Genomic DNA, 461,373 nt, shown 5'->3' on the forward strand with positions numbered 1-461,373 from the left:
CCAGCGCCACTTTTCTCCCCTTGAAGGCATCGCCGCCCGTGCCGTAGGCCCAGCCATACGCCAGCACCTGATCTAGCCACTGCTTCAGCAAGGGCGGGCAGTTGAACCAGTACACGGGGAACTGCAAGACCACGTTGGCGTGTGCCTCCACCAGCGCCTGCTCGCGCGCCACGTCGATATTTCCATCAGGGTAAGCCTGGTGCACATCGTGGATGGTGTAGCGGTCGGGATACTGCGCCAGCTCCTGCAGCCAGCGCTTGTTGGCGACCGACGTGCCGATGGAGGGATGGAAGACGATAACGAGGGTTTTCATCATGCTGCTTTCCTGAAAATGGGTGGATGCACCGGCCCCGCGTTCACAGAAAAGCAGGCAAGCCGGTACCCTGCCCCGTGGCGCATGGCACATGACCGTGCGCCAGCAGAGGCAAAAACAGCATAACCATCGCGAGTACTTTTCACAAGTACGCACATTAACTGATCATACAGGAAGAAAAGTAAGTTACTTGGCCATGCAAAGCCCCTTGGGCATGCGCATTCTGGTCAGACTGGCTGGTGCCGCTCACCCCACGCGCACAAGGTATGCAGCACGGGGATCAGCGAGGCGCCCTTGCTGGAGAGCGAATATTCCACCTTGGGCGGCACTTGCGGATATTCCTTGCGCACGATCAGCGCATCCGCTTCCAGCTCCTTCAGCACGACGCTGAGGGTCTTGAAGGCGATGCCGCCGAGATGGCGCTTGAGTTCGTTATGCCGCAGCACGGTGTTCTCCGCCAGCGCATACAGGATCAGCATCTTGTACTTGCCGCCGATCAGCGACAAGGTATAGCCAAATGCCGTATCGGCCAGGGCCACGCCGCCGGGGGCGCAGGTGTCTTCATTCATCGCGTTGTGCTTCCTGTTGTACCAGGGCCCGAGCATAACAGCCCGGCATAAAAAAACGGGCCGAAGCCCGTTTTTTTGTTTGCTCGATACCGCTCTGGATTAACGCTTGTCCAGTGGCAGTACTTCACGCGTGGTCGAACCGACGAACAACTGGCGCGGACGGCCGATTTTTTGCTCTGGGTCGGCGATCATTTCGTTCCACTGGGCGATCCAGCCGATCGTACGGGCCATAGCGAAGATACCGGTGAACAGCGACACAGGGATGCCCAGCGCCGATTGCACGATGCCTGAGTAGAAGTCGACGTTCGGGTACAGTTTGCGCGAAACGAAGTATTCGTCGTTCAGTGCAATCTTTTCCAGTTCCATCGCCAGCTTGAACAGCGGGTCGTCTTGCAGACCCAGTTCTTGCAGCACTTCGTAGCAGGTTTCACGCATCAGCTTGGCGCGTGGATCGAAGTTCTTGTACACGCGGTGGCCAAAGCCCATCAGCTTGACGCCGGAGTTCTTGTCCTTGACTTGCTCGATGAAGGCAGGGATGTTCTCGACGGTGCCGATTTCTTTCAGCATGTTGAGTGCCGCTTCGTTGGCGCCGCCGTGGGCAGGGCCCCACAGGCAGGCGATACCGGCAGCGATACAGGCGAACGGGTTGGCGCCCGACGAACCGGCCAGACGGACGGTCGATGTCGATGCGTTTTGCTCGTGGTCCGCGTGCAGGATCAGGATGCGGTCCAGGGCGCGCACCAGCACGTCGTTGACCTTGTACTCTTCGCACGGATTGGCGAACATCATGTGCATGAAGTTGGCGCTGTACGACAGGTCGTTGCGTGGGTACACGAACGGCTGGCCGACCGAGTACTTGTAGGTCATGGCGACCAGGGTTGGCATCTTGGCGATCAGGCGGATGGCCGACACTTCGCGGTGACGCGGGTCGTTGATGTCCAGCGAGTCATGGTAGAACGATGCCAGCGCGCCGACGGTGCCCACCAGGACCGACATCGGATGCGCGTCGCGGCGGAAGCCACGGAAGAAGAATTGCATCTGTTCGTGCACCATCGTGTGCTTGGTGACGGTGTCGACGAACTTGGCTTTCTGCGCCGCGTTCGGCAGTTCGCCGTTCAGCAGCAGGTAGCACGATTCCATGAAGTCGGCGTTGACGGCCAACTGTTCGATCGGGTAACCGCGGTACAGCAGCTCGCCCTTGTCGCCGTCGATGTAGGTGATGGACGAGTTGCAGGCGGCCGTCGACATAAAGCCTGGGTCGTAGGTGAACTTGCCGCTACCGGCGTACAGTTTGCGGATGTCGATGACGTCCGGGCCAACCGTGCCTTTGTAGATTGGAAATTCAAGCGATGGGCTGCCATCGGAGAACGACAGGGTAGCTTTTGTGTCAGAGATATTCATGGGCTCTTCCTTCTCGGGAGTGAGTCGAAATTAAAATCAAAAATTCTGGCTGCAATTCGCACCGCATTCGGCAGTGCTACAGCGCGCCACTCGCACCGTTTGCAATATATCGCCCAGGCGTCTAGGCAATGCGCAGTCGTTGCAGCAGTGCGCGCACATGCGGCAGATCGACTTCGCCTTCCGGCTCTTTACGAGCCAGTACCAGATCCATTAACGCATTGTCCGATAAATCCAGCAAACGCGTCAGCGCGTCAACTTCTTCATCGGTCAATTCGGTTTCATACGCATCGAGAAAACGGGTCAGGATAATGTCGTTTTCCAGCAGGCCACGGCGTGAACGCCAGCGCAGGCGGGCGCGGTTGGCCGGGTCGGCCTGATGCGAGGACAAAATTGATTCTGTCATTTGGTTTACCACTTTACGTGTGCCTTGCGGCACGGTGCTGCTTTGCAGGCGCCGCCTGCAGGCAAGAGAGGATACCCTCTTCCCGCAAACGGCGCCCGGCGGATGCGATCAGGGGGATCAGATCGCGCGGCGGACCATCAATTCCTTGATCTTGCCGATCGCCTTGTTCGGGTTCAACCCTTTCGGGCAGACGTCGACGCAGTTCATGATCGAATGGCAGCGGAACAGGCGGTACGGGTCTTCCAGGTTGTCCAGACGCGCGCCGGTGGCTTCGTCGCGCGAATCGGCGATGAAGCGGTAGGCTTGCAGCAGGCCAGCCGGGCCGACGAATTTGTCCGGATTCCACCAGAACGACGGGCACGACGTGGAGCAGCATGCGCACAGGATGCACTCGTACAGGCCATCGAGTTCTTCGCGCTGTTCCGGCGACTGCAGGCGTTCTTTTTCAGGCGGGATCGAATCGTTGATCAGGAAAGGCTTGATCGAATCGTATTGCTTGAAAAATTGCGTCATGTCGACGATCAGGTCGCGGATGACTGGCAAGCCTGGCAACGGACGCAGCACGATAGGCTCCGACAGTTCGTTCAGGTTGGTGGTGCATGCCAGGCCGTTCTTGCCGTTGATGTTCATCGCGTCCGAACCGCACACGCCTTCGCGGCACGAGCGGCGCAGGGCCAGCGAGTCATCGACGTCCGCCTTGATGCGCTGCAGTGCGTCGAGCAGCATCTTGTCGGTGTCTTTCAGTTCGACCGTCAGGTCTTGCATGTACGGCTTGGCATCCTGGTCAGGATCGTAGCGGTAGATTTTGAATTTAAGAGTGCGTGCCATGGTATAGCCTTAGAAAGTACGTGGTTTCGGTTTGAAGGTATCAACCGTCAGCGGCTTGGTCACGACTGGCTTGTATTCCAGTCGGTTGCCTTCCGAATACCACAGAGTGTGCTTCATCCAGTTGTCGTCGTCACGTTGCGGATGGTCATCCTGGGCGTGGGCGCCGCGCGATTCCTTGCGCGCTGCCGCCGAAACGATGGTCGCTTTCGCCGTTTCGATCAGGTTGTCCAGCTCCAGCGCTTCCACGCGGGCCGTGTTGAAGACCATCGATTTATCCTTGAAGGAGACGTGCTTGCGGCGCTCGTCGAGCTTCATGATTTCTTCGACGCCCTTGTTCAGCATCTCGTCGGTACGGAACACGCCGCAGTACTTCTGCATCGTTGCGCGGATGTCGTTCGCCACGCCCTGCACGGTTTCCGTGCCGGTCGAGTTTTCCAGGCGCGCCAGGCGGCCCATGGCAAATTCGGCGGCATCGGCTGGCAAAGGCTTGTTTTCCTTGGCTTTCAGGCCGCTGTTGACGATGTGGTTACCGGCCGCGCGGCCGAAGACCACCAGGTCGAGCAGCGAGTTCGTGCCCAGGCGGTTGGCGCCGTGCACGGACACGCAGGCGCATTCGCCGATCGCGTACAGACCGTTGACAACCTTGGCCGAATTATCCGGACCGGTCGGGGTGACGACCTGGCCATGGATGTTCGTCGGGATGCCGCCCATCTGGTAGTGAATCGTCGGCACGACAGGAATCGGTTCCTTGGTGGCGTCGACGTTGGCGAACTTGTGGCCGATTTCCAGAATCGACGGCAAGCGCTTGGCGATGGTGTCGGCGCCGATATGGCGCAGGTCCAGCATCACGTGATCCTTGTTAGGACCGCAGCCGCGGCCTTCCTTGATTTCCTGGTCCATCGAACGCGAGACGAAGTCGCGCGGCGCCAGATCCTTCAAGGTCGGCGCATAGCGCTCCATGAAGCGTTCGCCTTCGCTATTGATCAGGATGCCGCCTTCGCCGCGCACGCCTTCGGTGATCAATACGCCCGCACCGGCCACGCCGGTCGGGTGGAACTGCCAGAATTCCATGTCTTGCAGCGGCAGGCCGGCGCGTGCCGCCATGCCCATGCCGTCGCCCGTGTTGATGAAGGCATTCGTCGATGCGGCGAAGATGCGGCCTGCGCCGCCCGTTGCCATGACCGTCGTTTTTGCTTCCAGGATCATGCATTCGCCGGTTTCCATTTCCAGCGCGACCACACCGATCACGTCGCCTTCGGCGTCACGGATCAGGTCAAGCGCCATCCATTCGACGAAGAAATGCGTGCGGGCGCGAACGTTGCGCTGGTACAGGGTGTGCAACAGAGCGTGACCGGTACGGTCGGCTGCCGCGCAAGCGCGCTGCACCGGCTTTTCGCCGAAGTGGGCCGTGTGGCCGCCGAATGGACGCTGATAGATGGTGCCGTCAGGGTTGCGGTCGAATGGCATGCCGAAGTGTTCCAGTTCGTACACGACCTTCGGTGCTTCGCGGCACATGAATTCGATGGCATCCTGGTCGCCCAGATAGTCGCCACCCTTGACGGTGTCGAACATGTGCCAGAACCAGTTGTCTTCGGCCATGTTGCCGAGCGACGCGCCGATACCGCCCTGCGCCGCCACGGTGTGCGAGCGGGTCGGGAAAACTTTCGACAAAACAGCGACGTTCAGACCGGCTTCAGCCAGTTGCAACGACGCGCGCATGCCGGAACCGCCGGCGCCAACGATGACCGCATCAAAGCGGCGGGTAGGGATTGCAGATTTATATGCTGCCACGATTACACACTCCAGAGTATCTGTACCGTCCAGCCGGCACAAGCGATCAACCACAGCATGGTGGCAATTTGCAGGGTCAGACGGAGGCCAGCGCTTTTCACGTAGTCCATCCAGATGTCGCGTACGCCGACCCATGCGTGGTAGAACAGGGCGACGAAGGTCACCAGGCTGAACAATTTAAACCACTGCTGTGCGAACAGACCAGCCCAGCCTTCATAGCTGAAGTTGCTGCCGGTCAGGAAAGAAATAAGCAGGATGGCCACATAGGCCACCATGACGATGGCGGTAACGCGTTGCGCCAGCCAATCGCGCAAGCCGTAATGGGCACCGACGACGAGGCGTTTCGGTCCGATATTATTGTCTGCCATGTTTAAAATACTCCAAACAGTTTCAAAGCGACCAGAGCCGTCAACACCAGGCTCACGACCAGCACGGACGAGGCGGTCTTGCGTGCCGAATCTTTTTCGATGGCAACGTGCACGTCCATGAACAGGTGACGGATACCGGCGCAGAAGTGGTGCAGGAAGGCCCAGACCAGACCCAGGGTGATCAGCTTGACGAACCAGTGCGAGGCGATGCCCTGGAAGTAGGCGTAGGACATTTCGGAACGCAGGCTCAGTTCCAGCATGTACAGTATGCATGGCAGCAAGGCGAAAATGATGAAACCGCTGATGCGATGCAGGATCGAGACGATGGCGCCGACAGCCATGCGGTAGTTCGACAATTCGGTAACATGAATGTTACGGAATTGCGGCCGTTCTTTTTTTGGTACTTCTCTTACGGCTTCAGACATAACAAAAACCTCCCCTTTGAATTTCAACTAAATATTGAAGCCGCGATTTTCGCCGATTTTCGCAACCCATACCAATATCTATTGTTACATATAACCAAAATGGTTTTTTACTACAAAATACCGCGCTACTTTCCGTAGTTCACGTAATTTAATTACAGAATCGCCGGCAAAACACGGCCCGCCGGGGCGGGCCATGCTGTCGCTGCGCTTTCCGTTGTCTCCGTTGCCCGCCTTGCGGCAGGCATCTTGCAAGCGATGCACTTCAGCCTTGCTGCTTGTCCGGACGCCCGCAGGCACCCCGCCGCTTCAGCTGAGTTCATTCTGATAATGATGGCGACTGGTCAGGTACAGGCCCCGGCGCAGTTCAACCGGCTTGTCGCCGTAGGTAAACGACACGCGCTCGGAACTGAGCAAGGGCGTGCCGAGGTCGATATTTAACAATTGCGCGGCGCCCGCGTCGGCGCACACGGCGCGGATCTGTTCGGACGCGCGTATCATGCGCGTGCCAAATTCCGTTTCGAACAGGCCGTACATGGGGCCCTTGTATTCCACTAGGCGCTCGGCCGTCAGGCCCTTGAAGATCAGGCCAGGCAGCCACAGCTCTTCGACGATGGTCGGCACGCCGTCGAAATACTGCACGCGCTTGATGAAAATGACGGCGTCGCCGGATTTCAGGTCCATCAGGCGCGCCACATCGGCTGGCGCGCGCACGCGCTTGACTTCGATAAACTTGCTTTCGGGATAATGCGGTACGCCTTCGTCCGGCACCAGGCGCAGGAAGCGGAAATGCGCGCGTGCCTCATGGTGGGTGGAAACGAAGGTACCCTTGCCCTGGCGGCGCATGACGAGATTCTCGGCGGCCAGTTCATCGATGGCCTTGCGCACCGTGCCCTGGCTGACCTTGAAGCGCCCTGCCAGCTCGACTTCGCTGGGAATCAGCTCGCCCGGCTTCCATTCGCCCGACTGCAGGCTCTGCGTGATGAGCGCCTTGATCTGCTGGTACAGGGGACTGAAGGTGGGCGAGGCAGTTGCGGCAGGCGCGGCCACGGCGGTGGAGGCAGTGGTATTGAGGCTGGCGACAGGGGTGGCGGCGGGGCTGCCGGCTGCGGCAACGGGCGTGGCCGGGGTGCCCGCGGTCGGACTGACCGCCCCGCTTGCAGCAGTGGCATTGTTGGTCAGATTGGACGAGGCGGAATTCATAGTCCGACATTTCAACACAAATCACTGCCCGCGTCCAGTAAAAGACTCGTAGTTATCTGTCTTATATAAGACATAAGATATGATTGACAGATAGGGATCGGAGGCCTAAACTGCCCTCGATAAAACTTGTGAGCCAGCGTTTTATGTTGTTGGCCAGCCACTCTGGCCTCGTGCAGCACAAGCGTGACGGCAGCGTACACCAGCATTTCGGTGGCGCGGGCCGGTTTTGGTATCATTATAGTTTTTCCGGATAAGCGTAAGCCCAGCTTCAAGCCCGTTTTCTTTCCCATTTTTGGAGATTCATCATGGCTAAAACCCCAATGCGTGTTGCAGTGACCGGCGCCGCCGGCCAGATCGGCTACGCCCTGTTGTTCCGCATCGCCAATGGCGACATGCTCGGCAAAGACCAGCCTGTCATCTTGCAACTGCTTGAAATCCCGGACGAAAAAGCCCAGAAGGCGCTCAAGGGCGTGATGATGGAAATCGACGACTGCGCCTTCCCGCTGCTGACGGAAATGACCGCCCACTCCGATCCGCTGACCGCATTCAAGGATGTCGACGTGGCCGTCCTGGTTGGCGCGCGTCCACGCGGCCCAGGCATGGAACGCAAGGACCTGCTGGAAGCGAACGCCCAGATCTTCACGGTGCAAGGCAAGGCGCTCGACGCCGTCGCTTCGCGCAATGTCAAAGTCCTGGTGGTCGGCAACCCTGCCAACACCAACGCCTACATCGCCATGAAATCGGCGCCATCGCTGCCAGCGAAAAACTTCACCGCCATGCTGCGCCTGGACCACAACCGCGCGCTGTCGCAAGTCGCTGCCAAGACCGGCACCGCCGTCAAGGATATCGAGAAGCTGACCGTGTGGGGCAACCACTCGCCAACGATGTACGCCGACTACCGCTTCGCCACCGTCAACGGCAAGGCTGTGAAAGACCTGATCAACGACCAGGAATGGAACGCCAACACCTTCCTGCCGACCGTCGGCAAGCGCGGCGCGGCCATCATCGAAGCGCGCGGCCTGTCGTCGGCAGCGTCGGCAGCGAACGCCGCCATCGACCACATCCATGACTGGATGCTGGGCACGGCTGGCAAGTGGACCACCATGGGCGTTCCTTCGGATGGCTCGTATGGCATTCCTGAAGGCACCGTGTTCGGTTTCCCGGTCACCACCGACAACGGTGAGTACACCATCGTTCAAGGTCTGGAAATCGATGCATTCTCGCAAGAGCGCATCAACCTGACCCTGAAAGAACTGACCGAAGAGCGCGAAGGCGTGAAACACCTGCTGGCCTAAGTCCAGTTTTGGCGGCGCGGCAATGCGCCGCCCGCCAAAGAAGGCCGCCCCGCGCATGTCGCGGTGCGGCTGTTTTATCAAGTAGTTTTTACCTGCAGAAATGCCTTAAGCATGCACCCTTCCGAGGTTTTATTCCAAGGCAAACGCCAGCCGCTGTTGCTCGCCGCTTGCGACCACTACGCCGGCTCTGAAAAGCTGATGCGTAAATCGATTGCTTTGCAACAAGAGCTTGGCCCCCTGTTCGACATCACGTTCGACTGCGAAGACGGCGCCAGCGCCGGCAATGAAGAAGCCCACGCCCTGATGATCGCCGGCCTGCTGGCCAGCGACGACAACCAGTTCAACCGTATCGGCGTGCGCGTGCACGACGTCGACAGCCCGTTTTTCGCGCGCGACGTGGAAATCATCTGCAGTGCCGCCTCCCGCCTGGCCTACATCGCCGTGCCCAAGGTGGCAGGCGTGCAGGATGCCATGCTGGCCATCGACCTGATCAACCTGCACGCGCGCCGCGCCGGCCGCGACAACCTGCCCGTGCACATCCTGATCGAGACGCATGGCGCGCTGCGCGACGCCTACGCGATCGCCGCCCTGCCCCAGGTCGAATGCCTGTCCTTCGGCATCATGGATTTCGTTTCGGCCCACTACGGCGCCATTCCCGCCGCCGCCATGCGCACGCCGGGCCAGTTCACGCACCCGCTGGTGGTGCGCGCCAAGCTGGAAGTGGCGGCCGCCTGCCATGCGCACGGCAAGGTGCCGTCGCATAACGTGACGACGGACGTGCGCGATTCGGCCGTGGTGGCGAATGACGCCCAGCGCGCGACAGCCGAGTTCGGCTACACGCGCATGTGGAGCATCCACCCGGACCAGATCAAGCCCATCATCAAGGCCTTCACGCCGCGCCTGTCCGAAGTCAACGAGGCCAGCAACATCCTGAATGAGGCGCTGCGCGCCAACTGGGGACCGATTGCGCAAAATGGCCGCTTGCACGACCGCGCCAGCTACCGATATTATTGGACCGTTTTGCAACGCGCCAAACTGGCAGGCCTCGGCCTGCCCGAGGCGGCCGCTGCATTACTCAACACCCCCTCTTCCAGCACCACTGAAAACTGACAGGAATTACACGATGTCCCTCTCCAAATTAGCCATTGCCTGCAGCGTCGCGCTGGGCGCCATGACCCTCACGCTGGCGCCAGCCAGCTTCGCCGCCACGGCAGAGGCAAACCCCAAGGCAGTGAAGGCTGCCAAAGCCAAGCCAAAGGCCAAGACCACCAAAGCCAAGGCAGCCGCCAAGGAAGCCCATCCGCTCGCCATGTCAGTCGCCGACAAGGAAGAATCCGACGAACCGGACACCGCAGGCTCGGCTTCCACCGATTTCAATTGCGAACTTGGCAATAAAATTACCATCTACACCAATGCGACTGACGACAAACACATCGCCCTGCGCTGGAAGAAGCGCCTGCACCGCCTGAGCCGCGTTGGCACCACCACCGGCGCCAACCGCTTCGAGAACCGTCTGTACGGTCTCGTCTGGATCGGCATCCCGGCCAAAGGCATGCTGCTCGATTCCAAGCAGGGCCGCCAGCTGGCCAATGAATGCAAGGATGCGGAGCAAGCCAAGCCGGCGGCAGTGGTGGAAGCCGCGCCATCGCTGGGCGTGCTGCCGGCGACCGGCGGCTGATGTGAGCAGCAAGGGCCTCTTCGGGGGCTCAGTCATGTTTTGTAATTTGAATAATCAATAAATAGACGATACCCAACAAGGAGAGGTCATGTCCCGCAACACTCTGAACACGCTCAAGGACTTTAATATTTCGGATAGCAAGAAGGGCAAGCTGTACTCCCTGCCTGCGCTGGAAAAAAGCCTGGGCATCAATGTCTCCCGCCTGCCAGTGTCGATTCGTATCGTGCTCGAATCGGTATTGCGCAACTGCGACGGCAAAAAAGTCACCGAAGAACACGTCAAGCAATTGGCGAGCTGGGGCCCAACCGCCGAGCGCACCGACGAGATCCCGTTCGTAGTGGCGCGCGTCGTGCTGCAGGACTTCACCGGCGTACCATTGCTGGCCGACCTGGCCGCCATGCGCAACGTGGCCGCCAAGATGGGCATCAACGCCAAGAAGATCGAACCACTGGTACCGGTCGACCTGGTGGTCGACCACTCGGTGACCATCGATCACTACCGCGAAAAGAAAGCGCTGGACCTGAACATGAAACTGGAATTCTCGCGTAACAACGAGCGTTACCAGTTCATGAAATGGGGCATGCAAGCCTTCGACACCTTCGGCGTCGTGCCACCAGGCTTCGGCATCGTCCACCAGGTCAACCTGGAATACCTGGCGCGCGGCGTGCACCACGCAGGCAAGAAAGCCGGCGACGTGTACTACCCTGACACCCTGGTCGGCACCGACTCGCACACCACCATGATCAACGGCATCGGCGTGGTCGGCTGGGGCGTGGGCGGCATCGAGGCGGAAGCCGGCATGCTGGGCCAACCGGTCTACTTCCTGACGCCAGACGTGATCGGCGTGAACCTGTCGGGCGCCTTGCGCGAAGGCTGCACCGCCACCGACCTGGTACTGACCATCACCGAACTGCTGCGCAAAGAAAAAGTCGTCGGCAAGTTCGTCGAATTCTTCGGCGAAGGCACCGAATCCTTGACCCTGACCGACCGCGCGACGATCGCCAACATGGCACCGGAATACGGCGCGACCATGGGCTTCTTCCCGGTCGACGAAGCGACCATCGATTACTTCAAGGGCACCGGCCGCAGCAAGGCTGAAATCGCCGCGTTCGAAGGCTACTTCAAGGCGCAAAACCTGTTCGGCGTGCCAAAAGCTGGCGACATCGACTACACCCGCGTGGTGGAACTGGACCTGGCATCGGTTGCTCCGTCGCTGGCCGGCCCGAAACGCCCGCAAGACCGTATCGAAATCGGCAATGTGAAAGCGAACTTCGCCGAACTGTTCGCCAAGCCAACGTCGGAAAACGGCTTCAACAAGAACCCGGCCGACCTGAACGCCGTGTACGAGACCACCAACAACGTGAAAGTGTCGAACGGCGACGTGCTGATCGCCGCGATCACCTCGTGCACCAACACCTCGAACCCGAGCGTGATGCTGGCTGCCGGCCTGCTGGCCAAGAAAGCCGTCGAAGCCGGCCTGAAAGTCGCGCCGCACATCAAGACCTCGCTGGCCCCTGGTTCGCGCGTCGTGACCGAGTACCTGACCGCTGCCGGCCTGCTGCCTTACCTGGAAAAACTGGGCTTCGGCGTGACCGCCTATGGCTGCACCACCTGTATCGGCAATGCGGGCGACCTGACGCCCGAGCTGAACGCAGCGATCGCCACGCACGATATCGTCGCGTCGGCCGTGCTGTCGGGTAACCGTAACTTCGAAGCGCGTATTCACCCGAACATCCGCTCGAACTTCCTCGCTTCGCCACCGCTGGTCGTCGCTTACGCCATCGCCGGCAACATGACGCGCGACCTGATGACGGAACCAGTCGGCAAAGGCAAGGGCGGCAAGGACATCTACCTGGGCGACATCTGGCCAACCTCGGCTGAAGTGTCGGCCATGATGAAGTTCGCCATGAACGCCAAGGTGTTCAAGGACAACTACGCGGACGTCAAGGGCGCACCAGGCAAGCTGTGGGAAAAAGTCACGACCGTTTCCGGTCAAGTCTACAACTGGCCGAAATCGACCTATATCGCGGAACCTCCGTTCTTCGACAACTTCTCGATGACGCCAGCGGCAGTGGCCACCGGCATCGAAGGCGCGCGCGCACTGGGCGTGTTCGGCGATTCCATCACCACCGACCACATCTCGCCAGCCGGCTCGATCCAGGAAAACGGCCCTGCAGGCAAATGGCTGAAGGAAAACGGCGTCCTGAAAGCGGACTTCAATTCCTACGGCTCGCGTCGCGGCAACCATGAAATCATGATGCGCGGCACGTTCGCCAACGTGCGTATCAAAAACCGCATGATCCCTGCCAAGGCAGACGGTTCGGCGGTCGAAGGCGGCATCACGATCCACCAGCCTTCCGGCGAAGAAATGTCGATCTACGACGCAGCGATGAAATATGTTGCTGAAGGCACGCCAACCATGGTCTTCGGCGGCGAAGAGTACGGTACGGGCTCGTCGCGCGACTGGGCGGCAAAAGGTACGCAACTGCTGGGCGTGAAAGCCGTGATCACCCGTTCGTTCGAGCGTATTCACCGCTCGAATCTGGTGGGCATGGGCGTGTTGCCGCTGCAATTCATCGGCGACGACAGCGTGCAAACCCTGGGCATCACCGGCAAGGAAACCTTCGACCTGAAAGGCCTCGAAGGCGAAATCAAGCCACAGCAACTGGCTACCCTGGTGATCCACCGCGCCGACGGCAGCAGCCAGGAAGTCAAAGTCCTGCTGCGCATCGATACGCCGATCGAAGTCGATTACTACAAGCATGGCGGTATCCTGCCATTCGTGCTGCGTCAATTGCTGGCCGAGTAATCAGCCCAGCTGTGATGCAAGATCAAAGCGCCGGTTTCGACCGGCGCTTTTTTTCGTCCCTGCATCCCGTTCCGACTTGAAATTTCGACTATTGGCATGATCTAAGGACAGCTTACGTATTGCGTGCGGCTGAATCCTCTACAATACGGTTATAAGGGTTTATCATTGTTTGACTGATCCATTTTTTTCACTTTCCGAGACTCTTATCCCGCTATGCGTCGTCCTTCCAAAGATTCATCCCATAAACTGACTGCCGACAGCCAGCGCCTGGTCACCTTTGCCCAGGCGATCGTACAGGCAGCCAGCCGTCTCGAAGAGCGGTCCTGGGAACACAGCCTGGATACGCAGCTCCAGAAATTACTCAAAACCGGCCACCAGGACACCATCGACAACACCCTGGGCAGCCTGTTCAAGGATGACTTGAACGCTTATGACGTGCTGATGGACTGCGTTGAAGCCGTCAGCGAATCGACCGTCGTCACGCATGAAGACGTGCGCTACGACGCCCTGCTCGTCGCCGTGCCCATCCTCGCGTGGACGCGCTTTTCCATCGCCTCCGGCCCCATGGCCGGCGACGCGCACAGCGTACTGTCGGCGCATTTCGCCGCCCACCTGCTGGCCGATGGCACGAAGATGGCCATGGCGCCAACGCTCTACTCGATCGACCAGTTGCCGCGCAGCCACGTCGAGACCTATGCCAAGACGCAGAAGCTGGCACTGGCCGCGCTGAAAGGCACGGCCGTCAAGCCGTCAGGCAAAGAGGCGGAAACGGCGCCCTTCCTGGCCGACACGCGCTACCTGCTGGTGGCCGTGGTGGCGCCAAGCGGCGCGCCGCTGTTCCGCTGGCAGACGCCTTCGAGCCAGCTCGACTTCATCGCCGAACGCAGCGCCGCTCTGGAACAATGGCGCACGCAGGCGACGCCGACGTTCGCCCGCCTGCTGCCCGGCTGCGGCCTGGAATTGCTGCTGCCGGAAGCGTATTACGTGGCCTGCCGCGAAGCGGACAAGCTGATACGCCCCGTCTCCGTGCGCGCCGCCGTGCACTATCTGACGCATACCCTGGCCATCGAGCCGTCGGAATTGCGCGCCGTCATCGCCGGTTTTGGCGAGGAAGCGGCCGATGGCCAGGTCGATGAGTACCGCATCGCCTTCACCCTGCGCCAGGCGCCGGACGTCATCTACGGCATCGTCTGGCCTTTGTACGGCCAGGAAGACGAGGATGGCACGCCGATCGAAGGCCTGATCCAGGTCGGCATCGCCGCGCTGGACAAGCAAAAGACGCCCGTCGATGAAATCATCGAGCACCTGAACGCGGCCGGCGTGACGCAGATCAAGCGCCACGCGGAACGCTTTGTCGGTGAATACTGCGACGATTGCGGCGCACCCCTGTTTGCCGATCCTGTCGGCGAGCTGGCGCATGCGGAAATGCCGGAAGATACGCCGCAAGGCACGGAACACTTCCATTAATGCAGGCTTGTCGGATTACGCGCTGCGCGCTAATCCGACAACACCACCAGCGCATGCAAAAAAAGGCGGAACCTCGGTTCCGCCTTTTTCATTGCAACGTCATTTACAACACCATCACCACTGTGAAAACGGATGGCGGATCAGATTCGCGTTGTAATAGCGGACATCGCCCGACACTTCCGCGCCGATCCACTCCGGTTTCTCGAAGGCCTGGTCTTCCGAGGCCAGTTCGATCTCGGCCACCACCAGGCCCGCATTGGCGCCCAGGAACTCGTCGACTTCCCACACCATGCCCGCGTGTTCGATGCGGTGGCGATACTTTTCGATCAGCGGCTGTTCGCACAGGCCGTCGAGCAGTTCGGCCGCGTCGGCCAGCGGAATCGGATACTCCCACTCGCCGCGTGTTGCACCCACGTTCGCGCCCTTGATGGTCAGCATCGCTTGCCCGCCCTCGATGCGCACGCGCACCACGCGCTCGCGCGCGGACGACAGATAACCCTGGCGCAGCAGGACCGGCTGGCCCAGGCCGCGCCAGGCGTCGCCGGCCAGCAAAAATTTACGCTCGATCTCGATACCCATGAACAACGCCGTTCAATCCAGCGACAGCAGGATAGGCTGCAGCATGGCCGCGCCCAGGGCCGCGCTGCGCGCGCCGTTCCAGCCGACGGCTGGATCCGGCAAGTCGGCGTTTTCCTTGAACGGCATTTCCAGGGTCAGCGCCAGGCAGCCGAAGTGGTGGCCGATGTATTTCGACGCCAGGGTCAGCATGTCCGACTTGTACTTGCTGGCCGCATAGCCGAACTTGTCCTGGAAGTCGGGGCTGGCCTGCTTGTAGCGCTCGATGAAGGCTTTCTGGTGCGCCGCTTGCGCCGGCGTGAAGTTTTCCAGCATTTCGTTGCCGGCCACAAAGTTGTACGGCAGCGCTTCATCGCCGTGGATGTCGAAGAACATGTCGACGCCCGTTTCGTGGATCTTGTTTTTCACGCACAGCACTTCCGGGCTGGACTCCAGCGAAGGCGTCATCCATTCGCGGTTCAGGTTGGCGCCTGCCGCATTCGTGCGCAGGTTGCCGCGGATGGAGCCGTCCGGATTCATGTTCGGCACGATGTGGAACACGGCGCGCTGCAAGAGCTTGCGTGCGATCGGGTTGGCGTCGTCGAGCAGCGAGTCGATCAAGCCTTCGACGAACCATTCGGCCATCGATTCGCCCGGATGCTGGCGTGCGATGACCCAGATTTTCTTTTCCGCCTGCGGGTTGCCGATGGTAACCATGTTCATGTCGCGGCCGTCGACCGTGCTGCCCAGGTCGGACACGCGCGCCAGCGGATGCTCGGCCACTTCACCCAGCAGGCGCAAATGGCGTTCCCACGAATACGGCTCGAAGTAGGCGTAGTACACGCTGTCGAGTTCAGGCGTGTGCGAGATCGTCATGACCTGGCCATCGAACGCCGTCGGTACGCGGAACCAGTTTTCGCTGTCGTAGCTGGCCACGGCCTGGTAGTCTTCATAGCCGGCAGGATAGGTGGCCTGGCCCGCGTTCAGGAAGCGCATCGTGCATGCCTGGCCCCGCGCGCCCTGCAGGCGGAAGTGGAACCACTGGTGGATGTCGGCGTGGCTATCCTTGCGCAAGTTCAGGTCGATGGCGCCGGCACTGGCGGCGCTCACCACGTCGATGGCGCCCGAGTCGAAGTTCTGGCTGATTTTAATGGTCATGTAATGATCCCGTCCGAATGTAAGTGTTACGGCGTTGCCTCGTGGGCTCCGCCGTCGCGCTAAAAAACGCAGTGTAAGCTATCCCGCTATTTTCCGCCCTTTGGCACCGTTCGCAAAGCCTGGTCTGGTGATTTATGCACCAATCCGGGGCATCGATGGAAAAGTGCCGGGCAAAAGCACGAAAAATCGGTGAGCTGTTGCATCTACCGGACAAAAAACTGCTTTGTAACAGCCGCTGACACATTAGCGCCGGGTCGCCCCCCTATAATTCTTGCTTTCATAGAGTCGCCAGGAAAGAGTCGTGGACAAGAAGTTAACTAACATCCAGGAAAGAAAGTTACGCGAGGCGCAGGCGCGGCGCGAGCACATCATCAACGTCGTCAAAGATCTCATCAAGAAGGGTGGCGCGCGCGCCGTCTCCATCCGCAAGGTGGCCGAGGCGGCCGGCTTTTCCACCACCGTCGTGTACGCCCTGTTCCGCGACAAGGCCACCCTGATCGCCCAGGCCATGGACAAGGATTTGCTGGAACTGGTGCACGCCATGCGCACGGCCTGCGCCACCAGCATGGACCCATGGGAACGTATCAGCCTGATCGGCCGCGCCTACATCGAGTACGGCTTCCAGCATCCCGACGAGTACTCGCTGATCTTCATGGAGCTGCGTCCGCACGCGGAAGTCGACGCCGTCGAAGTGGAGCACGGCAATATCGAGCAAGACCCGTACGCCTATGCGCTGCACCTGTTTACCGAACTGGCGCAAGCGGGCCAGGTACGCCAGGATCCGCCGGCACTGCACACGATGACGCAAATCTTCTGGCAATCGCTGCACGGCCTCGTGTCGCTGCGCATCGTCATGGATGCGGGCGACCCATGGACGCCGCACCCGGAAATGAACGCACATATCGACGACTTGCTGGCCGTCGTCACGACAGGCATCCGCCTGCGCTTTGCACCGGCTTCCTGACGCTTGATCCAGCGCAAACTTGCCTTGCTGGACCTGGGCGCCAAGGCGCTGCACATGTACTGAGAAAAAGTAAAGGCAGGCGCGGTGCTGCACCGCCCTGCCCCGTCTTGATATGCGCGAAGCTTACTGCGCTTCGAGCATGCTCTGCGTTTCCTGATAGCGCGTATGCCACGACAGCGCCTGTTCCAGGATGTGCGGCGTATGACCGCCGCGCTGGCATGCCGCGTCGTAATACGCGCGCAATTGATCGCGGTAAGCGGGATGCGTGCAGCGCTCGATGATCAACGGCGCCCGTTCGCGCGGCGCCAGGCCACGCAAGTCGGCAAAACCCCACTCCGTCACCAGCACATCGACGTCATGCTCCGTATGGTCCACATGCGAGACCATCGGCACGACGCTGGAAATGCGCCCCCCCTTGGCTGCCGATTTCGACACGAACATCGATACTTGCCCATTGCGCGCGAAGTCGCCCGAGCCTCCAATGCCGTTCATCATGTGCGTGCCGCACACATGCGTGGAATTGACGTTGCCGTAGATATCGAATTCCAGCGCCGTATTCAGGGCGATGATGCCCAGGCGGCGCACGATTTCCGGATGGTTGCTGATCTCTTGCGGGCGCAGCACGATTTTCGAGCGGTAATGGTCGATATTGTCCATCAGCTTTTGATGCACGGCGGCAGACAGGGTGATCGACGAGGCCGAGGCGAACGCCAGCTGGCCCGAATCGAGCAGCTCAATGGCGCTGTCCTGCAACACTTCCGAATACATCGTCATGTTCTGGAAAGGCGAGCCGATCAGGCCATGCAGCACGGCGTTGGCGATGGTGCCGATGCCCGCCTGCAGGGGCAGCAATTCCGGGCCCATGCGTCCAGCCGCCACTTCGCCCTCCAGGAAGGCGATCACGTGGCCGGCAATGGCTTGCGTCTCTTCGTCGGGCGGCAAGGCGTTCGATGGGCTGTCGGGGCTGTCCGTAATGACGATGGCGGCGATGCGGGCCGGATCGATGGCAATCGCCGTGCTGCCCAGGCGCTGGTCGACGCGCGTGAGGGGAATCGGTTCGCGCCCCGGCAAATTTTGTGGAATATAGATGTCGTGCAAGCCTTCCAGCGCCAGCGGCGTGGACAGGTTGATCTCGATGATCACCTGCGTGGCCTGCTGGGCAAACGCGGCGGAGTTACCCACCGACATGGTCGGGATGATGGCGCCGGCCGCCGTGATGGCTGTTGCTTCGATGACGGCGATATCGACGGCGGCCAGGTTGCCCGAGCGCAGTTGCTCGGCCGTTTCCGACAGGTGCTGGTCGATGAACATGACTTCGCCGCTGTTGATCTTGCCACGCAGCACAGGGTCGACCTGGAACGGCATGCGGCGCGCCAGCACGCCCGCCTCGGCCATCAGGCCGTCGCTGCCATTGCCCAGCGACGCGCCCGTGATCAGGGTCAGGCTTAATGGATCTTGCAGGGCGCGCTCGGCCAGTGCGCGCGGCAGGGCCTTGGCGTCGCCGGCACGGGTAAAACCGCTCATGCCGACACGCATGCCGTTGTGGAACAATTTGGCTGCCTCATCGGCGCTCATGATTTTGCCGAGCAAGCCTGGGTGGCGGATACGGTCCTCGTACATCTGATGCTCCTGATCTTCTTCATATTCTCAAACTGGATGGCTGTCATACACCAACCCCATAAGTGGATTCAGTATAAAATCGCGGCAACATGCATGGCATGAATTAACTTCGCCATATTCAGTCGATATTTTCATGCTTTGCCAACGCCGAGCACCCATCTTGGATATCCGTTCCCTGCGCTATTTCGTCGAAACCGTGCGCCTGTCGAGCTTTACGCAGGCGGCCGAATCGCTGCACCTGACCCAATCGACCATCAGCAAGATGGTGCGCCAGCTGGAAGATGAAGTGGGCGCGCAGCTGCTGGTGCGCGACGGGCGCAAGCTGACCCTGACGGACACGGGCCGCATCGTCTACCAGCACGGCCAGGAAATGCTGGCGAACATGCGCCAGCTGACCCTTGAAGTGCGCGACACGCAAACGTTGCAGCGCGGCAGCCTGACGGTCGGCATCCCGCCCATGATCAATGTGCTGTTCACACCTGTATTAAAGGCGTTCCGCGCGCGCCATCCGCATATCAGCCTGACCTTGCAGGAAGACACGGGCCAGCAGATCGAGCGCAAGGTGGCGGCCGGCGAGCTGGAAATCGGCATGACGGTGCTGCCGGCCGACCCGGAACTCGACCTCGTGGCCGTGGAAGTGGCCAACTACCCGATCTGGGCCCTGGCCGAACCGGGCACCTTCCAGAAAAACCGCACGACACTGCCCTTCAAGGCGCTGGCCGACTTGCCGCTGGTGCTGTTAAAAGATGATTTCGCGCTCACGCGCAGCCTGCGCCAGCATTTCGCGCAAGCGGGCTTTGAGCCGACGATTGCGGCCCAGAGCGGCCAGTGGGACTGGCTGGTGGCCATGGCCTCGGCGGGCCTGGGCGTGGCCCTGCTGCCGGAGCCGTTCATCCACCGCCTGGCCGGCGAGCCGCTTGAGGCCGTGCGCATCGTCGAGCCGGAGGTGGCGTGGCAGGTGGCGCACGTCTGGAGCGGGCGCTATCTGTCGCATGCGGCACGCGCCTGGCTTGAGGTATGCCAGGACGTGCTGGGCACCCAGTTCGCGCACTGACGCAAAAAAGGGTGGCCTCGGCCACCCTTTTTGCTTGATCACGCCACCTGGCTTACTTGGCGTCGTCCTTGTACATGCTGGCGTATTTCCAGCCGAAGTACAGAATGAAGGTGTAGCACAGGGCCGGCACGAGGAAGGACAGTTGCAGGTTGATGTGGTCGGCCAGGAAGCCCTGGATGAACGGCACGATGGCGCCGCCGACGATGGCCATGCACAGGATGCCCGAACCTTGTCCCGTTTGCGCGCCCAGCTTGTTCAAGGCCATGCTGAAGATGGTCGGGAACATGATGGAATTGAACAGGCCGACGGCGATCAAGGCCCACATGGCCGTGTGACCGCTGGAGAACACGGCGACGAGGATCAGCGCGATGACGACGGCGGCGTTGAAGGCCAGGGTCTTACCCGGGCTGACATAGCGCATCACTGCAAAGCCGACGAAGCGGCCCAGCATGGCGCCCCCCCAGTAATAGCTGACGAAATAGGCGGCGTCGGCGTGGCTCAGGCCCGCGATATGGCTCTCGCCCAGGAAGTTGATCAGGAAGCTGCCGATGCTGACTTCACCGCCCACATACAGGAAGATGGCCAGCGCGCCCAGCACCAGGTGGCGGTGCGACCAGATCGAGACCTTGTTGCCAGCCTGCGCCAGGGCGGCCGCATCGTCGGCATGCGAAATCTTTGGCAATTTTGCCAGCGCGAACAGCACCGCCAGGATCACCAGGGTGGCGGCCAGCACCAGGTACGGGCCTTGCACGGAAGCCGCTTCCTTGGCGCGGTAAGCCAGTTGCTCGGCGGCCGGCAGCAGGTCGAACTGCTGCACCGTCAGCACGGTGCCCGACAAAATCAGCATGCCGCCCAGCGCAGGCGCCACGGTGGTGCCCAGCGCGTTAAACGCTTGCGTCAGGGTCAAGCGGCTCGACGCCGTCTGCGGGTCGCCCAGTTCCGTCACGTACGGGTTGGCCGCCACCTGCAGCACGGTGATGCCGGCCGCCAGGATGAAGAAGGACAAGAGGAACAGCGCATAGCTGCCGGTGGACGCCGGGTAAAACATGGCGCAGCCGGCGGCCGCGATCAGCAGGCCGGCGACGACGCCGCGCTGATAGCCGATTTTCTTGATCAGCATGCCTGCCGGCAGCGAGACGATGGCGTAGGCGCCAAAGAAGCAGAACTGCACCAGCATCGCCTGGACATACGTCAGGGTGTAGATCGAACGCAGATGGGGGATCAGCACATCATTGAGCGAGGTCAGCAGCCCCCACATGAAAAACAGCACCGTGACAATGATCAGGGCGCCTGTATTGTTTTGCGTGCCGGCCTGTGCGCGCGATGCGCCCAGCCCCTGCTTTACGTGTTCCATACTTTCTCCATTGTTCTATCCAAGATTGTCGTGCCCTGCCCTGGCCCATCGCTTGCATGGACACCGCCAGGCAGCGGCAGCGCTCGTGTTTGAAAGCAACATCTTCGCAAGGCCGAGCGCGTAGTAAAACTACCTTGCTGCGGCCGCATTATGCCCGAAAGGCCCCGGATTGCGCAGGTTTCACATCAATTATTCGATAATTGAATAGCTGACATTCGAAATCAAAAGTAGCCTTATAACTTGAAACCGCTATAATTATATTGCAGTGCAGCACAACGCGGCACGCCACATAAGGAGTCTGCCATGTCTACCGCATTTACTTACCACACCACGCAAAACAGCAATATCGTCGGCACCCTGGTCCACGCCGCCAAACGCGTCGGCGCCTGGCTGAACCAAAGCAGCGACCGCCGCGAACGCGCTTACGAAGAAGCGTATCTGGCCGAATCGACCGACCGTTACGACCTGGAATACCGCATGCGCGAACTGGCCCGTGCCAATCCACAGCCTAGCTGGATGAGCGGTCTGAGCCGTTAAGATTGACGCAGTATTGCCGCAGTTCCCAGTCGCTCAACGGCTGTAGCAACATCGATAGCGCCATCCTGCTCGCCTTGCGCTTGAGCACAGGATGGGCTATACAGGCGGGATGCACACGCCCATCACCATCCTCGCCATCGCCGGCAGCCTGCGCGCCGCCTCGCTGAACACCGCCCTGCTGCGCGCCATCGCCACGCTTGCCCCAGCGCCATTCGACATCCGCATTTATCCGGGACTCGGGCAATTACCGCTGTTCAATCCCGACCTCGACGCCGACAGCCTGCCGGCCGTGACGGGCCTGCGCGACGCGATCATCGCGGCCGACGTGCTGATGCTGGCCAGTCCCGAGTATGCGCACGGCGTGAGCGGCCCCATGAAAAACGCGCTGGACTGGATGGTGGGAAATGAATCGTTCATCGACAAGCCGCTGGCGCTGCTGAACGCCTCGCCGCGCGCCACGCATGCACAGGCGGCGCTGCGCGAAACGGTGCGCACCATGTCGGCGCGCCTGATCGACGACGCCTGCATCAGCCTGCCCCTGCTGGGGTCGGGTCTCGGTGCGGAAGGCATCGCCGCGGACCCAGCATTGCGCCGGGCCATCCTCGATATGCTGCAGTGCATCAGGTCATTTTCATGACCCTCTGCACGTTTTACTATCAATTCATCTAGTTTTACTACGTACTTCTACGGACCACTCAATGCGGGATCATGCCCGTGAACACGTACGCCTGCAGCATGGTGATGATGCCAATGATCACGGCAAACAGCAGGCTGTGCTTCAGGGTAAAGCGGAACAGGTCCGATTCCTTGCCCACCAGGCCAGTGGCGGCGCAGGCGACGGCGATCGACTGGGGCGAAATCATCTTGCCCGTCACGCCGCCCGTCGTATTGGCCGCCACCAGCAAGGTGTCGGACACGCCGATCTGGTGCGCCGTGGTGTTTTGCAGGGAGCAGAACAAGGCGTTCGACGACGTGTCGGAGCCCGTCAGGAACACACCCAGCCAGCCCAGGAACGGCGAGAAGAACGGGAAGGCGGCGCCGCTGCCGGCCAGCAGCAGGGCCAGGGTGGACGACATGCCCGAGTAATTGGCGACGAAGGCAAATGCCAGCACCAGGCCGATCGACAGCACGGGACGGCGCAATTCCACCACCGTTTCGACGAAGGCCTTGAGGCCATCGCGCGGCTTCATGCCCAGCATCCACATCGACAGCACGGCCGTCAGCAAGATCGCCGTACCCACGGCCGACAGCAAATCGAGCTTGAAGACGGCGTCATACGCCTTCGGCTCCGCCACGATGGGCATGGTCTTGATCACCAGTTTATCGAGGTAAGGCACGTGGATCTTGACGACCAGGCTGGCCAACGCGCCGCCGGCGGCGAACAGGGACTTGAAGCCGGGCAGGCTCCAGACGGTGACGATGGCCGTCAGCAAGCCGAAAGGCGCCCAGGCGCGCGCCGTTTGCGCCAGGGTGTAGGGCGAGGCGGCGCGGCTGCCGCTGCCGCGCAAGTCCGCATTGCCCACGCCGCCACCAAAACCGGACAGCGCAGCGGCGCCGCCGCCGACGGCGTTGACCACCTTGGCATTCTTCGGCTGCCACACTTTCAGGAACAGGGTCAGCGACACCAGGCTAACGAGGGCCGAGGTGATGTCCGGCAGTTCAGGGCCGATATGGTTCGACGTGAAATACTGGGTGACGGCGAAGCTGGCACCCGTGACCAGGGCGGCCGGCCACACTTCGCGCACGCCGCGCACACCATCCATCATGAAGACCAGCCAGAAGGGCACGGCCAGCGACAGCAGCGGCAACTGGCGGCCCGCCATGGCGCCGATCAGGAAAGGGTCGATGCCCGTCACCTGGCCCGCCACGATGATGGGAATGCCCATGGCGCCAAAGGCCACGGGCGCCGTGTTGGCGATCAGGCACAGGCCCGCCGCGTACAGCGGGTTGAAGCCCAGGCCCACCAGCAGGGCCGACGTGATGGCCACGGGCGCGCCGAAACCGGCCGCCCCTTCCAGGAAGGCGCCGAAGGCAAAGCCGATCAAGAGCACCTGCAAACGCTGGTCGTCCGTGACCGACAGGACGGAGGCGCGGATGATCTCGATCTGCCCTGTTTTCACGACGATTTTATACAGGAAGACGGCCGTGACGATGATCCAGGCGATTGGCCACAAGCCATACGCAAAGCCGTAGCCGGCCGCCGCCAGCGCCTGCGGCACGGGCATGCCGTAAGCGAAGATGGCGACGGCCAGCGCCAGCGCCAGGGTGACGGCCGCCGCCACGTGTCCCTTGATGCGCAGCGCCGCCAGGGCGATGAAGAAGAAAATGATGGGAATGGCTGCCGCCAGCGACGACAGCCACAAGCTGCCGAGCGGTGTATAAAGTTGGGTCCAGGTTTGCATGTCGGGTCTCCTCCGGTGGATGCGGGTTGATTGAAAAAACGGCTTTTGATGTAATTGTGTGTAGCGTGTTTTTTGCGGTATGGCGGAGCGGCGCTATTCTTCCTGCCCTCGTGCATTGAGCAAGTCGGCCAGGCTGCGCGGCGCCGGCGTCAAGGGCTTGCGGTGCTGCGTCCAGCCCAGCTGCGCGCGCGGCGTCAGCAGGCGCAGGCGCGTGGCGGCCCAGCGGAACAGCCGGTAGCTGGCGGGGCGCGCAAAGGCGCCGCTCCAGAAACGCCAGATCAGGCTTTCGCCGCGGCTGAACTTGGCGCCCTGGCCGCGCAGCGGATGCGCCACTTCCTCGTTCGGATTGCGGTTCGCCTCCGTGCGCAGGCGCACCAGCAGTTGCGGAATCGGAATGCGCACGGGGCACACTTCGCCACAGGCACCGCACAGGCTCGACGCGGTGGCCAGGTCGGCCGTCGCAGCCAGTCCCAGCAAGTGGGGCGAGATGATCTTGCCGATCGGCCCCGGATACGTGGTGCCGTAGGCGTGGCCGCCGATGCGCGTATAGACGGGACAGTGGTTCATGCAGGCGCCGCAGCGGATGCATTGCAGGGTGGCGCGCAGCTGCTCGTCGGCGTAAGCCTGGCTGCGGCCGTTGTCGAGCAAGACCAGGTGCACTTCGCGCGGGCCATCCAGCTCACCGGCGCGGCGCGGGCCGGAAATCAGGTTGAAATACGTGGTGATGGCCTGCCCCGTCGCCGAACGCGTCAATAGGCTGGCCAGCGGCACGATATGTTCCAGCTTGGCCACGACTTTTTCCATGCCCATGATGGCGATGTGCACCTCCGGCACGGAGGTCGTCAGCCGGCCATTGCCCTCGTTTTCCACCAGCCACAGGGTGCCCGTGTCGGCCGCCGCGAAGTTCACGCCCGACAGGCCGATGTCCGCCTCGACAAAGGCCTGGCGCAGGGCGCGCCGCCCCGTCTGGATCAGACTGTCGACGTCTTCCGTGTAGGGTGCGTCGGGAATATGTTCGGCGAACAGGCCGGCGATGTCGGCCTTGGTCTTGTGAATGGCCGGCATGACGATGTGCGACGGTTTTTCGCCGGCCAGTTGCACGATGTACTCGCCCATGTCTGATTCCAAACACGTCATGCCGCGCGCTTCCAGGTAGTGATTGAGCTCGATTTCCTCGCTGGCCATCGACTTGCCCTTGATGAAGCGCGTCGCCTGATTCCTCTCGGCGATGGCGTGGATGATGGCGTTGGCCTGCTCGCCATCCTCGGCCCAGTGCACCTGCACGCCCGCCGCCGTCAGCTTGTCTTCCAGCTGCACCAGCAAATCGGGCAGGTGCGCCAGCGCGTGCTGGCGCACGGCTGCGCCGATGTCGCGCAGGCGTTCCAGTTCGTCGCCATCGGGGAACTGGGCGCTACGCTTGTCCTGTAAAAAATCCATCGCGCCGCGAAAACTCTGGCGCAGTTTCGGGTCGTCCAGCGCGGCGCGGGCGCGCGCATGGAAGTCGGCCGGCTTGACGAATTGCAGGGGCTTGGCGTTCATGGCTGGCCTCCTGCATGGGCAGATAAATCATCGATAATCAGCACCCACAGCCAGCGCGGGCCGTGCGCGCCATAGGCCAGCGTCTGCTGGATATCCGACGTTTTCGAGGGACCGGACACCAGCACCAGGTTGGCCGGCATGCCATCGCACCAGCGCTCGGCGCGCGCCGCAGCGTGCAAGTCCGCATGCACAGTGCTCGCATACACGAGGCAGATATGCAGGGGCGGCGCCAGCGACACCGTGCGCGGCGTGGCCGCGTCGGGCGCGATGACGAGGGTGCCTGTGGCGGCGATGCCGGAACGGGCGACGGTGAAACCCGCGTCGACGCTGTCGAACAACTCGCCCTTCCACTGCGCCAGCGGACGGTCAAAGGACAACGCTTCCACCTCGGCCGGCAAGGCGGCGCGCAAGGCTTGCCCCTCGGCGCTGCCGGTATCGAGCAGCAAACGGCGCACGCCGTGTTCACCGAGGCGCAGCGCCAGCAAGGCCGGCCAGGCGTCCACGCCGACGCAATCGACCTCCGCATGCGAGGCGCGCAAGGCTGCCTGCATGACATCGATGCGCTGGCGCGGCGACAGCGGACATGCTGCGCGGCGCGCCAGATAGTGCTGGTCGATGGCCGTATCGATGACGTCCACCGTCTCGGGCGCGGTGGGGGCCGCGGCGCGCAAGCGCCCCAGCATGCGTTCGCGGGCGGTCAGGATCGCGCTCATGCCGCGCCTCCCGTACGGCGCCACAGGAAGCTGGCCATGTGCTCAACGGGCAGCGGCGCGCCCTGGTGCTGCGCGGCGTGGCCAATATTGAGCAGGCAGCCGCAGTCGGCCGAGACAAGGCGGTCGCAGCCCGTGGCGCAGGCCGAGGCGATCTTGTCGCTGACCATGGCGCCGGAAATGTCCGGGTGTTTCAGTGAAAACGTGCCGCCAAAGCCGCAGCATTCCGATTCGCGCTGGTGTTCGATGCGCGTCACGCCGGGCAAGGCATCGACCAGGGCCACGCCGTGCAGGCGCGTGCCCATCTCGCGGCGCGCCCCGCACGAGGTGTGCAGCACCACGTTTTCATCGGCCTGCCCGGCGGCAGCCAGGCCGGCCAGGTCGAGCTGCAGCACGCAAACGAGAAATTCGCTCAGCTCATATACGCGTTCGGCCAATTCAAGCGCCTTGGGTCCGGCGACGGGATCGTCCTGAAACAGCTGCGGCCAGTGGTGGCGCATCATGCCGGCGCAGGAACCGGACGGCACGATCACGGGCCAAGGCTGCGCAAACAGGTCGAGCTGGGCGCGGGCCACGGCACGCGCCTGTTCCGGGTTGCCGCTGCTGTAGGCGGGCTGGCCGCAGCAGCTCTGGCCGCGCGGATAATGCACCAGCAAGCCTTCCCGCTCCAGCAGGCGCACCGCGTCGAGTCCCGCCTGCGGCACGAACAGGTCGACCAGGCAAGTGGCGAACAGGTACACCTGGAGCGGTGCGGGTGGATAGCGGCGTGGCTGGCGCGGGTCTGGCTGCATGAATGTGTCTCCCCGGCGCTCTGTATGTTGCTGCGGCGCCGCTGTGTGTTGTTAAGAATGACCGGTTCACGCATAATTCCAGCTTCCGCGAGCCACTTCAAATTGCTCGGACCACTTTAAAACAACACCGGAAGACAGCGATGGCGACAGGCATGCAAGCGCGGGGCAGGGTCGAGATGGTGATGCGCAGGCTGGAAACGGCCCTGCTGGACGGCAGCTTGCCGGCGGGCGCGCAGCTGCCGGCCGAGCGCCTGCTGGCGCAGCAATATGCGGTTTCGCGCAATACCGTGCGCGAAGCCGTGCAGCGGCTGGCGGCGCGGGGCCTGGTGCGCAGCCGGCGCGGCGCTGGCGTGTTCGTGACGGATCAATTGCGCACCGGCATGGCGTCGCCGTGGAGCCAGCTGGTCGCCGACCACCCCGCCCTACGCGACGACATCCTGGAATTTCGCCGCGTGCTGGAAGGGGCAACGGCCTACTTTGCGGCGCAGCGGGCCAGCGGCGACGAGCGCGCGCAGATCATGGCCTTGCTGGCCGAGCTGGAACAGGCGCGCGCCAGCGACGACAAGCACGGCGAGGCGCAGGCCGATGCCCGCCTGCATGAAGTCATCGCGCAGGCGTCGCACAACACCATGTTTTTGCACTTGCACACCAGCATCATCGGCATGCTGCGCGAACACATCACCATCAATGGCACGGGCTTGCGCCAGCAGGACGAGGCCACCTCGCTGCAGCTGCTGTCGCAGCACCGCACCCTGTGTGAAGCGATCTGCGCCAGCCAGCCGGAAGAGGCGCGCACGGCCATGCAAGGCCATATCGATTTCGTGCGCACGCGCGTCACCAGCGACGAATAAGGGTCACTGGTAGGACCAATCCAATACGCAGCATGGTGGGCAATGCGTCGCGGCTTGTCGCAGGGCCGGGCAAGAATGGGATCCCGATTCGCTATCCGACAGGTTTCCATGCATTTGCACCATGCAACTGACGATCTCCGCAAGCCGGCGCCGCTTCCCTTGCTGGCGCTGCATGCCAGCGCCAGCGCCATCCTTTCCGTCGCGCTGCTGCCGCCCGCCGGCTGGCCGCTGGGCCTGGCCTGCTGCGTGCTTATCCTCGCCATGCTGCTGCGGGCCTTGCACGCACCCGCCGCACAGCCTGGCAGCGCCGCCTCCGGCACCGCGCTGCTGGCGCTGGACCTGCTCGTATTCCTGCTCTGCTATGCACTGCGTGAAGCCGACGCAAGCTGGCACGCGACCGCCTTTTGCATCCTGCTCGTCGCGCCCTATGCCGGCGTCACGCGGCACCTGCTGGCCGGCGCCGGCCTGGCCTTCGTGGCAAGCCTGGTCTGGCTCGGCCTGCAGGAAGACTTTCAAGCCGGCAACGCCGCCACCTTGCTGCTGCTCAACCTGACCGGTCTGTGCACCAGCCATGGCCAGCAGCGCCAGCGCCGCGCGCACGTCCTGCAACACGCCATCCTCGCCGAACAGGCCGTGCGCGACCACCTGACCGGCTGTTACAACCGCCGCTACCTCGACGAGCACTTGCTGGGCGCCGAGCTTGCGCGCTCACAACGCCATGGCCTGTGCCTGACGGCCATCCTGTGCGATCTCGACCACTTCAAACGCATCAACGACGCCCACGGCCATGCCGCGGGCGATGCCGCGCTGCGCAACTTTGCCGCCCTGCTCGGCAACGCCACGCGCCGTGGCATCGACAGCGTGGTGCGCCACGGCGGCGAGGAATTCCTGCTGATCCTGCCTGAAACGGACCTGGCTGGCGGCGTGCGCCTGGCCGAACGCCTGCGCGACGGCCTGGCACAGCACATCGGGACGACGGCCAGCTTCGGCGTCGCCTCGCTCGCGTGCGCGCCCGGCAGCCCGGCGCCCGGCGCCCCCGCCCTGGTCAATGCCGCCGACCGCCTGCTGTACCAGGCCAAGCACGCGGGGCGCAATTGCGTCAGGGCAGCCATGCTGGACGCCCTGTAATTGCCATCGAATCAATGTTACCATTCGTTAACTTATGTACTTATCAGTACACATCCTGCCACTGAAGAGAACGGAACCACCATGTCTGAACACGCGCCCCGCCCTTCCACCATCATGCGCCAATGGCAAATGCTGCGCCTGATACCGCCGGCGCCACGCACCATCACCGTCGCCGAATTGCACGACAAGCTCAAGGCCATCGACTTTGCCATCGGCATCCGCACCATCCAGCGCGACTTGCTCGACCTGGCCGAGATTTTCCCACTGATCAATCCAGTCGACAGCAAGCCGTTTGGCTGGTGCTGGATGGAAAATGCGGCGCGCATGGACATGCCGGGCCTGTCGACGCCGGCCGCGCTGACCCTGGCCCTGATGGAACAGCACATGCGCCATGCCTTGCCGCCGTCCACCCTCGACAGCATGCAGCCGTATTTCAGCGCGGCGCGCCAGACCCTGAACGCGGCCAGCGAGCGCGCCAGCGCGTCAGCCTGGCTGGGCAAGATACGCGTCATCGCCCCCATGCAGCGGCTGCTGGCGCCCGACATCGACGAAGCTTGCCAGCGCACCGTGTATGAAGCGCTGATGCAGAACCGCCAGCTCAAGCTGAGCTACAAGAAGCGCGACAACGACAATCCCGTCAGCTATGACGCCGTCCATCCGCTGGCCATCGTGCAGCGCGGCCAGTTGCTCTACCTGGTCTGCCTGTTCGCCGACTACAACGACGTGCGCACCCTGGTCCTGCACCGCGTGCAGCAGGCGGAAATGCTTTACCTTTCCGCGCGTGCGCAGCCGGGCTTCGACATCGATGCATATATTGCTTCGGGTGCCATGGGCATCCGCGATGGCGAACCGCTGCTGCTCGAAGCCGTGTTTGCCCGTCGCAGCGGCGAGCACCTGTACGAGACGCCGCTGAGCGCGGACCAGCAATTGCAGGAACGCGCCGATGGCTCGCTGCACCTGACCGCCACCGTGCCCAGCACGCGCGAACTGCAATGGTGGTTGCTGGGCCTGGGCGATGGCGTGGAAGTGCTGGCGCCCGCCGCCCTGCGCGACCAGATGAAAAACACCATCGCCAGCATGGCCAGCCGCTACGCCGCCTGACGACGGCCCCGGCGGCGGCGAAAACTGCTACCATCGCGCGCCGCCACTCCTTTCATCCGCCCATGACCGTCCTCAGCCACACTCATCCGCTGGTACACCAGCTGGAAAACGACTTGCTGCCCCTGTTTCGCGCCGCCCTGCCGTCACTTGCGGCCGCTGCGCCACAGGCGCTCGCTTCCGTCTTCGCCTTTTCCAGCGGCACGGCCAGCGCCTTCCAGGATTATCATTTCGGCATTTCCTGCCTGCTTGAGGACGTGCCCGAGGATGCCCCGGAAGAAGTCGCCCTGCTGGTCAGCGTCACGGGCCTCGACGCCGGCGCCCGGCTCAGCGCACAGGTCGTCTGGGGCCAGCCCTCGGGCCTGGTGGAAATGCAGGCAGATCTAAATGCTGGCGACCTGCAAGCCTTGCATGTGGCCCTGCCCGACCTGCTGGCCAGCTTGCAACATTCAGCCAGCCGTGGCGCACCAGCAATATGACAGGCGCATGAAAAAGTGCCAGGAAACAACAACTTATGCTTTCCGTCGCGCAACTTTGTTGACTTCCACTAGCCGCAGCCCCTATCCTTTCAGTTACGTTTGGTGAGAATGTGTGCATGGTCAGACGAACATGCCCGCAAGCTGCCTTGCCTCCATAAAAGTCCATTCCGCATTTTTATTGCAACCATCAGGGCAACGCGCCTGAACGGCCGCTGCCAGCAAATACGGAGCTGACTGCCATGCCATCGCACCACCATTTTCCCGCCTCATCGTTGCTGGGCTGCGCCTTCCTGCTGGCAGCCGCCCTGCCCGTGCAGGCCCAGACCACGGACAGCACTGCCGCCACCTTCAGCGCCAATGCCAGCCTCACCACGCAATACATTTCGCGCGGCTTTCGCCAGACCTGGGGCAAGCCTGCCCTGCAGGCGGGTGCCGACTACGCGCACCCGAGCGGCTGGTCGCTGGGCACCTGGGCGTCCACCGTCAGCGACCGCTACATTCAGGATGCGAGCGTCGAATGGGACTTGTACGGCGGCTACGGCGGCACGCTGGGCGAACTCGGTTACAGCGTGCTGGCCTACTATTACAAATATCCGGGCGCCATCTACCGCGCCACGGGCGTGAAATACGACTATGGCGAACTGTCGCTGGGCCTGACCTACCGCATGCTGTACGCCAAGTACAACCATACCGTCACGCGCGACTTTTTCGGCATCACGAACGCGCGCGGCACGGGCTACCTGGACGTGGGCGCGAACGTCGACCTGGGAAATGCCTGGACCTTGAACCTGCACGCCGGCAACGGCCGGGTGGCGGGCACGGGCAATGCGATATGGAACTGGCGCGACGCCAAGATCGGTGTCACCCGGGCCTTCGACGGCGGCTGGAGCGCCAGCGGCGCCGTCACGCGCGCCTGGGGCGCCAGCGACGCCTACGACCATTACACCCTGGGCATCCCGAATGCAGCCGGCCAGTTCAACACCTCGAACCCGGCCGCGGCCACCTTCGTGCTGGCCGTCAGCAAAACGTTCTAGGCGCGCTACCCGCGACGCCCGAGATACCGATATCTATCCCCATCAAGGAACAGCCTCATGCAACTATCACTGAACAGTAAAATCTGCGTCGCCGCCACCGCGCTCGCCATCCTCAGCCTCGGCGTCACGGCGGCGGTGATCGGCTACAAGAGCAGCGCCAGCGCCGAAGCGGCCGCACTGGAACTGGCGCGCACGTCGGCGCGCGAAGTGGCCGGTGCGCTGCAGGCGCGCATCGCCAGCAACCTGTCCAGCGTGTCCAGCCTGGCCGGCGCCATGCGCGGCACCAAAAGCGCCAGCCTGCCCCTGCAGCGCGAGCAGATCAATGAACTGACCAAGGCGACGTTGACCAGCTCGGAAGACTTGCTGGGCTCGGCCGTGACGTGGGAGCCGAACGCGCTCGACGGCAAGGATGCGGATTTCGCCAACCAGAAGCCGAACTACGACGCCAGCGGCCGCTTCATGCCCTACTGGACACGCGGTGCCGGCGGCAAGCTGCAAGTCGAACCCATCGTCTTCGACCCGAAACCGGGCGCCAACGACTGGTATGACGTGCCCAAGCGCACGGGCAAGACTTACTTTACGGAACCGTACATCTACCCCGTCGATGGCAAGGATGTGCTGATGGCCTCGCTGGTGGCGCCCATCATGATCGACGGCAGCTTCAAGGGCACGGCCAGCGCCGACTTCATGCTCACACGCCTGGCGAAAATCCTGGCAGACCTGAAAGTGATCGAAGGCGGCAAGCTGGCCCTGATCTCGAACGGCGGCCTGTACGCCAGCCATCCCGCGCCTGAACGGCTGGGCAAGAAGGCGGACGACGTGCCGGCCGCCGGCCTGGAAAAGGTGCGCCAGGGCCAGGCGTATGAATACGAGGACGACAAGGGCTACATCCACTTGCTGCAGCCGCTGCAGATCCACCCCGACATCGCGCCGTGGAGCGTGGAACTGAATTTCCCGAAAAGCGTGGCCACCGCCTCGGCGCGCGATCTGATGATTTACACCCTGATCGTCGCCCTGCTGTGCGCGGCGGCCACGGCCGGAATTTTGATCCTCGTCGTCAACCAGCTGACGCGTCCCCTGCGCACCCTGGGCCGCACCATGACGGACCTGTCCAGCGGCGACGCCGACCTGCGCGTCAAGCTGGAAGTCAAGGGCACGGATGAACTGGCCGTCATCGGCAAGGGTTTCAACGCCTTCGTGGAAAAGATCCACGCCGTGCTGCTGCAAGTGCAGGCCAGTGCCGACAATGTGGCCCGTGCCAGCGCGGAAATTGCGCAAGGCAATAACGACCTGTCGGCCCGCACGGAACAGCAAGCCAGCTCGCTGGAAGAAACGGCCGCCTCGGTGGAAGAACTGACGGGCACCGTCAAGGAAAACGCCGACCATGCGCGCCAGGCCAATCAACTAGCCGCTTCCGCCTCCAGCGTGGCGCAAAAGAGCGGCGAAGTGGTCGGCAAGGTGATAGCAACGATGACGTCGATTAACGACTCGTCCAACAAGATCGTCGACATCATCAGCGTCATCGACGGCATCGCCTTCCAGACGAATATCCTGGCGCTGAACGCGGCCGTGGAAGCGGCGCGCGCGGGCGAACAGGGCCGCGGTTTCGCCGTCGTCGCCACGGAAGTACGCAACCTGGCACAACGCTCGGCCGCGGCGGCCAAGGAAATCAAGCTGCTGATCGACGATTCCGTGGGCAAGGTGGCCACCGGCAGCAAGCTCGTCGATGAGGCGGGCGCCACCATGGAGCAAGTGGTCGACAGCGTGCGCAAGGTCACCGCCATCATGGCCGACATCAGCGTCGCCACCACCGAGCAAAGCGACGGCATCGCCCAGGTCAACCAGGCGCTGGCGCAAATGGATGGCGTGACGCAGCAAAACGCGGCCCTCGTCGAGGAAGCGGCAGCGGCCGCCGAAAGCCTGCAAGACCAGGCCAGCCATCTGGCCGACGTGGTCAGCGTCTTCAAGCTGGGCGAGCAAGCGCGCCAGCCAGCGCTGGCAGCAGCACCGGCCGCGCCGCGCGCCGCGACGCCCAAAACACCGACGCCAGCCAAGCGCCTGAATGTTGCCAAGCCGCAAGCAACACAGCACGCGCCCGCCAAGGCGCCGGCAGGTGATGACTGGGAAGAGTTTTAAGCCGGACATTTCCGGCTTCGGCCGGCGCCATGTTCAGGCGCCGGCACGCGTTTCATAATCTGCCATCTCCATACCTGCCTCACGCATTACCATGCGCGGCACCCGCCTGTTTCTCCTCCCCGCCATTCAATGGCCGCACTTTCAATCCAAGTATTGCGGCCCATTTATTGCGGCCCATTTCAGATTTCAAAAAAATAAGATGCTCATGTACTTTATAATATCGCCGCGCATACGGCACGCTTTCAGCCGGTTGAAGATTGATAGGAATAACGCATGAAAAAAGTACTGGCATTATTAATGGTATCGGGCACGGTGGCATTGACCGGCTGCGGTGGTGGCAGCGATGGCAATAGCGGTGCGAATAGCGGTGCGAATGGCGCCAGCGGTGATGTAGCCGTTCCCGTTCCGCCAGTGGTGGTCGCGCCCCCGCCTCCGCCGGCACTGGCCGCTTATGTTGGCACTTGGCAACCCGCTTGTGACGACCAATACCGCCAGCGCCTCGTCGTCGCCCTCAAAGGCGATGGCAGTGGCGCTTTGGAAATGTCGACCTACGGCGAAACCTTCGCCACTTCCGATTGCAGCGGTCCCGTGCAATTTACGGAAACCACGAGTGAAAAGATTACCGCGACGCCAGATGGCGCAGGTAATATTCAGCTCAAGCTGACGGCGGACAGCCCGGCTTCGGACATCCGCATCGACAAGGTCGTATCGTCGCTTCCAGCCCACACCGTCCAGATTACGGGTCCGGCCGTCACCACCGTGATGCTGAATGGCAAACCTCATTGGCACATCAATGATGGCAATGGCAACACCACGGACATTCCGGATACCGGCATACAAACGGCAGTAAGTGGCAAGGGTGGCTTTTACCTGCGCGGTAACGAATTGTTTACCGTAATGGAAAAAGACGGTGCTTATGTGCTCGATATGCGCTATGTAAAACAATAAAATCAGCCAAGAATTAGCCATTGCGCCGCACAGTCGGCGCAATGCGTAGCAGCTACATCACATTTCCCCTGCAGTCCATCAAACCATTTCAGCGCATTGTCGCGACTTGATCAAAATCAATTCAGCGATAGATTTGGTGAGATTTTCCCCTTATTAATACTCCTATAATCAGGCCGCGTTGACGGCACGCACCGCTGCCGGATAAAAAGGACTTTGAATGAAAACATTATTGGCAGTATTGGCCGGCTCGGCCGCGGCACTCCTGACGGGCTGCGGCGGTGGCGGCGGCGGTTCCACGCAGCAGCTTGCCGGCGATTCCGGCACCACCTCGCCGCTGGCCGCGTATATCGGCACGTGGCAATCGGCTTGCGACGATCACGACCGTCAAATGCTCGTCATCGCGCTCAAGAACGACGGCAGCGGCTCGCTGGAACTGACGCCAACCGGCGAAACCTACTTCAAGGCCGATTGCTCCGGCCCCGTGATCGCGACGGACGGCATGAGCGCGAAGATCACCGGCAAGCCGGACGGCACCGCCGATATGCTGATCAAGCTGGCGGAAAATGCGGCGGCAACGAGCTTGCGCGTCGATAAGTTCACCTCGTCGGTGCCGGCCTATGCCTTCCAGCGCAGCGGCGCCACGGTGAAATATGTGCTGCGCGATAACCAGCAGCAATGGTGCGTCGATGTGGACAATGGCGAATCGTGCCTGTGGGACGAAGGCATGCAGCCGGCGCTAAGCGTCCCCGGCGGCCTGTCCTTGCGCGGCAACGACCTGTATTCGGTGGTGCTGGACAAGGGCGTGTATGTGCTGGACATGCACTACGTAAAAAAATAAGCGCATGAGCTGCTGCGGCCACGTCCTGGACTCGTGGCCGTGAGCAGCTGTCTGCGCAAAATCAAACAGACATTGCAAAAATACAAAGCTAACCTGTTAAAAAAACAGGCGCTTGTCATCCCGCACCACACCTTTCCCCTGCCCTCCCACGCTGCACTGGACGCCCTGCTGCCCGGCTGCTGGAGCGGCGCTGGGCGCCGGCCCTGTGCCGCGATATCGTCGCCGGCGCGCAAGACCATCCCTCGACACTGTGACGGCGCGCCGGCAAAAAAAATCGCCGGACCGGATTGACTCCGGGCCGGCGATCAGGTCTAGCCTGAGGGCTAGTTGATTACTTGAGCGGCATGGCGATACCGAACATCACCGACTGGGTCCGCCCGCTATCGATGTTCAGATTGCTGTTGTAGTCCAGTGTAATGGTCATGCCGTTCGACAGCAGCAGTTTCACGCCCAGCCCCGCCGTCCAGTTACCCGTCTGCTGCGGCACCGTGCGGATCACGTACACGGGACCATCGGCCGCCAGGTCGGCATATGCCAGGCGCGCATCGTCGGCGCCCTGGAACTGGTGCCGGTACTCAAGCCGCGCGCGCGGGAACCACGTGCCCAGGCCGCCCACATAGATGCCCTCGGCCCGCACACCGAGCGCGCCGATGCGCGAACGCACGGTCTGCTTGAAGTAGTTGAGCGCGTTGATGCCCGCCGCCTTCTCCGTGTACGGATCAAGCTTGGCCGACATCAGTTCCACGCGGCCATACGGCGACCACATCCAGGTTTCCTGGCGCATCTCGATACCGCCGACCAGCGCGCCAAACACCTGCTTGCCGTCGCGCTCGCCCGTGGCGAAACCGCTGCCGTCACTCAGGTAGCGCGAGGCGTCGTATTGCAGGGTGCCGTAGCCGAGCACGCCGTCAAGGAAGACGCCCTTGCTCGGACGCAGGCTGCCATACACGGCCGCCACGGCGCTGTCGGCCGTGCTGCGGCTGCCGTTCTGGCCCACGTCGCTGCGGTCATGGCTGAAACCGGCGCCCACGCCCAGGGTGGCCAGGTCGCTGAGGCGGTAGTCGCCGCCCACGCTGACACCATTCGTGCGGAAACGGAAACCCGTCTCGCGGCCATTCACATAGTGCTGGCCGAAGTCCACCGCGCCACCGAGCCACAGCGACAACGCCTGCTTCTGCGTGTCCGGCTTTTGCGGCATGTCGGGCAAACCGCTGGTGGCGCCACTGACGTCCACCTGCTGCCGCTCGCTGCTGAAACCTGTGTCAACCTGACGCAAGGCCGCCTTGCGCATGAACGGTTTCACGGCCGTGCCGAACACGCGGTCCGCTTCGTCCGCCTGCCAGCGCGCCAGCGCCGCCGTCGGATTGCCGCTGTCGTTCGGCGGCGTCAGGCTCAGGCCAAAGTTCGAACGTCCCCAGCCATCGCCATGCAGGCTTTCCAGGCGCTGCGTGAAGTTCGACAGCTGCGCGCTGGCAAAGCGCCGCGCCGCATCGGCTTGCGCCGCCTGCAGGCCGATCACTTCCGGATCGACGGACGGGTCGCGCCGCGCCGTCACGGTCACGTTGACCACGCCCGGTTTCGAGGTGGCGAAGGCATTGCTCAGGGTGTAGCTGACGACGGCCGCGCCGGCGAACTTGCCCGAGGCCGCAAAGCTCAGCTGGTACGACGGCTTGCCGGCCGTGCCGACATCGCGCACCACCACCTTGCCCGCTTCCGCCGGCGCCACGCTCAGGACATTGGCCGCCGTGAACGGGCCGCCCGTGGCGCCCGCCGTCAGGTCGACGGTGACCGTCAGGCCGGCCACCACCGTGGCGCTCTGGCTGAGCACTTGCGGCATCGGATTGACGGCTATCGTCGACGTCACCGGCGCCGAGGTGCCGAACGCGTTCGACACGGTGTAGCCGATGCGGATGTCGCCGCTGGTGTTGATGCCTGGCGTGTAGACGATGTCCAGGCCATTGACCACCGCCGTGCCGCTGGCCGGCTGCGTGGTGATGGCCACCGCCGTGAACGGCCCGCCCGTCGCGCCTTGCGTCACGTTCAAGGTCACCGGCGTGCCGGCCAATACCGTCGCCGTCTTGGCGACCGGCACCGGCACGGGCTGCGGCGCCACCGTCAGGCTGACCGTGGCCGGCGCGGACGTGCCGCCCGGACCCGTCGCCGTGTAGCTAAAGGCGTCAGGGCCGAAGTAGTTGGCATTCGGCACATACGTCACCTTGAAAGAGCGGCCGCTGCCGCCGCCCGCCGCGCCGCTCGCAACCACCGTGACGGTGCCGTGCTGCGGCGGCGTGACGATGGTCACGTCCGTGATCGGGCTGCCATCCGTCGACGCGATGGTCAGGCTCACTTCCTGGTTGGACGAGGTGGTCGCCGTTTCATTCGGCACCGGCGGCGGCGCCTGGTTCACCTGCAGGGTCAGCGCCTGCTGCACCGTGAACTGGTGCGCATCCTTCGCTTGCAAGGTGAAGTTGTAGCTGCCCGCCACCGTCGGCGTGCCGCTGACGATACCGGTCGCCGCATTGAGCACCAGGCCGGTCGGCAAGGCGCCGCTGCTCAGCGAATACGCATATGGCGCGACGCCGCCAGCGGCCGTGAATGCCTGGCTATATGCGTCGCCGGCGCGGATCGCCGCCAGGCTGGCCGGCGTCAGTGTCAATACCGGCGCCGCCACGGCCAGGGTATAGCTGTTGGTCGCGCTGAACGGCGCGCCCGTGCCCGTGCTGCTGTCGGTGACCTTGATGCTGAACGGGAAGCTGCCGGCCACATTCGTCGTGCCTGACAGTACGCCGGTGGCAGTGTTCAGGCTCAGGCCGGCAGGCAGGCTGCCGCTGGTCACGCTGTAGGTGTACGGCGCTGTGCCGCCCGTCGCCGTCAGGGCTGTGCTGTAAGCCGCTTCCGCCGTCGGGTTAGGCAGGCTGGCCGGGGCCAGGCTGACCGTGGCCGAGGCAACAACCAGGGTATAGCTTTGCGCACCGGTAAACAGGTGCGCATCGGCCGCCTGCACCGTCAAGGTAAAACTGCCACCCGCCGTTGGCGTGCCGCTGAGCAAACCGCTGGCGTTCAAGGTCAGGCCAGCAGGCAGGCTGCCGCTCGACAGCGTGTAGGCATAGGGAGCAACGCCGCCGCTGGCCATCAGTTGCTGGCTGTACGCCGTGGCCACGGTCGCCGCCGGCAAGGTGGCTGGCGTGACCGTGATGGTCGGTGCGGAGACGGTCACGGTATAGCTTCTGCTTGCGCTAAATGGCGCGCCCGTGCCCGTGCTGCTGTCGCTGGCACGCAGGCTGAACGTGAAGCTGCCGGCCACATTCGTCGTGCCGGACAGCACACCGGTGGCAGTGTTCAGGCTCAGGCCGGCCGGCAGGCTGCCGCTGGTCACGCTGAATGTATACGGCGCCGTGCCGCCCGTCGCCGCCAGGGTCGTGCTGTAAGCCGCTTCCGCCGTCGGGTTGGGCAAGCTGGCCGGGGCCAGGCTGACCGTCGGCGCGCCCACGGTGACCGTCACGGTGCCGGGAGCGGACGTGCCGCTGCCATTCGTGGCCGTGTAGCTAAAGCTGTCGCTGCCGCTGTAGCCGGGCGTCGGCGTGTAGGTGATGCTGGTGCCGCTGGCCGTCGCCGTGCCGTGCGCGGGCGCCGCTGCCACGGCCACCGAGCTTGCCGCGCCGCCGCCCAGGTTCAGGGTCACCGGATTGGCGCTGCTGCCGTAAGCCACCGTGGTGGTCACGGCGCCAGCGACAGGCACGGCAATCGCCACCGTGCCGGAATACGCGAGTGCGCCCGAGAACGGCGCGCCTGCGCCGGTGCTGCTGTCGGTGGCGCTGACGGTGAAGCTATAGGCGCCTGCCGTCGTCGGCGTGCCCGACAGGGTGCCGTTTGCCGCCAGGCTCAGGCCCGCAGGCAGGCTGCCAGCGGAAACGGCATAGTTATAGGCTGGCGTGCCGCCCGTGGCGGTGATGGCCTGGCTGAAGGCGACGCCGGCCGTCATGGTCGGCAGGGTCGACGGCGCAACGCTGATCGCTGGTGACGCCACCGTCAGCGCGTAGGCGCGCGAACCGGTGTACGGGCCGCTGCCCGTCGAACTGTCCGTGGCAAGCACGGTGAAGTTGAAGGTACCCACCGCCGTCGGCGTGCCCGACAGCAGGCCCGCGCCGGACAAGGTTATGCCGGCAGGCAAGGCACCCGCACTGATCGTGTAGGTATAGGGCGCGGCGCCGTTCGCGGCGCTCACGCTCAGGCTGTAGGCCACACCTGCGCCTGCCACGGGCACGGTGCCTGGCGCCAGCGTCAGGGTGGGCGCGCCGACCATGATCGTCACGGTCGCCGGTGCCGAGGTGCCGACGATATTGGTGGCGGTGTAAGTGAAGCTGTCAGGCCCGCCATACCCTGGCGTCGGCGTGTAGGTGATGCTGGTGCCGCTGGCACTGGCCGTGCCGTGCGAGGCGCCAGTGGCGATGGCCACGGAAGTTGCCGCGCCGCCGCTCAGGCTCAAGGTGATCGGGTTGGCGCTGCTGCCATAGGCCACCGAGGCGCTGACGGCGCCCGCAACTGGCGCACCGAAATAAGTGAACTGATCGGCCGCGCCGGTGGCGCTGGTACCACCAACCGTGGTCACGCGCACATCCACCGTGCCCGTCCCGGCGGGCGCCGTCGCCGTGATCTGCGAGGCGCTGTTGACGGTGAAGCCGGCAGCCGACGTGGCGCCGAACGTCACGGCAGTCGCGCCGCTGAAATTCGCGCCTGTGATGATGACCGTGGTGCCGCCGGTAGCCGGCCCCGTGCCCGGCGAAATACCGCTCACGGCCGGTGCGGCCACATACGTGAACTGGTCGGCCGCACTGGTGGCGCTGGTGCCGCCAGTCGTGGTGATGCGCACATCCACGGTACCCGTGCCGGCTGGCGCCGTCGCCGTGATCTGCGAGGCGCTGTTGACGGTAAAGCCGGCGGCCGATGTGGCGCCAAACGTCACCGCCGTCGTGCCGCTGAAATTCGAACCACTGATGATGACCGTGGTGCCGCCCGTAGAAGGACCCGCCGTCGGTGAAATGCTCGTCACTGCCGGCGCCGCGACAAAGGTGTACTGGTCTGCCGCGCTGGTGGCGCTGGTGCCGCCCGTCGTGGTGACGCGCACGTCGACCGTGCCCGTGCCGCTTGGCGCCGTCGCCGTGATCTGCGTGGCGCTGTTGACGGTAAAGCCGGCCGCCGACGTGGCGCCGAAGGTCACCGCCGTCGTGCCGCTAAAATTCGAACCGGTGATGGTGACCGTGGTGCCGCCGCTGGCGGGACCCGCCGTCGGAGAAATGCTGCTCACAGTCGGCACCGCCACGTAGGTAAATTGATCGTTGGCACTCGTGGCGCTGGTGCCGCCGGCCGAAGTGACGCGCACATCGACCGTGCCTGCGCTGCCCACGGGCGCCGTCGCCGTGATCTGCGTGGCGCTGTTGACCGTAAAGCCGCTGGCCAATGTGGCGCCAAACGTCACGGCTGTCGTGCCGCTGAAATTCGCCCCCGTGATGATGACGATGGTGCCGCCGGTCGTAGGACCGGAAGTGGGCGAAATGCTGCTCACCACCGGCGCTGCCACAAAGGTAAATTGATCGGCGGCGCTGGTGGCGCTGGTGCCGCCGAGCGAAGTGACGCGCACGTCCACCGTACCTGTACCGGCGGGTGCCGTCGCCGTGATCTGCGTGGCGCTGTTGACCGTAAAGCCGATGGCCGACGTGGCGCCGAAGGTCACCGCCGTCGTCGTGCTGAAACCCGTACCGGTGATGATGACGGTGCTGCCGCCCGTAGCCGGGCCGGCAGTGGGCGAAATGCTCGTCACCGTCGGTGCGGCCACAAAGGTGAACTGGTCCGCGGCGCTGGTAGCGCTGGTGCCGCCCGTCGTCGTGACGCGCACGTCGACCGTGCCGCTGCTGCCAGCTGGCGCCGTCGCCGTGATCTGCGTGGCGCTGTTGACGGTGAAGCCGGTGGCGGGAGTCGCGCCAAAGGTCACTGCCGTGGCGCCGGTAAAGCCCGTGCCCGTGATGATGACGCTACTGCCGCCGGCGGTAGGACCTGCCGTGGGCGAAATGCTGGTGACCGTTGGCGCAGGAATATACGTGAACTGGTTGGCGGCGCCGGTGGCGCTGGTGCCGCCGCTGGCGGTGACGGTCACGTTCACGGTGCCGGCGCTGCCCGCTGGCGAGGTGGCGGTCATGGTCGTGGCATTGACGACGGTGACGGCGACGCCATTGTTGGCGCCAAACTTCAGCGCCGTGACGCCCGTAAAGCCGGTACCGGTAATGGTGACGGCAGTGCCGCCAGAGGCTGGGCCGGACGCCGGCGTCACGCCAGTGATGGTCGGCGGCGGCTGGGCGTTGATCACCAGGGAATAGCTTCTGGACGTGTTGTACGGTCCGTTGCCGCCCGTGACATCGGTGGATTTGATCACAAAGTTATAGGTGCCCAGGGCGGTGGGCGTGCCCGAAATCAGGCCGCTGCTCGACATGTTCAGGCCTGTGGGCAAGGCACCCGACTCCACCACATAGGTATAGGGCGCGGTGCCATTCGCGGTCGACATCTGCTGGCTGTAGGGCGTCGCCAGACCTCCCGCCGTCAGGGTGGTGGGCGTGATGGACAAGATCGGTATGGCGATCGACACGGAATAGTTCTTGATGACCACTTGCGGCGTGCCCGGGGTCGTATCGGTGACCTTGACGCTGAACACATAGGCGCCGGTCGCCGTCACGGTACCGGAAATCACGCCGCTCGGCGACACGCTGATGCCAGGGGGCCAGGTTCCCGAGTCAGGCGCGTAAGTGTAGGGAGCGACGCCACCGCTCGCCGACATGGCCTGGCTGTACGGCACGCCGATCACGGGTGGCGTCAAACTGCCCGGCGACACGGTGAAGGCTGCAGCGGGAGGTAAAACGGTGACCGTAAAAGTCACTTCCTGGCTATCCTCGTCGAACAGGATAAAGCTGTCGGACAGCGCCCCGTCACCATTATTGATATAGGTGGCGATGCCATCGCTGTTATTGACGAGGCCTGTAATGGTGCCGTGCAAGGGCGTCGCGTTATTGTCAATCAGGCCGAATCCGCTGCAGGACGACAGGTCGATGATATGCGAGCCGCCCGAGGCGACTGAAAAACTCTGGCTGGCCGTACATTTCACGCTCGGCAAGGCCTGCGCCGGATTGGCGACGAACGCCAGCACCAGCAAGCAAAGCGAAGCGAAGCACTGCGCAAAACGGCAAGATACCGACGTCACGGCGGGCGCGCGATTCGGCATTCGCTTGCGATTTCCAGCAAACAAAGCGAGCAGAAAAGAAAATGCCGGGCGGCCAATAATATCGTTGCAAGTACGCAACATAGTTTCTCCAATACAGAGTTTTTCAGACGAAATTCAGACAAAAATGAGGGTGATTTCAGGCCGCCAGCGATGCTAATTACGAGCTCTTCCAGAGTGCCAACAGGTGTTGACGCTTGCCATATGACAACGTATGCTACTCCGAGATTTCAATAAAGTAACTATAACAAAAAGGGTTTTTCAAAACGCAAGATTGATTACAAATGGAAAATATTTCCCATTTGAAATTTAATGCTATTCCAACCGTGGGAGAACGATGATGGCTGATGTGTACCTAGGACAAATCATGATGGGCGGCTTCAATTTTGCGCCGCGTGGCTTTGCAGCATGTAACGGGCAAATGCTGCCTATTGCGCAGAATCAGGCGCTGTTTTCGCTGCTGGGCACCGCTTACGGGGGGAATGGCAGCACCACCTTTGCCTTGCCTAATTTGCAAGGCTGCACTCCTGTGGGAGCTGGCAGTTCGGTGGATGGTTCCTGGCAACCCGCGCCTTATCAGACCGGCACGCGGGCGGGGCAGGAGACTGTCACCTTGCTACCGACCCAAATTCCGCCGCACACGCATGCGGCCAATGCGGTGACGACGCCCGGCACCTCGAAAAATCCCACGAATACCGTGTTTGGCGGCAGTGGCGCGGAATCCATCTACGGTTCGGCCGGACCGCAAGTCACCCTGTCCGGCCAGACCCTGGCGTTGGCCGGTGGCAACCAGGCGCATCCCAACATGCAGCCGTTCTCGGTCATCAACTTCAATATCGCCTTGAACGGTATCTTCCCGTCGCGCAACTAACGAATCAGCCACTTCTTACGGAGCATAGTCATGACCACACCCTATGTCGGCGAAATTCGCCTGTTTTCCTTTCCGCGCATTCCCAGCGGCTGGTTCGCCTGCGACGGCAGCCTGAAACCGATCTCCGAATACGAAGTACTGTACGTCCTGCTGGGGACCACCTACGGCGGCGACGGCGTCACCACCTTTGCCGTGCCCGACCTGCGCGGCCAGGTTCCCCTGCACATGGGAACCGGCCCCGGCCTGAGCAGCCGCGTGATCGGACAACGCAGCGGCAGCGAATCGGTGACCCTGCTGCCGACCCAGCTGCCTTTGCATACGCACCCGTTCAATGTGAACAGCACCCTGGCAACGGCGAATGTGCCGGCGGCCAACTTGCTGCTGACGGCCCCGTCGAATAACGACAAGATGTACACGAGCGACCTGACCGGCCTGACCGCCTATGCACTGGCACCGGCCGCCACGGGCGCGACAGGCGGCAACCTGCCGCACGAGAACACCATGCCAACCCTGACGGCCTCATTTTGCATCGCATGGGCAGGCATTTTCCCATCCCAGCAATAACAGCCGGCACGCAAGCGCAGCCCATAAAATCGATCAGGAGAACCTACCGTGACATCACCATACCTTGGCGAGATACAAGTCTTCGGCTTCAATTTCACACCCTACGGATGGGCCAGCTGCAATGGCGCCACCCTGCAAATCCAGCAATACAGCGCGCTGTTTTCCTTGATCGGCACGCAGTATGGCGGCAATGGCACCACCACCTTCCAGTTGCCCAACTTCACGGGACGCGCGCCCTGCAGCCAGGGACAAGGACCAGGCCTGACACCGCGCGTGATGGGCGAAACCTTCGGCACCAACAGTGTCACGTTGAACGCCACGGAGATGCCGAACCACAGCCATCAACTCAATGTGTACCGCCAGCCCACCGCCGCCCTGCAGCACAACACGCCGCTTTCGGGCGATGGCTTGATTGCGCTTGGCGGCACGTCCGCGTTCGTGCCGACGGCGCCACCCAATGTATCGCTGTCCCCGTCCACGATCGGTAGTGCCGGTGGCGGACAGGCGCACGAAAACCGCCAGCCGATGCTGGCGGTCAATTTCTGCATCGCGCTGCAAGGCGAGTTTCCGTCATTCGACTAAGTTGGATTACCCCAGGCAGGCGGCGCCATCGCGGCGCCGCCCTGCCCTTCCCTACTCCCCATACCGGCCTCAGTTGAATACGGCCTGGTACAGAAAACCGTGGCTGTCGCGCGCCACCGGCACCAGAAAAATACCCACCTCGCCAAACGCCTCATGCTGCATCTGGAAGATTTTCTGGTTGAACAGGATGGGCGAGCTATGGTGAAACAACAGGCTGAACGGCTTGCGCATCAAGCCCTCCAGGGTCGCTGACGGCAGCGGCTGCACTTCTTTCAGGACAAAGGCGGCATTGCCGTCACTGGCCGCAATAAACGTCTCATTGATGCGCGCGGCAAAATGTTCGAGGGTCAGGACATTCATCATTCCAGGCATTCCATTCCGTAAGCAGTGTGGTCAAGACGATGTCTGATTCTAATGGAATCATTGCCGCCCTGGCACGGCAATGACATGAAAAAACCATCCCCCGCATGCGCCACGGGGCGGGAGCAAGCCGCTCCCGCCCCGTGGCGTCACTTCCTTGATGCGCAGCCCTACTTGAGCGGCATGGCGATACCGAACATCACCGACTGGGTCCGTCCGCTATCGATGTTCAGATTGCTGTTGTAGTCCAGTGTAATCGTCATGCCATTCGACAGCAGCAGTTTCACGCCCAGCCCCGCCGTCCAGTTGCCCGTCTGCTGCGGCACCGTGCGGATCACGTACACGGGGCCATCCGCCGCCAGGTCGGCATACGCCAGGCGCGCATCGTCGGCGCCCTGGAACTGGTGCCGGTACTCGAGCCGCGCGCGCGGGAACCATGTGCCCAGACCGCCCACATAGATGCCCTCGGCCCGGACGCCCAGCGCGCCGATGCGCGAACGCACGGTCTGCTTGAAGTAGCTCAGCGCGTTAATGCCCGCCGCCTTCTCCGTGTACGGATCAAGCTTGGCCGACATCAGTTCCACGCGGCCATACGGCGACCACATCCAGGTTTCCTGGCGCATCTCGATACCGCCGACCAGCGCGCCAAACACCTGCTTGCCGTCGCGCTCGCCCGTGGCGAAACCGCTGCCGTCACTCAGGTAGCGCGAGGCGTCGTATTGCAGGGTGCCGTAGCCGAGCACGCCGTCAAGGAAGACGCCCTTGCTCGGACGCAGGCTGCCATACACGGCCGCCACGGCGCTGTCGGCCGTGCTGCGGCTGCCGTTCTGGCCCACGTCGCTGCGGTCATGGCTGAAACCGGCGCCCACGCCCAGGGTGGCCAGGTCGCTGAGGCGGTAGTCGCCGCCCACGCTGACACCATTCGTGCGGAAACGGAAACCCGTCTCGCGGCCATTCACATAGTGCTGGCCGAAGTCCACCGCGCCACCGAGCCACAGCGACAACGCCTGCTTCTGCGTGTCCGGCTTTTGCGGCATGTCGGGCAAACCGCTGGTGGCGCCACTGACGTCCACCTGCTGCCGCTCGCTGCTGAAACCTGTGTCAACCTGACGCAAGGCCGCCTTGCGCATGAACGGTTTCACGGCCGTGCCGAACACGCGGTCCGCTTCGTCCGCCTGCCAGCGCGCCAGCGCCGCCGTCGGATTGCCGCTGTCGTTCGGCGGCGTCAGGCTCAGGCCAAAGTTCGAACGTCCCCAGCCATCGCCATGCAGGCTTTCCAGGCGCTGCGTGAAGTTCGACAGCTGCGCGCTGGCAAAGCGCCGCGCCGCATCGGCTTGCGCCGCCTGCAGGCCGATCACTTCCGGATCGACAGACGGGTCGCGCCGCGCCGTCACGGTCACGTTGACCACACCCGGCTTCGAGGTGGCATACGCATTGCTCAGGGTATAGCTGACCACGGCCGCGCCGGCGAACTTGCCCGAGGCCGCAAAGCTCAGCTGGTACGACGGCTTGCCGGCCGTGCCGACATCGCGCACCACCGCCTTGCCCGCTTCCGCCGGCGCCACGCTCAGGACATTCGCCGCCGTGAACGGGCCGCCCGTGGCGCCCGCCGTCAGGTCGACGGTGACCGTCAGGCCGGCCACCACCGTGGCACTCTGGCTGAGCACTTGCGGCATCGGATTGACGGCTATCGTCGACGTCACCGGCGCCGAGGTGCCGAAGGCGTTCGACACGGTGTAGCCGATGCGGATCTCGCCGCTGGTGTTGATGCCTGGCGTGTAGACGATGTCCATACCATTGACCACCGCCGTGCCGCTGGCCGGCTGCGTGGTAATCGCCACCGCCGTGAACGGCCCGCCCGTCGCGCCTTGCGTCACGTTCAAGGTCACCGGCGTGCCGGCCAGCACCGTCGCCGTCTTGGCGACCGGGACCGGCACCGGCTGCGGCGCCACCGTCAGGCTGACCGTGGCCGGCGCGGACGTGCCGCCCGGGCCCGTCGCCGTGTAGCTGAAGGCGTCAGGGCCGAAGTAGTTCGCATTCGGCACATACATCACCTTGAAAGAGCGGCCGCTGCCGCCGCCCGCCGCGCCGCTCGACACCACCGTGACGGTGCCGTGCTGCGGCGGCGTGACGATGGTCACTGCCGTGATCGGGCTGCCATCCGTGGACGCGATGGTCAGGCTCACTTCCTGGTTGGACGAGGTGGTCGCCGTTTCATTCGGCACCGGCGGCGGCGCCTGGTTCACCTGCAGGGTCAGCGCCTGCTGCACCGTGAACTGATGCGCATCCTTCGCTTGCAAGGTAAAGGCAAAGCTGCCCGCCACGGTCGGCGTGCCGATGACGATACCCGTCGCCGCATTGAGCACCAGGCCGGTCGGCAAGGCGCCGCCGCTCACGGAATATGCGTACGGAGCGACACCGCCAGCGGCCGTGAATGTCTGGCTATACGCGTCGCCGGCGCGGATCGCCGCCAGGCTGGCCGGCGTCAGGGTCAATACCGGCGCCGCCACGGCCAGGGTGTAGCTGTTGGTCGCGCTGAACGGCGCGCCCGCACCCGTGCTGCTGTCGGTGACCTTGATGCTGAACGGGAAGCTGCCCGCCACATTCGTCGTGCCGGACAGCACGCCGGTGGCCGTGTTCAGACTCAGGCCGGCCGGCAGGCTGCCGCTGGTCACGCTGAATGTATACGGCGCCGTGCCGCCCGCCGCCGTCAGGGTCGTGCTGTAAGCCGCTTCCGCCGCTGGGTTGGGCAAGCTGGCTGGCGCCAGGCTGACCGTCGGCGCGCCCACGGTGACCGTCACGGTGCCGGGAGCGGACGTGCCGCTGCCATTCGTGGCCGTGTAGCTAAAGCTGTCGCTGCCGCTGTAACCTGGCGTCGGCGTGTAGGTGATGCTGGTGCCGCTGGCCGTCGCCGTGCCATGACTGGCGCCGGAAGCCACCGCCACCGAGCTTGCCGCGCCGCCGCCCAGGTTCAGGGTCACCGGATTGGCGCTGCTGCCGTAAGCCACCGTGGTGGTCACGGCGCCAGCGACGGGCACGGCGATCGCCACCGTGCCGGAATAGGCATGGGCGTTTGTATATGGTCCACTGCCGGTGCTGCTGTCCGTGGCGGTGATGCTGAAGCTGTAGGCCCCGGCCGTCGTCGGCGTGCCCGACAGGGTGCCGTTCGCCGCCAAGCTCAGCCCCACCGGCAGGCTGCCGGTGGTGACGGCATAGCTGTACGCTGCCGTGCCGCCCGAGGCGGTGATGGCCTGGCTGAAAGCGACGCCGGCCGTCATGGCCGGCAGGGTCGCCGGCGCAACGCTGATCGTTGGCGACGCCACCGTCAGCGAATAAGCCCGCGCGCCAGCATAGGGACCGCTGCCCGTCGAACTGTCCGTGGCGCGCACGGTGAAGTTGAAGGTACCGCCTGCCGTCGGCGTGCCCGCCAGCAGACCGGCACTGGACAGGCTCACGCCGGCCGGCAAGGCGCCGGCGCTGATCGCGTAGGTGTATGGTGCCAGACCATTTGCGGCCGTCAGGGTCTGGCTGTAGGCCGCGCCGACTGTTCCACCAGCTACGCTGGTTTGCACAATCGTCACCGTCGGCGTGCCCACGGTGATGGTCACGGTGGCTGCCGTCGAGGTGCCGATGCCGTTGCTGGCCGTGTAGGTAAAGCTGTCCGGCCCGCCATAACCGGCCGTCGGCGTGTAGGTAATGCTGGTGCCGCTGGCCGTCGCCGTGCCGTGCATAGCGCCAGTGGCGATGGCCACGGAAGTTGCCGCGCCGCCGCTCAGGCTCAAGGTGATCGGGTTGGCGCTGCTGCCGTAGGCTACCGTGACGCTGACATTGCCGGCAATGGGCGCACCCGGTGCCACGCTGCCGGAATAGGCGCGTGAGCCAGAGAAGGGAGCGCCTGCGCCGGTGCTGCTGTCGGTGGCGGTAATGGTGACGCTGTAAGCGCCCGCTGCCGCCGGCGTGCCGGACAGGGTGCCGTCCGCCGCCAGGGTCAAGCCAGTGGGCAGGCTGCCAGCGGTAACGGCATAGTTATAGGCTGGCGTGCCGCCCGTGGCGGTGATAGCCTGGCTGAAGGCGACGCCTGCCGTCATGGCCGGCAGGGTCGCCGGCACGATGCTGATCGTTGGCGCAGCCACCGTCAGCGAATAAGCACGCGCGCCGGCATACGGGCCGCTGCCCGTCGAACTGTCCTCGGCGCGCACGGTGAAATTGAACGTGCCTGCCGCCGTCGGCGTGCCCGAGAGCAAACCTGTGGACGTATTCAGGCTGAGCCCGGCTGGCAAGGCGCCAGCGCTGATCGCATAGGTGTAGGGCGCGGCGCCGTTCGCGGCAGTCACGTTCTCGCTATAGGCCGTCCCCACAGTTGCCGCGGGCACGGTGCTTGGCGTAATCGTGATGGTGGGTCCGCCAACCGTGATCGTCACAGTGGCCGGCGCCGAGGTACCCACGCCGTTGCTGGCCGTATAGGTAAAGCTGTCCGGTCCGCCGTAGCCGGCCGTCGGCGTATAGGTAATGCTGGTGCCGTTGGATGTCGCCGTGCCATGGCTGGCGGCGGACGCCACCGCTACCGATGTTGCGGCACCGCCGCCCAGGTTCAGGGTGATCGGGTTGGCGCTGCTGCCGTAGGCCACTGTGGCGCTGACAGCACCGGCCGTCGGCGCACCAGGCGCTACCGTGCCGGAATACGCACGCGCCCCCGTATAGGGGCCGGCGCCGCCACTGCTGTCGGTCGCGGTGACCGTAAAGCTGTAGGCGCCAGCATTTGTGGGCGTGCCGGACAAGGTACCGTTCGCCGCCAGGCTCAAGCCCGCAGGCACGCTGCCGGCGGTGACGGCATAGCTGTACGCTGCCGTGCCGCCGCTGGCGGTAATGGCCTGGCTGTAGGCCACGCCCACTGTCGGCACCGGCAGGGTCGACGGGGCGACGCCGAGCGTTGGCGACGCCACCGTCAGCGAGTAGGCGCGCGCGCCCACGTACGGACCGTCGCCGGTCGAACTGTCCGTGGCGCGCACGGTGAAGTTAAAGACGCCGCCGGCCGTCGGCGTACCCGACAGCGTACCGGTAGCCGTATTCAGGCTGAGTCCGGTCGGCAGGGAGCCGGCGCTGATGGCGTAAGTGTAGGGACCCGTGCCGTTCGCGGCCGTCACAGTCTGGCTGTAGGCTAGCGCGACGGTTGCCGCCGGCACGGTGCTCGGTGCAAGGACGATGGTGGGGCTGGCAACCGTGATCGTCACGGTGGCCGGCGTCGAAGTGCCGATGCCGTTGCTGGCCGTGTAGGTAAAGCTGTCCGGCCCGCCGTAGCCTGCTGTCGGCGTATAGGTGATGCTGGTGCCGCTGGCCGTCGCCGTGCCATGCAAGGCGCTGGAGCTGATGGCCACCGACGTCGCCGCACCGCCGCTCAGGTTCAGGGTGATCGGGTTGGCGCTGCTGCCGTAAGCCACCGTGGCGCTGGCGGCACCGGCCGTCGGCGCACCGGGCGCTACCGTGCCGGAATAGGCGCGCGCGCCCGAATAGGGGCCGGCGCCGGTACTGCTGTCGGTCGCGGTGACAGTAAAACTATAGGCCCCGGCCGCTGTGGGCGTGCCGGACAGGGTGCCGTTCGATGCCAGGGTAAGGCCTGCTGGCAGGCTGCCGGCCGTTCTGGCATAGGTGTACGTGCCGGTGCCGCCGCTGGCAGCTATCGTCTGGCTGTAGGCGACACCGGATGTCATTGCCGGCAGGGTCGTCGGCAAGATGGCGATGGTGGGCGCGGAGACCGTCAGCGTATACGGGCGCGTGCCATTGATGGCCAGCGAGTCGGTGGCGCGCACGGTGAAGTTGAAGGTGCCGCCCGCTGTCGGCGTACCCGACAGCACACCGCCAGCACTCAAGCTCATGCCAGCCGGCAAGGCGCCAGCGCTGATGACATAGGTGTACGGCGCCGCGCCACCCGTCGATGTAAACGTTGTCGTGGGGTATGCCTGGGCCACCGTGGCATTTGGCACGGTGGCCGGCGCCACCACGATGGCCGAGGTGATCGTGACGTTGTAGACGATGGGCTGCCCCACATCGTCCCTGACGGTAAACGTGTCCGAAGTCGCGCTGAGAACTGTATTTTTGTAGCGTACGGCATTCGTGGCATTTGAATCTTCCAGCGTGCCATACAGCGGCGCCACCAGGGTTCCCGTCAGGCCGAACTGGGAACAAGGCGCATTGGTGTAATCCTCGTAATACTCTCCCCCCGCGACGACGCTGACGGCGCGCGGGCTCGGGCAGGTGCTGGCGGCGGAAGCCTGGCTGGAAAAAAGGGACAGCAAGACAAATAGCAAAGTTCCCGCCAGGTACATCAGCATTGACGGCGCCAGACCTTGGGCAGGCGGCGCGCCATGGGCTCCGGCAATGCAGCCATCGACACCCCGCACGGGCGTGGATAGCCATCCAAATTTCGTGAAATTTAGAAACATTTGTCTTCCTTCATACATTTTTTGGGACTGAACCTTGCCCGAATAGCCGCACACCTTGACAAACATTCACACCGATTTTTCAGCCGCCAGTCAGCATGCAGAAAAGGTTTACCAGGATTATGAGACTTGCTTTTGATCAATGCATCCTACTATAAGTGGCATAAAAAGCAACGATAAGGTAATGCTAAAGGCCACTGTCTTTAAGAAAAATCAAATTCCATTAAAAACTGTCTCATTTATGTCTCATTTGACAAGTGTTTTGAAAAAATAACACTGTTTCAAGCACTGCTTCCGAGCGGAGCGTATGGCTGGCAGCGATGCCGTGGCGCGCTATTTGCGCGGCACTGAAGGGTAAAGCGCCCCCCGCTCGGCACAGGCAAGCCTGCTTTCCCCTGCTGTGTGAGATATGTGACGACGCCGCCAACACACGACGTGAATTAGCGGATGCGCGCGGCGCGCGCCTATCGTTTCGGGAGCCGCTGCCGTTTCGAACGGACAGGGTGGACGGTGGATTCTACGTGTGGCCGGGGGCTCGGGAGGCTGTCATGTCGCTAGCCACCCGCCCAACATGCCCGGCCTCGTCATCGGTATGCGGGATTTTGTATGGCAAGCGGGGCCGCGCATGGGCGGCCCCGCTTGTACAGCACCTTTACTGCAGCGCTTCCTTCAACCCCGGCGCAAACTCGGCGCCGTGCTTGACCTGCGCGGTGGACGCCTTCAGGGTGGCGCCGATCGGCTCGGCGCGGCCAGACAGGCATTGCCCCAGGAAATTTTCCGTCACCGCATTGAAAGCGATGTTGTTCACGGGCCGGGCAAAGCCATGGCCCTCGTCCGGGAACAGCACATACGTGACGGGAATATTCTTCGCCGCCATGGCCGCCACGATCTGGTCCGATTCAGCCACGTTGACTCGCGGATCGTTCGCGCCCTGGCCGATCAGCAGCGGGCGCTGGATGTTCTGCGCAAAGTTCAGCGGCGAACGTTCCTTGAGCAGCGCCTTGCCCTCTTCCGTGGTCGGGTCGCCCATGCGCTTGTAGAACTGCTGCTTGCCCGCTTCCCAGTACGGCGGGATGGTTTGCAGCAAGGTAAACAGGTTCGACGGGCCGACGATGTCGACGCCGCAGGCAAACGTCGTCGGCGTGAACGCCATGCCGGCCAGGGTGGCGTAGCCGCCATACGAGCCGCCCATGATGGCCACCTTGTCGGCCGTGGTCACGCCGCTCTGCACCGCCCATTGCACGGCGTCGAGCAAGTCGTCATGCATCTTGCGGCCCCACTGCAGGTCGCCGGCCGAGATGAATTGCTTGCCGAAGCCCGTCGAACCGCGGAAGTTCACGGACAGCACGGCGTAGCCGCGGTTGGCCAGCCACTGGTGATAACCATTGTAGCCATAGGTGTCGCGCGCCCACGGGCCGCCGTGCACCAGCAGCACCATCGGCACCGCCTGCGTGGCCTTGCCGCCGGCCGTCGCCTTCGACGCCTGCGGCAAGGTCAGATAGGACACCAGGGTCAGGCCGTCGCGCGCCTTGATCTGCTGCGCATGCATGGGCACCAGCGGCGCGCCTTCCAGTTCCGGACGCGTCACATACAACCGCGTCAGCTTTTTCGTCTTGCGCTCGTACAGCCAGCTCGATGGCGGCGCCGTGACGGCGTCGACTGCCACCAGCCATTTATCGTCGGCATCCGTGCGCGACGTCACCGTGAACTGGCCCTTCGTATTTTTCTTCAGGAAAGCCAGGTCGGCTTTCAGCTCGTCCGTCAGCGGCAGATATTCCTGCTGCAGATAATTGACGGTATAGGCTTGCACCTTGCCCGTGCGCATGTCGTACAGCGCATCGGCGATATCCGTGCGCGGGTCTTGCGCCACCACCGTGGTCTTGCCGCTGGCCACGTCCTGCGCCAGCAGCGCCGAAGTATTGCGGCCGCGCGAATCGGTCCAGTACAGGGTCTTGCCGTCGACCGTAAAGCCCAGCGGCGACGTCGTCTGCGCATCTTCCAGGCCCACTTCAGCCAGCGGCGTGCTCTCGACCTTGCCATCGCTCAGGCGGAAATACTGCATGCCGCCATCGGTGCGCGCCTTGCTGGCGATGCGCAAGTTGAGCAGCTCATCGGCGACATAGCCGCCATAGCCATCGTTCTGCTGCACCAGGGTCAGCTTGCCGCTGGCCAGGTCGAGGCTGTGCACGTCGTGCCAGCGCGCATCGCGGTTATTGATGCCGACGAGGATGCGGTCCTTCATCTTGCTGCTGATTTGCACGATCCGCACGCGCGTCTTCTCGAACGGCGTGTAATTGATCTGCTTGCCGCTCGCCACGTTCACGCCGTACAGCAGGAAGTTTTCATCGCCGCCCTTGTCCTGGATGAACAGCAGGGTTGTCGAATCGGGCGACCAGAAGCTGCTGCGGATGGGCCGCACCTTTTCTTCCGTCAGCGGGCGCGCCTGCGCCAGATCATTGGCCGGCGCCACCCACACATTGAGCACGCCATCGCGCGGCGCGATCCACGACAGCCACCGCCCGTCAGGACTGAGCTTGCCACCGGACTTGCTGGGATTGCCGAACAGCTTGGCCCGCTCGATCAGCGGCGTTTCCTTGACGGGGGCTTGGGCGTGCGCCGGCAGTGCGCCGGCGAACAACAGGACAGGCAGGACATAGCGAATCATGGACACCTCATGGTTGATGGATGAATGGAAACGTCACACGTGCACGTGCCAGCAAATCATAGGCCAAACCCGTATTGCCAGGTTGACTACAGCGACAGGAGACGGAAATCCGGGGACAGGATGGCGGAAACGGGCGATGAAATGCACGGCCGATGATGCATGCCGTGCATGTGCGTTCGCTGAAGCCGCGCTAGCCCGCGGCCACCTCGCGTTGCGGACCAGCAGATCCAACGAAGACCAGTGCCGCGAACGCGGCCAGGCCAGCGGCGACACCAGCTCCCAGGAATGCCGCCTGGAAACCCGCCAGCATGCCTTCGGCGGTGTGTCCGGTGCCGTGACCGATGCCGAAGGTCGAGAGCACAACCATGATGGCGAGACCGATGGCAGAGCCGATCTGGTAGCTCGTATTGATCAGGCCTGATGCGAGGCCTGTTTCCTCAGGCCTGGCGCCGGCCATGCCTGTCATCGTCGTCGGAATATACGCCAGGGCCATCCCCAGGGCGGCCAGCATGGAGGCCGGGAGAACGTGCGTCACATAGGAGCCGTTCAGCGGAAGCTTCGCAAACATGAGCAGTGCGCCAGCCATCAGGAACAAGCCAAGCACAAGGTTGGACTTGACGCCAAACCGTCCTATCAGCTTGCCGGAAAATCCCACCATCACGACCATGATCGTCATGGTCATGGGCAGGAGCGCCAGGCCGCTGGCGAGCGCCGACAGACCAAGAATTTGCTGCAGATACAGGTTCAGGAAGAACCAGAGCGGGATCCAGGCGGCGCCAAGCAGCGCCATCACAACATTGCCTGCTGCCAAGTTCCGCGTCTTGAAGATGCCCAGAGGAAGCAGCGGTTCGCGTCGCACGAACTGGCTGATCAGGAAGACGGCGAACAGTCCGGCCGACATCGTCAAAACCGGCACGGAGCCAGACCCGGCAGATTCGATGGTGACGATGGCATACACCAGACTAACCAGCGCGCCAGTCACGCTGATCGCGCCAAACCAGTCGATGGCCCCGCTGCTGCGCGCAGACTTGCGGAGCACGGCTGGAATCAGGGCCAGCACCAGCAGGCCGAGCGGCACGTTAATCAGGAAAGTCCACTGCCACGCCATCCATTCGGTAATCACGCCGCCCAGAAACACGCCGGCTGAGCCGCCTGCGGCAGCGGCCGCCCCCCAGAAGCCGAATGCCTTGCCCAGTTCCGCGCCGTCATGCCCGAAAAGGCGCATGATGATCGTCAGGGCGGACGGTGCGATCAATGCGGCGCCCACTCCCTGCAGTGCGCGGCCAGCAAGCAGCATTTCCTGACTGTGTGCCAGCCCGGCCAGCAGCGAAGCGGCGGTCAGTATGGCAAATCCGCCCGTAAAAATGCGGCGGGCGCCAAGCAGGTCGCCCAGCCGTCCTCCCAGCAGCAGCAGGCCGCCAAAGGCGATGACATAGGCATTGAAGATCCAGCTCAGCCCGCTGGCGCTGAAGCCGAGGTCCCGCTGCATGGCGGGCAGTGCCACACCGATGATGGACGTATCGAGGATCACGATGAACTGCGCGGCGCACAGCAAGGCCAGAGCAGCCCATCTTTTCGGATCAGGTATAAATTGTTGCATTGACGTTCTCCAGATCAATTTCCCGCGTATTGCGATTGATATGGAGTATTTGGCTTACAACGCAGGGATGGTCAAGCAAAAGGCGCAAGACCCGGGCCGCCGTGTATCAACAGGGCCGGCCCGGCATGCTGCTCGGAGGCAGTCAGGTCACGGCCTGCCGGCGAGTTGCGTCGTCCGCGGAAGCGACCCGGCGCCATCACAGTCGTAGCTTGCCTGCGCGCAGATCTCCCAGCCGCCGCCCAGCGCCTTATAGATGCTGACAACGGCAAGGCGCTGGTTGGTGCGCGCGACGGCCAGCGCGCGCCGGCTGGCAAAGTCGGCCCGCTCCGCTTCGAGCACCTCCAGGTAGAGGCCTGCGCCTGCGGAAAACTGTAGCCTGGCAAGATGCGCAGCCTCGCGGTTTGCCGCCGCCTCCATCAGCCGCAGCCCAAGCGTGCTGCCTGCCGTGCCATGGGCTTTGAAGGCATCATCCGTTTCCTGCAGTGCGCGCAGAACGGTCTGGTCATAGACAAGCAGGGCCTCCCGGGTGCGCGCCTCGCTCGCGGCGATGCGGGCGCGCACGCGCCCCGTATCGAGCAGATTCCAGCGGATGACGGGGCCAAGCAAGCTCGACTGCATGCCAGCGTCGCCCATGGCATCGAGGCTGCCCGCGACGAGTCCGATGGAACCCGTTACCTGGACGTCGGGATACAGGCCCGCCGTCTCCACCCCGATGCGGGCCGTCGCGGCAGCCAGGTTGCGCTCGGCCGCCGCAATATCGGCGCGCCGCGCGAGCAGCCCGGCAGGGTCGCCCACGGCGATCGCCCGCACCGTCAGCGCGTCACTTGCAGGCGGGGCGGCGGCAAGGCTGAACGTCTGCGGCACTTCACCAAGCAGGACCGCCAGCGCGTTGACGGAGGCCGCGCGGCGGCGCTCCAGTTCGGGCGCGGCCACCTCCACCGAGCGCAGCAAGGCCTCGGCGCGAAGGCGGTCGAACTCGCTGGCAGAGCCTGCGCTCAGCATGCGCTCGACCAGCGCCAGGCTGTCGCGCTGGCTTTGAACGATGCTGGCAACGACAGCGAGTTCAGCCTCGATGCCGCCCAGCTCGAACCAGGTGGCCGCCACCGTGGCGGCCACGCCCGCCTGCACGCCGCGCAGCAAGGCTTCGCGCGAGCCCGCCTGCGCCTGGCCCGCCTCCACGGACCGCCGCACGCGGCCGAACAGGTCGATCTCCCAGGAAGCGTCGACGGCGCCGCGATAGCTTTCGCTGTGGCGCGGCTGGCCGGGCAGCGTCTCGGCCTTGCTCAAGCGGCGCTTCTCATACCCGAGCGCGGCGCCGCCTTGCGGCAGGAAGCCTTGCCGGTCTTCGCGCAGCAGGGCTTTTGCCTGCGCGAGCCGGGCGGCAGCGATGCCGACGTCATGGTTGGCCGCCAGCGCCCGCTGGATCAGGGTGACCAGCACCGGGTCGTCGAAGCTGCGCCACCACTCCACCTCGACCGCTCCCGGCGCGACACCGGCGTGAACCTGGCCCAAGCTGCCGGAAAACTGCGATGCGGACAGCGGCGGCGGCAACGGCGGCGCATAATCGGGGCCGACCGCGCAGCCGGCCAGCAAGGTGAGCCCACTCAATGAAACTACAATTGTTTGATACGGGCTATTCATGTCGTGCTCCTGTTCATGCTGGTCTTGGGAGTTGGCATGTGGCGCTCGAAGCGGGCCGCCAGGGCGCGCATCACCACATAAAACACGGGTGTGAGGAACAAGCCGAACAGCGTCACACCCAGCATGCCGGCGAACACCGCGATGCCCATGGCCTGGCGCATCTCGGAGCCGGCGCCACTGGCAAACACCAGCGGCACGACGCCGGCGATGAAGGCAAGCGAGGTCATCAGGATGGGCCGCAGCCGCAGCCGGCAAGCCTCGATGACGGCGTCGAGCGCGCTCGATCCTTCCATTTCCAGGCTACGTGCGAACTCGACAATGAGGATGGCGTTCTTGGCCGCCAATCCGACCAGCACGATGAGTCCGATCTGCACAAAGATGTTGTTGTCGCCGCCCGCCAGCCACACGCCGATGATCGCACTCAGCAAACACATCGGCACGATCAGCAGGACGGCCAGCGGCAGCAGCCAGCTGTTGTACTGCGCGGCAAGAATGAGATAGGCGAGCAGCACGCACAGCGGGAAGATGAACAGCGCCGAATCGCCGGCCAGCTTTTGCTGGTAGGTAAGATCCGTCCACTCAAAGCTCATGCCTTCAGGCAGCACCTCTTTGGCAATGCGTTCCATGACCGCCACGGCCTGCCCCGAACTGACGCCTGGCATCGCGCCGCCCGAGATGTCGGCCGAGGGATAGCCATTGTAGTGAACCACGCGGTCCGGACCGGAACTTGGCGTGACGGTGACAAACGACGACAAGGGCAGCATGTCGCCGGCCGCGTTACGCACCTGCAAGCGGCCGATGGCCTCGGCCTGCATGCGATGCTCGGCATCGGCCTGGGCCGTCACCTTGTAGGTCCGGCCAAAGCGGTTGAAGTCGTTGACGTAGAGGGAACCGAGATAGATCTGCAGCGACTCGAACACGTCGGCCAGGCGCACGCCCTGGCTCTTGACCTGGGTACGGTCGATGGCGACCTCGAGCTGCGGGGCATTGACGTCCAGGCTGGTCATGAGTCCGGCCACCTGTCCCGATTCAATCGCTTTGGTCATCAGGATATGCGTCTGCTGCACCAGGGCATCGAGCCCGGCGCTGCCGCGGTCCTCGACCAGCATCTTGAAGCCGCCCGTCGCGCCAAGGCCGGGCACTGGCGGCGGCGGGAACACGCCCAGGAAACCGTCGGGAATACCGGCAAATTTCGCCTGCAGGCGCGCGGCGATCGCGCTCGCCGTGAGATCGGGCGTCGTGCGAGCCTTGAACGGGTCGAGCATGACGAACATGACGGCCGCGTTCGGCACGTTGACGAAGCCGTTGATCGACAAGCCGGGGAAGGCAACGACGCTTTCAACGCCAGGTTCGGCCAGCGCAATCTTCGACATCTGCTTGGCGACCGCGTCGGTACGATCCAGCGATGACGAGTTGGGCAGCTGAGCGATCGCGACCAGATAGTATTTGTCCTGCATCGGCACAAAGCCAGGCGGCACGGCCTTGAAGCCGAAGAAGGTGAGCGCGAGCAGGCCGCCGTACACGAGCAAGGCGACGCCACTGACCCTGACGACTTTGCGCACCGTGTTGCCATACGCATCCGGCGCGCGCTGGAACGGCCGGCCCAGCATCTGCAACAGGTGCGCAGCGCGCCCACGCAGGCTGCGCGGATCATGCACTGCCCCGGCCCCGGCCTTGGCCTTGCCTGGCTTGAGCAGCAGGCCGGCAAGCGCCGGGCTGAGCGTGAGCGAATTGACGGCCGACAATATGGTCGAGATGGCGATCGTCAGCGCGAACTGGCGGTAGAACTCGCCCTGCAAGCCGCTCAGGAAGGCGGTCGGAATGAACACGGCGGCGAGTACCGAGGTGATCGCGATGATGGGACCAGTGACCTCGTCCATGGCACGCCTTGCCGCTTGCCTGGGCTCTTCACCATTTTCGATGTGGCGCTCGACGTTCTCGACCACCACGATGGCGTCATCGACGACGATGCCGATCGACAGCACCAGGCCAAACAGGGACAAGGTATTGAGCGAAAAACCCATCAGGTGCATGACGGCGAAGGTGCCGATCAGCGACACCGGCACCGCCATCAGGGGAATCAGCGAGGCGCGCCAGTTGCGCAGGAACAGCACCACCACGATGACGACGAGAATGATCGCCTCCAGCAAGGTCGTTGCCACCGATTCCAGCGAGGCACGCACAAAGACCGTCGGGTCATAGGCGATGCGCGAACTCAGTCCGGCCGGGAAATTTTCCTCCAGCCGCTGCATGGTGTCGCGTACCGCCTGCGCTACGTCGAGCGCGTTGGCGCCTGGGCTTTGAATGATCTGCAGAGCGACGGCGGGCTCGCCGTCGAGCAGGCTGCGCAGCGCATAGGCGTCGGCGCCCATTTCGATGCGGGCCACGTCGCGCAAACGCGTCACCTGGCCTTCGGCGCCCGTGCGGATGATGATGTCGCCGAACTGTTCCTCGTCGGTCAAGCGTCCGAGCGTGTTGACCGTGACCTGGAAGGCGGCGCTGGAATCGGGCGACTGGCCGACGGAACCGGCGGCCACCTGCACGTTCTGTTCGCGCACGGCGGCAATCACCTCGCCGGCCGTCAGGCCGCGTGCGGCGATCAGGTTCGGATCGAGCCACAGCCGCATGCTGTATTCGCCCGCCCCCCAGACGAGGACGTCGCTGATGCCGGGGATGCGCGACAGCTCGTCGCGCACCTGCAGGTAGGCGTAATTCGAGATGTACAGGGGATCGTAGCGCTTGTCGGGCGACAGCAGGTGCACCACCATCAGGATGTCCGGCGAGGTTTTCTGCGTGACGACACCTTGGCGCTGGACTTCTTCAGGTAAACGCGGCAGCGCGCGCGAGACCCGGTTCTGCACCTGGATCTGCGCCATGTCGGCATTCGTTCCCTGCGCGAAAGTGACGGTCAAGGTCATGCGGCCGTCGGTTGCCGATTGCGACGACATGTACTGCATGCCCTCGACCCCGGTGATGGCCTGCTCAAGCGGCGCCGCCACCGTTTCGGCGATCACCTTGGGATTGGCGCCAGGATAGGCGGCGCTGACCTGCACGGTCGGCGGCGTCACCGCAGGATATTCGCTGAGCGGCATCTGGAAGAAGGCGACGATGCCGGCGAGCACCATCAGGACCGAGAGGACGATGGCAAAGATCGGGCGGTCGATGAAGAAACGTGGGAAGGACATTACGCGGCTCCCGAGGTTTTCGGCACGGCGATGGGCGTGCCGTCGATGCCGGCCGGCTGCGGCGTCACCTGCATGCCCGGGCGCACGAGGCCCTTGACGACGATGCGCTCGCCGGGCTGCAGCCCCTGTTCGATCACGCGCAAACCGTCGACCATCGGGCCAAGCTCGACCGGCCGGAACTCCGTCTTGTCGCCTTTGCCGACCACCAGCACATAGCGGCGCCCCTGGTCCGTGCCTATCGATTGATCGGAAACGAGCACCCTGGCTTGCTGCGCCCCCGTCTCCAGCCTGACCTTGGCAAACAGGCCGGGCGTCAGTTTGCCATCGGGGTTGTCGACCACGGCGCGGACGCGCACCGTTCCCGTCCCGCGATCAGCGGCGTTGGCCAGGAAATCGACACGGCCGGGACGCACATATGTCTTGTCCGTGGCCAGTGCCACCATGACCTTGGCCGCCTGCGCCCCACGCGCAGTGGCGCTGACGCGGCCGGCGGCGAGCGAGCGCAAATAGGTGCGCTCATCGACATCGAAATACACATGCAGGGGATCGACGGAAACGATCGTCGTCAGGGGCGTCACGCCGCTGGCGACGTAGTTGCCCTCGGTGACGAGGACTTGGCCGACTCGTCCGCTGATCGGCGCCGTGACGCGCGTGAAACCGAGCTCCAGTTGCGCGGCGTCGAGCGCGGCCCTGGCGGCGTCGACCTGTGCCTTGCCCGCATGCAGCGCTGCCGTCGCCACGTCGAGACGGTCGCGCGCGACGATCTTCGTGGCGAACAGCTGTTCGGCGCGTGCATGCTCGGTCTGCGCCAGCATCGATGCCGCCTCAGCCTCGCGCAGGCGCGCCGTGGCGGCATGCACCGCCGCCTGGAACACGCGTGGATCGATCACAAAGAGCTTGCTGCCCTTCTCGACAAAGCGGCCTTCCGGAACGCTCACGTCCTGCAGGTAGCCAGCCACCTGCGGGCGCAGTTCAACCCGCTTGACGGCGGTCAGCGAGCCGTTGAACTCGATGTAGGGTGTTGCCTGGCGAACGATCACTTCGGCAACGGGAACGCCGGGCGGCTTGGCCGCAGCGGCAGGCGATGCCGTCTGCTTGCATCCGCTGACGGCAAGCGCGGTGACCAGCACTGCGGGGATCAGGATTATTGGTGTGACTTTCATCATTGTGCCTTTCGCGACTGGAGTCGACATGGTTTTGTTGAGCTGAAACAACTCCCATGACCTTTATCCGACCTGACACACTTGGAAGGTCAAGCTTTTTTAAGTTCGAAAGCTGCGCCAAAAGGAGTTCGCACAACCGCAGTCCCGATATGTCTTGGGCGCGTCGGGTTTGGGAACCCCCTGCCGGCTGAGCGCGATGTGGGATCGGGCCAAGCAGCACATTAGTACGAAGGATGATGTGGTATTGCGTGATATCCAGGCATTGGCGGCCAGGAATGCGGTACGACGCGGCGAGAACCGCAGCGGCATTCAAAAACGCATGGCGCCCATGTCAGGCTGAATCGCCACCAGTTCGCTGATATGTCGACGCGACAACACAAGACGAATTCTGCAAATTACTAACTGGCACGCCAAATGCGAAAGTTGATGCCATTTTAATTTTCACTGTAACTGAAGTGCATTGTAAATTTCTTTGCAACTTACATGCGTGCAACAATGATACATTACTTATAAATTGCCTGGAGCAAGCGGGTAAAGATTCTACAGCTCTGATATCTTCGATACACAGGACGTGTTCGCCAAGACCGCACTCATCCGGAATCAGAGACTCGTCGTGCTTTATCTTACGTTTATTATCGTTTTCGGGATGCCGATGGTAGTCATCCTTTCTTTTTTCTACACGAAGGATGGTATGAAGATCAGCAAGAAATTCAAGTTACGGAAGTCTCAAGCAGAGTTGGACTTTGTCGATATAGATCCCGACCGCGATGTTCCGCTCTACATTGACTCGCAGTTGATCGGTGCTTCCAATCATGCGTTCGCGGACCGCTGCCACAACACTATTTCCAACTTTTTCTCACTCTTTTTAGAGCTGATTCAAGAAGGCGAGCAGGACCGAGCTCGTGAACTTTTTTCATATCTTGCGGAACCCAACGAAACGTGTTTGGGTTCATCCAAGGGGAAGCCAGCAGGACGTGGAGTTGGGGGCAAACAAGCAAGCGACATTTTCGAGAGCATAATGGCGAGTAAGGCTATTGAGACAGGCATCTTGGACCATCTAGAAGATTTTCGGATTTTCGTACACGGCGTTGGACCTGATAAAGCGTCAGACATGACGACGAACATCATCCGCAAGAACCTCATCGAATACACGCAAAACCAGTGTGAATTGCATGACATTCCAATGAACAAAGCCGTGGCTACGAATCCTTGGTGGAATGCTGAGTCTCGTCGTTGGGTGCGCTCTCATGAGACGATGCTGGTCATCAATCAGCAGCCAATTCTCCTTGTGCCGAAAAGTCTCGTCTCCCGAGGTATTGCTTACACACTCGACAGGTATCACCGGCAATTTGTTCTCAATTTTGTCAAAAAGGAGCACCTTGCCTCTAACGGTCCGCACGTGCGTTATCGCGAACCGAAGAAGGGGCAAGAAGTCGGTGACGCGTATGTGACCAAAGGAGACATGGCTAAGTTCGTAGCTCCACCTGAAAAAGACTATGTTGCTGATTTCACTGCAAAGCATCCGGCTCTGTTCAAGGAATTTAAGGACTTCACGGTAAAAAATGCACGGCCATTGACCACGTCCGAAATCAGTTCTACAGCAAACATTGGCGATTTGTGCGCTTTCCTTACTAAGACCCTAGCCGCTACGCCGACTGGCCGAGACGACGCCACGAACTATCATCGTTTGATCATCGGAATCTTGGAGTTGATCTTCCATCCGAGTTTGACTTGCCCAAAGAAAGAAGTGCCAATAAATGATGCGCGAAAGCGTATCGACCTGACCTTTGATAATTCAGCAAAGAGTGGGCCATTTTACGAACTTCATCAGATTAGAAAAGTGTTCTGTCCGTACATCATGATCGAATGTAAGAACTATGGACATGATGTTGCTAACCCGGAACTGGATCAACTATCTGGTCGCTTGACACTAAATCGAGGGAAGTTTGGGATGTTGCTGTGCCGAGACGTGGAGAACTATGGGCGCCTAATTCAACGCTGTCGTGACTACTGGAAGGACAAAGGAGAGGTCATCATTCCAATTTTGGACATAGATCTTGTCGAAATTTTAAAGGTGAAAGCTGGTGCACCTGACAGTCGCCCGGAAGAAATACTTTTGGCTGACAAAATCCGTAGCGTCATGCTGGCATAGACTCCCACGTTCAAGAAAGTAGGGAATCTCTAAATTTATCACCGGCGGGCTGTTGTCGCTTTTCGCGTGATTCGAGCCGTCGAGACATTCCGAAAAGTGACTGGGGCATTCCCTGGACTTGGACAGCATCACCGCTTCAGACGAGCACGCTCCCACGAATTGTTGAAACCCTGATCAATAAGAACCCACAAATTCAGAATAGCCCAAAGGGCGCCTCGCGAACAAGCACGGCATATTTGTATAGCCGCCCTCAACCAGTTACACTTTTTTGGACTAGTCGTGACTTTTGGTGATTTTCCAGAGAGAAAAATTTTGATATAACGTTTTAATGTTGGAGTTCATATCGGAAGTTCTGCACAGACTAGGAGATTCAATGGCGGTAGCTGGCCCAAAGCCTTCCATGAAGGTTTCTCTGTACTTTGGCCTAGGATATGACCAGACTACACTCGATTTCGTCGATGTCCCCATTGGAAATGACCTTGCAGTTTTTGCCGACCCGAGCCGTCTTCGGTCATTGACTTCACCTTGGGCGAGCGAGTGCAATTCACTTCTTCAGCACTTCTTCGAAGTTCTCCTGGAGCACGTTGTCAAAGGAGACGAGTACAATGCAAAAATCTTACTTTCGTATTTGGCAGAGCGGAATGAGTTCCATTTTGGCCTCTCGAAGTCGCTGTCCAACGGCAAGGCATTCGGCAAGAAATATGCAGACCGCATGTGGACAGCACTAACGAAGAGTGCTGCGGCGAAATCTGGTCTACTCACTGACATTGAAGATACGTGCCTGTTCATCGAAGGAGTTGGTCCTGACAGGATTTCTGATGCAGTATGCAATATCTTACGCGGACCGCTAGTTCGCTACACGCAAGATGCGTGCGAGTTCTACGGTATTCCGTTAGTTCCCAACATGAACTCAGGGCCGATTTGGAATCCCGATACCGGTCATTGGGATAACTCCCTAATCTCCCTTCCAGCCACTCCTTTTGGACCGCTTATTCTGGTTCCCAAGCTCATTGTTCGACATAAGCTAATTTACGATTATTCAACCTACTTCACTCATCATCTCCTTCCTGCAATGCAGGAGCACGAAAAAGCTATGAACACCGGACTAGTGCACACGCTTCGCGACGGGCGCAAGCGGGTCACAAAGAAAAGCCTAAAGGAAAAATACGGTGCGGACAAGTTAGTTATCGTCGAGCAGACGCTGAGGCATCCCAATGCGCTAGAAGAATATAGAGAATCTGCTGTTAGGAACTCCAGGCCAATATCGCACGAACGACTTGCCGACATTGAGAATATTGCTCCGCCGAACCTACGTGGATTACTAAATGATGTAACGATCATTGCGCCAGGCAAGGCCAGCGCAACCGCGTACGAAAAAGCCGTCGAAAAATTACTGACCGCCCTTTTCTACCCGTCGCTTTCGCATCCTACCCGTCAGTTTCGGATGCATGAGGGACGGAAGATAGTTGATATCAAGTTTGTGAACGACCCGCAAGGCGGTTTTTTCCACTGGCTCGGTATGCACTATCCTGCCTCCCACATATGGGTCGAATGCAAGAACTACTCGGACGACCTTTCAAACCCAGAATTTGATCAACTAGCCGGGCGTTTCTCGCCGTCAAAAGGACAGTTTGGACTACTCGTGTGTCGATCACTCGAGAACCCGCTCGCAGCATTAAAACGATCGCAAGATACTGCACGTGATCGACGTGGCTATATCTTGGTCCTGACCGATTCCGAATTATCTGAACTCGTTAGTGACTACATTGAGAATCAGGGCGGGAGCCAGTATCCGCTGCTGCGCACGAAATTCAATGAGCTGATCATGTGAGCGGTGCTGCAGATTTGCTAGGAAAAAAATCCAGATTTTCGCTCGACAACCTAAGCGAGCAATCGCTGCCAATGCCGCTAAACGCTGGATGAAATCCAGGATTTTTCAGCCCGCTGGTTATGAACTTATAATCACGACCGACCCCATATGGTATTTGGCGGCATAATCCAAAAATAGACACACGCCCTGGCCGTTGAACCTCTACTTGTAGATTGCTCTAAAAATGGGGGATTAGCACGCAATCTACGAAGAAATCGTCAGCAGGGATAACCTGTTTAACCAATACCAAATGATTGCAAACAAGCCCATGTTTTCGTAGGGATAAATGCAGGGGTAAAACCTCACACCCAAGAAAAAGGCCACTCCGAAGAGTGGCCTAGTCCTTGAATCTAATGGTCGGGGCGAGAAGATTCGAACTTCCGACCCCATGCACCCCATGCATGTACGCTACCAGGCTGCGCTACGCCCCGACGAGGTGGGAATTATAGCAGAGGCTTTTAGGTTTTTGCCATGCTTTGCGCATGATTCATATCGAACTGCGCAAACTTTTTTGCATGGCACGTCCAGGCGCCCTATTCGTTCAGCAGCAGCGCCGTCAGGACGATGCGGAAACCGGCGATCAGGGGTTCGACCTTCATGTCGGGATTGTGCACCGCCCGCACGGGCAAGCCCTGGTACATGGCGATCATGGTGTTGAGCCGCCCTTCCAGCATCTCTTCGTCCGCCGGCAAGCCGCGCTTGATGCGCGCATCCCGTATGATGGAGAGAAACAGCTTGCGCGAGCGCACGTCCGCGCAATGCAGCATTTCAGCAATCACGGGATTGCGCGATGCTTCGGCAAAAATCTCCAGCGGCATCACCCACGTTTTCGGGTCCAGGCTTTCCAGCACATGCTCGCCAGCATTGTCGATCACGGCCTGCAGCGGATCTTCGCGCTGCGCCAGATCCTGCATCAGGTTGGTAACACGCTCCATATTCTTCAGGACGAAGGCGGCGATGATCGCATCCTTGCTGTCAAAATAATTATAGATGTGGCCCGCGCTCATGCCGGCCGCCTTCGAGATCTCGGCCATGCTGGCGCCGTGGAAGCCGCGGCGGCTGAAACAGCTTTCGGCCGCATCGAGCACCTGCTTGCGCCGCGTGTTGGCGCGCTCGGGATCCGGATGCTTCTTTTCAACTTGGTTCATGATTTTCCAGTAGCGCGCCGGCCCTGCCCCTGCGGACAAGGGCAAGGCCGGCGTCGGCGTCCCCGTGATTATTGGGCGCCGCCAGCCGCCGCGACGGCTGTCTGCTCAGGCTGCCAACCGCCGCCCAGTACCTTGTACAAGGTCACCAGGTTGGTCGATTTGGCCAGGCGCGCCGTGATCAGGCTTTGCTGCGCCGTGTACAGCGCGCGCTGGGCCACCAGGGCGTTCAGGTAGGACTCGGCGCCCTGCTTGTAACGCGCGTCGTGGATGGTGTAGCTCTTCGTCGACGCCTCGACCAGCGAAACCTGCGACTGCAGGCGCTCGTCGATGGTGCCGCGCTGGGCCAGCGCATCGGACACTTCACGGAAGGCGATCTGGATCGCCTTTTCGTATTGCGCCACGGAGATTTCACGCTGCACCTTGGCGATATCGAGGTTGGCGCGGTTCACGCCGCCATCGAAGATCGGCAAGCTGATCTGTGGCAAGAAACTCCACGTGCCGCTGCCCGCCTTGAACAGGCCGGACAGATTGTCGCTGACCGAACCCGCCGTCGCCGTCAGCGAAATGCGCGGGAAGAAGGCCGCGCGCGCCGCGCCGATGTTGGCATTGGCCGCGCGCAAGGTGCGCTCGGCCGCCAGCACGTCGGGACGGCGTTGCAGCACGTCCGACGGTACGCCGGACGGAATGTCCGCCAGCGCCGTCACGGCGCCGAACTCGGCTGGCGGCAGCAGGTCGGCCGGCACAGGGCCGCCCACCAGCAGGACCAGCGCGTTCTGGTCGAGCGCAACCTGGCTCGTGTAGACGGCCACGTCGGAACGGGCCGACTCGACGCTGGTCTGGGCATCGTACTTATCCAGGCCGGAAGTCGCACCGGCACTGAAGCGGCGCACGGCCAGGTCATACGACGACTGCTGGCTCTTCAAGGTATCTTGCGCCACGCGCAGGCGCTGCTGGTCAGCCACCAGGTTCAGATAGGTGCTGGCCACTTCGGCCACCAGGCTGATCTGCTGTGCACGGCGCGCTTCTTCCGTGCCCAGGTATTGCTCCAGCGCGCTGTCGGACAGGCTGCGCACGCGGCCGAAGAAGTCCAGCTCGTAGGCCGACACGCCCAGGTTCGCCGTGTACTGGCGATTGATGGACGCTTCGCCCGTGGCGCTCTGGTTTTTCGAGATGCGCGTGGCCGACTGGCCACCGGACGCCGACAGGGTCGGGATCAGCGCGGCGCGTTCGATGCCGTAGGTGGCGCGCGCCTTCTCGATGTTCAGGATCGAGACGCGCAGGTCGCGGTTGTTGGCCAGCGCCAGTTCCAGTACCTGGCGCAAACGCGCATCGGCAAAGAACTCGCGCCAGGCGATGTCCGCCACCGGCTTGGCGTCGGCGGCGGCCGTGTCGGCCTTGTAGGAAGGACCGGTCGGCCACGCCGTGGGCGCCGGCGCAGCCGGACGCTCGTACGTGGGAGCCAGGCTGCAACCGGCCAGCAAGGCCAGTGCCGCCATGGAGAGTAGCGTTTTTTTCATATTAATGCGCATCCTTAGAAAGCGTGACGGCTGGCGAACCAGGCGTCGCCGGCGTGGCGGGCGCGTCCGGCTTCGAGAAGAAGCCGCGCACCAGCACGAAGAACACCGGCACGAAGAAGATACCGAGGAACGTGGCCGTCAACATGCCGCCCAGCACGCCGATACCGATGGCGTTCTGGCTGCCGGAACCGGCGCCGCTGGAAATGGCCAGTGGCAACACGCCCAGACCGAAGGCAATCGAGGTCATCAGAATCGGACGCAGACGCAGACGCACCGCATGCAAGGTCGCGTCCAGCAGCGACATGCCCGATTCCTGCATTTCCTTGGCAAACTCAACGATCAGAATCGCATTCTTCGCCGACAGGCCCACCACCGTGAGCAAGCCCACCTGGAAGTACACGTCGTTCGACAGGCCGAAGAACCAGGTGCCCAGCACGGCGCCGATCACGCCCAGCGGTACCACCAGCAGCACGGAGAACGGAATCGACCAGCTTTCATACAGCGCGGCCAGGCACAGGAACACGATCAGCAGCGACAGCGCATACAGCTGCGGCGTCTGCGAACCGGATTCGCGCTCTTCCAGCGACACGCCGGTCCAGCTGAAGCCGATGCCAGGCGGCAGCTTGGCGACCATTTCTTCCATCGCATTCATGGCGGCGCCCGTGCTCTGGCCCGGCGCCGGCGTACCCAGGATCTCTACCGACGGCAAGCCGTTGTAGCGTTCCAGGCGTGGCGAGGCGTAAATCCACTTGCCGGTGGCGAAGGCCGAGAACGGCACCATCTGGCCAGCGGTATTGCGCACGAACCACTTGTTCAAATCTTCCGGCAGCATGCGCGAACTGGCGTCGCCCTGGATGAACACTTTCTTCACGCGGCCACGGTCGAGGAAGTCGTTCACATACGAACTACCCCAGCCGACGCTCAGCACGCGGTTGATTTCCGAGATCTGCAAGCCCAGCGCGGTAGCTTTTTGCTGGTCGATGTCGATCTTGTACTGCGGCGTATCTTCCTGGCCGTTCGGGCGTACGCCGACCATGGCCGGATTCTGCGACGCCATGCCCAGCAACTGGTTACGCGCCGCCATCAGGGCGTCATGGCCGACACCGCCGATATCCTGCAGCTGCATGTCGAAACCGGTGGCGTTACCCAGTTCCAGCACGGCAGGCGGTGCAAACGTAAACACCATCGCATCCTTGATCTGCAACAACTTGCCCATGGCGCGACCGGCCACGGCCGGCGCTTTTTGCGCCACATCCTTGCGCAGCGACCAGTCTTTCAGGCGCACGAAGGCGATACCCGTATTCTGGCCGTTACCGCCGAAGCTGAAACCTGCCACGGCAAACACGGAAGCGACGTTGTCTTTCTCGCTGTTCATGAAGTGGTCTTCGACCTGTTCGATCACTTTCAGGGTGCGCTCTTGCGTGGCGCCCGTCGGCAATTGAATCTGCGTAAACAGGATGCCCTGGTCTTCTTCCGGCAGGAAGGAGGTCGGCAGGCGCATGAAGACGAACACCAGGCCGGCCAGCAACAGCACGTACAACAGCATCGAACGGGCGCGGTGGCGGATCATGCTGCCGACCAGGCCCTGGTATTTGTTGCTGCTGCTGTCGAAGCTGCGGTTGAACCAGCCGAAGAAACCCTTATTGGTCGCGTGATGGCCTTTTTCGACCGGTTTGAGCAAGGTGGCGCACAGGGCTGGCGTAAACACCAGCGCGACGATGACGGACAACACCATTGACGAGACAATCGTGATCGAGAACTGGCGGTAAATCACGCCCGTCGAACCGCCGAAGAAGGCCATCGGCACGAACACGGCCGACAGCACCATGGCGATACCGACCAGCGCGCCCGTGATCTGCGTCATGGACTTGCGCGTCGCTTCCAGCGGCGACAAGCCCTCTTCGCTCATCACGCGCTCGACGTTTTCCACCACCACGATCGCATCATCGACCAGCAAGCCGATGGCCAGCACCATGGCGAACATGGTGAGCGTATTGATCGAATAGCCGAACGCGTTCAGGATGCCGAAGGTACCGAGCAGCACGACCGGCACGGCCATGGTCGGGATCAGGGTGGCGCGGAAGTTCTGCAGGAACAGATACATCACCAGGAACACCAGGATGACGGCTTCGACCAGGGTCTTGACCACTTCTTCGATGGACAGTTTCACGAACGGGGTCGTGTCGAACGCCACCTGGTAGCTCATGCCTTCAGGGAATTGCTTGCTCAGGTTGCCCAGCATGGCTTTCGCCGCGTTGGCCGTATCGAGCGCGTTGGCGCCCGTCGCCAGCTTGATCGCCACGCCGGTTGCCGCATGGCCGTTGTAGCGGGCCACGGTGTTGTAGTTCTCGCGGCCCAGTTCCATGCTGGCCACATCCTTCAGGTGCACCATGGCGCCGTCGGTCGTGGTTTTCAGCAAGATGGCGCCGAACTGTTCTACCGTTTGCAAGCGGCTTTGCGCCGACACGGTGGCGTTCAGCTGCTGGCCCTTGATGGACGGCGTGCCGCCCAGTTCACCGGCCGACACTTCCGCATTCTGCGCCTGCACGGCCGTGATCACGTCCGCCGGGGTCAGGTTGAAACTTTGCAGCTTGGCCGGATTGAGCCAGATGCGCATGGCGTACTGCGAACCGAACAGGGTCACGTCACCCACGCCCGGCACGCGGCTGAGCGGATCGACGACGTTGGCGGCCACATAGTCGCTCAAGTCGGTCTGGTCCATCTTGCCGTTTTCGGAAATGAAGCCGAACACCATCAGGAAGTTCTTGGTCGCTTTCGACACGACGAGACCCTGTTGCGTGACAGCCGTCGGCAGCAGTGGCGTAGCCAGCTGCAGCTTGTTCTGTACCTGCACCTGGGCGATGTCGGGATTGGTGCCGCTGGTAAACGTCAGCGTGATGCTGATGCCGCCAGTCGCATCGCTCGACGAGGACATGTAACGCAAGCCGTCGATGCCCTTCATCTTTTGTTCGATAACCTGGGTGACGGCGTCTTCCACGGTCTTGGCGGAGGCGCCAGGGTAGGAGCCGCTGATCGAAATCGACGGCGGGGCAATGCTCGGGTACTGCGCGATCGGCAGGCTGAGGATCGAAATCACGCCGGCAAGCATGATGACGATCGCGACCACCCAGGCAAAAATCGGGCGGTCAATGAAAAAACGGGCCATTAATATTCTCCTGAATTAGTGGGCGCTGGCAGCCGATGCTGCGGCAGAAGCGGCAGCGGCAGGCGCAGGAGCAGCTTCAGCCTTGGCCGGCACGGCAACGGCGGGGGCGCCTGGCTTGACTTTTTGCAAGCCTTCCACGATCACGCGGTCGCCTGCGGCCAGGCCGGACGTCACCAGCCAGTTGGTGCCGACGGTGCCGCTGGTAGTCAGCACGCGTTGCTCGACCTTGTTTTCCTTGTTCAGGATCAGGGCCGTTGCCTGGCCCTTCTGGTTGCGCGTCACGCCCACTTGCGGCACGGTGATGGCTTTTTCATCGACGCCCGTTTCCAGCTGAGCACGTACGTACATGCCTGGCAGCAATTCGCCTTTCGGGTTCGGGAACAGCGCGCGCAAGACCACGTTGCCGGTGGTCGGATCGACGCTCACGCCAGAAAACTGCAGCTTGCCCGATTCGCTGTACTTGCTGCCGTCCGGCAGGAGCAAGTCAACCTTGGCCTGGCCTTCGCCGACTTTTTTCAGCGAGCCGTCGGCCATCTGGCGCTTCAGGCGCAGCAAGTCCGTGCTCGACTGCGTCACGTCGACGTAGATCGGATCGAGTTGCTGCACCGTGGTCAGGGCTTCCGCCTGGCCCGCCGTGACCAGCGCGCCGGCCGTCACGGTCGAGCGACTGGTGCGGCCGCTGATCGGCGCCGTCACGGTGCTGTAGCGCAGGTTGATGTTCGCCGATTCCAGCGCCGCAGTGGCGGACTCGACGTCTGCCTTGGCTTGCTCGAACGCGGCGACGGCATCATCGTATTCCTGGCGGCTCACGCCTTCGATGGCAACCAGTTCCTTGTAGCGCGACGCTTTCGGGCCGGCCGTCAGCAAGTTGGCCTTGGCTTTCGACAGCGCGGCCTTGGCCGAATTGGCGGCCGCCTGGTACGTGGCGGAATCGATCTGATACAGGGCCGTGCCCGCTTTCACATCGCTGCCTTCGACGAACAGGCGCTTCTGGATCAAGCCACCGACTTGCGGGCGCACATCGGCGACCTGGTAGGCATTCGTACGGCCGGGCAATTCGGCGCTCATCGGCAACGCGGCCGGATTAACAGTAAACACGACCACCTGTGGCGCTTGCTGCGCGTGAGGTGCTTCCTGTTTTTTACTGCAGCCGGCCATGATTACAGTGGCGCACAGAACGGCAATAGCGCCGCTCGTACGCGGCGACGTCAGGGAAAAGGTTGGTTGCATCTTGGACTTTCTGAAAAAGAAGCTGGCTAGTGTCGTTAGAAATGACTAAATTTATTAACGCAGATCAAAGAATGAACGATCATTCTAAAATCGTCAAGCATCGTTACAATTGAAACATAGTAACTATCAAGCGAATTAAATTATCAATGAAGCAATAAAATGAAGACAGCGACAGCGTCTGCACGTCAGCCAGTTCGGACAGGGAGCTGGCGGGCGGCGGCAAAACGGCAATGCGGAAAGTTGGATTGAATGAATACTGTAGCAGGGTAATGCGTTTTTTGCTGAAGCCCTGATCGCGCGCGCAACACTGCCCTGCGCCTACACGCCCGGCCACCATAAATATTTACCAATGGTATCGAAAAGACATGCCGCGGCGGACGCGCTAGTATATTGAGCAACGCGTGACCAACACGTGACCACAGCGTGGCAAGCGGGGGCGCAACGATGACAGCACAGGAGCGACATACAAGACAGCAGGATGGGGCGCGCGGCACGGAGGCGCCGCCACTGCTGTCGACCGGCGTCGCCGGCCTCGACGCCATACTCGATGGCGGCTTGCTGGCCGAACGCCTGTACCTGGTCGAAGGCGTGCCCGGCACGGGCAAGACCACCCTGGCGCTGCAATTTCTGGCCGAAGGGGCGCGCAACGGCGTGCCGGTGCTGTATATCGCCCTGGCGGAATCCGAGATCGAGCTGCGCGGCGCGGCCCTGTCGCATGGCTGGGACCTGGCCGGCATCGCCATCGAAGAGGTGGCGCCCAGTGACGACATCCTCGACCCCGAGCGCCAGTACACCATCTTCCACCCGTCTGAAATCGAACTGGCCTCGACCAACCAGCGCATCCTGGCCGCCATCGAAAAGCATCGCCCTGCCCGCCTCGTGCTCGATTCGCTGTCCGAACTGCAATTGCTGGCGGAAAACCCGCTGCGCTACCGGCGCCAGGTGGTGGCGTTGAAACAATACCTGGCCAGCCGGCACTGCACCACCCTGCTGATCGATGACCGTTCCGCGCTGGACGACGGCTTGCAAGTGCGTAGCGTGGCCCACTGCGTCATTTCGCTGGAGCTGCAAAACCAGGACTATGGCAATGACCGACGCCGCGTGCGGGTGGTGAAATACCGGGGCGTGCCATTTCGCAGCGGCACGCACGACTACAAGATCGCCCGTGACGGCCTGGTCGTCTATCCGCGCCTGGTGGCGGCCGACACGCGCCGCGATGGCGGCCATCAGCGCCTGTCGAGCGGCGTACCCGAACTCGACATCATGACAGGCGGCGGCCTGGAAGAAGGCATGAGCACGCTCATTTCCGGCCCGGCCGGCAGCGGCAAGTCCACCCTGGCGGCGCAATTCGTGCACGCGGCAACAACGCGCGGCGAACCGTGCGCCATGTTCCTGTTCGAGGAAGCGCGCAGCAAGCTCTTGAACCGCGCCGACAGCGTCGGCATGCGCCTGCAGGCGGCGCTCGACTCCGGCCTGCTGAGCGCACAGCAAATCGATCCGGCCGAGCTGGCCCCGGGAGAATTCGCCCAGGCCGTCGTCGACGCGGCAGAAAGGGGCGCGCGGGTCATCGTCATCGATAGCCTGAACGGCTACATGCATGCGGTGCCCGATGAACGCTTCCAGAGCACCTATCTGCATGAACTGCTCAATTACCTGAGCCAGCGCGGCGTGGCCACCCTGCTCGTCGGGGTGCAGCAAAACATGCTGGGCACCTCGATGACGACGGCGGCCGACGCCAGCTACCTGGCCGACAGCGTCATCATGCTGCGTTATTACGAAACGGAAGGCGAGGTGCGGCAAGCCATTTCCGTGTTCAAGAAGCGCGGCAGCGCGCACGAGCGCAGCATCCGCCGCTTCGAGATCAGCCCGCAGGGCATCCGCATCGGCCCGGCCCTGGCCGGCTTTCACGGCATCCTGTCGGGCTTGCCCACCATCGGCGGCACGCCCTTCCCCTAGGAACTGCCATGGAGCAGCGCATCCTGATTTACGCGCCTGGCGGCCAGGACGCCGCCCTGGCCGCCAGGGTACTCGCCGGCCAAGCCATCGCCAGCCACGCCTGCCGCTCCGCCGGCGAGCTGGCCGAGCAGCTGGCGCTGGGCGCCGGCGGCGTGCTGACGGTGGACGAGGCCTTGCACACAGGCGCCTACGCCGTGCTCGACGCCTACGCCCGCCAGCAGCCGGACTGGTCCGACCTGCCCATCACCCTGCTGACGCACGCGGGACTCGATTCGCTGCCCTTGCAACAAGCCGTCGCCACCCTGGGCAACCTGACCCTGCTGGAACGCCCCGTGCACATACTGACACTGATCACCTCGGCCCATGCCATGCTGCGCGCGCGCCAGCGCCAGTACCAGGTGCGCGAGACGCAGCGGCGCAAAGACGAATTTCTTGCCAGCCTAGGACATGAACTGCGCAATCCGCTGGCGCCCATCAAGACTTCGGTGGCCCTGCTCAAGCATCTGTACCCGGCATCGGAGCAGATCGGCAAAGTGAGCGGCGTGATCGAGCGCCAGGTGACACACCTGACGCGGCTGGTGGATGACTTGCTCAACGTGGCGCGCATCACCAGCGGCAAGGTACTGCTGCAGCGCGAGAATATTGAATTACAACAAGTGCTCGACCATGTGATGGAACTGTGTCAGGCCGCCGCCGACAGCCGGCACATCAGCATCACGCAGGCGTTGCCGCCGCTGCCCATCACGCTGCACGCCGACTATGCCAGGGTGGTGCAGATCTTTGCCAATCTGGTGTTGAATGCCGTGAAGTTTACGCCGGACGGCGGGCACATCCACATCACGGTGCGCCTGGCACAGGGCCTGCTGCAGGTGATGATCGAAGACAATGGCATCGGTATCGAACCGGACGCCATCGCGCGCATCTTTTCCATGTTCGAACAGGGGCGCACGGTGGAAGGCCAGATGGCCAGCGGCCTGGGTATCGGCCTGAGCCTGGCGCGTCAATTTGCCGAAATGCATGGCGGCGGCATCGACGCCTACAGCGACGGCCCCGGCCGTGGCAGCCGCTTCATCGTCACCTTGCCGGCCAGCGCCGGCGACGCCCCGGCCGTCATGCCGCCGGCTGCCGTCCAGGAGTCCCCCACCGGCGCAAGCGAGCCCGTGCAAGTACTGGTGGTGGACGACAACCTCGATGCGGCCGATTCCTTGCAAAGCCTGTTCCAGCTCGAAGGCTATGCCGCCAAGGTCGCGTATGGCGGCGTGCAGGCGCTGGCGGCCGTCGAGATGGCGTGGCCACAACTGGTGGTGATGGACCTGGGCATGCCGGACATGGACGGTTATGAAGCGGCGCGCCAGATACGCCAGCGTGCGCAAGGGCGCGACGTACTGCTGATCGCCCTGACGGGCTGGGGCCAGGTTGAAGCCCGCGCTCGGACCGAGCAAGCGGGCTTCGACCACCACCTGACGAAACCGGTGGATTTCGACGCCATTGCCGCCCTGCTCCGCGCACACCTCGCGCGGCAGGCAGGGACAGCTACGCAGACGCAATAGCGCTTATTTCCACTTGCCGCGCAATTCCTGCACCTTCTGTTGCAGCAACTCTGGCGTGGCGGCCTCGGGCGCCACGGGCATGCCGACGGCCAGCGACAAACGCGAGCGCAAGCCCGCCTTGAAGGCGCGCTCGAACAAATGGCCGTTGCGATGGCTCAACAGATGCCCCCACAAGCCGCGCAGCGCCAGCGGAATCACGGGCACCTTGCTGCGCTCGACTATCTTCGCAATGCCGCCCTTGAATTCGCTGATCTGGCCGGTGCGCGTCAGCTTGCCTTCCGGGAAGATGCAAACAAGCTCGCCCTCATGCAGCGCTTGCGCGATATCAATGAACGCTTTTTCCATCAGGAAAGGATCTTCCTTGGCCGGCGCGATGGGAATCGCCTTGGCCGTACGGAAAATCCAGCCCATCAGCGGCATTTTGAAGATGCGGTGGTCCATGACGAAACGGATGGGGCGGGGGCTGGCCGCCATGATGACGATGGCGTCCACATAGCTGACGTGGTTGCACACCAGCACGGCCGCCCCTTCCGTGGGGATACGCTCGCCATCGACCACTTTGACCCTGTGCACGGTCTGGATCAATATCCACGCCAGGAAACGCATGAGGAATTCCGGCACCAGCGAGAAGATGTAGGCGGCCACCAGCGCATTCAGGATGGCTGTGACGAGGAACAGCTGCGGAATCGTGAACCCTTGTCCCAGCAGCACGATGGCCACGCCGGCCGCCGCCACCATGAACAGCGCGTTCAGGATATTCATGCCGGCGATCGTGCGCGAAATGTGTTTCGGGTCGCAGCGCGTCTGGATCAGCGCGAACAGGGGCACGATGAAAAAGCCGCCGAAGACGCCGATCATGACGATGTCGATCAGAATGCGCGGTACGCCCGCCTGGCTGACAAACGCCAGCGCGTCGACCACTTGCGTATTCGCATACGCATTGCTGGCAAAATACAGGTCGATGCCGAACAGCGACAGGCCGATGGAGCCGAACGGCACCAGGCCGATTTCGATCTTGTGACCGGACAGGCGTTCGCACAGCAGCGAACCCGTGCCGATGCCGACGGAAAACACGGTCAGCAGCAGCACGAACACGCTATGGTCGCCATGCAGGAAATCCTTCGAATACACGGGGAACTGGGCCAGGATCAGGGCGCCGTAAAACCAGAACCAGGAGTTGCCCAGCATGGCCAGGAAGACGGGACGGTTTTTGCGTGAAAAATTCAGGTTGCGGAACGATTCGGCGACGAAATTCAAACTCACCTTCAAGTCCGGCTCGGGCGCCGGCGTGCGCGGCACGCGGTAGCTGGCGAGCAGGCCGAACACGGCCACGGCGATGGTCGCGCCGGCCACCAGTTCCACGCCCAGCGGCTTGTGCACGATCAGCACGGCGCCGAGGATTTCGCCCAACAAAATGCCGACAAACGTCCCCATCTCGATCAGGCCATTGCCACCGACCAATTCCTCGGGTTTCAGCTGCTGCGGCAGGTAGGCATACTTGACGGGGCCGAACAGGGTCGAATGCACGCCCATGCCCACCACGGCGGCCACCAGCAGCCACAGGGTATGCGTCATCCAGCCAGCGGCGGCCACGGCCATGATGGCCAGTTCCATCCATTTCACGAAGCGGGCCAGGCCCGCCTTTTCAAACTTGTCGGCCAGCTGGCCCGCCGTGGCCGAAAACACGACATACGGCAAAATGAACAGGCCGGGGATCAGGTTGGTGATGGTGGACGGGTCGAGCGTGGTCCAGCTCAGCGCATCGTAGGCGAGGATCACCATCAGGGCCGTCTTGAACAGATTGTCGTTGAAGGCGCCAAAGAACTGGGTCCAGAAGAAGGGCCCGAAACGGCGCTGCGACAATAAGGAAAACTGGCTGCTTTGACTCATGGCATGGGGAACGGGCAATTAAGGAATTGCTAAAATACAGCACTATCTTGCGCACGACAATCTGAATGTCGTCATCTTGCTTGGCATCAATACGTAAAGCGCCGCGCCGCGCCATGCTGGCCCCGCACCCTACTACTTCCATGGCACAACAAAAAACGCCTTTTTCTTGATAATAAGGTAATGTGCGCATACATCGGGCGCCTTCGCCCTGACCATCCAGGAAAGCTGCCCCATGTTTGGATTGATATCGCTGATCATATTTGGCTTGCTGATCACCGCCTTCGTGCAGGTGCTGCAATACCGCAGGAAAGTGGCCGATCTGGAATTGCTGACGGCACGCCTGCGCAAGGACGTCGACAGCGTGCAGGCCCGCCTGCACATGCTGGAAGGGCGCGCCGAAGCACCAGCGGCCGCGTCTGCCAGCGTGGCGCCAGTGGCCGTGCCGGCGCCCCCACCCGCGCCCCAAGCCGCTGCGATCAAGGTGGCCGAAGTGGCGAAGGCCGCGCCGGCAGCAGCCCCCGCGCCAGCCGCACCCGTGCCGCCGAAACCAGTTCCGCCTGCCCCGCCAGTTCCCCCCAAGTCCGCCCCTGCCGTCCCCAACACCCCGTCCTGGATCGCGCACCCGAACGGTCTCGTTGCCAAGGCGAAGAACTGGCTGTTCACGGGCAACCTGGTCGCCAAGCTGGGCTTGCTGATCCTCTTCCTCGGCGTCAGCTTCCTGCTCAAGTACGTGTCGGCGCAGGTCACGCTGCCCATCGAGCTGCGCCTGGCCGGCATCGCGCTGGCCGACATCGCCCTGCTGGCCTGGGCCTGGCGCATCCGCATCAGCCGTCCCGGCATCAGCTTGCCGCTGCAGGGCACGGCGCTGGCGATATTGATGCTGGTGACGTTCGGCGCCTTCCGCCTGTATGAACTGATCCCGGCCGGCATGGCGTTTGCCGTGCTGTTCGTGCTGACGGCGTTCACGTGTTTGCTGGCCGTGCTGCAAAACGCCGTCTGGCTGGCCGTTTTCGGCATCGTCGGCGGCTTTGCCGTGCCCCTGCTCGTGTCGACGGGCAGCGGCAACCATATCGGCCTGTTCAGCTATTACGCGCTGCTCAACGCGGGCGTCTTCGCCATCTCCCTGAAACGCGCCTGGCGCGTGCTGAATGTGCTGAGCTTTGGCTTTACCTTTGTCGTCGCCACCACCTGGGGCCTGCTGCGCTACACGCCCGAGCACTACCTGTCGACGCAGCTGTTTTTGATCCTGTTCGTGCTGTTCTATATCGGCATCGCAATTGCCTACTGCGCACGCCAGGCGCCGCGCCTCAAGCATTACGTGGATGGCACGCTCGTGTTCGGCACGCCGCTGGCAGCCATGGGCCTGCAATATGGCCTGGTGCGGCACTTTGACTTCGGCCTGGCGTTTTCCGCGCTACTTGCCGGCTTGACCTACACGGGACTGGCCGTGGCGCTGTGGCGCAGGACCGGCTTCAAACTGCTGGCCGAAGCCTTCCTGGCGCTGGGCATCGTCTTCGGCACCCTGGCCATCCCGTTCGCATTAGATGGCCGCTGGACCTCCGCCGCCTGGGCGCTGGAAGGCGCGGGCATCGTCTGGGTCGGCTTGCGCCAGCGTCAGACACTGGCCTGGGTCTTCGGTCTGCTGGTGCAGGGGGCCGCCTGGCTGGCTTTCCTTGGTGCCATGCAGGAACTCAATACGGCAGCGGCCCTGGACGCCAACATCTGGCTCGGCTGCACGCTGCTGGCCGCCGCCGCACTGGTGATGGCCTACAATTTCCGCCGCCACGGCAGTCACTTGCACCCGGAGTTCATGCGCAGCCTGTCCGTGCTGTTCCTGACGGCCGCCACGGTCTGGCTGCTGGGCGGCATCTGGACCGAAATCCTGCTGCGCACGGATGCCGCCACGCAATTGAACCTGCTGACCGTCAGCGCGCTGGCAGTGGCAGCCGTGCTGGCGGCGCTGGCGCGGCGCGAACAATGGCATGCGCCGCGCGCCCTGCTGCTGGCCGTGCAGGTGCTGGCCGGCATGGTCATGCTCAGCCGCGCCAGCTGGGCCTGGGACCAGCACCCGGCCAGCCTGTTCCAGGGTTCCTTCCTCAGCGCCCTGCTGCTGGGCGCCGCCGCCTTTGCCAGCGCCCGCTTCCTTGCGCTGCGCGCGCGCGGCGGCGACGAGCTGCCGGCCCTGGTAGCGCGCCCCCTGCTGGTGTGGAGCGGCTTGCTGTGGTTTGCCGCCATCCTCGTGCCCTTCACCAGCTGGCTGCTGCGCCTGATCGACGGCGACCTGACGATGCAGCCGCACGCGGGCGAGCACTGGCTGGCGCTGTACCTGATCGCCGTATCCGTCACGACGCCCGCGTTCGCCCTCTTGGCGCGGCGCCTCGATTGGCCGCAGCTGCGCTGGTTCACCGTGGCCGCCTGGCTCGGCCTGGGCTTGTGGAGCGTCAACATGCTGCTGGCGCTGTACCTGCGCGATTACCTGCCGACGGGCTTGAGCTGGCTGGCCCTGGCCAGCGCCCTGGCGGCCGGCGAATACCTGCTGCGGGCCTGGCCGCAAGCGGGCTGGCAACTCGACGTGCGGGCGCAGCGCCTGCTGCATACGCTGCGCACTAGCGCGCCCTGGCTGATGCTGTGGCCGGTTGGCGCCATGCATGTCAGCGCCTGGCTGGCACAGCATGAAGACAAGGTCAGCCCTGCCTGGGCCCGCTACTTGCCGGCGTGGAGCATGATGCTGGTACTGGCATTGCTGATCCGCCGCTGCCGAGCGAACGCCTGGCCAGTGGCGCCGATTGCAGACTGGTACCAGCGTTATCTGATCCCGCTGGCGGCGGCATGGTCGCTGCTCTTGATCGCCGCATGGAACATTTTCGACGATGGCGCCATGGCCCCGCTGCCCTATTTGCCGCTGCTCAATCCGCTGGACCTGAGCACGGGCTTTGCCGTCCTGCTGGCCATTGCCAGCTACCGTTTATTCCCGGCCGGCCAGATCCCGCTACCCGCCGTGTGGCAAACGCGCCTGCCTGTCGTGGCTGCGTGCTTGCTGTATGGCTGGTTCAACCTGATGCTGCTGCGCACCGTGTCGCATTATCTGGGCGTGCCATATACCTTTGACGCCATGCTGGCCTCGCAGTTCGTGCAAGCGATGCTGTCGCTCGTATGGAGCATCACGGCCCTGCTGCTGATGCGCCACGCGGCGCGCCAGCAGCGGCGCCAGCAATGGAGCATGGGCGCCGTGCTGCTGGGGCTGGTAGTCGTGAAACTGTTCCTGATCGACCTGTCCAACGTGGGCGGCATCGAACGCATCATTTCCTTTGTCGGTGTCGGCTTGCTGATGGTCTTGATCGGCTACCTGGCGCCCTTCCCAAAAGCTGCCGCGTCAGCGCCGGCCGAACCGCAACAAGGAGCCGCATGAAAGCCACATTGATCTGCTGCAGCCTGCTGATGGCAGGCGCCGCGCTGGCCGCGCCTGGCCAAGACCGGCCACAGGACTATGCCTGGAGCATGCCCATCCAGTCGCCGGCCGGCGCCGGCGTCGTGCAGCTAACATTGCCCAGGGAAGTCTACCTGCACGCCAGCTCGGCCAGCCTGGCCGACGTTCGGCTATTCGACGCCGACGGCAAGCGCCTGGCCTATGCCCTCGGCGCGCCGCCCGCGCAATCGGCCACGCAGCGGACAGCCATTCCAGTGCGCATTTTCCCGGTGACGGGCGCGCCGGCAACTGGCGACGGCTTGCAAGGCATCGACATCCGCACGGCCGACGATGGCCGCTTGCTGTCGGTCAGCACACGCGCCAGCACGGCCGCGGCGACGGCGGCGCTGCAAGCGCTGATCCTCGATCTGGGCAGGCAAACGCAAGACAAGCGCATCGCCGCCTTGCGCTTCACGCCACCGCCCCGCACGGACAATTACAGTGCGCAAGTGTTGCTGGAAGTAAGCGACGACCTGAAACAATGGGACGCCATCGGCACCACCACCCTGAATTGGCTCAGCAACAGCGACACGCAAACCCTGGCCAACGACAGCATCGCCTTTGCGCCGCGCGCGTTTCGCTATGCGCGCCTGAGCTGGCAAGCGGGCGAACCGCTGGCCTTTGCGGCGATTACGGCGCAAGCCGTCAGCGAAACGGACATCCCCCCATCGCGCGCCAGCGTCGTGCTGCAAGGCGCGCCCGGCAAGCAGGCAAATGAATGGCGCTACGCCACTCCTCTCGCCATTCCCGCCGACAGCATCGCCCTGCAATTGACACAGACCAATACGGTACTGCCTGTGACCCTGGGCGTGTATCGCCAGAACAGCTATGTTCCCCGGCACCGGCTGCACCTGCGCCACCAGGCGCGTCCCGCGCAAGGCGCGTATTTCGATCCCCTGCTGAGCACCACGTTTTACCGCATCGGCCTCGATGGCAAAGAAAGGATCTCGGGCGACCTGGCCATGCCCGTGACGCAAACAAACGAATGGGTGCTGCAGACCTCCACGGAACATCCTGTCCCCGCAGCCAATACGCCCTCCTTGCGTCTGGGTTGGACACCGGCCACCGTCGTTTTCCTGGCCAGCGGCAAGCCGCCCTATCAGCTGGCATTCGGCAACAGCAACGCCGCCGCCGTTGCGCAACCGCTGGCGCAGGTGGCGCCCGGCTTCAGGGCGGACGAACTGCTGGCGCTCAAGACTGCCAGCGCCGGTCCGCTCAAACCCAACGGGGGCGTAGAGGCGCCAGCACCCGCCACAAAGGACGGGGCGCCGTGGCGCCTGGCCGCGCTATGGGCCGCACTGCTGCTGGGCGTGGCCGTGCTGGGCTTTTTTGCCTGGCGTTTGCTGTCGCAGATGAAAGCGGAACATGGCAGTGCCGACAAGCAGGGGCAGGAACATTAACCTTAACCTTAACCGTCTGAACGCGGCACGCGCCGACTCACTGCCGCAGCAGTGCCTTGAACGTCCGCGGCATCCACGGCCGCGCCGCCAGCATGAAGCTGATGGCCAGGCGCTCATCGCCAGGCAGGCGCGCGTCTTCCTGGTGTTGCTGCGAGAATTCCACGGCCACCTGCTTCAGGCGTTCGAGCAAGGCCGCCGTGGATTTTTTCGACAGCATCACGTTCACCAGGCGCAGCAATTCCGTCTCACCATCGAACTGCGAGTTCAAATAGTCGCCATAGGCTTCCTTTTTGAAATACGTGTGGATAGGACCGTTCGGTATCCATGCAAACGTGCGCGCCACCAGCAGTTTGACCCGGTTATTCGGCAGCAGTTCCAGAAAACCGATCTTGTCGAGACGCAGCAGGTATTTCACGGCTTGCGCCTCGCTGATGTCGTAGATGGCGATGATCCGTTCCAGCGGCAGCAGGTTCAAGGCGGAGACGGCCACCACGAACAGCCTGGGATCGTCGATGATTTCCTTCTCTTGCGCATACGTCAGCCCCGTGATCAGGGTCGGCGCGGCCTGCGCCGCATGTACGGCCTGCGCCAGTTGCTGAAAATCGCTGCCGATGGCGACCAGGATCTGGTCCAGCCGCTGCAGCGTGAATTGCTTCTGCGAAAACATGCGCTTGACGCTGGCTTCGGATATGCCGATGCGCTGCGCCAGTTCGGCATACGTGACGGAGCGCGCTTTCAACAGGCGTTTCAAGGCTTCGATCAAGGCGTGGGTCTGGGGCATGGCGATCCTTTAATTACTACAAGCCAATATAGTATCAAAAAGTAATACCATGAGTATGACTGCCCACTACGAGTAGCGTTTTGATTGACCGAAATGCTGCCGTCGACAATCATGCCTCTGCCAATCAGGCATATCAAGAAGGAGACATCCATGAAACGCTTGCTACCCATCTGCTTGTCCTTGTCGCTGCTGGCCGCTTCCATGGCGGGTTCGGCCCATGCGGCCGTCTCGGAAAACCTGTCGAAAGGATCGCAAAACCTGAGCCAGGGTTCCGCCATCGTGGTGGCCGGTTCCATGTCGATGCTGGTCGCCTCCGGACAGATCATCGTTGCCAGCGTGGAGACGGTAGGCGAAGGCATCGTCATCGTGCTCAAGGGCGCGTCCGAGGCCGGTGGCGCGTCGATACAGATGAGCACGCAAGCGGCCAAGGGCCTGTCACTGGCCGCCGGCACGGTGGTCAGCGTGGTGGCGATGTCCACTGGCCACATGCTGGTGCTGTCCGGCAAGGCCATCGCCTTCATCCCGAATGAACTGGGCAAGGCACTGCTGCATCACTCCCAAGTGTAAGCCCCCATCAAGAAGAACAGGACATCCATGAAACACTTACTCGCCATGACCTTGCTGTGCGCCGTCAGCCTGACATCGCAGGCCGCCAATTCCGATGCCAGCAGGGCCTCCGACAACGCCAGCACAGCGTCGGCCATCGTGCTGATCGGCTCCATGTCCGTGCTGGCCGCCGCCGGTGAAATCGTCATCGACACGGTGGAAGACGTGGCCGACGGCAGCGTCGTCGTGCTCAAAAGCACAGCCAGGGGCGCCTCGAAGGCGGCCACGGCATCGGTCAAGCTGGGCAAGCAAGCCGCGCAGGGCCTGTCGCTGGCGGCCGGCACGGTGGTCCAGGTGGTGGCCGTCTCGACGGGACACATGCTGGTGCTGTCGGGCAAGGCCATCGCCTATGTGCCGAATGCGGCAGGCAATGCCATCCTCCACCATTCGAAAGCGTGAACCCATGAAACGCCTGACCGCCATTCTCATCAGCCTGGCCCTGGCCGGCACCGCCCATGCGGGGCGCTCGTGCGAGGAAAAACCCACCGACGCCACCACGCTCGTCAAGTCGATGGACCTGGCGCAAAAAACCTTGCAGGCGCTCGATGGCTCGGGCGCGCAAGTGGCCCTGGTGGCGCGCGTCGGCCAGGACCTGTCGAAGTACAATTTGCGCTATTCGCACGTGGCCCTGGCCTGGCGCGACCACCCGAAAGGGCGCTGGCTGGTGGTGCATGAACTCAACGAATGCGGCACGGCGCAATCGTCGCTGTTCAACGAAGGCTTGGGCAATTTCTTCATGGATGATGTGTTCATGTATGAATCCCTGATCCTGATTCCCGGCCAGGATACGCAGCAGCAACTGGCGCGCCTGCTGACGTCAAGCACGCCCAAGCGTATGCATGAGCCGCACTACAATATGCTGGCCTACCCGTTTTCCACCAAATACCAGAACTCGAACCAGTGGGTGCTGGAAATCCTGGCCGCTGCCGGCAACGAGCCTGGCAAGATCGAAACGCGCGCCGAAGCGCAAGCCTGGCTGCGCAGCGCCAGCTACGCGCCGCAAACGCTGAGCATACCCGCCGCCACGCGCCTGGGCGCGCGCATGTTCCGCGCGAATATCGCTTTTGACGATCACCCGTTCGAGCGTCGCATGACGCGCCAGATCGACGTCGTCAGCGTCGACTCCATCGTGCGCTTCATGCGCCAGCGCGAACCGAAGGTGCAGGAAATCGTGGTGCGGGGAAATTAGTCTGACGCCAGGCCAGACAATAGCAAGGCGGGCGCGTGTGTCAGCGGAGCGGCGCTGCACAGCACGATGGACAGCTCGGCATGCGCCAAGTTCACGCAAGCGCCCGCGTCCATACCCAGCTTGTAGCGCGCCTCCGCCTCGCTCCAGCGCTGGTAAAACGCCTTCCGGCGCTCCTCCTGTGGCAGCTTTTCCATATCCGCCGCCACGGCCGCGCCAAACGCCTGGCGCGCCAGCGCCAGCACGTCTCGGCCAGAATCGCGCAGCTCAATATCGAGCCCCAGCCGCGTGGTGCCGCTCAACGCACATGCAACCCAGTGGCCACTGTGCGAGATACTGAAATAGGGACCACCTGCGGGCGCCAGCAGCCGCGGCGCCTGACTTGGTCTTTCTTCCAGCGCGATGGATTCAGGCGCCACTTCCAGCATTTCCCCCATGCTTGCACGCAGCAGCGCGCGTCCCAGCAGGAACTGGCGCCGGCGCAGCTGCCGCACAAAGCCTGCGTACCGGGCCACTTCCGCCGGACCCAGCCACGTTTCATACCGATGGAGCTGCGCAACGGCGATTGTGCGAATATCGAGCAGGCAGATGCTGGCGCCGGTGTTGGACAGGGTTGAAAACATGACAGCGATTCGATAGTCAAAGGAATAGTCTGCCATAATTCGCCGGTACCGGCTCGGCAAAAAAATCAGCGCGGTTTCCCGTCGCTGCTAGCAAGTTGAGCGCCTTGCCGACGTTTGTCTGGTGCACCGGTCCTCCCTGCTGCTTACTTCGCTGCTTTCAACTTCACGAACGCGCCCTTCAAGGCCGCGTCCGACATTATGTTGCCTCTATGGCATTCGAATTGCGTGGCACTGAAATTTCAATTTGCTTGTAATTGCTGACAATATTCACAACCACATCGGGGGCCTGCCGAGTGGGCGCGTTTTTGCAGCGCAAGCATGTCCGACAAGAAGGCCAATTGCATGACGTTTTAGCGGATTTGCCGACAGGTCATTTCCGCCTGAGGATAACCAAGAGAGAACCAGAGCTAGCTACGCCGTGTCGATAATCTGTACATAGGCGAGAAATATCACGGCGCAGCAGCGCTTCAATCAAATCCTGCCAGGACTTTATAGCTAATTTCAGTATTACTCGCGTGCAGTACTTCCAGCCTTGCGCCCTTGTAGCCCAGAATCATGGACTCGGACAAATCATAAGTCACATCATTACTAAACGCCGCCCGTGCCATGTTGTGATCGAATTCACGATAGCCTAGGGTGATCTTGTCACCGATGCGACCACTGTAAATCAAGGTACTCTGGAAACTTGCCTGCTGGTAGTTTGTCGTGACGCCCATCACGTAATCGAGCTTTGCGCACGGCGCACGCCCAATGCATACGGAACCATCCTTGCTAAACAGATGCAGCTTGTTATGCTTGGCAACGGCACCCTGCGCATTCGCAATCACCACACTGCCGAAGGTTTGATATTCTTCCTTGTCTGCAATTTGCGAATACGTTCCCTTACGCACAATATACTCGCCGAGAGGCTGATCCTGCGTCAAAATCAGCGCCCGCGTTTCCAACGCATCGCTCTTGGTCAACATTCTTTCACCAATACCAATGGTCACCACCGTGCCCACTTGCGGCAAGGTCGTCTGGTAGGCAGAACGCGGTACCGGGCGGCTCTTGCATCCGGCAATGGCAAGACTACACATCATCACGAATAACAGCTTAAAACCATGTTTCACAATTACTCCATTAGTTATCTGAACCGCAATTTTACATTTAAATAGATTTTCGCCTGGAAATTCTCAACAACAAACGGTGGCCGATGCTATTGGTCCAGTTAAAACTGTTTTGCAATACCACCACCCCCGTCCGATTCTTCACATCGAGACCAATATAGCTGGAGTAGCCTGCCACGAAACCCACCTGATAGGTAATTTTATTGCCATCGATATCATCCACCAGCCAGGCCAGTGCCGCCGCCTCGACTGGCCGGTTGACACGCACACTTAAAGTGTCATTCAAGGCGCGGTCCAGCACCGGATCCTCGCTGCCCCGGATATTCGCCCGTGCATAGCGCAACAGATCATTCGCTGTCGAATACAAGGCAGCCGAGCCCGTCAACACATCGGTGAACTCCCAATCCGGCGCTTCGCTACCGCGTCGCATGAATTTGGGCTGGTCGCCCACATGGCCATGGGCACGCGCAGCAAAGCCAGGCAAGCCCTGCGGGTGATAACCGGTGCTGCCGAGTGCAAGTGGCTGCAAGATGGTTTCACTGACCAGTGCATCCATCTTTTTCCCCGTGCGCAGTTCCAGCACATGGCCCAGCAAGCCATAGCCGATATTCGAATAGTTGGGCGCTGCCGTTGCGGGTGCATCAAAATCGGCAAGGTAGGCCAGCAGATAGTCGCGGTCGAAATGCCGGTAAAAGCTTTCGCCCGTAAACAGATACTTGACGAAGTACAACAGGGTTTGCGGCGTGAATGGCTGGCGCGGCAAGCCCGAAGTATGCGTGACCAGTTGCAGCAATGTGATCTTGCGCGCGGAGGCGCTCAATGGCGTACCTGGCGGCAGCAACTGTTCGAGCTTGTCATCCCAGGCAAATACCCCTTGCTGCACCAGGACCGCCGTGGTGGCGCTCAAGAAACCCTTGCTGATCGATCCGACGGCAAACAGGGTATCACCATCGGGCCGGTGACCGCTGACGGCATGCTCGGTCGTGCCATAGCCAAAACACTGCACGCTGCCATCGGGCAACAGGACACCGACCACCACACCAGGCGTGGCGCCCTTGTCGACCAGCGGCTGCGCCAGCGCATCGACTTCCTTGCGCAAGTCGCCGCTGATGGCATAGCGCTCGCCCGATGCTTTGTCGGAGTCGATTTCCATGCGCGACAGGGTGCCACATGCCGTCAACGCCGCCAGCATGCCCAGCAGGCATGCACGGCCGGCGTAGCGCCGGCAGGCAGTTTGCAACGAGGTCACGGCCGGTAACGCTTGAAGATCAGCGACGTATTGATGCCGCCAAAGGCAAAGTTGTTCGACATGACGTACTCGGTTTCAATCGCCCTGCCTTCGCCGGCGATGTAGTCGAGCGGGGCGCACTGCGGGTCGACCTGCTGCAAGTTGATGGTGGGGGCGAACCAGCCTTCGCGCATCATCTCGATGCTGATCCACGCTTCCAGCGCGCCGCAGGCACCCAGGGTGTGGCCCATGTAGCTTTTCAGCGAACTGATAGGCGTGCGCTCGCCAAACACCTCGAACGTGGCTTGCGATTCGGCGATGTCGCCCTGCTGCGTACCGGTGCCATGCGCATTGATGTAGCCGATATCGGATGGCTGCAGTCCCGCGTCGGCCAGCGCCAGCAGCATCGCCTGGCGCATGGTGGCGGCGTTCGGCTGGGTCACGTGGCAGCCGTCGCTGTTGGTGCCAAAGCCCACCAGCTCGGCGTGGATGGCGGCGCCGCGCGCCTGCGCATGCTCGAATTCTTCCAGGATCAGGCAACCGGCGCCTTCGCCGATCACCAGGCCATCGCGGCTGGCGTCGAACGGGCGCGGCGTCGTGTCGCCCGCGTCGTTGCGCGTACTGGTGGCGAACAGGGTGTCGAAGACGGCCGCCTCGGTGGCGCACAGTTCTTCGGCGCCGCCGGCGATCATCGCCAGCTGCTTGCCGCCAGCGATCGCCTCGTAGGCGTAGCCGATGCCCTGGCTGCCCGAGGTGCAGGCGCTCGAGGTGGTAATCACCCTGCCCGTGACGCCAAAAAACACGCCGATATTCACGGGCGCCGTGTGCGCCATCATCTTGATGTAGGTCGTGGCATTGATGCCCTTGGTGGTGCGCTCTTCCATCATGCGGCCAAAGTCGCCGATGGCGCTGGGCGTGCCCGCCGACGAACCGAAGGAAATGCCCATCTGTCCGCTTTTCACCACGGGGTGCCCGGCCAGGCCAGCATGTTCGAGCGCCAGTTCGCTGGCGCGCGTGGCCATCAGCGCGATGCGCCCCATGCTGCGCACGGCCTTGCGGTTGTAGCGGTCCGTCAGCGCGAACGGCGCGGCCGGCGCGCCCAGCTGCGTATTCAAGCCTTCGTAATCGGCCCATTCCCCCATGCGCACGATGGCATTGCGGTACTCGCCCAGGCGCTGGCGGATGGCTGGCCAGTCATTGCCGATCGGGCTGATGCCGGCCATGCCGGTCACGGCTACCCGACGGCTCATGCCATGCCTCCATTCACGGAAATGACCTGGCGCGTGATGTAGCCCGCTTCCTCGCCGACGAGGAAACTCACGGCGGCGGCCACTTCTTCCGGCGTGCCGACGCGGCGCGCGGGGATCATCTTCAGCGCCTCATCGAGCGGCACCTCGCTGATCATGTCCGTCTCGATCAGGCCCGGCGCCACGCAATTGACCGTGATGGCGCGCTTGGCCAGTTCCAGCGCCAGCGCCTTGGTGGCGCCGATGATGCCGGCCTTGGCGGCGCTGTAATTGACTTGCCCGCGGTTGCCGATCAGGCCAGAAACGGACGCCATGGTGACGATGCGCCCCGGCTTGCGGCGCTGTACCATCGGCATCACCAGCGGGTTAAGCACATTGTAGAAACCATCGAGGTTGGTTTGCAGGACGATGTCCCAGTCCTCGCCCGACATGGCGGGAAACGCATTGTCGCGCGCCACGCCGGCGTTGCACACGACGCCGTAATAGCAGCCATGTTCGGCGATGTCCGCTTCCAGCGCGCAAGCTGCCGCGGCACGGTCGCCGATATCGAATTGCAGCACGCGCGCCGCGCGCCCCAGCGCCCGCACCTGCTGCGCCACCGCGTCGGCTTCGCCGCGCGCGCTGCGGCAATGCAGCACCACGTCAAAACCGTCGCGCGCCAGCCGCAAGGCGATGGCCTTGCCGATGCCGCGCGACGAGCCCGTCACCAATACACTTTTACTCATGCTGCGCTCCATTCATACTCTCCTGCAGAAATTGCTTTGCATCCTCGGGCTGAAATACCGTGATCGTCGCCTGCGCCAGCACGGCGCCCGCCATCTCGATACGGCACTCGAACGCGCCCAGTCCATTCTCGCCCTGCAAGGCCTGCTGCACATGCACCTGCAGCACGCTGCCATCCACAAACAGGGGCAGCTGCGCTTCGTAGCGCCGCGCCCCCAGCAAAAAACCGATCTTCACGGGCGCGCCGGCCAGCCGCGCCAGGTAGCCCGCGTGCGCGGCGATCGCCTGCGCCATGTATTCGATGCCGACCCAGCTGCCCACACCGGCCGACGTCGCGTCATACAACACGCTGCCGGCATGGATGGTGACTTCGGCGCACAGGTTTTCCGCATCGGCCGACAACACCCGGTCGAGCAGCACCATGGCACCGGAATGAGGCACCAGCTCGCGGATAGGAGGAAAACTCATGCTCCCCTCCCGAACAGCAGGGCGGCGTTCGAGCCGCCGAAGGCAAACGAGTTGCTCAGCGCCCAGCCGAGCGGACGCCCCAGGCGCGCACCGGGCAAAGCCAGGCGCAGCGGCGGCAGGGATTCATCGGGCACGCCATCCCACAGGTGCGGCGGCAGCAAGCCCTCAGCGTTATCGTCCTGCATCGCCAGCCAGCACAGAGCGGCCTCGATGGCCGCCGCCGCGCCCAGCGCATGGCCCGTCAGCGGCTTGGTGGAACTGACCATCGCCGTGGCGCCGAACAGGTCGGACACCACGCGCGCTTCCATCGCATCGTTCTGCGGCGTGGCCGTACCGTGCAAATTCACGTAGTCGACTTGCGCCGCCGTGATGCCCGCGCGCGCCAGGGCCTGGCCAATAGCCAGGCGCGCGCCGCCGCCTGCGGGATCGGGCGCCGACATATGGTGGCCGTCGGACGATTCGCCCCAGCCGCGCAAGGCCACTGCGGCCGGCTGCGCCGTCATCAGGAACAGGGCCGCGCCCTCGCCGATATTGATGCCGTCGCGGCCCGCGCCCAGCGGATTGCAGCGCAGTTCGCTGACGGATGCCAGCGCGGAAAAACCGGCCACGGTAAAGCCGCACAGGGTATCGACGCCGCCCGTCAGCACGGCGTCGCACAAGCCCATGCGGATCAGGCGCGCCGCGCTGGCCATCGCCTTGGCGCTCGATGAACAGGCGCTCGAATGCACGAGGGTCGGGCCGTCGATGCCCAGTTCCTCGGCCAGCATCAGGGCCGGCGACGCCATCTCCTGCTGCCCATAATGAAAGGCGTCCGGCAAGCCGTCGCCCGCCACATGCTGTCCGATCGCGCCTTCCGTCTCGGCGATGCCCGACGTGCTGGTGCCGAGCACCACGGCCACGCGGTCCGCGCCGTAGCAGGCGATGGCCTGTTCCACGGCCGGGCGGATCTGCGCCAGCGCCGCCAGCGCCATCCGGTTGTTGCGGCTGCGCGCGGCGATGCCATGCTGCGCCACCGATGGCAGGGCCGCATCGACCACACCCAAGGGCAGCATGCGCCCCGGCGTGTAGGTATCTACGGGCAGCACGCCGCTGTGCGCGGCAAACAGGCGCGCGCGCACCTCGTCGCGGCTGGCCCCCAGCGCGCAGACGATGCCGCAGTCATTCAAATACACGGTCAAGCCAGTCATTCAGCTTCCTTCCGGGGCGTTCTGTATCGTCAGGCGATAGCGGTAGCGCAGGTTGTCGAGCACCACCGTGCCGCTCCAGCGCGGCATGGCGCTGTAGTCGATCACCGTCACCGCCTCGTCATGCAGGAACAGGGTGCGGCGCAAGCCGCTGTCCTCGATGCGCCAGCCGGCTGGCAACGCTTGCGCGATGGCTTCGCGCGGCCACAGGGTCAGCTGCATGTCTTCCAGCACGTCTTCCGCACGCACCTGTGCCGGCAGCATCAGGTGGCGCCACGACGTCATCTCCTTGCCGTCGTAATGCAGCGACAGCACGCGCTGGCCGAACGCCAGTCCCACCAGATCCAGGTGCGACGGTTCCACTTCCAGCGCCGCATCGAGTTCGTCGATGCGCCCTGCCCGTTCGACGACCAGGTGCTGCTGCACGCTGACCGTGGCGCCCAGCGCGGCCGGCGCCAGTTTCAGGCCCAGGCGCGCCGGTGCCGAAGGAGGCGTGCTGGCGCAGCCGGCCAGTGTCAGCAGAAATGCCGGCGCCCATCGTTGACAACGCAAAAACATCAGGTTTCTCCTGCGGCATCGGCCGCGCTACGAGGATCGGCTGTGGCAAAGCACGGCGACAGCAGCCATACCAGCGCCGTGCCGATCAGCATGGTCAGGCCGAATGCCTGCAAGGCGGCCGTCTTGCTCAGGGCCAGCAAGCCGAAAGACAGAATGGTATTGGCCGCCGACAAGCCCACGGCCAGCCACGGCGTATTGTTGCGGCGATCCGGATGCTCCTGCATGAAGATGCCGTAATCGACGCCCACGCCCAGCAACAGCATCAGCGCCAGCACGTGGAACAGCTGCAGCGGCAGGTTCAAATAACCGAGCAAGGCCAGGGCCGCCACGCTGGCCAGCGCCGTCGGCGCCAGCACGCGCCAGGTGCGGCGCCGGTAACGGGGCAGCAGCAAGCCGAACACCACCAGATAGGCACCCAGCACCACGGCGCCCATGTAGACGCGGTAGCGGCCCAGCACCGAAGAAATTTCACTGACTTTGTCGACCCACTGCACCCCGGGCAAACCGTCGGCCGCCTGCGCCAGCAGGGGAATGGCCGCATACTGCATGCCGCGCAAGGCGACGATGGAGGCATAGCCGCCTTCGACCTTGCCCAGCCACAGGTGGCGCCACGGCTCGCTGGCCGGCACCTTCAGGAAGGCATCGATCGACAGCGGCGCACCGGCTTGCGCCAACTGCGCGCGTACCTTGCCGGCCCACTCGGGACCTTCATCGACCGACTGCGCCAGCAAGTCGAGCGCTGCGCCCGGCCGCAGGATGGCCGTGTCGAGCAAGGCCCGGCGCGCCGCCTGTGTCCGCAGCGATGGCACCCAGTTCGACATGGCCTGGACGCCGCTGATGTACTTTTGCGCGATCAGCGGCAGCAGGCGCTGCTTCAACGCTTCCTCGCGCTGCAGCACGGCTTCCGCGCTATCGCCGCGCACCAGGTAGAACTGCACCGGCGTGGGCCCATCGAGCAATTTGCTCAATTTGAGCTGGTCGCGTATCAGGTGCGCGGGCGGCGTTTGCAGCAGGCGGATATCATCGTTGACACCGAGGCGGCTGATGCCGAAGACGGCAAACACGGCGAACAGCACGCCGCCAGCCAGGGTGGCGCGGTTGGCCCGCAGCAGCGGCCAGCGCGCGCGCGCCGCGCCGTAGCGCGCGACCAGGACGCCGCTTTTCAGGGTGCCGCCGCGTATCAGCGCGGGGAACCAGAACACCACCGTCAGCCAGGCAAACACCAGCCCCAGGGCAGAAAACACGGCCATGTGGCGCAGGCCGGGGAATGGCGTCAGGGCCAGGCCCAGGTAGCCGATGACGGCGGCCAGCAAGGTCAGGCACAGGCCCGGCAGCAAACGGCGCAGCAAGGCGCGCGAGTCGAGCGCCGGATCGGCGCCCAGGCGGTTGCATAGAAAGTAAATGCCGTAATCCTGCGCCACGCCGATCAGACTGGCGCCAAACACCAGGGTCATCAGGTGGACTTTACCGAACAGCAGCCAGCACACGGACAGGGAACCGAGGCAGCCGATGCCGATCGACAGCAGGATCAGCGCAATCGGCTTGACCGAGCGGAAGGTCAGCCACGTCAGCAGGATGATGCCGGCCAAAGAGCCCAGGCCGATGGTCGACATCTCGCCCGCCGCCTGGCTGCTGGCGGCAGCCGCATGCAGGATCACGCCGGCGCTGATGATGTCCACACCGGCCACGGCTTGCCGCGCCGCCGCCTCGGCTTGCGCCAGCACGGGCAGCGCGCTTTCCTGCGCACCCAGCGAAAAGGCGGGCAGGCGCAAGTTCAGCGGCAGCAGCACATACTGGCGTTCGCCGTCGGCGACGAACAAATGGCCGTCGCGCGGCCGCACGGGGGTTTCCTGCGCGCGTTCCTGCACCCAACCGCTGAACAGGCCGAAAGGATCATCCTGCCAGGCGCCCAGTTTCGGCCCGCCGAAAGGACTGTAGAGCTGACTCAACGCCGAATCGCGCCAGAATGCGGGCGTTTCCTGGCGCAGCTGCGTTTCCTGCGGCGCCGTCAGCAGGGTCAATCGGTGCTGCTGGAACAGGGCCAGCCAGTCGTTCTGCGTCTGCTCGTCGAGCGGCGTGGACTGGAACAGGCCCGCGTGGCGCGCCAGCACGGCGCCGTAGGCGTCAGCCGCGCGCTTCGCATCGCTCCATTCGGCCGCGCCGACCAGCACCGCCACGCGCTGCTGCGCCGCGTCGACCATATGCGTAAACGATGCCTGCAGCACAGGGTCGCGCTCCTGCACCGGCAGCAAGGCAAGAATGTCGGTTTCGGGAGCGATGCGCTTGCCCAGCCACAGATAGGCGTTATGCGCGAGCAGCAGCGCCACCACCAGCGCCCAGGCGATCGCCAGCAAGCGCCCGGCGTTGCGGCCACGCTTCGTCAATGCGTTCAAAACAGGGCCGCCTCTTGCGCCGTGATGGCGGACGGTCCCGTTTCTATCGCTGAAAACACGATGCTCGTGCGGTCGCCGCTCGCTTCGCTGATGCTGATGTTTTTCACGAAGGCGCCGCCATCGAGGCGGATGCTGCCGATGGCCTTGGCCAGCGCCGGCTGGCGCGCCTTCAGCGCCACCTGCCAAGTGCCGCCATCGATGCTGCCGTCCACTTCAAACAGCGTATCGAGTTGCGCCAGGTCGCCGGCCAGCAGCGAAAACAACACGCTGTTGATCATCTTGACCACCGGCTCCGTCTTCGCGTCCAGGCGCATGGCCACGCGCTCGCCCTGGAAATGCACGATCTCGTCGCGCGTCAGGCGCAGGGTATTCGGAAACGGCTGCAAGGTGCGCCACAGCACACCTTTGCCGGCCACCACGCAAAAGCGGCCATTCGAGGCCAGCGCCTTCTTCATGCCCGCCAGCTGCTTGCTCTGGTCGAAACGGCCGCACAACTGTTGCGGCTTGGCCAGCATGGCCTCGATCTTTGCCACGGGCGCGGCCGCGTGCAGCGGCGCCATCGCCATCAGGCACAGGCCTGCCAGCAAAACTTTGAATTGTCTTTTCATACGGCCTTCAATCCCAATTTTTCAAACAGTATCGGCGGCGAGGCAAAGCACATCTCGCCGCTGGCGATATCGACGGCCACCTGCGTCGTGCTGGCGCGGTTCAGGCGCTTGCCCGTCACGCTGTCGCTGACCAGGTACTCGATCTTCAAGCGGTCTTCCCACTCCACCAGGTCGGCGCGCAAGGTCAGGCGCTGGCCGAAGGTGGCTGGCGCCACATAGCGCAAGTGCATGTCGATCACGGGCCAGGCATAGCCGGAGGCTTTCATGTCGACGTAGTTGTAGCCGATGCTGTCGAGCAGCGCGCAGCGCACCACTTCCAGGTATTTCACGTAGCGGCCGTGCCAGACGATCTCCATCGGGTCCAGGTCGAAGAACTGCACCTGCATCTCCACCTCGGCGTGCCAGCGGCTGGGCGTGGCCTTCTTGCCGCGCACTTTATGCGTCTCAGTCATGCCCGGCTCCGTACAACGGCCACGCCTGGGCGCGCATGCGTTCGAGCAGCACGCGCAGTTCCGGGTCGAGCCGGCGGTCTTCCTCGACGGGTGCGATATCGGCGGCCAGCGCCTCCAGCATCGCCGCCAGCGCCGCTTGCGGCGGCACGTCGGGGCTGACCTTGCAGCGCAGCCAGACGCCTTGGCGCACGGTAATCAGCAAGGCCGCGGCCACCTGCTCGCACAGTTCCAGCACGCGCAGGCAGTCGCGCGCGGCGATGGTGCCCATGCTGACCTTGTCCTGGTTGTGGCATTCCGTCGAGCGTGAAAACACGGACGCCGGCATGGTCAGCTTCAGTGCTTCGGCCGTCCAGGCGGAGGCGCTGATCTGCAGCGCCTTCAGGCCGTGGTTGATGGCCGCGCGCGGCCCCGTGGCGCCAGACAGGTTGGCCGGCAAGCCCTGGTTGTAGCGGCTGTCGACCAGCAAGGCCATCTGGCGGTCCAGCAAGTCGGCCAGGTTGGCCACCGTATTTTTCATGCTGTCCATGGCGAAGGCGATATGGCCGCCGTAGAAATGGCCGCCATGCAGCACGCGCTCGCCTTCGGCGTCGATGATCGGGTTGTCGTTGGCGCTATTGAGTTCATTCTCGATCGACGAACGCAGCCACGGCAAGGCGTCGGCCAGCACGCCGATCACGTGCGGCGCACAGCGGATCGAGTAGCGGTCCTGCAGGCGCTTGCCATTGCGCTCCCAGGAATCGGTGGGCAGATCGGCGCGCAGCCAGGCCGCCACTTGCTGCATGCCGGGATGCGGCTTGACGGAGAACAGGGTTTCATCGAAATGGTGCGCGTTGCCGTCGAGCGCAAACGAGGCCATGGCCGTGATGCGTGTCGTCAGGCGCGTCAGATATTCGGCGCGCTCATACGCGAGGCAGGCCAGCGCCGTCATGACGGCCGTACCGTTCATGATCGCCAGGCCTTCCTTCGGGCGCAGCCGCAACGGCGTGATGCCCGCTTCGCGCAATGCCTGTTCCGCCGGCACCTGCACGCCGTCGCGCCATACTTCGCGCTCGCCGCACAGTACCGCCGCCAGGTAGGACAGCGGCGTCAGATCGCCGCTGGCGCCGACCGAACCTTCGGACGGAATCAGCGGCAGCAGGCCCGCATCGAGCAGGCGCGCGATCTGCGCCAGCAGTTCCACGCTGACGCCGGAGAACCCCTTGGAGAGCGACGCCAGGCGCGTGGCCATGATGGCGCGCGTCTGCGCCGGCGTGAAGAATTCGCCCAGGCCGCAGCCGTGATAGGTGTACAGGTGGTGCGGCAGTTCGGCCACCAGTTCCGGCGGCACGGTCACCGTGCACGAATCGCCGTAACCAGTGGTCACGCCATAGATCGTGCCATCCTCGCGCAGCAGGCGGTCGAGAAAGTCGGCGCCGCGCGCGATCGCCGCCAGAAAGACGGGGTCGCTGGACAATTCGGCGCTGGCCCGGCCATGCGCGATATCGGTAATGTCTTCGATGCGCAGGCGCTCGCGGTCGAAGCGGACGGCGCGCCGGGTGTTTTTCAGGTCAGCGAGTTGCATCGGGAGTATCCAGTCTTGAAGTATCGGGGAGTTGCCAAAAATCGTAGAAATTGAACCATTCGAGCGGCGCGCGCAGGCAGTGGTATTGCAGGCGCGCCGCATAGGCGGCCGCCAGTTCGGCCAGCATCGCCTCGCGTGCCTTGCGCGGCAGGTGCAGCGACTCGCGGAACAGTTCGAAATGCACTTCCGAGCGTTGGCCGATGCGCATGGAAAACAGCAGATACACCGGGCATTGCAGCACGCTGGCCAGCACATACGGGCCGATCGGGAAAGCGGCCGGCTGGCCCAGGAACGGCGCCACCGCCACGCGCGGCTGCGGCGAGACGGGAACGCGGTCGCCGGCGATCACCACGAACTCGCCTTGCGCCACCTTTTCCGCCAGCAGCATGGCCGTGGCAGGCGTGATTTCCGTTACCTGCATCAGATTGAGCTGGCTGTCCGGATTGAGGCGCTCGAGCATGCGGTTGAACGCCTGCGCATGGCGCGTGTGCACGAGCACTGTCAGCTTCAAGCGCGTATTGCGCTGCGAGAGCACGCGGCACAAATCCAGGTTGCCCAGGTGGGCGCAGATCAGCAAGGCGCCGCGCCCTTCGTCCAGGCAGCGGTTGACGCCATCGTCGCCATCGACGCCGTGCAGGCTCACGCTGCGCGTGTCGTACAGGCCGCCCCATAGCAGCATCTTGTCGAGGATGGTTTCGGCAAACGTGGCGAAGTGCCGCAGCACGCTCAGGTTTGCCGGGCCGCCGCAGGCCGCGACGCGGCGCAAGTAGCTGCGCGACACGCGGCGCGCACGCGGCTTGGTCAGCACGTACCACGCCAGCACCGGGTACAGCACGATGCGAAAAGGCCAGCGGCCGAAAACGCGGCAGATCCAGAACAGCAGGCGCATGCCGGCCACGAAGCTGACTTCATTGAAGCCGGACCAGTGTCCGCGCGACGGCTGCGGTGCCGCCGTCATCGCGCGCGCCAGTGGCGGGCCAGCAGGCGCGGTGCGCGCCACAGCATGCCGAAAAACAGACGCGCGTGCATGCGCGAAATGAGCACGTTGTCGCGCCACAGCTCAAAATGCGAGACGCCGTCGCTGGGGTAACCGACGCGCGTGGGCAGATTCGCCATCGACAAACCATCCCAGTACAGGCGCACCAGCACATCGGTGTCGAAATTCATGCGCTGTCCCAGCTGGCACTTCTCTGCCAACGCCATGAAAGACGCCAGCGGATAGACGCGAAAGCCGCACATGGAGTCGCGAATCTGCAGCGACAGGGTATTGATCCATACCCAGACGTGCGTCGCATAGCGGCCGTAGTAGCGCGCCCTGGGTACCGAAGCGTCGTACACGGGGTAGCCAACCACCACGGCCGCCGGCGTGGCTTGCGCCTGCGCCAGGAAGCGCGGCACATCGTCCGTTTCATGCTGGCCGTCGGCATCGATCTGCAGCGCATGGCTGTAGCCGTGCGCATGCGCGTGGCGGCAGCCCGTCAGCACCGCCCCACCCTTGCCCTGGTTGTGCGCATGGCGCAGCAGGGTCACGCGCGAAGGATGCGCGGCGGCCAGCGCATCCAGGGTGCGCGCGCCGGCGTCAAAGCTGCCGTCGTCGACAAGGATCAGCGGCACGCCATGCGGCAGCAGGCGCTGCACCACAGCGCCGATCGCGTGTTCATGATTGAACACGGGAATCACGATGCACGGTTGAAAACGCACTTCAGTCACTGTGCGCTCCGGCGCGGCCAAAGCGCAGCAGCGAATGGCAATAGCCGATACCGTCGCGCGTGGTCAACAACTCCAGGCCGGCCGCTTGCGCCAGGCGGATGTAATCGGTGCTCTGGTAAATCTTGCTGTTACCGCTGGCCATGGCCGTGAAGTACGGCGAGGTATTGATCAGGCAATAGGCGGCGATATCGTACTGCTGGCGGTCCCAGAAGGTATCCATGATCAGCACCTGCCCGTTCGGCCCCAGCGCCTGCGCCACGCGGCGCAGGATGCTGGCGATGGCTGGCTCGCTGAAACAGCTGAGAAATTGGCTCATCCAGATCAGGTCCATGCCGGCCGGCAGGGGCGCCGCGTCGTCGAGCAGGTCGCAGGCGTGCAAATGCGCGCGCTCGCGCACGCCGGCATCGGTGAGAGTCTGGTCGGCCACGGCCAGCTGGCGCTCCAGGTCGACCAGGTGCAGTTCCACGCCCGCATGGTAGGCCAGCGCCGCACTGGCGAACTTGCCCGTATTGGCGCCGATGTCCATGATGCGGCGCGGCGCCGTGGCAAAGACGTCCGGGAATATTTCGGGGAACGAGGTATCCGAATAATGGTGGTCAAAGGCGAACCAGCTGCCCTTGGCCGGCTCCGACAGGGCAGACAGGCCCTGGTACAGGGTAGGCCATTCGCCCAGCGCGGCCAATCCCAGCGGCTGCTCGGCGTCGAGCGAACGGTCCAGGTCAAACAAGCCCTGGTAGCAAACGTCATGCATGAAGTCCAGGTTGACCTGGGTGATGCTGTCCGTCAGCATGCAAAAACCGACTTTATCGAGCACATACGCGCCATCGCGCAGCGAGACGACGCCGGCCGACAGGCACGATTCGAGCGCCACCTTCAGCGCATATTCCGTCCAGCGGCCGCTGGCGGCCATCTCGGCCACGCTCAAGCCGCTGTGGCCTGTATCGGCCAATGCCTGCAGCATGCCGCGCTTCCAGGCATAGCGCACGCATTGAAAGACGACGGGACCGAAAGCGATTTTTTGCGCCTCGAAACGGGCGGCAAAGGCGGTCTGGCGTTCGGGTGAGAATTTTTTATCTAACATGCGCTCGCTGCTGGAGTGGGTGTATCGGTGCCGCCATCGGGAACGGCAGCGGCATTCGGGTGAAACAGGATGCGGCCGCTGGCATGCTGGCCGACGTCCGACAGGTAACGAAATTGCAGGCTGGCCTTGAGCGCGTCGTATTCCAGCGCCAGCCGCACCGGCCGGTCCGGCAGCACCGGCTGCTGGAATTTCAGCGCATGCATGGCGCGGAACCGCGCGGGCAGGTCCAGGTGCTGGCGCGCGAAGTGCAGCGCCCACTCCACTTGCACCACGCCGGGCAGCAAGGGCGCGCCCGTGAAATGGCCGTCAAAATAGAACAGATTCGCCGGCACGCGCAGCTGGAACAGCAACCGTGGCGTTTCGCCGTCGGCCGAGCGCTCGATCAGCCGCGCATGCGGCAAGCGGGGTTTCTCGAGCAATGCCAGCAACAGCGCCTGCGTCGTCTTGCCCTGCGCATTGATGGGCAATTGTTCCAGGTAGCGCCAGCGGCGCGGCATGGCAATGGCGTCGACCTGTCCGCCCAGCGCCGTTTGTAGCCGGCGGTTCAGGGCCAGCTTGCCTTCGGCATCGAGCAGCGCCCGGCCAGCGGCGCTGCAGACGACAAAGGCGGCCACCTTCTGACGCTCGCCGGCCGGCGCATCGCACAGCAGCACGCGCGCGTCCAGCACCAGCGGCGTGGCCAGCAATGCCGCTTCGATGGCATTGAGGGAAATGCGTTTTTCTTCGATCTTCACGATGCGGTCGCTGCGTCCCAGCAGCTGGAAGCGTCCTGGCGCCGTTTCGCGCGCGCGGTCGGCCAAACATAGCCAGCCATCGTCGGCCAGGTGCGCCGAACGCACTTCCAGCGCGCCGTCAGCCATCAGGCGCCAGTCGACGCCGGGAAAACCCTGCCAGCTCTCGTCGTCAGGGCGCTCCGGCATGCGCTGGCGCCAGGCGACGCCGCCGGTCTCCGAACTGCCGTAGATTTCGCGCGGCACGCGGCCCAGCAAATGCCCCGCCGCCAGCGCGCTGTCCAGGGCCAGCGGCCCGCCCGAGGAAAACACGGCGCGCAGCTGCGCGCGGGCGCCGGACCAGTCGATGTGTTCCGGCAGGCGTTTCAGGTGCGCGGGGCTGGCGGCCAGCACGCACGGACCGCGCGCCAGCAAGGCAGCCAGCTGTTCCGGGTAGTCCACGCTGTGCGCATGCACGGCACGCCCGGCCGCCAGCGGCCACAGGACCTTGAACAGCAAGCCGTAGATATGCTGGTGCGAGACGGTGGCGACGACGGCCGCGCCATCGGCGTGTACACCAAACAGCTGCTCCAGCGTGGCCACCTCGCTGGCCAGCTGCGAGAGCTTTTTCGGGATAGCTTGCGCTGCGCCCGTACTGCCCGAGGTGTACACCACCAGCGCCGGGAAATCGTCGGCGAGCTGCGTCCACGCACGCTCGGCCAGGCTGTCTGATGGCGGCGGCAGCGGCGCATGCGCTGCCGGGAACTGCCCCAGGAAACCATCCACGGACGTAGCCAGCGAAGCGCAGCTGGCCGGCAGCGTATCGGCAGGCAGCCAGACGGTCTTGCCCGCCTGCCAGGCGCCCAGCAAGGCGGCGCCAAACTCGATGCTGTCGTCCAGGTACAGGGCGAAATGGCGGCCTGCCTGGCCTTCCAGCAAGCCGGCCCAGGCGGACATGCGCGCCGCAAAGTGCGCGTAATCGAGCACCGCGCCATCGCGCCAGCCCACGGGCATGGCCGGCGGGCGGCCATGCATGAACAGCGCAAGGCGCGCCAGCGGGGAAATCGGCGGATGTGCGTCAGGCAGAGTAGCTTGCGGCAGAGAAGATTCAGGCATGGTGCAAACGCTTAAAACGCAGGCGGACGAGATACTCGCCGCCAAATAACAGGGCCATCAGGACATAGGCGATGACGCCCGTGTACAGTGACCAGACGGCTTCGCTGGCCCACAGTGCCGTACCCAGCGCGATAGCGCCATTGACGATAAAAAAAACGCACCAGACTTGCGTCACGCGGCGCGTATAGCGCACGGCGGCGGGCGGAAAATCCTTCTCGCGCAAGCGCGCCAGGCGTTCCACCACCGACGGCGGCGCCCACAAGCTGTAGCCGAAGGTGGCCAGCAAGACGACGTTGACCAGTACCGGATACAGTTTCAGCGGCAGCAGCAGGTTGCTCCACAGGGCGATGGCGGCCAGCAGCAGCGCGGCGGCCACCGACCAGCGCGCGGCGCGCTGCAGCTTCAGCGCGGGCAGGCGGCAGGCGGCAGCCAGCAACAGCAACAGCGCCAGCCAGCGCGGCTCGACCTGGCCGTGACCGAACCAGATCGCCAACGGATACAGTACGGTCAGCAGCAACGCGACGGCATTGAGCAGCACGCGTTATGCCGCCTGTTCAGACACCGACATCGCGCGCAGCGCCTCGACCACATCGTCGATCGTGCGGATGGTCTTGAACACTTCCGGCTGCAGGCGCTTGCCCGTCAGCTGCTTCAGCTTGACCGCCAGGTCGACCGCGTCGATGCTGTCGATATCGAGTTCGGCGTACAGATTCGACTGCGGCGTCAGCGCCGCCGGATCGAGCTCGAACATTTCGGCCAGCAGCTGCACTACCCATGCGTACAATTCATCGCGGCTCATTGCGCTCATATCTACCATTTTGCTGCTCCTTACTTCTTTCTGTGAGTGTCAACCATGGCCGCCAGCGCCCGTACCGAGGCAAAGTGGCGGCGCGTATCGGCCGAATCGGCCGACAGGGAAATGCCGTATTTTTTTTGCAGGGCGACGCCCAGTTCCAGCGCATCGATCGAATCGAGTCCCAGGCCCTCGACAAACAGGGGCGCATCCGTATCGATATCGGCAGCGCTCACGTCTTCCAGTTGCAGCGCCTCGATGATCAGTTCCTTCACTTCTTGTTCAAGCATGTTGTTCCTGTTTCCCGCTAAAGTAATGTTGCAAATGAGTGGTCAAGGTACGCGCCGCCATCACGTCGCTGGCGCCACCGCCGGTAAACTCGCCGATCGCCAGGTCGTCCTGCACGGCGATCTCGAAATGCGCACGGCGGGCCGGCACGCGCCACCATGGCTCGCCCTTGCCCAGGGTCCTGGGCAGGCAACGGATCAGCACCGGCGTCACGTCGCGGCGGCCGCGCACGGCGATATTCGCCGCGCCCCGCTTCAGCAGGACCTCGCCGCTGCATGGCGTGCGCGTGCCTTCCGGGAAAATGATCAGGTTATTGCCGCGCTCCAGCGATGCCAGGCAGGCGTCCACCAGTTCGGCGCCGCCCGTGTTATTGATATAGCCTGCCGCGCGCACGGGACCGCCCGTAAACGGGTTATTCCACAAATCGGACTTGACGATGCAATCGGCCTGCTTGACATACGCCATCAGGAAAATCGTGTCGATCAGGGTCGGATGATTGGCCAGGATTAGCAAGCCGCCGCGTTCCAGCTTGTCGAGACCGCGCAAGTCGTAGCGCAGTACGCCGAGAAAACGCATCAGACCGATGTACAAGCGAAAACTCCAGCGGATGATGGTGCGCGCGCAGGCAATGCGCGTCTCGCACCGCCACACCAGCATCTGCAGCACGGGAAACACCAGCACGCGCAGCAGCAAGCCACCGAGGCCGAAGGCGGCAAAACTGAGCGCGGTCGCGATGGTACGCCAGCCTATCGACAGGCCGGTGCGGACAGCCTTCAGCCTATGCATGACGGCTCCAGCACCATGCCTGGCGGTTGGCCGCATGCTCGAACGTGCGGGCCTCGCCGAGCATGAATCGCAATACGGCCAGGCTGCCCGGCATGGCGCCGGCGGCCACCGCCAACGCGTCATCACTGCCGCGGGCGCGCCACGTCAGGCTGAAAGCGGTGCCGGGGGTAGCCTCGGCCTGCAGCAGCCAGGCAAACGCATGCGACTGCTCATGGCAGTCTTCAAAAGCTTCGAATGGCACCGGCAAGGGACACTCCGCCAGCACCAGCAATACCTGTGCCGCGCCATCGGCCAGCAAGCCGCACGCCTCGATCACCGCGGCTTCGAGGCTGGCCGCACCGGCAGCGATGGCCAGCTGATTCGCCGTATCGGCGCGGGCGATGGAAAACAGGCCTGCGCTGGCATTGTGTACGGCCATGCCGAATGCCGTCGGCGACAAGGGTTCGCCCTGGGCCAGCGCCGACAACAGTTCGACGGCGCGCGCCACCTCGCCATGGCGGGAACAAAAGACGAGCGGAATATCACGCTGTTCGCCGAGGCAGGCGTACGCCACTTCGAGCGCCATCTTGCCCAGCTGACCGGCGCGGCGGCGCAGCATCGGCGTCATCGCACGCACGCCCGGCTCGCCAGCAGCAGCAATCGGTGCGACGGGCAAGGTGCTTTGCGCCCACGCGCGCCATTGCTGCGGCGTTTCCAGGCCTGGCGCCCATGCGGCATGTCTGACAATTGAAAAACGGACACCGTCGGTGCGCATATGCATATCCCTGAGCTCAAAAAAGGCGAACTCACGTCAAAACTGCGCAAAAAGCCTCGCCGGCGTTCTTTTCAAATTATAAACGAAGGAAGTAAAAATAACTAAAATAAATGGCCGTGGAGCAACTTTTTAAATGCAAATACAAAATCCATCTTTTAAAGATGGACCTCACTTTAGTTACTATTTGCAACACTCACATCGATTATTTTCAATGGGAGAATAAGCATTCTCCGGCAAACCGCCGGCATTCTCGGAACGGGTGTTTTTTTATCCATGATCAAAACAAGGTGCGCATACCACAAAGTGGAGCGTTGTTTTTAGATAACACACTCAACATGGCGCAATGGCGCGGAAAATACGGTCGCCGGGCATGACTGGCCACTGCGCGCCAGGATGGAATGCCCCGGAAAAACGGGCAGCCACATATTATCCACGCATGGCTTAAAGCGGGTGCGCGGCAAGGACGATACAGAGCGTTTGCTTTATGCCAGTTCCAGCCGGCCGATTCAACTCTGGCGGCTTTACATATCAGCATGAAAAAACATGAAACGCCGTGACGATGGGCGCGCCCATATGCAGGGTCTTGGCCGTCAGCGACATATTGGCGACACCATCGGACGAGGTGGCCAGGATGGCCTTGCAGGGATGGATGCCCTGCCAGTGCGACAAGGCCAGCCCGAAGGGCAGCGACCAGCAGCATCAAGAAGCTGCACCGAGCCGCGCCGGCCATGTAGCGGGGAGCAGTATGCAGGAAGGCGGGGCCAAAGCATGTATCCAGGGCCAGGGCGATGACGATGACGATGAACAGGGAGTCCGTGCGATCATCAATCCGGGCAGGCGCAACAGATGGTGGCGCCCGCCAATCCGGTGACCAGTGCCGCACAGTAAGGGCAATATACTGTGCGCCAGCATGGCCACCTCGCCAACGTTAAAACACCCAGAGCTTATCGGCCGGCATGTGCAACCAGTACTTGCCCGCTTCGAGCTTGTGGCGCGAATAGGCGCGCAGGCTGATGTTTTCGGCGCCGCCGCGTTCGAACAGGCATTCCCAGCGGTCACCCAGGTACATGCACGTCAGCAGCGGCAGCTCGATGGCATTGTCGACCTGCGTGGCGCTGATCTTGACTTCCTCGACGCGGATCATAGTGGTCACCTCCGTGCCCACGTTGGCGCCGCGCGCCACGCCCTGCATGGAGGCGCCATCGACCAGCAGGCGCACCTGATTGCCTTCGCGCTGCACCACCTTGCCGGGCAGGCGGTTGTTACTGCCCATGAATTCGGCCGTGAACAGGGTGTCCGGCGTTTCATACATGCTTTGCGGCGTGCCCTGCTGCTCGATCTTGCCGTTATTCAGCAGCAGGATGCGGTCGGAAATGGCCATCGCCTCGCCCTGGTCATGCGTCACCATCAGCGCGGACAGACCCAGGCGCACGATCAGTTCGCGCAGGAAGGCGCGTGCTTCCTCGCGCAGCTTGGCGTCCAGGTTCGACAGCGGTTCGTCGAGCAGGATCACGGGCGGGTTGTACACCAGCGCGCGGGCGATCGCCACGCGCTGCTGCTGGCCGCCGGACAGCTGGTGCGGATAGCGCTCGCCCAGGTGACCCAGGCCCAGCTGCGTCAGCACTTCCTTGATGCGCGCGGCGATTTCCGTGCTGCCCATCTTGCGCAATTTGAGGCCGTAGGCGACGTTGTCGAACACGGTCTTGTGCGGCCACAGCGCGTACGACTGGAACACCAGTCCCAGGTTGCGGTGCTCGGCCGGCATTTCGAAATGCTTCGCGCCATCGAAGACATTGCGCTCGCCGATCTGGATGGTGCCCGCCTTCGGGCTTTCCAGGCCGGCGACGGCGCGCAGCAAGGTGGTCTTGCCGCTGCCCGAAGGCCCCAGCAAGGCGACCACTTCGCCTTTTTTCAGGTGCATCGAGACGCCCTTCAGGATCTGGTTGGCGGAGGCGCCGGTGCCGTAGTCCAGGTACAGCTCATTGACGGTCAATTCATTCATGATGTGGTCTCAGTCTTTGTATTTAGTTATGCGGCTCAGTTGTGTAACTTCACGCCGAAGCGCAGCGCGATGCCCAGGCCGATGGCCACCAGGGTGATATTGATGAAGGACAGCGCCGCCACCAGATCGGTCGAGCCGCCCGCCCACAGCGACACCAGCATGGCGCCGATCACTTCCGTGCCCGGCGAGAGCAGGTACACGCCCGTCGAATATTCGCGTTCGAAGATCAGGAACACCATCAGCCAGGCGCCCAGCAAGCCGTATTTGATCAGCGGCAGGGTCACGTCGCGTGTCACCTGGCCGCGGTTGGCGCCGACGGCGCGCGCCGCCTCTTCCAGCTCCGGTCCCACTTGCAGCAGCGCCGTGGAAATCAAACGCATGCCGTAGGCCATCCACACCACCGAATACGCGAGCCACAGGGCGAAGATCGTCGAGCGCACTTCGCGCAGCACTGGTATCACATGGCCGCTCAGCCACAGGGCCACGCCGTTGTCCATGCCTTTCAATATGCCGTCGAGCCAGGCCGGCACGAACAGGAACACCCACAGGAACGACAAGCCGGCCAGCAAACCCGGCACGGCGCGCGGCACCAGCACGCTGTAATCGAGCAGGCGCGTGATGCCGTCCTGCTTGCGGTGCATGGCCAGCGCGATGAAGCTGTAGCAGCCCACGGCCAGCGCACCGCCGACGACGCCGATCAGGATGGTGTTGACGATGCCGCGCACCAGCGATGGCTGGTCGAAAATATCGCGGAAGTGCTGCAGGGTCAATACGTCGGCCAGGTGCACGCCCTCGCCCCAGTACTGCACGAAGGAGCGCAGCACGATGCCGCTCAAAGGCAGGATGATGGTGAAGATCAGCCAGCCTGCCAGCAGGGCAAACGCCAGCCACTTCCAGCGGCCCAGCGGCATCGCCTTGCTGCGCGCGCCCTTGCCCTTGATCGACACATATTTGTTGGCGGACTTGAGCAGCCAGCGCTGTATCATCACCAGCGGCATGGTCACCATCACCAGGCAGACGGCGACGGCGGCCATCAGGTGGTACGACGGCGTGCCGAGTTTATTCGTCAGCTTGTACAGATAGGTCGGCAGCACCAGATGGCCTTCCGGATCGCCGAGCACCAGCACCAGGCCGAATACTTCGAAGCCGAGGAAGAACACCAGCACGCCCGCATACGCCAGCGCCGGCATGATCATCGGCAGCGACACGTTGAGCATGACCTGCACCGGCGAAGCGCCGGCCACGCGGGCCGCCTCTTCCACGTCCGAACCCAGGCTTTTCAGGGCTGACGAGGCATACAGGTAGACGTGCGGCACGTGCGTCAGGCCGGCGATGATGACGATGCTGGTGAAGGAATAAATATTCCAGGGCACGAAGCCGAACAGCTCCTTGGCCCAGACCGAGTAAAAGCCCACGGGTCCCATCGACACGACGTAGCCAAAGCCCATCACCATCGGCGAGACAAAGATCGGCACCAGCAGCATCGGCGCCACCCAGCCGCGGCCAGGCAAATCCGTGCGCACCATCAGGAAGGCCAGCATGCCGCCCAGCGGCACGGCGATCACGGTCAGGCCGCAGGCAAGCATCAGGCCATTCTTGAAGGCCATCGAGAAATCGGGATCATCGAAGATGAAACGATAGGAATCAAAGCCGAATTCGCGCACCGGCATGAAAAACGGCGCGTTCAGAAAGCTCTGGTAAAAAATCAGGAACAGCGGCAGGAAAATGGCGACCATGGTGATCGCCACGACCACGCCGCGCGGCCAGTTCAGGCGCGACAAGGGAGAGCGCGACCGTGCAGGCAGCGGCAAGATAGCAGTTTGCATGATGAATCCAATGAATGAGGGGTGCGGCATCCAGCCGCCGGCGAACGCCCGCGGCTGGCCAAGGAACTCCGATAAAACCGTAGCGAGCGGCAGTGAGTTGTGGCTGAGAAGCGGAGCTGTGCGAATGCACAGTGAGCATCGGAGGCCGCAAATCGCGACGCGCAGTAGGTTTTTCGGATGTTCCTACTTTTTGCCGGCCGTTTCTTTCCACTGCTTCAAGAAGGCCATGCGCTTGGCTGGTCCCAGGAATTGCAGGATGATCGGATGCACGGGCACCGGCTTGACATTGGCCGCGCCGATTTCCTTGATCAGGTCCGCCGAGGTGGTCTCGCCCGTGACGTCGGCGCGGATGGCGAACAGCTTGGCGCCGTTCGCGATGATGGTCTGGCCGCGGTGCGACAGGATGTAGTCGAGCCACAGCTTGCTGGCGTTGACGTTCTTCGCGTTCTTGTTGATGAACTGCACGCGCGACAGGATCAGGGTGTAATCCTTGGGCAGCACCACGCCAATCGACGGATCGGTCTTGGCGCGCACCAGGGCGTAGGAGCCCAGCACGTTGTAGCCGATCAGGTTTTCGCCCGACGAAATGCGCTCCATCATGGTGCCCGTCGACGACTGCACGCGCACCTTGGCCGTGCCAAACGCGTTTTGCAGCGCCAGGAACTGCGGATATTCCTTCGCGTCCTGCGACATGAACATGAAGCCCACGCCCGACTTTTCGATGTCGTAGGTGGTGACCTTGTCCTTGAATTTCGGCGTGGCGATCAGCTTGACGAAGTCGTCGTGGTTCTTCGGCACTTCCTTCGGATCGAGCAAACGCTTGTTGTAGACGATGGCGGCAGGCTCGAACGTGGTGCCGTAAGCCTGGTCGTCCCACATGGCCCAGCCGGGAATCTTGCCCGCTTCGACCGACTTGTATTTCAGGGCGTAGCCATCGGAGGCCAGGCGCATCTGCAAGTCCATCGCCGACGACCACATCACGTCGGCCGTGTTGCCGCCGGCGGCCACTTCGGAAATGAAGCGGTTGTACACTTCCGTCGAATTCATGTCGTTGTATTCGACCGAGATGCCGGGATACAGGGCGCTGAAATCCTTGATCAGCGGTGCGGCGGCCTTGCTGTCGGTGGCGCTGTAGATCACCACCTTGCCTTCCTTCTTGGCCGCGTCGATGATCTTCTGGTAATCGGCCGGATAACCTGCCGGCACCTGCGCGAAAGCGGCGCCGGTGCTACCCGCGAAAGCGGCGGCCAGGGCGATGGCGAGAATGGTTTTGGTTTGCATGGTTTGTCTCCGTCTGTGATTGTTGTATGGTTTGCTATGGGACTCAGCGCATCAGGCCCAGTTCGGCCGCCTGCCTGGAGTAGCGTTCGACTGCCTGGTTTACGTACTGCGTCAATTTGTCGCCCGTCAGCGCGAACGGATACATGCCCGATTGCGTGCGCCACTGGGCAAACTGCGGCGTGGCCATCGCACGGTCGAACGTGGCCACCCAGCGCTGGTAATCCTGCTCCGGCACTTGCGGCCCCATCCACAGGCCGCGGATGATGGGCCAGACCACGTCGACGCCCTGCTCACGCGCCGTCGGCACGCTGGCCAGCACGCCGGGCAAGCGCTTTTCCGACAGCACCGCCAGCACGCGCGCATGGCTGTCGCCCGCGTTCAGGGTCGCTTCCGATGTGTCGCCCGACATCACCTGCACGTAGTTGGCCTGCATCGCCGTGAATATCTCGCCGCCGCCTTCCAGCGCCACGAAGCGCAGCACTTTCGGGTCGATGCCGGCCCGGCGCGCCACCAGCGCCATCTTCACCCAGTCCTGGCTGCCGATGGTGCCGGACACGCCGATCAGCACCTTGTCGGGGTGGCGCTTGAGCGCGGCGATCAGGTCGGCCAGACTCTTGTAGGGCGAGTCGCTGCGCACGGCGATCATGCCGTAGTCGGCGCCCAGCGCCGCCACCCAGCGCACGTCGCCCGTCTTGGCGTTGCCGAACTTGCCTTGCGCCAGGTTCAGCAGCGAACCGCCCGAAAACACCACCAGGGTGTTGGCTTCGGCACGCCGGCGCTGCGACCCCATCGAGCGCCACGCCACCGCGCCGATGCCGCCCGGCAGATAGCTGATGCGCACCGAGGACGCGAACGGCGCTGCCGCCGCCGGATCGGGCTGCAGCAGCCCTTTCTGCGCCAGCTTGCAGGTCAGGTCCATGGCGCCGCCCGGCTTGGACGGCACCACGCAGTCGACTTCAGGCGCGGCCGCTGCCGCCAGCGCGGGCAGCGGCGCGGACAACAACAACAGCGACAGGAACGCGGTGCGCAGCATGCTCATGCCTTAAAAGCGGTGCTGGATGCCGGCGATCAGGCCGCGCTGCGTGTCGCCGAAACCGGCGTCGTCACGCGACAGGCTGACCAGCTGGTTGTGCTTGGCCTTGGCGTAGGCGCCCGCCACATACAGGTCGGTGCGCTTGGACAGGGCATAGCGCACGCGCGCCACGTACATGATCGGATCGGCATTGAGGTTGGCCGCCACGTTTTTCACGTCCTGGTAGTAGATCACGCCCGTCAGGGTGACGACCGGCGTGGTCTTGTAGCTGACGCCGCCCCAGTACAGGGTGCCGCGCACGTCGGCCTTGCCGGCTGCCGCAGGATCGAGCTTGTAGTCGCGCGCCGCCGCCTGCACTTTCCACGGGCCGTCGTCATACATGGCGCCCAGGTGGTAGACGGTGGTCTTGTCGCGCGCGCCGCCGGCGATGGTGTTGCCGTTGACCTGTTCATACGTGGCCAGCAGGCTGACCGGACCGGTCTTGTAGGTGACGGCCGTGGACAGCTTGGCGCTGTCCGAGTTGCCCGTCGACTGTTCGCCGAAACCGTACGATGCGCCGTAGCTGAAGTCGCCCGTCTTGCCCGAGTACTTGACCATGTTGTCGAAGGCCGTCGTCATGCCGTATTTGCTTGGGCCCGTCGCGTTGGCCGAGGTGGCCCACGAGTAGAACGGCGCATACGCCATCGGATCGAATGGCAGCACGAAATCGTACACGGTGGTGAACGAACGTCCCAGCACGACGCGGCCAAACGCGCCTTCCAGGCCCACGTTGGCCTGGCGCTTGAACAGCGCGCCGTCGGCCGCGCCCGTGTCGACCAGGATGCCGCCTTCCAGATTGAAGACGGCTTTCAGGCCGCCGCCCAGGTCTTCGCTGCCCAGGATGCCCCAGCGCGAGGTGTTCATGCCGCCGGAGCTCACTTGCGTCATCGAGCTTTTGTTCGGACCGGCGTTGCTGGTGTTGCTGATGCCGGCGTCCAGGCGGCCGTACAGGGTGACGTTCGACTGGGCGTGGGCGCTGCCAGCTGCGGCAAGTACCGCCATGGCGGCCAGCGAGAATGCGGTTTTCTTCATGTAAAGTGTCTCCCTTAGATATAGTTATTGGTGATATGCCTGATCAATTTCATGAATCAGGATCACACTATATGATCGTGATCCTTTCAATTCGCTTTCAGACTGACAGGTGTCGTCCGCCAGCCACAAGGAGGACAAACTTATTCATCGCCGCCCCTGTCGGCGCGGCGCCAGCAGGCTTACACTGTATCGTTTCAAACGAATGGCGGAGACCATGCGCATATTACTAGTGGAAGACCATCTGGAGCTGTCGCACTGGCTGGCAAAGGCCCTGCGCGACGCGCACCTGACGGTGGAGACCGCCCACAACGGCGCCGATGCCGACGCCCTGCTGCATACGCAGGAATATTCTTTGGTGCTGCTCGACCTGACCCTGCCGAAGATGGATGGCCTGGACGTGCTGCGCCGCCTGCGCGCGCGCGGCGGCACGCGCGGCAAGACTCCCGTCATGATACTCACGGCGCGCGGCGGCCTCGATGAAAAAGTACAGGGCCTGAACCTGGGCGCGGACGACTACATGGCCAAACCGTTCGAACTGGCCGAACTGGAAGCGCGCGTAAAAGCCCTGCTGCGCCGCAGCCAGGGCAACGAAGCCCTTGTGCACACCTGCGGCGCCCTCAGTTTCGACACCGTCACGCGCATGTTCAGCTATGGCGGCGCGGCGCTGGCGCTGACGCCGCGCGAACACGCGGTGCTCGAAGCGCTGATCACGCGCTCGGGGCGCGCCGTGTCGAAGGAAAAACTCTTCGACGAAGTCTTCGCGCTGGCCGACGACGCCAACCTGGACGCCATCGAACTGTATATCCACCGCGTGCGCAAAAAACTCGAGAGCGGCGTGGAAAGCGGCTCGCCCGACGGCGCCGTCATCACCACCCTGCGCGGCATCGGCTACCTGCTGCAGCCGCGCAGCGCCATGGCGCCGGCCGCGCCAAAATGAGCGTGCGCGCTCCACGCCCGCCCCTGCTGGAACGCCTGCGCCGGCGCCGGGCGCAGGGCCGGCCGCTGGGCAGCCTGCGCAGCCAGCTGCTGCGCTGGCTGCTCATCCCGCTGGTGATGCTGGTGCTGCTCGATGCCGTTTTTGTCTACCGCAACGCGCTCGACGCGGCCGACATGGCCTACGACCGCTCCCTGCTGGCGTCGACGCGGGCGCTGGCCGAAAGAGTCTCCATCGTCAACGGCAAGGTGGTGGCCGAAGTGCCTTATGTGGCGCTCGACAGCTTCGAGACCGACACCCTGGGCCGCATCTACTACAAGGTGACGGGCATCAATGGCGAGCTGGTGTCGGGCTATGGCGACTTGCCGCCCGTGCCGAAAAACGTGCCCCGCTCGCAGAATTATCCGGCCCTGGTGCGCTTCTACCACGCCGACTACCACGGCAAGCCGATCCGCATCGCCGCCCTGCTGCAGCCCGTGTATGACGACTCGATGCGCGGCATCGCCCTGATCCAGGTGGCCGAGACGCTGGACGCGCGGCGCGGCCTGTCGAACCAGATCCTGTTCGACACCCTGATCTGGCAGGCCGCGATGATACTGGTGATGGGCGCCCTCGTGTGGTTTGCCGTGCGCCTGGTGCTGCGCCCGCTGATGCGCCTGAAAACGGAAGTCGAGACGCGCACCCTGTCCGACCTGTCCGACGTCGATCCCACGCTGGTGCACAAGGAAATGCGCCCGCTGGTGAGCGCCATGAACGGCTCCATGTCGCGCCTGCAGCAGCTGATCGCCAGCCAGCGCCGCTTCATCGCCGATGCCTCGCACCAGCTGCGCACGCCGTTGACGGTGCTGAAAACCCAGGCCGAACTGGCCATGCGCGAATGCGACCGCCAGGCGGGCGCGCCGCCGGACATCGCCGCCCTGCGCGACATCGTGCGTTCGATCGCCGTCACCACCGATTCGACCGTGCTGCTGGCCAACCGCCTGCTGACCCTGGCGCGCATCGAGCATGGCGGCGAGAACCTGGCGATGGACACGGTGCCCTTGCGCGACGTGGCGCAGCAGGTGGGGCTGGAAATGGCCATGGCCGCCGTCGGCAGGCATATCGACCTGTCGCTGGAAGCGCCCGACGAAGCGCCCGTGCATGGCCAGGCCCTGCTGCTGCATGAACTGGTGGCCAACCTGGTCGACAACGCCCTGCGCTACACGCCGCAGGGCGGCAGCGTGATCCTGCGCGTGCGCGCGGGCGGCCGTGGAGACGAAACGGTGCTGGAAGTGGAAGACAGCGGCGCCGGCATCCCGCCGGCGGAACGCGAACGCGTGTTCACGCCGTTCTACCGCGTCGGCGCGGCGCTGGAAAGCAATCCGGGCGGCGCCGGGCTTGGCCTGGCCATCGTGCGCGACATCGCGGCCCTGCACGGCGCGCGCCTGGAACTGGCGACGGCGGCGAATGGACATGGGCTGAAAGTCGGCGTGTATTTCGCCCCGGCGCCAGTCGATGCTAAGATCGCGTCCTGAGATTTTAAGGAAGGCAGCGCCATGATGACCAAAGAAGATGTAACCGAACTGTTTGCCAATATCGCCGAGAACGCGCCGTGGGATTTGTCCCAGCCGCTGCTGTGGGGCTATTACTTCACCAACCCCACCTCCGAACCGCTGGAACAGGCCGCCACCCTGCTGGCGCTGCAGGGCTACCGCCCGGTGGAGCTGTATCAGCCAGAACTCGACGACCCGGCGGCACCGCCAGTGTGGGTGCTGCACGTGGAAAAGGCCGAAGTACATGGCGTCGACAGCCTGCACGCGCGCAATGGCGAACTGATGGTGTTTGCGCAGGAAAACCAGCTGGCCAGCTATGACGGCATGGACGTGGGCCCCGTCGCCGCGCCTTGAGCGGTGTAGGCGTAGGTCGGATCAGGTCCGAAGGGCCGTAATCCGACAGCACCATCCATGCCAACAATGTTGTCGGATTACGTGCGGCCTTGCCGCACTAATCCGGCCTACTGGCCATGACCACATGGGCGTGGGCGCCGTCATCCGGCAACATCACGCATAAAAAAACGGCGCCCGCGGGCGCCGTTTTGCATGGCTCGCCGCAAACGCTCAGCTGAGGTTTTCCAGGCGGATCTTGGTGACCGTGCCTACCACGCTATTGAGGGCTTCCATCTTCTCGATGGCGGCCGTGACGTTCTTTTCCTGCGTCTGGTGCGTCAGCATGATGATGTCAGTGTGCGTCTCGCCCTCGGCCGGCTCTTTTTGCAGCATGGCGTCGATCGAGATGCAGCGGTCGGCCAGGATGCGCGTCAGGTCGGCCAGCACGCCCGGCTGGTCGGCCACGTGCATGCGCAGGTAATAGCTGGTGGTGATTTCCGACATCGGCAGAATCGCGATATCGGTCATCGCGTTCGGCTGGAACGCCAGGTGCGGCACGCGGTGTTCCGGGTCCGCCGTGGCCAGGCGCGTGATGTCGACCAGGTCGGCGATCACCGACGAGGCGGTCGGCTCGGCGCCCGCGCCGCGGCCCGAGTACAGGCTGGCGCCGACGGCGTCGCCATGCACCAGCACCGCGTTCATTGCGCCTTCCACGTTGGCGATCAGGCGCTTGGCTGGGATCAGCGTCGGATGCACGCGCAGCTCGATGCCTTCCACGCCGTTGACGGTGGCGCGCTTGGTGATGCCCAGCAGCTTGATGCGGTAGCCCAGCTGCTCGGCGTAGCGGATGTCGACGGCATTGAGGTTGCTGATGCCTTCCACGTAGGCCTTGTCGAACTGCACCGGGATGCCGAAGGCGATGGCCGACATGATGGTGGCCTTGTGCGCGGCGTCGACACCTTCGATGTCGAAGGTGGGGTCGGCTTCCGCGTAACCGAGTTCCTGCGCCTGTTTCAGCACGGTGGCGAAATCGAGGCCCTTGTCGCGCATCTCGGACAGGATGAAATTGGTGGTGCCGTTGATGATGCCGGCGATCCATTCGATGCGGTTGGCCGTCAAGCCTTCGCGCAGCGCCTTGATGATGGGGATGCCGCCGGCGACGGCCGCTTCGAAGGCCACCATCACGCCCTTGTCCTGGGCGGCGGCGAAGATTTCGTTGCCGTGCACGGCCAGCAGGGCCTTGTTGGCCGTGACCACGTGCTTGCCGTTGGCGATCGCCTGCATGACCAGGGTTTTCGACAGGTCGTAGCCGCCGATCAGTTCGACGACGATGTCGATCTCGGGATCGTTGACGATCTGGTAGGGGTCATTGACGACCTTGCAGCCGCCGGCGACGAGCGCTTCGGCGCGCGCCACGTCGCGCACGGCGACGGCGACGACTTCAATGCCGCGGCCCGCGCGGCGCTTGATTTCTTCCTGGTTGCGTTTCAGGACGCTGAACGTGCCGTAACCGACGTTGCCCAGGCCCAGCAGGCCGATCTTGATGGATTTCATAGTTGTGCTTGACTGCTCATAAGTGGCGCCCCCTTTGGGCGGCGCCAGGTTGATCGAGATTGCTGCTGGCTGGTTCAGCCCCGGCCGTGACGCTTGCGGTAACCTTCGAGGAAGCGCGCAATGCGCCCCATGGCCTCGGTCAGGTCATCGGAGTTGGGCAGGAAGACGACGCGGAAATGGTCGGGCGCGATCCAGTTGAAGCCCGTACCCTGCACGATCAGGACCTTCGCTTCAGCCAGTAATTCATAGGCAAACTGCTGGTCGTCGGCGATCGGGTAGATCTCCGGGTCCAGGCGCGGGAACATGTACAGCGCGGCCTTTGGCTTGACACAGGTGACGCCCGGAATATCGGTCAGCAGCTTGTGCGCCAGGTCGCGCTGTTTCAACAGGCGCCCGCCGGGCCCCACCAGGTCTTGTATGCTCTGGTAGCCGCCAAGCGCCGTCTGGATGGCAAACTGCCCCGGCGCGTTGGCGCATAGCCGCATCGAGGCCAGCATGTTGAGGCCTTCGATGTAATCTTTTGCGTGGCGCTTTTCACCCGAGACCACCATCCAGCCGGAACGGTAGCCGCAGGAGCGGTAATTCTTCGACAGGCCGTTCATGGTGATGAACAGCACGTCGTCGGCCAGCGAGGCGATCGACACGTGCTCGGCTTCATCGTACAGCACCTTGTCGTATATCTCGTCGGCGAAAATGATCAATTGGTGCTGGCGCGCCAGTTCGACGATCTGCAGCAGCACGGAAACCGGGTACAGCGCGCCCGTGGGATTGTTCGGGTTGATGACGACGATGGCTTTCGTTTGCGGCGTGATCTTGCGGCGCATGTCCTCGATGTCGGGATACCACTCGTTCTGCTCGTCGCACACATAGTGCACGGGATTGCCGCCCGACAGGCTGACGGCGGCCGTCCACAGCGGGTAATCGGGCGCCGGCACCAGCACTTCGTCGCCACTGTTGAGCAGCGCGTTCATCGACATGACGATCAGTTCGGAAGCGCCATTGCCCAGGTAAATGTCATCGATGGTCACGCCGGCGATATTCTTGCCCTGCGTGTAGTGCATGACGGCCTTGCGCGGCGCGAACATGCCTTTCGAATCCGTATAGCCGGCCGCGTTCTGCAGATTGAGCATCATGTCGCGCACGATCTCGTCGGGCGGATCGAAGCCGAATACGGCCAGATTGCCGATATTGAGCTTGGTGATCTTGTGGCCTTCTTCTTCCATTTGCCTGGATTTTTCCAGGACCGGGCCGCGGATGTCGTAGCAGACGTCCGCCAATTTATTCGATTTCTGAATCGGTCGCAAAATAAATCCCTGTCGTGATGCGGCGCGGAGACCGAAGCTTGCAGCATGATAGCCGCGCCAGAACTATGAACCCGTGAAACTGCGATGCGAAAGACTGCAAGGCGAAAACAACCATTCTCGCCGAAAACAGGCCATTTTATCAAATTAAACATGGCGAACCCCAGCATTTGACGCCGATTCTGCCACGCCGGCGTCTCCGCACGGCAATCGGGCGGGCGCCATCTTCATCTTCCCTTAATCTTGCAGCATTACCATGGCGCAGGCAGGCATTGCCACTGTGGCGCCGAACATTGCAATTTGGAAAGGATATTGCTTTTCAGTCGCTCTTTTCTGTCATTTATGGCATGCTTACGCCCTTGGCCGCGGCACGCAGTTTGGCCGCGCGCGCACCGATCAACCGACACGACCAGCCCCGATATCGCCATGAAACTCCACGCCAGCAGCACCCAACAATACCAGACTGTCACCGGCTATGACGAAAACGGCGTCGAGATCAATGCCCAGCCCTACAACTACAGCCTGATCGTCATGCCGGAAACACCGCCACGCGCGTGGGAAGTCACCAGTTTCGAAGAATTAACGGAGGCGCATTTCGCGCAAATCCTGGCCGACGCACCCGACGTGGTCATCCTCGGCACGGGCGAGCGCCAGCGCTTCGTGCATCCGAAACTGACGGCCGCGCTGACCATGCGCCGCATCGGCGTCGAATGCATGGATAGCCAGGCTGCCTGCCGCACCTACAATATCCTCATGGGCGAAGGCCGCAAGGTCACCCTGGCACTGATCCTGGCTCCGGCCGCAGGCAAGGCCGCATGAAAATCAACGTCAACGAGCTGCACTCGTCGCGGGTGCTGATGTGGTCGCTGCTGGGCATCTTCATCGTCGTCACCCTGTATGCGCTGGGTATCCGTACCCTGGTGCCGCCCGACGAGGGCCGCTACGCCGAGATGGCGCGCGAAATGTTCGTCACGGGCGACTGGATCACCACGCGCCTGAACGGCATCAAGTACTTTGAAAAGCCGCCGCTGCAAACGTGGATGAATGCGCTGACCTTCGCCGCCTTCGGCCTGGGCGAATGGCAGGCACGCCTGTGGACTGGCCTGTGCGGCATCATCGGCGTGTGCATGACGGCCTACGCGGGCAAGAAAGTGTTCGGCCCGCGCGTGGGGCTGTATGCGGGCCTGGTGCTGGCATCGAGCCTGTTCTGGCTCGCTTCCGGCCAGATCAATTCGTTGGACATGGGCCTGTCGGGCATGATGACCCTGACCCTGGGCAGCCTGCTGATCGCCCAGCGCGACGACGCCACGGCGACGGAGCGGCGCAACTGGATGCTGGCCTGCTGGGCCGCCATGGCGCTGGCCGTGCTGGCCAAGGGCCTGATCGGCATCGTGCTGCCGGGTGGCGTGCTGGTGCTGTATTCGCTGTGTGCGCGCGACTGGCGCATCTGGACGCGCTTGCACCTGGTCAAGGGCTTGCTGGTGTTCTTCGCCATCGCCACGCCGTGGTTCGTGCTGGTCGCCCTGCGCAATCCGGAACAGCCGCATTTCTTCTTCATCCACGAGCACTTCCAGCGCTTCCTGATGAAGGGCCACAAGCGCGAAGGCGCCTGGTACTACTTCCTGGTGCTGCTCATTCCCGGCATCCTGCCCTGGATAGGCGTGCTGCCGCAAAGCCTGGCCGCCGCGTTCCAGCGCCAGGAAGGCGCCTTCCAGCCCCGCTTGATGCTGCTGATCTGGGCCGTCTTCATTTTCTTCTTCTTCAGCTATTCGACCTCGAAGCTGCCTGGCTACATCGTGCCCGTCTTCCCGGCGCTGGCCCTGCTCGTGGCGCTGTATCTGGAATCGGCCTCGCGCCGCCAGCGCCTGTTCGCCGCCGGCCTGCTGTGCGTGCTGGGCGCGGCCATCCTGATCGGCGGACCGATCGCCTTCGGCAAGGCCAGCGCACGCGACGCGGAAGCCCTGGTCGCGCTCAAGGGTTACCAGCCATGGCTGATGGCGGCCGGCTTCTTCGCCCTGGCCGGCGGCGCCCTGGCCTTGCTGCATGCGCGCCAGCTGCGCCGCGACATGACGGTGCTGACGATTGCCGGCGCCGGCTTCCTGGCCACGCACTGCATCCTGGCCGGCTCCGAACTGTATGGCCAGAACCGCGCAGGCACCGACATGCTGCCGCAGATCCAGGCCGAACTGACGGCCGATACCAAGCTTTATTCGGTCGGCATCTACGAGCAGTCGCTGACGTATTACCTGCAGCGGCCCGTGATCCTCGTCGATTACTGGGATGAGTTCACGTTTGGCCTGAAACAGCAGCCCGAGCTGTCCATTCCGGACATCGAGACTTTCATCACGCAATGGACGAACGATGCCCATGCCGGCGTGCGCGGCATGGCCATTATCAGCCTGAACCGTTACAAGGAATTGCAAGCGCGTGGTGTGCCCATGCGCCTGATTGCCGAAGATGCGCGCCGCATGGTCATTGCCAACAAATAATGTTTAACCGGGGCGCGAGGCAGCACGGACCGCGCCCCCGGCCAGCCTGCCCCACCCCCGCATCAGCTGGATTTTTCACCGCTGAACTGGCTGCGCCGCCATACTGACGATATAAAATAGCCATGCCTGCCAGCCGCCTTTAACGGCACTGGCAGCCTCGGCGATGCCGATACCCTGACCCAACACAGATTCAAGAATTGCGCCCATGACCTCTACCCTGCCCTTTTTGCCCTTTTCCAAACCCACCATCGATGAAGCGACCATCGCCGCCGTCGGCGACGTGCTGCGCTCGGGCTGGATCACCAGCGGCCCGAAAGTGCAGGCCTTCGAAGCCCAGCTGTCCGAGTATTTCGGCGGGCGTCCCGTGCGCACCTTCAATTCGGGCACGTGCACCATGGAAATCGCACTGCGCATCGCCGGCATCGGCCCCGGCGACGAGGTCATCACCACGCCCGTGTCGTGGGTAGCGACGGCCAACGTCATCATCGAAGTGGGCGCCACGCCCGTGTTTGCCGACATCGACCCCGTCACCCGGAATATCGACCTCGACAAGCTGGAAGCGGCCATCACCCCGCGCACCAAAGCCATCATCCCCGTCTACCTGTCCGGTTTGCCCGTCGACATGGACCGCCTGTACGCGATCGCCGACAAGTACAAGCTGCGCGTCGTGGAAGACGCGGCGCAAGCGTTCGGCTCCACCTGGAAAGGCAAGCGCATCGGCGCGTTTGGCGACTTCGTCTCGTTCAGCTTCCAGGCCAACAAGAACATCACCACGGGCGAAGGCGGCGCGCTGGTCCTGAACAACCTGGAAGAAGCCAAGCTGGCCGAGAAATACCGGCTGCAGGGCGTCACGCGCAGCGGCGTCGACGGCATCGACGTCGACGTGCTGGGCGGCAAATACAACATGAGCGACATCATGGCCGCCATCGGCCTGGGCCAGTTCGCCAATATCGACGCGATCACGGCCCACCGCCGCGCGCTCGCGCGCCATTACTTTGCGCAATTCGGCAGCGACTTCGAAGCGCAGAGCGGCGCCCAGCTGCCCGTACAGGATTTTGAGAACAGCAACTGGCATTTGTTCCAGATCATCCTGCCCGACAATGGCCCCGGCACGCGCGCCGCCTTCATGCAGCAAATGGCGCAGCAAAACGTGGGAACGGGCTATCATTACGCACCGATCCACCTGTTTACCATGTACCGCGAACGCGGCTTTACCGAGGGCATGTTCCCCGTCTCGGAAAAGATCGGCCGCCTGACCGTGACCTTGCCGATGTTCTACGCCATGACGACACAGGACGTGGAACGCGCCGTCGCCACCGTCAAATCCATACTCATCAAATGAGCAGCGCGCCGATGAAACCTGAACTGTCCATTATCATTCCAATCTACAACGAACAGGATGGTCTGGCCAGCCTGTTCGCCCGCCTGTATCCGGCCCTCGACGCCCTGCAGACGAGCTACGAGATCATCTTCGTCAACGATGGCAGCCGCGACAATTCGGTGGCCATCCTGGCGGAACAGTTCCGCCAGCGTCCCGACGTCACGCGCGTCGTCCTGTTCAACGGTAATTATGGCCAGCACATGGCCATCCTGGCCGGTTTTGAAGCGTCGCGCGGGCAGATCATGGTCACGCTCGACGCCGACCTGCAGAACCCGCCCGAAGAAATCGGCAATCTGGTGGCGAAGATGCGCGAAGGCTACGATTACGTGGGCTCGATCCGGCGCAAGCGGCAAGATTCCGCCTGGCGCACCCTGGCCTCGAAGATGATGAACCGTCTGCGTGAAAAGATCACGAATATCAAGATTACCGATCAGGGCAACATGCTGCGCGCGTATGGCCGCAACGTGATCGACCTGGTCAACCAGTGCGCCGAGGTCAACACCTTCGTGCCCGCCCTGGCCTACACGTTCGCCCGCAAGCCCACGGAAATTACCGTCGAGCACGAGGAACGCTCGGCCGGCGAGTCGAAATACTCGCTGTACAGCCTGATCCGCCTCAATTTCGACCTGGTCACGGGCTTTTCGCTGATACCCCTGCAAATCTTTTCCATGCTGGGCATGCTGCTGTCCTTCAGTTCGGCCGTGCTGGTGATCTATCTGCTGGCGCGCCGCTTCCTGTTCGGCGCCGAGGCGCAAGGCGTGTTCACCCTGTTCGCCATCGCCTTCTTCCTGATGGGCGTGATCCTGTTCGGTATCGGCCTGGTGGGCGAATACGTGGGACGCATCTTCCAGCAAGTGCGCGCCCGACCCCGCTACGTGGTGCAAACCATCTTGCAGGACGGCATGGTCCAGGCGGAAGCCGAGGCGGCATCGTATGTGCGCCTGGAAAAGCGCCAGGTGGGCCGCTGATGGGCGCCCCGCGCGGCGTCGTCTTCGGCTACCACAATGTCGGCGTGCGCTGCATCAAGGTGCTGCTGGCCGGCGGCGTCGACATCGCCCTCGTCGTCACGCACGAAGACAGCCCCACGGAAAACCTGTGGTTCGAATCCGTCGCCAGCCTGTGCCAGGCCGAAGGCATTCCGTACATCACGCCTTCGGACGCGCGCGCGCCCGAATTGCTGGCGCAGGTGCAGGCGGCGGCACCGGACATGCTGTTCAGCTTTTACTACCGCCACATGCTGCCGGCCAGCATCCTGGAAGTCGCGCCCGCCTACAATATGCACGGCTCGCTGCTGCCGCAGTTCCGCGGCCGCGCGCCCGTCAACTGGGCCGTGCTGCATGGCGCCCCGCAAACGGGCGCCACCCTGCATGAAATGACGGTCAAGCCCGATGCCGGCGCCATCGTCGCGCAAACGGCCGTGCCCATCCTGCCCGACGACACAGCCTTCGAAGTCTTCGGCAAGGTCACCGTGGCGGCGGAACAAACGCTGTGGGGGGTACTGCCAGCCTTGCTGGACGGCACGGCGCCGCGCCAGCTCAACGATTTGCGCCAGGGCGGCTATTTTGGCGGCCGCACGCCGGAAGATGGCCGCATCGACTGGAAGTTACCCGCACAGCAGGTATACAACCTGCACCGGGCTGTCGCGCCACCGTATCCAGGCGCCTTCACCGAAGTCAACAATGTCATTTACACCATCGAAAAAGCCCGTTTGAGCAAGCATTCCGCAGGAAGTTTGCCACCGGGCTTGGCGGTAGTGGATAATTGTATCTTTGGCGTCTGCGGAGACGGCCGGATGCTGGCCATTTCCGCGCTGAGGGCTGCCGGGGAGCCGATTTCGGCTCAGCAATTGCAAGCAAGTCTGACCGCCCGCGTCAGCACACATTGATATCACTCAAGAGAATCTCACATGAAAAAAGTCCTCATCTTAGGCGTCAACGGCTTCATCGGCCACCACCTGTCCAAGCGTATCCTGGAAACCACCGACTGGCATGTCTACGGCATGGACATGAACACGGACCGCATCACGGAATTGCTGGAAGATGACAACTACAAGTCGCGCATGCACTTCTTCGAAGGCGACATCACGATCAACAAGGAATGGGTCGAGTACCACGTCAAGAAATGCGACGTGATCCTGCCCCTGGTCGCCATCGCCACGCCATCGACCTACGTCAAGCAGCCGCTGCGCGTCTTCGAACTGGACTTCGAAGCCAACCTGCCTATCGTCCGCTCGGCCGCCAAGTACGGCAAGCACCTGGTCTTCCCGTCGACCTCGGAAGTGTATGGCATGTGCCATGACGAGGAATTCGACCCGGAAAACTCGGAACTGATCTGCGGCCCGATCAACAAGCCGCGCTGGATCTATTCGAACGCCAAACAGCTGATGGACCGCGTGATCTGGGGCTACGGCATGGAAGGCTTGAACTTCACCCTGTTCCGTCCATTCAACTGGATCGGCGCGGGCCTGGACTCGATCCACACGCCGAAAGAAGGTTCCTCGCGCGTCGTGACGCAATTCTTTGGCCACATCGTGCGCGGCGAGAACATCTCGCTGGTCGACGGCGGCGCGCAGAAACGCGCGTTCACCTACATCGACGACGGCATCGATGCATTGATCCGCATCATTGCCAACAAGAACGGCATCGCCAGCGGCAAGATCTACAACATTGGCAATCCGACCAATAACTACTCGATCCGCGACCTGGCCGGCATGATGCTGACCCTGGCCGCCGAGTACCCGGAATACGCCGAAGGCGCGAAACACGTGAAAATCGTGGAAACGACTTCGGGTGCCTACTACGGCGCCGGCTACCAGGACGTGCAGAACCGCGTGCCGAAAATCACGAACACCTGCGAAGAGCTGGGCTGGGCGCCGACCACCACCATGGCCGATTCCCTGCGCAATATTTTCGACGCCTACCGCAGCCAGGTAGCCCAAGCCAAAGCCTTGATGGATTAATGTTGAGCAAGCCGTTCCTGACCCTGAAAATCGACGTCGATACCTATCGCGGCACCCGTGAAGGCATGGGCAATCTGGTGCGCATGCTGGCCGCGCACCAGGCCAAGGCCACCTTTCTGTTCTCGCTGGGGCCCGACCACACGGGCTGGGCCCTGCGGCGCGCCTTGCGTCCCGGCTTTTTCAGCAAGGTGTCGCGCACGTCGGTGGTCGAGCACTACGGCTTGAAAACATTGATGTACGGCACCTTGCTGCCGGGACCCGATATCGGCAAGCAATGCGCGGCGCAATTGCGCGCCGTGCGCGATGCCGGTTTCGAGTGCGGCATCCACACCTGGGATCACACCCTGTGGCAAGACAACGTGGCCAGGCGCAACGCCGCCTGGACCATCAACATGATGCGCAAGGCCGCCAACCGCTATGAACAGGTGTTTGGCGTAGCGCCGCATACGCACGGCGCGGCCGGCTGGCAAATGAATGTCAGCGCCTTTGTCGAACACGACACGGCCGGCTACCGCTTTGCCTCCGATGGCCGCGCCATGCTCGACGCGCGCGGCGCCATGGTGCATCCGGGCAATGGCCCGCACCGCGTGCGCAATGGCAACACCATCCTGCAATGCGTGCAATTGCCCACCACCCTGCCGACGCTCGACGAACTGCTGGGCTGCGAAATCGACGGCAAATTGATTACAACTGGCAATGTTGCCGCACATATATTGTCGCTGACGGCGGACAACCCGCGCGATCACGTATATACCTTGCACGCGGAACTTGAAGGTCAGAAACTCGCCCCCATTTTCGAACAACTGCTGGCTGGCTGGAAAGCCCAGGGCTACCAGTTCGCGGCGATGGGCGATTATTATGAAAAGATAAAAAATACGGACTTGCCCGTTTGTCCCGTCACCTGGGATGAGTTGCCAGGCCGTTCGGGACGCCTGATTGTGCAGGGCAAAGCGGCCTGAATGCTGTATTGTTGCACCTGGATGCGTTGCCAGGTTAAAAACAGCGCTGATGATGACCGTTCAGGAGAGAACCTGTGGCTGATAGCCAATCCCTCGTTAGCATACCCGACTTTAGCGCCGCCATGACCAGCGGCAAGACTTTTCAGTTACTGGGCCGCCCGGCCAAGGCCACGGTGCTGTTTTTCTATCCGAAGGACAACACTCCTGGTTGCACCACGGAAAATATTGCTTTCCGTGATGCCTATCCGCAATTCGTCGCCGCCGGCGTGGAAATCTACGGCATCAGCCGCGATTCCCTGCGCTCGCACGAAAGTTTCAAAGCCAAGCTGGAACTGCCGTTCGAGCTCATTTCCGACCCGGACGAAGCCGTTTGCCTGCTGTTTAACGTCATGAAGATGAAACAGATGTACGGCAAGACCGTACGCGGCGTCGAGCGCAGTACGTTTGTGATTGACGCCCAGGGCCGATTGGTGAAAGAATGGAGAGGCGTGAAGGTCGCAACTCACGTGGAAGAAGTGCTGGAATTCGTAGCGCATCTGAATTGATCGTTCATTTTGATCCAATGCGCGTTGTCGGCTTCCAGCAAGCCTGGTTCAACCGCAGTTCAGTTCACGCTACCTATCGCCATTTTGAGTCAACGAAGCGCCTCCATCCACTCCGCCAGGCGGGCCTGCAGCCCGCCGATGGCATCCATGACCGGCCATGCTGCCGGCCTTCCGGCAGTTACTCGTCCTGTAGCATTGTTATTCCCCCGCATCCACCCCATGAGAAGTGCCGCCAGAAGCTGGCTGCCCATGGGCGATTCATTCCAGAAATTTTTTGATTGAGATCCTGATGCCACTGCCAAAATTACCGAGCAAGCCAGCCACCATCCTGGCCACCCAAGATTACCCAACCGCAGGCGCAGCGCGCCCGGCCACCAAAACCCCGGCAGCCAAGAAAGTGGCTGCACCGATCATTGAAGCGGCGATCGCCGAAGTTGCCAAGCCGGTCCGCAATGCGGCCACGAAGATCAAGCAAGTGGCGGCCCTGATGGTCGCCAAGCCGGCGCCTGCACCTGCGCCGGTTGCGGCCGCGCCTGCAGCCGTTGCCGCGCCTGCGGCGAAAGCCAAGCCGGCGGCAAAAGGCAAGGTCACGCCGATCAAGCCCATCAAGCAGGCAGAGCAGCCACATCCGGCCAAGCACAAGCCTGTGGAAGTGCAGCTCAAGTCATCGGCCAGCCGCGCCGCCGACCAGCGCGGCATCAGCAAGCTGTTCGTGCTCGACACGAACGTGCTGATGCACGATCCATCGTCGCTGTTCCGCTTCGAGGAACACGATGTGTACCTGCCGATGATGACCCTGGAAGAGCTGGACAACCATAAAAAGGGCATGACGGAAGTGGCGCGCAATGCACGCCAAGTTTCGCGCACCCTGGACGCCCTGATCAGCAACACGGACGACGACGCCATCGAACACGGCATCCTGCTGTCCAAGCTGGGCAACAAGGACGCCAAGGGCCGTCTGTTCTTCCAGACGCGTCTGCAAAGCGCCGACCTGCCGGCTGGCTTGCCAGTGGGCAAGGCCGACAACCAGATCCTGGCCGTCGTGCGCTCGCTGGAAGCAGAGCAGGAAGGCCGCCCCGTCGTGCTGGTGTCGAAAGACATCAACATGCGCATCAAGGCGCGCGCCCTGGGCTTGCCGGCCGAAGACTACTTCAACGACCATGTGCTGGAAGACACGGACTTGCTGTACTCGGGCATCGTGCAATTGCCGGACGACTTCTGGAACAAGCACGGCAAGGACATGGAATCCTGGCAGGAAAGCAAGAACGGCTACAGCTCGACGTTCTACCGCGTGACGGGTCCGTTCATCCCATCCTTGCTGGTCAACCAGTTCATCTACCTGGAACCGAAAAACGGCGAAACGCCATTCTACGGCCAGGTAAAACAGATCAACGGCAAGACGGCCGTGCTGCAAACCCTGCGCGACTTCAGCCACACGAAGAACAATGTGTGGGGCGTGACGGCGCGCAACCGCGAGCAGAACTTCGCGCTGAACTTGCTGATGAATCCGGAATGCGACTTCGTCACCCTGCTGGGCCAGGCCGGTACCGGCAAGACCCTGCTGGCCCTGGCCGCCGGCCTGGCGCAAGTGCTGGAAACCAAGCTCTACAATGAAATCATCGTCACCCGCGTGACGGTGCCGGTGGGCGAAGACATCGGTTTCCTGCCAGGCACGGAAGAAGAAAAGATGTCGCCATGGATGGGCGCCTTCGACGACAACCTGGAAGTGCTGAACAAGTCCGACTCCGATGGCGGCGAATGGGGCCGTGCGGCAACGCAAGACCTGATCCGCTCGCGCATCAAGATCAAGTCGCTCAACTTCATGCGCGGCCGCACGTTTGTGAACAAGTTCCTCATCATTGATGAAGCCCAGAACTTGACGCCGAAACAAGTCAAGACCCTCGTCACGCGCGCCGGTCCCGGCACGAAGATCCTGTGCCTGGGCAACATCGCACAGATCGACACGCCGTACCTGACGGAAGGCTCGAGCGGCCTGACCTACGTGGTCGACCGCTTCAAGGGCTGGACCCACAGCGGCCACGTCACCCTGGCCCGCGGCGAGCGTTCGCGCCTGGCCGATCACGCCAGCGAAGTGCTGTAACGTGCTGTAACTTATAGCGGGCAGCGCAAGCTGCCCAGTCATTCGAAAGCCCCGGCTGCAGCGATTGCGGCCGGGGCTTTTTTACGTGTGCCGCGCTTGGCTGATGCCCCGCAGGGCCATGCGTCCCGTGCAGCGGACTATATTCTGGATTTCAAGCGATGCTTTTTCAGACTCGAAAATAGATACGCAATGCAGTCATTGTTCATGTTCAGTAAGTCGCCAGACGGTCAGTCCATACAACGAGCCCAGATTGTCCATTTCCTCGTTCTGTTGATAACGACGCAGTTCCGGCACCACATCGAGCGACTGCCATAATCCAGCCTTGGGACAGGGATCGCCGGCCTTGGCGCGCAGTTCGTTGGGCGCGATCGGGGCGCTGCCTTCCGGCGCGTAATCCTTTCTGGCCTGCCTTGCGAAATCGACCAGGTCCTTGGGATAGAACTGCGCGCTGGCATAACTGCTGTCGTCGATGTCGAGCAAAAAAGTGATGGCTGCGGCTTCCCAGGACCAATAACCCCAGAACGAGATATCGCGCGTATGCGCATTGTAATAAGGCTCGCGCCGGCTGGCGTGGTACCAATCGTCCAAATACTCGGCCATCAAAGCTGGACGATCTTTTTCCGCTGCTGAAAAAATTTTCAATGTCTTAAAATATGGCAGATGCCGCAAACAAGAGTCGGGAGGTTCCGGTCTGCTACTGACAAAGAACCCGAGCATCCGCTCCAGCATCCCATCTTTTTGGTAATTATTAAAATCAATGATTGGCACCAGAAGTGGAATTGCATTATCCCAGCCCAATAAAATACCAAAACACATCATCCTATTTACACGATCAAAATCATTACCAGGTAATTCGAAATGTGGAAAACCTCTATCACTTTCTGATATTTGTCGAGAATCGTAAATCTCGTTATACTTGGCGTAGGATTCCCAATAACCCAGCACCTCAGGATAAAAATTTCTTATTTTTTTAATTTCGATACCGGCGCTATATTGAACAGAGAGAAAATCTATTGCATCCCAAGATCGCCTTCTTGTGGCGACCATTAGCTTTACAGGCTCAATCTTATTCAGATGAACTTGATTTTTATTAAGGCCATCACCCACAACATCAAAAGTTTCAACTATGTCGTCACACTTTTCCTTATAGATATCATAGGATAATAATTCCTCTCTCTTTTTCCGAGTAAAATTTCCGATATCAATAATTTTTCTCATAGATCATTTTTAATCCATTATTTATAATTTCGCCTTGTGAATATTCAAAGAAATTTCACAATTTATTGCCATCTCCGACATCAATACGGCCAAGCATTGGGAATCGACAGGCATTTATATTCGTTCAATAAAATTCTATATTGGCATTTTTGCAATGACGTACGATGGAAGATGGTCGCACAAGATTCAAAAAAAAGTCCTTACTCACAAAGTCATTGTTCGGTAAATCGCCAGACGGTCAGTCCATACACCGAGCCCAGATTGTCCATTTCCTCGTTCTGTTGATAACGACGCAGTTCCGGCACCACATCGAGCGACTGCCATAATCCAGCCTTCGGGCAGGGATCGCCGGCCTTGGCGCGCAGTTCCTTGGGCGCCATCGGGTCGCTGCCTTCCGGCGCGTAATCCTTTCTGGCCTGTCTTGCGAAATCGACCAGGTCCTTGGGATAGAACTGCGCGCTGGCATAACTGCTGTCGTCGATGTCGAGCAAAAAAGTGATGGCTGCGGCTTCCCAGGACCAATAACCCCAGAACGAGATATCGCGCGTATGCGCATCGTAATATGGCTCGCGCCGGCTGGCGTGGTACCAATCGTCCAAATACTCGGCCATCAAAGCTGGACGATCTTTTTCCGCTGCTGAAAAAATTTTCAATGTCTTAAAATATGGCAGATGCCGCAAACAAGAGTCGGGAGGTTCCGGTCTGCTACTGACAAAGAACCCGAGCAGCCGCTCCAGCATCCCATCTTTTTGGTAATTATTAAAATCAATGATTGGCACCAGAAGTGGAATTGCATTATCCCAGCCCAATAAAATACCAAAACACATCATCCTATTTACACGATCAAAATCATTACCAGGCAATTCGAAATGTGGAAAACCTCTATCACTTTCTGATATTTGTCGAGAATCGTAAATCTCGTTATACTTGGCGTAGGACTCCCAATAACTCAGCACCTCAGGATAAAAATTTCTTATTTTTTTAATTTCGATACCGGCGCTATATTGAACAGAGAGAAAATCTATTGCATCCCAAGATCGCCTTCTTGTGGCGACCATTAGCTTTACAGGCTCAATCTTATTCAGATGAACTTGATTTTTATTAAGGCCATCACCCACAACATCAAAAGTTTCAACTATGTCGTCACACTTTTCCTTATAGATATCATAGGATAATAATTCCTCTCTCTTTTTCCGAGTAAAATTTCCGATATCAATAATTTTTCTCATAGATCATTTTTAATCCATTATTTATAATTTCGCCTTGTGAATATTCAAAGAAATTTCACAATTTATTGCCATCTCCGACATCAATACGGCCAAGCATTGGGAATCGACAGGCATTTATATTCGTTCAATAAAATTCTATATTGGCATTTTTGCAATGACGTACGATGGAAGATGGTCGCACAAGATTCAAAAAAAAGTCCTTACTCACAAAGTCATTGTTCGGTAAATCGCCAGACGGTCAGTCCATACACCGAGCCCAGATTGTCCATTTCCTCGTTCTGTTGATAACGACGCAGTTCCGGCACCACATCGAGCGACTGCCATAATCCTGCCTTGGGACAGGGATCGCCGGCCTTGGCGCGCAGTTCCTTGGGCGCCATCGGGGCGCTGCCTTCCGGCGCGTAATCCTTTCTGGCCTGCCTTGCGAAATCGACCAAGTCCTTGGGATAGAACTGCGCGCTGGCATAACTGCTGTCGTCGATGTCGAGCAAAAAAGTGATGGCTGCGGCTTCCCAGGACCAATAACCCCAGAACGAGATATCGCGCGTATGCGCATCGTAATATGGCTCGCGCCGGCTGGCGTGGTACCAATCGTCCAAATACTCGGCCATCAAAGCTGGACAATCTTTTTCCGCGGCTGAAAAAATTTTCAATGTCTTAAAATATGGCAGATGCCGCACGCAATCATTCAAGGAAACAGATCGATTTTCGGAGTAATAGCTTAATATCCTCTCAATCATCCCATCTTTTTCGTGATTATTGAAATCTATAATTGGAATCAACTTCGAAATCAAACCACCCCAACCCAATAAAATTCCAAAACAAAGCATTCTATTTACTTTGTTATAGTCTTTTCCAGGCAATGCGAAATGAGGAAATCCACGGTCATTTTCATTTTTCCGACTATTGTCATATTCCTCATTATATCTCGCATATAGCTCCCAACACTCCAATGCCTCTGGGTAGCGTGATCTAATTTCATTTATACTATGCCCAGCACTGTACATATTTGCGAGATTATTAACGACAATCCATGCCTGCTCTTGAGTAGCCACCATGAAATTATATAAGGGGATTTTTCTTAATTTCTCATCTGACTGTCTAAAAGCCTTGCGCAATTTTTCAATACAGGTGATGAATCCTGTAAAATTTTCTTCGTAGACATCATGGGACAACAAATTCTCCCTCTTTTTTTTCGAAAAGTCAGCAGAACTTAATAATGCATTCATTCTTTACCTTTTTTATAATTCTTTTTGGCAAATCAAAAATTATTTGCACGTGATGTTCAGAGCCCCTTGATTTATTATGCAAACCCAGTTGGCGCCCGCCATGGCCGCCAGGCCGTGCTGGCCGCTGTCCTGCTCTTTGCTGATCGCCATGGCAGGCCGGCCGGTACCTGATTTTCTACGCGATGCTGGCCTGCAAGGCGGCGCTCAAGTTGTTATCCATCTAATGGACCGTGCGCACGATTAAAAAATGGCGTTCGTCATCGCTGTCCGCGTCGAATAACGCATGGCCGTGAAACGGGCGCCAGTCGTCGGTGCTGGCGGCGGTCAACAACTGCAGCAGGGCGGGTTGACCGATCAGCGTGCGCAGCGAGATGGCGGCGTCGGTGGACAGGGCCGCGATCTGAAACGCAACCCCCTGGCTGAGTCCTTCTTCGCCGCGCACGCATTCGGCAAGCAAGCGATTTTCGCCCTGTGGCGTGGTCAATTGCAGTAATCTGGTGCCTTGCGTGAAGTCCGTAAGCGGCGAAGCGAGCATCAGCGACTCCCAATAGGCGGTCTCGCGCCTGAAAATTACTAAATATGCATTTTTTCCTAAAGACATTACACCTCAGAATTATTTTTCTAGCAAGAGTGATTCGATTGACATGCGCGCTGCCGGGCAGGAGCTTTCCTGGCGCTATGTTCTAATACCAGGCTTTGACCATCCCAACTTTCCTGCAATGCATCCCATTCTCCCGTTGTTGCTCTGCGCCGCCCTCTTCATGCTCATCCACATTTCCGTCATGGCCGCGTGCGCTCGCGCATTCGGCATTACCGTGCGCAGCATCAGCTACGGCGTGGGACCTACCCTGCTGGCCGTGGGAAAGGTCCAGGTCAAGCTGCTGCCCCTGGCCGGCAACGTGGTGCTGAAGGATACGCGCGAGGAAACCTTGTATGACGACGATCCATGTCTTGACGCCTATAACTTCCAGCCGCTGTGGAAGCAGGTGCTGCTGCCATTGAGCGGCGTGGGGGTGCTGCTGGCCTTGTCGCTGGGCATCATGGGGGCGTCGGGCTGGGAGCGCTTTGTCGCTGCCTTCGGGCAGATCGTCCACGGTGCGCTGGCGCCGTTGTCGACGGCGCAGGCATTGCTGGGTGATGGGGAAACGTTTGCGCGCACGCACGGCTTTGCACTGGCGTTCGCCCTGTTCTCGTTGAAACTGTGCGCCTTCAACCTGCTGCCGTTTGCCGGTTTGAACGGGGGGCAGGCGCTGCTGGCCATCATGCGCGGCGGCAAGCCGTATGCGGCGTGGGAAGAGGCGGCGGTGAAGTGGCTGCTGCTGCCGGGGCTGGCGATCTTGCTGGCGTGGGTGGCGGCATTCGGCTGGTATGGCTGGAAAATCATGGCAGCCTAGGCCGCTGGCGCTATTATTTTTTTGGCACTTGTCGTATGCTCGCACCACCGTCTTGACGCCCTCGGCAAAGGAGCTGGCATTTTCTCGTTCGACACTTGCGGCACACGCCTGGCCCTGTGGGCCATTCGCGCCTACCAGCGCTACCTGTCGCCATGGAAAGGTTTTTCCTGCGCCTACCGCGTGCTGACGGGGCGCGACAGCTGCTCCGCCTATGGCTACCGGGTGATTGAACGTCATGGCTTGCGCACGGGCCTGCCCCTGTTGCAACGCCGCTTGCGCGCCTGCGGCGAACGGCATCGCCAACACCTCGCGCTGCATCCGCAAGTACGGCGCAGCGCGCGCCGCCAGGCACAGGCGGGGTATTGCGACTGCGACGTGCCCTGTGACCTGCCATCGATGAACTGCCTGGACAAGGCATGTGATACTGCTGATATCTTCGAGTGCTGCGACTGGCCACAGCGCAAGAAAAAAGACAATCGTCATTGAGGTGATGACGCGAATTTAAATTACAAATGAAATATTCATTCATGAAATGAATGATGCCCATTATCACTGTGAATTGGCTGGAAACGGGTCAGCGGCCTATACTCAAGCCGTCTCCCCTACACTGCTTCCCATGCACACCCTGCTCAGCCCGCATACCTCGCGGGCTTTTTGTTCCCGGCCATTGCCACTCCGTCTTACCCCTTTTAACGATCACCGGGCGCGCCGTTCCCCGCCAGCCCAGCTCCCCACAGGGAGCACCGCATGATCGTGCGCGAGCGTCCTTCGGCGCTGCGCTTGTTCCTCGTGGTGCGCGGTTCCGTCCTGCCGCGCATCCGCACCACGCTGATCGTCAATACCCTGATCGCCACCCTCGTCACCTGGTGCCACGGCACCCTGTTCGACCACAAGGTGATCCTCACGACCATCCCGTTCACCCTGATCGGCTTGCCGCTGGCCATCTTCCTGGGCTTTCGCAACACGGCCGCCTACGACCGCTACTGGGAAGCGCGCAAGCTGTGGGGCGAACTGGTCTTGCGCAGCCGGAATTTCTCGCGCCAGTGCCAGACGATGATACGCAGCGACACGCCGGCCCACGCCAGGCTGGGCCTGGAAGACGTGCGCGTGCGCATGATTTACCGCACCATCGCCTTTTGCCACGCCCTGCGCCACCAACTGCGCGACACGCGCGGGCCGGCCGATTTGCAGCCGCTGCTGCGTCCGGCCGAATGGGACGCGGCCTGCAAGGCATCGAATCCGTCCGACTACCTGATGCTGCAGATGGGCCACGACCTGGCCGACTGCGTCCGGCAAGGCCGCATCGACAGCATCCTCGCCACGCAGATCGATAATACGGTCTCGGCCATGGTGGGCGCAGGCGCTTCGTGCGAACGCATCCGCAGCACGCCGATTCCGTTTTCGTATTCGCTGCTGCTGCACCGCACGGCCTACCTGTACTGCTTCCTGCTGCCTTTCGGCCTCGTCGATTCGCTCGGTTTCATGACGCCCTTCGTCGTCGCCATCGTCGCGTACACCTTCTTTGGCCTCGATGCGCTGGGCGACGAGATCGAGGAACCGTTCGGCGAAGACGCCAACGATCTGCCGCTGTCGGCCATGTGCCGCGCCATCGAAATCAGCTTGCGCGAATCCGTGCAGGACGAGAACGTGCCGCCGCCCATGCAAGCCGACGATTTTCTGCTGCACTAAGCTTGACCTTACCATTGGGGTAAGGCTTACAGTGGACACACTTAACCATTCAAGGAGTGCTTGCCATGTACCAGTTACAAGTTGAAAACATGAGCTGCGGCCATTGCGTCGGCTCGGTCACGAAAGCGGTGCAAGGCGTCGACCCGCAAGCCCAGGTGCAGATCGACCTGGCCAGCAAGCGCGTCACGGTGGAATCACCGGCCGAACTGGGCGCCATCAGCGCGGCCATCGTGGAGGCGGGATTTCCCGTTACCAGCGCGCAATAAACAACACGCAAAGCGACACGCACACAGAACAGCCGGCCCTTGCGCCGGCTGTTTTTTATCCATCCAGTTCGGGATAATGGTGGAAAATGCCTTCCTCGTTGAAGGGTATCCTGCGCTTTGACTTCAGGTAGCGGGCAATGTTCGGCCGCGCCGCCACCATATCGTGCAGCGCAAACAAGGCGGGATACTGGGGCGCCAGGCGCGCCATGGCTTGCGGAAACGCATACTGCAGGCCGGCCAGCATCTGGAACAGCGACAGGTCGCCATACGTGAGTCTGGCCCCCACCAGATACTGGCCGCGGCTGTTCAGCAGCACTTGCGTGAAATAATCGAGAAACTTGGGCAAGCGCGTGGCGCGGAAATCCGCGCTGCGCAGCATGGCGGCCTGTTTTTGCTCTTCGTAATATTGATTCATCGACAGCGGATGGTGCGTGTCGTGCACTTCCGTCAGCCAGTCGGCCATCGTCAGCTGCAGCTGGTTCAGCCACAAACGGCCGCTTTCCGCGCGTGGCGCGAGGCCCAGGCGCCGGCCCAGATACAACAGGATATTCGTCGTCTGGCCGATCAGCACATCGCCATCGCGCAGCACGGGCGGCGCGTAGGCGGCCTGTGGCGTGCTGCCGCCATCGAGGCAGGCCAGCATCGCGGGAACGCCTTGCCCCTTGCGCTCAGGCAAGCGGGCGACGTCGCGGTAGTCGGCGCCCGCCTCTTCCAGGGCCAGACGGATGAATTCGCCACGCCCCTGTATCGTGGGCCAATAGTACAGTTCATACGCCATATCCACCTCCGTTGACTTACATCAAGGGCAACATGCTTTCGCTTCCTTGTCACCGGCCAGCCCCAGGCTTTGCAGGATGGGGCAATCGGGCTTGTCGTCGCCATGGCACGATTGCGCCAGGTGAGCCAGGGTATCGCGCATTTCCGTCAGTTCGGCGATGCGTTGATTCAAATCGGCGACATGGGCCAGCGCGATGCCTTTCACGTCCGCGCTGGCGCGCTGGTCGTTTTGCCACAGCGACAGCAGCTCGCGGATCTGCTCCAGCGAAAAACCCAAACCCCGCCCGCGCTTGATGAAACGCAGGGCATGCAAATCGTTCGGTGTGTAGATGCGGTAACCGGCGTCGCTGCGCGCGCTGGGTTTTAACAATGAAATACTCTCGTAGTAGCGTATCATTTTTGCCGATACGCCCGTCTCGCTTGCCGCCTGGCCGATATTCATCCTATGACTCCTTGGTATGCGCGCTGCGGGCTTTCCAGCGGCGCAGCAACAGGGCATTGCTGATCACGCTGACCGAACTGAAGGCCATCGCCGCGCCCGCCACCATGGGGTTGAGCAGGCCGAAGGCGGCCAAGGGAATGCCGATCAGGTTATAAATGAATGCCCAGAACAGATTCTGCCGTATCTTGCTGTAGGTGCGGCGCGAGATATCGATGGCGTCCGCCACCAGGGCCGGATCGCCGCGCATCAGGGTGATGCCGGCCGCATGCATGGCCACATCCGTGCCCGTCGACATGGCGATGCCCACGTCGGCGGCCGCCAGCGCGGGCGCATCGTTGATGCCGTCGCCCACCATGGCCACCTTCGCGCCCTCGCCTTTCAGCGCGACAATTTTAGCGGTTTTATCGGCCGGCAGCATTTTCGCCGCCACCGTGTCAATGCCCAGCAGCTTGCCGACGGCGTCCGCGCTGCCCTGGTTGTCCCCGGTCAGCATCACCGTCTGGATGCCCAGGCTGTGCAAGTGGGCAATGGCCGCCTGCGCGTTCGGCTTGACCTGGTCGGAAAAGGCGAACAAGCCCAGCAGTTCCGATCCCGACGCCAGCCACGAAATCGTGTTTCCCGTGTTTTCCAGCGACAAGGCCTGCTCCGCCAACGGCGTCATGTCCACGTGCAACTCCTGCATCAGCCGCGTGCTGCCCAGTTTCAGCTCCAGGCCATCGACCTGTGCTGCCAGGCCGCGGCCCGGCAAGGCCGACAGGGCCGTCGCGGGCAAGGGCTCGATGTGGCGCGCGCCAGCCGCATCGAGCACGGCCGTCGCCAGGCTGTGCTCACTGCCGCGCTGGATGCTGGCGGCCAGTTGCAACAGGCGGGCATCGTCGATGCCGTGCGCATGCAGGGCCGCCAGGGCAGGCTTGCCAATGGTCAAGGTGCCCGTCTTGTCGAACACGACGGTATTGACGGCGTGCGCCACTTCCAGCGCTTCCGCATCCTTGATCAAAATGCCGTAACGGGCAGCCACGCCCGTGCCGGCCATGATGGCCGTCGGCGTGGCCAGGCCCAGCGCGCAGGGGCAGGCGATGACGAGCACGGCCACGGCATTGATGATGGCGTTCTCCAGCTCGCCAGTGGCGAACCACCAGCCCAGCATGGTCAGCAGCGCCAGCACCAGCACCACGGGAACGAAGATCGCGCTGACCTTGTCGACCAGGTGCTGGATCGGCGCCTTGGCCGCCTGCGCATCTTCCACCAGACGGATGATACGCGACAAGGTCGTCTCGCCGCCCACGGCTTGCGTGCGCACCAGCAACAAGCCGTCGGCATTGATGGCGCCGCCCGTGACCTTGTCGCCCGGATGCTTATCGACCGGCAAGCTTTCGCCCGTGATCAAGGACTCATTGATCTGGCTGGCGCCTTCCACCACCACGCCATCGACGGCCACCCGCTCGCCGGGACGAATGACCACCAGGTCGCCCACTTTTACCTGTTCCACGGGCAAATCGATCTCCACGCCGTCGCGGCGCACGCGGGCTGATTCCGGACGCAAGACTTGCAGCGCGCGGATGGCCGAGGCCGTTTGGCGCTTGGCGCGGCTTTCCAGCCATTTTCCCAGCAGCACCAGGGTGATGACGACGGCCGACGCCTCGAAATACAAGTGCGGCAGCATTTCGCCCGCCGTCAGCCATTGGTAGACGGACAAGCCATACGCGGCGCTCGTGCCCAGCGCCACCAGCAAGTCCATATTGCCGCTGCCGGCGCGGGCCGCCTTCCAGCCGGCCTTGTAGAAACGCGCGCCAAAGTAAAACTGCACGGGTGTCGCCAGCGCGAATTGCAGCCAGCCGGGCAGCATCAGATGGATGCCGGCCCACTCGAGCAGCATCGGCAGCATCAAGGGGAAGGCCAGCACGGCCGCGAACGCCACTTTCATGCCATCGCGGTTCGGTGCGGCAGCGGGCGCGCTGGACTGGCTGGCGGCGGGCAGTTTGGCTACATAGCCGGCCTTGTCGATGGCGGCGATCAGGGTGCCCGCTTCCAGGCCGCCTGTCACCTTGATGCGCGCGCTTTCCGTGGCCAGGTTGACGCTGGCCGCCAGCACGCCTGGCACTTTCAGCAAGGCTTTTTCCACCCGGCCCACGCAAGAGGCGCACGTCATGCCGGCGATATTCAGGTCGATCTCGCGCTGCGCCACCGTGTAGCCGGCCTTTTCCACGGCCGCCTGCAAGGTGGCCAGGGGAATCGGCGTATCGGATGTGATTTTGGCCACTTCCGTGGCCAGGTTGACGCTGGCCTGGGTCACGCCGGGCACGGCGGCCAGGGCCTTTTCCACGCGGCCCACGCACGAGCCACAAGTCATGCCTTCGATGGCCAGCGCCTGCGCATGCGCGGCGGCGGGAGGGGGCGGACTGGAATTGGCGGGAGCGAGTGTACTCTGGTTCATGGCAGATCCTGTACGAAAGATTAACGAATAGGGTCAGGATCTGCTATCCCATGATGGGAAGGTCAAGCCCTATTTGCACGGTGTGCAGAGCTTGCTTGAAGACTTAGCGCACCACGCAGTCGATGGCGGCCGCCTTGGTGCCGCCGGCAGGGGCGCCGCCGCTTGAGGGCGATGGCAAAAAGGCCGGCGGCAGCGTGAACGGCAGGCCTGGATTGACGGGCAACAACACAGGCGGCTGCCTGAAGTTGGGTGTAAAGCCAAACTGGCCCGGAGCAAAGCTTTGCGCGCCAGCCGGATTGCTCACCTGAATCAGGCCGTCAAGCACGTGCACATACAGGCCCGGAGCCAGGCCTGGTCCTGCCGATGGCGCCGCCGTTGGCAACGGCATTGCCGAAGGAGCGACATAGCTGGCAATAAACGTCGTGCCGCGGATGCCAATGGTGGCGGCCGGCGTCTTCATCTCGAAGCGCTCCTTGTTGCGCTTGCCCAGCAGGCCCGTGACGGAGCGCAAGCCTCCCTTGAGCAAGCTGAAGATGGCATGGTCGCCATCGGGCTGCTCGGCCGTGTAGCTGAATTGCTCGATCACGAAACTGGTGTTCGGCTTCAGCGTGATTTCGCTATTGTCGATCAGCTTGATCAAGGCATAAGTCTCCTTTTCCGTCAGCAAGGTATCGCCCTGCTCGACCTCGGACTTGATGGCCAGGATTTTCACCTTGCCGTCCATCTTCTTGGCCATCAGCGGACCACTCAATTGCATGACGGTACCGGCCACCTGTCCGGCCCAGGCGTGCGCACCCACGCATGTCAGGGCCAGCCACAGCAAGGCCTTAATTGCAGTACATTTTTTTAGCGGCATCATCGAATTTGTATCCTGTGGGTTTATCTTTGGCGTCGGCAACATCCTTGCTGTCTTTCTTCTTGTCGTCCGGCTTGGCTTGCGGCGCGGACACGAGCGTATCGTTGGCACGATCGGCTTGCTTGATGATGCGCAAGGCATCATCGATGGCCGCGCTCGTGGCGGCGTCGATCACAGGCTTGTCGATGGTGGTCGCTGGCAGGAAGATGGCGTCCGCCATGCTCACCGTGCCATTCGGCGCCAGCAAGGTCACGCCGCTGCGCTGGCGGTTGATGCGCACGCCCGAGCCTCCCGTGATGCTGCCCGTTTTCGCCAGCACGCTCATGCTGGCCGCTGCCGGCAAGGTAAAACTTGCCGTGTCCGCAAAGCGTACGTTAGCGCCCGCGCTGGCGCTGACATTGCCGCCGCCAGCGATCTGCGCATTGCCGCCGACATTGATGTCGCGCCCCGCCGTCATGCTGACATTGCGCGCCGCCGCCAGTTGCGCGCCATCGCCCAGCAGCACGTCCGTGCTGGCATCGAGCGCAATGTCATTGCCTTCGATCTTGCCGACGACGGTGACGGGACTGTGCGCCGTCACGCTGACGTTGCCGCCATGCGCATTGATATTGCCAACCGCGACGCCGCCCGTGTTGTCGATAGCGATATTGCCCGCGCCCGTGGTGAGCGTTCCCAGGGTCAGGGTGCCCGGCGCCGAGGTATTGTTCAGCGTAATCCCGCCCCCCGCGCTATTGCTTGCGGTAAAACTGCTTAGCTGGTTACCCGCATGGCCCAGCACAATGCCATCGCGCGCTTGCGCAGTGACGCTGCCGGCGAGCAAGGCGCCATCCTGGCCGATGGCGCCGTTCAGGGCGCTCAATATCACATCATTCGCCGCCAGGCTGGCGAAGCGCAAATCGCCAGCCGCTTGCGTGATGGCCAGCTGGCCCGCCAGCCGGATGGCGCCGGCCGTCTGATTAAAACTGTTAGCGACGAGCAAGTTGCCGTTGCCGCTCAGCACGCCGCCGCCTTGCGCGTAACGATCCGCCGACAGGCTGCCGTTCAGCAGCAAGCTGCCGCCATTGACTTCCAGGCTGCCCAGCAGGGAACGGTCCGGCGCATTCTCGCCGAGGGTCAGGCTGCCGCCCGTCAACAGCAAGCCCGTCGCCGAGTTCAGGTTTTTCAGGACGGTGTTGCCGGCCGCCGCACTGTACGTGACGATGCCCTTGCTGTTGCTAAAGTCGACGGCCAGCACGTTCGCGCCCTCCGGCACGACGCCGCCGTCCCAGTTGGCCGCATCGCTCCACAAGCCGCTGCCGCTGCCGACCCAGGTCGACAATTGCTTTTGCGCAATCGATGCCTGCGCCGTGCCGCCCGTCGTTTCCAGGGTGTAATTGCCCGCATCGGCGCCCGCCAGACGGAAGCCGCTGGCCGTCACCAGTTTTGCGGCACCCGCATTCTTGTCGGCAAAGCTGCCGCTGCCGCCAACCACACTGACCACATCCTGGCCCAGTACGCCGCTCGCCGTGGCGCTGACTGCCGCATTCGTGCTGCCGTCATACACCTTGCCGGCGGCGCTCAGGCCAGCCAGGGTCAGGCTGGCGGGCGTAATGCTGGCCAGCAAGCCCGTCGGCAGGACGATAAAGTAATTGTCCGCATCGGCGCCCGTCAGCGCCGCGCCAGCGAGCTGCACGGCTTTGCCTACGCCCACGTTCTTGTCCGCAAAGTTGGCCACTGCCGAGGCCACCAAACTGTCGCCGGCGACACGGTCATCGCCCAGGCTCAGCTGCGCGCCCGTCGTGCCATCGTAGACCTTGTTGCCGACCACGCCGGACAGGTTCAGCGCACGCGCGCCGATATCGGCCGTGGTATTGCCCGCATTTCTATTGAGCACGTAGTTGCCCGCGTCGTCGCCGCTCAGCACCACATTCGTCACATGTACTGCCTTGCCCACACCCGCTTTTTTGTTGCCAAACGCGGCATTGCCCGCCACCGTCAAGGCGTCGCCCTGGATGCGGTCGTCGCCAAAGTTCACTTGCGCGCCCGTCGTGCCGTCGTAGGTCTTGTTGACGCCATTAAAACTCACGGTCAGGGTGCGCGCCGTGATGTCGGCCGTGGTGCTGCCCGCATTTCCATTGAGAACATAGTTACCCGCATCGGCGCCCGTCAGGTGGCCGGTCGCCACTTGGTAATCAACCGTTTTGCCAGTGCCGACATGCTTGTCGCGGAAGCTGCCCTGCAGGCCGGCCATGCCGACCTGGTCGCCCGAAACCATGCCTTCGAAGTAGCCGTTCAGGCCAGCTTGCGCGGTGCCGTCGTAGACGCGGCTTTGCGCGCCCGTGACGCTATAGTTCAGCACGCGCGCCGTGATGGCCGCCGTGCCGTCCGCCGTCGTCGCGGCCAGGCTGTAGTTGCCCAGTTCATTGCCGCCCAGGGCCAGGCCGCTCGCGTGCACGGCCTTGCTGCCGCCCGCATTCTTGTCGAGGAAGGCGGCGCTGCCGCTGATGCTGATGTTGTCGCCCGCCACCACATTGCCCAGCACGAAATTGACGCCGTCGTAGCCCAGGTTGCCGTCATAGATCTTGCCATTACCGCCGATGCTCACCGTCAGCGCGCGCGGCGTGATGGCGAAGGTCGTCGTGCCGCCCATCGTGATGTCGTACTTGGTCGACCACAGGCCCGTCGCCGCATAGCTGCCCACGTTGCGCGCGTTGCCGCCGAAACCGAGACTGCCATTCACGCCAGTGTCGCCGTCGAGCAATCCCACATAGCCGATCGCGCCGAGGAAGGCGGCCAGCTGGCCATCGTAGACCTTGCCCGCGGCATTGCCAGAAAGATTCACTTGCAGCGGCTTGAGGAAAGCCTTCAGCATCGGCGTCGTGTAGCCTTCGTAGATGCGCCACACGCTGCTGAAATTGTAGTCGTTGAAGCTGCCCTGCTGCTGCATCTGCACCGTGCTGCGGCCGCTGGAGCCGCCTGGATCGGTCTGCACCAGCGACGTTTCATAATTGAAAAAACCATAGCTGAACGGGGAACCGGAGGACACGCGGCCGACTACCGCGCCCACGGCCGCATAGCCGTTGCCAGTCACGGCGCCGCTGCTGAAGACATGGCTGACGCTGCCCGTGCTTTCACCGACCAGGCCGCCCATGTTTTCCCAGGCCAGGATGGGATCGGCAACGCCGGCCCGGCCCACGGCGCCGCTGGCATACGCATCATCGATGCTGCCGCCGTTCAGGCCCACCAGGCCGCCGATGCTGCGCGCGCCAGTGACATTGCCGGTGGCATAAGACTGGCTCAGCGCGCCCTGATTGTTGCCGACCAGGCCGCCGATCATCTCGCGCGCGCCCGTCACCACGCCGGTGGCGTACGAGGTCGTGATGCTGGCGCTGGATGCATTCCATCCCGCCAGGCCGCCGATGGCGCCGCCGCCATCGGCATTGACGCCGGTGACGGCGCCACTGCTGCTGGACATGGTGATGGCGCCGCCGTTGCTGCCCACCAGGCCGCCGACATTGCGCTGGCCGCTGACGGAAGTGCTGCTGTTCACGCCGTCGATGATGCCGCTGACGACCTCGCCCGCCAGCGCGCCCACATTGGCCGTGCCGGTGACGCTGCCGCCGCTCAGGGTCAGGTTGCGCAAGGTGCCGCCCTGGACGGTGCCAAACAGGCCTGCCGCCGAACCGGACCGTCCACTGCGGTCGATTTTCAAATTGCTGAGAGTAAATCCGCCGCCATCGAACACACCGGAAAAACCGCCGCCGCTGCCGGCGATCGGCACAAAACCCTGGCCATCGTTCCAGTTCGCGGTGCCGCCGGCGTCGATATTGCCGGCCAGGCGATAGCTGTTGCCGAAGCCAAGGCTGCCGATGCCTTGCAAGCCATGGATATCGGCGATCAGATAGGGTGAGGACGCGCCGCCGTCGCCGCCGACCGCGCGCAGGAAGCTGGCGCCGCTGCCGATGGCAAAGCTTCTGGCGCTGAACCCTGGCAGGACGGCCGCGTTTTGCACCCAGCTTCCGCCGTCGAGCACAAAGCTGCCGTCCACCGTCACGGCGCCCGAGGCCGTGATGGCGGAACCTGAATTGAGGTGCAGATCGCCGGTTCTCGCGAGCGCATCCGATATCCGCATGCCGCCCGTGTTCGTGCCGTCGCCGATGGTCAGCGACGCGGCCGAGATGCCGGCCAGTTCAACCGCGTTCAAACTCAGGGCCGCACCCGATTTGGTGCCCAGGTCGATGCTGCGCGCACTGCTCAAAGGTTTGATGATCACGTTCGCGCCGCCGGCCGTGCCGCCGAAGTTGAGCGTGCCGTTAATGCCGATATTGTCTGCCTGCAGGATCACCGTCTGGCCGGCAATGCCGCTGCCCTGCAACTGATCTCCGCTACCGGTCAGGTCGATAGCACCGCCCTGGAAATTGCTGATCAGGCTCAGATGGCCGCTGCCGACATTGACCACGCCGGCGCCACTCACGCCAGCGCCGGACAGATAAACGCTACCGCCATTGCTGGTGATCGGTGCGGCCAGATTCACATGCGAGCCAACGGCGCCAACGCTGCCGCTGCTGGCATCATTGGCCAACAATCTGACGGCTCCGCCATTGGTGCTGATGGATGCGTTGACATTGATCGTTTCGCCCGCCTGCGCCGTCAGGCCCACGCCTTGCTGCATGATATTGATGGCGCTGTTGAAATTGATGCGATGCGTTGCCTGCAAGGTGACGTTGCTGCTGGCGCCAGAAATGAGGTCGGCGCCGATGCTGGCGTTGCCAGTCGATGGCGCATCGGCGAACTGGTCGACGTCGCCCAGTTGGCCGTCCGAACCGGCGATCACGGTGATATCGTAAGGATCGAGCAGCCAGTTGCCGCGCTTGCCGCGCGCCGCGCTGGTATCGACCCGGATGCCGTCGACGGCCAGGTAGTGGCCCGAGGTTTCCACGAAGCCACCGTCGCCGCCCTGGGCGCCGCCGCGCGCGGAAATGCTGCCGTGCACCTGGGCCGATTCATTGCCCCAGGCGATGACCTTGCCACCGTTGCCGCTGACAATCGCATCGGCATTGACGCTGGAGTCCTTGCCGACGAGCACCTGGCGTGCATTCTGCACGGCCGCGTTCTTGCCCTGGTAGTCGCCGCCCAGCAAGACCGTGCCGCCGCCCGCCGCGCCGCTGGCATCGACCTTCGCATTGCCCAGTAAACCCACCTGCTCGCCCAGCACGTGAATCTGGCCGCCCGTGCCAGCCGCGCCCGTGGCGCTGGTGACGCTGCCCGCTTCGAGCAGCGCCTTGCCGCTGGCCTTCAGAACGATCCTGCCGTTCTCGCCGACGACGGCGCTGTTGGCGTTGAGCACGCCGCGCTGGCTGACCAGTGCGCCGGCCATGCCGATGCTGCCGCCCTGGGCGATGATCTGGCCCAGGTTCAGCGCCTGGTCGGTCGGCGCCGAAACGAGCACGCGCAATTGCGGATTGCCGGGGTCGGCCAGCTGCACGCTGCGCCCTGCCGCCAGGATCACTTCACCGTTCGGCGCCGTGATGATGCCCGTGTTTTCCACGTTCGGCGCGATCAGGAGCACTTGCCCGCCCTTGCCCGCGTTGATGGTGCCAGCATTGCCGACGCCGCCGGCCACGCCGCCGGCCGTGAACTGGCGCTTGCCGGCCAGGAAATCCTCGTTCGTCATGCCCAGGCTGGAAGCCACCAGCCCGTTCACGTCCACTTTCGCTCCCTGGCCGAAGACGATGCCGTTCGGGTTGATCAGGAAGACCTTGCCGTTCGATTCCAGGCTGCCCAGGATCTTGCTGGGGTCTTGTCCCGTGATGCGGTTGAGTACGGCGCTATTGCCGTTTTGCTGGATGAAGCGCGTGATTTCGCCCGCATGGATGGAAAAGCTCTGCCAGTTGATGATGGTGTTGGGCGTATTCGTGATCGAGAAGATGTTGCCCTGCTGGTTGAACGTCGCCTGTCCGTTGACCACCTGCGGCAAAGCGGGGTTGGCCTGCGCCGCGCCGAAGCAGCCGGCCAGCAGCAGCGCCAGCGCCGTGCGGCGCAAGGGTGGTGCAAACGGTGGTGTCAGGATGAAAACGGAGGCGTGTTGAACGTGGTTGTGCATGGTGTTCATCCTGATACTAGTAGGCCAAGGCGAGGCGGAAATGCAGGCGGTTGGCATCGCGCTGTCCCGTGTCGCCGCCATTGACGACATGGGCGTAATCGAGTTGCAAATTGGCGTACCGGCTCAGCAGCAAACGCAGGCCGAGCCCGGCGCTGCCGATGGCCTGCGACGCGCTTTCGCCGGGCAACCCATGGTTGCGGCGCAGCCATGCCGTGTCATAGAAAGCCAGCGCGCGGCATTGGTAGCCGAGCGCCTGGCCGCACCAGTTCGGCGTGTACCATTCCAGGTTCAGGTTGGCGCCCGAATCGTTCGATACCTCGCGCTCGGCAAAACCGCGTACGGACGAAGCGCCGCCGGCGCCGAACTGTTCGCCAGGCACCAGCGCATCCGGCGTGACTTGCGCGTTGACGAGCGCGCGCCATTGCCAGTCGCTGGCCAGCACGCGCCCCGTGCTGGCGCTCAGGCGCAAGGTGTTGTAGGCGGCCTTGGCGTGTGCGCGCACCCGGTCGAAATCAGCTTGCGCGCCGTGCTTGCCACCGGGAATGTTATGCGCGAAGGTGACCGCCACGCTGGTCTCGCCCGTGGGCAAGGTCCAGTTGCCGATGTAGCTGACGCTGAGCGGGTGCACGGTGACGTCGGCGCCCAGCTCCATGCCGAACAGCTGCACGCTGTTGCGGTAGGCCTTGTAGTCGACGCCGTACACGAGCTTGGGTTCGAAATCGCCGCTGCGGGCAAAGTTCTGGTTGTAGCGGATGCCGGCCATGCTGCCCTGGCCGCTGACGGCCAGGTCGACAATGCCGGCCGAGACGCTGCCCGAATCGACGTTCGAATAGCTGGCGAAAAAATCCATCGAGTCGCCCAGCGCATACAGCGGCAAATGGTAGCCAGCGCCATACACGCCCACCTTGTCCGGCTTTTCCAGGCTGCTCGTGTATTGCAGGCTGGCCACGTGATCGCGGCCGAACAGGTTGGCATGCTGCAGCACCACGCCCACGTGCGTCTTGCCCGTTTGCGCATTGCCCGTATTGTCCACATTGAGCATGGCTTTCCACGGCTTTTCATCGGCCACCGTGACGATGGCGTCGATGGCGCCGGCCGGCTCGTCGGCCTGCAGGCGCACTTCGATCTTGCGCGCGGGGTTTTCATTGGCCAGCTTCAGGCTTTGCGACAGGGCCGGCACGTTCGGCGTCTCGCCTTCGCGCAGGGACGGCAAGGCGCGCCGCACGTTGGCCTCGTCGGCCCAGGCATTGCCGCTGATGGCGAGCTTGCCCAGCGGCGTTTGCAGCACGCTCAGGCGCACCACGCCCCGCTCCAGTTCCTGTTCGGGCAATTGCACCTGCACGGCGCTGTAACCGCGCTCGCGATAAGCCGCTTCCAGCGCCTCGACGGCGCGGGCGATATCGGAAAAATCGCGCTGCGCTCCTGTAAAGGGCGCCAGCAGAGCGTCCACCTGCGCGGAGGTGAGCAGGGTATTGCCCTGGACGTCGAAGCGGAGGATCTCGAAGCGCGGCACGCCGTCGTCCTGCGCGGCAGGGACGGCCTCATCCACGGAAACGGCAGCGCCGGCGGCGCCGACGGCGAACAGCAGCGCGGAACCCGCAAGCAGGTGCACCAAACGATATGTCATGTGAAGGATTTCTTGTGTAACCGGACAAGCGCGCGGCCCGCAGGCGCCTGCATGTCCGGCAATGGATTGAAGACAAATTTTAGACGGCTTTTAGTTTCCAGTCAGAAATTTCTAACATTTCTCCGCGATTTTCATCGCAGCGCAACAAACCATGCGCGCAGCAGGATAAAAATGCCGCAATCGCTAGCATTTTCCGGCGCGCTGACAGCCTTACTTGCTGTGTAATTCCGTCACGCCATCCCAGTCGGCCGGCGGTGGCGCGTCGCGGTACTGCTCCAGGCGCGCCGCGTACAGCCGGTACAAGCCGTCGTCGGGAAAGTCCGCCTGCAAACGAGCCAGCTGCGCGCCGGCCGCCGCCCAGTCGCGCGCGCGCAACCGGGCCAGCGCCGCGTGCCAGCGTTCGAGCTGCGCCAGTTCGGCGGCGGGGGCGCCGGCCAGCAGGCAGCGCGGCTCGAAGATGGCCACCGCTTCCTGCTTGCCCAGCACGCGTATGCGATCGAGTTCGCGGTACAGGAAATCCGGCGCGGCGGCGCGCGTGGCCTGGCCCACCACGATGCCCACGCCATACAGCTTGCTGGCGCCTTCCAGGCGCGCGGCCAGGTTGACGCTGTCGCCCATCACGGTATAAGCGCGGCGAATGCGCGAGCCCATGTCGCCCACATGCATGGCCCCCGTATTGAGGCCGATGCCGATGCGCAGCGCCGGCCAGCCGCGCGCGCAAAACTGCAGGTTCAGCCGCGCCGCGCTGGCCTGCATCAGCAGGGCGCTGGCCACGGCCCGGCTGGCGTGATCGTCAAAGGCGACTGGCGCGCCCCAGAACGCCATCACGGCGTCGCCGATGTATTTATCCAGGGTGCCGCCATGGCTGTCGCGGATATCTTCCGACATCGCCGTCAGGTAGGCGTTGATGTATTCGCGCAGCGCGGCCGGCGCCAGCTGCTCGGAAATGGCTGTGAAACCGCGCACGTCGGCAAACAGCACCGTCAGTTCGCGGTTCTCGCCCTCCATCGTGTAGCGCTGCGGATCGTCGGCCATCTCGGCCACCAGTTCGGGCGCCACGTATTCGCCGAAACGTGCCACCAGCGCGCGTCCCTTGCGCACCTCGAAAAAGTAGCCCCACGCCAGGTTGGCGATGAACAGCGCCGCGATCAGCAACAGCAGCACGGCGCCGCCCAGCACCAGGTCATGCGCGGTGTACAGGTACAGGTTGATGCCGATGGCGGCCGCCAGCGCGCCCAGCGTCGCCAGCATCACGCCGGCCGGCGGCAGCACGGCCAGGGCGCCCGCCAGCAACAGGCCAAACAGCACGATCTGCACCAGTTCCAATGCCAGCGCATAGTCGGGCCGCGCCTTGAAGCGCCCGTCGAGCATGGACTTGATCAGGTTGGCGTGCACTTCCACGCCCGGATATTCGGCATTCACGGGCGTGGCGCGGATATCGTTCAAACCGGGCGCCGTGGTGCCCACCAGCGCGATGGCGCCCTTCAGCAGCGCGGCAGGCACCGTGCCGGCCAGCACCTCGGACGCCGAGACATAGCGGAAGGCGCCGCCATCGGGGCCGCCCGCGCCGCGGTACTGCACCGTCGTCGTCAAGGCTTCGCCGACGGGGATCGCCAGCGCGCCACGCGGCGTAAACAGCATGATGTGTTCGAGCCCGCCGCCGGCCAGCTCGCGCGCCGACAGGGTGTCGGCCGTGCCCGTGAAACGGGGAGCGATGGCGCGCGCCTGCAGGTAGACGGCGACGGTGGCGAGCGACAGCGACGGGTAATAGCCGTCGCCGATACGCTGCAACAGGGTCGAGGAACGCACGACGCCATCGGCATCGGTCAGCGCCGTGAAGATGCCGGCGCCCTGCGCGGCCGCCTGCAGGGGCGCGATATTGGCTTCGTAGCCGCGCGCCACGTAAGCCGTCACCGTGCGGCCATTCAGGTCGGCGACGGTGAAGGCCGGCTTGGGCAGCACGCCCTTCCTTTGCTGCTCCGAGACGCTGTAGCCGAGCACCACGGGCTGGCCGCGCATGGCTTCGGCGAACAGGCCATCGTAATCCATGGCCGGGCGCAGTTTTTCCAGCTGCGCCGTCAAGCCGGCCACGCCAGCCAGTTCGCCCTGCGCCAGGCCTTGCAGCACGGCGTAGCCGGAACTGGTGTCCGCTTCGGGGAATGCAATGTCAAAGCCCAGCGCGGCCACGCCGTAATGGCCCGTAAGCTGGCGCACCAGGCGCGCCTGGACGTCGCGGCTCCAGGGAAAACGGCCCACGCGCGCCAGGCTTTGCTCGTCGATGTCGACGATGACGATGCGGCGGTCGAGCTGCGGCGTCTCGGCCCGCATGCGCCAGTCGCCCAGCATGGCGTCCAGCCGCGCAATCGTGTCATTGCCGGCCAGGCACAGCACGGCCGCCGCCACGCTCAGGAATATGCCCAGCAGCGTTCGCGCCCCATGCTTGCGCCAGGCCAGCGACAGCTTCAAGGGGTATAGCCCGGAATGGCCGCCTCGTCGACGGCATCGATCTGGCTAGGATGCATGTGCTTTTCAGCGAAGGTCAGATAGACTTTGCTGCGAATGAAAACGTCGAACAGCTCCGGGTCGATATGCCCGTTCAGGCTAAAGTTACCCAGGATGCGCAGCGATTCGGACAGCGACTTGCCCTTCTTGTAGGGGCGGTCGCGCGCCGTCAGCGCCTCGAAAATGTCGGCGATGGCCATCAGGCGCGCCGGCACCGACATCTGCTCTTTCGTCAGCCCGCGCGGATAGCCCTTGCCATCCATGCGCTCGTGGTGGCCGCCCGCATATTCCGGCACCTTTTGCAGGTGCTTGGGCCACGGCAGCGCTTCGAGCATGCGGATCGACACGCTGATATGGTTGTTGACGATGGCCCGCTCGGCCGCCGTCAAGGTGCCGGCGCGGATGGTCAGGTTTTCCGTCTCGTCGGCGTCGAGAAAATCGCGCAGTTCGCCATCGGCCGCGCGCCAGCGGCGCCTGGCGATCTGCCGCACGCGCTCCTGATCGGCCTGCGCCATGCTTTCGCCGCCGACGTTCACCGTGCGGATGAAATCGCGCTCTTCGCGCAGCGCCGTTTGCTCCAGTTCCAGCGCGCGGGCGATGGCGTCTTGTTGCTGCGGCTGCGCCGCCTGCTGGCGCAGGGCCGCGATCTCGGCGTCGCGCAGCAGCACTTCGTAGCGCGTGTCGATCAGGGCGATGCGGTCGAAGATCGTTTCCAGCTTGGTGGCCTTGTCGACCACGTGCACGGGCGTGGTGATCTTGCCGCAGTCGTGCAGCAGCCCGGCCAGCCACAGCTGCTTGCGCTCGCTGTCGCTGAGCCGGAAATCGGCCAGCGGCCCCGTTTGCGTGGCGTGCGCGGCATCGGCCAGCAGCATCGTCAGCTCGGGCACGAACTGGCAGTGGCGGCCCGTGTACGGCGACTTTTCATCGATGCCGATATTGATCAGGGTGACCAGGGACTCGAGCAGCTCTTCCAGCTGCGAGATCAGCAATTGATTCGTCAGCGCCACGCCCGCCTGCGCGGCCAGCGCCTCGATGAAGCGCTGATCGGTCGAGGAAAAGGCGCGCACCTGGCCCGTCTCGCCATCCTTGGCATTGACCAGCTGCAGCACGCCGATCAGGTCGCCCTCGTGGTCGCTCATGGGCACCGTCAAAATCGATTGCGTGTGGTAGCCGTGGTGGCGGTCGAACTCGCGCATGCCGGAAAAATTGAAGCCCTCGTCGCGGTAGACGTCGGCGATATTCACGCTGCGGCGCAGGTTCGCCGCATACGCGGCCACCGACGCCAGATTAGGCTGGCCGGCGGCGTCGTACAGGGCCACGCCCGGCAAGCCCATGTCCGCGCCCTGCGCGATGCCCAGGCTGTCGTTGACGCTGATGTCGAACGCCAGCTGGCGGCCCTCGGCCACGGGCCGGTACAGGGTCGCGCCATCGGCGCCGCTCATGCTTTTTGCCAGCAGCACGATGCGCTGCAACAGCGCGCCGATATCGTGCCCCTCGCCGCCCAGGCCGTGGCCGAGCGCGACACTGAGTTCGGTCAATTGCTCCAGTCTGTGGGCGATTTTCTCAGGGTGCAACTGAGGCATGTTGGTGGCAATCAGGTAAAGAAAAGGGAAACCGGCAAGCGCCAGTGTAACGGCCGTCCCGCGCACTGTACATTACTTAGTTACAACAAAATGAAATAACTTTCCGTATCGCAACACGCATAAATGTTGCCGCCAATCTTATTAATTAGAATAGAATCAACAATAATTACACCGTAACAAGGTACTGAATGAAATTCACGTTCAGGGGCGTGCGCGGCTCCATCCCCTCCCCCGGCCCGCGCACGGCGCGCTACGGCGGCAACACCACGTGCATCGAAGTGCGCACCGACAACGATAGCCTGATCATTCTCGATGCGGGCAGCGGCATCTTCTCGCTGGCGCAGCACCTGCCGCCAGGCGAACCCGTCGACGCGCACGTCTTCATTACGCACAGCCACTGGGACCACATCCACGGCCTGCCCATGTTTTCGCCCCTGTTCGTGGCCGGCAACCGCATGCGCCTGCACGGTGCCCACGATGCGGCCGCCGGACGCGGCATCGAGCACGTGATGGCGGTGCAGCTGCAAAACAGCTATTTTCCCGTCAGCGAAGCGGCCATGGCGGCCTGCATCGAGTACCGCACCCTGGCACCCGGCGAAGCGGTCGAAGTGGGCGGCGCGCACGTGCGTGGCGCGGAAATGAACCACCCCGTCGTCAACCTCGGCTACCGCATCGACTGCGGCGGCGCCGCGCTGTTTTTCAGCGGCGACCATGAACCGTTCTACAACCTGCATCCGCCCGGCCATGCCGAGCATGCGGCCTGCGCGGCGCGCAATGCGCAGCGCCAGGCCGGCATCGACGCGCTGGTCGCCGGCGTCGACGCGCTGATCATGGATTGTTCGTACACGCGCGAGGAATACCCGGGCAAGCAGGGCTGGGGCCACGGCACCTTCGACGCCGCCTTCGACCTGGCCCTGCGCTGCGGCGCGCGGCGCCTGTACTGCACCCACCACGAACCGACCCGCAGCGACGAACAGCTCGAAGCCGTGTTTGCCGACGTGATGGGCCGCTATGCGAGCCGCCTGGCCGGCTTGCAGGTGTTCCTCGCCTGCGAGGGGCTGACGGTGGAATTGGCCGGCGCATAAAAAAAGGGAGCCGCAAGGCTCCCTTTTTACTGGCGTTGGCTATCCATCACATGATGTGGTGGCCAATCCACCAAGCGACTGCGGCAACAAACGCGGAGGCAGGAATCGTGAAGATCCAGGCCCAGACGATATTGCCCGCCACGCCCCAGCGCACGGCCGACATTTTTTGCGACGAGCCGACGCCGACGATGGCGCCCGTGATGGTGTGCGTGGTCGACACGGGAATGCCCAGCGCCGTCGAGACGAACAGGGTGATCGCGCCACCCGTTTCGGCGCAGAAGCCGCCCACCGGTTTGAGCTTGGTGATCTTCTGGCCCATGGTCTTGACGATGCGCCAGCCGCCGAACAGGGTGCCGAAGCTGATGGCCGTGTAGCACGAGATGATGACCCACATCGGCGGCATGGCATCGGCCGCGCTGGAATAACCGGCGGCGATCAGCAGCATCCAGATGATGCCGATGGTTTTTTGCGCATCGTTGCCGCCGTGGCCCAGGCTGTAGGCGGCGGCCGATACCAGTTGCAAACGGCGGAACCACTTGTCGACCTTGCGCGGCGTCGAACGCACGAATATCCACGACACGAGCAGCATCATGATGGAACCGAACACGAAGCCCAGTACCGGTGCGATGACGATGAAGGCGACGGTTTTCCACAGGCCGGCCGCGACCAGCGCGCCCGTGCCGGACTTGGCGACAGCGGCGCCCACCAGGCCGCCGATCAGCGCGTGCGAGGACGACGAAGGAATGCCGTAGTACCAGGTAAACAAATTCCAGAAGATGGCGCCCATCAGCGCGCCGAAGATCACGTACTGGTCGATCACGGCCGGATCGATGGTTCCTTTGCCCACCGTGGCGGCCACGGTCAGCTGGTGGAACACGAAGATGGCGACGAAGTTGAACGTGGCAGCCATGGCAACCGCGGTCTGCGGTTTCAATACGCCCGTCGAGACCACCGTGGCGATCGCGTTGGCGGCATCGTGGAAGCCGTTCATGAAGTCAAACAGCAGCGCGAGGACGATCAACAGGCCTAGCACGTAGATGCTGATTTGTATGGTCATTGTAGTTTCTTTTCTGATTCTGGTTCAGGACAGGCCCAACGCTTACGCGTTTTCGACGATGATGCCTTCGATAATATTGGACACATCTTCGCAACGGTCGGTCACGGTTTCCAGAATTTCGTAGATCGCTTTCAGCTTGATCAGATTGCGCACGTCCGGCTCGTCGCGGAACAGCTTGGACATGGCGGCGCGCATCACGTGGTCGGCGTCCGACTCCAGGCGGTCGATCTCTTCGCAGATGGCGACGATCTTGCGCGAGTTGTCCATGTTGTGCAGCATGGCGACGGCGTCGCGCACTTTTTCGGTACAGGCCAGCACCAGTTCGGCCAGGCGCTTGGCTTCCGGCGTGACGGCTTTCAGGTCGTACAGCGAGACGGTTTGCGCCGCATCTTCCAGCAGGTCGAGGATGTCGTCCTGGCGCGTGATCAGCTGATGGATGTCATCGCGGTCGATCGGCGTGATGAAGGTCTTGTGCAGCATTTCCACGGTGGCGTAGGTGACTTTGTCCGCCTGTTTCTCGATGCTTTCGATCGCATGTACGCGGTTTTCCAGGTCGTCGAAATTGGTCATCAGGCCGAGCATCTCTTTCGCGCCCTTGACGCACAGTTCCGCGTGCTGGTTAAACAATTCAAAAAACTTGCCCTCAGTGGGCATCAAGCGTCCAAACATGTCATTCTCCGTTAAGCATTGAGTCGTGTTATTTACTACAGAAAGCCGCCCCGTATGAGGGGGCGGCCAATGGAATATCAGTGCTGCTGTGTTAGTCGCCTTGGTAAAGCGCCAGGCCACCACTGTAATTGCCAAATTTGGTGTACTGCCCCATGAAGGTGAGGCGGATGCTGCCGATTGGACCGTTACGTTGTTTACCGATGATGATTTCGGCCGTTCCCTTGTCTGGCGAGTCGGGGTTATACACCTCGTCGCGGTAAATGAACAGGATCACGTCGGCATCCTGCTCAATAGCGCCCGATTCGCGCAAGTCGGACATGACGGGACGTTTGTTCGGGCGTTGTTCCAGCGAGCGGTTCAGCTGGGACAGCGCGATCACGGGGCAACCGAGTTCTTTCGCCAGGCCTTTCAAGCCCCGTGAAATCTCGGAAATCTCCGTGGCGCGGTTGTCGCCCGGCGTATTGGCCGACATCAGCTGCAAATAATCGACGATGATCAGGCCCAGCTTGCCGCATTGACGCGACAAACGGCGCGAACGGGCGCGCAATTCGATGGAATTGAGCGCCGGTGTTTCATCGATGTACAACTGCGCGTCGTTCATCTTCTGAATCGCATTCGTCAGGCGCGGCCAGTCTTCGTCGTTCAGGCGGCCAGTACGCAGACGGTGCTGGTCGAGCTGTCCGACGGAGCCGAGCATACGCATGGCCAGCTGGGCGCCGCCCATCTCCATCGAGAACACGGCCACGGGCAAGCCGCTGTCGATGGCCACGTTTTCGCCAATGTTGACGGAAAACGCCGTCTTGCCCATCGATGGACGGCCCGCCACGATCACCAGATCGCCCGGCTGCAGACCGGAGGTCATGCGGTCGAGATCGATGAAACCGGTGGGCACGCCCGTGATTTCACTCTGGTTGTCGCGGCTGTACAGTTCGTCGATGCGCTCGACCACCTGCGTCAGCAGGGGCTGGATGGCGGTCCAGCCCTGGGCGCCGCGTGCGCCTTCTTCGGCGATGGCGAAAATCTTCGATTCGGCCTCGTCAAGCATCTGCTTGACTTCCTTGCCTTGCGGGCTGAAGGCCGTGCCGGAGATATCGTCGGCGACGGTGATGAGTTTGCGCAGCACGCCGCGGTCGCGCACGATCTCGGCGTAACGCCGGATGTTCGCGGCCGATGGCGTGTTTTGCGCCATGGCGTTCAGGTAAGCGAGTCCGCCCACATCATCGGCCTTGCCGAGCTGGGTCAGGGTTTCAAAAACAGTAATGACATCGGCTGGCTTGGAAGCGTTAACCATCTTGACGATTTGCTCGAAGATGATGCGATGGTCATAGCGATAGAAATCCTCCGCATGCATGAAGTCGGCGATGCGGTCATATGCGGCATTGTCGCGCAGCAGACCACCGATAACGGATTGTTCTGCTTCGATCGAATGCGGCGGAATACGGAGGGAATCCAGTTGCGGATCAGAGGGGGCGTTCATGGCGCGAATTATACCCGCTTCGGCGTGCTGGCAAAAATAAAGGGCTGAAATTGAGCGAAAAAAAGGCCACAAAAAAGCCGGGCGAACCCGGCTTTTCATCGTGCGGCAATGCTTGCGGGCCAGGCCCGCAGACAATTACGCGTTCGCGTCTGGAACGACAGCGATAACAACTTCCACAACCACGTCGGTGTGCAGAGCAACCGAAACGTTGTGCTCGCCAACGATCTTCAGCGGGCCGGTAGGCATGCGGATTTGTGCTTTTTCAACAGCAAAACCTTGCTTGGTCAGCGCTTCAGCGATGTCGAAGTTGGTGACGGAACCGAACAGACGGCCATCAACACCAGCTTTTTGAGCAACTTGAACGGTCAGGCCGCTCAGTTTTTCGCCCTGGGCTTGCGATGCGGCCAGTTTGGCGGCAGCAGCTTTTTCCAGTTCGGCGCGCTTGACTTCGAATTCAGCCACAGCGGTTGCCGTAGCACGACGTGCCAGGCGTTGCGGGATCAGGAAGTTACGTGCGTAACCGTCTTTGACTTTGACGACTTCGCCGAGGTTACCGACGTTAACAACTTTTTCTAACAGAATGATTTGCATAGTTCTTCTCCAGGAATATCTGACCGATTAAGCGTGGTGCAGATCGGTGTATGGCAGCAGCGCGAGGAAGCGAGCGCGCTTGATTGCGGTGTCAACTTGGCGCTGGTAGTGCGCTTTGGTACCGGTCAGGCGTGCTGGCATGATCTTGCCGTTTTCTTGGACGAAGTCTTTCAGCGTGTCGACGTCTTTGTAGTCGACTTGCTCAACGTGAGCTGCGGTGAAGCGGCAGAACTTCTTGCGTTTGAACAACGGGTTTTGCTGTTTGCGTTTTTCTTTAAGCTTGAGCTTATTTTTGTCGAACTTTTTACCGAATGCCATGTCAGGCTCCTGTATCTAAAATGCGCTAGTCAGAATTGACTGCACTAAAATCAATGATGTGAAACACCAAACTCTTGCTGTTGCGGCTCTTCCTGGCCAGGAAACCCGTGAACTGATACACCCCGCCCAAGCTTGCCTGGCTGAACCGGCCTGAGATTTCGCCAGCGGCTAGCGCGGCAACATCAAACTCGGTCAAACGGGCAATCCCTGCTTCCATCTGCTGCGAACTGTGTTGCAATACTGCATTCACAATCGGCAGCCCTGCCGGGGTATAGCGCAATATTTCGCGCTCGGCAATGATGGCGGTGACTTGTAGCTGGTTCAGCGCACGATCCTGGTCAAGAATTAAGCTGCTGCTGCGGCTGGAGCGGCTGCTGGTGCTTCGGTGCGGTGGCTTTTGGCCGCGTCTTCGCGTTGTACCGATTTCATCATCGGCGAAGGAGCTGTTTCAGCTTTCTTCATTTTAACGGTCAGGTGACGCAACACGGCATCATTGAATTTGAATGCTGTTTCCAACTCGACCAGGGTCTCGTTGTCGCATTCGATGTTCAGGCAGATGTAGTGTGCTTTAGGCAGCTTTTGGATCGAGTAAGCCATTTGACGGCGGCCCCAATCTTCCACGCGGTGAACCGAACCGCCGCGGGTGGTTACGCTGGCTTTGTAGCGTTCGATCATCGCGGGCACTTGCTCGCTTTGGTCCGGATGGACGATAAAGACTATTTCATAATGACGCATGCAAACTCCTTCAGGTCGGATTGATAATCGCCCACCCCGGCGTCAAGACGGGTGTGGGAAGGTCAGCCGAAGATTATAACCGCCTTTTGCAAACGTTTCAATCATTCCTTCCATCAGCGTCCGAAAAGACCGTGCGCCAGCGTGCTTTCCGCCCATGGCCGACTATTTCTTGCGAAATTCGCCGAAAACACGGAAATCCCCTTGCATAGTGGACGATACTGTACAAAAATACAGACTGTTCATATAGACAGCATTTTAGTATGCACCCACCGCTCATGATCAAGCTGACAGCACGACAAGAACAAATCCTGAACCTGATCAAGGACGCGATTGAAAACACGGGCTTTCCTCCCACCCGTGCCGAAATCGCCAATGAACTGGGTTTCAAATCGGCCAATGCGGCCGAAGAGCATTTGCAGGCCCTGGCCCGCAAGGGCGCGATCGAGATTTCGCCCGGTACCTCGCGCGGCATTCGCCTGATCGGCGCGGCCGCCGAAGCGGCGCCCTCGAAAGTGCCGGCGGCCCTGCTGATGTCGCTGCCGCTGATCGGCCGGGTGGCGGCAGGCTCGCCCATCCTGGCGCAGGAAAACCTGGAAGCGAGCTACAACGTCGACCCGGCCCTGTTCTCGGCCAAGCCCGACTTCCTGCTGAAGGTACGCGGCTGGTCCATGCGCGACGCCGGCATCATGGATGGCGATTTACTGGCCGTCAAAAAGGTCGACAGCGCCAAGAACGGCCAGATCGTCGTCGCCCGCATCGGCGACGAAGTCACCGTCAAGCGCTACAAGAAAACGGGTTCCGTCATCGAACTGCTGCCGGAAAACCCGGACTTCAAGGTGATCACCGTATCGCCGGAAGACGAGTTTGCTTTGGAAGGACTGGCCGTCGGACTGATGCGCAGCTGGCATTAAGAGGGAAAGCGCTTGCATCATACCTGCGAGCGCTTAATTCCCCATCCTATTGCGCACATCGGCAAGACTGTCTTACTTGCTTGGCAAAGGACTGGTCACCCATTGCGGCGTGTTCGCGGTACGTGAGCGATTCAGTTCACTCATTTCATTTTCTGTCTGAATTTTTTTATTCTCCGCCAAGAGATACGCCTCTGTTTTGGCGTGCCACTCATCGCGCTGCGCCAAGATATTTTTTGCCAGCTCACGCCCTTCGGCACTCACCCTCGCATAGGCTGCATCCATGCGCAGCTTGGCCTTTTCAAATTCCTGCTCATTCATCAATGCCTCAATAGCAGATGGAATAGCTTTTCCAGGCGGCAAAGAAGCATTCAGGTTACTGACAAAGTTGTTATAGCACGTCATCCAGGCATCAACACTCTCGGCTACATCCCTGATCTGACGCTTGGTTTTGGAGAACTCAGGGATCACCGGAGTGACACACTTGCTCTTACTCAGGGCAACATCCTCGCCAGCATATGCGTTGACATAGTAATCAATATCGCCTTTTCGCGCGACACGGTTAGCCATAAGGGCAAGCGCGGCTTCGGCATTCTTGTTGCCCGCCTTGGATGCCTGCCCAAACCATTGGCCGGCTTGCGCGGCATCAACGCCCACCCCTTCACCATACAGATACATCTCACCCAAATGAAATTGAGCCTCGGCATTCCCAGCCTGAGCCAGCTTCTTGTACAAATCCAAGGCTTGCGGATAAGCCTTGGATTGCAAGAATTTATTCGCATCCGTCAGGTCATCAGCATATACTGCGCAAGAAAATAATAAAAAAACACTCAATACAATTTTTTTCATTCTCACTCTCCAATTAAGAAATAGATACATATGCTTTAATTACACTTAAATGTAATCTTTTTCTCGGAAAAGTGAAACCTTATTCTTCTTTCAATGCTTGCTTGAAGTCACTCAGCAGATCGGCCTCATCCTCGATACCCACCGACACGCGGATCAGCGATTCGGCAATGCCCATGCTGGCGCGGCGCTCGGCGCCCATCTCATAGAAAATCGTGTGGGCGACGGGAATGACGAGGGTGCGCGTGTCGCCCAGATTGCTCGCTGGAATAGCCAGATTGAGACGATTGAGGAAATCGAAGCAATCGATGCCATCCTTCAGCTCAAAGCTGAACAGCGAACCATAGCTGCGGAACAAGTCGGTGGCCAGCGCGTGCTGCGGGTGCGACGCCAGCCCTGGGTAATGCACTGCCGCCACGCGTGGGTCGGCGGCAAGCATGGTGGCCAGCGCCAGGGCGTTCGAGCAGGTGCGGTCCATGCGCAAGGCCATGGTTTCCGCGCCGACGGCAATATGGTGCGCCGCTTCCGGCCCCAGCGAGGCGCCGAAGTCGCGCAAGGCCTTGGCGCGGATTTGCGCGATGCCCCATTGCGCGGGCGCCGCCTTTTTGTAATTCTCAAAGATATTCGGATATTGCGTCCAGTCGAACACGCCCGTGTCCGTCAAGCTGCCGCCCAAGGCATTGCCGTGGCCGCCGATGGATTTCGTCAAGGCATTGACCACCAGGCCCGCGCCCACGGCTTTCGGGCGGAACAGGTAAGGCGTCGTCATGGTGTTGTCGACGATGTACAAAATGCCCTTCTCGCGGCACAAGTCACCGATTTTTGCCAGGTCGGCGATTTGCGTGCGCGGGTTGGCGATGGTTTCCACAAAGACGATGCGCGTGGCCGGCGTGATGGCCGCCGCCACGTTGGCGACATCGGTGGCGTCGACGAACGATACGCCGATGCCCTGCCCCGTCACCGTTTGCCACAGGCTGTTGGTGTTGCCAAACAAAAAGGCCGACGACACGACATGGTCGCCTGCGCGCAGCAAGGATTGCACCACGGCGCCGATGGCGCCCATGCCGGTGGCGAAGCACAAGGTCGCCACGCCGTCTTCCATCTTGTTGACCTTGTCTTCCAGCGCGGAGACAGTCGGATTGCCCTGGCGTCCGTAGCGGAAACCCGGCTCCTTGCCCTGGAACACGGAAGCGAGCTGGCGCGCATCGGCGTAACCGAAGGCAACGGAAGTGTGCACGGGCTTGTGCAGGGAACCGTGCTCAATGCCCTTGCGGCGGTCGTTATGCAGGATGGTGGTGGTAAAGCCGTAGGTTTTTTTGGTGGTCATGGTGAGAATTCCGAATATTCGATTTGCCGCGTAACCCCAAGGCAAATGCTGGGGTCAGTCCCTCCGGGATCGGAATGCGCACCACTGGCGCGCATTCCCCCGACGGGTCTGACCCCGAAAAAAAGCCCGGCATCGGCCGGGCAGGTTACTTATGCTTCTGTCGTCGCCAGGTTCAGGTTCAACTGGGAACGCGGCGTATCTTCGGGCGCTGCCGCCTTCGGATGGTGGCGCGCATACTCCAGGCGGTCCAGGTATTCCTGCGACACGTCGCCCGTCACGTACACGCCATCGAAGCACGACGCCTCGAAGTTGGTGAGCGCAGGATTGACGTCGGCGATCGCCTGCTTCAGCGCGCCGATATCCTGGTAGACCAGGTAGTCGGCCGTAATTTCGCGGCACACTTCTTCCGTCGTGCGGCCGTAGGCGATCAGTTCGTCGCGCGTCGGCATGTCGATGCCGTACACGTTCGGGTAAATCACCGGAGGCGCTGCCGAGGCGAAGATGACTTTCGTCGCGCCCGCTTCACGCGCCATCTGCACGATTTCACGGCTGGTGGTGCCGCGCACGATGGAATCGTCGACCAGCAGCACCACTTTATCCTTGAATTCGGACGGGATCGCGTTGAGCTTCTGGCGCACGGATTTCTTGCGCGCCGCCTGGCCCGGCATGATGAAGGTGCGGCCGATGTAGCGGTTCTTGATGAAGCCTTCGCGGTACTCGATGTTGAGCGCCATGGCCAGCTGGATGGCGGCCGGACGCGAGGAATCGGGAATCGGCATGACCACGTCGATATGCACGCCTGGTAACTCGGCACGGATCTTTTCGGCCAGGTATTCGCCCATTTTCAGGCGCGTGGCGTACACGGAGGCGCCGTCGATGACGGAGTCGGGACGGGCCAGGTAGACGAATTCGAACACGCACGGGTTCAGGCTGGCGTTGTCGGCGCACTGGGCGCTGTGCAATTTCTTGTCGGCATCGATGAACACGGCTTCGCCGGGACCGATGTCACGCACGAAGCGGAAGCCCATGCCTTCCAGGGCGACGGATTCGGAAGCGATCAGGTATTCGGGACCTTGCTCCGTTTCATTGATGCCCAGGCACAGCGGACGGATGCCGTGCGGATCGCGGAAGGCCAGCAAGCCCACGCCGGCGATTTGCGCCACGGCAGCATAACCGCCCTTGACGCGGCGGTTCAGCACGGTCACGGCCTTGAAGATGGCTTCCGGGTCCAGGTTCAGGCCCGTCGTCGCTTCCTGGATTTCATGCGCCAGCACGTTGAGCAGCACTTCCGAGTCGGAATCGGTATTGATGTGGCGGCGGTCGTTCTTGAACATTTCCAGCTTCAACTGCTCCCAGTTGGTCAGGTTGCCATTGTGCGCCAGGGTGATGCCGAACGGCGCATTCACATAGAACGGTTGTGCTTCCTCTTCGCTCGACGAACCGGCCGTCGGGTAGCGGCAATGGCCGATGCCCGTCGTGCCTTGCAGCGAACGCATGTTGCGCGTACGGAAGACGTCACGCACGAGGCCGTTGGCCTTGTGCATGGAAAACATACTGCTGTGATTGGTCGCAATCCCTGCCGCGTCCTGACCGCGATGTTGCAGGAGCAACAATGCATCATAGAGCAATTGATTGACAGGTTGATGGGAAACGACGCCGACGATGCCACACATGGTGTGCTCCTAAACTGTGCTACTGATTTTAAAAAAATTCAAAATTTCACATGCTGCGCGTAAGCGGCAGGCAGATAAGGCTTGATGGCGCGCGCGCCCTGCTCCGCGAGCGGGCTGAGCTGCGCGTTTTTCCAGAATGGCTGCTGCGGTATGGAAGTCATGCCACACAAGATGACGGCGGTCAGCACGATCACAAGCCCCCGCGCCACACCGAACAGGGTGCCCAGGGTGCGGTCGGCCAGGCTCAGGCCCGTCACCTTGACGAGCGCGTCGACCGTCATGGACAGCAATCCCATCAAAATGCGCACGCCGATGAACAGCACCACGAAAGCCAGCAACAAACGGATGGCTTCGCCCGGTACGGCTTCCGGCAGGAATTTCGCCAGGGTGGCGCCATACGCGTTGGCGATGACGAACGCCACGATCCAGCTGACCAATGACAGTATTTCCTTGACCAGGCCACGCATCATGCTGATCAGCACGGACGTCACCAGCACGAACAGCACCAGGTAATCGAAGATCGTCACGCGCGTTCAGCCTTGCAACATCACGCCGGCACCAGACTGCCGCCCAGGCCCAGCTTTTGCAGCTTGGCGCGGGTCTTTTCGGCGTCTTCGCGGCTGCCGAACGGGCCCACGCGCACGCGGATACGCTCGCCCGCCGGGCTGGAGACTTTCTGAGTGTACGACTTGATGCCCGCTTCGCGCAGCTTGTCCTGCAATTCGTCAACCTTGTCCTGCGTCGCCAGGGCCGCCACCTGCACCACGAACTTGCCGCTGCCGGCGTCGTGCGCCTTGTCTTGCACCTTCTCTTGCGGTTTGTCTTGTGGCTTGCCTTCCAGAATCGCCAGCGCGCGCGCGGCATCGTCGGCCGATTGCGCCGGCTTGGCAGGCTTCGGTTCGGGCTTGGCTTCCGGTTTTACTTCATGCTTGGGTTCGGGCTTGGACTCGTGTTTCGGCTCGGGCTTGCTTTCGTGTTTCGGTTCCGGTTTCGGCTCCACCTTGACAGGCTTGGGCTCGGGTTTCGGTTCCACATAAGTTGGCTTGACCGGTGCAGGCTGGGCGGCGGCCAGCACGGGTGCCGGTGTGGGCGTCGGCTTGGCCGCAGGCGGCAGCGGCGTATCGACGATTTCCTCGGACTGGTCCAGGCCATTCGCTGCAGCTTGCGCCGGGACGGCCGGCACGGGCGCCGGTGCAGGCGCAACAGCCTTTTCCTTCGACGGAATGTCGATGGCGATATCGTTGAACGGTGCCTTCGGCTCGGAATCGAGCAGCATCGGCAAGCCGACAGCCACGCCCAGGGCCAGGGCAATGGCCCCGACCAGGCGACGGCGTGCGCGCTTTTTTTCAGGCAAGACCGGATCCGGCGCCTCCTTGCCGCCACGGCGCGATCCGCCGCCACCGGAGGTGTTGGCTGCGCGCTTGCGGGTCGGCGACTGTGCTTCGCCAGGGACATAAAAGCCGCTGTCTTCGCCAGAGGATTCTTGCTTGTTTTTAAACAGTTTCGAGAACAAGCCCATGCGTGATTTTCAGTCGAGTGCGTTTCAGTGAAGTGAGGATTTTCGGGCCTTCATCACGCCGGCAACGGTGAGGAAAGAACCAAAGACCACAATTCTATCATTCTCACCGGCCCGGCTCATTGCATTTGCAAAAGCTTGTGCCGGATCATCGAAAATAGACACAGTATGTTCGCTGCTGTCAGGCTTGTCTTCGAGCATGATCTGCACCTTGGCGGCCAGCTCGGAAGCCGTGGCCGCGCGCGGCGAAGGCAGGCCCGTCAGGCACCAGTGGTCGACGTGTTCGCTCATCGCGGCCAATACGCCATCGATGTCCTTGTCCAGCATGGAGCCGAACACGGCATAGGTGTACGGGTGGAAACCCATATTGCCGAGGTTCTGGTTCAGCGCCGACGCCGCGTGGGGGTTGTGCGCCACGTCGAGGATCACGCTGGGTCGGCCAGGCAAGACCTGGAAGCGGCCCGGCAGCTCCACCGTCACCAGGCCCGTGCGCACTTCCTGCGCACCCACGGGCAGTTTCAGCTTCAGCACTTCCAGGGCGGCCAGCACGGCCGTCGCATTCAGGATCTGGTTGGCGCCGCGCAAGCTTGGATACGCGAGCGAATTGCGGCGCTGCTCGCGTCCGCCGTAGTTCCACTGCTGCTTGTCGCCCGAATAATTGAAATCGCGGCCCATCAGCCACAGGTCGGCGCCGATGGCCTCGGCATGGTCGATCAGCGACTGCGGCGGCACGGGGTCGCTGCAGATGGCCGCCTTGCCCGGACGGAAAATGCCCGCCTTTTCAAAGCCGATCGCTTCGCGCGTGTCGCCCAGGTAATCCGTGTGGTCGATATCGACGCTGGTGACGATGGCCACGTCGGCGTCGATCACGTTGACGGCATCCAGGCGCCCGCCCAGGCCTACTTCCAGGATGGCCACGTCCAGCTTCGCCTGCGACAGCAAATGCAAAATCGCCAGGGTGGTGAATTCGAAATACGTCAGCGGCGTATCGCCGCGCACGGCTTCGACGGCATGGAAGCTGGCGACGATCTGCTCGTCGCTGGCCATCTCGCCCAGCACGCGCGCGCGCTCGTTAAAGTCGAGAAAATGCGGCTTGATGTACAGCCCCACTTTGTAGCCGGCACGCAACAGTACGGATTCCAGCATGGCGCAGGTGGACCCCTTGCCATTCGTGCCCGCCACCATGATCACGGGGCAAGTAAAAGCCAGCTGCATGCGCGCCTTGACGGCTTGCACGCGGTCCAGGCCCATGTTGATCTGGGTTTCCGAATGGCGGGTTTCCAGCATGGCGAGCCAGTCCGGCAAGGTGGTGGGGAGGTTTTGCATGGGAGACTTCTTGATGAGGAGACAGTGCGCGAGGCGCGGAGACGGTGTTGCGTGGCAACCGGGCGGGTCCGCAGGACACCGCCCGGCCTGATACTTTGGCGTTACGCCAGGACTTCCACAGCCTGGTTTTGCAACAAGGCCAGCAGACGAGCGATTTCTTCGCGCATCTTGCGGCGGTCGACGATCATGTCGACGGCGCCCTTGGTGACGAGGAACTCGGCGCGCTGGAAGCCTTCCGGCAGTTTTTCGCGCACGGTGTTTTCAATCACGCGCGGACCGGCAAAGCCGATCAGCGCTTTCGGTTCAGCGATGACGACGTCGCCCATGAAGGCGAACGAGGCGGACACGCCGCCCATGGTCGGGTCGGTCAGCACGCTGATGAATGGCAATTTCTTTTCGGACAGCTTGGTCAGCATGGCCGTGGTTTTCGCCATCTGCATCAGGGACAGCAAGCCTTCCTGCATGCGCGCGCCACCGGTGGCGGTGATGCAAATGAACGGCACTTTCTGTTCCAGCGCGATTTGCGCGCCGCGCACGAAACGCTCGCCCACGACGGAACCCATGGAGCCGCCCATGAATTCGAATTCGAAGCACGCCACGACAACCGGCAGGCTCATGATGGCGCCGCCCATGACGACCATCGCATCCGTCTCGCCCGTCGCTTCCATGGCGGACTTCAGGCGATCCGGGTATTTCTTGCTGTCCTTGAATTTCAAGGTGTCGACAGGCAGGATTTCCTGGCCGATTTCATAGCGGCCGCCCGCGTCGAGCAGGCTGTCGAGGCGTTCACGCGCGCGGATGCGCATGTGATGGTCGCATTTCGGGCACACGTGCAAATTCGATTCCAGGTCCGTACGGTACAGCACGGCTTCGCACGACGGGCACTTGACCCACAGGCCTTCCGGCATGGTCTTGCGCGCGGCGGCGTCCGAACGCTGGATGCGCGGTGGCAGCAGTTTTTCCAACCAACTCATATTTTCTCCTTGGGCCCTTGTAGGGGTAGCGTCGGTGGACGCCCCCGGCAGACGGTAAACGGCGACGCCCCGCAGGGCGCCACCAAAAATTTTATCTATTGCACAATAACAGGCAAATCAGTGGCCGAAGTGTAGCCGTTTATCGCCGGGCTGTCGAACTTTGCCGCCACCCGAGCTTGCGTAAACAACAAGCTTGCTCAGGCATCCAGTGCGGCGCGGATGCCTGCCGTAAAGCTGCGCACGGCGTCGACGGCGCCGCCTTCCGGGGCATTTTCTATCTCCTGGATGATGCGGCTGCCGATCACGACGGCATCGGCCACCTTGGCCACGGCCTTGGCCGTGGCGCCATCGCGAATGCCGAAGCCCACGCCGATAGGCAATTTTACATGCTGGCGGATGGCCGCGAGGCGCTCCGCCACCTGTTCCGTATCAATGTTGCCGGCGCCCGTGACGCCCTTGAGCGACACATAGTAGCTGAAGCCGCCGCCAACCTTGGCCACTTGCGCGATGCGCTCTTCCGTCGAGGTGGGCGCCAGCAGGAAGATCAGGTCGAGGCCCGCTTCGCGCATGGCGGCCGCGAATTCCTCGCACTCTTCCGGCGGATAGTCGACGACGATGGCGCCGTCGGCGCCGGCTGCTTGCGCCGCTGCAATGAAGGCGGTGCTGCCGATGCGCTCGATGGGGTTGGCATAGCCCATCAGCACCACGGGGGTCGTCTGGTTCGTTTCACGGAACTGGCGCACGTAGCCGAACACGTCGTGGATGCCCACATTGAATTTCAATGCCCGCTCGCAGGCCCGCTGGATGACGGGGCCTTCGGCCATGGGGTCGGAAAACGGCACGCCCAGTTCCAGCACATCGGCGCCGCCCTCGACGAGCGCGTGCATCAGCGGCACGGTGGCGTCAGGGCCGGGGTCGCCGGCGGTGATGAAAGTGACCAGGCCGGTCTTGTTGTTCGATTTTAAATTGGCAAAGGTGGTGGCGATACGGGACATGGTGATCTTTCTTGACGGTAAATAGATGGAATATTTTTCAAACCCAACGGCAAATGCTGGGGTCGGACCCTGAGGGTCCGACCCCGGTTCTTGCTTTGGGGTTAAGAGAAATTCAATCCCATGCGCTCCGCCACGGTATGCATGTCCTTGTCGCCACGGCCCGACAGGTTGGCCAGCACGATCTGGTCTTTCGGCAAGGTGGCCGCCAGCTTGGCCGCGTAAGCCAGTGCGTGCGACGATTCCAGGGCCGGGATGATGCCTTCGATATGGCAGCAGTCGTGGAAAGCCTGCAGCGCCTCGTCATCGGTGATCGACACATACTGCGCGCGGCCCGAATCTTTCAGCCATGCATGTTCCGGACCCACGCCCGGATAGTCGAGGCCGGCCGAGACGGAGTGCGTCTCGATGATCTGACCGTTGTCATCTTGCAGCAGATAGGTGCGGTTGCCGTGCAGCACGCCCGGGAAGCCGGCCGTCAGCGACGCCGAATGCTTGCCCGTGTCCAGTCCTTCGCCGGCCGCTTCCACGCCGATCAGTTTTACATCTTTCTGGTCGATATACGGGTAAAAAATGCCCATGGCGTTCGAGCCGCCGCCGATGCAGGCCAGCACATAGTCGGGCTGGCGGCCCGTCATTTCCGGCATCTGCACCAGGCATTCCTCGCCGATCACGGACTGGAAGTCGCGCACCATCATCGGATACGGATGGGGGCCGGCCACGGTGCCGATGATGTAAAAGGTGTTTTCGATATTCGTGACCCAGTCGCGCATGGCTTCGTTCAGCGCATCCTTGAGGGTCTTGGAACCGGATTCGACGGGCACGACGGTCGCGCCCAGCAATTTCATGCGGTACACGTTCTGCGCCTGGCGCTTGACGTCTTCGCTGCCCATGTAGACCACGCATTCGAGGCCGAAGCGGGCGCAGATGGTGGCCGTGGCCACGCCATGCTGGCCGGCGCCCGTCTCGGCGATGATGCGCGGCTTGCCCATGCGCTTGGCCAGCAAGGCCTGGCCAATCACGTTATTGATCTTGTGCGCGCCCGTGTGGTTCAAGTCTTCGCGTTTAAAGTAAATTTGCGCGCCGCCGGCCAGCTCGGACCAGCGCTTGGCGTGGTAGATCGGCGACGGACGGCCGACGAAGTGTTTCAGCTCGTAGCGGAATTCTTCGAGGAACTCCGGATCGACGCTGTAGCGGGCGTAGGCATCTTTCAGCTCGGCCAGCGCATGCGTGAGCGTTTCGGCAACGAAGGAGCCGCCGTACGGGCCGAAGTGGCCGCGCAGGTCGGGAAACGGGTAATCGGTGGCGTGGAACAATGCGGCGGCTGCGCCGGGCGCGGTGGTGTGGTCATTCATGGTTGTTTCCTCTGGCAATGATGGCATCGGCATCCTGCACCGCGGCGATAAACGCGCGGACCAGGGATGCGTCCTTGATGCCCTTGGACGCTTCGACACCACTGCTGATGTCGACGGCGTAAGGGCGCACGCGCACCACTGCGTCAGTCGCGTTTTGTACGCTCAAGCCACCACTGAAAACGACCCGAGGCGCGAGTTCTTTTGGAATGAGGGACCAATCAAATACCTTTCCTGCACCGCCATAGGCATCCACATAGGTATCGAGCAAGAGGCTGGAGAACAAGGGACTGGCGGCGCGATAGCGCTGTTCGTATTCTAGCAAATCTTCAAAGGAGGTGTCGGGTTTGACGCGGAACACTTGCGTAAACGGCGTATTCACGGCGCCAGCCAGCGCGGCGCTGTGTTCCGGCGTCTCGTCGCCATGAAATTGCAGCAGAGACAAAGGCGCAACGGCCTTCGTTGCCCGTACGTCTTCCACCGTGGCGTTGACGAACAGGCCCACCGTCGTCACGTAGGGCGGCACGGCGGCGATCAGGGCAGCTGCCTGTTCGGGCGTCACGTAGCGGGGGCTTTTCGGATAGAACACGAAGCCGATGGCGTCGGCGCCGGCCGCCACGACGGCCTGGATGTCTTCAACGCGGGTCAGGCCGCAGATCTTGATGCGTGTGCGAGGCATGGCAATCCTTTACTTGATTTGATGCAGATCAAAACCAGGGCAAAGCGCTGCTGCTGTCCTGCGGCAATGCCCATTTCGGATCGTAATCGATCTGCGCCAGGTACAGGCCGTCCGGCATGAAGGTGGGCGCGGCAGCGTGGCGGTCCTTGCTTTCCAGCAGATGCCCCAGCCAGTCCGGCTTTTCCCGACCCGTGCCGATGTAGACGAGCGAACCGACCAGGTTGCGCACCATGTGGTGCAGGAAGGCATTGGCCGTAATCGTAAAAATCACGCAATCACCGCGCCGCTCGATGCGGATGTCGTGCATGAGCTTGACAGGCGACTTGGCCTGGCATTGCGCGGCGCGGAAGGCCGTGAAATCGTGCCAGCCCAAGAGCGGCTGCACGGCCTGGCGCATCAGTTCCACGTCCAGCGGCCGGAAAAAGAAGCCGGCACGCCCTTCCACCAGCGGCGAACGGGTAGCGTTGTTGTACAACACATAATGATAAGTGCGCGCGCGGGCGCTGAAACGGGCGTGGAAAAAGTCATTGACCGTCGGATCGCCTTCGAGTTCCTTGGCCCAGCGCACGGCAATGGATTTCGGCAGGAAGGCGTTGACGCCGCGCACCCACGAGTGCACGTCGCGGTTCAGGTCCGTATCGAAATGCACGACTTGCTCGAGCGCATGCACGCCCGTATCCGTGCGGCCGGCGCAGGTAGTGGCCAGGCGCACGCGGGCGAACTGCTCCAGCGCGTTTTCCAGCTGGTCCTGCACCGTTTGCCCGTCTTCCTGCTTCTGGTATCCGTGCCAGGCCGTGCCGTCGTACTGCAGGCCGAGGACGATACGCTTGAGTGGCGTTGCTGTCGTAATATTTTGCATCGAAGCATTATACCGGCGCGGCAGCCCGGTGCGCCGTATCCCCCTAAGCGAGCGAGACGGCGTTCAGGGCAAGGCGCACGGTCGAAGACAGTACGAATAGTACGGCGAGACCGTGCAACGCAGCCATGGACGTAGTATCGACGCTTAGCTTAGCTGAGCAAAGCGCGCATCGTATTGGCTTTCTTGACCTGCTCTTCGCTACCACCCTTGATGACCTCATCGATCAGCTCGCGTGCGCCTTCCTTGTCGCCGATTTCCTGGTAAGCGATCGCCAGGTCCAGCTTGGTATCCATTTCCATGTGGATGGCCGACAACGGGTCGTCCACGCCCACGCTGGCCGCCTTGCCATCGTTGAGGTCCAGGTCGATGCCGGACAGGTCGAACTCCTGTGCCGGCGGTATGGCTTCCGGCAAGGTGGCGGGCGTTTGCGCATCGTCGAACAGGCTGTCGATGGAAGGCTCGGCCGCCGCGACCGGCGCGGCAGCGGGCGCCACCGGCTCGTCGAGGTCGAAATGGGCCAGGTCGACATCCTTCAAGGGATCAGGCAACGGCGTCAAGCCGGCGCCCACGCCATTCACGGGGCCGGCTGGCGGTTCCAGGTCCAGGCCGAAATCCATGCTGGCGTCATACTGCGCATCGTGCGCGGCGGAGACGGGCTTGCTGACCGGTCCCGGCATGACGATCGGGTCGCTCGTGGAAACAGGCTCGAAATCGAGGCTGTCGAGGTCAAAATCGAGGGGATCGCGCACGTCGCGGGCCGCCACGGACGACACCGGTTCGGCCGGCGCCAGCTCGGCCAGCGGTGCGGGCGCAGGAGTCGACAAGTCGTCAGGCAAGTCCATGCTGTGGCCATGCAAGTCGTCGCCAACACCCTTGCTCAGGCTGACGACGGCGTCGTCTTCCGTATCGCCATACAGGGGATTGGTGGGATCGAGCGCCAGGCCCAGCGCGGCCGCCTGCGGCCACTCTTCGCCCTGGCCGCGCGTCAGGCTGTACAGCTCGCTAGCCTGGTCTTCAAATGCGCGCACGTCGTTGCGGGCCGAATAGATTTCCAGCAACTTCAAACGGGCGGCATGGCGCTCCGGATGGATGCGCAAGGCTTCCTTGAGGATATCTTCCGCCTGGCCATCGCGGCCGTAGGCGATATACACGTCCGCTTCGGCGACCGGGTCCGTTTCATTCGCGTCGAGCATGCTGGCGCCCGCTGCGACGGCCACGCCGGCTGCGGCCGCGCCCGTGCCGAACAGGTGGTTGCTCGCTTCGGACTGCTGGTCTTCCGGCGCCAGGCCGGTCGTCGGCGGCGCCACGGGCGCTTCCGGCTCCAGCACGGGGGCGATAGCTTCAGCGGGCGGCGGCGCGTCCTTGCGGCGGCGCGCAATCACCAGCGCGGCCACGGCGGCCAGCAGCGCGGCCAGGCCGATGCCGATAGCGCCCAGGTGGTCGTTGACCTTGTCGGCGAAGGTCGGTTCCAGCGGCGATGGTTTTTTCACCAGCGGCACCGGTTTCGCCTTCGGCACGGGTGGCAGGGCTTCGGCCGGTGCGCTGGCAACGGCGCTGGCCGGCGAGCTTGCCAATGCGCTGGCAGCGGCCTCGGCCGGCTTGGCGGGTGCCGGCGCGCTCTTGTCGGCCATGGCCTTGCTCTTGACCGCCATCAACTTTTCCAAATCGCTGACGTTCTTTTCCAGCTCCTTGACACGGGCAGCCGCTTCATCGACCTGTTTCGCCTTGGCGATCTTGTCTTCCTCGCTGGCGACGGCGCTCTTGCCGGCCGACTTGGCCGCCGGCTCCGCCTTCGATAATTTCAGCTTGTCTTGCGACTCGCTCACGGCCGTCGGCTTTTCCTGCACCTTCGTCGCGCCGATCTTGCCGGCCGTGCTTTGCGTCGCTTGCGCGGCCTTGGCCGGCTTGCTTTGCGACACCTGGCCCGCCAGCTTGTTGCGGTAGGCGTCGAAATCGATGGCGTGCGCCGTCACGATGCCCTTCGCTTCGGCCGCGCCGGTGGCGCGCACAGTGTCCGCGCCCGGCACGGCCAGGATGCGCCCGGCCTGCATGCGGTTCATGTTCTCGCCCTTGAAGGCGTCGGGATTGGCGCGGTACAGGGCGACGAGCATCATGTCGAGCGAAACGCCCGATGGCTTCAGTTCGCTGGCGATGCGGCTCAGGGTGTCGCCCGCCTTGACCTTGTATTCGCCTGCCGCCTTTTTCGTGGCGGGCGGCGCAGTCTCGGCGGCAGGCTTGGCCTTGCCCGGCTCGACTGGCGCCGTCACTTGCGCGCCGCGCGTCTGGCGCGCTTCGGGCGTGTCGAGCACGAACGCATATTCGCGCACCTGGCGGCCGCTCTTGCTGCTCAGTTCCAGCAGCAGGTCGACCATCGGCTCGGCCACCGGTTGCGCCGAACTGATACGGATGAAGGACTTGCCGTTGCGGTTTTCCACGGCAAACGTCAAGGCGTTCAGGGCCGGATTGAATTCCACGTTGGCCTGGCGGTAAGCGTCGGGCGGCGCCAGCTTGGCCAGCAGGCTGGTCGCCTCGCCTGGCTTGACGGCCGATAATTCGACCTCGGCGCGCAGCGGCTGGCCGGCGGCGGACAGCACCGTGATCTTGCCCAGCTCGGCTGCGGATACCGCCGGTGACAATAACACCGCGCAGGCGACAGCGCTGCTGAGTGTTTGAATGGCAAGGGAGGCGACCCGGGGACGAGTGTGTACAGGCATAGTTGGCGGCATCTTAGTTGACATGGGAAAACTGTTACTTTTCCAGAGGTATCAACATATCATCATGCCCAGAGCTATGCAAGCTCCGCATGGTTGAGCCTTGACGGGCTCAGGACGAAAAAAAAGCCGGGAAAACAGCCCCGGCTTGATCTTGATCAGCAATTTGTGGCGCTTACGCGTCGAGCAAAATACGCAACATACGGCGCAGCGGCTCGGCCGCGCCCCACAGCAATTGGTCGCCCACGGTGAACGCGGACAGGTATTCGCCGCCCATGCTCATCTTGCGCACGCGGCCGACAGGAATCGTCAGGCTGCCCGTGACGGCTGCCGGCGACAGGTCGCGCACGGACGCTTCGCGCGTGTTCGGCACGAATTTCACCCATTCGTTGTTGCTGGCGATGATGTCGTTGATTTCATCGAGCGGCACGTCTTTTTTCAGCTTGATGGTCAAGGCTTGCGAATGGCAGCGCATGGCGCCGATGCGCACGCACAGGCCGTCGACAGGAATTTCCTTGGTGCCAAAGTCGATGCCGCGGCCCAGAATCTTGTTGGTTTCCGCGCCAGCTTTCCACTCTTCCTTCGACTGGCCATTGCCCAGGTCCTTGTCGATCCACGGGATCAGGTTGCCGGCCAGCGGCGCGCCGAACTGCTTGATTTCATCCGGGGAATAGCCGTGCTGGGTAGCCAGCACCTGGCGGTCGATTTCCAGAATGGCGGAAGCGGGGTTGTCCAGCAGCGCCTTGACGGAGCCGTTGATGGTGCCAAATTGCGTCAGCAGTTCGCGCATGTGCTGCGCGCCGCCGCCCGATGCCGCCTGGTAGGTCATCGACGTCATCCAGTCGATCAGGTCGTGCTGGAACAGGCCGCCCAGGCCCATCATCATGCACGACACGGTGCAGTTGCCGCCGATGTAGTTCTTGACACCCTTGCCCAGCGCATCCTTGATGACGTGCAGGTTGACGGGGTCGAGCACGATGACGGCGTCTTTTTCCATGCGCAAGGTCGAGGCCGCATCGATCCAGTAGCCATTCCAGCCCGCTGCGCGCAGCTGCGGGAAGACAGCGCTCGTATAGTCGCCACCCTGGCAGGAAATAATGATGTCGCACTTGGACAGTTCGGCGATGTTGTTGGCATCCTTGAGGATGGTTTCATTCTTCGCCATGGCCGGCGCCGAGCCGCCCGTGTTCGACGTCGTGAAAAACACCGGTTCAATGTGGGCGAAATCGCCCTCTTCCTGCATGCGCTGCATCAGGACCGAACCGACCATACCGCGCCAACCTACCAAGCCAACTAATTTCATTACCATTCCTCAAGATGAGACGGCGACTGCCGTCATTAGACTATTTTATCCCAGAGCTTTTACAACTGCATCACCCATGGCCTCGGTACCGACCAAAGTCGTGCCCGCCTCATGGATGTCGGCCGTGCGCAAGCCCTGCGCCAGCACGTGCTTGACGGCTGCCTCGATGCGGTTTGCCTGCTCTTCGCGGTTCAGCGAATAGCGCAGCATCATGGCGGCAGAAAGAATCGTCGCCAGCGGATTGGCGATGCCCTTGCCGGCGATATCGGGCGCCGAGCCGTGCGATGGCTCGTACAGACCCTTGTTGTTGGCGTCCAGCGAGGCCGACGGCAGCATGCCGATCGAACCCGTCAGCATGGCGGCCGCATCCGACAGGATGTCGCCGAACATGTTACCGGTCACCATGACGTCGAATTTCTTCGGCGCCCGCACCAGTTGCATGGCCGCGTTGTCGACATACATGTGGTCAAGCGCCACGTCCGGGTATTCCTTGTGCACGTCGATGACGATGTCTTTCCAGAACTGGAAGGTTTCCAGCACGTTGGCCTTGTCCACGCTGGTGAGCCGCTTGTCGCGCTTTTGCGCAGCCTGGAAAGCCACATGGGCGATGCGGCGGATTTCGCCTTCCGCATAGCGCATGGTGTCAAAACCTTCGCGCTGGCCCTTGAACGGACCATCCGGGCACTCGCGCACGCCACGCGGCTGGCCAAAATAAATGTCGCCCGTCAATTCGCGGATGATCAAAATATCGAGGCCCGACACCACTTCCGGCTTCAGGGTCGAGGCGCCCGCCAGTTCCGGATACAGAATCGCGGGACGCAGGTTGGCGAACAGGCCCAGGTTCTTGCGCAAGCCCAAAATCGCCTGCTCCGGGCGGAACTGGCGCTCCAGATTGTCATATTGGTAGTCGCCCACGGCGCCGAACAGCACGGCATCGGCCGCTTTCGCCAGGGCAAGAGTACCTTCGGGCAGCGGGTGACCATGGGCCGCATAGCCGGCGCCGCCCACGGGCGCCGTTTCCAGCTCGAACGATTCGCCCAGCACATTCAAGACCTTGACGGCTTGCGCGACGATTTCAGGACCGATCCCGTCGCCGGGTAAGATTGCAATTTTCATGGAATGATCTTTAGATAACGTTGGCCAGCCAAGGCTGATTGGTCAGATGCCGTTCTTCGAAGGCGCGGATATCGTCGGCGTGGCGCAGGGTCAGGCCGATATCGTCAAGGCCATTCATCAGGCAATATTTGCGGAAGGCGTCGATCTCGAACGGGTACGAGACGGAACCGTTGCTGGTGCGCACGCATTGCTGTTCCAGGTCCACCACCAGCTTGAAGCCGGGGAAAGCCTTGACTTCATTGAACAGGTGCTCGACCTGGCTTTCCGACAGCACGATGGGCAGCAAGCCGTTCTTGTAGCAATTATTGAAGAAGATGTCGGCGAACGAAGGCGCGATGATGGCGCGGAAGCCATATTGATCGAGTGCCCACGGCGCGTGTTCGCGCGAGGAACCGCAGCCGAAATTCTTGCGCGTCAGCAAGATCGACGCGCCCTGGTAGCGCGGCTCGTTGAGCACGAACTCCGGGTTCAGCGGGCGGCGGCTGTTGTCCTGGCCCGGTTCGCCATGGTCGAGATAGCGCCATTCGTCGAACAGGTTGGGGCCGAAGCCGCTGCGGTGGATCGATTTCAGGAATTGCTTCGGGATAATCGCGTCGGTGTCGACGTTGGCGCGGTCCAGCGGGGCGACCAGGCCTTCGTAAATCGTAAATTTATCCATGCTGTTTCTACTCGGTAGGACGCGCGGCGCTGGGCGCCGGCACGTCGCGGTTTATTTTCCGCCGGCGCCAGTGACGACCTGGCCGACTTTCTGCACATCGCGGCCGATGCCGGAGACGGTGTTGCAGCCAGACAGGATCACGGTGGCAATGAGGAGGGCGAAGAGTTTTTTCATGATGAGTTCTCGATAAGAAAGATGGGACTGATACCGCTAGTGTAAACCAGCGGCGCCAGTCCCTGCCGTCATCGCAATCCCCGCACGTCGACAAAGTGGCCGGCGATACCCGCCGCGGCCGCCATCGCGGGCGACACCAGGTGGGTACGGCCGCCCTGGCCTTGCCGGCCTTCGAAGTTGCGGTTCGAGGTGGACGCGCAGCGTTCGCCCGGCTCCAGGCGGTCCGCATTCATGGCCAGGCACATGGAGCAACCGGGCTCGCGCCATTCGAAGCCGGCATCCTTGAAGATGCGGTCCAGGCCTTCGCGTTCGGCCTGGTCCTTGACGAGGCCGGAACCGGGCACCACCAGCGCCAGGGTCACGTTGGAGGCGCGGTACTTGCCGCGCACCACGGCGGCGGCCGCACGCAAATCCTCGATGCGCGAATTGGTGCAGGAGCCGATGAAGACCTTGTCGATACGCACATCGGTGATCGGCGTGTTCGGTTTGAGGGCCATGTAGACCAGGGCTTTTTCGATGGCGTCGCGCTTGACGCTGTCTTTTTCATTGTCCGGGTCTGGCACGCGGCCATCGATGCCGATGACCATTTCCGGCGACGTGCCCCACGTCACTTGCGGTTGAATTTCTTGCGCGTTGAGCGTGACGACGAGGTCGAAGCGGGCGCCAGGGTCCGAATGCAGGGTGCGCCAGTAGGCCACGGCCCGTTCCCAGTGTGGACCGGCCGGCGAAAACGGGCGGCCCTTGACATAATTGATGGTGGTGTCGTCGACGCCGATGATGCCGGCGCGCGCGCCCGCCTCGATGGCCATGTTGCACACCGTCATGCGTCCTTCCATCGACAGCGCGCGGATGGCCGAGCCGCCGAACTCGATACAGTAGCCCGTGCCGCCGGCCGTACCGATCTTGCCGATGATGGCCAGCACGATATCTTTCGCCGTCACGCCGGCCGGCAAGGCGCCGTCGACTTGCACCAGCATGGATTTGGATTTCTTTTGCAGCAAGGTTTGCGTGGCCAGCACGTGTTCCACTTCGGACGTGCCGATGCCGTGCGCCAGCGCGCCGAAGGCGCCATGCGTGGACGTGTGCGAGTCGCCGCAGACGACCGTCATGCCGGGCAAGGTCGCGCCCTGTTCCGGGCCGATCACGTGCACGATGCCCTGGCGTTTGTCGTTCATGTTGAAGTAGGTCAAGCCGTAGTGCTTGGCGTTCTTGTCCAGCGTTTCCACCTGCAGGCGCGAAACGGGGTCGGCAATGCCGTCGACCCGGCTGGTGGTCGGCACATTATGGTCGGCCACGGCCAGGTTGGCGGAAATGCGCCACGGCTGGCGGCCCGCCACGCTGAGGCCATCGAAGGCTTGCGGGCTGGTAACTTCGTGCAGCAGGTGCCGGTCGATGTACAAAATTGTCGTGCCATCATCTTCGGCCCGAACAACGTGGGATTCCCAGAGTTTGTCGTAAAGCGTCTTCATCATGATATATGCAGCGTTGCCACAGCCTGTTTAAGTGATCTGTCGTACTGATCGAAGGGATCGGCAATGATTATGCCATATATTGTGCAATGCAGAACCAAAAGCCGCCCCAGCGTGGGATGGGCGATACAAAATTTGGTGCACTTTGCGGATATGGCCAAAAAATTGCTGATACGAAAATCCGCCAAAATGCCGGCGGGGCGAATAAAAATCGAAAAAAGCCGAAAAAAAAGCCCGCTGCAGAGGTCTGCAGCGGGCTGGATGTGAACTGGCCTGTGTTGTTAGGCTGCCATGCGCACACTTCCCCTGCAACCATCCATCAGGAAAGATAGGCCCACGACTAGCACCAGCTCGCCTTCGGCCGAGCGGGCAGTACCGGTAATGCCTTCCACGGTGATGGCCGTCATCGGTTTGATCACGAGGTCGGCCGTGCCATCGACGGCTTCCACGGCGAGAATGTACGGCTGTGGCGCAGCGACAACAATACCGACGCGTTCGCTGCACGATTCGTAGCCCAGCGAGCCGGCCAGCGAGCGCACGGGCAATGGACGGCCCTGGTCTTTCAGCACCGGCGCGCCGCCCACTTCCATGAAGGTTTCCGGCAATTCGACGACGCGCTGCACCACCGCCATCGGCAGCGCCAGCGCGGCGCCCGAGGTCGACACGAGCATGGTCGGCACGATCGACAGTTCGATCGGCAGGCGGATGGCAAATTTCGTGCCCTTTCCCAGCGTGGATTCGATGTGGATGGCGCCGCGGTTTTTCTCCACGGCCGTTTTCACCACGTCCATGCCCACGCCGCGTCCGGAAACGCTGGAAGCGACTTCCTTGGTCGAGAAGCCCGGCAGGAACACCAGCTGGAAGCATTCGTCGTTGCTCAACTGCGCGTTTTCGCTGATCAGGCCCTTTTGCTGGGCCTTGCTGCGCAGGAAGACCGGGTCCATGCCCTTGCCGTCATCCTGCAGCACGATCATGACGCTGTTGGCTTCCTGCCATGCTTTCAGTGAAATATACGACTTGGCGGGCTTGCCGGCGGCCAGACGGGCTTCCGGCGATTCGACGCCATGGTCGAGCGAATTGCGCAGCATGTGCACGAGCGGATCGTACAGGCTGTCGACCACGACGCGGTCGACTTCCGTCTCCGCGCCTTCGATGGTCAGTTCGACATCCTTGCCCAGGTCTTTCGCCAGTTCGCGCACGAGGCGCGGGAATTTCTGGAACAGGCGGCCGACGGGCTGCATGCGCGTGGCCAGGGTGGCCCGCTGCAGTTCCGTCGAGTAGCGCGAAGCGCGTTCCAGGGTTTCCGCCAAAGTCGCCATCAGGGTGGCGGCCTGGCCTTCGAATTTGAATTGCAGCAAGCGTTCGAGCAGCACGGCAGCCTGGTTGGCGGCCTGCACGGATTCGCCGGCCACCTCCAGCAGGGCGTCGAGCTTGACGGCATCGACGCGGATGCTGTCTTCCTTGACGGGCGCGGCATGGCGCACTTCCGGACGCTCTTCGCGGCGTTCCGCGCCATCCCAGGCCTTGCCGGCCGGTTTGGCGGCGGCAGCGGCAGCAGGCGCGGCGGCCACGGCGGCAGGCGCGGCGGCGGCGGCGGACACCGGTGCGGCAGCGATCTGGCTACCGGCCGGCACGACGGCGTTGTACATGGCTTCCCAGTCCAGGCCATCGGCGCTGGCCGTAGAGGTGGACACGGCGGCAGCGGCCGGCGTGGCGACGGCAACTTCGGCAACGGGCGCGGCCACTTCCGCCACCACGGCGGCGGCAGGCGCAGGCGCATCCATGCCCTTGCCTTCGATGGCGTTCGTCAGGATGTGTTCCAGCTCTTCCGGCATGGCCGGCAAGCTTTCCGGCGCGGCGCCATTCGCCAGTTCCGTCAGCTGGTCGGCGACGAAACCGGACGCTTGCAGCGCCGCCTCGATGGCGATCGGCGTCACGGGCGCGGCGCCCGTGCGCAAGGCGTCAAACAGGTTTTCCGTCAGATGGCAGGCCGCCACCAGCGCGGGCAAGCCCATGAAGCCGGCGCCGCCCTTGATGGTGTGGAAGGAACGAAACACGGCATTCAGTGTTTCCTTGTTGTCAGGATCACGCTCGAGGCGCAATAAGTGCTCTTCAACATTAACCGCAAGATCCATCGCCTCAACGACGAAATCCTTGAGCATATCGTCCATTAGAATCCCAAATCCGCAAGAAGGTCGTCTACATTATCCTGGTCCAGCGCCACCGACGGCACGGACGGGCCCTGCATCAGCGGCACCGGCTTTTGCGCCAGCTTTTCGCGCACCTCGGCCGGCGCGTTGTCGCGCAGCAGCTGAGCCAGCTCGTTTTCCACCGTCTTGGTGATGTTGACCACTTTTTTGATCAGCTGGCCCGTGATGTCCTGGAAGTCCTGGGCCATCATGATTTCCAGCAAGCGTGCTTTTTCCGCTTCCGTCGCTTCGGCAACGGCTTGCGCGAACTGGCGCGAATCGCCGGCCAAAGCCTTGAATTCTTCCAGGCTCAGCTTGCCGTCGAACAGGGCCGTCCAGCGGCCGTCCATGTCCTTGGCTTTCTTCGACAGCACGTCCTGCGCCGGCATGCCTTCGTCGAGCGTGTTGAGTACCTTGTTAGCGGCCTGTTCCGTCAGGGTGGCGACATATTCCAGGCGGTCCTGGGCGTCGACGATCTGCGACGACGCTTCCGTCAACGCCTTGTCGTAGCCCAGTTCGCGCAACGAATCGTGCAGCAGGCGCACGATGCCGCCCAGGCGCTCGAACATCGGCTTGTCGGACTGGTCGACCGGATCGGCCGCTTCGCCAGGCGCCTCGGCGCTGGCCACGGGGGCCGCTACCGGCTCGGCGGCCGCCGGCACGGCGGCGCTGGCCGACACGGAATCGAACAGCGCGTCAAAATCGTCATCCGCGATCACGGCGGGAGCGGGCGCGGCGGCGGGCGCCGGCGTAGCTGCGGCCGCGCTTTGCGCGGATACTTCATCGAATAATGCATCGAAATCATCAGCGGCGTTGGTCATATCCCTGCTTCTCCATAATTTGTCAAAATTCCGCCTGAACTGTGCGTTTTACAGACTGATACCCACAATTTCTCGATTAAGATGATTTGAGGCAATACCGCTGCGATGGTGCGAGTGTAGCAGGGCGCCGCCCTGTTGGTAAATCTCAAAACGCGCTTCCTGGTGCAAAGCAGGCCCACAAGAGCTTTTCCGCCAGGAAATAAGTGTTCCTGCTGTTGTATTTTGAAATACTACCATTGGCGTGCGTGCAAGACCACGCGCGACACAAGAAATCCTGCCTGCGGGCGCCTGCGCAACAGCCCTGCACGGCCATCGTTGCAGCTAAACACGATCTTTCTGCCAATGTTGTCTATACTGAAGGTGCAGTAGTATTGATAATTATCAAGTCTTTACATGAATACAATGCTGCCGCCGCGTCTACAATAAGAGGCGTTGCGCGCGCTGAGTCACTGCCAAAGGACCTGCCATGTATAAGAAAATTCTGATCGCCACGGACGGCTCCACCGTCTCCAACTTGACGGCCTGTGCCGGCGTTGCCTTTGCCGAACAGATGCACGCCGACATCCTTGCCGTGTACGTGGCGCCCGAATACCAGTACCCGGTGTACATCGAAATCATTCCACCAAGCTATCCCAGCGAGGAGGAATACCGCATCGCCATGCGCAAGGCGGGCGCCGACCACTGGCAGCCCATCCTCGACGCGGCCGCCAAGCGGGGCCTGCAGGCGACAGGCCTGACGGCCTTTTCCGACAGCCCGGCCCTGAAAATCGTGGAAGTGGCGCAACTGCAGCAATGCGACCTGATCTTCATGGGCTCGCATGGCCGCAGCGGCTGGGGTCAGTTGCTGCTGGGCAGCGTGACCAATAAAGTGCTGTCGCACTCGAAATTGCCCGTGCTCGTGCACAGGCTGATCAAGGAACCCGCGGCAAAATAAAAGGTCACATGGCCACGGGGCCAGCGCCATTGCCGATACACCAAGAAAAAGGCAAAGGCGCGACCGCTTCAGTTAAAATAACAACGTTTCTCGTTTCTTAACATTTGATTGTCCGGTGACGGACAGAGCAGATTACACGCCACCAGATTGCCCGCCTATGATACGTATTGTGATTGCCGACGACCACACCATCATGCGTGAAGGATTGAAGCGCATCCTTGACGGCGCGCCGGATATCGACATCGTGGGTGAAGCCATCGACGGCTTTGAAGTCCTCAACCACGTGCGCCAGGGCGGCTTCGACCTGTTGCTGCTAGACCTGTCGATGCCGGGCCGCAGCGGCGTCGACCTGATCCGGCAAATCCGCAGCGAGGCGCCCAAGCTGTCGATCCTGATCCTCACCATGCACGAGGAAGAGCAATATGCGGTGCGCGCCATCCGCGCCGGCGCGCAAGGCTATCTGACCAAGGAAAGCGCGGGCACCCAGCTCGTGGGCGCCATCCACAAGGTGGCGTCCGGGCGTCCCTACATCAGCGCCGAGGTGGCGGAGCAACTCGTGCTCAACATCATGATGCCGAATGAAAGCTTGCTGCATAAACAGTTGTCGGACCGCGAATTCGAAGTTTTTTCCCTGCTGGTGGCAGGCAAGTCGATCACGGAAATTGCCAACAACCTGCACCTGAGCGTCAAAACGGTGAGTACGCACAAGACGCGCATCATGCAAAAGATGGGCATGAGTTCGCTATCCGAAATGGTCCAGTATGCCGTCGCGCACCGCCTGCTATCGCCCTTCAAGACGTGATCCTCCTGGCGCGCGCCCGCGCGCCAACTGTAGGAACAATCCTACCTCGCCTACCACAGCTCCTACTGCCATATTCAGCCACTGCTGATATTAATTGCATACGGTTGTTGGCATACTGAAACCAGTAATCAAGTTGCTGGAAAGTTATTTCATCACACAGCAAGTCTTCAGCGAATTGAGCATTACCTGCCTGGACGCGCGCCGCCGACCCTTGCCTGCCCGCCGCCCCGTGCACCCCGTCATTCAACTCTGAACTACCTGTCACCAGGAGATGAACATGCTGTCCACGCAAACGCCCGACACCCGCGCTGCCTCACCATCGCTGGCCCCCTCTTCTCCAATGGAAGCGGGGCGCCAGCGCCAGGGCCGGCTCTGGTCGAACCTGAAGGAGGTGTGCGACCTGCTGCATATCTCCAGCGCCTGCACCATCGCCGCCGACGAACTGCTGTTCCAGCACGTGCAATTCAAGACGGGCCAGCGCGTGCACACGATCGGCCAACCGTTCGACACCCTGTACATCGTCAATTCGGGCTTCCTGAAAACCGTGCTGATCGATGAATTCGGCAATGAACAGGTACTCAGCTTCCCCATGAAGGGCGACATGCTGGGCGTCGACGGCATCCACTCGCGCCATTACTCCTCGGAAGCGGTGGCCCTGTCCGACTGCGACCTGATCCTGCTGCCGTTCAAGAAACTGACGGCGCTGGGCAGAGTCCACCTGGAACTGGAAAACGTCATGTACGGCGTGATGAGCCGCGAACTGGTGCGCGAGCAAGCCATGATCGGCATGCTGGGCGCCCTCAGCGCCGAAGCCCGCGTGGCGCGCTTCCTCGTCTCGCTGGCCGACCGCTTCGCGCAGATGGGCTATTCGAGCAAGCTGTTCAACCTGCGCATGACGCGCCATGAAATCGGCAGCTACCTGGGCCTGACCCTGGAAACGGTCAGCCGCACCTTGTCCGCCTTCAATGAAATCGGCCTGATCACGGTTGACCAGCGCACCATCGGCATCAAGGATCCGGACGCCCTGAAAACCCTGCGCCGCCTGCCGCCGTCGCGCTCGCGCGCCAAGCAACTGGCCGCCGCCAAGCTCAAGGCCGATACCACCGCCGCCGCCAGCGCCTCGGCGCAATTGCTGGCTACCATTTAGCGCCATCCCGATTTCCTCAAGCTTGGCACAGGCTTGACCCGGCCAAGGCGCACGACGCCTTGCCGGGTCTTTTTTGCCGCCCCCGCCTCCCGCGCCGCTCCTGCGGCCTGCTTTGCGCAGCACGATCGTCCACGCTGCCATGTCACCATAAAAAAGCACGGATTCCGCACAAATAAGCCTTGCTTTTCGGGCCACATTCAACAATAATGCAAATACGAATCATTCTCAACTGAGATAAAGAAAGCCCAACATGCAAAGCTCAAAACCAGCCTTGATCCAGGATGCCGCTACCGCCCACGTCCGTCCTCCCGTCAGCATGGCCCAGCCGGCACGCCGCATCACCAGCGAAGCGCTGCTGCAGCAGGGACGCGAAGTGGAGATTGAGCACAGCGGCAAGATCTATCGCCTGCGCGTCACCCAATTGAACAAGCTGATCCTGACTGCCTGAAGCAGCACGGCAGCCAGTCACCACACTCGCCAGCCAGTCGCGCCCCGCGCGCGCAGCCAGCCAAACCACCGCACAGGAGTGTTTGATGGCGAACGACCGACCTTCCCCGATGTTTCCTTCTCCGCAAGGCCAGCAGCCTGAATTGCTGCTGTCGGCCGTGCTGCACCTGATGTCGCACTACCATGCGGGCAGTCCCTGCGAGAAACTGGCCGGTGTCATCGAACGCCATCTGCAAGTGCTGTCGGGTTCGCCCGGCCTGGGTCCCGTGCTGCAAGCAACTTGCCAGCAACTGTCACAGCAGTGGGCAGCCCTGGTGGCGCTGCACAAGCCCGCACCACCCAGGAGCACCTTGCTCGATCGCCTGGCACGCATGCTGAGCGCCAAGCGCCCTGCCTCGCCCCTGCCGCAATAATTTCTTTTCCATCCCACCGTCCAACAGGATATCGCCATGTGTGACAAAGACCAGTCCCTGCCCGTCATCAGCAATTGTTCCAGCGGCGGGGCCGACACGGCCGCGCTCGCTTCGCGCCGCCGCCGGCTGTGGGAACTGTCGCATACCTGTCATTGCCCCCTGGTCGGCGTGGGCTTGCCCTTGGGCTACCTGCGCAAGCTGGTGGGCAAGATGACGGGCGGGCGCGTGCTGGCCGACGACTATGAAGTGCACGTGGGCGCCGTGACGGAATGCGGCGCGCGCAACCGCCTGTCCGAAGCGCTGCAAAAGGAACTCGAACGCCGCTACGCCCCCGTGATCCTGCGCTTTCGCGGCGCCAAGACCACGGAACAAGTGGCCGAACTGTGGCGCACGGCCGTCGCCAACGGCGACGTGTCGGGCGCTTTCTGGGCCGGCCTGACGCACCCGCGCTGCGATGCCGAGCTGGAAGAGCAGATGTGCCGCGACCTGCACATGATCCAGCACCAGGCCGGCGCCTGCGTGCGCGCCGACATGGGAAAATTTACGGCCTTGCAGGAAGAAAACGCGCGCCTGGCGCACGAACTGGCCAAGCTGCAACAACGCAGCCAGGCCGCGCTGATGGAAAAAACGGGCGAGCTGGAACGCCAGGAAGCCGTGCTGCTGCGCACGCGGGCGGAATCTATCGGCAAGGATAGCGTGATCGACGGCTTGCGCGCGGAACTGGCCCAATTGCAAGCGGCCATCCCGGCGCTGGAATCACGCACCCGCCTGGTCGAACGCCTGGCGCAAATGGATGAGCGCGAGAAGGAATTGCGCCAGCAAATCGCGGAATTGAAGCAGGCCCAGCCACGCCCAGCCGCTGTCGTACCGCCACCGGCGCCAAAGCTGGAAGTGCCGACCGGCGGCAAGCTGAAAATGCCGATCCGCTTGGTCGATCAAAGCGTCTTGTGCGTGGGCGGACGCAGCGGCAATGTCGCCACCTATCGCGCCCTGATCGAGCGGGTCGGCGCGCAGTTTGCCCACCACGACGGCGGCCTGGAAGACAATGCCAACCTGCTCGATTCGAGCCTGGCGGCGGCCGACCTGGTGATTTGCCAGACGGGCTGCATCAGCCACAGCGCCTACTGGCGCGTGAAAGATTATTGCAAGCGCACGGGCAAGCGCTGCGTCTTCATCGACAACCCCAGCATCTCCAGCCTGGCGCGCGGCTTGCAGGAAGTGAGTGGCGAAATGGAGCCAGCCGCGCTGGACGCCGCCGACTAGAGCCTAAGCCTAAGCCTGCAATTCGCGCGCGATGGCCTCGCGCAACAGCGCATCATCGACCGTGGTGTCGGGCGCGAAACGCCCCACCACCTTGCCATCCTTGCTGATCAAAAACTTCTCGAAATTCCACAACACGTCGCTGGGCTGCTCCTGCGTAATGCCGTAGCCAACCAGCTTGGCGCGGAAATCGCTGCCTGGCTTTTCCTGCGCCCGCGGCTGCTCCTGCACCAGGCGCTGGTACAGCGGATGCTGGCCAGGCCCCTTGACGACGATTTTCTCAAACATGGGAAATTGCACGCCAAACGTGCCGCGGCAAAAGTCCGCGATCTCGGCATTGCTACCCGGCTCCTGCGCGCCGAATTCATTGGCGGGAAAACCGGCCACCACCAGGCCTTCGGCCTGCTTGTCGGCGTAGAGTTTTTCCAGGCCTTCGTACTGCGGCGTCAAGCCACAGGCGGAGGCGACATTGACCACCAGCACGACCTTGCCGCGATAGGCGTCCAGGCTGGTGGGTTCGCCATTGATGCGGCGCAAAGGAATGTCGTAAATGCTGTCGCTCATGATGTGTCTCCTCGGATGAAACAATCATGATAGCCGTGTGCGCGCGAACGCGCTGGCGGCGTCAAAAACTCAATACACGTCGCGCCGGTAGCGTCCTTCGGCCGCCAGCGCGTCGAGCGCGGGCCGGCCCAGGATTTCCTGCAGGGCCTGGTCGACGCCGCCGGCCATGCCGGCCAGGCTGCCGCAAATATAAATGGCCGCGCCCTGTTCCAGCCACAGTTTCACCTCGTCGGCATTGCCGCGCAGGCGGTCTTGCACATAGGTCCGCTCGGCCTGGTCGCGTGAAAACGCCAGGTCCAGGCGCGGCAAGTCGCCGCTGGCGTGCCAGCCCTCAATTTCTTCGCGATAATGGAAATCGTGGGCCGCATTGCGCTCGCCAAAGATCAGCCAGTTGCGCCGCTGTCCTGCCAGCACACGGCTTTTCAAATGCCCGCGCAAGCCGGCGATGCCGCTGCCGTTGCCGATCAAAATCAATGGCCGCTGGGCATTGTCTTCCAGGCGGAAGCGTTTGTGCTGCCGCAAGCGCAGCTGCACCACGTCGCCCACCTTGGCTTGCGCCGTCAGCCAGCCAGAGGCCAGGCCCAGACTGCCATCGGGATGCGCATGCTGGCGTACCAGCAAGTGCACGCCGCCATCGCGCGGGATCGAGGCGATCGAATATTCGCGTGGCTGCGACGGGTCGGCAGGCGCCGTCACCTGCACCAGATCGCCCGACTGCCAGTCAGGCAAAGCACCCGCTACGGGCGCCAGTTCCACATGATAAATGGCGCCGCCGGCACTGCCAGGGTTGAGGTGGCGCCGCTGCCTCAAACGCCAGTCGCCGAAGGCGGGCGCGCTCCAGTCGGGCGCATCGCTGGTGCCGGCCAGGTGGCTCAGGTGCTGGAACCATTGCTCGATGGCGGCGCTGGCGCTGCGGTCGACTTCGATGCGCTGGAACAGGCGCGACGCGCCCTGTCCCGCCAGCCAGGCGTCGAGCGCGCGGCCGAAGCCGCAGAACTGGCCATAGCTGCGGTCGCCCAGGGCCAGCACGGCGTAATGCAATTGCGGCAGCGCCAGCTCGCCCGTCATCAGGCGGCCCATGAAGGCGGCCGCATTGTCGGGCGCGTCGCCTTCGCCATACGTGCTGACCAAAAATAGGGCCCGTTCCGCTTGTTGCAAATCAAGGGCTGTGAGTTCGGCCAGCGCGCACAGGCGCACGGGGATGCCGGCCAGTTGCAGGCTCTGCGCCGTTTGCGTGGCCAATTCCTCGGCATTGCCCGTCTGGCTCGCATACGCCACCAGCCAGGCGGGACTGTTGGCGAGGGTAGCCCTGGCGGCCTCGGACGCGCGGCGCTTGGCGCGCGCGCGCAGCCAGGGCGCCAGACACACGCCCGCATAACTGAGGGACAGGGCGGCCAGCAAGGCCAGCCGCGTCGTATCGTGCGTAAAAATCATGGAATTAATCGTTCATTCGTCGAGCATGGCCAGCATGTGGCTGCTCAGCGTTTCATGGTAGCCGTCGCCGTCGCGCTGCAGGAAGCGCGCGGCCAGGCCCTGCTCTTCCGCCAGCGCCATGCCGGCCTCGACACCCAGCACCGTCAGGGCCGTCGACCAGGCGTCGGCCGCCATGCATTGCTCGTGCACGACGGTGACGGAAGCGAGTTGATTGGCGATCGGCATGCCGCTGCGCGGATCGATGGTGTGTGAGAAACGCACGGTGCCATCCTGGAAGAAACGCCGGTAGTCGCCCGAGGTGGCCACGGACAAGCCGTGCAGCGCCAGCAGCATTTCGGCCGGATGCTGCGCATGATCGGCGCCATCGACCTGTTCCAGCATCACCCACCACGGCTGACCGTCGGGCTTGCTGCCGGCGCCGCGCAGCTCGCCGCCCACTTCGACCAGGTAATGCTGAATGCCCTGACTGTCCAGGTAGCGAGCCAGGCGATCCACGCCATAGCCCTTGGCCACGGCGGACAAATCGAGCTGCAAGCCGCCCGGCTGGCGCGCGCGGCGGGCCGGCAAATCGAGTTCCAGGCGGCGGCGCTGGCGCTGCGACAGCAGCAAGGCCACGGTATCGTCTTTCGGCGGCAGGAAACCCGGCTCATCGTAGCGGTTGCGGGGGCCGAAGCCCCACAGGTTGACGAGGGCGCCGGCGCACGGGTCATACGCGCCTCCGGACGCTTGCGACACGTGCATGGCAAAGCCCAGCACCTCGCAAAAGGCGGCGGGCAGGCTGTGCCAGCTGCCCGCCTCGGCCCGGTTGAAGCGGCCCAGGTCGGACTCGTCGCTCCAGTGGCTCATTTGCGCCACGACCAGGTCCAGCTGCTGCTGCAAGCCCTGCTGCAAGTCGGCGCTGCCCGCACGTCCCGGCATGGCGGATTCGAGCAGGCGCACCGACCAGCTGGTGCCCATGGTCAGGCCGCGCAAGTCCCGGATCGCGGCGCCGGGCGGCGCGACCTGATCGGAAATATGCTGCGGCAGCAGGACCCGGCGCATCGGCGCTTTCGTGACGATGCCGCCGCTTACTGCGGCAGCACTTCCACGGTGGCCGCGTACGTCATGCGGCGCTCGGGCATGGCGGGCGGCTGGCCGGCCACGGCCGGGGCGGCCGCTGGCCAGGTGCTGCTCAGGTAATACATGCCGGCCGCTGGCACCGTAAACGTGATCTCGCCCTTGGCATCCGTGCTCTGGCGGATTTCACCGAGCACGCCACGGTAGCGCACGCCACCTGGCACCAGGCTGAACGCCTGGTTCGCCGCCGGCTTGCCATCGATCAGGAAGCGCCACGTGGCTTTCTCGCCCGCGCGCAAGTCGTTCGGGTGCGTCACTGGCACGAATTCCAGGCCCACACCGGTCGGTTTGAACACTTCCGTGCTGGTTTCGCCATTGCTGAAGAAAGTTTCCAGGCGCGCTGCCGTGCGCGTGATTTTCAACTCTTGCGCATCGGCCGGCACTTCCTTCTTGAAGGTCTCTTCGTTGCCGCGGAAACGCTTCTGCTCGCCGTTGAGCTTGTAGCTGCCCATCACGTTTTGCGACACGATGGCCGCCTTGTACGTGCCCGGCTTTTCCATTTTGACGTCGAAGACGCTGCGCAAACGGCCCGTGACCGTGTTCGCCGGCGTGACTTTGGCGCCGTCCGGGCCGATGACTTGCAGCGCGTCCAGGCGCAGCGGCTGGTGGTCGATCTCGAACAGGCCGTCGGAGACGGCGGCGTCCACCGTCACCCAGGCGTCCTTGCTTTCCACCATCGTGCTCGATGGCACCATCCAGCCGCGGTGAGCGTGGGCGTTCATGGCCAGGCCGGCCAGGGCCAGGGCGATCAGGGATTTGTTGAATTGCTTGAACATGATGTGCGCCTTATGGTTTGAGTTGGACGACGACATTGCCGAGTTCTTCCTTGCCTTTGGCAGGCACGGACTGGGCCGATTTCAGCGGCCACTGGAACGGCACGCGCACCAGTTCGCGTCCACCCGCTTCGCGCGCCGCTTCCACCACCACCTGGTATTCGCCGGCCGGCAGCTTGTCGAGCAAGGCCTTGGCGCCGGGGAAAGTCAGGGTATGCTCGCCCGGCGCACGCGTGGCGCCGCTGACGCCGTCAACCGGCATGGCCAGGTCGCGGCCGCTCTTGCGCCACCATTGGCGCATGTCCTTCAGCCATTTTTCGCCTGCCTTGTCCTTCTTTTTCACGTCATACAGCACCGTCAGATTGCCGACGACCTTCTGGTCCGCCGTTTCCAGCCACGCCGCCACGTAGGGACGGTGGTATTCCGCCACGTTCAGTTGTGGGATTTCAATCTTGAGGGCCAGGTCGGCCGCCATCGCCGACGTACCGATCAGGGGAAGGCCAAGCGCCAGGGAGTAGCGTAATTTCATGGTGTGCCTGTAAAAAGGAAAATAAAAACGATCAATGGATAAACAGCAAGGCGATCGCGCAAGGTATCAAGATACCGAGACCCACCATCGGCCAGGTAAATGGCCGGTTGGCCGCGTGGAATTTCAAAATCAATAGCCCCGTCAGGCAAAACACGATGCAGGCGCCGGCAAAGATGTCGATGAACCAGCTCCACGCCACGCCCGTGTTGCGGCCCTTGTGGACATCGTTGAGCCAGGATACCCAGCCCCGGTCCGTCAATTCATATTCGGCGGCCCCGTCTTCGAGGCCGATGCGCACCCAGGCGTCGCCGCCCGCCTTGGGCAGCGGCAGATACACTTCGTCGATCGACCATTCGGCGGGACGCCCGCCCGCATTGAGCGACCATTGCTGCTTGAGCCAGGCTTCGGCCGCGGCCGGCATGGGCGCGTTGGCGCCATCGTGCTTGGCGGCATAGGCGGCCAGTTGCGTGACGAGGGGCGCCGGCAGCTCCGCCTTCTGGCGCGTGATGGACGGCTTGGATTCGATCTGGCCAGCGTGGTTCAGGGTGATGCCGGTAATGGCGAACAGAAACATGCCCAGCAGGCAAAGCGCGGAACTGATCCAGTGCCATTGATGCAAATTCTTCAGCCAGACGGCGCGGCTGGCGTTGTTCTTGGCCTTGTCCGCTGCGCCCGCATTACCCATCAAGCGCTCCCGGCAAGGAGCGGGCCAGGTGGCGCGACAAGTCAGTGTGCTTCATTCCCATCCTTCAATCAAAGTGCATGCTTATATTTTCAAACAAATGATAATGATTATCATTTATTAAGTCAATACATGGGGCGCTCCGCCGGGCCAGCGTTTTGTAACAGCTTTGAAACAAAGCTGGGCTGCTAAGTAAGCTGCCGTACAGAGCCGCGTGCCATGCCCGTCTATGCTGTTGTTCAGGACAATCAAACAGGAGCACACCCATGCAAGCGTATTCCAGCGAACAACTGGCCAGCATCGCGGCCAAGATCAAGGACGTCAAATTCGGCATGCTGACCACCAGCGACGACATGCGCACCCTCACCAGCCGGCCGTTGACGCAGCAGCAGGTCGACAGCGAAGGGCAAATCTGGTTTTTTGTCTCGGACGATGCCGCCTACACGCGCGACTTGCTGAACAATCCGCAAGTCAACGTCAGCTTTGTCGACACGGGCGACAGCCTGTATGTCTCCGTCTGCGGCCACGCGCAGCTGCTGAAGGACCGCGCCAAGGCGGAGGAATTGTGGAACCCGCTCGTAAAAGCCTGGTTCCCGGGCGGACTCGACGATCCGAAGCTGTCGCTGATCAAGGTGACGATACAGTCGGCCGAGTACTGGGATAGCAGCGCCAGCAAGATGATGCAATTCTATGAGATGGCCAGGGCCGCCATTACGGGCGAGCCGCCGAAGGACCTGGGCGAACATGGACGGGTCGACCTGTAGCGGAGCCTTCCTGATTTACCCGCGCGCATGCGGGCCAGTCGGCGTGTGCGAACACGCCTGACGGCTGGCCCTGTGGGGATGATCAAACAGTCAGGAAGGGAAGCTCAGACGCCCGTACTGCCCGTGGTGTCCGGCGCATCGTCGGCGCTCTGTCGGCTCTGTCCGGCGAGGCCGGACTGGTGATGGGGCAAGCGGTCGGCGCGCCGTACTTCGCCGATGGAAAACAGATCGTCGCCGATATCGAGGCCTTGCTCGCTATCGACCAGCACAAAGTTTTCGGCCGAATCGGCCGTGCTTTGCTTGCTGCCCGCCGTGGATGGCGTGCCGCCCTGGCTATTGCCCGCTGGCGGCGTATTCGAGTTGCCCATTATCTTCTCCCTGATCGTGAGTGAGTACCTGAGTGCAAGTTGGCTGCAAGTTGACTGCGAGGTGATGGCACGGTGATTGCACCTTGCCGGCCCAGCTCATTCATCATAGTTCATGGCTGCTGCATTGCATCAAAATTGTGCGGCAAGCGGACAGATGCGACATGACCAGCGGCGTGCCTGCCTGCCGCTGGTCATGCTCACTTACTACTGCTTGCTACTGCTCGTGACTACTTGTTACTGCTTCTTACTGCTTGTTGCGCGACCCCGAACTGGATCCCGAACCGCCGCTTTGCTTGTTGCCACTGTCGCGGCCGCCATCCTGGTTCATGCTGGCATTGTCGCGCGACCCGCTGGAGCTGGAAGCGCTTTGCCGGTTGGCATCGTTCTTGTGGCTTTGGCTGCCTGCGCGGCGGGCCTCTTCCGACGTGAACTCATGCGCCGTGCCCTTTTCATGCGCAGCACGTCCGCCTTCGCTGGCGATTTCACGCTGCTGGGCGGGATCCATGGAAGCGAAACCCCGTTTGCTGGTATCGCTTTGCTTGTTGCCGCTGCTGCTACTGCTGCTACTGGTTTTACTACCTTGCTGTTTATTGTCGCTCGATGTGGCCATGATGATCTCCTTAATCGATGGAATCAGAAACAATGCAAAAAACAATGCAAACCATGCAATTCTTCCCCCTCGCATGGCAAGGGAACCGTCATCTTAGTGCGCACATGGGGCACAAGAAATAGGAGGATGGCAAGAGCGCATGTAGGATGAGTCCCGCCCACGGTGGCGCAGTTACTTTCAGTTTTCCACCAAAAGTACCAGACACTCAGCAGTTAGCGGGTAGTGCGAAAACCGCCGCGTCGGCCGTCACGTAGACACGTTCGCCAGCGGCTGGCCGCACCGCATGGCCGCCCGTAAATGCGCCAAACGAGGGCAGGATGGCGCGCTGCTGGCCCAGCAGGAAACACGGCAGGCGCAAGCCGCCTCTTTCAGCGCGCAAGTGAAACACGGGATGCACGTGGCCGGCCAGCACATAGCCGGGCGCGGCGGTGTCCGGGTGATGGCAAAACGACAGCTTGCCCACCTGGTGCGGTTCATCGACCATGCGTATCCCCAGCGCGGCGGCCGGGTCGCCCGCATGGGCATCGTGGTTGCCGCGCACCACCGTCAGGCGCAGGCCCGGATGGCGCGCGCGCCAGGCCAGCATGGCGGCCACGGTGGCGGGCGCATGCGCGGCGCGCGCGTGCAGAAAGTCGCCGAGAAAGACGATTTCCTCGCAAGCGTAACTGGCCAGCAAGGCGTCGAGCGCCAGCAGGTTTTGCGTGGTGGTGCCGCGCGGCACGGGCATGCCCAGCGCGCGGAACGCGGCCGCCTTGCCGAAATGGATGTCGGCGATGACCAGCATCTTGCGCGCCGGCCAGTACCCGGCCTTGTGCGCCAGCAGCCATAGAATCTCGCCGGCCAGTTCCACCACGCAGTGCGCATGCCGCGACTCACTCATGCGGCCGCCTTTTCCAGCGCGCTGACCAGCCGCGCCACCCGGTCCGACAGTTTTTCCGTCGTCAGCTGTTCGCGGAAGCGCTCGACCATCAGGCCGAAGGCAAAGGGCGAGGCCCGCTCCAGCGGCTGCAGGGAAATGCGCCGTCCATGCAGCTCGCGCAAGGTGGCGCGCAGGCGCGTCAATTCCAGTTCCTGTTCCAGCACTTCGCGCTGTGCCTGCGTGAGCAGCAAATTGGCCGCATCGTGCTTGCGGAACACTTCAAAAAACAGCGAGGACGAGGCCTGCAGCTGGCGCGCGCTTTTCGGCTGGCCTGGATAGCCCTGGAACACCAATCCCGCGATGCGGGCGATTTCGCGGAAGCGCCGCTGCGACAATTCCGTCGCATTCAGGCTGGCCAGCACGTCTTCCAGCAAGTTGTCCGTGCTGAACAGGGCAATACCGGCGCCGCTGGCACCAATCAACAGCGGAGAAAAATCGATGTCGTCCGCACCCAGCAATTCAAAGCCGTAATCGTTGACGGCGATCGACAAGGTCGCCGGCTGCACGCGCGCGATGCGGTAAGCCAGCAATGACGCCAGGCCCAGGTGCACGGAGCGTCCCGCAAATGGATACACGAACAAGTGGTGGCCTTCGCGGCTGGACAGGGTTTCCAGCAGCAAGGTCGCGCGCGTGGGCAGGCTCGACCATGCCTGCTGGATGGCCAGCAGCGGCGCCAGCGCGCGCATTTCCGGGCCGCTGGCCTTGCCTTCCTGCGCCAGCTGCAACTGGTCCAGCACGGCGTGCGCCAGTTCCGACGACAGCGGCATCTTGCCGCCCTGCCAGCGCGGCACGGCGCCGCGGCTGCCTGTTGCGCGTCGCACGTAGGCCGTCATTTCGTGCACGCGCACGAATTCCAGGATGCGCCCGCCAAACAAAAAATGGTCGCCCGACTTCAGGCGCGCGATGAATGATTCCTCGATGCTGCCGATGCGGCCGCCACCGAGGAACTTGACCTGAATCGCCGCCTCCGACACGATGGTGCCAATGCTCATGCGGTGGCGCCGCGCCAGCGCCGCGTCCGGCACGCGGTACACGCCCTCCTCGTCCGGCAGCACCCTGCGGTATTCCGGATACACGGTGAGGCTTTGCCCGCCGCGCGCAACGAAATCGAGCGCCCATTGCCACTCCTCCAAGGTCAGGTCCCGGTACGACCAGGCCGCGCGCACTTCCGCGTACAGTTCGGCAGACTGAAAACCGCCACCCAGCGCGATCGTCACCAGGTGCTGCACCAGCACGTCGAGCGGCTTGTCCGGCACGGGCCGCGCTTCCAGGTGGCCTTGCGCAAGGGCGGCCCGGGCAGCAGCCGCTTCCAGCAATTCCAGGCTGTTGGTGGGCACCAGGGTGACGCGCGAAATGCGTCCCGGCGCGTGGCCGCTGCGCCCGGCCCGCTGCACCAGGCGCGCGATGCCTTTCGCGCTGCCCACTTGCAGCACGCGCTCGACGGGCAGGAAATCGACGCCCAGGTCCAGGCTGGAGGTGCAGACGACGGCTTTCAGTTCGCCCGTCTTCAAGTGCTGTTCGACCCACTCGCGCACTTCGCGGTCCAGCGAACCGTGGTGCAGGGCGATCAAGCCCGCCCAGTCGGGCCGCGCATCGAGCAGATGCTGGTACCACAGTTCGGCCTGCGAACGCGTGTTGGTAAACACGAGGGTGGTGGCGCTGCCTTCGATCTCGGCGATCAGCGGTTGCAGCATCTGAATGCCCAGGTGGCCGCCCCAGGGAAAGCGCGTGGGGTTGGCGGGGATCAGGCTGTCGACGAGGATGCGCTTTTTGACTTTCCCTTCCACCAGCACGCCAGCGTTTTCCTCGCCCAGCAAGACGTCCTGCGCCTGCCGCAGATTGCCCAGGGTGGCCGACAGGCCCCACGTCATCAACGTATCATTCCAGCGGCGCAAGCGGGCCAGCGCCAGCTGCACCTGCACCCCGCGCTTGCTGCCCATCAATTCATGCCACTCGTCGACGATCACGGTTTCCAGCAAGCTGAATCGGTCCTTGGCATCCACCTGGCTCAGCATCAATGACAGGCTTTCCGGCGTGGTCACCAGCACGTCGGGCCAGGCCTTCGCCTGCCGCGCGCGCTGCGCGGCGCTGGTATCGCCCGTGCGCGCCTCGATGCGCCAGCCGGGTACCAGCTCCGCGCCAGACGCTTGCAAGGCGCGCACGGTGTCGGCCGCCAGCGCCCGCATGGGCGTGATCCACAGCACGCGCAAGCCCTGTTTTTTAGCTTTGCGCGTCAGGCGCTCGGCGCGCAGCAAGGCGCCGAACCAGACGGCATAGGTCTTGCCCGAACCCGTGCTCGCATGCAGCAGACCCGATTGCCCCTGTGCAGCCGCACGCCAGACGGCGCGCTGGAACGGGAATATGGACCAGCCGCGCATGCCGAACCAGGCGTCGATGCGCTGCGCCAGCGCGCTTTTGCTCATCGCTTGCTCATGTGTTTTGCGCCAGCATGGCCTTCAAGGTGGCCAGGGTGTCCGCGTCGGCGATGGTCTTGTCTTCGCGCCGGCGCAGGATGCGGGGAAAGCGCACGGCGATGCCCGCCTTGTGCCGGCTGGACGCGGCGATGCCTTCGAAGCCGATCTCGAACACCATCGTCGGCTTGACGCTGCGCACGGGGCCGAATTTTTCTATCGTCGTCTTGCGGATGGCGGCATCGACTTGCCCGATTTCCGCATCCGTCAAACCGGAATACGCCTTGGCGAACGGCACCAGCTTACGTTCCCCTTCCTCAACGTCATCCCACACGGCAAACGTGTAATCCGTGTACAGCGACGCGCGCCGGCCGTGGCCCGCCTGGGCGTAGATCAGCACGGCGTCGACGGCATACGGGTCGATCTTCCACTTCCACCAGGTGCCCACATCTTTCGTGCGGCCCACGCCATACACGGCCGACACGGCCTTGAGCATCAAGCCTTCCACGCCGCGCGCCCGCGATTCGCTGCGGATGGCCGCCAGCGCCTCCCAGCTTGCCGCCGCTATGCGCGGCGACAAACGCAGCGCGGGAGAGTTCACGCCGGCCACGACGCTTTCCAGCAGCGCGCGGCGCTCGATCTGGGGCAGCTGGCGCACGTCCACGCCATCGAGTTCCAGCACATCGTAGGCCACGAGCACGGCCGGCAGCTCGGCCAGCAGCTTGGGCGAGACGCTCTTGCGGCCCATGCGTTGTTGCAGATCAGCAAATGGCGCGGGCACGTCGCCCGGCTGCCAGACGAGGATTTCGCCATCGAGCACGGTGCCTTCGGGCAAAGTCAGCTGCGCCAGTTCGGGAAAGCGCTCCGTGATCAATTCCTCGCCGCGCGACCACAGCCAGTTCACGCCTTCGCGGCGCAGCAGCTGGGCGCGCATGCCGTCGTATTTCCATTCGGCCAGCCAGTCGCCGACGTCGCCCAAGTTCTCCGGCCCCGCCTGCAAGGGATGTGCGAGGAAAAACGGATACGGCTGGCCGCCGCGCAGCGCATGTTCGCCGTCCGACTGCGCGGCGATCAGTTTGAGAAAACCCGCGCCCGTGGGGCTGACCTTGCCATCGGTCCAGCCCATCAGGCGTTGGGCGATCAGCTTGCTGTCGACGGCGGCGATGGAGGCCAGCGCGCGCGTCACCAGCAGCTTTGACACGCCCACACGAAAGCCGCCGCCGATCAGTTTGATCAGCAGGAAGCGTTCGCGCGTTTCCAGCTCATCCCAGTAGGCCAGCAAGTCGGCGCGGATGGTCTCGGGCGGCGCGCCGCGCAACGGTGCGATGCGCTGTTCGACCCACTCGGCCAGGCCGATGTCGCTGCGTTTGGTGGGCGCGGGCAGGATCAGGGCGATGGTTTCGGCCAGGTCGCCCACGGCGTGATAGGCCTCGTCGAACAGCCAGGCGTCAAGGCCAGCCCGCTCGGTCGCATACTCGCGCAGCAACTTGGTGGGCACGGCCTGGCGCGGCTTGCCGCCGGCCAGGAAGTACACGGCCCAGGCCGCATTCTCGGGCGAGGCGCCGCGAAAATAGGCTTGCAGCGCCGCCAGCTTGCGGCTGGTGGAGGTCGTCTCGTCGAGTTCCGCGTACAGCCGGGCAAAGTCACGCATGGGCGACGTCCTCCGCTGCCGTGGACGCACCGGGCACGCCGTCATCGGCCTCGTCGTCGCCATACTCCGTCTCGAAGCCGCCCGCCTGCCAGCCGTTCTGCTGCAGCCAGCGCACCATCACGGGAATCGCGCCATGCGTGACGATGATGCGTTCGGCCTGCGTGGCCTTGATCGCTTGCATCAGGCCGGGCCAGTCCGCATGGTCGGACAGGACAAAACCCCGGTCCACGCCACGCCGCCGGCGCGCGCCGCGCAGCAGCATCCAGCCGCTGGCGAACGCATCGCTGTAGTCGCCGAAGCGCTTCATCCATGGCGAACCGGCAGCCGATGGAGGCGCGATCACCATCGCCGTCTTCAGGGCCGCCTTGTCCGTCACGTCGCTCACCATCACGGTGGCGGGCAAGGCCACGCCCGATTCGCGGTAGACCTGCGTCAAGGCCTGCGCCGCGCCATGACAGATGATGGGACCGATGGAAGAATCGAGCCCGGCCAGGATGCGCTGCGCCTTGCCGAAGGCATAGCAGAACAGCACGCTGGTGCGCCCTTTGGCCGCATTCCTGCGCCACCACTGGTTGATGTCATCATTGATTTCCTGCGGCGCCTGCCAGCGGTAGATGGGCAGGCCGAACGTCGATTCCGTAATAAAAGTATCGCAGCGCACGGGCTCGAACGGTGCGCAAGTGGGGTCGGGCTGCAGCTTGTAGTCGCCCGACGCCACCCACACTTCACCGCCCACTTCCATGCGCACCTGGGCCGAACCCAGCACGTGGCCGGCCGGATGCAATGACACGCGCACGCCGTGATGGTCGATGCTCTCGCCATACGCGAGGGCCTGGATGGACACGGCGCCCAGGCGCGCACGCAGCACCTGCTCGCCGGGCGCGGCGCACAGGTAATGCCGGTGGCCAACTCTCGCATGGTCGGCATGTGCATGGGTGATGATGGCGCGCTCTACGGGGCGCCACGGGTCGATATAGAACTGACCCGGCACACAATACAAGCCTTCCTTGCGCACCACCACCATGTCTGCCATGCCCGGCTCCCTACGAAAAACCGTGTTGGAATGGGCTGATTCTAGCGCGCTTGCACCAGATCACTGTTCGGCAGCGCACCATGGCTTCACGCAGGGACAACGAACTCCGCCATGAAAGTACGCGTGGTGTTTTCCGGAAAGGCAATCGTGACCTGGTCGCCCGCGACCGACAGCACGGTGCCAATCTGGTAGCGCGGTACGCGCACGCGGCTGCCGACGGCGATCTGGGGCGCCGGCGCGGGCGGCGGCGCTTCGGCAGGCGCTGGAGGGAACTCGTCGAGGGAGATGGGCGCGGCCAGCGCGGGCGGCGACAGGCAATTGTCGCAGGTGCAGCAGCGCTCAAAATCGCCCGCATCGCCAAAGTAATCGAGCAGCAGTTTCCAGCGGCACAGGCCGCTTTGCGCATATGCCACCATCTGCTCGAGCGCTTGCTTGTCGCGCTCCTGCTTGTCGACATAGATCTGCGCCAGTTGCGCATACGAAGGCGTGGCGGACGACGGCGCTGTCAAGCGGTAGCCCAGCTTGCGGTCCTGGCGCAGCAGCTTGCCGTCTTTTAACAATTTCAGGCAGACCTTCAAGTGGCCGTCGGAAAACTCGGGCAAGCTGGACGCCAGCGCAGCGAACGCAAACGTGGCTGGCAATGTTTGCGCGGCCGCCACGATGGCCGCCACTTCTTCCGCCGTGGGATAGTGCTTGGCCAGAAAGAATTGCTGCACCCGCTTGTCTTCCTGGAAATACAGCAAGGTGCAGTCGGCGGGCAAGCCGTCCCGCCCTGCCCGGCCCGATTCCTGGTAGTACGCTTCCAGGTTGGCAGGCACCTGCAAGTGGATGACGAAGCGCGTGTCGGGCTTGTCGATGCCCATGCCGAAAGCATTGGTGGCGACCATGATGCGGCGTTCGCCATTCATGAACAAGTCCTGGTTGTGCTTGCGCTCGCGCGCCGCCAGCTTGCCGTGGTAGCACGTGACGCTCTCGCCCAGTTCCGCCAGCCGCGCCGCCAGATCCTCGACGGCCTTGACGGTGGCCGCATACACGATGCCCACGCCGGCCGTCTCGCGCAGCAGGCGCAAGACTTCGTCCTGTTTCTCTCCGGCATTCGTCACCTGGATCACGCGGTAGCGCAAATTGGCGCGGTAGATGCCGGTATTGATGACCTGCAGCTTGCGCGCTTCCAGCTGCGTGTCGATATCGTCGATCACTTCCCCTGTGGCCGTGGCCGTCAGCGCCAGCACGGGCGGACGGCCCAGTGCGCGCAGGGCGGCCGCGATTTCCAGGTAGGCGGGACGGAAGTCGTGGCCCCACTGGGAAATGCAATGGGCTTCATCGATGACGACCAGGCTGGGCGGCGCACTGGCCAGCAGGGACAGAAAATCGGGGCTGGCCAGGCGTTCCGGCGTGCAAAAGATGATGAGCCTGCCACCCTGGCTGATGCGGGCGATGGCCTCGTCCTCTTCGGTGCGCGACAGGCTGCTGTTGAGCTGCACGGCCGTGATGCCCAGTTCATGCAGTTTTTCCAGCTGGTCTTTCATCAGCGAAATCAGCGGCGACACGACCAAAGTGGCGCCCGGCAATAGCGCGGCGGGCAACTGGTAGCACAGCGACTTGCCGCTGCCGGTGGGCATGATGGCCAGGGTGTCGCGCCCGGCCAGCACGCTGTCGATGACGTCTTGCTGGCCCGCGCGCAACCGCGTCACGCCAAAGACCGTGCGCAGCAGGCGCTGTATGTGCTTGCCGGACTTGCCGGATTGGTTCGCAGTAGCCTGCATGATTGCTATCCCAAAAGTAAAAGCGCCATGCCGGCGCCCTTGCGCCTGGCTGCAGTTACTTTACGGCCGGGCCTGGCGCGCCGCCATAGGACGGCTGCCACAGCCCGTGTAGGACTTCAAGAAGTAAACAGGATGGCCCAGAACAGCATCAGCAGGCCGGCAATCGACACGCACCAGACGAGCGTGCGCACGACGGGCACGCCAAACGCATACAGGGGTAAATACAGCACGCGCGCGGCCAGGTACAGGGCCGTGCCGTACAGGGTCAGCGCGCTTTCCTGCGCCGTCACGTGGACGATCAGCACGGCGGCGGCGAACAGGGGCAAGGTTTCGAACAGGTTTGCCTGGGCCCGCCGCAAGCGGGCCGTGATCTTGCCCACGGGCGGCCCGTCGCCGTCGCGCGCGCTCACGTTATAGGCCGTGCCCGTTTCGCGCGTGCGAAACAGCGCGGGCAGGAGGATTTGCAGCAGCGCCAGCACCAAAGTACAAGCCAGCATCGTCAGTTCAGGGGTCATGCCTTACCTCTGCGGGTGAGACGGGCAAGCCATGCCGGCGCGTGCCCGTCAGGGTTGGTCGAGTGCCGCTTGCAACTCCATCAAATCATAAGGCTTGCGCAAGACGCTGGCGGAAAAGCCCAGCTCATCCATCGATTCCTTGCCATAGCCAGTGGAAAAGATGATGCGCATGTCCGGTTTGTCGCGCAGCACCATGCGCGCCAGCGCGATGCCGGACATGCCGGGCAGGCTGACATCCGTAAACAGGATATCGAAGTCTTGCTCGTTGAGCAATTCCCACGCCGCTTCGCCATCGGACACGCCGCTGACCGTGTGGCCCAGCATGCCCACCAGTTCGCACACCATCAGCTGGGAATCGAGATTGTCTTCCACCACGAGTATTTTCATCGATGTCGGCATGTCACCCTGCGGTGTTGGCGCATGGCCCGTCAAGTCCAGCCCCGGCGTGCCACCGCCCAGCACGCTGGACGCCGTGCTGCCGTCCGCCTGAATGCCGGCCACCGGCGCGCCGGACCGCTCAAACTGGCGCGCACGCATTTGCTGCTGGCGATTGGCCAGCACATGGCGCAGCTTGCGTGCCAGCTCTTCGCGCCGGTAGGGTTTGCTAAGCAATTCCACTCCTGCGTCGAGCCTGCCCTCGTGCACGATGACATCCTGCGCGTAGCCCGACGTAAACAGCACGGCGATATCGGACTGCAATTGGCGCGCCTGCAGCGCCATCTCCGTGCTGCTGACGGGACCGGGCATGATCACGTCCGTAAACAGCAAATCGATCTGCGCGCCGCTGTGCAGCACGGCCAGCGCGCTTTCACCATCCTCGGCCTTGAGCACCTTGTAGCCCAGCGCACCGAGCATGTCGACCACGGTGGTGCGCACACCGACGTCGTCTTCCACCACCAGCACCGTTTCCGTGCCGCCCGTGACGACGCCGCTCAATTCCAGTTCCTCGTCCGCTTCCGCCATCAGGGAGCGGGGCAAATAGATTTTGACTCCCGTGCCCACGCCAGGTTCACTGTAAATGCGGATATGGCCACGGCTTTGCGTGACAAAGCCGTACGCCATCGACAAACCCAGGCCCGTGCCCGCGCCTTCCGGCTTCGTCGTGAAAAACGGCTCGAACGCGCGCTGCAGGACGGCGCCGCTCATGCCGCGGCCCGTGTCCGTCACCGACAGCATCACGTACTGGCCGGCCGGCACATCGACCAGGTTGTGCACATACTGTTCGTCGAGCACGACATTGCCCAGCTCGATGGTCAGCTTGCCCGCGCCATCCATGGCGTCGCGCGCATTGATGGCCAGGTTGAGGATGACGTTCTCGATCTGGCTGCGGTCGACCAGGGTATTCCACAGTCCGCCGCCGCCCACCAGCACGATGTCGATCGCTTCGCCCAAGGCGCGCCGCAACAAGGCATCCATGTTGCGCACCACGCGCGCCAGGTCGGCCACCACGGGTTTCAAGGGCTGGCGCCGCGCAAACGCCAACAGATGCGACGACAATTTGGCGCCCCGCTCGACGGCGGCGATCGCCGTGTCCAGGCGCTGGCGCATCAAGCCATCCGTGCCCGCCAGATGATGCAACAAATGCAAATTACCGGAAATGATTTGCAGCACATTATTGAAATCGTGCGCGATCCCCCCTGTCAGCTGGCCCACGGCTTCCATCTTTTGCGCCTGGCGCAAGGCGTCTTCCGCCTTGGTGCGCTCGTTGACTTCCTGTTCGACCCGGTGCTCGAGCGTTTCGTTCAATTCATGCAGCGCTTTTTCCACGCGGCGCCGATCCGTGATGTCCGTCTTGACGGCGATCAAGGAACGCGTATGACCCTGCTCATCGACCAGGCGGCTGACATTGCTCGACACCCACACTTGCGAACCATCGGGTTTCAGGTAGCGCTTTTCCAGCGAGAACGACTCACCCGTTTCCACCAGGCGCTGGAACAGCACGCTGTTGCCAGGCACGTCCGCCGGATGCATGATGTCATTCATGTTCAGGCTCAGCAGTTCTTCGGCGGAACGGCCCAGCATGCAGCACAGGGCGCCGTTAACGCGCTGAAAACTGCCGTCGAGGCCCAGCTCGGACAAGCCCACCGACGCCTGGCCGAAAATGGCGGCCATGCGCTCCTGGCTGGCGTTCAGTTCATCCTCGATCTGGCGCCGCTCCGTCACGTCGAACGACACGCCCACGTAGCGGCGCTGGCCCGGCACGCGGCCGGCCACCACCTCGCCCTGGCGCGCGATCCAGCGCAGCGCGCCATCGGCGGGACGGCGGATGCGATATTCCACGTATTCGAGGGGATTGGGCGCCACAGCAAGCTTGCTGGGCCCGACCTTTTGCTGGTCGCGCGCATCGACCAGGCTCACCAGCAGGCGTTCCGTCACTTCTTCCTCGTCGGCAATGCCCCACAGGCGGCGGAAGGTGGGCGACACCAGCATCGCGCCCGTCTCGGGGAACCATTCGAAGGTCCCGATGCCACCGGCCTGCTGGGCCAGGCGCAAGCGTTCCTCGCCTTCCATGCGCTCGGTGACGTCGATGCCTTCGACGAGGATACCCGTGACCGCGCCCTCGTCATCCTTGATGGGCTGGTAGACGAAATCGATCTGGCGCTGCCCCGTCTGCCCGTCCGCCGTCTGCAAGTCCACCTTCACCTGGCGCCCCTCGTAAGGTTCGCCCGTGCGGTAGACCTGGTCGAGCAGTTCGATGAAACCTTGCGCCTTGACTTCAGGCAAGGCCGCTTCGACTGTCTTGCCCAGCAGATCGCGGTGGCCCACCAGGCGCAGATAATGCTCATTCGCCAGTTCGAACACGTGCCGCGGCCCGCGCAGCAGAGCCATGAAGCTGGGCGCCTGCTGGAACAGGGCGCGCAGCAGCGCGCGCTCCTCGCCCAGGCGGCGGTTGGCCGCGCGCACGGCCTCGCTCTCGGCCTGCAAAGTAGTGTTGAGTTCGCCCAGCTCGGCCGTGGCCAGCTTCAGCTGGCGCCCCTCTTCCATGCGCGCCGTCAATTCCAGCGCCGTGCACAGCACGCCATCGATCTGGCCGTCAGCGCCATGCACGGGCGTGTAATACAGGTCGAAACAGACGTCCGCGCGCTGGCCATCGCGCAACAGCGGCAAACAGCATTCGCGGTGCACCTGCGTCTCGCCGCGCAATCCCGCATCGAGGATGCGCGCGTTCCAGTCCCAGATTTCGGGCCAGACGGCCGGCACCGTATCGCCCAGCGCCGCCGGATGGCGCGCCCCGGCGATGTGGATGTAGTCGTCGTTGTAAATCATCACGTGCTGCGGGCCCCACATCAGCACCATCGCCATCGGCGAGTTGAGCACGATGTCGACGCTGGTGCGCAAATGGGCGGGCCAGCCATCGAGCGGGCCCAGGCTGGTGGCGGACCAGTCGCGCTGGCGCACCAGTTCGCCCATGTTGCCGCCGCCGCGCGGCCAGGCTGGCGCGCTCATGTGGCCAGTCCCGCTTGCACGCGCACCTGGCACTGGCGCGGGATGCGCACGGTCGCCAGCGTGCCCTGCGCAGCCGTCGAAGTGAGCTCGACCGTGCCACCGTGGGCCTTGACGAACATGTTGACCGTGTACAGGCCCAGCCCCAGGCCCTGCCCCGTCTTGCGCTTCTCGCCCGCCTGCTGGAACGGTTCGAACAGGGTCGGCAGCAAGGCGGCGGGGATGACGCCGCGATTGGCGATGCGCAATTGAATGCTGTCCGCGTCGCGTCCGTCCAGGGCCAGTTGCACCGGCGCGCCCTGCTCGCCATGCGTGAGGGCATTGCTTAACAGATTCGAGATGACTTGCGACAACAGGCCCGCATCGCAGAGCCCGTGCAGCTCGCCCACGCTGCTGACCTCGACAAGGGCGGCCTGGCCGGCCGTCTCGAACTCGTCGACGATGGCGCGCGCCAGCGCCAGGTAGTCGTGCGTGCTGCTGCGCAACTCCATCGTGCCGGAACGGATGCGCGCCAGGTCCAGCAACTGGTCGACCATGCGCGCCATGCGCTTGGCGCTGCTTTCGATGCGCTGCGCCGTGACGACCACCTTCGGGTGGTCGCTCATCATCGGCAACAGCATGGCGCCATTCATCACCACCGACAAGGGCGTACGCAAGTCGTGGCCCAGCACGGCCGTGAACAGTTCATTCAGGTGCAATGCATGCTTGAGCTCGTCGAGTTGGGCCGACAATTCGCGTTTTTGCTGGTACAGCTGGACCAGCACGGCCACCTTGCTTTGCAAGGCTTTCACGTCGATGGGCTTGTAGAGAAAATCGACGGCGCCCGCCTCGTAGCCACGGAAACTGTAGCTCGGTTCGCGCGACGCGGCCGTGAGGAAAATCAAGGGAATGCTGCGCGTGCGCTCGCTGCCGCGTATCAGCTCGGCCAGTTCGAAGCCATCCATCTGCGGCATTTGCACGTCGATCAGGGCCAGCGCCACTTCATGCGTCAACAGCAATTCCAGCGCTTGCGCGCCCGAGCTTGCCTTCAGGATGACAATACCGGGCCGTGCCAGCACGGCTTCGGCGGCGACCAGGTTTTGCGCGATGTCGTCAACGACGAGGATATGGATAGGTGCTGTCACGGGGTCATCTTCAGGCATCGCAACGGCAAGATGCCATCGTGTTTCGATATGGACATAAACATTGTTTCAATTCTCACATATATTACACGCACTGCACTATTTCCATTCACTTGTGTTCGCCATCGCCGAGCAATGCCAGGCTGGCAGCCATCTGCGGCAAATCGAGCACGCGGTCGGCACCGGCCCGCTTGAGCGCGGCCGCCGGCATGATGCCACAACTGGCCCGTTGCGGGTCTTGCACCCAGGCACTGCCACCCAGTTGCCGCACGCGCGCCAGGCCCGCCGCGCCATCGGCCGAGGCGCCCGTCAGGATGATGGCCAGCATGGCGCGCCGATAGGCCAGGGCCGCCGTTTCCAGCAGGACGTCGATGGACGGGCGCGAAAAATACACGGGCGCTTCCTGCGACAGGGAAAAACAGCCATCGGGTTCCACTTGCAGGTGGTAATCGGGCGGGGCGAAATACACGGTGCCGGCTTGCAGCGGCTCCTTGTCCTGCGCCTCGCGCAAGGGCAACTGGCAACGTTCCGCATACAGATGCGGCAACTGGCTCGAGCGGCCAGGCGCCAGGTGCAGCACCACCACCACGGTGGCGCGGCAGGTAGCGGGCAAGGCACGCAGCACGATGCCCAGCGCTTCCACGCCGCCGGCCGAGGCGCCGATGGCGATCAGGCGCAGGCCAGCGGGCGGTGGCGCCACGTCGCAGCTTGGCAGCATGTCAGGCACGCTGGAAGATGCGTTCAGCCGGACTCAGCTCGTTGAAGCTGGCCGCATGGCGGCTGAAATGCAGGCTTTCCTTCATGCCCAGCCCCAGGAAACCCCGGTTCACCAGTGCTTCGTGGAACAGGCCCAGGCTGCGGTCTTGCAAGTCTTTATTGAAGTAAATCATGACGTTACGGCAGGAAACCATGTGCACCTCCGAAAACACGCTGTCCGTCGCCAGACTGTGGTCGGCGAAGACGAACTGGCGCCGCAAGCGCCGCTCAAAGATGGCGCCCTTGTAGGCCGCCGTGTAATAGTCGGACAGCGAACGCTTGCCGCCCGCCAGCTGGTAATTCTCGCTGAACTGGGCGATGCGCTCGATCGGATAAATGCCCGCTTCGGCGGCGGCCAGCGCTTCCACGTTGATGTCCGTCGCGTAAATCATGCTGCGCTCAAGCAAGCCTTCCTCTTCCAGCAAGATGGCCAGCGACCATACCTCTTCCCCGCTGCTGCAGCCGGCCACCCAGATCTTGATGGAAGGATAGGTATGCAGGATGGGCACGACTTTTTCGCGCAAGGCGCGAAAATAGGCGGGATCGCGGAACATCTCGCTCACTTGCACAGTGAAAAACTGCAGCATCTGCGCGAACATGGCCGGCTCGTGCAAGATGCGGTCCTGCAATTGCGACAGGCTGGCGCAGCCGAAGCGCTCCATGGCCTGGCGCATGCGCCGGCGCAGCGACGCCACGGAATAATCACGGAAATCGTGCTGATAGCGCAGCAGTATTCCCTCAAGCAATAACTTCAGTTCTATATCGAAAATATCGTCATCTAACAACATCCACCTCATCGGATACCTGACCGTTGAACACGGTACAACCTGCCAAATGCTAGCAGATCACCGGCAATTATCCCGCAGAGAAAGTGTCAGTTAGGTACGCTGGCGTACACTCGCGCGTTTTTTTCAGGCATCGACGCCCTTCATGCCCTCCTCCGTATAGCGCGCGCCGGCCGCCATGCCCAAAGGAAAGGCGGCGTTCATCGCCGCCAGTTCCGCCCCGTCCAGCCGCACGGTCAGCGCGCCGAGGTTGTCGTGCAGATACGCGATGCGCTTGGTACCGGGGATGGGAATGACGTCATCGCCTTGCGCCAGCAGCCAGGCCAGCGCCAGCTGGCCCGGCGTGCAGCCTTTTGCGCGCGCCATGTCCCGGACTTGCGCGACGATGGCCTGGTTGCGCGCCAGGTTATCGGCCGCAAAGCGGGGATTGAAGTGGCGGAAATCATCTGCGTCCAGGCTGGCCGCATCGGCAATGGCGCCCGTCAGGAAACCGCGCCCCAGCGGACTGTAGGCAAAGAAACTGGCGCCCATGTCGCGGCAGGCGGCCAGCACGCCCTGCTCCGGTTCGCGCGTCCACAGCGAGTATTCGCTCTGCACGGCGGCCACGGGGCAGATGGCCGCCGCGCGCCGCAAGGTGGCGACGCTCACTTCGCACAGGCCCACGGCGCGGATCTTGCCCTCTTGCCGCAGTTGCGCCAGCGCCCCCATCGACTCGTCCAGTGGCGTCTCGAGATTCAGGCGATGCAGATAGAACAGGTCGATGCTCTCCACGCCCAGGCGCCTCAGCGACGCTTCGCACGCCTGGCGGATGTAGGCGGGGGAATTGTCGACGCGGCGCGCATAACTGCCCGCCTCGCGCGCCAGGCCGCACTTGGTGGCGACCAGGGCCTGGCCCCGGTGGCGCGCCAGGAAGCGTCCCAGCAATTGCTCGTTGTGGCCGAAACCGTAGGCGTCGGCCGTGTCGAACAGGGTCACGCCGGCCGCCAGGGCCGCTTCCAGCGTCGCCAGGGATTGCGCCTCGTCCGTGGCGCCATAAAATTCCGACATGCCCATGCAGCCCAGGCCCAGTGCCGAGCTGGTCAAGCCGCTATTGCCGATCCGTCGTTGTTGCAGTTGCATGTTGATCTCCCTCATTGTCAATGCGGCCAGTCTGGACCGCGCCGACCGGCAAGGGAATGCCTGATTTCGTGATACCTTTATGGTATGAGAGCCCTCGATACCCACGCATTGACCCTGTTTTGCGCCGTCGCCCGCTGCCTGAACTTTCGCCAGGCGGCGGAGCAATTGCACATGACCCAGCCGCCCTTGTCGCGCGCCATCAAAGGGCTGGAAGACAAGCTGGGCGCGCGCCTGTTCGAGCGCGACACGCAGGGCGTGGCCTTGACGCAAGCGGGACGCACGCTGCTGCCGCAGGCGCTGCACATCCTCGATTTGCTGGAGACGGCGCAAGCGTCGCTGCGGCAAGACAGCGCGCCCGCGCGCCTGCGCCTGGGTCTGACGAGCTCCGTGGCGGCCGGCCTGTTCCGTCCGCTGCTGGCGGCGCTGGAGGGGCAGCTGGGCAATGTCCGTCTGGAGCTGACGGCGGCGCCTTCGCCGCGCCTGGTGGCTAGCGTGCGCAAGGGCCAGCTCGATGCGGCCCTGCTCGCGCTACCCAGCGCCACGTTCGAACTGGCCGTGCAGCCGCTGGCGCGCCAGGCCATGATGCTGGCCCTGCCCGCCGGCCACCGGCTGGCGAAGAAGCGCAAGCTCAGCCTGGCCGACATTTCGATGGAATCCGTCTACTGGTTCGAACGGGCGCGCCAGCCCGCCTTCTTCGACCATTGTCAGCAAGTGTTTCGCCGGCATGGCTTCGCGCCGCATTTCCTGCGTGAAGCGCCCGATCACCATGTGCTGCTCGGCGACGTGGCGGCCGGCAAGGGCATGGCCCTGCTGGCCGACTCCTTCCGCGCACTGCGCCTGGACGGCGTGGCCTACCGAAAATTGGTGGAGGGCGAGGAATTGGCGGCCGGCATCGGCCTGGCCTGGCAGGCCGATACGGGCCATGCGTCCCTGCCCCTGTTGCGCCAACTGGCGCAAGAACATCTGAACATCAGTTGCCGGCCTTGACGGCGATGAATTCGCCCTTGCCGACGGTGGCCAGGCACGTCGTGTAGCGGCTGTCGGCGCGGATGGCCTCAAGAAACTCCGCCATGTCCGCGTAGTGCGAACTGGCGTTGTCGACCACCAGCACGCCGCCGGCCGCCAGCGCGCGGTCCAGCTGCGGCCACCACTGCGCGTATTGCTGGCGCGCGGAATCGAGGAAGATGAAATCGTAGGCGCCGTCGGCCGCATCGCGCAGCACGTCGCCCGCGTCCGCCAGCAGCTGACCGATCACGCCTTGCAATTGCGCGCGCACAAAGTTGTCGTGCGCCATGTCGAACTTGTCCTGCGCCTTTTCCACCGTCACCACCTTGCCGCCCAGCGCCTGCACGGCGCGCGCCAGCCACAGGGTGGAATAGCCGTTCGACGTGCCGATTTCCAGCACCCGCCGGGCGCCGCGCGCGTGCACCATTACGGCCAGCAATTCGCCCGTGTCGCGCGTGATGTTGAGCATGCGGCTGGCCCGCGCCGTGTGCGCCGCATCGTTGCTGTTACCAAATGCTTCCAGTTCACTCAACAGTGTATCGATGCTTGGCATGGCGCCTCCTTGTTCAAAACACCAGCATAGCAAAAAAACTATGCCGGTGCGCGGCGCAGCGGACGTTTCAGATACTGCACCATCACCACGCCCAGCAGGGTCACGCCGCCACCGATCACATCGTAGCTGTGCAGGGTTTCGCCGAGGAACAGCATGGCGATGATCACCGTGAACACAGGCAGCAGATTCATCAAGGTCGTCGCGCGGCTCGGTCCCAGCTTGGCCAGGCCATGCATCCACAGAAACGGCGCGATGATCGAGGCGGGAATGCCGGCAAACAGCACCAGCGGCAGGCCGGCGCTGGTGACGGGCGGCGCGGACTGGCTCAGGTAATACACGAACAGCACGGGCACGGCGCACCAGACCTGGATCAGCAGCGAATGCCAGTTATTCAGGGGAATTTTCCAGCGCTTGAGCAACACGCCATAGCCCGCATACGACAGGCACGCCAGCAGCATCAGGGCGTCACCGACGGCCGCGCCATGGGCGAGCAGGGCGGCCGGGTCGCCATGGCTGAGCAAGTAGGCCAGTCCCAGCAGCGACATCAGACCGCCAAACACGCCGCCCACGGTGGGCGCCTCGCCCAGCAGCAACACGGACAGGCCGACGGCCAGCAGCGGCATCATGGACGCCAGGATGCCCATGTTCGTCGCCGTCGTCGTTTGCGCGGCGATGTAGGCGAGGCACTGGTACATGACCATGCCCAGCATGCCCAGCACAAACAGTTTGCCAAGGTAGGGCTTCACCACGGCCCGCTGCTTCCATACGGGACGGGCGAACACCAGCGCCAGCAGCACGCCAGCCAGCAGCCAGCGGTAGAACGAGATGGCGGCCGGATCGATCACGCCCACGGCCATCTTGCTGACGATGGTATTGATGGCCCAGATCAGCACGGCGATCACGGGTAACAGATAGTGTTTCACTTGCATGCGGCGTACTCCATTATTCAATACCGCCATTTTCGCATGGTCCGATTCCATGGATATAATGAATACCGGACAAACGATGCGAAGAACAGGACAAAGACACCATGGCCAGCAACCAGCATTTTCCCGCCGTTTCCGACACCCTGCCCTATCCCGTGTACTTTCGCCTCGACGATTACCACGCGCACCAGCAATTCGATTACCAGAGCCATCCGTGGGGCCAGCTCACGTATTGCTCCACGGGCGTGATGGAAATCATGGTGGCGGGCCAGCGCTACCTGTCGCCGCCCCAGTACGCCGTGTGGATACCGCCCGAGACCTTGCACGACGGCTATATCCGCCAGGATGTCGTGTTTCACTCGGCCTACATCGACGCCAGCCTGTGCGCACAACTGCCGGCCCAGCCGTGCGCGCTGGTATTGAGTCCCTTGCTCAAAGCCATACTCGGCGACTTTGCAGAAAGAAACGTCACCACGCCCGCCACCGAAGCCGACCAGCGCCTGGCGCAGGTGCTGGTCGACCAGCTGCAACTGGCGCCGTGCAGCCGCAACTACCTGCCCGGCAGCGACGAACCCGTCATCGCGGCGCTGCTGGCCGCCCTGCAGGCGGAGCCGGGCAGTAACCGCTCACTGGCGGAGTGGGCCGCGCAACTGCACGTGACCGAGCGCACCCTGGCGCGCCGCTGCCAGCGCGAACTGGGCATGCCGTTCGGCGAATGGCGCCAGCGCCAGCGCTTCCTGGCCGCCCTGCCCCTGCTGGAACAGGGAGACACCGTGCAGGCGATCGCGCTGGAACTGGGCTACAGCACGGCCTCGGCCTTCATCGCCATGTTTCGCCGCCAGAGCGGCGGCACGCCCGACCAGTTCCGCCGCGGCCTGCGCTGAAAAAGCGGATCCGCTTTGTCATGGTTTGTCATATGGGGATGCTAAAATTCAAACATCTTTCCAGAGAGCAAAAGGACGCGCATGAACCCCAGCACCGAAACGACCCATGAAACCCCAGGCAGCGAGGATGCGCCGCAGGTGACGGAGACGGTCGTGACGGCGCCAGCACCCCTCCGGCTCGACAAGGAAGAGATACCCACGGTGTTGGGCAAGCTGCGCACCCTGGTGCAGGACAAGACGCGTTTCGAGCCGCACGACATCACGCCGCTGGACGAAGAAGACGTACTGCAGGAGTTTTCGCTGCAAGCAAACTACGCGCTCGAAGCGCGCTTCGAACAGCGCGTCATCAATGGCTATTTCACGCCGGCGGGCAACGACTGCCGCTGTGGCTCCCACGAGGTGGGAGCACTCGCTCACGCGCAGGAAAAGGAAAGACTGCGCCGCGCGGCCGGCAAGCTCGACAATGCCTTGCGCCAGGCAGGCCAGGCCTACAACGGCGTCGAAGCGGGCGTCTACCTGCCGCACGCCGTCAAGTACTGGCACCTGGACACCTGCAGCAACTGCACCGGCAAAGGCCGCATCGGCTGCCACACCTGTTATGGCGCGACGACGGAAACGTGCTGGAGCTGCCACGGCGGGCGCACCGTCAGCTGCGACGCGTATGGCTGCTACGGCAGCGGCAAGGTGTCGTGCTCGTATTGCAGCGGCAGCGGCACGGTGTCCGAGCAAGTCACCGATTACATCACGGTGCAAGTGCCCACTACCACCTACAGCAACGGCAGCTCACACACCAGCTACCACAGCGAAACGCGGCCCCAGTACCGCACCGAATACCGTAATTGCTACCATTGCAGCTTCGGCAAGGTCAGCTGCAACACCTGCCACGGTTCCGGCAGCATCAATTGCGGCACCTGCCGCGCCAGCGGCAAGGTCACGTGCCGCACCTGCAGCGGCGTGGGCGACCTGCGCTGCAACCCGTGCGACGGTTCCGGCAAGGTGGGCAAGGCGGCCTGGGTCGACGTGCACGTGGCGCCCGGCTACAGCGTCAGCCTGCCCAAGCAGGCCCCCGACGACGCGCGCCGCATCCGCGACAAGGAGAGCGTGCACTCACTGGCCGCCATTGCCAGCAGCCTGGGCCTGGCGAAAGTGAGCATTTACAATGAAGACCAGCCGCAGGAAGTCGACGCCCTGTATGCGGGCAAACTGCGCATCGTGCGCCTGGACGCATCGTGCAACGCCGAAAAGCACCACCTGGTGGCGTACGGCACGGATCTGCGCTGGCTGACCCTGGACGACATCGTGGAAAAGCTGCTGCGCGGCGACCTCAAGGCGCTCAGCGATGCGCTGGCCGGCAGCGCCGACGACGGCCTGTTCTCGGCCCACGTACAGGGTTTGCTCACGCCGCTGCGCGACGTGGCCGCCTCGGAACTGAATGCGGACGTGATTGAATCGGTGCTCAGCGGAGTAACCGACCACGCGCACGTCGACGTCGTCTCCGCCGACTATGCCAACAATGTGCGCACCTGCGTGCTGGGCGCCTTGCGCCAGGTCTACACGCGGCTGGCCAAGCAATTCTGGTGGAAAAGCGCGCTGGCCGCCCTGGCCGCCGCCATCGCCACCTGGTTTTTCGCGGGACGCGGTGCGGCCGCCGTCGCGGGCCTGCTCGTCACGGGCGCTGGCTACTGGCTGTTCAACCGCAAGGTGAAAGCCGTACTGAGCGAAGCGCTGGGCGGCGAGCAGCAAGCCGAACGGGCCATGGGCATCGCCGGCAAGGGCCGCCGCAACCAGCTGGCGCACGTGCTGATCCTCGCGCCCGCCAGCCTGGCCGTGCTGGCCGCCAGTTATGGCTTGCCCGTGCGCGTGCGCCCGGTGTCCGCGCCGCCGCAAGCGGCCATCGCGTCGGCGCCCGTCGCGCCCCATGCGCCAGCCGTCGTGCCGCAGGATGCGAGCAGCGCCAAGGCCGTCAAGCTGTATGAAAATGGCGACAAGATGCAGGCGCTGGCCATGCTGGAAAACCTGGTCGGCAAGGGCGACGCCGGTGCGTATGGCCTGTATGGCTGGATGCTGCTGATGGGCGAAGGCAAACCCGGCCCCGTCACGGCGCCAACGGCGCAGCAGCGCGCGGCGCGCCAGGTGGCCGCCAAGCCGCTGATCGGCAAGGGTCTCGTGAAGAACGACAGCTATGCGCTGACGGCGAAAGGCGTGATGCTGGCCGAAGGCTGGCAGGAACCGCGCAACATGGCGCGCGGCCTCGACCTGCTGAAACAGGCGGCCGGCAAGGGCAATGCGCAAGCCATGCACTTATTGGGCCTGTATCACGTGCGCGGCTACCAGATCCCCGTCAACCACAAGGAAGCGCGCAAATGGTTCACCCTCGCCGCCGACAAGGGCAGCGCGGGCGACATCTACAACCTGGGACTGATGGACTGGGAAGGGGCGGGACTGAAACGCCCCGACCGCGCCAGCGCCATGCAGCGCTGGAAAATCGCGGCCGCCATGGGCGAGGAACGCGCCATCAAGGCCGTCGCGCAAGGAAAACCTTAGGCGGCAGCAAGCGCCGCCAGCGCCTGCAGCGCCATCGGGTTCGGCGTCGGCTCGGCGATTTTCGTCAGCAGGTTGCGGTCCGTGTGGTGGAACGGTTCGTCCTTGCCGCGAATGAGCATGACCGTGTCTTCGTCGTAGCCCCAGGTGCCATCGGCGTGAATATCGACCTTGATCCGGTATTCGACGGTGGTGAACGCGTGTTCGAGGAAGGGGTTCGAGCAGATGCCGTAGGCCGTCGAATCGCGCTTGGCCACCAGCTCGAAACTGCTGGCGTCCGCCGTCGTCGTGCCGGACGCCATGGCGATCTGGCCGCGCGGGATGGCCAGGGTCTGGATCACGGCGCCCGTGGCCGGCTCCCACAGCCAGTAGCCGACCTGCTCATGATACGTCTTGACCTGGTCCGGCTTGGTGATGTGGATGTAGTAGCGCAAGCCGTAGAACAGTTGCGGGCCGTTGGTGACGGGGTCGATCGGCTGCAGTTCGATGCGCTCGACGAAGGCCTGCTTGCGCGGGCCGTCCGCTTTCGGCTTGACGTCCAGGCCGCGCGTACCCGTCCAGATGCCGGCCATGCCGGTCAAGGGGCCCAGGTTGTTCAGGGTGTGCACGTCGGCGGACGGCTCGGTGTAGATATCTTCGGGAAAATCGCTCATGCGGAAGTCTTCAAAATGGGGCAACAGTGCTTGCCGCCATTGTAAGACGCGCGCCGCCCGGCGGCAAAGCGCCCGCCGTCAGGGAAACTGCGTAGTGTGGCGCTCGATGAACAGCAAGGCCGCTGTCGCCAGCGCGGGGCGCTGCGTTTCAAACACGGCTTCATCGCGCGTTTGCAGCAGGTTGTCAGCCACCTCGGGCAGGTCCAATGCACCGGCGATGATCGCCGCCACCGCGTCGATATTCGCGTACAGGGCGCTGTCGAAACCTTCCCAGTCCACATAGGCCAGCCACTCGGCCAGCAGCACCATGCCTGCGACGGGCGGCGCCAGGGCCGCGATGCGATCAAGGCGCAATACGCTGTCGCTGCGGATGCCTTCCTGCTGCAGCACGGCCAGCGCCACGTGCTGCAGCGCGTCTTCCGGATCGCGCCCGTATTTGTTCAGCAGGCGCTGCGTCAGCGTGTAGCGTTCGGCGTCGATGCCGCGCAGGGCGGCCGCCACGTCGTCGTCATGCAGCGCCAGGTGGCGCGCCGCGCAAGCGACATCCACGCCGGCTTTCGCGGCGACGATATCGGTGAGCTGCTGCCGGTGCGCCTCATCCATGCTTACACCAGCGGCTCGGTCGAACCGGTCAGGGTGAAGATTTCAAAACCCGTTTCCGTCACGGCCAGCGAGTGCTCGAACTGCGCCGACAGCGAACGGTCTTTCGTCACCGTCGTCCATTTGTCAGGCAAGACCTTAACCTGGTAGCTGCCCACGTTGAGCATCGGCTCGATGGTAAAAATCATGCCCGGCTCCAGCACGATGCCCGTGCCGGCGCGGCCATAGTGCAGCACTTGCGGCGTGTCGTGGAAGACCTGGCCCACGCCATGGCCGCAGAAGTCGCGCACGGAGGAAAAGCCCTGCGCCTTGGCCACCGCTTCGATGGCGGCGCCCACGTCGCCCAAAGTCGCCCCCGGACGCACAGTGTGGATGCCGGCCATCATGGCGTCATACGCCGTGTTGACGAGGCGGTTGGCCAGGATGGAGACGGCGCCCACCTTGAAGGTGCGGCTGGTGTCGCCGAACCAGCCCTGGAACTTCGGCGTCACGTCGATGTTGAGGATGTCGCCCACTTTGAGGATCTTGGTCTCGGACGGGATGCCGTGCGTGACCACGTGATTGACGGAGATGCAGCTGGCGTGCTTGTAGCCGTGGTAGTCGATGGTGCCCGGAATGGCGCCGGCGGCGCGCATGAATTCTTCGCACAGGGCGTCGAGTTTGGCCGTCGACACGCCCGGTTTCACGAAAGGCGCGATGTAGTCGAGCGTGTCGGCGGCGATACGGCCGGCCGCGCGCATGCCGATGAAACCTTCTTCGTCGTGCAGGGGGATTTTCTTGCCGTGTTCAAGCTGGGTGGAATAGCGCATGGTTTTCTTCTTGGTTAGTGTGTGTGGTGTGGGCGGCCCAGCCGCGCACGGCGTCGTGCGAGGCACGCAGCATGGCGTCGACGCTGGCCGGTATCGGCCGCTCCTGGGTCAGGTAAGGCTTGACGACAGCCACGGGGGCGTCGATCAGCACGAATTTGAGCAGCATGTGATCGATGTCCAGCTCCGTGGTGGCGGGCATGGCTTCGGCACAGCGGACAAAGCAGGCATCGAGCGCGGCCTGCTCTTCTTCCACGGCGGCCAGCAATTCCTCGCTGAGACCACTGCTGAAATCAGGGCTGTCCGCGCATTGCAGCAGGAAGCGCGCATACACGGGCTTGCGCCGGCACCAGTCCAGCAAGCCATGCACGCCGGCCCAGGTGTCGCCACCGAGCCAGCGGCTGGCCACTTCCTCGCGGAAGTCGCTTTTCACGCGCAGCCACGCGCGCGCCAGGATGGCGTTGCGCGAATCGAAGCGGTGATACACGGAGCCGATGGGGGCACCGGCCTTGACGGCGATGGCGGCCATCGACACGGCGCCCACGCCGCACTGGGCGGCGACGGCGATCGCGCTGTCGATGAAGTTGTTTTCGTTGAATTTTGCGAGTCTGACCATTCAAATAGAATACAGATTCTATTTGAATCCGTCAAGCGGCCCCAGATGCGCCGACAAGAGTTGCCCCGCTGCCTTACAATGGTATGCACGAACCGCTACAAGGAGAATCCGCTTGCTTACGCCCCCCTTCATCGCCTCCTCCCGCTTCGACGATCCACGCCTGGCGTTGGAACAAGTGCAAGCCATTTACCGCAGCAGCATCGAACACTTGCGCGATGCGCTGCAGCGCTTTGTCGCCGGCGAAGACATGCACGAGCGCGTGCGCGCCTGCTACCCCTTCGTGCGCATCCAGACGGACACCGTGGCGCGCGCCGACTCGCCGCTGGCCTACGGTTTTGTCGCCGGTCCCGGCGTGTTTGAAACCACCCTGACGCGCCCCGACCTGTTTGGCGATTACTACCTGGACCAATTCACCCTGCTGCTGAAAAACCATAACAGCGGCCAGAAGGTGCACCTGGAAGTGGGCGTCAGCGCCCAGCCCATCCCCGTGCATTTCTCCTTCGCCGAGCATGACCATATCGAAGGCAATATGGATGCGGGCCGCCGCCTGGCCATGCGCGACCTGTTCGACCTGCCCGACCTGTCGGCCATGGACGACGGCATCGCCAACGGCACGCACGAACCGGCGCATGGCGAAGCGCAGCCGCTGTCGCTGTTCACGGGCCCGCGCGTCGATTATTCGCTGCAGCGCCTGCGCCATTACAGCGGCACCTCGCCGCAGCACTTCCAGAACTTCGTCCTGTTCACCAACTACCAGTTCTACATCGACGAATTCATCCGCCTGGGCCACGCCATGATGGACCGCGCGCCCGACGCCGCCGCGCCCTCGGACGACGACGGCTACATCGCCTTTGTCGAACCGGGCAACGTCGTCACGCGCCGGGTCGGCCAGACGGTCGAGAGCGAGGATGCGCTGGGCGCCGCGCCGCCGCGCCTGCCGCAGATGCCCGCCTACCATTTGCTGCGCGCAGACGGCAGCGGCATCACCATGGTCAATATCGGCGTCGGTCCCGCCAACGCGAAAACTATCACCGACCATATCGCCGTGCTGCGTCCGCATGCCTGGCTGATGCTCGGTCATTGCGCCGGCTTGCGCACCACGCAAAGCCTGGGCGACTACGTGCTGGCGCATGCGTATGTGCGCGAAGACCACGTGCTCGACGAAGACTTGCCGCTGTGGGTGCCGATCCCTCCGCTGGCGGAAATCCAGCAGGCGCTGCAAACAGCCGTGGCGGAAATCACCCAGCTGACCGGGCATGATCTGAAACACATCATGCGCACGGGGACCGTGGCCAGCACCGACAACCGCAACTGGGAACTGCTGCCGCAGCGCACACCGGAGCGCCGTTTCAGCCAGAGCCGCGCCATCGCGCTGGACATGGAAAGTGCGACGATTGCCGCCAATGGCTTCCGCTTCCGCGTCCCTTACGGCACCTTGCTGTGCGTCAGCGACAAGCCGCTGCACGGCGAAATCAAGCTGCCCGGCATGGCCAACCACTTCTACCGTGAACGGGTCGACCAGCACCTGCGCATCGGCATCCGCGCCGTGGAACTGCTGCGCCGCCAGGGCGTGGACCGACTGCACAGCCGCAAATTGCGCAGCTTTGCGGAAGTGGCGTTTCAATAGGAAGAAATAGCAAGCCGCCGCAAAAAGCGGCGGCTTGCAGAACAACGATCAAGGGCGGAAGCCAGTGCACGTTAACTGTCTAAGACAGGTACGATACCGAAGAGAATCGACTGCTAATGTCTCCACCGGTCCATCCGTCTTCCTGCCACGTCATGGCAGTCCGACGGCCGTCTGCGCACATTAAAGCGCGGCGCAAATATCAAGATTGATTTTGACGAATTCGCCCCATGTAAATTGCGTCGATAAATGTTGGAGGTAATACTCCTCGACGCGGCAGACAAGAGGCCGATCAGCATAGATCAAACATTGCTTGCCAGCCTCATCATAGTTGCGGCATACCCCATCCCCCCGGTCCAGCCACGCTGTTTCGGCGCTCTGATGCACACGGCTACAGCACTTTCCACAGCCGCTACAAGGAAACGCTTGCCGATCAGAAGAAGGCATCAGGCATCCGATACCTGTTGCTGAATTGCCAGCAATTGTCCAAGACGCTGGCTATTGGCTTGCTCGGTTTCATTGAAGCCATGACGCAGCATTTCAACCTGTGCGGCGATATTGGTAAAAAATTTCTCTACTTCCTTTGTCATCGCTTCGCGCATGGACATTTCGAAACCATCCGCCAGCTCCAGCGCAAAGTCGTCTATTTGCTGTATCGCACGCTCGTTGGCCTGCTGCTGTTCAGCATGCTGCTTACGCAAACTCTCTTCCTCGGGGTCCTTCGAAAACAGGCTGTACAACGTTTCCCCTACGGTGTACACAATGCCGACGTAGGGTATCCATTTTGAAGTCAGCTGCGCGGCCCATTTCTCCATGGTCTTGGCGCCGATTCCCTTCATCAGGGTCGGCATTACGTCCTTCACCAGCTTCAAGCCGCTAACGATATGTTCTGGCTTGGCCAGCGAGCCAATCTGATGCACGGCGCCCTTCAGCGCAGCGCTGTCAAAGCTACTGGCCGACGCCATTGCATCGTATTCCGGCCCTCCGCCAGCAGCGTCTATGTCGGGCAATTTCACCGTCTGCTGCGCAAGTACCAGGTGTGGCAATGCCGATTGCACTTCATCAATTTCATTTTCGATCGTGGCAACAAAAGCCTGCACTTCATACGTCAATGTTGTACAAACATCCTCCGCAGCCTGCATCATCATCTTCTCGATCTGCGTCTGGCAATCGTCTGGCGAAGTACGAATGCAAGCTTTGCTCTTGTCATGGATTCTTTGGCGCTGGCGGCTCAATTCACGTGCCATGCTGTGTGCCAGCCGCGACTTCTCCAGACCTACATTGCGTAGCAACTTATCATACTTTCTACCTGCGCCCGATTGCGCGCGGCCTTGCAGCAATTGCACATATTCTTGCAAAAACTGGCTCAATTGCAGCTTCAGGCGCCCGTAGATTTCATCGGACGAGATATTCTGCAGGAAAGCAATCAACTGCTTTTCAAGCATGGGCAAACCACTCAACTCCACCAGTTTGGGCTGCTCGTTCAAATAGCCTTGCAATGCCCTCTTGGCATTGATCTTGACCATCGGAATGTCTTTCAATACATCGACGAGGCAACGCGCGGCAGCCAGTTCCTGCAGGCGCAGGCGTGTCTGATCCTTCAGACGGATGTAATCATTCTCTGGCAATGGTTTCTTTTCATTGAAGACCAGGAAAACCTGTTTTCCCTCCTGCACCAGATCCATCAACACCTGCAAGGTTTTTAACTCTTCCGCAGTACCTAGTGGATCAACGACAAAAATAACGACATCAGCCTTGAGCATGTGTTCCCGCGTCACATTCTCGTGTTCAATCGGCGCGTCGACACCAGGCGTATCGAGAATGTCATATGTACGCCACGGATAGGCCGATACGCGATCAGTCAAAGGTACATCATCGGTAGCCGCCACTTCCTTGCCAAGCAAGGCATTGATCAAGGTGCTCTTGCCGGCATTGTAAACGCCATAAATCATGATCACGGCATCGGCTTTTTTCTTTTTCTCTTCGAATATATGTGCAATCGGGCCAAACTTTTCCAGCAGCTCACCCTGATCATTGACAAAAGCTTGCGCATCCTCGTAGGCCGATAATAATTGCTGTGTATTGATTACCATATTCGCTCTTTCAATTCATTTTGGTTTGATGCAGCAGTTTCTGCACTTGCTTGTCGAACGTAGCAATTTCGCCGGTCAAACCAGCGAGAATTTGCTCCACATCGCGATCCATCAAATGCCATAGGCGTGCGGCACTGGTGCGCATACATTCCTGCAATGCCTGGTTTGCGCTTGCCAGCGCCTTGTGGCGAATGTCCAGCCAATTATCACCGACAGTAATGACGATTTCGTCATATTGCGTACTGGCACTGTCACCCATCGCTCCGCCCACCCCACCGGCCAGGCTGGCGCCAATTGCCGCGCCGGCGGGACCACCGAGAAGAAAGCCTGTCAGACCACCTAAGGCCGTACCAATCAAGGTATTGCGCTTGCGTGTGCCGCTGCGCACCTTGGCGACCTTTTCAGTGGCTGTTTCAAGCTCAAAATCATGCAAGCGCACCAGCTCACTGTTGCTATACGTGGCATGCACTGCTTCATCGAAGCCACTCAAGACTTCGCTGAATATCCGGCCAAGCTGCTCAGCTGCAATTTCCTGGTAGCGGACATTGAGCGCCGCCTGGAAAGCGGCTAGCTGCCGCCTCATGTCAGCGGCGTCATCACGCGCTCTGGCCCCCGTCTCAAAAAAATCGTCGATAAAGACGGCAAGCGCACTTTGTCCCTGCTGAATGCAGACATTCAGGCTATTCGACGACTTCGCCTTCAGATCTGTGAGCGGTTGCCGAAATCCGTCAATCAAGGCCTGGTAAGGTTGCAGGTCGTCGCTGCAACTTTGCAGGAAGTTCGAGAGATTGTTCAGTGGGGTACGGTGCTTGATGCGCAAGCCTTCCGACAGGCAAAGATCCGACAGCGCCCCGCACACATCACCCATGCCGCTGTCTTTGTAGGCATCCGCATCGTCGGCATGCAATTGCGCATAGCGGGCGGAAAAGGAAATGATGCCAACGTCCTCGAGTGACTGCCCGGGGTAGTTTTTTTCCAAGGCATCACGTACATAAGTACGCTGGCGCATCCGTCGATCCTCGTCCTTCATGACCCACGTCTGGACCAGGGATTCACCATCGTCGCCGAGTTCCTCCTCCATGTCGTCACTACCAGTCAACAGCAACAGTATTCTTTTCCCCTTGCCCAACAAATGGGCAATTTCAACGAGATCGCTTTCACGTCCAGCGGAATCTGACTTGATCGTATAGAGAATGAGATCCGCATGTTCCACATAATCACGGGCCAGCTGCTCGTTCTGTATATTGAGCGAATGCATGCCAGGCGAGTCGACCCACGTCAGTCCCGGCAATGAGAAACCCTGAATGGAACTGGTGGCTTCGGTGGCGCCTACACGGAACTCGCGACGCAATTCAGCTTCTTTCTCACCGTCACCTCCAGCGACATCGGATTTCGCGTGCGAAAAAAAGCGTGGTTTTAGCGTATCTGCTACGAGATCCTTCTGTTCATCCGAAGGATCGGTGTCGCCCCACGCCATGTAATTGCCCAGCGAGCTTTTTCCCGACTTGACCTTGCCATTAACAAACACCAATAGGGAATCTTCAAAGTGGGCGCGAAAGGCAATTCCTTTTTCACGTCCCGCTACCTTGGCATCCCACGCGACACTGGTACGTTCCATCAGGTCAATAAACGCCATCACTTCTTCGCGAACGGGATTGTTTTCCGGCAAGCGCTTGCGAGTGGCATGCAAATCGCGGGAGATGCGCGTAATAAAATCACGACGGACTGCTTCGAATGCCGCCTCCACGTCCCGCGCATGTTGCAAAGAACCATCAAAACTATGTTTCAAGCTATCGAAGGAGTCGATCAGTTGCCGACGATTACGGGAAGTTTTTACTGCCGTTTTAGACATTTGACTACCTTAAGAATGGGTCGCCATCGACAGCGACGCCTCATATTCGAATTTGCGGATCTCATGCTTGAGCTTGATCAACTCTTCCTGTTCATATGCGAGCACCTCCAGGTTGGCAAGCGTGCGTGCAAGCGCTACGCCTCCCTCCAGGCGCACTGCATACACAGCAGCATAGAAATCCAGATTTTGTATCGTCGCATTCAAGTCTTCATCGGCGTCCAGCGAACGACGCAACAAATCTTCCACCTGCTTGTCCGGACTGACTGCAACGGGGGCCAAGCGATAACCAGATGCGGTCAGACGCGCTTTGAAAGACTCCTGACCAATCGCACTGGTTCTGACCCAGTCCTGCATCGAGTCAGCCAAATTACGGCCAATGTCCAAACCTTCATGCTGAAACAGGGCTCGGGCATCCGCCTGTCGTTTCGTCTTTTCTTCCCTCTCACGCTTTTCGGCCGCGATCTCATGGCGGCGGCGCTCCTCTGCCGTATTGCGACTATCGCTGCTACCGGACGAAGAGCTCGACTCGCTGCTTCCGCTCTTGACTGCCGTCGCGATTGCCCCCACTGCGCCCACGATCGCGGCGCCTATTAACCATGGCAGTGCCATTTCTGCTCCTCAAGTGCTAAATTCGTTCGAAAAATGATGCCTTGGTATCGAGAAAAGCGCGCAATTGCCCGATTTGCTGATTAAAGCCAATAAAACCCTGACTAATTTGCGCTTGCAGGTGCAATTTTTCGCCATGCAATTTCTGCTCCGCCAGCCCTATCGCATCGAGCAAGGTGCTCACTTCGTCCTGCATGCGCCGCCGACGTGAAGACATTGCTTTTGCAGCAAGGCTCTCCAGATGAACAAGAAGTTCAGGAATGCTGCTGCGCTCCACCAACACCTCTTGACTCTTGAGTTTTCCTGCTCGATACCGACTATTTGACACCTTGAAAATGCTTGGCAAAAAATTCAATTCCGATTCACACTGTTCACCGATACGGCGCGCAATCGCATCGATTTTCATCGCATCTTCCTTGTCCATTTTTGTTAATACGATAACAATATGCTTGGATGCGTGTTCACCGAACGATGAAACCAACGTTTGCAGAAAGCTGATTTCATTTGCTTCCAACTCACCCTGAGGCTGATGAACAAACAATACGATATCGGCCTGACGTACTCCCGATGCGGCTTGAGTATCATCTTGATGATTCGCATCGAGGCCGGGAGTGTCGATGAAAATGCACCGTTCCCCGTCGAATTCCTTGTTTTCTGTCGTCTCGCGAATATCATTGGTCTTAAAAAACTCCACTTCAATATTGTTCGTTAACATATTCAACAATGAACTTTTACCGGAGTTCATCAGGCCATAGGCGACATAAACAGGCTTGAGATGATTTCTTTTTGCTGCGATTTCTTCGAACTGATGTCGAAAGTAAAACTTATCCATGAATAAAAATCCCAGGCTGATATACCTACAATGACAACATATATTGCAATTTAGAAATCAGGCAGTGTAAAGGATATTGCCCTCAAGAATCTCACCAATAATCACCATCAGACTACATTCCTCCATGATCCATAAGCTTGCGACAAAGCGTGTCGCTACCAGCCCGATTTCCAGTCGAATAGAGAACATCATTATTACGTGCTCGAATGGACTTATGAGATGTATTGGGAAGGGCATGCAGACTGCACGGCGCCGTAAATGGAGAAGGGAATGACTGCAGATCCAGGGCAACTGGCAGCGACAAAGAATATGGAAAGTAAAACGGCGCCCTGAAGGCGCCGTTTTTGATTGTTGCATCGCTTACAGGAAGCGGTCGAGGATCTTCCGCGTCGTCTTGTCGATATTGAACATGTCGCGGATCAAAAAGTGGATGCCGTGGTTATCGGCGATCAAGAGCGACGCGGCGCCGATGCGGCGGATGTCTTCCTCGCCCTTCAGCACGAACTGCGTCTCGCCGCGGTCCGTGTCGACATGCCAGGTGCATGGCGTGGCGAAGCTGGAAACGCTTTTCACGCGCGCGATCTCGGGCATGAATTCGCGCCCTTCCAGCTCTTCCTGCAGCAGGCTGCGCGCCAGTTCCGGCAAGGCGTCGATGTGGTCGATCCACGCCACTTCCTTGCCATTGCCCAGCACCAGCGAAATGCCTTCGTCCGGCGACTGGATGGGGAAGGCGCGCACGGGCGCCACGCCTTCAAAGACCTGGCCGTCCGCATCCGTCATCACCAGCTTGCCGAAGGTGTCGCGGCTTAATGTAAAAGTTGTACTGGCCATGCTTATTCCTTGTCATCCAGGGCGAGTTCGTTGTTGCGCGCCTGTGCTTCGTAGAGGCGGAAATAGGCGCCCTCTTTCGCCATCAGTTCATCGTGACTGCCCACTTCGACGACCTGGCCGCGGTCCAGTACCACCAGCCGGTCGGCGCGGTGCAGGGTCGACAGCCTGTGCGCGATGGCGATCGTCGTGCGGCCCTGCACCAGGTTGTCCAGCGCCTTCTGGATTTCCTTCTCTGTTTCCGAGTCGACCGACGATGTCGCTTCATCCATGATCAGGATGCGCGGGTCGATCAGCAGGGCGCGGGCGATCGAGATGCGCTGGCGTTCGCCACCGGACAAGCCCTGGCCACGCTCGCCCACCATCGAATCGTAGCCTTGCGGCAGGCGCAGGATGAATTCGTGGGCATGCGCAGCGCGCGCCGCGGCGATGATGTCCTGGCGCGTCGCGTGCGGCTTGCCGTAGGCGATGTTTTCAGCGATGGTGCCGAAGAACAGGAACGGCTCCTGCAGCACCAGGCCGATGTTGCGGCGGTAGTCGGACACGGCAAACGAGCGGATGTCGACGCCATCGAGCAAGATCGCGCCTTCCGAGACGTCATAGAAACGGCAGATCAGGTTGACCAGGGTGCTCTTGCCCGAACCGCTGTGGCCCACCAGGCCGATCATCTCGCCCGCCTTGATGTTCAGGGTGATGCCGCGGTTGACGGCCCGGTTGCCATAGCGGAATCCGACTTCGCGCAAATCGATCCTGCCTTCGATCTTGTCCAGCTTCACGGGCTGCGCCGGTTCCGGCACGCTCGACACGTGGTCGAGGATGTCGAAGATGCGCTTGGCGGCCGAGGCCGATTTTTGCGTCACGGAGACGATGCGGCTCATCGAATCGAGGCGGCCATAGAAACGCGTGCTGTAGGCGATGAAGGCGGTCAGCACACCAACGGTGATTTCGCCGCGCGACAGCTGCCAGATGCCGAAGCACCAGATGACCAGCAAACCCATCTCCGTCAGGAAGGAGACCGTCGGCGAGAACAGCGACCAGACCTTGTTCAACTTGTCGTTGACGGCCAGGTTGTGCGCATTGGCGTCGCGGAAGCGGGCCGCTTCGCGTTTTTCCTGCGCAAACGCTTTGACCACGCGGATGCCGGGAATCGTATCGGCCAGCACGTTGGTCACTTCGCTCCACACGCGGTCGATCTTTTCAAAGCCCGTGCGCAAGCGGTCGCGCACCAGGTGGATCATCCAGGCGATGAAGGGCAATGGCGCCAGGGTCATGATGGCCAGCCACGGGTTCATCGACCACAGGATCACGCCCGTCATGATGATCATCAGCACGTCGGAAGCGAAATCGAGCAAATGCAGCGACAGGAAGACGCAGATGCGGTCGCTGCCGCTGCCGATGCGCGCCATCAGGTCGCCCGTGCGCTTGCCGCCGAAAAATTCCAGCGACAACTTCATCAGATGTTCATACGTCGCCGAGCGCAAGTCGGCGCCCATGCGTTCGGATACCAGGGCCAGCACATACGTCTTTCCCCAACCCAGCAGCCAGGCCAGCAGGGCCGAACCGAGCAAGCCGCTCATGTAGTACACCACCAGCCACGGGTCGATGTGCTTGCCGTTCTGATACGGAATCAGCACATTGTCCATCAACGGCGCCGTCAGGTAGGGCGGAATCATGTGCGCGGCCGTGCTCAGCAGCATCAGTATGAAGCCCAGGGCCAGCTGGCCACGGTAGGGATGGGCGAAGCGCCACAGGCGGAACAGGGTCCAGGTCGATGGGGGCGTGTGCAGCACCTTGGCGCAGATCGGGCATTCTTCCTGCTCCGGCGCCAAAGGCGCCTTGCAGCTCGGACACACTTCCTGCTCCGCTTCCAGCACGGGCTGGCCCGTCAGGTGGCTGTCGAGGCGCTCGACGAACTGTTCCAGCACGCGGATCGCATGCAGGTTCTGGCCCAAGGTAAAGCGCCACGAGGCAAGGCGGCCGTGGTCATCGAACAATTCCAGGTGGCCGACACCGGCGTGGTCGTGGTGCGTCAGGCGCAGTCCGTGGCGGAAAGACCAACTTTTCCAGACGGTATCGCCCGGCGAACGGGCCAGCAAACGCTTCTCGGTGACAACTATTATGCCTTTTGTGAAACGTAATCGCGCATCGAGGTCAACCTCAACGCTACTTAAAACGTTCTCCCCTGGAGAAAGGTTGCTCTCCACTTCCGCCAGCCAGGCTTCTGCTACAGGCGCCGGCAGCGATGTGAGGGGAATAGTTGTTGCAGGAACACTCAGTTCAGTTGTCATCGTAAAGCATACTCCGGCTCGAGGCCAAGCCCTTCAGGGCGGGATTTGGGGGATGGGGCAGACGCCCGATCAATGTTTGTGTACTGCGCGATGGCGAGGTGGATGCACCAGTGGCAATTTCCTGTATTGTATCGAATGGATGCCTGCCGGTAAGGAATGATGGCGAAACGGCGCAAAAAAATGGGCGTCCGTCGTACAGGAGCAAGTATACAACAGCCCGCTGTTGCGCAAATGCTCCAGCTTAGCCCAGAGTCGGTATCTTTATAACAAGTATGGCAACAATTAGTAACAATTAGAATGACAACACCAGCAGAATAAGGGCAGCAAACGCGACAAGAGGCCGCTAAAAGTGGCACACTGCGCATACCCGGGATAAAGAACCAAGCACGAGCCTGAAAAGTCTCTGTAGAGCCAACATAAAGTATCTGGCGCCCAGACGCCTGGCTTGTTATCAAGAAACCACTTACATGATCAAGAAGAAGAACATCGAATTTGCCCGCGTCACCCACTTGCGCGGCCCCAACATCTGGACTTATCGCCCGGTGATTGAAGCCTGGGTCGACATCGGCGAACTGGAAGACTATCCATCCAATACCCTGCCCGGCCTGTACGAGCGCCTGGTGGCGTGGCTGCCCGGCATGATCGAGCACCGCTGCGGCGTGGGCGAACGGGGCGGCTTTTTCGAGCGCCTGCGCGAAGGCACGTGGTCGGCCCACATCCTCGAACACGTCGTATTGGAACTGCAAAACCTGGCAGGTATGCGCACGGGCTTCGGCCAGACGCGCTCGACCAGCCAGCGCGGCGTCTACAAGATGGCTTTCCGCACGCGCGAAGAGCACGTGGGCCGCGCCGCCCTGGCCGCCGCGCGCACACTGCTGATGGCCGCCATCAACGATGAAGCCTACGATCTGGAAGCGGCCCTGGCGCCCCTGCGCGACATGGTCGATGCGCGCTGCCTGGGCCCGAGCACGGCCAGCATCGTCGATGCGGCCACCGAGCGCCGCATCCCTTCCCTGCGCCTGAACGACGGCAACCTGGTGCAACTGGGCCACGGCGCCGCGCAGCGCCGCATCTGGACGGCCGAAACGGACCGCACCAGCGCGATCGCCGAAGGCATCGCCAGCGACAAGGATCTCACCAAATTCCTGCTCAAATCGTGCGGCGTGCGCGTGCCTGAGGGCAGCCTGGTGCGCAGCGCCGAAGCGGCCTGGGAAGAAGCGCAGGACATCGGCGTGCCCGTCGTCGTCAAGCCGTATGACGGCAACCATGGCCGCGGCGTATCGCTCAACCTGATGACGGAAGCGGACGTGAAGGCCGCCTACGAGCTGGCCGCGCGCAAGGGCGACAGCTCGGCCGTGCTGGTGGAAAGCTTCATCACGGGCGACGAACACCGTCTGCTCGTGGTCGGCAACAAGCTGATCGCGGCCGCCAAGGGCGAATCGCTGTGGGTCGACGGCGACGGCGTCTCCACCGTGCTGGAACTGGTGAACACGCAGATCAACACGGACCCGCGCCGCGGCGAAGGCGAAGATTTCCCATTGGGTACCGTCAAGCCGCACGAATCGGGTGAAATCGTGCTGGAACTGCAGCGCCAGGGCATGACCGCCCTGTCCGTGCCGCAGGCCGGCCAAAAAGTGCTGATCCAGCCGAACGGCAACGTGGCCATCGACGTCACGGACGACGTGCATCCGTCCGTCGTGCATGCGGCCCTGCTGGCCGCGCGCGTGGTGGGCCTGGACATCGCCGGCATCGACCTGGTCACCACCGACATCACGCGTCCGCTGGAAGAGCAGCGCGGCGCCATCATCGAAGTCAATGCCAGCCCCGGCCTGCTGGCGCACATCAAGCCGGGCGTGGGCCAACCCCGCCCTGTCGGTGCGGCCATCGTCGACCACCTGTTCGCGCCCGAGGAAACGGGCCGCATTCCGCTGATCGGCGTGACGGGCACGCGCGGCGCCAGCCTGATCGTGCGCATGCTGTGCAAACTGCTCAACCTGTCGGGTCTGCACACGGGCGCCGTCTGCAGCGAAGGCATGTATCTGGACCAGCGCCGTGTCGTCAGCAGCGATTGCGTGAACTGGGACGCGGGCCAGCGCCTGCTGCTCAACCGCACCGTGCAGACGGCCCTGTTCGAGAGCAATCCGCGCATGATCCTGGCCGAAGGCCTGGCCTACGACAAGTGCCAGATCGGCGTCGTCACGGACATGGGCAGCCTCGACAGCGTCAAGGATTTCGACGTACTGGACGAAGCAGGCCTGTACAAGGCCGTGCGCAGCCAGGTCGACGTGGTGGTGCCGACGGGCGTGGCCGTGCTCAACGCGGCCAACGCGCACGTGCTGGAACTGGCCGAACTGTGCGACGGCACGGTGACCCTGTATGCGCAGGACGGCGGCTTGCCAGCCATCGCGGCGCAACTGGCCGCCGGCCAGCGCGCCGTCTTCGTGCGCGGCAACCATATCGTGCTGGCCGAAGGCGGCATCGAAACGGTCTTGCTGTGCCTGGACCTGCTGAAACCGGCCACGGCCGGCAATGTCGACAGCGTGCTGGCCGTCGCGGCCGCCGCGTGGGCCCTGAACCTGCCCGTCGATTTGATCTGCGCAGGCTTGCGCACGTTTGATGCGGCCCCTGGCTGCATCGGCAACTAATCGGCAACAGGCAAAGCAGCACTCAAGCCCGGCCAGGATGGCCGGGCCCACAAGAACACAACAGGATTACGGTTTAATTATGGAAGTATCTCGCGTACGGGCCTTGCGGGGCCCTAACCTCTGGAGCCACGACACCGCCGTGGAAGCCATTGTTTCCTGCACCACGCAGGAACTCGACATCGCCCAGCTGCCCGGCTTCGAAGCCCGCCTGCGCGCACTCTTTCCGCAACTGAGCCCGCTGCAACCGCTGGGCAATTACAACGCCGCGCCGATGGCGCAGGTGCTGGAACTGGCGGCGCTGGGCCTGCAGGCGCAAGCCGGCTGCCCCGTCACCTTCAGCCGCACCACGCCGACCCTGGAAACGGGCATCTTCCAGGTCGTCGTCGAATACTCGGAAGAAGCCGTCGGCCGCCTGGCTTTGGCCCTGGCGCAGAAGCTGTGCCAGGCCGCGCTCGACGATGCGCCGTTCGACCTGGCCGGCGCCCTGCACCAGTTGCAGGAACTCGATGAAGACGTGCGCCTCGGTCCATCGACGGGCGCCATCGTCAACGCCGCCGTGGCGCGCAACATTCCGTTCCGCCGCCTGACCGAAGGCAGCCTGGTGACGTTCGGCTGGGGCAGCAAGCAGCGCAAGATCCAGGCCGCCGAAATGGATGGCACCAGCGCCATTGCCGAAGCCATCGCGCAAGACAAGGAACTGACCAAGAAGTTGCTGGACTCGGCCGGCGTGCCGGTGCCGCATGGCCGCGTCGCCATCGATGCGGACGACGCCTGGGCCGCCGCCTGCGAGATCGGCCTGCCCGTCGTCGTGAAACCAAAAGATGGCAACCAGGGCAAGGGCGTCACCGTCAACGTCACCACGCGCGAACAGCTGACGGCCGGCTTCCTCGCGGCGCAGGAATTCCGCGACGATATCCTCGTCGAACGCTATCTGCCGGGTCACGATTTCCGCTTGCTCGTCATCGGCAACAAGATGGTGGCCGCAGCCCGCCGCGACCCGCCGCAGGTGGTGGGCGACGGCCAGCACACGGTGCGCGAACTGGTCGACCAGGTCAACCTCGATCCGCGCCGCGGCAGCGGCCACGCCACCTCGCTGACGAAGATCCGCTTCGACGACATCGCCCTGGCCAGCCTGGCCAAGCAGGGCTATGTGGCCGAATCCGTGCCGCCGGTCGGCCAGCGCGTCATCCTGCGCAATAACGCCAACCTGTCGACGGGCGGCTCGGCCACCGACGTCACCGTCGACGTGCACCCGGAAGTGGCGGCGCGCGCCGTCGCGGCCGCGCACATGGTGGGCCTGGACATCTGCGGCGTGGACGTCGTATCCGAAAGCATTTTGAAACCGCTGGAAGAACAGAACGCCGGCATCGTCGAAGTGAACGCCGCGCCGGGCCTGCGCATGCACCTGGCGCCGTCGTTCGGCAAGCCGCGCCCCGTCGGTGAAGCCATCATCGCCGCCATGTTCGCCGAGGGCGACGATGGCCGCATTCCCGTCGTCGCCGTCACGGGCACCAACGGCAAGACCACCACCGTGCGCCTGATCGCCCACCTGCTCACCACCTCGGGCCTGCGCACGGGCATGACCAACACGGATGGCGTGTACATCGAAGGACGCCAGATCGACAGCGGCGACTGCAGCGGCCCGCGCAGCGCGCGCAACGTGCTGCTGCACCCGGACGTGGACGCGGCCGTGTTCGAAACGGCGCGCGGCGGCATGCTGCGCGAAGGCCTGGCTTTTGATCGCTGCCAGGTTGCCGTGGTGACGAATATCGGCGCCGGCGACCACCTGGGCCTGAACTACATCACCACCGTGGAAGACCTGGCCGTCCTGAAGCGCGTGATCGTGCAGAACGTGGCCGACAGCGGCGTGGCCGTCCTGAACGCCACCGACCCGGCCGTGGCCCGCATGGCCAAAAATTGCAGCGGCACGGTGACCTTCTTCGCCGCCGACAAGACGCATCCCGTGATGGCCACGCATCGCGCGCAAGGCAACCGCGTCGTGTACGTGGAAGACGGCAAGCTGGTCGCGGCACAGGGCAAGGAACGCCACGAAATCGCCCTGTCGCAAGTGCCGATCACGCGCAACGGCGCCATCGGCTTCCAGGTCGACAACGTCATGGCATCGCTGGCCGCCGCCTGGGCCGTGGGCCTGGACTGGAAAACCATCGCGCTGGGCCTGAAAACCTTCGCCAATGAAGCCGACAATGCGCCGGGCCGCTTCAACGTCTTTGACTACAAGGGCGCCACCCTGATCGCCGACTACGGCCACAATCCGGACGCCATCCTGGCGCTGGTGCAGGCCGTGGAAAGCATGCCGGCCAAGCGCCGTTCGGTGGTCATCAGCGGCGCCGGCGACCGCCGCGACGAAGACATCCGCCAGCAGACGGAAATCCTCGGCGCCGCCTTCGACGACGTGCTGCTGTACCAGGATCAATGCCAGCGCGGCCGCGCCGACGGCGAAGTGGTGGCCTTGCTGCGCCAGGGCTTGAACGGCGCCAAGCGCACCACGCATATCGATGAAATCAACGGCGAATTCGTCGCCATCGACAAGGCCCTGGCGCGCCTCGGCGAAGGCGATCTGTGCCTGATCCTGATCGACCAGGTGGAAGAAGCGCTGGCGCACATCGCCAAGCGCGTCGCCGAAGCCTGAGCGTAATCGCATCGCACACAAGGGCGGCCTGCGGGCCGCCCTTTTTATTGGCGCCCGCCACCTCCCTGCGCGCACCCGCATGGTGCAAAAGCCTCCTTGCAAGCTTGTAAATTCAGGCATGAAAATTGCACATAAGAAAACATATAGGGTCTGACAAGAAGGTGGGGCACGCATGCTGGGCAGAATCTCGCGCATGATCGGAAAATTGACGGTGGGGCGCAAACTGGCGCTGATCTATTTGCTCGACCTGTCCGCCGTCATCTTCATTTCCGGCATCCTCATCAACGAAAAATACCTGGCCATCGATTTCTCGCGCAAGGAGATGGCCGGCAATGACTACATCGCCGCGATCCGCGATGCCCTGCTGCCCCTGGCGCGCGGCACGGCGCAAGCGGGCGCGCAGGCCGCAGCCGTGGAGCAGGCAGAAAGCCGCTTCGGCGCCGGCATGCGCAGCGCCGAACTGAATGCGCAATTTGCCGCCCTGCTGCGCCAGGCCGGCAGCACTACCGCCCCAGCCGACGACGGCATCGCGCCCTCGCCCGCCTTTGTCGCCGGACGCGCACTGCTCACGCGCGTGGGCAACCAGTCGAACCTGATCCTCGACCCGGACCTGGATAGTTATTACACGATGTCGCTGGTGACCCTGCGCTTTCCCGAGCTGCTGGAAGTGATCAACAGCACGCGCGCCCTGGCCCTGCAACTGGCGACGGCCGAAGGCGCGCAGCGCCAGCGCCTGCAGACCCAGTTCCTGATCCTGGAAGGGCGCATGGACGCCACCATGGGCGGCATCGGCAGCGACTATACGGAAGCGTTCGCGGCCAGCACGCCGCTGCTGCGCCAGCACCTGGAAGCCTCGCGCGCGGCCCTGCAGCAAGCCGTGGCGCGCTTCCGCGCCAGCACCCAGGCGCTGGCCGGCGCGCAAGTCCCCCCCGCCGGCACGCAGGCACTGCGGCGGCACGACGACGTGGCGCTCGCCGCCCTGCGCCTGGCATGGCGCGACACGGCGAATGAATTGCAGCGCCTGATCCAGCGGCGCGTGGACGGCTTTTTTACGCGCATGTGGCTGCACCTGGGCACGGCCGTGCTGCTGCTGGTGATGATACTGGGCCTGGTGTTTTTCGTCGCGCGCCAGATCGCCCTGCCCATCCGCCGCCTCGCGCGCGTGGCGCAGGACGTGCGCGAAACGGGCGACCATAGCCTGCGCGCCGTCTGGGACAGCGAGGATGAAACGGGACGCCTGGTGCGCGCTTTCAATACCATGCTGCAGCAGCTCGACTTTCAGCGCATGGCGCAGCAGGAACTGGTGGCGCGCGCCAGCGCGGCCGATGCGCAGCGCCAGCTGGTCGACGCCATTCCCATTCCGCTGATGGTCACCTCGATCCCGCATCACCAGGTGCTGCACGCGAACCAGGCCGCGCACGCGTGGCAGGGCGGCCTGGAACTCGATCCATGGATGGGCGGCATGAGTCCGCAAGCCCGTTCGCGCTTCTTCCAGCGCTTGAGCGACTTGGGCGCCGTCGATGAATTCGAAGTGTGCTGGAGCGGCGGCGGCACGCCCACGTGGGCCCTGATTTCCGCGCGCCTGATCGACTACCAGGGCCAGCGCGCCGTGCTGTCGACCTTCACGCCGATCAACAAGATGAAGCTGATGGAGTCGCGCCTGGAACTGTGGGCCAAGGTCTTCGAGGCGTCGGCCGAAAGCCTGATCGTGATGGACGCCGGCATGCGCATCATCACCGTCAACCAGGCCTTCCGCCGCCATTCGCTGTACGACATGGTGGAGCTGATCGGCAAGCGCCCGGCCTTTTTGCTCGCGCCCGACAACAGTCCCGAACAGCTCGACAGCCTGCGCCGGACCCTGGCGCGGCGCGGCTACTGGCAGGGCGAAATCCGGGTGCAGCGCAAGTCGCTGGAAAGCTATCCCGCCTGGCTGGTGATGAACGCAGTGCGCGGCCTCGATGGCGTCACCACGCATTTCATCGCCAGCTCGCTCGACATCAGCGAACGCAAGGCCAGCGAGCGGCAGATCGAGCACATGGCCCACCACGACGCGCTGACGGGACTGGCGAACCGCCACGTGTCGAAACTGCGCCTGGCGGCCGCCATCGCACAGGCGCGCCGCAGCGGCGAAAAGGTGGGCGTGCTGTTCGTCGACCTGGACCGTTTCAAGCACGTCAACGACGCACTGGGCCACCATGTGGGCGACGCGCTGCTGCAATCGGTCTCAAAGCGCCTGCTGCAGCTGGTGCGCGAAGGCGACACCGTCAGCCGCCTGGGCGGCGATGAATTCGTCGTCATCCTCAACGGCGTCGGCGACGCCGCTGCCATCGCCGCCCTGCTCGACACGCGGCTGATACCGGCCATGCGCGAGCCGCACCAGGTGGAAGGCAACGCGCTGTATGTCTCGTGCAGCGTGGGCGTGGCCGTCTACCCGGACCACGGCGGCGACATGGATACCCTGATGCGCCACGCCGATGCGGCCATGTACCAGGCCAAGAGCGGCGGACGCGATCACGCGCGCATGTTCACGCCGCAGATGCAGGAACAGCAGTTGCAGCAGCTGCACCTGGAAAGCGATCTGCGCCACGCCATCGAGCGGCAGGAACTGGTGCTGTACTACCAGCCGCGCATCGATGCGAAAAGCAGCCGCGTCAATGGCGTGGAAAGCCTGATCCGCTGGCAGCATCCGCAGCACGGCCTGATCGCGCCCGACAGCTTCATTCCCGCCGCCGAGGAATCGGGCCTGATCGTCTCCATCGGCGCGTGGGTCATCCGCGAAGCATGCCGCCAGCAGCTGGCCTGGCGCGAGGCGGGCGCGGGCGACATCGCCGTGTCGATCAACCTGTCGGCCATCCAGCTGAAAAACGGCGGCCTGGTGGCGACCTTGCGCGAGGTGCTGCGCGAGTTTCCCGTCACGCCGGGACAGATCGAATTCGAACTGACCGAATCGATCCTGATGGACAACGTGGACGACACCATCGCCACCCTGCACGCCATCAAGGCGCTCGGTTTTGCGCTGTCGATCGACGATTTCGGCACCGGCTATTCGAGCCTGAACTACCTGTGCCGCTTCCCGCTCGACAAGCTGAAAATCGACATGAGCTTCGTGCAGGACATCCACGGTTCGCCGCAGAATCTGGCGGTAACGAAAACCATCATCGGCCTTGGCCATACCTTGGGCTTGACGGTCACCGCCGAGGGCGTGGAAAGCGCGGCCGATGCCGACGTGCTGCGCCACGCCGGCTGCGATGAATTGCAGGGCTTTTACTTTGCCCGCCCCATGCCGCAAGCGCACTTCATGGCCTGGCTGGCGCACAGCGCCGCGCCCTGCGCCGCCTGACACTGCCTGTGGAGCGTCCGCAACGCGCACGCGCCAGGTTCGGCAATGCGCGGCGCGCCGCCAGGGCGCATGAATGCAGCAGGGATACCGGAAATGGTATTGACATCGAAAAAGAAGTCATTTGTGGGGCAAAGTCATTCCCACCTACCATGTTTCTGAGCAAGTTCCAGCTCTGGCGGCGACTGCCGCAGCGTTCTCAACATAACTAAAATACAGGTGGAGACAAGATGAAGCAATTGATGGCAACGGGCACCCGCACGTCCGCACAAAACACACGCTTGGCCTTGAAGGCGACGGTGGCCGCGCTGGCCGGCGCAGGCCTGCTGAGCAGCGCTTCCGTCTGGGCGCAACAGGCGCCCGCCGTGGACACACCGGTGGAAGAAACGGCACCGGCAGCAGCACCGGCGGCAGCCGACAATGGCGGCATCGCCGTCGTCGCCGTCACGGGCGTGCGCAGAGCGGCACAGAGCGCGCAGACGATCAAGAAAAACAACGACCAGGTGGTCGACTCCATCGTCGCCGATGAAATCGGCAAATTCCCCGACAAGAACGTGGCCGAAATCCTCGGCCGCGTGACGGGCGTGCAGATCCGCCGCGAGGGCGGCGAGGCTGGCACCGTCATCATCCGCGGCTTGCCCGGCGTGGTGACCCTGCTCAATGGCCGGGAAATGTTCACCTCCGTGGGCCGCAGCCTGTATCTGGCCGACATTCCGACAGCCATGCTGCAGCGCGTGGACGTGTACAAATCGCAGGGCGCCGACATGGTCGAAGGCGGCACGGCCGGCGTGATCGACGTGCGCACCAACCGACCGTTCGACTTCAAGGGCTTTACGGCATCGGGCAACGTGCGCGCCGAGCACCGCGACAAGTCCGGCTCGACGGACCCGAACTTCGGCGGCATGGTCTCGAACCGCTGGAAGACCCAATACGGCGAATTCGGCGCCCTGCTCGGCCTGTCCTACCAGCGCGGCAGATACTATGACGAGACGATCTGGAACGCCGAACCCGTCAAGCGCCCCGACGCGGGCAACATCACGGGTCCCGATTCCGTCGGCATGATCCCCACCGTGGGCGACCGCAAGCGCTACGCGGCCAACGCCGCCTTCCAGTGGCGCCCGAACTCGCAGGTGGAAGTGTATGCGGAAGGCATGTCGACCCTGATCAAGCACGCTTTCGACAGCCAGTTCTTCGTCGGTTCGCTGCCCTGGGGCCAGAACCCGGACATCACCCTGATCCCCGGCACCAACCAGGCGGCCACGGTGGGCAAGATCGACGGCCCATGGTCGCCGTTCACGCTGGGCTCGACCCAGGCGCGGCGCGACCGCTCGATCGGTTCGCAAGGCGCCATCGGCGCGCGCTGGGACATTACGCCGCAGCTGCGCGCCACGACGGAACTGGCGCGCACGGTCAGCAACTTCGAGCGCGAATTCCCCATCCTCGACTTCCTCGCCCATCCGACCAGCGTGATCGGCAGCACGAACGTGAACGGCGGCGCGCAGATCAGCTACCCCGGCTACAACATGACGGACCCGAAGAACTACACCTTGCTCGGTTTCTACGACAATCACAACCACGACGAAGGCAGCTCGACCGACTGGCGCGGCGACGTTACCTACGACATGGACAGCACGGGCTTCTTCCGCGAATTCTCGGGCGGCGTGCGCCTGGCCAAGCGCAAGGCCGAATCGATCCGCGAAAAAAATGGCCAGGGCGGGCTGACGTCGATCATGACTGCGGACGCGATTCCCGGTCTGGCCTGCACCTCGCACGACAACACGGGCAACTTCGGCCTGCAAAGCTGGCTCACGCCATGCCGCGACTTCATGCTCAACAACACTGCCGCGCTGCGCCAGCTGTTTACGGGCAGCAGCGAACGCAGTCCCGACGATCCGATGACCCACTTCAAGGATGTGGAAAAAACCAATGCCGTCTACGGCAAGGCGCGCATCGGCTTTGACCTGGCGCAAGTGCCGGTCGATGGCACCCTGGGCGTGCGCGTGGTGCAGACCAAACAGGACTTGCAGGGCAATTCCTCGCAAAACGGCATCATCACGCCCGTGCGCGTAAAAACCTCGGATACGGACGTGCTGCCCAGCATGACCCTGAAAGCCATGCTGCGCCAGGACCTGATCGCCCGCCTGACGGCCGGCAAGGCCGTGCAGCGCCCGAACTTCGCCGATTTCAACCCCGGCGTGAGCCTGGGCCAGAGCCTGGAAATGGTGCGCCCGACGGGCGGCGGCGGCAATCCCGACCTGAAACCCGTGGAAGGCAAGAACCTTGACGTGGCGCTGGAATGGTATTTCGCGCAGACGGGCTCCGTCACGGCCACCGTGTTCCGCCACAACTTCAAGAATTACATCCTGTCCGGATCGGCCAAGGAAACATATGGCGGCATCGAGTACGACATCACGCGTCCGCGCAACACCTCGAAGGGCCATCTGCAAGGCCTGGAAATGGCTTATCAGCAGTTCTACGACAAGCTGCCCGGCTGGATGAGCGGCCTGGGCCTGCAAGCGAACGCCACCTACATGACGGGCGAGCTGGCAGAACTCGATGGCGGCGTACATCCATTCACGGGCATGTCGAAATGGTCGGCCAACATCGTCGGCCTGTACGAACAGGGACCGTGGTCAGCGCGCCTGGCCTACAGCTGGCGCGACAAGTACGTCGACGACTACAACTACCGCGGCAAGGGCATCCACCTGACCGTGGCGCCCACGAAAACCCTGGACGCGTCGGTGTCGTACAAGCTCAATCCGAACACCACGGTGACCCTGGACGCCAACAATCTGCTCGACTCGACCTACCGCGACTATCACGACACGCCGGACTATGTGCGCGATGTGCGGCGCTATGACAAGGTTGTCGGTTTGTCCCTCCGCTGGAGTTACTAGCCAGTCCCCCACCCTTTCTTCCTGCGAGGGTTTTCAGCGCCAGCCGGCAACGGTTGGCGTTTTTTTTGCCTTGTGGAATCTATCCGACACAGGAATTGATTTAACGCAAAGTGGTGGCGCCGGGGTGCTTTTATGCTGGCGGTCTGACCATCGAACCCGGCGGGGACAGCATGCGCGATGCACGGCACGTCGACACACAGCTATTTCAACCCGACATCCCGGTGCGGCTCGACATGCGCACGGCGGCGCTGGTCGAGCATGCGCTGGCCTTGCAGGAAATGGCCGGCACGGGCGCCGCCGCCCTGTTTTTGCATTGCCACGACGTGCCGCTGCCCACCGCCCTGCGCGTGCTGACGACGGGACCGCGCCGCCAGCCGGCCGGGCCGCACCTGTTTGCCCGCCTGCGTCCGCGCACGGCCGCCCTGGCGCAAGGCGCGCCGCTACCGGCGCGCTGACGAATCCTGTACCATCGCCGCAACCTATTCAATGAGGCACGGCGATGCAGGCAGCGACACCCCACGATTCCTATGCGGCACTGATGGACCTGATCAAGGCGCGCCATGCGGCACTGAGCCCGCAATTCCAGGCCGGCGCGCGCTACCTGGCCGACCACCCTGACGAAGTGGCCGTGTCGTCGATGCGCAGCATCGCCGCGCGCGCGCAAGTGCAATCGGCCGCCCTCGTGCGCCTGGCGCAGCAACTGGGCTTTGCCGGCTGGCCGGAACTCAAAGCCATCTTCGTCGAACGCCTGCGCGTCGGGCCGGCCGGGTATGCTGAAAAAGCCGGCGCGCTGGCTGGCAAGGAAGGCAATCTGGTCACCGAAGTCTTCACGGCGCAGCAGCGCAACCTGGCCGCCACGGAAAGCGCCAACCACGCCGCTCTGGATGCGGCCGCCGGCCTGCTGCAGGCGGCGCCCCGCGTGCACGTGGCCGGCTTTCGCGCCGCCCACCCGATCGCCTACACCCTGCACTATCTGTACCGCTTGCTGCGCCCCAGCGTGCAGCTGCTGAGCGGCCAGGGCGGCACGCTGGAAATGGATTTGCGCGCCCTGCAGGCGGACGAAGCCGTCGTCGTCATCAGTTTCGCGCCGTATTCCAGCGAAGCGCTGCTGGTGGCGCAGGCGGCGCGCCAGGCCGGCTGCCAGGTGGTCGCCATCAGCGACAGCGCCATGTCGCCGCTGGCCCTGCAGGCTGACGCCAGCATCGTCATCGCCGTCGACAGCCCGTCGTTCTTCCCCTCCATCGTGGCCGGCGTCGCGGCCGTGGAGAGCCTGGTGGAATTGCTGGTGGCGCGCGCGGGGCCGGACGGCGTACACGCCATCGGTGCGGCGGAAAGCCAGCTGCGGACGCTGGGCGCCTACGCAAAAACATCAAATGATGTAAATTAAAACGAATATACATCAAACGTTGCATTGCGGCGCGGCGCCTCCTATAATCGGCCATCTACCTTGCCGATAAGAAAGCGATGCCATGAGCCATGTCTTCCACCGCAGCCTGACCGCCAGCTATCCTGTCGCCACGGGCGGCGATGGCCCTTACCTGATCGATGCGGATGGCAAGCGCTACCTGGACGCCTGCGGCGGCGCGGCCGTCTCCTGCCTCGGTCATTCCGATGCGGCCGTGATTGCCGCCGTACAGCGGCAGATCGCCAGCATGGCCTACGCGCACAGCGCGTTTTTTACCAGCGAGCCGATGGAGCAACTGGCCGATTTCCTCGTCGCCCGCGCGCCTGCCGGCATCGACAGCGTGTATTTCGTCTCGGGTGGCTCGGAAGCCGTGGAAAGCGCGCTCAAGATGGCGCGCCAGTACTTCGTCGAACGGGGCCAGCCGCAGCGCCGCCACGTCATCGCGCGCCGCCAGAGCTATCACGGCAACACCCTGGGTGCGCTGGCCACGGGCGGCAATGCCTGGCGCCGGCAGCAGTTCGAGCCGCTGCTCATTGGCGTGACCCATGTCTCTCCCTGCTACGCCTGGCGCGACCAGTCAGCCTATGAAACGGACGGCGACTACGTGGCGCGCCTGGGCCAGGAGCTGGAAGACCATATCGCCGCACTGGGTGCGGACAACGTCATGGCCTTCATTGCCGAACCCGTCGTCGGCGCCACGGCCGGCGCCCTGCCCGCCGTGGCCGGCTATTTTGCGCGCATGCGCGACATCTGCCAGCGCCACGGCATCCTGCTGATCCTCGATGAAGTCATGTGCGGCATGGGGCGCACGGGCAGCCTGTTCGCCTGCGAGCAGGAAGGCGTCACGGCCGACCTGATCTGCATCGCCAAGGGCCTGGGCGCCGGCTACCAGCCCATCGGCGCCGTCATGGTATCGAAGGATATCCGCGACACCGTCCGTGCCGGCACGGGCTTCTTCCAGCACGGCCACACGTATATCGGCCACGCCACGGCCTGCGCCGCCGCTCTGGCAGTGCAGCGGCAGATCGAGGAACGCGATTTACTGGCCAACGTGCGCGCCATGGGCGGCTTGCTGCAAGAGAGGCTGCACCAGCGTTTCGACAGCCATGCGCACGTGGGCGACATCCGCGGCCGCGGCCTGTTCCTGGGCCTGGAACTGGTACAGGACCGCGATACCAAGCAGCCGTTCGACCCGGCCCGCCGCCTGCACGCGCGCATCAAGGCGCACGCCATGCAAAACGGACTGATGTGCTACCCCATGGGCGGCACCATCGACGGCCTGCACGGCGACCACATCCTGCTGGCGCCGCCCTACATCATAGCCGCCAACCACGTCGATGAAATCGTCGACAAGCTGGGCGCGGCCATCGACGCCTGCGTCGTCTAGCCCCGCCCGCTGTTGCCCACGGTGGACATCAGGCTGGCGCCGCAGCTGGTCTTGTGACCGTCAAAGGCCACGGGCACGCCATCGATCAGCACCTGCGGATCACCCTCGGCGATCACGCAGCGCACATGGCCCTTGATCGGGCACACGCAAGGGTCGCCCTTGCGCGCCACGGCCACGCCCAGCACCGTACTGTCCGGCGCAGCCCCCACCACCTTGCCGCCATGGCTGGTGGGGTCGTTCAAGCGGATCACGCCACGCATACTGCCTCCTGTTCCTGTCCAGCGCCGACCGCGGCACCGGTCCATACGGTGCCGCTCCCATCGGCATTATCGGGCGCGACGACACAGTCGTCATTGCGTTCGAGCACATTGACGGCTTGCCCGCCGCCGAAATGGCAATCGCCTGCATTGGCAACTTTTGTTCACTCCTTGTCAATATTAATTGACTTATTCGAAACAATCGTTTTAAATCAGGAAGTTACTCAAAATCAATCATCTTGAGCATTCAAACATCGCATTACCCCTTTTCGATGCTGGACGCCCACGTTGATGCACTCTGAAGCCAAGGTATATGGAACTGCTCGACTCCCTGCGTCAGACCCCACCGCAAGACGACAAGATCAGCGGGCACTATGAAGTGCGCCGCTTGCTGGGCGAAGGCGGTTTCGGCCATGTATTCGAAGCCTGGGATGCCAAGCTGTGCCGCAGCGTGGCGCTGAAACGCCTGAAACCGCAAGCCGACGTGCTGCATCCGGAAAAACTCATCAATGAAGCGCGCCTGGCCGCCTCGCTCAAGCATGCGGCCTTCGTGCGCATCTTTGCCATCGAGGGCCAGGGCACGAGCCAGTCCATCGTCATGGAACTGGTCGAAGGCCAGACCCTGGGCCAGTTCATGCACAGCGGCAAGGCGGACTTGCAAGCCGCGCTCGACATCGCCTACCAGATCGCCGACGCCATGGACGAGGCGCACGCCATGGATCTCGTGCACGGCGACCTGAAACCGTCGAACCTGATGCTGGAGGCAAGCGGCAAGGTGCGCATCCTCGACTTCGGCCTGGCGCGTCACATCGACCCGCAAGCGACGCAAACGACCACCCTGTGCGACTTGCAAGGCACGATCGCCTACATGGCGCCCGAGCGCCTGATGGGCCGCCTGCCCGACACGCGCGGCGACGTGTATGCCTTGGGCGCCATGCTGTACGAAATGCTGGCCGGCCAGCGCCACTTCGCCCACCTGAACGGCCTGGCCCTGGCCGCCGCCCACATGCAGGCGACGGAAGCCTGGCCCGACCTGCCCGACTCCGTCCCGCCCGCCATCAACGCCCTCGCGCGCGCGATGACGGCGCACGACCCGGCCGAACGGCCACGCACCATGCGCGACGTGCGCGAGGCGATCGGGGCGCAGCGCGGCGAACCGCTCACCTTGGCCACGCCCCTTGCCGACGAAACGCAGGTAAAGGTAGAACCGCCCGCCAGCGTCTCCATCCGCCTGCCCCTGCCACGCAAGCGCACCCTGAAATGGGGGGCGGGCGTGGCGCTGCTGACGGTACTGGCCGGATGGCAATTGCCCAATATTTTTCCTGCCGTCAAATCGTTCGTCACGGGTGAAAAGGCGCCCGCGCCGTATTCGGAAATGGCCAGCATGGCGGCGGGGATGGAGGCCCTACGCGCGTTCGATCAGGATAACAACCAGAAACAGGCTGTTGAACATTTCAGCACCATACTCAAACAAAATCCAGAGCACGCGGCGGCAAATGCGGGCCTGTCGCTGGTTTTCACATTGCGCTATCTGGGTACCAATCGTGATGAAACTTGGTTGCAACGCGCGGATATTGCAGCAAAACAAGCACTAGCAACCGACGATCAGCTGGCGCTTGCCCATGTGGCACAGGCCTGGGCTCTTGAATACCATGGTAAACGTCAGCAAGCGATGCAGGAAATCAACGCGGCACTGAACCTTGAGCCGAACAACCCACTGGGCATGTACGGCAAGGCACGTCTGCTCATCCAAGCACAGAAATTTGACCAAGCCCGGGAAGTGCTTGACAAGGCCGTCACCCTATATCCCCGCGATCTCCCTTTCATTTCATTGCTGGGAAAAATGCACTACAACCAAGGTGATTACCATGACGCTGAAAAATTCTTCCGTCAATACATACAGATGGCTCCGCACGTGGCCGATGCCTATGCCCAGCTCAGCGCTACACTAGACCGTTTGAACCGCAGTGACGAAGCCCTGCAAGTTCTGCAGCAAGGATTGCAGGTGCATCCCGACTGGGAACTGTATACCAACCTTGGCAATGCCCTGTTTAATCGAGGCGACTATCTGGGAGCAGTGCAGGCATTTAAAAATGCCGTCTCAGAAACTAAAGGCAGTCCCGGTAACTACCTGCTATGGGCGAACTTGGCGGATGCCCAGCGGTGGGTGCCCGGACAGATTGAGTTGTCACGCGATTCTTACCGGCGCGCAATTACGCTGATTCAAGTGATGCTACGCCACTCGCCAGACGACCCAAAAATCAATTCGCGGCTGGCACTATATTCAGCCTATGCGGGCTCGCAAGACGATGCGCTGAAGCACGTAACACAAGCTGTCCAGCTTGCTCCCACATTGCCAGACATCCATTTCAGGGCCGCACTGACCTATGAACTGATAGGCAGACGCGACGAAGCGATGGCGGCGTTGCGACAGGCCATAGAGCGCGGCTACCCCCTCAACCTGATCGAATCCGCACCCGATCTGTTGACACTAAGGCGAGATGCTCGCTATCAGAAATTACTAATTAATATGGAAAGAAACCGGAAAACATGACGTACGAAAAACCCTGGATGAAGTTATCGGTCCACTTTGATGCAGACCAGATCACCAACCAACTCGACTATGCGTTTACGTCCTGCGACGGCAGCGCCGACCCGCGCCACGGCCCCTACATGGGTGGCGTACATTTCCAGCAAGGCCAACACGTCTACCTGGAAGTCAATTGCTGTGGCAGCAAAGAAAGTGGCTTCACCTCTTTCCAGATCGTCGATTGCAGCCTTATAAGCATACCCCAGCTGACCCAGATCGGCCCCGACGTACCTACCCGCTACTCACTGCCGTCGCCCTTCCTGCAAGTCGCTGGCGCCACGTATCAGGTGCCTCTGGATTTTGAATCCCATGTATTGCCGCCTGATCCAGCCCTGCCAGATCTGCGCCGCATCCGCCAGGAATGGAAGCACAATCTTGATGTCGGCCAGAGCAAGGGCCGCTGGGAACTCTCGTTTGTGCTGACCGTGCGCATCATTCGCGGAGAACAAGACTTGCCGGAATTGCGCGTCTTCAGTTTTGACCCTGAAGCGTCCGTGGGCGGGAAGGTTGATACCTAACCGGCACAGTCGCCGACTAAGGCTGATACATTCCTCCATTAAGCTAGGTCGAACAACTGGATATCTTGCTTAGGAAGCCTGAGACAGAGAACTGCAGCACCTAATAGCCTGTACATTAGGCCTTTCCTTCAAACCTATAAAACAGGTATAACCGAGGTCAAGAAGCAGGCTACCGGCGCAATGATCAACAATATATTCAAGCCGCGCCGACCTCCATCCGCGCGGCTTTTTCACATCCGCACGCAATACGCCGCCCCGCCCGCCGAAAGCGGTAAAATGACGGCCTTGAACCCAAGCTCCGCCCTCTGGCGCGGCCTGGCACGCACACAGCACCACCCACAGCCCGGCAGGCATGCCTTTCCTGCCGCCGGACCAACGACAAAGAACACATGACCACCGTCCCAAAAGAAATCAACGCCGCCGCGGCAAAGAAAAATTCGGCTGAAAAGCTTACGCCAATGATGCAACAATATTTAGGCATCAAGGAAAACCACCCGACGATGTTGGTCTTCTACCGCATGGGCGATTTCTACGAGCTGTTTTTCGAGGATGCGGAAAAAGCGTCGCGCCTGCTGGGCATTACCCTGACGGCGCGCGGCGTGGCCAGTGGCAATCCCATCAAGATGTGCGGCGTGCCGTTTCATTCGCTCGACGGCTATCTGGCCAAGCTGGTCAAGCTGGGCGAGTCGGTGGCCATTTGCGAACAGATCGGCGACCCGGCCACCAGCAAGGGGCCCGTCGAACGCAAGGTCATGCGCGTGGTCACGCCCGGCACCCTGACGGATGCGGACTTGCTGCCAGAGAAGGCTGAGCGCCCGCTGCTGGCCATGTGCAGCATCACGCAGCGCAAGACGGTCACCACAGGCCTGGCCTGGCTGTCGCTGGCCAGCGGCGCCTTGAAGCTGATGGAGTTTTCCGGCGACAGCAGCACCGTGGCCGTACGCTTGCAGCAGGAGCTCGAGCGCATCGTGCCGGCTGAAATCTTGAGCGGCGACAATGGCAACCTGTTCGACGATTACGCGGGCACGCACATCAACCGCGTGCCGGACTGGCATTTCGACGTGGTCGGCGGCCACAAGGCCCTGCTGGATCAATTAGGCGTGGCGACCCTGACGGGCTTTGGCGCCGACGGCCTCGGCGCCGCGTTCGGCGCGGCCGGCGCGTTGCTGCGCTATGCGCAATCGACGCAGGGCCGCGGCTTGCAGCATGTGCGCTCCCTGACGACAGAAACGGAAAGCGAATTCATCGGCCTGGACGCGGCCACACGGCGCAACCTGGAGTTGACGGAAACCATCCGCGGCCAGGAATCGCCGACCTTGTTCTCCCTGCTGGATCATTGCCGCACGGCCATGGGTTCGCGCATGCTGCGCCACTGGCTGCACCATGCGCGGCGCGACCAGAAGGTGGCGCGCGCGCGCCATGAAGCCATCGCCGCGCTGGCGCAAAGCGAAGCGGCCGGTCCGCTCGCCGCCACCCTGGCGCAAGTGCCCGATATCGAACGCATCACCACGCGCATCGCGCTGCTGTCGGCGCGTCCGCGCGATCTGGCCGCCCTGCGCGACGGCTTGCTGCAACTGCCGGCCCTGCGCGGCGACGTCGTCCGTTGTTATGGTCCTGGCCAGGGCGGCGAAACGGGCTTGCTGGCCGCCATCCACGCGGCCCTGGCCACACCAACGGCCTGCCTGGACTTGCTGGTGCGCGCCGTGGCGCAGGAACCGGCCGCGATGGTGCGCGACGGCGGCGTGTTTGCCACCGGTTTTGACGCGGAACTGGACGAATTGCGCGCGCTGTCGGAAAACGCGGGCCAGTTCCTGCTCGACCTGGAAACGCGCGAACGCGCGCGCACGGGCATCGCCAATTTGCGCGTGGAATACAACAAGGTGCACGGCTTCTATATTGAAGTCACGCACGGCCAGACGGACAAGGTGCCGGACGACTACCGCCGCCGCCAGACCCTGAAAAATGCCGAGCGCTACATTACGCCGGAATTGAAGGTCTTCGAAGACAAGGCCCTGTCGGCGCAAGACAAGGCGCTGGTACGCGAAAAGATGCTGTACGACCTGCTGCTGGCCGACCTGGCGCCGCACATCGGCACCTTGCAGACCATTTCGCAGGGCCTGGCCCAGCTCGACACCCTGAATGCGCTGACGGAACACGCTCAGCAGCACAACTGGGCCGCGCCGCAACTGGTCGACGAGCCGTGCATCAACATCGTCGAAGGCCGCCACCCCGTGGTGGAAAAGCAGATCGAGCGCTTCATCGCCAACGACTGCCGCTTCGTCAACGAACGCCGTTTGCTGTTGATTACCGGTCCGAACATGGGCGGTAAATCGACCTTCATGCGCCAGGTGGCCCTGATCACCTTGCTGGCCTACGTGGGCAGCTACGTGCCGGCCGCGTCCGCCACCATCGGCCCCATCGACCGCATCTTCACGCGCATCGGCGCCACCGACGACCTGGCGGGCGGACGCTCGACCTTCATGGTGGAAATGACGGAATCGGCGGCGATTTTGAACGGCGCCACCGAGCACTCGCTGGTGCTGATGGATGAAGTGGGCCGCGGCACCTCGACCTTCGACGGCCTGGCCCTGGCGTGGGCCATCGCCCGCCACCTGATCGATACCAGCCGCAGCTTCACCCTGTTCGCCACGCACTACTTTGAGCTGACGCAACTGCCGGACAGCCACCCGAGCGCCGCCAACGTGCATTTGTCCGCCGTCGAACACAAGGACAGCATCGTCTTCCTGCACGCCGTGCAGGCCGGTCCCGCTTCGCAAAGCTATGGCTTGCAGGTGGCGCAACTGGCTGGCGTGCCGCAGCCCGTGATCAAGGCTGCGCGCAAGCATCTGGCGCGCCTGGAAGCGCAGGCGCTCGACGCCACGCCGCAGCGCGACCTGTTCGCCGCGCCGGCAAGCGATCCATATGCGCAAGAGGAAGAAGAGGAAGCGGCGCCGCTGGCCGCGCTGAATGCGGCGCAACAAGCCTTGCTCGACGCCATCGCCGACCTCGATCCCGATGCGCTGACGCCACGCGATGCGCTGGAGCAGTTGTACCAGTTGAAACGGCTGGCCGCCGCATGACCTGCCGGCGCAGCGCGATACGCCTGCTGGCCGCCGGCTTGCTGGCTGCCAGCCTGCCGTGGCAAGCGGCGCTGGCCGTCCAAAGCGATCAGGCCGGCTTCGAGTTTGCCGTGCTGGGCCATTCCTTCAACGCGGGGCCGGACGACGGCCCCCTGAAAAAAGCCATCGCCGACACCAGTGCCTTCAATGCGTCGTTCGTCGTGGCCACCGGCATCAAGGCCGCCAGCGAATCGTGCAGCGACAAACTGTATGGCCAGCGCAAGGATTTGCTGGACGCCAGCGCCCCCCCGCTGATCGTCTCGCTGTCGGCCAGCGACTGGGCCAACTGCCGCAATTCGCGCGGCAGGGTCAACGCCATCGAACGCCTGAACCGCCTGCGCGACGTGTATTTCGCTGACGACCAGAGCCTGGGCCAGCGCAAGCTGACCCTGTCGCGATTATCATCGACGGCGAAGTTCCGCAGCTATGCGGAAAACGCCCACTGGGAATACGGCGGCGTGCTGTTTGCCACCGTCAACCTGCCCGCCAACAACAACCATTTCTTGCCGGAAGCGGGACGCAACAGCGAATTCGAAGACCGCCTGGTCGCCAACCGTTCCTGGCTGCAGCGCCTGTTCGCCATGGCGCAACGCAAGCAGCTCGACGGCATCGTGCTGTTTTCCGATGGCGACGTGGGCGCGCTCGATGAAGACGACAATTCGCTGCTGCCCAGCTTCAGCTCGAAACAGGATGGCTTTGCCGGACCGCGCAAGCAGATCCGCACCCTGGCGAAAAAATTCAGCGGCAAGGTGCTATTGGTCGATACGCAGCGTACTGGCGACGCGGATGGCAAGGAAGGAAAAAGTAAAAAGGCCGCAGCCAAAACAGGCGGGCCGAAAATCAGCTGGAAAGGCAATCTGGGTCACGTCAGCATCGACAACGACTGGTCCGCCATCGCCGTACGGCCCGGCAAGACGCCATTCTTTGAGGTGCGTCAACGCGCCACCCGCCCGTCTGCGCAGGCGCGCGCCAAGGCGTCAACGCTGCGCCGCTAATAACAGCGGCACAAACGAACAGGCCGGCATATAGCCGGCCTGGAACAAGCGGTATTAATGGATCGGATGCGTGCGGAAGTGATCGCCTTCGTCGCCTTCATCTTCATCATCACCATGGTCATGGCCGTGTGCGCCATGCACGTGGCCATGGGCGATTTCTTCTTCGGTGGCTTCGCGCACGTCAGCGACGGTCAGCGAGAAGCGCAGCGCGATGCCGGCCAGAGGATGGTTACCATCCAGCACGACCTTGTCGTCGGCGATGTCGGTGACCGTGAAGATCATCGCTTCTTCGTCCGGCGAATCGCTTTCCGGCATGCCTTCGAACTGCATGCCCACTTCCAGCGGCTCAGGCAGGCGATTGCGTGGCTCGACCTTCACCAGGGCTGGATCGTATTCACCGAAAGCATCATCCGGTTCGATCTGGATCGTGTTGGAATAGCCAACTTCCTTGCCGTCGAGCTCTTCTTCGATCTTTGGCAGGGTGTTTTCATAATCACCGTGCAGGTAGACCATCGGCTGGCGGCCGTCTTCGATCAGATTGTCTTGCGCGTCTGACAGTTTGTAGTTGACAGTCACGACCGTATTTTTGGCAATCTTCATTATGCTTCCTTTCATTGTATAAGCTGGCAAATTATACCTTCACGCCGCCAACGGCAGGCGCATTCCTGCATTTCCGGTTGTTATAATGGGCGCATGAAAACATTAACTCTCCTCGGCGATATCACGCCGGCGCAATTCCTGCGCGACTACTGGCATAAAAAACCCTTGTTGATCCGTCAAGCCGTGCCTGGCTTCAAGGCGCTGTTCGATTTCAAGGCCCTGGCCGAACTGGCTACCCTCGACCATGTCGAATCGCGCCTGGTCAGCCATGCGGATGGCCACTGGAACATGCAGCAAGGTCCACTGACCAGCCTGCCCTCGCTGAAACAGAAGGAATGGACCCTGCTGGTGCAGGGCGCCAACCTGCACAGCGCCAAGGCCGACGCCCTGCTGCGCCAGTTCCGTTTCCTGCCGGACGCGCGCCTGGACGACCTGATGGTCAGCTTCGCCACCGATGGCGGCGGCGTGGGTCCGCATTTCGATTCCTATGACGTGTTCCTGCTGCAAGGCCAGGGCAAGCGCCACTGGCGCATCGGCGCGCAGAAAGACCTGAGCCTGATCGACGGCTTGCCGCTGAAAATCCTCAGCAACTTCACGCCCGACGAAGAATTCACGCTGGAACCGGGCGACATGCTGTATTTGCCGCCCCACTACGCGCACGACGGCGTGGCCATCGGCGATTGCCAGACGTATTCGATCGGCTTCCGCTCGCCGACGTTCCAGGAACTGGGCGAAGCTTTCCTGCAATTCATGGCCGACTCGATCGACTTGCCGGGTATCTATAGCGATCCGGACCTGAAAGCGTCGGGCAAGCCGGCGGAAATCCCCCGCGAAATGCTCAGCACTATCGCGGAAGAAATGAACAAGGTGCGCTTCACGGAAGAAGACGTGACCATTTTCCTCGGCGAACACCTGTCGGAACCCAAGCACAATGTGTTTTTCACGCCGCTGTCCAAGCCGCTGACGGTGGGCCGCTTCGCGGATGCCGCACAGAAAAAGGGTGTCGTGTTGTCGCGCAAGACGCTGATGCTGTATCGTGGCAAGAATGTCTTCATCAATGGCGAATCGTTTGCCATTGGCAAGGCCGACAAAACGGCCCTGGAAACCCTGGCCAACGAACGCGCCCTCGATGGCGCCGCCGTGGCCCAGGCTTCCGATGACGTGATGGATGCCTTATATACGTGGTATCAGGATGGCTGGATCGAACTGGCTTGAATGGGTGCGGTGTAGCAAAAGTGGTATTACAGCAGGTGGAATATCAGCATCTGAGCTAGCGCAATAAAACATATTATTTTTATATCGTTTTGTCGCGCTTTCGCAAATCGCTTACACTTGCTTGCAATTTGCTTCGGCAAATATTGCGATATCACAAAATAGTTGCGAATTTGCCTCTTGCTCCTATTGCGACGCACCAAAAATCGCTATAATATTCGGTTAGGAAGTTTCCGTTGTCTGGCAGGCACCACCTGGTACGAAAAGCCTTCGAAGACGACCTAACGAGCGATAATTACCGGTAATTATTCATCGCAACAATATTGATTTATTTTTTGAAATAATTAAGGAAAACAAATGAAAAAATCCCTGCTGATCGCCTCCCTGATGGTTGTTGCTCTGGCTGCTTGCAGCAAAAAAGAAGAAGCTCCTGCACCAGCACCAGTAGTTGAAACCCCAGCACCAGCACCAGCAGTTGAAGCTGCTCCAGCTGCTGCTGCTGACGCTGCTGCTTCGGCCGCTACCGACGCTGCTGCTGCTGCTTCGGCTGCCGCTTCGGCCGCTACCGACGCTGCTTCGGCTGCTTCGGCTGCTGCATCGGCTGCTAAGTAATTTAGCACCCTGCACTAAAGAAAGCCGACCCTCGGGTCGGCTTTTTTGCGTCTGGCGTTTTGTCCGCAGGATATGACGCCGGACGCAGGCAATAAAAAAGGCTGACCCGGTTTGCACCGGGCCAGCCTTTTTAATGCGCGGCAGGTTTTCAAACCTGCCGCTGTCACACCACTTATTTCAGCTGCTCGTTCAGCAAGCCCAAGATCTTCTCGGCCACTGGCGAGACGTCCGGCTGGCCTTCGTTGCTGAGGATGCTGACCAGGCTGGTCGAGCCATTGCCGGCCTTGACGAGGACGCGGTAGCGCTGCGCTTCCTTGTCCTTGTCCGAGGACGAGCCCCAGCTGAACAGTTTCGAGAAGAAACCATCTTTCTTGACCGCGTCCGGATCGACGTAACGCACGAAATACGTGCCTTGCGTGCGGTCGCGGTCTTCCACAGTGAAGCCAACGCGGTCCAGCGCCAGGCCGACACGGCGCCAGGCGCGGTCGAAACCTTCATCGACTTCGATGGCGCGCGCCGGCGTGGCGGCGTCGCCCACCAGCTTGGCGTGCAGCGGCTGCACGATGGCGCCGTCGACGGCCGTCTTCGCTTGCGCTTCGTCGCTGGCTGCGCCCAGGCGCGTCATCAGCTTGGCCAGGAATTGCGCTTCCAGGCCAGGATCGTTGGGACGCGCGGTCCAGGTGGTAGTTTCCTTGTCGCGGCCCGTGACGACCTCTTCCACGCCACGGTGGCTGATGTAGATCTCGGTCGAGCCATCGGCCAGACGCTCCACACGGGTGCGGAATTTGTCTTTTTCACCGGTCGAGTACATCGAATCGAAAGCCTTGCCGATGGTATTGCGGATAAAGTCTTGCGGCAGCTTGGCGCGGTTTTCGTTCCACTCGGTTTCCATGATGCCAGCCGTTGGCTGGTCGATGGCGACGGTAAAGCCCGAATCTTCCCAGAATTGCTTGAGTTGCGGCCACAGCACTTCAGGCGATTGCTTGACGACCAGCCAGCGCTGGTTGCCCGCGCGCTCGACCTTCACGCCGCCGGCCGTGACGGGCACGACACCGACTACGCCGTCGGCGCCCACGATGACGGGCGCGCCGGCCGTGGCGTTGCGCTGCGCGTTATAGCCGGAAGCCGTGGCCACGCCGTTTTTCGAATCCGGCAAGGAGTAACGGTTGTCCTGCTGCAATTGCGTCAGGTCAGGCGGCACGTCCAGGGTGCTGGCTTTCTTGACCGACTTGTAGTCGACCTTGTCGCCGCCAACTACCGAACTGATCATGCCGCAGCCCGCGAGGCTGGCTGCGACGGCGCCGATGACGATGCCGCGGACGGCGATGGTGGCAGGCGCCGATGGGGTTTTCTTGCAATTAGTCATGTCGTAACTGGATAAGAAGCTAAGTAGCAGCTGGAATCAGGGAAGGTCCGGACTGGTCAAGCCCGGGCTTGAAGTTCGGCTTAAGACAGAATGCCCGCATCGCGCAAGGCATCGCGCACGGTGGCATGGCAATTTTCAGCCAGCGGCACCAGCGGCAAGCGTATGCCGGCTGGCATCAGGCCCATTTCGGCCAGCGCCCATTTGACGGGCACCGGGTTGGGCTCGACAAACAATTTCTGGTGCAAGGGGAAAACCTTGTTATTGATGGCGATCGCCGTGGCGCGCTCGCCCGCCATCGCTGCGACGCACAGTTCGTGCATGGCGCGCGGCGCGACGTTGGCCGTCACGGAAATGTTGCCGTGGCCGCCGCAGAACATCAGCGCCATGGCCGTCGGATCATCGCCCGAGTACACGGCGAAGTCGGCTGGCACGAGGCGCAGCAGGTCGATGCCACGGCCGATATTGCCGGTCGCATCTTTCACGCCGACGATATTCGGGATGGCGGACAGGCGTACGATGGTTTCGTTGCTCATGTCGGCAACCGTGCGGCCCGGCACGTTGTACAGGATGACGGGGATGTCGACGGCTTCGGCGATGGCCTTGAAGTGCTGGTACATGCCTTCCTGGGTAGGACGGTTGTAGTACGGCACCACTTGCAAGACAGCATCGGCGCCCGCTTCTTTCGCATAGCGCGTCAGTTTGATGGCCTCGGCCGTGGAGTTGCCACCGGCGCCGGCGATGATAGGAATGCGTCCCTTGGCATGTTCGACGGTCAACTTGATCAGTTCGCAGTGTTCTTCCACGCTGACTGTTGCCGATTCGCCCGTCGTGCCAACGATGACGATGCTGTCCGTACCCTCGGCGATATGCCAGTCGATCAGCTTGCGCAGACCTGGAAAGTCCAGACTGCCGTCAGCGTGCATCGGGGTGACGATTGCTACAATGCTGCCCTTGATCATAGTAAGTTTATAGCGCCGATAAATAAAACAACGATTGTAGCGGATAGCCCGCGCCTGTGGTGCATTCTGACATAGTATGGCCGCTCAAAACGTCGGCAGCAGCGCTGCCAACCGTGGAAAATCCGGCCGGACGGCGCAAATTCGTTGCACCAGAGCAGCTTTTGGCTGTTCCACGCGCCCATCCTCATACGCTACCACACGCAAGCCCTGCTGCACCGCCCAGCTCAGCATTTCGCCTTCCTTCAGCAGGAATTTCGGATTCGACGGCTTGCCAAACTGCTCATTACCCTCGGCAAACGTTTCATACAGCAGCACGCCATCGGGCGCCAGGCTGGCAACCATGGCTTCCAGCAGCGGCCGGTGCAGATAATTGGTGACGACGATGCCGGCAAAACGGCCGGGTGCGAAGGGCCAGACGGCGCCCGGCGCTTCCAGGTCCACCAGCGAGGTGGTGATGCCCGTGCCGGCCGCCTTTTCCAGCATTTCCGGATCATGGTCGAGCGCGATCACGGGGTGGCCCAGGCTCACCAGGTGGCGCGCATGGCGGCCGGCGCCGCAGGCCAGGTCCAGCACTTCGCCACCGGGAATCAGGGGCGCCCAGCGGCGCAGCCAGCCGGAAATCGCTTCGGTTTCTATTGTTGGTTCAGTTACTTGCATCGGTACTTCCATCAATTATTTGCGTACTTCCAGTTGCGGGCATCAAGTCAATAGCGCCGTCAGGGGCGTGACCAGGGTGACAAAAATGCCGATGACAAATTCGATCGCCGCCAGCAAGGCACGGTTCAATACGCCCGTGTACATCAGCAGCACCAGGGCGCCAAACACATACAGGCTGTAGCGCTCGATGCTGGCGTAAGGGCGCGCCAGCTGCATCGGCAGCAAGCCCGTCATGATGCGTCCGCCATCGAGGGGTGGCACGGGGATCAGGTTAAACACGAACATGGCCGCATTCACGCTGACGCCGGCGCCCGCCATCTTGCGGAAAAACATGCCCATTTCCGTCGGCGGCATAACGCTGAGCACGACAAAGGCGATCATCCAGCCGAAGCCCATGACGAAATTGGCGCCAGGACCGGCAAACGCCACCCAGGCCATCTGCTTCTTCGGATTGCGCAAGCGGCTGAAATCGACGGGCACCGGCTTGGCATAGCCGAACGGCACCTGGATCGTGAAATACAGCATCAGGGGCAGCAGGATCGTGCCGAAAGGATCGATATGCCGGATGGGATTGAGGCTCAGCCTGCCCTCGTTCGAGGCCGTGGGATCGCCGAAATAGCGGGCCGCGTAGCCGTGCGCCGCCTCATGCAGGGAAATGGCAAACAGCACCGGCACCAGGTACACCGCAATGGTCTGGACTATCGTATTGAAATCGCTCATGACCGCGATTCTACCAGAGGCGTCCCAGGCACTTTCTTATGTTGCCATTAAAGATAGGTAAATCCGGTGCCCTGCGCCAGCCACTACAAACCCAGCACGGCCGGGTCGCCGCGTCCCACACGCACCACTTCCGGCTCCGGCCCCGTCAGGTCGATCACGGTACTGGGGCCATGCGCGCAGACACCGCCATCGATGATCAGGTCGACCAGTTTTTCCAGCCGCTCGCGGATGGTGTCGGCATCCGTCAGGCTGTCTTCGTCGCCGGGCAGGGTCAGGGTGGCGCCCAGCAGCGGCTGGCCCAGCTCTTCCAGCAGGCATTGCACGATGCGGTGCTGCGGCACGCGCAGGCCGATGGTCTTGCGCGAAGGATGGCTGAGGCGGCGCGGCACTTCCTTGGTCGCTTCCAGGATGAAGGTATAGGCGCCGGGCGTGGCGGCCTTGAGCAGGCGGAACTGGCGGTTGTCGACCCTGGCGTACACGCCCAGCTCGCTCAAGTCGCGGCACAGCAAAGTCAGATGGTGCTTTTCATCCACGCCACGGATGCGGCGCAGGCGCTCGACGGCGCCCTTGTCGTCGAGCTGGCATACCAGCGCGTAGCAAGAATCCGTGGGCAAGGCCACGACGCCGCCGGACTGGATGATCTGCGCCGCCTGCTTGATCAGGCGCAATTGCGGATTGTCAGGGTGAATATGAAAGAATTGACTCATGTGTAAGCGTTCTGGCGAACCAGCTTGTTAAGTTAGCATTATTGTACGCCGCGTAGCGCGGCGATGCGTTGTTCGAGTGGCGGATGGGTGGCGAACAGTGCGCCCCAGCCGCCATTGCCGCCGCTGATGCCCAGCGCCTGCATCGATTGCGGCAGCTCGCCCGGCGGCACGCCGCCCAGGCGGGCGAGCGCGTGCATCATCGGCGTCGGGCTGCCCAGCAGCTTGGCGGAACCGGCATCGGCGCGGAATTCGCGCTGGCGCGAGAACCAGGCCACGATGATGGAAGCGAGCAAGCCGAAGATCACTTCGCACACCATCACGGTCACAAAGTAACCGATGCCGCGCCCGCCGCCTTCACGATTGTTATTTTTCAACAGCACATTGTCGACGAAGAATCCCACGACGCGGGCCATGAAGACGACGAAGGTATTCACCACGCCCTGGATCAGGGTCAAGGTGACCATGTCGCCATTCGCCACGTGGGCGATTTCATGGCCCAGCACGGCTTCGACTTCATCGCGGTTCATGCTTTGCAGCAAGCCAGTGGAGACGGCCACCAGCGCCGAATTTTTAAAGGCGCCCGTGGCGAACGCATTCGCGTCGCCTTCGTACACGGCCACTTCCGGCATGCCGATGCCGGCCCGCTCGGACAGCGCGCGCACGGTATTGACCAGCCACAATTCCGTCGACGAGGTCGGGTTGTCGATCACGCGCGCGCCCGTGCTCCACTTGGCCATCGGTTTGCTGATCAACAAGGAAAAGATCGACCCCGTGAAACCGACCACCAGCGAAAACACCAGCAGGCTGCCCAGGTTCAGGGTGCTGCCGCGCGCCGGATTGCCCACGCCCAGCAAACTGAGCACGAGCGACAGCACCAGCATCACGGCCAGGTTGGTTGCAATAAACAAGACGATACGTTTCATGGGCGTTGGCTCCAGATGACACAGGAATAACTAAAAGATAAATGCGGGCACGTACATTTTCAAGCCCGCGCCGCAGGCGCAGGCCAGCCGCGCCCTAGAACCAGTCGTGCCAGATGGGCGTGACGTTGGCAGGTAAAGGCGGCAGCATGGCAAAATCCACGCGCGACTCGCCTGGCGCATGGAAATCCGTGCCGCGCGAAGCGAGGAAGCCGTAGGCGTTGGCCAGTTGCGCGTATTCCGGATACTGGTCCGGGCTGTGGCTACCCGTGACGACTTCGATGGCCACGCCGCCGAGCTGCTTGAACTCATCAAACAGCACGCCTTGCGCCATGTCGCTGAAGCGGTAGCGGCCCGGATGGGCGATGACAGCCACGCCGCCCGCGCCGCGTATCCAGCCCACCGCTTCGGCCAGGGTGGCCCAACGGTGTTCGACGTAGCCGGGCTTGCCTTCCGACAGGTATTTCTTGAACACGTCAGGGATGTTCGCGCATTTGCCCATTTCCACGATGTAGCGGGCAAAGTGCGTGCGCGACATCAGGTCCGGGTTGCCGACGAATTTCAAGGCCCCTTCATAGGCGTCGGGGATGCCGGCCAGATCGAGCTGGCGGGCGATTTCGCGGCCACGCGCATCGCGCCCGGAACGCGTCTGGTGCAAGCCCTGCACGAGACCGGGATTGTTTTCATCGACTTGCAAGCCCACGATGTGCACGGTTTCGCCGGCCCAGGTAATGGAAATTTCCACGCCAGCCACGAAACGCATGCCCAGGTCCAGCGCGGCCGTGCGCGCGGCGGCCACGCCGGACACTTCATCGTGGTCCGTCAGCGCCCACACGTCGACGCCAGCCTTGCGCGCGTGCGCGGCCACGGCGGCGGGTGACAGCACGCCGTCGGAGATATTCGAATGACAATGCAGGTCGACTTTAAGCATGTGAAAACAATACCCTGCACGGGCTCAGCATGGAAGAAGTTTTCATTGTACGCTGCTTGTCCAATCGCGCTGCAGCGTTCCCGACACATATCGGGCCAAAAATCAGGCCAAAAATGCTTCCACCAGCCGTGCCAGTGCCTGCGGCTGGTCATGGTGCAGCATGTGGCCCGCGTCCAGCATCATCTCGCAGCGCACATCCTTGATACAGGCCAAACGCCGGTCGATTTCAATGCGCGCCTGCTCCTTGGGGCCCATCCATTGCCACATATTCGTATCATCGGCCTCCACCCACAGCACGGGCGCCGTGATGCGGCGCCAGCACGCCATCACTTCTTCCACCTGGTACAGGATGGGATTGACACGCTTGTGCTGCGGGTCGCCCATGATGTCCCACTCGCCCGCCTCGTTCTGCGCCGACCAGTGTTCGGCGAGGAAGGCCGCGCGCTCGTCCGGCAGGCGCGGGTTGGTCTTTTGCAGGCGCTCGGCCACGGCCTTTTGCGTGGGATAGCTGCGCATGGCGGGCGGCTCGCGCAATTCGTCCAGCCACTTGGCGTAGCGGCCCGGCGCCTGCTCCGGCTTGCTTGCCATCATGCCGAAGCCTTCCAGGTTGATGAAGCGGCTGATGCGCTCGGGCCGCACGCCTGCGTACAGGCCGGCCACGTTGGCGCCCATGCTGTGGCCCAGCAGATTGACGGGTGCGTCCGGCGAATAGTGCAGCAGCATGGCGTCCAGATCGGCCAGGTAATCGGGAAACCAGTAGGTGTCCGATTGCGTGTAGTCGCTGAGGCCAAAGCCGCGCCAGTCGGGCGCGATCACGTGCCAGTCGCCTTGCAACTCGTCGACGACGAACTGGAACGAGGCGGCCACGTCCATCCAGCCATGCACCATGAACACGATGGGCGCCCCTTCGCGGCCCCAGTGCCGTACATGCGTGCGGGCGCCGCGGATGTTGATGAATTCGGAACGGGAAAGTTTCATGGGTTTCATCTCATTGCCTGCCTTGAAAGTGGCGCGAATGGCGCCACATGCTGTGTCTGTAGATAGTGCGGGCATAAAAGTACGACCGTTCGATAATTATACCGGATTGACGCCCGACGCTCGGACTTGCCCTGCAACAGCGTAAAATAGCGCAAAACTTCCGCGTCCGGCCGTGCCCGGCGCTTCCACCACCGCCACAGGCTAACGATGACACTCTACCAATTGGGCGCCGATGCGCCGCAGATTGATGCTTCCGCTTTTGTTGCCGACACGGCCAATGTGATCGGCAAGGTGACCCTGGAAGCGAATACGTCCGTATGGTTCGGTGCCACGATTCGCGGCGACAACGAACGCATCACCGTGGGCGCCAACAGCAATGTGCAGGAAGGCGCCGTGCTGCATACGGATCCGGGCTATCCGCTGGACATCGGATCGAACGTCACTATTGGCCACCAGGCAATGTTGCATGGCTGCACGATCGGCGATGGCGCCCTGATCGGCATCCAGGCCGTGATCCTGAATGGCGCGAAGATCGGCAAGAACTGCCTCGTCGGCGCGGGTGCGCTGGTCACGGAAGGCAAGGAATTTCCCGACAATATGCTGATCATCGGCTCACCGGCGAAAGCCGTGCGGGCCCTGACGGCAGACGATATCACCAGGCTACAAGGCAACGCCGTAAACTATGTGCAACGCGGCCAGCTATTTAATACGCAACTCAAGAAGATTGGATAAGAGAATGACGACTGAAACCACGGGCGCGGTCAGCGCAGCCGTTAGCGGCCAGGATACCCTGCAAAAATTTATTTTCGACAACGCCGCCGTGCGCGGCCAGTTCATCGACGTCTCCGGCACTTGGCAGGAAGTGGTGGCGCGCCACGCCTACCCGACGGCTGTGAAAAAAGTGCTGGGCGAAATGGTGGCCGCCGCCGCCCTGCTGTCGGCCAACCTGAAATTCAACGGCTCCATCATCATGCAAATCCATGGTGACGGTCCCGTGCGCCTGATGGTGGTCGAGTGCGACTCCGACCTGCGCCTGCGCGCCACGGCCAAGCTGGACCCGGACGCCGCCATCCCCGACGTGGCCACCGTGCCGCAATTGCTCAACGCCACCGGCAAGGGCCGCTTCATCATCACCCTGGACCCGGCCGACAAGGTGCCAGGCCAGCAACCGTACCAGGGCATCGTGCCGCTGGACGGCGACGACATGGCGACCGTGATCGAAAACTACATGTTGCGCTCGGAACAGCTCGATACGCGTCTGTGGCTGGCCACGGACGACACCGTCTCGCGCGGCCTGCTGCTGCAAAAGCTGCCCCACCATGGCGGCAAGGCCGAAGCGACGCCCGTGTCGGAAGAAGACGCGCTCGACACGTGGAACCGCGCCGTGATGCTGGCGTCGACCCTGAAAGAGGCGGAAATCCTGTCGACCGATATCGACACCCTGATGCAGCGTTTGTTCTGGGAAGAAACGATCCGCGTCTTCGACCCGCTGCACCCGAGCTTCCATTGCAGTTGCACGCGTGAAAAAGTGGGCAATATGCTCAAGATGCTGGGCGAGGAAGAAGTCAACAGCACCCTGGAAGAAGTGGGACAAGTGGGCGTGAACTGCGATTTCTGCGGCCAGCACTACGAATTCGACAAGGTCGATTGCGCGCAGCTGTTCGTCACGGATGCGCCAGCGGAAGTGTTGATTCCACCCGCAGCCAGCATTAACTAATTGTAATATTCTTCGCGCCGCCCTTGAGGTGGCGCTTTTGTTTCCGCTGTCATCCTCCCGTCATCAGTTCGTCATCAGCCCGTCATGCGCCGCCGTTACGCTGCGCAGCTTGTATTCCTCCCAATACTTTCCACAGGCTGATAATGACCACCCACTTGACGCTGGCCCTGCGCCGCCATTCCTTCCACGTTTTGCTGGGCGCTTGCGCCGCAGGCTTGAGTTTGCCTGCCCTGGCGCAAACGGCCGTCGCCGCCGCCGTGGCTTCGGCCACTACCGACATGGCCGCCGCCGCTGATGACGGCGCACCGATGACCACCGTGGAAATTTCGTCGCGCAAGACGCGTTCTTCCGTCGCCCTGAGCAAGAATGAAATCCAGAAAATCCTGCCCGGCACGAATCCACTGAAAGCCCTGCAAACCCTGCCAGGCGTCAGCTTCCAGACGGCCGATCCATGGGGCAACAACGAGCAGAACTTGTCGCTGTTCGTGCATGGCTTTTCCGGCCAGCAACTCGGTTACACCATGGATGGCGTGCCGCTGGGCGACCAGCAGTACGGCAACTACAACGGCCTGTCGCCGCAGCGCGCCGTGATCAGCGAAAACGTGCGCAGCGTCGTGCTGTCGTCGGGTGCGGGCGACCTGGCCACGGCCTCGACCAGCAACCTGGGCGGCACCATCGAAACCTATTCCAGCGACCCGCTGGCCACGCAGGGCGCCAGCGTGCAGCAAACCGTGGGCAGCCACCGCACCTCGCGCACGTTTGCCCGCTATGACACGGGCGCCTTCGGCGACGGCAGCAGCGCCTATTTTTCCATCCTGCACCACGAAGCGCGCGCCTGGGACTTCGACGCGCGCCAGGGCGGCGACCAGTTCAACGCCAAGTACGTCAACCGCAGCGAAGCGGGCAAGCTGACCCTGTTCTTCAATTACTCGGACAAGATCGAACCGAACGAAGACAGCACCGTGCACGTGGCCGGCGAAACGAGCGCGCCGTACACGCGTCCCTTCCTGTACCCGGACTTCAAGGCGGCCCTCAATTACCTGTCGCCAACGGGCGCCACGCCTGCTGCGGACGGCAACAATTACCGCAATTACTACAGCGATGCGCAGCGCACCGATTACCTGGCCTACGCCAAGTTCGACGCCAACTTGTCCGATGGCATGACGTGGGCTAACCAGGTGTATTACCACAAGGATGACGGCGCGGGCGTGGTGGCCGGCCCCATCGGCGTGGCCGGCTTGCCTGGCCTGTTCAGCGTGTACTACCCGAAACAGAATTTGAAGCAAGTCTTCGGCAACTCGGGCTACGCCGTGCGCACGACGGAATACGACATCAAGCGCGGCGGCTTCCTTTCCACCCTGCGCAAGGAAATCGGCGAACACCAGCTGGAAGCGGGCCTGTGGCTGGAACAGAACCGCTCGTCCGCCTACCGCCGCTGGTATGCGCTGGACGTCAACAACCCGACCTCGCCGTATGACCGCCCCAGCAATCCTTTGATCACGCAGTACGGCAGCGAGATCGACAACAAGGTGGTGCAGCTGCACTTGCAGGATGAATGGCGTATCCGCCCCGATATCGCCCTGCAGGCCGGCTTCAAGTCCAGCCTGCAATTTGCCGATGGCCAATTCCCCGTGCAGCCGGCCAAGGGCGCCATTTCCGGCGGTTCGACGGCCTTGCCGGTCGGCACCATCAACACGAAAAAATGGTTCCTGCCGCAAGTGGGCGCGCGCTGGGATTTCACGCCGCAGGACCAGTTGTATTTCAACATACAGAAAAACATGCGCCAGTTCGTCACCTATGGCGGTGGCGGCGCCTCGCCGTGGAGCTTGTCGAGCCAGGCCGCGTTCGACCTGTTCAAGCGCGATGCCAAGCCGGAAACGGCACTCACCTATGAAGTGGGCGTGCGCGGCAGCCACGCCTTGAACCTGGGCGCCATCACGGCCATCGATGGCCAGGTCAACGTCTACCACGTCGATTTCAGCAACCGTTTGCTGCAGATCAGCCCAACCCCCGTGATTTCCTCCATCATTGGCGGCAACCCCGTGCTGGCCAACGTGGGCAGCGTGCGCACGGACGGCATCGATATCGCGGGCACCGTCCACTTCGGCAACAATTTCTCGTTCTACAATGCGCTGTCGTACAACCGCTCGCAGTACGCGGACAATTACAACAATGGCGCCGCGCTGGTACTGACGGCGGGCAAGAACGTGCCGGGCTCGCCGGAATGGCTGAACAAGTTTGTTGCTTCCGCGACGTTTGGCGATATCGAAGTGCAACTGACGGGAGACTATGTGGGCAAACGCTACGCGACGTACACCAACGATTTATCGGTCCCCAGCTACTTCCTGATGGGCCTGGGCGTGTCGGGCAAGCTGCCGGCCATGGCCAGCTGGCTGAAAAACCCGCGCTGGCGTGTCAACGTCAGCAACCTGGCCAACCGCGAAGGCTCGCTGAACGTGGTGGTCGGCGCGGCCGACAAGACTTATAACACCTTCCCGATTGCCCCGCGCCAGGGCTTCCTCACCTTGACGGCGGATTTCTGATGCGCACATCAATCTTGCCGCAACGGCATTTTTCGCGCCGCAGCTTCGTCCAGGCTGCCGCCGGCGGCCTGGCCCTGGCGGCAGCACCCGGCTTTGCGGCCGGCCTGCTGACTGCGCCACCGGCGCGTCCGCTGGTCTTCGCCCACCGCGGCGCCAGCGCCCTGCGCCCCGAGCATACATTGGCGTCCTACGCCAAGGCCATCCTCGACGGCGCCGACTACGTGGAGCCGGACCTGGTCGCCACGCGCGACGGCATCCTCGTGGCGCGCCATGAAAGCAATCTGATCGACACCACCGACGTGGCGCGCCGGCCCGAGTTTGCGAGCCGGCGCGGCAAGAAGATGGTCGACGGCGAATGGCACGAAGGCTGGTTCGTCGACGACTTCACCCTGGCGGAACTGAAAACCCTGCGCGCCATCGAACGGCTGCCGAAAGTGCGCACCGGCAACACCTTGTACGATGGACAATTCCAGATCCCGACGTGGGAAGAAATCATCGATTTTGTTGCAGCGCAATCTGCCGCCAGCGGACGCATCATCGGCCTCGTGCCGGAGCTGAAAAGCTCGACCTACTTCCGCGATGCGGGCCTGGCGCTGGAAGACCGTTTCCTCTCGACCATGCTGGCGCACGAATACACGCGCCGCGCGCCGATCGAAATCCAGTCCTTCGAAGTAGCGAATTTGAAGTATTTGCGCGAGAAGCTGGGACGGCGCGCCAACGTGCGCCTGATGCAGTTGGTGGTGGGAGGCGATGTGCGCCCGATGGACGTGGCCAAGGCAGGCGGCAAGCTGACCTTCGGGCAGATGACGACGCCAGCCGGCCTGCGCGACATCGCTGCCTACGCGGACGTGGTGGCGCCGCCCACGCGAGCAATCATCGCGCTGGGCGCCGACCAGCGCCTGGCCAAGCCCTCGTCCATCGTCGACGATGCGCACCAGGCGGGCTTGCTCTTGCACACGTGGACCTTCCGCCCGGAAAACCGCTTCCTGGCGGCCGACTTCCGCGACGGCAATGGCGAAAATGCGCGCAACGAGGCTGGTTCCGTGGCGGAAATGCGGCGCTACATCGAGACGGGACTCGACGGTTTTTTCAGCGACGATCCGGGTTTGGGACGCATCGCCGCAGGATAAACCGCAGGATAAACATTTAGTAACAAATTCATTTTCAGGGCGTGGCCAATGGCTACGCCCTTATTATGCGTTTCTTGAATTTCTGAAATTGGAATTTGAAATTGGACGCATATCGCAAACTCCATTATTGTGCAATGCAACAACAGACCATTCATGGAGGGCATATGTCCACTTTTACCAACACCTACAGCAACGACAACGACAACTACTTCAGCAACCTGGGCCGCGCCACGCGCGCCTTCCTCGGCGCCCTGCTCGCTTCCAAGCCATACAGCGAACTGGCACAGAAGGAAGTCATCGCCACGAACACCAGCACCAGCAACGTCGAAGAACAGCGCTATGTGCGCCCAAGCAAGCGCGACATCGCCCTGCTGAACTCGGAAGCGGCCCGTTACGAAAACCTGATGCCGAATCTGGCTTCGGAACTGCGTTTTCTGGCGTCGCGCGGATAAAAAACACTGAAAGGATTTTTATATGATATTTCTCGAAACCGCACTGATCGCTGTCGCCGTCGTGGTCACCAGCATCCATTTTTATCTGATCTCGACCGGCAAGGCCCGTTTCTGATCAGCAAGCAGCAAGGCAGCAGCACGCCGCGCCATGCGGCCAATCGTGTGCAGCAGTACAAGGTAACAAAGTAGTCATGTGACAGGTCAGCCTGGCAATCGGTCCAGGCTGGCAAGCGGGAAGTAGTTGGTAGTCAGTACTCAGTGTGGCGCAGCGGCGTCCACCGGCGTTTCCAGCAGTGGCGGGGTTTGTCCCTTGCGCACGATCTGCACGAAAATCTCATTCTGTTTGACCATGCCCAGCTCGTAGCGGGCACGCTCTTCGACGGCGCCCGTCCCATCTTTCAGGTCGCGCACTTCGGATTCGAGCTTGGCGTTGCGCGCCTTCAATTCCATATTCTTTTTATTCGCCACCGCCACTTGGGCTTCCATGTCGGCAACACGCAGCCAGCCGCCTTTGCCCAGCCAGAGGGGAAATTGAATCAACAGCAGCAGGGCTGCCAGGGCGAGCGTAATCAGGCGCATGGGGTATTCAGTTAACAAACCGGCCGGATATCTCCGGCCGGCCAGTGGGTTTTACATCAGCTTACTTCAGATTATAGAACGCATCGCGGCCAGGGTAGCTGGCGATGTCGCCCAGGTCTTCCTCAATACGCAGCAGCTGGTTGTACTTGGCCATGCGGTCCGAACGCGACATCGAGCCGGTCTTGATCTGCAGGGCGTTCGTGGCAACGGCGATATCGGCGATGGTCGAATCTTCCGTTTCGCCCGAGCGGTGCGAAATGACGGCCGTGTAGCCGGCGCGCTTGGCCATTTCGATGGCGGCGAAGGTTTCCGTCAGGGTGCCGATCTGGTTGATCTTGATCAGGATCGAGTTGGCGATGCCTTTCGAGATGCCTTCTTTCAGGATCTTGGTGTTGGTGACATACAGGTCGTCGCCGACCAGTTGCACTTTCTTGCCCAGTTCCGCCGTCAGAATCGCCCAGCCGTCCCAGTCGCCTTCATGCATCGCGTCTTCGATCGAGATGATCGGGTACTTGTCGCACCAGGTCGCCAGCAGGTTGGTGAACTCGGTAGCGCTCAGGCTCAGGCCTTCGCCTTCCATTTCGTACTTGCCGTTCTTGTAGAACTCGGACGCGGCGCAATCGAGGCCGATGGCGATCTGCGTGCCTGGCTCGTAGCCCGCTTCTTCGATGGCCTGGATGATCAGCTTGATGGCTTCTTCATGGTTGGCCAGCGATGGCGCGAAACCGCCTTCGTCGCCCACGTTGGTGTTCAGGCCCTTCTTGTGCAGGATCTTTTTCAGCGTGTGGAACACTTCCGCGCCGTAGCGGACGGCTTCCTTGAACGACGGGGCGCCCACGGGAATGATCATGAATTCCTGGATGTCCAGGTTGTTGTCGGCGTGTGCGCCGCCGTTGATGACGTTCATCATCGGCACTGGCATCTGCATGGCGCCCGAACCGCCGAAATAGCGGTACAGCGGCAAGCCCGCTTCTTCGGCGGCAGCCTTGGCAACGGCCATCGAGACGGCCAGGATGGCGTTGGCGCCCAGGCGCGATTTGTTTTCCGTGCCGTCCAGGTCGATCAGGGTACGGTCCAGGAAAGCCTGTTCATTGGCGTCCAGGCCCATGATGGCTTCGGAGATTTCGGTATTGATGTTTTCGCATGCTTGCAGCACGCCCTTGCCGAAGTAGCGCTTGGCGTCGCCATCGCGCAATTCCACGGCTTCGCGCGAACCGGTCGAGGCACCCGACGGCACAGCCGCACGGCCCATCACGCCCGATTCCAGCAACACATCGCATTCGACGGTCGGGTTACCGCGCGAGTCCAGGATTTCGCGACCGATAATATCAACAATAGCACTCATGTCATTCTCCAAAGTTAAGCTTAACAGGGGGCTGCACACTGCGTTCTGATGCGCAATTGCACAAAGGGGGCAAAGAAACTCCCGGCGGGAACGATCTGGCCGGGAGCTGTCTTACGGGTAATACTGTCGCGATCGACCGCGTTATTCCGCAGCGGCGTTGGCTTCTTTGTGCGCCAGCGCTGCCTTGATGAACGAGGTAAACAACGGATGGCCGGTGCGTGGCGTCGACTTGAACTCAGGATGGTATTGCACGCCCATATACCATGGGTGGGCATTTTCACCCGTGCGTGGCAATTCCATGATTTCGCACAAGTCTTCGCTCGGCGTGCGGGCCGACACGATCAGGCCAGCCGTTTCGACACGGGCCAGGTAGTGATTATTGGCTTCGTAGCGATGACGGTGACGCTCGGTCACCACGCTGCCGTAGATCTCGGCGGCGAGGGTGCCCGGATTGACGGCGCAGGTCTGCGCGCCCAGGCGCATGGTACCGCCCAGGTCCGAGTTTTCATCGCGCAACTCGACTTTACCATCGTGGTTTTGCCACTCATTGATCAGTGCAACGACAGGTTGATCCGTATCAAGGTCGAACTCGGTCGAATTCGCGTTCGGCATGCCTGCCTTGTTGCGCGCGTATTCGATCAGGGCCACTTGCATGCCCAGGCAGATGCCCAGGTAAGGGATCTTGTTTTCACGGGCGAACTGGGCCGCCTTGATCTTGCCTTCCACGCCGCGCTTGCCGAAGCCGCCCGGTACCAGGATGGCATCGTACTTGCCCAGGTTCTCGCAACCGGTCGTTTCGATTTCTTCCGAATCGATGTACTCGATGTTGACGCGGCTTTCCGTGTGGATGCCGGCGTGGCGCAGCGCTTCGATCAGCGACTTGTACGACTCGGTCAGCTCGACATACTTGCCGACCATGCCGACGGTCACTTCCGCCTTCGGATGCTCCATCGTGTAGATCAGCTTGCTCCAGATCGACAGGTCGGCCGGTGCCGGATCGAGGTCCAGCGCGTCGCAGATGATCTTGTCGAGGCCCTGGTCGTGCAGCATTTGCGGCACTTTGTAGATGGTGTCGACGTCCCACACGGAAATGACGGCCTGCTCTTCGATATTCGAGAACAGCGAGATTTTCGCGCGTTCGTCTTCCGGGATGGCGCGGTCGGCGCGGCACAGCAGCGCATTCGGCATGATGCCGATTTCGCGCAGCTTTTGCACCGAGTGCTGGGTCGGCTTGGTTTTCAGTTCACCGGCCGAGGCGATGTAAGGCACCAGGGTCAGGTGGACGAAAGCCGTGTTCTTGCGGCCGGCGCGCAGGCTCAGCTGACGCGCCGCTTCCAGGAATGGCAGGGATTCGATATCGCCGACGGTGCCGCCGATTTCGCACAGGGCCACGTCGTAGCCTTCGGCGCCACGGCGGATGTAATCCTGGATTTCATTGGTGATATGCGGAATCACCTGCACGGTCTTGCCCAGATATTCGCCCCGGCGTTCCTTGCGGATCACCGATTCATAGATCTGGCCAGTGGTGAAGTTATTCACCTTTTTCATGCGAGTGGAAATGAAGCGCTCGTAGTGACCGAGGTCGAGGTCGGTTTCGGCCCCGTCATCGGTGACGAATACTTCACCGTGTTGCATAGGGCTCATCGTGCCAGGATCGACGTTGATATACGGGTCGAGCTTGAGCATGGTGACTTTAAGGCCGCGCGATTCGAGGATCGCGGCGAGGGAGGCGGCGGCAATCCCTTTTCCAAGGGAAGACACAACGCCACCAGTGACGAAGACAAATTTGGTCATTGCAGATGGTGCCGAACGGCACGTGCGGGAAATTGAAATTATACACTAAAGCCCGCCTGCGTCGCTCCCCGCGCGCGGAAATTTGCGGCAAATACCGACTATCCCTCCCCCTCCTGCTGTCTACACACAACAAACGCGCGATGAGAAGAATTGAAACATTTCCCATTCCATATTTTGTGTGGGCGAGCGAACAGACCCTGCCGCACCCTGGCGGCAGACTGGCATTTTCAACAGGAGGTCCATCATGAGCTACGAAGAACGCGACGCCTACGGCATGTATGTCAACCGCGGCCACAAAGGTCCCGGCCCGGAACTGATGGGTGCCGACACCCTGATCGGCGACCATGTGCACAACGCCAAGGATGAACATCTGGGCGAAATCAAGGAAATCATGATCGACATGCGCAGCGGCAAAATCGCCTATGCCGTCATGTCGCACGGCGGTGTCTTCACCATCGGCGAAAAGCTGTTCGCCGTGCCGTGGGAAGCGCTGCTGCTCGACACCGTCAACAAGCGCTTCACCCTCAACGTCGACAAGGAACGCATTGAAAATGCGCCCGGCTTCGATACGGATAACTGGCCGAACATGGCCGATACCACGTGGGTGAACTCCATTCACAGCTATTATGGAACGACACCACGCGAGTATTAATTCACACCAAGCGCAGGGCCGGGGTCGTACCCTGAGGGTACGACCCCAGTATTTGCACTTGGGTTTGACTAGAACCGGTACTCCAGCCCCGCTACATACGTCCTGCCCCGCGCCGTGCTCAGCGGCGTGTTGTCCTGCGACTGGGACGGCATCGAGTTCAAACGGTTCAGCGCTTCCGAGAAATCCTTGTTCATGGCGTTTTGCACGGACAGGCGCAGGAACAGATTTTTCGTCACCTGCCAGCTCGCATACAAGTCGATCACGGCCGGGATCTTCGGATTGTCGGCCTTGAGCACTTCGCCCGTCGCTTCATCGGCTTCATTGTCCGGCGACAGGCGGCGGTTCGAGCCTGTGTGCTTGAGGATGGCGCCCACTTCCAGCTTGTTGTCCAGCAAGCGCGTGCCTACGTCGAGGTTGTAGTACACGCTGGGCAGCTCGCTGATGTCGGCCGCGCCAAACCAGGCGCTGGCGATCGACGTGGGCTGGCGCGTCGTTTCGCGCGTGTACGACAGGCGCGCATAGGCAGGCCCCAGCTGATATTGCGCTTCCAGTTCCCAGCCGCGCGAGTACACGGGCGTGGCCGAGTTGATGTAGATATACATGTTCGTCATGTAGTCATCCACATTCTGCCAGTCGTTGGCCAGCACTTCCGCGATATTGCACTTGCGGCCGCGGTCGCACACGAGGAAGGACTGGCTGGTGATATAGCCGTCGATCTTGCTCTTGAAATACAGGGCCTTGAAGTTCAGCACGTCATTCTTGCTCAGCAAGCCATGCAAGCTGGAATTGAAACCCAGCTGGTAGGTCGTCGCTTTCTCGCCCTTCAGGAAAGGATTCATCGAGGCCCCGCCGTCATTCGAGAAAAACACCTCCTGCGGATTCGGCCCGCGCATGGTGCGCTCGGCGCTGGCGAATGGCTGGAACCACGGCGTCACTTGCGCGGAAACGAGCAGCGAAGGATTGATGCCGTGCTCCTTGAGCGCAATATTGCTCGCCCCTTGCGGGAAACACTGCACGCGCGGGTCGCAGGCGGGCTTGTAGCCGGTCAAATCAAAGTGCGTGGTGTTGAGACCCGCATTGACCTGAACAATGCCGCGGTTGTATTGCAGGCCCGCATACAGGCTGCTGATCTTTTGCACGCCCTCGGGGCCAAACGTATTGTTTTCAATCGATTGCTGGTTCGCGTCCGGATTGTCCGGATCATCGACCAGGCTTTCCACGTGCTTGCTGTACTTATTGCGCATCAGTTTGCCGCCGACGGTCACCAGCGCGTCGCCACCGGCCAGTTTGAAACTGCTGGTGTTGTTGATGTCGATGGCGTCGGCGCGGTTGGCCGCATTCGTGTTGATGAAATTGGTCAGCGCCTCGGGCATGTATTTCTGATTGCCGCGGCTGCTGCTGGCCACCACATTGAGGTCGATCAATTCCGAAAACGGCGTGTAGTGATATTTCACGTAGTAGTCATTGCTCTGGATATCGCGGCGCGTAAACGTATTGCGGTAATCGCGCGCCGACAGTTCCAGCGCATGGAAGTCGCTCAATTTGAGATCCAGCTTCAGCAGTTGCGATTTGGGTTTCTGCTTGTAATAGCGGTTGTAGCCGAAACCGAATTCCTCGCTGTTGACGCCCTTGGCATTCTTGTAGTTGTTGCCGATCACGCTAGCGCTGGTGGCGGCCATGAAGCCCACGCTGCCGCCATCGAAGGCGGGGTTTTTCATGGCCACAGCCAGCATGGCGCTGCGTCCCACGCCGTTATTGCCGGTCGACATCTTCGTACGCGCTCCCGTTTTTTCACCGGAGAAGACGACGTCATCGACGCCGATGGTGCGGAAATTGGCGCTGCCGGCCAGCGCATTGACGCCGTCGCCACCGACGACATTGCCGCGCGACACATCCACGCCGATGATGAAGTTCGGGTCGATCAGGGCGCCGAACTGGCTGCTGGGCACACCGCCGTGCGACACGGACGACGGCGCGCTGCCATAGTAATTCTGGCTCACGCCATCGACCATCATGTTGACACGCCCCAGGCCCGACAGGCCGCGGATGTTGACGCTGACGGCGCCCTGCGCCGGGTCGATCTGGGTAAACGTGCCCGGCATGCTGCGCACGATCTGGTCGACGCTCTGCAAGCGCGTATCGGCGCCGCGCGCACTGACGGCGCCCGGTTTTTCCAGCGCCTGCTGTTCCACGGGAACCGTTTCACCCGATACATTCAGCGGCGAAAATTCCACCTTGCCACTGTCTTGCGCCTGTTGCGCCCATGCCTGCTGCGCCAGCAAAGCCATGCAGATGCCCACGGCCTGCATCATTGTCTTGATATGCATACACCCTCGATTTGTTATGTGATTGAAAAATTCAGCTGGCGCCGTGACCGTTCCCGGCATCGAGCTTGAACGACACGGGCAAGGTGACCGTCACCGTGCCCAGTCGCAATACGCTGGCGGGCGGCGCCGGCAGCGGCTGCGCGCGCTCAAGCACTTGCAAGGCTTCGCGGTCAAGCAGCACCGTGCCCGACGAGGTGACCAGTTCGCTGGCCAACAGCTTGCCGTCGCGGTCCACCTGGAAGCGCACCCAGGCGGCGCCAGCCTTGTTGCGCTGGCGCGCGTCGCCCGGATAGCGCTTGAAGTGCGCCAGATGGCCGAGCACCCGGCTTTGCCAGCTGGCCGGCGCCGCGCTGGCGGGCGGCGTATCGCTGTCGAACGGCGCCGCCTGCGGACCGCGCACGGGGCTTGGCGCCGGTGTGGCGCTGCTGCTGGCCTGCGCGGGCACGGCAGCTTCCTTCGCGGCATCCTTGCCGGGATCGGGCGACGGACTGGTTTCTGCCTTCGCCTCTTTTTCCGCCGCGACGATGTCCGGCGCGGCGGCACGCGCCAGCACCGGCAAGGCTTCCTGCCGGACTGCACTCTTGGGCGGCCGGGCGGCGCTGGACGCGGCCGACTGGCGCGCGCCCACGGCATGCGCCACCCGCGTTTCCGGCGACATCGCTTGCGCGGCAAAGACCAGCATCACGCTGGCCGCCGGGTTGGCGGGCGCCACGGTGACGGGTTGCCAGCTGGTCCACAGCAGCAGCGCCAACGCGGCGGCCGCCACCAGCGACGTGGCGATGCCCCAGTTCAATACAGGGCGCGGATTCACCCGCCCTCCCGGCCCACCAGGCCCACTTTCAGATAGCCGGCCTGGCGCAGGGCGTCCATGACGCCCAGCACGTCTTCATATGTCGCTTGCTTGTCGGCCTGGAAAAACAGCGTGCGCTGGCGGTCGCCGCCCGTCTGCGCGTCGAGCAGGCTGCCCAGCTGCTCGCGCGCCACGGGCAATTCGCCCAGGTACAGGCTGTGGTCGGCTTTCAGGGAAACGAACAGCGGTTTTTCGGGACGCGGTTCGGGCTTGGCCGTGGCGGCCGGCAAGTCGATTTTCAGGTCGACGGTGGCCAGCGGCGAGACCACCATGAAAATGATCAACAGCACCAGCATCACGTCGATGAAGGGCGTGACATTGATCTCGCTCAACTCCGGCATGTCGGCCGTGTCGTCGTCCGACGAAGGAAACAGGGACGCCATGGCTCAGGCCTGCTGACGCATGTCGAGGTCGCGGCTCAGCATCAGCAGCACTTGCGCGGAAGCGGCGCGCAGCTGCGCCTTGTACTGGTTGATGCCGCGGCTGAGCACGTTGTAGATGACGACGGCGGGTATCGCCGCCACCAAGCCCAGGGCGGTGGCCAGCAAGGCTTCCGCAATGCCGGGCGCGACTGTCGCCAGATTCGTGCTCTGGCTGACGGCGATGCCGATAAAACTGTTCATGATGCCCCACACGGTGCCGAACAGGCCGACGAACGGCGCCACGGCGCCGATGCTGGCCAGCAGGCCGATGCCTTGCGTCATGCTGCGTACATTGTGCGCGATCCACTGCTCCTGACGAAAGCCAGCCCGCTCCTTCAGGGCCGCCGCCGGTGCATTGGCGTGCGACAACTTCAGTTCCTGCTGCACGTCGCCGAGCAGCTGCTGCGCCAGCATGGACGCCCCGCTCTTTGCTGCCGCGTCCGGCAAGGAGATCGCCGTCTTCAGCACAGCGACGGCTTGCGCAGCCGCGCGCCTGGCTTGCAGCAAACTGGCGCCTTTCACCAGCAAGACCACCCAGGTAGCCAGCGCGGCGCCCAGCAAGCCGATGAGCACGCTTTTGACGACCTGGTCGGCGGCGAAAAACATGCCCAGCGGCGACATGTCATGCGGCAAGGTGGACGCTTGCGCGGTGGCGTGACAGAAGGAAAGAACGGCACCGCAGCTGGCGGCTTTAAGACAAGAGATACGCATGAGAACTTTGACAGGTAACAGGCATGGCTGCGCCAACGGCGCGCACGCGCATGCAAAAAAATCGGACGGACTACCTGGCTGCTGCGGGGGAGCTTGCTGGGGGAGAATGCCAGGCAGAACGCCCGGCGGACATACAAGGAATTACTTGGCGCTGGCGACGGCAGGCACAACAACCGGCGTGAACCAGACGAAATCGGCCTGCGGCGCCAGCACCGTGGCGCCCTGCTGCGCCAGCACCAGCACCAGCGGCGCCGCACCACCCGTCAAGTCCTGCACGTGCAGCGGCACGCCCAGGTCCTTGTGCGCATGGTAGGCGCCGGCGATCAGCACGGCCGGCGCGGGCGCGGCCAGCAGGCGCTCGGCCATGCGGCGGTCGCGCTGCTGCTGCACCGACAGCATGGCGGCCAGGCGCGACTCGTCGATCTGGTTGTCGTGCATGACGCGGATGATGTCCTTCAATTTGTCATGCACCTTGGCATCGTTGGCCAGGTTCGAGTGCTTGCCCTGCACGGCCGGCTTGTCGATAAACAGTTGCTTGATTTCGCTGCGGTCCAGGTTGGCCGACCAGACGGGATACGGCGCGCGCATCACGGTCATGACCAGGTCGCCATACTGCTCCCACTTCCAGTTACGCTGCCACGCCAGCAGCTCGGCCACGTGCTCTGGGCGCACGACGGGATCCGTCTGCAGCCACGGCTTGACCTTGTCCACCTTGGCTTGCTGGTCCGGATTCAGCATTTCCAGCAGCACGCTGCCTTGCGGACGCTGGCCCTGCAGTTGCTGCAACAGCCATTGCTCGATCTGGTGATGGCTGAGCTGGTCATGCTGCTCGCCGACGATGACCCGCGGCGCGGCGGCCAGCTGGGCCAGCAATTGTTCGGCGCTCAGGCGCTGGCCGCTGCGCAGGTCGACGATCTCGCCCAACTGGCGCACATCTTGCGCAGTAGCGGGCGCGGCGGCGGTCGCGCCGGATCCGTTGACGGGTGCGACGCTGCTGCAAGCGCTCAGGGCCAGTACGCAGGCGGGCAGGACGGCGGCGAAGGACAGGGGGAATCTCATGGGCATGGCCTTTCGGGTGGAAGCACGCATTGCAAAATAACTACTGGCGGGCATTTTAATGGAAATGATTCTCATTTACAACCAATGCACGGCACGCCATGAAAATTTTTTACAACTGGCAAAAATCAACGCTGGCGCCCGGCGCCCCCGATCTGTGCATGAGGACGTGCCTTCAGCAAAGGAACGGAAGCGGCCAATTCGGACCGATCCAGGAAAAAAGCACGGTTATCAGCAAGTTTCCCGATCATAAAATCAATAAAAGTCCTCACCCGCAGTGACTGTTCCGCTCGATGCCCGTAATAGATATAGATGGCGCCGCACTCGCTGACATGCTGCATGAGCAAAGGCACAAGCCGGCCGCTGCGGATATGTGGCATGGCCTCGAAACTACCTAGTTGTCCAATACCAAGACCCGATAACACAGCCTGTGTCTCCATCGCGGTGTCATTCACGCAAATGACTGCCGGGATGTCCCGATGCACAATCTCGTCGCCGATCTGAAACTGCCATTGCGCAACCTTGCCTGTATTTGCCCACCGATAGCCGGTGCAGCTGTGCTGGCTCAGTTCGTCTATCGTTTGAGGTGCGCCGTGGCGTTGGATGTAGTCTGGCGATGCGCAAACGATCAACTGGATGGGCATGAGCCGCCGCGCAATCGCCCCTGCCGAAGGCGGCGGCCCTCCCCGGAAACCCACATCGGCGCGTCCGCTCACCAGGTCGGTGAACTGGTCATCGAGCTGGATGTCGAGCTGCACTTTGGGATTATGCTGCTGAAATAATTCAAAAAATTGCCAAAGCACCGAAAGCCCCAGCGACCGGGGAGCGTTGATGCGCAATATCCCGTTGACCTCTTCCTTGGACCGGCGCGCTTCGTCGAGGGACGACGACAGTATGGCAAGTGCCGGTTTCACGCTATCGAACAAGCGCTGGCCCTCTTCCGTCAAACTCAGCTTGCGCGTGGTCCGATGGAACAGGCGCACGCCAAGTGATTTTTCCAGCTGGATCACCGACTGGCTGGCCGCCTGTGGCGAAATGCCCTGGTCAATGGCCGCGCGCCGCAGACTGCCCAGCGTTGCCGTGCGGACGAAGATGGTAATGGCGCGGATATCATTCATGGAGCGATGATGATTAGCAAGTTTTAGTTGATTATCATTCTAGCATTTGACCACTAGTTCATGCTAATTTTTGCTTTTATCATTCGCCCTTTAAACACCTCGGGAGCAGAATGATGAATAACGTTCAACAGCATGAATTCAAGCGCGTCTGGTTGATCACCGGTGCATCAAGAGGCATCGGCGCATTGATTGCAGAGGCGGCACTGGCGGACGGCAATGCGGTGGTCGCAACCGGGCGTAACGTCGCCGCGATCGTCGAGCGGCTTGGCAGCTGCGCCGCGTTGTTGCCGCTTGCGCTCGACGTGACGAATGAGGAACAAACCAGGCAGGGTGTGCGCGTTGCGCTGGAACATTTTGGGCGTATTGACGTGCTCGTCAATAATGCGGGCTTCGGTCTGCTGGCTGCCGTGGAAGAGTCTGGCGATGCGGATGTGCGACGGATGTTTGACACGAATGTCTTCGGCTTGCTGAACGTGACGCGCGCCGTGCTGCCGGCAATGCGCGCGCAGCGTTCCGGTCACGTGATCAATATTTCATCGATAGGCGGCTATCAGGCTGCGGCAGGATTCGGGGTGTATTCATCGACAAAATTTGCCGTCGAAGGCATCACCGAGGCCATGCATACCGAGCTCAAGCCGCTGGGCATTCACGCCACTGTCGTCGAGCCAGGCTATTTCCGCACCGATTTCTTGGATGCATCGTCGCTGCTCGTAGCGCCCGATGAAATTGGCGATTACGCGGCGACTTCAGGCGCCGTGCGCAAACAGGCGTTGGCGCTGAACCACAATCAGCCCGGTGATCCCCAAAAATTGGCGGCCGCCATGCTCCGCCTTGCAGACGCGCCCCATCCACCACTGCGTCTTCCCATGGGCACAGACACGCTGGCTGCGATTGCCGAAAAAAACGCCTTTGTGGCACAGGAAATGGATATGTGGCGCGACCTCTCCGCATCTACGGATTTTCCCGCCTGACAGAGCTTGACCGGGGTGGGCCATGCCTGAATTTTCCCATATGGACAATTCGCGGGCTACTCCGTACCTGATTCTTGAAACCACCTTGATATATCGCGTACGCAGGCGAGGAATAAAGCATGAGCACATCTGATTCTGTTGTCAAAGTTTTCCACCATCACCTACGGCGGATGTCCGGACGCGATCCGCACGAACCACACCGCGTCGCATCGTCCCTGGAATTGTTATTCGACCTGACTTTCGTCACATGCTTTGCGTTTGCCGCCGCCCAGTTCGCACACGCGCTCGCGGCAGGCCATTACGCCAGCGCGCTCATCGGGTTTGGCTTCGCCAGCCTCTGCATCTGCTGGGCCTGGTTCAATTTCACGTGGTTTGCATCCGCCTACGACACTGACGACTGGATTTTCCGCATCACCACAATGGTACAGATGACGGGCGTGCTGGTGCTGGCGGTAGGCTTGCCGCGCCTGTTCTCTTCCCTCGAACACGGCCAGCAGCTGGATAATTCGGTGATGGTACTCGGCTACGTGATCATGCGCGTGGCGCTGATATTTCAATGGTTGCGGGCAGCGAGGCAAGACCTCGCGCGGCGCCGCGCGTGCCTCACCTATGCCGCCGCCATTGCGATTGCCCAGATAGGCTGGATAGCGATTATTCTTTTCCCTTTCTCGATGGACGTGACCATGACCCTGGCTGCCCTCTGGTTTCTCATCGAGTTTGCCGGCCCCGTGCTGGCGGAGCGCAAGGATGGCGGTACGCCCTGGCACGCGGAGCACATTGCCGAACGCTACAGCCTGTTCGCCATCCTTGCCTTGGGTGAAGGACTGGTCGGTACGGTCGCGACCTTGTCTGCCGAAATGGAGCACCAGGGCTGGACGCTGGAAACGGCACTCGCTTGCATTGCAGGCGTCGGGCTGACCTTTGGCATGTGGTGGGTGTACTCCATTCTACCGTCGGCGCATGTGCTGCACGTGCATCGCTCACGCGCTTTCATCTGGAGCTATGGGCAGATATTGATCATTGCATCTATTGTGGCAACGGGCGCGGGTCTTGACGTCGCGGCGAACCTGATTGAAAACAAGGCCCATATCGGCACACTCCCGGCCCTGCTCGCCACCGCGATTCCCGTGACCATTTTTCTCGCCTTGATTTATGCGCTCCACTATTTTCTTGTGCGCCGCTACGATCAACTGCATCTATGGCTTCTGCTCGCAACAGCTGCCGTCATCGCGACGGCGATCATGGCGGCGATCTTTGGCGCGAATATCGTTGAATGCCTCGGCATTCTGCTCTTTGCACCGGTCATCACGGTCGTCGGCTATGAGGTACTGGGACATCGTCACCAGGGTGACATGCTCACGTCCCACTAGTGGCAGGGTCGCCGGCAGGCAAGCCCGATCAGCGCGGCTGATGCGAGAGTCCACCGATAAAATCCCCGGGCGCGGGGTAGAATAAAAAAAACGGAGGACTCGCGTGAATCAAACTGACCAGTTGGCGGTACTGAAAAAACCGCTGCCCGCATCCCTTGCTGCCGTACTTTCCCTGATCTTTGCCGACCGCTTTTCCATGACGCAAGCCATGCGTGCACACCATGGCCGCGACGAGTCGAGCTATCCGCCCATGCTGCCGGACGCCGTCATCTTCGCCCATTCCACCGAGGAAGTGGCGGCCGCCGTCAAGCTGTGCAGCGCACACGACGTGCCCGTCATCGCCTATGGCAGCGGCACCTCGCTTGAAGGCCACGTGCTGGCCTTGCATGGCGGCGTGACGATTGATCTGTCGCAAATGCACCAGATGGTGGCAGTGCATAGTGAAGACTTGACGGCCACCGTGCAGGCTGGCGTGACGCGCAAGCAACTGAACGAAGAAATCCGCGACACGGGCCTGTTTTTCCCCATCGACCCCGGCGCCAATGCCTCGCTGGGCGGCATGGCCGCCACGCGTGCCTCGGGCACGAACGCCGTGCGCTACGGCACCATGCGCGAAAACGTGCTGGCCCTGACGGTGGTGACGGCCGATGGGCGCATCATCAAGACGGGGACCAGGGCGAAAAAATCGTCGGCCGGCTACGACCTGACGCGCTTGTTCGTCGGCAGCGAAGGGACGTTGGGCATCATCACGGAAGTGACGGTCAAACTGTATCCGCTGCCGGAAGCGATCTCGGCCGCCGTGTGCTCGTTCCCCGGCACGGGCGAAGCCGTCAGCGCCGTGATCCAGACCATCCAGATGGGTATTCCTGTGGCGCGGGTCGAGTTTCTCGATGAAAATGGCGTGAAAGCCATCAATGCCTACGACAAGATGGCGCTGCCGGAGAAACCCTTGTTGCTGTTTGAATTTCACGGCACGCCGGCCAGCGTGGCCGAGCAAGCGCAGCTGGTGCAAGCCATCACGGCGGAACACGGCGCCAGCGATTTCGAATGGGCCAGCCACCCCGAAGACCGCTCGCGCCTGTGGGCCGCGCGCCACAACGCGTATTTCGCGCTACTGCAGATGCGCCCCGACAGCCGCGCCATTTCCACCGACTGCTGCGTGCCGATTTCGCGCCTGGCAGAATGCATCCTCGCCACCAAGGCCGATTGCGAAGCGCAGGGCCTCGTCTACGCCATCATCGGCCACGTCGGCGACGGTAATTTCCACGTGCAGATGCTGGTCGATCCCGATGACCCGGCCGACATCGCGCGCGCGGAAAAGGTCAACAGCGACATGGTCACGCGCGCCATCGGCATGGACGGCACCTGCACGGGCGAACACGGCGTGGGCATGCACAAGATGGCCTTCCTCGTGGAAGAACATGGCGAGGGCGCCATCGACACCATGCGCGCCCTGAAACATGCGCTCGATCCGAAGAACATCATGAATCCGGGCAAGATCGTACGCTGGTAATCAGGCCGTCAATTCCATGCGCATCGGCACGAAAGCAATCCCGCCCTCCTCCACCTTCGGCCCCGTGGCGACAAAGCCCAGGCTTTCATACAGGGGCAAGGCATACATCGAGGAGTTGACGGTAAAGGCCGTCACATCGCCTTTGGCCAGCGACGCATCGCGGGCGGCCTGCCACAAACGGCGCGCCATGCCGCGCCGGTGCAGGGCGCGCGGCACGAACATGTGGAACAGATGCGTGTTGTCGCGCATCGCCACCACGCCGGCCAGTGCGCCGTCGATATACGCGAGCTGATACGCGTAGCGCGACTGCGACAGATAACCTTCGATGGCCGGCTGGCGGCAATGTTCGATGAACTTTTCCGCCCCCGCGCCGTCCGGGTGCAGGGTCAAAAAGGGCATCAGGTCGTCGATCAGGGCGACGATGGCGGGCGCGTCGGCGACGAGGGCGGGACGCAGTATCGGTTCTGGCAAAGTAGTCATATAACAATCATGCCACCACCTGGATAATGTTGACAAGCATCAACAGAAATCCCGGCTGCTGGTGCGCAAGCGTCCCAGCAAATGCGACATGTCGACCAGGCGCTTGGCCACCAGGTTGCGCACGATACCCTCGCGCTGCCACACGCCGTACACGCCCAGCAGCGGCGCGCTCAGCACTTCGCGCCGCTGGCTTTCCACCAGGTCGGGCCAGACGATGACGTTGACGGTGCCCGTCTCGTCTTCCAGTGTCATGAAGATCACGCCCTTGGCCGTGCCCGGACGCTGGCGCACGGTGACGATGCCGCAGGCGCGTGCCAGCTGGCCATCCGTGTAGCTGGCCAGCGCGGACGCGGGCAGGAAACGCTGCTCCAGCAATTGCCTGCGCAGCAGCGCCAGCGGGTGGCGACCCAAAGTCAGGCCTTGCGCGCGGTAATCGCTGACGATGCTCTCGCCTTCCGTCGGTGCGGCCAACACGGGCAAGTCTTCCTCTTGCGTGGTGACGCGCAGCAAATCCCTGTCGGGCACGGCGCCGGCCGCCTGCCATAAGGCCTCGCGCCGGTGGCCGGCCAGCGCGTGCAGGGCGTTGCCGGCTGCCAAGACCTGCAAGTCATGGCGGTCCAGGCCGCCACGCCGGGCCAGGTCGGCCACGTCGACAAAGGCGGTAATGGCGCGCGCATCCTCGATGCGCAGAGCCGCCTCGGCGCGCATGCCGAACAGGCTGTTCAAGCCCAGGCGCACGGCGGGCGCGGCGCCCTGCCCGTCTTCCAATGCCGCTTCCCAGCCGCTGACGGCCACGTCGACGGGCAGCACGTGCACGCCATGCCGGCGACCATCCTGCACCAGTTGCGAGGGACTGTAAAAGCCCATCGGCTGGCTGTTGAGCAAGGCGCACAGAAAGGCGGCAGGTTCGTGGCATTTCAGCCAGGAACTGGCGTACGTCAGCAGGGCGAAACTGGCCGCGTGCGACTCGGGAAAACCGTATTCGCCAAAGCCCTCGATCTGGCTGAAGATGGCCTCGGCAAACTTTTTCTCATAGCCATTGTCCACCATGGCATCGACGATGCGGTCATGGTAATTGTTCATGCCGCCCTTGCGTTTCCAGGCCGCCATGGCGCGCCGCAACTGGTCCGCCTCGCCGGGCGTGAAATCGGCGGCGATGATGGCCACCTGCATCACTTGCTCCTGAAAAATCGGAATACCCAGGGTGCGTCCCAGCGCCTTTTCCAGACCCTTCGGATAGTCGACCGGTTCTTTCTGCTGGCGCCGCTGCAGATACGGATGCACCATGCCGCCCTGGATGGGGCCGGGACGCACCAGCGCCACCTCGATGACGAGGTCGTAGAATTCACGGGGGCGCAACCGGGGCAGCATGCTCATCTGGGCGCGCGACTCGATCTGGAACACGCCGATGGTGTCGGCCTGGCACATCATGTCGTAGGTGGCGGGGTCTTCGGCGGGAATATCCTGCAGGCGGAATTCCTCGCCGCGCCGCGCCCCCACCAGCTCCAGGGCGCGGCGCAGGGCCGACAGCATGCCCAGCGCCAGCACGTCGACCTTCATCAGGCCCAGCTCCTCGAGGTCATTCTTGTCCCACTCGATGACGCTGCGCTCGGCCATGCTGGCGTTTTCAATCGGCACCAGACGAGAAAGCTTACCCTGCGCAATCACAAAGCCGCCCGGATGCTGCGACAGGTGGCGGGGAAAGCCCAGCAGTTGCTGCGCCAGGCCGGCCCACTGCTGCGATAGTTCCGCCTCCGGGTCGAGCCCGCATTCGGCCAGGCGCTCCAGCAGATCGCGCTTGCCATCGAACCAGCGATGCGCCTTGGCCACTTTTTCCACGATGGCCAGGTCGATCCCCAGCGCACGGCCGCTGTCGCGCAAGGCGCTTTTCGGCCGGTAGCTGATCACCACGGCCGCCAGCGCGGCCCGCTCGCGCCCATATTTTCCGTAGATATATTGAATCACCTCCTCGCGCCGCTGGTGCTCGAAATCGACGTCGATGTCGGGTGGCTCGTTGCGTTCGCGCGACATGAAGCGCCCGACCAGCGAGTTGCCGCGTGCCGGGTCCACTTCCGTGATGTGCAGGCAATAGCAGACGGCCGAATTGGCGGCCGAGCCCCTGCCCTGGCACAGGATATTTTGCGAGCGGGCAAAGCGCACGATGTCGTACACGGTCAAAAAGTAGGCTTCATACGACAGCTCGGCGATCAGTTCCAGTTCCTGCTCGATCTGCTCCTGAACGTTGGCCGGAATACCCAGCGGAAAGCGGCTGCGCGCGCCCGCATACGTTTCTTCGCGCAGATAGGTCGCCGGCGTGTGGCCGTGCGGCACCAGCTCGACTGGATAGTCATAGCGCAGGCTGTCGAGGGAAAATGTGCACTTCTTGGCGATGCGCACGGTTTCCGCCAGCGCCTGCGGCGGATACACATTGGCCAGGCGCAGGCGCGCGCGCAGATGCTGCTCCGCATTTTGCGCCAGCGCATAGCCGCACTCGCCCACGGGTTTACCCACGCGTATCGCGCACAGGGTGTCGAGCAGGGGCTTGCGCGAACGCACGTGCATGCACACGTGACCGACGGCCACCACGGCCAAGCCCTGCGCCTGCGCCGCCTCCTGCACGGCGCCGCGGTGCGCGTCATCCTGCGCCCGCTGCAGCAGGTTCAGGCCGATCCAGCTGCGCTCGCCGCCAAAGGTAGCCGCCATCCACGCCCCCTGTGCGCGCACGGTTTCCGGCTGGGCCGGATAGCTGGGCAGCAAGATCATCAGGCAGCCGGGCAGCCCCTGCAAATGGGCAAACTCGGCCGAGGGCGCGGCGAAATCATCAGGCGTCAGCAAATAGCGCCCCTTGGCCGCCCGCGTGCGCGCCATGGTGATCAGTTCCGACAAATTGCCATAACCGTCGTTGTCCCGCACCAGCGCCAGCAGGGACAGGGCCGGACTGCCGTCGGCCTGCGTCAAATGAAAATGCGCGCCGATGATCAGCGGAAAACCGGCCCGCTTGGCCGTCGCATGCGCGCGCACGACACCCGCCAGCGAGCACTCGTCGGTAATGGCCAGCCCCTTGTAGCCAAGCTGGACGGCGCGCGCCACCAGCTCTTCCGCATGCGAGGCCCCATGCAGGAAGCTGAAATTGCTCAGGCAGTACAACTCAGCATACTCGGGTAAGACGGCGCCCCACATGATCTACCTCAATACTGTATATAAACACAGTATATTATACTCATCTGGAATACGGCTTCTCGGTTATGCTGGTGTTTTACCTTGCGCATCGCCCGCCATGATCGTCCATCTCTTGAAATGTTTCGGCGCCGCACCCGGTGGCGGCAATGCGGCGCTGGTCGTGGAAAACGACGACAGCAGCGAAACGGCGCGCCAGCAATTCGCCCGCGAGCGCCAGGTCAGCGCCTGCGTCTTCATCGACCGGCAGGCGGACGGCGCGGAGGGATGCCTCGTGCTCGACTATTTTTATCCGCACACGCGCAGCCCCCTGTGCCTGCACGCCACCCTGGCGGCCGCGCATGTGCTGCTGACGGCGCCTGGCGCGCCAGCAACCCTGACGGTCACCACGGCCATGCGCGGGCAAGCCTTGCAGCTGGTGTACAACGCAGCCGGTCTGTTCATCGGCCTGGCGCCGCAGCCGGCACCGTCCGTCATGCTGGAAAAATATGTGCCGTCCGAACTGATGGGCCAGCACATGCACTTGCTGTCGCCGCCCGTCATCGCCTCCGTCGGCAGCCCGAAACTGCTGCTGGAAGTGGCCGACCGCACCACCCTGCGCGCGCTGCGGCCGAACCTGGAACTGATCGCCGACTGGAGCGCTTTACATCAAATCAATGGCTGCTATGCGTATTGCCGCACGGGCGAGCACGAGTACGAGGGCCGCAACTTCAACCACCTCGACCCGGCGCTGGAAGACAGCGCCACGGGCGTGGCGGCGGGCGCGCTGTCAGCACATTTGCAACAGTCGCTGCGCCTGCATCAGGGCCACGTGACGCAGCAACCTTGTCTGATCCAGGTGCAATACAGCACGCAAGCAATCTGGGTGGGCGGCATGGTGCAACGCAGCACCTGAACGGGGCATGCTGCACCAGTACAAGGCAAGCCAGGCAGCGGCGAAAAGATAATCAACCAGGAAACAACAGTTACTACAAATTTGTAATAACAAAACAAAGTATCGCTGGTGAATGATGAAATGATGGCACTAGAATCAAGTCACGAATCTTGCTCATCAGCCACTTGGAGATACTGCGTGCCGACCCTCACCACCTTGCGTAAAGCAGTCCTCATCAGCCTGTACGGCAGCGCCGCCATGGCCGCCTTCAGTCCCGCCGCCATGGCGCAGAGCAACGACCCTGCGGCCACGGACGGCCCCGTGCAAACGGTCAGCGTGGTCGGCTCGCGCCGCGTCGCCAGTTCCGCCACCGATACCATGGTGCCGGTCGATATCATTCCGATTTCCAAGGTCGCCGAGCAAGGCGGCCAGTTCGACCTGGCGCAATCGCTGCAATACATTTCTCCCTCGTTTAATTCCACGCGCCAGTCGGGCGCCGACGGGGCCGACCTGATCGATTCGGCCGCCCTGCGCGGCCTCGGTTCCGACCAGACCCTCGTGCTGGTGAACGGCAAACGGCGCCATACGACGGCCCTCGTCAACCTGTTCGGCGCGCGCAACCGCGGCAATACGGGCACGGACATGAATGCGATTCCCTTGCTGGCGATCAAGAACGTGCAAGTGCTGCGCGACGGCGCCGCCGCGCAGTACGGCTCGGACGCCATCGCTGGCGTGATCGACATCGAACTGAAAAAAAGCCTGGGCTGTGAAGCCGTGGCCGGCTACAGCCAGTATTCGGAAGGCGACGGCAAGAATTATATGACCTCGGCCTACTGCGGCATTGCGCTGGGCGACAAGGGCACGATCGCCATCACGGGCGAATACCTGGACCGGGGCCGCTCGAACCGGGCCGACGCGGACAGCATGCGCATCATCGGCGACACCAAATCCGAAAACAAAACCCTGTACGTGAATGGCGACTACGCCACCAGCGGCACGGGCAAGCTGTACTTCACGGCCGGCGCGCAGACGCGCGATGCCTCGAGCGCCGCGTTTGGCCGCGACGGCATCGGCAGCGTTGACGTCCCTGCCCGCAATTCGGCCGCCATGTACCCCGATGGTTTCGTGCCTTTCATTAACGGCAAGATCGACGACCAGTACGCCACCATCGGCCACCGCAGCCAGATCGGCGAATGGCATGCGGACTTTTCGCAAACCTATGGCTACAACAAGATGCGCTACGACGTCAGCCATACCCTGAACGCCTCGATCGCCAATCTCGACCTGATGAACGGCGGCAAGGGCGTCAGCGCCAGCAGCTTTGATGCGGGTGGCTTTTCGTTCCAGCAACTGACCAGCAACGCCGACTTCAGCCGCTACTACGACACGGTGATGCGCGGCATGAACGTGGCCTTCGGCGCCGAATACCGCAGCGAGGAATACAAGATCATGGCCGGCGAACCGGGCTCCTACAGCGACGTCGACGGCGTGGGCGTGGGCGGCAATGGCCGCAGCCAGGGCTTTCCCGGTTTCCAGCCCAGCGATGTGACGAAAGCCAAACGCCACAGCATCGCCGCGTATGGCGACGTGGAACTGGACTGGACGGAGCGCCTGAAAACCCAGGCGGCTTTGCGCTATGAAAAATTTAGCGACTTCGGTGCCACCGTGACGGGCAAGCTGGCCGCCAGCTATAAAGTGGCGCCGAACGTGCTGCTGCGCGGCTCGGCCAGCACGGGTTTCCGCGCGCCATCGTTGCAGCAAGTGTATTTCTCGTCCACCTTTACCGACTTCGTCGGCGGCGTGGCCACCGACGTGGTGCTGGCGCCGAATGGCGGCGCCGTCGCCAACGCGGCCGGCATTCCCAAGTTGAAAGAGGAAAAATCCACCAGCTTTACGTTCGGCGCCACCTGGACGCCGACGCAAGCCATTTCCGTGACGGCCGACTTGTACAACATCAAGATCAAGGACCGCATCGTGCTGTCGGGCCGTTTCAATGCCGGCAATTACCCGGACCTGGGGGCACGCCTGGCCCAGCTGGGCGTGACGGAGGCGCAATTTTTCGTCAATTCCGTCGACACGCGCACGCGCGGGCTGGACCTGACGGCTTCGCACAAGGGAGAATTGGCCAGCAACCGCCTGAACACCTTCCTGGCCTTGAACTTGAGCAAAACGGAAGTGACGAAAGTCAAGACGCCCGCCTCGCTGACGGGCTTCGAGGATGTCCTGCTGTCCGAGCGCGAACGCCTGTTCATCGAACAGGGCGGCCCGCGCGCGAAAGCCACCCTGGGCTTCGACTACATCACGGGCAAGCTGGAGTCCGACTTGCGCGTCATCTACTTTGGCCCGCAAACCCTGGGCACCTTCAGCGGCACGGCCAATGGCGTGCCGAACGCCCGCTACGCGGCCAAGACCTCGGCCGACCTGAGCTTTACTTACAGCATCAGCAAGAACACCAAGCTGACCTTTGGCGGCAACAACATCTTCAACGTCAAGCCCACCACGCAAAACGCGGGCGAGACGGATAACGGTTTCAAATACGACAGCGTGCAGTTCGGCCTGAACGGCGCCTCGTATTTTGGCCGGCTGTGGGTGAAGTTCTGATCACCGTATCCGCATAAAAAAACAGCGGCTGCGCCAGCATGGGCAGCCGCTGTTTTTCATGCTGGCGTCCATACACTCACGTCCAGTCTGGATTGTCGCTTGATTTGAAATGATGAAACAGCGACTCGTAAGGCCAGCCGTCCTCGGCCACGACACTGCAATCGGTGGCGCGTACGCAGTCATGCAGCAATTTGACTGGATCAGCAATAACAGGAACAGGTAATGTATCCAATATCCGTTTCCTGGCAGCAGAAAATTCGGCATATTCGTCTACGTAGTCCTGCTCGCTGAACCGAGCGGCCTGTCGCATCTCTTTCAAGTTGCCACCCTCTGAAAATTTGAGCAGGTCGCGCCAGTAAGGCAGCGCCAGCATCATGGCAATCAACTCCGTGAGATTGGTGGCGATACAGCCCGCCTGCCCCTCGGATGTAACATACAGGACAGGGCGTCGTTCGACCTCGCCATCACCGTACGCCAGAAAAACGCCACCGCTGCTTTCACCGGCCAGTACCATGAAAGGATGTTCTGGCTGCAGCGTGATCCAGGAGCTGTCCCGAGCGGCGCGGCCAAGGTCAAAATCGCAATGCGATGCGAGCTCGTCCATCACAGTTTGCGATTCTTGTATATCAGCAAGAATAATCATAATAGAGAAACAACCTTCAGTGCGATAGGTGAAAAGCCATGGACTATCCGCTTGCTTCGTAGGGGAACGTGCCCCCTTGGCCCGCCCCAGCGGCTCCCGGCCAGCACAGCCGCAGTGAACAATGTTTGCCCTGCGGCAGAAAGCACGGATAATAGCGCCTAACTCATAAGCACTGTATTGGATTACCTCATGGAAATTAAAGTCAACTTTCTCGACAAGCTGCGTCTCGAAGCCAAGTTCGACGATTTTACGGTCATCGCCGACCAGCCCATCCGCTACAAGGGCGATGGCTCGGCGCCCGGCCCGTTCGATTACTTTTTGGCATCATCGGCACTGTGCGCGGCCTACTTCGTGAAGTTGTATTGCGATACGCGCAATATTTCCACCGAAAACATCCGCCTGTCGCAAAACAATATCGTCGATCCGGAAAACCGTTACCAGCAGATTTTCAAGATCCAGGTCGAGTTGCCGGCCGATATTTCGGCCAAGGACCGCCAGGGCATCCTGCGCTCGATCGACCGTTGCACGGTGAAAAAAGTGGTGCAAACGGGCCCCGAGTTCGTCATTGAAGAGGTGGAGAACCTGGACGCCGACGCCCAGGCCTTGCTGGCCCTGAATCCGGCCCCTGGCGCGAATACTTATATCGTCGGCAAGGATTTGCCGCTGGAACAGACCATCGCCAATATGTCGGGCCTGCTGGCGGGCCTGGGCATCAAGATTGAAATCGCCTCGTGGCGCAACATCATTCCGAACGTGTGGTCGCTGCATATCCGCGACGCGCATTCGCCCATGTGTTTCACCAACGGCAAGGGCGCGACCAAGGAAAGCGCGCTGGCGTCGGCCCTGGGCGAGTATATCGAGCGCCTCAGCAACAACCATTTCTACGCCGGATCGTTCTGGGGCGAGGACATCGCCAACGCGCCATTCGTCCACTACCCGAACGAGCGCTGGTTCAAGCCGGGCCGCAAGGATGCGTTGCCGAAAGAGATACTCGATGAGTATTGCCTCGACATCTACAATCCCGATGGCGAACTGCGCGGCTCGCACCTGATCGATACCAACTCCGGCAATACGGAGCGCGGCATCTGCTCGCTGCCGTATGTGCGCCACTCCGATGGCGAGGTCGTGTACTTCCCCTCGAACCTGATCGAAAACCTGTACGTCAGCAATGGCATGAGCGCCGGCAATACCCTGGTCGAAGCGCAGGTGCAATGTCTGTCGGAAATTTTCGAGCGGGCCGTCAAGCGCGAAATCCTCGAAGGCGAAATCGCCCTGCCCGACGTGCCGCAGGACGTGCTGGCGAAATACCCGGGCATTCTGGCCGGCATCCAAGGACTGGAAGAACAGGGTTTCCCCGTGCTGGTCAAGGATGCGTCGCTGGGCGGCGTGTATCCGGTGATGTGCGTCACCCTGATGAACCCGCGCACGGGCGGCGTGTTCGCCTCGTTCGGCGCGCACCCGAGCCTGGAAGTGGCGCTCGAGCGCAGCCTGACGGAATTGCTGCAGGGCCGCAGCTTTGAGGGCCTCAACGACTTGCCGCAGCCGACCTTTGCCAGCGAAGCCGTCACCGAGCCAAACAACTTCGTCGAACACTTCATCGATTCGAGCGGCATCGTCTCGTGGCGCTTCTTCAGCGCCAAGGCCGATTACGATTTTGTCGAGTGGGATTTTTCCGGCCACGGCGAGAACTCCAATGCCGAGGAAGCGGCAACCCTGTTCGGCATCCTCGCCGGCATGGGCAAAGAAGTCTACACGGCCGAGTATGACCAGCTGGGCGCCACGGCCTGCCGCATCCTCGTGCCCGGCTATTCGGAGGTGTATCCGGTCGAAGATCTGATCTGGGACAACACCAACAAGGCGCTGCTGTTCCGCGCAGACATCCTGAACCTGCATAAACTGGACGATGCCAGTCTGGAAGACTTGCTCGACCGCCTGGAAAACAGCGAGCTCGACGAGTACGGCGACATCGCCACCCTGATCGGCATCGAGTTTGACGAAAATACGGTCTGGGGCCAGCTGACGACGCTGGAACTGAAGCTGCTGATCCATCTGGTTCTGCAGCAGTTCGAGGAAGCGAAAGAGCTGGTGGAAACCTTCCTGCAGTACAACGACAACACGCTCGAACGCAAACTGTTCTATCAAGCCTTGAACGTGGTGCTGGAAGTGGAACTCGATGACGAGCTCGAGCTGGACGATTACGTCGTCAATTTCCGCCGCATGTTTGGCAACGAACGGATGGACGCGGTGCTGGGCTCGGTGGACGGCAGCGTGCGCTTCTTCGGCCTGACCCCGACCAGCATGCAACTGGAAGGCCTCGACAGGCACCAGCGCCTGATCGACAGCTTCAAGAAGTTGCATGCGGCGCGCGCCAAGGCGGCGGCCACAACCCGTTAAAGTCACGCGCACGGGCCGGCGCGGCAGCTCGGCAGGAACAGTTGCGTCAGCTCCAGCAGAAACGGCAGGAGTAAAACCGTGCGCATCGCTCAATTGGCCCGGACTACGGCTTTGAGCGGGCTCGCCCCGGCCGAAATCGACTCCTGCCTGCGAATTGGCAAACCCGAGGCTGAATAAATCCCTTGCTGCGAACTTTCTCCAGATTGCGATGACAAACCCATATCGCAATGAGAAACGGAGCATACCCATGGATAAGCAACTGAGCGACATCGCCACCGCCCCGCTGACGGCATCGGCCTTGCCGCCGCCAGCTCGTTTGACAGCCGAGTTAGGGGCCCAGCTGCAAGAAACAATACTGGAAATCGCGGCCCGAACCGAACTGGCACGTTACCGCTGGCTCGACCGCGGCGTCGCGCCAGCAGGCTACATCAAGGGCATGGCCATGGCATTTGCCAAGGCATACCTGAACTGGAGCAAGGGCGATACCATTGCCGTGACCATGGCCGCAGCCGCACATGGCAACGACGACAACGATGCGCTGGACTGGTATGACGAGCAATTCGCGGCCCTGGGCATGCAGAATGACAAGGATGGCGCCGATACCCTGCGGCATCTGTATGTCCTCCTGACGGGCCTGGGCATGCGCGAAAGTTCTGGCCGCTATTGCGAAGGCCGCGACAGGAGTGCCCGCAATATGGCGGCAGACACGGCGGAGGCGGGGCTGTTCCAATCCAGCTATAACCTGATAGGACACTCGGCCCTGATGCGCCAGCTATTCGCCTCGTATGCGAACTCCACGGAACTGCTATCGGTCTTCCGGGAAGGCGTGCATTGCAAGCCTGACGAGCTGGAAAATCATGGTACGGAAAAGGCTGGCCTGGCATTCCAGCAACTCTCCAAGTCCTGTCCCGCCTTCGCCGTCGAACTGGCGGCGCTCGGGCTTCGGCTCAGGCGCCGCCTATGGGGCCCCATCAACCGCAGAACCGTGGAACTGCGCGCCGAATGCGACTCGATGCTGTTGCAGGTACAGCATGCGGTGAAGCAGTCCATGCAATAGAGGCGGGCAGCGGCCAACATGGGCGCATCCGATCAGCCGCCCGCCAGCGCCGCGATCTCTTTCTGCATGTTGTCTATCGCCCGCGCGTTGTACTGGTCGGCAAAATACGCATCCCCAAACAGCTGGCCCGCCTGCGCCTTGGCGCTCAGGTGCTGCAGAGCCAGGCCCCGCTGCTCGTTGAAGCGCACGGGGTCCACGTGCGCGTATTCGCGGACGATGGCTTGCGTATAGGCTTGATACACTTCTTCATCTTGCCCCAGGATGGCCAGGTCGGCGCTGAGCATGGCGTCCTTCAGCGCGTGGCTGATGCCGGGTCCCTGGAAGTGGTCGGTGGCGCGTATCAGTTGCGCCACATCAAGGTTGTCGCCCGCATCGAGGCCGCTGGCCAGCCACAGCTGGGCACTCGCCTCTTCGCTCGAATACAGGGCATCGTCGTCGTGGCTGTAGACGGCGTCGTGGAACCAGAACGCTTTCTTGACCAGCGCGCTGTCGCGCTTGGGCGCAAAGGTATTGTCGGCCCACACGCGGATCTCGGACAGGCCGTGCACCAGGTGGTCGAGGTTGTGATAGTGGCGATCCGCGCCGCCATACGCCTGCGGGCCCGTCAGGTGCGCGAACCAGTGGTCCGCCAGCGCGATGTCCGCTGGCGAGGCGGTGGCATAGTTCCACAGCGCTTCCCACTCCTTGCGCAGGCAGTCGAGTATCCACGCCTGGTAGGCGGGACCAGGGACGAATTTCTTCATGGTCCAGTTCCAGCCCACGGGGCCTTCCAACGCCTTGACGAAGCTGGAGCTGACGGAACCGAGGTCGCGCGGCGGCATGACGAAAATCGTCTTGGCGCCCTGCAGTACGTCCACATTCGTTTGCTGAATCAGGTTTTCATAGTCAAAATCGGCCGTCGTGCGGATGCCGCGGATCAGGTAGTCGCAGCCATGCTTTTTCGCCGCGCGCGCCGTGTAGTCGCCCTTGACGATGACCACCTGCACATTGTCCCAGCCGCATTCGCGCGCGCTCTGCTCGATGATGCGCTTGCGGTCTTCGGCGGGGAATTGCGGCTTCTTGGCGGGGTTTTGCGACAGGAACACGATCACCTCGTCGGCGAGCGAACGCGCTTCGCCGATCACCCACATGTGGCCGTTGGTGATGGGGTCGAGGGTGCCTGAAAAGCCGATCTTCTGCATGCTGCGCTCCGTTTGCTTGATTGCTTATTGCGCAGACAATATATGCCAGCGGCGCGCGCGTCAATGCAACATGCCAAAGATCATGATCAAAATATTATTTTTTCACGGCTTGCGGGAATTCCACGCGCACGCACAGGCCGCCCAGGCGCTCGGATTTATCCAGCACCAGGCGCGCGCCATGGCGCTCGGCGATGGCCTTGATGATGGCCAGCCCCAGGCCGCTGCCGTTGGCGTCCGTGCCGGGCACGCGGTAGAAGCGGCTGAAGACGCGCTCGCGCTCTTCGGGCGGGATGCCGGGGCCGTTATCTTCCACCGACAAGGTCACGCCGACGGGGCTGGCGCGCAGGTCGATATCGACCGTGCCGCCCTGCGGCGTGTACTTGATGGCGTTGTCGACCAGGTTGCGCAGCATGATGTTGAGCGCATCGGCCTGGCCCGCCACCTTGGCCGCATCCATGTGGTGCAGGCCAAGGTCGATCTTGCGCGCCTGCGCGATGCCGGCCATGTCGCCCAGCGCCCGCTTGACGACATCGTTCAAGTCCACCGCCTGCAGCTGGTCGCCGCTGGCGGCACTGGCTTCCTGGCGTGCCAGCACCAGCAGCTGCTCGACCAGGCGCGTGGCCCGCTCGATGCCGGCGCTCACGCGGCTGATCGCCAGGCTGCGCTTTTCTTCCGATTCGGCCCGTTCCAGGCTCAATACCTGCAATTTGAGGGCAGCCAGCGGCGTGCGCAATTCATGCGCGGCGTCGGCGACAAAGTGCTGCTGCGCGTCGAACGCCGTTTTCACGCGCCCGAACAACAGGTTCAGTTCATGCACCAGCGGACGCACTTCGTCGGGCAAGCCCGCTTCCGAGACGGGAGATAAATCGTCCGCCTGGCGCGCCGCCACCTGCTTGCGCACGCGCGAGACGGGCGCCAGCGAACCGCTGACGACCCACCAGACGACGAGCATCAATATCGGCGCCATCAGGGCAATCGGCCCCACCGTGCGCAGCGCCAGGCTACCGGCCATGCGCTTGCGCACGGCCATGTCCTGGGCGATCTGCACGGTCTGGGAACTGGTTTGCACGGAGAAGATGCGGTAAGTCGTGCCGTTCGCCTTTACATTCGAAAAGCCCAGCACGGCGCGCTGCGGCAGTTCCGCGCGCGTGATCGAACGGAACACCTGCACGCCGTCCGGCGTCCACACCTGCACCACCATGTCGTTGTTGACGGGGTCGGCAGGCAAGGCTTGCGCATGGTTGGCCAGCGGCGCGCCGGAACGCAGCGACAGGGCCATCTGCTGCATGTGATAATCAAAAATCTGGTCGGCGTCGTACAGGGCGCTGCGGTAGGCGATCGACGCCTGCGCCAGCGCCGCCATGATGATGGCCGCCAGCAAAAACCACAGCAGGCGGCCGCGCAGCGAATGCGTCACCGTGACCTTCATCCTCATGCCTTGGGCACCATGTAGCCGAGGCCGCGCACGTTCTGGATCAAGTCGCTGCCCAGCTTCTTGCGCAAGCCGTGGATATACACTTCCACGGCGTTGCTGTTGACTTCATCCTTCCAGCTGTACAGTTTTTCCTCCAGCTGCGCCCGCGACAGCACGATGCCGGGACGGGCGATCAGCGCTTCCAGCACGGCCCATTCGCGCGCCGACAGGTTGACGGGATGGCCCTCGGCGATCACTTCGCGCGTCAGCGGATTGATGGACACGCCCTGGTGTTCAAAGATCGGCTCCGGCCGCCCCGAGGCGCGCCGCAACAGGGCGCGTATGCGCGCCAGCAATTCGTCGAGGTCATACGGTTTGAGCACATAATCGTCGGCGCCCGCGTCGAGGCCCGCGATGCGCTGCTCGACGGCGTCGCGCGCCGTGGCCACGAGGACCGGCGTATCTAGCTTGCGCAAACGCATCGAGCGCAGCACGTCGAGGCCATCCTTGCGCGGCAAGCCCAGGTCCAGCAATACCAGGTCATAGGTCTGCGTCTGCAGGGCCGTATCGGCCATGTCGCCATCCTTGACCCAGTCCACCGCGTAATGCTCGGCGCGCAGCAAATCGAGCACCACTTCGCCGATCATCGTATCGTCTTCTACCAGCAATAAGCGCATGGCTGCTCCTTGTTCAATTTTTCACCCCAAAGGCGAAAAACCGGGGTCGAACCCTGAGGGTTCGACCCCAGTATTTGCCCTTGGGTTTGCTTCTTCATTAACCTAAACGTACGGGAATAAAAATCTTGTCCGGTCCCCGCTGTATCAGCAAGGCGACCGACTTGGCGGATTTTTCCACCACGTCGCGCACCTGCTCGACGGTATTGACGGGACGGCCGTTCACCGACAATAACACGTCGCCCGGCTGCACTCCGGCATTCGCCGCAGCACCGCCCGCGTCTTCCACCAGCAGGCCGGCGCTGATGCCGGCCTCGCGTTTTTCATCCGATTGTAACGGACGCAGGGCCAGGCCCAGCTTTACCTTGCCGGCGGCGCTGTCGCTCTTCGCCACTTCGGCCACCTTGTCGGCCGCATTGCCCAGGGTTGCCGTCAGGCTGACGATCTTGCCGTCACGCCAGACATCCATGCTGATCTTGTCGCCGGGCAAGGACGTGCCCACCAGCGCCGGCAAGTCGGCCGAGCCGATGATGCGCTGGCCATTCACCTTGCGCACCACGTCGCCCGATTTCAGGCCCGCCTTGTCGGCCGGGCTGCCCCGCTCCACGTTGGCGACCAGCGCGCCTTCCGGCGTGGCCAGCTTGAACGAGTCGGCAAAGCCCTGGTTGACTTCCTGCACCGTCACGCCCAGCTTGGCATGGCTGGCCTTGCCCGTGGCGACGATCTGGTCCTTGATGCGGCCCGCCAAGTCGATCGGAATAGCGAAGGACAAGCCCTGGAAGCCGCCCGTCTGGCTGTATATCTGCGAATTGATGCCCACCACTTCGCCGCGCGTGTTGAACAGCGGGCCGCCCGAGTTGCCGGGGTTGACCGCCACATCCGTCTGGATGAAGGGCACATTGCTGTCGTCCGGCAGGGAACGGCCCTTGGCGCTGACCACGCCGGCCGTCACCGTGCTGTCGAAGCCGTATGGCGAACCGATGGCCAGCACCCACTCGCCCACTTTCAGGTCGCTGGAATGGCCGAGCGGCACGATGGGCAGGTTGTTGGCGTCGATTTTCAATACTGCGATGTCCGTCTTCGGATCCGTACCCAGCACCTTGGCGCGGAATTCGCGGCGGTCGTTGAGCTTGACGGTCACTTCGCGCGCATCGCGCACCACGTGGGCGTTCGTCATGATGATGCCGTCGGGGCTGACGATGAAGCCGGAGCCGAGGCCGTGCGTGGGCACGTCGCGGCCGCCGCGCTGCCCGCCTTGCGGACCCTGGAAGCGGCGGAAGAATTCGAAGAAGGGATCGTTGCCGAAATCGTCATTGCCAGCCTGGGCCGAGGGGTCGTAGGCCACCTTGGTGCTGCCCGTGACGCTGATATTGACGACGGCCGGGCTGTTGCGCGAAGCGATCTGACTAAAGTCGGGCAAGGCCACCAGTGGCGCGCTGGCTGCAGGTGCCACTGCGGCAGCCACGGGGGCGCCTGGGGCAGCGGCAGCGGCGGCGGCATTCGCGCCAGCATTGTTCTGATGCACCACCATGGCGCCACCGGCGCCCAGCACACCGATCGCGGCCAGCGCGGCTACGGTGCGTTTGATTTTCAGGGATGCGGTATTCTTTTGCTGTTCCATGAATTGCTCCTCATTCAATGAGATTTTGATGTATGCAATAGTGGGCCACGAGTCTTAGGCGGTGCTTAACATTTTTCCATTTGGAAACAGGCATTTGCGCCTTTAAGCAGGGTTTAATCTTGCCTGCCGCACGCATGTCGCATGGCGATCAAGGAGGACCCGAACGGGCTCCGGACGTGACACTGGCCGGATCAACCGGCCAGTATTTTACTGCATGGAAAGAGACTGCCTGGGCACCGGAGGGGCGCCGGGGTCGGCTCAGATCAGCTCAGATCAGGCTGCCTGGCGCTGTTCCAGCACGCTGACGGTATCGCCGCCGCTGCCGATTTCGATCTTGCGCGGTTTCAGCGCTTCCGGCACTTCACGCACCAGGTCGATGGTCAGCATGCCGTTTTCAAACGTGGCGCCCGTGACTTTCACGTGGTTGGCCAGCTGGAAACGCTGTTCGAAATCGCGGGCAGCGATGCCGCGGTGCAAGAACGTGCGCTCGACGCCATCTTTCTGCTTGCGGCCCGTGACGTGCAGGGAGTCGCGTTCGGTGATGATGTCGATCTCTTCGCGCGAGAAGCCGGCCAAGGCCATCACGATGCGGTATTTATCTTCCGACACCAGTTCGATGTTGTATGGCGGATAGCTCGGTTGCGCATCGGCGCGCTGTTCGTTGAGCAGCTGTGCCAGGCGGTCAAAGCCAATGGCGGAACGATACAGGGGAGCAAGGTCAAAAGTACGCATGATAAATATCCTTTTCAAATGAAGCGATAAGAGGGGCGGACCTCACCATGAGCATCCGCTTGCTACCAATCTAAGGACGATCAAGCGGCCTTCAAGGCCTTGAAATTGGCGAAAAGCGCCCCAGACCTCGCGAAATTTGTAAGAAATTTTTACAAGCTCCCTGCAAGGGGATTTTGCATGGCACCCCCCATGCGGGGCCGGCTTTTGGTGTATGCTGGCGGCATGAATAATGACACCGACATCCAGCTCAGCGGCCCCTTCAAGGCCACCGACGGCTCCGGCCGTGCCCACGACATCAAGGCCATCCGCATCTTCGACGAAGGCTACGGCATCATCGACGTCTACGTCGATTTCGCCGCCCCGCTCGAAGCGGGCGCCTACAAGGACAAGACCCTGGTCGACCACATCCTGGCCCGCCTGCGCAGCCTCGGCTACGTGGGCCCCGACTTCGGCCATGGCGACCTGGGCTTGCAAGACAAGAAACTGATCGTTCTGGAAGCGCCCGAGGAATTCTCGGCCTTTGCCGTGAGCAAGGGCTGGAAGGATCTTTCGGCCGAGTTTGACGAAGACTGATCCTTTACCTTTTCAGCCAAAACGCCGCGTCTGTATTTGCAGAGGCGGCTTTTTTTTAGCTAAAAAAGTAATTCAATGCACAGGAAGGCAATACTAGTACAGTAGAATCACCAGGCATTCTTGTAATATTCAAATTCTTGAAGGAGCCTGGCTATTTCATCAGAAAATACACAGTCCGTGACAGCATTTCGCCATCAAGCTGTCGCTGATCGCCAGGTTGACGAGCTCATCGGCATAATCAAAGGCGTACTTGCAGATAACGTGGTCACGCAAGGCGAAGTGGAGTTTCTGTTAGCTTGGATGGAAGCCAATCGTAAAGTGGCATTGCTCTGGCCAGCCAAAGCCTTGTATCCACGTCTGGCTGCTGCGCTTTCTGAGGGCGCCATGCAATCAAACGATGCCACGGAAATACTCATCCTATTGAGAAACACCATCGGTAGCACAGTTATTCCAGACACACATGATCCCTCGGCGCAACCGAGTACACGTTTGCCGATAAACAACAATTCTCCCGTCACATTCAAAGGGAAATATTTCTGTTTCACAGGAACATTTCAGTCTGGTACACGCTCGTGGTGTCAAGCACAAATCGAGCAACGTGGCGGCATCTGCCTGAATGGGATCACCAAAAAACTCAATTATCTAGTGGTTGGTGTCACCGGCAATGAGAACTGGCTGCATTCGACGCATGGCAGAAAAATAGAAAAAGCGATTGCATATCAGGAGTCAGGTTGCGAACTCACCATTCTGAGCGAAGAGCATTGGTATAGCCACTTGCACAACGTAGAATCTGCTGTAAGTGTGTCAGAGGGCATTACAGTCGCCACAACTGTAAATACAATCGCCATTGCAAATGACATCATCCCCATCATTACGGGGGAGGGAAAGTTCGGCATCGAGGTGGCAGGAGTATTTACGCATCAGGAACAAATAGCCAGAAGCATCATTACCTATGGTGAAGAGTTTGCCAGCAATAGCTTACCCGCCCTTCTGCGCCGGCATCCCGATGGTGCGATATCGGTAGAAATGTCCGGCAGTATCACTGGTTACCTGTCCAAGTACATTGCCCGCGATTTTCACGCCGCACTCGTCGCTGGCGACCTGAACGAATACTCAGTATTTGAATGCTGTGCCCGCATCCTATTACACAATGGCTTGTATCAGATATGGCTGGACCTGCCTGAAGATGAATAAAAGGCAGCCAACCATTAATCATGCATGGAGGTAAAACAACCTCATGCCTTAAACCTCGCAGTCATCAGCCATCGATTGCTTGCGTTAAATAGCGCGCACTCCACGCGGCGATGACGTTGGCGACGTAGGCCGCGTCATCGCGCCCCGTCAACAGATGGTCGGCGTCGTCGAGCGAAACGAAGCTTTTGGGGTGCTTGGCCGCCGTAAAGATATCCATCGCATTCGACAGGCTGACCGTCGTGTCGTTCGGCGCGTGCATCACCAGCAGGGCTCGGCGCAGGCCGGCGATGTGCTCCTTTAAACTGTGGCTGCCCGCGTCGTCGACAAATTGCTGGCGGATGCGGAAAGGCCGCCCTTCCAGCTGCACCAGCGCTTCGCCCTCGGCGGCGATTTTTTCCAGGTGGTCGCTGAACATGCGCGTCACGTAGGCGGGCGTGCTCGGCGCGGCCAGGGTGGCGATGGCGGTCGCTTCCGGCACTTGCGACGCGGCGGCCAGCACGGCGGCGCCGCCCAGGCTATGGCCGATCAGCAATTGCGGCGCGGCGTGCCTGGCCCGCAAAAAGTCGGCGGCGGCGACCAGGTCGTCCACGTTCGACGAGAAATTCGTGGCGGCGAACTCGCCCTCGCTGGCGCCCAGTCCCGTGAAGTCGAAGCGCAGCACGGCGATGCCGTGTTCCGTCAAGCCTTGCGCGATGCGCCGCGCGGCCAGCACGTCCTTGCCGCAAGTAAAACAGTGGGCGAACAGCGCGTAGGCGCGGATGGCGCCGTCGGGCGCATCGAGGCGCGCCGCCAGCACATGGCCATGCGCACCGGGAAAATCTTGCCGGGTGGATTTCATTGTCTCAGATCAAAGCTGCCGCGCAGGGCGGCCGATGGCGCATTGTAGCGCCGTCCGGCCACGGCTGTTTTAGCCACGCGATGGGATGTCGACACCCTTGATGACGGCAGGCCGGGCCAGGAAAACATCCAGCACGCGCTGCACGTTCGGGAAATTGCCAAAACCGACGAGGTCGCCTGCGCCATAGAAACCCACCAGGCAGCGCACCCACGGGAAGATGGCGATGTCGGCAATCGTGTACTGCTCGCCCATGATCCAGTCGCGGCCCTGCAGGCGCTGCTCGAGCACGCCCAGCAGGCGCTTGGCTTCGCCAAGATAGCGCTCGAGCGGACGCTTGTCTTCGTAGTCCTTGCCGGCGAATTTGTGGAAGAAGCCCACCTGGCCAAACATGGGGCCGATACCGCCCATCTGGAACATCAGCCATTGGATCGTTTCATAGCGCAGGCCCGCGTCCTGCGGGATGAACTTGCCCGTCTTTTCTGCCAGGTACAGCAGGATGGCGCCCGACTCGAACAGGGCCAGCGGTTTGCCATCGGGACCGTCCGGGTCGAGGATGGCGGGAATCTTGTTGTTCGGATTGAGGGACAGGAAGGCGGGCGACAGCTGGTCGTTCTGCTCGAAGCTGACCAGGTGCGGCTCGTACGCCAGGCCCAGCTCTTCCAGCAGGATGGAAACCTTGATGCCGTTCGGCGTGGGCAGCGAATACAGCTGCAGGCGCTCGGGATGCAGTGCAGGCCATTTTTGGGTAATGGGGAAGTCGGAAAGTTGGGACATAGAAATCCTTATTGAAGTGGTTGACGCGGCGCAAGCAAGTATAGCCAAGCATGGCAATTTCAGCAGGACAGCGCATTTAGCCAAACAAGCCATGCAAAAACCAGCGCGGCGCGGCGTCTTCCGCGCTGCCGGCGATGCGTTCGCGGTAGACCCAGTAATGGGCGTGGTCGAGGCCTTCGGCAATAAAATAATCGCGCGCCTGCGACTGGCCCCACCAGCCCGCTTCGATGCGCTCGGCAACGGACACCATTTTCAGGGGCGAGCCATAAAACGGCCGGTGCTCGCGCATCAAGAGGGCGATGGGCTGGGCCAGCAGCCAGCCGGGACGGGGCATGCCGGGCAAGCCGGGCGGCAAGTCGGGCACCGTGTTCCTGCCGCCTGGCTTGGCCGGCAGCGGCAGCCACTGGTTGGCCGCTTCGGGGCGGTAATCGGCGCGCGGCGCGGCCTGCAAGACATTGTCGCTCCCCAGGCGCGCCACCAGCAATTCCAGCAAGCGCTGGCGCTCCTGCGGCGTGCCGCCCGGCTCGGGGAACAGGCTGTCGCTGGGCGGCGCCATCGGCTGCACCTGCAGCGCTTCCAGGGTCAGGCCGATCACGGGCGCCTCCAGCGCCAGCTGCGCCAGGCGCTCCTTGAGCAAGCGCACCAGGTGCTCGTCGCGCCAGACGGCCTCGCCCAGCGCCAGGTCGATGACGGTGGGCGGGCGCGCCACCCTGCCCCGCTCGTGCGCCAGCAGCAGCTGTATGCGTTCGACGGCGAATTGCCGCGCGCATAGCCAGCCCGTCATTTGCTGCAGCAGGCGGCGCGCGCCGAACAGCAGCGCGTCGGCCTGCTCCACGCGGTCGAACAATTCCAGGCTGGCGCGGAACGTGGGCGGCGCCTCAATCCACACGAACAGTTCCGTGCTGTGGCCATGCGCGTCGTCGAGCATGGCCAGCAAAGCCCCGCCGCAGCGGCGCTGCAAGCCGGGCCGGGGCAAGTGGCGCAGCTGCCCCAGGGTGCGGCAACCGATGCCCTCAAACCAGTCCAGGTAAGGGCGCGCGGGCGGCAGCAGAGCGCACGGCAGGCGGTCGAGGCGGCGGGTGAGGCTTTCCATGCCAAGCACGCGGCGCCGGCGCGTGCCGGCGCGCGCCAGCAGCCAGGCGCCGCGCGCCGTGGGAGCGCACGACAGCTGGGCCGTGTAGCCAAGCGCGCGCAAGCTGGCCGCGATCTGCCGGCACAGGGCGCGCACGCCGCCAAACAGGCGCAGGCTGGCGCCCGCGTCGACGAGCAGGGTCGCTTCCTCGCCCTGCGCCACCAGCGGCGAATATTGCAGCAGCGCCAGCGCCACCGCTTGCAAGGCTTGCGCTTCCAGTTCAAGCGAGCGCTCGTGCAGGCGCGCCTGCGGCGCCAGCATCAACGCACCGGCGCGGCGCATGCCCGGCTTGATGCCGGCGGCCAGCGCCAGCGGCGACACGGCCATCACTTGCTCCTGCTCCAGCACTACGCCCAGATGGTCAGCCGACCAGCGCGGGCAAAACACTTCGAGCGGGAGCCGGGGCAGGCACAGGCCGATCCAGAGTCGCATGGCGTGGCAATAATGAAGGTGGTTGCAGGGGCAGGAACAGGGGCGCGTCGCGCTGCGGTCCCCGGCGCTTGATGAAGCCGATCTCGATGCCGCCGGCGGCCGGGCGCACGGACAGGCGCAGCGGCGCCGGCGACGCATCCTGCGCGCCGTGCAGCGGGCGCAGCATGCAAAACAGGGTGTTGCCGCCTTGCGCGGCCAGGTGCAGGCGGCGCAGGCTGTCGGCGCGCACGTGCTGCTGCCAGAACAGCAAGGCGCCGCAACTGCCGCTGCGCAAGATATTTTCAGCCGCCCACAGGGCATCCTTGCTGCTGGCGCTTTTGAGCCACAGCAGCTGCGACGGCGCCAGTCCCTGCGCGGCCAGGGCCAGCGCCTGCGGCGGATGGGGCGGCTGCAGCAGCACGATGGGCAAGCCCTGCAGTTGCGCCAGCGCGGGCGCCAGCAGGCGCAATTCGCCGCTGCCCGGCTGCTGCACCAGCAGGTCGATGAGACTGCCGCTGGGCCAGCCGCCGCCGGGCAGCTGCGCGGACAGGGCGGCAAAGCCCGTGTCCAGGCAGCGCGTGGCGCCCTGCCCCAGCTGCGATGCGCGCCATAAAGACGGGTGCAAGGCTTCCGGCGAGGCCATCAATTGAGAATGTTGCATCATTGAATAGATAGATGAATACTGTATGCATATACAGTACTATCCAGCCCCGTTTTTGGCAAGGTTTATCTCACTGCCGCAACCGCAGGGGCCGCTCCGCCATGTCCGAAAAACCCCGTTTTTGGCATCGATTGCTGTACCATAAGCACTCTCCTTACCGCTCGGCAATGCACCGGGCGGCTTCCTCCGTCCATAAGGAAACGCATTTGACCACCATCCAAATCATCAGCGCCATCGTCTTCGGCCTTGCGCTCATCCACACTTTTGCCGCCAAGTCGTTTGAAACCTTGTCGCGGCGCCATCCCCGCCATGCGGGCCTGCTGCATTTGCTGGGCGAAGTGGAAGTCGTGTTCGGCTTCTGGGCCTTCATCCTGATCATCATCATGGCCTTTGTCTCGGGCAGCGATGCGGCCATCGAGTATGCCGAGTCGCGCCATTACACGGAGCCGCTGTTCGTCTTTGTCGTCATGGTCGTGGCCGCCTCGCGCCCCGTGCTCGACGCCGTGCAGCGCCTGTTGAAAAGCGTGGCGCGCGTGATGCCGCTGCGCACGGAACTGGCCCTCGTCTGGCTGGGCCTGGCGCTCGTGCCCTTGACGGGCTCATTGATCACGGAACCGGCCGCCATGACCCTGGCGGCGCTGATGCTGGCGCCGCAAATCTTTCGCCCGGGCATTCCTGAATGGCTGAAATACGGCGCCTTGGGCGTGCTGTTCGTCAACGTTTCCATCGGCGGCACCCTCACTTCGTACGCGGCGCCGCCCGTGCTGATGGTGGCCACCACGTGGAACTGGGACAGCGCCTACATGGCCAGCCATTTCGGCTGGAAGGCCGCCATCGCCGTGCTCGTCAACGCCACGGGCGTGAGCATCCTGCTGCGCAAATACCTGCACAGCAACACTTCCGACATCAAGCCGAAAGCGGGCGAGGTGGAAGCGCCGAAAGTACCGCTGGCCGTCAGCCTGGTGCACATGATCGTGCTGGCCGGCGTGGTGACCCTGGCGCACCATCCCGTGCTGTTCATCGGCCTGTTCCTGTTCTTCCTCGGCTTCGTGCAGGCGTATGAGCGCTATCAAAGCCCGCTGATCCTCAAGGAAGGCTTGCTGGTCGGCTTCTTCCTGGGCGGCCTGGTGGTACTGGGCGGCATGCAGCAATGGTGGTTGCAGCCCATCGTTTCCAGCCTGAAGCCGCTGGCCCTGTTCTTCGGCGCCCTGGGCTTGACGGCGATTACCGACAATGCGGCCCTCACTTACCTCGGTTCACTGATCGTCGGCATGACGGACGAAGCGAAATACATGCTGATGGCCGGCGCCGTGGCCGGTGGCGGCCTGACCGTCATCGCCAATGCGCCGAACCCGGCCGGCGTGGCCCTGCTGCGCCGCGGTTTCAAGGATGAATCGATCGGCGCCGTCGGCCTGCTGGCCGGCGCCCTGCTGCCAACGGCCGTGTCTGCCGTAGCCTTCCTGGCCCTGTAAGCTGCATCACGGGGCGGCTGCCGGCCGCCCCGTTACCCTTCAGCATCCTTCCTCAGCTACCCTCATACACAAGAAAATGCAGCCGGTCATAGAACAGGCTGTAGGCGTAGTCGAACGTGCCCACGCTGCGAAACCCCTTGTGCAGATACACTTGCAGCGCTTCGCTCTTTTCCCACACCGTCAGGGTGATGCGCGCACAGCCTTTGCGGCTGGCCAGGTCGCGGATTTCATGGAACATTTGCCGGAACAAGCCTTGGCCCCGGTATTTCTCGTCGATGGCCAGGCTGCTGACGAAACAGTCGTCGGCGCGCGCATGCGCGAGCACGAAGGCGTCATACGCATCGTCAAGCGCCTTCATGTCGTCGCGATAATATGACACGGCGCCGCAGGCCTGGAACTCGTCCATCGTCGCGGCCGTGAAGAAGCCAATGAAACGCCCGTCCTCGTCATGCAGGCCGTGGATGTGTTCCAGATACGGGTCGATATTTTGCCGCCGCTGCAATTCGACGAACTGCAGATTGAGTTTGTTGCCGAACGAGCAGTATTCAAGGTAGCTGGTGGCAAACAGCAGTTTCGCCATGCGGTTCTTCGTCTCGTCATCCAGCAGTTCGCCCGGCACCAGCGTGAGCGGCGCATGCGACAGCAAGTCCGCCTGCGCCTCGTCGCCTGGCGGGGGCGCATCGCCGACGGCCGGCATGCGGCTGCCGTGGCGGCCCACCGTCGGGCGCCAGAAATTGCCGGCGGTAATCTGCTGCGAACGGTGGGCCAGCAGGTAGCGGCAAAAGACGGCATTCACGCGGTCCAGCTGCGGGTCGTCCGACAGCACCGAGTAATAGTGAAAATGATCGATGTCGGCCCGCAGCTGGGCCGCATACGCCATGCGCGGCACTTCCTCGATGTCGAACACGTCGACGATGTCGGGCAGGCGCAAAGGGTCATCGAGCCGCCAGTCGATGTCGTCGAGCCGCGCCACGCAGCGCGCATATGCGCGCCGTTCCTCGTCGCTCAAGGGGATGTGCATGTCGGTAATGATATCGTCCAGCAAGCGCATGCCGCGGATGCCGCCCGCCACCGCTTCGCGCGCGCCGTCATACAGCACGCAATAGCGCTGGTAGAACTCGGCATGGCTGAGCAGGGTCACGCCCAGGTTCTGCTTCCATTCCGCATAGAACTGGCCAAACAGCTGCGCCTCGAATTGCGGGCAGGAACGGGGAACCTGCGCATCGATACCCGCATAGGCGAGGTTCACATTGCGCTGGATCACGCGCAGCGCCGCATCGTTCTTCTTGGCGATCAGCATGCCCGTTTCATCGAGAAACAGATTCATCCAGCTGACATGCCGGCGCTCTTCTCCCTCGCCTTCCCTGCCCTGGAAATAATCGGGCACTTCCGGCTTCATCAGGAAAATCGTCGCCGGATTGTGCGGCACCGTATCGACATCCATATACATGCCGCCGTATTCGCACATGATGAGGATGCGGAAATAATCGGACAAGGTGGCGAAGTAGCGCTGCGTATGCAGGGTATCGAGGATGCCGAAGCGGGCCGGCGCGAAATCGAGCGCCAGCGCGCGCAGCGAGTTGATATGCAGGGTCGTGCCGCCGATGGCGTAGCGGCCTATGGTGTAGCGCCCGGCGCCGCCCGTGGGGCTGAAGCGCTCGTCATTGCGCAGCTGCTGCGCATCCCACACCCACAGGATGGAGACGTACGGCGCGCCGCCGTTGTAGCGGACTTCCTCCAGCGCCGCGCCCCACTGCCAGATCGCTTCGGAAGCGATGGCCGGCAAGGGTCCGCCCATCCAGATGCGGTGCAGGTAGCGCTCGTCGTCACCCAGCGCGCGCGTGGGGATGCAGCTGAGCGAGGAACAGCTTGCCGCGTTGAAATGGTTAAAGTTCAGGGCGACGAAGCTGCGCAGGGCCGCGATGCCCGCCTGGTGCTCCACGGCCAGTTGCTCCAGATCGCTGCCAGCGGGCCGGACATCGGCCAGGGTGATGTAATCGAGTTTCAGCCGGTTGATGCGGAACTCGTATTCCAGGTTGAAAATCTTTGCTTGATCGTGTTTCGAGGCCAGGTCATCTATTTTCATGGGCGCACCATTTTCCGCAGGAGAGTGTCAATGAACTTCGCAGGAGGTAAAACAAAGTCGAGAACAGGCGCATCGTTGCGCCTTCAGTGCCGGGCCAGCCGCACCCCGCTTTCCCGGCGCCCCGCCATGCCCCGCGTAAACAGCAGCAGGCAGGCCGTGATGGCCACGATGACGGGAATATTGAGCAGCGCATACGTTTCCAGCGCATAGCCGAAGCGCTGGCACAGCACGTTGTACAGCTGCAGCCAGGCGGACAGATAAATGCAGTACAGCAAGCTCATGGCGGCCGTCGTCAAGGTCATCGACTCCTTGCTGGCCGTGATCGCGCTGCGTATCAGGGCGCCGTTGAACAGGCCGAAGCCGATGGAATAGACAAACATGCAGGCGGCAAACACGTCGACGTGATGGCGGCCCGCGCCGGCGCCCAGCATGCCGGCGGCAGCGATCAGCCCGCCCAGGCGCAGCAGGGAGACGAGCGGAAAATCCTGGCGCAAACGCTGGATGGCGATGCTGCTAAGGACAAAGCCCGACAAGATCACGCATTGCAGGGCGATATACGTGGCGTACGAGGCGCCCATTTCCTGCAGCACGAAAATGGGCGAAAAGCCGATCCAGGCCGTCAGGGGCACGGTGGCCAGCCCGGCCGTGAACATGCCGAACATGAAGCGCCCGTTGCTGAAAATGGCGACATAGCTGCGCACGATGGCGGCCAGGTCCGGGCGCGTGACGGCCGGCGCAGCGCGCGGCATGGTCTTGAACAGGCCCAGCAAGGACAGCAGCGCCAGCAGGCCAGAGAGGAAAAAGACGTAGCGCCAGTCCAGCCGGCTGATGATGGCGCTGCCGAGGATGGGGCCGGCCAGGGGCGCGAGGATGGTGGTGCTCGACAGGATGCTGCTCAGCTTGACGGCGGCCATGTCGTCGAACAGTTCATGGATCATGGCATAGCCGACGAAGATGAAGCAGCAGCCCATGCCCTGGATGAAACGGGCGACGAGAAATTGCTCGATCGAGGCGGTCAATGGCACGGCCAAGGTGGCCAGCAGGAACAAGGTATTGCCGGTCAGCACGAGCTTGCGCTTGCCGATGGTGTTGGCCAGGGGCCCCAGGAAAATCTGCAGGGAACTGCCGCCCAGCAGATACAGGCTCAGGGACAGGGGAACGAATTTTTCCTTTGCCTGGAACTCGCCGACGATGCCCAGCATCGCCGGCATGATCATGTCGTTCGACAAATAAATATTCAGTTCAAAGACGAGGAAAAACGCAAAGAACCACAGCAACTGCTTGGACTTGATGGACATGGCGCGTTCCGTAACGTGGGTGGCTGCCGTCAGTGCGTATCTGCCGTCGGGGCATGGGGCGGCAGACACGGATCACACTGAAAACGTGTACCAATTGTATACCAGTTCGTATTTTTAGCGCCTGTTTTTGTGATTTTTAAATACCGCAGCAATACCACTTTGTAAAATTCATGCTGCTGCGACATTGGGAAATCTGCGCTGGAAAGGGCGCGGCCAGCGTGCCGGCAGGCTGGCCGCGGCCCTGCGGGGAAAGGAAGAACGATGCGTACCAGTGCCCGCGCACCGTTGCGGCGCGCGGCACACTGGCTTACCGGCGGCGGTGGCTGGCGAAGAAATCGAGCAGCATCTTGCTGGCGTCGGGCCTGGCCTTGTCGTTGAATGGCAGGCTGGCGTCGCCGCCGCTCCACGCGTGCTCGAGGTGCTCGACCTGCGCCACGCGCAGCAGCACATCCTTGCCCACCTGATAATCGTGCAGCGCATACGCATGCGCCGGATTACGCCCGCCCGCCGCGCCGCCAGGCAGGCGCTGCGCCGTCACCACGGTATCGAACGGCAAGCGGTTCACGCGCACGCTCTGGCGCACCAGTTGCGTCTGGTTGATGGGGCGCACCACCTTGTCGGCCAACCCTTGCAGCAGGATGGTGGGCAGGCGGGGAAACGCCGGCTGGCGCGCCAGCACTTCATCGATGGCCGCGTCGGCGCGGGCGGCAGCGCCATGCTGCATCACGCCCAGCGCGCCGATCAGGTTATGCCCGGCGCCAAAAACGGGCCCGGAATGCAGGCCCAGCGCCGCGAACAGATGAGGATGGTTCAGGGCCACGATATGCGCCATGCCGGCGCCGGCGGAAATGCCGCAGATATAGATGCGCGCGCGGTCGATCGCATAGCGGGCCGCCACCTGCTCGATGGCGCCGACGATCAGGCGCACGTCGCCGCCCCCCTCCTGCGTCAGCTTGTCGTACCACTTCCAGCAGCGGCGCGCATGCGAACGCAGCGATTGCTGCGGATACAGCACGGCATAGCCCTTGCGTTCGGCCAGGCGGTTCATGCGCGTGCCGTCGGCAAACTGCGTGGCGCTCTGTTCGCAGCCGTGCAGCATCACCAGCAACGGCCGCCCACGGCTGCGCATGGCGGCGCTCGGCGCCTTCTCGGGCAGGTACAGAAAATATGGCAGGCGCCGGCCCGGCAACTGGCCCAGTTCCGGCAACGGCGCATAGTGGGCGGCCAGCCACTTGCCCGGTGGGGGCGCCGTTCGCTTGCGCACGCGCGGGGGCGACAGGGGCGTGGCAAAGGGCGCCAGGGCGGGCACGGCGTCGCTGGCGGACCTGGCGCGCGGCTTGGCGATTGTTTTGGCCTTGGTCTTGGCCACGGCCTTGCTGCGGGGTTTGGCCTTGGGCTTGGGCTTGGCCTTGGCCGGCACGGGGCCGAACAGCACCTTGGCCAGCTTGGTCGCCGTGCGCTGCTGCGCCTTACCGGCGCGCAACAGCCCGCGCAGCCATTTGGTGGCGGGCTTTACCATGGCGCGCGGCGCGCGTGTCGTTGTGGAGCGTACCGCAAGTTCATCCCTCTGCAGCGTTGCATCGTCAGCATGTGCGGCCTCCTCCTTGGAACGCATAGAGTACCGCAATTGGCTGACAGCACCGTACGTTGGCACACCGATAAAAGTGCCACTGGCACTATTGAGGCAGATCAAACGCTACATAGTGCGTATGCTTACTCTGGATGTTCGATCAGCACTTCACACGAGGAGAGAACACCATGAGCTATCTGGACCGCGACATCCTGGGCATGTACCGCAACCACGACGGCCCGGGGCCGGCCCTGATGGGGGCCGATACCCTGATCGGGGACGATGTCTACAATCACGACGACGAGGAACTGGGCGACATCAAGGAAATCATGCTCGACATGCGCACCGGCCAGATCGCCTATGCCGTGCTGTCCTTCGGCGGCATCATGGGCATGGGCGACAAGCTGTTTGCCGTGCCCTGGGAACGCCTGACCCTGGACACCGTCAACAAGCGCTTCCTGCTCAACGTCGACAAAGACCTGCTGAAAGACGCTCCCGGCTTCGACAAGAACAACTGGCCCGACATGGGCAGCGAAGCGTGGAACCAGCAGATGGAAGCGTTCTATGGCAGCAGCACGCGCTACGGCAGCGGCGCCATGGCAGGGGGCCACATGCCCTCCGGCAGCGACCTGCGCAGCGGCGCCAGCCTGCAATCGGGCAGCGAAGGCAGCATGTCCGGCAGTTCCATGAGCGGCAGCCGCGCCGGCACGGGCGGCAGCCAGAGCGACCTGGGTTCGCGCTCATCGCTCAGCGATGATGATGATCTCAACAAGCGCACTTGAGAGATCAGGTGGAACGTAGGTCGGGTAGGATGGATTAGCGGAGCATGTTGCTGCCCATCGTTAGCGTCAAGGCGCCTCTAGAAACCGTAGCGAGCAAGTTCAATATCGCGTTGAGTAGCGCAACCGTACTCTGTACGGGGGCGCCGAGCCGGTGAGCAACGCCGACGCGATAGTGAGCTGCGCAGTAGGTTTATAGAGGTGCCATCACCGTTGCATCGACTCCCATACTTTCTGCAGGCGCTTGGCCGACACCGGCATCGGCGTCCGCAACTCCTGCGCAAACAGCGACACGCGCAGCTCTTCGAGCATCCAGCGGAAGTCGACGAGTTTCGGATCCGTGTTCTTGCCGGCCTGGCGGTCCTTGGCCTGGCGCAGATACGGCGCGGCGGCCGATTGCCACTCGGCCATCAACTTGGTGTCGCGCGTGGGGTCGGCGCGCAGCTTTTCCAGGCGCACATTGATCGCCTTCAGATAGCGGGGGAAATGCGCCAGCTGCGTGTACTCGTTTTCCGTCAGGAAGCGTTTATGCACGAGGCCCTGCAGCTGCGACTGGATATCGGTGGCCGCCGCTGCAGGAATATTCTGCAGACGCTTCGGCAAGCCGTGGAATTCCGTCAGCACTTGCGACAGCAAACGGGCGATTTCATTCACCAGCAGAACCAACCGCGACTTGCCCTCCGCCTGGCGCTTGGCGAATGAAGCGGCGTCCAGCGGCAGCGGATCTTGCAGGCAGGCGATGTCGAGCGCCTTGTTGATGATTTGCTCGCGCAACTCTTCCTGCGAACCGAGAGCCATGAATTGCATGCCCATCTGCTGCAAACCCGGAATGCTTTTCTCGACGTATTTGATCTGCTCCTTCATTTGCAGCGCGAACAATCGGCGCAAACCGATTTTATGCGTGCGGGCGGCCACGGTCGGGTCGTCAAACACTTCCAGGTCGCAATGCGTGCCCTTGTCGACCAGCGCGGGGAAGCCGATCAGGGTCAGCTTGCCCTGCACGATTTCCAGCAACTCCGGCAATTCGCCGAAGGTCCAAGCCGTCAAGCCCATGTGCTGCGAGACGGTGGCATTGCCTGACGCCGGTGCGGCCGCAGCGGCTGCGCCCTTGACCGGCGCGCCGCCCTTGCCTGCCGCCGCGTTGGCGCCCTGCGCTTGCGCTTGCAGCCGCGACGCCACTTGCGCGCCCGCCACCTTCGCACCGGGCGTGCCCGTGCCCGACACGCCTGACACTTCGGCCAGTTTCTGGAAACTCTGGCGCGCCTGGCCGCCGAATTCCGCTTGCAGAGTGGCCAGGTTGCGGCCCATGTCCAGCTGGCGGCCATGCTCGTCGATCACCTTGAAATTCATGAAGTGATGGGCAGGCAGGGTTTCCGGCTTGAAGTCCGTCGTCAGCACATTGATCGTGATCTGCGTGCGGATGTCGAGGATGATGGCGTCGATCAGGTCACCGCGGCCAAACACGCCCGCTGCATGCACGCGCTCGCAAAATTTCGCTGCGTAATCGGGCAGCGGCACACAATGGCGGCGCAGCTTTTGCGGCAACGATTTTAATAGCAGATGCACTTTTTCCTTCAGCATGCCCGGCACCAGCCATTCGCAGCGTTCGCGCGGCAACTGGTTCAGCGCATACAGCGGCACGGCCAAGGTCACGCCATCGCGCACGCTGCCCGGCTCGAAGTGATAGGTCAGGCCCATTTCCAGGCCCGTCACGGACATGGTTTTCGGGAACAGGTCCGTCGTCACGCCAGCCGCCTCGTGGCGCATCAGCTCTTCGCGATTCAGATACAGCAGCTTCGGATTGTCGCGCGTCGCCTCTTTATGCCATTTCTCGAAACCGGCGCCATTGCACACGTCCGCCGGCAGCAGCTTGTCGTAGAAGGCGGCGATCAGTTCATCGTCAACCAGCACGTCCAGGCGGCGCGATTTATGTTCAAGGTTTTCAATATCCTTGATCAGTTTATGGTTGTGCGCAAAGAACGGCGCGCGCGTGTCGAAGTCGCCGCCAACGAGCGCGTCGCGGATGAAGATTTCGCGCGCTTCCGGCAAGTTGAAATTGCCGTAGTTGATGCGGCGCTGGCTGTACACCACCAGGCCATATAAGGTCGCCCGTTCGGACGCCGTCACCTGCGCCGAGCGTTTTTCCCAGCGCGGCTCGCCCCACGATTTCTTCAGCAAATGCTCGCCGACCTTCTCCAGCCATTCGGGCTGAATTTGCGCCACGCAGCGCGCGTACAGCCGCGTCGTGTCGACCAGTTCGGCCGCCATGATCCACTTGCCCGGCTTTTTCAGCAGCGAGGAACCGGGCCAGATATGGAACTTGATGCCGCGCGCGCCCAGATACCCGGCACCCGGCTCGTCCTCGCCCTTGAAGCCGATATTGCCCAGCAAGCCGGTCAGCAAGGCCATGTGCAGATTGTCGTAGGTGGCCGGCGCTTCGTTCAGGCGCCAGCCCTGTTCCTTGACGATGGTCAGCAGCTGCGAATGCACGTCGCGCCATTCGCGCAAGCGCATCTGCGACAGGAAATTCGTGCGGCAATTGTCTTGCAACTGGCGGTTGGTTTTCTTGTGCTCGATGGCCGATTCGAACCAGCGCCAGATTTTCAGGTAACTCAAAAATTCCGATTTTTCATCGGCGAATTTCTTGTGCGCCTCGTCGGCCGCCTGCTGGTGTTCCATCGGGCGGTCGCGCGGATCTTGCACGGACAGGGCCGAGGCGACGATCAGCACTTCCGTCAGACACGCGTTATCGAGCGCGGCCAGGATCATGCGGCCCACGCGCGGGTCGAGCGGCAGCTTGGCCAGCTTGTTGCCCAGCGGCGTGAGTTTGTTGACCTCGTCGACGGCACCGAGTTCCTGCAGCAATTGGTAACCGTCGGCGATCGCGCGCGCCAGCGGCGGCTCGATGAAGGGGAAGGTTTCCACGTCCGTCAGGTGCAGGGATTTCATGCGCAGGATGACGGCCGCCAGCGAGGAACGCAGGATTTCCGGTTCCGTGAATTTCGGGCGCAGCAGATAATCCTGCTCTTCGTACAGGCGGATGCAGACGCCATCGGCCACGCGGCCGCAACGGCCGGCGCGCTGGTTGGCGGCCGACTGGGCAATCGGCTCGACCTGTAATTGCTCCACTTTATTGCGGTAGCTGTAGCGTTTCACCCGCGCCAGGCCAGCATCGACCACGTAGCGGATGCCGGGCACGGTCAGCGAGGTTTCCGCCACGTTGGTGGCCAGCACGATGCGGCGCGCATTGCTGGTTTTAAACACGCGCTCCTGCTCCTCGGCCGACAAGCGGGCGAACAGCGGCAAAATTTCCACGTGCGGCGGATGGTGCTTGCGCAGCGCTTCGGCGCAGTCGCGGATCTCGCGCTCGCCCGGCAAGAACACCAGCACGTCGCCCGAGCCGATGCGGCACAGTTCTTCCACGCCATCGACGACGGCATCCATCAGGTCGCGCTTTTCGCGCGCAGCTACACGTACATTCGCCGTCCGCTGGCCAGGTTTGTCGGGGTTGGCGGCACCGGGCATGGCCACCTGTTCCCGTTCCACGGGACGGTAGCGCACTTCCACCTGGTACAGACGGCCCGACACTTCGATCACGGGCGCCGGTTTTTCCGGCGTGCCGAAATGGCGCGAGAAGCGTTCCGCATCGATGGTGGCCGACGTGATGATGATTTTCAGATCGGGCCGGCGCGGCAGCAATTGCTTCAGATAGCCGAGCAGAAAGTCGATGTTCAGGCTGCGTTCGTGCGCTTCATCGATGATGATGGTGTCGTAGTTTTTCAACAACGGGTCGGTCTGCGTCTCGGCCAGCAAGATACCGTCCGTCATCAGCTTGACGGACGCGCCACGGCTCAGGGTGTCGGTAAAGCGCACCTTGAAACCCACCGTTTCGCCCAGCGGTGTGCCCAGTTCCTGCGCAATGCGCTTGGCCGTCGACGAGGCGGCGATACGCCGCGGCTGCGTGTGGCCGATCATGCCCTTCTGTCCCCGTCCCAGCTCCAGGCAAATCTTCGGCAACTGGGTCGTCTTGCCGGAACCCGTCTCGCCCGAAACGATGATGACCTGGTTTTCCGTCAATGCCTTGGCGATTTCGGCGCGCCGGCCCGAGACGGGCAAGTCTTCCGGATACGTAATCGGCGGCAGCGGATTGCGGAAAGCCTTTTCCGCTTCGCGCGCGGCGCGGGCTGCGTCGCGGCTTTCACGGCTTTCCTGCCCCTCGCGCGGCGGGCGCGCGGCCTGAGGCTTGCCCTGTGCCGATCGCTGCTGCTGTTGCTGTTTCTGTTGTTCCGCGCGCGGCGGCTGCTGCCTTTGCTGGCTCACGGGCGGGCGCTGGCGGCCCTGCGCAGGCGTGGCGGCAGGCGTGGCAACATCCCCGCTGGCGGGCACATTTGCAACGTTGGAAGGAGGGGAAGACTTATTGCTGGCTGAAGACATTGTTTTTTACAGGTATTTTAAGCGCGCACATCGCGCAGCGAATTATAATGCGCTTAATGGAAAACCCTACCCAATTCGTCCAATGGCTGCGCTCCGTCGCGCCCTACATCCACGCCTTTCGCGGCAAGACCTTCGTGGTCGCCTTCCCCGGTGAACTCGTCAGCGCCGGGGCGCTGCAGGTGCTGGCCCATGATTTATCCCTGCTGCATGCGCTGGACATCAATGTCACTGTTGTCTACGGCTCGCGGCCGCAGGTGGCGGAACAGCTGGCCCTGCGTAACGTCGAAGGCCGCTTCCACAACGGCGTGCGCATTACCGACATCGCCGCGCTGGAATGCGCGAAGGAAGCCGCCGGCGAGCTGCGCCTCGATATCGAGGCCGCGTTCAGCCAGGGCTTGCCGAACACGCCCATGTCGCATGCGGCCATCCGTATCATTTCCGGCAACTTCATCACGGCGCGCCCGCTGGGCGTGATCGATGGCGTGGACCTGGAACTGACGGGCATCACACGCAAGGTCGACGCCGAAACCATCCATTCCATCCTCGGTTCGGACGGCCTGGTGCTGCTCTCGCCGCTGGGCTTCTCGCCTACCGGTGAAGCGTTCAACCTGACCATGGAAGACGTGGCGTGCAGCGCCGCCATCGCCCTGCACGCGGATAAACTGATTTTCATTACCGAAACGCCGATGATGGAAGACGCGACGGGCGTGGAAATCCGCGAACTGTCGTCGCACCAGGCCGAAGCCGTGCTGATGGCGGGCTTTCTGCCCGACGCGACGGCGTTTTACTTGAAACATTGCGTCAAGGCATGCCACAACGGCGTCGAGCGCTCGCACATCGTACCGTTCTCGATGGATGGTTCGGCGCTGCTGGAATTGTTTACCCATGATGGCGTGGGCACCATGATCAGCCATGAAAACCTGGAAAGTTTGCGTCAGGCTACCATCGAAGACGTGGGCGGCATCATCAAACTGATCGAACCGCTGGAAGCGGACGGCACTTTGGTCAAGCGGGGCCGCGAGCTGATCGAGCGGGAAATCGATTATTTCTCCGTCATCGAGCACGATGGCGTGATCTTCGGCTGCGCCGCCCTGTACCCGTTCCCTGCGCAAAAGATGGCGGAAATGGCATGTTTGACCGTCAACCCGGAAGTGCAAGCCCAGGGCGACGGCGAACGCATCCTGAAACACATGGAAAACCGCGCGCGCGCCGCCGGCCTGAACAAACTGTTCGTGCTGACCACGCGCACCTCGCACTGGTTCAAGAAGCGCGGTTTCGTGCCGGCCACCGTCGACGATTTGCCGAAGGACCGCCAGCATATGTATAACTGGCAGCGTAAATCGCAAGTATTGATCAAGACCCTGTAAAACTGAAAAAGCCCGGCATGCCGGGCTTTTTTACATTGGAACCGTTATTTGATATTCAACGGCGCAAACGATTTGACCAGGTCATCGAGCGCCTTCAGTTGCGCCAGGAATGGTTCCAGCTGGTCCAGCGGCAAGGCGCTGGGGCCGTCGCAGCGGGCGTTGTCCGGGTCAGGATGGGCTTCCAGGAACAGGCCGGCGATGCCGACGGCCAGGCCGGCGCGGGCCAGGTCCGCCACTTGCTGGCGGCGGCCACCCGATGCGGCGCCACCGGGGTCGCGCTGCTGCAGGGCGTGCGTGACGTCGAAGATGATGGGCAGGTCGTCGCAGGTTTTCTTCATGACGCCAAAGCCCAGCATGTCGACCACCAGGTTGTCGTAGCCGAGGCAGGTGCCGCGGTCGCACAGGATCAGTTGATCGTTGCCCGCTTCCTTGAATTTTTCGACGATATTGGCCATCTGCCCAGGACTGAGGAATTGCGGCTTCTTGATGTTGATGACTTTACCGGTTTTCGCCAGGGCCACGACGAGGTCCGTCTGGCGCGCGAGGAAGGCGGGCAATTGCAGCACGTCGACCACTTCGGCCACTTGCTGCGCCTGCCATGGCTCATGCACGTCGGTAATCACGGGCACGCCGAACGCCGCCTTGACGTCCTGGAAGATGCGCATGCCTTCTTCCAGGCCCGGACCGCGGTAGGAATGGATCGACGAGCGGTTGGCCTTGTCGAAGCTGGCCTTGAACACATAGGGAATGCCCAGTTTTTGCGTCACGCGCACATATTCTTCGCAGGCGCGCATGGCCAGATCGCGCGATTCGAGCACGTTGATGCCGCCAAACAGCGCGAAGCTGCCTGTATTGCTGACGTCGATGCCATGGACTTTCACTGAGGTCATAGGGATTCCATATTGGTTAATTGTTACTACTTGCTTGGAAGAGGCGCAGCCAGCGGCTGGCGCGATAAGGCATCTTACTAGCTGGGGCGGCGCAGATCAAATTTGATCCAGCGCAAGGGCGCGGCAAACGGCGTGTCGCCAGGCCGCGACGGCCCCGCGAGGGCAGGCGCAAAGTGCCTTATAATCACGCTTTATCTCTACACTGATTCAGGAGCACAGATGGCCCGCACGATCCACTGCATCAAACTCAACAAGGAAGCCGAAGGACTGGATTTCCCGCCGTACCCGGGCGAACTGGGCAAGAAGATTTACGAATCGGTGTCGAAGGAAGCGTGGGCTGCCTGGCTCAAGCACCAGACCATGCTGGTCAATGAGAACCGTTTGAACCTGGCCGACGCGCGCGCCCGCAAATACCTGGCCACGCAGATGGAAAAGCATTTCTTCGGCGATGGCGCCGATGCGGCCATGGGTTACGTTCCCCCTACCGAGTAAGTTTCAAGCATGCCCGTGACCACGTCACGGGCAGTTTCACGCCCGCCCCCGCCGTTTCACGGCACTGCCTCCCCGTTTCGTCGCACACCGCTCGCCGCCCACGCCGCCGGCTGGCACAGTACGTCCATCGACAACCTCACTCCAAGGCGGACACCATGTTGCAGCAAATCTTCAGCCACACTCCCCTCTACGTCTGGGCCATCCTGGGCTTTCTCGTCTATCGGGGCGTGCTGGCCAGCCGGGCGCGCGAAGTGACCTTGCGCAAGCTGTGCATCATTCCCCTCGTCATGCTGGCCCTGTCGCTGAGCGGCGTGCATGGCAGTTTCGGCTTCGATGGCGTGGCGCCGTTCGCCTGGACCGCCGGCGCGCTGGCCGGCGCGGCGCTGGCATGGACGCTGGCCGATGCGCGCAAGATCGTCGCCATTCCCGCACGGGCCAGCGTGCGGCGTCCCGGCAGCTGGGTGCCGTTGATCCTGATGATGAGCATCTTCTGCATGAAATATGCGGTCGCCGTGACCGTGGCCATCGCCCCGGCCTATGCCCATGCGCCCGGCTTCAGCGTGCCCGTCTGCCTCGCCTATGGCTGCTTCAGCGGCATCTTCCTCGGCGGCTTGCTGCGCACCGTGGCCGTGTACCGGGCTGTGCAAAGTGAAGGCTGGGGTCAGACCCGGCGGGTCTGACCCCGGATTTCTGCTGCGTATCAGTATGCCAAAGTACGCACGCCTTCCGGCATGCCCAGCAGGCAGATATTGGCGCCGCGCACGGCGAACAGGCCGACGGCGATGACGCCGACGATCTGGTTGATCTGCTGTTCCAGCGCCACCGGGTCGGCAATTTTCAAGCCCAGCACGTCGATGATTTCGCCGCCGTTGTCGGTAATGAACGCTTCCGTGCTGCCGGCCTTCAGGCGCAAACGGGGCGTGCCGCCCAGCGCGGCCAGCTGGCGCGAGACGGCGGCGCGGGCCATCGGCACCACTTCCACCGGCAGCGGGAAAGCACCCAGGGTCTCGACGAGCTTGGAGCCGTCGGCGATGCAGACGAACTGTTTCGAGACCGAGGCAACGATCTTTTCACGCGTCAATGCCGCGCCGCCGCCCTTGATCATGGCGCCGCTGGCCGTGATTTCATCGGCGCCATCGATGTAGACGGCGATCGATTCAACATCGTTCAGGTCGAAGACGGGAATGCCATGGCCGGCCAGGCGCGCGGCCGTCGCTTCGGACGACGCGACCGTGCCCTTGATGGTGTCCTTGATCTTGGCCAGTTCATCGATGAAAAAGTTGGCGGTGGAACCGGTGCCGACACCGATGATTTCACCTTCAACTACATAGGCGATGGCGGCGCGGGCTACGGCTTGCTTCAATTCGTCTTGGGTCATGGCATTCAGGCTAAAGTGAGGAATGGCGCTATTTTAACGGATTGCCGGCCCGGCCAGCCGGCCATCATGACCGACGCTGCGACGCGATACAACAGCTAAACGGGAAAACCTTGCCCTAGGGCAATTGCGCACCCAATTACACTCTATGCCCTCTAAAATATGCGAAAATGAAACGATACACCGATATGACGTTTCAGGAATAGCACATGACTCACAGTAAACAGGTACTTGTTGTCGATGACAGCCGGGTTTCACGTTTGATGTCGCATCAGTTCATCCTCAGCAAACATGCCGACTGGCAAGTGCTTGAGGCGGCGACGGGTGAGGAAGCCCTGGAAAAGGTCAAGACCGTCACTCCTGTGCTGATACTACTGGATGTCAACATGCCCGGCATGGGCGGCATCGCGGCCGCGGAACAATTGCGCGCGCTGTGCCCGCAGACGCACATCATTCTCGTCACGGCCAATGTGCAGAACGCCACGCGCAACCGCGCCAGCGAACTGGGCGTGGGCTTCATGGAAAAACCGATCACGGAAACACGCATCCACCAGCTGATCGAATCACTGGGACTGTGAGCATGGTCAATCTTTCCGAACTCGAGAACGACGCCCTGGTAGAGATATTCAACATCGGGGTGGGCCATGCGGCGGCGGCCATGAGCGAGATCGTGAATGAAGAAGTCACCATGTCGGTGCCGTCGATCACCTTCCTGAACCGTGCCGACGCGGCCGCCTTGCTGGGCAGCAAGAAGGATGGCGAACGCATCTGCGGCGTCAGCCAGCATTACGATGGCGCCTTCGCCACCGAAGCGATCCTGATGTTTCCCGAAGACAAAAGCCTGGAAATCGTGCGTCTGATGGTGGGCGACGCCATGCCGCTGCAGGAACTGACGGAGATGGAACAGGAAGCGATGAGCGAGATCGGCAACATCATCCTCAACTCCTGCGTGGGCACCCTGGCCAACCTGTTCGACAGCGAACTGCATGGCTCGTTGCCCCTGTACCACGTGGGCACCAGCGCGGAAATCCTGTCCTCGTTCGGCGGCCAGGATGATGAAGCCGTCGTGCTGATGCTGCATATCGATTTCGTGCTGTCCAAGCACCAGATCCACGGTTATGTGGCATTCGTGCTCGACCTGTCCGCCCTGCACGACCTGAAGCAGCAAGTGAGCCGCTACCTGGCCAAGGTGCTGGGACAGGCGTGACGATCATGCCGGATGCCTTGCACCGACTCGCCCTGCTCGAGAGCATACTCGGCGCCGTGAACCTGGGCGCCATCGTGCTCGACGAGCAGCACCGCATCGTGCTGTGGAACCGCTGGATGGCGCGCCACTCGGCCCGCCCGGCCGACGCCGTGCTGGGCCAGGATTTCTTCACCGTCTTTCCGGAAATGCGGCACAAGCGCATCGATTCGGCCATCACTCAGGCACTGCGCGACAATTTCCAGTCGCTGCTGTCGCAAACCCTGCACAAGGCGCCGTTTGCGCTGTACACGCATGGCGCGGCCACGGGCGGCAGCGACGGCGAGGAACGCATGCAGCAAGCCATCGCCGTCACGCCGATCAACCTGCCCGGTTCGCCGCGCCACTGCCTGATCCAGATCAATGACGTCACCATCGCCGTGGGGCGCGAAAAGCTGCTGCGCGAACAAACGATGGTCTTGCGCTCGCAAACCTTTTCCGACGGCTTGACGGGCATCGCCAACCGCCGCCACTTCGACGTGGCGATCGAGAAGGAAATGCGGCGCGCCATGCGCACCAGCAGCCCGCTGTCGCTGCTGATGATCGACATCGACCATTTCAAGGACTACAACGACCATTACGGCCACCAGCAAGGCGATGATTGCCTGATCCGCGTGGCGGCCGAACTGGCCGCCATGCTGCAGCGCCCGACCGACTTGCTGGCCCGCTATGGCGGCGAAGAGTTTGCCGCCATCCTGCCCGACACGGACGCGGCGCAGGCGCTGCGCATGGCCGAGGCGATCCGCCAGCATGCGGCCGACCTGCGCATTCCGCATGCCAAGACGGGCAATGAGGTCAGGCACGTCACGGTCAGCATCGGCATCGCCACGCAACAGCCGCAGCAGCCGCTGGCCATCTCCGCCCTGATCGGCGCCGCCGACCGCGCCCTGTATCTGGCCAAGGGCGCCGGGCGCAACCGCGTGATGGTGCAGCCGCTATAAAAAAAGCAACGCCAGGCAAAGGATTCCTGTAGACATCTTTACGGCGTGTGCGTAGACTCGTTACTGATTGCAGCAACAACAACAAGAATTTATCTGTGGTATCTATCCCTGCGCATGGCCCACCCATGCGGGACATGGCCAGGAGCGCTTGTGAATCTCGATCCTCCCCTCAGATCCGGCTTGCCGGGCGCCGGCATGGATACGACCATGGTGAACGGCATGCGCCTGCTGCTGTCGAGCGCCACCTTGCTGACCCTGTTCATCGACCCCGAAAGCGCCGGCAAGCTGACCAAGATCACCTGGCTGATCTTTTCCGCCTACACCATGCACAGCCTGCTGCTGTATGTGCTGGCCGTCCTGGGCCTTAGCTTGCCGGAAGATATACTGCTGTACTGGCTGGACGTGGCCTGGTATGCGCTGATCGTGTTTTCCACCAGCAGCCACAACAATTTATTCTTCCTGTTTTTTTTCTTTGCCATCCTCACCTCGTCGTTCCAGCGGGGCTTCGAGGAAGGCGCGCGCGTCACCCTGGCCTCGGCCGGCCTGTTTGCCGCCACCGCCCTGTTCGGCGAAACGGATGCGGAACTGTCGCGCCTGCTGCTGCGCACCACCTTCCTGCTGGCGCTCGGCTACATGATCGCCTACTGGGGTGGCTCGGCCATCACCCAGCGCAGCCACCTGGCGCTGCTGCGCGATGTCAGCCAGCTATCCAATCCCCGCTTCGGCGTCGACCAGACCATCACCTCGGTGCTGGAAAAGACCCGCAGTTATTTCAACGGCCGCAGTTGCCTGCTGATCATGCAGGACAAGGGCACGCGGGTCTGGTCGCTGCGCAGCGTGATCCATACGGGCACGGGCGTCGTGCATACGAGTTCGCTCCTCAGCGACGACGCGGCCAGCCCCCTGCTCGCCTTTCCGTACGACAAGATCGCCCTGTACAACCAGCCCGCAGGGCGCTGGCTGCCGTGGACCGGCGGCGCGCGCATGCTCGAACCCGACAGCGGGCGCTGGCTGCGGCATGACGACGCGGCAGGCGCCCGCCTGGCCGAACTGCTCGAAGCGCACGCCTTCATCAGCGCGCCGCTGCCCTTGCGCAATGGCAAAGGCCGTATCTTTGTCGTGTCCGCCACCAGCATGAGCAAGACGGACGCCCTGTTTCTCAGCCATATAGGCGCGCAGGCGTTTCCCGTCATTGAAAACATCGACCTGCTTGACCGCCTGGCGTCGCAGGCGGCCTCGCGCGAGCGCGAAAAGATCGCGCGCGACCTGCATGACACGGCCGTGCAGCCGTATATCGGCCTGCGCCACGGCCTGGCCGCCTTGCGCAACGAAGCCACACCGGGCAACCCGCTGCTGCCCGAACTGGAAAAGCTGATCATCATGTCGGGCCAGGTGATCACCGACCTGCGCAGCTATGCGCGCACGTTCAAGAACGGCCAGGTACAAAGCGAGCCGGAACTGCTGGTCGCGCTGCGCCGCCAGGCCACGCAGATCCGCGAATTCTATGGCATCGACATCGCCCTGCACATCGAAGGCGACCTGCACATCAACGACCGCCTGGCGGCCGAGGTGTTCCAGATCGTCAACGAAGGCATGAGCAATATCCGCAAGCATACGTCGGCGCGCCATGGCGCCGTCAAGCTGACCTGCGTGCAGGGTGCGCTGCACATCAGCATCGACAACGAATGCGCCGCCGCGCACGTCCCCGATTTCCTGCCCGACTCGCTGGCCGAGCGCGCCGCCGCCCTCGGCGGCACGGCACGCGTCACGCATGGCATGCTGGGCAACACTTCCGTACAGATCGAGATCCCCATATGAATGACTTACGCCACATGCCACCGGCCAGCCATGTCATCAGCGTCATGCTGGTGGACGACCACAAGACCATGCTGTGGGGCCTGGAGCGGCTGATCGGCGGCGAGCACTCGGGCATGCGCGTGGTCGCCACGGCGTCCGACAGCACCGAGGCGCTGGAGCAGGCGAAGGCGCTGCAACCGGATGTGATCGTGCTGGACCTGGACCTGGGCGGCATCAGTTCGCTGGCCATCCTGCCCGCGCTGGCGCAGTGCGGCGGCACGCGCGTGCTGGTGCTGACGGCCAGCCACGACCAGGCCGTCCTCGACCAGACGGTACTGAAAGGCGCGCGCGGCATCGTCAGCAAGGACGCGCCGGCGGAGATGGTCCTGAAGGCCATCGAAAAAGTGTACCAGGGCGAGCTGTGGCTGGAACACGCGATGCTGGGACGCATGCTGACGCAGCTGACCCAGCCCGGAGGCGGCTCGGCGCAAGCCATCGCCGTCGCCAGCCTGACCCTCAAGGAAAGAAAGATCATCGCCGCGCTGGTGCACGGCAGCGGCACGCCGGCCAAGCTGCTGGCCGACCAGCTGTTCATCTCCGAACACACCTTGCGCAACCACCTGACGTCGATCTACCGCAAGCTGGGCGTGTACAACCGCCTGGAACTGTACGCCTACGCCACCAAGCACCAGCTGGGCCAGTTGCCGCCCGGCGCCTGACGCCACAGTCCCCCTGCGCGGCCACCGCACGGCCGCGCCCCCTCTCCCCGCCTCCCCCTGCGCCCGCCAGCGGCACGGCCATTGCGTCTGCGCGCCAGACGCAAGCATGACAATTGTCACGAAAAAAACAAGCAGTTCCTCCTCGCAATAAAAGGATGTTCTTCTGATGTAGATCAAGGTGCCGACTTCTATAGTGGATTTACCGGAGTGCAAATCACCGCGCGGCCCACCACGACACGGAGCACAGCATGCGCTTTGACAAGTTTCTTCCGACAGCCCTGATCACCTATTTGCAGGGCAAGGAAAAGGCTGCGTTCTACCGCTATGCCCTGGTGGCGGCCCTCATGGCGGTGGTCTGCATCATCGGACTGCTGGCACTGGGCGAAAGCCCGTGAGAGCACCAGGTCGTAGCAACGCTGCCATGCCGTTTTACCCACCGCTGTACCTTAACCACCACCAGGAGTTGTCATGAACCTCATCAAAAACTTTATCCGCGAAGAAGATGGCGTCACCGCAATCGAATACGGCCTGATCGCTGCCCTGATTGCCGTGGTGATCATCGCCGCCGTCACCATCGTCGGCACGCAGCTGAAAAAGACTTTCAGCACCATCGGCACCAAGCTCACTTCCGCCAATACGGCTGCCGCCTGAACACGGTGCTCCGGGCTGGCACGGCGCCAGCCCGGTTACCGCCAGGTCAACGCCACCGGCCAGTTTCTCGTGCTTACCTATCAGAGGCCCATCGTGAAATCTCTCTTCAGCCGTTTATCCGACGAGTCCGCCGTCACGGCGATCGAGTACGCGCTGCTGGCGAGCCTGATCGCGGCAGTGCTGGTGATCACGATCACCCTGCTCGGTGACCAGGTCCGGCTGCTGTTTGTCTACGTCAAGGACCAGGTGGTCCTGGCCCTGTCATGAATACCCTGCGCGCCTCGCTGCGCACCCACCGCGCCCTGCTGCTGATCGTGCTGCTGTATGCCGCCGCGGCGGCCCTGCTGGCCGGCGGCCTGCCCAGCGCCTCGGACACCCTCAACGTGCTGGCCGGCTTCCTCGTGGCCATCCTCACGGGCCCCGTCTTCATCCTGTGCGGCTACACCATCCACGTCATGGTGGTGAAACGCCCGCACCGCCTGTGCCACTATCTGTACCACGATCTGCGCCACTACCTGAGCAACGAGCGCCTGCTGCACGCGCTGCCGGCCATGCTGCTGATCCCCGTCTTCGCCTCCAGCTTCACCGTCTTCAAGGCCGCCATCCCGCGCCTGCATCCGTACACCTGGGATGCCAGCCTGTCCGCCTGGGACATCGCGCTGCATGGCGGCAAGGCCCCATGGGAAAGGCTGCAGCCGCTGCTGGGCCACCCGCTCGTCACGGGCCTGCTCAACTTCAGCTACCACTTCTGGTTCTTCCTGTTCTACGCCATCCTGTACTGGCTCATCCTCGACACGCGCCGCCCGCTGCTGCGCATGCAGTTCCTGCTCAGCTTTGCGCTGACCTGGATCATCCTGGGCAGTGTCATGGCCGTGCTGTTTGCCTCGGTCGGCCCCTGCTACTACGGCCACCTGCACGCCAGCGACCCGTATGCGCCGCTGATGGCCTACCTGCATGAGGCCAACGGGCACGTGCCCGTCTGGGCCCTGCAGGTGCAGGAGATGCTGTGGCAAGGCTATCAAAGCAAGGGCGCGAACGGCGAACTGGGCATCTCCGCCATGCCCAGCATGCATGTGGCCACGGCCGTGCTGATGGCGATCATGGGCTGGAAAGTGAGCCGCGCCGCAGGCATCTCGCTGACCGCCTTCGCCGTGCTGATCCTGCTCGGTTCCATTCACCTGGGCTGGCACTATGCGCTCGACGGTTATGTGGGTGCGGCCGGCGCGGCGCTGGTGTGGCAGCTGGTGGGACGCCTGCTGGGCAGCCCGGCCGCGGCACCGGCCATGCACATGGCCACGGCGCCCTGCATGGGCAAGGGAGGCCTGACATCATGAACGCCCGCCTGCCCATGCTGCTGTGCCTGGCCGTGCTGGCCAGCCTGCTCGCTGCCGCCCTGTGGCACGACCTGCGCACGCGCCGCATCCCGAACCAGCTGGTGCTGTGGGGCACCTTGGCCGGTCTGGCGCTGAACAGCTTCACGCCGTCCGGCGCCGGCCTGTTCGACGCCTCCTTCGGCGGCCTGGGACTGCTGCAGGCACTGGCCGGCGCCGCTGCCGGACTGGCCCTGCTGCTGCCCATGTACCTGCTGCGCGCCCTGGGCGCCGGCGACGTCAAATTGATGGCCATGTGCGGCGCCTTCCTCGGTCCCGATGCGGTGCTGGAAGCGGCCCTGCTGACCTTCCTGTGCGGCGGCCTGCTGGCCCTGGCCGCCGCGCTGGCAGGGCGCCGCCTGCGCCTGGTGCTGCGCAACACCTACCACATGATGCTGGGCGCGCTGCTGCACAGCCTTGCCGGCGGCGCCGCCACGATCGCCGAACCGCCGCCAGCCACCGGCAAGCTGGCCTACGCCTTCGCCATTGCCAGCGGCACCGCGCTGCAGGTGTTCCTGCAATACCACCATCTGTGGAGCCTGCGCTGAAACGCGCCGCGCCGACCACCAGCCACCACGGGACCGACCATGCACACCCTCGCCACCCTCTGCCACTCGCGCCACGCCAGCCTGTTCACCAGCATCGCCATGGCTTGCCTGTGGGCCTTCTTCGCCAGCGCCCACGTGGTGGGATTCCTGCACAGCGGCGACTGGAGCTATGTGCTGTTCTGCGCCGCCGAAACCCTGGCCGCCCTGTTCTTCATCGTGCGCTCGGCCCCCGTCAGCGTCTCGACCGATGCGGGCGACTGGCTGCTGGCCATCGGCGCCACCTTCGCGCCCTTCCTGCTCTCGCCCGCCGACATGGCCATCTGGCCCGGCGCGCGCTACCTGCTGGCCGTCGGCAGCCTGCTGCAGATCGCCGGCCTGCTGTCGCTGAACCGCAGCTTCGGCCTGGTGGCGGCGCAGCGCGAGATCAAGACGGGCGGCGTCTACCGCATGGTGCGCCATCCGCTGTACGCCAGCTACCTGATTTCCCTGAGCGCTTACCTGCTGACCAACACCTCGCCCGCCAACAGCATCATCTATGTCGCGACGATGAGCATGATGGTGATGCGCCTGCTGCGCGAAGAGCGTTTCCTGTCCACCGACGTGCGCTACCGCGTCTACATGCGCCAGGTGAAGTACCGCCTGCTGCCCTTCATTTTCTGATCACCGGCCACCCGAACGAGGAGTATCCATCATGCCTGACACCTATCCAGAACGCAGCGATGGCGGCGGCATCGAGCCGGCGGCCAGACGCGCGCCACGCACGGTCGAGGAAACGGGATTGCCCTTCCTGTTCCTGGTCGAACTGCTGGTCAAGATACTCTTCCTGCGCGGCCAGATCGGCCTGCCCGCCCTGTCGACGCACGTGAAACTGGGCGCCGGCGTGCTCGAACCGCTGCTCACCTTCATGCGCGCCGAAAAGCTGTGCGAAGCGCGCCGCAACGGCGGCAGCGGCACCGACGCCGACCTGTATTACCTGCTGGGCGACCAGGGCCGCCTGCGCGCCGCCGAGTACATGCGCCGCAATGCCTACAGCGGCCCCGCCCCCGTCACCCTGGCCGACTACAGCAACCAGGTGCTGGCGCAAAGCGTGGCGGACATGCAGGTCACGCGCGACGACGTGCAGCGCGAATTTCGCGACGTGGTGGCCAGTTCGTCCGTGCTCGACCAGCTGGGCGCGGCCATGAACTCGGGGCGCGCCCTGTTCTTCCACGGCCCCGCCGGCAGCGGCAAGAGCTACCTCGCCGAACGCCTGAACGGCCTGCTCAGCGGCGCCATCGCCCTGCCCCATGCCGTGATGGTCGACGGCGAAGTGCTGCCCTTCCTCGACCCCATGCTGCACACCCTGTCGCGCGGCGGCCCCGTGCCATCCGACCCGCGCTGGGTGCGCGCCGAGCGCCCCGCCGTGCTGACGGGCGGCGAGCTGACGCTCGACATGCTGGACCTGCAATTCGACCAGGGCACCCGCTTGTACCAGGCGCCGCCGCACCTGAAGGCCAACAACGGCATCTTCATCATCGACGACCTGGGGCGCCAGCGCTGCTCGCCCGTGGAACTGATGAACCGCTGGATCGTGCCGATGGCGCGGCACATCGATTACCTGTCGCTGCACACGGGCTACAAATTCCCCGTGCCCTTCGACGTCATCGTCGTGTTCTCGTCGAACCTGGCGCCGCAGCACCTGGCCGACGACTCCTTCCTGCGCCGCATCGGCTACAAGATCCACGTGGGACCCCTGAGCGCCTACCACTACCTGGCCGTGTTCCGCAGCACCTGCGCCCAGCTGGGCATCAATTTCGACGAAGCCGCCTACGCCTACCTGCTGCATCTGCACAGCCAGTACCAGCGGCCCTTGCTGGCCTGCTATCCGCGCGACATCCTGGCGCAGGTGTGCGACCAGGCGCGCTATGAAGACCACGCGGCGCAACTGAATCCGGAAGTGCTGCTGTGGGCATGGAAAAACTATTTCGGCAGCGATGACGACCTTGCAAGCACACATAACGGACCGGTAGCGGTCCAGCACAAAGGGGAAGCAAAATGAGAAACGCACGCGCACTGACGATGATGGCCATTGCGGTCATCCTGGCGTTCGCCGCGGTCATCGTGGCCGCGCGCTGGATCAATGCCCAAGCCTCGGGCAACATCAATAAGGTGGCCGTGGCCCAGGTCGACATCAGCCTGGGCGCGCGCCTCACGCCCGACATGGTGCGCATGGTGGACTGGCCATCGAACGCGCTGCCGCCGGGCGCCATCAACGATCCGAAACTGCTGGAAACGCGCGTCACGCGCACCAGCATCCAGCACGGCGAACCTATCATGGAAGGCAAGCTGGCGCCTCCCGGCACGCAAGGCGGCCTGTCGGCCGTCGTCGCCGAAGGCAAGCGCGCCATGACCGTGCGCGTCAACGATGTGGTGGGCGTGGCCGGCTTCGCCCTGCCCGGCAACTTCGTCGACATCCTCGTCAACACCCAGGGCGAAGGGGCGCGCAAGACGCCGGACCGCGATCCGAACATTTCCAAGATCGTGCTCGAACGCATACTCGTGCTGGCCATCGCCCAGGAATCGAGCCGCGACGACACCAAGCCGAAAGTCGTCAACGCCGTGACCCTGGAACTGACCCCGGAGCAGGCTGAAAAACTCGACCTGGCACGCAGCGTGGGCACCCTGTCGCTGGTGCTGCGCAACCAGATCGAGGACAAGCCCGTCAACACGGAAGGCGCCACCAAGAGCACCCTGCTCGATGAAAAAGTCGCCATGGCGGCCCCCGCCGCCATGGTGCAAGCCAAGCCGCTCCCCCGCCGCCGTCCTGCCGCCGCAGCAGCGCCACAGGCCGGTCCAAGGGTCGATGTCATCAAGGGGCTGGAACGCAGCTCCCAACAATTCTAACCTGCACCAGAGGAGCCACGCCATGAGTACATATCGCACAGCAAGCGGCATCCGGGGCCTGCACCTGGCGCTTGCCATCGCCGCCATCGGCGCCCTGGCGCCCCGGGCGCACGCCGAAGCCGCAGCCGCCGCCACGGCCGCCACCGCCGTTGCCGCCGAAACGGGCGCGGTCCGGAGCAACCGCGCCGCCGTCCGTCCCAAGTCCACGCCGCCGCAAAGCGAATCGCGCGCCGGGCGCACCGAGATGGCGCCGCAAATGAGCCTGGCCGAAGGCAAGTCGACCCTGATGCGCCTGCCGTTCGCCGCCAGCCGCATGTCCGTCGGCGACCCGCGCATCGCCGACGTCATCCTGCTCAACCCCAACGAGGTCTACCTGCTGGGACGCTCCGTCGGCACCACCAACCTGATCCTGTGGAACAAGAGCAATGACGCCACCATCATCGACCTGGCCGTCGGCATCGACAGCAGCAGCCTGCAGGCACGCATGGCCGAGCTGCTGCCGAACGAAAAGATCCACGTCACGGTGGCGGGCGACACCTTGATCCTGTCGGGTATGGTCAGCGATGTCGTCAAGGCCGATCAGGCCCTGTCGCTGGCCAACGCCTATGTGCAGCGCAGCAGCCGCAGCGGCGGCGCCTCCTCGGGCGCCGCGCCAGCCGCTGGCGCCGCAGCCGCAGCTCCCGCCGCCGCGCCCGATGCGAATATGCCGCGCGTGATCAACCTGCTGTCGATCGCCGCGCCGCAGCAGGTGATGCTGGAAGTGAAGGTGGCCGAAGTGTCGAAAGTGCTGGTGGATCAGCTGGGCGCCAGCCTGGGCATCAACAAGACCATCGGCAGCTGGTCGTATTCGCTGCTGTCCAGCCTGCTTAGCAACAATCCCAGCGGCTTGAGCGGCGCCAGCAAGAACAACTTCTTCAACCTCGACGCGCAAAAACGCGATGGTCTGATCAAGGTGCTGGCCGAACCGAACATCATGGCCATCAGCGGCCAGGAAGCCAGCTTCCTGGCCGGCGGAAAAATCTTCATTCCCGTCAGCCAGACCAACAATGGGGGCGTGCCCACCATCACCCTGGAAGAGAAGGAGTACGGCGTGGCCGTGAAATTCACGCCCACCGTGCTCGAAGGGGGACGCATCAATCTGAAGGTGGCGCCGGAAGTGTCGGACCTGAACAAGGACGGCATCGGCATCACCGCCACCGGCATCTCGGCCACGGCCGTCCTGCCTTCATTTACGACGCGGCGCGCCACCACCACGGTGCAGCTGTTCGACGGCCAGAGCTTCGCCATTGGCGGCTTGATCAAGAACAACGTGACCAGCAATATCAAGGCCCTGCCAGGCCTGGGCGAAGTGCCCGTGCTGGGCGCCCTGTTCCGCAGCACGGACTTCCAGACGGACCGTTCGGAACTGGTCTTCATCATCACGCCGCACCTGGTCAAGCCGCTGCCGCCCGACTACAAGCTGCCCACCGACGGCTACATCCAGCCGACGCGCGGCGACATGTTCATGCAGGGAAAAATGGAAGGCAGCGCACCGGCGCCCGCAGCGGCACAGGAAGCAGCACCAGCAGCACCCATGCCGCCGCAAGCGGCCGCGCCCCAGCCTGCCGCCGGCTTCGACCTCAAATAGGAGAACACCATGAAAACCGCACATCGTCTGCCTTGCGCCGCCCTGTTGTCTTTGCTGTCGCTGCTGGCCGGCTGCACCGCCACCACCACGCCCGTGCTCGATTCGCACTTCGGCGAATCGGTGGCTCTGCTCAAGGCCCAGCAGATCATGTATCCGGACGCCTACCGCAATGCCAACCCCGTCAGCGGCATCGACGGCAAGGCCGGCGCCAGCGCCTACCAGCGCTACCAGAAATCGTTCGCGGCGCCGGAACCGCAACCGAATGTCTTCACCATCGGCGTGGGCGGACGCCAGTAGGCGCCAGTCCCGCGATGCATTCCCCCCAGGCCACCAGGAGACAGCCATGAACACCGCATTTCGCAGGCACGACAAGCAGCAAGGCGCGATCGCCATCGTGCTGGGGCTGACCCTGGTGGTGCTGTTTGCCATGGGCGGCCTGGTGCTGGACCTGGGCCACCTGTACATCGCCAAGACGGAGCTGCAGAACGGCGCCGACAGCTCGGCGCTGGCAGGCGCCGTGGAACTCAATCAAAGCGCCGCCGGCATCGACAATGCGCAGGCCAAGGCCATCGCCATCGCGCAAAAGAACCGCTACGATTTTTCCACCACGCTGACCCTGACGGCCGCCAACATCAGCTTCGGTCCCGGCCCCGACGGTCCTTGGTCGTCCGGCGCCAGCGCCCGCACCAGCCCCGCAGGCCAGACCTTCATTCGCGTCGACACGGGCAGCAAGACCTTTGCCACCTACCTGATGGGCATCGCCGGCATCGCCAGCACCAGCACCTCGGGCGTGGCCGTGGCGGGCCGCTTCGTCAACGACGTCACGCCGATCGGCGTGTGCGCCGTCGATCCGGCCAACAAGACGGCGCAATACACCTATCCGGCCGCGCCAGCCGGCACGGGCCTGACGGAGCTGCTGGAATTCGGTTTTCGCCGCGGCGTCACCTACAACCTGTTCGGCCTCAATCCGCTGGGCGGCCCGTCCGATCCCTACCTGATCAACCCCGTCGACGCCCCGCCCGGCAGTTGCAGCGCCTCGCATTCGAGCGCCGCCTCCACCGCGCCGTTCATGTGCACGGGCAGCAGCGCCGTCATCACCAGCGGCACGGGCCAGGTCTACACGAACACGGGCCTGTCCGCATCGCTGGCCGCCTCGCTCAATTCGCGCTTCGACGATTACGGCGGCCCCTCCGTGTGCGACCCCGCCACGGCGCCGCCCGACACCAACATCAAGGAATATCCTTGCGTGGGCGCCGCGTCGCCCTGCGCCGCCGCTGCCGCCAGCTCGCCGCCCGCCAGCTGGATGCAACCGGGCGCCAGCACCCTGCCCAGCCAGCAGCCCGTCAGCCTGGCCGGCAACAAGCCGAATTACCAGCTGCCGTCGGCCGGCGCCGTCCCCGCCCCCTCGGCCACGTTCGCCCAGTTCGCCGGCTACGGCGTGCTGTGGTCCTATGGTCCCGCCTACCAAAGCAATGGCGCCACCCCGGCCAAGGCCGGCACGGCGTATAGCGTCGCGGACGGCAACGCCAACCCCATGTACAGCACGGCCAAGGCGAATTACTTCGACACGGCCAGCTACCCCGTCAGCCCCGGCGCGGGTTTTCCCGCCAGTACGCCGCCTTCGCCCTACAACCAGACCAGCGGCCCCACGTTCCAGGCGCCGTCGGCGGCCCATCCGGGCCAGCGCAACCGGCGCATCCTCAACGTGGTGCTGGTCGACTGCCGCACGGCGCCCGTGGGGCCGGCCTCGTGCGGCACCATGACCGCGGTGGGCATCGGCAAATTCTTCATGACGATGAAAGCCGATTTCAGCGGCGGCACCAAGCGCCTCGACGTCGAGTTCGCGGGCCTGATCGAGCCCGTGCCGAATTCCGAAATCAAACTCTACAAGTGAGGCGGCCATGCGCACCCACCATTCCCACGTCAGCCAGCGCGGCGGCGCCGCCGTCGAATTCGGCATCGTGCTGGCCCTGCTGGTCACCCTGCTGGCCGGCATCTTCGGTTTCGGCCGCGCCTTCTGGTACTACGACGCGCTGACCAAGGCCACGCGCGACGCGGCGCGCAACATGTCCGTCAAGGCCAAGGCCGGCATCGCCTCGCAGGGCGTGCCGGCGGCCAGACAGACGGTGGTCGATGCGGCCGTCAGCGCCGGCATCAGCGACTTCACCACGGCCAACGTGACGGTCACCTGCCTGGACGCGGCGTTCAACGACAGCAGCTGCACCGATGGCGCGGCGCCGGGCGGCATCCGCGTCGAAGTCGTCAACTACACGCTGTCGGTGGGCCAGTACCTGCCCTTCGTGATCGGCGCGGCCAGCAGCTATGCCACGCCGCTGTCGCCGCGCACCACCATGCGCTACATGCTGTAAGGAGAACGCCATGCGCCACCGCCTTCCACTTGCCCTCCGAACTGGCCGCCAGCACGGCGCCGCCGCCGTCGAATTCGCCCTGGTGGCGCTGCTGTTTTTCACCCTGCTGTTCGGCATCCTGGAATTTGGCCGCATGCTGTACCTGTACAACACGGTGCAGGAAGTGAGCCGCCGCGCCGCGCGCGAAGCGGTGGTGCGCTGGATCGACCAGACCGACGCCATCAAGACCCTGGCCCTGTTCGGCGGCACAGCCCTGCCGGCCGCGCCGGAACTGACGGCCGCCAACATCACCATCCGCTACCTGAACAAGAGCGGCGCCGAAGTGACCTTGCCACCGCTCGATCCGGGCGACAACCTGTCGGCCTGCGGCGACATCACGCGCACGGCCAGCTGCATCGACAGCGTGCGCGTCTCGATCGACAACGTCAGCTATACGCCGATGGTCAGCCTGTTCGGTTTTCTCAATATCGCCGTGCCCGCCTCGGTCGTCGTCATGCACGCCGAGAGCCTGGGCTTCCAGATCAACTGAACGCCTTTACCGAACGCCTTTACCAGGGAGTGCCACGTGAATATCGTCATCGTCTCGAAAAATGAAGCCCAGCTCAAGCGGCTCACGCGCCTGCTGCGCGAACGCAGCGCGGCCGACCGCGTCGCGCTGCTGGCGAGCATACCCGATGTCTTCGACAACGGCGTCACGCCGGACTTGCTGCTGCTGGAGCAGGAGCAGACGGGCGAGGCGGAGCTGGAACGGCTCGAACTGCTGGGCGGACGCCATCCGAACCTGGCCATCATCGTGCAATGTCCACAGCAAAGTCCGCAATTCCTGCTGCGCTCGATGCGCGCCGGCGTGCGCGAAGTGCTGCTGCCGGACGACGACGCCGGCCTGTGCGCCGCGCTGCGCCGCATCGAGGAAAAACTGCAGAAGCAGGTCACGCGCAAGGGCCAGGTGCTGGCCTTCGTCTCGTGCAAGGGCGGCAGCGGCGCCACCTTCATCGCCGCCAACCTCGGCTACGCGCTGGCCGCCGGCGAACAGCGCAAGGTGGCGCTGTTCGACCTGAACCTGCAGTTCGGCGACGCCGCCCTGTTCGTCTCGGACCACAAGCCGGCCACCACCCTGTCGCAGTTGTCGCAGCAGATCGTGCGCCTCGACGCTTCGCTGCTGAGCGCCAGCATGATCCAGATCACGCCCGCCTACAGCGTGCTGGCCGCCGCCGACGATCCGGCCCATGCGGCCGACGTCGAAGCCGACCATATCGACCGCCTGCTGACCCTGGCGCGCAGCCAGTACGACTACATCCTGCTCGACGTGGGACGCGGCCTCGACCCCGTCAGCGTGCGCGCGCTGGACCGGGCTGACCTGATCTTCCCCGTGCTGCAGGCCACCTTGCCGTATGTGCGCGACGGCAAGCGCCTGCTCGACGTGTTCCGCGGCCTCGGCTACCGCGAAGACAAGATCCGCCTGATCCTGAACCGCTATGCCAGCAGCGACAGCATCCGCGTGGCCGACCTGGAAGCGGCGTACGGCAAACACGTCTACAAATCCATCCCCAACCACTACGAGGCGGTGGCGGCCTCCGTCAGCCAGGGCGTGCCCATCCTCAAGCTGGCGTCGCACAACGCCGTCTCGCGCGCCCTGCAGGAACTGGCCGCCAGCCTGGCCGGCGAAACCCCGCCCGCCGCGCAAGGCTGGGTTTCGCGGCTGCTGGCGCGCGCTTGATCCCCCTACATTTACCGGAGACCGACCATGACTGCCGAAAAACTCACCCTGCGGGACCGCCTGGGCTATGCCCAGGATGACGCCAGCCTGAATGACGATGCCGCGCACCAGGGCGCAGCCAGCCACAGCTACCAGCAACTCAAGCACCGCACCCACCAGGCGCTGCTCGACAGGGTCGACCTGGAAGGCATGCAGCGCCTGTCGCGCGAGCAGATCCGCGAAGAGCTGAAAATCCTCGTCAGCGACGTGCTCACGGAAGACAATGTGGTGATCAACGAGCTGGAACGGCGCTCGCTGATCCGCGACATCCAGGACGAGGTACTGGGCTTCGGCCCGCTCGAACCGCTGCTGGCCGATCCCGGCGTGTCCGATATCCTCGTCAACACCTACCGCCAGGTGTATGTCGAGCGCCATGGCCGCCTGGAGCTGAGCGACGTCTGCTTCACGGACGACGCCCACCTGATGAAAATCATCGACAAAATCGTCTCGCGCGTGGGCCGGCGCATCGACGAATCGAGCCCGATGGTCGATGCGCGCCTGCCCGACGGTTCGCGCGTCAACGCCATCATCCCGCCGCTGGCCATCGACGGCCCCGTGATGTCGATCCGCCGCTTCTCGGCCCAGCCCCTGCGTCTGGCCGACCTGATGCTCAAGCACAGCCTGACGGAGGAAATGAGCACCACCCTGCAGGCGCTGGGCAAGGCCAAGGTCAACATCCTGATCTCGGGCGGCACGGGCAGCGGCAAGACCACCATGCTCAATGCGATTTCCGGCTTCATCAGCACGGCCGAACGCATCGTCACCATCGAGGACGCGGCCGAACTGCAGATGCAGCAGCCGCACGTGGTACGCCTGGAAACCCGGCCAGCGAACATCGAGGGCAAGGGCGAAGTGACGCAGCGGGCGCTGGTGCGCAACGCGCTGCGCATGCGCCCCGACCGCATCATCCTCGGCGAGGTGCGCGGCGCCGAGGCGCTCGACATGCTGGGCGCCATGAACACGGGCCACGAAGGCTCGATGGCCACCATCCACGCGAACACCCCGCGCGACGCGCTGACGCGGCTGGAAAACATGATCAGCATGGCCTCGGCGGGCCTGCCCATGAAAGCCATGCGCCAGCAGATCAGTTCCGCCATCAGCGTGGTGGTGCAGGTGGCGCGCCTGACGGATGGCAAGCGCAAGATCGTCTCGATCCAGGAAATCACGGGCATGGAAGGCGAGATGATCACCATGCAGGAAATCTTCACCTTCCGCCAGACGGGCATCGGCGAAGACGGCACGGTGCAGGGACATTTCCATGCCAGCGGCGTGCGGCCGCACTTCCTGGAACGCCTGCGCGCCTTCGGCATCAGCCTGCCCGAAACCCTGTTCGATCCCGCCCGCCAGTACCATTAAGGGGAGCATCATGGACTATCTCTATTACGTATTCGCCATCCTCACCTTCATCGCCGTGGTGCTGCTGATCGAGGGACTGTACCTGGCCTGGAACACCTCGCGCGGGCCGGAAGCGGAACGGGTCGCGCGCCGCCTGCGCATCATGTCGGCCGGCGCGCATGGCGACGCGGGCAGCTCGATGATCAAGAAGCGCCTGCTGAGCGACACCCCGGCCCTGCAGCGCGTGCTGCTCAGCGTGCCCCGCGTGCATGCGCTCGACCGCCTGCTGGAACAGTCGGGCCTGAGCTGGAGCGTGGCCAGCTTCGCCGGCGTGATGCTGGCCTCGGCCGGCGCCGCGTTTTTGCTGCTGAGCTACTTCAGCGTGCCGTGGCTGCTGCGCCTGCCGCTGGTGGCCGGCGCAGCCCTGCTGCCGCTGCTGGTGGTCTTGCGCGCCAAGGCCAAGCGCCTGCAGCGCATCGAGCAGCAATTGCCCGATGCGCTCGACCTGATGGCGCGCGCCCTGCGCGCCGGCCACGCCTTCCCGACGGCCCTGAAAATGGTCGGTGATGAAATGAATGCGCCGCTGGCCGTGGAATTTCGCGCCACTTTCGACGAAGTCAATTTCGGCATCGCCATGCAGGACGCCCTGATGAACCTGGCCACGCGCGTGCCCAGCACGGACTTGCGCTACTTCGTCATCGCCGTGCTGATCCAGCGCGAAACGGGCGGCAACCTGGCCGAACTGCTCGACAGCATCAGCCGCATCATCCGCGAGCGCATCAAGCTGCTGGGACAGGTGCGCGTGCTGTCGGCCGAAGGCCGGCTGTCGGCCTGGATCCTGTCGCTGCTGCCCTTCGGCGCGGCGGCCATGATCCACCTGACCAATCCGCAGTTCCTGGAAATGCTGTTCGTCGACCCGGGCGGACGCAAGATGCTGGTCGGCGCCCTGGTGATGATGGTGTGCGGCGTCCTGGTCATGCGCAGCATCATCCGCATCCGTGTCTGAGCCCGCAAGGAGAACTCTCATGAATCCCGTCCATTTCGCCTTTCTCGCCCTGCTCTTCATCGCCGTCTTCGGCACCGTGCTGGTGGCCATGCGCAGCTTCGCCCCCGATCCACTGCGCCAGCGCATGGACAACGCCACCGGCAAGAACGCGGCAGCGCCTGGCGCCTCCGCGCCCAGCCCCTGGCTGGCGCGCATGGTGCGCCTGAGCGGCCCGCTGGCCAAACTGTCGATTCCCGACCAGGGCTGGGAAGGCTCCGTGATGCGCCGGCGCTTCATGAATGCCGGCCTGCGCCACGCGTCGGCGCCCGTGCTGTTCTTTTCCGCCAAGACCATGCTGGCCATCGGCTTGCCCCTGCTGCTGTTCCTGGGACTGAGCGCCTCGGGCAGCCAGATGGCGGGCAAGGCTCTCCTGTTCTGGCTGCTGATCGTGGCCGCCATCGGCTACTACCTGCCCAATATCGTCCTGGCACAAATGATCAAGCGGCGCCAGCGCGATATCTTTGAAAGCTTTCCCGATGCGCTGGACTTGATGACGGTGTGCGTGGAAGCGGGCCTGGCCATGGATGCGGCGCTGGCCAGGGTGGCGGCCGAAATCGCCCTGAAAAGCGCCGTGCTGGCCGAGGAATTGCATCTGGTGATGCTGGAACTGCGCGCCGGCAACACCAAGGAGCGTGCCCTGCGCAACCTGGCCCTGCGCACGGGCGTCGAGGATGTCGACGCGCTGGTGGCCATGCTGATCCAGGCCGAGCGCTTCGGCACCAGCATCGCCGCCTCGCTGCGCGTGCAGTCGGACCAGCTGCGCACCAAGCGCCGCCAGCTGGCCGAGGAAGAAGCGGCGAAGATCGCCCTCAAGCTGCTATTTCCGCTGATTTTTTTCATCTTCCCTTCGCTGCTGGTCGTCCTGATGGGACCAGCCTTCCTGCAAATCTACCGCGTGCTCCTGCCCAGCATGGGCAGCGGCAACTGACCGGAGAACCGCCATGTCACAGCACACCACCCTGATGCTCATGCTGGCCTGCGCCGGCCTGCTGCCCGCCTGCGGCCACCTGCCCGGCCCGGCCAGCCAGGGTCACCGGGAGCCTCCACAGCAGGCGCGCATCGAGGACAGCGCCGCCACCCGCAGCGCCGCGTTCTGCAAGCTGGGCAAGCGCCTGCAGGAAGTGGGCGACCCGCGCGCGGCGCTGGCGGCCTACCGCGAAGCCCTGCTATTGACGCCCGACTCGGCCGATGCGCGCAATGGCGCCGCCGTGCTGCACGCGCAGCTGGGCCAGCTGGAAACGGCGCGCGCCATGCTGCAGGCACTGGCGCAAGAAACGCCGACGGCCAGGACCTACAACAATCTCGGCTACGTGCTGTACCTGCAGGGAGACTATGCCCAGGCGGCGGCCATGCTGCGCCAGTCGCTGCAGCTCGACAACGGCCAGCAGCCGGCGCGCGCCAACCTGGATCTCACCATCGCGGCGCTGGCGCGCAGCATCGTCACAGTCGATGCCACCACGGACGCCATCGCGCCCGATCTGGCCCCCACGCCAGCGGCGCCGGCCAGCCGCCTGCAGCTGACGCAGTCGCAGCCGAATATCTTCACGCTGAGCTGGCGCGACGCTCCCGTGGCGGCACGCGCCGCCTTGCCAGCCCCGGCAAAACCGGCAGCGACGGCGGCAGCCATGCCACGGCTGGAAGTCATCAACGGCAATGGCGAAACGGGGATGGCGGCGCGCATGCGCGGCATGCTGGGCGGCATGGGCATCAGCGTACTGCGGCTGGGCAACCAGCGGCCGTACATGGTGCAGGCCAGCAGCATCGTCTACCGCCCCGGCCACGCCGAGGCGGCCGCCGCACTGGCCCTGGCCTTGGGCGGCATGCCGCAAGTGCAGGCGGCCGGCGACAGCGGCATCGGCGCGGGCGCCGACTTGCGTATCTTGCTGGGCAAGGATGCGCCAGCCAGCCTGCGCGCGCCGGACGTGCGCCTGGCGTCGAACCTGGCGCCGTAATGGTGAAATCAGCGCGGCAGCAGGCGCCGGTCGGATGGGTTGATCAGGAAGCCTTGCAGGATGTCCTGCAGCTGCGGCAGCTTCGCCACGTAGGCGGGAATGCCCAGCTGGCGCGCGCCGAAGTAGTGGGCGATGATGTCGCCCTGTTGTTCCATGTTGAAGTCGGACAGGACGCCGCCGGCCTGCGCATCGTAGCGGTAGGCGCGCTGCCGGATGTAGCCGCCGCACAGCGCCAGCAGCACGCCATGCAGCAGCACGCTGTAGCCAAGCTGGTACTGCCACACATGCACCATCTCGTGGATGAAGAACAGCTTGCCGCTGTTGCCTTCGCGGGAAAAATCGTCACGGTACTGGGCCGGCATGAAATACAGGCTGCCACGCGGCGTCATCGCCGTGTTCTGGTCCTGCAAGCCGAACGGTAGAAAGGAGCCGCGCACGACGCGCACGCGCGCGTAGTCGATGGCGCCCTGGAAGACGCTGCGGGCCATGGCGATTTCGCCGATGGTGAGGGGGCGGCGCAAGACTCGCATAAAGAATAAGGAAGAAAGCGCGGCAAGCGTAGAGCCTGCCGCGCGGGTACCGCTTAAACCGAACGAAGGCCGCTGGCCGCTTTCGCGATTTCCGTGATGCGGTCCCAGTTGCCGGCCGCGATCGCGTCTTTCGGCGTCAGCCACGAGCCGCCCACGCAGGCGACGTTCTTGCACGCCAGGAACTGCGAGGCCGTCTCTTGCGAGATGCCGCCCGTCGGGCAGAACGTGATGTCCGGCAGCGGGCCGTAAATCGCGTTGAGCATGCCGATGCCGCCCGCCGGCACGGCCGGGAACAGTTTCAGCTGCTGGAAGCCGTTTTCACGCGCCGCCATCACTTCGCCTGGCGTCATCACGCCTGGCAGCAGGGGCAAGCCACTGCTTTTCGCCGCCGCCACCAGGGCCGACGTCAGGCCTGGCGAGACGCCGAAGACGGCGCCCGCATCGCGTGCCTGCGCGAATTCCTCGGGACGGGTCAGGGTGCCGACGCCGACGATGGCGCCCGGCACTTCCGACATGGCGCGGATCGCTTCCAGGCCGTGCTTGGTGCGCAGGGTTACTTCCAGCACGCGGATGCCGCCCGCCACCAGCGCGCGCGCCAGCGGTACGGCATGTTCAGGATCGTCGATCGCAATCACGGGGATCACGCTCGAGGTGCGCATAATTTCCAGTAGTGTCATGGTCATCTCTTATTTCCTAGCCAAAAAGTCTTCATCGGAACCAGGTACGGTATCACCGACATTGTCGGCGTCGTGCAAGGCGACGGTGGTGGGAATCGGCGACGGCAGGCCGAAGGTGGTGGCACCCTCTTCCGCCGCGCTGACGGTGGAACGGAACATGGAAAACAGCTCGCGGCCCATGCCGATGTGGTTCGGCGACAGGTCGGCCGTAACCAGCGCACGCGCATGCCAGACGTCGGCCGGCACCAGCGCTTCCAGTACGCCGGTAAAGGCGTCGAGGCGGATGATGTCGCCGTCGCACACGAGGCCCAACGGGCCGCCGGCGAGAATCTCTGGCGAGACGTGGATGGCGGCCGGCACCTTGCCCGACGCGCCCGACATGCGGCCATCGGTGACCAGCGCCACATGGCGGCCCGCATCCTGCAGGTTGGCCAGCGCGGGTGTCAGCGCATGCAGTTCCGGCATGCCGTTGGCGCGCGGGCCCTGGAAGCGCAGCACGGCAACGAAGTCGCGGTCCAGGGACCCCGCCTTGTAGGCGGCCATGAATTCTTCCTGTGAATTGAACACCAGCGCCGGCGCTTCCACCGTGCGGTGCTGCGGCTTGACGGCCGAGACCTTCATCACGGCGCGGCCCAGGTTACCGGCGACCAGCACCATGCCGCCGTCCGGCGCGAACGGATTCGAGGCGGGGCGCAGCACGTTCTCATCGGCGCTGGCGGCCGGTGCATCTTTCCAGAAGACCTTGCCATCTTCACCGAGGAACGGTTCCATGCAATGCGCGCGCAAGCCGTGGCCCAGGATGGTGTTGACATCTTCGTGCAGCAAGCCCGCGTCCAGCAGTTCGCGGATCAGATAACCGGTGCCGCCGGCCGCGTGGAAATGGTTCACGTCGGCGTCGCCGTTCGGGTAGATGCGCGTGAGCATCGGCACGATGGCCGACAGCTCATTGAAATCGTTCCAGTCGATGACGATGCCGGCCGCCTTGGCGATTGCCACGAGGTGCAAGGTGTGGTTGGTCGAGCCGCCCGTGGCCAGCAAGCCCACGACGGCGTTGACGATACATTTCTCGTCGACGATATGGCCGACTGGCAAGTAGCTGCCGCTTTGCGCCGTGATGCCGGCGGCGCGCTGGGCGGCGGCTTTGGTGAGCGCATCGCGCAGCGGGGTATTTGGCGTAATGAAGGCGGCGCCCGGCAAGTGCAGGCCCATCACTTCCATCAGCATCTGGTTGCTGTTCGCCGTGCCATAGAAGGTACAGGTGCCGGCGCCATGGTAGGCTTTCGATTCGCCTTCGAGCAAGTCTTCGCGCGTGGCCTTGCCTTGCGCATACAGCTGGCGCACCTTGGCTTTTTCCTGGTTCGACAGGCCCGACGTCATCGGACCGGCCGGCACGAAAACGGCTGGCAAGTGGCCGAAGTGCAGCGCGCCGATCAACAGGCCCGGCACGATCTTGTCGCACACGCCCAGGTACAGGGCCGAGTCGAACATATTGTGCGACAGCGCCACGGCCGTCGACATGGCGATGGTGTCGCGTGAAAACAGCGACAGTTCCATGCCCGGCTGACCTTGCGTCACGCCATCGCACATGGCAGGCACGCCGCCGGCGAACTGGGCGACAGCGCCCACTTCGCGCACGGCTTGCTTGATGATCTGCGGAAAGCCTTCAAACGGCTGGTGCGCCGACAGCATGTCATTGTACGAGGACACGATGGCCACGGACGGCTTCTTGTATTCCTTCAGCGACAGCTTGTCGTTGGCGGGAAAGGCGGCAAAACCGTGCGCCAGGTTGGTGCACGACAGGGCGCCGCGCTGCACGCCCTGGATGCGGGCCGCATCCAGATGCGCCAGGTAGGCGCCGCGCGATGGCCGGCTGCGCGCGATGATGCGCGCTGTTACGGATTCGACTACTGGATGCAGCGCCATATGAATTTCCTTAAAAATGAGTATTTTGTGAAATTTTACTACAAAATGGTGAAGAAGAAGCACTCTTGCATGGGCCAACAACACAAATAAGCGACGGATTGCGGCGTATCAAGGCAAACCTGGGCTATATCGCGTATCGGCACCTGCCAACATGGCTCTTATATGTCATGGGGGCAATCGCTAAAAAAAGCACAACAAAATCGGCTTCACGTCACAAACTGTAGTGAAATTACGTTTTTCTGATGTATTATTCTCATACCAATGCCGGATCCGCTGTTCGCCACCACGAACGCGCCGCGCTCCTTTCAACCGAGACAAGCACCCAAGCCGACCGCCATGCGCCAGCCAGCACCTACTCCTGCCATCACCGCCACCGCCAGTTTCCAGTCCCTGCAAGCGCACAGCGCCAGCCTGCGCGAAGTGCATCTGCGCCAGCTGTTCGCGGCCGACCCCGCCCGCTTTTCCAGCATGACCGTCGATGCGGCCGGCCTGCTGCTCGATTACTCGAAGAACCGTGTCGACGCCACCGCCATGGGCCTGCTGATGGACCTGGCCCGCGAGCGCGGCGTCGAAGCGCAGCGCGAAGCCATGTTCACTGGCGAGAAAATCAATCTTACCGAACATCGGGCCGTTCTGCATACGGCTTTGCGCGCGCCACGCGGCACCAGGCTGGTGGTCGATGGCCAGGATATCGATGCCGACGTGCAAGATGTGCTGCAACGCGTGAAGGCGTTTACGGACAAGGTACGCAATGGCAGCTGGCTCGGCTACACGGGCAAGCCGATTTGCGACATCGTCAACATCGGCATCGGCGGCTCGGACCTGGGTCCGAAAATGGCGTGCCTGGCGCTGCGCTCGTATGCCAACCCGGGCCTGGAAATGCACTTTGTTTCCAACGTCGACGGCCACGACATGGAAGCGACTCTGTCGAAAGTCGATCCGGAAACAACGCTCTTCATCGTGGCGTCGAAAACTTTTGTGACGGCTGAAACCATGCTCAACGCCAACACGGCGCGCGCCTGGTTCCTGCTCGAAGGCGAAGAAAAAGACCTGGCGCAACATTTTGTGGCCGTCTCGACCAACACGCAAGCCATCGTCGACTTCGGCATTTCGCCGGATAACATGTTCCCGTTCTGGGACTGGGTCGGCGGCCGTTACTCCGTCTGGTCGTCGATCGGCCTGGCCGTGGCCCTGTCCGTCGGCTTTGAATACTTCAGCGATTTCCTCGCCGGCGCGCATGCGATGGACCAGCATTTCCGCCAGGCGCCGCTGGAACACAACATGCCCGTCGTGCTGGCCATGGTCGGTTTCTGGAACCGCCAGTTCCTCGATTGCGGCTCCGTTTCCATCGCGCCCTACCACCAGGATTTGAGCCGCTTTGCCGCCTACTTGCAACAGCTGGACATGGAAAGCAACGGCAAGCGCGTCACCAAGGATGGCGTGCCCGTCGACGTGCCGACCGGCCCCGTCATCTGGGGCGATTGCGGCACGAATGCACAGCACGCGTATTTCCAGCTGCTGCACCAGGGCACGGACATCACGCCCATCGACTTCATCGCCGCCCTGCGCGCCACGCACGACTTGCCGGGCCACCATGACGCCCTGCTGGCGAACTGCTTCGCCCAGTCGGAAGCCTTCATGACGGGCAAGACGGGTGATGAAGTGCGCCTTGATTTGCAGGCGCAAGGCTTGCCGGAAAGCGAGATCGAAGCGCTGGTGCCGCACAAGACTTTCCCAGGTAACCGCCCCAGCAACACCATCCTGATGGACCAGCTGACCCCGACCACCCTGGGCGCCCTGATCGCGCTGTACGAACACAAGACCTTCGTGCAGGGCGTCTTGTGGAACGTCAACAGTTTTGATCAGTGGGGCGTGGAACTGGGCAAGGTGCTGGCCAAGAAAATCCAGGCCGAACTGACGGGCGAAGCCCGTCCCGACCACCACGACAGCTCGACCAATGGCTTGATTGCCTTGGCGAAAGCCGCCAAGGCGGCGTACTAACTTAATTGAGGTTTATGAATATTTACGAAATCAAAGTAGTCAGTGACAAAGCCATGCAAGTGGGCGAATGCCCGTTGTGGCATGGCAAGGAAGCGGCCCTGTACTGGGTCGATATCGATGGCCGCGCCGTGCACCGCTTGCACCCGGCCAGCGGCAAGCATGAACAGTGGAGCATGCCGACGGAACCGTCGGCGCTGGCGATCAACGCCGGCGGCGGCCTGATCGTGGCCTTGCGTAGCGGCTTTGCCCACCTCGACACGAAGACGGGCAGCCTGGCGGAAATCGCCCCGGCGCCGTTCGACATGGCCACCACGCGCTTCAACGATGGCAAGGTCGACCCGGCAGGCCGTTTCTGGGTCGGCACGATTTTCGAGCCGCGCAACGCCGATGCTGCAGAAATGTTCGTGCTGGAAAAGGGACAAGTACGCAAAGTCTGGTCGGGTGGCATGACCGTATCGAACGGCCTGGGCTTCAGCCCGGACAAGCGCACCATGTATCACTCGGACACCACCACGCACCGCATCGACCGCTTCGATTTCGATGCGGCCACGGGAGCCATTTCCGCGCCGCAACCGTTCCAGCGTTTTTCCACGGACAAGAAAGCGTTTGATTACGGCGGGCGCCCCGATGGCGCGGCCGTCGACAGCGAAGGCAATTACTGGTCGGCCATGTTTGAAGGCGGCAAAATCTTGCGCTTCGCCCCCGATGGCCATTTGCTCGGTGAAATTACCGTTCCCGTGCGCTGCCCCACCATGGTGACGTTCGGCGGCCCCGACCTGCGCACCCTGTACATCACCAGCGCCAGCCACAACCGCTCCGCCGCCGAAATCGCCGACTACCCGTTGACGGGCCACGTGCTGTCCGTGCGCGTGGACGTGGCGGGCCAGCCGGAAACAGCTTACCAGGCGTAATAGTTTGCCAGCATAGAAAAAGCGCCGAACCCTCGCGGGTAGCGGCGCTTTTTTATGTCTATGGCGTAGGTCGGATTAGCGGGACGAAGGCCCGCGTAATCCGACAATGTGTTGGCCATGGTGGCGTCGGATTACGCGCAGCTTCGCTGCGCTAATCCGACCTACGGATGCTCCATGTAATTACCGCGACAATACCTTGCGTATCGTCTCGGCCAATTCAGCCGCCACGAATTTCGCCACATACCCATCGGCGCCCACGCCCTTGACGTGGTCTTCGTTGGTCGAGCCCGTCAGCGACGAGTGGATCACCACGGGGATGTTGGAGAAACGGCCATCGTTCTTGATGTTGCGCGTCAAGGTAAAGCCATCCATTTCAGGCATTTCCAGGTCGGTCAGCACCAGCGCGACCTTGTCTTTCGCCGTCTTGCCTTCGGTGGCAGCCTGGGCCGAGATCGCCTGCAGGCGTTCCCACGCTTCCTTGCCCGTCTTGGTCATGATGAAAGGCACGCCCATCGCTTCGAGGCCCTTTTCGATCAGCGAGCGGGCCAGCGAGGAATCGTCGGCCGCGAGGATCACGGCGCCGGCCGGCAAGCGCACTTGCGGGCCGATGCTGTTCTCGTCCACGTCCGGGTCGCCCGACGGCAGCACATTGCGCAGGATTTGTTCCACGTCCAGCACTTGCGCCAGGCGTGTCTTGTCCGTGTCGCCATCAAGGCGCGCGATACTGGTGACGAGGCCGCCACCGACACTCGACTCGGCCGACAGCACCTGGTTCCATTCCAGGCGCACGATTTCATCGACCTCTTCCACGGCAAACGCCTGTGTCGAGCGGGCAAATTCGGTCACCATCAGGATCTTCAAACCATTGCTCTTGCAGCCGACCGCCATCGGCAAGTCGATCACGGGCACGATCTGGCCACGGATGTTGACCACGCCCAGCATGTGCGGGTGCGAACCGGCCACGGCCGTGATGGCCGGCATTTCCATGATTTCACGGACTTTGAACACATTGATGCCGAACAGTTCGCGGCTGGTCGAGTGATCACTGGTGCCCAGCTTGAACAGGAACAGTTCGAATTTGTTATTGCCTGTCAGGCTGGTGCGTTCATCGACATCTTGCTGCATTGAATTCATTGTGTCCCCTTGAGCCGTCTTGTAAAGTTAAGTCGCCTGCCCCTGATGCTGCGGACAGTGCGGACTGCACGTCGCATGGACGTCGGATGGCGGGTTCGGGGCATGGCCGGCGCTAGCGGTGCAGTGTGTATCGTACAATTTTTTACAACCAATAGTTGCTATCGATTCCAGCTTGAATTATACGGTTTTTTACTTTCTTCAAAGCTACTTTACGCTGCCAACGGCGATCCTGACAGCATTTCTTGATTTGCTTGTTGCTACAGCGCAAATGATGACGGAGAGAATCGAAAATTTCCCTGGCAACCATGGTTGCTTTGAAAAGCCAGGTGAAAAGCATGGCGCAGCGCCAGCAGCGGCGAACGGCATATAATGGCCATGCTGGCAGCACTGGCAGGCATACCGGGCAAAATGGCGACGGCAGCGGATGGAATGTAGTAAAATTTCTTGCAATTGCCTGTTCTACGTAGTAAATTTACACCATCGATTATAGTAGCGACAGACTGGCACTTCCGGTCGGCTTTCTCCCCGCTCCGGCCCTTTTACTTTTGCGACGACACTCACTTATGGCACTTACCGATTTTGACCTGGTCCTGTTTGGCGGCAGCGGCGATTTAGCAATGCGCAAGTTGTTGCCTGCAATGTATGCGCGCGACGTCGCGAACGATTTGCCGCCGACGGCGCGCATCATCTGTGTGGGCCGCCAGGACAGCGGCCAGGATGCCTTCCTGAAAATGGTAGAGACCAACTCGCGTCCCCATATCAAGGCCAGCACCCTGAATGCCGCCACCTGGAGCAAATTCTGCGCGCGCATCGTGTACGTGTCGCTCAACGCCAGCGATGCGGCCACGTACGCGCCGCTGGTCGAAGCGCTGCGCGGCGATGCCGACCTGACGCGCGTGTACTACCTGGCGACGCCGCCGCATCTGTTCGCCCTCATCTGCGACAACCTGGAAGACAACGGCCTGGTGACGCCGAATTCGCGCGTGGTCCTGGAAAAGCCGCTGGGCCGCGATCTGGCCAGCGCCAAGCAGATCAACGCCGAAGTGGGCAAGGTATTCCAGGAATCGCAGATCTACCGTATCGACCATTACCTGGGCAAGGAAACCGTGCAGAACTTGCTGGCCCTGCGCTTCGGCAATATCCTGTTCGAACCGCTGTGGCGCCGCGAATGGATTTCCGACGTGCAGATCACCATCGCCGAAAAGCTGGGCGTGGGCAACCGCATGGGTTACTACGACACCTCGGGCGCGCTGCGCGACATGCTGCAAAACCACTTGCTGCAACTGCTGTGCATCGTCGCCATGGAACCGCCGACCTCGATCGCGCCGGACGCCGTGCGCGATGAAAAGCTGCAAGTGCTGCGCTCGCTGAAAAAATTCACGCCCACCACCCTGGCGCAAAACATCGTGCGCGGCCAGTACCGCGCCGGCCACGTCGACGGCGCCACCGTGCCGAGCTACCGCGACGAACCGGATGCGCCGGAACATTCGCGCACCGAAACCTTCGTTGCCCTGAAGGCGGAAATCGACACCTGGCGCTGGGCCGGTGTGCCGTTCTACCTGCGCACGGGCAAGCGCATGGCCGACAGCCTGGCCGAGATCGTCGTGCGCTTCAAACAGATCCCGCACTCGATCTTCAACCAGCCCACGTCGAGCTTCCAGCCGAACTGCCTGGTGATCCGTCTGCAGCCGGACGAAGGCTTGCGCATGAATTTGATGGCGAAAACCCCGGGCGACGGCATGCGCCTGAAACCGGCGGAACTGGAACTCGATTTCCGCGAGTCGTTCAAGACCCCGCGCATGGACGCCTACGAGCGTTTGCTGCTCGACGTCCTGCGCGGCCAGTTGACCCTGTTCATGCGCGGCGACGAACTGGAAGCGGCCTGGGAATGGGTCGAGCCGATTCTCGACAACTGGGAACAGAACGACAGCGCGCCGATTCCGTACACGGCAGGCACCTGGGGCCCCGCGGCCGCCAGCGCCCTGATCGGCCGCGATGGCTTGCAGTGGCGTGAAGAAGCCCTGCCGGAAGACTAATCTAGCAGGGCAAGGAGCCGTGCCTTGCAAGGCACGGCCGTTACGCAGGCGCGGAGCTGTGCTCCGCGAATTCCCTGCTTCACCGCTTCCCGAAATCAGAAGACTAATTTAATGCTGCTTGACTCCATCCGCACCCAGCTCGATTCGCTCTCCAAGTCGGAGAAGAAGGTCGCGCTGGCCGTGCTTGACCAGCCTAACCAGACGGTCAGCCAGAACATCACGGCGCTGGCGAAAAGCGCGCAGGTGTCGGAACCGACCGTGGTGCGTTTTTGCCGCACCCTGGGCTATGACGGCTGGCATGAATTCAAGCTGAAGCTGGCGCAGGGCCTGGCCCTGGCCATGCCGGGCGCGAACGAGCAGCCGGCGCAGGACGACCTGGCGGCCGACCTGGTGAATAAAATCTGCAGCCGCTCGATCAACACCCTGCTCGACCTGCGCAACAACCTGAACCCGGAAGCGATCCAGCGCGCGCTCGACATCCTGTCACGCGCCAGCAAGATCGAATTCTATGGCCAGGGCACATCGGGCATCGTGGCGGCCGACGCGCAGCACAAGTTCTTCCGCTCGGGCGTGCCGACGGTGGCCTACAGCGATCCGAACATCCACAGCATCGCCGCGGCCCTGCTGCGCGGCGGCGACTGCCTGGTGGCCATCTCGCAGCGCGGCAACAGCCCCGCCCTGGTCCGCTCCGTGAAACTGGCGCGCCGCGGCGGCGCCGACGTCGTCGTGCTGGCCCCATCGGGCACGCCGCTGGCCGACCTGGCAACCGTGCTGATCCCGATCGACCTGGTCTTCAACACCGACCCCTACACGCCGATTTCCGCGCGCCTGGCCTACCTGGTCGTGATCGACGTGCTGGCCGTGGGCCTGGCCCTGCAGCGGGGCCCCGAGTTCCGCAAGAAAATGCAAAATGCACAGAAGGCGCTGCAGGAATTCGACATGCAGTTCGATTCCTTCATCGGCTGATCCCCGATCGGCGCCAGCCTCGCTGGTGCCGCTCCGTATCCAAACGTCTCCATCGGACCAGGATATCTCTTCCTTGATCTCACATCAGGAACCGATACACGCGCAGCCTTTGCATCGAAAGATCAGCCCACCATCCGTGTCTAAGAGACGGTTTAATAACTTAGCGGAAATTTAGTCGATGCAGTAGCAGCGATCCCATGGCCAAGTAAATCATGTTTTCCGACACGTCAATGCGCTGTTCATAGTCGCGCACCAAGCGTCGGTAACGCATCAGCCATGCAAACGTTCGCTCGACCACCCAGCGCCTTGGCTGAACAGCGAAACCTTGCTGCCGCTGCAGGCGCCGCACGACCTCCACCGTAAAGTCGAGAAACTCTGCCTTGTCCATCAGTTGTCTGCGGTCGTATGCCGCATCCCCAAACAGATGCTTCACCCACGGCCAGCGTTTGACCAAGCCGTCGAGTACCATCTGAGCACCAGTGGAGTCGGCGATATCGGCTGGTGTCAGGTTCATCGCCAGCAAGCGACCATCCGTGTCGACCGCAATATGGCGTTTGCGCCCACTGACTTTCTTGTTGGCGTCATAGCCTCTCGTTCGTGCCCTTGGCGCTTTCACGCTCTGGCTATCGACAATGCCGGCACTCGGCAGCACCTCCCGCTCATTGGACAAGCGATCAAGCATCAGCGCCAAGTCATGAATGGTGCGAAACAGCATGCGCCGCATCAGTCGCCGGAACCAGTAATAAACCGTCTGATAGGGCGGAAAATCATTGGGCAGCATGCGCCACTCGCATCCGGACCGCACCATGTATCGCAGCGCATTGATCACTGCGCGCAAATCCGTTTTGCGCGGTCTTCCCGTCTTCGCTTGCTTCGGCAGCAGCGGTGCGATCAGGTGCCACTCTTCATCTTTCACATCCGTAGGATAACCACGTTTGAGCGGTGTCCGTACCTGTTGATGCTTGCTACGATTCTCTTGTGTCCACATGACAGCTACTCCAAAACGTCAAAGACGCTTTGACACAAAAGTTGCTACGAAGTTTTTAAACCGTCACTAAGAATTGGGATCCTTTGGTTTCCCATAGTGGCGTATCGGATGAGCAGTGCTATAACCGGGATAAATTGAAACCACAACCCGAACTTCATCGTTTGGAAAAAAATGGATAAAGATACTTCCCGTTTCATCGTATTTTTCCACTTCCACCATTTTTTCTTTAATAATATGTTTTAGTCCATCCGGCATATCCCACCGCACCAGCACCATCATTCCCGGATACCACGCTCTCGGAATGGAGGCACAGCAAACTTCAGGTCCTCCCGCTCCCCATCTGGCCATATTGGCACCTCCGGCTCCATCCACCGACGCGGAGTAAATAAAATTCCCGGTATGGTTCACAATACCCACCTGCGCTATCGCGGTAGGACCTGGGCCGGCTTCCTCGACCTGCCTGGCCTTGAACGCACAGCCGCTCAGCAGCAAAGCAGCGCCAAGATACATAATCCATTTCATGATTTTCACCTTGCAAAAAATGCCACGTCGCTTTTCACTTTACCGCCACATACGGCAATAGAAAATAGGGGGATGCCCATGCGTGGATGCTTCAAGAAAAAGTGCTCGGAAGCGGTCCAGAAATGGAAATTTTATCGATCATCTTATCAAGGAAGATTGGCAGGTTTTTCGGAGTGAAGAATAGGATGAATTTTGCTAGGCCCTCCAGCATTTGACACAACCACTCTCACCTCGTCATTCTCAAAAAAATGCATATAAATATCTCCTGGTCTATCATATTTTTCCACTTCCACCATTTTTTCTTTGACAACGTCGGTATGCCCCTCAGGCATATTCCACCGCACCAGGACTTTCATACCCGGATGCCACACACGAGGAATGGATGCGCAGCAAATATTGGCAAGTCCCGCCCCCCATCTGGCCATATTCCCCCCTCCCGCCCCATCCACCGATGCGGAATAAATATACTTCCCCGTATGATTGACAATACCCACCTGCGCCGTCGCGGTAGGACTTGGGCTAGCTTCCTCAAGCTGCCGGGCCTTGAGAGCACAACCGCTCAGCAGCAAGGCAGTGGCAAGATAAATAATCCATTTCATGATTTTCACCTTGCAAAAAATACTACGTTGTTTTTCTACTTTACTGCCATATACGGCAATAGAAAATAGGGGACTGTCCACACGTGGATGCTTCAAGAAAAAGTGCTCGGAAGCGGTCCAGAAATGGAAATTTTATCGATCATCCTATCAAGGAAGATTGGCAGGTTTTCCGGAGTGAAGAATAGGATGAGTTTTTGCCCCCCCTCCAGCATTTGACACGACAACCCTCACCTTATCATTGGGGAAGAAATGCATATAGATATCGCCAGGCTCATCGTATTTTTCCACTTCCACCATTTTTTCTTTAATAATATGTTTTAGTCCATCCGGCATATCCCACCGCACCAGCACCATCATTCCCGGATACCACACTCTCGGGATAGAGGCGCAGCAAACTTCGGCTCCCCCCGCTCCCCATCTGGCCATATTGGCTCCTCCCGCCCCATCCACCGATGCGGAATAAATATACTTCCCCGTATGGTTCACAATACCCACCTGCGCCGTCGCGGTAGGACTTGGGCCGGCTTGCTCAACCTGCCTGACCTTGAAGGCACAGCCGCTCAACAGCAAGGCAGCGCCAAGATACATAATCCATTTCATGATTTTCCTTTTATCAAAGTAAGCAGTTGAATGAAGAAGGCTAGGCAGCCGAGCACGCCTGCCAGAAATCGTCGGGCAGCGTGTCGAGCTCGGACAGGTAATTCGCACCCTGGCGCGTGCGCCGCAACAGGCTGGCCATCGCAGGATGCAAGGTGAAATCATCGGCCAGCATCAAGGCCAGGGCGCTGAAATGCTGACGCTGGCCAGCCGCCTCGATGCCGCTGGCGTTTGCCACAAACAAATGACGCGCCACGCGCGCGTGGCACTGGGCCGGAGTACCGGAATGAAACAGGTCCGGCTGCACATCATGCAGATTGGCAAGGATGGCGTCGGCTTCGGCGCTATCCACCAGGGCGGCGAAGGCGGCGTCGCCGAGGGGGAATTTATCAAACTCCGCCGGGGCGCACGGGTAGCTCAATGACCTAGCTTGACTTACACCGTCTTCGCCCGCTCCACCGCATCGGCAGATCTGTGATGGGCCATCGCGATACCGCGCTGTTCCTTGTGCAAAACAGGTAGCATGCCCGCATACTGAGCGCCCGACGGCTTGAAGGTATCCGATCCCATGTAAATTGACCGGAAACGCAAATAGCCACCTCCCATGAGTTTACTCTCGCGTCCGCCCTTGTCCGGTTCGATCGCATCCATTTCATTTTCGGTGCCTTTGACAGCTTTGTATCGCAGCAATTGCTCTTTTTCCTTCGTGCTCAAATTATAGGGATTGAGCTTCCCAGGGTCTGCCTCCGGACCGCTCTCCCAGTCACGGGCTCGCTCTTCCTGCGCCACAAGCAATTCCAGCGCGTACCACAAGTCGGGAATGTCTTTCCCCAGCGGTTTGAACCACGCGCGCGAGTCATGCACGAACTGCTCAAAAAAGTTGCTTACTTCGACGGGTGGTACCGGCTTATCCCAAAATTCAGCGATAGGTTCCCATTCGGGATTACGGGGCCGCCCTCTGCTGCTGGTCGTCCGCTGACCGGCGCGCCATTTTTCAAAGCTCGCAACCTCTTCTTCCAGCTCTTTGTCCGCCATCGTGAGATCAGTAAAATCAAATTTCCCGCTTTTATAGCTTGTTGCCAAATTCTTGACATTCGGTAAATTTCCCATCTTGCCTAGCATTTTCTTGTGCCACTGTATGTACAGCATATGCTGGAATTCCATGATTCTATGTAGCCGCAATGAGGGTTCAGCGCCTTGCTGCGCATGGCAAAAGCCGATATACGCATTGAAGGTGGTTATAGTCCGCGGATTGATGTGAAAGGCCCGCTTCGTCGCTTCACTGGCCTCTTCCAGCTTCAGCGGCACCCCGGCCAGGCGGGCAGCCCGGTACATCGTGGCCAACGTAATGCGCGACATCAAATCGCCGCCACTTGGATCTGTACCGCGCCCTTGTTCTTGCTGCAGATAGCCGCCTCCGATGTCCGAATGAACACCAGGAAAAACAATTTCCATACAATTAGGGGGAATATTGCCCAAGTGAGCAACGGAGTCCAAGGGAAAAGACCGGCGCACTTCATGCGCCGACACCAGATGCAGGCACTCGGTTGGCCCCGGTGACGTAGGTATTCTGAGCGACACTTCGGCGTCGGCCCAGCCACCATGTCCATCCACCATCCTGTTCGGGAGGGGTACTGAAGCCGCCAAGCCAACCGAAGCGACGGTATCGAACAGGCCCATGAAGTCGAAGGTCACCTCGATAGTGCCAATACTTAACTGGCGAGCCTTGACGCCCTTGCTAACGGTCAGTTGCGCATCGAGCTTGCATAACCAGATGAACCAGTTGGCAAACGAGCGCGCTTCGGCTGCGCCACGCGAGAAACCGAACATCGACACGAAGATATTGAGCACCTTGCCTTTATTGACGCTTTTCGCCGGCGCATCGGTTGGCACAAACGGCCGCAAATTGCTGTGCAACTTTTGCAAGGCCTGCGTGAAAGCGTTCACCAGCGCCTGTGAAGGCTGCACTTTGCTGGGCAAACTGAGCGTATTGAAGTCCTGTTTAAACGTCTTGTCATCCACCAGGGGAGCATCGGTATAATATCTGTGCACATTATTCAATGCTTCCACCAATGCCCAGATGATGCGATTTTCTCCCTTGTAGGCAAAGGCCAGGCCGCGCGCCCGGTCGCTGGTGAGAGCGCTAAATCCCTCTCCCGTATCGCCAACCTCGTCGAAACGCGTGCCCACTCCCGGAACGTAGGTGCGAAAGTAACTCTTGTGATATTTTGTCTCCAAGTCCGGCCACGCCTCGCTGCCATGCGTGTCTTTGCCCCCGGGAAATGCACGATACAAGCGCGCCACGTTGCTGTGCGAATGAAGCGGTACATCCCGCTTCATATTATTGTTGGTGCCGTCGAAGAAGAAGCCAAAAAACAGATTCGCATCGCATGAGGGGGAAATCCTGGGGCCGGACATTCCCTTTTTTTGACTAAATCACCCAATATTTTCAGTTCTATCTCATCATCAAAAAATTTAGCTGAATCTGCTGGTTCATTTTTCTCAGCAGAATAAATAGTGGCCAAAAATGCAGTCATGGATGCATTCCCTCAAGGCTCTGAATGAGTTTCTTCTTATACTCAATTACATCCTTTAATTCATCAATTTCAGTGACCGTCATCTTATTACTATTACGTGCCAATCCTTTTTCCATAGTATCTAACCATTTTTTTTCCAATTCTATTTTTGCTTTACGACGCTGTGTCCGATACTCCTTCGTCGCTACCGGATACCCCTTGATTTTCCCCGGCCACTCCGGCAAGCTCGGTCCGTAATGCGACACAACGGCTCCCACGCTGCCATCTTCGTAGACGATCAGCCAGATATCACCGGCCTTCCCATTCGGATACGGCGGGATGCTGACCGTCTCGCGATGCAGGGTCGGGTCCGGGTAAAACTGATAGGCCACCACCACATTCAACTCCGCATGCCACTTTTCCGGCACGCTGAAACAGCATATCGTGCCCCCCTGCCCATATGGATCGATCGAATCGCCACCGCCGCCGCTGTTGGTATTGCCCGGATTTTCAACCGCGATGTAGTTGACTTCGCGCGAAGAATAATTCAGCACCTGGATGCTCGCGGCCATGACGACGCCGGGTAAGCATGCGGCCAGCAAAAGGCCTCGCAATAGTTGCCTCTTGAGTAACGCACTCATGGTTTCCCCCTATGTATCAATGCCAAGACTCAGAGCGCGTGCCTTGGCGCCATTGCTAACGGTAAGTTGCGTATCCAGTTTGCATAGCCTGGCGTCACTGCCATGCGTATCTTTACCGCCGGAAAATGCACGATACAAGCGCGCCACGTTGCTGTGCGAGTGAAACGCCACATCCCGCTCCATATTATTGTTGGTGCCGTCGAAGAAGAAACCGAAAAATAGATTGACATCACATGGCGGAGGGAAGCCTGGAAGTGGGCATTCACGAGCTTTGAAAAATTTCACAATTTCTTTCATCTCACCAGTTCCGTCAAAAAAACGGTCTTTGTCAGATGGATCAGTTTTATCAACAGAATAGCTTTCAGCTAAAAAAGCAGTCATGGTTTTCCTTCCAGACTTTGGATGAGTTTTCTTTGGAATTCAATAATTTCTTGAGTCTCCTTTATATCTTCAACTGACAAAATATTGATGTCACGTAACAACACCCTTTCCAACGTAAGTAAGGTCGCTTTTTCCCTCTTCAATTTTTGTCTGCGACGCTCATCCCGATACTCCTTCGTCGGCACCGGATACCCCTTGATTTTCCCCGGCCACTCCGGTCGGCTCGGTCCGTAATGCGACACCACGGCTCCCACGCTGCCATCTTCATAGACGATCAGCCAGATATCACCTCCCTTCCCATCCGGATACGATGGAACACTGACCGTCTCGCGATGAAAGGTTGGGTCCGGGGACAACTGATAGACCACCACCACCTTCAAATCCGCATGCCACTTTTCCGGCACGCTGAAACAGCATATCGATCCGCCCTGCCCGTATGGACGGATCGAATCGCCACCGCCGCCGCTGTTGGTATTGCCAGGATTTTCAACCGCGATGTAATCGACTTCTCGCGAAGAATAATTCAGCACCTGGATGCTCGCGGCCATGACGACGCCGGGTAAGCATGCGGCCAGCAAAAGGCCTCGCAATAGTTGCCTCTTGAGTAACGCACTCATGGTTTCCCCCTATGTATCAATGCCAAGACTCAGAGCGCGTGCCTTGGCGCCATTGCTAACGGTCAGTTGCGTATCCAGTTTGCATAGCCTGGCGTCACTGCCATGCGTATCTTTACCGCCGGAAAATGCACGATACAAGCGCGCCACGTTGCTGTGCGAGTGAAACGCCACATCCCGCTCCATATTATTGTTGGTACCGTCGAAGAAGAAACCGAAAAACAGATTGACATCACATGGCGGAGGGAAACCTGGAAGTGGACACTCACGCGCCTTCATGAATTTTATAATTCTATCCATTTCATCTATTCCGTCAAAAAAACGGTCTTTATCAGATGGATCATTTTTATCTACAGAATAGCTTTTGGCTAAAAAAGCAATCATGGATTTCCTTCCAAGCTTTGGATGACTTTTTTCTGAAACTCAATGATTTCCTGAATCTCCTTTACCTTCTCATCTGGCAAAGAATTCCCTCTAAGCAACAGTCCTCTTTCCACCGTAAGTAAGCTAGCTTTTTCTCTCTTCAATTTCTGCTTACGACGCTCATCCCGATACTCCTTCGTCGGCACCGGATACCCCTTGATTTTTCCCGGCCACTCCGGTCGGCTCGGTCCGTAAAGCGACACCACGGCTCCCACGCTGCCATCTTCATAGACGATCAGCCAGATATCGCCCGCCTTCCCATCCGGATACTGTGGAACACTGACCGTCTCGCGATGAAAGGTCGGGTCCGGGGACAACTGATAGACCACCACCACCTTCAAATCCGCATGCCACTTTTCCGGCACGGTGAAACAGCATATCGATCCGCCCTGCCCGTATGGACGGATCGAATCGCCACCGCCGCCGCTGTTGGTATTGCCAGGATTTTCAACCGCGATGTAATCGACTTCGCGCGAAGAATAATTCAGCGCCTGAATACTCGCGGCCATGGCGACGCCGGGTAAGCATATGGCCAGCAAAAGCCCTCGCCATAGTTGGCTCTTGAGTAAGGTATTCATGGTTTCATCCCTATGCATCAATGCCAAGACTCAGAGCGCGTGCCTTGACGCCCTTACTAACGTTCAGTTGCGTATCCAGTTTGCATAGCTTGGCGTCACTGCCATGCGTGTCTTTATCACCTGAAAATGCACGATACAAACGCGCCACATTGCTATGAGCATGAAATGCCATATCCCGTTTCATATTATTATTGGTGCCGTCGAAAAAAAAAGCCGAAAAACAGATTGACATCACATGGCGGAGGGAAACCTGGAAATTGGCATTCACGATCCTTTGCAAAATCACCAAGAATTGGTTTTTCATTTTTCGCGCAAAAAAAAAACAATGAAATCAGGAGGATCATTTTTTATAGCTGGACAAATATCAACTAAAAAAGCAGTCATTTATCATTTTCCTCAAGAATATTAATAAGCTTTTTACTATATTCAATTGCCCCCTTCAATCTCATCAACTCTACAGGAGTTAGGTCACTCACATCGCCATCTAATGCATTCTCCATAGAATGTAGAACAGCCTTTTCTCTTTTTATTTTTTCCTTGCGGCGTTCATCCCGATACTCCTTCGTCGGCACCGGATACCCCTTGATTTTCCCCGGCCACTCCGGTCGGCTCGGTCCGTAAAGCGACACCACGGCTCCCACGCTGCCATCTTCATAGACGATCAGCCAGATATCGCCCGACTTCCCATCCGGATACTGTGGAACACTGACCGTCTCGCGATGAAAGGTTGGGTCCGGGGACAACTGATAGACCACCACCACCTTCAAATCCGCATGCCACTTTTCCGGCACGCTGAAACAGCATATCGATCCGCCCTGCCCGTATGGACGGATCGAATCGCCACCGCCGCCGCTGTTGGTATTGCCAGGATTTTCAACCGCGATGTAATCGACTTCTCGCGAAGAATAATTCAGCGCCTGAATGCTCGCGGCCATGGCGACGCCGGGTAAGCATGCGGCCAGCAAAAGACCTCGCAATAGTTGTCTCTTGAGTAAGGTATTCATGGTTTCATCCCTATGCATAAATGCCAAGACTCAGAGCGCGTGCCTTGACGCCCTTACTAACGTTCAGTTGCGTATCCAGTTTGCATAGCCTGGCGTCACTGCCATGCGTATCTTTACCGCCGGAAAATGCACGATACAAGCGCGCCACGTTGCTGTGCGAATGAAACGGCACATCCCGTTTCATTTATTGTTGGTGCCATCGAAGAAGAAGCCGAAAAACAGATTGACATCACATGGGGGAGGGAAGCCGGGAAGTGGGCACTCACGCTTCTTCATAAATCCTATAATTTCATCCATTTCATTAATTCCATCAAAAAAACGTTCCTTGTCAGATGGATCATTTTTATCTACAGAATAGCTTTCGGCCAAAAAATCTGTCATCGCACATTCCCATCTAAACTTTGGACAATTTTTTTTTGAAATTCAATAATTTCTTTTTTTTCTTTTATCTTTTCATCTGACAGAGTATAAAAATCACGCTGCAATCTTTTTTCCAAAAAATCGAGCGTATTTCTCTCTCTCTTTAGTTTATCTTTACGACGCTCATCCCGATACTCCTTCGTCGGCACCGGATACCCCTTGATTTTTCCCGGCCACTCCGGTCGGCTCGGTCCGTAAAGCGACACCACGGCTCCCACGCTGCCATCTTCATAGACGATCAGCCAGATATCACCTCCCTTCCCATCCGGATACGGTGGAACACTGACCGTCTCGCGATGAAAGGTCGGGTCCGGGGACAACTGATAGACCACCACCACCTTCAAATCCGCATGCCACTTTTCCGGCACGGTGAAACAGCATATCGATCCGCCCTGCCCGTATGGACGGATCGAATCGCCACCGCCGCCGCTGTTGGTATTGCCAGGATTTTCAACCGCGATGTAATCGACTTCGCGCGAAGAATAATTCAGCGCCTGAATGCTCGCGGCCATGGCGACGCCGGGTAAACATGCGGCCAGCAAGAGAACTCGCCAGCAATGGTGCTTGAGCAACGTCGTCATGATGTCATCGCTATCTATAAAATCGCCAAATGAATCTACCCGGCTCCAGCCGCGCTGAAATCACGCTCTATGCGAGCGCCTCGGCACGCGTTGCATAGCGCTGCTGCGCCAGGTAAATCTCTTCATCCGCTTTGGCTTGCGCAATATCCTGTGTTAAGTTTTCGCTCCACACAAATTCTTCGGGTGCTTCTTTCGCCTCGATGCCGGCCGTCGGCATGCGTTGCAGCTCCTTCTCGTGCACGCTTTTCCGGAAGAAACCACTTTGCGGGTAATAGCCTCGGCGCAAGATATAGCCGCCACCCTCGCGCCGCGTATAGGTTTGCGTGGTGATCAGCCTGCTACGCATGTCGGCGCTGTCGGCATCCGTACGGATCGGATAGGGAGTGCCATACTGCGCTTCCTTGACCAGTGCTTCCTCTTCCGGCGTCAATGCTTCGCCATTCTTCTGTTTCAGTTGCGCGGCTTCCGTCTTTCGGCTGAGCTCATATACGCGTTTATAAAAGCCGTCTTTAGGCGGTTTATCGGCGAACGAGGCGATCCTGGCCCGCTTGTCGTATTCCGTCACTTCGCCTGCCATATAAAAGCCGGCCAGGGAATCATGCACATAGTCGTCAAAAAAACGCATCACTTCGGGCGGCAGCGGTTTGGGGTGATCGAATATGTCGAGCGCCCATGCTTCCCAATCATCCAAGGAGATGTGATTTTGGGCGCGATAGTATTGCCAGTGATTGATGCGCGCAATGTCCCGGGCGCTGAACGGTTGCCCCTCATCGCCATGAAGGAAGGCTTTGCGCGCGCGCAGCGCTTCCAGATCGCCTGCCAGCAAGCGGTTATAGGAACCCAGATCCTCCCGCTCCTGCGCGCTGGCCGCCTTGAAGCTGGCCGTGGCCTCCAAGGTCTTGACGCGCACGGCGCGCCAGCGGTAATACAGCTCCATGTGCTTGCTCAGCAAACCGCCTTGCTTGTTAAGCTCGGCGGTATATGCTTCCCATGCCTTGGCAAGCTCTTGACTGACCTGGAAATCAACTTGCACCGTAGCTTCCAGTTTGCTGAACGGCCTCAAAGGCACGCCCTTGAGGCGAGCCTCCTTGAACATATGCGCCAGCGGAATTTGCGACAGCAAGGCCGCTTGTCCGCCACGCCCCTTTCCCTGCTCGCCCGGGCCATAACCGCCCCCGACATCGGAGTGGACGCCAGGAAAATATACTTCCTCGATTTTCCCTTCCAGGCGCGTGACGGGAAAATTCATGCGCTGCTCATGCGTGGCAATACAATGCAGACCTGCCTGGACGCAGGACGGCAATGGCTTGAGCAATTCATTGGCCCAGGCCCAATGGCCATCGAACATCGCGCCAGGCGCGATCGTGGTTTTCGCCACCGACCCCGAACTGCCCACGGTTGCCACCGTATCAAAGACGCCAAGAAAATCGATGCTGGCAAGGATGCCGGCAAACTTCTGCACCTTATCTTTGGGCGGTGTGAGCAAATCGGCAAACAACTGGCAAAACGCCACCGCCTCGGCGGCGCCACGCGAAAAACCGAACACGGACAAGGTCAGCGATGGAATATGCGGCTTCGGTTGTGCCGCCATCGCCGCTTTGAGTTTTTCAATATGCTCAGCGAACCAGTCAGAGTGGGTCATGAAACGCTCCCTGCCAGTTGAGGGATGCGGCACCTTTTTGTGGCCTACGTCATTATCATAAGTACGGGCAAGTTCGCCAGCCTTATCTGATTTATATAATGGAGTTTCATCTCCGTATACCGTTCGATGAACTGCATTTAAAACCTGCAACAACCCCCATATAATGCGTGGCTGCCCTCCTTTGGCAAAAGCCTTCCCCTCATCAGACTCAGTCAGTTCACCAATTTCCTTAAATGGCGTTCCCACGCCAGGAATGTAATATCGGTAATACCCGGCACCCCGCTTATCAGATGGAAAAGCAGAAAATAGACGCGCCACATTGCTATGACTGGCGTCATTGGGATCTACTACAACATCATCAATAGGTATGGGTTTCTTTGTTTTTTGATCGAGTACGCCCGTTCTAACCCCATTCTTATCGCGCTCCAGATTGTTATTGGTTCCATCAAAGAAAATCCCAACCCTCACTGGAATACTGCACGGCGCGCTACCTTCATTAGCACATGCCTCCTTGGCAATTTCGGATTGTTCTTTCATCGACGGATTTAAAAAAAAATCGACGGGAAACGGCGCGGAATTTGGAGTTTCACTGATCATAATATCAAGGAATATTGGCAGGTTTTCCGGAGTGAAGAATAGGATGAGTTTTTGCCCCCCCTCCAGCATTTGACACGACAACCCTCACCTTATCATTGGGGAAGAAATGCATATAGATATCGCCAGGCTCATCGTATTTTTCCACTTCCACCATTTTTTCTTTAATAATATGTTTTAGTCCATCCGGCATATCCCACCGCACCCGAACCATCATTCCCGGATACCACACTCTCGGGATAGAGGCGCAACAGATTTCTGCTCCCCCCGCCCCCCATCTGGCCATATCCGCACCTCCAGCCCCATCCACCGACGCGGAGTAAATGAAATTCCCGGTATGATTCACAATACCCACCTGCGCCGTCGCGGTAGGGCTTGGGCCGGCTTGCTCAACCTGCTTGGCCTTGAAGGCACAGCCGCTCAACAGCAAGACAGCGCCAAGATACATAATCCATTTCATGATTTTCCTTTTATCAAAGTAAGCAGTTGAATGAACATGGCTAGGCAGCCGAGCGCGCCTGCCAGAAATCGTCGGGCAGCGTGTCGAGCTCGGACAGGTAATTCGCACCCTGGCGCGTGCGCCGCAACAGGCTGGCCATCGCAGGATGCAAGGTGAAATCATCGGCCAGCATCAAGGCCAGGGCGCTGAAATGCTGACGCTGGCCAGCCGCCTCGATGCCGCTGGCGTTTGCCACAAACAAATGACGCGCCACGCGCGCGTGGCACTGGGCCGGAGTACCGGAATGAAACAGGTCCGGCTGCACATCATGCAGATTGGCAAGGATGGCGTCGGCTTCGGCGCTATCCACCAGGGCGGCGAAGGCGGCATCGCCGAGGGGGAATTTATCAAACTCCGCAGGGACGGGACTGGGCTGCGCCTCGCCCTGCCAACTGATCAGCGAACCATCGCGCCGCAGCGACCACCAGTGGTAGATGGGGCTCAGCAAATGCGCGGACTGCGTTTCAGTCAAGGCTGCCAGCAAGGCCGGCAATGTGCGGCTATCGGCCCAGCGCACGGGCCATTCGACGGTATCTGGCGTGATGGCAATCAAATAGGGGCGCAGATGCTGCTCCAGCTGGTCGATATCGAGCGTGCTGGCGATGATGCTGAGCATGGGCTTGCCTGCACACACCGAAAACAGGCGCTGCAGCCACTCGGCCTGCTCGCTGCTTGTCGATGGCGCCGCCATTAAATGCGGTGCGGCGCTCTTGAAGTTTTGCAGCGAGGTGTGCGCATACAGCGACTGGCGCCGCAAACGGCTCGGGTAACGCTTGGTGAAAAACTCCTCATCGCAGGCGCCGTCGAGCAGCGCCAGCAAATGCAAGGGCTGGCCGCCGTTCGCCACCGCCGCTTCCGCGCACAAGGCCTGCAGTTGCTGTGCGATCTGCGCTGGAACTGCAGGGTCAGGAAGATCGATGGCAAAGTACATCATGGCTCCTTTTCTAGGCTGCCGTGGGCGCGACAAACGGGCTGCCGCTACGCAAGGCCGCCAACAGGCACGCTTTGCAGACGCTGGCAGGCAGCGCCGGCAATGGATAAGCCAGCCGTTCCGGCCCGTCAAAACTCTTCTTGCCGGCATGCACCGTGATCTTGCCCGGGCACTGCACGGTGATGTTGCCGCCCTCGATGGTGATGTTGGCGCCGCCCGCCGTCGACAGGCGGATGCTTTTCGCCGCCGCCCAGTCGATGTGCGCGGCGGCGCTGACGATATTGACTTCCTCGCGCGCCTGCACGTTGAGCACGTCGGCCTGCGCCTGCAGGTCGATGGCTTGTTTGGCGGCGATCAGTTGCAGGCCGATATTGTTCTCGCCCGCCTTGACCACGCCGGCCAGCGCGCCGATGGCCTGGCCGCTGTGCACGCGCAGCTGGCCGCCGCCGACGAACTGGGTGTCCTGGCCGCTCATCAGGGAGGTGGTTTCGCCATTGACCAGCTGGATATCCTGGCCCGCCAGCACGCCCAGGCCGGCACGGGCGGCGATGGCGATGATGGCGTCGCTGCTGTGCGGCAGCTTGTCGTCGCCGGGGCTGGTCGGCTTGCCCGCCGCGTCGCGCCTGGCGGCGGCCGTATTTTCCTGGCTCAGCATGCCGGAAACGCTGGTCAGGAACGCCGGCAAGGGCGCCGCCTTTTCGTCGAGCACGCTGGCATTCGCCTTGGCCGGGCCCAGGTGGCTGGCATACGCGACCGTCTTGTGCGTGACGGCGGCGGCGCTGAAGGTTGCACCCAGCTTGGCTGCCTGCTTGAGCAAGACCATGCCCGGTGCATTGTCGCCGGCCGGATCGCGCGCCTGCGCGTCGTGGTTGACGAGGTAGCTGGAAATGAGCAGGCCGGCGCCGGCCCGCACGGCGCCGTAAGCGTCCGTGCGCAGCTCGGCGCCCGTACCGCGCAGGCTGCTCCGGTAATTGTCGGCCGCATGGATCAGGTGGCCAAGATTGAGTTCGCTTGCCGCATGGCTGCTCTTGAGCTGGATGCGCCCTTGCTGGTCGGTATCGTCGAACAGCAACTGGTTGTAGCCAGAGCCGGAGCCGGCGGCGCCGAATTCCTTGCTGCGGATGCCCCATTGCGCCGCGCCGTTGCGGTGGCCCGCGCTGCCGCCAGCCGCGCCATGCCAGAGCGGACTGTTGCCGCCAGCCACGTTGCCCTGCGCCGATGGCGCATGGTCGCGCGCCGGCTCGAAGACGCTGGCGTCCGCGGGCTTGTCCGTGATGCCGCCGGGCGTGGGCGCGACGCCGCCCTCGCCTTGCCCGTTGTACAGGGCGCCGACGATGATGGGCCGGTCGATATCGTTTTCCAGAAATTGCACCAGCACTTCCTGGCCGATGCGCGGCAGGAACTGGCTGCCCATGCCGCCGCCGGCCGAGCGCTGCGCCACGCGCACCCAGCAGGTGGCGCTGCCGTCAAGTTGCCAGTGGAAACGGATGCGCACCCGGCCCAGCTTGTCGCAATGGATTTCGCTGCCGCCGCTGGCGCTGGTGCCGCCGTCGGCGCCGACGACGATGGCGCTCTGGCTGCCGCAGGCCGTCGGTTTCGGGTGGTGGCGCGCGTCGCCGCCGTCATGCACGGGGCGCCATGGCGTTGCCGCGGCAAGCATCTCGATGCAGTTGGCGTAACCGCTGGCTTTCGCCTGGGCAATCGCGGCGGCAAAGTCGGCAAAGCCGTCGCCCAGGCCAGGCATGGCTTCTTGCAGCAGTTCGGGCACTGGGCCGAACAGTTCTGCCAGCGCCTGCGACGCGGGCGCCGGCAGGTTGTTGATGCCGATGCTGGCCACGCGGAGCACGACATAGTCGGATGCGGCGCCGTCGGCCTGCGGCAACGGCCCCTGCGTCAGGGTAAAGCGCGTGCCGGCGCGCAGGGTGCGTACCGTCGAGCGCGCCTGCCACAACTGGGCGCGCGCTTCGCGCGACTGCATCTGCAGCGCGGCATAGTGCTGCGCCTGCGCGCCATTCGCATACCAGTACTGGCCCGGCGTATCGTAACTTTCCAGCACGGTGGCATGCTTGCCGCCGATGGCCAGATTCGTCGGCACGCTGGCGGCGACCGCCTTCTTGGCCTTGTAATCGTAGCTCAGTACGCTACTCAGCCCGACGTGCAGGCTGCGCCGCGCGCACAGCGCTTGCACGCTGTCGCTCGCTTCGCCGGCCCTGGCGCCATGAAAGCGCAAGCCGCCGCCTTGCGCGCTGCTGGCGTCCTCGGGCGTGGCGCAGGGCTGGCTGCTGTCGGCGAACAAAATCAGCGTGTGCGCCTCGAAGCGCCAGGCGATGCCCTCTTCCGTCAGCAGCCGGCGCACGAAATCGTAGTCCGATTCCCGGTACTGGCAACAATAGCTGCGCTCGCCCGCCTGCCGCATGCACTGCGCCACCTCGTCGCTCCATTGCCACAGGGCATGCGGCGCATAGGCTTGCAATACCTCGTCGACGATGGCCGTCACGCTCCGGTCTTGCCATACGCGGCTGTTACGCACTTGCGTCAGCAGCCACAGCCAGGGCGTGATGCGCAAGCGGTAGCGCGCCAGGCCGCCATTGCTGCCCAGCATGGCCGCTGCGCTGATATAGCCGGAAAACTGCGTGCGCGTGCCGTCGGCCAGGCTGATATGCAGGCTGGCAGGCTGGCCCAGCAGGGAGGCCAGCGCAACATGGGCATTCGTGGACAAGGCGATAATCTCGCGCGCGCCAACCGCCTGCAGCCGGTCATCGGCGGCGAAGGCTTCGACCAGCAAGCCGCCGTCCTGTCCATCATCGCCGATGGACAATGCATACAGACGCGTCTCACCATTGAAGGCGGCTACCGCGCTAACGATATCTTGTGTCAAAGGATGCTCTTCATCTGGAAAGTGGCATCACACATTGCTTATCAAAACAATGTGCAAAATAAACAAGTCCAGGCAATTATGCGCGAGTTCTCAAAAAAGCAAGATTCAATTGAACAAGTAGTGCGCGGGGGAGACAATAGTCGGTGCTTCGGGCAATGGATTCGGTACAATACTCCGGCAAGCCCATTCACTCTTTCCCGTGCAGCCATGAACCAACTCGAACAACTGAAGCAATTTACTACCGTGGTGGCCGACACCGGCGACTTCCAATCGATCCAGGCTTACACGCCGCGCGATGCGACGACGAATCCGTCGCTGATCCTGAAGGCCGTGCAAAAGGATGAATACAAGCCGCTGCTGGAAAAGGCCGTGCGCGACCATCCGAACGCCTCGACCGCCGAAATCATCGACCGCCTGCTGATCGCCTTTGGCGTGGAAATCCTGCAAACCATCCCCGGCCGCGTCTCCACCGAAGTCGATGCGCGCCTGTCGTTCGACACGGAAGGTACTGTCGCCAAGGGCCGCGACCTGATCGCCCTGTATTCGAACGCCGGCATTGCCCGCGAGCGCGTGCTGATCAAGATCGCCTCCACCTGGGAAGGCATCCGCGCCGCCGCCATCCTGGAAAAGGAAGGCATCCGCTGCAACATGACCCTGCTGTTCTCGCTGGCCCAGGCCATCGCCTGCGCCGAAGCGGGCGCGCAGCTGATTTCGCCGTTCGTCGGCCGCATCTACGACTGGTACAAGAAATCGACGGGCATCGACTACATGGGCGCGGAAGATCCGGGCGTGCAATCGGTCCGCCGCATCTACAATTACTACCGCAAGTTCGGCTACAAGACCGAGGTGATGGGCGCGAGCTTCCGCAACACGTCGCAAATCCTCGAACTGGCCGGCTGCGACCTGCTCACCATCAGCCCCGACCTGCTGCAAAAGCTGGCCGACAGCGATGCGCCGGTGGAACGCAAGCTGAGCGCCGAAGCGGCGCCGTCGACCAACATCGTGCAAATGTCGCTGAACGAAGAAGCCTTCCGCTTCATGATGAATGAAGACGCGATGGCGACGGAAAAACTGGCCGAAGGCATCCGCGCCTTCTGCGTCGATTCCGGCAAGCTGAAACAGATGGTCGCGGCACTGCGTTAATCGCTGATCCTCACCGCAAAAAAAAGCGGCGTCCGTGCAATGCACGGCGCCGCTTTTTTCATGCCCGCGTGATCAGGAGCAGCGGAAGGTGGCTACGCCCTGGTAATTGGCGCCATTCGCCAAGACCACCTTGTAGCCGCCCGTGACGAGGTAGCTCCCCGTGCCGCCGTCGCCCAGCGCCAGCAGCATGCCCGAGCTGCCGCCCAGGAAGCCGCCACTGATGACCGTCATGGCCGGCGTGTTGATCGTGCCGCTGCCGCTGGCCTTGCCGGTGCTGCCGCCGGCCGTGGCATCGACCGTCATGGCCAGCGCGGCGCCCGCGGCGCCAAAGGACAAGGTGGCGCTGCCGCTTGCCGTGCCGTAATAGCCGTCCTGCTGCACGCTGGCGCCGCCCGTATAGCTGGGCGCCGTAAACTTGCCCGCATCACATTGGAAGGTGCCGGAGAAGGGCAAGGCGGCCACCGTGTTGTAGACGCTGTAATGGGCGCTGGCATTGTTGCCGCTCATGACCGTGCTGCCGCTGCTGCGCGTGAGGGTGCCGGTGAACCACCGTCCCTGCGCAAATGCCGCATCGCCGACAATGTCGCGCGTGATGGCGGGCGTGCCGCTGAAGCTGGCGCCCGAGATCTCGCTCAGGGCGCCGGAACTGTCTTGCGCCACGCTGCCCAAGGTACCGTAAGCCTGGCTGGCAACGGCCAGCAGCAGGTAGCGCGGGCTCAGCCCTTTCGCAAACGGCGCGTTGACGCTGCCCGTGTCGCTGCCGGCGGGCGGCGGAATGACCGGTGTCCCAGGAGGGACTGGATTGACGGGCTGGGCCGGATTCGCGGCAACCTGGGCATCGGAGGAGGAAGAGCCGCCGCCACAGGCACTGAGGGTGGCAGCCAGCAAGACTGGCAGAACAAGGAAGGAGGTGCAGATTGGTTTTTTCATGTATCTCTTATCAGTCAAAAAAAGGCAAGGACGGCACGCTTGCAATGCATCTTTAGTTTTCAAATAATATTGCTTTTTCCTCTCAACTGTCGCACGCCTGCCACCGTCCTTTGGCACGGCATGACGCTACAATCGCTACAATAGGCAATCGCCACCAGCCGCCACGCGCATGTCCTTCACCCTGCCTGCTTCGTCCGCCATCACCATCCGCCTGGGCCGCCGCGCCCGCGCCCGCATTGCCGAAAACGGCTTGCGCGCCAGCGACATCGCCATCGTCCCTGCCGCCGCGGGCGGGCCGAAAGGCTTGATCCTGCACCAGCTCGATTGCTGGCTGTTCGGTGATTTTCTGGCGCAGGCGCCGCGCCCGCGCCACTTCGTCGGCGCCTCGATCGGCGCCTGGCGCATGGCCGCCGCCGTGTTCCCCGACCCGGTGGCCGCGCAGCGCCGCCTGGTGCGCGCATACGTGGGCCAGCGCTATCCCGACAAGCCCGAGGCGGCGCACGTCAGCCGCACCTGCCGCGCCCTGCTCGACGCCGTCCTCGATGGCAAGGATGCGCAGCTGCTGCAGCACGAGCGCCACAGCCTGTCGGTGCTGGCCGTGCGCGGCGTCGGCGCGCTGGCGCAGCCGGGCAAATGGCGCGACCGGCGCGGCTTCCTGCTGGCGGCCGCCGGCAACGCCGTGGCGCGCGCGCGCCTGGCCGCCTCGCTGGAACGCGCCGTGTTCCATGCCGGGCCGGATGGCGCCAGCTGGCTGCGCTCGCGCTTCGACGCCTTTCATTCCCACTTCGTGCCGCTGGCGCAGGAGAACCTGCGCGACGCGCTGCTCGCTTCCGGTTCCATCCCGCTGGTGCTCGATGCCGTGACGGACATCGCCGGTGCGCCGCCCGGGCGCTACTGGGACGGCGGCCTGGTCGACTACCATTTGCACCTGCCCTACCAGCGCGAACCGGATCTGGTGCTGTACCCGCATTTTGCCGACCATATCGTGCCAGGCTGGCTGGACAAGGCCATGCCTTGGCGCCGCGCGCGCAGCGGCGATAGCGCACTCGACAACATGATCCTCGTCTCGCCCTCGCCCGCCTTCGTGGCCAGCCTGCCGAACGGCAAACTGCCGGACCGGCGCGACTTCCCCCACTACGGGCAAGACCACGCGGCGCGCATGCGCGACTGGCGCCGCGCCATCGCGGAAAGCGAACGCATGGCGGCCGCCTTCGCCCGCTGGGCCGAGCAGCCCGACCTGCGCCAGGCGCTCGACCTGTAGCACGGGCGAGACTGCAACAGGTGCCAAAACAAGCGCGCTTTTCCCTCGCCTATTGGTCACTTATCAGTGCATACTATGTCGCACAGGCAATTAAATCCCCTCTGCGACAGGAGCTCCAACCATGCACGCCCTCTCCCACCTTCGTATCGGCACGCGCCTGGCTGCAGGCTTCGCGCTGGTGCTGCTGCTGTCCGTGATCTCCACCTCGTACGCGCTGTACAGCGCCCACGTGAATGCCGAAGCGACGCGGCAAATGATGGAAAAACCGCTGGCCAAGGAACGCCTCGTCTCGGACTGGTACGTGCTGATTTATTCGGCCATCGCGCGCACGTCGATGATCGCCAAAAGCACGGATGAAACCCTGTCCAGCGTGTTTGCCGACACCATCGCCGACAGCACGAAACAGGGCAGCGAACTGCTGAAGAAAATCGAGGCGCTGCTCGACAGCGACGAGGAAAAAGCCATCTTCAAATCGTCCATCGCCGAACGCGTCAAGTACCAGGACGCCAAGACCCTGGTGATGAATGCGCGCAAGGCCGGCGACGCGGCGCAGGCGGAAAGCACTTACCGCGACAGCTTCGCGCCGGCCGCCGCCAAATACCAGAACAACGTCAAGGCCCTGCTGTCGCAGCAGCGCCAGGCCATCGACGCCACGGCGCACGCGATCGAGGCGGCCAACGGGCGCAGCTTCACACTGCTGCTGACCTTGTGCGTGCTGGTGGTGGCGCTGGGCAGCGTCTGCGCCTGGCTGATCACGCGCTCGATCACGCAACCATTGAAGGCCGCCGTGAAGGTCGCCGAAACGGTGGCCGATGGCGACTTGCGCACGCATTTCGGCGCGCCCGCCAGCGATGAAATCGGCGACCTGATGCGCGCGCTGCACGGCATGAACGAGGCACTGCGCAAGGTGGTGTCGGAAGTGCAGACGGGCACCAATGCGATCGCCACGGCGTCGGGCGAAATCGCCGCCGGCAACCAGGATCTGTCGGCGCGCACGGAGCAGCAGGCCAGTTCGCTGGAAGAGACGGCGTCGTCGATGGAAGAACTGACCAGCACCGTCAAGCAGAATGCGGACAATGCGCGCCAGGCCAACCAGATGGCGGTAGCCGCCTCCGGCGTGGCCGAACGGGGCGGCAGCATCGTCAGCCAGGTGGTCGACACCATGGGCGCCATCGATACGGCATCGACGAAAATCGTCGACATCATCGGCGTCATCGACGGCATCGCCTTCCAGACGAATATCCTGGCCTTGAACGCGGCCGTCGAAGCGGCGCGCGCCGGTGAGCAGGGGCGCGGCTTTGCTGTCGTCGCCACGGAAGTGCGCAGCCTGGCGCAGCGCTCGGCCGCGGCGGCGCGCGAAATCAAGACCCTGATCGGCGACTCGGTGGAGCAGGTCAACAACGGCACGCGGCTGGTGCAGCAGGCCGGCAACACCATGGGCGAAGTGGTCGACAGCGTGCGCCGGGTCACCGACATCATGGCCGAAATCACTGCCGCCAGCGCCGAGCAAAGCATGGGCATCGACCAGGTCAACCAGGCCATCGCGCAGATGGACCAGGTGACGCAGCAAAATGCGGCCCTGGTGGAAGAAGCGGCGGCAGCGGCCGAAAGCATGCAGGACCAGGCGGCGCGCCTGGCGCAAGTGGCGGCCGGCTTCCAGCTCGAACACACGGCCGCGGCGGCGCCGGTGCGCACCGCGCGGCCGGCGCCCACCCAGCTGGCCAAGCCGGCGGCCAACAGCGCCACCGCCAGGAAGCCCAGCATCGCAACCAGGAGTACGCCAGCCCCGCGCAAGCCCCAGGCGCAGGTGGCTGGCGAGCAGGATTGGGAAGAGTTTTAAGGCGGGCAACAGGGCCCGTCAAAATGGTTTGACAGCGCCGTGGCGCGCGAGGATACTGGCTTCAGGTGGCATGGCGCTCCACCGGCAGCAATACGTGTTGCGCCTGACATCGCTCTGCGGGAGCACGAACATGAAACGTATCAGAGAACAGCTGCGCCTGGCCTTCCTGTCCCCCTTGCTGCTGTGCGCAGCCCTTGCCGGCTGCGCCACGGCCCCCGTCACGCCGCCTCCGCCCGACCTGTTCAACGATGCCAGCTTTGCCGCGCCGGCCGTGCCGGTCGACCCGCAGCAGGCGTTTGCCATGAGCGAGGCCATGCGGCTTTATGTGCGTGTCGATATCGCGCGCGAGGCGCGCAGCAAGAATCCCCGCCGCGCGCTGGCCGATGCCCTGCGCAACCGGGCCGGGCTGCAGCTGGAATATGATGCCGCCATGACGCGCACGGCGGCGCAAGCGTTCGATGCGCGCAGCGGAAATTGCCTGTCGCTGGTGCTGATGACGGCGGCACTGGCCAAGGAGATGGGGCTGGAAGTACGTTACCAGGTGGTCCTGGGCGAAGAGAGCTGGAGCCGCAGCGGTGACATGTATTTCGTCGCCGGCCACGTCAATCTCGCGCTGGAACGCCGCCCCCTCAGCAATGCGGTCGGCTACGATTCCGATGCCATCCTGCTCATCGACTTCCTGCCCGGCGAAGACCTCGTCGGCCAGCGCACGCAGGAAGTGCGCGAGGCAACCATCCTGGCCATGTACCTCAACAATCGCGCCGCCGAAACCATGGCCAGCGGCGAGCTCGATCAAGCCTACTGGTATGCCCGCGCCGCCATCCTGCAAGACCCCACGTTTGCGGGCTCCTTCAATACCATGGGCATCATCCAGCTGCGCCACGGCGATACCGAACCGGCGCGGCGCACGCTCGCTTACGCACTGGAGCGCTCGCCATCGAACCCCGTGCTGCTGTCCAACCTGGCGCAGGCGCTCGACGGCCTGGGACGCGCGGGCGAAGCGCAGCTGCTGCGGCGCAAATTGCTGGCCCTGCAGCCAGAGCCGCCGTTCCACTTTTTTAACCAGGGCCAGCGCGCCATGGAAACGGCCGACTACCAGGAAGCGGCGCGCCTGTTCAAGCGCGAGATCGCGCGCGACCCCTACTACCATGAATTCCACTTCTGGCTGGCGCAGGCGTATGCGCGCATGGGACAGCTGGCGCAGGCCGGACGCCAGCTGGAACTGGCGATGGACAACAGCACCACGCGCAGCGAGCACGGACTATACGCGGCCAAGCTGCAGCGCCTGCGCGCCGCCAGCGCGCATTAGCGCATCAGGCAGCGTCAGTCTTCCAGGAACATCTGCTGCAGGTCGTTCAGGAAGGACAATCCCAGCGCCGTCGGGCGGATGACCTGGTGGTCGCGGTACAGCAAGCCTTTCGCTTCGGCCGCATTCAGCGGCTGCTCGATGGCGTTGAGAGCCAGGCCCGTGCGCTCCGCGAACAGGTTCGGCGCAAAGCCCTGCGTCAGGCGCAGGGTATTGAGCATGAATTCAAAACCCATTTCCTCGCGTGCCAGTTCGCGCTCTTCCTGCACCGGGTTACCGGCTAGTACCGCGTCCATGTAGGCACGCGGCTGCTTGTAGCGGGCCTGGCGCAGCACGCGGTGCGGGAACGAAATCTTCGAATGCGCGCCCGCGCCGATGCCCAGATAATCGCCGAATTCCCAGTAATTGCGGTTGTGCTTGGCCTGCCGACCCGGCTGCGCATAGGCCGACACTTCGTAGCGGCCATAACCGGCCTGCGCCGCGCGCGCGGCCACCATGTCGGCGATGTCGGCGCTCTCGTCGTCATCCGGCAGCACCGGCGGATACTTGGCGAACAAGGTGTTCGGTTCGAGCGTCAGGTGGTACAGCGACAAATGCGGCGGCGCGAACGACAGCGCCGTTTCCAGGTCCTGCCGCGCTTCGGCCAGGGTTTGCGTGGGCAGCGCGTACATCAGGTCGAGATTGAAATTGTCAAAGTTGGCGTGCGCGATCTCCACCGCGCGGCGCGCCTCGTTGTCGTCGTGGATGCGTCCCAGCGCCTGCAAATGGCGGCCATTGAAGCTCTGGATGCCGATCGACAAACGATTGATGCCGCTGGCCCGGTAAGACTTGAATTTTTCCGCTTCAAAGGTGCCCGGATTGGCTTCCATGGTGATTTCGCAATCGAGCTCCAGTGGCAGCAGAGTGCGCACGTCCGACATCAACCGGTCCAGGCCCGCCGCCGACATCAGGCTGGGCGTGCCGCCGCCGATGAAAATCGTGTGGATCTTGCGGCCCCAGATCAGCGGCAGCGCCATTTCCAGGTCCAGCCGCAGGGCGGCCAGGTATTCGGCTTCCGGCAAGTCGCCGCGCACCTCGTGCGAATTGAAATCGCAATACGGGCATTTTTTCACGCACCACGGGAAATGGATGTACAGCGACAGCGGCGGCAGGGCCGTCAGGTTCAGCGCGCCCGGCTGCAGGTATTTCAGGGCCGCTCCGGCCACGCCGGAAATGCCTGCCTGCGGCGCGGGCGACGCTCCGGGCTTGGCTGCCGACCTGGCAACGGCGCCCACCAGTTTGATCGGGATCATCGCAGCTTTTCCACCAGCGCGCGCAGGGCCTGACCACGGTGCGACAGCGCGTTCTTTTCATCGGACGTCAGTTCGGCCGCGCACTTGCCCAGCGCGGGAAGGAAGAAATGCGGATCGTAGCCGAAGCCGCCGTTGCCACGCGGCGTGGCGATCATCTCGCCATTCCAGCGGCCATCGGCGATCACGGGCTGCGGGTCGTCCGCATGGCGCACGTACACCAGCACGCAGTAGTAATAGGCGGACTTGTCGGCATGCGCTTCCAGGTCGGCGATCAGCTTGGCGCTGTTGGCGGCATCCGATTTCGGCTCGCCCGCATAGCGGGCCGAGTACACGCCTGGCGCGCCGCCGAGCGCATTGACGCACACGCCGGAATCGTCGGCCAGCGCCGGCAAGCCCGTCAGGCGCGACGCGTGGCGCGCCTTTTGCAGGGCGTTTTCAACGAAGGTGTGGAATGGTTCGTCGCTTTCCGGCACGGCGTACTCGCCCTGGGCGTGGACGGAAAAACCGATGGTCGAGAGCAGCTCGTTGAATTCCTTGAGCTTGCCGGCGTTGTTGGAGGCGAGGATGAGGCGTTGGGTCATGTCAGTAGTCCGGTTGAAGTGCCGACATTGTAAACCTTTTGCGCTCCCCTCACCTTGGCCCGCCGCCGCGCTCAACGGCGGCAAGTGTGGGCTTTTTGCCCGGCGTGGCGGGCAGCGATGTGTAAATCTATGTAAAGATCAGATCCCCAAAGCCTGCTTCTGCAGGGCGATCAGGTCGGCGATGCCGCCCTGTGCCAGGTCCAGCAAACGGTTCATGCCGGCGCGGTCGAAGGCGGCGCCTTCGGCCGTGCCTTGCACTTCGATGAAGTGGCCCGCTTCCGTCATGACCACGTTCATGTCCGTGTCGCAGCCCGAGTCTTCCACGTAATCGAGGTCCAGCACCGGCATGCCCTGGTAGACGCCCACCGAGATGGCGGCGACGAAGCTTTTCACGGGAATGGCGGTGATCGCGCCGCGCGCCTGCAGCTGGGAAAACGCGTCATACGCAGCCACCATGGCGCCCGTGATCGAGGCCGTGCGCGTGCCGCCATCGGCCTGGATGACGTCGCAATCGAGGTGCAGGGTGCGTTCGCCGAAGGCCTGCAAATCAAAGGCGGCGCGCAGCGAGCGGCCGATCAGGCGCTGGATTTCCTGCGTGCGGCCGGACTGCTTGCCGCGCGCCGCTTCGCGGTCCATGCGCGTGTGCGTCGAGCGCGGCAGCATGCCGTACTCGGCCGTCAACCAGCCCTGGCCCTTGCCTTTCAGAAAACCCGGCACCTTGTCTTCGATGCTGGCGGTGCAGATGACCTTGGTGTCGCCGCACTCGATCAGCACCGAGCCTTCGGCATGCTTGGTGTACTGGCGGGTGATGCGGATGGCGCGCAGCGCGTCGACGGTGCGGCCGCTCGGGCGGGATTCAAATGTCATGGGGTGTCCTGTGTGATTGGGGTTGCGGCAGCGATTTTACCACCGCGCGCCCGTGTATTTGCAGTCATGCAACAGCGCAGGACGCAATGGCGGGCCGCACACACATGATCCCTACAATCCTGCCCCGCCAAACACAATTTTCTTTACAATGCCGTAAAACGCACACTATTCAGCAATTTTCAGGCCATCGTGTACTTCGGTCTGTTTTGCGGCGCGGGCGGTATTGCCTGCGCTGGCTGATTAAGTGTATAAGTGACTGTATACAAGACCAAATCGGGGAATCCTTTGAGCATTTCAAGCATGACAGGCTACGCGGTTGCCACCAGCGAAGGTGCTGCAGGCACACTGACAATTGAAATCAAGAGCGTCAACTCGCGCTTTCTCGACCTGCAATTCCGGATCAACGACGATCTGCGGGCCCTGGAGCCTGACTTGCGCGCCGCCGTCATGTCCGCCATCACGCGCGGCAAAGTCGAGGTACGCCTGAGCTTTGGCCGCAAGGCGGCGACGGCCGGCACGCAGGCGCTGAACCTGCCCCTGCTGGCCGAACTGGCGCGCCTGCAAAACGAAGTGGGCCAGCATTTTGTCTCCGCTCCCGTCATGACGGTGGCCGAACTGCTGCGCTGGCCTGGCGTCATCGAAGAAGCGCAAGTGGGACAGGAGTCCCTGCAGGCGGACGTGGGCGCGCTGACCAAGCGTACCGTGGCGGCCTTCGTCGACAGCCGCAAGCGCGAAGGCGCCGCGCTCGAAGCCGTGCTGCTGTCGCGCATCGAAGCGATGGAAGCCATCGTCAAGCGCATCACGCCATTGATACCGCAAGTGGTGGCGGCCTTCCAGCAAAAAGCCATCGAGCGCATGCAGGATGCGCTGGGCCTGGCCAGCCAGGGCTCGAATTCAGCCCTGTCGCGCCAGGACGCCATGGAACGCATCCGCCAGGAAGTGATTTTGTACGGCATCCGCATCGACGTGTCGGAAGAGCTGGCGCGCCTGTCGGCCCACCTGGGCGAAACGCGCCACATCCTCACCAAGGGCGGGCAAGTGGGCAAGCGCCTCGACTTCATGATGCAGGAACTGAACCGCGAAGCCAACACGCTGGGCGCCAAGGCGTCCGTCAAGGAACTGGCCGACGCCTCGATGGACTTGAAGCTGCTGATCGAGCAGATGCGCGAACAGGTGCAGAACCTGGAATAAGCTCCCTTCAGGCCAGGCGCGCTCCGGCGCGCCCCTTGTCGCTGGCGGCGATGACGACGCAGGCGACAAACAGCACGATGCTGTATTCCACGCCGCCGGCGCCATGCTCGCCCACGAACCAGCCCTTGGCCGCATGCACGATGGCGATGCCGCCGATGCAGATCACCATCAGCCCGGCCGCCGCCCAGCGCGTGTACTTGCCGGCGATGAGCAAACTGCCGCAAACGATTTCGACGACGGTAATCGCCCACACCACGGCCAGACCGTAGATGAACCCCTTGTCTTCCAGGAAACCGGCAAAGCGGGGAATGGTGCCATTGGCGATGCGCGTGATCGCATGCGCCATGAACATCACGGCGATGGCCACGCGCAGCAGCAACATGGCCTGGGCGGAACTGAGAAACGGGAAATTCTTCATGCGCGCATCCTGTCGGCAAATAGTTATTAAGAAAAAACCATTCCAAATTAAATAACTATTTCCTCAAGATAACAAGCAAAATATGCACAAGCCTGGCGGCAAGGCGCATCGCGGGGCTGGCTCACCGCCTTGCCTCTTGGTAAAATACCGGATTGGGCGGCGCCCATGCAAGCGCACACGCCGCCATCACACGCATATGGAAAGATCCGCATGAGCCACCCTACCGCCTTCTCCGGCAGCCTGTTCGTGGTCGCCGCGCCATCGGGCGCCGGCAAATCGACACTGGTCAATGCATTGCTGGCGCAAGAGCCCGGCATCAAATTGTCGATCTCGACCACCACGCGCGCCCCGCGTCCCGGCGAGCAGCATGGCCGCGAGTATTACTTCACGACGGCGGAAGACTTTGTCGCGCGCGCCGACCAGGGCGAGTTCCTGGAATGGGCGGAAGTGCATGGCAATTACTACGGCACTTCGCGCATCATGGTGGAACAGCAAATGGCCGCCGGCACCGATATTCTGCTGGAAATCGACTGGCAGGGCGCGCGCCAGGTGCGCAAGCAATTTCCCCGCGCGGCCGGCATTTTCATCCTGCCGCCATCGATCGATGCGCTGGAAGAACGCCTGAACAAGCGCGGCCAGGACGAGCCGCACGTGATCACGCGCCGCCTGCTGGCGGCTGGCGGCGAAATCGCACACGCTCCCGAGTTCGAGTATGTTATTATCAATGAAGAGTTTACGGTCGCTTTGTCCGAACTGAGCGCGATCGTGAGAGCGGCCCGTTGCCGGTTTGCGCAACAAGCGGCCCGCAACGCATCGCTATTCGCCCAGCTGGGCCTGCACGCAGAATAATCGTCTCTGCACGCCAGTTCACACAGCGCCCCGCACCACGCACACAATTTAGGAGTTACTATGGCCCGTATCACAATCGAAGATTGCCTGAAGCAGATCCCTAACCGTTTCCAGCTGACCCTGGCTGCGACCTATCGCGCACGTCAGTTGTTGCAAGGCCACACCCCGAAGGTGGAAGCCAAGGACAAGCCTACCGTTGTCGCACTGCGTGAAATCGCTGCCGGTAAAGTCGGCATCGAAATGCTGAAAAAGGTCCCGATGTAATTGGGAAGCCGCGTGCCGGAACAGTGCTGACCCCTGCTTCTACCGTATCGTTTATTCACACTGTAAAGCAACGCGACGTTTTATGAGTCTGACCCCAGCCGACACGACTTCCGCAGCACTGCCGCCCCTGGCCTCGCGCCAGGCGGCAAAATCACAGGGCGCTTCCGCGCCCGGCGCCGGCACGTCCGGCAGCAACTCCCCCGCAGCACCGCCAGCGCCCGCCCTCGGCGTGGCCTCCGTCAGCCATCTGGCCGACAAGCTGGCCGAATACCTGTCTCCCGCCGACCTGAAAAAAGTCAAGGAAGCCTACCGCTTCTCCGACGAAATGCACCTGGGCCAGATGCGCCGCTCGGGCGAGCCGTATATCTCGCACCCGATCGCCGTCGCCGAAATCTGCGCCGACTGGAAGCTCGACGCGCAAGCCATCATGGCCGCCCTGCTGCATGACGTGATGGAAGACCAGGACGTCAAGAAGGATGAATTGATCGAACGCTTCGGCGCGCCGGTGGCGCACCTGGTCGACGGCCTGTCGAAACTGGAAAAGATCGAATTCCAGAGCCAGATCGAAGCGCAGGCGGAAAACTTCCGCAAGATGCTGCTGGCCATGGCCTCCGACGTCCGCGTGATCCTCATCAAGCTGGCCGACCGCCTGCACAATATGCGCACCCTGGACTTCATGACGGCGGCCAAAAAGCGCCGCATCGCCAGCGAGACCATGGAAGTGTATGTGCCGATCGCGCACCGCCTCGGCCTGAACAACATCTACCACGAGCTGCAGGACCTGTCGTTCTCGCACCTGTACCCCATGCGCTACCGCACGCTGGCGAAAGCCGTCAAGGCGGCGCGCGGCAACCGGCGCGAAGTGGTCAACAAGATCATGGAAGCGGTGAAGAGCACCTTGTCCATGGCCGAACTCGAGGCCGACGTCACGGGCCGCGAAAAGACCCTGTACGACATCTATAAAAAGATGCGCAGCAAGCATTTGTCGTTCTCGCAAGTGCTGGACGTGTACGGCTTCCGCGTGGTGGTGGGCAGCTTTGCCGACTGTTACGTGACCCTGGGCACCCTGCACAGCCTGTACAAGCCCATGCCGGGCAAGTTCAAGGATTACATCGCGATCCGCAAGCTGAACGGCTACCAGTCGCTGCACACGACCGTCATCGGCCCGTACGGCACGCCCGTCGAATTCCAGATCCGCACGCAGGAAATGCACCGCACGGCCGAGTCCGGCGTGGCCGCGCATTGGCTGTACAAGAGCGGCGAATCGAACCCGTCCGACTTGCAGCAGCGCACGCATGCGTGGCTACAATCCTTGCTCGACATCCAGCAACAGACGGGCGACTCGGCCGAATTCCTCGAACACGTCAAGGTCGACCTGTTCCCCGATTCCGTCTACGTGTTTACGCCGAAGTCGAAGATCATCGCCCTGCCGCGCGGCGCCACGGCCATCGACTTCGCCTATTCGATCCACACGGGCATCGGCGACCAGACCGTGGCCGTCAAGATCAACAACGAAACCTCGCCCCTGCGCACCGAGCTGCACAATGGCGACATCGTCGAAATCATCACCGATTCCTCGTCGCGCCCCAGCCCGACCTGGCTGTCGTTCGTGCGCACCGGCAAGGCCCGTTCGGCCATCCGCCACCATCTGCGCACGATCAACCTGCCCGAATCGATCGCCCTGGGCCAGCAATTGCTGTCGCAGGCGCTGCAGACCCTGAACATCGACGCCGACCTGCCAGCGCCATTGGTCGAACGCCTGCTCAACGAGTCGAGCGCCAATTCCATGGACGAGCTGTACGCGGACATCGGCATCGGCAAGCGCATGGCCACCTTGGTGGCGCGCCACATCTTCGGCTTGATTGGCGGCGAAGCGGCCAGCATGCCGGTGGAACACAATAGCGGCAGCGAGCTCGACCCCGTCACCATCTGCGGCAGCGAAGGCGTCTCCGTACAACTGGCGCCATGCTGCTTGCCGATTCCCGGCGACCAGATCATCGGCCAGCTGCGCCGCGACCAGGGGCTGCTGGTGCACACGAGCGACTGCTCGCAAGCGAAACGCCAGCGCGCCAAGGAACCGGACCGCTGGATCGCCGTGCGCTGGGGCACCGAACTGAACCGCCGCTTCGACTGCCGCATCAAGGTGCTGATCAACAGCGAACGGGGCATCCTCGCCAGAGTCGCCGCCGAAATCGGCGAATCCGACGCCAACATCATCTATGTGGGCATGGACGAAGACAAGGACAACGTCCTCGACCAGCTGCGCTTCACCGTGCAAGTCAAGGACAGGGTCCACCTGGCCGCCCTGCTGCGCAATGTGCGCAGAGTGGCCGGCGTGAATCGCATCCTGCGCGAGCGCAACTAAGAATTGTTGGCAAAAAGCTGGGGCCAGACCCGCCGGGGGAATACGTCCCAATGGGGCGCATTCCAATCGCGAAGCGACTGACCCCGGCTCTCACGCTTTGCAGGTTCGAACGTAATTCATTTACGCAGCAAAAAACAGGGGTCAGACCCGCCGGGTCTGCCCCCTGATCTCCACTGCGGACTACCGGCGCATTTCCGCGACTCGCCGTAAAAACGCCTGATCGCCTACGGCAAATTCGGCATTGACTGCCTCTCGCAGTTGTCCAATGCAACGCTCGCCCAACTCATCCTGAAATAACGTTTGGTATTTCTCTTGCCGTTCAGACACGTCACGTCCAAGCGTCAAATACAAGGAGTGCGGAGACAGCAGATCATCATGTACGCCCTGCGCATTGCTCCGATAGCTGGACCAGCAATATTGCCCAGGCAATGCCACGATACCGGCCCTGACGGGATTGAGTTCGATATAGCGCTGGCAAATCAATAAATAACGTTCTTCTTGCACGAGACAAGACTTGTAGCGACCTTCCCACAAGCTGCCGGTGCGGCCATAACGCCAGTTGAAGTACTGGACATAACGCTGATTCAGCATTTTCATCAGCGACGACAGGAAAACTGTGCTTTGCGTGGAAAGCAAGAGATGCACATGATTGCTCATGACCACATAGGCATGCAACTGGCATGGCGCAAGCGCCAAACAACTGCGCAAATAATCCAGATAACGCTGCTTGTCCTGTCCATCAAGAAAGCAGGCTTGGCGATTTACGCCACGCTGCACCACATGCAAGGGAACGCCGGGCAAGGCGAGGCGGAGGCGGCGGGGCATGACAACTCCTGATAGCAACTAAAGAATCAGTGTGCCTGCGCGCGCCTCACCCACCCAGCGTCACCGCAAACTACCCCTCCCCCGGCGCCGGATACGTCACTTCCAGCAACTCCAGTTCCTGCTCGCCCTGCGGCGTGGTGAGGGTGATCACGTCGCCTTCGCGCGCCTTGGTGATGGTGCGGGCCATGGGCGAGACCCAGCTGATCTTGCCGTTCAGGGGATCGAACTCGTCGATGCCGACGATGGTGATGGTGTGCGTTTCGCCGTCGCTGGTGCGGTAAGTCACCGTGGCGCCGAAAAACACCTGATCGTTGCCATGGTGCACGCTGGGGTCGACGATGGCGGCCAGGTCCATGCGCTTGGTGAGGAAACGGATGCGGCGGTCGATTTCGCGCAGCCGGCGCTTGCCGTAGATATAGTCGCCATTTTCCGAACGGTCGCCATTCGACGCCGCCCAGTGGACGATGCGCACCACCTCCGGACGGTCGACGTCGATCAGCTGCAGCAGCTCTTCCTTGATGCGCTGGTAACCGGCCGGCGTGATGTAGTTCTTGGCGCCGGCGGGAATGGCCAGCGCCAGCGCGGCCGCTTCTTCATCGTCGTCGTTGTCGGATTCTTTTACAAAGGCTTTATTCATCTGCCTATTGTAGCCCCGCCAGGGAGCCACGGGCACACGCGATGCGGGGGCAAACGGGCTTTTTTGACGTATCATCGTGGCAATCGCGGCAAACCTGCGCCGCACACGGAGACGGATGAAAAAATTCTACAGAGTCAGGCGCTGGCTGTTTGCGCCGCTGGTCTACCTGGCCGCCATCTGCCTGCTGATCGAGGAATGGCTGTGGGCGACCGGCGCGCGCATCATGCAGGTGATCGCGCAATTTCCGCCCCTGCATGCGCTCGAAGCGTGGATCAAGCGCCTGCCGCCGTACTGGGCGCTGGCCATCTTCGTGCTGCCAGCCGTGCTGCTGTTCCCCGTCAAGCTGCTGGCCCTGCTGGCGATCGCGCGCGGCCATGCGTTTTCCGGCATCGGCGTGATCGTCATCGCCAAGCTGGGCGGCGCGGCCGCCGTCGCGCGCCTGTATTCGCTGACGCGCCCCACCCTATTGAGTTTGCCGTGGTTTGCGCGCTGGCATGGCCTGTTCATGGAAACCAAGGACCGCTGGATCGCCCGCCTGCGCGCCACGCACCCATGGCGCCGTGTCAGCCGCCTGTCGGCCGCGCTGGGCCGCGCCCGCCGCGCCTGGTGGCAGCGCCTGCGTACGCGCGCCGCCGCAGGGCGCCACAGTTCGCGCCCGGCCAGGGTGCTGCGCCGCTTCGCCGCCTTCTGGCGCGCGCGCCGCTGATGAAGAAAGCCAACGCCATGCACGACACTCCCCGGCTGGCGCCCGCCATGCGCGCGGCGACGCCGGAAATCTACCTGTTTGACGCGGCCAGCTTGCAATTGCTCGACGCCAACGATGCCGCCTGCGACAACTTGCAGTATGCGCGCAAGCAATTGCTGGCGATGACGCCCTTCACCCTGGCGCCGCAGCTCGATGCGCAGCAACTGGCCGCCGTGCTGGCGACCCTGGACGACAGCATCGGTGCGCAGGCCCTGCTGCACGTACAGCTGCGCCGCCGCGATGGCAGCCTGTATTCGCTCAGCCTGCACCTGTCGCGCGCCCACCGCCACGGCCGCGCCCTGCTGCTGGCCGAAGGCGAAGACTTGCGCACGCCGCAGGCGACGGCCGCCGCCCTGGCGCAGGTGCAGTCGCGCTTTAACGCCATCGTCTCGAATACGCCGGGCCTCGTGTACCAGTTCTGTCTGCATGCGGATGGGCGCGCCGCCTTCCCCTACCTGAGCGACGGCTGCCAGGCCCTGCTTGGCCTGGGACCGGCACAGCTGCACGCGCGCCCGGAACTGTTTTACCAGTTGATCCTGGCCGACGACCGCGCCTCGTATCTGGAATCGATGCAGGCGTCAAAAAGCGCCTTGTGGAGCTGGAACTGGGAGGGCCGCATCTGGATCGATGCCTGGAAGGACGTCAAATGGATCAACCTGCGCTCCACGCCGCGCGCGCTGGCCGACGGCACGGTGCAGTGGGAAGGCATCATGACGAATATCACGGAAAGCCGGCTCGAACAGATCGAAGTGCGCCAGTCGCGCGCCCGCCTGGCCGAGCTGACCGCGCACATCGACAAGGTCAAGGAACACGAACGCACGCGCCTGGCGCGCGAACTGCACGATGACCTGGGCGGCAACTTGACGGCCATCAAGATGGCGCTGGCCATGCTGGTGCGCCGTTTGCCGCCGGACGACCAGCAGTTGCAGGAAAAGGCCGATTATGTCGACGCCCTGGTCGACCGCAGCATCGACGCCGTGCACCGCATTTCGCTGGACTTGCGCCCCTCCATGCTGGACCTGGGCCTGGTTGCCGCGCTGGACTGGCAAGTCAAGGAATTCGCGCGCCAGGCCGGCATCGAATGCCAGTTCATTTCGAACCGCCAGCATATCGAACTGGAACTGGACCAGGCGACCAGCCTGTTCCGCATCGCCCAGGAGGCGCTGACGAATATCGCCAAGCATGCGCAGGCAAGCAAGGTCAGCGTGCGCCTGGCCCGGCAGCGCCAGCATATCAGCCTGTCGATCGCCGACAATGGCGTCGGCATGCGTCTGTCAGACCGCGCCAAACCGCAATCGTTCGGCATCCGCGGCATGGCCGAACGGGCCAGCGCGCTGGGCGGCACCCTGAGTCTGATGGACGGGCCTGGCGGCGGTACCATCCTGAGCATAAAAATCCGGCTGACCACGGCGCGAGAGGCGATAATAGCGGCTGCAGCCAGTGCGCCCGCGCACAGCGGGCCGTCGCCAGACACGGCCTAGTGGGTGAATTAGATAGGAAACAACGCAGTCATGAAAGAAAAAGCCACCATCCGGGTATTCATCGCCGACGATCATGCGATCGTGCGCGAGGGCTTGAAGCAAATCCTCGCCGACACGAAGGACATCATCGTGGCCGGCGAGGCCGAAAATGGCCACGACGCCATCAAGCTGTTCCGCGGCTCGAAATGCCAGGTGTTGCTGCTCGACATCTCCCTGCCCGACCGCAGCGGCATCGAGGTGCTCAAGCAGATCAAGAAGGAAAAGCCGGAACTGGCCGTGCTGATGCTCTCCATGCACCGCGAGGATCAGTACGCCATCCGTTCGCTCAAGGCGGGCGCGGCCGGCTACCTGACGAAACAGAGCGCGCCGCGCGAACTGGTCACAGCCATCCGCCAGGTGGCACAGGGCTTGAAATACATCAGCGCCTCGCTGGCGCAGGAACTGGCCAACACGGTGGGCGAAGACCACGAAACGGCCTTGCACGACACCCTGTCGGACCGCGAATACCAGACCCTGGTCATGATCGCCTCCGGCAAGGCCGTGGGCGCCATCGCCGAAGAGCTGAAATTGTCCGTGAAGACCGTCAGCGAATACCGCGCCCGCTTGCTGGTCAAGATGAAACTCAAGAACAGCGCCGAACTGACGCATTACGCCATCCGCAACCAGCTGGTGGATTGACGGCAAAGCGGCATGCACGCTGGCATCGGGCGAATTGACAGGACTTCTCCTTGCTTCTCGCACAATAAGTTCTTTGCCAACTCGCATATCATGAGGATAATGAGAAATATCTAAAAAGGCTGTGCCTACATGTCCAGTAAATTGCCAACTTCCCCAGCAAGCGCTCCCGCTGGCGCCACGAATACCGCCACCGCCGCGATGAACCCGGCCGATATCGCCCGCGAAGCGTTTCGCCGCCTGGCCACGCGCCGCATCGCCCCCACGCCAAGCGCCTACCGCGATATCTACAATGAAATCGCCGGCATCAGCGAACCGGCAGAGACGCCGGCTACGCCTGGCGCCGTGCTGGCCGCCAGCGCACCCACGGAGAGCGGCGCGGAGAATGTCCTGACGCAATTCGCCGCCAAGATGAGCGAATCGGCGGGCGAACTGGGCGACTTTGGCCGGCGTTTCCAGCGCGCCCTGAAAGCGCGCGACTGGGACAGCTATGCGCGCACCCTGGCGCAGCTGGCGGAAAAACAGGTCAAGAAAGGCGGCGGCATCGAATTGCCGCCCCTGCCGGACGGCGAACAGACGCGCACCCTGCGTGAATTGCTCAGCCGTACCCTGGGTTTTGCCGTCGCCACCTTGCTGACGGGCACGCCCGCGCTGGTGGAGGAAGCCGAATCGCTGGGCGCGGCCATCAAACTGGCCCACACGGAAGAAGCGCTGAACGAAGCGGCCCTGCGCCTGAAACAGCTGTGCTACCAGATCGAACTGAAAAGCGGCGACACGGCCGAGCAGCAGGAATTGCTGCTGCGCCTGTTCAAGTTGCTGCTCGATAACGTCAGCCAGTTGCTCGACGACGACAGCTGGCTGCGCGGCCAGGTCGATGCCGTGCAAAACCTGATCGCCGGCCCGCTCGACCAGCGCGCGCTGGAAGACGCCACGCGCAGCCTGAAGGAAGTCATCTACAAGCAGGGCCAGCTCAAGCACAGCCTGTCCGACGTCAAGCTGACGGTCAAGAACATGATGATGACCTTCATCGACCGCCTGGGACAAGTGGCGGCCAGCACGGGCGACTTCCATGAAAAGATCGGCGGCTATTCGGAAAAGATCAGCCAGGCGGAAAATATCAGCGAACTGAACAGCGTTCTCGACGAAGTCCTGCGCGAAACGCGCATGGTGCAGAACGAAGCCTTGCGCGCGCGCGACAAGATGGTGCTGGCGCGCCAGGAAGTGCAGGATGCGGAACAGCGCATCCACACGCTGGAAGCAAAGCTCCAGCATATGAGCGAGCTGGTGCGGGAAGACCAGCTGACGGGCAGCCTGAACCGGCGTGGCCTGGACGACGTGTTCGAGCGCGAGACGGCCCGCTCCGACCGCCGCGGCACGCCGCTGTGCATCGCCATGCTGGACCTCGACGATTTCAAGCGCCTGAACGACACCTACGGCCACCTGGCCGGCGATGCGGCGCTGAAACACCTGGTCAAAATCGTCAAGGAAACCCTGCGCTCGATGGACGTCATCGCCCGCTTCGGCGGCGAGGAGTTCCTCATCCTGCTGCCGGAAACGACGGTCGAGGCCGCCTCGTCGACGATGACGCGCTTGCAGCGCGAACTGACCCGGCATTTCTTCCTGCACGACAACGAAAAAGTCTTGATCACCTTTTCCGCCGGCGTGGCCCTGCGCCTGCCCAACGAAGACCAGGCCGAACTGGTCAAGCGCGCCGACCGCGCCATGTACCAGGCCAAGCAAACGGGCAAGAACCGCGTGGTGGTGGCGGACTGAACCCTGGCGCTTCGCCGCATGCCGTCCCGCCACCCGGCCGGACGGCATTTTTTATGGCAAAAACAATAACATCCTTCCCTCTCCGGCGCCCCGCCAACCTCCGCAACATATAAAAATAAAACTATTTTTGCCCTCAAGTTTCCTTAAATCCTGTCGTCTAGCGCGCTGCCAGCCACAAACTGAAGGGCTAAAAATTAAAATTTAAAGCACTTTTCGCCATAAATTTTCCCGCAGAGCAACCGTTACCCTAAACAACAGCGGCTTGATTGTCCCGGAACAGCGGGGCAGGCCAAAGTGACTAGCACATAGCGCAATGTAGTACCTGTTTGGAGAATTATCATGGCTGCAGTAATTAATACCAACATCTCGTCCCTGAATTCGCAACGCAATCTGTCGACCTCGCAGTCGGCCCTGAGCACCTCGCTGCAACGCCTGTCCTCCGGCATGCGCATCAACAGCGCCAAGGATGACGCCGCTGGTCTGGCAATTTCCGACCGTATGACGTCGCAAATCCGCGGCATGACCCAAGCCACCCGCAATGCAAACGACGGCGTCTCGCTGGCTCAAACGGCTGAAGGCGCGTTGGCAAGCTCGGGCGACATCCTGCAACGTATCCGCGAACTGGCAGTTCAATCGTCGAACGCCACCAACTCGTCGAGCGACCGTCAGGCGCTGCAAACCGAGGTAGGCCAGCTGGGTTCGGAACTGAACCGTATCGCCCAAACCACCTCGTTCAACGGCCAGGCGCTGCTGGACGGCACCATGGGTACGGCCAACTTCCAGGTCGGCGCAGATGCCAATCAGCTGATTTCCGCCAGCGGCGCGAACTTCCTGACCAACACCTACGGCAACAACCGTATCGCCAACGATGCATCGGCTGTCAAGAAAGATGCCGTCGGTAATGCAGTTGTCGGCAAGCTGACGATTTCCGGCTCCATTGGCACCACGACCGTCGACACGACGGCCGCCGTCGCCGAAACGGCACCAGGTGCAGGCGATGCCATCAAAGGCAGCACGGCCAAATCCGTCGCCGCCGACATCAACAGCCAAACGGCGAAAACGGGCGTGACGGCAACGGCACAAACGGACGTCAACCTGAACCTGGGCGCCGAATCGTATTCGTTCTCCATCGGCTCGGATAACGCCAAGGGCGTCACCGTATCGTTTGCCGTCAGCGGCACCGCATCGACCGCAGCCGACTATGCCGCAGGCATCAACGCCATCAATGCCCAAACGGCAAAGACCGGCGTGACCGCCCAGTACGACAGCGTCAACAAGGGCATGAAGCTGACGAATGCATCGGGCGAAAATATCGCTCTGACGCAAGGCACGACGGCCAACGTCAAGTTCGACGTGGACGGCTACAAGGCCGATGGCAAAGTACAAGCCGCAGCCACGTCGATCATCACCGCAGCCGATGCCGCCACGGTCAACGGCCGCGTGACCTTCGATTCGCAAAACAGCTTCTCGGTCACGGAAACCACCACGACCGGCCTGGCGATTGGTAAAGCAACGGCACAAGGTTCGACCCTGAACTCCGTGTCGACCCTGGACGTGACGACGTTTGACGGCGCGCAGCTGGCACTGAAAATTGCCGATGCTGCACTGGCAACGGTGAACGGCCAACGCGCCCAATACGGTGCTTTGCAATCGCGCTTCTCGTCGGCGATTTCCAACCTGCAATCGACCACGGAAAACCTGTCCGCATCGCGCAGCCGCATCGTCGATACCGACTTTGCATCGGAAACGGCCAACATGACCCGCGGCCAGATCCTGCAACAAGCTGGTACGGCCATGCTGGCGCAAGCGAACTCGCTGCCAAACGGCGTCCTGAGCCTGCTGCGCGGCTAATCTCCGATTAGTCAGGCAACAGCTTAGGACTCTGATTCCCCTGCCGGATTTTTTCGGCCGGGGAATTTTCACTAGGAGAGCACCATGACTATCGACACGATAGCGGCCGCCTCCGCGGCCAGGATAGACAAGAGTTACGGCACGACGGACGCGTCGCCGGCACGCCCGGCAACGCCACGCATGGCCTCGGAAAACGACACGGTTGCACCACAGCAAGCCAGCAAGGAGCCCAGCCGCGAGCAGCTGGACAAAGCCGTCTCGGAATTGAACCAGTCCTCGCAAATGAAGACGCAAGGCCTGGAATTTTCCATCGACGAAGACAGCCAGCGCACGGTGGTCAAAATCATCGACCAGGAAACCAAGGAAGTACTGCGCCAGATTCCTACCCGGGAAGCCCTGGAATTGTCCAAAACCTTCGATTCGGCCAAAGGTTCGCTGATCAGTCAAAGCGCATAGCGATGGCATGGCACACGGACATGCGACATCATGGCAATACGCATCGGCATGACCACGGGGTTCGGTAGCCTGGCTATCCGGCCCCGATTTTATTGCAATTAACGCAACACTCCCCTGCCCCTTTCCCGCTTTTTCGCTCCCGCTGAAAACAGCGCGGTAAATCCCCCTCTCAAGTCCTGATTGATTCTGCCGATAACAGCTTATATTAGCGTTTTCCTAGGAGTATTCAGTGGCCATCACACCTACACTTTCATCCATCGGCATCGGCGCCGGCGCCAGCGGCCTGGATGTGAATGCCATCATCGACAAGCTGATGACGGCCGAAGCCGCACCGCTGGGTACTTTTGACAAGAAAACGGCCTCCTACCAGGCCAAGCTCAGCGCGATGGGCACGCTCAGTGGCGCCGTCAGCACTTTCCAGAATTCGCTGTCGGCCCTGTCCAATACCAATAACTTCCGCGCCGTCAGCGCCACGCCCGCCGATCCACTGGTGCTGTCCGCCAGTGCCGGCGCCAAGGCCGTGGCTGGCAACTACAACATCAATGTCACGCAACTGGCCCAGTCGCAGACCCTGATGTCGGGCGGCATGGCCAACAAGCTGTCGACCATCGGGCTGGGCAGCAAGACAACGATTTCCTTCCAGTTGGGCTCGCTCACCGGCGGCACCTTCGGTTTGAACGGCACCGCCCTGGGCGCCACCACGGCGCAAACCGGCATCAGCAACGGCTCGCTGATCCTCAACGGCACCGCCATCCCCACCGATGCCAGCACCAAGAGCGCGCGCGCCCTGGCCGACGCCATCAACGCCAAGAGCAGCACCACGGGCGTGACCGCCACGGCGCAGCCGACATCGAGCAGCGCCACCATGTTCGCCGGCTTCGGCAGCGTCGAAACGGGCGCGGATGGCACCTATTCGCTGTCGGTGGGCGGCGTCGAGATCGTTACCCAGGGCAACGGCGTGGCCGCCAACGGCGGCATCACGGCCGCCTCGCTCGACACGACGCTCGAAGGTCCGAATGCCGTCTCGAATGCGCTGGCCGCGGCCAACATCACCGTCACCGGCAAGGCCGCCGACGGCACCCTGAAATTTACGCGCGCCGACGGTTCCAACCTGAACATCGAAGAAGTGGTGACGGGTTCGGTCAAGGGCGGCATCGGCCACGCCTCGAACGCGGTCAATGACGGCTCGAACGTGACGCTGACCAGTACCATCAACCTGGCCTCGAGCAATGCCAGCCCGATCACCATCGCCGGCAGCAATCCGGCCGCCGCCGGACTGACGGCAGGCTCCGGTGGCGCCTACATGAACACCAATTTTACCCAGGACGGCACGCAGGCGACGGGCACGGTGGTGATCGACGCCACCAATAACACCCTGCAAGGCATCCGCGACGCCATCAATAACGCGGGCCTGGGCGTGACGGCCAGCATCGTTTCGGACGGCACGGACAAGCCGTTCCATCTGGTCCTGAGCTCATCGAAGACGGGCGCCAACTCATCGATGAAAATCTCGCTGAGCGGCAGCGACGGCCTGCCGCCGGACAGCGCCCTGAACGACTTGCTGTCCTACGATGCGAGCGGCACGCAAAACCTGAAACAGAACAGCGCCGCGCAAAACACGAATTTCAGCGTCAACGGCATCGCCATCACCAGCGCGTCGAACAGCGTCGATACGGCCATCGAAGGCGTGACCCTGGGCATTGCCAAGGTCGGCAGCACCAGCTTGTCGGTGCAGAAAGATACTTCCACCGTCAAGACCAGCATCAATGCCTTCGTCAAGGCGTATAACGACCTGAACACGGCGATGGCCAAGATGACGGCCTATGATCCGGAAACCAAGAAGGGCGGCGTCCTGCTGGGCGACTCGACCGCGCAATCGATCCAGAGCCAGTTGCGCAAACAGCTGGGCGCACCGATTACCGGCTTGAACAGCAGTTTGAGCACCTTGAGCCAGGTCGGCATTTCCTTTCAGAAAGATGGCAGCCTGACCCTGGATTCCAGCAAGCTCGACAAGGCCATCAGCGCCAACTTCACGGACATCGCCGGCCTGTTTTCCGCGCTCGGCAAGGCCACGGACAGCAACGTCGCCTTTACCAGCTCGACCGCCGCAACCAAGCCCGGCAGCTATGAACTGACGATCACCACGATGGCCAGCCAGGGCTCGATCACCTCGGCCGCCGTGCTGCCGGCCACCACTACGATAGGCAGCGACACCACGTGGAGCATCACGCTGAACGACACCGAGCCCAGCGCTGCCAAGAATACGGCCCAGGTCGTCATTCCTGCCGGGACGTACACGCCGGCCCAGATGGCGTCCATCATCCAGTCATCGGTCAACGGCGTGAAGGCCTTTTCCGACAACGGCGCCACCGTATCGGCTTCCATCGACGGTACGGGCAAACTGGTACTGGCGTCGAGCCGCTATGGTTCCGTCTCGAATATCGCCATCAGCAGCGGCACCGGCACGGCGCCAACCGATCTGTTCGGCGCAGCCGCCCCCGTCAAGGGTGCGGACGTGGCCGGCACCCTGGGTGGACAACCGGTGATCGGCTCGGGCCAGACCCTGACGGGCGCCGCCGGCTCCCCGGCCGATGGCCTGAAGATTGAAGTCACGGGCGGCACCACCGGTTCGCGCGGCACCGTCAGTTTCTCGCAAGGCTATGCCTACCAGCTGAATAACCTGGCCACGTCCTTCCTCGGCACCGACGGCATGATCACCAACCGTTCCAAGGGCCTCAACGAAACCATCAAGAGCATCGCGACGCAGCGCGACAAGTTCAGTGACAAACTGAACGACATCGAAACGCGCTACCGCGCCCAGTATTCGCGCCTCGACGTGACGCTGAGCAGATTGACGTCCACGCAAAGCTATTTGACCCAGCAACTGGCAGCCATCGCCGCCAACCGTTAAGCCCAATCATCAGGAGAATTAAATGTTTGGAACCCAACAACGCGGCGTCAACGCCTATGCCAAGGTCGGCCTGGAAACGGGCATCGGCGCGGCATCGCCGCACAAGCTGATCGTGATGCTGTACGACGGCGCCCTGGTGGCCGTGCTCAGCGCGCAGATGCACATGAAATCGGGCAATGTGCCGGAAAAAGGCAAGTCCATCTCGAAAGCCATCCAGATCATCGACAATGGCTTGCGCGCCAGCCTGGACAAGGAAGCGGGCGGCCAGATCGCCGAAGGCCTCGACGCCCTGTATGAATACATGAGCGCGCGCCTGCTGGCGGCCAACATCCGCAACGATCTGGCCATGCTGGAGGAAGTGCAGCGCCTGCTCACCGACTTGCGCGAAACCTGGAACGCCATCGGCGCCACCCCCGCCGCCATGCCTGGCGCCGACCTGAAACGTATGCCCAGCCTTGCGAGCGCCTGACCCATGATGACCAATCAAGAAGTCCTGACCACCTACGAAGCCATGCAGACCCTGACGGGCCAGATGGTCACCGCCGCCACCAACGCCGACTGGGATGCGCTGGAAGCGCTGGAACAGCGCATCAGTGCGCATGTGGCCGCGCTGAAGGCGAATGAAGAAAAAGTCGTGCTGGAAAGCGCCGGCCGCCAACGCAAAGTCGCCCTGATCAAGCAGATCCTGGAAGACGACCGCAAGATCCGCGATCTGACCATGCCGTGGATGGCGCAATTGTCCAAGCTGATCAGCAGCACCGGCACTGAGCGGCGCCTGGCCAACGCCTACGGCGCGTAAGCGCCCACGGGGCAAGGTCCGCTATCATGTTGCCGAAGATGGATGCGATCGGCATGACGCCCCTGACCCCGGTCAAGCCCACGCGGGCGGCCGACGCCGTCGCCGATCCGCGCCAGGCCGAGTTCCAGCGCTCGCTGCAGGGGCTGATCGGCAAATCCATGCAGGGCCAGGTGCTGGCCCGCATGGGCGACGGCAGCTTCCTCGTGCGCGTGGCCGGCACGCCGGCCCGCATGCAGCTGCCCGCCGGCGCCCAGCCAGGCACGGAAATCCCGCTGACCTTGATCGGCATCAATCCCCGTCCCTCTTTTCAAATCGGCAATAGCCGCGACCAGCCCGCCAGTGCCCTGCTGACGTATGCGGACGCGGAAGCCGAGCCCGAGGCAGCCGAAGCACGTGGCCCCCAGGCTGGCGCCGCCCAAGCGGGCACGCGCGCCAGCAACACGGCCGCCACCCTGCTCAGCCGCGCGCCCCTGACACCGGCCAATCTGCTGCCCGCCCTGGCAAGCGACACGCCCGCGCCCGAGCTGAGCACCACCGCGCGCGCCATCAGCAGCGTACTCAGCCAGGCGGAAAGCGTGCCCGGCGCGCCCCTGTCCCTGGTCGGCAAGGCGCCGCTGATGGCCACACCCGGCGCCGCCCCGGCCCAGGTAGCGCAGAATCTGCGCGATGCCGTCGGCAGCAGCGGCTTGTTCTATGAATCGCATGTGGCCGAATGGGCCGAAGGCAAGCGGCCGCTCGCGTCGCTGCTGCTGGAGCCGCAAATGCAGAAGGCGGCCCAGGGTGAGACGACCAGAACAGGGACCGACCTGGCTTCGGCGCAACTGATCAATTTGCAGCTGCATACGCACGAACAGGCGCGCGTGCAGTGGCAGGGCGAAGCGTGGCCCGGCCAGAAAATGCAGTGGGATATCAGCCGCGATGCGCCGGAAGGCCAGCAGCACGCTGGCACGGAGGCCGACGAGGAAGCGACGGCCTGGCGCAGCAATGTGCGCTTCCAGTTTCCCCTGCTGGGCGACCTGGCCGCGCACGTGGTCTTGCAGGGCGGCAGAGTGGCCATCCAGCTGCAGGCGGGCAGCGAAGGCAGCGCTGGCACCTTGCGCCAGCATGCGGCGACGCTGGAAGCGTCGCTGGACGCGGCCGGCTGGCCCTTGTCGTCGTTGACGATCGCCGGCAAGCCCGAGGCGGCCACTGGAGAAGATGATGCTTGACGACACCAAACGCAAGGTGCCGCAGACGGCCGTCGCGCTGGCCTACCAGAGCGGCACGCCGGCGCCCAAGGTGGTGGCCAAGGGCAGCGGCCTGATCGCGGACCAGATCATCAGCACGGCGCGCGAGCACGGCGTCTTCGTACATGAATCGAAGGAATTGGTGGCGCTGCTGATGGATGTCGACCTGGACCGCCAGATTCCGCCCGGCCTGTATCGGGCGATTGCGGAACTGCTGGCCTGGTTATATCATATTGAATCTGCGAATGGCGGGCCGATCCCGCCGCCGCCCGACACCAGCGTCAACCTCACCGATACATAGACAGGCATCAATGCAAGCACATATTATGGATTCCGGCCTCGAAAACTGGCATGATTTTGAAGTGGAATCGCGGCGGGAAATCATCGCCTTGCTGCGCAGTATCAGCGAAAAGAACCAGCTGATCCGCATGCTGATCCACGGTGAATCCGATGTGTGCGTCACTTCCATCCTGGAAGTCGATGCCGAGCACGATAGCGTCATCCTCGACCGTTCCGTGAACGCCGACCAGAACCGGCGCATGCTGGCCGCCAAGGGCATTTCGTTTGAAACCTCGCTCGACAAGATCCGCATCCTGTTTGCCAGCGCCCAGGTGGAAGAGTGCCATTACGGCGGCACGCCCGCCTTGAAAATTGCCATTCCAGAAACGCTGATCCGCTTGCAGCGGCGCGAGTATTACCGCATGACGACACCGGTGAGCAATCCCGTGCGCGTCTCGATCCCCCTGCCGCCTTCGCTGGGCGGCGCCGATACCCTGTTCCCGCTGGCCGACATCAGCTGCGGCGGCATCGCCATCCTCGACAATAAACTGATGCTGGGCGAGACCATCGGCAGGGACTATCCCGGCTGCCGCATCGACTTGCCCGACGTCGGCATCGTCACGGCGACTTTGCAAATTCGCAATTCGCTGGACATGACCTTGCTGAACAACAAGCTGAACCGCCGCCTCGGCTGCCAGTTCGTCGACCTGCCGCGCAGCATGCTGGCGCACGTGCAGCGCTATATTACGCGTCTTGAACGCGAGCGCAACGCCCGCATGGCTGGGTTAGGTTAACACCTTACAAACCTACTGCGCGTCGCCATTTGCGGCCTGCGATGCTCACTGTACTAGAGTACAGTTCCGCTTCTCGGCCACAACTGGCTTCCGCTCGCTACGGTTTGTAAGGCGTTCGTGACGTACCAATACACTTATCTGTATCAAACCTGCATATTCATGATCTCATGATATGCCGAGACTAACTTATTGCGCACCTGCACCGTCGCCTGGAATTCGATGCTCGACTTTTGCATCGATACCATCACATCCGACAGGCTGACCTTTTCATCGCCCATGGTAAAGCGCTGGCCCATTGCCGACGAGGCCTTTTGCGCGCCGCTCACGGAATCGAGCGCGCTCTTGAAGGCATCGGCAAAATTCACCTTCGCTGCCGGCATCTCGGTCTGGATCGCCGGTATTTTCGCCTCCGGCCGCGTGGCCGCCGACTTCAGTTGCGCGATCATCGCCTCGATCCTGCTGCTATCGATACCGCCTGTCTTCACTTTGCCTCCCGATTCTGGTCTGCTTCATATCTGTTCCATGCCTGTTGCACCCAGAGAACAAAACCCTGGCTTGCAAGGCAACGACGGGTACAATAACTTCCGTCACATGTTGCCAGGGTTCCACAATACCAGCGTCAACGCCAGCCGCTCGGCCGAGCAGGCGGCAAAAGCGCCTTCTATTTGGACGATTGAAGCGCGTGACAGTGGCGGATAATTCTGCATATCGCCCCTCCTCCCGAGGAAGCGGCCCCCGCTCATTACCAAACATACGCGCCCTGGAAGGCAATCATGGCTGTAGCCGAAGAAATCGATGTGAACCGCATACCCCCGGAACCGGCGCCTGCCCGCTCGCCCGTGGAGTCCGTGCAAGCCTTCGCCAAGACGCCGATGGGCAAGAATTTCCTGCGCGGCCTGGGCGTGGCGGCACTGGTCGCCATCGGCGTGGCCCTGTACATGTGGAACCAGCCGCCCGAATACAAAGTCCTGTTCTCGAACTACACGGACCGCGATGGCGGCGCCATCACCGCCTCGCTGGACCAGCTGGGCATCAAGCACAAGTTTTCCGAAGGCGGCGGCGCCATTCTCGTGCCATCCGAACAAGTCCATGACGCGCGCCTGAAACTGGCCGCGCAAGGCTTGCCCAAGGGCGGCAACGTGGGCTTCGAGCTGATGGAAAACCAGAAGCTGGGCGTGTCGCAATTTTTGGAACAGGTCAATTTCCAGCGCGCACTCGAAGGCGAACTGGCCAAATCGATCGAATCGGTGTCCGCCGTCGACACGGCGCGCGTCCACCTGGCGCTGCCCAAACCATCCGTCTTCGTGCGCGAACAGCAAAAACCGACGGCGTCCGTGCTGCTGAACCTGCATCCTGGCCGCGGCCTCGATCAGTTGCAGGTGAGCGCCATCGTGCATCTGGTGGCGTCCAGCGTGCCGGAGTTGCTGCCAATCAATGTCACCGTGGTCGACCAGGCCGGCACCCTGCTGTCGAACCAGGAAAAGGACAAGGACCGCGCCAACGGCATCAAGAGCCTGGACCCGAACCAGCTGAAGTACGTGCAGCAGTTGCAGCAAAGCGTGATCAAGCAGGTCGAATCGATCTTGCTGCCCATCGTCGGCGAAGGCAATGTGCGCGCCGAAGCGACGGCCGATGTTGATTTTTCGCAAAGCGAGCAGGCGGCCGAAACCTACAAGCCCAATTCGCCGCCGGAAGCGTCGACCATCCGCAGCCAGCAAACGAGCGAATCGACGGGCGCCGGCAATGCCAACCCATCCGGCGTGCCGGGCGCGCTGTCGAACCAGCCGCCAGGCGTGGCGACGGCGCCGTTGACGGCCGAAGCGCCTGGCGCACCTGGCGGCGCGCCGACGGCGCCGACACAGAAGGAATCGACGACGAATTATGAAGTCGACAAGACCGTGCGCTACGAGCAGAAATCCATGGGCGGCCTGCGCCGCCTGTCGGTGGCCGTCGTCGTCAACTATCGCCGTACTTTCGACAAGGATGGCAAGGTCACGGTCAAGCCAATTTCCCCTGCCGAAATGGTCCAGATCAATAATCTGGTCAAGGAAGCGATGGGCTACAACAAGGAGCGCGGCGACAGCTTCAGCGTGGCCAACTCGCCCTTCGACGGCATCGACCGCGCGCCGGAAGGCAAGCTGGAGTGGTGGCGCGACCCGGCCAACTTGCCGCTGGCCAAGGAACTGGCGAAATTCCTCATCACGGCCCTGATCCTGCTGTATATCTTCATCAAGATCGTGCGCCCGATGCTGCGCCCCGTGATGCGCAAGATCGACGATTTCGGCGCCCCGCCGCCCGTCATCGAACCGGAACTGGCCAAGACGGACGAAGAAAACGAAGTCCTGCTCAGCGAAGCGGAGCTGGAAGAACTGGAAGAAGATACGGCGCGCGGTTATCGCGAAAACCTGGCGATGGCCAGAAAACTGGCGCAGGAAGACCCGCGCGTGGTGGCCAACGTAATCAAAGCATGGATAGGCAATAATGACTGAGACAACGGGACTGCAAAAGGCATCGATCCTGATGCTGGCACTGGGCGAGAGCGAAGCGGCCGAGGTCATGAAATTCCTCGGCCCGCGCGAAGTGCTGAAACTGGGCGCCGCCATGGCCACCATGAAGGGCATCGCGCACGAGCAGGTGGTCGAGGTGCTCGGCGACTTCCGCGCGCAGACGGAACTCAATTCCACCGTCGGCCTCGATTCGGACGAATACATCCGCCAAGTGCTCACCAAGGCGCTGGGCGACGACAAGGCGTCCGTGCTGCTGTCGCGCATCCTGGGCGGCAAGGATGCGTCCGGCATCGAATCGCTGAAGTGGATGGATTCGCAATCCGTGTCCGAGCTGATCCGCAACGAACACCCGCAGATCATCGCCACCATCCTGGTCCACCTGGAACGCGACCAGGCCTGCGAAATCCTCGGCCATTTCACGGACCGCCTGCGCAACGACGTGGTCTTGCGCATCGCCACCCTGGACGGCGTGCAGCCGGCCGCCTTACGCGAACTCAACGACGTGCTGACGAAACTGCTGTCGGGTAACGAAAACATCAAGAAATCGTCGCTGGGCGGCGTGCGCGCCGCGGCCGAGATCCTGAACTTCATGAGCGGCGAGCAAGAAGGCTCCGTCATGGACAATATCAAGAACTACGACAATGACATGGCGCAAAAGATCATGGACGAAATGTTCGTGTTCGACAACGTGATCGATATCGACGACCGCGGCATCCAGTTGCTGCTGCGCGAAGTGCAGTCGGAAATGCTGATCATCGCCCTGAAAGGCGCCTCGCAGGAGCTGCGCGACAAGATCTTCAAGAACATGTCGCAGCGCGCCGGCGAGATGATGCGCGAAGACCTGGAATCGAAAGGCCCCGTGCGCCTGTCGGAAGTGGAATCGCAGCAGAAACAGATCCTGCAGATCGTGCGCCGCCTGGCGGACGAGGGGCAGATTGTCCTAGGCGGAAAAGGCGAGGATTCGTTTGTCTAACTTGATTCCCAAAGAGCAGCAAACCGCCTACCAGCGCTGGGAAATGACCTCGTTTGGCGACGAGCGTCCCAGCGTGGTGGCGGCGCGCAAGCTGCTGGAACCGGATCCCGAACCGGAATTCGATCCATTTGCCGAGCTGCACGAGGAAGAGCCGGCCCCGCCGCTCGAATATCCGACGCAGGAAGAGCTCGACGCCATCCGCGAAGAAGCGCGCGCCACGGCCTTCGACGAAGGCCGCGCGGCCGGCTATGCGGAAGGCCACGCGGCCGGGCATGCCGACGGCCATGCCGAGTCGTATGCGCAAGGCAAGGCGGCGTCCGCCGTGGAACTGGCGCATCTGCAAACCATCGCCGTCGACTTCGGCACGGCCGTGCAGCAGGCCGACGAGCTGATCGCCAACGACGTGATGGAACTGGCCCTGCAACTGGCCAAGGGCATGCTCAAGACGGCCTTGCCCGTGCGCCCCGAATTGATGCTGCCGATGGTGCGCGAAGCCATCGAATACTTGCCCGTGCTGCAACAACCTGCCTTGTTGATGCTCAACCCGGAAGACGCGCAAGTGGTACGCGACGGCATCGGCGATGAGCTCGACAAAGGTGGCTGGCGCGTCATCGAAGACCCCAGCGTGGAACGCGGCGGTTGCAAGATCGACACGGCCAGCAACCAGATCGACGCGCAGACGTCCACCCGCTGGCACCGCCTGACGCATGCGCTGGGCAAAGACCTGGACTGGCTGGCGCCGTGAGCGAGCCCGTCAAAGGCCCGACTGCCCATGCGGCGCGCTGGCGCGCCTACCTGAGCGACTGTACGGCCGTGGTCGGCTTTGTGGAACCGATGCAGATTTCAGGCCGCGTCACGCGCGTGGCCGGCCTGGTGATGGAAGCGGTGGGCCTGCGCCTGGCCGTCGGCGCCGCCTGCACCGTGCCGCTGCCCAATGGCGGCCGGGTCGAAGCGGAAGTGGTCGGTTTTGAAGGCGAGCGCCTGTTCTTGATGCCGCAAAGCGATGTCGAGGGCATCGTGCCCGGCACGCGCGTGTTTTCCGTCGAACCGGCCATTCCCCGCCCCGGCAGCGTGGCGCACCCGCGCCGCCGCCCCAGCGACCGCGCGCGCCACCTGCCCGTGGGGCCGCAACTGCTGGGCCGCGTGCTCGACGGCGCGGGCCGCCCGCTCGACCAGTTAGGTCCGCTGCACACGACCGATAGCGCCCCCATCAACGTGCGCCCCGCCAATCCGCTGGGCCGCGCCCCCATCGTCGACACGCTCGACGTGGGCGTGCGCTCGATCAACGCCATGCTGACCGTGGGCCGTGGCCAGCGCATGGGCCTGTTCGCCGGTTCCGGCGTCGGTAAAAGCGTGCTGCTGGGCATGATGGCCCGCTACACGGAAGCGGACGTGATCGTCGTCGGCCTGATCGGCGAACGGGGACGCGAAGTAAAAGAATTCATCGAGCAGATTCTCGGCGCCGAAGGCCTGGCCCGTTCCGTCGTCGTGGCCGCGCCGGCCGACACGCCGCCGCTGATGCGCCTGCAGGGCGCCGCGTATGCGACGGCGATTGCCGAACACTTCCGCGACCAGGGGCAAAACGTGCTGCTGATCATGGATTCGCTGACCCGCTACGCCATGGCGCAGCGCGAAATCGCCCTGGCCATCGGCGAGCCACCGGCCACCAAGGGCTATCCGCCGTCCGTCTTCGCCAAGCTGCCCGTGCTGGTGGAGCGGGCCGGCAATGGCGAGGAAGGCGGCGGCTCGATCACGGCCTTCTACACCGTGCTGACCGAGGGCGACGACCAGCAGGATCCGATCGCCGACTCGGCGCGCGCGATTCTCGATGGCCACATCGTGCTGAACCGCCGCCTGGCCGAAGCGGGACACTATCCCGCCATCGACATCGAGCAATCGATTTCGCGCGCCGCCCACTCGATCACCACGCATGAGCACCAGCAGCAGGCGCGCAAGCTGAAACAGCTGTATTCGCGCTATGAACGCAGCCGCGACCTGATCAGCGTGGGCGCCTACAGCGCCGGCACCGACCCCGTGCTGGACCAGGCCATTGCCCTGCATGAAAAGATCGAGGCGTTTTTACAACAGCAAATCACGGAGCGGGTCAGCATGGACGAGAGCTTGGGGCAACTTACCGCTCTATTCGACTGATTAGGGCTTGCATAGCGGGAATATAATCAGCCATGGCCTCTCCTTCCCAACTTGCAACCCTGATCGACCTTGCCCAGCGCGAAACGGATGACTGCGCCAAGCGCCTGGGTGCGGCCCTGAAAGCGCTCGACGATTGCCGCCAGAAGCTCGACATGCTGTCCGGCTACCGCGACGATTACGCCAAGCGCTTCGAGGCAAGCATGAGCAGCGGCATCACGCCCATGGCTTACCGCAACTTCCAGGCCTTCATGGTCAAGCTCGACAGCGCCATCCTGGGCCAGCAGCAAGTGGTCGAGCATGCGCAAGCGCGCAGCGACAATGAAAAGATGCGCTGGCAGCTGGCCGAACGCAAGCGCATGTCCTACACCACCCTGAACAACCGGGCGCAGGAACAGGCGCTGAAGCTGGAAAACAAGCGCGACCAGAAAGCAATGGATGAGCACGCGGCGCGACAAGCCTATTACAAACGCTAAGCAACACTGAGGCAGCATCATGCAAACCCAGCCAACACCGATTTCCCAGATTATCTCGTCGAACGCCACGCCGGGCGCCGCCAACCGCAGCCAGCCGTCCACCAGCGGCACGGCGGGCGACTTCCAGCGCACCCTGAACCGCCAGATCGAGCAACGCCAGGCCAGCCGCAATATGGCGCAAGCGCAAATACAAACGCCGGCGCCGGCACCGGCAGCTCGTCCCGCCAGCCCCGCCGCCACGCAGGCACCCGCCCAGGCGCCAGCGAACGAAGCGAAAGCGGCGCAAGCAGGCACCGAACAGGCGGCCAGCAGCGAACAGCCGCCCGCGCAATCGAGCGAGGCAGCGACACCCGCCACCGCCGACAGCGCCACGGCCGAAGCCAGCGTAGCCGCCGCCCCCGCCGCGACAGTCACGCCGCCAGCCGATCCGGCCGCCGAAATGCTGGCCCTGGTAGGCAGCATCCAGCTGGCCATCCAGCCACCGGCAGCCGCCGCCAAGGCCGTGCCGGAACTGCCGGCGCGCGCCAGCGTCAAGGCAGAAGGCAAGAACCCGGCGACAGGGCCATTGCTGGCAGCCGGCCAGGGCAGCGGCAAGGCTGCCGCCACCGTCGCCGCGCAAGCGGACAGCGGCGACTTTGCCGACAGCCTGGGCCAGGCCCAAGGCAAGGCTGCCGCCACACCGGGCGCCAGCGTGCCGACCGGCAAGGCCGAACCGGGCAAGCTGGCCATCGACGCGCAGCTGGCAGCCACCGCCAAGGCGGGCGCTGCCGTGGCCGAACCGGTCCTCAAGGAAACCCCTGCCGACCTGAGCCGCCTGGCGGCCCAGTTGCAGCCGGGCGCGCTGCAGCAGGCCGCGGCCGCCGTGGCCGTGCCGGCCGACAAGCTGACGGGCCGGGTCGGCACGCCGGCCTGGGACCAGCAACTGGGGCAGAAAGTCGTGTGGATGGCCGCTGGCGGCGACCAGAGCGCCACCCTGACCCTGAATCCGCCCGACCTGGGCCCCGTGCAAGTGGTACTGACAGTCACCAATGACCAGGCCGATGCCGCCTTCATGTCGGCCCAGCCGGAAGTGCGCCAGGCGCTGGAAGCGGCCATGCCGCGCCTGCGCGAAATGATGAGCGAAGCGGGCATCGCCTTTGGCAGCGCCACCGTCTCGGCAGGTACGCCGGAACAACAAAACAATGGCGAGCGCGCCGCCTCGGGCGAACGCCGTGGCAATGGCCAGGGTGGCGGCGTGGCGGGTGGCGAAATCGCCATCGCGCCGGCGACAGGCGGACGCAGCCGGCCCAGCCTGAGTGCCGTGGATACCTTTGCCTGAGGATAATTCGTCGTCCGCAAGCCACTGGCGCGCCCCACGGCGTAACTTTTCGTCTAAAAACAGCGAGTTGAGGGCGCTTCCGCCCTCTTTTCACTGCATCCTTCTGCGCAGAATTTGCCGATAATGACATAATGGCGTCGTGATCCACTTCCATGCACTCGAGTACCATTGAAAGCAAATCCAAAAATGAAAGCAGATCCGAAAGCAGATGCAGGCCTGGCTCCCGCCGGGGCCTCGAAAAAGAAGCTTCTGATCATCGTGCTGGCCTCGGTGCTGGTGGCTGGCGGTATCGGTGGCGGTGCCGCCTGGTACTTCCTGCATGGCAAGGCCGATAAAGAAGAATCGGCACCGAGCAAGAAAAAACATGCCGCTTCCAAGGCAGGTCCGCCCGTCTTCGTGCCCATCGATGCCTTCACCGTCAATTTGCAGCCGGAAAATGGCGAGCAATACCTGCAAATCGCGTTCACCTTGCAGGCCAGCAGCCCGGAAGAAATGGACTTGATCAAGATCAACATGCCGAAAGTGCGCAGCCGCTTGTTGCTGCTGCTGTCCGGCAAGAAGGCGTCCGAACTCAATACCGTGGAAGGCAAGCAGCAACTGGCGGCCGAAATCATCAATCAGGTGAACCAGCCGTTCGAGGACAAAGGGCCGGAGCAGGACGTGACGGACGTATTATTTACCGCATTCATCATTCAATAAGCAGCCATGGCCGATAATTTCCTCTCCCAGGAAGAAGTCGATGCCCTACTCAAGGGCGTCAACGGAGACCAGGACGACGCGCAGGCGCCGGAAGATGTCACGGGAGTTCGTACCTACAACCTGGCAACCCAGGAGCGCATCGTGCGCGGCCGGATGCCAACGTTGGAAATTATCAACGAGCGTTTCGCCCGGCTGCTGCGCGTGGGCCTGTTCAACTTCCTGCGCCGCAGCGCCGAAGTGTCGGTCGGTTCCGTGCGCGTGTCGAAATACAGCGAGTTCATCCGTAACCTGGTGGTGCCGACCAATCTGAATCTGGTGCACATGAAGCCGTTGCGCGGCACGGCCCTGATGGTCTTCGATCCGGGCCTCGTGTTCCTGCTGGTCGACAACCTGTTCGGCGGCGACGGACGCTTCCATACGCGCGTCGAAGGGCGCGACTTTACGCAGACGGAGCAGCGCATCATCCTGCGCATCCTCGACATCGTCTTCGAGGCGTATACCAAGTCGTGGGAACCGGTCTTCCCCGTCGAGTTCGAATATATCCGTTCAGAAATGAACACGCAGTTCGCCAACATCGCCACGCCGAACGAGGTGGTGGTGGCGTCCACGTTTACGGTAGAACTGGGCTCCGTTTCCGGACAAATCCACTTCTGCATGCCGTATTCGATGATCGAGCCGATCCGCGATTCGCTGACCTCGAGCCTGCAGGGCGAGGCGCTGGAAGTGGACAAGCGCTGGATCCGTTTGATGACGCAGCAGATCCAGATCGCCGAAGTCGAGCTGGTGGCTTCGCTGGGCACGGCGCGCGTGTCGTTCGATGAAATCCTGAACATGAAGGTGGGCGACATCATCCCGCTGAATATTCCCGAACTGATCGCCGCCACCGTCGACGGCGTGCCCGTGATGGATTGCACGTATGGCGTGTTGAACGGACAATATGCCTTAAAGGTTGAAAAGTTGTTGGCCAATGCCGATAACATGAATAACCACTAAATAAATACCCGGGCCGCGTTGCGGTCCGTATCTGTACAACAGGAGAAACACATGTCTGACAACCAAGACGACCAAAGCGCGGAAGACGATTGGGGCGCGGCCATTGCCGAGCAGGCCAAGGCGGAAGCCGAAGCGCTGCAGAACCAGGCCGCCAATACGGCCAGCGCGGCCAGCGCCGCCGTGTTCAAGGACTTTTCCAAGCAGGCGTCGAAGTCGGAAACGCACAACGATATCGATTTCATCCTCGATATCCCCGTGCAGCTGACGGTCGAACTGGGCCGCACCAAGATCGCCATCAAGAACCTGCTGCAACTGGCGCAGGGTTCCGTGGTCGAGCTCGACGGCCTGGCCGGCGAACCGATGGACGTGCTGGTGAACGGCTGCCTGATCGCCCAGGGCGAAGTGGTGGTGGTCAATGACAAGTTCGGCATCCGCCTGACCGACATCATCACGCCTTCCGAACGCATCCGAAAATTGAATAAATGAAGCCTGGCCTGTTGATTTCCACTGTGCTGCCGCTCATGGCGGCATGCAGCATTGCCCTGGCTGAAGCGCCAGCCGCGGCCGCACCAGCGGCGGCCAGCGCCGCCAGCGCTTCCGTCGCGCTGGCAAGCGAGACGCCGCCTGCCGCAGCGGCGCCAGCAGCCTCACCTGCCACTACAGCGGCTGCCTCGCCTGCCGCCGCCCTGCCCGCCATGCCGCCCGGCGCACCGGCGACGATGGCGCCGACAAGCTCGGCCGGCAGCCTGCTGCAAACCATTTTCGCGCTGATGTTCGTGCTGGCCCTGTTGATCGGCCTGGCCTGGTTCATGAAGCGCTATGGCCCCAAGGTGATGGGCGGCAACAACAAGATGCGCGTCGTCAGCTCGCTCAACTTGGGCGGACGCGAACGCATCGTCCTCGTCGAAGTGGCCGACCAGTGGATCGTCGTCGGCGCCTCTCCCGGCAGGATCAACGCGCTGGCCACCATGCCGCGCCAGGAAGGCGACCTGCCGCAACTGGCCACGGCGCAAAACGGCCCCGCGGCCGCCAATTTTTCCGAGTGGCTGAAACAGACCATCGAAAAACGCAATGGGAAATAAGCGGCAGATGGCGTGGTCCACCTTGAAGACTCCCCTGACCTGGCTGCTGGCGGCAGCCGCCCTGGCCTTGCCGCTGTGGGCCATGGCCCAGCCTGGCATCCCGGCCTTCAACAGCACGCCGGCGCCGGGCGGCGGCCAGAATTACTCGTTGCCGGTGCAGACGCTCATCCTGATGACGTCGCTCACCTTCCTGCCGGCGGCCTTGCTGATGATGACCTGCTTTACGCGCATCATCATCGTGCTGTCCCTGCTGCGTCAGGCCATCGGCACGCAATCGGCGCCGCCGAACCAGGTGCTGGTGGGCCTGGCCCTGTTCCTGACCCTGTTCGTCATGGGCCCCGTGTTCGACAAGATTTATACGGATGCCTACCAGCCCTATCAGGAAAACAAGATCACCATGCAGCAGGCGATGGACAAGGGCGTCGATCCCCTGAAAACCTTCATGCTCAAGCAGACGCGCCAGGCCGACCTGGCCCTGTTCGCCAAGATGTCGCGCTCGCCGGCCCTGCAGGGTCCCGAAGACGTGCCGCTGCGCATCCTCGTGCCCGCCTTCGTCACCAGCGAACTGAAGACGGCATTCCAGATCGGCTTTGCCATCTTCATCCCGTTTTTGATCATCGACATGGTGGTCGCCAGCGTGCTGATGTCGATGGGTATGATGATGATGTCGCCGGCGACGATCTCGCTGCCGTTCAAGCTGATGCTGTTCGTGCTGGTCGATGGCTGGCAGTTGCTGCTGGGCTCGCTGTCACAGAGTTTCTACTAGGGGAAGTACGATGACACCCGAAAGCGTCATGACCCTGGGCCGCCATGCGATGGAAATCACGCTGATGGTGGCCGCGCCCATGCTGCTCGTCGCCCTCATCATCGGCTTGATCGTGAGTATTTTCCAGGCGGCCACGCAGATCAACGAGGCAACCCTGTCCTTCATCCCGAAGCTGGTCGGCATTTTCGTCGCCCTCGTCGTGGCCGGCCCGTGGATGCTGTCCGTCATGCTCGACTACATGCGCCAGGTGTTTACCGGCATCCCGAACCTGGTGGGCTAGTGCAGCAAACGTTGCCATGCTGACCCTGTCCAGCATCGAACTGAACACGTGGATCGCAGCGCTGCTGTGGCCGCTTAGCCGCATCCTCGGCCTGATCGCGGCCGCCCCCCTGTTCGGCAACGCATCCGTGCCGGCCACCGTCAAGGTGACCCTGGGTGCGCTGCTGGCCATGATCATCGCCCCCACGGTGCCGGCCTTGCCTGCCGTCAATCCGATGTCCTTGCCCGGCTTGTTGATCCTCACGCAGGAGATGCTGGTGGGCCTGGCCATGGGCTTTTCCATCCGCATCGTGTTTTCCGCCATCGAAATGGCCGGCGAGATCAGCAGTCTCACCATGGGCCTGGGTTTCGCCTCGTTCTTCGACCCGCAAACCAAGGGCAGGTCTTCCGCCATCAGCCAGTTCCTCGTCATGCTGGCCACCTTGATGTTTCTGACCGTCAACGGCCACCTGGTCTTGCTGGCGGCGCTGGCGGAAAGCTTTGTCAGCCTGCCGATCTCGTCGAGTCCCATCAGCGGCGGCGGTTTCCAGCAATTGGCGGCCTGGGGCGGAGAAATCTTCCGTTCCGGCCTGCAAATTTCGCTGCCCATCATCGCCGCCCTGCTGCTGACCAACGTGGCGCTGGGCATCCTGACGCGGGCCGCGCCGCAGCTGAACATTTTCGGTATCGGTTTTCCCGTCACCCTGGGCGTGGGCTTGCTGGTGATCAGCATGGTCCTGCCCTACCTGGCCACGCCGTTCCAGAACATGTTCCTGCGCGGCATAGAAACGGCGCGTCTGCTGCCGCGCGGCTTTGCCACGCGCGACCGGCCACCACCGCCCGCGCCGCCGAATCCCTTGCGCCCGGCACTGCCTGCGCCGGCGCCGCTGCCGCCCGCGCCCTGATCCGGGCTACCAGCCCAGCGCGTGGCGCAGCAGCAGCGCCGACAGCACGAACATCGTGATACCAATCAAGCCATCGAGCACTTGCCAGGCCCGGGGCCGCGCAAACCACGGCGCCAGCCAGCGCGCGCCAAATCCCAGCGAGGCAAACCACAGCAGGCTGGCCGCGCTGGCGCCGGCGATAAACCAGGCGCGCAGCGCGCCCGGCTGCTGGGCACCGATACTTCCCACCAGCAATACCGTATCCAGATACACATGCGGGTTGAGCAAGGTAAACGCCGCCGCCTGGGCCAGGATGGCAGCCAGGCCCAGTTGCGCCCCGCCTTCGGCCGCGCGCAACTGCTGCGGCCGGCGCGCGCGCCGCAGGGCTTGCCAACCGTAGACGGCCAGGAAAGCGGCGCCGCCCAGCGCCAGCGCGCTGGCCAGAAGGGGACGCTGCCCCAGCGCACTGGCCATGCCCAGGACGCCGGCGGCAATCAGCGCCGCGTCGGCCAGGGCGCAAAACAGCACGATGGCACCTACGTGTTCGCGGCGCAAGCCTTGCCGCAAGACAAAGGCATTTTGCGAGCCGATGGCAACGATGAGTCCCAGGCCCAGGGTCAAGCCCTGGAGAAAGACGGAAAAAACGAGTGGTGTGGTGGCGGTCGAGAGTGTCATGCGGCGATCTTGCCAGCCGCACGTAATGAAGGCAAACTACCTTTTCTATTGCCAGTTAAGGAAAACTTCACTCATGCTCGACTATGCAGCCCTCGCCGCCCTGGCCGCCGTCATCCGCGAAGGCAGTTTCGAGCGCGCGGCGCGCGCCTTGCACGTGACGCCATCGGCCATTTCGCAGCGCATCCGCCTGCTGGAAGAGCGCGTCGGCTGCGCGCTGGTGATACGCGACCAGCCCTGCCGCGCCACGGAGACGGGCCGCCGCCTGTGCCAGCACGTGGACCAGGTGCAGTTGCTGGAACAGGATTTGCAAGGCACCTTGCCGGCACTGGCGGCGCAGGGCATGTCGCGCGCCAGCGTGCCCATCGCCGTGAATGCCGACAGCCTGGCCACCTGGCTGGCGCCCGCCATCGCCGACTTCGCGGCCACACACCCGGTGCTGCTGCAAGTGGCCGTCGACGACCAGGACCATACGGCAGAGTGGCTGCGCAGCGGCGCCGTGCTGGCGGCCGTCAGCGCCACGGCCCGCCCCGCATCGGGCTGCAACAGCCGGCCGCTGGGCGCCATGCGTTATCTGGCGGCGGCCAGTCCCGCCTTCATGCAGCGGCATTTTGCCCACGGCGTGGGCGCCGCCAGCCTGGCGCTGGCGCCCAGCCTCGTCTTCAATACCAAGGACGAGCTGCAATCGCGCTGGGTGCGGCGCCTGTGCCACCGGCACGTGGAATTGCCGCGCCACACCCTGCCCTCGTCGCACGCCTTCGTCACGGCAAGCCTGGCCGGCATGGGCTGGGGCTTGCATCCGCAGGCGCTGATCCAGGCCTGTCTCGACAATGGCAGCCTGGTCGAACTGCTGCCGGACTCGCCCCTGGATGTGCCCCTGCACTGGCACACGGCACGCGCCGCCTCAAACCTGCTCGACGGCTTGAGCGGCGCCATCCTGTCCGCCGCCCGCACGGGCCTGCTGCCGCCCCGATAGCCAGCCTCAGGGCTGGTCGCTGCCGAATGCAAGGCGCAGCGCCGTCCAGGCTTGCACGGTGGCGGCCATCGTGCGGACGCAAAAAAGCCGGGGCGGGAGATGTGCTCCCTGCCCCGGCTTGCCGCTCATCCGATGCGGCTCGCCTACCTGATGTAATTGAACAGCGACAGTCCCGAGATGGACGTGAAGGACTTCTGCGCCGCCTGCAGGGTGATCTGCTGCTGGCTGAACAGGGAAATCGCCTTCACCATGTCCAGGTCCTGCAAGCCGGACAGGGTGCTCGCATATTGCAGGTCGAGGTCGTCGCCGGCGCTGTCGAGCGTGTCGAGTTCCTTCAGGCGCGAACCGACTTCCGCGCGCACCGACAGCACGTTGTCGTAGGCCGTGTCGAGAATATCGTGCGCCGTGTTCAGGCTGGCCGTCAGGCGCGCCTGCCCTGCGTCGCCCGAGGCCGGTTCGCCCAGCGCACCGATCAGGTTGGTAATCGTGGTAAAGATCGATTCCTTGCCGCTGGGCTCCAGGGTGAACTTGTCCAGGTCGGCCGGCTTGCCCGCGACATTGACTTGCTGGCCGTCAAAGTTGATGGCGTCGCCCGATTTATAGGCCACCGGCACGGCGGGATTCGGGATGGTCTGGCCCAGGGTCACGTCCGTCACGGTATAGGTCGTCTTGGCATCCGTGCCCGTGCCCGTCACCTGGAAGTCGATCGTGTACTTGTGTCCCGTCAGCTTGGTGGGATCGGTGACGGTGCCGCCGGAAATGATGCCGGCCCCGCCGCGCGCGAAGTTGCCCGGATCGGCCGCCGTGGTGAACTTGCCGTTGCCCGTCAAATTATTCTCGAACACGGCCGCGCCCGAGTCGCTGGTGGCCAGGTAGCGGGCCGAGCCCACTTGCAGCTCGCGCTGGCCCTGGTCGCCCACGTAGGTGGCGCCGCCCGGCGTCTGGCTGAACGGTTGCGTCGTCGATTTGTAGCCGGAAAACAGATAGCCGCCCGCGTTGTCGGACGTGTTGGCGATGCCCATCAGGTCGGTCAGGCGGCCCTTCAGCTCCGTGGCCAGGCTCTGGCGGTCGATATCCTTCAAGGCTGGATTACCGGCCTTCAACACCAGATCCTGCACGTCGGCGATCAGCGAGGTCGTGCTGGCCAGGGCCAGCTCTTCCTGCGAAAGAAAATTCTTGGCGTTCGAGCGGTTCGTCACGAATTGCGTATTGATCGATTGCGATTGCGTCACTTCCAGCGCGCGCGCCGAGGCGATCGGGTCATCGGCCGGCGTCAGGTTGCGGCGATTCGCCGACAGCTGCATCTGGGTGCGGTTCAACGCGCCCTGCAGATTGTTCAGCTGCGTGCTGCCCGCGTCATAGATCATTTTGGTACTGATGCGCATGATGCTGCCCTTCCTGATGGCGGCGGGGCGCTATGCGCCGCCGCCTGAATAATTAACGTCCGAGGCCGATGACCACGTCGAACAGGGTGCTGGCGATCTGCATGACCTTGCCGCAAGCCTGGTAGGCTTGCTGGTAGCGCAACAGGTTGGCCGCCTCTTCATCGAGGTTGACGCCGGAGACGGCCTGCTGCTGCGTGCTGGTTTGTTGCAATAGCGCAAGACTGGCCAGGCCGCTGACTTGCACTTCGCGCGTCTTGTTGCCGACATAGCTGACGGTTTCCGCGTACGAACCCTGGAACGTGGCCTTGCCGCCATCGAGAATGTTTTTCGTCTGCAAGCCTGCCAGCAAGGCGGCATTGCGGCTGTCGCCCACGCCGCCCGAGTTCGGAGCGATGGTAAATTTGTCGCCTTGGGCGGGCGCGCCCGTCATGTTGAAGTTGATGCCGCCAAAACTGAAGCTGTCGCCTTCCGTGTACGGGATGTTCGCCGTGCCGGCCGGATACGTGGTGGTCGCGCCGTTCAAGCCTTTCACCGTCACGGCCTGGCCTGCGGGGAAACCCGACAGCGAGGTGGTCGCCTTGTCGTACGTCAAGGTGACGGTACTCGTCAAGGCATTGCCCGGCGTTAAATACGCCTTGTCCACGCTACCCAGGCCGAGCTTGCCGCTGCCCGTGTTGCTGACGGGCGCGCCCGTGGCGATCGGCGCGCCGGCGGCTAGCTTGTTGCGGTCGGTAATCGCCACGGCCAGATCGGAAGCGCCGTGCGCGGTCGGCCTGACCATGAAGTTGTCGCCTTCGGCGGCCGCGCCCGTGATCGAGAAATCCACGCCGTCGATGGTTTGCGGCACGGTTTGCGGATACGGGTTGATGGTTGTTTTCGCGCCGTCGCTCTGGCGCGTCACCACGTAATTGGCGCCGTCATACTTGACGGCATAGTCGCTGGCCGTCAGCTTGGTCGGATCGCTGACCTTGGCCGACACCACGGTCGTGCTGGTCGCGTTGTTGCGGTAGTCGGCACCGATGACGGGATCGGGCAACTTGAAGAAGTCGGCCCCCATCTCGCCATTCAAGTCCTGGCCCAGCTTGTGCTGTTCATTGAAGGTGGAAGCCAGTGCGATGGCGACCTTGCCCAGCGAATTCTGGATACGGTCCAGGCTGCCGCTGCGAAATTCCAGCAAGCCGCCCAGCGAGCCGCCGCTGAGGGAGCTTTCCGACAACTTGGTGACGCTCGTGCCCGTCACATAGCCCACATCCAGGCGGCTCGGATCCGTCGGCGACGGCGTGGTGGCCAGTTCAAAATTCTTTTCGCCCACCACCAGCGGCTGGCCCGAGCCGATCGAGACGGTAATCGAGTTGCCGGCGCCCGGCTGAACCGTTGCCTTGACGTATTTGTTCAGCTCCGTGATCAGCTGGTCGCGCTGGTCCAGCAAATCGTTGGGCTGATTGCTTTCATTCACGGTCAGGTTGGTAATCGAGGTATTCAGTTCCGCGATCTGCTTGGCGTAGGAATTGATCACCTTGACGTTCGACGTGATCTGCGAATTGACGCCGTCGCCGATTTCCGTCAGGCGCGCGCTGAGGCCCTGGAAGCGCGCCGTCAGCGAGTTTGCGCTCGACAGCAATGCCTGGCGCGACGACACGGACGAGGGATTCGAGCTGAAATCCTGCACGCCCTTGAAGAAATCGGCCATCGCCGGCGACAGCCCGGCCGTGGGATCGGCCAGCATATTGTCGATCTGGCTGATCTGCGTGTAATACGCGTCGAGCGAACTGGTGGCCGACTGCGCGCCATTCACCTGGGCCGCCATGAAACCGTCGTACTGGCGCTTGACTTGCGATACCTCGGTACCATTGCCAACAAAGCCATAACCTGCATTGTTGAACTGCGCCGTCTGCTGCAGCACCACCTGGCGGTTGTAGCCGTCCACGTTGGCATTGGTGATGTTATGCCCGGTCGTCGACAGGCCCACCTGCGCTGCAAGCAAACCGCTCTTACCGATGCTGAGTAGATTCGAAGTCATGGTGTCTTATTGGTTACTGTCATGAGTATTTACGGCAGGCGCGGCGAAAACTTGAAGCGCGCGGCCTGCACAGGGGTGCGGCGTGTTACTAGCCGACCAGCGAATTCTTGATAATTTTTGTCAATTTGGCAGCGTAATTCGGGTCCGTCGCGTAGCCGGCCTTTTGCAAGCCGTGGGCGAACGTGCTGGCGTCGCCCGCGCTGGCCAATACTTTCTCGTAGCGCTTGTTGTTCGTAATCAACTGCGCATAATCCTTGAAGCTGTCCGCGTAGCTGTCATAGGCGCGGAATTTTTCCACCTTGCGCTGCGCCTTGCCATTCACATATTCCGTCGTGACGGCTTCCGTGACCTTGCCCTTCCAGTCGCTGGAAGCCTTGATGCCGAACAGGTTGTGGCTGCTGCTGCCGTCGCGGGCGATGATTTCGCGCTTGCCCCAGCCCGTTTCCAGCGCCGCCTGGCCCAGCATGAACTTGGCCGGGATGCCGGTGGCGCGGCTGGCTTCTTCCGCATGCACGCCCAGTTTTTCCTGGAAGGCGCGCACGTGCGGCGCCTGCGTGGCGTTGGCCTTGTCGCTCAGGGTCTTGCCGGTGGCGGCGGCGCCGCTTGCGCCCTCCGTCAGGGCGCCCTGCTGCTGGCGGAAGGCGGCCAGCGCCTGCGCCATGCTCGACGAGCGGGGCGACGGCGCTTCGGCGCCATCGGCGGCCAGCGCCTGGTTCGACGACGACAACTGGCGGATCAGCACGTCCGCCAGGCCCGTGCCCCGCTTGGCCAGGTTCTGGCTCGTCTGCTGATCCAGCATCGAGGTGTACATCTTGCTTTGCTGGCTATCCATGATGCCGTCCTGCGGCGTGGCTTCGCGCATGCTTTTCATCATCATGTTGATGAACATGGCTTCAAATTGCGTGGCCGCCTCTTTCAGGGCGGCAGGGTCCTTCGCCTTGGCGGACTGGCGCAAGCCATCCATGCCCTTGACGTCGTAGGCGGCGGTATTGCTGAGGTCGGTTTGGCTGATCATGGCGTGTCCATCAAATGATTTCAAGTTCGGCGCGCAGCGAACCGGCCGCTTTCATCGCCTGCAGGATGGCCAGCAAGTCTTGCGGCGAGGCGCCGATGGCGTTCAGGGCTTTCACCACCTCGGACAGCGAGGCGCCGCCCTTGACCAGCATGACCTTGCCCGGTTCCTTCTTGATATCGATCTGCGCCGTCTGCGTGACCACCGTGCGTCCGCCCGACAAGGGCGCCGGCTGGCTCACTTGCGGCTCGACATTGATGGTGACGGACAGGTTGCCGTGCGAAATGGCGCACGTTTCCAGGGTCACGGACTGGTTCATCACGACGGAACCGGTGCGTGCATTCATGATGACCTTGGCCGCCAGGCGGGCCGGATTGACTTCGATGCTTTCCAGCTGGCCCAGGAAGGACACGCGCTGGTCGCTGCCGCTGGGCGACTGCACCTGGATCACGCGGCCGTCGAGCGCGGCGGCCGTGCCGGCGCCGTAGCGGCTGTTGATGGCGTCGACCACGCGGCTGGCGGTGGCAAAATCGGTGGCGTTCAATTCCAGGCGGATGGTGTTGTTGGCGCCCAGCGCCGAAGGCACGCTGCGCTCGACGGTCGCGCCGCCCGAGATGCGTCCCACGCTCAGATGATTGATGACAACGGAGCTGCCGGCCGCCTGCGCGCCCACGCCGCCCACCAGCACGTTACCCTGCGCCATGCCGTACACCTGGCCGTCGGCGCCCTTCAAGGGCGTCATCAACAAAGTGCCGCCGCGCAAGCTTTTCGCATTGCCCATCGACGACACCGTCACGTCGAGCAACTGGCCCGGCTGGGCAAACGCGGGCAAGGCCGTCGTCACCATCACGGCGGCCACGTTTTTCAGCTGCAAGCTGGTGCCTTGCGGCAAGTTGATGCCCTGCTGCTGCAGCATCGCCGCCACGCTCTGGATGGTGAATGGGGTTTGCGTGGTCTGGTCGCCACTGCCGTCGAGGCCGACGACGAGGCCATAGCCCATCAGCTGATTCTGGCGCACGCCGGCGATGCTGGCCAGGTCCTTGATGCGCTCGGCCTGCGCCACGGGCGCCAGCAGGGCGACGGCCAGGCCGAAAATGGCGGCAAAGCGGGGAAAGGTGAAAGTGGCCATGATCAGAATGGCAGCAGGCTGAGGAAGAAGCGCGAGGCCATCGAGGCCATTTCGGCGCGGTCGATCTGGCTGTTGGTGCGGTATTCGACGCGCGCTTCGGCCACCTGGGTCGATGGCACGACGTTGCCCGTGCCGATGGTGTCCGGATTGACCATGCCCGAGAAGCGGATGAATTCCGTGCCCTTGTTCATGGCGATCTGTTTTTCGCCGGCGACAATCAGGTTGCCGTTTGGCAGCACTTCAATCACCGTCACGCCGATCACGCCGCTAAAGGTGTTGCTGGCGGACTGGTTGTCGCCATCGGCAAATTTCGTCGCGCCATTCGCCGAAACGGTACCGCCCAGGCGGCCCTGCAGCATGCCCGGCGTGCTGAAGCCCACGCTGCCCGACTTGTTGCCGGAACTGGCGCCCGCCTTGACGGCATTCGTGCGCTCGGTGATGGCGATCGTCATGGTGTCGCCCACGTGGCGCGCGCGGCGGTCTTCGAAGGCGGGACGGTAGGTCGACGGCTGGTAGATGGAGCCATTGTTGACGACCACCGGTTCCGGCATCGGCGCGCGCGTGGAGGTCGGATATTGCACGATGGACGTAGGCGTGATGGCGCAGCCGGACAGCAGGACTGCAGAGAACAAGGCGATGATGGGGTATTGCATGGCGAACCTCCGCTGCCATCCGGCGGCGGATGGCATGACGACTATGAAAATTAAAGTTGCGACAGTTTCTGCAGCATTTGGTCGGATGTGGTGATGGCCTTGCTGTTGATCTCGTAGGCGCGCTGCGTCTGGATCATGTTGACCATTTCCTCGGCCACGTTGACGTTCGATGTCTCGATATAGCCCTGCATCAGCACGCCGGCGCCGTTCGTGCCCGGGGTGTTGGTTTGCGCCACGCCGGAAGCGCCCGTTTCCATGTACAGGTTTTCGCCCTTCGATTCCAGACCGGCGGGATTGACAAAAGTAGTCAATTGCAGCGAGCCGATTTGCGATGGCGCCACCGTGTCGGGCAAGGTGACGGAAACGGTGCCGTCGCGCGCCACGGTCAGGCTCAGCGCATTGGTCGGCACGGTGATGGCGGGCTGGATGACAAAACCTTCGGACGTCACCAGCTGGCCGTTGGCGTCCGTCTGGAACGAGCCGTCGCGCGTGTAGGCGGTGGCGCCGTCCGGCATCAGCACCTGGAAGAAGCCCGTGCCGTTGACCATCACGTCGCGCGAATTGCCCGATGCCTGGGGATTGCCCTGCGTATGGATGCGTTCGGTTGCCACCGTGCGCACGCCGGTACCGATCTGCAAGCCTGATGGCAGCTGGGTTTGCTGCGACGATTGCGCGCCAGGCTGGCGCACGTTTTGATACAGCAAGTCTTCAAACACGGCGCGCGACTTCTTGAAGCCCGTGGTGCTGACGTTGGCCAGGTTATTGGCGATCACGTCCATCTGCGTCTGCTGCGCTTCCAGGCCGGTTTTGGCAATCCAAAGGGAACGAATCATGATTTTTCTCCAATAACAGCGCTAGTCAGCTCTGTAGACTATTTCTATGTGACCATTATGCGGTGGCCCCCATCAATTCAAAGCGAGGATCTGGGTGGCTTTCGCCGCGTTATTCTCGGCATTCTTCAACAAGCTCATTTGCGTTTCGAACTGGCGCGCCAAGGCGATCATGCTGACCATCGAGTCGACTGGGCTGACATTGCTGCCTTCCAGCGCGCCGGTCGTCAGCTTGACGGCCTGGTCGGCTTGCGCCACCGTGCCATCCTTCAGGCGGAACAGGCCGTCGTCGCCGCGCACCAGTTGCTGCTCGGGCGGGTTGACCAGCTTGATGCGTCCCAGCACCGTCGATGGCCCTGGCGGCACGTCGGTGGAAATCGTGCCCACCGTGCCGTCGCTGGCAATGGCCACCGTCACGCCGGGCGGAATCGCCATCGGGCCCGTATCGCCCTGCACCATCAGCCCCGACTGCGTTTGCAGCATGCCGTTTTCATTGAGCTTCAAGGCGCCGTTGCGCGTGTAGGCTTCGGAACCGTCGGCCGACTGCACCGCGATCCAGCCGCCGTTTTCCACGGCCACGTCGAGCGCGCGGCCCGTGTGCTGCATCGGACCTTGCGTGAAATCGGAACCGACCGTCGAATCGACGACGAAGGTGCGCGTCGGCATCATGCCGTCGGCCACCACGGGCACGGCGCGGAACGAGTCGAGCTGGGCACGGAAACCCGTGCTGGTGGCGTTCGCCAGGTTGTTCGCCGTGGTCGCCTGCTTGTCGAGGATGTGCTTGGCGCCCGAGCCGGCGGTGTAGATGAGACGGTCCATGTGTTTTCTCCGTGCAAAACGAAAGCCGGGAGCCATCCGGCAGAACGGCTCCCCTTACTCTTAGCGCAGGTTGACGAGGGTCTGCAGGACCGAGTCCTGCGTCTTGATGGTCTGCGCATTCGCCTGATAGGCGCGCTGGGCCGTGATCATGTTGACCAGTTCCGCCGTCAGGTCGACGTTCGACACTTCCACCGCCGAGGCGCGCAAGTTGCCCAGGTTGCCCGTCTTGGGCTCGGCCGTGACGGGCTTGCCCGAAGCCGAGCTTTCCACCCAGGCGTTATTGCCCAGCGGTTCCAGGCCGTTCGGGTTGACAAAGTTGCTCAACACCACTTGGCCCAGGCTGCGCGTCTTGCCATTGTTGTACTGGCCCTGGATGATGCCGTCGTCGCCCACGATGAATTGACTCAGCTGGCCGGCCTTGTAGCCGTCCGCTTCCGTTTTCTTTTCCGCCGTGGCGCTGCCCAGCTGGGTCGACTTGGTGAAGTCGACCTGGACCGACAGGGTCGGATTCGCGCCCGTGGCCGGGAAGATTGGCAGGTTGACGGTGACGGGCAGGGTTTGCGGCGGCGTCAGGGCCAGCATGGCGGCCCGGTCCAGGGTGCCGAGGGTGTTGAAGACCAGCGAACCGGTCTTGACGGCTGGCACATTGGTGACGGCGCGGATGGCCGCGTCGATCTGGTCGGGCGTGCGGCTCGAGTTGATGCCATTCGGCACGGCACTGCCATAGGTGGCGGCGATGGCGGCCAGTTGCGCCGGTGTGGCGCCCGCGGCGGCGGCGGCGGCCGAGACGGCGGCACCGGCAGCATTGCCGTAGGCGACGGCGGCGGTCGTCACATTCGCCGGCACCAGCGGCACGGCCGTGGCGGCGGCCTGGTAGGCGGCGCGCGCGGCCAGCGAGGCGGCGTCCGTCTGCAGGGCGGCCGCGGCCTTCATGCTGGTCACTTCCGTGCCGTCCATGGCCGAGTAGACATCCCAGGTGTTGGTGCCCGTCTTGACGTAGAAATTCGACATGATGTGGGAATTACCCAGCGAATCGAAGACTTCCACGGGAAACGACTTGCCGTACGAGGAGTCTTCCGTGGTCTTGAACGGCACCGTGGTCGGCATGGACGTATTCGAATTGAGGTTGACTTCCGTGCTGATCTTGGTCGTTGCCTGGGGCTTCATGTCCGACTGGTCGATCTGCAGGGGCACCATGGCGCCGGCGACGATCTTGCCGTTGGCGTCGGCCGGATAGCCGGTCAGCTGCGCCAGCTGGGCGTTGACGATGAAGCCGCTCTTGTCGACCTGGAACTGGCCATTGCGCGAGTACTGGATGGCGCCGTTGACGCTGGTACGGAAGAAGCCGGCGCCATTGATGGCGATGTCGAGGGGATTCGACGACGATTCCAGGTTACCCTGGTTGAATTGCTGGGCGATTTGCGAGACCGACACGCCGATCCCCGCCTGGTTGCCGCCCACGCCATACAGCGAGTTGGCATAAATGTCGGCGAACTGGGCCTGCGACTGCTTGAAACCTACGGTCGACGAGTTGGCGATGTTGTTGCCGATGACGTCCAGCGATTTGGCGGCGCCATTCAAGCCGCTCAGGCCTTGTTGGAAAGACATTGTGTTCTCCTGGTAGAAATTAGGGGTAGAGGGTCACGCTCAGGGTAAGCGGCTTACAGAATCTGTTTCACGTCGGCCATGGTGATGCTGCCCACGCCCGGCACATTCAATTTCACGCCATTCGCGCCCGTCGACACGCTGGCGACCGAACCGAACATCAGCGCCGTTGCATCCTTGAGCTTGGTGCCTCCACGCGTCGCTTCCACCGTGAAGGTGTAGGCGCCGTCGGCCAGCACGACCGGCTTGCCATCCTTGTCGAGGTCGGCGGTGGACCCGTTCCAGCCCAGCGGCAAGGTGCCCGCCGCCTGTGCGCCCAGGTCGATGGAATGGACTTCCTTGCCATCCTTGTAGATGACGACCTTGACCTTGTCGGCTGGCGTGGCCAGGTCCACGCCCAGCAGCGCGGCGCTCTTGCTCAGGTTGATATCCTTGCCCGCCGTCAAGACGCCATGGCCGATGATGTTGGCCGCCTGCATCGATTCGGCTTGCTGGTAGCTGGCTTTCAAGCTTTCCACGGTGGTATTGAGCTTGTTGACGCCCGTTACCGTCGACAGCTGGGCCAGCTGGCTGGTCAATTGCGCATTGTCCAGCGGATTCATCGGATCCTGATTTTTCAGCTGGGTGACCAGCAGGGTGAGGAATTTGTTCGTTTCCGCTTCGACACTGCCTGGCTCGGCCGTCGTCTTCTTCGGATTCATCGTCGCCATCAGGTCGGTGATTTTAGAGGTACTGGTATCGATGGTTGCCATAATAATCAGTCAGCCTTATTGGCCGATGGTGAGGGTTTTCAGGAGCAGCGACTTGGCCGCGTTCATGGTTTCCACGTTGGTCTGGTACGAACGCGACGCCGACAGCATGTTGACCATCTCGTCGACCGTATTGACGTTGGGCATGGTGACATAGCCCTTCTCGTCGGCCAGCGGGTTCTTCGGGTCGTAGACCAGCTTCATCGGCGACGGGTCTTCGATCACCTTCTGCACCTTGACGGCCGTGGCGCCATTGGCCATGGGCACGGCTTCGAACACCACCTGCTTGGCGCGGTAGGCTTCGCCCGTGGCGCTGGTGGCGCTGTCCGCATTGGCCAGGTTGCTGGCCACCGTGTTCAGGCGCTGCGCCTGGGCGCTCATGGCCGAACCGGAAACATTGAAGATATTAAATAGCGACATGATTATTGTCCTCCCTGGATGGCCGTCAGCATGCCCTTGATCTGCGAGTTGAGGAAAGTCACGGCCGCCTCGTAGCGGATGGCGTTGTCGGCAAAGGCATTGCGCTCGAGGTCCATGTCGACCGTATTGCCATCGACGGCGCCCTGGGCCGGCGCGCGGTACAGCAGCGGCGTGCCGTCGGCCAGGGTCTCGACCTTGCCGCCACCGCTTGCGCCCACTGCGGCGGCCACGCCCTTGCCCGGCATATGCTGCGGCGCCGTGCCTTTCAGGGCCGGCGGCACGCCATCCTTGCGCGCCATCGCGCCCTTCAGGGCGGCGGCGAAATCGACATCGCGCGCCTTGTAGTTGGGCGTGTCGGCATTGGCGATGTTCGAGGCGAGCAATTCCTGGCGCGTCGAGCGCAGGCTCAGCGCCGTCTCGTTGAAGCGCATGTAATCGTCGAGTTTCCCTATCATGTCAGGCTCCGGAAAGATCTGCCACTGGCGCCCGAGATGGCGGAAGGATGGCGGTATAGTGATGACAGGAAACATAGTACGGCGCCCACCAGCAAGACCATCGCCGGATCAGACCATACTTTTACCCCTTAATCGGCGCTTCGAACGGGGCCGCCCGCACTATCATGGCAGTATTCCAGAGGCCTATCACCATGAAAACACCGCTTGCTTTCCTCTTCGCTCTTGCCGCCCTGCCACTGCTGGCCCAGGCGCAAAACGCCGGCCGGCAAACGCCGGAAGCACTGCGCAACAGCGTGGAACAATTCCTGCAAGTACAAAGCAACGGTTTGCCGGGCAAGGTGACGATCACCGTCGGCGCCGTCGATCCGCGCCTGAACCTGGCCGCCTGCCCCGCGCCGCAAGCATTCATGGCGCCGGGTGCACGCGCCTGGGGCAAGACCACCGTCGGCGTGCGCTGCACGGCGCCCTCCAGCTGGACCATTTATTTGCAAGCCAACGTGGCCGTCGTGGGCGACTACGTGGCCAGCGCCGTGCCGCTGGCGCAAGGACAAGCCATCGACGCCAGCCAGCTGGTGACGATGCAGGGCGACCTGGCCGCATTGCCAGCAGGCATCGCCACGGACATGGCCCAGGTGGTCGGCGCCAGCACGAATATTTCCTTACCGCCAGGCACGCCGATGCGCCTCGACACCTTGCGCCGCAAGCCGGTGGTGATGCAGGGCCAGCTGGTGCGCGTCGTTTCGAGTGGCAACGGTTTCCAGGTGGCATCAGAAGGACGCGCCATCGGCAGTGCCGGCGATGGCCAGACGGTGCAGGTGCGCACGCAGAGCGGCCAGCAGATCAGCGGCGTGGCGCGGGCCGGGGGGATGGTCGAAGTAGCCTTCTGAACACGGATGGACAGCGATATTGTGGTCTGGCGCACTAAAGTTTCGGGAGAAGGTGCCGATAATGACACATATCCCGGAGTTTTTTGACTTCGACCAGACGAGGATCACGCTGTGAAAATTACCGACAACACCATTAAAAGCAATCCCGGCCTGCCGGTGGCGCCCGCGAGTACCTCCGGCGCCCGGAATGCCGAGAAAGCCCAGGCAACACCGACAACGTCGGACAATGTACGCCTGTCGCCGCAAGGACAGGCATTAGCGGCCAGTGCAACTGCCGGCAGCGGCGCCGTGTTCGACACGAAAAAAGTTGAACGCATCAAGCTGGCGATCGCCGACGGCCAGTTCCAGGTCAACTCAGAAAAAGTGGCGGACGGTCTCCTCGACACGGTCAAGGACTTGCTGCACTCACGAAATAGATAGGTTCCCTCATGCAATCAGTGACTCCGTTTTCCAGCCTGCGCGACGAGCAACAGCTCATGACCACATTGCTGGCATTGATGAAAGAAGAACAGCGGCATCTGGTTGCGGCTGACATCGATGCAATCACGGAGCTCACCGTACGCAAGACAGCACTCGTAGGACAATTGAGCCAGCTGGCGGCGCAACGCCACCAGGCGCTGGCGGCAGCGGGCTTTCTCGCCGCCGAAGCGGGCATGGAAGACTGGCTGGTCGGCGCCAATGAAGCGGAAGCGGCGCCCCTGTGGAAAGCCTTGCTCGAGACGACGCGCGAAGCCAAGGAGCAGAACCGCCTGAACAGCCTGCTCGTCAACAAGCACATGGTACATACGCAAGGCGCCCTGAACGCCATGCGCCCCCCGGCCCAAAGCGGCAATTTCTACGGCCCCAGCGGCCAAGCAACGACGAACACGGCCAGCCGGCGCGTCGTCATCGGCTAATTTCCCTTATTGAGCAGTTCAACCGTGCGCGGGACGCCCCGCGTGCTGGCGCCATTTCGCCACGATGGCTTGCGCCCTGGCGCTGGCGGCCGCCTGCTGCTCCGGCGTCAGTTCCGCCTGCAGCCAGTGCCAGTATTCATCCTGATATGGATTGGTGACGCCGGGCGCGAGGATATCGTCGTAGACCTGGCGCAGGGCCAGCAGGTAGCCATACGCCTGCGGCGCATCCTTCCGTACCACCTCGCCATCGCGCAGGTAGGCCATCATCAGCGTCGACACGCTGCTCAGTTCCGCCTCGTCCGCCTGCGCCGTCAGCTGGGCGATGGCTTGCCGCTTCCACGCCAGCACCAGCGGATCGTCGGGACGGTTGCGCAGCGCGCTGCGGTCGCCGAACGGGCCTTCCGACAGGAACAGGGTGGCGGCGCCGGGCACGCCGCCTTGCGCGGCGCTGGCCAGGTAGCCCAGGCGATCCTCGCGCTGGCGCTGCGTCAGCCCCCCGCACAACTGCTGCTGGGCGGCTTTTTCTTCCGCCGTCATCTCGCGTCCCAGTTCGAATTCCAGCCCCGGCAAGCGGCTTTCGCGCTGGAAGACGATGCAGTCGTCGATCAGGTTGAAGGCCGCATACGCGTCTTCCGCCCTGCCGCTGGCGGCCAGGCGGTCTAGCCGCCGCGCCAGGGTCACGGCAACGGGCGCGGCATCGGCGGCCGGGGTGGCGTCGATATTCAGATACGACGCCAGGCTGCGCCCCGCCGGCGTGCTGGCGGCAACGGCGACAGGTTCCGGCGCGCCGCCGTCGGGTGCGGGCCAGTACACGAGCGCCAGCACGGCCGCGATGGCGGCGGCGATGGCGATGCCGGTGAATTTGACGTTCATGGAGACGATGCGCGTGGATGGGAAGCGCACGTTACCACAGGCGCGCGGCAGCGGGCCGCACGCCTGTGCATCCTCAGCCGCCGGCCTTTTTCGCCTGGTGGCCCAGCTTGGCCAGCGCGGCCAGTATGGTGTCGACATGGTCGCCCTGCACTTCGATCACGCCATCCTTGACCGTGCCGCCCGAGCCGCACTGCGTGCGCAACTGCTTGCCCAGCAGGGCCAGCGCGATGGCGTCCAGCGCCAAGCCTTTTACCACCGTGGCGCTCTTGCCACCGCGGCCCTTGGTCTGGCGCGACACGCGCACCGCGCCGTCGCCGATTGGCGCCGCTTTGGCTTGCGCCTTGCACGCGCATTGCGCCAGCGGCTGGCGGCAGGCGGGACACATGCGGCCCGTTTCGGTGGAATAGACGAGACCGCCCAGGGAGCTGCTTTTCATGAGGAAGAGATAAAAGAGAGAATGCCGCGATTGTACCAAGCGGCGGCGTTCAATTGGCTGGCGCCACGGGCGCCGTCGGCACTTCCGTCACCGTTTCGGGGATGCCCGACAAAATCGTCACGGCGACCCGGCGGTTGCGCGCGCGCCCTTCCGCCGTTTCATTGGGCGCCACGGGAATATTGTCGGCGTGGCCGACGGCCGTCAGGCGCGAGGCCTTGACGCCACTGGCGATGAACAGGCGCACCACGGCGCTGGCGCGCGCGGCCGACAATTCCCAGTTCGAGGCAAAGTTCGAATTGCTGATCGGCTGCACGTCCGTATGCCCTTCCACCTGCACGTCGTGCGTATCGTCCTTGAGCAGCACGGCCACGGCGCGCAGGGCCTGGTCCGACTCCGTCGTCAGGCGCGCCGCACCCGGATCGAACAGCACGCTGGCATTGATTTCCACGCTCACGCCGCGGCTTGTCTGCGTGACGCGCACCTTGCCCTCCTTCACCAGCGGCGCCAGGGTCGACGTCAGGTCCTGCGCCAGGCGCGTCATGTGTTCGCGCTCGCGGCGGATGGCTTCCGTGCGGCGCTTCAGGGCGGGATTCGGCAAAGGAATGGCCTGCGGCGCTTCCATGATGATGGGCGGCGCACCCTTTTCCAGGCTGAAGGCCTGGCCGATGGCATTCTGGAAGACGCGATACTTGCCTTCGTTGACTTGCGAAATGGCGTACATGACGACGAAGAAGGCGAACAGCAGGGTAATGAAGTCGGCATACGAGATCAGCCAGCGGTCCTGGTTGTCCGGTTCCTCGTCATACTTCCTGCGCGCGCGCCGCATCATGGTCAATGCTCGTGCAAGAGACTGGACACGCGCTCTTCGATGATGCGCGTATGGTCGCCCGTGGCGATGTCGTACAGCACGGCGGCCGTGATTTCGTATTGCAGCACGCGGCGCGAGACGATGGCCTTGAGTTTATTCGCCACCGGCAGGAACAGCAGGTTGGCCAGGCCCACGCCATAAATCGTCGACACGAACGCCACGGCGATGCCGCCACCTAATTTACTCGGGTCGGTGAGGTTTTCCATCACGTGTATCAGGCCCAGCACGGCGCCCAGGATGCCGATGGTGGGCGAATAACCGGCCGCCGATTCCCACACCTTGACGGCCTGGCGCTCGGCCATCTCGTAGGCGGAGATTTCCACATCGAGCAGCTGGCGCAGCTTGTCGGGCGCGATGCCGTCGACGATCATGCGCAAACCCTTGGCGTTGAAACGGTCGGCCGTGTTTTCCATCAGGCGCTCGAGCGCCAGCGTCCCGTCGCGGCGCGCCGTCAGACTCCAGAGTCCGATGTCGCGCGCCAGCGCGGCGCGCGTGTCGGCGGGCGGCAGGAAGACCCAGCGCAGCATTTCCAGGCCGCGCACAAAAGTACGCAGCCGCGTTTGCAGCAGCACGGCGCCGAAGGTGCCGATGACCACGATGGCGAAGGCGGCAGGCTGCAGCAGGGAGGCCATCTTGCCCCCTTCCAGCGCCTGGCCGACCAACAGGCCCGCCAGCGCCAGCGCCAGCCCGATTACGCTGGACCAGTCCACGCCAGCTCCCTCAAGGTTGCGCGCAGGCGCGCGACGGCCTGGGTATGCAGCTGCGAGACGCGCGATTCGGATACGCCCATCACCGCGCCGATCTCCTTCAGGTTCAGCTCTTCTTCGTAATACAGGCCCATGAGTATTTTCTCGCGTGGCGGCAGCGCGTCGATGGCATCGATCACGGATTGCCGGAAATCGGTATCGAGCAGGGAACGCAAGGGGTCGCTGTCCTCGTCCACGCAATGGCGGTCGAGGAAGCTGTCATTGCCGTCCGGGTCATGAAAGTCTTCGTAGTACACGAGCTGGTGGCCGCCGCCGTCGCCCAGCATTTCCTGGTAGTCGGCCAGCGACATCTTGAGCAGTTTCGCCACTTCCGACTCCGTCGGCGGGTGGCCGAGGCGCTGCTGCAAGGTGCTCATCGCCTCTTCGATCTTGCGCATGTTCTGGCGCATGCTGCGCGGCAGCCAGTCGCTGGTGCGCAATTCGTCGAGCATGGCGCCGCGGATGCGCAGCACGGCATACGTCTCGAACTGCGCGCCATGCGTCTCTTCATAGCGGCTGATGGCATCGAGCAGGCCGATCATGCCGGCCTGGATCAGGTCATCGACCTCGACCGAAGGCGGCAATTTCGCCTTCATATGGTGCGCCAGACGCTTCACCAGCGGAATATGCTCCGTCAGCAAATAGTCCTTGTTCGATTTCCCTTTGACCGTGTACATAGGCTGCTTATTGTTTTCTCATCTTATCTGGTGCTACGGTTGGCTTCAGGCGCTGAACTGGTGCGGGCTCCCCGTCTGGTACAAGGTGCCGCCCAGCACCGGCGCCGCCGAACGGGCCAGCCGCTCGGCCAGTCCGCGAAACGCCACCGAGGCGCCCGCCAGCGGAAACGCATCGACCACGCTGCGGCCCAGGCGCGCCGCGCGGTGCAGATACTCATCGGCAGGCACCGAACCCATCGAGGTCAGCTTCACGGCCAGGTAGCGGCTCGCCGCCTGCGCCATATTATCGTATACCACTTTTGCTTCGGATTCGGAAGCGCCGGTGACGAGGATGCCGAACGGACGGCGTCCCAGTTCCTGGCTCAGGCGCTTGATCAGGCAGTACGCCGCCTTGATCGAGGTGGCGCTGGTAGAGACTTGCACGACGATATCGGACGAAGCCATCAAGGGCACGGGGAAGCAGTCGCCCTCGTCGGCCATGACGCCGTCGACCAGCACGATGCCGCTCTGGCGCGCCAGCACCTCGAAGGTCTTGCCCAGGCGGCGCAGTTCGTCCTCGCCCGCATAGTCCATGCTGTCCATCAAATGGTTGCGCGCGCCCAGGCTGGCCACGCCGAAGCCTTGCGGCACCTGGTGGATGACCTGGTTCAAGCCGCACTGCTGGCGCGCCACGTCGCGCAGGCTGGCGCCGTGCGCCAGGCCCAGGCGCGCAGCCACGCCATCGCTGCCGCCGCTGGCGTCGAGCAGCAGCACGTCATTGCCGCCGTAGGCGAGCGAAGCGCCCAGGTTGACCAGCATGGCGCCCTTGTCGTCCTGCGGCGTGGCCGACAGGAACGTCATGACGCGCGGCTGCGGGCCGGCCAGCATGCGGCGCAAGCCTTCGGCCTGATCGAAATCAAAATTAGCCAAGGTGCACCCCGCGCGCTTCATTGTTGCGGGCGGCCGCCTGCGCCATCAGCAGCGGCAGTTCGGCATCGGAAAACTGCGTGGCCGCCGAGTCGCGCTTGAGCTTGAAGGCGCGGTCGATCAGGTAGCCGCGGTCGGCCAGGTACAGGTCTTCCGGCACGCGCTGGCCGTTCGACACATAAAACAGGTTCAGCTTCTGGCGGATCACCACGTCGAGCACATTGCCGATCGAGGCCGCTTCATCGAGCTTGGTCATGATGCAGCCGGCCAGGCCGCTACCCTGGTAGGCGCGCACCACTTCGTTGAGGGTTTCCTGCGTCGCCGTCGAGTTCAGGCACAGCAGGCGTTTTACATCGGCGCCGGCGCCCGACAGCATGGCCACCTGTTCCGTCACCATCTGGTCGCGCTGGCTCACGCCGACCGTATCGATCAGCACCGTGTGCTTGTTCTTCAATTCTTTCAGGGCGATGCGCAGGTCCGCCTCGTCCTTCACGGAATGCACCATCACGCCGAGGATCTTGCCGTAGATGCGCAACTGTTCGTGCGCGCCGATACGGTAGGCGTCCGTGGTGATCAGGGCCAGCTTTTCCGGGCCGTGGCGCATCACGCAGCGCGCCGCCAGCTTGGCCGTGCTGGTGGTCTTGCCGACGCCGGTTGGGCCGACCAGCGCAAACACGCCGCCCTGCTCCAGCATGGCGTCTTCATTGGCGACCGTATTGAGGTTGCGGCTCAGGACGGTCTTGATCCAGCGCATGCTTTGCGCGCCATCGAGGCCGGCGGGCAACTTGTCGATCAGGTAGCGCGCCAGGCTGGCCGAAAAACCGGCGGCCAGCATTTCGCGCAGCACGACGGCTTTTTGCGGCTCGCGCTGCTGCGTCGAACCCCACGAGATTTCCGCCAGCTGGGTTTCCATCATGCCGCGCATGGCGCGGATTTCATTCATCATGCCGCTCATCTCGGCGGCGGCGTTCTCTTTGACGTGCGCCAGCGCGCTGGCCATCATCTGCTGCATGCGGGCCATGTCCACTGGCTCGGAGGCAGCCTGGCGCGGCGCGGCAGGACGTGGCGTGGCCGGGCGCTGGGCCGGGGCGGCCGGACGCTGCGGCGTGGCGAACTGGGTCTGCAACTGAGGACGGGGCTGGGCCATTTCGGACGCGGCCGGCGGCGACGCCAGCGAAGCGGCATCATCATTGGCCAGCGCGAGGATTTCCACCACCCCATCGGCCTGGCGGTTCGACAGGATCACGGCGTCAGGGCCCAGCGCTTCGCGCACCTTGCGCAGCGCATCGCGCGACGAGGCGCCCGTAAATTTCTTCACATTCATGACCGGCCTCCCAGGGCGGGGGTGGCGCAATATTGGCTGAACTGTGTGACCATCGTCGACTCCTGTTGCTTGAGTGCTGTCTTCCACATGGACACAGATCACCCGGACAGTTTCCATTATTAGCGATGCTTGCAGGAAATGATCGAAGGAACAGGACGGGAAAGTACCCGTTATTCAGTTTGCCGGGAGGAAATTGATGTTTATTTGACCAAAAGCAACAACTGGGGTCGAACCCTGAGGGTTCGACCCCGGCCCTTCGCTTGGGTTTGCTTTATTGCGCGCCCACCAGCGCCGTGACGCGGATCGTCTTGGTTTCCGGCACTTCCGCATGCGACAGCACCTTGAGTTGCGGCAAGGCGCGGCGCAGGAAGCGCGACAGCAGGGCGCGCAGCGGCGCCGGCACCAGCAGCACCGGCGTCAGGCCCAGCGCTTCCTGCTGCTGCGCAGCCAGGCCCGCCTGGTGCGCGATGGTGTCGGCCAGGCCCGGCTCGATGCCGGCGCCATCGCCGCCATTGCCCATCGCTTGCATCAGCAGCCGCTCGAGGCGGCTGTCGAGGGTCATCACGGACAGTTCGGCCGCGCCGGGGAACAGTTGCTGCACGATGGCGCGGCCCAGGGCCACGCGCACCAGCGCCGTCAGCTCGTTCGGGTCTTGCGTGCTGACCGTATGCTCGGCCAGGGTTTCGATGATGCTGCGCATGTCGCGGATGTGCACGCCCTCGGCCAGCAGGTTCTGCAGCACCTTTTGCAGGGTCGACAGCGACAGCATCTTCGGCACCAGGTCTTCCACCAGGCGCGGCGCATCCTTGCCCAGATGGTCGAGCAGGGATTGGACTTCCGCGCGACCCAGCAGTTCCGACGCGTGCGAGGTGATCAGGTGGTTCAGGTGCGTGGCCACCACGGTGCCCGCGTCGACCACCGTGTAGCCCATCGATTGCGCCTGGTCGCGCAAGCTGGCGTCGATCCAGGTGGCGGGCAAGCCGAAAGCGGGGTCGTTGGTGGCCAGGCCCGGCAAGGTGCCGCTGGCCATGCCGGGGTTGATCGCCAGGAACTGGCCGTTGAACGCTTCGCCCACGCCCACTTCCACGCCCTTGAGGGTGATGCGGTAGGCGGACGGCTTCAATTCCAGATTGTCGCGGATATGTACGGGCGGCGCCAGGAAGCCCACTTCCTGGGCAAATTTCTTGCGGATACCCTTGATGCGCTTGAGCAATTCGCCACCCTGCGTCTTGTCGACCAGGGGAATCAAACGGTAGCCCACTTCCAGGCCCAGCGTATCGACGGGCATGATGTCTTGCCAGCTGGCTTCTTCCTGCTCCGGCGCCACGGTCGCTTGCGGCGCTTCGGCCGGCTTTTCGGCCGCCTCTTTTTCCTGCGTGCGTTTTTTGCTGATCAGATAGGCGGAACCGGCCAGCAACGACGCCAGCAGGATGAAGACCATGTTCGGCATGCCGGGAATCAATCCCATGCCGCCGATGATGCCGGCGGTAATATAGAGCACTTGCGGTTTCGCAAACAATTGCCCCACCAGCTGGGTGCCGATGTCCTGTTCGCTGGCCACGCGCGAGACGACGATACCGGCCGCCGTGGAAATGATCAGCGAAGGAATCTGCGCCACCAGGCCGTCACCGATGGCCAGCAGGGTGTAGTTCTTGAGTGCGTCGGCAAAGCCCATGTCGTGCTGCAGCAGGCCCACCAGCAAGCCGCCGACGATGTTGATGACGGTCACCATGATGCCGGCGATGGCGTCGCCGCGCACGTATTTGCTGGCACCGTCCATGGCGCCATAGAATTCCGCTTCCTGCGCCACTTCCGTGCGGCGGCGGCGCGCTTCGTCTTCGCCGATCAGGCCGGCGTTCAGGTCGGCGTCGATGGCCATCTGTTTACCGGGCATCGCGTCCAGCGCGAAACGGGCGCCCACCTCGGCGATACGGCCCGCACCCTTGGTCACCACCGTAAAGTTGATGATCGTCAAAATAATGAAGACCACGATACCGACCGTGTAGTTTCCGCCAATCAAGAAGTGACCGAACGCTTCAATCACTTTACCGGCCGCGTCGGCGCCCGTATGGCCTTCCGTCAGCACCACGCGCGTGGACGCCACGTTCAGCGACAGGCGCAGCATGGTCGACACGAGCAAGATGGTCGGGAAGGCCATGAAGTCGAGCGGCTTGACCGTGTACAGCGCCGTCAGCAGCACGATGATGGACAGCGCGATATTAAAACTGAAGAAGATGTCGAGGATGAAGGCCGGCAGCGGCAGCACCATCATCGCCAGCAGCATAATGATGATGATAGGCGCGGCGATGCCCTTGCTGGCGTTGCCACCCATTCCACTGAGCCAGGCTGGCATTCTCAGGCCGTTCATGGTGTACTTCCTTTATTCTTGTCTGCTGCGCCGGCTGCGGGCGGTGTCTGCGATGCGGGATTGTGCGGGTCGAGCTCGGGCGGCACGTCGAGTTTCTTCGGCTTGTCGGGGCGCTCGCCCTGGCCCTTGCCATAGCTGCGCAGCTGGAACACATAGGCCAGCACTTCGGCCACGGCGCCATACAGCGCCTCGGGAATCTCGTCGCCGATGTCCGTATGCTGGTACAGCGCGCGCGCCAGGGCCGGCGCTTCCAGGATGGCGACCTTGTGCTCGCCCGCCAGTTCGCGGATCTTCGCGGCCACCTCGTCGATGCCCTTGGCCACCACCTGCGGCGCGCCGCGCGAATTCTCGCCATACTTCAAGGCCACCGCGTAGTGGGTAGGATTGGTCACCACCACGTCGGCCTTCGGTACGTCGGCCATCATGCGGCGGCGCGACATTTCATGCTGCATCTGGCGGATCTTCGCCTTGATCTGCGGATTGCCGTCCGACTCTTTCGACTCTTGCTTGACTTCCTGCAAGGACATTTTCATCTTGTTGGCGTAGTGCCACATCTGGTATGGACCGTCGATGGCGGCGATCAGGCCCAGCGCGCCGACGATCAACAGGAAGGCCGTGATCAGCAGGCTGATCAGATGGGCCGAGCCGGCGCGCAGCGATTCCACCGACAAGCCCAGCACGGCGTCCTTTTGATGCTGCATCACCATCCAGGCCACGACGCCGACGACGAGGGTCTTGGCGATGGCCTTGAGCAATTCCACCAACGCATTCTTCGAAAACATATTGCCCAGGCCGCGAATCGGGTTGAGCTTGCCAAAATTGGGGGTGAACGCCTTGGAACTGAACAGCCAGCCGCCCACCAGCACGGGCGAGGCCAGGGCGACGAGCATGATGGCCAGCGCGTACGGCAGGCAAGTGAGCAAGACGGAGCCCACGTCGTAGCCGATGCGCAACATCATCGCGTCGGGATTGAGGATCTGCTCGCGGTCCAGGGTCAGGCCGGAAACCATCACGGCCGTCAGCCGCCGCACGATGGCGTCGCCGGCAAACCACAGGCAGCAGCCGGACGCCATCAACACAGTAAACGTTGCCACTTCACGCGATCGCGGAACGTCGCCTTCCTCACGCGCCTGCTCGAGGCGCTTCGGTGACGCGGCTTCGGTCTTTTCTGCGTCGCTGTCTTCCGACATCAATCAACTCCGGTGAAGTCCTGCAGCCTGGCTAGGCGCAATACGGACTGGGCATGACGCATTATCGGTTTAATTAGCGCAACGCCATCAAGGGAAAAGGAGGGCTAATCCCCTGCTTTTCCTTTGCTCTCCAGTAACCTTAGCGGGACTTCCTAGCCTCTGCCTGCTTGACGGTCTGCTCGATGGCGCCAAACAGCGACTTGCCGTCATCGCCCAGCATTTCCAGACGAACCACATCGCCAAACAGCAGGAATGGCGTGCTGGCGACGCCATCGGCGATCATCTCCTGGTTACGTCGTTCAACGATACTGGAAAACCCCTTCTTGACTTCCTTGTTGGCGACGCCGCCCGCGCTGACCACGCTGCCGGCGCGCGCATTGCGCGTCTGGCACAGATGGGCCAGCAATTGCGGGTAATTGAAGGCCATGTCGGCGCCCGCGTGGGGCTGGCCCGTCAACTTGCCGTTCAGGCTGCAGCGCAGGGCGTAATGCACCTTGCCGCCGCGCCAGGCGTCGCCCAGCTCATCGGGCGTAATCGCCACGGGCGAGCAGGTCATGGCCGGTTTCGCCTGCAGGAAACCGTAACCACTGGCTTGCTCGTCGGCCGCCAGGTTGCGCAAGGTCACGTCGTTGACCAGCATCAGCAGCTTGATGTTCAGGTGCGCCTGGTCGGGCGTCGAGCCCATGGCCACGTCGTCCGTGATGGCGGCGATGCCTGCCTCGTAATCGATGCCCCACTGCTCGTGCGCCAGGGTGATGTCGTCATGGGCGCCGAGGAAATCGTCGCTGGCGCCCTGGTACAGGCGCGGCGCCTCGCGCAAGTTGGCGGGCACATCAACGCCAGCCGCCTTGCAGGCCCGCTCGATCTGCTGCAGGTAGGATGCGCCGGCCACACGCAAGCTGCTGCGCGGCAAGGGCGCCATGCAGTTGGCCGGATCGAACTCGAAAGCGCGATGACCGCGGCCGCTGTTGATGGTCTGGTACAGCAAATCGAGCTGGGGCGCGATGAAGCTCCAGTCGTCGAGCGCCTTTTGCAGGGTCGGGGCGATGCCATCGGCCAGGTGGGCCGTTTTCAGGTCGCGCGAGACGACAGCCAGCTGGCCGTCGCGCGTGCCATCCTTCAGGGTTGCTAATTTCATGGGCGGGAAACTTCGTCAAATGCAGGCAATAGGAGGCTAAAGACGCCAAAAAGCCGGGACATCCCCGGCTTTGGCGGTCTGGAGGAATTTAGGCCAGCAGCGCGATCTGCTCGGGAGTCAGATAGCACCAGTCGCCTTCGGCGATGCCCAGCGATTCCAGGGTCAGGCTGCCGATGGCGGAACGGTGCAGCGCGCTGCAATGGTTGCCGGCGGCGGCCAGCATGCGCTTGACCTGGTGGTATTTGCCTTGTTCAAGCACGATTTCCAGCTGGTGTTCGCCGAGCTTGACGCAGACGAGGGCCGCCAGCGGGGCCGGTTCGTCATGCAATTGCACGCCAGCCAACAGCAGGGCTACCAGCTCATCCGTCACGGGCTCTTGCGTAGTAGCCTGGTAAATCTTGGGAACGTGGCGCTTCGGCGACGATTGCGCATGGATAAACGGCCCATCGTCGGACATCAGCAGCATGCCGGTCGTATCGTGGTCGAGCCGGCCGACGGGCTGGACTTCGCGCCAGGTGAATTGTTCCGGCAGCAAGGTCAGCACGCCAGGATGATGGCTGGGTTTGCGCGAGCATTCGAAGTTGGCGGGCTTGTTCAGCGCCAGGTAGAGGTGCGCGCGGTAGACCCACTCTTCTTCGAACACGTGCAGCACCAGGCCGTCGGTCTCGACGGTGGTGCGGTAATTGGTCTGGGTGACGCCATCGATGACGACATCGCCATCCTCGATGAGGGAACGACAATATTTACGGGTGCCAAAACCCTGCGATTGCAGGATGCGGTCTAGGGATAATTTACTCATGGGCGTGACTTTACCAGAAGCGGCTGGCAGCGTGAAGCGGCGGCAGCTGGCGCCTGCACAGCGGTCCAGGCTGCACGAAACCATGGCGCATGCAGAAATACCAAAAAGAACAAGGTGAGATTTGGCGAGAAATGGTTGATTCTTTTGAGAAATATCAAGCGCTCGAAATATCGCGTTGATAGACTGAAACTTCGTTAGGAATCCGCCTAACGAGCTTTAGGAATAATAACCAAGCAACGACTCACAAGGACATTGTATGAAGCATACCGATACCATCGCCTTACAAGGCAGCATCGCCGACATGCGCCAACGCATCGCCGCGGAACAGGCGGCCATGCACAAAGTCAGGCTCGGCGTGGCCCGCTGGAGCAGCGCCCCGGCGCCGCACGATGCGGACGCGCCGCCAGCGCCTGCAGGCCAGACGCACTGGCATGCCGAGGCGCAATGCCATTTCATGTGCTGGCTGGAACTGGGCGGTTTTGCGCATGCGGACGCGAACGCGGAGAGCGACAGCGTCACCGCGCCTGCCATGGCGGACATGCCGCCCGACACCAGCGCAAACAGCAGCGCCAACAGCAACGCCAGTGCAGCGGCGGCCCGGCAGGCAAGCACCGCGCTCCTGCCCGCGCACTGCAACGGCTGCGCCGCCTGAGCGCGGCCCATGCGACCAGCCATGCCCCGCCCTCGCATGCCTGCCTTGCCCGCACGCCCAGCTCAGACAACAACATCCAGCCACACCGCCCCATCTTGCACACACAAAAGGAAACGGCGGCATTGCGCCGCCGTTCCCAAGCCCCATCGGGACTTTAGTGAGGAATGTAAATTCACTCAAAACCACATCTGCGATGCGGCGAGTAGTTCCAGGACCTGCCAATCAAGTTAGTACTGACAACATAGTTGATATATCGCCCCTCCTTGAAAAGAACTACGCTTTCACTATAGCCCAAGCAGCCCCTTTTTCAAGCCTATTTACCACCTTATTGAAAATCATTCTCGACTGGCTTGCCTGCCTGCTAACAGTGATGTTCTCAGCGCAACGCCGGTTGTGACTGTTGCACGGCTGCCTTCATGGCGCCCGCGCCCATGGCGGCGCCAAACTTCTTGAGTACCCGTTCCGGCAAGCCTTCATGCTGCGTGTAGTCGACGATGTCTTCCGCCTTGACGACGTCGCGCGCCACGCTGTCAACCGTGCCGAAGTCGTCGGCCAGGCCCATTTCAACGGCTTTCGCGCCCGTCCAGTACAGGCCCGAGAAGGTGTCAGGGGTTTCCTTCAGGCGCTTGCCCCGTCCCGCGCGCACGACGTCGATGAATTGCTGGTGGATTTCATTGAGCATGCTCTGCGCATACGCCTTGTGCTTTTCCGTCAGGGGGCTGAATGGATCCATGAAACCCTTGTTCTCGCCCGCCGTCAGCAAACGGCGCTCGACGCCGACCTTTTCCATCACGCCCGTAAAGCCGAAGCCATCCATCAGCACGCCGATGGAGCCGACCACGCTGGCCTTGTTGACGTAGATGCGGTCGGCGGCCGCCGCGATGTAATAGCCGCCCGAGGCGCACATTTCATCGACCACCACATACAAAGGCTTGTCCGGATAGCCCTTGCGCAGGCGCTGCATCTCGTCGACGATCATGCCGGCCTGCACGGGACTGCCACCGGGACTATTAATATGCAGCACCACGGCCACGGAGCCGGCGTCGGAAAACGCCTTGTCCAGCGCGGGGATGACGACGGCGGCCGAGCCGCTGCCTTCGGACTCGATGGCGCCGCTGATGTCGATCAGGGCCGTATGGCGGCCCAGGGTTTCGCTGTCGTCGGCCGTGTTGTAGTCATAAAATACCCACAGGGCGAACAGCACGATCAGCAGGCCGAAAACCTTGAAAAAGATGCTCCAGCGGCGGTGCGCGCGTTGCTCTTGCAAAGTGGCAAATACCAGCTTTTCCAGCACGTCGCGCTCCCAGTGTCCCGCAGGGGCGCCGTGGCCGGCGGCTGGCGCGCTGCTGTCCAGCTTGTCATTCGTGTTATCGCTCATGGTTCACTTTGCTTAAATTACAGAAGGCCTGCCCCGGCCTCAGGCCGGCAATGGCTGGACATATTCGTCGGGCTGCCAGTACAGCTGGCCATCACGCTCGGCCACGGCAATCGGACGCAAGCGTCCGCCCTTGCAGGGGCCGCCTGCGCACAGGCCGCTTTCCGGCACATAGATGGCGCCATGCGTCGAACACATCAGATACAAACCGCTGGACTCGAAAAACTCGCCTTCCGCCCAGTCCAGTTCGATCGGCACGTGGGCGCAACGGTTCAGGTAGCCATACGCCTTGCCGCCGTGGCGCACGACAAAGCCCGTGGTCGCTTCGCCACCGGCCGAAACGGGAAAGCGCACGCCCTTGCCGCCGTCAGCCACGGCGTCGGCGGCGCAAATGTAAATATCGACAACATCGTTCATCATGCGTGCTCGCTCAGCCATTGATGCAGGTCGGCCACCGTGGCGGCCGAATACAGGGGATTGCAAGCTTGCAACTGCGCCACGGGATGCGCCCCATACTCTACGGCAATACCAGCCGCGCCTGCATTGCTTGCCATCAATAAATCATGACTGGTGTCGCCGATCATCACGGTACGGCGCATATCCTGCCCCAGTTCGCGCGTCAGCTCCTGCAGCATGGCCGGATGGGGCTTGGAAAAGGTTTCGTCAGCACAACGCGTCGCATCGAACAGGGACAGCAGCTTGACGGCATTCAGGGAGCGGTTCAGGCCGACACGGCTCTTGCCCGTGGCAACGGCGAGAAAGTAGGCTTGTTGCGACAGTTCCTGCAACATTTCGTAGACGCCAGGAAACAGCGCCAGTTCGTGGTCGCGCGACAGGTAGTGATAACGGTAGCGTTCCGCCATGCGCGCATGGTATTTCGGCTCCACGTCGGGCATCACCAGCTGCATGGCTTCCTGCAAGCCCAGGCCGATCACATGCGAAGCGAGCAACTCGGTGGGGATAGGCAAGCCCAGGTCTTTGGCCGATGCCTGGATGCACTTGACGATGGTCGAGGTACTGTCTATCAGGGTACCGTCCCAATCGAAGACGATCAGATCAAATTGCTTTCTTGCCATGTTTCCCGACGGCATAGCCGCCGGCTCCTTGATAGTGAATGATGGCGACTGACTACCTTGTGAGTAGTGTCACGCGCACGCGTCGAATTTTATCGTGCGGCAACGGCCAATGGTTTGCCCAAGCTTACCAAGAAACGCTCGCATTCGGCAGCCAGCGGCGCGTTCAGGGTCATCGTCTTGCCCGTTTCCGGATGCGTAAACGTGATCTGGTGCGCGTGCAGGAACATGCGTTTCAGGGCGCCGCGCGTGCTGTCGGCTTTCAACAGGGCACGGTTGAGGGCAAAGTCGCCATATTTATCGTCGCCGGCGATGGGGAAACCGGACGAAGACAGGTGCACGCGGATCTGGTGCGTGCGTCCCGTCTTCAATTCCGCTTCCAGCAAGGCGAAGTTGTGATATTTATGCAACAGTGAAAACACCGTGTGCGATGCCAGGCCATCGGCCTGCACGGCCACCCGGCGCTCGCCCTCGGCCGTCGTATATTTATGCAATGGCAACTTGATATGCTGGCGTGCATTCTTCCAGTCGCCGGCCACCAGCACCAGATAGCGCTTGTCGGTGACGCCGTCGCGCATCTGTTCGTGCAAATTCGTCAATGCCGTGCGTTTCTTTGCCAGCAACAGCAAGCCGGACGTGTCGCGGTCCAGGCGGTGCACCAGTTCCAGGAACTTGGCGTCGGGGCGCGAAGCGCGCAATTGCTCGATCACGCCGAACGAGACGCCCGAGCCGCCATGCACGGCCACGCCGGCCGGCTTGTCGATGACGAGCAGCTGCGCATCTTCGAAGATGATCTTGAATTCGGCGGCCGGCGCGCCCGTGGGGGCCTTTTCGGCCACGCGCACGGGTGGAATGCGCACCACGTCGCCGGCGGCGAGACGGTACAGCTGATCGATACGGCCTTTATTAACCCGCACTTCTCCCGAACGCAATATCCGGTAGATGTGGCTTTTAGGCACTCCCTTGCACACTCTTAATAAGTAGTTGTCGATGCGCTGGCCTGCTTCTTCCTCGGCGATCGTTACGAATTGGGCTTGCGGCTGAACCGGGGGTGTTGAAGGGGGAACAACATCATTTTGACTCTTCATTTACTATGTCTTCCCAGAAATCTCTCTAAGTCCTTCATTTTGAATATATAATTGTTTTTGCTGCGGCCCTGGCTGCTGCGAGTGTAAGAATAAAAGCACATTTTACACAGGGGCGTCTCCACCGGCCTCGCCAAATTGCAAATTCGGTGGAAAAAAATGTATATGCACCATCCCTGCGCGAATCAAGGTTGCACCGTAGTTGTAATCGGATAACGCGTGGAGATGCTGAAGTGAGTGTGGGATTATAAGGATAAGTACCCGTTAGCGCGACTTATCGAGTCGGGCTCGCGGGTTGATGAAGTTGATAACGCTTGCCGTTTTCGCCAAACCCCGTATGTGGCCAAATACTGAGGGTTGTCGATGATAGGCTGAGGCCAAGCCTCGCCATCGCGATCCCTGTAATGAGCCGGCTAACGATTTTGGCTCTGAATTTGCTGACCACTTGCATTCTCTGCCCCCGATGCAGTTCATTCTCATCCGGGCTGTTTCAGATGAGTTGCAAGTGTCCTGTGCACTCGGCATGACGATCGACCTCACCGCGCCTGTTGCGGCCGTAACGTTTACCTCGTACGCGTTGTTGCTCCGCACGCCTGGGCATTTCCCCCGCCAGCACTCCCGTTCTCGCATATATCCCTGTACTTCGCCGCTTCCCCGGAAGCGGCTTTGAGATGGCCTACGGGTCGCGGAGTTATAAAAATGAAACGCATGTTGTTTAATGCCACGCAGCAAGAAGAACTGCGCGTAGCGATTGTCGACGGACAAAAACTGATCGACATCGATATCGAGACAGCCGGGCGCGAACAGCGCAAATCCAATATCTACAAGGGCGTCATCACGCGCATCGAGCCATCGCTCGAAGCGTGCTTCGTCAGCTATGGCGAAGACCGCCACGGCTTCCTGCCTTTCAAGGAAGTTGCCCGCACGTATTTCCGCGAAGGCGTCGATGTGCGTAACGCTTCCGTCAAGGAAGCGCTGCGCGAAGGCCAGGAAATCATGGTCCAGGTGGAAAAGGAAGAGCGCGGCAACAAGGGCGCCGCCCTGACCTCGTTTGTTTCCCTGGCCGGCCGTTACCTGGTCTTGATGCCGAACAACCCGCGTGGTGGTGGCGTATCGCGCCGCGTGGAAGGTGAAGAGCGCCAGGAATTGCGCGAAACCATGGATAAACTGGACTTGCCTGCTGGCATGTCCGTGATTGCCCGCACGGCAGGCATCGGCCGCAACGTCGATGAACTGCAGTGGGATTTGAATTACCTGATGCAACTGTGGCGCGCCATCGAAGGCGCCGGCAAGTCGGCCAACGGCGCTTTCCTGATCTACCAGGAATCGTCGCTGGTGATCCGCGCCATCCGCGACTACTTCCAGCCCGACATCGGCGAGATCCTGATCGACACCGACGAGATCTACGACCAGGCGCACCAGTTCATGAGCCACGTGATGCCCGACATGGTGCACCGCGTAAAGCGCTACAGCGACGACGTGCCGCTGTTCTCGCGCTTCCAGATCGAACATCAAATCGAAACGGCGTACAGCCGCACCGTGCCGTTGCCATCGGGCGGCGCCATCGTGATCGACCATACCGAAGCGCTGGTCTCCGTCGACGTCAACTCGGCCCGCGCCACGCGCGGCTCGGACATCGAGACGACCGCCTTCAACACCAACTGCGAAGCGGCCGAAGAAGTGGCCCGCCAGCTGCGCTTGCGCGATCTGGGCGGCTTGATCGTCATCGACTTCATCGACATGGAAGTGGCGAAGAACCAGCGCGAAGTGGAACAGCGCCTGAAAGACGCGCTGCACCATGACCGTGCCCGCGTACAAATGGGCAAGATTTCCCGCTTCGGCCTGATGGAACTGTCGCGCCAGCGCCTGCGCCCTTCGCTGTCCGAAGGTTCGCACGTGACGTGCCCGCGCTGCTCCGGCACCGGCCACATCCGCGATACGGAATCGTCCGCCCTGCAGGTGCTGCGCATCATCCAGGAAGAGGCGATGAAGGAAAACTCGGCCACCATCCACGTGCAAGTACCCGTGGACGTGGGCGCCTTCCTGCTCAACGAAAAGCGCGGCGAAGTGCTGAAGATCGAGAACCGCCACCGCATCGCCGTGATCCTGATCCCGAACAAGCATCTGGAAACGCCGCACTACAAGCTGGAACGCATCAAGCACGACGATCCGCGTCTGGAAGACAGCCAGGCCAGCTACAACCTGGCTGAAAGCGCTGAAACCGACATGGCTTACAGCAAGCGCCAGAAGGAAGAAGCCAAGCCGCGCCAGGAAGCTGTCGTCAAAACGATCACCCCTGACCAGCCGGCACCGCTGGTCGAGCGCAAGCCCGTCGAAGCGAAACCGGCTCCAGTGGCCGCGCCTGCCGCACCACAAGGCCTGATCGCCAAGATCATCAGCTTCTTCACCGGCGCTCCCGCACCGGTGGCACCAGCGCCCGCTCCTGTCGCTCCAGCCAAGCCGGCCGGCGCCGACCGTGGCGACCGCAACAGCCGTGGCCCGCGTGGCCGTGGCCGCAACGGCAAGCCTGGCCGCGAAGAACGCGAACCGGGCCAGGGCCGTCCAGCCCAGGACGATGCCGCGAAAGAAGCGGAAGCACTGGAAAAAGCGGCCCGTCCACCACGTCCACCGCGTCCGCCACGCGAACCGCGTGAAGCGCGCGAAGGTGGCGATGCAACGGCCGTGCCACGCGAACGCGGTGAACGTCCGGAACGCGCGGAACGTCCTGAGCGCGCAGAGCGCCCGGAACGCGCCGAGCGTCCGCCACGCCAGCCACGCGAAGGCCGCGAACCACGCGCCGACAAGGCTGTTGTTGCTGAGGTGAAAGCTGAAGAACTGGCCCTGGTTGGCGCCACCGCCAGCGCGGTGAATGTGGTCGTGCCGTCAAGCGGTCCTGAATCCGACGCCGCACCGGCCAACCTGCTGAAAGCACCGGCGAATGCCGGTCCTGAAGGCGATGAGACGGAAAACGACGTGGAAGGCGAAGAGCCGCGCCGCCGCCGTCGTCGTGGTGGCCGCAACCGCAACCGCCGCGACCGCGAAACGGGCGAGCTGATCGAATCGGCAAACGGTGACAACGACGGCCAGGACGCGCCAGTGATCAGCTTTACGGTCGCTCCGGCGCCGGAAGCCGCCGCTGACGTCGCTACCGCGCCAGTGGAAGCTGTAGCTGAAGCCGCACCAGCCGTCGTGGCTGAAGTGGTGGAAGTGGTGGAAGTGGTGGAAGTGGCCAAGGTTGAGGAAGCCGCACCAGCGGCTGAAGTAATCGTGCCGCCAGCCCCTGTGGAAGCCGTCGTTGCTGCAGCGCAAGCTGAACCAGCCGCTGCCGAACCAGCACCAGCTGCCGAGTACAGCTTCGCCGAGAAAGCGGAAGCCGCACCGGCGCCAGCGCCTGCGCCAGCGGAAGTCATCGTCGAAGCGGCGCCAGTCGTGGAAACGGTTGCTGTCGTGGAAACCGTCGTCGTGGCGGAAGAAGTTCCAGCCGCAGCGCCAGTCGCCGAAGCGGCACCTGCCGTGGTGGAAGCGGCCCCGGTGGTTGCCGAAGTGGCTCCCGTCGCTGCTCCAGCACCAGCACCAGCACCAGCTCCCGTCGTTGCTCCTGCTCCTGCAGCACCTGCCGCCGCGCCGCTGGACTTGAGCGCTGTGCTCGGTTCGGCCGGCCTGACCCTGGCGGCCACCGATCCGGAAAAACTGCGCCTGGCGCAGGAAGCGGCCGCCAAGGCAGTCGCTCCGGTACGCAAGCCGCGCGAACGCAAGCCATTGCCGCCGCAATCGGATGAGCCGTTGATCCAGGTCAACACGCAACGTCCATAAGCGGACCGGGTTCGCCCAGCCGCCAATGATGAAGGGGAAGCTCAGGCTTCCCCTTTTTTACGTCCACTTTTTTGCCAGCCAGCCCCCATGCACGAGCACGCCACTCCTTCCCCCGTCAGCCTGCGCAGCGCCTTCTGGTACTGGCTCAAGCTGGGCTGCGTCAGCTTTGGCGGCCCGGCCGGGCAAATCGCCATGATGCATGCGGAACTGGTGGAAAAGCGGCGCTGGATTTCCGAGCAGCGTTTCCTGCACGCCCTGAATTACTGCATGTTGCTGCCAGGGCCGGAAGCGACCCAGCTGGCCATCTACATCGGCTGGCTGATGCACCGCACGCGCGGCGCTCTGGTGGCGGGCCTGCTGTTTTTGCTGCCCTCGCTGGGGCTGCTGATCGTCCTGTCCTGGCTGTACATGGCATATGGCCACGTGGCCGCCATCGCCGGCGTTCTGTACGGCATCAAGCCGGCCGTCGTCGCCATCGTGCTGGCGGCCGCCTGGCGCCTGGGCCGGCGCACCTTGCGCAGCCCCGCCCTGATCGCCATCGCGGCGGGCGCATTTGTCGCCATCGCCGCGCTACAACTGCCATTTCCACTGATCGTCTTCGTCGCCGCGCTGCTGGGCATGGCGGGCGGGCGTTGGCTCCCGACCCAATTCCATGCCGGCGCCACGGGGCACGGCGGCGCGGCCCGCTACGGCGCCGCCCTGATCGATGACGACACGCCCACGCCGGAACACGCGCGCTTCCGCTGGCCGCGCCTGCTGATCACCTGCGCGCTGGGCCTGGCGCTGGCCTTTTTCGCCTGGCTGGGCCTGGCGCTGGCGGGTGGCGCGGACCAGCCGCTGGCGCAGATGGGCGTGTTTTTCAGCAAGGCCGCCCTGCTGACGTTCGGCGGCGCGTATGCCGTGCTGCCCTACCTGGTGCAGGGCGCCGCCGACCACTACCACTGGATCACCAGCGCGCAAATGATGGATGGCCTGGCGCTGGGCGAAACGACGCCCGGCCCGTTGATCATGATCGTCGCCTTCATCGGCTTTGTCGGCGGCTGGAGCCATGCCGTGACGGGTGAGCAGCTGTGGCTGGCCGGCGTGTGCGGCGCGCTCGTCGCCAGCTGGTTTACTTTTTTACCCTCGTTCATCTTCATCCTGGCCGGCGCGCCGCTGGTGGAAGCATCGCGCGGCAATTTGCGCCTGAGCGCGCCCCTGACGGCCATTTCGGCGGCCGTGGTGGGCGTCATCGCCAGCCTGGCCCTGTTCTTTGGCCACCACGTCTTCTGGCAAGCAAACCCGCTGCCGCACTGGGACTGGCTGGCGATCGCCATCGCGCTGGCGGCCGGCGTGGTGCTGATCCGGTTTCAAGTTGGCACCATCAAATTGCTGCTCGCCTGTGCCATCTTCGGCCTCGTGCTATCGTATCTGCCTTGACCGATTTAACGTAAGTGGTATCACCTTTCATGGCTGACAAGATTATCTACCTCGCCGAAGCCCGCAATGGGGCACCGGCGATCCCCGCGCAGCTGGAAAGCCCGAGCGGCAACGTGGCCGACAGCCTGGGCCGGCCCCTGCACGACTTGCGCATCTCGATTACCGACCGCTGCAATTTCCGTTGCGTGTATTGCATGCCGAAAGACGTGTTCGACAAGAATCACGTGTATCTGCCGCACACGGATTTGCTGTCGTTCGAGGAAATCACGCGCGTGGCGCGCCTGTTCGTGGCGCACGGCGTGGAAAAAATCCGCCTGACGGGCGGCGAACCGCTGCTGCGCAAGAATATCGAAAAGCTCATCGCCATGCTGGCCGCCCTGCGCACGCCGTCGGGCCAGCCGCTGGACCTGACCCTGACGACCAACGGTTCCTTGCTGGCAAGGAAAGCGCAGGCGCTCAAGGACGCGGGCCTGAACCGGGTCACCGTGTCGCTCGACTCGCTCGACGACGCCACCTTCAAGCGCATGAACGACGTCGATTTCGCCGTGGCCGACGTGCTGCACGGCATCGATGCGGCGCACGCGGCCGGCCTGGGTCCCATCAAGATCAACATGGTCGTCAAGGCCGGCATGAACGAGCAGGAAATCGTGCCCATGGCGCGCCACTTCAAGGATACGCCCTACATCCTGCGCTTCATCGAATACATGGACGTGGGCGCGTCGAACGGCTGGAACTTGCAGGAAGTCATCCCGTCCGCCGAAGTCGTGCGGCGCATCGCCGCGCACATGCCTTTGCTGCCCATCGACCCGAACTACACGGGCGAGACGGCGGCGCGCTGGCGCTATGCGGATGGCGGCGGCGAAATCGGCCTCATTTCCAGCGTCACGCAAGCGTTCTGCGCCGACTGCAGCCGCGCCCGCCTCTCGACCGAGGGCAAGCTGTACACGTGTTTGTTCGCCAGCAGCGGCCACGACTTGCGCAGCCTGCTGCGCGGCGGCCGCAGCGACGCGGAAATTTCCTCGGCCGTGGCGCAGTTGTGGCGCGGCCGCGGCGACCGCTATTCGCAATTGCGCACCAGCCAGACGGATTTGACGGGCGGCGCGCTTGAGCACGGTAAAAAGAAAGTGGAAATGTCGTACATCGGCGGCTGAATCGGGCGCGGCGCGGGCCCCGCGCTGCTACCATGGCGCATGCACCCACTTTTTACCTGACATGATCAACAAACACGACATTACCGGCCTGATCCTGGCCGGCGGCCTCGGCACGCGCATGGGCCAGCGCGACAAGGGCATGCTGCCCCTGCATGGCCAGCCCCTGGCCCGCCACGTGCTGCAGCGCCTGGCGCCGCAAGTGGGCCAGCTGGCCATCAGTGTCCACGCGGATGCGGGCGATTACGCAAGCTTCGGCCTGCCCGTGTGGCCGGACGTGCTGCCGGGCCAGCTCGGTCCCCTGGCGGGTTTGCACAGCGGCATGCGGCACGCCGGCACGCCCTACCTGCTGACCGTGCCCTGCGACTCTCCCTTGCTGCCGCCCGACCTGGCGGCGCGCCTGGCCGCTGGCTTGATGCAAAACAATGCCGACCTGGCCATCGCCGTCACCGAGGAAATCGATGCGGCGACGGGTCAGACTGTGCGCCGCCCGCACCCCGTCTTCTGTCTCGTCAAGACTGCCGCCCTGCCCCAGTTAGACGCTTATCTGCGCGGTGGGGAACGCCGCATGCGCACCTGGCACGGCCCCCTGAAGCTGGCCGAAGTACTGTTCGAGAACAATAGCGCGTTCGGCAACATCAATACCCCGGACGAGCTGGCCGCCCTGCAGGCGCAGGGCTTGTCCGTGCCGATGGCGCAAGCCATCCTGGCCGACACGGTCGCGCCCGTCGCCGAGATCGAGGAACTGCCGCTGCCGCAAGCGTTCGAGCGCATCCTGGCGGCCGACATCGTCTCGCCCATCAGCGTGCCCGCGCACGACAATTCCGCCATGGATGGCTATGCGCTGCATGGCGACGACCTCGGTGGCGACACGCCCGTGACCCTGGCCGTGGTCGATACCATCCTGGCCGGCCGCCCGGGTACGGTCACCGTACAGCGCGGACAATGCGCGCGCATCATGACGGGCGCCGTCATGCCGGACGGCTGCGACAGCGTGGTGCCGCAGGAACTGGTACAGCAAGCCAGCGCAAGCAGCATTACCGTGGCGCCCGACTGCATCCGCCCCGGCGACAACCGCCGTTTCAAGGGCGAAGACTTGATGCAGGGCCAACCTGCGCTGCTGCAAGGCAAGACACTCGGGCCGGCCGAACTGGGTTTGCTCGCCTCGCTGGGCATCGCCACGGTACCCGTGCGCCGCCGCCTGCGCGTGGCCTTCTTTTCCACCGGCGACGAATTGCGCTCGATCGGCGAGCCGCTGGATGCCGGCTGCATCTACGACAGCAACCGCTACACCCTGCTGGGCATGCTGACCCGCCTCGGCTGCGAGGTGCTCGACATGGGCATCGTCAAGGACAATCCGCAGGCGCTGGAAGTAGCCCTGCGCGGCGCCTGTGCCTCGGCCGACGTCATCGTCACCTCGGGCGGCGTGTCCAGCGGCGCGGCCGATTTTACGCGCGATATCCTGGCGCGCCTCGGTGAAGTGGCCTTCTGGCAAATCAACATGCGTCCGGGCCGCCCCATGGCCTTTGGCCGGATTGCCAGCGAGGGCGACACGGCTTTGCTGCTGGGCCTGCCCGGCAACCCCGTGGCCGTGATGGCGGCGTTTTATTTCCTCGCCCGCCCCACCCTGCTGCGCCTGATGGGCGCCGATGCGGACACGGCCGCCCTGCCGCTGCTGCAGGTGGCGGCGCAAGCGGCGATCCGCAAAAAACGGGGCCGCACGGAATATCAGCGCGGCATCGTCGAACGGGGCCCGGACGGACGCCAGCACGTGCGCTTGACGGGGGCGCAAGGCTCGGGCATCCTGCACTCCATGACGCAAGCCAATTGCATTATCGTGCTGCACGAAGCGCAAGGCCATGTGGCCGCCGGCGACCTGGTCGATATCGTACTATTCCATGGACTGATATGAAACTGATACTGACACTGGCCCTGCTGCAGGGCATGACGGCGTACGCCGGCGAAGTCCACAGCAATGGCTACACGGTGCGCTTCGACGAGCGCATCGAGGAAGCAAGCGGTGACTTGCACGGCGCAACCGCGGGCCGCGTCAGCATCGTGCGCACCAGCGACCAGGCGCTCGTGTGGCAGGAAAACACGCCCTTGCGCCCCGATTGCGGCGTCGTTGCGGCCGTCACCGCCATCAACGACCGCTTCGTGGCCGTGTGCGGCCACTTGGGCGGGCGCCACTACACGCAAAAGATTATCTTCATGCAGGGCAACGCACTCTCCATGGTCAGCGTGGACCAGTACGACTCGCCCAGTCCCGTGCGCGTGGAGCGCAACGGATCGCTGGCCATCGACGTCCAGCGGCGCGACCGCTTTCCTGGCGAACTGACGGGGCCGCATTACTTTCCCACCGTGTACCGTTTGCACCACGATGACGCCACGTTCGGCTTCGTCCCCAGCTTTGACGGCGATGCCGCCGAGCGCTACTGGCAGCACTACCGCGCCACGCGCCAGGCGGCGCCGGCGGCGGCCGTGCTGCCGGAACTGCTGGCCTCCCTGCTGGCGGCCCAGGCCGGCAAGCAATCGATCTGCGCGGAACTGGACACGCTTACCGTGGATTTGCAGCAGGGGCAACAGCATGATGCGCAAGGCGCGCGCACCTTGATGCGCACGTGGCTGCACAAACTGCCCGCCATCGGCTATCCCGCCTTCGATACGCAAGCCTGCCCGGGCCGCATCTAGATCGTTGCACCGCCGCCTGCCGGCGGCGCATCCCTCAAAACCCTCCGCCCTCCAAACGGCCCGCCTTGCGCGGGCCGTTTGCATTACCCCTTCGCAATCAATTTCCCCATGCGGCAACTGCTCGCCTATTGAGATAAAAATACTAATTATTTCTTTAAATAACATATCAACAAACACAACACAAATTGTAATAATTTTATTTATTTGTTGATATGAGAGTTTCTTCTGTGATAACATCCGATCTCGCATAAAATTCAATTTTGATATTGTTTTCACGAGGAAACTAATAATGAGACACCGTTCATGGATCGCGGGCGCCGGCATGCTGGGAGCGGCTTGTCTGCTCGGCATGCTGTCGCTGGCGCCGCTGCCCGCTGATGCCAAAGGGGCCCCACGGGCCGATGTGCTGGAACACTGCAGCTGGAATCGCCCGGGCGTCGACCCGTTCATGGGGGATGTCGTTGCCGCCGTGGACCGCTACCCGGACATCGCGCCGCAGGTGCGCGAGCAATTGAAGGCGCGCATGCGCGCGCGCCAGTATGATGAAATCGTCGTGATCAGCCGCGACGCCATCCGCGGCAAGGGCAATTACGATGCACGCATCAGCGACATGCATTTCGGGCCGGGCCGCGTTTGCCGCAATGTCACGCGTGCAGGCTGGAGCGAGCAGATGCAGGAACGGGGACTCGTGTACTGCGTGCAGGGCGCCTGCATCCTCGTGCCCACCGTGTGCCGCAATGTCAGCCGCATCACGCAGGCGGCGGCCGGACCGCGCGGCGCCGGTGCTGCCCTTGGCGGAGCTGCGCCAGGCGGCGCAACGCCGGTGGCCGCCGCACTTGCGGCAACGCCTGCCACGGCGGGCGTGCCCGTCATCGAGCATCCCGCCGGCGCGCATGGCGGTTCGTTCACGGGCGTGCCGCCGGCCGTGGTGGCCAGCCTGCCCCTGCTGGTCTTCGATGTCGTGCGCACCGGCAACGACACGATGCTGCCGTCGAGCATAGGCGGTGGCCAGCCACCACGCGGCAGCAGCATCATCGTCGAGCCATTCGTTCCCACCGTCATCCTGCCCTCGCTGCCGCCCACCGACCTGTCCGTCTTGCCGGCCGTGCCGGAACCGCACACCTGGGCCATGCTGCTGGCGGGACTGGCGCTGCTCGTCAGCGCCACGCTGCGCCGCCGGCCGGCGGCAGCGGCCTGAACGCGGGCGGCGCTATTCGCCGTCGGCCTCGGCGGACAGCCCAGCGTCCGCCTTACCCAGCAGCAAGGCGGCCGCCTCGCCCGGCAAGGCTTCCACGGATTTCAATTTGCGCGCCATCTGCCGGCTGCGCACTTCCGCGCTTTCGATATTCTTCGCCGCCTTTTCCAGGGTCAGGCGGGTTTGCGACAGCACGTCGCCGAACTTGCCAAACTCCGTCTTGACGGCGCCCAGCACTTGCCACACTTCCGACGAGCGTTTTTCCAGCGCCAGGGTGCGAAAACCCATCTGCAGGCTGTTGAGCAAGGCAGTCAACGTGGAAGGCCCGGCGATGCTGACCCGGTGCACGCGCTGCAATTCGTCGGCCAGGCCCGGACGGCGCAGCACTTCCGCATACAAGCCTTCCGTGGGCAGGAACAGGATGGCAAAATCCGTCGTTTGCGGCGGCGCCAGGTATTTTTCGGCGATGGTTTTCGCCTCGCCCCGCACGGCCCGTTCCAGCTCGCGTCCGGCCAGGGCCACGCCCTCGGCATCGGCCCGCTCGGCCGCTTCGACCAGGCGCTCGTACTGCTCCTTGGGGAACTTCGCATCGATCGGCATCCACACGGGCGGCCCGCCATCAAGCATGCCCGGCAGCTTCAGGGCGAATTCCACGCGCGCGCCGCTGCCCGGCACCGTTTCCACGTTCTTCGCGTACTGGTCGACAGTGAGTACCTGCTGCAGCAGCATTTCCAGCTGCACCTCGCCCCACGTGCCGCGCGTCTTCACATTGGTGAGCACCCGCTTCAAATCGCCCACGCCCAGCGCCAGCTGCTGCATTTCGCCGAGGCCCTGGTGGACTTTTTCCAGCCGCTCCGACACTTGCTGGAACGAGGCCGTCAAACGCGTCTCCAGCGTCGCGTGCAGTTTCTCGTCGACCGTCTTGCGCATCTCTTCCAGGCGCGCGCCATTATCGGCCTGCAAGTCGCGGATCTTGTTTTCCAGGGTGGCGCGCACTTCCAGCATGCGCTGCGCATTCGATTCCGTCAGCTGCGCCAGCGTCTGGTTGGTGCTGTCGGCAAAGCGCGCCAGGCTTTGCGCCTGCTCTTCGCGCCCGACTTTCCCCTGCGCCTGCATCTGCGTGCGCAGGCTGTCGAGCTGTTGCAAGGTCGCCGCCTGGAATTGCGCCAGGCTGGTGGCCAGGTCTTGCCGCGTGGCTTGCGCCGACGCCTGCAACTGCAGCCGCACTTCGCGCTCGACCCGGTCGATGCGTTCCAGGCTTTGCTGCTGGTGCTGCTGCACCAGGGCCAGGGTGGTGGCGCCATCGCCGGCCGCGCCACGGGGGCGCAGCAAGATCAATAGCAATAAAACGATGGCGACGATGGCGACGCCCAGCAGGCTGTAAAACTCGATAGGGCTCATGGGTGTCAGTCAGGTTTGTTGCGCATCCAGTCGGCCGTCTGATAGAACGATTCCATCAGGCGCACGCGCAAGGATTCTTCGATGCCCGTGTCTTCCATGGCCCAGGCCATGGCGCGCAGCCACTGGTCGCGCTCGCTGGTGCCGATGGCGTAGGGCAAGTGACGGGCGCGCAGACGCGGGTGGCCGAATTTTTCGATATACAAATCCGGTCCGCCCATCCAGCCCGTCAGGAAGAAATACAGCTTGTCGCGCGAACCGTCCGTCGAGGGCGGATGCATGACGCGGATGCCGGTGAACTCGGTTTCGAGTTCCATCAAGTCATAAAAACGGTCGACCATTTCGCGCAACACGGGGGCGCCGCCGATGGTCTCGTACAGGGTAGGGGCAGTGGTATCAGTCATGGCCGCCATGATAGCGCAAGCGCCGGCGGCCCATGCGGCGCCGGCGCCTCTGCCACAATAAAAAGCAATATACTTGACCACTCAAGCTTATATCAACTACCATGCAATCTTTAAATACAAATACAACCACCATGTCGACCACCGCAGAATCGCATTTGCTACGCAATACCAATTTCCGCTGGCTGCTGGGCGGCGGCCTCGTGTCCATGCTGGGCGACCAGTTCAGCATGCTGGCCCTGCCCTGGCTGGTGCTGAGCCTGACGAACGATAGCCTCAGCCTGGGCATCGCCGTGGCCCTGATGGGCGCGCCGCGCGCCGTGCTCATCTTGTTCGGTGGCGCCATCGCCGACCGCTACTCGCCCCGGCGCGTGCTGCAGCTGAGTAAATATGCGAACGCCGCCATCCTGCTGGCGCTGTCCGGCCTGCTGATGCTGGACCAGGCCAGCCTGGCGCTCGCGTATGCGGCCGCGCTGGCGCTGGGCATCGCATCCGCCTTCGCCATTCCCGCCGGCACGGCCATCCTGCCGCAAGCCGTGCCGCCGCCATCGTTGCAGAGCGCCAATGGCTTGCAGATGGGTGCGCGCCAGTTGTCCTTGCTGGCCGGCCCCCTGCTGGCGGCGCTCGTGCTCGGCGCCCACGGGGGCGGGCAGAAAACCGCTATGGCGGCGCTGGCCGCCGCCTTTGCCATCGATGCGCTGACGTTTCTGTTTTCCGTCTGGACCTTGCGGCAAGTCAAGCTGCGGCCACTGGCAGCGGCCACGGTGCAGGGCATGTGGCGCGACATGGCGGCGGGCCTGGCCATGGTGTGGCGCGACCTTCCTTTGCGCAGCTGCTATGCCTACTGGGCCGTGGTGGCGTTCTTCGTCATGGGTCCGCTGCAAGTGGCCTTGCCCGTGCTGGCCGGCGAGCGCCTGCACGGCGCCGCGGCGCTGGGACTGCTGATGGGCGCGCACGGCGCCGGCACCCTGGCCGGCATGCTGGCGTCCAGCCTGGGCGGCACTTGGCTGCGACGCCGCTTCGGCGCCACCCTGCTGCTGGTCGATGCGGTCGTCGGCCTGCTGCTGATGGGGCTGGGACAAGTCGACACGGCCTGGCAAGGCGCGGCCCTGCTGGCCGTGACGGGGCTGCTGGGCGGCTACTTGCAGGTGGCCATCTTTACGTGGATACAGCGGCGCGTGGCGCCCGCCATGCTGGGCCGGGCGATGGCGCTGTTCATGGGCATCTTCCTGGGCCTGGCGCCGCTGTCGGCGGCCGCCACGGGCGCGCTGCTGCGCCACGTCACCGTGGGCGAACTGTTCTGCGGCGGCGGCGCCCTGCTGCTGGCCGCCGCCGTGGCCGCCGCCCTGCTGACCGGTATTCCCCGCATCGGGGAAGCCGATTGCGTCATTCAACCTTGAGAAAGTTTCACTATGGATAAAACACAGCAAGCAGCCCTGAAAGCTGCTTACCGGCAACAGCCGCCGCCGCTGGGCATCATCGCCCTGCGCCACTTGCCCAGCGGGCGCACCTTGCTTGAAAGCAGCCGCAACGCGCCCGGCATGCTGAACCGGCACCGCTTCGAACTGAACCTGGGCAAGCACCGCAATGCGGCGCTGCAGGCGGACTGGCGGCGCGACGGCGCGGCGGCCTTTTCCTGCACGGTCATCGATACGCTCAAGCTTCCCGACGATCCCGCCTTCGATGCGGACGCCGAACTGGGCGCCCTGCTGGATCTGCACCGCGCGCACTGGCTGGAACAGGGTCAGCCACTGTATTGAACTGCGGTGCATTACACTTGCGTACTCAAGCACTTCGCAGTAAATACAAAGGATGGCATGAACGATCACACTCCCCTCTCGCCGGACGGCGATGGCGCGCTGGACTTTTGCCTGCGCCTGGCGCGCGCCCAGGCGCTCATCGTGCGCCGCTTCGACAGCACCCTGGGCAATTTGCATGGCCTGAGCTTCAGCGACTATCAATTGCTGTACCAGCTGCAGCGCGCCCCCGGTGCGCGCCTGCGCCGCATCGACCTGGCCGAGCGCCTGGCGTTGACGGCCTCTGGCGTCACACGCTCCCTGATGCCGCTGGAAAAGATTGGCCTGGTGGCGCGCCAGGCCGATGCGCGCGACGCGCGCGTCGGCTATGCCGTGCTGACGGCCGCCGGCCTGACATTGCTGGAACATGCCAGCGCCACGGCGCAGGCGGTGGGACGCGAATTGCTGCAGGACGCGCCGGCGGAACAACTGGCGGCGCTGTCGGCCATCCTCGGCAAGCTGGCCGGCTGACGCTGCCAGCCGGCCAGCCGCTTAGACGAGCGCCAGCTTGCGCAGGCGCCGCGTCGACTGCCACTGTTCCACGCCCGCTTCGGCGCGAATGGCGGCGCAGCCCGCCAGCACCCGGTCGATGGCCGCCTCGTCGAGTCCCGCGTTCAGGGTCAGGCGCACGAGGGCGCGGTTCTTCGCCGTTGCCGGAGCGCAAAACATGGCGCCGAAAATACCTTGCCGTTCCAGCGCCTGGCGCAGGGCCAGGGTGGCCGGTTCGCCGCCCGCCTCCAGCGCCACGATCTGCTCCGTGCCATCGCTGACGTTGTAGCCCAGTTCGCGCAAGCCTTCGCGCACCTGCAGCGTATGGCGCCGCAAGGTGGCGCGCCTCCCATCGGCGGCCATGATGAAATCGAGCGCCGCGCCCAGCCACGCCAGCTCATGCGCCAGCAGGCAGGAACTGAAGATGGCAGGCCGTGATTCGGACAAAAAATAGCCCTTGAAGCGGCTGGAACAGCTGATGAAGCCGGCCCGGCCCGCGAAGGCCTTGGCCAGCGACGCCGTGCGGAAATGCACGCGGTGGCCCAGGCCCCACGCTTCCACCAGGCCCGCGCCCTGCGGACCATGCGTGCCCAGCGAGTGCGACTCGTCAACCACCACCACGCAGTCGCTGCGCTCGGCGATTTCGAGCAATTCCAGCAGCGGCGCCAGACTGCCGTTGGTGCTGTACAGGGCGTCGACGACGATCACGCCGCGGCCATGCTTTTCCACTTGCCGCCGCAGATGGGTCATGTCGTTGTGCAAGAAAGGCACGGCCTGGGCCTGCGCCGACAGCACGCCTTCCCACAGCGAGGCGTGGGCCTGCATGTCGAGATAAACGGGAATGCCGGGGCTGGCGATACACTGGATCAAGCCCACGTTGGCCGCCATGCCGGACTGTGCCAGGATACCGTCCTCGCAGCCCATGAAACGGGCCAGCCGGCTTTCCAGCCGGTGCTGTTCGCTGCCTTCCTGCAAGTACACGGCCGACATCAGCATGCCGCCCGCATGCGCCTGCAAGGATGCCACCTGGGCCGCCACCAGCGCCGGCTCCGCGGCGATGGACAGGTAGTCGTTGCCGGCCAGGAAAATGGCATGGGCCGGTGTCGGTTGCCAGGCGTGGGGATGCTGGCCGCCCAGCAATTTTTCGATGCGCGTGATGTGATGCGCATCCATGCGCCGCACGATGTAGTCTGGCAGGCAGTGTTCGGCACGGGCGAACGATGGGATGGGCAAGCTGGTAGCGATGGTCATGAGTTTTCTCCTAGGGAAATGTTTGCTGCGGATTAAAGCCTTGACCGTCTAGCCGACCCATCCATTGACGTATATCAATGTCCGGCGAGATAACCGTTCAACCAGGAAAATTTACGCGATGATAATGTTCTGAAGAGAATCAAGGCAGAGTCATGACGCAGCAATTGCAAGCACGATGGACATACTGGCGCAGGCGCCTGCTCCATTCGCTGCTGCATGAGCGCATGCCGCATGAAAACCTGGCCGGCAGGGTCGCCATGCTGGCCGCCGTGGGCACGGTGGCGATGCCGCTGTACTATTTGCTGTGGCATTACTTTTTTCCGCAAGCCTATGAAAACCTGACCTTGCGCCTGACGGGCGTGGGCATCTGCGTGGCCGGCCTGTTTGCCCGCCGCTTCTCGGCCCGCTGGCTGTCGCGCTACCTGCTGTTCGCGCTCAGCTACATCCTGCCCTTCTTCTTTACCTTCATGTTTGTGATGAACCATGCTTCGTCCATCTGGAGCGAATCGCTGCTGATCGGCCTGGTCGTGCTGTTTCATTTCGAAACGAAACTGGCTTGCCGCGCCTACCTGATCGGCACCTGCGCCGCCTGCCTCGCCGTCATCCTGCAAGGGGAAGGCGGCTTCCTGCTGCAGCGTGAAGTGCTGCAGCAACTGCCCGTGCACTGGTTCACCATTGCCGCGCTGTCCGTGGTGAAAGTGGGCAGCAAGGTGCTGGAACGGGAACGGCTGGCAGGCCTGGCGGCCGGACTCGGTTCCGTGGCGCACGAGCTGCGCACGCCGCTGACCAGCGTGGAAGCCAATGTGCGGGGCATGCGCCGGCTGCTGCCGCAGCTGGCCGGCCTGGTGGACGACATGCCCCCGCTGCAGGAAGCCCTGACGCGCATCCAGTTCGAAGTGCGCCACATGCAGCACATGATCGATTTGTTCCTGATGAGCGCCAGTGCCGTGAACCGCAACCTCCAGCCCAGCCAGGCACTATCGATGCTGGCCATGGTCAGCTCCGTGCTCAAGCGCTACCCATTTACCGGCAACAGCCAGCGCGGCAGCGTCAAGGTGGACGTGCGCGCCGACTTCCAGTTCGCGGGCCAGGACGAACTGTGCGTGGTGATCCTGCTGAACCTGCTGAGAAACGCGCTGAAAGCCATCCAGCGGGCCGGCAAGGGAAGAGTGCGCATCGTCATCGACGGCGCCCGTCCCGTGCCCAGGCTGCTGTTCATCGACACGGGCTGCGGCATCGCGAAGAACCGCCTGCCGCTGATCTTCGAGCGTTTTTACTCCTATCCCGTACATAACGGCAGCGGCATCGGCCTGGCCCTGTGCCAGCAGATCGTCACGGCCTGGCAGGCGCGCATCCGCTGCGTGTCGCGCGAGCACGCGTATGCGATTTTCATCCTGGAGTTTCCCCAGCCCATGCCGGCCCGCTTCCAATCCTCTTTCCCCGCAAGGTGACGCATGCAACTGCCCGTCTACACCCATCCGACCCTGACCGTCCTGATCGACGACAGCGATTCCTTCCTGAAAAGCCTGGCGTTCCAGCTCGATCCCGGCCTGGCGCGCAAGACCTTCCACGACACCAGCAGCGCCCTGCACTGGTTGCGCCAGAGCACGCAACCGGGCGAAACGCCGCTGCACGTCAATTTCGACACGCAAAACCTGCCGCCCGACCAGTGCAACGTGGCGCTCGACATCGAGCGCATCTGGCGCATCAGCGGCCAGGCACAGCGCTTTGCCGTACCCTCCGTGCTGGTGGTCGATTATTCGATGCCGCAGATGAATGGCCTGGAATTTTGCCAGGCCGTGCGTGACTTGCCGTGCAAGAAGATTTTATTTACGGGCGCGGCCGATGAAAAGGTGGCCGTGACGGCCTTCAACCGGGGCTTGATCGACCGCTACATCAAAAAGAGCGACGACGATGCGCTCGACATCCTGGAACAGGAAATAGTTGCCCTGCAACGCGAATTCTTCCTGCAGCAATCGGACACCGTGCGCGACCTGCTGATGCTGCACGACTACAGTTTCCTGCAAGACGAAGCGCTGGCCGCCGTCGTGCACGAGCTGTGCCGGCGCCATGGTTTTGTCGAATACTATATTTTCCCCAATCCCAGCGGCATCCTGTTCTTCACGCGCGACGGCCAGGCCAGGCTGATGATCATCGAGACGGAACGCAGCCTGCACACGCAGTACGAAATGGCGCGCGACAGCGATGCGCCCGAGTCACTGCTGCTGGCCCTGCTGGAAATGCGCGTGATCCCCTATTTTTCGGACGCCGACAGCGACGGCATGTATGCGGCGCACATCGGCGAAAACTGGTTCCGCTACTGCGCCGCGCCCACCATCTGCCAGGGCCGCGTGACGTATTTCTGGGCCCTGTTCGACGTGCCGGCACACCAGCTGGGTCAACCGGTCATGTCCTATGCGCAATTTTTACGCGCGCAGGCGGACGACAGCGTTCGGGTTTAGCCTTCGCGCAAGGTTTGCAGCGGCGGATGTTTTAAAACATTGCGCAAGCCCAGCCAGCCGCCGGCAATCGCGCACAGGGCGCCGGCCAAGAGGCCGAAGGCCCACACGCCGGGCGCGAAACTCCAGGCGAACTTGAACTGGTATGTCGCCAGGGCCCAGCCCATGGCGGCCGCGCCCGATGCCGCCAGCAAGCCGGCCAGCGCGCCGACAAGTGAAAACTCGATCAGCTGCGCCTGCGCCAGCTGGCGCCGCGTGGCGCCCAGCGCGCGCAGCAGTCCCGCTTCGCGCGTGCGCTCGTCCTGCGAGCCCATCAGCGCCGCATACAGCACCAGCAAGCCCGAGGCCAAAGTGAAGGCGAAGAGGAATTCGACGGCCGTCACCACCTGGTCCAGCACGCCCTGTATCTGTTTCAGCACGCCGCCCACGTCGACCACCGTCAGATTCGGGTAGTCGCGCAACAAGGCATTGCCCAGGTCCGCCTGCGCCGGCGGCAAGTGAAACGCCGTGATCCACGTCTGCGGCGTGTCCGCCATGGCGGCCGGATTGATGATGACAAAGAAATTGACGCGCATCGAGCCCCATTCCAGCTTGCGCAAACTCGTGATCGCCGCTTCGACGGGCTGGCCGGCGATGTCGAAGCGCAGCTTGTCGCCCAGTTTCAGCTTCAAGGTCTTGGCGATGCCCTCTTCCACCGACGCTTCAGCCGGCGCGCCGGGCGCATTGCCGAACCATTTGCCGGCGACCAGCTTGTTTTCTTCCTGCATCGTGGCCATCGTCGACAGATTGAATTCGCGGTCGGCCAGGCCCTTGGCGCGGTCATCCTCGTAGGTGCTTTCCGTGATGGTGTTGCCATTCACGGCCACCAGGCGCCCGCGTATCATCGGATACAGGGGCGCGTTGGCCACGCCGGCCTGGGCCAGGCGCGCGGCGATCGGCTCTTTCTGTTCCGGCAAGATATTGATCATGAAACGGTTCGGCGCATCGGGCGGCGTGGCGTTGCGCCAGGCCACCATCAAGTCGCCGCGCACCACCGTCAGCAGCAACAAGGCCATCAGGCCCAAGGCCAGGGACACCACCTGGATGACGGTGGCGCCCGGCCGGCGCTGCAAGGACGTGACGGCAAAACGCCAGCCCTGGTGATTGAAGGCGCCGCGCAGGGTTTTCAGCGACTTGATGCCCAGCCAGCCGGCCAGGCCGAACAGGGCAAAGCCGCCGAGGAAACCGGCCGCCGTCAGCAGCGCCAGTTTCACGTCGCCCGCCTGCCACAAGAGCAGCACGACGAAGGCGGCGATGCCCAGGCCATACGTGGCCAGCGCCAGCGCCTGCGGCGGCTCCTGTTCGCGGCGGATCACGCGGTTGTGCGGCACATTGCGCAACTGCAAAATCGGCGGCAGGGCAAAGCCCAGCAACAAGAGCATGCCGGTGGCCACGCCTTGCAGGGCGGGCAGCATGGACACGGGCGGCAAGTCGCTTTGCACCAGTTTGCCCAGCAACTCCAGCAGCACCAGGTGGCCGCCGAAGCCGACAGCTACGCCAACGACGCTGCCGGCCAGGCCGACGAGCAGGAATTCGATCACGTACATGGCCGTGACCTGGTTTTGCGTCAAGCCCAGGCAGCGCAGCATGGCGCAAGCGTCCAGGTGGCGCAGCATGAAGCGGCGCGCGGCCATCGCCACGGCGACAGCCGCCAGCATGGCCGACAGCAAGCCGACGAGGGAAAGAAAACGGTCGGCGCGGTCCAGGGTCGATTGCATTTGCGGGCTGCCCGATTCCAGCGACTCGATGCGCACGCCCTTGATGGCCTGCGTCTTGATCTGGCTTTCCAGCCAGGCTTGATATTGCGCAAGCTCGGCCGCCTTGGCCGGCGGCGCCGACAGCAGCAAGCGGTACGATACGCGCGAGCCGTTCTGCACCAGCGCCGTGGCGGCCAGGTCGCTCAGGGGCAGCATCACTCTCGGCGCAAAATTCAGGAAGGAGGCGCCGCGATCAGGTTCGCTGGCGATCAGTTGCGTGACCGTAAATGCCTTGTCGCCCAAGGTGAGTGTGTCGCCCAGCTTGGCGTTCAGGCTGGACAGAATCGCCGCATCGACCCACAGGGTGCCGGGCGCCGGCACCTGGTCCGTCGGCCGTCCTACGGCATCCTGTGCTTCGCTCAGTGTGGTCGTGATTTTCAGCTTGCCCCGCTGCGGATAGCCGGGCGAGACGGCCTTGATGGACGCCAGCTGCGACAGCGACTGCTCGCCTTCGCCCGCCTGCGCCATGCTGGGAAACGTCACCGTGTCGGCCAGGATAAAACCGCGCTTGAGCGCTTCGGCGCGCCAGGCCGCATTGACGGGCTGGTCGGCGCTGATGACCAGGTCGGCCCCCAGCAGCTGGTGCGCGTCGCGGTTCAGGCCCGCGCGCAGGCGGTCGACGAAGAAGCCCACGGCCGACAGGGCCGCCACGGCGACGATCAGCGCGACGAGCAGGAAACGCAGTTGCCCGGCGCGCCAGTCGCGGCCGGTCATTTTCAGGGAGAGGCGGAACATGGGCGGCGGGTCTTCCGGTAGATTTATTGCGCGATGCCGTGGGCGGCGGCGTGCTGCGCGAAATACGCATCGACGGTAGCGAGAAACGCGTCTTTCTGCGCCTGCGGCAGGAAGGCGGCGATGAAACCGTTGCGCGCCAGGCGTTGCGCGTGGGACAGGCCCAGCGGCAAGGCGTCGAAGATGGCGTCGAAATTGTCGTTCATGTAGCCACCGAAATACGCGGGATCGTCCGAGTTCACCGTCACCAGCAGGCCGGCGTCGAGCAATTGCACCAGGTTATGGTCATGCATCTGGTCGAACACGCGCAGCTTGGTGTTCGACAGCGGGCACACGGTCAGCGCGATCTGTTCGCGCGCCAGACGGGCCGTCAGTTCCGTGTCTTCCAGGCAGCGCACGCCATGGTCGATGCGTTCGACTTGCAAGTCGTCGAGCGCCGTGCGGATGTAGGCTGGCGGACCTTCCTCGCCCGCGTGGGCCACCAGGTGCAGGCCCAGCTCGCGGCAACGGGCAAACACGCGCGAAAATTTCTCGGGCGGGTTGCCCACTTCCGACGAGTCGAGGCCGATGCCGATGAATTTGTCGCGGTGCGGCAAGGCGTCTTCCAGCGTCTCGAACGCTTCTTCCTCGCTCAGGTGGCGCAGGAAGCACAGGATCAGGGCCGCGCTGACGGGGCTGTCCTGGCAGGCGCGGTGGATGCCGTTGATCACGTCGGCCATGGCCACGCCGCGCGCCGTGTGGGTTTGCGGGTCGAAGAAGATTTCCGTGTGCAAGACGTTCTCGGCTTCGGCGCGCTGCAGGTAGGCTTGCGTCATGTCGTAGAAATCCTGCTCTTTCAAGAGCACGCTTGCGCCAGCGTAATAAATGTCGAGAAAAGATTGTAAATCCGTAAAAGCATAGGCGCTGCGCAAGTGTTCCACCGATTCATAGCCAAGCGGCACGCCATTGCGCGCTGCCAGTGCGAAAATCAGTTCTGGCTCCAGCGAGCCTTCGATATGGATATGCAGTTCGGCCTTCGGCATGCCGCGGACGATCGCGCGCAATTGGGGGTTCATCATGGGTGTTCCTTATAGGGTGGCGATAAAAATGCTGGCTCGCGCACGCGCACGCGCGGCGCGCAGGGCCATCAGACATGCAGGCATCTTAGCGCAAGATGGCCAGCCTCACCGGCGCCCGGCCGCCGTGGCCGGCATCGGCACGCGCTGGCGAATTGTCGTATGATGGTTTAAAAGGGATACAAAGGTTCATTGAAACCGCTGGAAAATTTGATGATTTATCCAATTAAATCAACAATTTACAAACAAGTATTAAGGATATGCTGACATATCTTTTGACTTCCTGATCCTTTAGAGCAATAATTAATTTCATGGGGTAATGGTAGGTGCAACAAGCGCTATCAACAGTGAAAAAAAGCCGGCTGGCCACGTCAGCACACGGCATCAAGCGCCAGTTTTTTGGTCCGGGCAATCCGGACTCGCAAAGACAGCCGGGCTTGAAACAACAATAAAAATCGGTACGGGGTACAGAAAAAATTCAGACGGCAAGCCCAGGCGAGTGCCAGGCGGGCGGCCATGGTGACTGGCAGTTCAGGTTTACATTAAAGGACATTGACATGACCATTTTTGATAACTATGCAGCACGCTACGAGCGCACCCGCGAAGAGGAAATGTCGCTCACCGAATACCTGGCCCTGTGCAAGAAGGACAAGCTGACGTATGCCAGCGCGCCCGAACGCATGCTGGCCGCCATCGGCGAGCCGCAACTGGTCGACACGCGCAACGACACGCGCTTGTCGCGCATCTTCGCCAACAAGGTGATCAAGATCTATCCCGCCTTCCGCGAGTTCTACGGCACCGAGGAAGTGATCGAGCAAGTCGTCTCGTATTTCCGCCACGCGGCGCAAGGCCTGGAAGAACGCAAACAGATCCTGTACTTGCTGGGGCCTGTCGGCGGCGGCAAATCGTCCATCGCGGAAAAACTCAAGTCGCTGATGGAACACGTGCCCTTCTATTGCCTGAAAGGCTCGCCCGTCAACGAATCGCCGCTGGGCCTGTTCAACGAGGAAGAGGACGGCACCATCCTGGAAGAGGATTACGGCATCCCGCGCCGCTACCTGCGCAACATCCCCAGCCCGTGGGCCGTGAAACGCCTGCATGAATACAATGGCGATATCAACCAGTTCCGCGTCGTCAAGCGCTATCCTTCCGTGCTGAAACAGATCGCCATCTCGAAAACGGAGCCGGGCGACGAGAACAATCAGGATATTTCCTCGCTGGTGGGCAAGGTCGACATCCGCAAGCTGGAAGACTATGCACAGGACGACCCGGACGCCTACAGCTATTCGGGTGGCCTGTGCCTGGCCAACCAGGGCTTGATGGAATTCGTGGAAATGTTCAAGGCGCCCATCAAGGTCTTGCACCCCTTGCTGACGGCCACGCAGGAAGGCAACTACAAGGGCACGGAAGGCTTCGGCGCGATTCCGTTTGACGGCATCATCCTCGCCCACTCGAACGAGTCGGAATGGAAGACGTTCAAGAACAACCGCAACAACGAGGCGTTTCTTGACCGTATCTATATAGTCAAGGTGCCGTATTGCCTGCGCGTATCCGATGAAATCAAGATCTACGACAAGCTGGTGGCCAATTCCTCGCTGGTCAAGGCGCCGTGTGCGCCCGGCACCCTGCGCATGATGGCGCAGTTCGCCATCCTGTCGCGCCTGAAGGATCCGGAAAACTCGAGCATCTTTTCGAAGATGCTCGTCTACGATGGCGAAAATCTCAAGGATACGGACCCGAAAGCCAAGTCCATGCACGAATACGTCGATTACGCGGGCGTGGACGAAGGCATGAACGGCCTGTCGACGCGCTTTGCCTTCAAGATCCTGTCGAAAGTGTTCAACTTTGACAATTCCGAAGTGGCCGCCAATCCCGTGCATCTATTATATGTACTGGAGCAGCAGGTCGAGCGCGAGCAGTTCGCGCCGGAACTCGAGCAGCGCTACTTCTCGTATATCAAGGAGCACCTGGCGCAGCGCTATGTGGAATTCATCGGCAAGGAGATCCAGACGGCTTACCTGGAAAGCTATTCGGAATACGGGCAAAACATTTTCGACCGCTATGTGACGTTTGCCGATTTCTGGATACAGGACCAGGAATACCGCGATCCGGACACGGGCGAAAGTTTTGACCGCGAATCGCTGAACAATGAACTGGAAAAGATCGAGAAACCGGCGGGCATTTCCAATCCGAAGGATTTCCGCAATGAAATCGTCAATTTCGGCTTGCGCGCACGGGCCTCGAACGGCGGCAAGAATCCCGCCTGGACCAGTTATGAAAAGTTCCGCACCGTAATTGAAAAGAAAATGTTCTCGAATACGGAGGAATTGCTGCCCGTGATTTCCTTCAATGCCAAGGCCAGCGCCGACGATGCCAACAAGCACGCCGACTTCGTGGCCCGCATGGTGGAAAAAGGCTATACGGCCAAGCAGGTACGCCTGTTATGCGAATGGTACTTGCGCGTACGCAAGTCATCCTAGCGCGGACAGCGGAGGCGCGCTCCCGCCCGGCAACTGGCGGGGCGCGCAAGACGAGAGGCAAGGAGGCACCCTTTGACATACCTCATCGACAGGCGCTTGCAAAGCAAGAATAAATCCGCCGTCAACCGCGAGCGTTTCCTGCGGCGTTACAAGGGCCAGATCAAGGATGCCGTGGGGCGCGCCATCAAGGGGCGCTCGATCACGGACGTCGAGAATGGCGAGAAGGTCAGCATCCCCGTCAAGGACGTGGGCGAACCGTCGTTCGGCCACGCGCATGGCGGCGTGTGGGAAGTGGTCAATCCCGGCAACAAGGAATACCTGAAAGGCGACCAGATCGCGCGGCCGAAAGGCGGCGGTGGCGGCGGGCGTGGCAAGGCGGGCAATAGCGACGAGACGACGGAGGACGATTTCATCTTTGAATTGTCGCGCGAAGAATTCATGAATTATTTCTTCGAAGACCTCGAATTGCCGCACATGGTGAAAACCCAGCTGACGGCCACCACGGAATTCAAGAACCAGCGCGCCGGCTACAATATGTCGGGCACGCCATCGAACATCCACGTGCTGCGCTCCCTGCGCGGCGCACTGGGGCGGCGCATCGCCGTCGGCGGCGGCGCCCGCAAGCAGCTGGCGCAAGCCGAGGAAGACCTGGCGGCCCTGCTGCACGAAGGCGCGCCCGACAGCGACCCGCTCGTCACGGAACTGCGCCGCCTGATCCACCACCTGCACACGCGCCTGCTGGCCATTCCCTTCATCGACCCGTTCGACTTGCGCTACAGCAACCGCATCAAGGTGCCCAAGCCGATGACGCAGGCCGTCATGTTCTGCATCATGGACGTCTCCGGTTCCATGGACGAATCGCGCAAGGACACGGCCAAGCGCTTCTTCATCCTCTTGTATCTGTTCCTCAAGCGCGCCTACGACAAGATCGAGGTCGTCTTCATCCGCCACCATACGGCGGCGGCCGAAGTGGACGAGCATGAATTCTTCAATTCGCGCGAGTCGGGCGGCACCGTCGTGTCCTCGGCGCTGCACTTGCTCAACACCATCATCGACGAACGCTATGGCGCCGGGCAATGGAACAGCTATGTGGCGCAGGCCTCCGACGGCGACAACTGGGACAACGATTCCGTGCTGTGCCGCCAGTTGCTGATCAACACCATCATGCCCAAGGTGCAGTACTACACCTACGTCGAGATCACGGACGGCCCGCAGCAAAACCTGTGGGAGCAATACGCGGGCGTGCTCGACCATCACGCCCATTTCGCCATGCAAAAGATCGTCACGCCGGCCGATATCTATCCGGTCTTCCGCGAACTGTTCAAGAAACAGGTGAAATGATGAGTGCAGCCTTTGACCGCGCCAGCAACACCCCGGGCGAGCCGTTCGAGCGCCTGCGCCACCCGAACGCCCTGCCCGAGCAGTCGGAGTGGACGTTCGAACTGATCGAGCAAATCCACGAGGAAATCCGCAGAGTGGCGAAACAGTTTGGCCTCGACACCTATCCGAACCAGCTGGAAATCATCACGGCCGAGCAGATGATGGATGCCTACACCTCGGTGGGCATGCCCGTGTCCTACAACCACTGGTCGTTCGGCAAGCACTTTCTATCCACCGAGAAAAGCTACAAGCGGGGCCAGATGGGCCTGGCCTACGAGATCGTCATCAACTCGAACCCGTGCATCGCCTATTTAATGGAGGAAAACAGCCTGACCATGCAATCGCTGGTGATCGCGCATGCGGCTTACGGCCATAACTCCTTCTTCAAGGGCAATTACCTGTTCCGCGCTTGGACGGATGCGGACGCCATCATCGACTATATGGTGTTTGCCAAGAATTACATTGCCGAGTGCGAACAGCGCCATGGCGTCGATGCCGTGGAACTGCTGCTCGACTCGTGCCACGCCATCCAGAACTATGGCGTGGACCGCTACAAGCGCCCGGCGAAACTGTCGATGGCGAAGGAATATGCGCGCCAGAAAGAGCGCGAAGCCTATGTACAGTCGCAGATCAACCAGCTGTGGCGCACCCTGCCCCGGCGCGACGAAGACGAGGAAGAGGACGAGCAGCGCAAGGCCGCGCCCCGCTTTCCGCCCGAACCCGAGGAAAACCTGCTGTACTTCATAGAGAAGTACGCGCCGCTGCTGGAACCGTGGCAGCGCGAGATGGTGCGCATCGTGCGCAAAATTTCCCAGTATTTCTACCCGCAGCGGCAAACCCAGGTCATGAACGAAGGCTGGGCCACCTTCTGGCACTACACGATATTGAACCAGCTGTATGACGAAGGCGTGGTGGGCGACGGCTTCATGATGGAATTTCTGAAAAGCCATACCAACGTCGTCTACCAGCCGCCCATCGACAGCCCCTATTACAGCGGCATCAATCCGTATGCGCTGGGTTTTGCCATGATGAGCGACATTCGCCGCATCTGCGAG

403 protein-coding genes, 1 tRNA gene and 1 pseudogene (2 of these 405 only partly in view) are annotated in these 461,373 nt (G+C 62.5%); 173 read left to right on the forward strand and 232 right to left on the reverse strand.

Annotation, left to right across the window (positions count from 1 at the left end; all coding sequences use genetic code 11):
• The 9 genes from P9875_RS22105 to P9875_RS22145 form a co-directional block, all read right to left on the reverse strand.
• A protein-coding gene (locus tag P9875_RS22105; protein ID WP_278316602.1) for an NAD(P)H-dependent oxidoreductase crosses the window boundary here: on the reverse strand, window positions 1-316 show its 5' portion. The gene continues 227 nt to the left of window position 1, outside the view; the window shows 316 of its 543 coding nt (coding positions 1-316); the start codon lies at window positions 314-316; its stop codon lies beyond the left edge, outside the window.
• Between the two features lie 224 nt (window positions 317-540).
• Entirely contained in the window at window positions 541-882 is a 342-nt protein-coding gene (locus P9875_RS22110) for a winged helix-turn-helix transcriptional regulator (protein WP_278316603.1), read from the reverse strand.
• Window positions 883-981: 99 nt separating this feature from the next.
• Entirely contained in the window at window positions 982-2,283 is a 1,302-nt protein-coding gene (gene gltA / locus P9875_RS22115; protein WP_035820759.1) for a citrate synthase, read from the reverse strand.
• Between the two features lie 121 nt (window positions 2,284-2,404).
• Window positions 2,405-2,686, reverse strand: a complete 282-nt coding sequence (locus P9875_RS22120) for a succinate dehydrogenase assembly factor 2 (RefSeq protein ID WP_034752073.1) — start codon at window positions 2,684-2,686, stop codon at window positions 2,405-2,407.
• Window positions 2,687-2,803: 117 nt separating this feature from the next.
• Window positions 2,804-3,514 (reverse strand): succinate dehydrogenase iron-sulfur subunit, encoded by a 711-nt coding sequence (locus P9875_RS22125; RefSeq protein ID WP_034752075.1) that lies wholly within the window; start codon window positions 3,512-3,514, stop codon window positions 2,804-2,806.
• 9 nt (window positions 3,515-3,523) lie between these two features.
• A complete protein-coding gene (sdhA, locus tag P9875_RS22130) occupies window positions 3,524-5,305 on the reverse strand; it encodes a succinate dehydrogenase flavoprotein subunit (protein ID WP_035820761.1) in 1,782 nt (593 codons plus the stop codon).
• A 2-nt stretch (window positions 5,306-5,307) separates the two neighbouring features.
• Entirely contained in the window at window positions 5,308-5,673 is a 366-nt protein-coding gene (sdhD, locus tag P9875_RS22135) for a succinate dehydrogenase, hydrophobic membrane anchor protein (RefSeq protein WP_034752078.1), read from the reverse strand.
• Between the two features lie 2 nt (window positions 5,674-5,675).
• Window positions 5,676-6,098 carry a succinate dehydrogenase, cytochrome b556 subunit gene (gene sdhC / locus P9875_RS22140; RefSeq protein WP_034752080.1) on the reverse strand — a complete coding sequence of 141 codons (423 nt, stop codon included), beginning with the start codon at window positions 6,096-6,098 and terminating at the stop codon, window positions 5,676-5,678.
• A 306-nt stretch (window positions 6,099-6,404) separates the two neighbouring features.
• Window positions 6,405-7,298: a GntR family transcriptional regulator gene (locus P9875_RS22145; RefSeq protein ID WP_278316604.1), complete on the reverse strand. Its 894-nt coding sequence runs from the start codon at window positions 7,296-7,298 to the stop codon at window positions 6,405-6,407.
• A 305-nt stretch (window positions 7,299-7,603) separates the two neighbouring features.
• On the opposite strand from P9875_RS22145, the gene P9875_RS22150 reads away from it, so the two are divergent.
• The 5 genes from P9875_RS22150 (at window position 7,604) to P9875_RS22170 (ending at window position 14,547) form a co-directional block, all read left to right on the forward strand.
• On the forward strand, window positions 7,604-8,593 hold the full coding sequence (locus P9875_RS22150; RefSeq protein ID WP_034789110.1) for a malate dehydrogenase: 990 nt from the start codon (window positions 7,604-7,606) through the stop codon (window positions 8,591-8,593).
• A gap of 111 nt (window positions 8,594-8,704) precedes the next feature.
• Window positions 8,705-9,703 carry an HpcH/HpaI aldolase/citrate lyase family protein gene (locus P9875_RS22155; RefSeq protein WP_099380769.1) on the forward strand — a complete coding sequence of 333 codons (999 nt, stop codon included), beginning with the start codon at window positions 8,705-8,707 and terminating at the stop codon, window positions 9,701-9,703.
• A gap of 13 nt (window positions 9,704-9,716) precedes the next feature.
• Window positions 9,717-10,271, forward strand: coding sequence for a hypothetical protein (locus P9875_RS22160; protein WP_035820768.1), 555 nt, complete (start codon window positions 9,717-9,719; stop codon window positions 10,269-10,271).
• Window positions 10,272-10,359: 88 nt separating this feature from the next.
• Window positions 10,360-13,080, forward strand: a complete 2,721-nt coding sequence (acnA, locus tag P9875_RS22165; RefSeq protein ID WP_035820771.1) for an aconitate hydratase AcnA — start codon at window positions 10,360-10,362, stop codon at window positions 13,078-13,080.
• Between the two features lie 213 nt (window positions 13,081-13,293).
• On the forward strand, window positions 13,294-14,547 hold the full coding sequence (locus tag P9875_RS22170) for a DUF2863 family protein (protein ID WP_278316606.1): 1,254 nt from the start codon (window positions 13,294-13,296) through the stop codon (window positions 14,545-14,547).
• 114 nt (window positions 14,548-14,661) lie between these two features.
• Here P9875_RS22170 and P9875_RS22175 read toward each other — a convergent pair whose 3' ends face one another.
• Window positions 14,662-15,126, reverse strand: coding sequence for a CYTH domain-containing protein (locus tag P9875_RS22175; protein ID WP_035827883.1), 465 nt, complete (start codon window positions 15,124-15,126; stop codon window positions 14,662-14,664).
• Window positions 15,127-15,138: 12 nt separating this feature from the next.
• Complete coding sequence (locus tag P9875_RS22180; RefSeq protein WP_278316607.1) at window positions 15,139-16,260, reverse strand: M14 family metallopeptidase; 1,122 nt, start codon at window positions 16,258-16,260, stop codon at window positions 15,139-15,141.
• Window positions 16,261-16,561: 301 nt separating this feature from the next.
• On the opposite strand from P9875_RS22180, the gene P9875_RS22185 reads away from it, so the two are divergent.
• Window positions 16,562-17,224, forward strand: coding sequence for a TetR/AcrR family transcriptional regulator (locus P9875_RS22185; protein ID WP_278316608.1), 663 nt, complete (start codon window positions 16,562-16,564; stop codon window positions 17,222-17,224).
• 123 nt (window positions 17,225-17,347) lie between these two features.
• On the opposite strand, the gene P9875_RS22190 is transcribed toward P9875_RS22185, so the two are convergent.
• On the reverse strand, window positions 17,348-18,844 hold the full coding sequence (locus P9875_RS22190) for an acetyl-CoA hydrolase/transferase family protein (protein ID WP_278316609.1): 1,497 nt from the start codon (window positions 18,842-18,844) through the stop codon (window positions 17,348-17,350).
• A 160-nt stretch (window positions 18,845-19,004) separates the two neighbouring features.
• Between P9875_RS22190 and P9875_RS22195 the strand changes: the two genes are divergently transcribed.
• Window positions 19,005-19,898 carry a LysR substrate-binding domain-containing protein gene (locus P9875_RS22195; RefSeq protein WP_278316610.1) on the forward strand — a complete coding sequence of 298 codons (894 nt, stop codon included), beginning with the start codon at window positions 19,005-19,007 and terminating at the stop codon, window positions 19,896-19,898.
• Window positions 19,899-19,950: 52 nt separating this feature from the next.
• Here the strand turns inward: P9875_RS22195 and fucP are convergent, their stop codons facing one another.
• Window positions 19,951-21,252: an L-fucose:H+ symporter permease gene (gene fucP, locus P9875_RS22200; protein WP_278316611.1), complete on the reverse strand. Its 1,302-nt coding sequence runs from the start codon at window positions 21,250-21,252 to the stop codon at window positions 19,951-19,953.
• A gap of 303 nt (window positions 21,253-21,555) precedes the next feature.
• Here fucP and P9875_RS22205 point away from each other — a divergent pair, with 303 nt between their 5' ends.
• On the forward strand, window positions 21,556-21,789 hold the full coding sequence (locus P9875_RS22205; RefSeq protein WP_081922528.1) for a DUF3563 family protein: 234 nt from the start codon (window positions 21,556-21,558) through the stop codon (window positions 21,787-21,789).
• A 109-nt stretch (window positions 21,790-21,898) separates the two neighbouring features.
• Complete coding sequence (locus tag P9875_RS22210) at window positions 21,899-22,426, forward strand: NADPH-dependent FMN reductase (protein WP_278316612.1); 528 nt, start codon at window positions 21,899-21,901, stop codon at window positions 22,424-22,426.
• Window positions 22,427-22,484: 58 nt separating this feature from the next.
• Here P9875_RS22210 and P9875_RS22215 read toward each other — a convergent pair whose 3' ends face one another.
• The 4 genes from P9875_RS22215 to P9875_RS22230 form a co-directional block, all read right to left on the reverse strand.
• On the reverse strand, window positions 22,485-24,191 hold the full coding sequence (locus tag P9875_RS22215) for a lactate permease LctP family transporter (protein WP_035820791.1): 1,707 nt from the start codon (window positions 24,189-24,191) through the stop codon (window positions 22,485-22,487).
• A 93-nt stretch (window positions 24,192-24,284) separates the two neighbouring features.
• Complete coding sequence (locus P9875_RS22220) at window positions 24,285-25,730, reverse strand: LutB/LldF family L-lactate oxidation iron-sulfur protein (RefSeq protein WP_278316613.1); 1,446 nt, start codon at window positions 25,728-25,730, stop codon at window positions 24,285-24,287.
• Window positions 25,727-26,443, reverse strand: a complete 717-nt coding sequence (locus P9875_RS22225; RefSeq protein WP_278316614.1) for a LutC/YkgG family protein — start codon at window positions 26,441-26,443, stop codon at window positions 25,727-25,729. The genes P9875_RS22220 and P9875_RS22225 overlap by 4 nt, the downstream gene beginning before the upstream one ends.
• Complete coding sequence (locus P9875_RS22230) at window positions 26,440-27,231, reverse strand: (Fe-S)-binding protein (RefSeq protein ID WP_278316615.1); 792 nt, start codon at window positions 27,229-27,231, stop codon at window positions 26,440-26,442. The genes P9875_RS22225 and P9875_RS22230 overlap by 4 nt, the downstream gene beginning before the upstream one ends.
• A gap of 152 nt (window positions 27,232-27,383) precedes the next feature.
• Here P9875_RS22230 and P9875_RS22235 point away from each other — a divergent pair, with 152 nt between their 5' ends.
• From P9875_RS22235 to P9875_RS22275, 9 genes are all read left to right on the forward strand, one after another.
• Window positions 27,384-28,082, forward strand: a complete 699-nt coding sequence (locus P9875_RS22235) for a FadR/GntR family transcriptional regulator (RefSeq protein ID WP_278316616.1) — start codon at window positions 27,384-27,386, stop codon at window positions 28,080-28,082.
• Between the two features lie 108 nt (window positions 28,083-28,190).
• Complete coding sequence (locus P9875_RS22240; RefSeq protein ID WP_278316617.1) at window positions 28,191-29,210, forward strand: GGDEF domain-containing protein; 1,020 nt, start codon at window positions 28,191-28,193, stop codon at window positions 29,208-29,210.
• 81 nt (window positions 29,211-29,291) lie between these two features.
• On the forward strand, window positions 29,292-30,311 hold the full coding sequence (locus P9875_RS22245) for a helix-turn-helix transcriptional regulator (RefSeq protein ID WP_278316618.1): 1,020 nt from the start codon (window positions 29,292-29,294) through the stop codon (window positions 30,309-30,311).
• A 62-nt stretch (window positions 30,312-30,373) separates the two neighbouring features.
• The gene (locus P9875_RS22250) at window positions 30,374-30,787 is read left to right on the forward strand and encodes a hypothetical protein (protein ID WP_176390200.1); all 414 of its coding nucleotides are present in this window, start codon (window positions 30,374-30,376) and stop codon (window positions 30,785-30,787) included.
• Window positions 30,788-31,026: 239 nt separating this feature from the next.
• On the forward strand, window positions 31,027-31,821 hold the full coding sequence (locus P9875_RS22255; protein ID WP_278316619.1) for a TorF family putative porin: 795 nt from the start codon (window positions 31,027-31,029) through the stop codon (window positions 31,819-31,821).
• 57 nt (window positions 31,822-31,878) lie between these two features.
• Window positions 31,879-33,957, forward strand: coding sequence for a methyl-accepting chemotaxis protein (locus P9875_RS22260; RefSeq protein WP_176390202.1), 2,079 nt, complete (start codon window positions 31,879-31,881; stop codon window positions 33,955-33,957).
• A 273-nt stretch (window positions 33,958-34,230) separates the two neighbouring features.
• Window positions 34,231-34,905 (forward strand): hypothetical protein, encoded by a 675-nt coding sequence (locus P9875_RS22265; protein ID WP_176390203.1) that lies wholly within the window; start codon window positions 34,231-34,233, stop codon window positions 34,903-34,905.
• 217 nt (window positions 34,906-35,122) lie between these two features.
• Entirely contained in the window at window positions 35,123-35,743 is a 621-nt protein-coding gene (locus P9875_RS22270; protein WP_176390204.1) for a hypothetical protein, read from the forward strand.
• 39 nt (window positions 35,744-35,782) lie between these two features.
• Entirely contained in the window at window positions 35,783-36,034 is a 252-nt protein-coding gene (locus P9875_RS22275; RefSeq protein WP_278316620.1) for a hypothetical protein, read from the forward strand.
• Between the two features lie 40 nt (window positions 36,035-36,074).
• On the opposite strand, the gene P9875_RS22280 is transcribed toward P9875_RS22275, so the two are convergent.
• The gene (locus tag P9875_RS22280; protein ID WP_278316621.1) at window positions 36,075-43,010 is read right to left on the reverse strand and encodes an IPT/TIG domain-containing protein; all 6,936 of its coding nucleotides are present in this window, start codon (window positions 43,008-43,010) and stop codon (window positions 36,075-36,077) included.
• A 367-nt stretch (window positions 43,011-43,377) separates the two neighbouring features.
• Between P9875_RS22280 and P9875_RS22285 the strand changes: the two are divergent.
• The 4 genes and pseudogenes from P9875_RS22285 to P9875_RS22300 all read left to right on the forward strand — a co-directional run.
• A pseudogene (locus P9875_RS22285) lies at window positions 43,378-43,473 on the forward strand (tail fiber protein); the annotation flags it as partial.
• A gap of 147 nt (window positions 43,474-43,620) precedes the next feature.
• Window positions 43,621-43,878, forward strand: a complete 258-nt coding sequence (locus P9875_RS22290) for a phage tail protein (protein ID WP_278318889.1) — start codon at window positions 43,621-43,623, stop codon at window positions 43,876-43,878.
• A 30-nt stretch (window positions 43,879-43,908) separates the two neighbouring features.
• The gene (locus P9875_RS22295) at window positions 43,909-44,442 is read left to right on the forward strand and encodes a phage tail protein (protein WP_176391028.1); all 534 of its coding nucleotides are present in this window, start codon (window positions 43,909-43,911) and stop codon (window positions 44,440-44,442) included.
• Between the two features lie 48 nt (window positions 44,443-44,490).
• Window positions 44,491-45,024 (forward strand): phage tail protein, encoded by a 534-nt coding sequence (locus tag P9875_RS22300; protein ID WP_278316622.1) that lies wholly within the window; start codon window positions 44,491-44,493, stop codon window positions 45,022-45,024.
• A gap of 69 nt (window positions 45,025-45,093) precedes the next feature.
• On the opposite strand, the gene P9875_RS22305 is transcribed toward P9875_RS22300, so the two are convergent.
• The 7 genes from P9875_RS22305 to P9875_RS22335 all read right to left on the reverse strand — a co-directional run bounded on the left by P9875_RS22305 (window position 45,094) and on the right by P9875_RS22335 (window position 62,078).
• On the reverse strand, window positions 45,094-45,387 hold the full coding sequence (locus tag P9875_RS22305; protein ID WP_255206422.1) for a DUF6916 family protein: 294 nt from the start codon (window positions 45,385-45,387) through the stop codon (window positions 45,094-45,096).
• Between the two features lie 167 nt (window positions 45,388-45,554).
• Window positions 45,555-51,713 (reverse strand): putative Ig domain-containing protein, encoded by a 6,159-nt coding sequence (locus tag P9875_RS22310; protein WP_278316623.1) that lies wholly within the window; start codon window positions 51,711-51,713, stop codon window positions 45,555-45,557.
• A gap of 760 nt (window positions 51,714-52,473) precedes the next feature.
• A complete protein-coding gene (locus P9875_RS22315) occupies window positions 52,474-54,486 on the reverse strand; it encodes a S9 family peptidase (RefSeq protein WP_278316624.1) in 2,013 nt (670 codons plus the stop codon).
• A 190-nt stretch (window positions 54,487-54,676) separates the two neighbouring features.
• Window positions 54,677-56,086 (reverse strand): MFS transporter, encoded by a 1,410-nt coding sequence (locus P9875_RS22320; protein WP_278316625.1) that lies wholly within the window; start codon window positions 56,084-56,086, stop codon window positions 54,677-54,679.
• Between the two features lie 147 nt (window positions 56,087-56,233).
• Window positions 56,234-57,727: an efflux transporter outer membrane subunit gene (locus P9875_RS22325; protein WP_278316626.1), complete on the reverse strand. Its 1,494-nt coding sequence runs from the start codon at window positions 57,725-57,727 to the stop codon at window positions 56,234-56,236.
• A complete protein-coding gene (locus P9875_RS22330) occupies window positions 57,724-60,912 on the reverse strand; it encodes an efflux RND transporter permease subunit (RefSeq protein ID WP_278316627.1) in 3,189 nt (1,062 codons plus the stop codon). The genes P9875_RS22325 and P9875_RS22330 overlap by 4 nt, the downstream gene beginning before the upstream one ends.
• Window positions 60,912-62,078, reverse strand: coding sequence for an efflux RND transporter periplasmic adaptor subunit (locus P9875_RS22335; RefSeq protein ID WP_278316628.1), 1,167 nt, complete (start codon window positions 62,076-62,078; stop codon window positions 60,912-60,914). The genes P9875_RS22330 and P9875_RS22335 overlap by 1 nt, the downstream gene beginning before the upstream one ends.
• A 568-nt stretch (window positions 62,079-62,646) precedes the next feature.
• Here P9875_RS22335 and P9875_RS22340 point away from each other — a divergent pair.
• Entirely contained in the window at window positions 62,647-64,227 is a 1,581-nt protein-coding gene (locus tag P9875_RS22340; protein ID WP_278316629.1) for a hypothetical protein, read from the forward strand.
• A 373-nt stretch (window positions 64,228-64,600) separates the two neighbouring features.
• Entirely contained in the window at window positions 64,601-66,058 is a 1,458-nt protein-coding gene (locus P9875_RS22345) for a hypothetical protein (RefSeq protein WP_278316631.1), read from the forward strand.
• Window positions 66,059-66,451: 393 nt separating this feature from the next.
• Here P9875_RS22345 and P9875_RS22350 read toward each other — a convergent pair.
• The 5 genes from P9875_RS22350 to P9875_RS22370 all read right to left on the reverse strand — a co-directional run bounded on the left by P9875_RS22350 (window position 66,452) and on the right by P9875_RS22370 (window position 73,158).
• Window positions 66,452-66,528, reverse strand: a tRNA-Pro gene (locus tag P9875_RS22350).
• Window positions 66,529-66,630: 102 nt separating this feature from the next.
• Complete coding sequence (locus P9875_RS22355) at window positions 66,631-67,245, reverse strand: TetR/AcrR family transcriptional regulator (protein WP_035820927.1); 615 nt, start codon at window positions 67,243-67,245, stop codon at window positions 66,631-66,633.
• A 68-nt stretch (window positions 67,246-67,313) separates the two neighbouring features.
• A complete protein-coding gene (adeC, locus tag P9875_RS22360; protein WP_219307300.1) occupies window positions 67,314-68,762 on the reverse strand; it encodes an AdeC/AdeK/OprM family multidrug efflux complex outer membrane factor in 1,449 nt (482 codons plus the stop codon).
• 1 nt (window position 68,763) lies between these two features.
• A complete protein-coding gene (locus tag P9875_RS22365; RefSeq protein ID WP_035820931.1) occupies window positions 68,764-71,928 on the reverse strand; it encodes an efflux RND transporter permease subunit in 3,165 nt (1,054 codons plus the stop codon).
• A gap of 15 nt (window positions 71,929-71,943) precedes the next feature.
• Window positions 71,944-73,158 (reverse strand): efflux RND transporter periplasmic adaptor subunit, encoded by a 1,215-nt coding sequence (locus P9875_RS22370; protein WP_278316634.1) that lies wholly within the window; start codon window positions 73,156-73,158, stop codon window positions 71,944-71,946.
• Between the two features lie 444 nt (window positions 73,159-73,602).
• Here P9875_RS22370 and P9875_RS22375 point away from each other — a divergent pair, with 444 nt between their 5' ends.
• Both P9875_RS22375 and P9875_RS22380 read left to right on the forward strand, forming a co-directional pair.
• Window positions 73,603-75,114: an ATPase domain-containing protein gene (locus P9875_RS22375; RefSeq protein WP_278316635.1), complete on the forward strand. Its 1,512-nt coding sequence runs from the start codon at window positions 73,603-73,605 to the stop codon at window positions 75,112-75,114.
• An 8-nt stretch (window positions 75,115-75,122) separates the two neighbouring features.
• Complete coding sequence (locus tag P9875_RS22380; protein ID WP_278316636.1) at window positions 75,123-76,664, forward strand: hybrid sensor histidine kinase/response regulator; 1,542 nt, start codon at window positions 75,123-75,125, stop codon at window positions 76,662-76,664.
• Between the two features lie 3 nt (window positions 76,665-76,667).
• Here P9875_RS22380 and P9875_RS22385 read toward each other — a convergent pair whose 3' ends face one another.
• Window positions 76,668-78,554 carry an MFS transporter gene (locus P9875_RS22385; protein ID WP_176389584.1) on the reverse strand — a complete coding sequence of 629 codons (1,887 nt, stop codon included), beginning with the start codon at window positions 78,552-78,554 and terminating at the stop codon, window positions 76,668-76,670.
• Window positions 78,555-78,786: 232 nt separating this feature from the next.
• Between P9875_RS22385 and P9875_RS22390 the strand changes: the two genes are divergently transcribed.
• Together P9875_RS22390 and P9875_RS22395 are read left to right on the forward strand one after the other, a co-directional pair.
• Window positions 78,787-81,963, forward strand: coding sequence for a DUF2339 domain-containing protein (locus tag P9875_RS22390; RefSeq protein WP_278316637.1), 3,177 nt, complete (start codon window positions 78,787-78,789; stop codon window positions 81,961-81,963).
• A complete protein-coding gene (locus P9875_RS22395; RefSeq protein ID WP_278316638.1) occupies window positions 81,960-83,420 on the forward strand; it encodes a DUF3999 family protein in 1,461 nt (486 codons plus the stop codon). Before P9875_RS22390 ends, P9875_RS22395 begins: the two co-directional genes overlap by 4 nt.
• A gap of 37 nt (window positions 83,421-83,457) precedes the next feature.
• Here the strand turns inward: P9875_RS22395 and P9875_RS22400 are convergent, their stop codons facing one another.
• Window positions 83,458-84,201 (reverse strand): helix-turn-helix domain-containing protein, encoded by a 744-nt coding sequence (locus P9875_RS22400; RefSeq protein ID WP_278316639.1) that lies wholly within the window; start codon window positions 84,199-84,201, stop codon window positions 83,458-83,460.
• Between the two features lie 150 nt (window positions 84,202-84,351).
• Between P9875_RS22400 and P9875_RS22405 the strand changes: the two genes are divergently transcribed.
• The 3 genes from P9875_RS22405 to P9875_RS22415 are packed head-to-tail and all read left to right on the forward strand — an operon-like array spanning window position 84,352 to window position 85,996.
• The gene (locus P9875_RS22405; RefSeq protein ID WP_051958932.1) at window positions 84,352-84,768 is read left to right on the forward strand and encodes a hypothetical protein; all 417 of its coding nucleotides are present in this window, start codon (window positions 84,352-84,354) and stop codon (window positions 84,766-84,768) included.
• A gap of 27 nt (window positions 84,769-84,795) precedes the next feature.
• Window positions 84,796-85,206: a hypothetical protein gene (locus tag P9875_RS22410; RefSeq protein ID WP_152598749.1), complete on the forward strand. Its 411-nt coding sequence runs from the start codon at window positions 84,796-84,798 to the stop codon at window positions 85,204-85,206.
• Window positions 85,207-85,210: 4 nt separating this feature from the next.
• Window positions 85,211-85,996, forward strand: coding sequence for a DUF2145 domain-containing protein (locus P9875_RS22415; RefSeq protein ID WP_099403683.1), 786 nt, complete (start codon window positions 85,211-85,213; stop codon window positions 85,994-85,996).
• On the opposite strand, the gene P9875_RS22420 is transcribed toward P9875_RS22415, so the two are convergent.
• The 27 genes from P9875_RS22420 to P9875_RS22550 form a co-directional block, all read right to left on the reverse strand.
• Entirely contained in the window at window positions 85,993-86,616 is a 624-nt protein-coding gene (locus tag P9875_RS22420) for a 4'-phosphopantetheinyl transferase family protein (RefSeq protein WP_278316640.1), read from the reverse strand. The two genes, P9875_RS22415 and P9875_RS22420, sit on opposite strands and share 4 nt — an antisense overlap.
• Window positions 86,617-87,083: 467 nt before the next feature.
• Complete coding sequence (locus P9875_RS22425) at window positions 87,084-87,725, reverse strand: hypothetical protein (protein WP_051958936.1); 642 nt, start codon at window positions 87,723-87,725, stop codon at window positions 87,084-87,086.
• Window positions 87,726-87,762: 37 nt separating this feature from the next.
• Complete coding sequence (locus P9875_RS22430) at window positions 87,763-88,971, reverse strand: serine hydrolase domain-containing protein (RefSeq protein WP_200880273.1); 1,209 nt, start codon at window positions 88,969-88,971, stop codon at window positions 87,763-87,765.
• Window positions 88,968-90,200 carry a beta-ketoacyl-ACP synthase gene (locus tag P9875_RS22435; protein WP_278316641.1) on the reverse strand — a complete coding sequence of 411 codons (1,233 nt, stop codon included), beginning with the start codon at window positions 90,198-90,200 and terminating at the stop codon, window positions 88,968-88,970. The genes P9875_RS22430 and P9875_RS22435 overlap by 4 nt, the downstream gene beginning before the upstream one ends.
• Window positions 90,197-90,922 (reverse strand): 3-oxoacyl-ACP reductase FabG, encoded by a 726-nt coding sequence (fabG, locus tag P9875_RS22440; protein WP_423221797.1) that lies wholly within the window; start codon window positions 90,920-90,922, stop codon window positions 90,197-90,199. Before fabG ends, P9875_RS22435 begins: the two co-directional genes overlap by 4 nt.
• Window positions 90,915-91,388, reverse strand: coding sequence for a hotdog family protein (locus P9875_RS22445; protein ID WP_035820954.1), 474 nt, complete (start codon window positions 91,386-91,388; stop codon window positions 90,915-90,917). The genes fabG and P9875_RS22445 overlap by 8 nt, the downstream gene beginning before the upstream one ends.
• On the reverse strand, window positions 91,385-92,575 hold the full coding sequence (locus P9875_RS22450) for a beta-ketoacyl-ACP synthase (RefSeq protein WP_278316643.1): 1,191 nt from the start codon (window positions 92,573-92,575) through the stop codon (window positions 91,385-91,387). Before P9875_RS22450 ends, P9875_RS22445 begins: the two co-directional genes overlap by 4 nt.
• Entirely contained in the window at window positions 92,576-93,130 is a 555-nt protein-coding gene (locus tag P9875_RS22455; protein WP_278316644.1) for a DUF3261 domain-containing protein, read from the reverse strand.
• Window positions 93,130-95,514, reverse strand: coding sequence for an MMPL family transporter (locus tag P9875_RS22460; protein WP_278318864.1), 2,385 nt, complete (start codon window positions 95,512-95,514; stop codon window positions 93,130-93,132). The genes P9875_RS22455 and P9875_RS22460 overlap by 1 nt, the downstream gene beginning before the upstream one ends.
• 5 nt (window positions 95,515-95,519) lie before the next feature.
• Window positions 95,520-96,131 carry a LolA family protein gene (locus P9875_RS22465; protein ID WP_278316645.1) on the reverse strand — a complete coding sequence of 204 codons (612 nt, stop codon included), beginning with the start codon at window positions 96,129-96,131 and terminating at the stop codon, window positions 95,520-95,522.
• Window positions 96,128-96,583: an acyl-CoA thioesterase gene (locus tag P9875_RS22470; protein ID WP_035820961.1), complete on the reverse strand. Its 456-nt coding sequence runs from the start codon at window positions 96,581-96,583 to the stop codon at window positions 96,128-96,130. The genes P9875_RS22465 and P9875_RS22470 overlap by 4 nt, the downstream gene beginning before the upstream one ends.
• Window positions 96,576-98,144 (reverse strand): HAL/PAL/TAL family ammonia-lyase, encoded by a 1,569-nt coding sequence (locus P9875_RS22475; protein ID WP_278316646.1) that lies wholly within the window; start codon window positions 98,142-98,144, stop codon window positions 96,576-96,578. The genes P9875_RS22470 and P9875_RS22475 overlap by 8 nt, the downstream gene beginning before the upstream one ends.
• A complete protein-coding gene (locus P9875_RS22480) occupies window positions 98,131-99,102 on the reverse strand; it encodes an acyltransferase (RefSeq protein ID WP_278316647.1) in 972 nt (323 codons plus the stop codon). Before P9875_RS22480 ends, P9875_RS22475 begins: the two co-directional genes overlap by 14 nt.
• Window positions 99,099-99,854: a glycosyltransferase family 2 protein gene (locus P9875_RS22485; RefSeq protein WP_278316648.1), complete on the reverse strand. Its 756-nt coding sequence runs from the start codon at window positions 99,852-99,854 to the stop codon at window positions 99,099-99,101. The genes P9875_RS22480 and P9875_RS22485 overlap by 4 nt, the downstream gene beginning before the upstream one ends.
• Window positions 99,847-100,935: a class I SAM-dependent methyltransferase gene (locus P9875_RS22490; RefSeq protein WP_278316649.1), complete on the reverse strand. Its 1,089-nt coding sequence runs from the start codon at window positions 100,933-100,935 to the stop codon at window positions 99,847-99,849. Before P9875_RS22490 ends, P9875_RS22485 begins: the two co-directional genes overlap by 8 nt.
• A complete protein-coding gene (locus tag P9875_RS22495; protein ID WP_278316650.1) occupies window positions 100,929-102,761 on the reverse strand; it encodes an AMP-binding protein in 1,833 nt (610 codons plus the stop codon). Before P9875_RS22495 ends, P9875_RS22490 begins: the two co-directional genes overlap by 7 nt.
• Window positions 102,754-103,299 (reverse strand): hypothetical protein, encoded by a 546-nt coding sequence (locus P9875_RS22500; protein WP_278316651.1) that lies wholly within the window; start codon window positions 103,297-103,299, stop codon window positions 102,754-102,756. Before P9875_RS22500 ends, P9875_RS22495 begins: the two co-directional genes overlap by 8 nt.
• A 3-nt stretch (window positions 103,300-103,302) precedes the next feature.
• A complete protein-coding gene (locus tag P9875_RS22505; protein ID WP_034750398.1) occupies window positions 103,303-103,560 on the reverse strand; it encodes an acyl carrier protein in 258 nt (85 codons plus the stop codon).
• Window positions 103,561-103,589: 29 nt separating this feature from the next.
• Complete coding sequence (locus P9875_RS22510) at window positions 103,590-103,844, reverse strand: phosphopantetheine-binding protein (protein ID WP_034750401.1); 255 nt, start codon at window positions 103,842-103,844, stop codon at window positions 103,590-103,592.
• Window positions 103,837-104,628, reverse strand: coding sequence for a lysophospholipid acyltransferase family protein (locus P9875_RS22515; protein WP_278316652.1), 792 nt, complete (start codon window positions 104,626-104,628; stop codon window positions 103,837-103,839). The genes P9875_RS22510 and P9875_RS22515 overlap by 8 nt, the downstream gene beginning before the upstream one ends.
• Complete coding sequence (locus P9875_RS22520) at window positions 104,621-105,382, reverse strand: beta-ketoacyl synthase chain length factor (protein ID WP_035827944.1); 762 nt, start codon at window positions 105,380-105,382, stop codon at window positions 104,621-104,623. The genes P9875_RS22515 and P9875_RS22520 overlap by 8 nt, the downstream gene beginning before the upstream one ends.
• A 528-nt stretch (window positions 105,383-105,910) precedes the next feature.
• Window positions 105,911-106,051: an AbrB family transcriptional regulator gene (locus tag P9875_RS22525; protein ID WP_161784176.1), complete on the reverse strand. Its 141-nt coding sequence runs from the start codon at window positions 106,049-106,051 to the stop codon at window positions 105,911-105,913.
• Between the two features lie 259 nt (window positions 106,052-106,310).
• Window positions 106,311-107,384, reverse strand: coding sequence for an ABC transporter ATP-binding protein (locus tag P9875_RS22530; RefSeq protein ID WP_046685768.1), 1,074 nt, complete (start codon window positions 107,382-107,384; stop codon window positions 106,311-106,313).
• A gap of 35 nt (window positions 107,385-107,419) precedes the next feature.
• The gene (locus P9875_RS22535; protein WP_035820976.1) at window positions 107,420-109,210 is read right to left on the reverse strand and encodes an ABC transporter permease; all 1,791 of its coding nucleotides are present in this window, start codon (window positions 109,208-109,210) and stop codon (window positions 107,420-107,422) included.
• 183 nt (window positions 109,211-109,393) lie between these two features.
• Window positions 109,394-110,491 carry an ABC transporter substrate-binding protein gene (locus tag P9875_RS22540; RefSeq protein WP_176389579.1) on the reverse strand — a complete coding sequence of 366 codons (1,098 nt, stop codon included), beginning with the start codon at window positions 110,489-110,491 and terminating at the stop codon, window positions 109,394-109,396.
• Window positions 110,492-110,534: 43 nt separating this feature from the next.
• A complete protein-coding gene (locus P9875_RS22545; RefSeq protein WP_423221798.1) occupies window positions 110,535-111,530 on the reverse strand; it encodes a tripartite tricarboxylate transporter substrate binding protein in 996 nt (331 codons plus the stop codon).
• 3 nt (window positions 111,531-111,533) lie between these two features.
• A complete protein-coding gene (locus P9875_RS22550; protein ID WP_099403680.1) occupies window positions 111,534-112,595 on the reverse strand; it encodes a porin in 1,062 nt (353 codons plus the stop codon).
• A 214-nt stretch (window positions 112,596-112,809) separates the two neighbouring features.
• On the opposite strand from P9875_RS22550, the gene P9875_RS22555 reads away from it, so the two are divergent.
• From P9875_RS22555 to P9875_RS22565, 3 genes are read left to right on the forward strand one after another with little or no spacing between them, the layout of a single operon-like run.
• Window positions 112,810-113,532 (forward strand): response regulator, encoded by a 723-nt coding sequence (locus tag P9875_RS22555; protein ID WP_099389262.1) that lies wholly within the window; start codon window positions 112,810-112,812, stop codon window positions 113,530-113,532.
• A 2-nt stretch (window positions 113,533-113,534) separates the two neighbouring features.
• On the forward strand, window positions 113,535-115,043 hold the full coding sequence (locus P9875_RS22560) for a sensor histidine kinase N-terminal domain-containing protein (RefSeq protein ID WP_423221799.1): 1,509 nt from the start codon (window positions 113,535-113,537) through the stop codon (window positions 115,041-115,043).
• 21 nt (window positions 115,044-115,064) lie between these two features.
• A complete protein-coding gene (locus P9875_RS22565) occupies window positions 115,065-115,415 on the forward strand; it encodes a ribonuclease E inhibitor RraB (RefSeq protein ID WP_051958944.1) in 351 nt (116 codons plus the stop codon).
• Window positions 115,416-115,625: 210 nt separating this feature from the next.
• Here the strand turns inward: P9875_RS22565 and P9875_RS22570 are convergent, their stop codons facing one another.
• Window positions 115,626-116,948, reverse strand: coding sequence for a homoserine dehydrogenase (locus P9875_RS22570; protein ID WP_278316655.1), 1,323 nt, complete (start codon window positions 116,946-116,948; stop codon window positions 115,626-115,628).
• A gap of 74 nt (window positions 116,949-117,022) precedes the next feature.
• Window positions 117,023-118,252 (reverse strand): pyridoxal phosphate-dependent aminotransferase, encoded by a 1,230-nt coding sequence (locus tag P9875_RS22575; protein WP_034750427.1) that lies wholly within the window; start codon window positions 118,250-118,252, stop codon window positions 117,023-117,025.
• A gap of 423 nt (window positions 118,253-118,675) precedes the next feature.
• Between P9875_RS22575 and P9875_RS22580 the strand changes: the two genes are divergently transcribed.
• Together P9875_RS22580 and P9875_RS22585 are read left to right on the forward strand one after the other, a co-directional pair.
• Window positions 118,676-119,068, forward strand: coding sequence for an Mth938-like domain-containing protein (locus tag P9875_RS22580; RefSeq protein WP_176389577.1), 393 nt, complete (start codon window positions 118,676-118,678; stop codon window positions 119,066-119,068).
• Window positions 119,065-120,738 (forward strand): glycosyltransferase family 39 protein, encoded by a 1,674-nt coding sequence (locus tag P9875_RS22585; RefSeq protein WP_278316656.1) that lies wholly within the window; start codon window positions 119,065-119,067, stop codon window positions 120,736-120,738. The genes P9875_RS22580 and P9875_RS22585 overlap by 4 nt, the downstream gene beginning before the upstream one ends.
• 75 nt (window positions 120,739-120,813) lie before the next feature.
• On the opposite strand, the gene P9875_RS22590 is transcribed toward P9875_RS22585, so the two are convergent.
• Complete coding sequence (locus P9875_RS22590) at window positions 120,814-120,945, reverse strand: hypothetical protein (protein WP_268747014.1); 132 nt, start codon at window positions 120,943-120,945, stop codon at window positions 120,814-120,816.
• On the opposite strand from P9875_RS22590, the gene P9875_RS22595 reads away from it, so the two are divergent.
• The 7 genes from P9875_RS22595 (at window position 120,944) to P9875_RS22625 (ending at window position 128,683) form a co-directional block, all read left to right on the forward strand.
• Complete coding sequence (locus tag P9875_RS22595; RefSeq protein WP_278316657.1) at window positions 120,944-122,080, forward strand: DegT/DnrJ/EryC1/StrS family aminotransferase; 1,137 nt, start codon at window positions 120,944-120,946, stop codon at window positions 122,078-122,080. The two genes, P9875_RS22590 and P9875_RS22595, sit on opposite strands and share 2 nt — an antisense overlap.
• A gap of 11 nt (window positions 122,081-122,091) precedes the next feature.
• A complete protein-coding gene (locus P9875_RS22600; protein WP_035827954.1) occupies window positions 122,092-123,087 on the forward strand; it encodes a glycosyltransferase in 996 nt (331 codons plus the stop codon).
• A complete protein-coding gene (locus P9875_RS22605; RefSeq protein ID WP_278316658.1) occupies window positions 123,087-124,004 on the forward strand; it encodes a formyltransferase in 918 nt (305 codons plus the stop codon). The genes P9875_RS22600 and P9875_RS22605 overlap by 1 nt, the downstream gene beginning before the upstream one ends.
• A 21-nt stretch (window positions 124,005-124,025) precedes the next feature.
• Window positions 124,026-125,078: a bifunctional UDP-4-keto-pentose/UDP-xylose synthase gene (locus tag P9875_RS22610; protein ID WP_070290550.1), complete on the forward strand. Its 1,053-nt coding sequence runs from the start codon at window positions 124,026-124,028 to the stop codon at window positions 125,076-125,078.
• A complete protein-coding gene (locus P9875_RS22615) occupies window positions 125,078-126,037 on the forward strand; it encodes a polysaccharide deacetylase family protein (RefSeq protein WP_278316659.1) in 960 nt (319 codons plus the stop codon). The genes P9875_RS22610 and P9875_RS22615 overlap by 1 nt, the downstream gene beginning before the upstream one ends.
• Before the next feature lie 122 nt (window positions 126,038-126,159).
• The gene (locus P9875_RS22620; protein ID WP_230491980.1) at window positions 126,160-126,582 is read left to right on the forward strand and encodes a peroxiredoxin; all 423 of its coding nucleotides are present in this window, start codon (window positions 126,160-126,162) and stop codon (window positions 126,580-126,582) included.
• Between the two features lie 289 nt (window positions 126,583-126,871).
• A complete protein-coding gene (locus P9875_RS22625; RefSeq protein ID WP_278316660.1) occupies window positions 126,872-128,683 on the forward strand; it encodes a PhoH family protein in 1,812 nt (603 codons plus the stop codon).
• A gap of 195 nt (window positions 128,684-128,878) precedes the next feature.
• On the opposite strand, the gene P9875_RS22630 is transcribed toward P9875_RS22625, so the two are convergent.
• The 4 genes from P9875_RS22630 to P9875_RS22645 form a co-directional block, all read right to left on the reverse strand.
• Complete coding sequence (locus P9875_RS22630) at window positions 128,879-129,901, reverse strand: PoNe immunity protein domain-containing protein (RefSeq protein ID WP_278316661.1); 1,023 nt, start codon at window positions 129,899-129,901, stop codon at window positions 128,879-128,881.
• Window positions 129,902-130,113: 212 nt separating this feature from the next.
• Window positions 130,114-131,130 (reverse strand): PoNe immunity protein domain-containing protein, encoded by a 1,017-nt coding sequence (locus P9875_RS22635; RefSeq protein ID WP_278316662.1) that lies wholly within the window; start codon window positions 131,128-131,130, stop codon window positions 130,114-130,116.
• A 212-nt stretch (window positions 131,131-131,342) separates the two neighbouring features.
• Complete coding sequence (locus P9875_RS22640; protein WP_225242075.1) at window positions 131,343-132,359, reverse strand: PoNe immunity protein domain-containing protein; 1,017 nt, start codon at window positions 132,357-132,359, stop codon at window positions 131,343-131,345.
• Window positions 132,360-132,579: 220 nt separating this feature from the next.
• Window positions 132,580-132,960, reverse strand: a complete 381-nt coding sequence (locus P9875_RS22645) for a hypothetical protein (RefSeq protein ID WP_278316663.1) — start codon at window positions 132,958-132,960, stop codon at window positions 132,580-132,582.
• Between the two features lie 160 nt (window positions 132,961-133,120).
• Here P9875_RS22645 and P9875_RS22650 point away from each other — a divergent pair, with 160 nt between their 5' ends.
• The 4 genes from P9875_RS22650 (at window position 133,121) to P9875_RS22665 (ending at window position 135,708) form a co-directional block, all read left to right on the forward strand.
• Window positions 133,121-133,753, forward strand: coding sequence for a site-2 protease family protein (locus P9875_RS22650; protein WP_158300254.1), 633 nt, complete (start codon window positions 133,121-133,123; stop codon window positions 133,751-133,753).
• 21 nt (window positions 133,754-133,774) lie between these two features.
• A complete protein-coding gene (yidD, locus tag P9875_RS22655) occupies window positions 133,775-134,239 on the forward strand; it encodes a membrane protein insertion efficiency factor YidD (protein ID WP_217916806.1) in 465 nt (154 codons plus the stop codon).
• A gap of 261 nt (window positions 134,240-134,500) precedes the next feature.
• Window positions 134,501-135,442: a bestrophin family protein gene (locus P9875_RS22660; RefSeq protein ID WP_176389569.1), complete on the forward strand. Its 942-nt coding sequence runs from the start codon at window positions 134,501-134,503 to the stop codon at window positions 135,440-135,442.
• Between the two features lie 65 nt (window positions 135,443-135,507).
• Window positions 135,508-135,708 carry a heavy-metal-associated domain-containing protein gene (locus tag P9875_RS22665; RefSeq protein ID WP_278316664.1) on the forward strand — a complete coding sequence of 67 codons (201 nt, stop codon included), beginning with the start codon at window positions 135,508-135,510 and terminating at the stop codon, window positions 135,706-135,708.
• Between the two features lie 55 nt (window positions 135,709-135,763).
• On the opposite strand, the gene P9875_RS22670 is transcribed toward P9875_RS22665, so the two are convergent.
• The 8 genes from P9875_RS22670 to P9875_RS22705 form a co-directional block, all read right to left on the reverse strand.
• Window positions 135,764-136,486, reverse strand: a complete 723-nt coding sequence (locus P9875_RS22670) for a glutathione S-transferase (RefSeq protein ID WP_278316665.1) — start codon at window positions 136,484-136,486, stop codon at window positions 135,764-135,766.
• Between the two features lie 21 nt (window positions 136,487-136,507).
• Window positions 136,508-136,927, reverse strand: coding sequence for a Cu(I)-responsive transcriptional regulator (cueR, locus tag P9875_RS22675; RefSeq protein WP_035821007.1), 420 nt, complete (start codon window positions 136,925-136,927; stop codon window positions 136,508-136,510).
• A 1-nt stretch (window position 136,928) separates the two neighbouring features.
• A complete protein-coding gene (locus tag P9875_RS22680; protein WP_278316666.1) occupies window positions 136,929-139,361 on the reverse strand; it encodes a heavy metal translocating P-type ATPase in 2,433 nt (810 codons plus the stop codon).
• A 103-nt stretch (window positions 139,362-139,464) separates the two neighbouring features.
• The gene (locus P9875_RS22685) at window positions 139,465-140,220 is read right to left on the reverse strand and encodes a FecR family protein (RefSeq protein ID WP_255206285.1); all 756 of its coding nucleotides are present in this window, start codon (window positions 140,218-140,220) and stop codon (window positions 139,465-139,467) included.
• Window positions 140,189-146,299 carry a YDG domain-containing protein gene (locus P9875_RS22690; RefSeq protein ID WP_278316667.1) on the reverse strand — a complete coding sequence of 2,037 codons (6,111 nt, stop codon included), beginning with the start codon at window positions 146,297-146,299 and terminating at the stop codon, window positions 140,189-140,191. Before P9875_RS22690 ends, P9875_RS22685 begins: the two co-directional genes overlap by 32 nt.
• 16 nt (window positions 146,300-146,315) lie before the next feature.
• The gene (locus tag P9875_RS22695; RefSeq protein ID WP_278316668.1) at window positions 146,316-147,926 is read right to left on the reverse strand and encodes a ShlB/FhaC/HecB family hemolysin secretion/activation protein; all 1,611 of its coding nucleotides are present in this window, start codon (window positions 147,924-147,926) and stop codon (window positions 146,316-146,318) included.
• Between the two features lie 210 nt (window positions 147,927-148,136).
• Window positions 148,137-150,272 (reverse strand): CHASE2 domain-containing protein, encoded by a 2,136-nt coding sequence (locus tag P9875_RS22700; protein ID WP_423221860.1) that lies wholly within the window; start codon window positions 150,270-150,272, stop codon window positions 148,137-148,139.
• Between the two features lie 116 nt (window positions 150,273-150,388).
• Window positions 150,389-152,011: a GAF and HD-GYP domain-containing protein gene (locus P9875_RS22705; protein WP_278316670.1), complete on the reverse strand. Its 1,623-nt coding sequence runs from the start codon at window positions 152,009-152,011 to the stop codon at window positions 150,389-150,391.
• 188 nt (window positions 152,012-152,199) lie between these two features.
• Here P9875_RS22705 and P9875_RS22710 point away from each other — a divergent pair, with 188 nt between their 5' ends.
• Complete coding sequence (locus tag P9875_RS22710) at window positions 152,200-153,096, forward strand: MBL fold metallo-hydrolase (protein WP_278316671.1); 897 nt, start codon at window positions 152,200-152,202, stop codon at window positions 153,094-153,096.
• Between the two features lie 46 nt (window positions 153,097-153,142).
• Here the strand turns inward: P9875_RS22710 and P9875_RS22715 are convergent, their stop codons facing one another.
• From P9875_RS22715 to rpsF, 7 genes are all read right to left on the reverse strand, one after another.
• The gene (locus P9875_RS22715; RefSeq protein WP_034783457.1) at window positions 153,143-154,153 is read right to left on the reverse strand and encodes an inorganic phosphate transporter; all 1,011 of its coding nucleotides are present in this window, start codon (window positions 154,151-154,153) and stop codon (window positions 153,143-153,145) included.
• Window positions 154,154-154,195: 42 nt separating this feature from the next.
• Complete coding sequence (locus P9875_RS22720; protein WP_010400015.1) at window positions 154,196-154,822, reverse strand: DUF47 domain-containing protein; 627 nt, start codon at window positions 154,820-154,822, stop codon at window positions 154,196-154,198.
• A 91-nt stretch (window positions 154,823-154,913) separates the two neighbouring features.
• Entirely contained in the window at window positions 154,914-156,299 is a 1,386-nt protein-coding gene (locus tag P9875_RS22725; protein WP_034750488.1) for a replicative DNA helicase, read from the reverse strand.
• A 135-nt stretch (window positions 156,300-156,434) separates the two neighbouring features.
• Complete coding sequence (rplI, locus tag P9875_RS22730; RefSeq protein WP_034783456.1) at window positions 156,435-156,890, reverse strand: 50S ribosomal protein L9; 456 nt, start codon at window positions 156,888-156,890, stop codon at window positions 156,435-156,437.
• A 27-nt stretch (window positions 156,891-156,917) separates the two neighbouring features.
• The gene (gene rpsR, locus P9875_RS22735) at window positions 156,918-157,208 is read right to left on the reverse strand and encodes a 30S ribosomal protein S18 (protein WP_010400024.1); all 291 of its coding nucleotides are present in this window, start codon (window positions 157,206-157,208) and stop codon (window positions 156,918-156,920) included.
• Window positions 157,209-157,233: 25 nt separating this feature from the next.
• Window positions 157,234-157,533, reverse strand: a complete 300-nt coding sequence (priB, locus tag P9875_RS22740) for a primosomal replication protein N (RefSeq protein ID WP_034783455.1) — start codon at window positions 157,531-157,533, stop codon at window positions 157,234-157,236.
• Window positions 157,534-157,553: 20 nt separating this feature from the next.
• A complete protein-coding gene (gene rpsF / locus P9875_RS22745; protein ID WP_034750499.1) occupies window positions 157,554-157,943 on the reverse strand; it encodes a 30S ribosomal protein S6 in 390 nt (129 codons plus the stop codon).
• A 275-nt stretch (window positions 157,944-158,218) separates the two neighbouring features.
• On the opposite strand from rpsF, the gene lexA reads away from it, so the two are divergent.
• Window positions 158,219-158,854, forward strand: coding sequence for a transcriptional repressor LexA (gene lexA, locus P9875_RS22750; protein WP_035821024.1), 636 nt, complete (start codon window positions 158,219-158,221; stop codon window positions 158,852-158,854).
• 72 nt (window positions 158,855-158,926) lie between these two features.
• Here lexA and P9875_RS22755 read toward each other — a convergent pair whose 3' ends face one another.
• From P9875_RS22755 to P9875_RS22845, 19 genes are all read right to left on the reverse strand, one after another.
• A complete protein-coding gene (locus tag P9875_RS22755) occupies window positions 158,927-159,700 on the reverse strand; it encodes a tetratricopeptide repeat protein (protein WP_278316672.1) in 774 nt (257 codons plus the stop codon).
• 79 nt (window positions 159,701-159,779) lie between these two features.
• Window positions 159,780-161,024, reverse strand: a complete 1,245-nt coding sequence (locus tag P9875_RS22760) for a cystathionine gamma-synthase family protein (RefSeq protein ID WP_278316673.1) — start codon at window positions 161,022-161,024, stop codon at window positions 159,780-159,782.
• A gap of 149 nt (window positions 161,025-161,173) precedes the next feature.
• Window positions 161,174-162,697 (reverse strand): amidophosphoribosyltransferase, encoded by a 1,524-nt coding sequence (gene purF / locus P9875_RS22765; RefSeq protein WP_034750508.1) that lies wholly within the window; start codon window positions 162,695-162,697, stop codon window positions 161,174-161,176.
• A gap of 38 nt (window positions 162,698-162,735) precedes the next feature.
• Complete coding sequence (locus P9875_RS22770; protein WP_046685790.1) at window positions 162,736-163,224, reverse strand: CvpA family protein; 489 nt, start codon at window positions 163,222-163,224, stop codon at window positions 162,736-162,738.
• 20 nt (window positions 163,225-163,244) lie between these two features.
• Window positions 163,245-164,216 (reverse strand): SPOR domain-containing protein, encoded by a 972-nt coding sequence (locus P9875_RS22775; RefSeq protein WP_278316674.1) that lies wholly within the window; start codon window positions 164,214-164,216, stop codon window positions 163,245-163,247.
• 24 nt (window positions 164,217-164,240) lie between these two features.
• Window positions 164,241-165,539 carry a bifunctional tetrahydrofolate synthase/dihydrofolate synthase gene (gene folC, locus P9875_RS22780; RefSeq protein WP_278316675.1) on the reverse strand — a complete coding sequence of 433 codons (1,299 nt, stop codon included), beginning with the start codon at window positions 165,537-165,539 and terminating at the stop codon, window positions 164,241-164,243.
• Window positions 165,540-165,640: 101 nt separating this feature from the next.
• Window positions 165,641-166,513 (reverse strand): acetyl-CoA carboxylase, carboxyltransferase subunit beta, encoded by an 873-nt coding sequence (accD, locus tag P9875_RS22785; protein ID WP_010400390.1) that lies wholly within the window; start codon window positions 166,511-166,513, stop codon window positions 165,641-165,643.
• A gap of 197 nt (window positions 166,514-166,710) precedes the next feature.
• Window positions 166,711-167,508, reverse strand: a complete 798-nt coding sequence (gene trpA / locus P9875_RS22790; RefSeq protein WP_278316676.1) for a tryptophan synthase subunit alpha — start codon at window positions 167,506-167,508, stop codon at window positions 166,711-166,713.
• 101 nt (window positions 167,509-167,609) lie between these two features.
• The gene (trpB, locus tag P9875_RS22795; protein ID WP_035821039.1) at window positions 167,610-168,860 is read right to left on the reverse strand and encodes a tryptophan synthase subunit beta; all 1,251 of its coding nucleotides are present in this window, start codon (window positions 168,858-168,860) and stop codon (window positions 167,610-167,612) included.
• Window positions 168,853-169,536: a phosphoribosylanthranilate isomerase gene (locus tag P9875_RS22800; RefSeq protein WP_278316677.1), complete on the reverse strand. Its 684-nt coding sequence runs from the start codon at window positions 169,534-169,536 to the stop codon at window positions 168,853-168,855. The genes trpB and P9875_RS22800 overlap by 8 nt, the downstream gene beginning before the upstream one ends.
• A gap of 28 nt (window positions 169,537-169,564) precedes the next feature.
• The gene (gene truA / locus P9875_RS22805) at window positions 169,565-170,395 is read right to left on the reverse strand and encodes a tRNA pseudouridine(38-40) synthase TruA (RefSeq protein WP_278316678.1); all 831 of its coding nucleotides are present in this window, start codon (window positions 170,393-170,395) and stop codon (window positions 169,565-169,567) included.
• A gap of 149 nt (window positions 170,396-170,544) precedes the next feature.
• On the reverse strand, window positions 170,545-173,031 hold the full coding sequence (locus tag P9875_RS22810; protein ID WP_423221800.1) for a FimV/HubP family polar landmark protein: 2,487 nt from the start codon (window positions 173,029-173,031) through the stop codon (window positions 170,545-170,547).
• 250 nt (window positions 173,032-173,281) lie between these two features.
• Complete coding sequence (gene asd / locus P9875_RS22815; RefSeq protein WP_082654496.1) at window positions 173,282-174,409, reverse strand: aspartate-semialdehyde dehydrogenase; 1,128 nt, start codon at window positions 174,407-174,409, stop codon at window positions 173,282-173,284.
• Between the two features lie 45 nt (window positions 174,410-174,454).
• Window positions 174,455-175,525 carry a 3-isopropylmalate dehydrogenase gene (leuB, locus tag P9875_RS22820; protein WP_035821051.1) on the reverse strand — a complete coding sequence of 357 codons (1,071 nt, stop codon included), beginning with the start codon at window positions 175,523-175,525 and terminating at the stop codon, window positions 174,455-174,457.
• Between the two features lie 10 nt (window positions 175,526-175,535).
• Window positions 175,536-176,183, reverse strand: coding sequence for a 3-isopropylmalate dehydratase small subunit (gene leuD, locus P9875_RS22825; protein WP_035821053.1), 648 nt, complete (start codon window positions 176,181-176,183; stop codon window positions 175,536-175,538).
• A 51-nt stretch (window positions 176,184-176,234) separates the two neighbouring features.
• Window positions 176,235-176,357, reverse strand: a complete 123-nt coding sequence (locus P9875_RS22830; protein WP_010400408.1) for a lipoprotein — start codon at window positions 176,355-176,357, stop codon at window positions 176,235-176,237.
• Window positions 176,358-176,425: 68 nt separating this feature from the next.
• On the reverse strand, window positions 176,426-177,829 hold the full coding sequence (gene leuC, locus P9875_RS22835; protein ID WP_219307347.1) for a 3-isopropylmalate dehydratase large subunit: 1,404 nt from the start codon (window positions 177,827-177,829) through the stop codon (window positions 176,426-176,428).
• 278 nt (window positions 177,830-178,107) lie between these two features.
• Window positions 178,108-179,997: a chemotaxis protein CheA gene (locus P9875_RS22840; protein ID WP_278316680.1), complete on the reverse strand. Its 1,890-nt coding sequence runs from the start codon at window positions 179,995-179,997 to the stop codon at window positions 178,108-178,110.
• Window positions 179,997-180,836 (reverse strand): protein phosphatase CheZ, encoded by an 840-nt coding sequence (locus P9875_RS22845; RefSeq protein ID WP_278316681.1) that lies wholly within the window; start codon window positions 180,834-180,836, stop codon window positions 179,997-179,999. Before P9875_RS22845 ends, P9875_RS22840 begins: the two co-directional genes overlap by 1 nt.
• A gap of 466 nt (window positions 180,837-181,302) precedes the next feature.
• On the opposite strand from P9875_RS22845, the gene P9875_RS22850 reads away from it, so the two are divergent.
• The 6 genes from P9875_RS22850 to P9875_RS22875 all read left to right on the forward strand — a co-directional run bounded on the left by P9875_RS22850 (window position 181,303) and on the right by P9875_RS22875 (window position 185,842).
• A complete protein-coding gene (locus P9875_RS22850; protein ID WP_035821061.1) occupies window positions 181,303-181,770 on the forward strand; it encodes a universal stress protein in 468 nt (155 codons plus the stop codon).
• Between the two features lie 157 nt (window positions 181,771-181,927).
• On the forward strand, window positions 181,928-182,572 hold the full coding sequence (locus P9875_RS22855) for a response regulator (protein ID WP_034783426.1): 645 nt from the start codon (window positions 181,928-181,930) through the stop codon (window positions 182,570-182,572).
• A gap of 340 nt (window positions 182,573-182,912) precedes the next feature.
• Window positions 182,913-183,719: a Crp/Fnr family transcriptional regulator gene (locus P9875_RS22860; protein WP_035821063.1), complete on the forward strand. Its 807-nt coding sequence runs from the start codon at window positions 182,913-182,915 to the stop codon at window positions 183,717-183,719.
• A gap of 250 nt (window positions 183,720-183,969) precedes the next feature.
• Window positions 183,970-184,167 (forward strand): hemin uptake protein HemP, encoded by a 198-nt coding sequence (gene hemP / locus P9875_RS22865; protein ID WP_034750559.1) that lies wholly within the window; start codon window positions 183,970-183,972, stop codon window positions 184,165-184,167.
• A gap of 85 nt (window positions 184,168-184,252) precedes the next feature.
• Window positions 184,253-184,579 carry a hypothetical protein gene (locus tag P9875_RS22870; protein ID WP_099403647.1) on the forward strand — a complete coding sequence of 109 codons (327 nt, stop codon included), beginning with the start codon at window positions 184,253-184,255 and terminating at the stop codon, window positions 184,577-184,579.
• Between the two features lie 36 nt (window positions 184,580-184,615).
• On the forward strand, window positions 184,616-185,842 hold the full coding sequence (locus P9875_RS22875; protein ID WP_278316682.1) for a DUF2325 domain-containing protein: 1,227 nt from the start codon (window positions 184,616-184,618) through the stop codon (window positions 185,840-185,842).
• A gap of 9 nt (window positions 185,843-185,851) precedes the next feature.
• Here P9875_RS22875 and P9875_RS22880 read toward each other — a convergent pair whose 3' ends face one another.
• The 6 genes from P9875_RS22880 to P9875_RS22905 form a co-directional block, all read right to left on the reverse strand.
• Window positions 185,852-186,403, reverse strand: coding sequence for a glutathione peroxidase (locus P9875_RS22880; protein ID WP_278316683.1), 552 nt, complete (start codon window positions 186,401-186,403; stop codon window positions 185,852-185,854).
• A 69-nt stretch (window positions 186,404-186,472) separates the two neighbouring features.
• On the reverse strand, window positions 186,473-187,837 hold the full coding sequence (locus P9875_RS22885; RefSeq protein ID WP_278316684.1) for a sulfite reductase subunit alpha: 1,365 nt from the start codon (window positions 187,835-187,837) through the stop codon (window positions 186,473-186,475).
• A gap of 12 nt (window positions 187,838-187,849) precedes the next feature.
• Window positions 187,850-188,878 (reverse strand): FAD:protein FMN transferase, encoded by a 1,029-nt coding sequence (locus tag P9875_RS22890; RefSeq protein ID WP_278316685.1) that lies wholly within the window; start codon window positions 188,876-188,878, stop codon window positions 187,850-187,852.
• Between the two features lie 26 nt (window positions 188,879-188,904).
• On the reverse strand, window positions 188,905-189,729 hold the full coding sequence (locus P9875_RS22895; RefSeq protein WP_035821073.1) for a DUF4198 domain-containing protein: 825 nt from the start codon (window positions 189,727-189,729) through the stop codon (window positions 188,905-188,907).
• 10 nt (window positions 189,730-189,739) lie between these two features.
• Entirely contained in the window at window positions 189,740-190,255 is a 516-nt protein-coding gene (locus P9875_RS22900) for a DUF2271 domain-containing protein (protein WP_034783417.1), read from the reverse strand.
• A 31-nt stretch (window positions 190,256-190,286) separates the two neighbouring features.
• Entirely contained in the window at window positions 190,287-190,940 is a 654-nt protein-coding gene (locus P9875_RS22905) for a PepSY-associated TM helix domain-containing protein (protein WP_035821075.1), read from the reverse strand.
• 263 nt (window positions 190,941-191,203) lie between these two features.
• Between P9875_RS22905 and P9875_RS22910 the strand changes: the two genes are divergently transcribed.
• The gene (locus tag P9875_RS22910; protein ID WP_278316686.1) at window positions 191,204-191,701 is read left to right on the forward strand and encodes a pyridoxamine 5'-phosphate oxidase family protein; all 498 of its coding nucleotides are present in this window, start codon (window positions 191,204-191,206) and stop codon (window positions 191,699-191,701) included.
• A gap of 104 nt (window positions 191,702-191,805) precedes the next feature.
• On the opposite strand, the gene P9875_RS22915 is transcribed toward P9875_RS22910, so the two are convergent.
• The 13 genes from P9875_RS22915 to P9875_RS22975 form a co-directional block, all read right to left on the reverse strand.
• Window positions 191,806-192,069 carry a hypothetical protein gene (locus P9875_RS22915; RefSeq protein WP_278316687.1) on the reverse strand — a complete coding sequence of 88 codons (264 nt, stop codon included), beginning with the start codon at window positions 192,067-192,069 and terminating at the stop codon, window positions 191,806-191,808.
• 244 nt (window positions 192,070-192,313) lie between these two features.
• Window positions 192,314-192,679, reverse strand: a complete 366-nt coding sequence (locus P9875_RS22920) for a KGG domain-containing protein (RefSeq protein ID WP_278316688.1) — start codon at window positions 192,677-192,679, stop codon at window positions 192,314-192,316.
• 205 nt (window positions 192,680-192,884) lie between these two features.
• Window positions 192,885-193,559 carry a ligase-associated DNA damage response endonuclease PdeM gene (gene pdeM, locus P9875_RS22925; RefSeq protein WP_278316689.1) on the reverse strand — a complete coding sequence of 225 codons (675 nt, stop codon included), beginning with the start codon at window positions 193,557-193,559 and terminating at the stop codon, window positions 192,885-192,887.
• Window positions 193,556-196,021, reverse strand: coding sequence for a ligase-associated DNA damage response DEXH box helicase (locus P9875_RS22930; RefSeq protein ID WP_278316690.1), 2,466 nt, complete (start codon window positions 196,019-196,021; stop codon window positions 193,556-193,558). Before P9875_RS22930 ends, pdeM begins: the two co-directional genes overlap by 4 nt.
• 7 nt (window positions 196,022-196,028) lie before the next feature.
• Entirely contained in the window at window positions 196,029-197,660 is a 1,632-nt protein-coding gene (locus P9875_RS22935) for an ATP-dependent DNA ligase (protein WP_278316691.1), read from the reverse strand.
• Window positions 197,653-198,693 carry a ligase-associated DNA damage response exonuclease gene (locus P9875_RS22940; protein WP_278316692.1) on the reverse strand — a complete coding sequence of 347 codons (1,041 nt, stop codon included), beginning with the start codon at window positions 198,691-198,693 and terminating at the stop codon, window positions 197,653-197,655. The genes P9875_RS22935 and P9875_RS22940 overlap by 8 nt, the downstream gene beginning before the upstream one ends.
• 86 nt (window positions 198,694-198,779) lie before the next feature.
• Complete coding sequence (locus P9875_RS22945) at window positions 198,780-200,459, reverse strand: RecQ family ATP-dependent DNA helicase (protein ID WP_278316693.1); 1,680 nt, start codon at window positions 200,457-200,459, stop codon at window positions 198,780-198,782.
• Between the two features lie 116 nt (window positions 200,460-200,575).
• Complete coding sequence (locus P9875_RS22950) at window positions 200,576-200,974, reverse strand: MAPEG family protein (RefSeq protein ID WP_278316694.1); 399 nt, start codon at window positions 200,972-200,974, stop codon at window positions 200,576-200,578.
• A gap of 48 nt (window positions 200,975-201,022) precedes the next feature.
• Window positions 201,023-204,421 (reverse strand): PAS domain S-box protein, encoded by a 3,399-nt coding sequence (locus P9875_RS22955; RefSeq protein ID WP_278316695.1) that lies wholly within the window; start codon window positions 204,419-204,421, stop codon window positions 201,023-201,025.
• Complete coding sequence (locus P9875_RS22960; protein ID WP_278316696.1) at window positions 204,418-205,542, reverse strand: hybrid sensor histidine kinase/response regulator; 1,125 nt, start codon at window positions 205,540-205,542, stop codon at window positions 204,418-204,420. The genes P9875_RS22955 and P9875_RS22960 overlap by 4 nt, the downstream gene beginning before the upstream one ends.
• Before the next feature lie 106 nt (window positions 205,543-205,648).
• Window positions 205,649-206,257: a chemotaxis protein CheB gene (locus tag P9875_RS22965; RefSeq protein WP_035821099.1), complete on the reverse strand. Its 609-nt coding sequence runs from the start codon at window positions 206,255-206,257 to the stop codon at window positions 205,649-205,651.
• Between the two features lies 1 nt (window position 206,258).
• A complete protein-coding gene (locus tag P9875_RS22970) occupies window positions 206,259-207,083 on the reverse strand; it encodes a CheR family methyltransferase (protein WP_200880276.1) in 825 nt (274 codons plus the stop codon).
• A 123-nt stretch (window positions 207,084-207,206) separates the two neighbouring features.
• A complete protein-coding gene (locus tag P9875_RS22975; protein WP_278316697.1) occupies window positions 207,207-208,199 on the reverse strand; it encodes an aldo/keto reductase in 993 nt (330 codons plus the stop codon).
• A gap of 84 nt (window positions 208,200-208,283) precedes the next feature.
• Between P9875_RS22975 and P9875_RS22980 the strand changes: the two genes are divergently transcribed.
• Window positions 208,284-209,186 carry a LysR family transcriptional regulator gene (locus tag P9875_RS22980; RefSeq protein WP_278316698.1) on the forward strand — a complete coding sequence of 301 codons (903 nt, stop codon included), beginning with the start codon at window positions 208,284-208,286 and terminating at the stop codon, window positions 209,184-209,186.
• Here P9875_RS22980 and P9875_RS22985 read toward each other — a convergent pair.
• Both P9875_RS22985 and P9875_RS22990 read right to left on the reverse strand, forming a co-directional pair.
• A complete protein-coding gene (locus P9875_RS22985; protein WP_099403631.1) occupies window positions 209,170-209,757 on the reverse strand; it encodes an O-methyltransferase in 588 nt (195 codons plus the stop codon). The genes P9875_RS22980 and P9875_RS22985 overlap by 17 nt on opposite strands.
• A 38-nt stretch (window positions 209,758-209,795) precedes the next feature.
• On the reverse strand, window positions 209,796-210,686 hold the full coding sequence (locus P9875_RS22990; protein WP_278316699.1) for a DMT family transporter: 891 nt from the start codon (window positions 210,684-210,686) through the stop codon (window positions 209,796-209,798).
• 101 nt (window positions 210,687-210,787) lie between these two features.
• Between P9875_RS22990 and P9875_RS22995 the strand changes: the two genes are divergently transcribed.
• Together P9875_RS22995 and P9875_RS23000 are read left to right on the forward strand one after the other, a co-directional pair.
• Entirely contained in the window at window positions 210,788-211,567 is a 780-nt protein-coding gene (locus P9875_RS22995) for an AraC family transcriptional regulator (protein ID WP_099403630.1), read from the forward strand.
• Between the two features lie 81 nt (window positions 211,568-211,648).
• Complete coding sequence (locus P9875_RS23000; protein WP_278316700.1) at window positions 211,649-214,111, forward strand: hypothetical protein; 2,463 nt, start codon at window positions 211,649-211,651, stop codon at window positions 214,109-214,111.
• Here the strand turns inward: P9875_RS23000 and P9875_RS23005 are convergent.
• From P9875_RS23005 to P9875_RS23020, 4 genes are all read right to left on the reverse strand, one after another.
• Window positions 214,108-214,761, reverse strand: coding sequence for an FABP family protein (locus P9875_RS23005; protein ID WP_278316701.1), 654 nt, complete (start codon window positions 214,759-214,761; stop codon window positions 214,108-214,110). The genes P9875_RS23000 and P9875_RS23005 overlap by 4 nt on opposite strands.
• Before the next feature lie 78 nt (window positions 214,762-214,839).
• Window positions 214,840-215,364 (reverse strand): hypothetical protein, encoded by a 525-nt coding sequence (locus P9875_RS23010; protein ID WP_278316702.1) that lies wholly within the window; start codon window positions 215,362-215,364, stop codon window positions 214,840-214,842.
• 2 nt (window positions 215,365-215,366) lie between these two features.
• Window positions 215,367-216,170 carry a type I methionyl aminopeptidase gene (gene map, locus P9875_RS23015; protein ID WP_100874007.1) on the reverse strand — a complete coding sequence of 268 codons (804 nt, stop codon included), beginning with the start codon at window positions 216,168-216,170 and terminating at the stop codon, window positions 215,367-215,369.
• A complete protein-coding gene (locus P9875_RS23020; RefSeq protein WP_278316703.1) occupies window positions 216,148-216,783 on the reverse strand; it encodes a TetR/AcrR family transcriptional regulator in 636 nt (211 codons plus the stop codon). Before P9875_RS23020 ends, map begins: the two co-directional genes overlap by 23 nt.
• A 112-nt stretch (window positions 216,784-216,895) precedes the next feature.
• On the opposite strand from P9875_RS23020, the gene P9875_RS23025 reads away from it, so the two are divergent.
• Complete coding sequence (locus P9875_RS23025) at window positions 216,896-218,410, forward strand: AMP nucleosidase (RefSeq protein ID WP_034750639.1); 1,515 nt, start codon at window positions 216,896-216,898, stop codon at window positions 218,408-218,410.
• 180 nt (window positions 218,411-218,590) lie between these two features.
• On the opposite strand, the gene P9875_RS23030 is transcribed toward P9875_RS23025, so the two are convergent.
• From P9875_RS23030 to P9875_RS23060, 7 genes are all read right to left on the reverse strand, one after another.
• Window positions 218,591-218,854 (reverse strand): YkgJ family cysteine cluster protein, encoded by a 264-nt coding sequence (locus P9875_RS23030; RefSeq protein WP_278316704.1) that lies wholly within the window; start codon window positions 218,852-218,854, stop codon window positions 218,591-218,593.
• Window positions 218,854-220,500 (reverse strand): GTPase, encoded by a 1,647-nt coding sequence (locus tag P9875_RS23035; protein ID WP_278316705.1) that lies wholly within the window; start codon window positions 220,498-220,500, stop codon window positions 218,854-218,856. Before P9875_RS23035 ends, P9875_RS23030 begins: the two co-directional genes overlap by 1 nt.
• Window positions 220,501-220,510: 10 nt before the next feature.
• Window positions 220,511-222,352, reverse strand: coding sequence for a dynamin family protein (locus P9875_RS23040; RefSeq protein ID WP_278316706.1), 1,842 nt, complete (start codon window positions 222,350-222,352; stop codon window positions 220,511-220,513).
• Between the two features lie 9 nt (window positions 222,353-222,361).
• On the reverse strand, window positions 222,362-222,961 hold the full coding sequence (locus P9875_RS23045; RefSeq protein WP_035821118.1) for a hypothetical protein: 600 nt from the start codon (window positions 222,959-222,961) through the stop codon (window positions 222,362-222,364).
• 16 nt (window positions 222,962-222,977) lie between these two features.
• On the reverse strand, window positions 222,978-223,790 hold the full coding sequence (locus P9875_RS23050) for a GTPase (protein WP_081922545.1): 813 nt from the start codon (window positions 223,788-223,790) through the stop codon (window positions 222,978-222,980).
• Window positions 223,791-224,150: 360 nt separating this feature from the next.
• Window positions 224,151-224,621: a DUF1854 domain-containing protein gene (locus P9875_RS23055; RefSeq protein ID WP_278316707.1), complete on the reverse strand. Its 471-nt coding sequence runs from the start codon at window positions 224,619-224,621 to the stop codon at window positions 224,151-224,153.
• 2 nt (window positions 224,622-224,623) lie between these two features.
• Complete coding sequence (locus P9875_RS23060) at window positions 224,624-226,906, reverse strand: ABC transporter ATP-binding protein (protein WP_278316708.1); 2,283 nt, start codon at window positions 226,904-226,906, stop codon at window positions 224,624-224,626.
• Window positions 226,907-227,373: 467 nt separating this feature from the next.
• Here P9875_RS23060 and cphA (P9875_RS23065) point away from each other — a divergent pair, with 467 nt between their 5' ends.
• The 7 genes from cphA (P9875_RS23065) to P9875_RS23095 all read left to right on the forward strand — a co-directional run bounded on the left by cphA (P9875_RS23065) (window position 227,374) and on the right by P9875_RS23095 (window position 241,227).
• On the forward strand, window positions 227,374-229,551 hold the full coding sequence (cphA, locus tag P9875_RS23065; protein ID WP_278316709.1) for a cyanophycin synthetase: 2,178 nt from the start codon (window positions 227,374-227,376) through the stop codon (window positions 229,549-229,551).
• A gap of 79 nt (window positions 229,552-229,630) precedes the next feature.
• Window positions 229,631-232,201 (forward strand): cyanophycin synthetase, encoded by a 2,571-nt coding sequence (cphA, locus tag P9875_RS23070; protein ID WP_035821128.1) that lies wholly within the window; start codon window positions 229,631-229,633, stop codon window positions 232,199-232,201.
• Window positions 232,202-232,373: 172 nt separating this feature from the next.
• Window positions 232,374-235,541, forward strand: coding sequence for an EAL domain-containing protein (locus P9875_RS23075; RefSeq protein WP_278316710.1), 3,168 nt, complete (start codon window positions 232,374-232,376; stop codon window positions 235,539-235,541).
• A gap of 227 nt (window positions 235,542-235,768) precedes the next feature.
• Window positions 235,769-238,435: a TonB-dependent receptor gene (locus tag P9875_RS23080; protein ID WP_278316711.1), complete on the forward strand. Its 2,667-nt coding sequence runs from the start codon at window positions 235,769-235,771 to the stop codon at window positions 238,433-238,435.
• Window positions 238,436-238,605: 170 nt separating this feature from the next.
• Entirely contained in the window at window positions 238,606-238,890 is a 285-nt protein-coding gene (locus tag P9875_RS23085) for a hypothetical protein (RefSeq protein ID WP_158301275.1), read from the forward strand.
• A gap of 44 nt (window positions 238,891-238,934) precedes the next feature.
• On the forward strand, window positions 238,935-239,822 hold the full coding sequence (locus P9875_RS23090) for a MurR/RpiR family transcriptional regulator (protein ID WP_233516223.1): 888 nt from the start codon (window positions 238,935-238,937) through the stop codon (window positions 239,820-239,822).
• Window positions 239,823-239,904: 82 nt separating this feature from the next.
• On the forward strand, window positions 239,905-241,227 hold the full coding sequence (locus tag P9875_RS23095; protein WP_099379105.1) for an aspartate aminotransferase family protein: 1,323 nt from the start codon (window positions 239,905-239,907) through the stop codon (window positions 241,225-241,227).
• Here the strand turns inward: P9875_RS23095 and P9875_RS23100 are convergent.
• Window positions 241,224-241,487, reverse strand: a complete 264-nt coding sequence (locus P9875_RS23100; protein WP_035821137.1) for a PAAR domain-containing protein — start codon at window positions 241,485-241,487, stop codon at window positions 241,224-241,226. The two genes, P9875_RS23095 and P9875_RS23100, sit on opposite strands and share 4 nt — an antisense overlap.
• 310 nt (window positions 241,488-241,797) lie before the next feature.
• Between P9875_RS23100 and P9875_RS23105 the strand changes: the two genes are divergently transcribed.
• From P9875_RS23105 to P9875_RS23120, 4 genes are all read left to right on the forward strand, one after another.
• On the forward strand, window positions 241,798-244,038 hold the full coding sequence (locus P9875_RS23105) for a serine/threonine-protein kinase (protein WP_278316712.1): 2,241 nt from the start codon (window positions 241,798-241,800) through the stop codon (window positions 244,036-244,038).
• Entirely contained in the window at window positions 244,035-244,592 is a 558-nt protein-coding gene (locus P9875_RS23110; protein ID WP_099403617.1) for a hypothetical protein, read from the forward strand. The genes P9875_RS23105 and P9875_RS23110 overlap by 4 nt, the downstream gene beginning before the upstream one ends.
• Window positions 244,593-244,981: 389 nt before the next feature.
• Window positions 244,982-247,672 (forward strand): DNA mismatch repair protein MutS, encoded by a 2,691-nt coding sequence (mutS, locus tag P9875_RS23115; RefSeq protein ID WP_278316713.1) that lies wholly within the window; start codon window positions 244,982-244,984, stop codon window positions 247,670-247,672.
• Entirely contained in the window at window positions 247,669-248,706 is a 1,038-nt protein-coding gene (locus P9875_RS23120) for a hypothetical protein (RefSeq protein ID WP_278316714.1), read from the forward strand. The genes mutS and P9875_RS23120 overlap by 4 nt, the downstream gene beginning before the upstream one ends.
• A 54-nt stretch (window positions 248,707-248,760) precedes the next feature.
• Here P9875_RS23120 and P9875_RS23125 read toward each other — a convergent pair whose 3' ends face one another.
• A complete protein-coding gene (locus P9875_RS23125; RefSeq protein ID WP_035821149.1) occupies window positions 248,761-249,306 on the reverse strand; it encodes an FKBP-type peptidyl-prolyl cis-trans isomerase in 546 nt (181 codons plus the stop codon).
• A gap of 93 nt (window positions 249,307-249,399) precedes the next feature.
• On the opposite strand from P9875_RS23125, the gene P9875_RS23130 reads away from it, so the two are divergent.
• Window positions 249,400-250,521: a cupin domain-containing protein gene (locus P9875_RS23130; protein ID WP_035821152.1), complete on the forward strand. Its 1,122-nt coding sequence runs from the start codon at window positions 249,400-249,402 to the stop codon at window positions 250,519-250,521.
• Window positions 250,522-250,875: 354 nt separating this feature from the next.
• Window positions 250,876-251,130 carry a hypothetical protein gene (locus P9875_RS23135; RefSeq protein ID WP_034783358.1) on the forward strand — a complete coding sequence of 85 codons (255 nt, stop codon included), beginning with the start codon at window positions 250,876-250,878 and terminating at the stop codon, window positions 251,128-251,130.
• A 172-nt stretch (window positions 251,131-251,302) separates the two neighbouring features.
• Here the strand turns inward: P9875_RS23135 and bamC are convergent, their stop codons facing one another.
• The 8 genes from bamC to P9875_RS23175 all read right to left on the reverse strand — a co-directional run bounded on the left by bamC (window position 251,303) and on the right by P9875_RS23175 (window position 258,368).
• A complete protein-coding gene (gene bamC, locus P9875_RS23140; RefSeq protein WP_278316715.1) occupies window positions 251,303-252,496 on the reverse strand; it encodes an outer membrane protein assembly factor BamC in 1,194 nt (397 codons plus the stop codon).
• An 80-nt stretch (window positions 252,497-252,576) separates the two neighbouring features.
• Window positions 252,577-253,455: a 4-hydroxy-tetrahydrodipicolinate synthase gene (gene dapA / locus P9875_RS23145; RefSeq protein ID WP_035821156.1), complete on the reverse strand. Its 879-nt coding sequence runs from the start codon at window positions 253,453-253,455 to the stop codon at window positions 252,577-252,579.
• 84 nt (window positions 253,456-253,539) lie between these two features.
• The gene (locus P9875_RS23150; protein WP_278316716.1) at window positions 253,540-254,112 is read right to left on the reverse strand and encodes a class I SAM-dependent methyltransferase; all 573 of its coding nucleotides are present in this window, start codon (window positions 254,110-254,112) and stop codon (window positions 253,540-253,542) included.
• Window positions 254,113-254,154: 42 nt separating this feature from the next.
• Window positions 254,155-254,832: a site-2 protease family protein gene (locus tag P9875_RS23155; RefSeq protein WP_225242182.1), complete on the reverse strand. Its 678-nt coding sequence runs from the start codon at window positions 254,830-254,832 to the stop codon at window positions 254,155-254,157.
• A gap of 83 nt (window positions 254,833-254,915) precedes the next feature.
• A complete protein-coding gene (locus tag P9875_RS23160; protein WP_035821164.1) occupies window positions 254,916-255,539 on the reverse strand; it encodes an L-threonylcarbamoyladenylate synthase in 624 nt (207 codons plus the stop codon).
• Between the two features lie 38 nt (window positions 255,540-255,577).
• On the reverse strand, window positions 255,578-256,462 hold the full coding sequence (gene htpX / locus P9875_RS23165; protein ID WP_035821167.1) for a protease HtpX: 885 nt from the start codon (window positions 256,460-256,462) through the stop codon (window positions 255,578-255,580).
• A gap of 94 nt (window positions 256,463-256,556) precedes the next feature.
• Entirely contained in the window at window positions 256,557-257,390 is an 834-nt protein-coding gene (locus P9875_RS23170; RefSeq protein WP_035821170.1) for a 3',5'-nucleoside bisphosphate phosphatase, read from the reverse strand.
• 102 nt (window positions 257,391-257,492) lie between these two features.
• Window positions 257,493-258,368: an alpha/beta fold hydrolase gene (locus tag P9875_RS23175; RefSeq protein WP_278316717.1), complete on the reverse strand. Its 876-nt coding sequence runs from the start codon at window positions 258,366-258,368 to the stop codon at window positions 257,493-257,495.
• Between the two features lie 207 nt (window positions 258,369-258,575).
• On the opposite strand from P9875_RS23175, the gene P9875_RS23180 reads away from it, so the two are divergent.
• From P9875_RS23180 to P9875_RS23200, 5 genes are all read left to right on the forward strand, one after another.
• Complete coding sequence (locus P9875_RS23180) at window positions 258,576-259,100, forward strand: gamma carbonic anhydrase family protein (protein ID WP_099403611.1); 525 nt, start codon at window positions 258,576-258,578, stop codon at window positions 259,098-259,100.
• Between the two features lie 4 nt (window positions 259,101-259,104).
• Window positions 259,105-260,085 (forward strand): Hsp33 family molecular chaperone HslO, encoded by a 981-nt coding sequence (hslO, locus tag P9875_RS23185; protein WP_278316718.1) that lies wholly within the window; start codon window positions 259,105-259,107, stop codon window positions 260,083-260,085.
• A gap of 143 nt (window positions 260,086-260,228) precedes the next feature.
• On the forward strand, window positions 260,229-262,628 hold the full coding sequence (locus P9875_RS23190) for a TonB-dependent receptor (RefSeq protein ID WP_278316719.1): 2,400 nt from the start codon (window positions 260,229-260,231) through the stop codon (window positions 262,626-262,628).
• A complete protein-coding gene (locus tag P9875_RS23195; protein WP_278316720.1) occupies window positions 262,628-263,758 on the forward strand; it encodes a glycerophosphodiester phosphodiesterase in 1,131 nt (376 codons plus the stop codon). Before P9875_RS23190 ends, P9875_RS23195 begins: the two co-directional genes overlap by 1 nt.
• A 164-nt stretch (window positions 263,759-263,922) precedes the next feature.
• Complete coding sequence (locus P9875_RS23200; RefSeq protein WP_035821181.1) at window positions 263,923-264,210, forward strand: hypothetical protein; 288 nt, start codon at window positions 263,923-263,925, stop codon at window positions 264,208-264,210.
• Window positions 264,211-264,465: 255 nt separating this feature from the next.
• Here the strand turns inward: P9875_RS23200 and ftsB are convergent, their stop codons facing one another.
• The 3 genes from ftsB to P9875_RS23215 form a co-directional block, all read right to left on the reverse strand.
• Complete coding sequence (gene ftsB / locus P9875_RS23205; protein WP_035821182.1) at window positions 264,466-264,789, reverse strand: cell division protein FtsB; 324 nt, start codon at window positions 264,787-264,789, stop codon at window positions 264,466-264,468.
• A 61-nt stretch (window positions 264,790-264,850) separates the two neighbouring features.
• Window positions 264,851-266,134 (reverse strand): phosphopyruvate hydratase, encoded by a 1,284-nt coding sequence (gene eno / locus P9875_RS23210; RefSeq protein WP_035821185.1) that lies wholly within the window; start codon window positions 266,132-266,134, stop codon window positions 264,851-264,853.
• Window positions 266,135-266,275: 141 nt separating this feature from the next.
• Window positions 266,276-267,928 carry a CTP synthase gene (locus P9875_RS23215; protein ID WP_035821188.1) on the reverse strand — a complete coding sequence of 551 codons (1,653 nt, stop codon included), beginning with the start codon at window positions 267,926-267,928 and terminating at the stop codon, window positions 266,276-266,278.
• Between the two features lie 244 nt (window positions 267,929-268,172).
• On the opposite strand from P9875_RS23215, the gene P9875_RS23220 reads away from it, so the two are divergent.
• A complete protein-coding gene (locus P9875_RS23220; protein WP_035821190.1) occupies window positions 268,173-268,580 on the forward strand; it encodes a PRC-barrel domain-containing protein in 408 nt (135 codons plus the stop codon).
• 68 nt (window positions 268,581-268,648) lie between these two features.
• Here the strand turns inward: P9875_RS23220 and P9875_RS23225 are convergent, their stop codons facing one another.
• From P9875_RS23225 to P9875_RS23250, 6 genes are all read right to left on the reverse strand, one after another.
• Complete coding sequence (locus tag P9875_RS23225; protein ID WP_278316721.1) at window positions 268,649-270,907, reverse strand: TonB-dependent receptor domain-containing protein; 2,259 nt, start codon at window positions 270,905-270,907, stop codon at window positions 268,649-268,651.
• A gap of 31 nt (window positions 270,908-270,938) precedes the next feature.
• The gene (locus tag P9875_RS23230; protein WP_278316722.1) at window positions 270,939-271,718 is read right to left on the reverse strand and encodes an energy transducer TonB; all 780 of its coding nucleotides are present in this window, start codon (window positions 271,716-271,718) and stop codon (window positions 270,939-270,941) included.
• On the reverse strand, window positions 271,715-272,140 hold the full coding sequence (gene exbD, locus P9875_RS23235) for a TonB system transport protein ExbD (RefSeq protein WP_278316723.1): 426 nt from the start codon (window positions 272,138-272,140) through the stop codon (window positions 271,715-271,717). The genes P9875_RS23230 and exbD overlap by 4 nt, the downstream gene beginning before the upstream one ends.
• 3 nt (window positions 272,141-272,143) lie before the next feature.
• A complete protein-coding gene (gene exbB / locus P9875_RS23240; RefSeq protein WP_278316724.1) occupies window positions 272,144-272,812 on the reverse strand; it encodes a tonB-system energizer ExbB in 669 nt (222 codons plus the stop codon).
• Between the two features lie 219 nt (window positions 272,813-273,031).
• Window positions 273,032-273,949: a ChaN family lipoprotein gene (locus P9875_RS23245; protein ID WP_278316725.1), complete on the reverse strand. Its 918-nt coding sequence runs from the start codon at window positions 273,947-273,949 to the stop codon at window positions 273,032-273,034.
• A gap of 125 nt (window positions 273,950-274,074) precedes the next feature.
• Window positions 274,075-275,064, reverse strand: coding sequence for a LysR family transcriptional regulator (locus tag P9875_RS23250; RefSeq protein ID WP_051958973.1), 990 nt, complete (start codon window positions 275,062-275,064; stop codon window positions 274,075-274,077).
• Between the two features lie 113 nt (window positions 275,065-275,177).
• Here P9875_RS23250 and P9875_RS23255 point away from each other — a divergent pair, with 113 nt between their 5' ends.
• The 3 genes from P9875_RS23255 to P9875_RS23265 all read left to right on the forward strand — a co-directional run bounded on the left by P9875_RS23255 (window position 275,178) and on the right by P9875_RS23265 (window position 278,918).
• Window positions 275,178-276,035, forward strand: coding sequence for an oxidoreductase (locus P9875_RS23255; RefSeq protein ID WP_278318865.1), 858 nt, complete (start codon window positions 275,178-275,180; stop codon window positions 276,033-276,035).
• A 119-nt stretch (window positions 276,036-276,154) separates the two neighbouring features.
• Window positions 276,155-277,405, forward strand: coding sequence for a low temperature requirement protein A (locus P9875_RS23260; RefSeq protein WP_200880277.1), 1,251 nt, complete (start codon window positions 276,155-276,157; stop codon window positions 277,403-277,405).
• A gap of 103 nt (window positions 277,406-277,508) precedes the next feature.
• Window positions 277,509-278,918, forward strand: a complete 1,410-nt coding sequence (locus tag P9875_RS23265; RefSeq protein WP_035821201.1) for an FAD-linked oxidase C-terminal domain-containing protein — start codon at window positions 277,509-277,511, stop codon at window positions 278,916-278,918.
• Here P9875_RS23265 and P9875_RS23270 read toward each other — a convergent pair whose 3' ends face one another.
• Window positions 278,919-279,398 (reverse strand): GNAT family N-acetyltransferase, encoded by a 480-nt coding sequence (locus P9875_RS23270; protein ID WP_278316726.1) that lies wholly within the window; start codon window positions 279,396-279,398, stop codon window positions 278,919-278,921.
• A gap of 39 nt (window positions 279,399-279,437) precedes the next feature.
• On the reverse strand, window positions 279,438-282,578 hold the full coding sequence (locus P9875_RS23275) for an error-prone DNA polymerase (protein ID WP_278316727.1): 3,141 nt from the start codon (window positions 282,576-282,578) through the stop codon (window positions 279,438-279,440).
• A gap of 97 nt (window positions 282,579-282,675) precedes the next feature.
• On the opposite strand from P9875_RS23275, the gene P9875_RS23280 reads away from it, so the two are divergent.
• Together P9875_RS23280 and P9875_RS23285 are read left to right on the forward strand one after the other, a co-directional pair.
• Window positions 282,676-283,470, forward strand: coding sequence for a PhzF family phenazine biosynthesis protein (locus P9875_RS23280; protein ID WP_278316728.1), 795 nt, complete (start codon window positions 282,676-282,678; stop codon window positions 283,468-283,470).
• A 237-nt stretch (window positions 283,471-283,707) separates the two neighbouring features.
• The gene (locus tag P9875_RS23285; protein WP_423221861.1) at window positions 283,708-286,050 is read left to right on the forward strand and encodes a TonB-dependent receptor plug domain-containing protein; all 2,343 of its coding nucleotides are present in this window, start codon (window positions 283,708-283,710) and stop codon (window positions 286,048-286,050) included.
• Window positions 286,051-286,126: 76 nt separating this feature from the next.
• On the opposite strand, the gene P9875_RS23290 is transcribed toward P9875_RS23285, so the two are convergent.
• The gene (locus P9875_RS23290; RefSeq protein WP_219307430.1) at window positions 286,127-286,654 is read right to left on the reverse strand and encodes a hypothetical protein; all 528 of its coding nucleotides are present in this window, start codon (window positions 286,652-286,654) and stop codon (window positions 286,127-286,129) included.
• A 228-nt stretch (window positions 286,655-286,882) separates the two neighbouring features.
• Between P9875_RS23290 and P9875_RS23295 the strand changes: the two genes are divergently transcribed.
• Together P9875_RS23295 and P9875_RS23300 are read left to right on the forward strand one after the other, a co-directional pair.
• Window positions 286,883-289,087: an OsmC domain/YcaO domain-containing protein gene (locus P9875_RS23295; protein WP_278316730.1), complete on the forward strand. Its 2,205-nt coding sequence runs from the start codon at window positions 286,883-286,885 to the stop codon at window positions 289,085-289,087.
• Window positions 289,088-289,334: 247 nt separating this feature from the next.
• Window positions 289,335-290,144, forward strand: a complete 810-nt coding sequence (locus P9875_RS23300; RefSeq protein ID WP_051958974.1) for a hypothetical protein — start codon at window positions 289,335-289,337, stop codon at window positions 290,142-290,144.
• Window positions 290,145-290,176: 32 nt separating this feature from the next.
• Here the strand turns inward: P9875_RS23300 and coaD are convergent, their stop codons facing one another.
• The 5 genes from coaD to P9875_RS23325 all read right to left on the reverse strand — a co-directional run bounded on the left by coaD (window position 290,177) and on the right by P9875_RS23325 (window position 295,766).
• Entirely contained in the window at window positions 290,177-291,325 is a 1,149-nt protein-coding gene (gene coaD / locus P9875_RS23305; RefSeq protein ID WP_278316731.1) for a pantetheine-phosphate adenylyltransferase, read from the reverse strand.
• 94 nt (window positions 291,326-291,419) lie between these two features.
• Window positions 291,420-292,754, reverse strand: a complete 1,335-nt coding sequence (locus tag P9875_RS23310; protein WP_176390130.1) for an ATP-binding protein — start codon at window positions 292,752-292,754, stop codon at window positions 291,420-291,422.
• 2 nt (window positions 292,755-292,756) lie between these two features.
• On the reverse strand, window positions 292,757-293,416 hold the full coding sequence (locus P9875_RS23315; RefSeq protein ID WP_010400558.1) for a response regulator: 660 nt from the start codon (window positions 293,414-293,416) through the stop codon (window positions 292,757-292,759).
• Between the two features lie 97 nt (window positions 293,417-293,513).
• Window positions 293,514-295,034, reverse strand: coding sequence for a Do family serine endopeptidase (locus P9875_RS23320; RefSeq protein ID WP_278316732.1), 1,521 nt, complete (start codon window positions 295,032-295,034; stop codon window positions 293,514-293,516).
• A gap of 273 nt (window positions 295,035-295,307) precedes the next feature.
• Window positions 295,308-295,766, reverse strand: coding sequence for an Hsp20 family protein (locus P9875_RS23325; protein ID WP_035821223.1), 459 nt, complete (start codon window positions 295,764-295,766; stop codon window positions 295,308-295,310).
• Window positions 295,767-295,988: 222 nt separating this feature from the next.
• Between P9875_RS23325 and P9875_RS23330 the strand changes: the two genes are divergently transcribed.
• Both P9875_RS23330 and P9875_RS23335 read left to right on the forward strand, forming a co-directional pair.
• Window positions 295,989-296,339, forward strand: a complete 351-nt coding sequence (locus tag P9875_RS23330) for a hypothetical protein (protein WP_278316733.1) — start codon at window positions 295,989-295,991, stop codon at window positions 296,337-296,339.
• A 177-nt stretch (window positions 296,340-296,516) separates the two neighbouring features.
• Window positions 296,517-297,533 carry a BRCT domain-containing protein gene (locus tag P9875_RS23335; RefSeq protein ID WP_278316734.1) on the forward strand — a complete coding sequence of 339 codons (1,017 nt, stop codon included), beginning with the start codon at window positions 296,517-296,519 and terminating at the stop codon, window positions 297,531-297,533.
• A gap of 64 nt (window positions 297,534-297,597) precedes the next feature.
• Here P9875_RS23335 and P9875_RS23340 read toward each other — a convergent pair whose 3' ends face one another.
• The 4 genes from P9875_RS23340 to imuA form a co-directional block, all read right to left on the reverse strand.
• Window positions 297,598-298,371, reverse strand: a complete 774-nt coding sequence (locus tag P9875_RS23340; RefSeq protein ID WP_035821224.1) for an alpha/beta hydrolase family protein — start codon at window positions 298,369-298,371, stop codon at window positions 297,598-297,600.
• A 69-nt stretch (window positions 298,372-298,440) separates the two neighbouring features.
• Window positions 298,441-299,145 carry a glutathione S-transferase N-terminal domain-containing protein gene (locus P9875_RS23345; RefSeq protein WP_278316735.1) on the reverse strand — a complete coding sequence of 235 codons (705 nt, stop codon included), beginning with the start codon at window positions 299,143-299,145 and terminating at the stop codon, window positions 298,441-298,443.
• A 76-nt stretch (window positions 299,146-299,221) separates the two neighbouring features.
• Window positions 299,222-300,709, reverse strand: a complete 1,488-nt coding sequence (locus P9875_RS23350; RefSeq protein ID WP_278316736.1) for a Y-family DNA polymerase — start codon at window positions 300,707-300,709, stop codon at window positions 299,222-299,224.
• Window positions 300,639-301,349, reverse strand: a complete 711-nt coding sequence (gene imuA / locus P9875_RS23355; RefSeq protein ID WP_278318866.1) for a translesion DNA synthesis-associated protein ImuA — start codon at window positions 301,347-301,349, stop codon at window positions 300,639-300,641. Before imuA ends, P9875_RS23350 begins: the two co-directional genes overlap by 71 nt.
• A 206-nt stretch (window positions 301,350-301,555) precedes the next feature.
• On the opposite strand from imuA, the gene P9875_RS23360 reads away from it, so the two are divergent.
• Window positions 301,556-302,821 carry a putative Na+/H+ antiporter gene (locus P9875_RS23360; RefSeq protein ID WP_035821230.1) on the forward strand — a complete coding sequence of 422 codons (1,266 nt, stop codon included), beginning with the start codon at window positions 301,556-301,558 and terminating at the stop codon, window positions 302,819-302,821.
• Between the two features lie 52 nt (window positions 302,822-302,873).
• Here P9875_RS23360 and P9875_RS23365 read toward each other — a convergent pair whose 3' ends face one another.
• The 3 genes from P9875_RS23365 to P9875_RS23375 all read right to left on the reverse strand — a co-directional run bounded on the left by P9875_RS23365 (window position 302,874) and on the right by P9875_RS23375 (window position 307,724).
• Complete coding sequence (locus tag P9875_RS23365; protein WP_278316737.1) at window positions 302,874-304,907, reverse strand: GNAT family N-acetyltransferase; 2,034 nt, start codon at window positions 304,905-304,907, stop codon at window positions 302,874-302,876.
• 83 nt (window positions 304,908-304,990) lie between these two features.
• On the reverse strand, window positions 304,991-306,205 hold the full coding sequence (locus tag P9875_RS23370; protein WP_278316738.1) for an MFS transporter: 1,215 nt from the start codon (window positions 306,203-306,205) through the stop codon (window positions 304,991-304,993).
• Between the two features lie 307 nt (window positions 306,206-306,512).
• Window positions 306,513-307,724 carry an alpha/beta hydrolase family esterase gene (locus tag P9875_RS23375; RefSeq protein WP_278316739.1) on the reverse strand — a complete coding sequence of 404 codons (1,212 nt, stop codon included), beginning with the start codon at window positions 307,722-307,724 and terminating at the stop codon, window positions 306,513-306,515.
• Window positions 307,725-307,963: 239 nt separating this feature from the next.
• Here P9875_RS23375 and P9875_RS23380 point away from each other — a divergent pair, with 239 nt between their 5' ends.
• The gene (locus tag P9875_RS23380; RefSeq protein ID WP_278316740.1) at window positions 307,964-308,557 is read left to right on the forward strand and encodes a PRC-barrel domain-containing protein; all 594 of its coding nucleotides are present in this window, start codon (window positions 307,964-307,966) and stop codon (window positions 308,555-308,557) included.
• Between the two features lie 204 nt (window positions 308,558-308,761).
• Here the strand turns inward: P9875_RS23380 and hrpA are convergent, their stop codons facing one another.
• Entirely contained in the window at window positions 308,762-312,940 is a 4,179-nt protein-coding gene (hrpA, locus tag P9875_RS23385) for an ATP-dependent RNA helicase HrpA (RefSeq protein WP_423221801.1), read from the reverse strand.
• A 104-nt stretch (window positions 312,941-313,044) separates the two neighbouring features.
• Here hrpA and argA point away from each other — a divergent pair, with 104 nt between their 5' ends.
• Window positions 313,045-314,355 carry an amino-acid N-acetyltransferase gene (gene argA / locus P9875_RS23390; RefSeq protein WP_046685875.1) on the forward strand — a complete coding sequence of 437 codons (1,311 nt, stop codon included), beginning with the start codon at window positions 313,045-313,047 and terminating at the stop codon, window positions 314,353-314,355.
• Between the two features lie 44 nt (window positions 314,356-314,399).
• On the opposite strand, the gene kdsA is transcribed toward argA, so the two are convergent.
• Complete coding sequence (gene kdsA / locus P9875_RS23395) at window positions 314,400-315,245, reverse strand: 3-deoxy-8-phosphooctulonate synthase (RefSeq protein WP_034750794.1); 846 nt, start codon at window positions 315,243-315,245, stop codon at window positions 314,400-314,402.
• Window positions 315,246-315,464: 219 nt separating this feature from the next.
• Between kdsA and P9875_RS23400 the strand changes: the two genes are divergently transcribed.
• Window positions 315,465-315,737: an oxidative damage protection protein gene (locus P9875_RS23400; protein WP_034750797.1), complete on the forward strand. Its 273-nt coding sequence runs from the start codon at window positions 315,465-315,467 to the stop codon at window positions 315,735-315,737.
• Between the two features lie 155 nt (window positions 315,738-315,892).
• Window positions 315,893-316,417 (forward strand): DUF6622 family protein, encoded by a 525-nt coding sequence (locus P9875_RS23405; protein ID WP_278316742.1) that lies wholly within the window; start codon window positions 315,893-315,895, stop codon window positions 316,415-316,417.
• 20 nt (window positions 316,418-316,437) lie between these two features.
• Here P9875_RS23405 and rpiA read toward each other — a convergent pair whose 3' ends face one another.
• Window positions 316,438-317,115 (reverse strand): ribose-5-phosphate isomerase RpiA, encoded by a 678-nt coding sequence (rpiA, locus tag P9875_RS23410; RefSeq protein ID WP_176390113.1) that lies wholly within the window; start codon window positions 317,113-317,115, stop codon window positions 316,438-316,440.
• A 206-nt stretch (window positions 317,116-317,321) separates the two neighbouring features.
• Here rpiA and P9875_RS23415 point away from each other — a divergent pair, with 206 nt between their 5' ends.
• From P9875_RS23415 to P9875_RS23525, 23 genes are all read left to right on the forward strand, one after another.
• A complete protein-coding gene (locus P9875_RS23415; RefSeq protein WP_035821243.1) occupies window positions 317,322-317,690 on the forward strand; it encodes a response regulator in 369 nt (122 codons plus the stop codon).
• A 2-nt stretch (window positions 317,691-317,692) separates the two neighbouring features.
• Window positions 317,693-318,319, forward strand: coding sequence for a chemotaxis protein CheC (locus tag P9875_RS23420; RefSeq protein ID WP_034786994.1), 627 nt, complete (start codon window positions 317,693-317,695; stop codon window positions 318,317-318,319).
• Between the two features lie 5 nt (window positions 318,320-318,324).
• Window positions 318,325-319,296, forward strand: a complete 972-nt coding sequence (locus P9875_RS23425; RefSeq protein ID WP_278318867.1) for a GGDEF domain-containing protein — start codon at window positions 318,325-318,327, stop codon at window positions 319,294-319,296.
• Between the two features lie 150 nt (window positions 319,297-319,446).
• Window positions 319,447-321,114: a sensor histidine kinase gene (locus P9875_RS23430; RefSeq protein ID WP_278316744.1), complete on the forward strand. Its 1,668-nt coding sequence runs from the start codon at window positions 319,447-319,449 to the stop codon at window positions 321,112-321,114.
• Window positions 321,111-321,812: a response regulator gene (locus P9875_RS23435; protein WP_278316745.1), complete on the forward strand. Its 702-nt coding sequence runs from the start codon at window positions 321,111-321,113 to the stop codon at window positions 321,810-321,812. The genes P9875_RS23430 and P9875_RS23435 overlap by 4 nt, the downstream gene beginning before the upstream one ends.
• A 248-nt stretch (window positions 321,813-322,060) precedes the next feature.
• On the forward strand, window positions 322,061-322,207 hold the full coding sequence (locus P9875_RS23440; protein ID WP_158300249.1) for a hypothetical protein: 147 nt from the start codon (window positions 322,061-322,063) through the stop codon (window positions 322,205-322,207).
• Window positions 322,208-322,280: 73 nt separating this feature from the next.
• Window positions 322,281-322,463 (forward strand): Flp family type IVb pilin, encoded by a 183-nt coding sequence (locus P9875_RS23445; protein ID WP_035821247.1) that lies wholly within the window; start codon window positions 322,281-322,283, stop codon window positions 322,461-322,463.
• Window positions 322,464-322,556: 93 nt separating this feature from the next.
• Entirely contained in the window at window positions 322,557-322,730 is a 174-nt protein-coding gene (locus P9875_RS23450; RefSeq protein WP_081922552.1) for a Flp family type IVb pilin, read from the forward strand.
• Entirely contained in the window at window positions 322,727-323,797 is a 1,071-nt protein-coding gene (locus P9875_RS23455; RefSeq protein ID WP_278316747.1) for a phosphatase PAP2 family protein, read from the forward strand. The genes P9875_RS23450 and P9875_RS23455 overlap by 4 nt, the downstream gene beginning before the upstream one ends.
• Window positions 323,794-324,381, forward strand: a complete 588-nt coding sequence (locus tag P9875_RS23460) for a prepilin peptidase (protein WP_278316748.1) — start codon at window positions 323,794-323,796, stop codon at window positions 324,379-324,381. Before P9875_RS23455 ends, P9875_RS23460 begins: the two co-directional genes overlap by 4 nt.
• A 39-nt stretch (window positions 324,382-324,420) precedes the next feature.
• A complete protein-coding gene (locus tag P9875_RS23465; protein ID WP_219307467.1) occupies window positions 324,421-325,041 on the forward strand; it encodes a methyltransferase family protein in 621 nt (206 codons plus the stop codon).
• 31 nt (window positions 325,042-325,072) lie between these two features.
• Window positions 325,073-326,419, forward strand: coding sequence for an ATP-binding protein (locus P9875_RS23470; RefSeq protein ID WP_278316749.1), 1,347 nt, complete (start codon window positions 325,073-325,075; stop codon window positions 326,417-326,419).
• Complete coding sequence (gene cpaB / locus P9875_RS23475; protein WP_035821252.1) at window positions 326,416-327,264, forward strand: Flp pilus assembly protein CpaB; 849 nt, start codon at window positions 326,416-326,418, stop codon at window positions 327,262-327,264. Before P9875_RS23470 ends, cpaB begins: the two co-directional genes overlap by 4 nt.
• Window positions 327,265-327,286: 22 nt before the next feature.
• A complete protein-coding gene (locus P9875_RS23480; RefSeq protein ID WP_278316750.1) occupies window positions 327,287-328,891 on the forward strand; it encodes a type II and III secretion system protein family protein in 1,605 nt (534 codons plus the stop codon).
• 9 nt (window positions 328,892-328,900) lie between these two features.
• Complete coding sequence (locus P9875_RS23485) at window positions 328,901-329,188, forward strand: hypothetical protein (protein ID WP_035821256.1); 288 nt, start codon at window positions 328,901-328,903, stop codon at window positions 329,186-329,188.
• A 46-nt stretch (window positions 329,189-329,234) separates the two neighbouring features.
• Window positions 329,235-330,785 (forward strand): Tad domain-containing protein, encoded by a 1,551-nt coding sequence (locus P9875_RS23490; RefSeq protein WP_099403581.1) that lies wholly within the window; start codon window positions 329,235-329,237, stop codon window positions 330,783-330,785.
• 7 nt (window positions 330,786-330,792) lie between these two features.
• Complete coding sequence (locus P9875_RS23495; protein ID WP_099403580.1) at window positions 330,793-331,260, forward strand: TadE/TadG family type IV pilus assembly protein; 468 nt, start codon at window positions 330,793-330,795, stop codon at window positions 331,258-331,260.
• Window positions 331,261-331,270: 10 nt separating this feature from the next.
• Window positions 331,271-331,789 carry a TadE/TadG family type IV pilus assembly protein gene (locus P9875_RS23500; protein ID WP_099403579.1) on the forward strand — a complete coding sequence of 173 codons (519 nt, stop codon included), beginning with the start codon at window positions 331,271-331,273 and terminating at the stop codon, window positions 331,787-331,789.
• Between the two features lie 36 nt (window positions 331,790-331,825).
• Complete coding sequence (locus P9875_RS23505) at window positions 331,826-332,977, forward strand: AAA family ATPase (protein ID WP_278316751.1); 1,152 nt, start codon at window positions 331,826-331,828, stop codon at window positions 332,975-332,977.
• A gap of 27 nt (window positions 332,978-333,004) precedes the next feature.
• Window positions 333,005-334,372, forward strand: coding sequence for a CpaF family protein (locus P9875_RS23510; RefSeq protein ID WP_278316752.1), 1,368 nt, complete (start codon window positions 333,005-333,007; stop codon window positions 334,370-334,372).
• Window positions 334,373-334,382: 10 nt separating this feature from the next.
• The gene (locus P9875_RS23515) at window positions 334,383-335,357 is read left to right on the forward strand and encodes a type II secretion system F family protein (RefSeq protein ID WP_035821267.1); all 975 of its coding nucleotides are present in this window, start codon (window positions 334,383-334,385) and stop codon (window positions 335,355-335,357) included.
• Between the two features lie 19 nt (window positions 335,358-335,376).
• Entirely contained in the window at window positions 335,377-336,324 is a 948-nt protein-coding gene (locus tag P9875_RS23520) for a type II secretion system F family protein (RefSeq protein ID WP_176390121.1), read from the forward strand.
• A gap of 13 nt (window positions 336,325-336,337) precedes the next feature.
• Window positions 336,338-337,348 carry a LytR C-terminal domain-containing protein gene (locus P9875_RS23525; protein ID WP_176390122.1) on the forward strand — a complete coding sequence of 337 codons (1,011 nt, stop codon included), beginning with the start codon at window positions 336,338-336,340 and terminating at the stop codon, window positions 337,346-337,348.
• 8 nt (window positions 337,349-337,356) lie between these two features.
• On the opposite strand, the gene P9875_RS23530 is transcribed toward P9875_RS23525, so the two are convergent.
• The 3 genes from P9875_RS23530 to edd all read right to left on the reverse strand — a co-directional run bounded on the left by P9875_RS23530 (window position 337,357) and on the right by edd (window position 340,478).
• Window positions 337,357-337,869, reverse strand: a complete 513-nt coding sequence (locus P9875_RS23530; RefSeq protein WP_278316753.1) for a Rhs element Vgr protein — start codon at window positions 337,867-337,869, stop codon at window positions 337,357-337,359.
• A gap of 62 nt (window positions 337,870-337,931) precedes the next feature.
• On the reverse strand, window positions 337,932-338,561 hold the full coding sequence (eda, locus tag P9875_RS23535; protein WP_035821279.1) for a bifunctional 4-hydroxy-2-oxoglutarate aldolase/2-dehydro-3-deoxy-phosphogluconate aldolase: 630 nt from the start codon (window positions 338,559-338,561) through the stop codon (window positions 337,932-337,934).
• 3 nt (window positions 338,562-338,564) lie between these two features.
• On the reverse strand, window positions 338,565-340,478 hold the full coding sequence (edd, locus tag P9875_RS23540) for a phosphogluconate dehydratase (protein ID WP_278316754.1): 1,914 nt from the start codon (window positions 340,476-340,478) through the stop codon (window positions 338,565-338,567).
• Window positions 340,479-340,814: 336 nt separating this feature from the next.
• On the opposite strand from edd, the gene pgi reads away from it, so the two are divergent.
• Both pgi and P9875_RS23550 read left to right on the forward strand, forming a co-directional pair.
• The gene (gene pgi / locus P9875_RS23545; protein WP_278316755.1) at window positions 340,815-342,479 is read left to right on the forward strand and encodes a glucose-6-phosphate isomerase; all 1,665 of its coding nucleotides are present in this window, start codon (window positions 340,815-340,817) and stop codon (window positions 342,477-342,479) included.
• 14 nt (window positions 342,480-342,493) lie between these two features.
• Window positions 342,494-343,390, forward strand: coding sequence for an SMP-30/gluconolactonase/LRE family protein (locus P9875_RS23550; protein WP_278316756.1), 897 nt, complete (start codon window positions 342,494-342,496; stop codon window positions 343,388-343,390).
• 180 nt (window positions 343,391-343,570) lie between these two features.
• On the opposite strand, the gene P9875_RS23555 is transcribed toward P9875_RS23550, so the two are convergent.
• Window positions 343,571-344,524: a chemotaxis protein gene (locus tag P9875_RS23555; RefSeq protein ID WP_035821285.1), complete on the reverse strand. Its 954-nt coding sequence runs from the start codon at window positions 344,522-344,524 to the stop codon at window positions 343,571-343,573.
• A 172-nt stretch (window positions 344,525-344,696) separates the two neighbouring features.
• On the opposite strand from P9875_RS23555, the gene P9875_RS23560 reads away from it, so the two are divergent.
• The 3 genes from P9875_RS23560 (at window position 344,697) to P9875_RS23570 (ending at window position 347,526) form a co-directional block, all read left to right on the forward strand.
• The gene (locus P9875_RS23560; protein ID WP_158300248.1) at window positions 344,697-344,894 is read left to right on the forward strand and encodes a hypothetical protein; all 198 of its coding nucleotides are present in this window, start codon (window positions 344,697-344,699) and stop codon (window positions 344,892-344,894) included.
• A gap of 193 nt (window positions 344,895-345,087) precedes the next feature.
• Window positions 345,088-346,560, forward strand: coding sequence for a glucose-6-phosphate dehydrogenase (gene zwf, locus P9875_RS23565; RefSeq protein ID WP_034750861.1), 1,473 nt, complete (start codon window positions 345,088-345,090; stop codon window positions 346,558-346,560).
• 111 nt (window positions 346,561-346,671) lie between these two features.
• Window positions 346,672-347,526, forward strand: coding sequence for an SIS domain-containing protein (locus P9875_RS23570; RefSeq protein ID WP_034750862.1), 855 nt, complete (start codon window positions 346,672-346,674; stop codon window positions 347,524-347,526).
• 160 nt (window positions 347,527-347,686) lie between these two features.
• On the opposite strand, the gene P9875_RS23575 is transcribed toward P9875_RS23570, so the two are convergent.
• From P9875_RS23575 to P9875_RS23665, 19 genes are all read right to left on the reverse strand, one after another.
• The gene (locus tag P9875_RS23575) at window positions 347,687-348,514 is read right to left on the reverse strand and encodes an IS5 family transposase (RefSeq protein ID WP_278316757.1); all 828 of its coding nucleotides are present in this window, start codon (window positions 348,512-348,514) and stop codon (window positions 347,687-347,689) included.
• Between the two features lie 66 nt (window positions 348,515-348,580).
• Complete coding sequence (locus tag P9875_RS23580; RefSeq protein WP_099404141.1) at window positions 348,581-349,036, reverse strand: DUF3304 domain-containing protein; 456 nt, start codon at window positions 349,034-349,036, stop codon at window positions 348,581-348,583.
• A 146-nt stretch (window positions 349,037-349,182) separates the two neighbouring features.
• Window positions 349,183-349,731 (reverse strand): DUF3304 domain-containing protein, encoded by a 549-nt coding sequence (locus P9875_RS23585; protein WP_278316758.1) that lies wholly within the window; start codon window positions 349,729-349,731, stop codon window positions 349,183-349,185.
• A 51-nt stretch (window positions 349,732-349,782) separates the two neighbouring features.
• A complete protein-coding gene (locus P9875_RS23590) occupies window positions 349,783-350,235 on the reverse strand; it encodes a DUF3304 domain-containing protein (RefSeq protein WP_278316759.1) in 453 nt (150 codons plus the stop codon).
• A gap of 40 nt (window positions 350,236-350,275) precedes the next feature.
• A complete protein-coding gene (locus P9875_RS23595) occupies window positions 350,276-350,653 on the reverse strand; it encodes a hypothetical protein (RefSeq protein WP_278316760.1) in 378 nt (125 codons plus the stop codon).
• A gap of 14 nt (window positions 350,654-350,667) precedes the next feature.
• Window positions 350,668-352,650, reverse strand: a complete 1,983-nt coding sequence (locus P9875_RS23600; RefSeq protein ID WP_278316761.1) for a T6SS phospholipase effector Tle1-like catalytic domain-containing protein — start codon at window positions 352,648-352,650, stop codon at window positions 350,668-350,670.
• 115 nt (window positions 352,651-352,765) lie between these two features.
• Window positions 352,766-353,389, reverse strand: a complete 624-nt coding sequence (locus P9875_RS23605; protein ID WP_176391087.1) for a DUF3304 domain-containing protein — start codon at window positions 353,387-353,389, stop codon at window positions 352,766-352,768.
• Window positions 353,390-353,398: 9 nt separating this feature from the next.
• Window positions 353,399-353,770: a hypothetical protein gene (locus tag P9875_RS23610; protein WP_176391085.1), complete on the reverse strand. Its 372-nt coding sequence runs from the start codon at window positions 353,768-353,770 to the stop codon at window positions 353,399-353,401.
• Complete coding sequence (locus tag P9875_RS23615; RefSeq protein WP_278316762.1) at window positions 353,767-354,387, reverse strand: DUF3304 domain-containing protein; 621 nt, start codon at window positions 354,385-354,387, stop codon at window positions 353,767-353,769. The genes P9875_RS23610 and P9875_RS23615 overlap by 4 nt, the downstream gene beginning before the upstream one ends.
• Before the next feature lie 9 nt (window positions 354,388-354,396).
• Complete coding sequence (locus P9875_RS23620) at window positions 354,397-354,768, reverse strand: hypothetical protein (RefSeq protein WP_278316763.1); 372 nt, start codon at window positions 354,766-354,768, stop codon at window positions 354,397-354,399.
• Entirely contained in the window at window positions 354,765-355,385 is a 621-nt protein-coding gene (locus P9875_RS23625) for a DUF3304 domain-containing protein (protein ID WP_278316764.1), read from the reverse strand. The genes P9875_RS23620 and P9875_RS23625 overlap by 4 nt, the downstream gene beginning before the upstream one ends.
• A gap of 10 nt (window positions 355,386-355,395) precedes the next feature.
• Window positions 355,396-355,689 (reverse strand): hypothetical protein, encoded by a 294-nt coding sequence (locus P9875_RS23630; RefSeq protein ID WP_278316765.1) that lies wholly within the window; start codon window positions 355,687-355,689, stop codon window positions 355,396-355,398.
• A gap of 76 nt (window positions 355,690-355,765) precedes the next feature.
• Window positions 355,766-356,389, reverse strand: a complete 624-nt coding sequence (locus P9875_RS23635; RefSeq protein ID WP_278316766.1) for a DUF3304 domain-containing protein — start codon at window positions 356,387-356,389, stop codon at window positions 355,766-355,768.
• Between the two features lie 180 nt (window positions 356,390-356,569).
• Window positions 356,570-356,770 (reverse strand): hypothetical protein, encoded by a 201-nt coding sequence (locus tag P9875_RS23640; protein ID WP_152598759.1) that lies wholly within the window; start codon window positions 356,768-356,770, stop codon window positions 356,570-356,572.
• Complete coding sequence (locus tag P9875_RS23645; protein WP_278316767.1) at window positions 356,767-357,390, reverse strand: DUF3304 domain-containing protein; 624 nt, start codon at window positions 357,388-357,390, stop codon at window positions 356,767-356,769. Before P9875_RS23645 ends, P9875_RS23640 begins: the two co-directional genes overlap by 4 nt.
• A 67-nt stretch (window positions 357,391-357,457) precedes the next feature.
• Window positions 357,458-359,629: a T6SS phospholipase effector Tle1-like catalytic domain-containing protein gene (locus tag P9875_RS23650; RefSeq protein WP_176391102.1), complete on the reverse strand. Its 2,172-nt coding sequence runs from the start codon at window positions 359,627-359,629 to the stop codon at window positions 357,458-357,460.
• A 4-nt stretch (window positions 359,630-359,633) separates the two neighbouring features.
• Complete coding sequence (locus tag P9875_RS23655; protein WP_278316768.1) at window positions 359,634-360,086, reverse strand: DUF3304 domain-containing protein; 453 nt, start codon at window positions 360,084-360,086, stop codon at window positions 359,634-359,636.
• Between the two features lie 40 nt (window positions 360,087-360,126).
• On the reverse strand, window positions 360,127-361,059 hold the full coding sequence (locus P9875_RS23660) for a DUF4123 domain-containing protein (protein WP_278316769.1): 933 nt from the start codon (window positions 361,057-361,059) through the stop codon (window positions 360,127-360,129).
• A gap of 10 nt (window positions 361,060-361,069) precedes the next feature.
• The gene (locus P9875_RS23665) at window positions 361,070-363,934 is read right to left on the reverse strand and encodes a type VI secretion system Vgr family protein (RefSeq protein WP_278316770.1); all 2,865 of its coding nucleotides are present in this window, start codon (window positions 363,932-363,934) and stop codon (window positions 361,070-361,072) included.
• A gap of 207 nt (window positions 363,935-364,141) precedes the next feature.
• Between P9875_RS23665 and tal the strand changes: the two genes are divergently transcribed.
• On the forward strand, window positions 364,142-365,077 hold the full coding sequence (tal, locus tag P9875_RS23670) for a transaldolase (RefSeq protein ID WP_035821310.1): 936 nt from the start codon (window positions 364,142-364,144) through the stop codon (window positions 365,075-365,077).
• 72 nt (window positions 365,078-365,149) lie between these two features.
• Here the strand turns inward: tal and P9875_RS23675 are convergent, their stop codons facing one another.
• On the reverse strand, window positions 365,150-366,007 hold the full coding sequence (locus P9875_RS23675) for a hypothetical protein (RefSeq protein ID WP_158300202.1): 858 nt from the start codon (window positions 366,005-366,007) through the stop codon (window positions 365,150-365,152).
• 169 nt (window positions 366,008-366,176) lie between these two features.
• Here P9875_RS23675 and P9875_RS23680 point away from each other — a divergent pair, with 169 nt between their 5' ends.
• The 3 genes from P9875_RS23680 to P9875_RS23690 all read left to right on the forward strand — a co-directional run bounded on the left by P9875_RS23680 (window position 366,177) and on the right by P9875_RS23690 (window position 370,417).
• Window positions 366,177-367,268, forward strand: a complete 1,092-nt coding sequence (locus P9875_RS23680) for a patatin-like phospholipase family protein (RefSeq protein WP_099403013.1) — start codon at window positions 366,177-366,179, stop codon at window positions 367,266-367,268.
• 121 nt (window positions 367,269-367,389) lie between these two features.
• Entirely contained in the window at window positions 367,390-369,108 is a 1,719-nt protein-coding gene (locus tag P9875_RS23685) for a methyl-accepting chemotaxis protein (RefSeq protein WP_278316771.1), read from the forward strand.
• A gap of 130 nt (window positions 369,109-369,238) precedes the next feature.
• Window positions 369,239-370,417 carry a tetratricopeptide repeat protein gene (locus P9875_RS23690; RefSeq protein ID WP_278316772.1) on the forward strand — a complete coding sequence of 393 codons (1,179 nt, stop codon included), beginning with the start codon at window positions 369,239-369,241 and terminating at the stop codon, window positions 370,415-370,417.
• Between the two features lie 14 nt (window positions 370,418-370,431).
• Here P9875_RS23690 and hemW read toward each other — a convergent pair whose 3' ends face one another.
• The 3 genes from hemW to rph form a co-directional block, all read right to left on the reverse strand.
• On the reverse strand, window positions 370,432-371,706 hold the full coding sequence (gene hemW, locus P9875_RS23695) for a radical SAM family heme chaperone HemW (RefSeq protein WP_278316773.1): 1,275 nt from the start codon (window positions 371,704-371,706) through the stop codon (window positions 370,432-370,434).
• The gene (gene rdgB / locus P9875_RS23700) at window positions 371,703-372,287 is read right to left on the reverse strand and encodes an RdgB/HAM1 family non-canonical purine NTP pyrophosphatase (RefSeq protein ID WP_070281283.1); all 585 of its coding nucleotides are present in this window, start codon (window positions 372,285-372,287) and stop codon (window positions 371,703-371,705) included. Before rdgB ends, hemW begins: the two co-directional genes overlap by 4 nt.
• Window positions 372,288-372,425: 138 nt before the next feature.
• Complete coding sequence (gene rph / locus P9875_RS23705; RefSeq protein WP_099403010.1) at window positions 372,426-373,154, reverse strand: ribonuclease PH; 729 nt, start codon at window positions 373,152-373,154, stop codon at window positions 372,426-372,428.
• A gap of 300 nt (window positions 373,155-373,454) precedes the next feature.
• Here rph and P9875_RS23710 point away from each other — a divergent pair, with 300 nt between their 5' ends.
• Window positions 373,455-374,345: a YicC/YloC family endoribonuclease gene (locus P9875_RS23710; RefSeq protein WP_176390941.1), complete on the forward strand. Its 891-nt coding sequence runs from the start codon at window positions 373,455-373,457 to the stop codon at window positions 374,343-374,345.
• A 7-nt stretch (window positions 374,346-374,352) separates the two neighbouring features.
• On the opposite strand, the gene P9875_RS23715 is transcribed toward P9875_RS23710, so the two are convergent.
• Window positions 374,353-374,763: a DoxX family protein gene (locus P9875_RS23715; protein ID WP_081922562.1), complete on the reverse strand. Its 411-nt coding sequence runs from the start codon at window positions 374,761-374,763 to the stop codon at window positions 374,353-374,355.
• Between the two features lie 210 nt (window positions 374,764-374,973).
• On the opposite strand from P9875_RS23715, the gene gmk reads away from it, so the two are divergent.
• The 3 genes from gmk to P9875_RS23730 all read left to right on the forward strand — a co-directional run bounded on the left by gmk (window position 374,974) and on the right by P9875_RS23730 (window position 378,241).
• Window positions 374,974-375,612 carry a guanylate kinase gene (gene gmk / locus P9875_RS23720; protein WP_080753685.1) on the forward strand — a complete coding sequence of 213 codons (639 nt, stop codon included), beginning with the start codon at window positions 374,974-374,976 and terminating at the stop codon, window positions 375,610-375,612.
• 60 nt (window positions 375,613-375,672) lie between these two features.
• Window positions 375,673-375,876, forward strand: coding sequence for a DNA-directed RNA polymerase subunit omega (gene rpoZ / locus P9875_RS23725; RefSeq protein ID WP_010400723.1), 204 nt, complete (start codon window positions 375,673-375,675; stop codon window positions 375,874-375,876).
• An 82-nt stretch (window positions 375,877-375,958) separates the two neighbouring features.
• Window positions 375,959-378,241, forward strand: coding sequence for a RelA/SpoT family protein (locus tag P9875_RS23730; RefSeq protein ID WP_278316774.1), 2,283 nt, complete (start codon window positions 375,959-375,961; stop codon window positions 378,239-378,241).
• Between the two features lie 180 nt (window positions 378,242-378,421).
• Here P9875_RS23730 and P9875_RS23735 read toward each other — a convergent pair whose 3' ends face one another.
• Window positions 378,422-379,066 carry a transposase gene (locus tag P9875_RS23735; RefSeq protein WP_099403006.1) on the reverse strand — a complete coding sequence of 215 codons (645 nt, stop codon included), beginning with the start codon at window positions 379,064-379,066 and terminating at the stop codon, window positions 378,422-378,424.
• Window positions 379,067-379,136: 70 nt separating this feature from the next.
• The gene (greB, locus tag P9875_RS23740; RefSeq protein WP_278316775.1) at window positions 379,137-379,703 is read right to left on the reverse strand and encodes a transcription elongation factor GreB; all 567 of its coding nucleotides are present in this window, start codon (window positions 379,701-379,703) and stop codon (window positions 379,137-379,139) included.
• Window positions 379,704-379,818: 115 nt separating this feature from the next.
• On the opposite strand from greB, the gene P9875_RS23745 reads away from it, so the two are divergent.
• The 12 genes from P9875_RS23745 to P9875_RS23800 all read left to right on the forward strand — a co-directional run bounded on the left by P9875_RS23745 (window position 379,819) and on the right by P9875_RS23800 (window position 392,693).
• Complete coding sequence (locus P9875_RS23745) at window positions 379,819-380,409, forward strand: hypothetical protein (protein WP_278316776.1); 591 nt, start codon at window positions 379,819-379,821, stop codon at window positions 380,407-380,409.
• Window positions 380,409-381,929, forward strand: coding sequence for a histidine kinase (locus P9875_RS23750; protein ID WP_278316777.1), 1,521 nt, complete (start codon window positions 380,409-380,411; stop codon window positions 381,927-381,929). The genes P9875_RS23745 and P9875_RS23750 overlap by 1 nt, the downstream gene beginning before the upstream one ends.
• A 30-nt stretch (window positions 381,930-381,959) precedes the next feature.
• Window positions 381,960-382,607: a response regulator gene (locus P9875_RS23755; protein ID WP_034753998.1), complete on the forward strand. Its 648-nt coding sequence runs from the start codon at window positions 381,960-381,962 to the stop codon at window positions 382,605-382,607.
• Window positions 382,608-382,805: 198 nt separating this feature from the next.
• The gene (locus tag P9875_RS23760; RefSeq protein ID WP_035821329.1) at window positions 382,806-384,377 is read left to right on the forward strand and encodes a diguanylate cyclase; all 1,572 of its coding nucleotides are present in this window, start codon (window positions 382,806-382,808) and stop codon (window positions 384,375-384,377) included.
• 339 nt (window positions 384,378-384,716) lie between these two features.
• Window positions 384,717-386,228 carry a flagellin gene (locus tag P9875_RS23765; RefSeq protein ID WP_099403003.1) on the forward strand — a complete coding sequence of 504 codons (1,512 nt, stop codon included), beginning with the start codon at window positions 384,717-384,719 and terminating at the stop codon, window positions 386,226-386,228.
• A gap of 84 nt (window positions 386,229-386,312) precedes the next feature.
• On the forward strand, window positions 386,313-386,684 hold the full coding sequence (locus tag P9875_RS23770) for a flagellar protein FlaG (RefSeq protein ID WP_099403002.1): 372 nt from the start codon (window positions 386,313-386,315) through the stop codon (window positions 386,682-386,684).
• A gap of 229 nt (window positions 386,685-386,913) precedes the next feature.
• Complete coding sequence (gene fliD, locus P9875_RS23775) at window positions 386,914-389,595, forward strand: flagellar filament capping protein FliD (RefSeq protein ID WP_278316778.1); 2,682 nt, start codon at window positions 386,914-386,916, stop codon at window positions 389,593-389,595.
• A gap of 22 nt (window positions 389,596-389,617) precedes the next feature.
• Window positions 389,618-390,064, forward strand: a complete 447-nt coding sequence (gene fliS / locus P9875_RS23780; protein WP_278316779.1) for a flagellar export chaperone FliS — start codon at window positions 389,618-389,620, stop codon at window positions 390,062-390,064.
• Between the two features lie 3 nt (window positions 390,065-390,067).
• The gene (locus P9875_RS23785; protein ID WP_035821340.1) at window positions 390,068-390,394 is read left to right on the forward strand and encodes a flagellar protein FliT; all 327 of its coding nucleotides are present in this window, start codon (window positions 390,068-390,070) and stop codon (window positions 390,392-390,394) included.
• Between the two features lie 26 nt (window positions 390,395-390,420).
• On the forward strand, window positions 390,421-391,602 hold the full coding sequence (locus P9875_RS23790) for a flagellar hook-length control protein FliK (RefSeq protein ID WP_176390972.1): 1,182 nt from the start codon (window positions 390,421-390,423) through the stop codon (window positions 391,600-391,602).
• On the forward strand, window positions 391,595-391,921 hold the full coding sequence (locus P9875_RS23795) for an EscU/YscU/HrcU family type III secretion system export apparatus switch protein (RefSeq protein ID WP_035821344.1): 327 nt from the start codon (window positions 391,595-391,597) through the stop codon (window positions 391,919-391,921). Before P9875_RS23790 ends, P9875_RS23795 begins: the two co-directional genes overlap by 8 nt.
• 10 nt (window positions 391,922-391,931) lie before the next feature.
• Window positions 391,932-392,693 (forward strand): flagellar brake protein, encoded by a 762-nt coding sequence (locus tag P9875_RS23800; protein WP_278316780.1) that lies wholly within the window; start codon window positions 391,932-391,934, stop codon window positions 392,691-392,693.
• 143 nt (window positions 392,694-392,836) lie between these two features.
• Here P9875_RS23800 and fliE read toward each other — a convergent pair whose 3' ends face one another.
• The gene (gene fliE / locus P9875_RS23805; protein ID WP_243420430.1) at window positions 392,837-393,139 is read right to left on the reverse strand and encodes a flagellar hook-basal body complex protein FliE; all 303 of its coding nucleotides are present in this window, start codon (window positions 393,137-393,139) and stop codon (window positions 392,837-392,839) included.
• A gap of 327 nt (window positions 393,140-393,466) precedes the next feature.
• Between fliE and fliF the strand changes: the two genes are divergently transcribed.
• The 13 genes from fliF to fliR all read left to right on the forward strand — a co-directional run bounded on the left by fliF (window position 393,467) and on the right by fliR (window position 404,818).
• Window positions 393,467-395,182, forward strand: a complete 1,716-nt coding sequence (gene fliF / locus P9875_RS23810) for a flagellar basal-body MS-ring/collar protein FliF (RefSeq protein ID WP_035821349.1) — start codon at window positions 393,467-393,469, stop codon at window positions 395,180-395,182.
• Window positions 395,175-396,173 (forward strand): flagellar motor switch protein FliG, encoded by a 999-nt coding sequence (gene fliG, locus P9875_RS23815; protein ID WP_034754023.1) that lies wholly within the window; start codon window positions 395,175-395,177, stop codon window positions 396,171-396,173. The genes fliF and fliG overlap by 8 nt, the downstream gene beginning before the upstream one ends.
• A 43-nt stretch (window positions 396,174-396,216) precedes the next feature.
• Window positions 396,217-396,918 (forward strand): flagellar assembly protein FliH, encoded by a 702-nt coding sequence (locus tag P9875_RS23820; RefSeq protein WP_176390725.1) that lies wholly within the window; start codon window positions 396,217-396,219, stop codon window positions 396,916-396,918.
• Window positions 396,919-397,007: 89 nt separating this feature from the next.
• Window positions 397,008-398,324: a flagellar protein export ATPase FliI gene (gene fliI, locus P9875_RS23825; RefSeq protein WP_278318868.1), complete on the forward strand. Its 1,317-nt coding sequence runs from the start codon at window positions 397,008-397,010 to the stop codon at window positions 398,322-398,324.
• A 32-nt stretch (window positions 398,325-398,356) separates the two neighbouring features.
• Window positions 398,357-398,797, forward strand: coding sequence for a flagellar export protein FliJ (fliJ, locus tag P9875_RS23830; RefSeq protein WP_035821358.1), 441 nt, complete (start codon window positions 398,357-398,359; stop codon window positions 398,795-398,797).
• Between the two features lie 19 nt (window positions 398,798-398,816).
• On the forward strand, window positions 398,817-400,115 hold the full coding sequence (locus P9875_RS23835) for a flagellar hook-length control protein FliK (protein ID WP_278316781.1): 1,299 nt from the start codon (window positions 398,817-398,819) through the stop codon (window positions 400,113-400,115).
• Between the two features lie 186 nt (window positions 400,116-400,301).
• Complete coding sequence (gene fliL / locus P9875_RS23840; protein WP_035821361.1) at window positions 400,302-400,814, forward strand: flagellar basal body-associated protein FliL; 513 nt, start codon at window positions 400,302-400,304, stop codon at window positions 400,812-400,814.
• A 6-nt stretch (window positions 400,815-400,820) separates the two neighbouring features.
• Window positions 400,821-401,807: a flagellar motor switch protein FliM gene (gene fliM, locus P9875_RS23845; RefSeq protein WP_034754035.1), complete on the forward strand. Its 987-nt coding sequence runs from the start codon at window positions 400,821-400,823 to the stop codon at window positions 401,805-401,807.
• Between the two features lie 51 nt (window positions 401,808-401,858).
• Window positions 401,859-402,293 carry a flagellar motor switch protein FliN gene (fliN, locus tag P9875_RS23850; RefSeq protein ID WP_034754038.1) on the forward strand — a complete coding sequence of 145 codons (435 nt, stop codon included), beginning with the start codon at window positions 401,859-401,861 and terminating at the stop codon, window positions 402,291-402,293.
• Window positions 402,290-402,889 carry a flagellar biosynthetic protein FliO gene (fliO, locus tag P9875_RS23855; RefSeq protein WP_278316782.1) on the forward strand — a complete coding sequence of 200 codons (600 nt, stop codon included), beginning with the start codon at window positions 402,290-402,292 and terminating at the stop codon, window positions 402,887-402,889. The genes fliN and fliO overlap by 4 nt, the downstream gene beginning before the upstream one ends.
• A 7-nt stretch (window positions 402,890-402,896) precedes the next feature.
• A complete protein-coding gene (gene fliP, locus P9875_RS23860; RefSeq protein WP_370385431.1) occupies window positions 402,897-403,655 on the forward strand; it encodes a flagellar type III secretion system pore protein FliP in 759 nt (252 codons plus the stop codon).
• A gap of 10 nt (window positions 403,656-403,665) precedes the next feature.
• Window positions 403,666-403,935, forward strand: a complete 270-nt coding sequence (fliQ, locus tag P9875_RS23865; protein WP_035821365.1) for a flagellar biosynthesis protein FliQ — start codon at window positions 403,666-403,668, stop codon at window positions 403,933-403,935.
• A 16-nt stretch (window positions 403,936-403,951) separates the two neighbouring features.
• Window positions 403,952-404,818 carry a flagellar biosynthetic protein FliR gene (fliR, locus tag P9875_RS23870; protein WP_035821367.1) on the forward strand — a complete coding sequence of 289 codons (867 nt, stop codon included), beginning with the start codon at window positions 403,952-403,954 and terminating at the stop codon, window positions 404,816-404,818.
• A gap of 6 nt (window positions 404,819-404,824) precedes the next feature.
• On the opposite strand, the gene P9875_RS23875 is transcribed toward fliR, so the two are convergent.
• The gene (locus tag P9875_RS23875; protein WP_278316783.1) at window positions 404,825-405,472 is read right to left on the reverse strand and encodes a LysE/ArgO family amino acid transporter; all 648 of its coding nucleotides are present in this window, start codon (window positions 405,470-405,472) and stop codon (window positions 404,825-404,827) included.
• Between the two features lie 73 nt (window positions 405,473-405,545).
• Here P9875_RS23875 and P9875_RS23880 point away from each other — a divergent pair, with 73 nt between their 5' ends.
• On the forward strand, window positions 405,546-406,445 hold the full coding sequence (locus tag P9875_RS23880) for a LysR family transcriptional regulator ArgP (protein ID WP_278316784.1): 900 nt from the start codon (window positions 405,546-405,548) through the stop codon (window positions 406,443-406,445).
• Between the two features lie 143 nt (window positions 406,446-406,588).
• Here P9875_RS23880 and flgL read toward each other — a convergent pair whose 3' ends face one another.
• From flgL to flgB, 11 genes are all read right to left on the reverse strand, one after another.
• Window positions 406,589-407,830 carry a flagellar hook-associated protein FlgL gene (gene flgL, locus P9875_RS23885; RefSeq protein ID WP_035821373.1) on the reverse strand — a complete coding sequence of 414 codons (1,242 nt, stop codon included), beginning with the start codon at window positions 407,828-407,830 and terminating at the stop codon, window positions 406,589-406,591.
• 52 nt (window positions 407,831-407,882) lie between these two features.
• Entirely contained in the window at window positions 407,883-409,850 is a 1,968-nt protein-coding gene (flgK, locus tag P9875_RS23890; RefSeq protein ID WP_051958993.1) for a flagellar hook-associated protein FlgK, read from the reverse strand.
• An 88-nt stretch (window positions 409,851-409,938) separates the two neighbouring features.
• Window positions 409,939-410,865, reverse strand: a complete 927-nt coding sequence (gene flgJ, locus P9875_RS23895) for a flagellar assembly peptidoglycan hydrolase FlgJ (protein ID WP_099402991.1) — start codon at window positions 410,863-410,865, stop codon at window positions 409,939-409,941.
• Between the two features lie 10 nt (window positions 410,866-410,875).
• On the reverse strand, window positions 410,876-411,991 hold the full coding sequence (locus P9875_RS23900) for a flagellar basal body P-ring protein FlgI (RefSeq protein WP_099402990.1): 1,116 nt from the start codon (window positions 411,989-411,991) through the stop codon (window positions 410,876-410,878).
• A gap of 2 nt (window positions 411,992-411,993) precedes the next feature.
• Entirely contained in the window at window positions 411,994-412,644 is a 651-nt protein-coding gene (locus P9875_RS23905; protein WP_099402989.1) for a flagellar basal body L-ring protein FlgH, read from the reverse strand.
• Between the two features lie 50 nt (window positions 412,645-412,694).
• Window positions 412,695-413,477, reverse strand: coding sequence for a flagellar basal-body rod protein FlgG (gene flgG, locus P9875_RS23910; RefSeq protein WP_034754070.1), 783 nt, complete (start codon window positions 413,475-413,477; stop codon window positions 412,695-412,697).
• 72 nt (window positions 413,478-413,549) lie between these two features.
• Entirely contained in the window at window positions 413,550-414,293 is a 744-nt protein-coding gene (locus P9875_RS23915) for a flagellar basal body rod protein FlgF (protein WP_035821385.1), read from the reverse strand.
• Window positions 414,294-414,353: 60 nt separating this feature from the next.
• Window positions 414,354-415,901: a flagellar hook protein FlgE gene (locus tag P9875_RS23920; protein WP_278316785.1), complete on the reverse strand. Its 1,548-nt coding sequence runs from the start codon at window positions 415,899-415,901 to the stop codon at window positions 414,354-414,356.
• 53 nt (window positions 415,902-415,954) lie between these two features.
• Complete coding sequence (locus tag P9875_RS23925) at window positions 415,955-416,650, reverse strand: flagellar hook assembly protein FlgD (RefSeq protein WP_035821390.1); 696 nt, start codon at window positions 416,648-416,650, stop codon at window positions 415,955-415,957.
• A 15-nt stretch (window positions 416,651-416,665) separates the two neighbouring features.
• Window positions 416,666-417,067, reverse strand: a complete 402-nt coding sequence (gene flgC / locus P9875_RS23930) for a flagellar basal body rod protein FlgC (RefSeq protein ID WP_034754081.1) — start codon at window positions 417,065-417,067, stop codon at window positions 416,666-416,668.
• 2 nt (window positions 417,068-417,069) lie between these two features.
• Complete coding sequence (flgB, locus tag P9875_RS23935) at window positions 417,070-417,522, reverse strand: flagellar basal body rod protein FlgB (protein ID WP_278316786.1); 453 nt, start codon at window positions 417,520-417,522, stop codon at window positions 417,070-417,072.
• Between the two features lie 191 nt (window positions 417,523-417,713).
• Between flgB and flgA the strand changes: the two genes are divergently transcribed.
• From flgA to P9875_RS23950, 3 genes are all read left to right on the forward strand, one after another.
• On the forward strand, window positions 417,714-418,409 hold the full coding sequence (flgA, locus tag P9875_RS23940) for a flagellar basal body P-ring formation chaperone FlgA (RefSeq protein ID WP_035821393.1): 696 nt from the start codon (window positions 417,714-417,716) through the stop codon (window positions 418,407-418,409).
• A 111-nt stretch (window positions 418,410-418,520) separates the two neighbouring features.
• Entirely contained in the window at window positions 418,521-418,829 is a 309-nt protein-coding gene (gene flgM / locus P9875_RS23945; RefSeq protein WP_034787161.1) for a flagellar biosynthesis anti-sigma factor FlgM, read from the forward strand.
• Window positions 418,830-418,837: 8 nt separating this feature from the next.
• The gene (locus P9875_RS23950) at window positions 418,838-419,305 is read left to right on the forward strand and encodes a flagella synthesis protein FlgN (RefSeq protein WP_035821394.1); all 468 of its coding nucleotides are present in this window, start codon (window positions 418,838-418,840) and stop codon (window positions 419,303-419,305) included.
• Between the two features lie 18 nt (window positions 419,306-419,323).
• Here the strand turns inward: P9875_RS23950 and P9875_RS23955 are convergent, their stop codons facing one another.
• From P9875_RS23955 to P9875_RS24005, 11 genes are all read right to left on the reverse strand, one after another.
• The gene (locus P9875_RS23955; protein ID WP_278316787.1) at window positions 419,324-420,178 is read right to left on the reverse strand and encodes a hypothetical protein; all 855 of its coding nucleotides are present in this window, start codon (window positions 420,176-420,178) and stop codon (window positions 419,324-419,326) included.
• Between the two features lie 73 nt (window positions 420,179-420,251).
• The gene (locus P9875_RS23960; protein WP_278316788.1) at window positions 420,252-420,614 is read right to left on the reverse strand and encodes a translation initiation factor Sui1; all 363 of its coding nucleotides are present in this window, start codon (window positions 420,612-420,614) and stop codon (window positions 420,252-420,254) included.
• Window positions 420,615-420,663: 49 nt separating this feature from the next.
• Window positions 420,664-421,440 (reverse strand): flagellar motor protein MotD, encoded by a 777-nt coding sequence (motD, locus tag P9875_RS23965; RefSeq protein ID WP_099378177.1) that lies wholly within the window; start codon window positions 421,438-421,440, stop codon window positions 420,664-420,666.
• Between the two features lie 5 nt (window positions 421,441-421,445).
• Window positions 421,446-422,192 carry a flagellar motor protein gene (locus P9875_RS23970; RefSeq protein ID WP_176391092.1) on the reverse strand — a complete coding sequence of 249 codons (747 nt, stop codon included), beginning with the start codon at window positions 422,190-422,192 and terminating at the stop codon, window positions 421,446-421,448.
• Window positions 422,174-422,905, reverse strand: coding sequence for an RNA polymerase sigma factor FliA (locus P9875_RS23975; protein ID WP_035821402.1), 732 nt, complete (start codon window positions 422,903-422,905; stop codon window positions 422,174-422,176). Before P9875_RS23975 ends, P9875_RS23970 begins: the two co-directional genes overlap by 19 nt.
• A 45-nt stretch (window positions 422,906-422,950) precedes the next feature.
• Window positions 422,951-423,814 carry a MinD/ParA family ATP-binding protein gene (locus P9875_RS23980; protein ID WP_035821406.1) on the reverse strand — a complete coding sequence of 288 codons (864 nt, stop codon included), beginning with the start codon at window positions 423,812-423,814 and terminating at the stop codon, window positions 422,951-422,953.
• Window positions 423,807-425,135 (reverse strand): flagellar biosynthesis protein FlhF, encoded by a 1,329-nt coding sequence (gene flhF, locus P9875_RS23985; protein ID WP_099402983.1) that lies wholly within the window; start codon window positions 425,133-425,135, stop codon window positions 423,807-423,809. The genes P9875_RS23980 and flhF overlap by 8 nt, the downstream gene beginning before the upstream one ends.
• A 271-nt stretch (window positions 425,136-425,406) precedes the next feature.
• The gene (gene flhA / locus P9875_RS23990; protein ID WP_035821417.1) at window positions 425,407-427,503 is read right to left on the reverse strand and encodes a flagellar biosynthesis protein FlhA; all 2,097 of its coding nucleotides are present in this window, start codon (window positions 427,501-427,503) and stop codon (window positions 425,407-425,409) included.
• Window positions 427,500-428,693: a flagellar biosynthesis protein FlhB gene (gene flhB, locus P9875_RS23995; protein ID WP_035821418.1), complete on the reverse strand. Its 1,194-nt coding sequence runs from the start codon at window positions 428,691-428,693 to the stop codon at window positions 427,500-427,502. The genes flhA and flhB overlap by 4 nt, the downstream gene beginning before the upstream one ends.
• A gap of 139 nt (window positions 428,694-428,832) precedes the next feature.
• Window positions 428,833-429,831 carry a fumarylacetoacetate hydrolase family protein gene (locus tag P9875_RS24000; protein ID WP_278316789.1) on the reverse strand — a complete coding sequence of 333 codons (999 nt, stop codon included), beginning with the start codon at window positions 429,829-429,831 and terminating at the stop codon, window positions 428,833-428,835.
• Between the two features lie 88 nt (window positions 429,832-429,919).
• Window positions 429,920-430,630: a pseudouridine synthase gene (locus P9875_RS24005; RefSeq protein ID WP_278316790.1), complete on the reverse strand. Its 711-nt coding sequence runs from the start codon at window positions 430,628-430,630 to the stop codon at window positions 429,920-429,922.
• Between the two features lie 256 nt (window positions 430,631-430,886).
• Between P9875_RS24005 and P9875_RS24010 the strand changes: the two genes are divergently transcribed.
• Complete coding sequence (locus P9875_RS24010) at window positions 430,887-431,282, forward strand: hypothetical protein (RefSeq protein WP_051958995.1); 396 nt, start codon at window positions 430,887-430,889, stop codon at window positions 431,280-431,282.
• 376 nt (window positions 431,283-431,658) lie between these two features.
• Here P9875_RS24010 and P9875_RS24015 read toward each other — a convergent pair whose 3' ends face one another.
• The 4 genes from P9875_RS24015 to P9875_RS24030 all read right to left on the reverse strand — a co-directional run bounded on the left by P9875_RS24015 (window position 431,659) and on the right by P9875_RS24030 (window position 434,818).
• Window positions 431,659-432,660, reverse strand: coding sequence for a S49 family peptidase (locus P9875_RS24015; RefSeq protein WP_035821422.1), 1,002 nt, complete (start codon window positions 432,658-432,660; stop codon window positions 431,659-431,661).
• 39 nt (window positions 432,661-432,699) lie between these two features.
• Complete coding sequence (locus P9875_RS24020) at window positions 432,700-433,077, reverse strand: Rieske (2Fe-2S) protein (protein WP_099402980.1); 378 nt, start codon at window positions 433,075-433,077, stop codon at window positions 432,700-432,702.
• The gene (locus P9875_RS24025) at window positions 433,074-433,733 is read right to left on the reverse strand and encodes an HAD-IIIA family hydrolase (protein WP_099403033.1); all 660 of its coding nucleotides are present in this window, start codon (window positions 433,731-433,733) and stop codon (window positions 433,074-433,076) included. Before P9875_RS24025 ends, P9875_RS24020 begins: the two co-directional genes overlap by 4 nt.
• An 89-nt stretch (window positions 433,734-433,822) precedes the next feature.
• A complete protein-coding gene (locus P9875_RS24030; RefSeq protein ID WP_034754116.1) occupies window positions 433,823-434,818 on the reverse strand; it encodes an RluA family pseudouridine synthase in 996 nt (331 codons plus the stop codon).
• A 696-nt stretch (window positions 434,819-435,514) separates the two neighbouring features.
• On the opposite strand from P9875_RS24030, the gene P9875_RS24035 reads away from it, so the two are divergent.
• The 6 genes from P9875_RS24035 to P9875_RS24060 all read left to right on the forward strand — a co-directional run bounded on the left by P9875_RS24035 (window position 435,515) and on the right by P9875_RS24060 (window position 445,084).
• Window positions 435,515-438,628 (forward strand): Rne/Rng family ribonuclease, encoded by a 3,114-nt coding sequence (locus P9875_RS24035; protein WP_278316791.1) that lies wholly within the window; start codon window positions 435,515-435,517, stop codon window positions 438,626-438,628.
• An 87-nt stretch (window positions 438,629-438,715) separates the two neighbouring features.
• Entirely contained in the window at window positions 438,716-440,047 is a 1,332-nt protein-coding gene (gene chrA / locus P9875_RS24040; RefSeq protein ID WP_278316792.1) for a chromate efflux transporter, read from the forward strand.
• Window positions 440,048-440,076: 29 nt separating this feature from the next.
• Complete coding sequence (moaA, locus tag P9875_RS24045; protein WP_278316793.1) at window positions 440,077-441,198, forward strand: GTP 3',8-cyclase MoaA; 1,122 nt, start codon at window positions 440,077-440,079, stop codon at window positions 441,196-441,198.
• Between the two features lie 61 nt (window positions 441,199-441,259).
• The gene (glp, locus tag P9875_RS24050; protein WP_278316794.1) at window positions 441,260-443,107 is read left to right on the forward strand and encodes a gephyrin-like molybdotransferase Glp; all 1,848 of its coding nucleotides are present in this window, start codon (window positions 441,260-441,262) and stop codon (window positions 443,105-443,107) included.
• Window positions 443,104-443,886 carry a hypothetical protein gene (locus P9875_RS24055; RefSeq protein ID WP_278316795.1) on the forward strand — a complete coding sequence of 261 codons (783 nt, stop codon included), beginning with the start codon at window positions 443,104-443,106 and terminating at the stop codon, window positions 443,884-443,886. The genes glp and P9875_RS24055 overlap by 4 nt, the downstream gene beginning before the upstream one ends.
• Window positions 443,887-444,175: 289 nt before the next feature.
• Window positions 444,176-445,084: an MHFG family PEP-CTERM protein gene (locus P9875_RS24060; protein ID WP_278316796.1), complete on the forward strand. Its 909-nt coding sequence runs from the start codon at window positions 444,176-444,178 to the stop codon at window positions 445,082-445,084.
• Window positions 445,085-445,096: 12 nt separating this feature from the next.
• Here P9875_RS24060 and rmuC read toward each other — a convergent pair whose 3' ends face one another.
• On the reverse strand, window positions 445,097-446,482 hold the full coding sequence (gene rmuC / locus P9875_RS24065; protein WP_278316797.1) for a DNA recombination protein RmuC: 1,386 nt from the start codon (window positions 446,480-446,482) through the stop codon (window positions 445,097-445,099).
• 5 nt (window positions 446,483-446,487) lie between these two features.
• Window positions 446,488-446,883 (reverse strand): group II truncated hemoglobin, encoded by a 396-nt coding sequence (locus P9875_RS24070; protein ID WP_278316798.1) that lies wholly within the window; start codon window positions 446,881-446,883, stop codon window positions 446,488-446,490.
• A gap of 131 nt (window positions 446,884-447,014) precedes the next feature.
• Here P9875_RS24070 and P9875_RS24075 point away from each other — a divergent pair, with 131 nt between their 5' ends.
• The 3 genes from P9875_RS24075 to P9875_RS24085 are packed head-to-tail and all read left to right on the forward strand — an operon-like array spanning window position 447,015 to window position 449,147.
• On the forward strand, window positions 447,015-448,280 hold the full coding sequence (locus P9875_RS24075) for an MFS transporter (protein WP_278316799.1): 1,266 nt from the start codon (window positions 447,015-447,017) through the stop codon (window positions 448,278-448,280).
• Between the two features lie 12 nt (window positions 448,281-448,292).
• A complete protein-coding gene (locus tag P9875_RS24080) occupies window positions 448,293-448,640 on the forward strand; it encodes a GIY-YIG nuclease family protein (protein ID WP_278316800.1) in 348 nt (115 codons plus the stop codon).
• 57 nt (window positions 448,641-448,697) lie between these two features.
• Window positions 448,698-449,147 carry a MarR family winged helix-turn-helix transcriptional regulator gene (locus P9875_RS24085; RefSeq protein WP_278316801.1) on the forward strand — a complete coding sequence of 150 codons (450 nt, stop codon included), beginning with the start codon at window positions 448,698-448,700 and terminating at the stop codon, window positions 449,145-449,147.
• 21 nt (window positions 449,148-449,168) lie between these two features.
• Here P9875_RS24085 and cqsA read toward each other — a convergent pair whose 3' ends face one another.
• A complete protein-coding gene (cqsA, locus tag P9875_RS24090) occupies window positions 449,169-450,416 on the reverse strand; it encodes an alpha-hydroxyketone-type quorum-sensing autoinducer synthase (RefSeq protein WP_099377975.1) in 1,248 nt (415 codons plus the stop codon).
• Between the two features lie 152 nt (window positions 450,417-450,568).
• Here cqsA and P9875_RS24095 point away from each other — a divergent pair, with 152 nt between their 5' ends.
• Together P9875_RS24095 and P9875_RS24100 are read left to right on the forward strand one after the other, a co-directional pair.
• Window positions 450,569-451,867, forward strand: a complete 1,299-nt coding sequence (locus P9875_RS24095) for a sensor histidine kinase (RefSeq protein WP_278316802.1) — start codon at window positions 450,569-450,571, stop codon at window positions 451,865-451,867.
• A gap of 3 nt (window positions 451,868-451,870) precedes the next feature.
• Complete coding sequence (locus P9875_RS24100) at window positions 451,871-452,878, forward strand: response regulator (RefSeq protein ID WP_278316803.1); 1,008 nt, start codon at window positions 451,871-451,873, stop codon at window positions 452,876-452,878.
• On the opposite strand, the gene P9875_RS24105 is transcribed toward P9875_RS24100, so the two are convergent.
• Both P9875_RS24105 and P9875_RS24110 read right to left on the reverse strand, forming a co-directional pair.
• On the reverse strand, window positions 452,875-455,406 hold the full coding sequence (locus P9875_RS24105; protein ID WP_278316804.1) for an ABC transporter permease: 2,532 nt from the start codon (window positions 455,404-455,406) through the stop codon (window positions 452,875-452,877). The genes P9875_RS24100 and P9875_RS24105 overlap by 4 nt on opposite strands.
• 23 nt (window positions 455,407-455,429) lie before the next feature.
• Window positions 455,430-456,461, reverse strand: coding sequence for an adenosine deaminase (locus tag P9875_RS24110; RefSeq protein WP_278316805.1), 1,032 nt, complete (start codon window positions 456,459-456,461; stop codon window positions 455,430-455,432).
• Between the two features lie 554 nt (window positions 456,462-457,015).
• On the opposite strand from P9875_RS24110, the gene P9875_RS24115 reads away from it, so the two are divergent.
• The 3 genes from P9875_RS24115 to P9875_RS24125 form a co-directional block, all read left to right on the forward strand.
• Entirely contained in the window at window positions 457,016-458,938 is a 1,923-nt protein-coding gene (locus P9875_RS24115; protein ID WP_034754154.1) for a PrkA family serine protein kinase, read from the forward strand.
• A 72-nt stretch (window positions 458,939-459,010) separates the two neighbouring features.
• On the forward strand, window positions 459,011-460,279 hold the full coding sequence (locus P9875_RS24120) for a YeaH/YhbH family protein (protein WP_035821458.1): 1,269 nt from the start codon (window positions 459,011-459,013) through the stop codon (window positions 460,277-460,279).
• A protein-coding gene (locus P9875_RS24125) for a SpoVR family protein (protein ID WP_099402964.1) crosses the window boundary here: on the forward strand, window positions 460,279-461,373 show its 5' portion. 507 nt of this gene lie beyond the right edge of the window; 1,095 of the gene's 1,602 nt are visible here — the first part of the coding sequence; it begins with the start codon at window positions 460,279-460,281; its stop codon lies off the right edge, out of view. Before P9875_RS24120 ends, P9875_RS24125 begins: the two co-directional genes overlap by 1 nt.

The sequence above is a fragment of the Janthinobacterium rivuli genome (assembly GCF_029690045.1).
Taxonomy (GTDB): Bacteria; Pseudomonadota; Gammaproteobacteria; order Burkholderiales; family Burkholderiaceae_D; genus Janthinobacterium; species Janthinobacterium rivuli.

Excerpts from the sequence above, each read along its gene's own strand:
- P9875_RS23245 (WP_278316725.1), bottom strand. The coding sequence starts at position 273,949 with ATGAGATTCCCCCTGTCCTTCGCCGCCGTCCTGCCCGCCTGCGTACTG.
- P9875_RS22990 (WP_278316699.1), bottom strand. The coding sequence starts at position 210,686 with ATGCAAGTGAAACACTATCTGTTACCCGTGATCGCCGTGCTGATCTGG.
- flhF (WP_099402983.1), bottom strand. The coding sequence starts at position 425,135 with ATGAATGTGAAGAAATTTACGGGCGCCTCGTCGCGCGATGCGCTGCGC.
- tal (WP_035821310.1), top strand. The coding sequence starts at position 364,142 with ATGAACCAACTCGAACAACTGAAGCAATTTACTACCGTGGTGGCCGAC.
- flgL (WP_035821373.1), bottom strand. The coding sequence starts at position 407,830 with ATGCGCATCAGTACCAAAATGATCTATGACGCGGGCAGCACGCAGCTG.
- P9875_RS23255 (WP_278318865.1), top strand. The coding sequence starts at position 275,178 with ATGAATAACGTTCAACAGCATGAATTCAAGCGCGTCTGGTTGATCACC.
- P9875_RS23290 (WP_219307430.1), bottom strand. The coding sequence starts at position 286,654 with ATGGACGAGCTCGCATCGCATTGCGATTTTGACCTTGGCCGCGCCGCT.
- P9875_RS23260 (WP_200880277.1), top strand. The coding sequence starts at position 276,155 with ATGAGCACATCTGATTCTGTTGTCAAAGTTTTCCACCATCACCTACGG.
- P9875_RS23590 (WP_278316759.1), bottom strand. The coding sequence starts at position 350,235 with ATGAAATGGATTATGTATCTTGGCGCTGCCTTGCTGTTGAGCGGCTGT.
- P9875_RS23920 (WP_278316785.1), bottom strand. The coding sequence starts at position 415,901 with ATGTCTTTCCAACAAGGCCTGAGCGGCTTGAATGGCGCCGCCAAATCG.
- P9875_RS23605 (WP_176391087.1), bottom strand. The coding sequence starts at position 353,389 with ATGAGTGCGTTACTCAAGAGGCAACTATTGCGAGGCCTTTTGCTGGCC.
- sdhC (WP_034752080.1), bottom strand. The coding sequence starts at position 6,098 with ATGTCTGAAGCCGTAAGAGAAGTACCAAAAAAAGAACGGCCGCAATTC.
- P9875_RS22220 (WP_278316613.1), bottom strand. The coding sequence starts at position 25,730 with ATGAACGCCAAGCCCCTGCAATTCGTCAAGCCGGCCGACTTCCATGCG.
- P9875_RS22450 (WP_278316643.1), bottom strand. The coding sequence starts at position 92,575 with ATGACTGGCTTGACCGTGTATTTGAATGACTGCGGCATCGTCTGCGCG.
- P9875_RS22755 (WP_278316672.1), bottom strand. The coding sequence starts at position 159,700 with ATGAAAAAAATTGTATTGAGTGTTTTTTTATTATTTTCTTGCGCAGTA.
- flgA (WP_035821393.1), top strand. The coding sequence starts at position 417,714 with ATGAAAACACCGCTTGCTTTCCTCTTCGCTCTTGCCGCCCTGCCACTG.
- P9875_RS23155 (WP_225242182.1), bottom strand. The coding sequence starts at position 254,832 with ATGAGCGATTTCAATACGATAGTCCAGACCATTGCGGTGTACCTGGTG.
- rph (WP_099403010.1), bottom strand. The coding sequence starts at position 373,154 with ATGACATTTGAATCCCGCCCGAGCGGCCGCACCGTCGACGCGCTGCGC.
- cqsA (WP_099377975.1), bottom strand. The coding sequence starts at position 450,416 with ATGACCATCGCTACCAGCTTGCCCATCCCATCGTTCGCCCGTGCCGAA.
- P9875_RS23745 (WP_278316776.1), top strand. The coding sequence starts at position 379,819 with ATGAAAAAATTCTACAGAGTCAGGCGCTGGCTGTTTGCGCCGCTGGTC.
- P9875_RS23635 (WP_278316766.1), bottom strand. The coding sequence starts at position 356,389 with ATGAATACCTTACTCAAGAGACAACTATTGCGAGGTCTTTTGCTGGCC.
- P9875_RS24115 (WP_034754154.1), top strand. The coding sequence starts at position 457,016 with ATGACCATTTTTGATAACTATGCAGCACGCTACGAGCGCACCCGCGAA.
- P9875_RS23310 (WP_176390130.1), bottom strand. The coding sequence starts at position 292,754 with ATGAAGGTCACGGTGACGCATTCGCTGCGCGGCCGCCTGCTGTGGTTT.
- P9875_RS22495 (WP_278316650.1), bottom strand. The coding sequence starts at position 102,761 with ATGCCTGAATCTTCTCTGCCGCAAGCTACTCTGCCTGACGCACATCCG.
- eda (WP_035821279.1), bottom strand. The coding sequence starts at position 338,561 with ATGACCATGACACTACTGGAAATTATGCGCACCTCGAGCGTGATCCCC.
- rpoZ (WP_010400723.1), top strand. The coding sequence starts at position 375,673 with ATGGCCCGTATCACAATCGAAGATTGCCTGAAGCAGATCCCTAACCGT.
- P9875_RS22455 (WP_278316644.1), bottom strand. The coding sequence starts at position 93,130 with ATGTTTTTGCGTTGTCAACGATGGGCGCCGGCATTTCTGCTGACACTG.
- P9875_RS23190 (WP_278316719.1), top strand. The coding sequence starts at position 260,229 with ATGACCACCCACTTGACGCTGGCCCTGCGCCGCCATTCCTTCCACGTT.
- fucP (WP_278316611.1), bottom strand. The coding sequence starts at position 21,252 with ATGGAACACGTAAAGCAGGGGCTGGGCGCATCGCGCGCACAGGCCGGC.
- P9875_RS23300 (WP_051958974.1), top strand. The coding sequence starts at position 289,335 with ATGGATAAGCAACTGAGCGACATCGCCACCGCCCCGCTGACGGCATCG.
- P9875_RS23040 (WP_278316706.1), bottom strand. The coding sequence starts at position 222,352 with ATGTCTAAAACGGCAGTAAAAACTTCCCGTAATCGTCGGCAACTGATC.
- P9875_RS23035 (WP_278316705.1), bottom strand. The coding sequence starts at position 220,500 with ATGGTAATCAATACACAGCAATTATTATCGGCCTACGAGGATGCGCAA.
- P9875_RS22260 (WP_176390202.1), top strand. The coding sequence starts at position 31,879 with ATGCAACTATCACTGAACAGTAAAATCTGCGTCGCCGCCACCGCGCTC.
- P9875_RS22145 (WP_278316604.1), bottom strand. The coding sequence starts at position 7,298 with ATGAATTCCGCCTCGTCCAATCTGACCAACAATGCCACTGCTGCAAGC.
- P9875_RS23225 (WP_278316721.1), bottom strand. The coding sequence starts at position 270,907 with ATGCATATCAAGACAATGATGCAGGCCGTGGGCATCTGCATGGCTTTG.
- P9875_RS22400 (WP_278316639.1), bottom strand. The coding sequence starts at position 84,201 with ATGCCCCAGACCCACGCCTTGATCGAAGCCTTGAAACGCCTGTTGAAA.
- P9875_RS22965 (WP_035821099.1), bottom strand. The coding sequence starts at position 206,257 with ATGCTGCCAAGCTGCGACGTGGCGCCACCGCCCGCTGGCCTGCGCCTG.
- map (WP_100874007.1), bottom strand. The coding sequence starts at position 216,170 with ATGCGCTATTCCACCCAGCTTGAACACGGCAAGAAAATCCCCCTGCAC.
- P9875_RS23900 (WP_099402990.1), bottom strand. The coding sequence starts at position 411,991 with ATGGCCACTTTCACCTTTCCCCGCTTTGCCGCCATTTTCGGCCTGGCC.
- P9875_RS23000 (WP_278316700.1), top strand. The coding sequence starts at position 211,649 with ATGAACCCCAGCACCGAAACGACCCATGAAACCCCAGGCAGCGAGGAT.
- P9875_RS23315 (WP_010400558.1), bottom strand. The coding sequence starts at position 293,416 with ATGCGCTTATTGCTGGTAGAAGACGATACGATGATCGGCGAAGTGGTG.
- P9875_RS22970 (WP_200880276.1), bottom strand. The coding sequence starts at position 207,083 with ATGTTGTTAGATGACGATATTTTCGATATAGAACTGAAGTTATTGCTT.
- P9875_RS23485 (WP_035821256.1), top strand. The coding sequence starts at position 328,901 with ATGAAAACCGCACATCGTCTGCCTTGCGCCGCCCTGTTGTCTTTGCTG.
- P9875_RS24030 (WP_034754116.1), bottom strand. The coding sequence starts at position 434,818 with ATGAAGAGTCAAAATGATGTTGTTCCCCCTTCAACACCCCCGGTTCAG.
- P9875_RS23325 (WP_035821223.1), bottom strand. The coding sequence starts at position 295,766 with ATGCGTACTTTTGACCTTGCTCCCCTGTATCGTTCCGCCATTGGCTTT.
- accD (WP_010400390.1), bottom strand. The coding sequence starts at position 166,513 with ATGAGTTGGTTGGAAAAACTGCTGCCACCGCGCATCCAGCGTTCGGAC.
- P9875_RS22125 (WP_034752075.1), bottom strand. The coding sequence starts at position 3,514 with ATGGCACGCACTCTTAAATTCAAAATCTACCGCTACGATCCTGACCAG.
- P9875_RS23520 (WP_176390121.1), top strand. The coding sequence starts at position 335,377 with ATGAATCCCGTCCATTTCGCCTTTCTCGCCCTGCTCTTCATCGCCGTC.
- P9875_RS23800 (WP_278316780.1), top strand. The coding sequence starts at position 391,932 with ATGCAAGCACATATTATGGATTCCGGCCTCGAAAACTGGCATGATTTT.
- P9875_RS23090 (WP_233516223.1), top strand. The coding sequence starts at position 238,935 with ATGCAGGCAGCGACACCCCACGATTCCTATGCGGCACTGATGGACCTG.
- P9875_RS22155 (WP_099380769.1), top strand. The coding sequence starts at position 8,705 with ATGCACCCTTCCGAGGTTTTATTCCAAGGCAAACGCCAGCCGCTGTTG.
- P9875_RS23010 (WP_278316702.1), bottom strand. The coding sequence starts at position 215,364 with ATGGATGAGGCGCACCGGCAGCAGCTCACCGATATCGTCGCCGCGAAA.
- P9875_RS24095 (WP_278316802.1), top strand. The coding sequence starts at position 450,569 with ATGACGCAGCAATTGCAAGCACGATGGACATACTGGCGCAGGCGCCTG.
- P9875_RS22870 (WP_099403647.1), top strand. The coding sequence starts at position 184,253 with ATGGCGAACGACCGACCTTCCCCGATGTTTCCTTCTCCGCAAGGCCAG.
- P9875_RS22980 (WP_278316698.1), top strand. The coding sequence starts at position 208,284 with ATGAGAGCCCTCGATACCCACGCATTGACCCTGTTTTGCGCCGTCGCC.
- P9875_RS22435 (WP_278316641.1), bottom strand. The coding sequence starts at position 90,200 with ATGAGCCGTCGGGTAGCCGTGACCGGCATGGCCGGCATCAGCCCGATC.
- P9875_RS23660 (WP_278316769.1), bottom strand. The coding sequence starts at position 361,059 with ATGATGTACTTTGCCATCGATCTTCCTGACCCTGCAGTTCCAGCGCAG.
- leuB (WP_035821051.1), bottom strand. The coding sequence starts at position 175,525 with ATGAAAATTGCAATCTTACCCGGCGACGGGATCGGTCCTGAAATCGTC.
- P9875_RS22720 (WP_010400015.1), bottom strand. The coding sequence starts at position 154,822 with ATGTTTGGACGCTTGATGCCCACTGAGGGCAAGTTTTTTGAATTGTTT.
- P9875_RS22345 (WP_278316631.1), top strand. The coding sequence starts at position 64,601 with ATGGCGGTAGCTGGCCCAAAGCCTTCCATGAAGGTTTCTCTGTACTTT.
- P9875_RS22950 (WP_278316694.1), bottom strand. The coding sequence starts at position 200,974 with ATGACCCCTGAACTGACGATGCTGGCTTGTACTTTGGTGCTGGCGCTG.
- fliN (WP_034754038.1), top strand. The coding sequence starts at position 401,859 with ATGTCTGACAACCAAGACGACCAAAGCGCGGAAGACGATTGGGGCGCG.
- P9875_RS23955 (WP_278316787.1), bottom strand. The coding sequence starts at position 420,178 with ATGAACGTCAAATTCACCGGCATCGCCATCGCCGCCGCCATCGCGGCC.
- P9875_RS23950 (WP_035821394.1), top strand. The coding sequence starts at position 418,838 with ATGCAATCAGTGACTCCGTTTTCCAGCCTGCGCGACGAGCAACAGCTC.
- P9875_RS24035 (WP_278316791.1), top strand. The coding sequence starts at position 435,515 with ATGAAACGCATGTTGTTTAATGCCACGCAGCAAGAAGAACTGCGCGTA.
- P9875_RS22545 (WP_423221798.1), bottom strand. The coding sequence starts at position 111,530 with ATGAGCATGCTGCGCACCGCGTTCCTGTCGCTGTTGTTGTTGTCCGCG.
- ftsB (WP_035821182.1), bottom strand. The coding sequence starts at position 264,789 with ATGCGCCTGATTACGCTCGCCCTGGCAGCCCTGCTGCTGTTGATTCAA.
- P9875_RS23340 (WP_035821224.1), bottom strand. The coding sequence starts at position 298,371 with ATGAAATCCACCCGGCAAGATTTTCCCGGTGCGCATGGCCATGTGCTG.
- P9875_RS23350 (WP_278316736.1), bottom strand. The coding sequence starts at position 300,709 with ATGCGACTCTGGATCGGCCTGTGCCTGCCCCGGCTCCCGCTCGAAGTG.
- gltA (WP_035820759.1), bottom strand. The coding sequence starts at position 2,283 with ATGAATATCTCTGACACAAAAGCTACCCTGTCGTTCTCCGATGGCAGC.
- P9875_RS23645 (WP_278316767.1), bottom strand. The coding sequence starts at position 357,390 with ATGACGACGTTGCTCAAGCACCATTGCTGGCGAGTTCTCTTGCTGGCC.
- P9875_RS23085 (WP_158301275.1), top strand. The coding sequence starts at position 238,606 with ATGCGCGATGCACGGCACGTCGACACACAGCTATTTCAACCCGACATC.
- P9875_RS22445 (WP_035820954.1), bottom strand. The coding sequence starts at position 91,388 with ATGAGTTTTCCTCCTATCCGCGAGCTGGTGCCTCATTCCGGTGCCATG.
- P9875_RS23120 (WP_278316714.1), top strand. The coding sequence starts at position 247,669 with ATGACCTGCCGGCGCAGCGCGATACGCCTGCTGGCCGCCGGCTTGCTG.
- trpB (WP_035821039.1), bottom strand. The coding sequence starts at position 168,860 with ATGAATGACCACACCACCGCGCCCGGCGCAGCCGCCGCATTGTTCCAC.
- P9875_RS23790 (WP_176390972.1), top strand. The coding sequence starts at position 390,421 with ATGTTGCCGAAGATGGATGCGATCGGCATGACGCCCCTGACCCCGGTC.
- P9875_RS23770 (WP_099403002.1), top strand. The coding sequence starts at position 386,313 with ATGACTATCGACACGATAGCGGCCGCCTCCGCGGCCAGGATAGACAAG.
- P9875_RS22955 (WP_278316695.1), bottom strand. The coding sequence starts at position 204,421 with ATGAGCGCGCCAGCCTGGCCGCGCGGCGGCGGCAACATGGGCGAACTG.
- P9875_RS23975 (WP_035821402.1), bottom strand. The coding sequence starts at position 422,905 with ATGTACACGGTCAAAGGGAAATCGAACAAGGACTATTTGCTGACGGAG.
- P9875_RS23080 (WP_278316711.1), top strand. The coding sequence starts at position 235,769 with ATGAAGCAATTGATGGCAACGGGCACCCGCACGTCCGCACAAAACACA.
- P9875_RS22420 (WP_278316640.1), bottom strand. The coding sequence starts at position 86,616 with ATGTTTTCAACCCTGTCCAACACCGGCGCCAGCATCTGCCTGCTCGAT.
- P9875_RS23405 (WP_278316742.1), top strand. The coding sequence starts at position 315,893 with ATGTTGCAGCAAATCTTCAGCCACACTCCCCTCTACGTCTGGGCCATC.
- P9875_RS23510 (WP_278316752.1), top strand. The coding sequence starts at position 333,005 with ATGACTGCCGAAAAACTCACCCTGCGGGACCGCCTGGGCTATGCCCAG.
- P9875_RS22390 (WP_278316637.1), top strand. The coding sequence starts at position 78,787 with ATGTTTGGATTGATATCGCTGATCATATTTGGCTTGCTGATCACCGCC.
- P9875_RS23170 (WP_035821170.1), bottom strand. The coding sequence starts at position 257,390 with ATGCTTAAAGTCGACCTGCATTGTCATTCGAATATCTCCGACGGCGTG.
- motD (WP_099378177.1), bottom strand. The coding sequence starts at position 421,440 with ATGCGGCGCGCGCGCAGGAAGTATGACGAGGAACCGGACAACCAGGAC.
- truA (WP_278316678.1), bottom strand. The coding sequence starts at position 170,395 with ATGCAAAATATTACGACAGCAACGCCACTCAAGCGTATCGTCCTCGGC.
- P9875_RS22975 (WP_278316697.1), bottom strand. The coding sequence starts at position 208,199 with ATGCAACTGCAACAACGACGGATCGGCAATAGCGGCTTGACCAGCTCG.
- P9875_RS23195 (WP_278316720.1), top strand. The coding sequence starts at position 262,628 with ATGCGCACATCAATCTTGCCGCAACGGCATTTTTCGCGCCGCAGCTTC.
- P9875_RS22850 (WP_035821061.1), top strand. The coding sequence starts at position 181,303 with ATGTATAAGAAAATTCTGATCGCCACGGACGGCTCCACCGTCTCCAAC.
- P9875_RS23495 (WP_099403580.1), top strand. The coding sequence starts at position 330,793 with ATGCGCACCCACCATTCCCACGTCAGCCAGCGCGGCGGCGCCGCCGTC.
- leuD (WP_035821053.1), bottom strand. The coding sequence starts at position 176,183 with ATGGATAAATTTACGATTTACGAAGGCCTGGTCGCCCCGCTGGACCGC.
- P9875_RS22175 (WP_035827883.1), bottom strand. The coding sequence starts at position 15,126 with ATGGGTATCGAGATCGAGCGTAAATTTTTGCTGGCCGGCGACGCCTGG.
- cueR (WP_035821007.1), bottom strand. The coding sequence starts at position 136,927 with ATGAATATCGGCCAGGCGGCAAGCGAGACGGGCGTATCGGCAAAAATG.
- mutS (WP_278316713.1), top strand. The coding sequence starts at position 244,982 with ATGACCACCGTCCCAAAAGAAATCAACGCCGCCGCGGCAAAGAAAAAT.
- P9875_RS24080 (WP_278316800.1), top strand. The coding sequence starts at position 448,293 with ATGGATAAAACACAGCAAGCAGCCCTGAAAGCTGCTTACCGGCAACAG.
- trpA (WP_278316676.1), bottom strand. The coding sequence starts at position 167,508 with ATGTCCCGTATCGCCACCACCTTTGCCAATTTAAAATCGAACAACAAG.
- P9875_RS22580 (WP_176389577.1), top strand. The coding sequence starts at position 118,676 with ATGAAACTCCACGCCAGCAGCACCCAACAATACCAGACTGTCACCGGC.
- P9875_RS22845 (WP_278316681.1), bottom strand. The coding sequence starts at position 180,836 with ATGACCAACGCCGCTGATGATTTCGATGCATTATTCGATGAAGTATCC.
- P9875_RS22640 (WP_225242075.1), bottom strand. The coding sequence starts at position 132,359 with ATGAATGCATTATTAAGTTCTGCTGACTTTTCGAAAAAAAAGAGGGAG.
- P9875_RS22630 (WP_278316661.1), bottom strand. The coding sequence starts at position 129,901 with ATGAGAAAAATTATTGATATCGGAAATTTTACTCGGAAAAAGAGAGAG.
- P9875_RS22715 (WP_034783457.1), bottom strand. The coding sequence starts at position 154,153 with ATGACCATACAAATCAGCATCTACGTGCTAGGCCTGTTGATCGTCCTC.
- P9875_RS22160 (WP_035820768.1), top strand. The coding sequence starts at position 9,717 with ATGTCCCTCTCCAAATTAGCCATTGCCTGCAGCGTCGCGCTGGGCGCC.
- flhA (WP_035821417.1), bottom strand. The coding sequence starts at position 427,503 with ATGAACGGCCTGAGAATGCCAGCCTGGCTCAGTGGAATGGGTGGCAAC.
- P9875_RS22670 (WP_278316665.1), bottom strand. The coding sequence starts at position 136,486 with ATGGCGTATGAACTGTACTATTGGCCCACGATACAGGGGCGTGGCGAA.
- P9875_RS22620 (WP_230491980.1), top strand. The coding sequence starts at position 126,160 with ATGACCAGCGGCAAGACTTTTCAGTTACTGGGCCGCCCGGCCAAGGCC.
- P9875_RS24110 (WP_278316805.1), bottom strand. The coding sequence starts at position 456,461 with ATGATGAACCCCCAATTGCGCGCGATCGTCCGCGGCATGCCGAAGGCC.
- P9875_RS22905 (WP_035821075.1), bottom strand. The coding sequence starts at position 190,940 with ATGGGTAATGCGGGCGCAGCGGACAAGGCCAAGAACAACGCCAGCCGC.
- fabG (WP_423221797.1), bottom strand. The coding sequence starts at position 90,922 with ATGAGTAAAAGTGTATTGGTGACGGGCTCGTCGCGCGGCATCGGCAAG.
- P9875_RS24005 (WP_278316790.1), bottom strand. The coding sequence starts at position 430,630 with ATGAGTAAATTATCCCTAGACCGCATCCTGCAATCGCAGGGTTTTGGC.
- P9875_RS23330 (WP_278316733.1), top strand. The coding sequence starts at position 295,989 with ATGAATAATGACACCGACATCCAGCTCAGCGGCCCCTTCAAGGCCACC.
- P9875_RS22695 (WP_278316668.1), bottom strand. The coding sequence starts at position 147,926 with ATGACATATCGTTTGGTGCACCTGCTTGCGGGTTCCGCGCTGCTGTTC.
- P9875_RS22635 (WP_278316662.1), bottom strand. The coding sequence starts at position 131,130 with ATGAGAAAAATTATTGATATCGGAAATTTTACTCGGAAAAAGAGAGAG.
- P9875_RS22310 (WP_278316623.1), bottom strand. The coding sequence starts at position 51,713 with ATGCTGATGTACCTGGCGGGAACTTTGCTATTTGTCTTGCTGTCCCTT.
- P9875_RS23045 (WP_035821118.1), bottom strand. The coding sequence starts at position 222,961 with ATGGCACTGCCATGGTTAATAGGCGCCGCGATCGTGGGCGCAGTGGGG.
- rpsR (WP_010400024.1), bottom strand. The coding sequence starts at position 157,208 with ATGGCATTCGGTAAAAAGTTCGACAAAAATAAGCTCAAGCTTAAAGAA.
- fliQ (WP_035821365.1), top strand. The coding sequence starts at position 403,666 with ATGACACCCGAAAGCGTCATGACCCTGGGCCGCCATGCGATGGAAATC.
- htpX (WP_035821167.1), bottom strand. The coding sequence starts at position 256,462 with ATGAAACGTATCGTCTTGTTTATTGCAACCAACCTGGCCGTGATGCTG.
- leuC (WP_219307347.1), bottom strand. The coding sequence starts at position 177,829 with ATGATGAAGACGCTTTACGACAAACTCTGGGAATCCCACGTTGTTCGG.
- P9875_RS22505 (WP_034750398.1), bottom strand. The coding sequence starts at position 103,560 with ATGAGCCGCGATGAATTGTACGCATGGGTAGTGCAGCTGCTGGCCGAA.
- adeC (WP_219307300.1), bottom strand. The coding sequence starts at position 68,762 with ATGAAAAAAACGCTACTCTCCATGGCGGCACTGGCCTTGCTGGCCGGT.
- P9875_RS22700 (WP_423221860.1), bottom strand. The coding sequence starts at position 150,272 with ATGCTGGGCGACTGGCGCATGCGGGCCGAGACGCCGCAGCTCGACCGC.
- hemP (WP_034750559.1), top strand. The coding sequence starts at position 183,970 with ATGCAAAGCTCAAAACCAGCCTTGATCCAGGATGCCGCTACCGCCCAC.
- P9875_RS22270 (WP_176390204.1), top strand. The coding sequence starts at position 35,123 with ATGAAAACATTATTGGCAGTATTGGCCGGCTCGGCCGCGGCACTCCTG.
- P9875_RS23625 (WP_278316764.1), bottom strand. The coding sequence starts at position 355,385 with ATGAATACCTTACTCAAGAGCCAACTATGGCGAGGGCTTTTGCTGGCC.
- P9875_RS23470 (WP_278316749.1), top strand. The coding sequence starts at position 325,073 with ATGCCTGACACCTATCCAGAACGCAGCGATGGCGGCGGCATCGAGCCG.
- P9875_RS24100 (WP_278316803.1), top strand. The coding sequence starts at position 451,871 with ATGCAACTGCCCGTCTACACCCATCCGACCCTGACCGTCCTGATCGAC.
- P9875_RS23445 (WP_035821247.1), top strand. The coding sequence starts at position 322,281 with ATGAACCTCATCAAAAACTTTATCCGCGAAGAAGATGGCGTCACCGCA.
- P9875_RS23960 (WP_278316788.1), bottom strand. The coding sequence starts at position 420,614 with ATGAAAAGCAGCTCCCTGGGCGGTCTCGTCTATTCCACCGAAACGGGC.
- P9875_RS22605 (WP_278316658.1), top strand. The coding sequence starts at position 123,087 with ATGGGCGCCCCGCGCGGCGTCGTCTTCGGCTACCACAATGTCGGCGTG.
- rdgB (WP_070281283.1), bottom strand. The coding sequence starts at position 372,287 with ATGACCCAACGCCTCATCCTCGCCTCCAACAACGCCGGCAAGCTCAAG.
- P9875_RS22570 (WP_278316655.1), bottom strand. The coding sequence starts at position 116,948 with ATGAAATCCATCAAGATCGGCCTGCTGGGCCTGGGCAACGTCGGTTAC.
- P9875_RS23200 (WP_035821181.1), top strand. The coding sequence starts at position 263,923 with ATGTCCACTTTTACCAACACCTACAGCAACGACAACGACAACTACTTC.
- P9875_RS22995 (WP_099403630.1), top strand. The coding sequence starts at position 210,788 with ATGGCCAGCAACCAGCATTTTCCCGCCGTTTCCGACACCCTGCCCTAT.
- P9875_RS24055 (WP_278316795.1), top strand. The coding sequence starts at position 443,104 with ATGAAACTGATACTGACACTGGCCCTGCTGCAGGGCATGACGGCGTAC.
- P9875_RS23905 (WP_099402989.1), bottom strand. The coding sequence starts at position 412,644 with ATGCAATACCCCATCATCGCCTTGTTCTCTGCAGTCCTGCTGTCCGGC.
- P9875_RS23760 (WP_035821329.1), top strand. The coding sequence starts at position 382,806 with ATGAACCCGGCCGATATCGCCCGCGAAGCGTTTCGCCGCCTGGCCACG.
- P9875_RS23440 (WP_158300249.1), top strand. The coding sequence starts at position 322,061 with ATGCGCTTTGACAAGTTTCTTCCGACAGCCCTGATCACCTATTTGCAG.
- P9875_RS22880 (WP_278316683.1), bottom strand. The coding sequence starts at position 186,403 with ATGAGCGACAGCATTTACGACATTCCTTTGCGCCGCATCAATGGCGAA.
- P9875_RS23280 (WP_278316728.1), top strand. The coding sequence starts at position 282,676 with ATGATCGTCCATCTCTTGAAATGTTTCGGCGCCGCACCCGGTGGCGGC.
- P9875_RS22490 (WP_278316649.1), bottom strand. The coding sequence starts at position 100,935 with ATGTTAGATAAAAAATTCTCACCCGAACGCCAGACCGCCTTTGCCGCC.
- P9875_RS23420 (WP_034786994.1), top strand. The coding sequence starts at position 317,693 with ATGGTCAATCTTTCCGAACTCGAGAACGACGCCCTGGTAGAGATATTC.
- P9875_RS22120 (WP_034752073.1), bottom strand. The coding sequence starts at position 2,686 with ATGACAGAATCAATTTTGTCCTCGCATCAGGCCGACCCGGCCAACCGC.
- P9875_RS22190 (WP_278316609.1), bottom strand. The coding sequence starts at position 18,844 with ATGTACGAGGACCGTATCCGCCACCCAGGCTTGCTCGGCAAAATCATG.
- P9875_RS22595 (WP_278316657.1), top strand. The coding sequence starts at position 120,944 with ATGACCTCTACCCTGCCCTTTTTGCCCTTTTCCAAACCCACCATCGAT.
- P9875_RS23715 (WP_081922562.1), bottom strand. The coding sequence starts at position 374,763 with ATGAAGAATTTCCCGTTTCTCAGTTCCGCCCAGGCCATGTTGCTGCTG.
- P9875_RS23655 (WP_278316768.1), bottom strand. The coding sequence starts at position 360,086 with ATGAAATGGATTATGTATCTTGGCGCTGTCTTGCTGTTGAGCGGCTGT.
- P9875_RS22235 (WP_278316616.1), top strand. The coding sequence starts at position 27,384 with ATGCAAGCGCGGGGCAGGGTCGAGATGGTGATGCGCAGGCTGGAAACG.
- P9875_RS22465 (WP_278316645.1), bottom strand. The coding sequence starts at position 96,131 with ATGAAAAGACAATTCAAAGTTTTGCTGGCAGGCCTGTGCCTGATGGCG.
- P9875_RS23555 (WP_035821285.1), bottom strand. The coding sequence starts at position 344,524 with ATGAATTCAATGCAGCAAGATGTCGATGAACGCACCAGCCTGACAGGC.
- P9875_RS22625 (WP_278316660.1), top strand. The coding sequence starts at position 126,872 with ATGCCACTGCCAAAATTACCGAGCAAGCCAGCCACCATCCTGGCCACC.
- glp (WP_278316794.1), top strand. The coding sequence starts at position 441,260 with ATGATCAACAAACACGACATTACCGGCCTGATCCTGGCCGGCGGCCTC.
- P9875_RS23620 (WP_278316763.1), bottom strand. The coding sequence starts at position 354,768 with ATGATTGCTTTTTTAGCCAAAAGCTATTCTGTAGATAAAAATGATCCA.
- P9875_RS22680 (WP_278316666.1), bottom strand. The coding sequence starts at position 139,361 with ATGAACCAGAGTACACTCGCTCCCGCCAATTCCAGTCCGCCCCCTCCC.
- P9875_RS22585 (WP_278316656.1), top strand. The coding sequence starts at position 119,065 with ATGAAAATCAACGTCAACGAGCTGCACTCGTCGCGGGTGCTGATGTGG.
- cpaB (WP_035821252.1), top strand. The coding sequence starts at position 326,416 with ATGAGAAACGCACGCGCACTGACGATGATGGCCATTGCGGTCATCCTG.
- P9875_RS22760 (WP_278316673.1), bottom strand. The coding sequence starts at position 161,024 with ATGACCACCAAAAAAACCTACGGCTTTACCACCACCATCCTGCATAAC.
- asd (WP_082654496.1), bottom strand. The coding sequence starts at position 174,409 with ATGAAATTAGTTGGCTTGGTAGGTTGGCGCGGTATGGTCGGTTCGGTC.
- fliP (WP_370385431.1), top strand. The coding sequence starts at position 402,897 with ATGGCGTGGTCCACCTTGAAGACTCCCCTGACCTGGCTGCTGGCGGCA.
- P9875_RS23220 (WP_035821190.1), top strand. The coding sequence starts at position 268,173 with ATGAGCTACGAAGAACGCGACGCCTACGGCATGTATGTCAACCGCGGC.
- lexA (WP_035821024.1), top strand. The coding sequence starts at position 158,219 with ATGATCAAGCTGACAGCACGACAAGAACAAATCCTGAACCTGATCAAG.
- P9875_RS22395 (WP_278316638.1), top strand. The coding sequence starts at position 81,960 with ATGAAAGCCACATTGATCTGCTGCAGCCTGCTGATGGCAGGCGCCGCG.
- hslO (WP_278316718.1), top strand. The coding sequence starts at position 259,105 with ATGACGACTGAAACCACGGGCGCGGTCAGCGCAGCCGTTAGCGGCCAG.
- P9875_RS22930 (WP_278316690.1), bottom strand. The coding sequence starts at position 196,021 with ATGAGCAAAAGCGCGCTGGCGCAGCGCATCGACGCCTGGTTCGGCATG.
- P9875_RS22475 (WP_278316646.1), bottom strand. The coding sequence starts at position 98,144 with ATGCAACTCGCTGACCTGAAAAACACCCGGCGCGCCGTCCGCTTCGAC.
- P9875_RS22215 (WP_035820791.1), bottom strand. The coding sequence starts at position 24,191 with ATGCAAACCTGGACCCAACTTTATACACCGCTCGGCAGCTTGTGGCTG.
- P9875_RS23835 (WP_278316781.1), top strand. The coding sequence starts at position 398,817 with ATGCAAACCCAGCCAACACCGATTTCCCAGATTATCTCGTCGAACGCC.
- P9875_RS22600 (WP_035827954.1), top strand. The coding sequence starts at position 122,092 with ATGAAACCTGAACTGTCCATTATCATTCCAATCTACAACGAACAGGAT.
- eno (WP_035821185.1), bottom strand. The coding sequence starts at position 266,134 with ATGAGTGCTATTGTTGATATTATCGGTCGCGAAATCCTGGACTCGCGC.
- fliE (WP_243420430.1), bottom strand. The coding sequence starts at position 393,139 with ATGATCGCGCAACTGAAGTCGGCGGCCACGCGGCCGGAGGCGAAAATA.
- P9875_RS23375 (WP_278316739.1), bottom strand. The coding sequence starts at position 307,724 with ATGGTAAAGCCCGCCACCAAATGGCTGCGCGGGCTGTTGCGCGCCGGT.
- P9875_RS23345 (WP_278316735.1), bottom strand. The coding sequence starts at position 299,145 with ATGTCCCAACTTTCCGACTTCCCCATTACCCAAAAATGGCCTGCACTG.
- fliO (WP_278316782.1), top strand. The coding sequence starts at position 402,290 with ATGAAGCCTGGCCTGTTGATTTCCACTGTGCTGCCGCTCATGGCGGCA.
- P9875_RS22565 (WP_051958944.1), top strand. The coding sequence starts at position 115,065 with ATGATGACCAAAGAAGATGTAACCGAACTGTTTGCCAATATCGCCGAG.
- P9875_RS23525 (WP_176390122.1), top strand. The coding sequence starts at position 336,338 with ATGTCACAGCACACCACCCTGATGCTCATGCTGGCCTGCGCCGGCCTG.
- P9875_RS22885 (WP_278316684.1), bottom strand. The coding sequence starts at position 187,837 with ATGATTTTTACGCACGATACGACGCGGCTGGCCTTGCTGGCCGCCCTG.
- P9875_RS23465 (WP_219307467.1), top strand. The coding sequence starts at position 324,421 with ATGCACACCCTCGCCACCCTCTGCCACTCGCGCCACGCCAGCCTGTTC.
- P9875_RS23030 (WP_278316704.1), bottom strand. The coding sequence starts at position 218,854 with ATGCCTTCTTCTGATCGGCAAGCGTTTCCTTGTAGCGGCTGTGGAAAG.
- coaD (WP_278316731.1), bottom strand. The coding sequence starts at position 291,325 with ATGCAGAAGATCGGCTTTTCAGGCACCCTCGACCCCATCACCAACGGC.
- P9875_RS23380 (WP_278316740.1), top strand. The coding sequence starts at position 307,964 with ATGAGCTATCTGGACCGCGACATCCTGGGCATGTACCGCAACCACGAC.
- flgK (WP_051958993.1), bottom strand. The coding sequence starts at position 409,850 with ATGACTTCGAATCTACTCAGCATCGGTAAGAGCGGTTTGCTTGCAGCG.
- P9875_RS22225 (WP_278316614.1), bottom strand. The coding sequence starts at position 26,443 with ATGAGCGCGATCCTGACCGCCCGCGAACGCATGCTGGGGCGCTTGCGC.
- P9875_RS22325 (WP_278316626.1), bottom strand. The coding sequence starts at position 57,727 with ATGAATAGCCCGTATCAAACAATTGTAGTTTCATTGAGTGGGCTCACC.
- P9875_RS23785 (WP_035821340.1), top strand. The coding sequence starts at position 390,068 with ATGATGACCAATCAAGAAGTCCTGACCACCTACGAAGCCATGCAGACC.
- sdhD (WP_034752078.1), bottom strand. The coding sequence starts at position 5,673 with ATGGCAGACAATAATATCGGACCGAAACGCCTCGTCGTCGGTGCCCAT.
- P9875_RS23295 (WP_278316730.1), top strand. The coding sequence starts at position 286,883 with ATGGAAATTAAAGTCAACTTTCTCGACAAGCTGCGTCTCGAAGCCAAG.
- imuA (WP_278318866.1), bottom strand. The coding sequence starts at position 301,349 with ATGCAACATTCTCAATTGATGGCCTCGCCGGAAGCCTTGCACCCGTCT.
- P9875_RS23730 (WP_278316774.1), top strand. The coding sequence starts at position 375,959 with ATGAGTCTGACCCCAGCCGACACGACTTCCGCAGCACTGCCGCCCCTG.
- P9875_RS23075 (WP_278316710.1), top strand. The coding sequence starts at position 232,374 with ATGCTGGGCAGAATCTCGCGCATGATCGGAAAATTGACGGTGGGGCGC.
- P9875_RS22725 (WP_034750488.1), bottom strand. The coding sequence starts at position 156,299 with ATGAACGCCCCCTCTGATCCGCAACTGGATTCCCTCCGTATTCCGCCG.
- cphA (WP_035821128.1), top strand. The coding sequence starts at position 229,631 with ATGGAAGTATCTCGCGTACGGGCCTTGCGGGGCCCTAACCTCTGGAGC.
- P9875_RS22250 (WP_176390200.1), top strand. The coding sequence starts at position 30,374 with ATGACCGTCCTCAGCCACACTCATCCGCTGGTACACCAGCTGGAAAAC.
- P9875_RS23925 (WP_035821390.1), bottom strand. The coding sequence starts at position 416,650 with ATGGCAACCATCGATACCAGTACCTCTAAAATCACCGACCTGATGGCG.
- P9875_RS22775 (WP_278316674.1), bottom strand. The coding sequence starts at position 164,216 with ATGGGCTTGTTCTCGAAACTGTTTAAAAACAAGCAAGAATCCTCTGGC.
- P9875_RS22530 (WP_046685768.1), bottom strand. The coding sequence starts at position 107,384 with ATGAATGAATTGACCGTCAATGAGCTGTACCTGGACTACGGCACCGGC.
- P9875_RS22615 (WP_278316659.1), top strand. The coding sequence starts at position 125,078 with ATGTTGAGCAAGCCGTTCCTGACCCTGAAAATCGACGTCGATACCTAT.
- P9875_RS23515 (WP_035821267.1), top strand. The coding sequence starts at position 334,383 with ATGGACTATCTCTATTACGTATTCGCCATCCTCACCTTCATCGCCGTG.
- P9875_RS24085 (WP_278316801.1), top strand. The coding sequence starts at position 448,698 with ATGAACGATCACACTCCCCTCTCGCCGGACGGCGATGGCGCGCTGGAC.
- flgJ (WP_099402991.1), bottom strand. The coding sequence starts at position 410,865 with ATGATCAGCCAAACCGACCTCAGCAATACCGCCGCCTACGACGTCAAG.
- P9875_RS22690 (WP_278316667.1), bottom strand. The coding sequence starts at position 146,299 with ATGCACAACCACGTTCAACACGCCTCCGTTTTCATCCTGACACCACCG.
- P9875_RS22385 (WP_176389584.1), bottom strand. The coding sequence starts at position 78,554 with ATGAGTCAAAGCAGCCAGTTTTCCTTATTGTCGCAGCGCCGTTTCGGG.
- P9875_RS22610 (WP_070290550.1), top strand. The coding sequence starts at position 124,026 with ATGAAAAAAGTCCTCATCTTAGGCGTCAACGGCTTCATCGGCCACCAC.
- P9875_RS23005 (WP_278316701.1), bottom strand. The coding sequence starts at position 214,761 with ATGAGCGATTTTCCCGAAGATATCTACACCGAGCCGTCCGCCGACGTG.
- P9875_RS22550 (WP_099403680.1), bottom strand. The coding sequence starts at position 112,595 with ATGAAGAAAACCGCATTCTCGCTGGCCGCCATGGCGGTACTTGCCGCA.
- flgC (WP_034754081.1), bottom strand. The coding sequence starts at position 417,067 with ATGTCGCTATTTAATATCTTCAATGTTTCCGGTTCGGCCATGAGCGCC.
- P9875_RS22900 (WP_034783417.1), bottom strand. The coding sequence starts at position 190,255 with ATGAAATTACGCTACTCCCTGGCGCTTGGCCTTCCCCTGATCGGTACG.
- P9875_RS23135 (WP_034783358.1), top strand. The coding sequence starts at position 250,876 with ATGAAAAAATCCCTGCTGATCGCCTCCCTGATGGTTGTTGCTCTGGCT.
- P9875_RS23570 (WP_034750862.1), top strand. The coding sequence starts at position 346,672 with ATGCTGCTTGACTCCATCCGCACCCAGCTCGATTCGCTCTCCAAGTCG.
- moaA (WP_278316793.1), top strand. The coding sequence starts at position 440,077 with ATGGCTGACAAGATTATCTACCTCGCCGAAGCCCGCAATGGGGCACCG.
- P9875_RS22365 (WP_035820931.1), bottom strand. The coding sequence starts at position 71,928 with ATGGCCCGTTTTTTCATTGACCGCCCGATTTTTGCCTGGGTGGTCGCG.
- P9875_RS22265 (WP_176390203.1), top strand. The coding sequence starts at position 34,231 with ATGAAAAAAGTACTGGCATTATTAATGGTATCGGGCACGGTGGCATTG.
- P9875_RS22660 (WP_176389569.1), top strand. The coding sequence starts at position 134,501 with ATGATCGTGCGCGAGCGTCCTTCGGCGCTGCGCTTGTTCCTCGTGGTG.
- P9875_RS23650 (WP_176391102.1), bottom strand. The coding sequence starts at position 359,629 with ATGATCAGTGAAACTCCAAATTCCGCGCCGTTTCCCGTCGATTTTTTT.
- P9875_RS23180 (WP_099403611.1), top strand. The coding sequence starts at position 258,576 with ATGACACTCTACCAATTGGGCGCCGATGCGCCGCAGATTGATGCTTCC.
- P9875_RS22205 (WP_081922528.1), top strand. The coding sequence starts at position 21,556 with ATGTCTACCGCATTTACTTACCACACCACGCAAAACAGCAATATCGTC.
- flgG (WP_034754070.1), bottom strand. The coding sequence starts at position 413,477 with ATGATTCGTTCCCTTTGGATTGCCAAAACCGGCCTGGAAGCGCAGCAG.
- P9875_RS22855 (WP_034783426.1), top strand. The coding sequence starts at position 181,928 with ATGATACGTATTGTGATTGCCGACGACCACACCATCATGCGTGAAGGA.
- P9875_RS22590 (WP_268747014.1), bottom strand. The coding sequence starts at position 120,945 with ATGGGCGCAATTCTTGAATCTGTGTTGGGTCAGGGTATCGGCATCGCC.
- P9875_RS22320 (WP_278316625.1), bottom strand. The coding sequence starts at position 56,086 with ATGCAACAATTTATACCTGATCCGAAAAGATGGGCTGCTCTGGCCTTG.
- P9875_RS22890 (WP_278316685.1), bottom strand. The coding sequence starts at position 188,878 with ATGCGCCGGGTCCTGCTGCCGCAGCATATTTCCGATCAGGTCGCGCCG.
- P9875_RS23285 (WP_423221861.1), top strand. The coding sequence starts at position 283,708 with ATGGCCGCCTTCAGTCCCGCCGCCATGGCGCAGAGCAACGACCCTGCG.
- edd (WP_278316754.1), bottom strand. The coding sequence starts at position 340,478 with ATGGCGCTGCATCCAGTAGTCGAATCCGTAACAGCGCGCATCATCGCG.
- P9875_RS22230 (WP_278316615.1), bottom strand. The coding sequence starts at position 27,231 with ATGCAGCCAGACCCGCGCCAGCCACGCCGCTATCCACCCGCACCGCTC.
- acnA (WP_035820771.1), top strand. The coding sequence starts at position 10,360 with ATGTCCCGCAACACTCTGAACACGCTCAAGGACTTTAATATTTCGGAT.
- P9875_RS22665 (WP_278316664.1), top strand. The coding sequence starts at position 135,508 with ATGTACCAGTTACAAGTTGAAAACATGAGCTGCGGCCATTGCGTCGGC.
- P9875_RS24075 (WP_278316799.1), top strand. The coding sequence starts at position 447,015 with ATGTCGACCACCGCAGAATCGCATTTGCTACGCAATACCAATTTCCGC.
- P9875_RS24010 (WP_051958995.1), top strand. The coding sequence starts at position 430,887 with ATGAAGCATACCGATACCATCGCCTTACAAGGCAGCATCGCCGACATG.
- P9875_RS23755 (WP_034753998.1), top strand. The coding sequence starts at position 381,960 with ATGAAAGAAAAAGCCACCATCCGGGTATTCATCGCCGACGATCATGCG.
- P9875_RS22540 (WP_176389579.1), bottom strand. The coding sequence starts at position 110,491 with ATGCAAACCAAAACCATTCTCGCCATCGCCCTGGCCGCCGCTTTCGCG.
- P9875_RS23020 (WP_278316703.1), bottom strand. The coding sequence starts at position 216,783 with ATGGTCAGACTCGCAAAATTCAACGAAAACAACTTCATCGACAGCGCG.
- P9875_RS22415 (WP_099403683.1), top strand. The coding sequence starts at position 85,211 with ATGAAACGCCTGACCGCCATTCTCATCAGCCTGGCCCTGGCCGGCACC.
- pgi (WP_278316755.1), top strand. The coding sequence starts at position 340,815 with ATGCGCCAGCCAGCACCTACTCCTGCCATCACCGCCACCGCCAGTTTC.
- P9875_RS22210 (WP_278316612.1), top strand. The coding sequence starts at position 21,899 with ATGCACACGCCCATCACCATCCTCGCCATCGCCGGCAGCCTGCGCGCC.
- P9875_RS23915 (WP_035821385.1), bottom strand. The coding sequence starts at position 414,293 with ATGGACCGTCTCATCTACACCGCCGGCTCGGGCGCCAAGCACATCCTC.
- P9875_RS22295 (WP_176391028.1), top strand. The coding sequence starts at position 43,909 with ATGACCACACCCTATGTCGGCGAAATTCGCCTGTTTTCCTTTCCGCGC.
- P9875_RS23675 (WP_158300202.1), bottom strand. The coding sequence starts at position 366,007 with ATGAAAAAACCAATCTGCACCTCCTTCCTTGTTCTGCCAGTCTTGCTG.
- P9875_RS22535 (WP_035820976.1), bottom strand. The coding sequence starts at position 109,210 with ATGCAAACTGCTATCTTGCCGCTGCCTGCACGGTCGCGCTCTCCCTTG.
- P9875_RS22180 (WP_278316607.1), bottom strand. The coding sequence starts at position 16,260 with ATGACCATTAAAATCAGCCAGAACTTCGACTCGGGCGCCATCGACGTG.
- P9875_RS23175 (WP_278316717.1), bottom strand. The coding sequence starts at position 258,368 with ATGAAACTTTCCCGTTCCGAATTCATCAACATCCGCGGCGCCCGCACG.
- P9875_RS24020 (WP_099402980.1), bottom strand. The coding sequence starts at position 433,077 with ATGATGAACGATGTTGTCGATATTTACATTTGCGCCGCCGACGCCGTG.
- argA (WP_046685875.1), top strand. The coding sequence starts at position 313,045 with ATGGAAAACCCTACCCAATTCGTCCAATGGCTGCGCTCCGTCGCGCCC.
- P9875_RS23110 (WP_099403617.1), top strand. The coding sequence starts at position 244,035 with ATGACGTACGAAAAACCCTGGATGAAGTTATCGGTCCACTTTGATGCA.
- P9875_RS23365 (WP_278316737.1), bottom strand. The coding sequence starts at position 304,907 with ATGAAAATAGATGACCTGGCCTCGAAACACGATCAAGCAAAGATTTTC.
- P9875_RS23615 (WP_278316762.1), bottom strand. The coding sequence starts at position 354,387 with ATGAGTGCGTTACTCAAGAGGCAACTATTGCGAGGCCTTTTGCTGGCC.
- dapA (WP_035821156.1), bottom strand. The coding sequence starts at position 253,455 with ATGATCAAGGGCAGCATTGTAGCAATCGTCACCCCGATGCACGCTGAC.
- P9875_RS23610 (WP_176391085.1), bottom strand. The coding sequence starts at position 353,770 with ATGACTGCTTTTTTAGCTGAAAGCTATTCTGTTGATAAAACTGATCCA.
- P9875_RS23125 (WP_035821149.1), bottom strand. The coding sequence starts at position 249,306 with ATGAAGATTGCCAAAAATACGGTCGTGACTGTCAACTACAAACTGTCA.
- fliJ (WP_035821358.1), top strand. The coding sequence starts at position 398,357 with ATGGCCTCTCCTTCCCAACTTGCAACCCTGATCGACCTTGCCCAGCGC.
- P9875_RS22520 (WP_035827944.1), bottom strand. The coding sequence starts at position 105,382 with ATGCGCACCGACGGTGTCCGTTTTTCAATTGTCAGACATGCCGCATGG.
- P9875_RS23490 (WP_099403581.1), top strand. The coding sequence starts at position 329,235 with ATGAACACCGCATTTCGCAGGCACGACAAGCAGCAAGGCGCGATCGCC.
- P9875_RS22370 (WP_278316634.1), bottom strand. The coding sequence starts at position 73,158 with ATGCAACCAACCTTTTCCCTGACGTCGCCGCGTACGAGCGGCGCTATT.
- P9875_RS23055 (WP_278316707.1), bottom strand. The coding sequence starts at position 224,621 with ATGGCCAGTACAACTTTTACATTAAGCCGCGACACCTTCGGCAAGCTG.
- fliM (WP_034754035.1), top strand. The coding sequence starts at position 400,821 with ATGGCCGATAATTTCCTCTCCCAGGAAGAAGTCGATGCCCTACTCAAG.
- bamC (WP_278316715.1), bottom strand. The coding sequence starts at position 252,496 with ATGACTAATTGCAAGAAAACCCCATCGGCGCCTGCCACCATCGCCGTC.
- P9875_RS22860 (WP_035821063.1), top strand. The coding sequence starts at position 182,913 with ATGGAAGCGGGGCGCCAGCGCCAGGGCCGGCTCTGGTCGAACCTGAAG.
- rpsF (WP_034750499.1), bottom strand. The coding sequence starts at position 157,943 with ATGCGTCATTATGAAATAGTCTTTATCGTCCATCCGGACCAAAGCGAG.
- P9875_RS24070 (WP_278316798.1), bottom strand. The coding sequence starts at position 446,883 with ATGACTGATACCACTGCCCCTACCCTGTACGAGACCATCGGCGGCGCC.
- P9875_RS23130 (WP_035821152.1), top strand. The coding sequence starts at position 249,400 with ATGAAAACATTAACTCTCCTCGGCGATATCACGCCGGCGCAATTCCTG.
- P9875_RS23275 (WP_278316727.1), bottom strand. The coding sequence starts at position 282,578 with ATGTGGGGCGCCGTCTTACCCGAGTATGCTGAGTTGTACTGCCTGAGC.
- fliL (WP_035821361.1), top strand. The coding sequence starts at position 400,302 with ATGAAAGCAGATCCGAAAGCAGATGCAGGCCTGGCTCCCGCCGGGGCC.
- P9875_RS24015 (WP_035821422.1), bottom strand. The coding sequence starts at position 432,660 with ATGAGCGATAACACGAATGACAAGCTGGACAGCAGCGCGCCAGCCGCC.
- P9875_RS23685 (WP_278316771.1), top strand. The coding sequence starts at position 367,390 with ATGCACGCCCTCTCCCACCTTCGTATCGGCACGCGCCTGGCTGCAGGC.
- P9875_RS23160 (WP_035821164.1), bottom strand. The coding sequence starts at position 255,539 with ATGAGTCAATTCTTTCATATTCACCCTGACAATCCGCAATTGCGCCTG.
- fliI (WP_278318868.1), top strand. The coding sequence starts at position 397,008 with ATGCAGATTTCAGGCCGCGTCACGCGCGTGGCCGGCCTGGTGATGGAA.
- P9875_RS23600 (WP_278316761.1), bottom strand. The coding sequence starts at position 352,650 with ATGTCCGGCCCCAGGATTTCCCCCTCATGCGATGCGAATCTGTTTTTT.
- flhB (WP_035821418.1), bottom strand. The coding sequence starts at position 428,693 with ATGTCGGAAGACAGCGACGCAGAAAAGACCGAAGCCGCGTCACCGAAG.
- P9875_RS22510 (WP_034750401.1), bottom strand. The coding sequence starts at position 103,844 with ATGCTTGAACAAGAAGTGAAGGAACTGATCATCGAGGCGCTGCAACTG.
- P9875_RS23575 (WP_278316757.1), bottom strand. The coding sequence starts at position 348,514 with ATGTGGACACAAGAGAATCGTAGCAAGCATCAACAGGTACGGACACCG.
- P9875_RS22895 (WP_035821073.1), bottom strand. The coding sequence starts at position 189,729 with ATGTTCAAGCAATTCAACAAATCCCTGATCGCCCTGGCCCTGGCCGGC.
- gmk (WP_080753685.1), top strand. The coding sequence starts at position 374,974 with ATGAGCCACCCTACCGCCTTCTCCGGCAGCCTGTTCGTGGTCGCCGCG.
- P9875_RS22650 (WP_158300254.1), top strand. The coding sequence starts at position 133,121 with ATGCTCATCCACATTTCCGTCATGGCCGCGTGCGCTCGCGCATTCGGC.
- P9875_RS22830 (WP_010400408.1), bottom strand. The coding sequence starts at position 176,357 with ATGAAAAAACTCTTCGCCCTCCTCATTGCCACCGTGATCCTGTCTGGC.
- rmuC (WP_278316797.1), bottom strand. The coding sequence starts at position 446,482 with ATGAGCCCTATCGAGTTTTACAGCCTGCTGGGCGTCGCCATCGTCGCC.
- P9875_RS23435 (WP_278316745.1), top strand. The coding sequence starts at position 321,111 with ATGAATGACTTACGCCACATGCCACCGGCCAGCCATGTCATCAGCGTC.
- P9875_RS22705 (WP_278316670.1), bottom strand. The coding sequence starts at position 152,011 with ATGCCTCAGTTGCACCCTGAGAAAATCGCCCACAGACTGGAGCAATTG.
- P9875_RS23425 (WP_278318867.1), top strand. The coding sequence starts at position 318,325 with ATGCCGGATGCCTTGCACCGACTCGCCCTGCTCGAGAGCATACTCGGC.
- P9875_RS22305 (WP_255206422.1), bottom strand. The coding sequence starts at position 45,387 with ATGATGAATGTCCTGACCCTCGAACATTTTGCCGCGCGCATCAATGAG.
- P9875_RS23480 (WP_278316750.1), top strand. The coding sequence starts at position 327,287 with ATGAGTACATATCGCACAGCAAGCGGCATCCGGGGCCTGCACCTGGCG.
- P9875_RS22470 (WP_035820961.1), bottom strand. The coding sequence starts at position 96,583 with ATGACTGAGACGCATAAAGTGCGCGGCAAGAAGGCCACGCCCAGCCGC.
- P9875_RS23415 (WP_035821243.1), top strand. The coding sequence starts at position 317,322 with ATGACTCACAGTAAACAGGTACTTGTTGTCGATGACAGCCGGGTTTCA.
- P9875_RS23880 (WP_278316784.1), top strand. The coding sequence starts at position 405,546 with ATGCTCGACTATGCAGCCCTCGCCGCCCTGGCCGCCGTCATCCGCGAA.
- P9875_RS23150 (WP_278316716.1), bottom strand. The coding sequence starts at position 254,112 with ATGCAAGTAACTGAACCAACAATAGAAACCGAAGCGATTTCCGGCTGG.
- P9875_RS22800 (WP_278316677.1), bottom strand. The coding sequence starts at position 169,536 with ATGCCTCGCACACGCATCAAGATCTGCGGCCTGACCCGCGTTGAAGAC.
- P9875_RS23690 (WP_278316772.1), top strand. The coding sequence starts at position 369,239 with ATGAAACGTATCAGAGAACAGCTGCGCCTGGCCTTCCTGTCCCCCTTG.
- greB (WP_278316775.1), bottom strand. The coding sequence starts at position 379,703 with ATGAATAAAGCCTTTGTAAAAGAATCCGACAACGACGACGATGAAGAA.
- P9875_RS22920 (WP_278316688.1), bottom strand. The coding sequence starts at position 192,679 with ATGGCCACATCGAGCGACAATAAACAGCAAGGTAGTAAAACCAGTAGC.
- P9875_RS24060 (WP_278316796.1), top strand. The coding sequence starts at position 444,176 with ATGAGACACCGTTCATGGATCGCGGGCGCCGGCATGCTGGGAGCGGCT.
- P9875_RS22945 (WP_278316693.1), bottom strand. The coding sequence starts at position 200,459 with ATGCAGGCTACTGCGAACCAATCCGGCAAGTCCGGCAAGCACATACAG.
- P9875_RS22315 (WP_278316624.1), bottom strand. The coding sequence starts at position 54,486 with ATGATTCGCTATGTCCTGCCTGTCCTGTTGTTCGCCGGCGCACTGCCG.
- P9875_RS22985 (WP_099403631.1), bottom strand. The coding sequence starts at position 209,757 with ATGCCAAGCATCGATACACTGTTGAGTGAACTGGAAGCATTTGGTAAC.
- P9875_RS22280 (WP_278316621.1), bottom strand. The coding sequence starts at position 43,010 with ATGCCGAATCGCGCGCCCGCCGTGACGTCGGTATCTTGCCGTTTTGCG.
- P9875_RS23250 (WP_051958973.1), bottom strand. The coding sequence starts at position 275,064 with ATGAATGATATCCGCGCCATTACCATCTTCGTCCGCACGGCAACGCTG.
- P9875_RS23320 (WP_278316732.1), bottom strand. The coding sequence starts at position 295,034 with ATGGAACAGCAAAAGAATACCGCATCCCTGAAAATCAAACGCACCGTA.
- P9875_RS23105 (WP_278316712.1), top strand. The coding sequence starts at position 241,798 with ATGGAACTGCTCGACTCCCTGCGTCAGACCCCACCGCAAGACGACAAG.
- P9875_RS24105 (WP_278316804.1), bottom strand. The coding sequence starts at position 455,406 with ATGTTCCGCCTCTCCCTGAAAATGACCGGCCGCGACTGGCGCGCCGGG.
- P9875_RS23060 (WP_278316708.1), bottom strand. The coding sequence starts at position 226,906 with ATGACAACTGAACTGAGTGTTCCTGCAACAACTATTCCCCTCACATCG.
- rplI (WP_034783456.1), bottom strand. The coding sequence starts at position 156,890 with ATGCAAATCATTCTGTTAGAAAAAGTTGTTAACGTCGGTAACCTCGGC.
- P9875_RS22875 (WP_278316682.1), top strand. The coding sequence starts at position 184,616 with ATGTGTGACAAAGACCAGTCCCTGCCCGTCATCAGCAATTGTTCCAGC.
- P9875_RS22170 (WP_278316606.1), top strand. The coding sequence starts at position 13,294 with ATGCGTCGTCCTTCCAAAGATTCATCCCATAAACTGACTGCCGACAGC.
- P9875_RS22375 (WP_278316635.1), top strand. The coding sequence starts at position 73,603 with ATGACAGCACAGGAGCGACATACAAGACAGCAGGATGGGGCGCGCGGC.
- P9875_RS23735 (WP_099403006.1), bottom strand. The coding sequence starts at position 379,066 with ATGCCCCGCCGCCTCCGCCTCGCCTTGCCCGGCGTTCCCTTGCATGTG.
- P9875_RS23500 (WP_099403579.1), top strand. The coding sequence starts at position 331,271 with ATGCGCCACCGCCTTCCACTTGCCCTCCGAACTGGCCGCCAGCACGGC.
- P9875_RS22150 (WP_034789110.1), top strand. The coding sequence starts at position 7,604 with ATGGCTAAAACCCCAATGCGTGTTGCAGTGACCGGCGCCGCCGGCCAG.
- P9875_RS23370 (WP_278316738.1), bottom strand. The coding sequence starts at position 306,205 with ATGTCCATCAAGTCCAAGCAGTTGCTGTGGTTCTTTGCGTTTTTCCTC.
- P9875_RS22685 (WP_255206285.1), bottom strand. The coding sequence starts at position 140,220 with ATGATGCCGCTAAAAAAATGTACTGCAATTAAGGCCTTGCTGTGGCTG.
- rpiA (WP_176390113.1), bottom strand. The coding sequence starts at position 317,115 with ATGACCCAAGACGAATTGAAGCAAGCCGTAGCCCGCGCCGCCATCGCC.
- P9875_RS23095 (WP_099379105.1), top strand. The coding sequence starts at position 239,905 with ATGAGCCATGTCTTCCACCGCAGCCTGACCGCCAGCTATCCTGTCGCC.
- flgB (WP_278316786.1), bottom strand. The coding sequence starts at position 417,522 with ATGATAGGGAAACTCGACGATTACATGCGCTTCAACGAGACGGCGCTG.
- P9875_RS23460 (WP_278316748.1), top strand. The coding sequence starts at position 323,794 with ATGAACGCCCGCCTGCCCATGCTGCTGTGCCTGGCCGTGCTGGCCAGC.
- P9875_RS23550 (WP_278316756.1), top strand. The coding sequence starts at position 342,494 with ATGAATATTTACGAAATCAAAGTAGTCAGTGACAAAGCCATGCAAGTG.
- kdsA (WP_034750794.1), bottom strand. The coding sequence starts at position 315,245 with ATGACCTCAGTGAAAGTCCATGGCATCGACGTCAGCAATACAGGCAGC.
- fliG (WP_034754023.1), top strand. The coding sequence starts at position 395,175 with ATGACTGAGACAACGGGACTGCAAAAGGCATCGATCCTGATGCTGGCA.
- P9875_RS23680 (WP_099403013.1), top strand. The coding sequence starts at position 366,177 with ATGTCCTTCACCCTGCCTGCTTCGTCCGCCATCACCATCCGCCTGGGC.
- fliF (WP_035821349.1), top strand. The coding sequence starts at position 393,467 with ATGGCTGTAGCCGAAGAAATCGATGTGAACCGCATACCCCCGGAACCG.
- cphA (WP_278316709.1), top strand. The coding sequence starts at position 227,374 with ATGATCAAGAAGAAGAACATCGAATTTGCCCGCGTCACCCACTTGCGC.
- P9875_RS22935 (WP_278316691.1), bottom strand. The coding sequence starts at position 197,660 with ATGCGTGACTTTGCCCGGCTGTACGCGGAACTCGACGAGACGACCTCC.
- P9875_RS22515 (WP_278316652.1), bottom strand. The coding sequence starts at position 104,628 with ATGCATAGGCTGAAGGCTGTCCGCACCGGCCTGTCGATAGGCTGGCGT.
- P9875_RS23795 (WP_035821344.1), top strand. The coding sequence starts at position 391,595 with ATGCTTGACGACACCAAACGCAAGGTGCCGCAGACGGCCGTCGCGCTG.
- P9875_RS22245 (WP_278316618.1), top strand. The coding sequence starts at position 29,292 with ATGTCTGAACACGCGCCCCGCCCTTCCACCATCATGCGCCAATGGCAA.
- P9875_RS22405 (WP_051958932.1), top strand. The coding sequence starts at position 84,352 with ATGAAACGCTTGCTACCCATCTGCTTGTCCTTGTCGCTGCTGGCCGCT.
- P9875_RS22255 (WP_278316619.1), top strand. The coding sequence starts at position 31,027 with ATGCCATCGCACCACCATTTTCCCGCCTCATCGTTGCTGGGCTGCGCC.
- P9875_RS23750 (WP_278316777.1), top strand. The coding sequence starts at position 380,409 with ATGAAGAAAGCCAACGCCATGCACGACACTCCCCGGCTGGCGCCCGCC.
- P9875_RS23050 (WP_081922545.1), bottom strand. The coding sequence starts at position 223,790 with ATGGATAAGTTTTACTTTCGACATCAGTTCGAAGAAATCGCAGCAAAA.
- P9875_RS23875 (WP_278316783.1), bottom strand. The coding sequence starts at position 405,472 with ATGACACTCTCGACCGCCACCACACCACTCGTTTTTTCCGTCTTTCTC.
- P9875_RS23215 (WP_035821188.1), bottom strand. The coding sequence starts at position 267,928 with ATGACCAAATTTGTCTTCGTCACTGGTGGCGTTGTGTCTTCCCTTGGA.
- P9875_RS22910 (WP_278316686.1), top strand. The coding sequence starts at position 191,204 with ATGCAAGCGTATTCCAGCGAACAACTGGCCAGCATCGCGGCCAAGATC.
- P9875_RS22840 (WP_278316680.1), bottom strand. The coding sequence starts at position 179,997 with ATGGACGATATGCTCAAGGATTTCGTCGTTGAGGCGATGGATCTTGCG.
- P9875_RS23100 (WP_035821137.1), bottom strand. The coding sequence starts at position 241,487 with ATGCGTGGCGTGATCCGCTTGAACGACCCCACCAGCCATGGCGGCAAG.
- P9875_RS23640 (WP_152598759.1), bottom strand. The coding sequence starts at position 356,770 with ATGACAGATTTTTTGGCCGAAAGCTATTCTGTAGATAAAAATGATCCA.
- P9875_RS22330 (WP_278316627.1), bottom strand. The coding sequence starts at position 60,912 with ATGTCCTTCCCACGTTTCTTCATCGACCGCCCGATCTTTGCCATCGTC.
- P9875_RS22480 (WP_278316647.1), bottom strand. The coding sequence starts at position 99,102 with ATGACGGCGGCACCGCAGCCGTCGCGCGGACACTGGTCCGGCTTCAAT.
- P9875_RS22915 (WP_278316687.1), bottom strand. The coding sequence starts at position 192,069 with ATGGGCAACTCGAATACGCCGCCAGCGGGCAATAGCCAGGGCGGCACG.
- P9875_RS22940 (WP_278316692.1), bottom strand. The coding sequence starts at position 198,693 with ATGGCAGACATGGTGGTGGTGCGCAAGGAAGGCTTGTATTGTGTGCCG.
- purF (WP_034750508.1), bottom strand. The coding sequence starts at position 162,697 with ATGTGTGGCATCGTCGGCGTCGTTTCCCATCAACCTGTCAATCAATTG.
- P9875_RS23455 (WP_278316747.1), top strand. The coding sequence starts at position 322,727 with ATGAATACCCTGCGCGCCTCGCTGCGCACCCACCGCGCCCTGCTGCTG.
- zwf (WP_034750861.1), top strand. The coding sequence starts at position 345,088 with ATGGCACTTACCGATTTTGACCTGGTCCTGTTTGGCGGCAGCGGCGAT.
- P9875_RS23630 (WP_278316765.1), bottom strand. The coding sequence starts at position 355,689 with ATGAAAAACCAATTCTTGGTGATTTTGCAAAGGATCGTGAATGCCAAT.
- P9875_RS24000 (WP_278316789.1), bottom strand. The coding sequence starts at position 429,831 with ATGAAATTAGCAACCCTGAAGGATGGCACGCGCGACGGCCAGCTGGCT.
- P9875_RS23270 (WP_278316726.1), bottom strand. The coding sequence starts at position 279,398 with ATGACTACTTTGCCAGAACCGATACTGCGTCCCGCCCTCGTCGCCGAC.
- fliR (WP_035821367.1), top strand. The coding sequence starts at position 403,952 with ATGCTGACCCTGTCCAGCATCGAACTGAACACGTGGATCGCAGCGCTG.
- P9875_RS22710 (WP_278316671.1), top strand. The coding sequence starts at position 152,200 with ATGAAATTCACGTTCAGGGGCGTGCGCGGCTCCATCCCCTCCCCCGGC.
- fliS (WP_278316779.1), top strand. The coding sequence starts at position 389,618 with ATGTTTGGAACCCAACAACGCGGCGTCAACGCCTATGCCAAGGTCGGC.
- hemW (WP_278316773.1), bottom strand. The coding sequence starts at position 371,706 with ATGATCCCGATCAAACTGGTGGGCGCCGTTGCCAGGTCGGCAGCCAAG.
- P9875_RS22410 (WP_152598749.1), top strand. The coding sequence starts at position 84,796 with ATGAAACACTTACTCGCCATGACCTTGCTGTGCGCCGTCAGCCTGACA.
- P9875_RS22355 (WP_035820927.1), bottom strand. The coding sequence starts at position 67,245 with ATGAACCAAGTTGAAAAGAAGCATCCGGATCCCGAGCGCGCCAACACG.
- pdeM (WP_278316689.1), bottom strand. The coding sequence starts at position 193,559 with ATGAGTGAGTCGCGGCATGCGCACTGCGTGGTGGAACTGGCCGGCGAG.
- P9875_RS22240 (WP_278316617.1), top strand. The coding sequence starts at position 28,191 with ATGCATTTGCACCATGCAACTGACGATCTCCGCAAGCCGGCGCCGCTT.
- P9875_RS22335 (WP_278316628.1), bottom strand. The coding sequence starts at position 62,078 with ATGATGAAAGTCACACCAATAATCCTGATCCCCGCAGTGCTGGTCACC.
- P9875_RS22645 (WP_278316663.1), bottom strand. The coding sequence starts at position 132,960 with ATGTCTTTAGGAAAAAATGCATATTTAGTAATTTTCAGGCGCGAGACC.
- chrA (WP_278316792.1), top strand. The coding sequence starts at position 438,716 with ATGCACGAGCACGCCACTCCTTCCCCCGTCAGCCTGCGCAGCGCCTTC.
- P9875_RS22380 (WP_278316636.1), top strand. The coding sequence starts at position 75,123 with ATGGAGCAGCGCATCCTGATTTACGCGCCTGGCGGCCAGGACGCCGCC.
- P9875_RS23580 (WP_099404141.1), bottom strand. The coding sequence starts at position 349,036 with ATGAAATGGATTATGTATCTTGGCGCTGCTTTGCTGCTGAGCGGCTGT.
- P9875_RS23710 (WP_176390941.1), top strand. The coding sequence starts at position 373,455 with ATGACAGGCTACGCGGTTGCCACCAGCGAAGGTGCTGCAGGCACACTG.
- P9875_RS24025 (WP_099403033.1), bottom strand. The coding sequence starts at position 433,733 with ATGGCAAGAAAGCAATTTGATCTGATCGTCTTCGATTGGGACGGTACC.
- P9875_RS22110 (WP_278316603.1), bottom strand. The coding sequence starts at position 882 with ATGAATGAAGACACCTGCGCCCCCGGCGGCGTGGCCCTGGCCGATACG.
- exbD (WP_278316723.1), bottom strand. The coding sequence starts at position 272,140 with ATGGCGTCCCTGTTTCCTTCGTCGGACGACGACACGGCCGACATGCCG.
- P9875_RS23400 (WP_034750797.1), top strand. The coding sequence starts at position 315,465 with ATGGCCCGCACGATCCACTGCATCAAACTCAACAAGGAAGCCGAAGGA.
- P9875_RS23765 (WP_099403003.1), top strand. The coding sequence starts at position 384,717 with ATGGCTGCAGTAATTAATACCAACATCTCGTCCCTGAATTCGCAACGC.
- P9875_RS22555 (WP_099389262.1), top strand. The coding sequence starts at position 112,810 with ATGCGCATATTACTAGTGGAAGACCATCTGGAGCTGTCGCACTGGCTG.
- P9875_RS23820 (WP_176390725.1), top strand. The coding sequence starts at position 396,217 with ATGACCTCGTTTGGCGACGAGCGTCCCAGCGTGGTGGCGGCGCGCAAG.
- folC (WP_278316675.1), bottom strand. The coding sequence starts at position 165,539 with ATGCAAAACCTCCCCACCACCTTGCCGGACTGGCTCGCCATGCTGGAA.